Origin of the sequence: Planctellipticum variicoloris (genome assembly GCF_030622045.1) — a bacterium.
Lineage (GTDB): Bacteria > Planctomycetota > Planctomycetia > Planctomycetales > Planctomycetaceae > Planctellipticum > Planctellipticum variicoloris.
In genome coordinates this window covers 2,883,575-3,344,947 of record NZ_CP130886.1, presented here as the reverse complement: position 1 = coordinate 3,344,947, position 461,373 = coordinate 2,883,575, and the positions used below count along the sequence as shown (strand labels likewise).

General features: G+C 63.6%; 339 protein-coding genes, 1 other RNA gene and 1 pseudogene (2 of these 341 only partly in view). 189 read left to right on the top strand and 152 right to left on the bottom strand.

Annotation, left to right across the window (positions count from 1 at the left end; translation table 11 throughout):
- Positions 1 to 194 carry the 3' portion of a hypothetical protein gene (locus SH412_RS12910; protein ID WP_336518717.1) on the top strand. Its footprint begins 61 nt before the window's first position, so the window shows 194 of its 255 coding nt (coding positions 62–255); its start codon lies beyond the left edge, outside the window; its stop codon occupies positions 192 to 194.
- A gap of 88 nt (positions 195 to 282) precedes the next feature.
- A complete protein-coding gene (locus SH412_RS12905) occupies positions 283 to 1,533 on the top strand; it encodes a hypothetical protein (protein WP_336518718.1) in 1,251 nt (416 codons plus the stop codon).
- Positions 1,534 to 1,666: 133 nt separating this feature from the next.
- On the opposite strand, the gene SH412_RS12900 is transcribed toward SH412_RS12905, so the two are convergent.
- The 3 genes from SH412_RS12900 to SH412_RS12890 form a co-directional block, all read right to left on the bottom strand.
- Entirely contained in the window at positions 1,667 to 2,155 is a 489-nt protein-coding gene (locus tag SH412_RS12900; protein ID WP_336523931.1) for a hypothetical protein, read from the bottom strand.
- 64 nt (positions 2,156 to 2,219) lie between these two features.
- On the bottom strand, positions 2,220 to 2,567 hold the full coding sequence (locus SH412_RS12895; protein ID WP_336523930.1) for a hypothetical protein: 348 nt from the start codon (positions 2,565 to 2,567) through the stop codon (positions 2,220 to 2,222).
- A 138-nt stretch (positions 2,568 to 2,705) separates the two neighbouring features.
- The gene (locus SH412_RS12890) at positions 2,706 to 3,875 is read right to left on the bottom strand and encodes a polysaccharide biosynthesis/export family protein (RefSeq protein WP_336523929.1); all 1,170 of its coding nucleotides are present in this window, start codon (positions 3,873 to 3,875) and stop codon (positions 2,706 to 2,708) included.
- A gap of 414 nt (positions 3,876 to 4,289) precedes the next feature.
- On the opposite strand from SH412_RS12890, the gene SH412_RS12885 reads away from it, so the two are divergent.
- From SH412_RS12885 to SH412_RS12695, 39 genes are all read left to right on the top strand, one after another.
- Positions 4,290 to 4,622, top strand: a complete 333-nt coding sequence (locus tag SH412_RS12885; protein ID WP_336523928.1) for a Flp family type IVb pilin — start codon at positions 4,290 to 4,292, stop codon at positions 4,620 to 4,622.
- Positions 4,623 to 4,679: 57 nt separating this feature from the next.
- Complete coding sequence (locus SH412_RS12880) at positions 4,680 to 5,654, top strand: PEP-CTERM sorting domain-containing protein (protein ID WP_336523927.1); 975 nt, start codon at positions 4,680 to 4,682, stop codon at positions 5,652 to 5,654.
- A 439-nt stretch (positions 5,655 to 6,093) separates the two neighbouring features.
- Positions 6,094 to 6,651, top strand: a complete 558-nt coding sequence (nusG, locus tag SH412_RS12875; protein ID WP_336523926.1) for a transcription termination/antitermination protein NusG — start codon at positions 6,094 to 6,096, stop codon at positions 6,649 to 6,651.
- Between the two features lie 303 nt (positions 6,652 to 6,954).
- Positions 6,955 to 8,043, top strand: a complete 1,089-nt coding sequence (locus tag SH412_RS12870; RefSeq protein WP_336523925.1) for an exosortase/archaeosortase family protein — start codon at positions 6,955 to 6,957, stop codon at positions 8,041 to 8,043.
- Positions 8,044 to 8,125: 82 nt separating this feature from the next.
- Positions 8,126 to 10,477: a tyrosine-protein kinase domain-containing protein gene (locus SH412_RS12865; protein ID WP_336523924.1), complete on the top strand. Its 2,352-nt coding sequence runs from the start codon at positions 8,126 to 8,128 to the stop codon at positions 10,475 to 10,477.
- Positions 10,478 to 10,544: 67 nt separating this feature from the next.
- The gene (locus tag SH412_RS12860; RefSeq protein ID WP_336523923.1) at positions 10,545 to 11,231 is read left to right on the top strand and encodes an exosortase-associated EpsI family protein; all 687 of its coding nucleotides are present in this window, start codon (positions 10,545 to 10,547) and stop codon (positions 11,229 to 11,231) included.
- Positions 11,232 to 11,291: 60 nt separating this feature from the next.
- Entirely contained in the window at positions 11,292 to 12,227 is a 936-nt protein-coding gene (locus SH412_RS12855) for an XrtA system polysaccharide deacetylase (RefSeq protein WP_336523922.1), read from the top strand.
- A 61-nt stretch (positions 12,228 to 12,288) separates the two neighbouring features.
- Positions 12,289 to 13,305, top strand: coding sequence for a type I phosphomannose isomerase catalytic subunit (locus SH412_RS12850; RefSeq protein WP_336523921.1), 1,017 nt, complete (start codon positions 12,289 to 12,291; stop codon positions 13,303 to 13,305).
- Between the two features lie 80 nt (positions 13,306 to 13,385).
- Positions 13,386 to 14,651 (top strand): TIGR03087 family PEP-CTERM/XrtA system glycosyltransferase, encoded by a 1,266-nt coding sequence (locus SH412_RS12845; RefSeq protein WP_336523920.1) that lies wholly within the window; start codon positions 13,386 to 13,388, stop codon positions 14,649 to 14,651.
- Positions 14,648 to 15,844, top strand: coding sequence for a glycosyltransferase (locus SH412_RS12840; RefSeq protein WP_336523919.1), 1,197 nt, complete (start codon positions 14,648 to 14,650; stop codon positions 15,842 to 15,844). Before SH412_RS12845 ends, SH412_RS12840 begins: the two co-directional genes overlap by 4 nt.
- Positions 15,841 to 16,437 carry an acyltransferase gene (locus SH412_RS12835; RefSeq protein ID WP_336523918.1) on the top strand — a complete coding sequence of 199 codons (597 nt, stop codon included), beginning with the start codon at positions 15,841 to 15,843 and terminating at the stop codon, positions 16,435 to 16,437. The genes SH412_RS12840 and SH412_RS12835 overlap by 4 nt, the downstream gene beginning before the upstream one ends.
- 31 nt (positions 16,438 to 16,468) lie before the next feature.
- Positions 16,469 to 17,557, top strand: coding sequence for a FemAB family XrtA/PEP-CTERM system-associated protein (locus SH412_RS12830; RefSeq protein WP_336523917.1), 1,089 nt, complete (start codon positions 16,469 to 16,471; stop codon positions 17,555 to 17,557).
- A gap of 2 nt (positions 17,558 to 17,559) precedes the next feature.
- Complete coding sequence (locus SH412_RS12825) at positions 17,560 to 18,780, top strand: glycosyltransferase family protein (protein WP_336523916.1); 1,221 nt, start codon at positions 17,560 to 17,562, stop codon at positions 18,778 to 18,780.
- Positions 18,777 to 19,958: a glycosyltransferase family 4 protein gene (locus SH412_RS12820; RefSeq protein WP_336523915.1), complete on the top strand. Its 1,182-nt coding sequence runs from the start codon at positions 18,777 to 18,779 to the stop codon at positions 19,956 to 19,958. Before SH412_RS12825 ends, SH412_RS12820 begins: the two co-directional genes overlap by 4 nt.
- An 18-nt stretch (positions 19,959 to 19,976) precedes the next feature.
- Positions 19,977 to 20,906 carry an ABC transporter permease gene (locus tag SH412_RS12815; protein WP_336523914.1) on the top strand — a complete coding sequence of 310 codons (930 nt, stop codon included), beginning with the start codon at positions 19,977 to 19,979 and terminating at the stop codon, positions 20,904 to 20,906.
- 84 nt (positions 20,907 to 20,990) lie between these two features.
- Positions 20,991 to 22,280 carry an ABC transporter ATP-binding protein gene (locus tag SH412_RS12810; protein WP_336523913.1) on the top strand — a complete coding sequence of 430 codons (1,290 nt, stop codon included), beginning with the start codon at positions 20,991 to 20,993 and terminating at the stop codon, positions 22,278 to 22,280.
- A gap of 18 nt (positions 22,281 to 22,298) precedes the next feature.
- Positions 22,299 to 23,438, top strand: a complete 1,140-nt coding sequence (locus SH412_RS12805) for a CapA family protein (protein WP_336523912.1) — start codon at positions 22,299 to 22,301, stop codon at positions 23,436 to 23,438.
- Between the two features lie 103 nt (positions 23,439 to 23,541).
- Complete coding sequence (locus tag SH412_RS12800) at positions 23,542 to 24,492, top strand: ATP-grasp fold amidoligase family protein (RefSeq protein WP_336523911.1); 951 nt, start codon at positions 23,542 to 23,544, stop codon at positions 24,490 to 24,492.
- Between the two features lie 57 nt (positions 24,493 to 24,549).
- The gene (locus SH412_RS12795; RefSeq protein WP_336523910.1) at positions 24,550 to 25,506 is read left to right on the top strand and encodes a glycosyltransferase family protein; all 957 of its coding nucleotides are present in this window, start codon (positions 24,550 to 24,552) and stop codon (positions 25,504 to 25,506) included.
- Positions 25,507 to 25,704: 198 nt separating this feature from the next.
- On the top strand, positions 25,705 to 26,808 hold the full coding sequence (locus SH412_RS12790) for a glycosyltransferase family 4 protein (RefSeq protein ID WP_336523909.1): 1,104 nt from the start codon (positions 25,705 to 25,707) through the stop codon (positions 26,806 to 26,808).
- A 50-nt stretch (positions 26,809 to 26,858) separates the two neighbouring features.
- On the top strand, positions 26,859 to 27,953 hold the full coding sequence (locus SH412_RS12785; RefSeq protein ID WP_336523908.1) for a glycoside hydrolase family 99-like domain-containing protein: 1,095 nt from the start codon (positions 26,859 to 26,861) through the stop codon (positions 27,951 to 27,953).
- Entirely contained in the window at positions 27,941 to 29,362 is a 1,422-nt protein-coding gene (locus SH412_RS12780; protein ID WP_336523907.1) for a glycosyltransferase, read from the top strand. The genes SH412_RS12785 and SH412_RS12780 overlap by 13 nt, the downstream gene beginning before the upstream one ends.
- Before the next feature lie 4 nt (positions 29,363 to 29,366).
- A complete protein-coding gene (locus tag SH412_RS12775) occupies positions 29,367 to 30,248 on the top strand; it encodes a sugar nucleotide-binding protein (protein WP_336523906.1) in 882 nt (293 codons plus the stop codon).
- Between the two features lie 16 nt (positions 30,249 to 30,264).
- Positions 30,265 to 31,335, top strand: a complete 1,071-nt coding sequence (gene rfbB / locus SH412_RS12770) for a dTDP-glucose 4,6-dehydratase (RefSeq protein WP_336523905.1) — start codon at positions 30,265 to 30,267, stop codon at positions 31,333 to 31,335.
- A gap of 68 nt (positions 31,336 to 31,403) precedes the next feature.
- Positions 31,404 to 32,288, top strand: a complete 885-nt coding sequence (gene rfbA / locus SH412_RS12765) for a glucose-1-phosphate thymidylyltransferase RfbA (RefSeq protein WP_336523904.1) — start codon at positions 31,404 to 31,406, stop codon at positions 32,286 to 32,288.
- 21 nt (positions 32,289 to 32,309) lie between these two features.
- Positions 32,310 to 33,320 (top strand): glycosyltransferase, encoded by a 1,011-nt coding sequence (locus SH412_RS12760; protein ID WP_336523903.1) that lies wholly within the window; start codon positions 32,310 to 32,312, stop codon positions 33,318 to 33,320.
- 119 nt (positions 33,321 to 33,439) lie between these two features.
- Positions 33,440 to 34,654 carry a glycosyltransferase family 4 protein gene (locus SH412_RS12755; protein WP_336523902.1) on the top strand — a complete coding sequence of 405 codons (1,215 nt, stop codon included), beginning with the start codon at positions 33,440 to 33,442 and terminating at the stop codon, positions 34,652 to 34,654.
- A gap of 38 nt (positions 34,655 to 34,692) precedes the next feature.
- Positions 34,693 to 36,957, top strand: coding sequence for an NAD-dependent epimerase/dehydratase family protein (locus SH412_RS12750; RefSeq protein ID WP_336523901.1), 2,265 nt, complete (start codon positions 34,693 to 34,695; stop codon positions 36,955 to 36,957).
- A complete protein-coding gene (locus tag SH412_RS12745; protein WP_336523900.1) occupies positions 36,954 to 37,970 on the top strand; it encodes a glycosyltransferase in 1,017 nt (338 codons plus the stop codon). The genes SH412_RS12750 and SH412_RS12745 overlap by 4 nt, the downstream gene beginning before the upstream one ends.
- Positions 37,971 to 38,350: 380 nt before the next feature.
- Complete coding sequence (locus SH412_RS12740; RefSeq protein ID WP_336523899.1) at positions 38,351 to 38,995, top strand: hypothetical protein; 645 nt, start codon at positions 38,351 to 38,353, stop codon at positions 38,993 to 38,995.
- Between the two features lie 95 nt (positions 38,996 to 39,090).
- Complete coding sequence (locus SH412_RS12735; protein WP_336523898.1) at positions 39,091 to 40,242, top strand: glycosyltransferase family 4 protein; 1,152 nt, start codon at positions 39,091 to 39,093, stop codon at positions 40,240 to 40,242.
- Positions 40,239 to 41,408 carry a glycosyltransferase family 4 protein gene (locus tag SH412_RS12730; protein ID WP_336523897.1) on the top strand — a complete coding sequence of 390 codons (1,170 nt, stop codon included), beginning with the start codon at positions 40,239 to 40,241 and terminating at the stop codon, positions 41,406 to 41,408. Before SH412_RS12735 ends, SH412_RS12730 begins: the two co-directional genes overlap by 4 nt.
- Positions 41,402 to 42,742, top strand: a complete 1,341-nt coding sequence (locus SH412_RS12725; RefSeq protein WP_336523896.1) for an O-antigen ligase family protein — start codon at positions 41,402 to 41,404, stop codon at positions 42,740 to 42,742. Before SH412_RS12730 ends, SH412_RS12725 begins: the two co-directional genes overlap by 7 nt.
- 233 nt (positions 42,743 to 42,975) lie before the next feature.
- Positions 42,976 to 43,833, top strand: coding sequence for a sugar transferase (locus tag SH412_RS12720; RefSeq protein WP_336523895.1), 858 nt, complete (start codon positions 42,976 to 42,978; stop codon positions 43,831 to 43,833).
- A 78-nt stretch (positions 43,834 to 43,911) separates the two neighbouring features.
- Positions 43,912 to 44,922 (top strand): hypothetical protein, encoded by a 1,011-nt coding sequence (locus SH412_RS12715; RefSeq protein WP_336523894.1) that lies wholly within the window; start codon positions 43,912 to 43,914, stop codon positions 44,920 to 44,922.
- A gap of 123 nt (positions 44,923 to 45,045) precedes the next feature.
- Positions 45,046 to 49,737, top strand: coding sequence for a VanZ family protein (locus SH412_RS12710; RefSeq protein WP_336523893.1), 4,692 nt, complete (start codon positions 45,046 to 45,048; stop codon positions 49,735 to 49,737).
- A gap of 11 nt (positions 49,738 to 49,748) precedes the next feature.
- On the top strand, positions 49,749 to 51,962 hold the full coding sequence (locus tag SH412_RS12705; RefSeq protein WP_336523892.1) for a GDSL-type esterase/lipase family protein: 2,214 nt from the start codon (positions 49,749 to 49,751) through the stop codon (positions 51,960 to 51,962).
- A gap of 170 nt (positions 51,963 to 52,132) precedes the next feature.
- The gene (locus SH412_RS12700) at positions 52,133 to 52,843 is read left to right on the top strand and encodes an ImmA/IrrE family metallo-endopeptidase (protein WP_336523891.1); all 711 of its coding nucleotides are present in this window, start codon (positions 52,133 to 52,135) and stop codon (positions 52,841 to 52,843) included.
- 18 nt (positions 52,844 to 52,861) lie between these two features.
- On the top strand, positions 52,862 to 53,752 hold the full coding sequence (locus SH412_RS12695) for an amidohydrolase family protein (protein WP_336523890.1): 891 nt from the start codon (positions 52,862 to 52,864) through the stop codon (positions 53,750 to 53,752).
- Between the two features lie 18 nt (positions 53,753 to 53,770).
- On the opposite strand, the gene SH412_RS12690 is transcribed toward SH412_RS12695, so the two are convergent.
- The 3 genes from SH412_RS12690 to SH412_RS12680 form a co-directional block, all read right to left on the bottom strand.
- Entirely contained in the window at positions 53,771 to 60,370 is a 6,600-nt protein-coding gene (locus tag SH412_RS12690; RefSeq protein ID WP_336523889.1) for a hypothetical protein, read from the bottom strand.
- Complete coding sequence (locus tag SH412_RS12685; protein WP_336523888.1) at positions 60,367 to 63,789, bottom strand: hypothetical protein; 3,423 nt, start codon at positions 63,787 to 63,789, stop codon at positions 60,367 to 60,369. Before SH412_RS12685 ends, SH412_RS12690 begins: the two co-directional genes overlap by 4 nt.
- 230 nt (positions 63,790 to 64,019) lie before the next feature.
- Positions 64,020 to 64,790: an inositol monophosphatase family protein gene (locus SH412_RS12680; protein WP_336523887.1), complete on the bottom strand. Its 771-nt coding sequence runs from the start codon at positions 64,788 to 64,790 to the stop codon at positions 64,020 to 64,022.
- A gap of 337 nt (positions 64,791 to 65,127) precedes the next feature.
- On the opposite strand from SH412_RS12680, the gene SH412_RS12675 reads away from it, so the two are divergent.
- Positions 65,128 to 65,727 (top strand): A24 family peptidase, encoded by a 600-nt coding sequence (locus SH412_RS12675; RefSeq protein WP_336523886.1) that lies wholly within the window; start codon positions 65,128 to 65,130, stop codon positions 65,725 to 65,727.
- A gap of 52 nt (positions 65,728 to 65,779) precedes the next feature.
- On the opposite strand, the gene SH412_RS12670 is transcribed toward SH412_RS12675, so the two are convergent.
- The 3 genes from SH412_RS12670 to SH412_RS12660 form a co-directional block, all read right to left on the bottom strand.
- Complete coding sequence (locus SH412_RS12670; RefSeq protein WP_336523885.1) at positions 65,780 to 67,093, bottom strand: Gfo/Idh/MocA family protein; 1,314 nt, start codon at positions 67,091 to 67,093, stop codon at positions 65,780 to 65,782.
- A 177-nt stretch (positions 67,094 to 67,270) separates the two neighbouring features.
- On the bottom strand, positions 67,271 to 68,131 hold the full coding sequence (locus tag SH412_RS12665; RefSeq protein ID WP_336523884.1) for a hypothetical protein: 861 nt from the start codon (positions 68,129 to 68,131) through the stop codon (positions 67,271 to 67,273).
- Positions 68,128 to 68,742, bottom strand: coding sequence for a hypothetical protein (locus SH412_RS12660; RefSeq protein WP_336523883.1), 615 nt, complete (start codon positions 68,740 to 68,742; stop codon positions 68,128 to 68,130). Before SH412_RS12660 ends, SH412_RS12665 begins: the two co-directional genes overlap by 4 nt.
- 1,053 nt (positions 68,743 to 69,795) lie before the next feature.
- Here SH412_RS12660 and SH412_RS12655 point away from each other — a divergent pair.
- Both SH412_RS12655 and SH412_RS12650 read left to right on the top strand, forming a co-directional pair.
- Positions 69,796 to 70,647: a hypothetical protein gene (locus tag SH412_RS12655; protein ID WP_336523882.1), complete on the top strand. Its 852-nt coding sequence runs from the start codon at positions 69,796 to 69,798 to the stop codon at positions 70,645 to 70,647.
- A 174-nt stretch (positions 70,648 to 70,821) separates the two neighbouring features.
- Entirely contained in the window at positions 70,822 to 72,687 is a 1,866-nt protein-coding gene (locus SH412_RS12650) for a LamG-like jellyroll fold domain-containing protein (RefSeq protein WP_336523881.1), read from the top strand.
- A 103-nt stretch (positions 72,688 to 72,790) separates the two neighbouring features.
- Here SH412_RS12650 and SH412_RS12645 read toward each other — a convergent pair whose 3' ends face one another.
- From SH412_RS12645 to SH412_RS12635, 3 genes are all read right to left on the bottom strand, one after another.
- Positions 72,791 to 73,825: an alpha-amylase family protein gene (locus tag SH412_RS12645; RefSeq protein ID WP_336523880.1), complete on the bottom strand. Its 1,035-nt coding sequence runs from the start codon at positions 73,823 to 73,825 to the stop codon at positions 72,791 to 72,793.
- Positions 73,826 to 74,004: 179 nt separating this feature from the next.
- Positions 74,005 to 74,439: an acyl carrier protein gene (locus tag SH412_RS12640; protein ID WP_336523879.1), complete on the bottom strand. Its 435-nt coding sequence runs from the start codon at positions 74,437 to 74,439 to the stop codon at positions 74,005 to 74,007.
- Positions 74,440 to 74,810: 371 nt separating this feature from the next.
- Entirely contained in the window at positions 74,811 to 76,130 is a 1,320-nt protein-coding gene (locus tag SH412_RS12635) for a hypothetical protein (RefSeq protein WP_336523878.1), read from the bottom strand.
- Between the two features lie 343 nt (positions 76,131 to 76,473).
- On the opposite strand from SH412_RS12635, the gene sixA reads away from it, so the two are divergent.
- Positions 76,474 to 76,944, top strand: a complete 471-nt coding sequence (gene sixA, locus SH412_RS12630; RefSeq protein ID WP_336523877.1) for a phosphohistidine phosphatase SixA — start codon at positions 76,474 to 76,476, stop codon at positions 76,942 to 76,944.
- On the opposite strand, the gene SH412_RS12625 is transcribed toward sixA, so the two are convergent.
- From SH412_RS12625 to SH412_RS12550, 16 genes are all read right to left on the bottom strand, one after another.
- Positions 76,945 to 78,000 carry a glycosyltransferase family protein gene (locus tag SH412_RS12625; protein ID WP_336523876.1) on the bottom strand — a complete coding sequence of 352 codons (1,056 nt, stop codon included), beginning with the start codon at positions 77,998 to 78,000 and terminating at the stop codon, positions 76,945 to 76,947. It abuts the gene before it with no gap.
- Positions 78,001 to 78,147: 147 nt separating this feature from the next.
- Complete coding sequence (locus SH412_RS12620; protein ID WP_336523875.1) at positions 78,148 to 78,798, bottom strand: HAD family hydrolase; 651 nt, start codon at positions 78,796 to 78,798, stop codon at positions 78,148 to 78,150.
- Positions 78,799 to 78,862: 64 nt separating this feature from the next.
- Positions 78,863 to 80,206, bottom strand: a complete 1,344-nt coding sequence (locus SH412_RS12615; protein WP_336523874.1) for a (Fe-S)-binding protein — start codon at positions 80,204 to 80,206, stop codon at positions 78,863 to 78,865.
- Between the two features lie 37 nt (positions 80,207 to 80,243).
- Positions 80,244 to 81,464 carry an FAD-binding oxidoreductase gene (locus SH412_RS12610; protein WP_336523873.1) on the bottom strand — a complete coding sequence of 407 codons (1,221 nt, stop codon included), beginning with the start codon at positions 81,462 to 81,464 and terminating at the stop codon, positions 80,244 to 80,246.
- A 58-nt stretch (positions 81,465 to 81,522) separates the two neighbouring features.
- Complete coding sequence (locus SH412_RS12605; protein ID WP_336523872.1) at positions 81,523 to 82,992, bottom strand: FAD-binding oxidoreductase; 1,470 nt, start codon at positions 82,990 to 82,992, stop codon at positions 81,523 to 81,525.
- A 237-nt stretch (positions 82,993 to 83,229) separates the two neighbouring features.
- Positions 83,230 to 85,200 (bottom strand): hypothetical protein, encoded by a 1,971-nt coding sequence (locus tag SH412_RS12600; RefSeq protein ID WP_336523871.1) that lies wholly within the window; start codon positions 85,198 to 85,200, stop codon positions 83,230 to 83,232.
- Between the two features lie 402 nt (positions 85,201 to 85,602).
- Positions 85,603 to 85,839 carry a hypothetical protein gene (locus SH412_RS12595; protein WP_336523870.1) on the bottom strand — a complete coding sequence of 79 codons (237 nt, stop codon included), beginning with the start codon at positions 85,837 to 85,839 and terminating at the stop codon, positions 85,603 to 85,605.
- 33 nt (positions 85,840 to 85,872) lie between these two features.
- Positions 85,873 to 86,112: a hypothetical protein gene (locus tag SH412_RS12590; protein ID WP_336523869.1), complete on the bottom strand. Its 240-nt coding sequence runs from the start codon at positions 86,110 to 86,112 to the stop codon at positions 85,873 to 85,875.
- 204 nt (positions 86,113 to 86,316) lie between these two features.
- Positions 86,317 to 86,844, bottom strand: a complete 528-nt coding sequence (locus SH412_RS12585; protein WP_336523868.1) for a class I SAM-dependent methyltransferase — start codon at positions 86,842 to 86,844, stop codon at positions 86,317 to 86,319.
- A gap of 81 nt (positions 86,845 to 86,925) precedes the next feature.
- Entirely contained in the window at positions 86,926 to 87,693 is a 768-nt protein-coding gene (locus tag SH412_RS12580) for a hypothetical protein (RefSeq protein ID WP_336523867.1), read from the bottom strand.
- A gap of 292 nt (positions 87,694 to 87,985) precedes the next feature.
- Positions 87,986 to 89,794 (bottom strand): peptidoglycan D,D-transpeptidase FtsI family protein, encoded by a 1,809-nt coding sequence (locus SH412_RS12575; RefSeq protein WP_336523866.1) that lies wholly within the window; start codon positions 89,792 to 89,794, stop codon positions 87,986 to 87,988.
- A 177-nt stretch (positions 89,795 to 89,971) separates the two neighbouring features.
- Positions 89,972 to 90,271, bottom strand: coding sequence for a hypothetical protein (locus tag SH412_RS12570; protein ID WP_336523865.1), 300 nt, complete (start codon positions 90,269 to 90,271; stop codon positions 89,972 to 89,974).
- Between the two features lie 30 nt (positions 90,272 to 90,301).
- Complete coding sequence (locus SH412_RS12565) at positions 90,302 to 92,434, bottom strand: LysM peptidoglycan-binding domain-containing protein (RefSeq protein WP_336523864.1); 2,133 nt, start codon at positions 92,432 to 92,434, stop codon at positions 90,302 to 90,304.
- Positions 92,435 to 92,481: 47 nt separating this feature from the next.
- On the bottom strand, positions 92,482 to 93,402 hold the full coding sequence (rsmH, locus tag SH412_RS12560; protein WP_336523863.1) for a 16S rRNA (cytosine(1402)-N(4))-methyltransferase RsmH: 921 nt from the start codon (positions 93,400 to 93,402) through the stop codon (positions 92,482 to 92,484).
- Positions 93,403 to 94,041: 639 nt separating this feature from the next.
- Positions 94,042 to 94,467, bottom strand: a complete 426-nt coding sequence (locus SH412_RS12555) for a division/cell wall cluster transcriptional repressor MraZ (protein ID WP_336523862.1) — start codon at positions 94,465 to 94,467, stop codon at positions 94,042 to 94,044.
- A gap of 169 nt (positions 94,468 to 94,636) precedes the next feature.
- Complete coding sequence (locus SH412_RS12550; RefSeq protein WP_336523861.1) at positions 94,637 to 95,770, bottom strand: glycosyltransferase; 1,134 nt, start codon at positions 95,768 to 95,770, stop codon at positions 94,637 to 94,639.
- 241 nt (positions 95,771 to 96,011) lie between these two features.
- On the opposite strand from SH412_RS12550, the gene queA reads away from it, so the two are divergent.
- Positions 96,012 to 97,064: a tRNA preQ1(34) S-adenosylmethionine ribosyltransferase-isomerase QueA gene (gene queA / locus SH412_RS12545; protein ID WP_336523860.1), complete on the top strand. Its 1,053-nt coding sequence runs from the start codon at positions 96,012 to 96,014 to the stop codon at positions 97,062 to 97,064.
- Positions 97,065 to 97,286: 222 nt separating this feature from the next.
- Here the strand turns inward: queA and SH412_RS12540 are convergent, their stop codons facing one another.
- Both SH412_RS12540 and SH412_RS12535 read right to left on the bottom strand, forming a co-directional pair.
- Complete coding sequence (locus tag SH412_RS12540) at positions 97,287 to 97,715, bottom strand: hypothetical protein (protein ID WP_336523859.1); 429 nt, start codon at positions 97,713 to 97,715, stop codon at positions 97,287 to 97,289.
- A gap of 247 nt (positions 97,716 to 97,962) precedes the next feature.
- Entirely contained in the window at positions 97,963 to 100,926 is a 2,964-nt protein-coding gene (locus SH412_RS12535; RefSeq protein ID WP_336523858.1) for a PVC-type heme-binding CxxCH protein, read from the bottom strand.
- 440 nt (positions 100,927 to 101,366) lie between these two features.
- Here SH412_RS12535 and SH412_RS12530 point away from each other — a divergent pair, with 440 nt between their 5' ends.
- The 5 genes from SH412_RS12530 (at position 101,367) to lepB (ending at position 106,016) form a co-directional block, all read left to right on the top strand.
- A complete protein-coding gene (locus SH412_RS12530) occupies positions 101,367 to 102,683 on the top strand; it encodes an FG-GAP repeat domain-containing protein (protein ID WP_336523857.1) in 1,317 nt (438 codons plus the stop codon).
- Entirely contained in the window at positions 102,680 to 104,032 is a 1,353-nt protein-coding gene (locus tag SH412_RS12525; protein WP_336523856.1) for a tetratricopeptide repeat protein, read from the top strand. Before SH412_RS12530 ends, SH412_RS12525 begins: the two co-directional genes overlap by 4 nt.
- Positions 104,033 to 104,288: 256 nt before the next feature.
- Positions 104,289 to 104,846, top strand: coding sequence for an RNA polymerase sigma factor (locus SH412_RS12520; protein WP_336523855.1), 558 nt, complete (start codon positions 104,289 to 104,291; stop codon positions 104,844 to 104,846).
- Positions 104,843 to 105,148 carry a hypothetical protein gene (locus SH412_RS12515; RefSeq protein ID WP_336523854.1) on the top strand — a complete coding sequence of 102 codons (306 nt, stop codon included), beginning with the start codon at positions 104,843 to 104,845 and terminating at the stop codon, positions 105,146 to 105,148. Before SH412_RS12520 ends, SH412_RS12515 begins: the two co-directional genes overlap by 4 nt.
- Entirely contained in the window at positions 105,120 to 106,016 is an 897-nt protein-coding gene (lepB, locus tag SH412_RS12510) for a signal peptidase I (RefSeq protein WP_336523853.1), read from the top strand. Before SH412_RS12515 ends, lepB begins: the two co-directional genes overlap by 29 nt.
- A gap of 27 nt (positions 106,017 to 106,043) precedes the next feature.
- Here lepB and SH412_RS12505 read toward each other — a convergent pair whose 3' ends face one another.
- From SH412_RS12505 to SH412_RS12490, 4 genes are all read right to left on the bottom strand, one after another.
- On the bottom strand, positions 106,044 to 107,588 hold the full coding sequence (locus SH412_RS12505) for a metallophosphoesterase family protein (protein WP_336523852.1): 1,545 nt from the start codon (positions 107,586 to 107,588) through the stop codon (positions 106,044 to 106,046).
- A gap of 58 nt (positions 107,589 to 107,646) precedes the next feature.
- Positions 107,647 to 108,876, bottom strand: coding sequence for a Kelch repeat-containing protein (locus SH412_RS12500; RefSeq protein ID WP_336523851.1), 1,230 nt, complete (start codon positions 108,874 to 108,876; stop codon positions 107,647 to 107,649).
- A 136-nt stretch (positions 108,877 to 109,012) separates the two neighbouring features.
- Positions 109,013 to 110,074: a DUF1559 domain-containing protein gene (locus tag SH412_RS12495; RefSeq protein ID WP_336523850.1), complete on the bottom strand. Its 1,062-nt coding sequence runs from the start codon at positions 110,072 to 110,074 to the stop codon at positions 109,013 to 109,015.
- 94 nt (positions 110,075 to 110,168) lie between these two features.
- The gene (locus SH412_RS12490; RefSeq protein ID WP_336523849.1) at positions 110,169 to 110,498 is read right to left on the bottom strand and encodes a hypothetical protein; all 330 of its coding nucleotides are present in this window, start codon (positions 110,496 to 110,498) and stop codon (positions 110,169 to 110,171) included.
- Between the two features lie 1,122 nt (positions 110,499 to 111,620).
- Here SH412_RS12490 and SH412_RS12485 point away from each other — a divergent pair.
- From SH412_RS12485 to SH412_RS12475, 3 genes are all read left to right on the top strand, one after another.
- The gene (locus SH412_RS12485; RefSeq protein WP_336523848.1) at positions 111,621 to 111,902 is read left to right on the top strand and encodes a hypothetical protein; all 282 of its coding nucleotides are present in this window, start codon (positions 111,621 to 111,623) and stop codon (positions 111,900 to 111,902) included.
- A gap of 363 nt (positions 111,903 to 112,265) precedes the next feature.
- Entirely contained in the window at positions 112,266 to 114,098 is a 1,833-nt protein-coding gene (locus SH412_RS12480) for a cation:proton antiporter (RefSeq protein ID WP_336523847.1), read from the top strand.
- Positions 114,099 to 114,284: 186 nt separating this feature from the next.
- The gene (locus tag SH412_RS12475; RefSeq protein ID WP_336523846.1) at positions 114,285 to 115,502 is read left to right on the top strand and encodes a hypothetical protein; all 1,218 of its coding nucleotides are present in this window, start codon (positions 114,285 to 114,287) and stop codon (positions 115,500 to 115,502) included.
- Positions 115,503 to 115,649: 147 nt separating this feature from the next.
- Here the strand turns inward: SH412_RS12475 and SH412_RS12470 are convergent, their stop codons facing one another.
- The 5 genes from SH412_RS12470 to SH412_RS12450 all read right to left on the bottom strand — a co-directional run bounded on the left by SH412_RS12470 (position 115,650) and on the right by SH412_RS12450 (position 121,606).
- Positions 115,650 to 115,826 carry a DUF7716 domain-containing protein gene (locus SH412_RS12470; protein ID WP_336523845.1) on the bottom strand — a complete coding sequence of 59 codons (177 nt, stop codon included), beginning with the start codon at positions 115,824 to 115,826 and terminating at the stop codon, positions 115,650 to 115,652.
- A 253-nt stretch (positions 115,827 to 116,079) separates the two neighbouring features.
- Entirely contained in the window at positions 116,080 to 117,330 is a 1,251-nt protein-coding gene (locus SH412_RS12465; protein ID WP_336518718.1) for a hypothetical protein, read from the bottom strand.
- 88 nt (positions 117,331 to 117,418) lie between these two features.
- On the bottom strand, positions 117,419 to 117,673 hold the full coding sequence (locus SH412_RS12460; RefSeq protein WP_336518717.1) for a hypothetical protein: 255 nt from the start codon (positions 117,671 to 117,673) through the stop codon (positions 117,419 to 117,421).
- A gap of 174 nt (positions 117,674 to 117,847) precedes the next feature.
- Entirely contained in the window at positions 117,848 to 119,323 is a 1,476-nt protein-coding gene (locus SH412_RS12455; protein WP_336523844.1) for a sodium:solute symporter family transporter, read from the bottom strand.
- A gap of 186 nt (positions 119,324 to 119,509) precedes the next feature.
- A complete protein-coding gene (locus SH412_RS12450) occupies positions 119,510 to 121,606 on the bottom strand; it encodes a hypothetical protein (protein WP_336523843.1) in 2,097 nt (698 codons plus the stop codon).
- Between the two features lie 306 nt (positions 121,607 to 121,912).
- Between SH412_RS12450 and SH412_RS12445 the strand changes: the two genes are divergently transcribed.
- The 6 genes from SH412_RS12445 (at position 121,913) to SH412_RS12420 (ending at position 129,128) form a co-directional block, all read left to right on the top strand.
- On the top strand, positions 121,913 to 122,707 hold the full coding sequence (locus tag SH412_RS12445) for a hypothetical protein (RefSeq protein ID WP_336523842.1): 795 nt from the start codon (positions 121,913 to 121,915) through the stop codon (positions 122,705 to 122,707).
- On the top strand, positions 122,673 to 123,005 hold the full coding sequence (locus SH412_RS12440) for a hypothetical protein (RefSeq protein WP_336523841.1): 333 nt from the start codon (positions 122,673 to 122,675) through the stop codon (positions 123,003 to 123,005). Before SH412_RS12445 ends, SH412_RS12440 begins: the two co-directional genes overlap by 35 nt.
- Before the next feature lie 15 nt (positions 123,006 to 123,020).
- Positions 123,021 to 124,889 (top strand): RHS repeat-associated core domain-containing protein, encoded by a 1,869-nt coding sequence (locus SH412_RS12435; protein ID WP_336523840.1) that lies wholly within the window; start codon positions 123,021 to 123,023, stop codon positions 124,887 to 124,889.
- Positions 124,890 to 124,907: 18 nt separating this feature from the next.
- Complete coding sequence (locus SH412_RS12430) at positions 124,908 to 125,303, top strand: Imm1 family immunity protein (RefSeq protein WP_336523839.1); 396 nt, start codon at positions 124,908 to 124,910, stop codon at positions 125,301 to 125,303.
- A 512-nt stretch (positions 125,304 to 125,815) separates the two neighbouring features.
- Entirely contained in the window at positions 125,816 to 126,994 is a 1,179-nt protein-coding gene (locus tag SH412_RS12425; RefSeq protein ID WP_336523838.1) for an AAA family ATPase, read from the top strand.
- Between the two features lie 154 nt (positions 126,995 to 127,148).
- On the top strand, positions 127,149 to 129,128 hold the full coding sequence (locus tag SH412_RS12420) for an NHL repeat-containing protein (protein WP_336523837.1): 1,980 nt from the start codon (positions 127,149 to 127,151) through the stop codon (positions 129,126 to 129,128).
- A 92-nt stretch (positions 129,129 to 129,220) separates the two neighbouring features.
- Here SH412_RS12420 and SH412_RS12415 read toward each other — a convergent pair whose 3' ends face one another.
- Positions 129,221 to 129,427, bottom strand: coding sequence for a hypothetical protein (locus SH412_RS12415; protein WP_336523836.1), 207 nt, complete (start codon positions 129,425 to 129,427; stop codon positions 129,221 to 129,223).
- 34 nt (positions 129,428 to 129,461) lie between these two features.
- On the bottom strand, positions 129,462 to 129,716 hold the full coding sequence (locus SH412_RS12410; RefSeq protein WP_336523835.1) for a hypothetical protein: 255 nt from the start codon (positions 129,714 to 129,716) through the stop codon (positions 129,462 to 129,464).
- A gap of 287 nt (positions 129,717 to 130,003) precedes the next feature.
- Here SH412_RS12410 and SH412_RS12405 point away from each other — a divergent pair, with 287 nt between their 5' ends.
- The 14 genes from SH412_RS12405 to SH412_RS12340 all read left to right on the top strand — a co-directional run bounded on the left by SH412_RS12405 (position 130,004) and on the right by SH412_RS12340 (position 152,300).
- Positions 130,004 to 130,456: a hypothetical protein gene (locus SH412_RS12405; RefSeq protein WP_336523834.1), complete on the top strand. Its 453-nt coding sequence runs from the start codon at positions 130,004 to 130,006 to the stop codon at positions 130,454 to 130,456.
- 38 nt (positions 130,457 to 130,494) lie between these two features.
- Positions 130,495 to 131,097 (top strand): nitroreductase family protein, encoded by a 603-nt coding sequence (locus SH412_RS12400; protein ID WP_336523833.1) that lies wholly within the window; start codon positions 130,495 to 130,497, stop codon positions 131,095 to 131,097.
- Between the two features lie 295 nt (positions 131,098 to 131,392).
- Positions 131,393 to 133,645: a HEAT repeat domain-containing protein gene (locus tag SH412_RS12395; RefSeq protein ID WP_336523832.1), complete on the top strand. Its 2,253-nt coding sequence runs from the start codon at positions 131,393 to 131,395 to the stop codon at positions 133,643 to 133,645.
- 553 nt (positions 133,646 to 134,198) lie between these two features.
- Complete coding sequence (locus SH412_RS12390) at positions 134,199 to 135,233, top strand: sigma-54 interaction domain-containing protein (protein ID WP_336523831.1); 1,035 nt, start codon at positions 134,199 to 134,201, stop codon at positions 135,231 to 135,233.
- A 288-nt stretch (positions 135,234 to 135,521) separates the two neighbouring features.
- Entirely contained in the window at positions 135,522 to 140,684 is a 5,163-nt protein-coding gene (locus SH412_RS12385; protein WP_336523830.1) for a tetratricopeptide repeat protein, read from the top strand.
- 232 nt (positions 140,685 to 140,916) lie between these two features.
- Positions 140,917 to 141,804: an XDD4 family exosortase-dependent surface protein gene (locus SH412_RS12380; RefSeq protein WP_336523829.1), complete on the top strand. Its 888-nt coding sequence runs from the start codon at positions 140,917 to 140,919 to the stop codon at positions 141,802 to 141,804.
- A gap of 195 nt (positions 141,805 to 141,999) precedes the next feature.
- The gene (ccsA, locus tag SH412_RS12375; protein WP_336523828.1) at positions 142,000 to 142,860 is read left to right on the top strand and encodes a cytochrome c biogenesis protein CcsA; all 861 of its coding nucleotides are present in this window, start codon (positions 142,000 to 142,002) and stop codon (positions 142,858 to 142,860) included.
- 42 nt (positions 142,861 to 142,902) lie between these two features.
- The gene (gene hemA / locus SH412_RS12370) at positions 142,903 to 144,174 is read left to right on the top strand and encodes a glutamyl-tRNA reductase (RefSeq protein ID WP_336523827.1); all 1,272 of its coding nucleotides are present in this window, start codon (positions 142,903 to 142,905) and stop codon (positions 144,172 to 144,174) included.
- A gap of 649 nt (positions 144,175 to 144,823) precedes the next feature.
- Positions 144,824 to 146,668 carry a 30S ribosomal protein S1 gene (locus SH412_RS12365; RefSeq protein WP_336523826.1) on the top strand — a complete coding sequence of 615 codons (1,845 nt, stop codon included), beginning with the start codon at positions 144,824 to 144,826 and terminating at the stop codon, positions 146,666 to 146,668.
- Positions 146,669 to 147,362: 694 nt separating this feature from the next.
- The gene (locus SH412_RS12360) at positions 147,363 to 148,205 is read left to right on the top strand and encodes a sigma-70 family RNA polymerase sigma factor (protein WP_336523825.1); all 843 of its coding nucleotides are present in this window, start codon (positions 147,363 to 147,365) and stop codon (positions 148,203 to 148,205) included.
- 442 nt (positions 148,206 to 148,647) lie between these two features.
- Positions 148,648 to 149,505 carry an alpha/beta hydrolase gene (locus SH412_RS12355; RefSeq protein WP_336523824.1) on the top strand — a complete coding sequence of 286 codons (858 nt, stop codon included), beginning with the start codon at positions 148,648 to 148,650 and terminating at the stop codon, positions 149,503 to 149,505.
- A 59-nt stretch (positions 149,506 to 149,564) separates the two neighbouring features.
- Entirely contained in the window at positions 149,565 to 150,566 is a 1,002-nt protein-coding gene (locus SH412_RS12350) for an alpha/beta hydrolase (protein ID WP_336523823.1), read from the top strand.
- Positions 150,567 to 150,761: 195 nt separating this feature from the next.
- The gene (locus SH412_RS12345) at positions 150,762 to 151,463 is read left to right on the top strand and encodes an AIM24 family protein (RefSeq protein WP_336523822.1); all 702 of its coding nucleotides are present in this window, start codon (positions 150,762 to 150,764) and stop codon (positions 151,461 to 151,463) included.
- Between the two features lie 111 nt (positions 151,464 to 151,574).
- Entirely contained in the window at positions 151,575 to 152,300 is a 726-nt protein-coding gene (locus tag SH412_RS12340) for a rhamnogalacturonan acetylesterase (protein WP_336523821.1), read from the top strand.
- Between the two features lie 205 nt (positions 152,301 to 152,505).
- On the opposite strand, the gene purD is transcribed toward SH412_RS12340, so the two are convergent.
- Complete coding sequence (gene purD / locus SH412_RS12335; RefSeq protein ID WP_336523820.1) at positions 152,506 to 153,783, bottom strand: phosphoribosylamine--glycine ligase; 1,278 nt, start codon at positions 153,781 to 153,783, stop codon at positions 152,506 to 152,508.
- A gap of 185 nt (positions 153,784 to 153,968) precedes the next feature.
- A complete protein-coding gene (locus SH412_RS12330; RefSeq protein ID WP_336523819.1) occupies positions 153,969 to 154,640 on the bottom strand; it encodes a Dph6-related ATP pyrophosphatase in 672 nt (223 codons plus the stop codon).
- Between the two features lie 227 nt (positions 154,641 to 154,867).
- Here SH412_RS12330 and SH412_RS12325 point away from each other — a divergent pair, with 227 nt between their 5' ends.
- Positions 154,868 to 155,503, top strand: a complete 636-nt coding sequence (locus SH412_RS12325) for a hypothetical protein (protein WP_336523818.1) — start codon at positions 154,868 to 154,870, stop codon at positions 155,501 to 155,503.
- A 10-nt stretch (positions 155,504 to 155,513) separates the two neighbouring features.
- On the opposite strand, the gene SH412_RS12320 is transcribed toward SH412_RS12325, so the two are convergent.
- The gene (locus tag SH412_RS12320; RefSeq protein ID WP_336523817.1) at positions 155,514 to 156,674 is read right to left on the bottom strand and encodes an aldose 1-epimerase family protein; all 1,161 of its coding nucleotides are present in this window, start codon (positions 156,672 to 156,674) and stop codon (positions 155,514 to 155,516) included.
- Positions 156,675 to 156,929: 255 nt separating this feature from the next.
- Here SH412_RS12320 and SH412_RS12315 point away from each other — a divergent pair, with 255 nt between their 5' ends.
- The 3 genes from SH412_RS12315 to SH412_RS12305 all read left to right on the top strand — a co-directional run bounded on the left by SH412_RS12315 (position 156,930) and on the right by SH412_RS12305 (position 161,435).
- Positions 156,930 to 157,769, top strand: coding sequence for a glycosyltransferase family 2 protein (locus tag SH412_RS12315; RefSeq protein WP_336523816.1), 840 nt, complete (start codon positions 156,930 to 156,932; stop codon positions 157,767 to 157,769).
- Between the two features lie 108 nt (positions 157,770 to 157,877).
- A complete protein-coding gene (gene ftsH, locus SH412_RS12310; RefSeq protein WP_336523815.1) occupies positions 157,878 to 159,830 on the top strand; it encodes an ATP-dependent zinc metalloprotease FtsH in 1,953 nt (650 codons plus the stop codon).
- Between the two features lie 363 nt (positions 159,831 to 160,193).
- Complete coding sequence (locus SH412_RS12305) at positions 160,194 to 161,435, top strand: DEAD/DEAH box helicase (protein ID WP_336523814.1); 1,242 nt, start codon at positions 160,194 to 160,196, stop codon at positions 161,433 to 161,435.
- 63 nt (positions 161,436 to 161,498) lie between these two features.
- On the opposite strand, the gene SH412_RS12300 is transcribed toward SH412_RS12305, so the two are convergent.
- Both SH412_RS12300 and bioF read right to left on the bottom strand, forming a co-directional pair.
- Complete coding sequence (locus SH412_RS12300; RefSeq protein WP_336523813.1) at positions 161,499 to 162,257, bottom strand: DUF3050 domain-containing protein; 759 nt, start codon at positions 162,255 to 162,257, stop codon at positions 161,499 to 161,501.
- Between the two features lie 323 nt (positions 162,258 to 162,580).
- Positions 162,581 to 163,762, bottom strand: a complete 1,182-nt coding sequence (bioF, locus tag SH412_RS12295; protein WP_336523812.1) for an 8-amino-7-oxononanoate synthase — start codon at positions 163,760 to 163,762, stop codon at positions 162,581 to 162,583.
- Positions 163,763 to 163,868: 106 nt separating this feature from the next.
- On the opposite strand from bioF, the gene SH412_RS12290 reads away from it, so the two are divergent.
- Positions 163,869 to 164,723 (top strand): ThuA domain-containing protein, encoded by an 855-nt coding sequence (locus SH412_RS12290; RefSeq protein WP_336523811.1) that lies wholly within the window; start codon positions 163,869 to 163,871, stop codon positions 164,721 to 164,723.
- Positions 164,724 to 164,770: 47 nt separating this feature from the next.
- Here the strand turns inward: SH412_RS12290 and SH412_RS12285 are convergent, their stop codons facing one another.
- The gene (locus tag SH412_RS12285) at positions 164,771 to 165,148 is read right to left on the bottom strand and encodes a DUF2237 family protein (RefSeq protein ID WP_336523810.1); all 378 of its coding nucleotides are present in this window, start codon (positions 165,146 to 165,148) and stop codon (positions 164,771 to 164,773) included.
- Positions 165,149 to 165,372: 224 nt separating this feature from the next.
- On the bottom strand, positions 165,373 to 166,059 hold the full coding sequence (locus tag SH412_RS12280) for a hypothetical protein (protein WP_336523809.1): 687 nt from the start codon (positions 166,057 to 166,059) through the stop codon (positions 165,373 to 165,375).
- Positions 166,060 to 166,319: 260 nt separating this feature from the next.
- On the opposite strand from SH412_RS12280, the gene SH412_RS12275 reads away from it, so the two are divergent.
- Together SH412_RS12275 and SH412_RS12270 are read left to right on the top strand one after the other, a co-directional pair.
- Positions 166,320 to 167,852 carry a YeiH family protein gene (locus tag SH412_RS12275; RefSeq protein WP_336523808.1) on the top strand — a complete coding sequence of 511 codons (1,533 nt, stop codon included), beginning with the start codon at positions 166,320 to 166,322 and terminating at the stop codon, positions 167,850 to 167,852.
- Positions 167,827 to 168,150, top strand: coding sequence for a hypothetical protein (locus tag SH412_RS12270; RefSeq protein ID WP_336523807.1), 324 nt, complete (start codon positions 167,827 to 167,829; stop codon positions 168,148 to 168,150). Before SH412_RS12275 ends, SH412_RS12270 begins: the two co-directional genes overlap by 26 nt.
- A 163-nt stretch (positions 168,151 to 168,313) precedes the next feature.
- Here the strand turns inward: SH412_RS12270 and SH412_RS12265 are convergent, their stop codons facing one another.
- Together SH412_RS12265 and SH412_RS12260 are read right to left on the bottom strand one after the other, a co-directional pair.
- On the bottom strand, positions 168,314 to 170,191 hold the full coding sequence (locus tag SH412_RS12265; protein WP_336523806.1) for a CocE/NonD family hydrolase: 1,878 nt from the start codon (positions 170,189 to 170,191) through the stop codon (positions 168,314 to 168,316).
- Between the two features lie 299 nt (positions 170,192 to 170,490).
- Positions 170,491 to 172,434, bottom strand: a complete 1,944-nt coding sequence (locus SH412_RS12260) for a S9 family peptidase (RefSeq protein ID WP_336523805.1) — start codon at positions 172,432 to 172,434, stop codon at positions 170,491 to 170,493.
- Between the two features lie 294 nt (positions 172,435 to 172,728).
- On the opposite strand from SH412_RS12260, the gene hrpA reads away from it, so the two are divergent.
- From hrpA to SH412_RS28605, 5 genes are all read left to right on the top strand, one after another.
- On the top strand, positions 172,729 to 176,661 hold the full coding sequence (gene hrpA / locus SH412_RS12255) for an ATP-dependent RNA helicase HrpA (RefSeq protein ID WP_336523804.1): 3,933 nt from the start codon (positions 172,729 to 172,731) through the stop codon (positions 176,659 to 176,661).
- 230 nt (positions 176,662 to 176,891) lie between these two features.
- Entirely contained in the window at positions 176,892 to 178,346 is a 1,455-nt protein-coding gene (locus SH412_RS12250; RefSeq protein WP_336523803.1) for a FlgO family outer membrane protein, read from the top strand.
- Positions 178,347 to 178,396: 50 nt separating this feature from the next.
- Positions 178,397 to 179,851 carry a FlgO family outer membrane protein gene (locus tag SH412_RS12245; protein WP_336523802.1) on the top strand — a complete coding sequence of 485 codons (1,455 nt, stop codon included), beginning with the start codon at positions 178,397 to 178,399 and terminating at the stop codon, positions 179,849 to 179,851.
- Between the two features lie 186 nt (positions 179,852 to 180,037).
- Positions 180,038 to 181,093 carry a hypothetical protein gene (locus SH412_RS12240; RefSeq protein ID WP_336523801.1) on the top strand — a complete coding sequence of 352 codons (1,056 nt, stop codon included), beginning with the start codon at positions 180,038 to 180,040 and terminating at the stop codon, positions 181,091 to 181,093.
- A 243-nt stretch (positions 181,094 to 181,336) separates the two neighbouring features.
- Positions 181,337 to 181,741: a hypothetical protein gene (locus tag SH412_RS28605; protein ID WP_419555782.1), complete on the top strand. Its 405-nt coding sequence runs from the start codon at positions 181,337 to 181,339 to the stop codon at positions 181,739 to 181,741.
- A gap of 216 nt (positions 181,742 to 181,957) precedes the next feature.
- Here SH412_RS28605 and SH412_RS12235 read toward each other — a convergent pair whose 3' ends face one another.
- Positions 181,958 to 183,679: an ArnT family glycosyltransferase gene (locus tag SH412_RS12235; RefSeq protein ID WP_336523800.1), complete on the bottom strand. Its 1,722-nt coding sequence runs from the start codon at positions 183,677 to 183,679 to the stop codon at positions 181,958 to 181,960.
- 669 nt (positions 183,680 to 184,348) lie between these two features.
- Here SH412_RS12235 and SH412_RS12230 point away from each other — a divergent pair.
- Positions 184,349 to 184,702 carry a hypothetical protein gene (locus SH412_RS12230; RefSeq protein WP_336523799.1) on the top strand — a complete coding sequence of 118 codons (354 nt, stop codon included), beginning with the start codon at positions 184,349 to 184,351 and terminating at the stop codon, positions 184,700 to 184,702.
- Positions 184,703 to 184,860: 158 nt separating this feature from the next.
- Here SH412_RS12230 and SH412_RS12225 read toward each other — a convergent pair whose 3' ends face one another.
- The 3 genes from SH412_RS12225 to SH412_RS12215 all read right to left on the bottom strand — a co-directional run bounded on the left by SH412_RS12225 (position 184,861) and on the right by SH412_RS12215 (position 187,786).
- Positions 184,861 to 185,457, bottom strand: coding sequence for a LutC/YkgG family protein (locus SH412_RS12225; RefSeq protein WP_336523798.1), 597 nt, complete (start codon positions 185,455 to 185,457; stop codon positions 184,861 to 184,863).
- Entirely contained in the window at positions 185,454 to 186,875 is a 1,422-nt protein-coding gene (locus tag SH412_RS12220) for a lactate utilization protein B (RefSeq protein ID WP_336523797.1), read from the bottom strand. The genes SH412_RS12225 and SH412_RS12220 overlap by 4 nt, the downstream gene beginning before the upstream one ends.
- 152 nt (positions 186,876 to 187,027) lie before the next feature.
- Entirely contained in the window at positions 187,028 to 187,786 is a 759-nt protein-coding gene (locus SH412_RS12215; RefSeq protein ID WP_336523796.1) for a (Fe-S)-binding protein, read from the bottom strand.
- 234 nt (positions 187,787 to 188,020) lie between these two features.
- Between SH412_RS12215 and SH412_RS12210 the strand changes: the two genes are divergently transcribed.
- The 3 genes from SH412_RS12210 to SH412_RS12200 all read left to right on the top strand — a co-directional run bounded on the left by SH412_RS12210 (position 188,021) and on the right by SH412_RS12200 (position 190,119).
- A complete protein-coding gene (locus tag SH412_RS12210; RefSeq protein ID WP_336523795.1) occupies positions 188,021 to 188,455 on the top strand; it encodes a hypothetical protein in 435 nt (144 codons plus the stop codon).
- A gap of 260 nt (positions 188,456 to 188,715) precedes the next feature.
- Complete coding sequence (locus tag SH412_RS12205; RefSeq protein ID WP_336523794.1) at positions 188,716 to 189,795, top strand: hypothetical protein; 1,080 nt, start codon at positions 188,716 to 188,718, stop codon at positions 189,793 to 189,795.
- 39 nt (positions 189,796 to 189,834) lie between these two features.
- Complete coding sequence (locus SH412_RS12200) at positions 189,835 to 190,119, top strand: hypothetical protein (RefSeq protein WP_336523793.1); 285 nt, start codon at positions 189,835 to 189,837, stop codon at positions 190,117 to 190,119.
- Between the two features lie 19 nt (positions 190,120 to 190,138).
- Here the strand turns inward: SH412_RS12200 and SH412_RS12195 are convergent, their stop codons facing one another.
- The 4 genes from SH412_RS12195 to SH412_RS12180 all read right to left on the bottom strand — a co-directional run bounded on the left by SH412_RS12195 (position 190,139) and on the right by SH412_RS12180 (position 195,077).
- Positions 190,139 to 191,923 carry a TrkH family potassium uptake protein gene (locus tag SH412_RS12195; protein ID WP_336523792.1) on the bottom strand — a complete coding sequence of 595 codons (1,785 nt, stop codon included), beginning with the start codon at positions 191,921 to 191,923 and terminating at the stop codon, positions 190,139 to 190,141.
- A gap of 61 nt (positions 191,924 to 191,984) precedes the next feature.
- Complete coding sequence (locus SH412_RS12190; protein WP_336523791.1) at positions 191,985 to 193,334, bottom strand: replication-associated recombination protein A; 1,350 nt, start codon at positions 193,332 to 193,334, stop codon at positions 191,985 to 191,987.
- A gap of 9 nt (positions 193,335 to 193,343) precedes the next feature.
- Positions 193,344 to 193,539, bottom strand: a non-coding RNA gene (ssrS, locus tag SH412_RS12185) — 6S RNA.
- A gap of 407 nt (positions 193,540 to 193,946) precedes the next feature.
- Entirely contained in the window at positions 193,947 to 195,077 is a 1,131-nt protein-coding gene (locus tag SH412_RS12180) for a DUF4912 domain-containing protein (protein WP_336523790.1), read from the bottom strand.
- Between the two features lie 633 nt (positions 195,078 to 195,710).
- Between SH412_RS12180 and SH412_RS28600 the strand changes: the two genes are divergently transcribed.
- The 11 genes from SH412_RS28600 (at position 195,711) to atpC (ending at position 204,042) form a co-directional block, all read left to right on the top strand.
- Positions 195,711 to 195,899 carry an AtpZ/AtpI family protein gene (locus tag SH412_RS28600; RefSeq protein WP_419555781.1) on the top strand — a complete coding sequence of 63 codons (189 nt, stop codon included), beginning with the start codon at positions 195,711 to 195,713 and terminating at the stop codon, positions 195,897 to 195,899.
- 47 nt (positions 195,900 to 195,946) lie between these two features.
- Positions 195,947 to 196,333, top strand: coding sequence for a hypothetical protein (locus SH412_RS12175; RefSeq protein ID WP_336523789.1), 387 nt, complete (start codon positions 195,947 to 195,949; stop codon positions 196,331 to 196,333).
- A gap of 43 nt (positions 196,334 to 196,376) precedes the next feature.
- Positions 196,377 to 197,312: a F0F1 ATP synthase subunit A gene (atpB, locus tag SH412_RS12170; RefSeq protein ID WP_336523788.1), complete on the top strand. Its 936-nt coding sequence runs from the start codon at positions 196,377 to 196,379 to the stop codon at positions 197,310 to 197,312.
- 186 nt (positions 197,313 to 197,498) lie between these two features.
- A complete protein-coding gene (gene atpE, locus SH412_RS12165) occupies positions 197,499 to 197,741 on the top strand; it encodes an ATP synthase F0 subunit C (protein WP_419555805.1) in 243 nt (80 codons plus the stop codon).
- A gap of 92 nt (positions 197,742 to 197,833) precedes the next feature.
- Entirely contained in the window at positions 197,834 to 198,499 is a 666-nt protein-coding gene (atpF, locus tag SH412_RS12160; protein WP_336523786.1) for a F0F1 ATP synthase subunit B, read from the top strand.
- A gap of 50 nt (positions 198,500 to 198,549) precedes the next feature.
- Complete coding sequence (atpH, locus tag SH412_RS12155; RefSeq protein ID WP_336523785.1) at positions 198,550 to 199,188, top strand: ATP synthase F1 subunit delta; 639 nt, start codon at positions 198,550 to 198,552, stop codon at positions 199,186 to 199,188.
- Positions 199,139 to 200,671, top strand: a complete 1,533-nt coding sequence (gene atpA / locus SH412_RS12150) for a F0F1 ATP synthase subunit alpha (RefSeq protein ID WP_336523784.1) — start codon at positions 199,139 to 199,141, stop codon at positions 200,669 to 200,671. Before atpH ends, atpA begins: the two co-directional genes overlap by 50 nt.
- Positions 200,672 to 200,743: 72 nt before the next feature.
- On the top strand, positions 200,744 to 201,640 hold the full coding sequence (gene atpG / locus SH412_RS12145) for an ATP synthase F1 subunit gamma (protein ID WP_336523783.1): 897 nt from the start codon (positions 200,744 to 200,746) through the stop codon (positions 201,638 to 201,640).
- A gap of 36 nt (positions 201,641 to 201,676) precedes the next feature.
- Positions 201,677 to 202,066: a four helix bundle protein gene (locus SH412_RS12140; RefSeq protein ID WP_336523782.1), complete on the top strand. Its 390-nt coding sequence runs from the start codon at positions 201,677 to 201,679 to the stop codon at positions 202,064 to 202,066.
- Positions 202,067 to 202,125: 59 nt separating this feature from the next.
- Positions 202,126 to 203,571 carry a F0F1 ATP synthase subunit beta gene (gene atpD, locus SH412_RS12135; RefSeq protein WP_336523781.1) on the top strand — a complete coding sequence of 482 codons (1,446 nt, stop codon included), beginning with the start codon at positions 202,126 to 202,128 and terminating at the stop codon, positions 203,569 to 203,571.
- Positions 203,572 to 203,637: 66 nt separating this feature from the next.
- On the top strand, positions 203,638 to 204,042 hold the full coding sequence (gene atpC, locus SH412_RS12130) for an ATP synthase F1 subunit epsilon (protein WP_336523780.1): 405 nt from the start codon (positions 203,638 to 203,640) through the stop codon (positions 204,040 to 204,042).
- 218 nt (positions 204,043 to 204,260) lie between these two features.
- Here atpC and SH412_RS12125 read toward each other — a convergent pair whose 3' ends face one another.
- From SH412_RS12125 to SH412_RS12110, 4 genes are all read right to left on the bottom strand, one after another.
- Positions 204,261 to 207,419 carry a YCF48-related protein gene (locus SH412_RS12125; RefSeq protein ID WP_336523779.1) on the bottom strand — a complete coding sequence of 1,053 codons (3,159 nt, stop codon included), beginning with the start codon at positions 207,417 to 207,419 and terminating at the stop codon, positions 204,261 to 204,263.
- Positions 207,420 to 207,730: 311 nt separating this feature from the next.
- Complete coding sequence (locus SH412_RS12120; RefSeq protein ID WP_336523778.1) at positions 207,731 to 208,054, bottom strand: ArsR/SmtB family transcription factor; 324 nt, start codon at positions 208,052 to 208,054, stop codon at positions 207,731 to 207,733.
- Positions 208,055 to 208,699: 645 nt separating this feature from the next.
- The gene (locus SH412_RS12115) at positions 208,700 to 209,641 is read right to left on the bottom strand and encodes a hypothetical protein (RefSeq protein WP_336523777.1); all 942 of its coding nucleotides are present in this window, start codon (positions 209,639 to 209,641) and stop codon (positions 208,700 to 208,702) included.
- Positions 209,642 to 209,949: 308 nt separating this feature from the next.
- Complete coding sequence (locus SH412_RS12110) at positions 209,950 to 211,368, bottom strand: DUF1501 domain-containing protein (RefSeq protein ID WP_336523776.1); 1,419 nt, start codon at positions 211,366 to 211,368, stop codon at positions 209,950 to 209,952.
- Between the two features lie 286 nt (positions 211,369 to 211,654).
- Here SH412_RS12110 and SH412_RS12105 point away from each other — a divergent pair, with 286 nt between their 5' ends.
- On the top strand, positions 211,655 to 212,782 hold the full coding sequence (locus tag SH412_RS12105; RefSeq protein WP_336523775.1) for an EAL domain-containing protein: 1,128 nt from the start codon (positions 211,655 to 211,657) through the stop codon (positions 212,780 to 212,782).
- Positions 212,783 to 212,923: 141 nt separating this feature from the next.
- Here the strand turns inward: SH412_RS12105 and SH412_RS12100 are convergent, their stop codons facing one another.
- The 5 genes from SH412_RS12100 to SH412_RS12080 form a co-directional block, all read right to left on the bottom strand.
- Positions 212,924 to 213,832 (bottom strand): hypothetical protein, encoded by a 909-nt coding sequence (locus SH412_RS12100; protein ID WP_336523774.1) that lies wholly within the window; start codon positions 213,830 to 213,832, stop codon positions 212,924 to 212,926.
- 109 nt (positions 213,833 to 213,941) lie between these two features.
- A complete protein-coding gene (locus SH412_RS12095; protein ID WP_336523773.1) occupies positions 213,942 to 216,014 on the bottom strand; it encodes an alpha/beta hydrolase domain-containing protein in 2,073 nt (690 codons plus the stop codon).
- A 51-nt stretch (positions 216,015 to 216,065) separates the two neighbouring features.
- Positions 216,066 to 216,458, bottom strand: a complete 393-nt coding sequence (locus tag SH412_RS12090) for a rhodanese-like domain-containing protein (protein ID WP_336523772.1) — start codon at positions 216,456 to 216,458, stop codon at positions 216,066 to 216,068.
- An 81-nt stretch (positions 216,459 to 216,539) separates the two neighbouring features.
- A complete protein-coding gene (locus SH412_RS12085; protein WP_336523771.1) occupies positions 216,540 to 217,754 on the bottom strand; it encodes a sialidase family protein in 1,215 nt (404 codons plus the stop codon).
- Positions 217,755 to 218,085: 331 nt separating this feature from the next.
- Positions 218,086 to 219,381 carry a Gfo/Idh/MocA family protein gene (locus SH412_RS12080; RefSeq protein WP_336523770.1) on the bottom strand — a complete coding sequence of 432 codons (1,296 nt, stop codon included), beginning with the start codon at positions 219,379 to 219,381 and terminating at the stop codon, positions 218,086 to 218,088.
- Positions 219,382 to 219,576: 195 nt separating this feature from the next.
- Here SH412_RS12080 and SH412_RS12075 point away from each other — a divergent pair, with 195 nt between their 5' ends.
- The 6 genes from SH412_RS12075 to SH412_RS12050 all read left to right on the top strand — a co-directional run bounded on the left by SH412_RS12075 (position 219,577) and on the right by SH412_RS12050 (position 233,892).
- A complete protein-coding gene (locus SH412_RS12075; RefSeq protein WP_336523769.1) occupies positions 219,577 to 220,485 on the top strand; it encodes a sugar phosphate isomerase/epimerase family protein in 909 nt (302 codons plus the stop codon).
- 726 nt (positions 220,486 to 221,211) lie between these two features.
- Positions 221,212 to 229,224 (top strand): hypothetical protein, encoded by an 8,013-nt coding sequence (locus SH412_RS12070; protein ID WP_336523768.1) that lies wholly within the window; start codon positions 221,212 to 221,214, stop codon positions 229,222 to 229,224.
- 401 nt (positions 229,225 to 229,625) lie between these two features.
- Positions 229,626 to 230,108 carry an RNA polymerase sigma factor gene (locus SH412_RS12065; protein WP_336523767.1) on the top strand — a complete coding sequence of 161 codons (483 nt, stop codon included), beginning with the start codon at positions 229,626 to 229,628 and terminating at the stop codon, positions 230,106 to 230,108.
- Positions 230,096 to 230,656 (top strand): hypothetical protein, encoded by a 561-nt coding sequence (locus SH412_RS12060; protein ID WP_336523766.1) that lies wholly within the window; start codon positions 230,096 to 230,098, stop codon positions 230,654 to 230,656. The genes SH412_RS12065 and SH412_RS12060 overlap by 13 nt, the downstream gene beginning before the upstream one ends.
- A gap of 62 nt (positions 230,657 to 230,718) precedes the next feature.
- Positions 230,719 to 232,278, top strand: coding sequence for a MalT transcriptional regulator family protein (locus SH412_RS12055; RefSeq protein ID WP_336523765.1), 1,560 nt, complete (start codon positions 230,719 to 230,721; stop codon positions 232,276 to 232,278).
- Between the two features lie 60 nt (positions 232,279 to 232,338).
- Positions 232,339 to 233,892 carry a DUF1559 family PulG-like putative transporter gene (locus SH412_RS12050; protein WP_336523764.1) on the top strand — a complete coding sequence of 518 codons (1,554 nt, stop codon included), beginning with the start codon at positions 232,339 to 232,341 and terminating at the stop codon, positions 233,890 to 233,892.
- Positions 233,893 to 234,218: 326 nt separating this feature from the next.
- On the opposite strand, the gene SH412_RS12045 is transcribed toward SH412_RS12050, so the two are convergent.
- From SH412_RS12045 to SH412_RS12020, 6 genes are all read right to left on the bottom strand, one after another.
- A complete protein-coding gene (locus SH412_RS12045; protein WP_336523763.1) occupies positions 234,219 to 234,590 on the bottom strand; it encodes a hypothetical protein in 372 nt (123 codons plus the stop codon).
- 654 nt (positions 234,591 to 235,244) lie between these two features.
- Entirely contained in the window at positions 235,245 to 235,742 is a 498-nt protein-coding gene (locus SH412_RS12040) for a hypothetical protein (RefSeq protein ID WP_336523762.1), read from the bottom strand.
- A gap of 468 nt (positions 235,743 to 236,210) precedes the next feature.
- The gene (locus SH412_RS12035; protein WP_336523761.1) at positions 236,211 to 237,344 is read right to left on the bottom strand and encodes a transglutaminase-like domain-containing protein; all 1,134 of its coding nucleotides are present in this window, start codon (positions 237,342 to 237,344) and stop codon (positions 236,211 to 236,213) included.
- A gap of 33 nt (positions 237,345 to 237,377) precedes the next feature.
- Positions 237,378 to 238,244: an MIP/aquaporin family protein gene (locus tag SH412_RS12030; RefSeq protein WP_336523760.1), complete on the bottom strand. Its 867-nt coding sequence runs from the start codon at positions 238,242 to 238,244 to the stop codon at positions 237,378 to 237,380.
- A 129-nt stretch (positions 238,245 to 238,373) separates the two neighbouring features.
- Positions 238,374 to 239,525 (bottom strand): lactonase family protein, encoded by a 1,152-nt coding sequence (locus SH412_RS12025; RefSeq protein ID WP_336523759.1) that lies wholly within the window; start codon positions 239,523 to 239,525, stop codon positions 238,374 to 238,376.
- Positions 239,526 to 239,666: 141 nt separating this feature from the next.
- Entirely contained in the window at positions 239,667 to 240,083 is a 417-nt protein-coding gene (locus SH412_RS12020; RefSeq protein WP_336523758.1) for a hypothetical protein, read from the bottom strand.
- A 264-nt stretch (positions 240,084 to 240,347) separates the two neighbouring features.
- On the opposite strand from SH412_RS12020, the gene SH412_RS12015 reads away from it, so the two are divergent.
- The 4 genes from SH412_RS12015 (at position 240,348) to SH412_RS12000 (ending at position 245,193) form a co-directional block, all read left to right on the top strand.
- Complete coding sequence (locus SH412_RS12015; protein ID WP_336523757.1) at positions 240,348 to 240,935, top strand: glycine cleavage system transcriptional repressor; 588 nt, start codon at positions 240,348 to 240,350, stop codon at positions 240,933 to 240,935.
- Positions 240,936 to 241,022: 87 nt separating this feature from the next.
- Positions 241,023 to 242,369, top strand: coding sequence for a DUF711 family protein (locus SH412_RS12010; RefSeq protein ID WP_336523756.1), 1,347 nt, complete (start codon positions 241,023 to 241,025; stop codon positions 242,367 to 242,369).
- A gap of 325 nt (positions 242,370 to 242,694) precedes the next feature.
- Positions 242,695 to 244,422, top strand: coding sequence for an amidohydrolase (locus tag SH412_RS12005; protein ID WP_336523755.1), 1,728 nt, complete (start codon positions 242,695 to 242,697; stop codon positions 244,420 to 244,422).
- A 105-nt stretch (positions 244,423 to 244,527) separates the two neighbouring features.
- Positions 244,528 to 245,193: an HAD-IB family phosphatase gene (locus SH412_RS12000; RefSeq protein ID WP_336523754.1), complete on the top strand. Its 666-nt coding sequence runs from the start codon at positions 244,528 to 244,530 to the stop codon at positions 245,191 to 245,193.
- Between the two features lie 53 nt (positions 245,194 to 245,246).
- On the opposite strand, the gene SH412_RS11995 is transcribed toward SH412_RS12000, so the two are convergent.
- The 5 genes from SH412_RS11995 to SH412_RS11975 form a co-directional block, all read right to left on the bottom strand.
- Complete coding sequence (locus tag SH412_RS11995) at positions 245,247 to 246,146, bottom strand: alpha/beta hydrolase (protein WP_336523753.1); 900 nt, start codon at positions 246,144 to 246,146, stop codon at positions 245,247 to 245,249.
- A gap of 140 nt (positions 246,147 to 246,286) precedes the next feature.
- Entirely contained in the window at positions 246,287 to 247,537 is a 1,251-nt protein-coding gene (locus SH412_RS11990; protein ID WP_336518718.1) for a hypothetical protein, read from the bottom strand.
- Positions 247,538 to 247,625: 88 nt separating this feature from the next.
- Complete coding sequence (locus tag SH412_RS11985) at positions 247,626 to 247,880, bottom strand: hypothetical protein (RefSeq protein WP_336518717.1); 255 nt, start codon at positions 247,878 to 247,880, stop codon at positions 247,626 to 247,628.
- Between the two features lie 279 nt (positions 247,881 to 248,159).
- Entirely contained in the window at positions 248,160 to 248,972 is an 813-nt protein-coding gene (locus SH412_RS11980) for a DUF6134 family protein (protein WP_336523752.1), read from the bottom strand.
- A gap of 228 nt (positions 248,973 to 249,200) precedes the next feature.
- The gene (locus tag SH412_RS11975) at positions 249,201 to 255,365 is read right to left on the bottom strand and encodes an alpha-2-macroglobulin family protein (protein WP_336523751.1); all 6,165 of its coding nucleotides are present in this window, start codon (positions 255,363 to 255,365) and stop codon (positions 249,201 to 249,203) included.
- 782 nt (positions 255,366 to 256,147) lie between these two features.
- Between SH412_RS11975 and SH412_RS11970 the strand changes: the two genes are divergently transcribed.
- Positions 256,148 to 257,041 carry a hypothetical protein gene (locus SH412_RS11970; RefSeq protein ID WP_336523750.1) on the top strand — a complete coding sequence of 298 codons (894 nt, stop codon included), beginning with the start codon at positions 256,148 to 256,150 and terminating at the stop codon, positions 257,039 to 257,041.
- Positions 257,042 to 257,587: 546 nt separating this feature from the next.
- Positions 257,588 to 258,223 carry a hypothetical protein gene (locus SH412_RS11965; protein ID WP_336523749.1) on the top strand — a complete coding sequence of 212 codons (636 nt, stop codon included), beginning with the start codon at positions 257,588 to 257,590 and terminating at the stop codon, positions 258,221 to 258,223.
- A 367-nt stretch (positions 258,224 to 258,590) separates the two neighbouring features.
- Here SH412_RS11965 and SH412_RS11960 read toward each other — a convergent pair whose 3' ends face one another.
- Complete coding sequence (locus tag SH412_RS11960; RefSeq protein WP_336523748.1) at positions 258,591 to 259,412, bottom strand: cyclic nucleotide-binding domain-containing protein; 822 nt, start codon at positions 259,410 to 259,412, stop codon at positions 258,591 to 258,593.
- 531 nt (positions 259,413 to 259,943) lie between these two features.
- On the opposite strand from SH412_RS11960, the gene SH412_RS11955 reads away from it, so the two are divergent.
- The 10 genes from SH412_RS11955 (at position 259,944) to SH412_RS11910 (ending at position 272,275) form a co-directional block, all read left to right on the top strand.
- Positions 259,944 to 261,233 (top strand): complex I subunit 1/NuoH family protein, encoded by a 1,290-nt coding sequence (locus SH412_RS11955; RefSeq protein WP_336523747.1) that lies wholly within the window; start codon positions 259,944 to 259,946, stop codon positions 261,231 to 261,233.
- Positions 261,230 to 261,844, top strand: a complete 615-nt coding sequence (locus SH412_RS11950; protein ID WP_336523746.1) for an NADH-quinone oxidoreductase subunit J family protein — start codon at positions 261,230 to 261,232, stop codon at positions 261,842 to 261,844. Before SH412_RS11955 ends, SH412_RS11950 begins: the two co-directional genes overlap by 4 nt.
- Before the next feature lie 5 nt (positions 261,845 to 261,849).
- Positions 261,850 to 262,161 carry an NADH-quinone oxidoreductase subunit NuoK gene (gene nuoK, locus SH412_RS11945; protein WP_336523745.1) on the top strand — a complete coding sequence of 104 codons (312 nt, stop codon included), beginning with the start codon at positions 261,850 to 261,852 and terminating at the stop codon, positions 262,159 to 262,161.
- A gap of 13 nt (positions 262,162 to 262,174) precedes the next feature.
- The gene (gene nuoL / locus SH412_RS11940; protein WP_336523744.1) at positions 262,175 to 264,475 is read left to right on the top strand and encodes an NADH-quinone oxidoreductase subunit L; all 2,301 of its coding nucleotides are present in this window, start codon (positions 262,175 to 262,177) and stop codon (positions 264,473 to 264,475) included.
- 42 nt (positions 264,476 to 264,517) lie between these two features.
- A complete protein-coding gene (locus SH412_RS11935) occupies positions 264,518 to 266,104 on the top strand; it encodes a complex I subunit 4 family protein (RefSeq protein ID WP_336523743.1) in 1,587 nt (528 codons plus the stop codon).
- A gap of 39 nt (positions 266,105 to 266,143) precedes the next feature.
- On the top strand, positions 266,144 to 267,793 hold the full coding sequence (locus SH412_RS11930; RefSeq protein WP_336523742.1) for an NADH-quinone oxidoreductase subunit N: 1,650 nt from the start codon (positions 266,144 to 266,146) through the stop codon (positions 267,791 to 267,793).
- A 12-nt stretch (positions 267,794 to 267,805) separates the two neighbouring features.
- Entirely contained in the window at positions 267,806 to 268,240 is a 435-nt protein-coding gene (locus SH412_RS11925; RefSeq protein WP_336523741.1) for a hypothetical protein, read from the top strand.
- Positions 268,241 to 268,263: 23 nt separating this feature from the next.
- Positions 268,264 to 269,073, top strand: a complete 810-nt coding sequence (locus SH412_RS11920) for a TatD family hydrolase (RefSeq protein ID WP_336523740.1) — start codon at positions 268,264 to 268,266, stop codon at positions 269,071 to 269,073.
- A 377-nt stretch (positions 269,074 to 269,450) separates the two neighbouring features.
- Positions 269,451 to 270,635 carry an IS110 family RNA-guided transposase gene (locus SH412_RS11915; protein ID WP_336519166.1) on the top strand — a complete coding sequence of 395 codons (1,185 nt, stop codon included), beginning with the start codon at positions 269,451 to 269,453 and terminating at the stop codon, positions 270,633 to 270,635.
- 227 nt (positions 270,636 to 270,862) lie between these two features.
- Positions 270,863 to 272,275 carry a mandelate racemase/muconate lactonizing enzyme family protein gene (locus tag SH412_RS11910; protein ID WP_336523739.1) on the top strand — a complete coding sequence of 471 codons (1,413 nt, stop codon included), beginning with the start codon at positions 270,863 to 270,865 and terminating at the stop codon, positions 272,273 to 272,275.
- A gap of 39 nt (positions 272,276 to 272,314) precedes the next feature.
- Here SH412_RS11910 and SH412_RS11905 read toward each other — a convergent pair whose 3' ends face one another.
- Both SH412_RS11905 and SH412_RS11900 read right to left on the bottom strand, forming a co-directional pair.
- Positions 272,315 to 273,937: a LamG-like jellyroll fold domain-containing protein gene (locus tag SH412_RS11905; RefSeq protein WP_336523738.1), complete on the bottom strand. Its 1,623-nt coding sequence runs from the start codon at positions 273,935 to 273,937 to the stop codon at positions 272,315 to 272,317.
- Positions 273,938 to 274,015: 78 nt separating this feature from the next.
- On the bottom strand, positions 274,016 to 274,564 hold the full coding sequence (locus SH412_RS11900; protein WP_336523737.1) for a sigma-70 family RNA polymerase sigma factor: 549 nt from the start codon (positions 274,562 to 274,564) through the stop codon (positions 274,016 to 274,018).
- Positions 274,565 to 275,051: 487 nt separating this feature from the next.
- Here SH412_RS11900 and SH412_RS11895 point away from each other — a divergent pair, with 487 nt between their 5' ends.
- From SH412_RS11895 to SH412_RS11880, 4 genes are all read left to right on the top strand, one after another.
- Positions 275,052 to 276,080 carry a DUF1559 domain-containing protein gene (locus tag SH412_RS11895; protein WP_336523736.1) on the top strand — a complete coding sequence of 343 codons (1,029 nt, stop codon included), beginning with the start codon at positions 275,052 to 275,054 and terminating at the stop codon, positions 276,078 to 276,080.
- A gap of 236 nt (positions 276,081 to 276,316) precedes the next feature.
- Positions 276,317 to 276,781, top strand: coding sequence for a carboxypeptidase-like regulatory domain-containing protein (locus SH412_RS11890; protein ID WP_336523735.1), 465 nt, complete (start codon positions 276,317 to 276,319; stop codon positions 276,779 to 276,781).
- 220 nt (positions 276,782 to 277,001) lie between these two features.
- Positions 277,002 to 278,564 (top strand): M20/M25/M40 family metallo-hydrolase, encoded by a 1,563-nt coding sequence (locus SH412_RS11885; RefSeq protein ID WP_336523734.1) that lies wholly within the window; start codon positions 277,002 to 277,004, stop codon positions 278,562 to 278,564.
- Between the two features lie 306 nt (positions 278,565 to 278,870).
- Positions 278,871 to 280,436: a hypothetical protein gene (locus SH412_RS11880; RefSeq protein ID WP_336523733.1), complete on the top strand. Its 1,566-nt coding sequence runs from the start codon at positions 278,871 to 278,873 to the stop codon at positions 280,434 to 280,436.
- A gap of 43 nt (positions 280,437 to 280,479) precedes the next feature.
- Here SH412_RS11880 and truB read toward each other — a convergent pair whose 3' ends face one another.
- Positions 280,480 to 281,376 (bottom strand): tRNA pseudouridine(55) synthase TruB, encoded by an 897-nt coding sequence (truB, locus tag SH412_RS11875; RefSeq protein WP_336523732.1) that lies wholly within the window; start codon positions 281,374 to 281,376, stop codon positions 280,480 to 280,482.
- A 69-nt stretch (positions 281,377 to 281,445) separates the two neighbouring features.
- Positions 281,446 to 283,266, bottom strand: coding sequence for a HAMP domain-containing sensor histidine kinase (locus SH412_RS11870; protein ID WP_336523731.1), 1,821 nt, complete (start codon positions 283,264 to 283,266; stop codon positions 281,446 to 281,448).
- Positions 283,267 to 283,467: 201 nt separating this feature from the next.
- On the opposite strand from SH412_RS11870, the gene SH412_RS11865 reads away from it, so the two are divergent.
- The 5 genes from SH412_RS11865 (at position 283,468) to SH412_RS11845 (ending at position 288,835) form a co-directional block, all read left to right on the top strand.
- Positions 283,468 to 284,061 (top strand): peroxiredoxin, encoded by a 594-nt coding sequence (locus SH412_RS11865; RefSeq protein WP_336523730.1) that lies wholly within the window; start codon positions 283,468 to 283,470, stop codon positions 284,059 to 284,061.
- A gap of 141 nt (positions 284,062 to 284,202) precedes the next feature.
- Entirely contained in the window at positions 284,203 to 285,144 is a 942-nt protein-coding gene (locus SH412_RS11860) for a lysophospholipid acyltransferase family protein (protein ID WP_336523729.1), read from the top strand.
- 318 nt (positions 285,145 to 285,462) lie between these two features.
- Positions 285,463 to 286,470, top strand: coding sequence for an NAD-dependent epimerase (locus tag SH412_RS11855; RefSeq protein WP_336523728.1), 1,008 nt, complete (start codon positions 285,463 to 285,465; stop codon positions 286,468 to 286,470).
- Positions 286,471 to 286,530: 60 nt separating this feature from the next.
- Positions 286,531 to 287,838, top strand: a complete 1,308-nt coding sequence (locus SH412_RS11850) for a UDP-glucose dehydrogenase family protein (protein WP_336523727.1) — start codon at positions 286,531 to 286,533, stop codon at positions 287,836 to 287,838.
- Between the two features lie 58 nt (positions 287,839 to 287,896).
- A complete protein-coding gene (locus tag SH412_RS11845; RefSeq protein ID WP_336523726.1) occupies positions 287,897 to 288,835 on the top strand; it encodes a UDP-glucuronic acid decarboxylase family protein in 939 nt (312 codons plus the stop codon).
- Positions 288,836 to 288,873: 38 nt separating this feature from the next.
- On the opposite strand, the gene SH412_RS11840 is transcribed toward SH412_RS11845, so the two are convergent.
- The 3 genes from SH412_RS11840 to SH412_RS11830 all read right to left on the bottom strand — a co-directional run bounded on the left by SH412_RS11840 (position 288,874) and on the right by SH412_RS11830 (position 292,755).
- Complete coding sequence (locus SH412_RS11840; RefSeq protein WP_336523725.1) at positions 288,874 to 291,207, bottom strand: BatA domain-containing protein; 2,334 nt, start codon at positions 291,205 to 291,207, stop codon at positions 288,874 to 288,876.
- A 59-nt stretch (positions 291,208 to 291,266) separates the two neighbouring features.
- A complete protein-coding gene (locus SH412_RS11835) occupies positions 291,267 to 292,073 on the bottom strand; it encodes a formylglycine-generating enzyme family protein (RefSeq protein ID WP_336523724.1) in 807 nt (268 codons plus the stop codon).
- Between the two features lie 85 nt (positions 292,074 to 292,158).
- Complete coding sequence (locus SH412_RS11830; protein WP_336523723.1) at positions 292,159 to 292,755, bottom strand: hypothetical protein; 597 nt, start codon at positions 292,753 to 292,755, stop codon at positions 292,159 to 292,161.
- Positions 292,756 to 293,015: 260 nt separating this feature from the next.
- On the opposite strand from SH412_RS11830, the gene SH412_RS11825 reads away from it, so the two are divergent.
- From SH412_RS11825 to SH412_RS11810, 4 genes are all read left to right on the top strand, one after another.
- Complete coding sequence (locus tag SH412_RS11825; RefSeq protein ID WP_336523722.1) at positions 293,016 to 293,594, top strand: isochorismatase family protein; 579 nt, start codon at positions 293,016 to 293,018, stop codon at positions 293,592 to 293,594.
- A gap of 24 nt (positions 293,595 to 293,618) precedes the next feature.
- Positions 293,619 to 294,527, top strand: a complete 909-nt coding sequence (locus SH412_RS11820; RefSeq protein ID WP_336523721.1) for a DUF58 domain-containing protein — start codon at positions 293,619 to 293,621, stop codon at positions 294,525 to 294,527.
- A gap of 260 nt (positions 294,528 to 294,787) precedes the next feature.
- A complete protein-coding gene (locus SH412_RS11815) occupies positions 294,788 to 295,489 on the top strand; it encodes a diacylglycerol/polyprenol kinase family protein (protein ID WP_336523720.1) in 702 nt (233 codons plus the stop codon).
- Between the two features lie 76 nt (positions 295,490 to 295,565).
- Entirely contained in the window at positions 295,566 to 296,498 is a 933-nt protein-coding gene (locus tag SH412_RS11810; protein WP_336523719.1) for an ABC transporter ATP-binding protein, read from the top strand.
- 60 nt (positions 296,499 to 296,558) lie between these two features.
- On the opposite strand, the gene SH412_RS11805 is transcribed toward SH412_RS11810, so the two are convergent.
- From SH412_RS11805 to SH412_RS11790, 4 genes are all read right to left on the bottom strand, one after another.
- Positions 296,559 to 298,043: a DUF1501 domain-containing protein gene (locus SH412_RS11805; RefSeq protein WP_336523718.1), complete on the bottom strand. Its 1,485-nt coding sequence runs from the start codon at positions 298,041 to 298,043 to the stop codon at positions 296,559 to 296,561.
- 55 nt (positions 298,044 to 298,098) lie between these two features.
- Positions 298,099 to 301,449: a DUF1553 domain-containing protein gene (locus tag SH412_RS11800; RefSeq protein ID WP_336523717.1), complete on the bottom strand. Its 3,351-nt coding sequence runs from the start codon at positions 301,447 to 301,449 to the stop codon at positions 298,099 to 298,101.
- 235 nt (positions 301,450 to 301,684) lie between these two features.
- Complete coding sequence (locus tag SH412_RS11795; RefSeq protein ID WP_336523716.1) at positions 301,685 to 304,693, bottom strand: c-type cytochrome; 3,009 nt, start codon at positions 304,691 to 304,693, stop codon at positions 301,685 to 301,687.
- Between the two features lie 176 nt (positions 304,694 to 304,869).
- The gene (locus SH412_RS11790; protein WP_336523715.1) at positions 304,870 to 306,387 is read right to left on the bottom strand and encodes a hypothetical protein; all 1,518 of its coding nucleotides are present in this window, start codon (positions 306,385 to 306,387) and stop codon (positions 304,870 to 304,872) included.
- Positions 306,388 to 306,584: 197 nt separating this feature from the next.
- On the opposite strand from SH412_RS11790, the gene SH412_RS11785 reads away from it, so the two are divergent.
- The 3 genes from SH412_RS11785 to serS all read left to right on the top strand — a co-directional run bounded on the left by SH412_RS11785 (position 306,585) and on the right by serS (position 310,336).
- The gene (locus SH412_RS11785; RefSeq protein WP_336523714.1) at positions 306,585 to 307,406 is read left to right on the top strand and encodes a sugar phosphate isomerase/epimerase family protein; all 822 of its coding nucleotides are present in this window, start codon (positions 306,585 to 306,587) and stop codon (positions 307,404 to 307,406) included.
- 82 nt (positions 307,407 to 307,488) lie between these two features.
- Complete coding sequence (locus SH412_RS11780) at positions 307,489 to 308,871, top strand: dipeptidase (protein ID WP_336523713.1); 1,383 nt, start codon at positions 307,489 to 307,491, stop codon at positions 308,869 to 308,871.
- A 193-nt stretch (positions 308,872 to 309,064) separates the two neighbouring features.
- Complete coding sequence (serS, locus tag SH412_RS11775) at positions 309,065 to 310,336, top strand: serine--tRNA ligase (protein ID WP_336523712.1); 1,272 nt, start codon at positions 309,065 to 309,067, stop codon at positions 310,334 to 310,336.
- 89 nt (positions 310,337 to 310,425) lie between these two features.
- Here serS and SH412_RS11770 read toward each other — a convergent pair whose 3' ends face one another.
- The 6 genes from SH412_RS11770 to SH412_RS11745 all read right to left on the bottom strand — a co-directional run bounded on the left by SH412_RS11770 (position 310,426) and on the right by SH412_RS11745 (position 318,463).
- Positions 310,426 to 311,439 carry a lipid-binding SYLF domain-containing protein gene (locus tag SH412_RS11770; RefSeq protein ID WP_336523711.1) on the bottom strand — a complete coding sequence of 338 codons (1,014 nt, stop codon included), beginning with the start codon at positions 311,437 to 311,439 and terminating at the stop codon, positions 310,426 to 310,428.
- Between the two features lie 216 nt (positions 311,440 to 311,655).
- Positions 311,656 to 312,627: an NTP transferase domain-containing protein gene (locus SH412_RS11765; protein ID WP_336523710.1), complete on the bottom strand. Its 972-nt coding sequence runs from the start codon at positions 312,625 to 312,627 to the stop codon at positions 311,656 to 311,658.
- 263 nt (positions 312,628 to 312,890) lie between these two features.
- Entirely contained in the window at positions 312,891 to 314,345 is a 1,455-nt protein-coding gene (locus SH412_RS11760; protein ID WP_336523709.1) for a DMP19 family protein, read from the bottom strand.
- 278 nt (positions 314,346 to 314,623) lie between these two features.
- On the bottom strand, positions 314,624 to 315,739 hold the full coding sequence (locus tag SH412_RS11755) for a hypothetical protein (protein ID WP_336523708.1): 1,116 nt from the start codon (positions 315,737 to 315,739) through the stop codon (positions 314,624 to 314,626).
- 162 nt (positions 315,740 to 315,901) lie between these two features.
- The gene (locus SH412_RS11750; RefSeq protein ID WP_336523707.1) at positions 315,902 to 317,575 is read right to left on the bottom strand and encodes a hypothetical protein; all 1,674 of its coding nucleotides are present in this window, start codon (positions 317,573 to 317,575) and stop codon (positions 315,902 to 315,904) included.
- Between the two features lie 120 nt (positions 317,576 to 317,695).
- A complete protein-coding gene (locus tag SH412_RS11745; RefSeq protein WP_336523706.1) occupies positions 317,696 to 318,463 on the bottom strand; it encodes a glycosyltransferase family 2 protein in 768 nt (255 codons plus the stop codon).
- Positions 318,464 to 318,916: 453 nt separating this feature from the next.
- Here SH412_RS11745 and SH412_RS11740 point away from each other — a divergent pair, with 453 nt between their 5' ends.
- From SH412_RS11740 to SH412_RS11730, 3 genes are all read left to right on the top strand, one after another.
- Positions 318,917 to 319,435, top strand: coding sequence for a UvrB/UvrC motif-containing protein (locus tag SH412_RS11740; protein ID WP_336523705.1), 519 nt, complete (start codon positions 318,917 to 318,919; stop codon positions 319,433 to 319,435).
- A gap of 52 nt (positions 319,436 to 319,487) precedes the next feature.
- On the top strand, positions 319,488 to 320,555 hold the full coding sequence (locus tag SH412_RS11735) for a protein arginine kinase (RefSeq protein ID WP_336523704.1): 1,068 nt from the start codon (positions 319,488 to 319,490) through the stop codon (positions 320,553 to 320,555).
- 157 nt (positions 320,556 to 320,712) lie between these two features.
- Positions 320,713 to 321,903 (top strand): sulfotransferase family protein, encoded by a 1,191-nt coding sequence (locus tag SH412_RS11730; protein ID WP_336523703.1) that lies wholly within the window; start codon positions 320,713 to 320,715, stop codon positions 321,901 to 321,903.
- Between the two features lie 10 nt (positions 321,904 to 321,913).
- Here the strand turns inward: SH412_RS11730 and SH412_RS11725 are convergent, their stop codons facing one another.
- From SH412_RS11725 to SH412_RS11710, 4 genes are all read right to left on the bottom strand, one after another.
- Positions 321,914 to 322,354: a hypothetical protein gene (locus tag SH412_RS11725; protein WP_336523702.1), complete on the bottom strand. Its 441-nt coding sequence runs from the start codon at positions 322,352 to 322,354 to the stop codon at positions 321,914 to 321,916.
- Positions 322,355 to 322,456: 102 nt separating this feature from the next.
- The gene (locus tag SH412_RS11720) at positions 322,457 to 324,319 is read right to left on the bottom strand and encodes a CRTAC1 family protein (protein WP_336523701.1); all 1,863 of its coding nucleotides are present in this window, start codon (positions 324,317 to 324,319) and stop codon (positions 322,457 to 322,459) included.
- Positions 324,316 to 327,216, bottom strand: coding sequence for a multiheme c-type cytochrome (locus SH412_RS11715; protein ID WP_336523700.1), 2,901 nt, complete (start codon positions 327,214 to 327,216; stop codon positions 324,316 to 324,318). The genes SH412_RS11720 and SH412_RS11715 overlap by 4 nt, the downstream gene beginning before the upstream one ends.
- Positions 327,217 to 327,361: 145 nt before the next feature.
- A complete protein-coding gene (locus SH412_RS11710) occupies positions 327,362 to 327,748 on the bottom strand; it encodes a hypothetical protein (protein WP_336523699.1) in 387 nt (128 codons plus the stop codon).
- Positions 327,749 to 328,634: 886 nt separating this feature from the next.
- Between SH412_RS11710 and SH412_RS11705 the strand changes: the two genes are divergently transcribed.
- A complete protein-coding gene (locus tag SH412_RS11705) occupies positions 328,635 to 329,669 on the top strand; it encodes a DUF1559 family PulG-like putative transporter (protein WP_336523698.1) in 1,035 nt (344 codons plus the stop codon).
- Positions 329,670 to 329,719: 50 nt separating this feature from the next.
- Here the strand turns inward: SH412_RS11705 and SH412_RS28595 are convergent, their stop codons facing one another.
- From SH412_RS28595 to SH412_RS11680, 6 genes and pseudogenes are all read right to left on the bottom strand, one after another.
- On the bottom strand, positions 329,720 to 329,842 hold the full coding sequence (locus tag SH412_RS28595; protein ID WP_419555804.1) for an addiction module protein: 123 nt from the start codon (positions 329,840 to 329,842) through the stop codon (positions 329,720 to 329,722).
- Positions 329,843 to 329,851: 9 nt separating this feature from the next.
- Positions 329,852 to 330,046 (bottom strand): annotated as a pseudogene (locus tag SH412_RS28590) (DUF433 domain-containing protein); the annotation flags it as partial.
- Between the two features lie 10 nt (positions 330,047 to 330,056).
- Positions 330,057 to 331,718 (bottom strand): glycine--tRNA ligase, encoded by a 1,662-nt coding sequence (locus SH412_RS11695; RefSeq protein ID WP_336523696.1) that lies wholly within the window; start codon positions 331,716 to 331,718, stop codon positions 330,057 to 330,059.
- Between the two features lie 109 nt (positions 331,719 to 331,827).
- Positions 331,828 to 332,553: a 2-phosphosulfolactate phosphatase gene (locus SH412_RS11690; protein WP_336523695.1), complete on the bottom strand. Its 726-nt coding sequence runs from the start codon at positions 332,551 to 332,553 to the stop codon at positions 331,828 to 331,830.
- Between the two features lie 172 nt (positions 332,554 to 332,725).
- Positions 332,726 to 333,697, bottom strand: a complete 972-nt coding sequence (locus SH412_RS11685; protein WP_336523694.1) for a hypothetical protein — start codon at positions 333,695 to 333,697, stop codon at positions 332,726 to 332,728.
- 132 nt (positions 333,698 to 333,829) lie between these two features.
- Positions 333,830 to 334,423 carry a hypothetical protein gene (locus SH412_RS11680; RefSeq protein ID WP_336523693.1) on the bottom strand — a complete coding sequence of 198 codons (594 nt, stop codon included), beginning with the start codon at positions 334,421 to 334,423 and terminating at the stop codon, positions 333,830 to 333,832.
- Between the two features lie 103 nt (positions 334,424 to 334,526).
- Between SH412_RS11680 and SH412_RS11675 the strand changes: the two genes are divergently transcribed.
- The 3 genes from SH412_RS11675 (at position 334,527) to SH412_RS11665 (ending at position 338,861) form a co-directional block, all read left to right on the top strand.
- Positions 334,527 to 335,414: an ABC transporter ATP-binding protein gene (locus SH412_RS11675; RefSeq protein WP_336523692.1), complete on the top strand. Its 888-nt coding sequence runs from the start codon at positions 334,527 to 334,529 to the stop codon at positions 335,412 to 335,414.
- A complete protein-coding gene (locus SH412_RS11670; protein ID WP_336523691.1) occupies positions 335,411 to 336,670 on the top strand; it encodes a hypothetical protein in 1,260 nt (419 codons plus the stop codon). The genes SH412_RS11675 and SH412_RS11670 overlap by 4 nt, the downstream gene beginning before the upstream one ends.
- 151 nt (positions 336,671 to 336,821) lie before the next feature.
- Positions 336,822 to 338,861, top strand: coding sequence for an ATP-binding protein (locus SH412_RS11665; RefSeq protein ID WP_336523690.1), 2,040 nt, complete (start codon positions 336,822 to 336,824; stop codon positions 338,859 to 338,861).
- A gap of 173 nt (positions 338,862 to 339,034) precedes the next feature.
- Here SH412_RS11665 and SH412_RS11660 read toward each other — a convergent pair whose 3' ends face one another.
- Positions 339,035 to 339,583: a Uma2 family endonuclease gene (locus SH412_RS11660; protein ID WP_336523689.1), complete on the bottom strand. Its 549-nt coding sequence runs from the start codon at positions 339,581 to 339,583 to the stop codon at positions 339,035 to 339,037.
- A gap of 130 nt (positions 339,584 to 339,713) precedes the next feature.
- Complete coding sequence (locus SH412_RS11655) at positions 339,714 to 340,259, bottom strand: Uma2 family endonuclease (RefSeq protein WP_336523688.1); 546 nt, start codon at positions 340,257 to 340,259, stop codon at positions 339,714 to 339,716.
- 251 nt (positions 340,260 to 340,510) lie between these two features.
- Here SH412_RS11655 and dnaE point away from each other — a divergent pair, with 251 nt between their 5' ends.
- The gene (gene dnaE, locus SH412_RS11650; RefSeq protein WP_336523687.1) at positions 340,511 to 344,059 is read left to right on the top strand and encodes a DNA polymerase III subunit alpha; all 3,549 of its coding nucleotides are present in this window, start codon (positions 340,511 to 340,513) and stop codon (positions 344,057 to 344,059) included.
- Positions 344,060 to 344,509: 450 nt separating this feature from the next.
- Positions 344,510 to 345,184, top strand: coding sequence for a hypothetical protein (locus SH412_RS11645; protein ID WP_336523686.1), 675 nt, complete (start codon positions 344,510 to 344,512; stop codon positions 345,182 to 345,184).
- Between the two features lie 179 nt (positions 345,185 to 345,363).
- On the opposite strand, the gene SH412_RS11640 is transcribed toward SH412_RS11645, so the two are convergent.
- Positions 345,364 to 346,698, bottom strand: a complete 1,335-nt coding sequence (locus tag SH412_RS11640) for a B12-binding domain-containing radical SAM protein (protein ID WP_336523685.1) — start codon at positions 346,696 to 346,698, stop codon at positions 345,364 to 345,366.
- Positions 346,699 to 346,860: 162 nt separating this feature from the next.
- Between SH412_RS11640 and SH412_RS11635 the strand changes: the two genes are divergently transcribed.
- The 4 genes from SH412_RS11635 to SH412_RS11620 all read left to right on the top strand — a co-directional run bounded on the left by SH412_RS11635 (position 346,861) and on the right by SH412_RS11620 (position 353,187).
- Positions 346,861 to 348,291, top strand: coding sequence for a sulfatase family protein (locus SH412_RS11635; protein ID WP_336523684.1), 1,431 nt, complete (start codon positions 346,861 to 346,863; stop codon positions 348,289 to 348,291).
- A gap of 74 nt (positions 348,292 to 348,365) precedes the next feature.
- Positions 348,366 to 351,260 carry an NPCBM/NEW2 domain-containing protein gene (locus SH412_RS11630; RefSeq protein ID WP_336523683.1) on the top strand — a complete coding sequence of 965 codons (2,895 nt, stop codon included), beginning with the start codon at positions 348,366 to 348,368 and terminating at the stop codon, positions 351,258 to 351,260.
- Positions 351,244 to 352,173, top strand: coding sequence for a leucine-rich repeat domain-containing protein (locus tag SH412_RS11625; RefSeq protein ID WP_336523682.1), 930 nt, complete (start codon positions 351,244 to 351,246; stop codon positions 352,171 to 352,173). The genes SH412_RS11630 and SH412_RS11625 overlap by 17 nt, the downstream gene beginning before the upstream one ends.
- A 138-nt stretch (positions 352,174 to 352,311) precedes the next feature.
- A complete protein-coding gene (locus SH412_RS11620) occupies positions 352,312 to 353,187 on the top strand; it encodes a DUF4349 domain-containing protein (RefSeq protein WP_336523681.1) in 876 nt (291 codons plus the stop codon).
- A gap of 25 nt (positions 353,188 to 353,212) precedes the next feature.
- Here the strand turns inward: SH412_RS11620 and SH412_RS11615 are convergent, their stop codons facing one another.
- Positions 353,213 to 354,970, bottom strand: coding sequence for a DUF885 domain-containing protein (locus SH412_RS11615; protein ID WP_336523680.1), 1,758 nt, complete (start codon positions 354,968 to 354,970; stop codon positions 353,213 to 353,215).
- A gap of 139 nt (positions 354,971 to 355,109) precedes the next feature.
- Complete coding sequence (ispG, locus tag SH412_RS11610) at positions 355,110 to 356,261, bottom strand: (E)-4-hydroxy-3-methylbut-2-enyl-diphosphate synthase (RefSeq protein WP_336523679.1); 1,152 nt, start codon at positions 356,259 to 356,261, stop codon at positions 355,110 to 355,112.
- A gap of 283 nt (positions 356,262 to 356,544) precedes the next feature.
- On the opposite strand from ispG, the gene SH412_RS11605 reads away from it, so the two are divergent.
- The 3 genes from SH412_RS11605 to SH412_RS11595 all read left to right on the top strand — a co-directional run bounded on the left by SH412_RS11605 (position 356,545) and on the right by SH412_RS11595 (position 363,962).
- Positions 356,545 to 359,322 (top strand): PVC-type heme-binding CxxCH protein, encoded by a 2,778-nt coding sequence (locus tag SH412_RS11605; protein WP_336523678.1) that lies wholly within the window; start codon positions 356,545 to 356,547, stop codon positions 359,320 to 359,322.
- Between the two features lie 115 nt (positions 359,323 to 359,437).
- Positions 359,438 to 361,237 (top strand): hypothetical protein, encoded by a 1,800-nt coding sequence (locus SH412_RS11600; RefSeq protein WP_336523677.1) that lies wholly within the window; start codon positions 359,438 to 359,440, stop codon positions 361,235 to 361,237.
- A gap of 424 nt (positions 361,238 to 361,661) precedes the next feature.
- Positions 361,662 to 363,962, top strand: a complete 2,301-nt coding sequence (locus SH412_RS11595) for a serine/threonine protein kinase (protein WP_336523676.1) — start codon at positions 361,662 to 361,664, stop codon at positions 363,960 to 363,962.
- A 10-nt stretch (positions 363,963 to 363,972) separates the two neighbouring features.
- On the opposite strand, the gene SH412_RS11590 is transcribed toward SH412_RS11595, so the two are convergent.
- Together SH412_RS11590 and SH412_RS11585 are read right to left on the bottom strand one after the other, a co-directional pair.
- The gene (locus SH412_RS11590) at positions 363,973 to 365,280 is read right to left on the bottom strand and encodes a DUF1015 domain-containing protein (RefSeq protein ID WP_336523675.1); all 1,308 of its coding nucleotides are present in this window, start codon (positions 365,278 to 365,280) and stop codon (positions 363,973 to 363,975) included.
- A 106-nt stretch (positions 365,281 to 365,386) separates the two neighbouring features.
- Positions 365,387 to 366,553 (bottom strand): AraC family transcriptional regulator, encoded by a 1,167-nt coding sequence (locus SH412_RS11585; protein ID WP_336523674.1) that lies wholly within the window; start codon positions 366,551 to 366,553, stop codon positions 365,387 to 365,389.
- Positions 366,554 to 366,844: 291 nt separating this feature from the next.
- On the opposite strand from SH412_RS11585, the gene SH412_RS11580 reads away from it, so the two are divergent.
- The 5 genes from SH412_RS11580 to SH412_RS11560 all read left to right on the top strand — a co-directional run bounded on the left by SH412_RS11580 (position 366,845) and on the right by SH412_RS11560 (position 373,744).
- Positions 366,845 to 367,957: a Gfo/Idh/MocA family protein gene (locus SH412_RS11580; RefSeq protein ID WP_336523673.1), complete on the top strand. Its 1,113-nt coding sequence runs from the start codon at positions 366,845 to 366,847 to the stop codon at positions 367,955 to 367,957.
- Between the two features lie 260 nt (positions 367,958 to 368,217).
- The gene (locus SH412_RS11575; protein WP_336523672.1) at positions 368,218 to 368,643 is read left to right on the top strand and encodes a PIN domain-containing protein; all 426 of its coding nucleotides are present in this window, start codon (positions 368,218 to 368,220) and stop codon (positions 368,641 to 368,643) included.
- Between the two features lie 19 nt (positions 368,644 to 368,662).
- Complete coding sequence (locus tag SH412_RS11570; RefSeq protein ID WP_336523671.1) at positions 368,663 to 368,890, top strand: DUF433 domain-containing protein; 228 nt, start codon at positions 368,663 to 368,665, stop codon at positions 368,888 to 368,890.
- The gene (locus tag SH412_RS11565) at positions 368,887 to 369,234 is read left to right on the top strand and encodes a DUF5615 family PIN-like protein (RefSeq protein ID WP_336523670.1); all 348 of its coding nucleotides are present in this window, start codon (positions 368,887 to 368,889) and stop codon (positions 369,232 to 369,234) included. The genes SH412_RS11570 and SH412_RS11565 overlap by 4 nt, the downstream gene beginning before the upstream one ends.
- Positions 369,235 to 369,259: 25 nt before the next feature.
- Positions 369,260 to 373,744 (top strand): PVC-type heme-binding CxxCH protein, encoded by a 4,485-nt coding sequence (locus SH412_RS11560; protein WP_336523669.1) that lies wholly within the window; start codon positions 369,260 to 369,262, stop codon positions 373,742 to 373,744.
- 248 nt (positions 373,745 to 373,992) lie between these two features.
- On the opposite strand, the gene SH412_RS11555 is transcribed toward SH412_RS11560, so the two are convergent.
- From SH412_RS11555 to SH412_RS11535, 5 genes are all read right to left on the bottom strand, one after another.
- A complete protein-coding gene (locus SH412_RS11555) occupies positions 373,993 to 374,886 on the bottom strand; it encodes a metallophosphoesterase (RefSeq protein ID WP_336523668.1) in 894 nt (297 codons plus the stop codon).
- A 132-nt stretch (positions 374,887 to 375,018) separates the two neighbouring features.
- Positions 375,019 to 375,663 (bottom strand): hypothetical protein, encoded by a 645-nt coding sequence (locus SH412_RS11550; RefSeq protein WP_336523667.1) that lies wholly within the window; start codon positions 375,661 to 375,663, stop codon positions 375,019 to 375,021.
- A gap of 40 nt (positions 375,664 to 375,703) precedes the next feature.
- Positions 375,704 to 376,222 (bottom strand): 3'-5' exonuclease, encoded by a 519-nt coding sequence (locus SH412_RS11545; protein WP_336523666.1) that lies wholly within the window; start codon positions 376,220 to 376,222, stop codon positions 375,704 to 375,706.
- A gap of 248 nt (positions 376,223 to 376,470) precedes the next feature.
- Positions 376,471 to 377,163, bottom strand: coding sequence for a hypothetical protein (locus SH412_RS11540; protein WP_336523665.1), 693 nt, complete (start codon positions 377,161 to 377,163; stop codon positions 376,471 to 376,473).
- 93 nt (positions 377,164 to 377,256) lie between these two features.
- Complete coding sequence (locus SH412_RS11535; RefSeq protein ID WP_336523664.1) at positions 377,257 to 377,604, bottom strand: low molecular weight protein tyrosine phosphatase family protein; 348 nt, start codon at positions 377,602 to 377,604, stop codon at positions 377,257 to 377,259.
- Positions 377,605 to 377,616: 12 nt separating this feature from the next.
- On the opposite strand from SH412_RS11535, the gene SH412_RS11530 reads away from it, so the two are divergent.
- Together SH412_RS11530 and SH412_RS11525 are read left to right on the top strand one after the other, a co-directional pair.
- The gene (locus SH412_RS11530; RefSeq protein ID WP_336523663.1) at positions 377,617 to 378,117 is read left to right on the top strand and encodes a hypothetical protein; all 501 of its coding nucleotides are present in this window, start codon (positions 377,617 to 377,619) and stop codon (positions 378,115 to 378,117) included.
- 143 nt (positions 378,118 to 378,260) lie between these two features.
- Positions 378,261 to 379,511, top strand: coding sequence for a glycosyltransferase (locus SH412_RS11525; RefSeq protein ID WP_336523662.1), 1,251 nt, complete (start codon positions 378,261 to 378,263; stop codon positions 379,509 to 379,511).
- 59 nt (positions 379,512 to 379,570) lie between these two features.
- On the opposite strand, the gene SH412_RS11520 is transcribed toward SH412_RS11525, so the two are convergent.
- From SH412_RS11520 to SH412_RS11505, 4 genes are all read right to left on the bottom strand, one after another.
- Positions 379,571 to 380,152: a hypothetical protein gene (locus tag SH412_RS11520; protein WP_336523661.1), complete on the bottom strand. Its 582-nt coding sequence runs from the start codon at positions 380,150 to 380,152 to the stop codon at positions 379,571 to 379,573.
- Positions 380,153 to 380,228: 76 nt separating this feature from the next.
- Positions 380,229 to 380,672: a VOC family protein gene (locus SH412_RS11515; protein WP_336523660.1), complete on the bottom strand. Its 444-nt coding sequence runs from the start codon at positions 380,670 to 380,672 to the stop codon at positions 380,229 to 380,231.
- Positions 380,673 to 380,892: 220 nt separating this feature from the next.
- Positions 380,893 to 381,132 (bottom strand): hypothetical protein, encoded by a 240-nt coding sequence (locus SH412_RS11510; RefSeq protein WP_336523659.1) that lies wholly within the window; start codon positions 381,130 to 381,132, stop codon positions 380,893 to 380,895.
- Positions 381,129 to 382,781 carry a sodium:solute symporter family transporter gene (locus SH412_RS11505; RefSeq protein ID WP_336523658.1) on the bottom strand — a complete coding sequence of 551 codons (1,653 nt, stop codon included), beginning with the start codon at positions 382,779 to 382,781 and terminating at the stop codon, positions 381,129 to 381,131. Before SH412_RS11505 ends, SH412_RS11510 begins: the two co-directional genes overlap by 4 nt.
- A 252-nt stretch (positions 382,782 to 383,033) precedes the next feature.
- Between SH412_RS11505 and SH412_RS11500 the strand changes: the two genes are divergently transcribed.
- Together SH412_RS11500 and SH412_RS11495 are read left to right on the top strand one after the other, a co-directional pair.
- A complete protein-coding gene (locus SH412_RS11500; RefSeq protein WP_336523657.1) occupies positions 383,034 to 384,122 on the top strand; it encodes a Gfo/Idh/MocA family protein in 1,089 nt (362 codons plus the stop codon).
- Positions 384,123 to 384,312: 190 nt separating this feature from the next.
- A complete protein-coding gene (locus tag SH412_RS11495) occupies positions 384,313 to 386,034 on the top strand; it encodes an ABC transporter permease (protein ID WP_336523656.1) in 1,722 nt (573 codons plus the stop codon).
- Between the two features lie 877 nt (positions 386,035 to 386,911).
- On the opposite strand, the gene SH412_RS11490 is transcribed toward SH412_RS11495, so the two are convergent.
- Both SH412_RS11490 and ypfJ read right to left on the bottom strand, forming a co-directional pair.
- On the bottom strand, positions 386,912 to 388,480 hold the full coding sequence (locus SH412_RS11490) for a vWA domain-containing protein (protein WP_336523655.1): 1,569 nt from the start codon (positions 388,478 to 388,480) through the stop codon (positions 386,912 to 386,914).
- A gap of 359 nt (positions 388,481 to 388,839) precedes the next feature.
- On the bottom strand, positions 388,840 to 389,715 hold the full coding sequence (ypfJ, locus tag SH412_RS11485; protein ID WP_336523654.1) for a KPN_02809 family neutral zinc metallopeptidase: 876 nt from the start codon (positions 389,713 to 389,715) through the stop codon (positions 388,840 to 388,842).
- Positions 389,716 to 390,263: 548 nt separating this feature from the next.
- On the opposite strand from ypfJ, the gene SH412_RS11480 reads away from it, so the two are divergent.
- From SH412_RS11480 to SH412_RS11435, 10 genes are all read left to right on the top strand, one after another.
- Positions 390,264 to 391,445, top strand: coding sequence for a prenyltransferase/squalene oxidase repeat-containing protein (locus SH412_RS11480; protein WP_336523653.1), 1,182 nt, complete (start codon positions 390,264 to 390,266; stop codon positions 391,443 to 391,445).
- A 79-nt stretch (positions 391,446 to 391,524) separates the two neighbouring features.
- Complete coding sequence (locus tag SH412_RS11475; RefSeq protein ID WP_336523652.1) at positions 391,525 to 394,110, top strand: BatA domain-containing protein; 2,586 nt, start codon at positions 391,525 to 391,527, stop codon at positions 394,108 to 394,110.
- A complete protein-coding gene (locus tag SH412_RS11470) occupies positions 394,107 to 396,500 on the top strand; it encodes a hypothetical protein (RefSeq protein WP_336523651.1) in 2,394 nt (797 codons plus the stop codon). The genes SH412_RS11475 and SH412_RS11470 overlap by 4 nt, the downstream gene beginning before the upstream one ends.
- A complete protein-coding gene (locus SH412_RS11465) occupies positions 396,497 to 398,191 on the top strand; it encodes a hypothetical protein (protein ID WP_336523650.1) in 1,695 nt (564 codons plus the stop codon). The genes SH412_RS11470 and SH412_RS11465 overlap by 4 nt, the downstream gene beginning before the upstream one ends.
- Entirely contained in the window at positions 398,188 to 402,099 is a 3,912-nt protein-coding gene (locus SH412_RS11460) for a hypothetical protein (protein WP_336523649.1), read from the top strand. The genes SH412_RS11465 and SH412_RS11460 overlap by 4 nt, the downstream gene beginning before the upstream one ends.
- A 253-nt stretch (positions 402,100 to 402,352) precedes the next feature.
- Positions 402,353 to 403,414 (top strand): AAA family ATPase, encoded by a 1,062-nt coding sequence (locus SH412_RS11455; RefSeq protein WP_336523648.1) that lies wholly within the window; start codon positions 402,353 to 402,355, stop codon positions 403,412 to 403,414.
- A gap of 57 nt (positions 403,415 to 403,471) precedes the next feature.
- Positions 403,472 to 404,374: a DUF58 domain-containing protein gene (locus SH412_RS11450; protein WP_336523647.1), complete on the top strand. Its 903-nt coding sequence runs from the start codon at positions 403,472 to 403,474 to the stop codon at positions 404,372 to 404,374.
- 192 nt (positions 404,375 to 404,566) lie between these two features.
- A complete protein-coding gene (locus SH412_RS11445; protein ID WP_336523646.1) occupies positions 404,567 to 404,752 on the top strand; it encodes a hypothetical protein in 186 nt (61 codons plus the stop codon).
- Between the two features lie 251 nt (positions 404,753 to 405,003).
- Positions 405,004 to 405,258, top strand: coding sequence for a hypothetical protein (locus SH412_RS11440; protein WP_336518717.1), 255 nt, complete (start codon positions 405,004 to 405,006; stop codon positions 405,256 to 405,258).
- An 88-nt stretch (positions 405,259 to 405,346) separates the two neighbouring features.
- Positions 405,347 to 406,597 carry a hypothetical protein gene (locus tag SH412_RS11435; RefSeq protein ID WP_336518718.1) on the top strand — a complete coding sequence of 417 codons (1,251 nt, stop codon included), beginning with the start codon at positions 405,347 to 405,349 and terminating at the stop codon, positions 406,595 to 406,597.
- 41 nt (positions 406,598 to 406,638) lie between these two features.
- Here the strand turns inward: SH412_RS11435 and SH412_RS11430 are convergent, their stop codons facing one another.
- The 3 genes from SH412_RS11430 to typA form a co-directional block, all read right to left on the bottom strand.
- Complete coding sequence (locus SH412_RS11430; protein ID WP_336523645.1) at positions 406,639 to 408,117, bottom strand: sulfatase family protein; 1,479 nt, start codon at positions 408,115 to 408,117, stop codon at positions 406,639 to 406,641.
- A 323-nt stretch (positions 408,118 to 408,440) separates the two neighbouring features.
- A complete protein-coding gene (locus SH412_RS11425; protein WP_336523644.1) occupies positions 408,441 to 408,818 on the bottom strand; it encodes a methylglyoxal synthase in 378 nt (125 codons plus the stop codon).
- 90 nt (positions 408,819 to 408,908) lie between these two features.
- Positions 408,909 to 410,747 (bottom strand): translational GTPase TypA, encoded by a 1,839-nt coding sequence (typA, locus tag SH412_RS11420; protein ID WP_336523643.1) that lies wholly within the window; start codon positions 410,745 to 410,747, stop codon positions 408,909 to 408,911.
- 370 nt (positions 410,748 to 411,117) lie between these two features.
- Between typA and SH412_RS11415 the strand changes: the two genes are divergently transcribed.
- From SH412_RS11415 to SH412_RS11400, 4 genes are all read left to right on the top strand, one after another.
- On the top strand, positions 411,118 to 411,741 hold the full coding sequence (locus SH412_RS11415; protein WP_336523642.1) for a thioredoxin family protein: 624 nt from the start codon (positions 411,118 to 411,120) through the stop codon (positions 411,739 to 411,741).
- 119 nt (positions 411,742 to 411,860) lie between these two features.
- The gene (locus SH412_RS11410; protein ID WP_336523641.1) at positions 411,861 to 413,597 is read left to right on the top strand and encodes a hypothetical protein; all 1,737 of its coding nucleotides are present in this window, start codon (positions 411,861 to 411,863) and stop codon (positions 413,595 to 413,597) included.
- Between the two features lie 2 nt (positions 413,598 to 413,599).
- Positions 413,600 to 414,925: a DUF1800 domain-containing protein gene (locus SH412_RS11405; protein WP_336523640.1), complete on the top strand. Its 1,326-nt coding sequence runs from the start codon at positions 413,600 to 413,602 to the stop codon at positions 414,923 to 414,925.
- A 158-nt stretch (positions 414,926 to 415,083) separates the two neighbouring features.
- Positions 415,084 to 416,328, top strand: a complete 1,245-nt coding sequence (locus SH412_RS11400) for a DUF1501 domain-containing protein (protein ID WP_336523639.1) — start codon at positions 415,084 to 415,086, stop codon at positions 416,326 to 416,328.
- Between the two features lie 256 nt (positions 416,329 to 416,584).
- On the opposite strand, the gene SH412_RS11395 is transcribed toward SH412_RS11400, so the two are convergent.
- From SH412_RS11395 to SH412_RS11375, 5 genes are all read right to left on the bottom strand, one after another.
- The gene (locus SH412_RS11395; protein WP_336523638.1) at positions 416,585 to 417,499 is read right to left on the bottom strand and encodes a TatD family hydrolase; all 915 of its coding nucleotides are present in this window, start codon (positions 417,497 to 417,499) and stop codon (positions 416,585 to 416,587) included.
- A 29-nt stretch (positions 417,500 to 417,528) separates the two neighbouring features.
- The gene (locus SH412_RS11390; RefSeq protein WP_336523637.1) at positions 417,529 to 418,017 is read right to left on the bottom strand and encodes a DUF3368 domain-containing protein; all 489 of its coding nucleotides are present in this window, start codon (positions 418,015 to 418,017) and stop codon (positions 417,529 to 417,531) included.
- The gene (locus SH412_RS11385) at positions 417,995 to 418,264 is read right to left on the bottom strand and encodes a UPF0175 family protein (RefSeq protein WP_336523636.1); all 270 of its coding nucleotides are present in this window, start codon (positions 418,262 to 418,264) and stop codon (positions 417,995 to 417,997) included. Before SH412_RS11385 ends, SH412_RS11390 begins: the two co-directional genes overlap by 23 nt.
- Before the next feature lie 18 nt (positions 418,265 to 418,282).
- The gene (locus SH412_RS11380; RefSeq protein WP_336523635.1) at positions 418,283 to 419,167 is read right to left on the bottom strand and encodes an EboA domain-containing protein; all 885 of its coding nucleotides are present in this window, start codon (positions 419,165 to 419,167) and stop codon (positions 418,283 to 418,285) included.
- Positions 419,168 to 419,236: 69 nt separating this feature from the next.
- Positions 419,237 to 419,509, bottom strand: coding sequence for a hypothetical protein (locus SH412_RS11375; protein ID WP_336523634.1), 273 nt, complete (start codon positions 419,507 to 419,509; stop codon positions 419,237 to 419,239).
- A gap of 369 nt (positions 419,510 to 419,878) precedes the next feature.
- Here SH412_RS11375 and SH412_RS11370 point away from each other — a divergent pair, with 369 nt between their 5' ends.
- A complete protein-coding gene (locus SH412_RS11370) occupies positions 419,879 to 421,672 on the top strand; it encodes an aspartate kinase (protein WP_336523633.1) in 1,794 nt (597 codons plus the stop codon).
- Between the two features lie 24 nt (positions 421,673 to 421,696).
- Here the strand turns inward: SH412_RS11370 and SH412_RS11365 are convergent, their stop codons facing one another.
- From SH412_RS11365 to bioB, 3 genes are all read right to left on the bottom strand, one after another.
- Positions 421,697 to 422,116, bottom strand: coding sequence for a hypothetical protein (locus SH412_RS11365; protein WP_336523632.1), 420 nt, complete (start codon positions 422,114 to 422,116; stop codon positions 421,697 to 421,699).
- A gap of 133 nt (positions 422,117 to 422,249) precedes the next feature.
- Positions 422,250 to 422,696 (bottom strand): zinc ribbon domain-containing protein, encoded by a 447-nt coding sequence (locus SH412_RS11360; protein WP_336523631.1) that lies wholly within the window; start codon positions 422,694 to 422,696, stop codon positions 422,250 to 422,252.
- A 155-nt stretch (positions 422,697 to 422,851) separates the two neighbouring features.
- Positions 422,852 to 423,910 carry a biotin synthase BioB gene (bioB, locus tag SH412_RS11355; protein ID WP_336523630.1) on the bottom strand — a complete coding sequence of 353 codons (1,059 nt, stop codon included), beginning with the start codon at positions 423,908 to 423,910 and terminating at the stop codon, positions 422,852 to 422,854.
- Between the two features lie 373 nt (positions 423,911 to 424,283).
- Here bioB and SH412_RS11350 point away from each other — a divergent pair, with 373 nt between their 5' ends.
- Entirely contained in the window at positions 424,284 to 425,300 is a 1,017-nt protein-coding gene (locus tag SH412_RS11350) for a hypothetical protein (protein WP_336523629.1), read from the top strand.
- 55 nt (positions 425,301 to 425,355) lie between these two features.
- Here the strand turns inward: SH412_RS11350 and SH412_RS11345 are convergent, their stop codons facing one another.
- The 9 genes from SH412_RS11345 to SH412_RS11305 form a co-directional block, all read right to left on the bottom strand.
- On the bottom strand, positions 425,356 to 425,850 hold the full coding sequence (locus SH412_RS11345; RefSeq protein ID WP_336523628.1) for a hypothetical protein: 495 nt from the start codon (positions 425,848 to 425,850) through the stop codon (positions 425,356 to 425,358).
- A gap of 11 nt (positions 425,851 to 425,861) precedes the next feature.
- Complete coding sequence (locus tag SH412_RS11340) at positions 425,862 to 427,106, bottom strand: MFS transporter (protein ID WP_336523627.1); 1,245 nt, start codon at positions 427,104 to 427,106, stop codon at positions 425,862 to 425,864.
- A 128-nt stretch (positions 427,107 to 427,234) separates the two neighbouring features.
- A complete protein-coding gene (locus SH412_RS11335) occupies positions 427,235 to 429,580 on the bottom strand; it encodes a glutamine amidotransferase (RefSeq protein ID WP_336523626.1) in 2,346 nt (781 codons plus the stop codon).
- A complete protein-coding gene (locus SH412_RS11330) occupies positions 429,577 to 433,338 on the bottom strand; it encodes a coiled-coil domain-containing protein (RefSeq protein ID WP_336523625.1) in 3,762 nt (1,253 codons plus the stop codon). Before SH412_RS11330 ends, SH412_RS11335 begins: the two co-directional genes overlap by 4 nt.
- 36 nt (positions 433,339 to 433,374) lie before the next feature.
- Positions 433,375 to 435,489, bottom strand: a complete 2,115-nt coding sequence (locus SH412_RS11325; RefSeq protein ID WP_336523624.1) for a BatA domain-containing protein — start codon at positions 435,487 to 435,489, stop codon at positions 433,375 to 433,377.
- Positions 435,486 to 436,403, bottom strand: a complete 918-nt coding sequence (locus SH412_RS11320) for a DUF58 domain-containing protein (protein ID WP_336523623.1) — start codon at positions 436,401 to 436,403, stop codon at positions 435,486 to 435,488. The genes SH412_RS11325 and SH412_RS11320 overlap by 4 nt, the downstream gene beginning before the upstream one ends.
- A 115-nt stretch (positions 436,404 to 436,518) precedes the next feature.
- Positions 436,519 to 437,511, bottom strand: a complete 993-nt coding sequence (locus SH412_RS11315) for an AAA family ATPase (RefSeq protein WP_336524160.1) — start codon at positions 437,509 to 437,511, stop codon at positions 436,519 to 436,521.
- Positions 437,512 to 437,717: 206 nt separating this feature from the next.
- Positions 437,718 to 438,581 carry a DUF4159 domain-containing protein gene (locus SH412_RS11310; RefSeq protein WP_336523622.1) on the bottom strand — a complete coding sequence of 288 codons (864 nt, stop codon included), beginning with the start codon at positions 438,579 to 438,581 and terminating at the stop codon, positions 437,718 to 437,720.
- Positions 438,578 to 441,163, bottom strand: coding sequence for a tetratricopeptide repeat protein (locus SH412_RS11305; protein WP_336523621.1), 2,586 nt, complete (start codon positions 441,161 to 441,163; stop codon positions 438,578 to 438,580). Before SH412_RS11305 ends, SH412_RS11310 begins: the two co-directional genes overlap by 4 nt.
- Positions 441,164 to 441,601: 438 nt before the next feature.
- Here SH412_RS11305 and SH412_RS11300 point away from each other — a divergent pair, with 438 nt between their 5' ends.
- Positions 441,602 to 442,006 carry a VOC family protein gene (locus tag SH412_RS11300; protein ID WP_336523620.1) on the top strand — a complete coding sequence of 135 codons (405 nt, stop codon included), beginning with the start codon at positions 441,602 to 441,604 and terminating at the stop codon, positions 442,004 to 442,006.
- Here SH412_RS11300 and SH412_RS11295 read toward each other — a convergent pair.
- From SH412_RS11295 to SH412_RS11280, 4 genes are all read right to left on the bottom strand, one after another.
- The gene (locus SH412_RS11295) at positions 441,964 to 444,210 is read right to left on the bottom strand and encodes a serine/threonine-protein kinase (protein ID WP_336523619.1); all 2,247 of its coding nucleotides are present in this window, start codon (positions 444,208 to 444,210) and stop codon (positions 441,964 to 441,966) included. The two genes, SH412_RS11300 and SH412_RS11295, sit on opposite strands and share 43 nt — an antisense overlap.
- 97 nt (positions 444,211 to 444,307) lie before the next feature.
- Positions 444,308 to 445,009, bottom strand: coding sequence for an RNA polymerase sigma factor (locus SH412_RS11290; protein ID WP_336523618.1), 702 nt, complete (start codon positions 445,007 to 445,009; stop codon positions 444,308 to 444,310).
- Positions 445,010 to 445,132: 123 nt separating this feature from the next.
- Positions 445,133 to 446,275: a TerC family protein gene (locus tag SH412_RS11285; protein ID WP_336523617.1), complete on the bottom strand. Its 1,143-nt coding sequence runs from the start codon at positions 446,273 to 446,275 to the stop codon at positions 445,133 to 445,135.
- 479 nt (positions 446,276 to 446,754) lie between these two features.
- Positions 446,755 to 447,363 carry a sugar O-acetyltransferase gene (locus SH412_RS11280; RefSeq protein WP_336523616.1) on the bottom strand — a complete coding sequence of 203 codons (609 nt, stop codon included), beginning with the start codon at positions 447,361 to 447,363 and terminating at the stop codon, positions 446,755 to 446,757.
- 91 nt (positions 447,364 to 447,454) lie between these two features.
- Between SH412_RS11280 and mgtA the strand changes: the two genes are divergently transcribed.
- The gene (gene mgtA, locus SH412_RS11275) at positions 447,455 to 449,992 is read left to right on the top strand and encodes a magnesium-translocating P-type ATPase (RefSeq protein WP_336523615.1); all 2,538 of its coding nucleotides are present in this window, start codon (positions 447,455 to 447,457) and stop codon (positions 449,990 to 449,992) included.
- Positions 449,993 to 450,117: 125 nt separating this feature from the next.
- The gene (locus tag SH412_RS11270) at positions 450,118 to 451,128 is read left to right on the top strand and encodes an FRG domain-containing protein (protein WP_336523614.1); all 1,011 of its coding nucleotides are present in this window, start codon (positions 450,118 to 450,120) and stop codon (positions 451,126 to 451,128) included.
- Between the two features lie 9 nt (positions 451,129 to 451,137).
- On the opposite strand, the gene SH412_RS11265 is transcribed toward SH412_RS11270, so the two are convergent.
- On the bottom strand, positions 451,138 to 451,989 hold the full coding sequence (locus SH412_RS11265) for a spherulation-specific family 4 protein (protein WP_336523613.1): 852 nt from the start codon (positions 451,987 to 451,989) through the stop codon (positions 451,138 to 451,140).
- A gap of 17 nt (positions 451,990 to 452,006) precedes the next feature.
- Positions 452,007 to 452,942: a M14 family zinc carboxypeptidase gene (locus SH412_RS11260; protein ID WP_336523612.1), complete on the bottom strand. Its 936-nt coding sequence runs from the start codon at positions 452,940 to 452,942 to the stop codon at positions 452,007 to 452,009.
- 289 nt (positions 452,943 to 453,231) lie between these two features.
- On the opposite strand from SH412_RS11260, the gene SH412_RS11255 reads away from it, so the two are divergent.
- The gene (locus tag SH412_RS11255) at positions 453,232 to 453,906 is read left to right on the top strand and encodes an ABC transporter ATP-binding protein (RefSeq protein ID WP_336523611.1); all 675 of its coding nucleotides are present in this window, start codon (positions 453,232 to 453,234) and stop codon (positions 453,904 to 453,906) included.
- 127 nt (positions 453,907 to 454,033) lie between these two features.
- Entirely contained in the window at positions 454,034 to 454,981 is a 948-nt protein-coding gene (xerD, locus tag SH412_RS11250; protein ID WP_336523610.1) for a site-specific tyrosine recombinase XerD, read from the top strand.
- A gap of 192 nt (positions 454,982 to 455,173) precedes the next feature.
- On the opposite strand, the gene SH412_RS11245 is transcribed toward xerD, so the two are convergent.
- Together SH412_RS11245 and SH412_RS11240 are read right to left on the bottom strand one after the other, a co-directional pair.
- Positions 455,174 to 456,217 carry a DUF1559 domain-containing protein gene (locus SH412_RS11245; RefSeq protein ID WP_336523609.1) on the bottom strand — a complete coding sequence of 348 codons (1,044 nt, stop codon included), beginning with the start codon at positions 456,215 to 456,217 and terminating at the stop codon, positions 455,174 to 455,176.
- A gap of 377 nt (positions 456,218 to 456,594) precedes the next feature.
- On the bottom strand, positions 456,595 to 457,995 hold the full coding sequence (locus SH412_RS11240; RefSeq protein WP_336523608.1) for a DUF1501 domain-containing protein: 1,401 nt from the start codon (positions 457,993 to 457,995) through the stop codon (positions 456,595 to 456,597).
- Between the two features lie 327 nt (positions 457,996 to 458,322).
- On the opposite strand from SH412_RS11240, the gene SH412_RS11235 reads away from it, so the two are divergent.
- The 3 genes from SH412_RS11235 to SH412_RS11225 all read left to right on the top strand — a co-directional run.
- Positions 458,323 to 458,586: a hypothetical protein gene (locus SH412_RS11235; protein ID WP_336523607.1), complete on the top strand. Its 264-nt coding sequence runs from the start codon at positions 458,323 to 458,325 to the stop codon at positions 458,584 to 458,586.
- Positions 458,587 to 458,648: 62 nt separating this feature from the next.
- Positions 458,649 to 460,538 (top strand): SulP family inorganic anion transporter, encoded by a 1,890-nt coding sequence (locus SH412_RS11230; RefSeq protein WP_336523606.1) that lies wholly within the window; start codon positions 458,649 to 458,651, stop codon positions 460,536 to 460,538.
- Positions 460,539 to 460,675: 137 nt separating this feature from the next.
- Positions 460,676 to 461,373: the 5' portion of a PHP domain-containing protein gene (locus SH412_RS11225; protein WP_336523605.1), read on the top strand. It continues 619 nt past the right edge of the window; 698 of the gene's 1,317 nt are visible here — the first part of the coding sequence; its start codon is at positions 460,676 to 460,678; the stop codon falls past the right edge of the window.

Genomic DNA, 461,373 nt, shown 5'->3' with positions numbered 1-461,373 from the left:
TGCGGTTCTTCGAGCGGAGTCGCAATCGGTGGAAGGCGAAGTCCGGCCAGTGGAAGCGAACCTGCAAGCTCCTGCAGAACCAGACCCGCGCCGTCGAGAAGAGCCGCGCGATGTGGCGCACGCGGGCCGCCGCGGCCGAACGCCGCGCGGCGGACCTGGAACGTGAGATCGCCGCCTTAAAATCCGGGCGCTGACCGGGTCGCCGACGCAGCCCCTGGCCCCCTCCCGGACGCCGTCCGACCGGCCCATCATGCGTATTCGGCAGCGGCCATCGGCCTGACGTTGCAGTTCTGTCTGGCCGGAGCGGTCAGCTTTCGCGGCTGCCGGGCGGTGGTCGAACTGCTGCGGGACAGCCTGCCCCAGTTCCGGGGGGCTCCTGCGGCCAATACTGCGGAAGCGTGGCTGCTGCGGCTGGGACTGCACGAGTTGCGGCGGCCCAAGGAATTCGCCGCCGACTGGGTGTTCCTCGTCGACCACACGCTGCAACTGGGGTCGCGGAAGTGTCTGGTCATCGCGGGGCTGCGATTGTCGGCGTGGAAAGCGCTGACGGCGCCGCTGACGCACCAGGATCTGACGCTGCTGGCGCTGCAGCCGGTCGAAAAATCCAGCGGCGAGATCGTCCAGCGGCAGCTCGCGGCTGCGGCCGGGCTGGTCGGCGTGCCGGCCGCCATCCTCAGCGACGAGGGTTCGGATCTTCTCGGCGGCGCTCAGCGTTTCCGCGAACAGCACCCGACGACGCAGGTGCTGCACGACATCGCCCACAAGACGGCGATCGTGCTCAAGCACGAACTGCTCGCCGATCCGCGGTGGATCGCGTTCGTCAAACACTGCGGGCAGACGCAGCCACGGGTGAAGCAGACGGAACTCGGACACCTTGCTCCCCCCACGCAGAAAGTCAAAGGGCGTTACTTGAACTTGGGGCCGCTGATCGGCTGGGGCGCCCGCATGCTGCGGCTGATCGACACGCCCGCGGCCGAACGTCCCGCGGGTCTCGACCTGACGCGGCTCGAGGAGAAGTTCGGCTGGATCCGCGACTTCCGGGAGGCGCTCGTGGACTGGAACGACTTGCAGGCGGTCAAGGACCACATGCTGGAGTTCCTGCGCGTGGCGGGCTACCACGCCGCCGCCGGCGAGACGCTGCGCCGGCAACTGGAGACGGTGGCCCGAACGCCTGCCGGTGAGCGTGCGGCGGCGCGGCTGGTGGAGTTCGTGAGCGAGCAGTCGAGCGGCGTGCTCCCCGGACAGAGTCTGCCGGCCAGCAGCGAAGTGCTGGAATCGCTGATCGGCAAGGGCAAGCGTTTGCAGGGCCAGCACAGCCGCGGCGGCTTTACGAAACTGATTCTGGGGATGGCCGCGTCGGTCGTGCGGATCAGCGAGGAAAAGATCTGCGAAGCCCTGAACGCCGTGCGGCATCGCGACCTGCTCGCGTGGATCGACGACCACTTAGGCAAGTCGCTGACAGCCCAGCGCCGCCAGGCCCTCCCCGTCCTTCCAGGAACAAAAGCCGGATCAACCGGGACCGCCAACAATTGACGATTTCGCGCAGCCCAGGCTCCGCCTGGGAATGCTTCTTTGGACGCTCAAGCGTCCTCTTCAATCATCATCCGGTGACGCGAGGCAGAGCCTCGCAAGAGGGGGTTCCCAGGCAGAGCCTGGGAACCAGTGATTATTGCTCGTAGCCGGGGGCCGTTGTGCCGGGCGCCGGGGGCGGAACCAGCGGGCTGGCCTGCGGAGGAAGTCCGTCCATCTGCGGCGTCGGGCTCGACCAGTTCGGCGTCCCCGGATCGTCGATGCGGTAGCAAGGGGCCGTGGGCGGGAACTTGTTCCAGCAGGTTTCGTGGAAGCCGAACGTCGGCGAGCAGTAAGGCGGGCAGACGGTCAGGCAAGTCCGTTTATTCTTGGAAAATTTACCAGCGCTGAGCGGCTTGTCGGACTGCCCGAAGCCGCACGTCTCTTTACAGCCGTTGATAAATCGGCTGAACACCCCTTCGCGCTCGTAACCGCCGTTGTACGGAACGCTCTGCAGGCCGTGGCAGGAGCCGTCCGGACAGCCGGCATACCCTTCCTGGGCTGGAGCGGGCGCGGCGGCCAGCATAAGTCCGGCAATCACGCCGGCTTGAGCCAGTGCCCGGCAACGAGCGAGAATTGTGGTCATCCGTGACATTTCGGCATTCCTGGGCGGAAAGTGTGTGCGTTGAAGGAGGCAGACTCGCCGGGCGTTAGCGGCGGCCGCCGAAGTAGCCCCGGGTATTCAGAAACGAAGTGGAATGGCCGGACGCCGAGAGTTTCCCTGAGGGCATTTCTTTCTCGGTCGTCGTCAGCCGCTTATCGAGGCCGCGAATGGCGGCGGCGTTGGCCGCCTCGGCGGCCCGAAATTCCTGCTGCGGGCGAATCTGACCGTAGTAGGTGATCGCCGGGTCCTGGTTGATGTTGTTCAGCAGATTGATGTAGGGGCTCACGGTCGGTCGATTCGGCCGATTGAACTGCGGCGGGGCGGCACAGGCCGATTCGACGGCCAGCGATGTGACCGCTGCAATTGACATTGCCATGAGAAACAGGCGATTCATGATTCACTCCTCGGAGTCGGGCGGCGGCAACTGCTGTCTGTTGTCAGGCACTGACAATGTCGAGGATACCGTCTCGCCGCAGCAACTCCAGCGGAAAACCCGCCCCAGTGTGCCGCCGCGAAGATTCGAGCAAGATGGTTATGGGGTCGGAGTCTGGATGACGGTGTTGGCGCCGCCATTGTTACCGTAGCTATTGTAAAATTGAATCCGGGACACCGCACTGACTCCGAGCATCGTGATGCCGATGATCCGTTCGATTGGGGCGAAGACCTTGGCCATCAACGTGTCGGCCTGGATCAGTCGGTCGGCCTCAATGTAGATCCGGTCGCCGGGCAGGATCTGGTAATTCGTATCGGTCACGCCGAGCGAGGCGATGTCCGCCCATTCGACTTCCATGATCTGAGCGCAGCCGCCGCCGGCCGGAGCCGGTCGAGCGATCCAGATATGTTTCGAAGAGACCGATGAGAGCCCTTGGATCTGAGCGATCGCGTCCAAGACCGTCTCGTTGCCGGTGCATGGGAGGCGGGCGACCTGCTCGCCGCTGCCGCCGCCGTCGGTGATCACATAGTAGACCTTGCTGTTGTATGCAAGAACGTCGACGCGGACTTCCGGCTGCTGGATGTGTCGCGCAAGGTGCCGCTCGACGGCCGCTTTGACTTCTTCGAGCGTCATCCCGGCGACGTGGACGTCGCCATAGACCCCGAGTGAGACCGTTCCGTCGGGGCGGACGAGGTGTTCGCCTTCGATCGGTTGTCGGCCGGTGATATCTGGGAGCGACACAGTCAGTTCCGGGTCGGTCAGGCCGATATTGAGCCGGAGGTGATCGAGAATGGCCTGCTGAGCCTGCGGCACCGTCATGCCGAGGACCGCCACCTGGCCGTAGGCCGGTCCGAGGTCGACTTTGCCGTTGGCGGTGATCAGGTAGGTACCGCGCAGAATCTTAAACTGAGCTTCCATCTGGAGTTCCGCTTCGTACACGAGCGGATTGGCCATCGGATCCCCTTGGGGATCGAGGGGCAGGCCGTTTTTCAATTGAATCAGGAGTTGATCGCCCACCCGGAGGGGGGCGTCGGCCGTGCGGATGTTGTTGACCGCTTCGATGACGAGGATATCGGGAGCTGCCACACGGTATGTCGGAAGCGTGCGCATGTCCAGTTCTTTGGGGGCTTCGGCCACCGGAGGCAGGAGCGCTCGATTCTGGCGGGGATGGGCGCAGCCGATTGTCAGCGAGAGCGCGACAAGGGCGGATGTGGAGGCGAGGGTCAACCGCCGAAGTGATTTCGTATGGACCGAGGTCAAGCGACTCATTTCGCCCCCGCTGGCCGTGGCAATGAACAGTCGACGCGGCTCCGCATTCCGTTGCAGCGGCCCGCATCCGTTTCAAATATCGGACGGTCTGGACGGAACGTTCAGCGAAATTGGCGCAACTGGAGTTCGGAGGGGAAGTCGTAAAGTGAGATAAGCGAGCCGGATCGCCAAATTCGTGTTTCTACTGGCAAACGGACGTTGCGTCCTTTCAACGCTTCGTTAACAATAGTTATCGACGACCGCGCTCGCAGAAGGGGGAACACAGCGAAACCACGTGATTCCCTGGGATTCAGTGAGTTGAGCCTGAGCGGCACCGTGTTTGCAATTCTGATGGGATGCGTCGAGTTGTAAAGATGGGTGGAGTGGGTGGTGGCGGGCTGCCGTCTGCGCCATGTCACGCGGAGCGTAATTGAGATGAAGACCTTCACGCAATTCTGGGCCGATGAGCGCGGTTTTGTCGTATCGAGCGAACTGGTGCTGATTGCGACGATCGTCGTGATCGGGTTGCTGGCCGGGCTGACGACGCTGCGAGATCAGGTGGCGCTGGAGATGGGGGATTTCTCGCAGGCGATCGGATTTTCGAGTCAGAGTTACTCGTATACCGGAGTGACTTCACACAGTGGCTCTACGGCGGGTTCGCAATTGACGGATTCGCAGGATTTTTGCCAGTTGAGAGTTGTGAATGATCTTGGTGGTGTCTTCATTCAGCCGGCGGTCAATCCGAATATCGTGGCGACTCCGGAATAGTGAGATCCGGGTGGCTTCCAAAGTTTCTGGTGCGGTCGATTAATAATGGGTATTCAAATGCGCGAAGCGAAATTCGGCCTCTTGGCCGTCTTGTTGTTCGGCGGAGTGGCCGACGCCGCCCCGATTGTTGGTATTGATCTGCCAACTGCTGTGAACTCCGTTCCGGGGTCATTTGCAACCGATCATCAGCGCGTGCAATTGTCTGCTGCGACGAACGCCTACACTGCACAGCAGAGCTTCTTGAGCAGTATTCCCGGTGCCGTCTGGGGGCTTGAGACATTTGAGGAATTCAAGAACTATCCGGTGGGACTGGGTCGATATGTCGATGTAACTGGTGCCGGGGTTACACAGCAGACACCGGTGATCCCAACGAACGGGTTGACATTTACAGGGACTGCGATCACGGCGAGCGTCAGCGACGGTGGCCTGACCGATGGTTCGGTTCCTCTGTTCAATCTGGAGTCTCAGGTCATCGACGTGGCTAATCCGAACGCCGGGTTCGGTCGGAATAACACGACGCTAGGTGGTTCTATGTTCCTGACGTCTGGTTTCAGTCAGTTGAACTCAAATCCCAACGGTCTGTCGAGGTTGAGCGTTCTGAATTTGGAGTTCTCGAATCAGATCAGTGCGTTTGGCTTCTTTATTGACGATCTGTTTGATCAGGGGGCGAATACGTTTGTTGATGTGAAAGACGGTGTTGGCGGTATCATTGGAAGTTACAATCTGTTCGATCTGATGTCTGCAGCCAATCCGAGTCTGACTGCGATTCAGCCCCCTCCCCAAGTTGGAAGCCCAAATACCAACACCGGCGACCTTGCGTTCTTTGGTTTCTCACTGCCAACTGCAGATGTGAAGTCGATTACCGTTTACAGCGTTGGCGGGGAGACAGACATCTACGGGATTGACGATATTTACATCACGTCGACTACCCGCCAGCCGCCTCCAGTCGTTCCCGAGCCTTCGACGCTGGCGCTCGCCGGACTCGCGCTGGCTGGCATTCCGCTCCGGTTCCGCCGGCGCAAGGCCGCCTGACAGGCGTGTCCGTCTGCCAATTCTACAAAGCAGCCCAACCTCCTGCCTCCTGGTTGGGCTGCTGGCATTTCCGGGGTGCGGGCAGCGTGGCCGCTGAGCCGTCCAGTCGATCACGGCCATGGTCGTCGAGACCAGGCGTAACGTCTGGGTGGCTGCGGTACGCTTGCGCGTTGTGAGAAAACCCCAACTCGTCACAACCGCAGCCGGCGTCGCACAATGCAGCACCGTCTGCATTGTATCTGTGCAATTCCCAAGAGGTTGGAGGAAATTCCCGTTCGATCGTTCGGCCTGTGACGTGGTGGAACGGCAACTTGAGCGAATTTCCTCTGAACATTCCGGTCCGTCGTTGCCTTCCCGCCGCATCCGGCTGAAAATCAGGTTATCCTAGACGGGACTGCCGATTGGGCGTCCTCGGGATTTTCAGCAGGAGGAACCGGCCATGCCGGTCTTGGCGAACGAACCTGACATGTGGCCCGAATCGCTCTGCGATGAGCGGTGGGGTTGCGCGAATGGCGAAGCGACATGGGGCGTCCTGCACGTCCGCCCCCGGTCCGAGAAAGCGTTGGCGCGACAGCTCCTCAGGCGCGAAGTGGGATACTACCTGCCCCAGCGGGCGCAGACGAAAATCTTTCAGCGGCGCAAGGTCACAAGCTGGTCGCCGCTCTTTCCCGGTTACCTGTTTTTTCACGGCGACGAGGAAGCTCTGGCGGTTGTTTCGCGAATGCGAGAAGTGGTTTCGCGGATCGCGATCCGCGATCAGACCCTGTTCCGCGACGACTTGGAGCGCGTATACCGCCTGATTCACGCCGGGCTGCCGGTGACTCCAGAAGAACGGCTGGAGCCGGGAACGACCGTTCGGGTCTGTCGCGGCGCGCTGGTTGGACTGACGGGGACCTTGCTGCAGAATCGAGCGGGCTGCCGCCTGGTGATCGGGATGGACTTTCTGCAGCGCGGAGCCTCGGTGGAAATCACAGCAGACATGGTCGAGGCCGCCTGAGGCCATCGTGGAATCGAATGGCGCTCGACGGAACGGATTTCAGCGATCACCGACGGGACCGAATCGTGGCATGTCCGGACCGGGCAGCCTGCAGGTGCGAACTGGCGGAGGACGTCCTCTGCGTGAGACGGGTGCATAACCCACGGGCCCAAGGTGCGCCCTGCGGGTGATGCCGGTTTTGAGGCCAGGAAGCGAAAACGCCGGAAAGTACGTGATGTCCGGGACGTCAGATGACGAGCTGATGGGCCGTCGTTTGCACATGCCTCTGGAATAGTTCGATAGAAGTTACAAGCTGGAAGTCTCATGTCTGCCGCACCTCAAACTGAAGCTGCACCTCAAACTGAAGACGTCCCGACCGACGGAAACTCGCTGCCGCTTGTCATTGCAGGTCTGGCTGGCGGGGCGGTCGCCTGGAGCGTGGCAAGTACGGTGCTCGAAATGGCGGAGCGCTGGAACACCAGCCCCGAGAACTCTCACGGCTGGCTGGTGCCAATCTTTGCCCTGTATCTGCTGTGGACGAATCGACCGACCGACTCCGGGGAGATTGCGCCGGGCTGGCTGTGGATCGCGATCACCGCCCTTGGAGCGGGACTTTTTCTGGGAGCCGACAGCCTGCCAGTCCCCTTGGCAGCGACTGCCGGTCTGACGCTGTTTGGAGTGGGAGGGGGGATCTGTGCGTTTCGCTGGTCAGGATTGCAGGCGCTTTCGCCCTCGTGGATCGGATGTGTGGTGCTGGTTGCAGTCTTGGCCGGCAAAGTATTTGCCGGGGTGTATTACTACGAGTGGCTCGATCAGATGGCGATTGTACCGATCGTCGTTGGGGCGGCTTGGGCGGTCGGCGGGAAGAAATTCTTGTGGAAAGTGCTCCCGAGCGCTGCATTTCTCGTGTTCATGATTCCGTTGCCGTTCTCGCTGGAGTCGATGCTGCGAGCGCCGCTGCGGCAGGTTGGAACGACGATCAGCACCGCCATTATGCAGACGATCGGCCTGCCGGCGTTTGCGGAAGGGTATGTGATCGTTGTGGGGGATCGCCGGATCGGGGTTGCGGAAGCGTGCAGTGGACTCCGGATGCTCATGGTCTTCGCGGCGACAGCGGCGGCGGTGGCCCTGACCGGGCGTCGGCCGTTGTGGCAGAATATCATCGTGCTGCTGAGCGCGGTGCCCATCGCGCTGATTTCCAATGTGTTTCGCATCACCGTCACCGGCGTGCTTTATACGTGGGGTCTGGAAAAACTGGCGGAAATCACGTATCACGATCTGGCGGGTTGGGCCATGATGCCGCTGGGGCTGGGGATACTTGCCGCGGAGCTGTGGTACATGGACCGGCTGATCGTCTTCGACACGAAGCGTCCGATGGCGGTCGGGATCGGGCCGGTTCAGCTCCCGCGATAGTGCGCGGCGGGTTTTATGCAGCTTCAGCGGCGATTCGGTGTGCAGACCGGTCGGGCTTGAACGAGTCGATTTCGGATACACAATGACCATGGAATTCCACGGAAACGACGGTCCACCCGCGCTGAGCGGCGAAGGGAACTCACCGCTCATTCGCACATCGCCGGGAGCGGTAGCCGACTATGGTCGGATGCCGACGCCGTCGGCGAAAGACGGCGAATCCGGCGGGAACATCCTGCGGACCGTTCTCATTGCGCTGCGCCGCCGCTGGCTGCCGATCCTGCTGCTGGGCGGGTTGGTTGGCGGCGGGGCCGCCGTCGTCGCCTGGCAGGTCATTCCAACTCCTTATTCCGCATACTCGGAGCTGCTGATCAAGCCGCAGACGTTCTTCTTCGAGACGAAGGACAACGATACAAAATCGCGGGCTTATAAAGAGACCATGATGCGACTGGTCAAAGACCATTATGTACTGACGGCGGCGCTGCGGGCGCCCGGGCTGGCTGAGACGGAAACTCTGCGAAATGAGCCGTTCCCGATGAACTGGCTGGAACGGAATATTTCCGTCTCGGCCCCCGGCGAGCACTTTATTCGGATTTCGCTGTCAGGTGAGAAGCCAGAGGACCTGCCGAAGATCGTCGATGCAGTCACGGATGCCTTCAACGAAGAAGTCGTCAACAAGGATCGGGAAGATCGAAGGCAGCGATTGAATGATTTGAAGACTCTGCTCCGCAAGGAAGAAGAAAAATTAAGCGGCAAGACGAATGCCATTCGCAATATTGATCGGGCATTGAAGCTGCCGAATTCGGCCCAGAGCGACGCGAAACGACAGGCGACGCTTGACGCCCAATTAGAGGTCCGCAAACAGCTCAGCCTGATCCGCGGTCAGATCATCAATCGCCAGATCCAGCTCGGTCTCGGCGATCCGGAGGCGGAGAATTCCGATGAGCCCTTTGCTGAACCGGAGATTCCTCCTGAGCTGGTCGAAGGGGAACTGCTTGGTGAGCCGGAATTTCGACGAATGTTTCTCATCGCCCGGCGTCATGAGACCATGCTGGCGGAGTGGAAACGCAGGGTTTCGGCGGAACATCCATCCGTCATCCTGCATGAAGAAAAGCTGGCCGAGGCAACTTCAGAACTCGAAGAATATCGAAAGTTGCATGGTCCCGATGCCGAAGTCCGAGTTCGTGCCCGTGCCAGTGGACGATCTGCGGCCGGCGTTGGGAAAGCCGATCTGGAACGGGAACTTCGGACGCTGATTGCTACGAAAGAAGCGTACGAAGCGGAACTCTCCAAACTGCAGGTCGAAGAGAACTCGTTAGGCGTGGCTTGGGTCGACCGGGAAGAGCTCGTCGAGGAAGCGTCGGAGTTGAAGAAGACTGTCGGCCGCTACCGCGAAGAAGTGCATCACCGAGAAGTCGAATTGGACAATGCCCCGGCGGCAATTCAGATCCGGTTGAGAGCGCAGGTGCCGAGAATCCCGGACGTCGGCAAGCGGCAGAAGATGGCCGGCATGGCAGGCGCCGGCGGCTTCGCAGCCATTGCTGCGCTCTTCGTCTGGCTGGAAATCCTCGCTCGTCGGATCACTCGAACCGACGAGGTCAAGCAGGGAATCGGTCTGGCGATTCTGGGAACGATCCCGCTGGTGCCGCGTTCGGCCCGATTGAACCGGATGAAGTCCAGCGGCCCTAAAGCGGCTTACTGGCACAATGTGCTGAGCGAGGCGGTCGACAGCATGCGAACCGTGCTGACGCACCGGTTGAATTCGATGCAGGCCGTCACTGTGCTCGTTACGAGCGCAATCGCCGGCGAAGGCAAGACGACGCTGTCGTGTCAACTGGCGGCCAGCCTGGCGCGAACGCGTCGTCGAGTCTTGCTGATCGATTGCGACCTGCGTCGACCGAGCGTCCAGTATGCGTTCGGCATTTCGCATACGCCCGGTCTGAGCGAAGTCCTGCTGGGAACCGCCCAGTTGTCCGAAGCCATTCAGCACGTCGAATCGGTCGGCCTGGACGTCCTCGCCGCGGGGCGCGTCACCTCAGAAGTCCTTCAGCGGCTGTCGCACGATTCCCACAGCGCCGTGTTCAAAGAGCTTTCCGCTTCGTACGACTTCGTGGTCATTGACTCTTCGCCCGTGCTGCCGGTGACAGACACGCTGCTGATCGCGCAACACGTCGACGCCGTGCTGATTTCCATACGTCGCGACGCCAGCCGGATCGGGAAAGTCGCTTCGGCGTTCCATCGTCTGCGAATGATCGGTGCGCCTGTTCTTGGAGCAATTACGACCGGCCTCGATGAAGATCTCGGCAGCGGTTACGGCAGCGGATATGGGTATGGTTACGGCTACGGGTATGGCTATGGGAACGGCGTCTATCCCGCCCGGCAGCCCGCCGGGGCGGTCGCTGCTTTGCCGGGGCAATTGGAATCTCCGAGTCGCTGAGAGTTTCGGCATCCGGAAGACTCTGCGTCGGCAAATTTTGTCACCTTGAATCCTGCGTCAGGCAATCATGGCGAAAAAGACCAGGCAGCCTCGATTCGTAGTTCTGAGCAGCCTCGCCATTCTGGCGATCGCAGCCGGCGGTGTCGCACACGGGCTCGTGACGGATCGGTGGGGTCTGCCGGCTCAAGTCGCGGCGATTTCCTCGCGAGTCCGCGAGCTGCCAGTGAAGATTGGTTCGTGGACGAGCACCGAATCGCCGCTTGATCCGCGACAGCTTGAGATGGCCGGGGCGGTCGGCGCCACTTCGCGAACATACGTCGATTCGGAATCCGGTGAGAAAGTGCAGATCCATCTGCTGGCCGGACGCCCGGGTCCGATTTCGCTGCACGAGCCGACCGTCTGTTTTACGGGCGCGGGCTTGAATCAGATGGAACCGTTGACGAAGTACGATGTCGAGGGACGCAGTCCCGGGGTGAAAGCGCAGTTCTCGAAGACGGTCTTTCAATCCGGCCAGCCAAATGATCGCGGCCTCCTGACGCTCTGGACGTGGTCCCCGAACGGGGCCGTCTGGACGGCTCCCGAGCATCCTCGGACGGCCTTTGCCGGTTCCGGCTGCCTGTTCAAGCTCTACGTGATTGCGGATCCGTCGCGCGAGGCGGATGACGTCTCAAGGCTGTCTCCTGCGGCCTCATCATTTGCGAGTTCGCTCCTCGACGAACTGCAAATCGTTCTCGCGGCGCCGAAGACGCCCTGATCGCGTTGCGCGAATGACCATTGTTCCCGCAAATGGAACGTCGTTGACGAAAGGTCTTCGTTGTCGATTCGACACTGTTTCACGGTCGACGTCGAAGATTACTTCCACGTCCAGGCGTTTTCCGGTGTGATCCGGCCGGCGGAATGGGAACGGTTTGAGTCCCGTGTCGTTGCGAACACGCATCTGATCCTCGACTTGCTGCATCGGCATGGCGTTCGCGGAACCTTCTTCGTCCTCGGCTGGGTCGCCGAGCGGAATCCGACTCTCGTTCGCGAAATCGTCGACGCAGGCCACGAACTGGCGACGCACGGCTACGGGCATCAACTCGTCTATCAGCAGACCCCCGAGGAGTTTCGCGACGACTTGAAGCGTTCGATCGGAATTCTGGAAGACACTGGCGGCTGTCGAGTCGCCGCTTACCGGGCTCCGTCGTTCTCAATCACGCGCCGCTCGCTGTGGGCGCTTGATATTCTGATCGAGGAAGGGATTGAAATCGATTCGAGCGTATTTCCGGTGCATCACGACAACTATGGCGTGCCCGATGCGCCGCGGTTTCCCTATCTGATCGAGCGGGATGCGGGGACGCTGATTGAGTTTCCGCCGACCGTTGTGCAGAAGCTGGGCTGGAACGTGCCTGCCTCGGGGGGAGGCTATTTCCGGCTGTATCCGTTCTGGCTGACTCGGCGGCTATTGCGAACCATTCCGCACGAACAGCGACAGTCCTTTATGTTTTACATCCATCCGTGGGAGGTCGATCCCGATCAGCCGCGGATTTCTGCGCCCTGGCGTTCGCGATTTCGCCACTACCAGAACTTGAAAACGACGCTGCACAAGCTGCATCAACTGCTACAGGCGTTCTCTTTCGGAACCGTCGGCGAAGTTCTTGCCGAACGTCGTGCCGCCGGGCAGTTGCATCCCGGAAACTTTGCCGGTCTGAATACCGGGGCAATCACGGTTTCAGCACCCCAGGTTCATGTGCCGGAATCGCCTTTGTAACGGCCGGGCGGTTGCGCCTGATGGAAACAGTCTGCAGATCACCATGCCCGAAATGAAGTCGATGCGAAAGTTCGAGGCGTCTCCGGTGGAAACACTCGGACCGGTTCTCCTCGCGCCGATCTTGAAGCAGGCCCGCTGGGGGGGCGCGCGTCTCGAAACTCGCTTCGGCAAAAAGCTCGCCGCCGGCCAGTCGTGTGCGGAGAGCTGGGAAGTTGCCGATTTCGATGACTGCAGTTCGTCGATCGTCGGCGGATCGCAGGATCGAAGGACGCTGCACGATCTCATGCGTGACTACAGCTCCGAACTGCTGGGACGCTTCAACGGTTGCTCGCGGTTCCCTCTGCTGTGCAAGTTTCTCGATGCGGCTGACCGACTTTCGGTGCAGGTTCACCCGGACGACGAATACGCGGCCCGTCATGGCCTTCGCTACGGCGGCAAGAGTGAAGCCTGGGTGATTCTCGAAGCGGACCCCGGCAGCCGGATCTATGCCGGCTTGCGTCCGGGCGTGAATCGCGACGTTCTCCAGGAAGCCGTTCAGCTCGGCTCCGTCGCGGAGTGCCTGGAAAGTCAGGAAGTCCAGTCTGGCGACTGTTTCAACATTCCGGCCGGGACGGTCCACGCCATTGGCGAAGGAATTCTGCTGGCGGAAATTCAGCAGCCCAGCGATGTCACGTTTCGCCTGTTCGACTGGAATCGAACCGATGCCGACGGCCGCTTACGTCCGTTGCACGTTGCGGAGTCCTTGGACTGCATTGATTTTGAGGCCCCGATCGTTCGCCGGGCGAAGCCTGTCCGGCTGTCCGATGCGTCCGGCATTGTCGAGCATCTGCTGCGAACTCCATACTTTGAGATTCGCCGCCATCGCGGATCTGGCGGTCACGTGTTTGAAGACGATGATCGATTTCACGTGCTGATGGTGATCGAAGGGCTTCCGTCGGTGACCGCCGGCCCGGAAACTTTCGAATTGAGTGCGGGACGCACGGTGCTGCTGCCGGCCCGTCGACCTCCGACGACACTCCGGTTGCCGCCGGGGGCCGTCGTTCTGGATTCGTTTCTCCCGGATCTTGCCGGAATCTGACTTCCGAAATGTTCATTGCGTGTCGCGACGTTCCGAACCGTATTGTAGATCGACAGCTCGTGCCGGAATTATTGTCAGCCGTGGATCGAGATCAACAGCCCGCGGAGGCGCGGGCGGCCGGCCGGCGTCCGTCGGGACGTCCGCGAGTGCTGCTGCTGACACATCGGGTTCCGTTTCCTCCGGACAAAGGGGATCGGATCCGCTCATACAATCTCCTGCGTTACCTGTCGGAGCGAGCAACCGTTTCGCTGGGGTGTCTGGGGGATGAGCCCTGGACGCAAGACGCCCTCCACGTCATCGACAGTCTGACTGAATCCTCCTGCATCGCTCCGATCGGATTCTCCAGAAAGATCTACGGCGGCCTCAGCCTGCTTTCCGGCAGAAGCATTACCGAAGGCTGGTTCTATTCGCGTCGGCTGGCGCGCTGGATTGATGAGGTCTCCCGCAAGCAGCCGTTCGATGCCGTCGTCTGCTTCTGTTCCGGGATGGCCGGGTATACGAGCCGACCGGGCCTCGAACAGGCGCCTCTGATACTGGATCTGGTGGACGTTGACAGCGAAAAGTGGCTGCAATTCTCGCGTTCCGGATCCGGTCCGAAGAGCTGGCTGCTGGGGCTGGAAGGCCGTCGACTTCGTCGTGTGGAGCGGCAAGTTGGCGACCGGGCCGCAGTTGTGACGCTTGTCAGCGACGAGGAAGCCGCCCTGTATCGGCAGCTCGCTCCCTCGGCGAATACGATCGCCGTCGGCAACGGCGTGGACTTCGGATATTTCCAGCGGCCGGAGGGCGTTGCGCGGAAGCCGCATTCCGCCGTCTTCCTCGGCGCGCTCGACTATCGTCCGAATGTCGATGGAATTCGCTGGTTCTGCCGGGACGTGTGGCCGTCAATTCGAAGTCGCTACTCGGCGGCGAGCCTCAAGATTGTCGGCCGCCGGCCGACGGCGGCGGTTCGCGCTCTGGCGGATGCGCCTGGCGTGAGTATTCACGCCGACGTCCCCGACGTGCGGCCCTATCTGTTTGAGGCCGCGGCGGCGATTGCGCCGCTGCAAGTCGCGCGGGGAGTGCAGAACAAGGTTCTCGAAGCGATGGCCTGCGAGACTCCGGTCGTGGCGTCCGCGCAGGCACTGGAAGGCATCTCTGCCGTGGCCGGGCGCGATGCGCTCTCGGCGGAAGCCCCCGACGATTGGCTCCAGTCCATCGGCCGGATCTTTGACGATGTCGCTTTGGCGGATCGCCTGTCGCAATCCGGCAGAACCCACGTGGAATCTCATTTCGACTGGAACGCCCGACTCGCTCCCCTGGGAGAATTTCTCGAATGCGGCCTGACGGCCCGGGGGGAGGTGGCATGACTGCAGGAACGTCAGCGGCGCCGTCCCAATTCGAAGCTCCCTCGCAATCGGGGACGCCGATTCGCGTCGGCTTCGTGATGCACTGGATGCGTGTCGCTGGAGCAGAAATGCTCGTCGACCGCATGATCCGGGATCTCGGATCACAGATTGTTCCGACGGTGATTTGCCTCGACGAAATCGGTCCCCTCGGCGAGCAACTGCGCCGGGAGGGCATCGAAGTTGTGTGCGTCGAGCGGCGTCCTGGAAGAGATTTTCGCGCCGCATGGCGGATTGCAAAGCTGGTCCGATCCCGGCAGATTGAGATTCTTCACGCCCACCAGTACACGCCGTTCTTTTATTCGGCCATCGCCCAGCTCCTGGGAGGCTGGCGCGCCAGGTTGGTCTTCACAGAACACGGCCGGCACTTTCCCGATCACGTATCGTCGTTGCGCCGTTTTGCCAATCGCCACGTCTTCTCGCGCTTTCCCGACCGCATCAATGCCGTCTGCCAGTTCAGCGCCGATGCCGTGCGGGACTTGGATGGCTTTCGGCGTCGGCCGATCCAGGTCATCTACAACGGCGTCGACCCGAACGAGTTCCGCCCGGCGGCAGACCGCCCTGCCCTTCGCCGCGAACTCGGTCTGTCGCCCGACCGCAAGTACGTTGTCACGGTGGCCCGATTCCACCCGATCAAAGATCATCGCACGCTCCTGACGGCGTTTGCCCGGGTGGCGCAGCATCTGCCCGAAGTCGATCTGCTGCTGGTGGGCGACGGCCCATTGCGAGCGGAGCTCGAAGCGCAATGTCGTGAGCTGGGAATTGCGGATCGCGTTCAGTTCTGGGGAGTCCGTCGAGATGTCGCCCGCATTCTGCAGGCCGCCGATCTGTTCGTGCTGCCGTCCATCAGCGAAGCCGCGTCGTTGACGCTGCTGGAAGCGATGGCCTGCGGGCGCCCGGTCGTCGTCACCGATGTCGGCGGCAATCCGGAGATTGTCCGGGAAGGGGTGGACGGTCTGCGCGTACCACGCGGGGACTCCGTCGCCATGGCGGCAGCGATCGAAAGGCTTGCCGGTGATGCGGAACAGGGTGCATCCTTTGGCGCGTCTGCACGGCAACGCGTTTGCGACGTGTTCGATCAGTCCTCCGCGATTCGACAGTTTGCTCGACTGTTCGAAGAACTCTCCCCAGCCGGACTGAGGGGCGCTGGAACGTGAAGTCATTCCTGAAATCTGCGGCTCGGTTTGTCGCGCTGGTTCTGACCTTCCCTCTCTTCCTGTCCTGGAGAGTCCGGGCCAGCCTGCTGGGACGGGACCTGGCCCTTGAGGGGTCGTCGGAACTTGTCAGCCTGCTGCCCGGCTTAACCGGCAGTTATCTCCGTTCGGCGTTCTATTCTCTGGTCCTGCAGGAATGTCACCCTTCTGCGAGGATCTGCTTTGGGACTTTGTTCTCCAAGGCGGACTCGGTGATTGGGGAAAACGTCTACATCGGTCCCCGCTGCCATCTCGGATGGGTGATTCTTGAACAAGACGTCCTGCTGGCCCCGGGCGTCCACGTTCCCAGCGGTCCTCACACGCACGGAACGTCTGACCCCGATCGACCGATTCGCGAGCAGCCGGGACGCAGCCAGGTCGTGCGGATCGGCGCCGGAAGCTGGATTGGTGCGAACGCCGTGATTATGGCGGATGTCGGTGCGAACTGCGTCGTCGGAGCAGGCGCAATTGTCACTCGACCGCTGCCGGACGGGGTCGTCGCAGTGGGAGCGCCTGCCCGAGTCATTCAGCAGCGATTTGCGACCGTAACGGCCTGAACGATTCTTATCGGTTATCAATAAATATCCTATGGTCTCAACCGTCTCATCTCCTGGTTCCGCCGAGCAGGCCGCCGTCTCCACGTCGGCGGAGTTTCCGCTGCGGGTGTTCCGTCGCCGGGTAACGGAGTCTCAGACCGAGTCCGACCCCCGTCGGCCTCCGGCTGGACTTGATCGTCGCTGGCTCACGGCGCTTCGTGACGGACTCAGCCATTCGGTTTACGAGCTCATCGCCGAACGCGGCGGTCTGGTCGTCGGTCGCCTGCCCGTGGCTCTGGTCTCCAGCGCGTTGTTTGGCCGTTTTCTTGTCAGTCTGCCCTACATTAACTCGGCCGGACTGGAGACCGATGATTCTGCGGCAGCTTCCGGACTGATCGATGAAGCCGTCGATCTGGCCCGCGAGCTCCGCGTCCGCTATCTGGAAATTCGCCAGGAGCGCGAACTGACTCACCCGCTGCTGACCGATGCCCGTACGGAAAAGGTCCTGATGCGTCGGCCGCTTCCGGCGACCGCTGACGAGCTCTGGGCCGATCTGGATCCCAAAGTTCGCAACCAGATTCGCAAGGGGCAGAAGTCCGAATTTCAAGTCATGTGGGGCGGGGCCGACCAGCTCGACGGTTTCTACGATGTGTTCGCGCGCAACATGCGGGACCTCGGAACGCCGGTTTTCGGAAAGCGACTCTTTTCGTCGATTCTGCGGGACCTTGGAGCCGACGCCGAGCTGTGCGTGGTTCGCGACGGCGCCAAGCCCGTCGCCGCCGCATTGTTGATTCACGACGCGGACCGCACGGAAGTCCCCAGCGCGAGCGCCCTGTTCGAATACCGGGCCAGCAACGTCAATATGCTGATGTACTGGCATCTGCTCGGCCGCGCCATCGAGCGGGGCCAGGCGGTTTTCGATTTCGGGCGGTCCAGCGTTGACGGCAACACGTACCGATTCAAGAAACAGTGGGGTGCGGCCCCCTCCCCGTCGGTCTGGCAGTACCACGTGTTGCAGGGCTCCCGCGACGCCCTCCGTCCCGACAATCCCGGGAACCGCCGCCTCATTGAAATCTGGAAACGGCTGCCGGTCTGGCTGACGCGCTGCATCGGCCCCTCGATTGTGCGGGGGATCCCATGAACATGGCTGCCGCTCCCTCAGATGCGCTCCCGTTCTCTCCACATTTGTCGCCATCCGATCGCCTGACCTTTCTGGTCTTTGCCGACGACTGGGGCCGGCATCCATCCAGTGCTCAGCACCTGTTTCGGCGCCTGCAGAGTCGGCACGACGTAATCTGGGTCAATACGATCGGCATGCGGCCGCCGCGGCTGGATGTGACGACGGTCACGCGCGGCTTTCAGAAACTGAGCCAATGGCTGATGCCCGGACGCAGGGCGGATGCTTCAACATCGGCTGACGGGCCGCTCGTCCTTAATCCCCACATGTGGCCCTGGATTCGACGTCGTTGGGAACGGGACTGGAATGCCGGATTGCTGGTCCGTCAGTTGCAACCGGCATTGCGGAATGCAGGCCGTCCGGTGGTGGCTGTCACAACTCTGCCGATCTCCGCCGATCTGGTTGGTCGACTGCCGGTCGACCGCTGGGTTTACTATTGCGTCGACGATTTTTCCAGTTGGCCGGGACTCGATCAGCAGTCGCTCCTCAAACGGGAAGCGGAACTGCTGCAGAAGGTCGATGCCACCATTGCCGTCAGTCAGGTCCTGATGCGGAGATTGCAGGAGCACGCCGCCGCGCCGCAATTCCTGCCGCACGGAGTCGATCTGGCCCATTGGCAGAGGAACATTGACGGTCCGGAGAAGGCCCCGTTTGAAGAGCTGCCAGCTCCACGCTGCCTGTTCTGGGGACTGGCCGATCGGCGATTGGACGGGGACTTTCTGACGATGCTCGATCGGGAACTCGAAAACGGTTCCATTGCCCTGCTCGGCCCGACCGATCAGCCCCCCCAGAATCCACAATGGCGGAGAATCGTCCATTTGCCCGCATGCTCGTACGCCGCTTTGCCGGCTGCTGCGCGACAGGCGGATGTGCTGATCATGCCCTACATCGACGCGCCGGTGACGCGAGCCATGCAGCCTCTGAAACTTCTGGAGTATCTGGCGACAGACCGCCCGGTGGTCGTCCGGGACCTGCCTGCCAATCGCGAGTGGGCCGATTGCCTCGATCTGGCCGCGACTCCGGAAGAGTTCGCTCGACTCGTAAAACTGCGCATCGCGACTGGATTGCCCGTCGACCAGGCGGCGGCCCGAAACGCCCGACTGCCGGCGGAATCGTGGGATGGACGGGCGGAATGTTTCGAACGGATGCTGCTGAATTCTTTGCAGGCGACGGGAGGCCCCCGATGAGCCCGGCGCTCGAAATCGTCAGCGGTTCGTCGGAGTCCGTACCGGCGCCGTCGAAGGATGTGGTCGTACTCCACACGCGTGTCGTGACGGGGACGGGGGGCGGCCCCGACAAGACGATTCTGAATTCCCCTCGCTTCCTGGTCGGCACCGGCTACGAAGCGCATTGCGCGTATCTCCACCCCCCAGCGGATCCCGATTTCGAGGCGATCCGCAATCGTGCCGTTGCGGCGGACGCCCCGCTGATCGGCATTCCGGACCGCGGTCTGACCGACCTGTCCGTGGTCCGGAGCCTGCTCCGTGTCTGTCGTCAATTGAACGTCGGCATCTGGCACGGGCATGACTACAAAACGAACGCGCTCGGGCTGCTGCTGCGACGCTTCCATCGGATGAAACTCGTCACCACGGTCCACGGCTGGGTCCGGCATACGAAGCGGACCCCGCTCTACTATTGGATCGACCGGCAGTCCCTCCGGTTCTACGACCGGGTCATCGTGGTCTCGCAGGACCTGTATGACACATCGCTGAAAGCCGGCGTCCGGCCGGACCGCTGCATCCTGATTGAAAACGCCATTGATACCGAAGAGTTTCGCCGGTCGCGCGACCGAAACTCCGCCAAACGCGAACTCGGCTTCGACCCCACCCGGCCCCTCATCGGCGCCGTCGGCCGACTCTCCGAGGAAAAGGGCTTCGATCACCTGATCCGGGCCGTCGACCAGCTTCACCGCCAGGGGCTGGACGTCCAACTCGCCATCGCCGGCGAGGGAGACCAACTGCAGAATCTGCAGAGCCTCATTGCACAACAGTCCCGCCCCGAATATTTCCGGTTGCTCGGTTTTGTGGCGGACACGAAATCGTTCTACCAGGCGCTCGACGTTTTCGCCCTCAGCAGCCTGCGGGAAGGTCTGCCGAACGTGCTGCTGGAAGCGATGGCGTTTGAGGTCCCTGTCGTCGCAACCGCCATCGCCGGTATTCCCCGCCTGATCGCCCACGAGCAGAACGGCCTGCTGGTCCCCCCTGCAGACGTCCCCGCCCTCGCAACCTGCCTGAACCGCCTGCTGATCACCCCCGAAACGGCCGGTCAGCTTGCTCTGGCGGCTCGCGAGACCATTCTGTCACGGTATGATTTTCGCGTGCGGATGCAGAAGGTCCGTATGGTGTATGATGGATTGTTTGCATAAATGAGTTCCGATTTAACCATGTCGACTGCGACTGAAGACCTGCCCCGCTCCGCGGACCGGAACGCCCCTGCGACAGTGAGCGATCCGCACCCGGCGGATGATCACGTGACGATCATCCAGTCGACCAGCGCCTGGCAGTTCGTCAATCTCCGCGAGCTCTACGCCTATCGCGATATGCTCCGTTTCCTCACTTGGCGGAGCATCAAGGCCCGCTACGCCCAATCGGCGGTTGGACTGGGCTGGGTCGTCATTCAGCCGCTGTTTACGATGTTGACCTTTACTCTCGTATTCGGGACGCTCGCTCGGATCGACACCGGCACCGTCCCCTACGCCTGGTTCAGTCTCGTGGGGCTTGTTCCTTGGGGTTACTTTTCCAGCGCGTTGGCAGGAGGCGCCAACAGCCTCGTCGGCAATTCGAACATGCTCTCGAAAGTCTATTTTCCCAGACTGATTCTGCCGCTGTCGGACGTCCTCTCCAAGCTGTTTGACTTTGCCATCGCTTTTAGTCTGATGGTCGTCGCGCTTATGGTTGCGGGCTACTTTCCGAACGCTGGCGTCCTGATGCTGCCGTTGCTCGTCCTGCTAATGATGACGGCGGCCCTTGGACTCGGACTCTGGCTGACAACCCTTGCCATCCAGTTCCGCGACGTCGCCCACGCACTGGGCTTTATCGTGCAGCTCCTGATGTACGCCAGCCCGGTGATCTATCCTGCCGGCCGCGTGCCGGAAAGCTACACGTTGCCCGGCGGCGTGGTGATTTCGCCACAATGGATCTACGCCTTGAACCCGATGGTCGGCGTGATTGAAGGATTTCGCTCCGCCCTGCTGGGGACCGGCCCGATGCCCTTCGGCTGGATCGCCCTCGGCACGGCAACTGCAACGCTCACGCTGCTCTCCGGCATGGTCTTCTTCCGCAGCCGCGAAAAAGTCTTCGCCGACGTGGCGTGAGACGAGCGGAAGGCCGAAAGCGAAGAGCGGAAAGCCAGACAGAATCTTCCCTGCCCACTATCCACCACCCACTATCCACCACCCATGCCCAAACCCGTCATCACCGTTGAGAACCTCTCCAAGGCCTACCGCATCGGGCTGAAGGAAGAAATTCCCGACACGCTCGTCTCCGCGATGTCCGGGATGATGAAGGCCCCCTTCCGCAAGTTCCGGGATCTGCGGAAGCTCGATACGTTCGGTCATTCCGGTGCGGACGAAGAGGACATCTACTGGGCGCTCAAGGACGTCTCGTTCGAGGTCCAGGAGGGGGAAGTGCTGGGGGTGATCGGCCGGAACGGGGCCGGCAAGAGCACGCTGCTGAAGATTCTGAGCCGAATCACGGAGCCGACGAGCGGTCGGGCGGTGATTCGCGGCCGGGTCTCGAGCCTGCTGGAAGTCGGGACGGGCTTCCACCCGGAGCTCTCGGGCCGGGAAAATGTGTATCTGAACGGTACGATCCTGGGGATGACGAAGCGGGAGATCGACCGGAAATTCGACGAGATCGTGGACTTCTCGGGCATCGACAAATTCCTGGACACGCCGATCAAGCGCTACAGCAGCGGGATGAAAGTCCGCCTGGCGTTCGCGGTGGCGGCGCACCTGGAGCCGGAGATTCTGATCATCGACGAAGTCCTGGCGGTGGGGGATATGGAGTTTCAGAAGAAGTGTTTGGGGAAAATGCAGGATGTGGCGAAGGGCGGACGGACGGTTCTATTTGTGAGCCATAGTATGGCGGCGGTACGGTCATTATGCTCGCACGCAATACTACTCACTCGAGGTTCCATTGAGCACTGGGGTGATACAGAATGTGCGATCAGCAGGTATCTAGGAAGTGTGACTACGGATGGGAAAGCAATGTACGTGCAGAGCCAGGCGGCAAATGCACGAAACGGCTTTGTCGAGCTCGACAAGATTGAGTTACTCAATTCTGAAGGACAGCTGTCATCTACCTTCGAGATGGATGAATCGATAATCGTAAAGGTTACGTACCGTGGCCTTATGGACAGCGGCGACTTTCATGTATTCGTGTGGTTGCACCGAGAAGACGGGACTGCGGTCCTTGGAAGCGCTAGTTGGGACATAATCGGCTTGGGAAACAATCCCCTACGCACCGGCCTTCATTCGCTGGAGTGTACAATTCCTCCGCGTCTTTTGAATGCTGCGAGATATACAATCACAGTAAATGGGCAGTTCCCGGGGCACGGCTACTTATTCGAAGCCGAATCAGCGTTGGTCTTTGAAATCGCCCCTGTCAACGGAGTGGGTGGACCAAAGAGCTGGAATCGACCGGGGATCGTTCGCCCTCTCTTACCTTGGCGAAGCAGCGCCAACTAATCCTTGCGAAAGCTCACTGTGCGAATCCTGGTCCTTGGCGATGTCTGCGTTGTTGGCGAGCTGGAGGCTTTGGCATTGGCAAAGCCTGAGTTCTCGATCTGCGCGGAAATTCGCGCACGCATAGATGTCGATCTCGTAGTTGCGAACATTGAGTTTGCACTGACCACGGAGGAGCGGCCGCTTCCAGGAAAGTGGGCAACGCTACGGGCTGACCCGAAGGTCGTGAGTGCACTTGACGGTATTGATATCGGAGTAATTGCGAATAACCATGTCGGAGACTTCGGAGAGCAAGGAGCACGCGATACCGCGAGTGTGCTGCTAGACGCCGGCATCCGGCCTGTTGGCTGGGGCGAGTCGTTTGCACGCGCGATCGAACCCGTCGTGATCGGGCAAGGAGAACGAAAACTCGCGATTGTAGCACTTTCATGTCTGACGACAAATGGAGGTAATTATGCAACACAAGACTCGGCGGGGGTCGCGCTGCTATCGCGCGAGACGGTTGTTGAGGCCGTGAAGAGAGCAAAAGAGGCGGCCAGTAGCGTGTTGGTTTATCTGCACTGGGGAGTAGAACAGTCGTCGTATCCAGTGTTCGATCAGATGGGGCTGGCCCGGGGTGCTGTACAGGCTGGGGCTGATGCTGTGGTCGGTACGCATGCCCATGTCATCCAGGGGTGGGAGCTGTACCGCGACTCGCCGATCTTCTATGGCATTGGTAACCTTGCTTTCCCAGACGTGCCTTGCAGTTGGTATTCAGATGATGGCTCAAAGCAAGTTGGAGTCGTAAGGCAGCGGCGTGTAAACCAGGAGTCAATCGGAATAGTTTTGGAGCACACTTCGACAGGACAGTTAAGGGTGGCGGAGGTTGTAACATTCCGATTCGAGCTGGGCGAGGCTAAGTGTTCGCTGATGGCTGTTGGTGAATCCGTTGTGCAAGTTGCGAAGGTGAACGCCACTATCGCCAACGTGGCAAAGAGATGGTCGAGTGAGCTTGATGGATTTGGGGAGCAGTCGTTGCGTATTCGTTGTGGATTCAACGGAGTGTGCGCCGAGTATGTGCGAAGGACCATTGATTGCGATGGAGCGTTATCCCGGAGCTATGCGGTGCACCGTGAACTCGGAAGCTGGATACAACGACTATGTCGTAGAAAGTGGAATTGATCGCGTGTGCGTCGTGTCCGCTGGTGGGCATCGCCTGGCACCGCAGTGATCTATTGGATGAGCGGGATGCGAGGAGTGCTGCGATGAGAAGGGGCCGTTGGCGATGTTTTGGACGAAACTGCAGGAGCTTCGGATTGGTCTGCGGATGCGACGAAAGTGGCGTCGTGACATTCGCCGATGTCCGCTGACTCAAGATCACTGGGACTTGTATCGGATCATCCATCTGTCGTCGCTGCGCGAGCTTGGGCGTTTTCCGAACATCAGTGAGTGCCAAGACTTGAACGACCGGATTCAGTGGCTGAAGTTGTTCGACCAGAGCGAGGAAATCTGTAGCTGTTCTGACAAGATATTGGTGCGGGACTACATCCGCGAGCGAGTTGGCGAGCAGTACTTGGTTCCTCTGTATCAGGTGTGCGACCGGTTTGACGAAGTGAATTGGAACGCGTTGCCCGGTGCTTTTGTGATGAAGACAAATCATGACTCGGGCGGAGTCATTCTGGTGCGGGATAAGGCCAAATTCGATCGCAGTGCAGCTCGTGGATCGTTGGAAGCGTCCTTGAAGCATCGATATGGCTGGGAAAATGGCGAGTGGGCCTATTCGTTCATCAAGCCCAGGATTTTGATCGAGCAATTCATTGAACCCGAACGGAGTGCGCCACCTCCGGATTACAAGTTTTACGTTGTAAACGGCAGTACGAAATTCGTGCATTTCATTTCTGATCGTGGTGTGGATACCAAGGAACAGACGGTTGATCCTGAAGGAAACGATCTGGCAACGGAATTGTATCCGAGTTTCAGATTGGCCTGCGATTTCGTGAAGCCAGAGTGCTGGGGCGAAATGAGGGCGGTCGCGGAGGAGCTAGGTCGTGACTTCAAGTGCGTGAGAGTGGATCTGTTCCAGAGCGATGAGCGCATTTATGCGGGTGAAATGACTTTTTGGCCGATGTTCGGGTGCTACAAGGGAGAGGGGCAGAAGAAGCTCGGGCGTCTGCTGGATTTCGACCGCAGCACCGTGAAGCCGCCGATCTACCATCGGCTGCTCAGCGGCGAGTGAACTTGTGGGGTGGTCTGAGCAACGCGTGTGTAGTGAGCCGTTGATGGGGGTGGGGAAATGATGGCGATGCAGGTGGTCTACGCGGTGACCTCCGGCGGCGGCGACATGTACTCGGCGATGACCCACGTATCAGCGGCGTCGGTTCGCTTGTCGAATCCGAGTGCGCGGATTGTTGTGGCGTGTGATGTTGTTACGGCGGGAAGTCTGAAGGCAGCGAAATCGCCATTAGTTGATGAAGTCGATCAATTGCTCGTTTGCGAGACCCCCGACGGAGATGCAACATTTCGGAATCGGTTTGTCAAGACCCGTCTCCGCAACGTGGTGGACGGTGCGTTTCTTTTTCTCGACAGTGATACACTTGTCCGGGGCGACTTGACTCCGGTATTCGAAATGCAGTGCGATATCGCCGGGACGCGAAATCATTCTTTGCAGACGTTTCGCGAGCAGATTTGGGAAGCGGACTTGAAAGTCCTTGACGAACTGGCGTGGCGCACGCGAGATACCATCTATGTGAATGGGGGAGTACTGCTCTACCAGGATACGGTGGTAGCGCACGAGTTTGGCAAGATGTGGCATGACCTGTGGCTGGAATCCAGTCGTCGATCTGGCGGATATCGGGATCAGCCGGCATTGAATGCCGCGATTCTGCGGTCCGGCGTCGACCTGGCTGTTCTGGACGACAAATACAACGCTCAGATTCGCAGAAACCTTGCGGCGGGGCGCGGCGCGGTAGTGTGGCACTACTATTCAAGTGCAGAACTTGCGGCAATTACGGAGTTCGAAGTTGAGGTGGGGCGGATTGCGGATGGGGCTTCACTCGACGTACAACGGATTCGGAGGCTGATGTCCTCCGAACATCCTTTGCGTCGGCGGAGCTGGCTTGACGACTGGTTTGCGGGTCGGATGATGCGGCGGGCCGAGATATCGGAGATCGATCAACTATGGCTGACGGGACGCCGGGGGCAATTCCTTCGCAGGAAGACGGGCGAGATCCTGAGGCGGTGGGGGCGGTAGCGAGAATCGCGAGTCGTCGCGAGAAGTCCGCGCCGGAGTGCTGTGCCGCCGTCGTCGGAGAGATCGCAGGGACTGAGTGTGAGAGAGTGAGTTCGTGAAGTAGTCCCACCACGACAATCTGGCGTGGTCAGAAAGATTGTATTGAGTATCATGCTTCACTTCGTATCTCATTCCGCCGGTCGCACGGGAGCCCCGCTGGTGCTCCTGTACTTTGTGCGCTGGCTGGCGAAGGAGACGAAATTGCCGATGCGGGTGCTTCTCCGTGAAGAGGGGCCGCTTGTCGCAGACTTTGGCCAGGTAGCAGAGACAGTAGTGATCCAGTCGCAGCAGACGCTGGGATCGCGGGCAGTACGGAAGGTGCAGTCTCTGCTGGGGGGGGCACAGCCCGGTCTCGTGCCTGAGAAATGGAAAAGTCGCTCCGGGGATCTCATCTACGCGAACACCGTGACCAACGGCAGGTTTGTGTCAGATCTCCGCGGGCCGAATACAAAAGTCATTACGCACGTGCACGAATTGGGCTACTGGATCGAACAATCCGGCGCTCAGAACTGGGGGCATGTCGTGCGCGAGAGTGGACGGTTCATCGCCGCTTCCCGCGCCGTCCGCAACGACCTTGTTGTGAGTCGGCAGGTTCCGGCGGAGCGCGTGGACGTCGTCCACGAGTTTGTCGTCCCGCCGGCGCAGGCTGCGAGAGTTGAGGAGAGTGCGGGGATTCGCGACGCGCTGGGCATTCCCCGCGACGCCTTCGTAGTGGGAGGCAGCGGCTGGGAGACCTGGCGCAAGGGCAAGGATCTGTTCGTGCAACTGGCGGCCGCCGTGAGCCAGCGGAACGGGGGCGGCGAGATTCACTTTCTCTGGGTTGGCCAACCCGGGGACGGGGAAGAACGGTACCGGCTACTGCACGATGCGCGCCTGGCAGGTGTGGAGAGCCGGTTACATTGGTCGGGACACGTCCCGAACGCGGAGCCGTACTTTCAGGAGATCGACGTCTTCGCGATGGTCTCGCGCGAAGATCCGTTTCCCCTTGTCTGCCTGGAAGCGGGAGGACTGGGCAAGCCGGTCCTCTGCTTCGAGAACGCCGGCGGAATGCCGGAGTTTGTCGAAGAGGATGCCGGCTTCATCGTGCCCTATCTTAATGTCGCAGCAATGGCGGAACGGATCGTGCAATTGAAAGACGATGTGAAGTTACGGTTCAGTCTCGGCAGTCGTGCCCGCGAGAAAGTGTTGACGAAGTACCTGGTGGAACATGCTGGACCGCAAATTCTCCGGATTATCGAAGACGAACTTTGCAAATGCAGATAAAGTGCGGCCCGGCGCCCGACATGATTTCGAGTGTAGTGAGTCCAACGAGAATGTACCCGAAGCTCATCGCCTTCCATCTGCCACAATTCCACCCCATTCCCGAGAACGACGAATGGTGGGGCAAGGGATTTACAGAATGGACGAATGTAGCTGCCGCCCGCAGCCTCTTTCCCGGCCACGATCAGCCGCGGCTGCCTGCAGACCTTGGGTATTATGACCTGCGGCTTCCTGAAGCTCAGTGTGCGCAGGCCGAACTGGCACGGAGATATGGCATTCATGGGTTTTGCTACTGGCACTACTGGTTCCACGGTCGTCGCCTGCTTGAGCGGCCCGTCAACGAGATTCTTCGAACTGGAGAACCCGACTTTCCGTTCTGTCTGGCTTGGGCAAACGAATCCTGGTCGAGGTCATGGCTCGGTGATAATCGCCAGATTCTAGTCGATCAGACGTACTCAGCCGAAGACGATATCGCTCATGCCCGCTGGCTTGCGGACGCTTTTGCCGACGGTCGCTACATTCGCGTAGAGGGGCGTCCCCTCCTGCTGGTCTATCGGCCCACTTCATTGCCGGACGCGCGGAGAACGACTGATGCGTTTCGTCGGGAAATTGAACGGCTGGGACTACCCAATCCCTACTTGGTTGGAATCAATGCGCATGCTCGCCACATTGACATGCGATCTCTCGGGTTTGACATGACCGAGCACCACGAGCCGCAACTGGGGGTTTTGCCTGGGGTGTTCACGAAGGCCAGTCTGAAGTGGAAAGTGCGTCAGAAAGCTTACAAAGTGCTTGGCTGGCCACGCCATACTTTCGAGTACAGCGATGCGCGCAGCTGGATGGACCGGGTGCTGCCAAAGTATCCACATTTCCGAAGTTATTTCGTTGGATGGGACAATACCGCAAGACGCGGAAAGGATGGGATCATTATTACCGGAGCGACTCCCGATGCGGTGGGAGAAGGGCTTCGCGGAGTGCTGCAGGAAACAATGCGGAGACCGCCAAGCGAACAGATCGTCTTTCTTAACGCCTGGAATGAATGGGCTGAGGGGATGTATTTGGAGCCCGATCGACGATATGGACTGAGACGGTTGGAGGTCATCAAGGAGTGTCTGGATTCGGTAGAGGTTGTGGCATGCGAATCCTGATTATCACCCCCTACCTTCCGTGGCCGATCAATTCCGGCGGCAATGCGGCCCAGTTTTCTACATTGGCAGCACTTCTGGGGCAGCACGAGTTCGACTTGGTCTGTCCGATCGCGCATCCCGGAGTGATGCGCGACGTTGAGGAGTTGCAGAGGCAATTGCCGCACGTGCGTGTACGCGCAGCCATCCTCGGGCCAATCCCTGATCCCCCGGCCCCTCCGACGTTTCGCGATCGCTGCCGCGCTGCCTACGACTGGTGGGAGGAGTACGCCGGTGGACCAGCCAGGGCGATGCGCGGATTCGCCCGAGCACTTTTCAATGGGACGGCGCAGCTGCTTGGCAGCGCGCCGCAAGATTCCAAGACCGGCAAACGGAGAACGGTGGCCAATGTCCCCGTGAATCTCTTCAGACAGCTCCCACCCCAACTTGTGAACGAGATCGACTTGGCACTGCGGGATCGTCCGGATTTGATTCAGTTGGAGTTTGCCGATGTTCTATCACTGGCGGCCTGGCTGCCGAACGACATTCCCCGCCTGTTTGTGCATCACCAACTGCATTGGATCTATTCGGAACGCTTTCTGGACAGCGGCGGTGAATCGTCGTATGGCCGCTACGTCAAGGACTTCATGGAATTGCAGGAACTTGCTCTGCTGAATCGTCTTGATGCAGTCATCACATTTTCGGAGATCGATGCCGAACTCCTGCGCGAACGATTGGATTCGGCCCGAGTCCACGTGAGCCCGTTTCCGGTTCCATCCGACGTGGGGTTCCGTTGCGACAGCGGCGAGGCGTTTGCAAAAGTGTTTACTTTCCTGGGCTCGAGCGGACATTTTCCAAATCGCCAGGGAGCCGAGTGGCTCCTGACGGAAATCTGGCCGCGAATCGCGGCCGAATGTCCCGACTGCCGGCTGAAGGTCATTGGCGCCTGGCCAGAAGACTTCGTCAAACGCTGGTCCAACTTTCGAGTCGAGTTCCCGGGATTTGCAGAGGATCTGAGCTGCGCCCTGTCTGGAACCATTATGCTCGTCCCGCTGAAGATTGGGAGCGGAATCCGCACCAAGATCCTTGCGGCTATGGCCCAGAAAGTGCCGGTGGTTTCAACAAGCGTTGGCTACGAAGGCCTGCTTGTCGCTCCGGAATCAGACCTCCTAGTCAGAGATTCCGCCGAAGAGTTTGCGATGGCTGCCGTTAAGCTCGCTCGGAACCCGGATTTGTATCTGCAACTCTCAACGGCCGGCTATGAGGCGGTGATTCGACATTACTTGCCCGAACAGGTGTCGCGGCGGCGAAACCAGATTTACGAGTCGGTCGTGCGGGGACGATTTATCCAGCCCGACGCAGCGACCAAAATCGGCTCGACAACCGAGTTGTCGCCCGTTCGACCGAATTCAGCGATGTGCAAAGGAAGTTGACGTCATGATTGCACTCCTCGGTTCCTCCGGTTATGTCGGCGGCTACTTCAAGACCCTCTTCGCGAAAGAGGGGCTGGCCTGGAAGTCCATCCGCCGGGCCGACCTCTACGACGTCGACCGCCTGCGCACTGCGCTCCAGGAGGCCGGGGCGGAGTGGGTCATCAACTGCGCCGGCTTCACCGGCAAACCCAATGTCGACGCCTGCGAACTGCAGAAAACCGACTGCCTCCTGGGCAACGGCGTTCTGCCGGGCGTCATCCGGGCCGCGTGTGAGTCGCTGGAGATCCCCTGGGGACACGTCTCCTCAGGCTGCATCTTCACCGGCCGCCGGGCCGATGGCGGAGGATTCCAGGAGGCAGATCCTCCAAACTTCTCGTTCCGCCAGAACAACTGCAGCTTCTACTCCGGGACAAAGGCCTTGGGCGAGGAAGTGCTGGAGGGGGCCGAGCAGTGCTACATCTGGCGGCTGCGGATTCCCTTCGAGAACACCGCCAACCCGCGCAACTACCTGCAGAAACTGATCAGCTATCAGACGCTCCTGGAAGCGGAAAACTCGCTGTCCCAACTCGACGAATTCGTCCAGGCCTGCCTGGACTCCTTCCGCCTGCGGCTTCCCTACGGTCTGTATAACGTGACCAATCCCGGCAGCGTCTGGACCAGCGAAGTCACCGAACTGATCCGGGCCTCCGGCGTCACCGACAAGGAGTTCCAGTTCTTCGACGATGAAAACCAGTTCATGCGTCTGGCCGCGAAGACCCCCCGGTCCAACTGCGTGCTAGACTCGTCGAAGGCGATTGCCGCCGGGTTGCGGCTGACACCGGTCCGCGATGCCATCGAACAGTCGCTCGCCCGCTGGACCTCCGCCGTTCCCGTCGCCGCCCGTTAGAACCGAGATCAAATCGATGACCGATACCATCCTTGTCACCGGCGGCGCCGGCTTCATCGGCGGCTGCTTCGTGCGGCAGGTCTGCCGGCAGCCCGGTCGGCGCGTCGTGAACCTCGACAAACTGACCTACGCCGGGAACCTCGACTCGCTCGCCGATGTGCCTGAGGATCGGCACGTTTTCGTGCAAGGCGATATCTGCGACTACGAACACGTCGCGACACTGCTCGCGGAGCATCAGCCGAGCGCCGTGATTCACTTCGCGGCGGAGTCGCACGTCGACCGGTCGATCGACGGTCCGCTGGCCTTCGTGCAGACGAACGTGATGGGAACGGCGTCGTTGCTGGAGGCCCTACGGCGTTACTGGACCGCCCTGCCCTCGCCGCGGCGGGAGCAATTCCGGTTTCACCACGTTTCAACGGACGAAGTATTCGGCTCGCTGGGCGAGACCGGTTTCTTTACGGAAACGACGTCTTATGCTCCGCGCTCGCCGTACTCCGCCAGCAAGGCGGGATCGGATCATCTGGTGCGGGCCTACCACGAAACCTACAGCCTGCCGACGCTGATCACCAACTGCAGCAACAATTATGGTCCGTACCAGTTCCCCGAGAAGTTGATCCCGCTGGTGACGCTCAATGCGGCCGAGGGACGCGAACTGCCGGTGTATGGCGACGGAAAGAATGTGCGCGACTGGCTATACGTGGAGGACCACGTCGATGCGTTGCTGACCGTCCTGGAGCGCGGTCGCCTCGGCGAAACGTACAACATTGGCGGTGACTCCGAGCGGACGAACATCGAGATCGTCCGCAGCATCTGCGATCTGGTCGATGAGCTGCAACCCGCCGCAGACGGCCGGAGTGCGCACGACCTGATCCGCTTCGTGAAAGACCGCCCCGGCCACGACCATCGGTACGCCATTGATTTTTCGAAGATCGAAACCGAGCTGGGCTGGCGCCCGCGGATGAGTTTTGTCGACGGTCTGCGCTGTACGGTGGAGTGGTACTTGAGTCAGCGGGAATGGGTCAGCCGCGTCCAGTCGGGAGACTACCGCCGGGAACGGCTGGGGCTGAGTGCGGCAACCATCGGCTGACTTTCAGGCCGTCATCCAATTCTGGTCCGCACAGCGGACCCTGCAAACAAGAAATCGAATCGGATTCTATGTCCCAGACATCCGCTCTCAAAGGGATCATTCTCGCAGGCGGCAGCGGCACGCGCCTGTATCCCATCACGCGGGCCGTCAGCAAGCAACTGCTGCCGGTCTACGACAAGCCGATGATTTACTATCCGCTGTCGGCGTTGATGCTGTCGGGGATTCGCGAAGTGCTGATCATCTCGACGCCGCACGACCTGCCGCTCTTCGAGCGACTGCTGGGCGATGGCTCGGCACTGGGAATGCGGTTCGAGTATCGCGTTCAGCCGTCGCCTCGCGGCCTGGCGGACGCCTTCATCGTCGGTCGGACCTTCATCGGCGACAGCCGCGTCGCGCTGGTGCTGGGGGACAATATCTTCTACGGCCAGGGCTTCCAGCCGCTGCTGAAGCGGGCCGCGGAGCGCGAACAAGGGGCGACGATCTTCGCCTACCCGGTCAGCGATCCGGAACGGTATGGCGTCGTCAGCTTCGACAGTAGCGGCAAAGCCATCGACATCCAGGAGAAGCCAAAGCAGCCCAAGTCGCGATTCGCGGTGCCGGGGCTCTACTTCTACGACAACGAGGTCGTCCGCATTGCCGCCGATCTGCCGCCGTCGCCGCGGGGCGAAATCGAGATCACGGACGTCAACCTGGCCTACCTGCGGGCGGAGAGGCTGCAGGTTGAGCAGTTCACACGGGGCTTCGCCTGGCTGGACACCGGCACGCACGAATCGCTGCTCCAAGCGGGCAACTTCGTGCAGACGCTGGAAGCCCGTCAGGGGCTGAAGATCGCGTGCCTGGAAGAGATCGCCTATGTGCGGGGTTACATCGACGCCGAGCAACTGGAGCAGCTGGCGAGCCAGTCGCCGCCGGAGTTGCAGGCGTATTTGCGGCAGGTGCGAGACGAAGCGTAGCGTCAGAAGAGGAGGCGGGGCATGAGTCTTCCCGAAATCAGCGTCATCATCCCGACATACAACGGCAGCCGGTTCATCGCCGACGCGCTACGGTCGGTGTTTTCGCAGACATATTTGCCCTGCGAGATTATCGTCGTCGATGACTGTTCGACCGACGACACGTTGCAGGTCGTGGAGGGCCTGAAGTCGGAGAGTCCGGTGCCGTTGCGGGTGATGAAGTTGGAAAAAAACTCCGGGGGCCCCTGCCGGCCAATTAACGTTGGCGTCGATGCGGCAGTGGGCGAACTGATCTCGGTTCTTGACCAAGACGACATCTTCGAAGATGAGATTTTCGAGGATGTCGCCGGATCATTTTCTGACGCTCCCGAGTGTGAGTTCGCATTTTATTGGGCAGGCGTGTACGGTGACAACAATCGAAAGCCGCGGCAAACGCCCGCGTTCTGTAAGGAAATGCAGGCGGCCGGCGAGCAGAGGAATGAATACTGGAGGATTCCAGCGCCCTATCTGCGAAGACAGCTGTTGATCGAGGGAATGTTCGCATATGGATTCCCGGGCTTTATGTTTCGAAAATCGGCTTGGGAACGCAAACGCGGCGTCGACGAGTCGCTTCGTGCGGCCGGCGATCTGGAGTTCTTCGCCTGGTTGGCAAACGAAAGCGATGGCATTCTCAATCCACGGATTGGCTACCTTCGTCGCGAACATGGAGCCAACGTTTGTCGCAATCGTCAGCTGGTCTATTTCGAAGCGGGCCTTGTGTTAATCGCTGCGGCAAAGATCTTTCGAAAACATCGCGATGGCGACGGCCTGGCGGCAATCGCTGCGGATCGAGTCCGTGGAATTGCCTACTGCTTCCGACAGGCGCAGTGCTTCAACGAGGCGGCAATCCTCTATCGACGCCTGGCGGAAGTTGGCGAGACGCCTTACATGATCGAAATTCAAATCGCGAAGATGCAGGTTTACAGAGTCTGTGCTGCGCTCTTCGGCTGGCGACCCGTGTATTCCGGCTATACGCGCCCGGCTCAATCGGTCTGATACATTCACGTGCGCCAAAAAACGCCCCGCATACTTCCGGGGCAACTGTCCTCCGTGAGATTGCAGCTTCGGCTAGTCTCCGTCTGCTTCCACTTTACGTCGACAGAGAGCGGTATTCGATGCAACAAATGGCTCTATCGGCTCGCTCCAAGGAGATAAACCCTGGTAACGCAGTCGTAGTTATCGTGGAGTGCCATGTTTGGGGAGGAGCCGAGGTTCACACGACGCATTTGCTGCGTCGGTTGCAGGAACGCGGACACCGAGTGGTCTTGATGTGTATTGGCGGAGAAACGGAGGCTGTGTACGGTCGGCATCTGTCGTCCGGCGTAGAATGCATTCTTGTTCCGGTAGCGCGCGGGATCGGGCGACTGGTAAACCTGTATCGAGCCGTGCGGCAGTGTCGCCCGGGTGCCATCGTCCTTGTGAAAGGAACGCTGCATACGGGCGGTTTGTGGCAGGACGCAGTTTATCGAGTGTGTACTTCACGACTTGTCACGATTCTTCATGTGCGGCCGTCGGTGCTGCCCGAGTGCCGCCGGGCCTGGTATTGCGGGGGACTGATCCCCGGTTTCGGTCTGTGGTGGTGGAAGATGTACCTGCGAGGCTGGTCGCGCGGAATCTTGCCGAAGCGGTCTATTTGTGTGAGCGAATCGATTCGACAGTACTTGATTCAGAAGTACAGTTTTTCAAGAACGAGAACAGTGACTGTCCGAAACGGCGTTGAAGTGAATAGAGCATTCGAGCACGGCGCAGCACATCGAGCGGTTCTAAGTCGCACGGGTTTTCCCGACGATTCGATCTTGGTCATTACCGCGTGCCGGCTGAGCGAAGAGAAGGGGCTGGATTGTGGCGTTGAGGCGTTCGCGAAAGTACAAGAGGAGAGGCCCAATCTGAAGATTCGCTGGGTCATCGCTGGCGCAGGGCCCGAAGAAGCTCGAATTCGCGAGCAGATCTTCCGGCTTGATTTGCAGGATCGGATCTGTCTGTGGGGATTTGAGGCATCGGTGTCGTCTATCCTTCCCGCCTTTCGGATTTTTTTCCTGCCAAGTCGACGGGAGGGGCTGCCGTTGTCGTTGCTGGAGGCGATGTTGGCCGGTTGTCTGCCTGTTGTGAGTGATGTAGACGGAATCCCTGAGGTATTGGGTGGATCTGGCATTGGCGTCATGACCGCTCAGGATGATGTTGGCGGATTGGCTGCCGGATTGATACGGATGGCGGAGCTGGCCGAGGGCGGGCGAAGCGAAATGGTCGCCGCAGCTCAATCGCGTGTGCGGGATCATTTTTCGCAGTCCAAGGTGCTGGACGAGTTGTGTGAAGTCATTGAGAATGCGTGATTTCGAAGACAGGCGTAACAATTGAGGCAATCGATCGTATGACTCAGTCGAGCCAACTTCGCATCGCCATCATCGGCTGCGGCGCCGTCGCCGAACGCTACCACCTTCCCGTCCTGGCCGGGCACGAGGGGGTGCGGCTGGTCGCGCTCGTGGACCGAGACGTGCAACGTGTCAAGCCGCTGGCCGACGCGTACAAGATCGACAAAGTCTTGGCCGATGCCGCCGGGCTGACGACCGATCTCATCGACGCCGCGGTGATTGCCACTCCACCGGGACATCACGCGGCCTGCACCAACATGCTGCTGGAACGGGGCATTCACGTCCTCGTCGAGAAGCCGATGGCGACGACGCTGGCTGACGCGGAATCGATGGTGGCGACGGCCGAACGGACCGGCAACGTTCTGTCGGTCGGCGTCTTCCGCCGCCTGCTGCCCTGCCTGCGAATGCTGAAGTCGGCCATTGATGCCGAGATGTTGGGCAAACCGCTGAGCTTCGATCTCGAAGGGGGTGCGGTCTACGGCTGGGCGGCGGCCACGCTGGGCAATATGCTGAAGTCGCACGCCGGCGGTGGCGTCCTGATGGATATGGGGCCGCATTACTTCGATCAACTGCTCTATCTGTTCGATGGACCGGGAGAGATCCTCGACTACGAAGACAATGCGCTGGGCAGCATCGAATCCGACTGCATCGCCCGCTTGAGGCTCAGCCATCGTGGTCGGCCCGTCGACGGACGGGTCGAACTCAGTCGGACCCGGAATCTGCCGAACGAATTGCGGGTGATCTGCGAACGGGGCGAACTGGTCATTCCGCCGTCAGATCGTTACCGCGTGATCGTCCGTCAAAACGGGCTGGAGTTCAGAGATCCGCGAACCGGAGAAGTCGCCCGGCACCAGTTGGAACTGAAGTGGACCGACGAGCCGGAAACCAATTGGCTGGAGACGTTTCGCGCGGAGATCGACGACTGGGTGGACGCGATTGCGGCCCGACGCCAGCCCGTGTTGTCGGGGCGTTCGGCCCTGGCGTCCGCACGATTGATCGATGAGTGCTATCAGAAGGTTCGACCGCTCGAAGAGCCTTGGGTTTCGCACCCGCTCTGCGATGCTGCCGAGGTGACGAAGCCGCGAGTCGAAGCGATCGGGGCTCCGCGCCGAGTCTTGGTGACCGGCGCGACCGGATTCATCGGTTGCCGGGTGGCGGAGATCCTCAGCCGCCGCAGCGGATACGCCGTCCGGGCCGTCGTTCACAACCCCGGAAACGCCAGCCGGCTGGCGCGGCTGCCGGTCGAAATGATCCAGGCGGACCTCACCCGCAGCGAGGATGCCGCCCGACTGGTCAAAGATGTCGATGCCATTGTGCACTGCGCGATCGGGACGGAAAGCTGGGATCGCTCTTCGGTGTTCAAAGTCACGGTCGACGGCACGCGCGGCCTGCTCGATGCTGCGAAGACGGCAGGCGTCAAGCGTTTTGCTCACCTGAGTACGATCGCCGTCCATCCGGACGACTATCGAGGAATCATCGACGAAAATGCTCCTGTCTCGCCCGCCCGCGGAGCGACATACGGCGAAAGCAAGCTGGCGGCCGAACAGGCGGTGCTGAAGTCCGGACTCCCTTGCGTCGTCTTTCGCCCGGGATGCGTGTACGGGCCGTTCGGCAAGACGTTCATCACGCGGCCGATCGAATACCTGATGCGTGGCGGGCTGGTTCTGGCGGGGGCTGCGGAGACACCCTCGAATACAGTCTATGTCGATAACCTCGTGGAGGCGGTCATCCGCTCCCTCGAAGTTGGCGACGAAGCGGTTGGTCGAATCTTTTCGCTCGCTGATGATGACGGAATGACGTGGGGGGACTTCTACGACTACTTTGCGCAGCGGGCCGGTGCGACGGTGCGGCGGACCGCGGGGCCGAGTGCGGAAGGACGGAAGGCGGCCAAGGCCGGCTGGTTCGGAGCATTCGGAACGCTGGCGTCATCGGACGAGGTGAAGGCGCTGGCCCGGAAAGCCCTGTGGACGGACCCCATCGGCAGCACGCCCCGCTGGCTGCTGTCCCGGTCCCCGGCTCTGAAGAAGACCGTCAAGCGGATGTTGAGGATGCAGTCGGCCGCGGTCTACGTTCGACCGGAACGCGGCGGAGCAAGCGACGTGCTGGAGATTACGCCGCGATTCGCGGAGGTGAAAAGCGATCTGGCGAGAAGAGTCCTGGGCTGGCAGCCGCTGCTGGAGCGGATGACGTGCCTCGGACGCACCTATCAATGGCTGCAGGCTTCGCAGATCGTCCCTGCGTCAGATGCGGGGGGCCGCTCATGAACACGCCTGCCGTCAGCATCATTCTGCCCACCTACAATCGAGCGAAGTTTCTCCCGGAAGCGATCGGCGCAATCCGCGGCCAGCTGTTTACAGACTGGGAGCTGATCGTCGTCGACGACGGCAGCACGGACGAGACGGCCGAACTGCTGCCAAAGCTCATCGAGCGCATGCCGCAGCAGTATCGGTACATCCGGCAGGAAAACCAAGGGGCCTATGCGGCACGAAATACCGGGCTCGACCATGTCTCCGGTCGGTACGTGGCGTTTTACGACAGCGACGACCTGTGGCTGCCGCATCATCTGCAGAAGTGCGTGACGGCCCTCGAACAGTCTCCCGACATCGGCTGGGTCTACTCCGCCAGCCGCATCGTCGATCATGCGTCCGGTCGCGTGCTGAACGAGAACTGCTTCCAGGAACAGGGACAACTCCACAGGTTCCGTACGCTGCCGTGCGATCTGCGGGACGACCTGCATGTCCTGAAGCACGAAGGGTTGTTCGATGCTGTGCTCGGCGGCGCGGGCCTCTATTCCGGACTCCAGAACTCCGTCATCCGCTCCAGATTCTTCGACGGTCGCCGGTTCGTCACTGAGTTTTACAACGAAGCCGAAGACCAAGTCGTGGTCTTGCGGGCCATCGCTGCCGGAGTTGGATTTGCGTACTTCGATGAGGTCCACGTGGAATACCGTGTTCACGAAAGCAATTCGTCGGGCGCAGCTCTGGGAATGCCGCGAGAAAAACGCCTGCGGCTCGCACAGGGACTGATTCGAGGGTTCGAAGAGCTGCCGCAACAGGTGTCGATGACATTGACGTCAAAGAGCCTTCTACGCAAGAAGCTGGCAGAATTATACATGTGGCAACTGGGCTACCACGCGAACTGGATTCATGGCTACAAACGCGAAGCGCTTGCGGCATATCGCCGCGGGATCCAACTCGATAGCTGGAATCCATCGTATTGGAAAACGTACGTTCTGAGTGTCGCACGGACATTGCCGGACGTCGGACCAAAGTCGTAACCTCAGGTTATGCATTTGCCGTATCTACGATAGTTGTAGCAACTCGCTCGAACGGCCGATTTAGGAACACGATGACTCATCCGCCGATCAAGGCCGAAAGACGGCCGACGATTTGCTTTATCGTTACGGGAGCCGCCAGCGCCCGTCACGTTGACATGTTGCACCTCTCGCTAATGTCCGTCCGTCGGTGCGAGGCAGATGCTCGGGTGTGTCTGGTTACTGATCGGGCGTGCGAGGGCGATCTTTCTGTCAACCGCTCCTCGCTCCTTGATCTATGTAGCGAAGTAGTCGTCGAGAACAGCATTTACGACGATCCCGTAAAACGGAGTCGCGATCTTCGAATTCGGCTACGTAGTCTTGTTTCTGGAAGACTCTTGTACGTGGACGGTGACACGCTTTTCGTAAGGCCCGTTGGCGGTATTCCGGAGATCAATACGTGCGTCGCGGCCGTGTGTGACTTTAACTACACACCAGTGAAGGCAATTAGAAAAGCGGTGCCGAGCGAAGTTGCTGCGGCCGTCGGATCGTCGCTCACTTCACTCGGCCTGGCGTGGCCATCATCATCATTCAACGCCGGTGTCTTTTTGATGGAGGACACTCCGGAGGCCGGCCAATTCGCCGCGAGGTGGCTCGAAGTCTGGAATCGAATTCTGAACTGCAATGATCCGCGTGTAGTGCATTTGTCGGACCAAATCGCATTTAACTTGACTTGCGACGAACTTCGGAATTCGGTCGGAACGCTGGCAAATCGTTATAATACGATGGTTCCTACCAGTCCGCAGCTCACGTCGATCGCGTCTATTCTGCATTTCTTTGGATCTCCTGCCCAAATACAGGGAACGCTACTGGAGCACCTGTTGATGAGGTTCAAAGAAACCGGTTGTCTGGACGAAAGCGCGATTGAACGCTGTCTGCGGGAAGGGCATCCGTGGGGGCCGCATCCCGAAGCGTGGCGATATATGCGGTCCGGCAATGTTGTGAGAGCCGCATTGGCGAAGGCGCGACGGACGATGGGGTTTCCGTGACTCCTTATCAAGTCTGCGGGGGCAGCCGAGGAGGTGATGTGTGCGTCCCGCGGAGAAGCAGTTGCTACGCCGGTACCCCAAAAGAGTTGAATCCTATGAAGCGAAGAGTCCTCTACCTCACCATCAACCCCAACCGCGTCAGCACCACCGTGCCGACCGAAGGCTGGTTCCGTCTCCTCCGGGACGAAGGACTCGAACCCGTCCTCGTCTCACACGAGATCGGCGCGTTCCACGTCTGGGCCGGCGGACAGGGCATTCCGGCGTACCATGTGCCGCTGCCGCTGCCCTCGAAATGGCGTCCTCTCCCCTTTCTGTCCGCACTCTGGAAACTCCGGCAAGTCGTCCGCCGTCATCGAATTGAGCTCATTCACTGCAACGAGCAGAACTGCTACCCGATCGGCTCGTATCTCGCCCGACTGACCGGTCTGCCGATCGTGGTCAGCGTGCACTTCACCATGGGCCGCGACTTCTGCAGTTGGACGTTTGGCAAACGCCCTCCCGAACGAATGTTTTTCGTGTCGGCGGGAAACCTCGAAAACTGCCGCCCGGGAGTGTCCGGGATCGTCCCCGAGGATCGCTGGCGCGTCCTCAACAATGGGCTGGATCTGCAGCACTTCAAACCGGATGCTGGGCTGCGCACTCAGTTCCGTGCGAAGCACGGACTCGGCAATGATCGCGTTGTCGGCGTGGCGTGCGCGCTCCGAGCGAGGAAACAACTCGAACATCTCGTTGCCGCTGTGGAGGAGTTGCCAGATGATGTCCGCGTGGTGATCGCCGGCGGCTCGGTCCCGGACGAAACCAATTACAGCGTCAAGCTGCTCGATGAGGCCAGGCGCCGACTCGGCAGCCGGCTTGTGCTCACCGGACATCTGACGGATCTGCGACCGTTCTACAATGCACTCGACCTCTTCGTGAATACCAGCCAGGAGGAAGCCTGCAGTATCAGCGTTCTCGAAGCCATGGCCTGCGGCTGCCCGGTGATCGGCTATGCCAGCAAGTCGGTCGACTCCCAGATTCTCCCCGGCGGCGGTGAAATCACCCCGCAGGACGACATTCCCGCGCTGACGTCCGCGCTCCAGCATTGGCTCGACGATCCGGACCGGATTGCGCGGACGCGCGTCACCGCCCGCCAGCGCGTCGAGTCCGCATTTGATATTCGTCAGAATTGCGAGTTGCTCTGGCAGGAATACAACTCAATTCTGAGCACCGCCTCTCCAGCGTCTGCCCGAAAGAAAGTGTTCGCGTGATCGACAGACTCAGCATTTGTCTCGTCGCCCGCTCCCCCTTCCTCGGCGGCGCCGAAGTCGCCTGCGAACGGCTCGCCGTCGGACTCCAGCAGGCAGGCCACACCGTCGTTCTGCTGACGGGTTTCGACAACGACGTCGCCGCACGTTACCGCGCCGCGGGGATCGATTGTCGCGTCTTCGACACCCCCCTCCGCGACAAATGGAAACTTCCGCGCTATCTCCTGGCCCGACATCGCCTCCGCAAGTTCTTCCGGTCCTGGCGACCGGACATCGTTCACAGCAACGACCTTCCCACGCATCAGGTCGTCTCGTCCGCGGCGAAGGGGCTTGGCATTCCACGCATCTGCCATCATCGCTTCCTCTACGACTGCCCCGCCATCGACTGGATGAACCGGACCGGCGCCGAATGTCATGTCTTCGTCTCCAAATATCTGCAGGACACCCTGCGCGCCGCCTCGCCCCGGCTCGCCGCCGAACCCGCCTGCGTGCTGTACGACGGCCTGCCGCTGCCGGAATTACCCACGGAGGACGAGCGACGCGCAGCCCGGGTCCGGCTCGGATTGCCGCAGAACAAGACCGTCGTCCTCTACGCCGGCCAGATCGTCGAACGGAAGGGAGTCTCCGATCTGCTGCAAGCCTGGGCGCAGCTCGCACCGGATGTCGCCGCCGGCGCGGAACTGGTCGTCGTCGGCGACGACATTCAGAACGCCGGCGCCTACCGCGTGGCGATGGAGCAACTCGCCGCGCAACTCGGCATCACCCCCCGCTTCGTCGGATTCCGCAAGGACGTCCCCGACTGGCTGACCGCCGCCCACATTGCGACAGTTCCCTCTCGCGTCGAGCCCCTTGGTAACGCCACACTGGAGGCAATGGCCTACGGTTTGCCGGTCATCGGAGGAGATACGGGAGGCATTCCCGAGATGGTGGTTGAGGGGCAGACGGGCCTGCTGGTGTTTCCGGGAGACCCTGCAGATCTGGCATCGGCACTGGAACAGTTGATTCGGAATCGTCAATTGCAGGAACATTTCGGCAGTGCGGGGCGAATTCGTTGCGAGAATGAGTTCAGTGTCGAACGTCATACCGCGGCCGCGATGCGAGCTTACTCGCAAGTTGCTGCTCCGCCTGACATCAAGCGAGATGAGCTCAAGCAGGATGTTCCATGCTGAGCCTGGTCTTTGTCTACAGCCTCCTCGCCTACATCTGCCTCGGCGCCCTCGCCCGCCCGCATATCGGCGTGATTGGCTATTACGGCTTCATTCTGCTCCAGCCCGAGTGGAACTGGCGCTGGTCGATCCCGCAGGGTATGGGCTTTCAGAAATACATCGCGATCGCGACGCTGCTCGGATTTCTGTTTGCCGGCTTCGGCGGGAACCGGTTCACTTCGACGGCTTCAAAAGGGCTAACGGCGCTGGCGGCGTTTATTGCGCTGGCCATCCTGAGCTACCAGCAGAGCATCGAGCAGAATTACACATTCATTTACATTGACGCTCTGTGGAAGATGGCGCTGATGGCGTTCATCGGCGTGCGGGTCATCAACACGCCCAAACGGATTGTGGGACTGCTCTGGGTGTTGATGCTCGCCCAGGGCTTCAATGCGTACCGCATTAACGAGAGTTACTTCCAGAACGGCGTTTGCTTCTTTCGCGTGACGGGTTACGGCACCGGTGGCGACAACAACCTGTACTCGATTCTCACAGTACCGATTATGGCCGTGTCGGCTTCTCTCGCCGCATACTCGAAGCCGCTCTGGCAGAAGTTGTTTGCGGCGGGGATCCTCGCGCTGCAGGCGCACCAGATCATGCTCATGGAGTCCCGCGGCTGCATGCTCGGCGCGATTCCAATGCTGGCCCTGGTCGTCTGGTTCATGCCCAAGACGAAAGTCAATGTTTGGGGCGTCGCCTGCTCCACCCTCCTGGGGGCGGCGCTTGCCGGACCGCCAGTTGTGAAGGAGTTCATGTCAAGCTTCGAGTCCAAAGAGGGGCGTGACTCATCCGCTGAGAGCCGATTCGATCTGTGGAAGGCCGGTTACCAGATCACGATGGACCACCCGGTCCTCGGCGTCGGCCCTTGGGCCGGCCAGTTCCTAGTGCCACGGTATCTCGGGATGTCGGGAAATATGAAAGGCCTCCACAACCTCTACTTTGAAATCGGCGCCGGTTGCGGCATTCCCGCGGCCATCTGCTACTTCAGCTACTTTCTGATCGCCGGCTGGGCCTGTTTTCGGCTTCTCTGGCGGCAGAAGCGGGAGCCGATCCCCGACTGGCTGGGTTGCCTCTGCCTGGCGGTCTTTCCCGGCCTCATCGGTTACATGGTCTCCAGTATGTTCTCCGCCGGGGCGATGCTGGAGAGTTCTTACGCCCTCGCGGCGGGCGGGCTGGCCGGAACCTGCGTCTGGGCGGCGGAGAAACGCCGGTCCTACGGATTTTCACCACAACTCGCCCATTTCTCACAACAGAGGCTGGGAATCCCTCAAGTTCCCGGTAAACTGGGCCGGCCGTGATCCGGGGTGGTAAGACCGCTCCGCCGGATCGCGGGTCGCCCGTCTGTCAGCACCATGTGCAGATCGCTTGGGCGTCGCGGCTTGGAATTCGGCCGCAGGAGCGAGAGCCGTTTCCGCGATGGGCACACGCGGGCACGGTGTTTGCAGAGATGGATCTTCGACGTGCGTGGTCGGCGGTGCGATCACTTAGTCGGACCGTCTGGTTTCGCCTCGAACAATGGAATGACGAAGTGATGAAAGAACGAAGTGTCTGGTCCCGGGGGCTCAAGCGGATCTTTGACTTTGTAATTTCCCTCATTGCATTCGTGGTTTTTCTTCCCGTCATTGCCATTTGCGCCATTGCCGTCCGGGTTTCTTCTCGGGGGCCGGCGTTCTTCTGCCAGCAGCGGCTGGGACACCGGGGGCGCGTGTTTACGCTCATCAAACTCCGGACGATGGTGGCCGACGCGGAACGCGAGACTGGCCCCGTCTGGTCGGGAGCCGACGATCCGCGGGTTACGAAGCTCGGGCGCTTCCTGCGAGATACACACTTCGACGAATTGCCTCAATTGCTGAACGTTCTCAAGGGAGACATGAGCCTTGTCGGGCCCCGTCCCGAACGCCCGGAAATCGCCGTCGGCATCGAGCAGCGGATTCCGTTGTTCAGTCAGCGGCTCGATGTCCTCCCCGGCGTGACCGGGCTGGCGCAGGCTCGTCTCCCTCCGGATTGCGACGAGGCGGGGCTGCAGCGCAAGCTGGCTCACGATCTGTTCTACATCAAGTACGGCAGCCTCGGGATGGATTTCTCGATTCTGCTGGCCACCGCAATGCAGTTTGTCAGCAGCATTGTTCGCGGAATAAGCAGCCTCTGGAGCCTGCCGACCAGGCAGCGCGTCGAACTGGAGTTTCTGCCGCTGATCAATCCTGACGCCGCGCATGACACATTCCTGTCGAACGGCGCTGAGTCCGACAGGCTTCATAAGTCGCCTCACTTCCAGCTCGCTCCGTCGGGCCAATGGTTTGCTCCGCTGTCCGGCGAGTCCGACGACAAGGACAAGGCCGGTTCGGAAGCCGTGCGGGCAAAGTCAAAGATGCAGACGGCTGGCCGTTGATCGGTTCGAGACCGTGAGGCTATCGGAATTGGCATCTCCGCTGCCGCCGCCTGCTTGACCTGATGAGAGGGGGCGGCTGTGGCCGCAATTGAGCGTATTCTACTGTACTCGCTCGTCGTCGTTGTCATCGCGGGCCTGCTCATCCCCGCCGGGGCTCCGCCGTCAGCGGTCGTTCCTTCGCGCGAAGTTCTGCCGGACGTCGCTGAGGCAGAGCGCTCGCCTGTTGCGGATTCGTCCGCGCCGAATGCCGCGCATGTGCCGGAACAACGCACAGCTTCGCCGGATGTCTCATCGCGCGGCTCGCTCACCATCTCCGATCTGGAAGGTCGCGCCCGAATTGAGATGTTTGTGGACGAACTGGGAGCGCCCCACATCGCGATGCGGGATGCAACCGGGCAGGACCGGCTGACGCTCACCCTCAGCGACTCCGGCGACGCAACGCTGGCTCTGGGAGGCGGCGTTCGAAACCTCCGGCTGACCGCTCGGGTCGACGGCTCGAACTCGATCCGCCTGCCGTCAGGCGACGGCGAAATCGTCGTCGAGTCCGACGCCGCCGGTCGAGGCGAATTCCGCCTGACGTCGCCGGGCAAGAGCGAAGTGGCCCTTCGCGCCGACTCCGATGGCTCGCTGCAGATGACCGCCGGTCCGCAGGGGGGCGGTCGAGGCGTGGAGATCGACTGGACCGCTGACGGGCAGGCGACGTTGTCTGTCCGGGGCGATCCGGCTCATCCCGGTCCGTTTCTCGTTGCCTATCCGGATGGACTCAGCGAAGTCTCTCTGCGCAGTCCCGAGGACCAGGCGGGGCCGGCCTTGATTCGCCTGCCGGACGGAGTCTCCATTCTTTCGGTCCGCGACGGAGCCGGAAACCCCGCCGCCAGCATGGTCTCCTCTCCGGACGGCAGCGCCGTCGTCGCGGCGCAAAGTTCGAGTGGCGCCACCCGTGCGGAACTGCGAGTTAATCCCGACGGAGTCCCCACGATCGGAATTGTCGACAAGCCGCCGGGGCCGGACGAACTTCCTCAGGCGCCGCCGCAGAAGAAGCCCCCTGCCAGACCGGTTCCGCCGCCGCGACGGGCGGCGATGCGCTGATCGCCATTCGCCAAAGATGAAACCGCCACTGTAGAACGCTGCCGCGCAGCGATGTCGGACGTGCCTCCGTTGAACGCCGGGCGAACTCTCACACGACTTGCAGCACTCGTCGGACTCCTGTGCATGGGCTGCGGAGGACCGCGCCCCGTCGAGCTGGTCCGTCAGCATGACTGGGCCGACCGGGGAGAATGGCTCAAGGTCGATACTCACATCCACACGAAGTTCTCGGACGGCGGCCATCTGCCGCTGGAAATCGCTAGTAAGGCCATCGAGCACGGCTGCGACGCGATCGCCATCACCGACCACGCGGACCGCAAGCTCAAGGCCGCGACTCCCGAGTATTTCGAAGCCATCGAAGCGGCCCGTCGGCAGTTCCCTCAACTCATCGTTCTCGCCGGCCTGGAATGGAATGTCCCCCCGGATCGAGGGCAGACCCACGCGGTGGTTCTCGTGCCTCCCGGTTCTGAGGAAGAGGGACTTCTCACGGAATTCAAGCAGCGTTTCGACGATTACGAACGCCCGCCCCTCTCCATCGACGACCGCCGCGCGGCGCTGGAGTTTCTGCGAGCGGCCGGCGCCGGTCGCGCCGCAGCGCCCCTGGTCAACCTGGAGCACCCCAGTCGGAAGACGAAGGACCTGCAGGAAACATTCGAGCTGCTGCGGGATTCCAGAAGCGCCGACAGCCCGCTGTTCGGATTCTCCGGCGCTCCCGGTCATCAATGGGACGGAACCGGCGCCTACGTCGCGAAATTTCGTCTGACGGACTACTGGGATCCGGTCGTTGCTGAAGTCGGAGGTGTCTGGGATCGACTCCTGGGACAGGGCGTCGACGTCTGGGGGGCAGCGACGCATAGCGACTTTCATCAGGTCCCGGGGGACTACTGGCCCGGGGAGTTCAATGAAACCTGGGTCCGGGTTCCCAGTCGGTCGCCCGAGGGGCTCCTGGCGGGACTTCGGGCGGGTACGTTCTTCGGCGCACACGGGCATATCGCTCGGAACGTCGACTTCGCCGTCGACATTGAAGGACTCGATCGGCCGGCTCGTCCGGGGGAGATTGCCGCAGCGCCGCCCGGCTCAACTCTGTCGTTTTCCGTCGCTCTGGAGATTCCCCCCCAAACATTCGACGGCAAACCCAACCGCATCGACCAGCTCGAACTGATCGAGATCGTCGGTGATCGAGCGGAAATCATCGAACGACTGGCCCCTTCCGGGGCCGGAACGTGGAAATTCCAGCCTCGTACGCTGGCCCGCGACGACATCGTTTATCGCCTTCGCGGGAGGCGCGTCGATCCGGCGGAGCCGGACCTCATGTTCTATACGAATCCCATTCGAGTTCTGTCCCGTCCCTTCGATCCGGACTTGCAGCCGCAGCCTGCCGACTGGTGGTCCCGAGGGCTGCAGTCGAACTGGCGGATGCTTGCGGCCCTGACGCTGATGGTCTTGCTGGTCATCGCCTTTGTGTCGCAGTTCCTGGTATCGCGCCGCCCGGCGATGGCCAGAGTCAAATCCCCCGCCTGGCCGAAGCCTGATCCAGTCCGACGAGATACGTGGAGCGCCGCCCCCCGGCCGCCGCCATTGCCGGCCGACAAATGGCTCCTGGCCGACGACTGGAGACGACGACACCGGCGCGTGTTGATCGCGGGCTATCTTGTCGCGGTCGCAGTCTTCACCGCCTGGACGGCATTCACGCTTCCGGTTCCCACGGAAATTCAGCGATTCGACGCGGACCTGCTGGCCCCGATGAATCGGACCTGGACGACTCTGAATGAAGACCTCCCGGTCATTCTCGGTCTGGTCGCTGCCCTGGGGCTGATGCCCTGGTGCCCGTGGATCGGGCTCGTCGTCTGCTGGACGACGACGTATGGCTGGCTCCGCTATTACTCGGCCTCCGAATCCCTGATGATGGCGCGGATTCCGGAACAGGTCGCCGCCGTTTCGTTTGGCGCCATGCTCCTGTTCGGCCGCATTTCCGAGCGGCGCCTGAAGTTGCTGCTGCACGAACCCGCGCTCTGGCTGTTCGCGGGCTGGGTGCTCGTCGCAACGCTGAGCGCAATGGTCGCCGTTCGAAATGGCGAAGCCTGGTTGCCGGAGCATCACCACCACATCGGCCGGATCTGGCTGCTGGGGCTGCTGGCAGGCTCGATGGTCTTCGTGTCGTGGACTCCGGGGCAGATCCGTGCGACGCTGCTCTGCCTCGCGACGGTGCTCCTGCTGCGGAAATATGACACCCCGCAACTGATCGGCGAGCACGATATCGCATGGCTGGCCGCCCTCGCCGCCGCCTGGTGCGCCGCGCAGGCGTTTGCCGAGAAACGCAGCGAGGGGCTCCTGGCGATGCTGCTGCTGTCGACGTTGTTCCTGAAGACCGTGTCATCGACCTCCAACCGCGGAGGAGCCATCGGCGTCGTGGCTGGCGTCTGCGTCCTGCTCCCCTTCGCCCGTCGAATGAGCTGGGCTCTGTGCGGGGCCGTTGTCTTCGCGGTTCTGGCGATCGGACTGGCCGATCGCTCCGGAATGGGGAACCGGGTCCGGGATACGTTGCAGAAGGGAAATTCCTGGGCCACGGTCGACTCCCGGCTCGAAATCTGGCAACAGGCGCTGGAGCGTTCGGACACGAAATCGCTGCTCGGCGTCGGACCGGGGCACAGTCCGGTGTTGCTGACGCGCGGACCTGAGGCCGGACGACGGATGCCGCTCCACAACAATCCACTGGCCGTCTGGGCCGAGACCGGCTGGATCGGGCTCGTCTGCTGGCAGGGTTTTATTGCTCTGGGAATGTGGCGGATGCTGGTCGCCGCGTCCACTTTCGATCGTACCGTCCACTGGGGCATGGCGGGTCTGTTTGCGGCGATTGCCGCCTGGTACGCGTCCGGCCTGGTTCTGACCCGCCACGACGAAACTCTTCCTCTTTCGTTGGTGCTGCTCGGCGTCATCTGGGCGATCGAACCGGTTGAAGACCGCGGAAACTCGATCCTGCGTTCGAACGGACGCGGCCTGAGCAGTCTCGGATGGCAGGCGCTACTCAGTTGGGGACTGTTTCTCGGAGCTGCAGTTTTGGCCGCTGCAGTGCTGCTTTACCCGTGGCAGTATCAGTCTGAAGTAAAATTCATCGACGCCGCCAGATTCCTGCTCGCACAACCCCTGTGGATTCCTGGGACGTCCCTGCTGCAGGCGCTGGGGCAGGGCCTGCTGTTCGTTCCGCTGGGGCTGGCGAGTTGCGTTGCGCTGCGGAACAGCTCCCGTGTATCAGTCGAACAGCCCCTCATCGCGATGGCCGCTGTGGTCCTCTGCGGAACCGCGACGGCCTCTATGACATTTGCACAAGCGTGGTTCACGCCGCTGCTCCCTTCGCTGCAGCCTCTCGTGCTGCGCACGGCAGGGAGCCTTTCGGGTATCGGCCTCTGGTGGCTGATCGGCGCGGCCGCAACCTTCCGCGACGAAATCGGCGTTGTCCCCGATCGTCCCGTGATCCGCAGGCTGTTTCTGCTGGCCGGCGTCGGGCTGGTTGTCGTCGCAATCTATGCCTCGTTTCTCCCGTTTCAGTTCCGTTCCACCAGCTTGAGCAGCGCCTGGCGCGAGTTGATGAGCTCGCTCGGACCGCACTCGCAGTTCCAGCGGAGCGATGTGGCGCTCAACGGCCTGATCACCGTACTCCTGGCCTTCTGCGGTATGGCCGCCCTCGGAACTCCGCGTTCGCTGGGGTGGGGCCGAGGACTGTCGGCCGCCGCTGCCATCGTTGCGGGTTGTCTGGGGTTCTCGATTCTGCTGGAACTTCTGCAGGCCTGGTTTCCTCCCCGCAACCCCGCGCTCAGCGATTGCCTGGCTCAGACGATTGGCGGCGCTCTGGGCGTGATCGTCTGGTTCCGGATCGGTGAGGAGACTCAGCAGAGACTTTACGACACTTTGGCCGGTCGCCAGTTCCGCCGCCCCTGGGACTGGGTTCTGTTCTGCTACACGCTGGCATACCTCGCCTGGCATTGGCTGCCGCTCGACGTCGCCGTATCTCCGTCCGATCTCCTTCAAAAACTCGCTTCCGGACAACTCGAACTGATTCCATTCACCAGCCCGCCGAACCGCGGGCTGGCGGGGTGGCTCGTCGGCGGAGCGGCGATGTGTGCGGCGCTCCCGGTGGGAGTGTGGACCGCGCTGGCCTGGCGCCGCGACGACCTTCGACCGCGAGACTGGGCGTGGGCCGTCCTGCTTGGGGCAACGCTGGCGACCCTGGCGTTCTTCGGTCAGTTAGTGATTCTGAGCGGGATCGCCAGCATCACGCGCTGGGGATTCGCGATTCTCGGGATCGCCGTCGGGGCCTGCTTGCCAGTGCTGGCGACCAGGAACGCCGGGGGCCGCGGAATGCCCGAAGTGCCGCGACCGTGGTATCGTCGTACGAACGTCTGGCTGATCGCGACGGCAGCGTGGACTGCCCTGCTGGGAGCAATTGCCTGGTTTCCCTGGAACGTGCTCGGCGATGATCCGTTGCTCTCCGTTCGATTTCGCCAGATCTTCGATCTTTCGTCCCTCGACGGTCAGACTGCAATCTCCCCTTCCCTGCTTGGATTCGGGTTGCTGGCGATCCCCTGGGGGGCGGCAGGTCGAATCCTGGCGCTCTCCGCCGCTGGCGCTCGCTCGCGGGTCTGGACGGTGGCGGTCGTCGCATGGATCGGGCTGGCGTCATTCTGGATCGAACTGGGGAAGTGCCTCGTCGCGGACCATCATGGAAGTCTTGCCGGCCTGCTGATCACGCTCGCCGGAGCCGGGCTTGGCATCTGGCTGGTGAATCTGATTGCGGAGCAGACTCGGATTCGCAACGATTGACGGAGCAATTGATGCTGGACGGCGAGATGGCGGAAATGACGATGGATTTGAGACGTCCAGTCAGCTTTGCGCGGTTCTGCGGTCTGGTCATGCTGGTCAGTCTGGAGATGGTCGCGTCGTGCGCCGCTGCGCCCCCCGACTGGGTCGCCCCCATGCGCGAAGTCCACGCCCGATATCGCGGCGTCTCCGGCTCCTGCGCCCACTTCGGCGACTCGCTGACTGAAACGCTGGCCTACTGGGCCCCGCTCAAGCTCAATCGCAAACGGGCCTCGCCGGAGTTTGAGCACGCCTACGAGGTCGCGTCTGCCAGGCTGGCCCTGGAGTGCTGGCGGGACTGGAAGGGGCCGCGGTTCGGCAACCGCAGCGGCGCCGGCATTGACTGGGCCGCCGAGAATATCGACGACTGGCTCAAACGACTGAACCCCGAGATTGCTGTGATCCTGTTCGGCACCAACGACCTGCCAGGTCGTTCGAACGCGGACTACGAGCAACGGCTCGAATCCGTCCTGCAGAAGTGCCTCGCCAATGGCACCGTCCCGATTTTGACGACCATCCCGCCGCGCCACGGATTCGATAAGCACGCAGAGGAAATGGCGGACGGACAGCGGCGGCTGGCGACGAAGTTGCGAATCCCGTTGATCGATCTCCACGGGGAAATCCTCCGTCGTCGGCCCGACGACTGGGATGGGAGTCGGCTTCCGCCCCTTCCTGGTCAGACGCGTCAGGACGGACACGACGTCCTGACACTGATCGCCGCGGATGGCGTCCACCTCAGCCATCCCGCCGGTTTTCGCGATGATTACTCGGAAGAGTCGCTGCAGAACAACGGCTACGCGCTCCGCAACGCCCTCACCTTGCTGGCGTATGCGGACGTTGTGCGGCGGGTGTGCGAGCGACAGGAGTTGCCGCCGCAGGCGGAGCCGCTGAAGTCCCCGTCCGCCCAGTCCATTCCGTCCGTCAAGGCCGTCGTCGACCGGCAGACTGCTCCCAGGGCCCCTGCCCCCGGCTCGTCCGTTCGCTCCACCGCTCTCCGATTCGGGACGCATTTCTCCAAACCCGATGCGCGCTTTCGGTCGGCCCCGCAACTGACCGAAGTGCCCCTGCCTCGGCTTGCCGGACCGCATGCCATCTGGGGCGCGACCGGCCGCGACGATGCCGGAAATCTGTATGTCGGCGTTTCGGCGCTGGGAGATTCCCGTTCCGCCGTTCTCGTGCAGTTGCCCGCCTCCGGCGGAGACGCCGCAATCCTCGGCTCAGTTATCGAACAACTGAACCTTTCCGGCTCGGTCCACGATCGCGAGTCCCAGGCGAAGATTCACAGCAAGATCTGCCAGGCGAACGATGGCGCCATCTACTTCACCTCGATGGACGAGGACGGCGAGAAAGATGACGGGTCGCAGCTCCCCATCTGGGGCAGCCATCTCTGGCGCATCCGGCCCGGTCAGCCCCGCTGGGAGCACGTGCTGAAGACGTCCGACGCGCTGATCGCGCTGGGGACCACGGGACGCTACGTCTATGCCCTCGGCTATTTCAACCACATGCTGTATCAGTTCGACACCGCGAAGGGGACGCATCGTTCGATGGCCGTCGGGTCGCACCGTGGTCACACTTCGCGCAACCTGCTGGTTGATTTCCGCGAACACGTCTACGTTCCTCGCGTCGAAAACATCGAAAACCCGGCGCCCGGCGATCGCGCGGTGACCTTCGTCAAGGAGCAGTCCGTCAAATCCTGGCTGGTCGAATTCGACACCGACCTCAAGGAGGTCGCCCGCTGGCCGCTCCCTGACTACAACCCGACGCACGACTCCAGCTCGCACGGCATCGTCGGCTTTGCCACGCTGCAATCGGGGCGGATTGTCTTTACGACGCACTCCGGCGCCCTCTGGTGCCTGACCCCCGCTCCGCACGGACCGGCCCTCCTGGAACGACTGGGCTGGTTCCATCCGGACGGCAGCTCGTATCCGTCGGCGATCTATTGCCCGACCGGATCGCGATTTGTCTGCGGCCTGACCAGGAGCGCCGACGGCCACGCCTGGGTCGTCCACGACCTGGAAAACTGGACCTCGCGCACAGTTCCCCTCGACTCAGAGAGCGACAAACTGCTGCGCGGCGCCACCTATGGCGTCTACGGCACGAACACGCTGGACGAGCAGGGACGCGGCTATCTGGTCGGCGCGGGAGACAAATGCCTCCTGCTCCGCTTCGAGTGGCCCTCCGCTCCGTGAGTCGCCGTCAAACCGGGGGCGCGTACCCGTGCGGCGACCGTTCCTGAATTCTGCTCAGCGTACTCGGCCCCCGCTCCGGATTCCCGCAGAATCACAATTTGCAGATGTCGGACTCGACCTCGGCATGTATCGTGGGAGACAACCGTGAACTCATAGGTGCGGAGTCCCCGATGTCTCCCTGTGACTGGCAAGCCGCGATCGACCGCGTCGTCCGGGACCTGCTGCAGTCCGCGGAAATCTCCGCCCCTCCCGTCGACGCCCTGCAACTGGCGGCCCGGCTGCACGTGACGGTCGCCATCGATCGCGGTCAGCCCGAGCGGGGACGACTGAAACGCGTCGGCGGCGCTCCGTCCATCTTTCTCCGGCCCGAAGACCGTCCGGAACGTCTTCAATGGGCCGCCGCCCACGAACTCGGCGAGTCCGTGGCCTGGCGCGTCTGCGAAGTTGCCGGCACGACCGGCCGCGACCTGCCTGCCGGTTGGCGTGAGGATCTGGCCAACGAGTTCGCTCAGCGGCTGCTCCTCCCGGCTCACTGGTTCGAAGCGGCATGTGCCGTGGAAGCGGATCTGCTGCGACTCAAGGAGCAGTTCGCGTCCGCCAGCCACGAGCTGATTGCGTGGCGGCTGCTCGCCCTCGACATTCCTACCGTCGTCACCCTCTGCGATCAGGGGCAAGTCGTCCGTCGGCGGGGCAATCGCAGCGCTCCGCCGTACGAACTGCTTCCCGAGGAACGGGACTGCCTTGACGCGGTCAGGCGCGATCGGGCACCCTGCGAAATCTGTGCGGATGGATTTCGCGTACAAGCCTGGCCCGTCTACGAGGGGGCCTGGAAACGGGAGATCGTCCGGACGTCGTGCACCGCTGATCTGATCGACTTCTGACCGCCCCGGATGACTTCGATGCCCGCAGCCGCTCCCCCTGACCTGGATCTTCCCCCCATCGTCGACACCCACCAGCACCTCTGGGACCTCGACCGCTTCACGCTCCCCTGGCATGCCGTCGAAGACGTGCCGCCGCTGCGCCGCAGCTTCGTGATGTCGGACTATCTGCAGGCGGTCGCAGGACTCAACGTCGTCAAGACCGTCTACATGGAAGTCGACGTCGCCCCCGAGCAGCGCGTCGCGGAAGCCGACTATGTCCTCGACCTCTGCGCCCAGCCGGAGAATCCGATGTGCGGCGCCGTCATCGCCGCACGTCCGGGCGCGCCCGAGTTCGAGTCGTACGTTCGACGCTACGCCGCCAATCCGTTCGTCAAAGGGGTCCGGCAGGTCTTGCATGTTCCGGCAACCCCTCCCGGGTTCTGTCTCAGTTCGGAGTTTGTCGAAGGCGTCCGCCTGCTCGGCGAACTTGGCCTTTCCTTCGACCTCTGCATGCGTCCCGGCGAACTGCACGACGCCGTCCGGCTGGTGGATGCCTGCCCGAACACGCGTTTTATTGTCGATCATTGCGGCAATCTGAGCGTCACCAGTCGGGATGCCGAATTGCGTGCTCGCTGGCAATCGGGACTGCAGGAACTCGCCGCCCGCTCGAATACCGTCTGCAAGATCTCCGGCATCGTCGTGACCGCCGAACCCGACTGGGCGCCCGCCGATCTGGCCCCGAATATAAACTTCGCGATGGACGCCTTCGGCGAGGACCGCATCCTGTTCGCCGGGGACTGGCCCGTCTGCACGCTCCGCTCAACGCTGGCCCGCTGGATCAGCGCCCTCGACGCCATCACTGGAGAGCGCTCGCGCGACTTCCGTCGGAAACTGTTTCACGACAACGCCGTGAGATTCTATGGCCTGTGAGTCGACCCCGGCGAATTGCTATCCGACCAGCGTCCCGGCGACTGCGGCAGGCCGTTGCCGGAAAGCCACCCAGAGTCCCGCCGCCACCAGCAGCAGGCCCACGAAGCTGGGAGTGATCCAGAGCCACCAGCCCAGCCCCAGCAGCAACCACGACAGCGAAGGGCGCCCTTCCAGCCATTCGGCGTACGGACGCCGCATCCATCGCAACAGGATGGAGGCCAGCAGCGCCGCCATCGGCAGCAGCACCCACCACAGCAGGTCCTGCCGACGCACCTGCCAGAGCCGCAAATCTCCAGTGATCGAGAGGACTTCGCCCGACACGGCGGTCTGTGCCGTCTCCGACGATTGCCAGAACAGCCCGCTCGCGGCCCCCGGAGACTCGATTCGGATCTTTCGCTGGTTGATGATCTCGACAAGCCGGTTCCACCGCTCCATCCGGGCAGCGGACTGCCCATCGCCGGTCTGCGCAGCAGCCGGCAGAGCCGCTGCGACCTGGCCGTAGCTCCATTGAAGCAAGGCCGCGTACCAGGCCGGCTGCGGATCGGGAGGACGTTGCAGCAGAAGAATCTCCAGGCGCGTCAGGGCTTGATCCAGCACGGTGCGCTGTTCGATTCCGGTCCGCGGAACCAGCCAGTCGCTCGGAGCGGACTCCAGACTGATCCAGTGCTGCTTCGGAACGAGGCCGACCGGAACCGGCAAGGTGAAAACTCGCTGCTCGACCGGCGCCCAGTCGGTGCTCAGTTTTCTGGACCAGTTGAGCAGCAGCAGGCTCGTGCTCCCCCCTCCGTCCAAGAGCAGACGGACCTGCCCGGGGCCGGTCGTCGTCATCTCCAGCGGACGCTCACCCTCCAGGGCGGAATGCAACTGAATCTCCGCCGGAACGCTGATGTCGATGCTTTCCGCTCCCGGACGCACCAGCAGCAGCAGCGACGTCCCCGCGATCTCATCGTCGCTCGTCATCGCCAGTCGGTGTTCCATGAAGGGAATCTCCCGCGGCATTCGTTCCGGCGGCGCAGCACGCCGCACCAGCAGCAACGCCTCCCTCCGCGGACGGACCAGAGTCATCGCGGACTCCTGGCTCCAGTCCCCCCAGAGCGATTTCAGCCACTCCGGTCGGGAATCTCCCGGAATCACTCCCTGTTCGGGCGACGCTTCCCAGTCGTCCGACGGCGGAATTCCGACGACGGTTTCGATCTGAGGGCACTGCTGCGGCTGCGGCAGCGAAATCGACCACTCGCGCCCCCCCTTGGGCGCCAGCTCGACTCCGTAGTTCAGAAACACCGGATCGGTCATCGAGCCCACCCGCTGCAGCACCAGTCGAGTGACTCCGGTCGGCAGACTTTGCGACTCGACGCGGGCCCCTTCCACCGTAAACTCGAACTTCGGACCCCAGTCTGCCGGCAAGTCGCACGCCATCTCCCGCGTCGACGGATCCGCCGGCGTCATCTCCAGACGTCCCCTCAGACGCCACTGACTCTGCTCGGCGGGCGTGATCGCGACGGCGTTTCGCGCGCTGCATCGGCCGAGCCGCGATACCACGCGCAGCGTCGCGGTCACATCCGGTTCCAGAACCTGAAATCGACCGAACAGCGTCGGCGCCTCGGCGTTCGAGGCAGGTTCCTCGCTCGCCTCCAGCCGCTCCAGTCCACGCGTCGACGGCATGTCCAGCAGCAGTTCCGGATCACAGTACAGCGAAATTCGCCCGTCGATCAGCGCCGTACCTTCGCACCAGATTCCGGGCAACGGTTGCGGCGACCCCAGACGGACCGGACCGCTCGCGCGGATCGTGATGTTCTGCAGGCCGGTCGTTCGTTCCCCCAGAAACAGCACAATCCGGTTCTGGCGATCGTTCAGTCGCGACTCGGCCCGCTTCAGGAGGCGATCCGCCCCGTTCTCCTCGACAGTGATACTCTCGATTCGCAGTCGCCTGTCGACGATCAGCGCATGGTTCCAGGCCCCTCCGGAAGTCTCCAGCTCCCCCTGCACCACCCATTCCATCCGCCGGGGCCGGAACGTCCCGGTCTGATTCCAGCGCAGCGCCCGCCGCTCGACCGCCGTATTCGTCAGTCGAAACGACGGGTTCCCGTTGCCCGGACGGATCTCGAACGTCGGATGCGGGCGCACGGTCAGTCCGGTGTCCCCCCACGTCTGTACGAACGCTTCTGCGGTGATGAGCGTCAATGCCGGGTCGTCCGCTTCGCGCAGCTCGATTCGATGGTCGGGCGTCGATCCGAGACCGCAGACCGTGGTGATGTGCGCAATCTGCACCTGATCCGTCGAGACCGGCTGAACGACGGGAATGGGACGGTCTGGCTCCGACGGGTTCTGCGGGACAAGCAACGTCCCCTCCAGCATCCACTGAGCCCGCTCCTCAGGCTGAAACGTCAGCAGAACTTCCTGCGACGAACTCGCGTCGCGAACAATCCGGTATCCCCCCAGGGCATCGCCGCGAACTTCGCGAACCACCGCCGATACCGGAACCCGCAGTCGCAATGACCGCAAGCTCCCCTGCAGCGACGTGCATCGGCAGCGAAAACGAACCTCCGACCAGGCCGACCGGCAATCGACCGTCTGCACCATCCGCACATCAATCTGTACGGGCGCCGTTTCCTTCAGTGACGCGGTCGCCGGCGCCACGCTCAGCTCGTCGACAGACCCGAGCTGAGCCTGCAGCTCGGTCCCCGACTGCCGCAGCGTCCGGCTGCCCAGCCCCTTCGAAATCGTCCATTCCGCGGCGTCCGCACAACGCACCGTCGCCGTCGCGGAGACGACCGGAGGGATCTTCAGAGCGACGGCCGGTGCCCCGGCCGCCGACGGGGGAGTCAGCAGGTCCAGTTCAATCCGCACGCTGCGCGGCTCTGCACCCGAATCGTCGATCGGCAGCGGAATCAGCCAGCCGCTCTCATCCGTCGCCCGAACGGCCACGACCGGTCGCCCGTCCACCCGGCACCCATCCCGATTCTTCAGCGACCCGCCGCTGAGCGGCAGATCGATGACGTTTCCCGACTTCCGGGAAGTGACCGTCACTTGAAAGTCGGCCTTAACCTCCGCCGACCGATCGGGAGCGATGCTGACGTCGTACGCCGCCGATCTCAGCAACCAGGCCGGCCGGGCGGAGGTCCGCTCGAAACTTCGCAATTGTCGCAGCAGCTCCGGATCGAGGTACACCAGCGGCAGGACGCGCGACGGCTGCCGATCGTCGTCGATCAGAACGTAGACCTTCCACGTTTTCGGAGACGCCGCCCCCGGCGCGGACCCGGCAGGCGGCTGTGCCGCCGCCATTGACATCCCTGCCGCAATCAGCAGCCCGACTGCCGGCGGCGTGTAACGAAAACTCTGCGTGCTGCCCCCCGGCACCCTGGCGACTCCGGACGAACTCGCCAGCTCCCAGCGGAAGGCTGTCAGCAGCGACCGCGGGGCCGCGATCGCCAGCAGCATGCCGGCGCAGGCGCTGCCGGCAAGGGTCTCCAGCGGCGATGGCATGCACAACGCCACTCCCCCCCACAGTCCCAGCCAGATGGCCGCAATCCGATTGGCAATCTCCGGGCGACGGATTCTCAGCAGTACACCGACAAGCATGACGCCCAGGAAAATTATCCATTCGAACAGGCGCAGTCGCAGTCCGTCCCAGGTCGTCAGTTCGATCGCCGCAGGCGCCACCGGCGACTCGGCGATCCGGGTCGTCCATTCTTCGGGGATCGCGAAGTCCGCACCGCCGGTAGAGACGCCGACCGGCGTCGCAGGCGCATCCACCCAGAGACGTCGCCAGGAATCGCCCGAGAGCGGATTGAAGATCGGTTCGCCCGACGCGCGTCCTAAAGGACCCAGGAATCGTCGGGCCCAGCTCGTCGCGGGCAGCGGTACTTCAAGAACCACACCCGAGGGGGGAGTGGCCAGCGTCGATCCGGGAGGGAGCGAAAACCGCCACCGGAACTGCGTCACAGGACAGTCCAGCTTCGGAAGAAATACGGTCTGGCGTTCCATCAGGAATGCAGACCTCGCGGGCGCTTCGTAGAGCATCTCAATGGAATGTCGCGACCGGTTCACATCGAGCGGAATTCGCAAGGTCAGATCGACCGGCGGCACGGTTTGACGCTCGCCGTCGCGCCACAGCTCAAGCAGCCGCGTTCCCGGCGGCAGCGTCACCACCAGCGAGTCCCCTCCCCCTCGTCGAGCGACGGACAATGTCGCCCGATGCAGGTCGATGCCGCCAGAATTCGCAGAAATCAACGAGTCCAGCAGCAGGCTTGCGCTCGTCGCCTCGGGACCGGCGGCCGCGGCTTCCCGACGCGTCAGCCGGAGCTGATCGTCGGGAGAGTCGTACCGCCAGACGCGCGTATCGCGACCGGCCTCCTCCGCGCGCGGGCCGATCATCGGCGAATCGTCAAAGCTCAGGAGCGAGAGCCCCTGGTCGTCGTACGTCGCAATGTCCGGAGCGGTCCGGACGAGCGTCACTTGATAGAGCCCCCCGGTCAGTTCGGGAAGGAAGACCAGGGGAATCTCGATGCGATCGGTCCAGCGCAGCGTCGCCGTCCCGTGGACGACTATGTCGTCTCCCGTTCCCCTCGGAGCCGTCCATTCCCACAGCGTTCCCGACTCCGGCAGCTTCCACTCCGCGTGACGCTCGGTCGGAAGTCGACGGAGCTCCGGCTCGGCAAGGGGAACGCCATTCACCCCCCAGTCGATGGCAGTGACGGGGCCGGCGACGTACCAGAGGACGCGCGAATCCGGATTCCAGCGGGGTTGCACCCGCAGCGTGAATTCGCAGTGGACCGCCGTCGGACTGGCTGCGACCGATACGTCGCAGCCGGGCCCCTCGGGGCCGGGCGTGGCCTCAATGGTCAGCTCGCCCGGTGAGTCCCCCTGGCCGCAGCGGAACCGGCGCACAGTGCCCGATGTCGGGATGGCGGGCGTCATTGCCGCGGCGGTCCCCAGCCAGCCTGTCGGCGTCGAAGCCGGAGCCAGAAGCGTCAGATTGCTGTTGTCGCCGGGCAGGATACTGAGGCTCGGAGGAGCAACGATCTCCAGACCAAAGTCATCCAGCTCTCCTTCAATCGCCTGCGGAAGGGGGGGCGGACCCGTCAGCGGGAGCGCGGGAGCGGCGCGCCGCAGATAGATCCGGACTCCCCGCGGGCTGCCGGGCGTGATGGCTTCGTAGAATTCCAAAGTCAGCGTCGAGGCGCCCCCGGCGCCTGATTGCACGTCCCAGCTTGCGAGCTGAGAGTTCGAGACCCACGGGGCCGGCTGAACCTCGCTGACGTCCCAGTGCGCAGGAATCCGGCAATTCGTCTGGAAGACCGCGCCGGATGTCGCGGTCCAGACCACGTCAGTCATACTCGACCAGTCGTCGCTGCCGAGTTGCAGTTGCCCGAGCACCTGCGTCGACAAAGTCGCCTGCGGCCGTCGAACCTCCAGCAGGACTTGTCCCTCCGGCCCCAGCATCTGAAACGAAAGCGAGTCCCCGACGGGCGTCTGCGTAATCGGCGATTGCTGCCGGAAACCGGCGCCCCGGATGGAACGGAGCTCCAGCGGCGGCGTAATGACGAACGCCTGTTTGCCGGAGACGAAGATCGCGTCCCGCAGGACAATCTGCGGCGCGCTGACCGCCTGCCCCGGCTTCAAAGTCGCGATCCCGTCCAGGACGAGGCGAATCCGACCCTGAATCGGATCGGGCAGTCGCACGCTCAACTGCCGTCGATCCTCCATCGCCGCAACCGACCAGTCCAGCGGTATGTCGCCGCCGATGGAAGCGGAGAACACTTCGACGCCGACCGGCACGTCGAATTTCAGCAGTTGCACGGGCGATTCGTGAACTTCGAGCTGACAGACAGCCTCGAAGCTCAGGTCCCCTTCGTTCACGACCGACGTAATCTCCTGGTCCGCCAGGATCCGCGGTCGCAAGGTGCTCGGCGGTCGCTCGGGACCGATCGAAAAATGAGCTTCCGAGGTCGGTCCGAGGTGCAGCTCCCACACCACGGCAGGACTCCCCGCCGCCGACGGCTGCTTCCGCACATCTCCGGTATCGCTGGTCACAACGAAGTCGCGAGGAGTCTCAAGCTCCAGTCGCGTGACCGCGGCCCGCGGCGATTGCCAGTCGAAGTGGATTTCGTCGCCGCGGGCGTCACCCCGCAGACTCCACCGTCCGACCAGCTCCCCGGACATTCGGTCGACCTGCAGCAGGGTCTGCCCTCCGGGCGCGCGGCCCCAGACCGCAGGACCGTCGGTCCACCGCAATTGGCTGATCGCAGGCGTCCACGGGCCGAACGGCAGCCAGGCAGGCGGGTTGGCGGGACTGCTGACCGATACCGACAACTCCTGGCCGACGAGATCCCGTCCCGCAAGAGTTCCGCGAAACGTCGCGGTCGGGAACGGCGTCACCGCCGGCCCGCTTTCGTCAGGACGGGACAGTTTCCACAACCGCAGAAATTCATCGCGCGCGACGGGCGTCAGCGCCTCGACCCCTCGAGGCCATTCATCCTGTCGGTCGGCCGGAAGATCGATGCGCTCGACAACGGGTCCGCGTTGAGGAGTCCCCCTCGATTGAGCCCGGAGAAGTGAGGCCGGCAGAATGGCGAGCGCTGCCGCCACGACCAGTCGCAGACGCAGATCGTGGCTCATGACACGCCACTTCCCGTTTCGTAATGCACCGCTTCGGCGTCGAGGCTGGGCGCCCGCAACTGCGTCGGCTCCTCGGAGGAATACGCCTGGCCCCCCGGTTCAGAGCGACTGCCGCTGACAGGCTCGCGAAACCGCGAGTCCTGATCCGGCCCGAGCGTCAGTACCGTGTTCACTTCGCGGCTCCGATTCCATCGTTGGATCAGCACGGCGAACAGCGGGAGAATCAGGCCCGCAATCATCGGCTGCAGCAACAGCTCCAGCAGCGGCATGAACCACAGGCCCGCAATCGAGAACAGCAGCCCGAGCACGAGCACGCTGAGCACATGGCGGACGTATCGAACTTGAATCAGGACGAACCCCGCCGTCAGCGAGATCCCCGCGCCGAACAGCAGCACCATCGGAGCGCTCAGCGAACGAATTCGCAGTTCGGTCGGAGCGCCGAGCTGGCTGAACGAATAGACGTTCCCCGGAACGGCGACCGTCGGCATCGGCGGACCCGATGACGTCCCGATCCACTTCTCCAGTGACGCCAGGTCCGGCTGTGGCGCGCGCCGCCAGATGATCCCCTGACGTTCCCAGCGATATAAGGGCGTCATCTGCCGCGGATAGTCGAACAGATGCTGGTCCGACGGAAACTCGACGGTCCACACCGTCTGCGCAACCCAGGTCGCCGGCTGCAGCTTCGGCGAGGGAATCGTGATCTGGTCGGTTCCCCGCAACGAGCCGGCGCCGGGCGCCAGATAATCCACCGTCAGCAGATGTTCCGTCAGGTCGGCCGCCGCGTCGGGCAGTCGCAGTTGGTACTTTCCGGACCCCGACGGCCGCTCGATCACGCCCGCTTCGTCCAGCACCGTCTGACCCCATGCGAAACGCGGTGCTTCCGCGTCGAGCGGCAGATTCACAGCGATCGTCGACCCTCGGCCGTTCAATCGAAACTGCGCTCTGCAGTTCAGCGATTTCTTCCCGTCGAACTGTGCGCGGATCCAGGATTGCTGGACCACGAACGGACCCGCATCTCCCCCGCGCGACGCGATCAACTGCAGCGGAAACTCCGTTCGCGCTCCGTCGGCGGTCCAGCGCTGATTCTCCGAATCGGTCAGATGAAGTTTCCATCCATCGCCCGGCGTCGATTCGTCCTGCCATTCCCCGTGTTGAAACTCCACTGACGTGGTCGCGAATTCGGAGTCCAGCGACTGCACGATGGGAATCGACGCCATCAGCTCGCCGCCATCGGCCGGCTGATCGGGGACCGGCAGTGTCGTCCGGATCACCAGTTCGAAACGCCCCAGTTTCGCCTCATCGAGCGACAGCAGGACTTCTCGGGTCCCATCCGGCAGAACCGGCTGCCAGGCGGGGGCGAGCTCCAGTCGATCCGCCGTCAGAAACTGCAGGCGATCGGTCGGCAGGCCGGGAGGCAGCAGCAGTCGCAACTGCGGAAGTCGCTGATACTCCACCGCGTATTGAATCCGCTGGGTGACTCCCAGCCGATCGCCGGACAAGTCCACCTCCGTCAGGCTTTCGGTCCGAATCCGCTGTTCGTGTTCCGTGATTTTCAACTTGAACGAGCGATCGGGACCGTCGATCCGAGACTCTGTCCGTTTCAGCGGAATCAGTCGGCTCGGCAGTGTCAGTTCATCCCGTCGATCGCCGGCCAGCGGCCGCAGCAGCGTCCCCTCACCGGTCGTCAATTCGCTCTCGACGTTCTCCGCGTTGGCGACGACCAGCACCGGCGAATTGGGGGAACTCCCGGCCATGATCGGCAGCGTGAAATCGATCTCGCCCCGGCTCTGCAGAAGCAGTCGCCGCGCCTTCAGCACCAGCCCGAAATTGCCTCGCCGCGACTCCGTCAACCGGACTCGAATCAGTCCCGGTTGCTCGCTGTCGGCGGCGGAAAATCCCTCGACGAGCTCCCGCGGCTCGATGGACTCGATCGTCCACCCTTCCGCCTGCCAGCCCGGCCAGCGCAGATTCAACTCCGTCGCCGACCCGCGAAAGACCTGCAGTTGATACGCACACTCCAGGTTCAAATGGTCGGCGGAAACTTCCAGCATCAATTGCGGCGCGACGACGACATAGGGCTCAACCGGATCGAGCGCCACCGGCAACTGGAACGGCTGGCTCAGAAACCGATACGCCCGCTGGATCTGGGCGGAGTCCGCCACAGCCCGCAGTTCGCCGGCGTTGATGCGAACCAGATTCGCGTCTTTGGACTCGCTGGAGGAAAGCCGCCAGCCGTCGAGCAGAATAAAACCGATCTCCCCAGTCTGCTTCCTGGCCCGTTCGACGTTCAATCCCGTCAGCGTCAATCTCCGTCGCTCGTCCAGCGGTATCCGCAACGTCCATTTCAGCGACACGGGACCCGCTGTCGCGTTCTGCAGCGTGACCAGGCACTGATCCGGTGCATCGGGATTCACTCTGTGGCTCTGGTAGTCCCGGCCTTCCCGTCCTTCGATCTTCAGAATCTCGGCCTTCGCCGGCAGTTGCACCTGCATGCTGCTGAAAGTCCCCTGCAGTGCCTGAATGCGCTGCGTCGCCTCGATCACCAGCGAATCCGGATTCAACCGGCAGAGATACGTGGTCTGCGTTTCCAGAGCCCCCTCGTCCTGCGACTTCTCCGGACTCGGCTGCCACGTGAGGTCGAGTCGCGGCCCCAGCCCCGAGAGCGAGCACGCCGAACCGCCATCCGCCAGAGGAACCGACTGCAGCGTAGTCTGGTCCGGCGTGCGGAACGTCACCGTCCGTTTCGGGATGCTGAATTTCAGGCTGCTGACCGCCGCCGCCGGCAGTGTCAGTTGCAGTCGCCGCGTCGGCTGCTGACGCCGGATCGGCACGGTCATCGTCAGCAGTAGCCGCTGCTCCCCTCGACCGCGAAACCACCACGCGTAACCCTCTTCGCGCGACCAGTTCGCCGGGAACGCCTGGGCGTCGCCCGTCAACTCGAACTTCTGCAGGATTCCCTCCTGCAGCCGCAGCGGGACGCGGATGTACTGATTCGGATCCTCGGGCTGCAGCGACAGCGTCATTCGGACGGTCAGAGTCGCCCGCTCGTCATCCGCACTGCCGGAAATTTCGATCTCCGACAGAACGGCCGGAGGGACTTTCTCAGTCTTCGCCTCCGCGGGGGCTTGAAGCGATTTCAGATACTCTTCGAGCTTCGCTCCGTACGGGACGGGCACAAGCTTGCCCTGATCGTTCGGCAGGTAGATGGTCTTCGGCGGCAATTCGCTCAGCACCGCTGCTGCCGGATCCGCAGGATTCGTCGATCCCGGCGACGGTTCGACCTCGGCGGGGCGGACCGCCGGCGACTCCTGCGCGACCGCACCCCCGCATGCCGACGCCACGGCCAGCAAAGTCCCCGCGACCGCGGCGATCAGCCATTGGCCTGGAACGATCCCATGGCGATGAGGGGCGGGCATCATGCACTCCGCAGCGCCTCCAGGCACTGCCTTCTGAAAACACGGTCGACAGCCTCTCCGACCGACACGCTGACCCACCGCAGCCGCTCGGCGTCTGACTCGGAATTCAGTCGTTGTCAAACCGGTTGGATTGCGGGGACGGGATCGATGCCGGAACCTGCGACGATTCCTCCTCAAATTCTAACCCCCGACAGTTCCGCGGAGGAAGCGCGGACTCCCGTTTCAGTCAATTCTCACGCGAGAATCCGCACCATCTCCTGCTGAAGTTCGCCTGTCGCTGCTGCCAGCAGATCCGGCACCTCCAGTTCAAATGATCCGCCCCGAATTGTTGTGACAACTCCACCCGCCTCGCGAACCAGCAGCACCCCCGCCGCCATGTCCCACGGCTTCAGACTCGCCGACCAGAATCCGTCCAGCCGGCCCGCGGCGACGTAAGCCAGATTCAGCGCCGCCGAACCGGTTCGCTGGACCGTTTGCGCCTTCGGAATCATCGACAGAAAACGCCCGACCGCCGGATCCTCGGCGGTCGTCGCGACCGGCAGGCTCGCGACGAGCATCGCCTGGCCGACGATCCGCTCGCCGGAAGTCTTGAGCCGCCGACGATTCAGCGTCGCTCCCAGCCCGCGACCCGCCAGAAACATCTCGTCCCGCGTCGGATCGTAAATCGCCGCCGCGATCAGCTCCCCCTGCTCTTCCAGACCGATCGAAACCGCGTAGTACGGGAACCCGTGCACGTAATTCGAAGTCCCGTCCAGCGGATCGATCACCCAGCGATACCCCCCCGCCCCGGTCGGATGCTCCAGGCCCTCTTCGCCGAGAAAACCGTGGTGCGGATAGCGCCGATGCAGGAACTCGTGAATCACTTTCTGGGACGCGAAGTCGGCTTCCGTCACCAGATTGGACCGGCTCTTCTCCGTGACCGTAAACCGGGTCGACCAGGTGCGCAGCACCTGCCCCCCCAGCCGGGCCGCCTCGTCGGCCGCCTGCATGAAATCCGCAATCACACTGAATCCTCCCTGACAACAGCGCTCCGTGCCGCGGGACGATTCCCCGCTTCGCCTCGAAGTATGACGCCCCGCCAACGCTCTGCCAACCGCGCAGACCGGATCATCGTCGCGACGCCCCCAACCGCGATAATCCGACGAATCCGGAAATTCGCTGCAACCGCAGGTTCTCGCCCCCTTTCCGCAGATTCTGCAGCCCTTCGACTCAAGCTCGGGCTGTGGACAGTCCCTCCGCCCCGGAGAATGAGGCCCTTGAGGACCGTTGCGTCTGGTCGTTCGGGCGGAGGATTCCCCCGGCAGCGGTTCCCATCCGAGTGCACCGAGGGCGGAGAAGACAATGGCAAGCTGGCCGTGGTATGCGTGGCTCTACATCGTGGGCGTCGCCGGGATGACCCTCATCGCGCTGGTGACCGACCTCAAGGCCCGGCGAATCCCCAACTGGCTCACGGTCCCCATGTTTTTTGCCGGCTGGATCTATCAGGCCGCATTCTTCGGCGGAGCAGGACTCCTCGACGCTCTCGCCGGCTTCGCGCTCGGCTTCGGAATGCTCTTCGTTCTCTGGCTGATCGCCGGCGGCGGCGCCGGCGACGCCAAACTCATGGGAGCCCTCAGCGTCTGGCTCGGCTTCATGCCCACCGTCGCCGTGATCGTCGTCAGCACCGCTTTCATCGCCGTCTTCCATGTCGGCACGATCCTCTACCGGTTCTTCACGCGCGGCTATCGCGCCGTCCGGAAAGATATCGAACGCGATCGGAAGTCCCGCGAATCCGGCAAGGAAGTCGCAGCCCGCGGCCGGCTGATCCTCCCCTACGCCGTCCCCCTCGGCCTCGCCACCTGGCTGGTCGTCGGCTGGGAGGCGTCGCTGTCAAAGCACGCCCCCTTCAAGCCGCTCAAGCCGGCGGTTGCACAGGCTCAACTCGACATCCAGCGCAGTTGATTCGCACTTGCCAGTCTTCAGCAACTGACGACGGACAACTGACCGGCAGCTCTCAACCGATGGCACCGGTCGGGCTGTCGTTCTCCCCGCATCCGCCAAACCCCGGCCGGTACTGCCGGGTCAGCAGCGCTGTTGCCGCCGCATCGTGCGGACACCGCAACTGCAGCGGATCGAACCGGATATCCCGCCCGAGTCGGTAAGCGATGTTGCCCAGATGGCACAGACCCGCCGAAACGTGCCCGATCTCCAGCGGCGCGTTCGGCGTCTGCCGCGACTTCACGCAGTCGATGAAATTCCGCAGATGACTCGTCTGTAACTCGGACGACTCCGAAACCAGCGCGTCGGAGCGGTCGTAGACCTTCCACCCGCCCCGATCCACGATCAGCGTCCCCTCTTCGCCATAGAACGCCACTCCCGCGTTCCGGCCTTCAATCCCATGTCCCGACCACAGCCGGTGCTCCCACTGCAGCATTCGCCCGTGGTACTCGTAATGCACCGTCAACGTGTCCGGCGTCTCCTGGTCGTCGACAAAATGCAGCTTGCCGCCGCACGCCGAAACTCGCACGGGCCACTCGACCCCCAGGCCCCACCGCGCCACATCCAGCCAGTGCGAGCCCCAGTGGGTCAGTTCGCCGCCGCCGTACTCCCAGAACCAGCGCCAGTTGAAGTGGAACCGGTTCGCGTCGAACTCCCGCGCTGCGGCCGGTCCCAGCCACAGATTGTAATCGACCGCCTCAGGCGGAGCTGATATGGGCTTGTGGCCGATCGGCTTTCGTCGGTGCACGACCCACGCCCGCGCCAGTCGAACGGCCCCCAGCGACTTCGAACGAAGCAGCTCCATTGCTGACTGAAAGTGCGCTCCGCTCCGCTCCTGCAGTCCCGTCTGGACGACTCGACCATGCCGCTGTGCGGCCGCGAGCATCCAGTACCCCTCGGCAATCGTCCCCGAACAGGGCGTCTCCACGTAAACGTCTTTGCCCGCAGCACACGCCTGCAGCACGATCGGCGCATGCCAGTGATCCGGCGTCGCGACGACCACGGCCTGAATCGCCGGATCGTCCAGCACCCGTCGGAAATCGCTCTCGATCCCCGGCGGCACGCGCTGCAGATCGCTCAGCCCCGCCGCCGCAGATTCGGCCTGCTGGCGGTCCACATCGCAAACTGTCCGTACGAGGACGTCCGGCTGCACCGCCAGCGCATTCGCCAGCACGCGCCCCTGGTTCCGGACGCCGATCACCGCCACGTCCAGCCGCTCCAGCGGATTCCCGCCAATCCCGGCCTGCGCAGTCCCCGTCCAGCCGACGACCCCCACCGCCACGCCCGCCGCCTGCTGAGCGCTCGCCCCCAGAAATTGCCGCCGGTTCAACGGAGAAGCCTTCGGGATTGGCGGACGGGGCTGCATGCGGTCACGGGCCAGTCGGGATTTGATTTCGGCGCACTCGAACACACACCGCAGTATGCCGCTTCAATTGCCGGTTGGGAATAGCGAGTGTTCAAACATCGGCCGGGAACGAGGTTTCCGCAGGTCGCCTCCGCGAGCCAATCAAACCGCCCGTCCGGCCTCGTTCATAGATCCACCGATCCCCAGCGGAGCCTCTCCTCGCGGAATCAGGTCGCCTCCCAGCAGAAACACCAGCAGCACCGCGTTCTCCCAGAAGATGATATTCATCGTCAGCGCCACGCCGATGTGAAAGCCCGCCATCGCCACCAGATAGAACCGCCGGAACGGCATCGACAGGAGCGCCAGCGGACCCAGAATCTCAATCAGCGTGATCGCCGCGAACGAAACCTTCATCGGCAGCCAGAACACCGGATGATCGCCCAGCCAGGCGCCTCCCCCGAAGTTGAAGGCCGAGATCCGCGACGCATTCTCGATCGACCAGAACACGATCGAATCCGACGCAAATACTTCCAGCCCGCCGACGGCCACCCGGTGGATCCCGGTCAGCATATACGTCACCAGCATCAGCAGCGTGATCAGCAGCGGCTCCGGATGCTGGCCCTTTTGCGACGTCCACGCCGACAGGCAGAAGACGTAGCTCGCCAGCAGCAGCAGAATCTCCGCATGGTTCACATGCCCGAAGCCCCGCAGCGTCGCCTGATCGATCGTCGCCAGCAGACAGCAGATCGGCGCGGCCGACCGGAGCAGCCCCGACGACAGGCACGCCAGTGCGGACGCGATTCCCGCCAGCCGCAGCGCCAGCAGCGCTCCGTACGACACCATCAGCAGGTCCGTCTCTCGCGACAGCCACGACAGAGGCGTCGGCGGCCAGTAGGCCGACTGCGGCAGGCCGGCCAGTTCCTGCAGGGGATCGACAGCAAACTTCGCCGCCCACATCCCGAATACCAGGCATCGGAGCGTGGTGACGTAACCGGCCGTCGGCGACGCATGCAGCAGGCTCATCGCAGCGCCTCCGTCAGATAGACTTCAGAGGTCTCTTCGCGGCTCCCCAGCTCCCGCCGGTGCCGGTGCAGGCGGATCTCGACCACATCCGGGTCGTGCGTCGCATTCCACTGCTTCGCGAACGCCAGCAACAGCTCCGTCAGAATCTTTCGCGGCGGCACCCCCGCGACGACAAGCCCCTTGTCGTCGGCAATCATCAGACCCTGCACGCGGTTCACGAGTCGGAACGTTCCCCGACCGAGCGGGGGATACAGGCGTGACGCGTTGATCTCGACCGTCCGCCCCTCCGCCGTCACCGCGTCGATGCTGTACCAGTCCATCGGGCCGGTGGGAGCCAGTTCCCCATACATCCCCCACTGGGGAAAGGGGAACGACTTCGCCGGATTGCCCGCCAGATGCCCCCCCACAACCAGCGCCAGCAGGAGAAAGCCCCCGGTCGCAAACGGCTTCGGCATCCCCGCCACGCAGCGTTGAAACTCCGGGTTTCGCAGCACCGGCGACAGTACCGCCGCGCACAGCAGCATCTCGGCCATCGCCGTCGCGTTGGCGAACAGCAGGCCGAACGTCCCGGCGACGAGCATCAGCATTGCAACGGGATGTCGGAACTGCATGACGTTGTCACCACTGGCGCTGTCAAAATGTGCCGCCGAACCCGATTCCGAACCGCCGCAATCCCTCTTCGACAACCGCGCCGCGGAACACTGCAGCCATTCCCGGAAAATCCCTTCAGCCCATGCAAACATGCGTCAGGAATCGGGGTCATGCAAGGCGGGGCGAGCAGGGAATAGCCTGGGGAGGAGGGCGGATCGCGGATCGCTTATCGCCAGAACAGGATCGCCGTGCCATCGCTCGCGAAGCGCCTCGTCAGGGGCGAATCACCGTACGATGGACGTCCACGTCCGTCGACCTCTTCGCGAAAGCCACGCTGCCTGAGAAAACGATGGACGAGGACGTCCGTCGTACGGGAATTTCCTCCGCGAGAAATCTTCCACATTTTTTTTGAATTTCCCCGAATCTGCTCTTGCACAATGCCGGTACCAGTGTGAGCGTGTCCTCTGGTCGGGCGGTTCGGTGCAAATGGTACCACGTCGGCGGGCAACCGCCGGCGCTCTGAGAGCCGAACCCTCGACCCGGGCCTGATCAGGGCCCGCTTGACGGCCCTGCCGCCAGGCAGGGACCGGGGAGCGCACCTCACGTGCGCACAACCTCGACGTCGAGTTTCCGATAGCTGATCGCGGGCGAAAGCCCGTTCCTGATCACATGCCAGCTCCAGGGCTGGGGCAGAACTCAACACTCTGCCCCAGTCCGTCCTGGACCCGGCGAATCGGGTTCCAACGATGCCGCGACATCACAATGCCGCGCCAGGCGTCCGCCTGCGCGCTCTCTTCTTCCATTTTGCACTTTGCATTTTTCACTTCTCACTTTGCACTGACTGGCACCTGGCCACTCACTTCTCTCTCCTCTCCGCAGAGATTTCCTCGCCGCACAACCACCCCGTCTACGCGGCAGAGCCTGCCGTCGCGCCGCACTGGACTCTCTTTTGGCAAAAAAAAGACGACAAAAGGCCAGTTTCTATTTGTGCAAGTCTGCCTGTTCTTCGTAGTAAACTCGTGAACCGAGTTTTCGGCGGAACGACTCGTGCGTCCCAAAGCAGGAGCAGCGAAGTGAAGCATTCCCTTGGAATCGTGTCGTTTCTTGCGGCCGTTCTGGCTGCAATCGTCGCGCAGGCGCAACCGCTCGACGATCCATCGACCCCCGCAATCCCGGAGAAAGTTATCAAAGAATGGAAAAACCTTCCCGAAAAGCTGACCGGGTGGCGGGGGCGGCTGGTGACGACCCGAACTGCCGCCGCGGACGGTAAGGTGCAGCAGCGGACCGTCAGAGAACGGGAGTTCGGAATCACGTCGAGCGGCGTCTTTCTCAAGGAAACGCAAAAGGGTCAGTGTTCTGTGCAAGTCGCAGGCATCGAATCTGCGTTCGCGGTCCATCAGGACGAGCCCGAAGGAGTCTTCAAGCTGCGGCTGTTTGACAACAAGAACGGTCCTCGCGCACAGGTCATTCGGGAAAGAACGCTCGACACTGTCGAACCGGTGCTCTTCGCCGGATTCGAAGTCTGCGGCAAAATGCTCCCGGATCTCGTCGGCAGTCCGCACTTCACCTTGAAATCGCTTTCCGAGGACAAATCGCAGAAAACTGCAACCCTGACGTTCGAGTACAGCCCTCCGGAGAAACAGCGAGATACGGCGATCGCCGGCGGTTCCATTCAGTTCCAGACCGAGCCGAGCTGGCTGATCAAGTCCTATGATTGCCCGACATTCTGGGGACGGATGAAAGGGGCCGTCGAGTATCGCGAAATCGATGGAACACGGATTCCCGCCCGCACTGACGTTGTCTCGCTCGGCAAAGATGCCGGCACGTATTCCGTCGATCAGAACGAAATCACCGGAATCGAGCGACTCGAAGACGCCCGGGCTCCGCTGCATCTCGCCGACTACGGACTGCAGACGCCCGAATGACTCGGCCGCTTCTCGCCCGGTTGGCGCGCTGACGGGCAATTCCGAAGATTCGAAGAATTCCAGGCCGAGCATCGCCGGAAGCTGCTTCATCGCTCCGCGCGTCCGCCTCCCGGCAGTAGAATCGGTCCGGCGAATCCCCCTCCCGCCCATCAAACATTGCCGAAAGTCGCTCGCATGCGTTGTGCGCTGATCGCTCTGCTCCTGCTCCCCGTTCTTGCAAATTCGAGTTGGGCTCATCCGGACAAAAAAGATCCCGGCCTCGTCCTGCACTTCGCCGTCGGCGGGCACCCGATCGAAGACGGCGAATGGGAGGACGAGACCCATCGCTGGACCGCGCAGCTCGTCGGCAAACCCGCCGTCGCCATGCTCGGACCGACCGAAGCCCTCGCTCTCAACGGCACGACCGACTGGCTGACCCTCGGCCCCGGCTCCGAACTCCAGCCGCGTCTGCCGCAGAAAGAACTCTCGGTCGCCGCCTGGGTCAACGTCGCAGACGCCGGCCGCTCCGGCGGCATCGCCGGCTGGATGCAGCACGACCGCCAGGCGCAGGCCGGCTGGATGCTCGGCACCCGCGCCGGCCGCTGGTGCTTCGCGCTCGCCGGTCAGGGGGGACAGGGCCTGACGTACCTCAACCCCGCCAGCGCCGAAATCGACTTCCATCGCTGGCACTACGTCGTCGCCACCTACGACGGCCAGACCATGCGGCTGTTCGTCGACGGAAAACAGCAGGCCGAGTCAACCGAGCAGTCGGGCGAGATTCGCGTCCCCGCCGCCGGGGATCTGACGCTCGGGGCCTTTGTCGATTCACGCAACCGTCGACCGCTGCAAGGCGCCCTCTTCGACGTCAAGGTCTACAGCCGGGCGCTGTCGGCGGAAGAAATCGCCGCCGTCGCGAAGAAGAACGACAATCTCATCGCCTGGACGCCCCCCGTCACCACCGATCTGGAATTCGCGGTCAAACCTTACCTGCAGTTCGGCACGACAGATTCGATGATCGTCATGAGCGAGACCACCCGGCCGTCGACGATGGTCGTGGAGTACGGCCCGCGCTCGCCGCTGACCGAGCGGGCCGAGTCCGCCGGCCGTCGGCTGATCAACGAAGTGCAACTCACCGGCCTCAAGCCGCAGACCCAATACTTCTATCGCGTCGTCAGCACCGATGAGTCGGGGCGCTCGGCGACCAGCGAGCTCCTCTCGTTCCAGACTGCGCCGACCGCCGACGCCGCCTGGTCGTTCGCCGTCATCGGCGACACCCAGCGCAATCCGGAAGTCACGCGCAAGGTCGCCGAAGGCGCTTACGCCCTCCGGCCCCACTTTCTGCTTCACTGCGGCGACGTCGTCGACGACGGTCACGCCAGGAATCAGTGGGTCAAAGACCTGTTCGAACCCGGCTACCGCCTCATGTCCCGCGCGACGACCTTCCCCGTCATCGGCAACCACGAGCAGAATTCGCACTGGTACTACGATTACTTCGCTCTGCCGAAACCCGAGTACTACTACACCTTCCACTACGGCAATTCGCAGTTCTTCATGATCGACAGCAACAAGCCGCTCGGCCCCGACAGCGAGCAGTACCAGTGGCTGGAAACGGAGCTGGCGGCCAGCAAAGCGACCTGGAAATTCACCTGCCACCACCACCCCTGCTTCTCGTCCGACGTCGACGACTACGGCAATCATCTGACCGGCGAATACAAGGAACCGCAGCCCGCCTGGGGCGACCTCAACGCCCGGCAGCTCGTCCCGCTTTACGAAAAGCACGGCGTCGACATCGCCTTCAACGGGCACATCCACGTCTACGAACGCACCTGGCCCCTGCTGCGCATGACCGTCAACCAGAAAAAGGGCGTCCGCTATATCACCAGCGGCGGTGGCGGCGGCGGCCTGGAAGACCCCGCCCCGCAGAAGTCCTGGTTCAGCCTTCACGTCAAGAAGGCCCACCACTTCTGCTACGCGACCATCCAGGACCGGACCATCCAGTTCAAAGCCTATGACATCGAAGACCGTCTCTTCGACACCTTCGAACTCACCAAACCCGAGTAGGGCCAGGCGCGCCCGGCCGCCTTCTATCTCCGATCCGGATCATTTTGCACTTTGCATTTTTCACTTTTCATTTTGCACTGTATTCACCGCCAGCTCGCAAAGACTATCCCCTCAACGCCCGATACGCCTTCCCCAACGCCTCAATCTTGTCCCACTGCTGCGAAATCTGACTCCAGTGGAACACCATCACTCCCGTCGCCGGCGACTGCGTCGCGTGATCGACAATCGTCTCAACCTGGCTGGCCACGACCGGTTCGCCCCAGTCGGAAAGTTGCACGATCGGCCAGATCCGCAGTCGCTCCTCCGGTGACCCTTTCAGCCCCATCTGCTCGCCCAGTTTCTTCGTCTGCCGCGAAATCCAGGCCGGGTCGTCGTGATGACCGAACCGCGCGTGATACGGCATGATGCTCAGCACGTCGAGAAACTTCGCCTGAGCCGGAATGTCGATCGCCAGCTTGTGCCGGATCGCCCCGTCGTTCTCGTCCGGCGACCACGAGCAGTGAAATGTTCCCAGCAGCGCTCTCGGCCGGACGGCGTTCACGATCGAACGATACTCCCGCACCCAGTCGGTGAAGACGCCGCAGCGGAAGTCGGTCCAAGCCTCCTGCTGCGGACCCAGCAGGATTTTCGCCGCAGAGGGAATGTCGGTTGGGAGCTCGATTCCGGTCTGCCGGGAGAACTGCTCCAGGGCCGTGGCGGAAAAATCGGTGTCCGGCAGCACCGGATCGGCCCGTTCCCAGCTCGCATGGGCGTGATGGTAGTCGAGCCAGATCCCGTCGATCTCGAACTCCGTCAGCACCCGCCGGAACTCGTCCATCCGGTTCCGCCGATATCCCGCATGAAACGGACTGACCCCCTGCCACCCATGCGGCGCCGGCGACGGTTTTCCGTCTGGACCCATCGGAGCCGCGTCCGGATGCTCCTTCAGATAGCCTGCCTCGTGCATCGAGTTGAACTCGACGAAGACCTTCAGCCCCAGTTTGTGATAACGGTCGATCTCCGCCTGATCGAGCGACCCCGAGCCGACCCAGATCGCATTGATCCCGTAATCCGCGGGCGTCTCGCCCCGATCGAGCATCCCCTGCGGAAACCCGCCATACAGCCCGCGAATCCGGATCCAGGGACGGGGTTCCAGCATGGCGGCGTGGCCTTCCCGCATTGAAAACAGTGCGGCACTTGATGCGATTCCCGCAAGGCACTGCGACATGGCTGTGCGACGCGTACATGACTTGGCGGAATCGTGATTCCGTGGAGTATTGGACATTGAATGCATTCCTGGCAATTGGCTTTCACTGCTCCGGCGACGCGTCGAAATGATCAGCGTGGCTGCGGCTCCCTCGCAGAAAGCTGTGGCGCCCCGGCTCGAAGTCGATCAACCAGTGCTGCCAGTCGCTCGATTGAGACTTTGCTCATATCAAGCGGCTCCAGGCCCCCTGCGAGTTCCACGAGTGCTTCATCCGCGATGAGAATGCCGTAGGTGTCTTCCAGTTCCATTACAAGCTCAACCAGATCCAGCTCGTCAGCTCCAATGTCTTTGAGCGTCGTTGTTGGTTGGACTTTGTCGACGGGCACTTGCAACAGTTTCGCCACCATCGACCGAACGCGATCGACAGTTTCCGGCTTGCCGGATTGAGTTGGACTGGCCACTGCTACGCGAGGCGCGGGTTCGCTTTCAATTGACGGACCGCACCCGGCGAACATTAAGCCGCAGATTAGCAGTCGCAGAAGCGGAATTGCACGGAGACGCTGCATGGGACCTCAGCCTCGGAGTGCGCAGGGCCTGTTCTCCAAATGGTATCGGAAGCCTGTGACGCAGGCCAATTCGTACTGGAGAGAATACCGCGACGTTCTCGACCGTGATGCGTACAACGATGCGCGGAAGTGTCGCGCCCGCCACGACCAGCAAAAAAAATCCGCCCGGCGCAGGGACGCCGGGCGGATCGGGGATCGCATGCGGGAAGCTGCGCGAGAAGGACGGGGACCCGTGCAGCCATGCGATCGGGGAACAGGGACTGTTCTACGGTTCCAATCGACCGCTCGACTCGCAACTCTCCAGCAGATCTCGCTGCGTCAGTTGCGCAAAATGCCGGTCGAGCGGGAGGACTTCGCCCCACCGCCGCGGCTCAGCCGCCGGTGGCCGAAGCGGCCGGCGCCGTCCGCCAGTATTCCGGCAGATCAGGCTTGGTTTCCCGTAAGATTTCCAGAATCGCCTGGCGATCCGCGGCCGACAGATGCGAAAACTCTTTTGACGAGTCTTCGCCGGACAGCACCTGATACATCCGCCGCAGCACGAAATCCTTCATCTCGCCCGGCAGGCCATCGAACGTCGGTGAATAGACCAGGTAGCTGCACGGGTACTTGAACAGCCGCGTCTGCAGGTCGAAGTCCCTGAGCGACCGGCCCTGCGCATCGCGCGGGCCGCGCGTCGGGAATTCCTGCTCGAAGCCCGACGTGCCGTGGACCGGGCCGGTCAGCTTCGCTTCGCCGCTGAACAGCAGGTACTTCACCAGCGCTTCGCCGGCAGACTTGATGCGGGTCTTCGTGCTGTCCCAGCGATGATCGGGGGCCTCGCCCAGCTCGCGATTGAGCGACTTTTCGTACTGCAGCGCCATCCGCGTTTCAAAGTTCGCCCGCGTCAGAAAATTGTGCGCGTCCGCCTGATGCTCCAGCACCATCAGCGCGACCAGATCGCTGTGCGGCGTCGGATACGGCGTCACGTCGATCAGCGTCGACAGATCGGTCACGTTCTGCCCGGCGGAGTTATCGATCTTGTCCGGCACGCGCTTCGTCCGCACGACCAGATTGCCGAGATGTTCCTGCTCGCCGTGCGTCCCGGTCACGTACCAGCCCCCCCAGCGTTCCTTCAGCGGGCTCGTGTGATCGGTCCGATGCGTCCCCGCCGCCAGAATCGGCTGCCCCGCGGCATCGGCAAAGACCGAGCGAATCGTGTGTCCCGGTACGTAATGGGTGTTCGAAGAGCCGTGGCACAGCAGGCAGGCGTCGGTCTGCCGCAGAAACTTCGGCGACTCTTCGAGGTCCTGATCCATCGAGTAAAAAACCGTGCCGAGCTGCGGATCGGCGACAGAGACTTCGACGACGTCCCCGCTCTGACAGTAGCCGACATAGACTTCGTCATTGAAGTACAGCGCCCGCGGCGTTCTGGCGGAGATCTTGGACCGCTGCAGGCTCGTCTTGGAGAAGACCAGCACCTGCGACGAGACGGGGACGTTCAGTTCCTTGAGGACCGCGTCGATGTAGCCCCGGTCGCCATCGAACTTCAGGGACGCCTGACCCGCTTCGAGCTGCTGCTGCAGCCGTGATACGACGTTGTCGGGCGTGGCCTGGGAATAATTGATCGGGTCACGTTCGAAATCGTCCGCGGCCCGGACCAAGGGGGCGATGGCCGTCAGGCACAGAGCGGCCAGGAGGGACTGGCGAATCATGGGAGGACCTCCTCATTACGTCAGCAGGACTCGACTTCAAGCTCTCGTTTCTGCATCTGTGATTCACTCTATCGTCCCCCTTGCGTCAAAACAAGATGTTTATATCCAATTTCTTCGGTTCACTGGTTCCCAGGCTCTGCCTGGGAACCCCCGCTTGCGAGGCTCTGCCTCGCGTCTCCGGACGATGATGATGAAAATGATGAAATAGGACGCGGAGCGTCCAAAGACGCATTCCCAGGCGGAGCCTGGGAACGAGGAATGGTCGTGTAAGCTCCCATCGCCGCCCCGACTTCAGTAATCTGGCGACTGGACGTCGAACTCCTGCAACCAAGGGCAGACAACGATGCAGATCTGGGTGGCTCGACACGGCGAAGCGGTCGATCCCGACCAGTGCGCCACGGACTTCGACCGTGCCCTGACCGATCGCGGCCGGAGGCAGGTCGGCGAACTGGCCCGCTGGCTGGCCACGCGGACGGTGCTGCCCGAACTGATCTGGCACAGCCCGCTCATCCGAGCCGGGCAGACGGCTCAGGCCTTCGCCGCCGAATGGCCCGCGGAAATTCCCGTGGAACAGACCTCAGTGATGGCCCCCGGCATGCGCTGCGAACGCCTGCTGGAAGCCGTCCGCAGTCGGGCCGTGGAACGCATTTTGTGCGTCGGCCATCAGCCGGACGTCGGCGAGTGCGTCTTCCAGGCATGCGGCGGTCGCGTGGCGTATTCGCCCGGCGCCGTGGCCTGTCTGGAGTTCGGCGAACTGCTGCTGCCCCGCGCCGGACGGCTCAAGTGGCTGACCGATCCCGACTGGTTCGGCTGATCAGGCCGCCCGGCGGAACGGGAGCGTCGCGGGCCGGGTTGCGGCCGGACGCTCGTCGAGAATGTGATCCAGAATCGCGTCAGGAGCCGTTCGCAGCCACGGCAGCAGCGGGTGATTGACGCTCCGGGGCGGCGTCTCCAGCGCCCGGTCGAAGTCCCACGTTTCGCAATGCGTCGCGAGCCCCGCCTCGTGCAGATGATACGCGTTGACGACCTGTTCCCACTGGTTGCGGATCGGCGTCACGCAGACCGGTTTGCCCAGCAGAAACGCCTCGATCGGCGTCGTCAGCCCGGCGTTCGTGACGACCGCCCGGGCCGTTCGCAGGTCGTCGAGCATGCCGGTCCGGCTCGGCGGACGGAATTCGACAAACCCCTGCCGTCCGCGCGGAACTTGCGGAAATCCATAGGCCCGCACCGGCTGCCGGCGATCCGCGGCCCAGTCGATCAGCGCCCGGGCGTCGTCGAAATGGCAGTAGACCAGCAGATGCTCGCCATCCAGGGGCCTGGCCGAGAAGATCTCGGGTCGCAGCACCGGCGGCACGCACCGGAACGAAGCGGGCTCGTAGTGATAGCCGTAAGTCCGATCGGCCCCGCAGGTAAAGAGCCGCACCGCGGTGCGCGTCAGCCGCATGTCGAGGGCGGCACAGTCGGGAACTGAAATCGCGCGATCCGACAGGGCGACCTGCCGGCTGATGCAGATCACCTCGCAACGCGCTCCCAGCAGCGGACTGGCCGTCAGCGGCTCGAAATCGCTGAGGATCAGCTCGGGCTCGAATTCCTGCACGAGCCGGCGGACTTTCGCAAAACTGCCAAAGAGTTTCGGCAGATCGCGGACCCAGCGACGGATCGTCAAACCGTAGTCGGTGCGCCCATCGCTCACGGCATACGGCAAGCCGTAGAAGTGCCGATGCCAGGAGAAACGATAGCCCTCGGGCGGCGTCGGTCCGGACGAGACCACGCGCACGTCATGGCCGCGCGCTTCCAGCAGCGGCACGAGGACGGCCGCCTTGGAGAAGTGTCCCTGTCCCTGGGAATTCGCGCCGTAAAGGATCCGCATGCCGCCGCGCGCAGCAGTCCCCTGCCCCGCCCTCGAAAAGACGTTCCGCCGAACCGGCCCGACTCTGACGGTTAGATCGGTTGCGCAGCCGGTTCGAGGCGAGAGTTTTTGCAGCAGCAGCCGTTTCACGGCGGGAAACGGGCCGCGTCAGCCCGCGAGCAGCGTCCGAATCCGCGGATCATCCAGGCCGGAGGCGATGTGGGCCGCCCCTTCAAAGCAGTGGTCGGCGGTGTGATCGTGGGGAACCGAGACCACGCAGGCTCCCGCCGAAACCCCGGCCTTCGTCCCCGTCTGGCTGTCTTCCAGGACCAGCATCTCCGGAGCCGTCACCCCCATCCGGCTGGCCGCGGTCAGATAGATTTCCGGGTGCGGTTTGCCGTGGGTCACGTCCTCGGCCGTCAACGTGACCGCGAAGCGATCCTTGAGCCCGTACCGGTCGAGCAGTTCGTCGAGGTATTCCCGCGGCGACGACGTTGCGACTCCTTTGGGGAGCTGCAAGTGTTCGACGTGATCCAGCAGTTCAAACAGCCCAGGCATCGGCTGCAGCCGGCCGTCGAGCAGGTCGGCAAAGATCAGCCGCGACTCGGCGAGCAGCTCCAGCGGGTCCTCGTCGATCCCCAGATAGCTCACGAGGCTGTAAAAGGACTCGGGCGGCCGTCGACCCAGCATCGAGTCCATCGCCCCCTTGGACATCGGAATCTGCCGCCTCCCCAGCAGCACTTCGGCGGCGTCGTAGAAGACGTGCTCGGTATTGAACATCAACCCGTCGAAATCGAAACAGACTGCGCGAATCGCCATCGAAACTCTGACTTCCTTCCCGTCCGTGCCGGACTCTTTCACTCGCAAGCGTCCGTCGCTTGCATCACTTGCCTGAATCGCCGCCCCGGTAGCTCCGGTCCAGGATTTCCATCGGATGGAGCACCTGGATATCGTGCCCGCCATCGCGGAGGATGGCGGCAATCTGCAGCGTGCAGCCGGTATTCGCGGAGATGAGCACTTTTGCCCCGGTCGCCAGAATGTTCTGCAGCTTCCGTTCGCCCAGGCGGTCGGCCATTTCCCCCTGCGTCAAATTATAGCTCCCCGCCGCGCCGCAACAGATCTCCGACTCCGCTAATGGGATGAGTTCGAGACCGGGGACGAGGTTCAGGAGCTGCCGCGGCTGCTCCCGGATTTTCTGGGCGTGGCACAGGTGACAGGCGTCGTGATACGTCGCTTTCAGGCGGACTTCGCCCTTCGGAGCGATCGGCCCCAGTTCGGCGAGGAACTCCGAGACATCCTTGATCCGCCCCGCGAAGCGATTGAACTGTGAGTGCAGCTCCGGTTGACCGGGGGCCAGCTCCTCGGCCATATGGCCGTAGTCTTTGAGCATGGAACCGCAGCCGGCGACGTTTACGATGATTGCATCGAGATCGTCGGGAAACGCCGAGATGTTCGACTTCGCGAACTGCATTGCCGGGGCGCCGGCTCCGCTGTGGTAGTGAATCGCCGCGCAACAGACCTGCGACTTCGGAATCACCACTTCGCAGCCGTTCAGCTGCAGCACGCGGGCGGTGGCCCAGTGGACGTGGTGAAACATCGCGTCCGCGACACAGCCCGTGAACAGAGCCACCTTTGCCCGCTTCGGGCCAATCGCCGGCAGGACCTCCGGCAGCGACGGGCCGCGGGGCTGCAGTTTCGGCAGCAGGCGGTGCATCCGCTGCAGCTTCTCCGGCAGCAGCTTCGTCAGGCCGAGCTTGTCCGCCAGCCGGTCGAGTCCCAGCACCTGGGCGATCTTGGCCGGGAATAAAGCCAGCCGGGTTCTGCCTGCATAGGGGAACATGCCGTAGAGGATCCAGCGCTGGAACCAGCCGTCCGGGGCCCGTCGTCCCAGTCGGACGTCCTGCTGCTGGACTTCCACGCGAAACGGCTCGATCAGCCGACCGTATTGCACCCCCGACGGGCAGGCCGATTCGCAGCTCCGGCAGTCGAGGCAGAGGTCCAGATGGCCGCGGACTTTGTCGGTCAGCTCCAGCCGGCCGTCGGTGACCGCCCGCATTAGATAGATCCGTCCGCGGGGGCTGTTATTCTCGTCGCCGGTTTCCAGGTACGTCGGGCAGGCGGCGGTGCACAGACCGCAGTGGACGCAGTCCAGAAACCGTTCGTAGTTGATCGACTCCCCCAGTTGGTGGGGGTCGCTCGGCGTCTTATCGGTGGCTGGGGCTGTCACGTGGGTTGACCCGCGAAGGAGCAGTGCATGAGGGAAATCAGGCGTCGATGAAGCGGCCGGGATTCAGGAGTCCGTGGGGATCGAGCGACTGCTTGAGCTGTCGCATCAGGGGCCAGGCGGGTTCGGGATCGCCGCACATCGGCATGCGGGATTTCCACTCCGGATCGCAGTGCAGCACCTGCAGATTCCCCTTCGCCTGTCTCGCAAACTGCCGCAGCGAACTGAGAGCCGCCAGCGCCTGCTCGACGGTCGCGGCCTCTTCCGGCAACTGACCGATCACGATGCCGTTCCCGGCATGGACCTGGACGGAAACGCCGAGCTTGACTGCAGCATCGGCGAACTCCATGCAGCGCGACGGGAGCAGGTTCGCCTGGAATGTCAGCGGGTCATCGGCGGACGTCTGAAACTCGGTCAGAGCGGTCCAGAGATGTTCTGCCGACTCCCCTTCAACCCGGATCAGATCCTGCACGCCGTACGGGGTGATCTCTTTCCGCAGCCGGTCGAGCTGCCACTCGACTTCCTGCGGCGTTCCTTCGACGCCGACGCAGAGGACTGGCGAAGCCGACGGCAGTCCCGCCCGCGCCTCATTCGCGATCAGATGGGCCGCACTCCCGGCGAGGACTTCGAGCGCGACCGGCCGGGCGTCGGACTGCAGCAGCCGGCCGAGAGCGTTTTCGACCTCGGCAAAGATCTCGAACGGACACCACAAGAACGCGGAAGTTTCCGCGACAGGCCGCAGCTTGAGCGTGACCTGGGAGATGATCCCCAGCGAGCCGCGCGAGCCGGTCAACAGCTTGCAGAGGTCATACCCGGCGACGTTTTTGACAACTCGGCCGCCCCCTTTGAACAGCTTGCCGTGGGCGTCGACCGCGGAGATGCCGATCACGTAATCGCGAAAGGTGCCGTGCCCGAACCGTCGCGGCCCGCTGGTATTTGTAGCGATCGCCCCGCCGATCGTGGCCCGGGCCGACTGCGCGATATCGATCGGCAGCCGCTGACGTTCAGTCCGGAGCAGCGTCTGCAGCTCGTCGATGCGCAGCCCGGCTTCCACGGTGACTGTCATATCGCGGGCGGGATAGTCGATGACTTTCGACAGTCCGTGCAGGTCGACGACCTGGGCGCCGTCTTTGCCAGCATAGCCGAAGTGGAGGGCCGTTCGTCCGCCGACGGGCGTGAGCGGTCGTTTGGCGCCCTGGGCGTTCTCGGCCACGAAGCGGGCGAGTTCGGTCTGCGTGGCGGGGGTGAAGGCGTTGGTCATCGAACTTGGGTCACAGCAGGGAAGTCATAACTTGGGGGATGCACTGGAGGAGAAGACGCTACAGCGAAGCCTTCCGGCCGGGGTTCTTGCGGGGCACATATTCGTTGCCGCAGCCCGCCGACGTCGGCAGCATTTTGCCGGGGCTGCACTGGCCGTCGGGGTTGAAACAGTCGTGGATCGACTGCATCACGGCAAGGTCTTCGGGGGTGAAGAGCTTGTTCATGAAGCTGATCTTCTCGACTCCGATGCCGTGCTCGCCGGTCACGCTGCCGCCGAGGTCGATGCACTTCTCCAGAATCTCGTCGCTGGCTTTCAGCACGCGTTCGACCTGCTCCTTGTCCCGTTCGTCGAACAGCAGAATCGGGTGGATGTTCCCGTCCCCCGCATGGAAGACGTTCACGATGCGGATGTTGTGCCGCAGGCCGCAGTCGGTGATGAACCGCAGGATCTCCGGCAGCCGCGTGCGGGGGACGACGCCGTCTTGAGTGCAGTAACTCGGGCTCAATCGGCCGATCGCGCCGAAGGCCTGCTTGCGGCATTTCCAGAGGAGCTGGCGCTCCTGGGCGGTCTTCGCCCGGCGGACTTCGCGGGCCATGTTCGCTAGGCAGAGCGTGGTGATCCGCTCGGCTTCGTCGTCGACGGCGACTTCGAGGCCATCGACTTCGATCAGCAGCACGGCCCCGGCGTCGAGCGGGAAGCCGAAGTGAAAAGCCTGTTCGAGCGCCTGCACGATCCCCTGGTCCATCAGCTCCAGCGCGGCCGGGACGATCCCTGCCCCGATGATGCTGCTGATGGCCTGCGTCGCGTCGTCGACCGTTTCAAATACGCCGAGCATGGTCCGGTAGGCGGCCGGGTCGCGCGTCAGGCGGACGTAGAGCTTGGTGCAGATGCCGAGCGTTCCTTCGCTGCCAACGAACAGCCCGGTCAGGTCATAGCCGGGAGAGTCTTCGACCGGGCCGCCAAGTTCGACGACTGATCCATCGGGCAGCACGACCTCGGCTCCGAGGACGTGATTGACGGTCACGCCATACTTGAGCGTGTGCGGCCCGCCGGAGTTGGTCGCGAAATTGCCGCCGACCGTGCAGGCTCCCTGGCTCGACGGATCGGGGGCGTAGTGGTAGCCGGTCCCTTTGAGCCGCTGCGTCAGGTGGACGTTGACCAGCCCCGGCTGGACGACGGCGTAGCGGTCGCGGACGCTGACTTCGAGGATCTGCTTCATCCGCGTCAGGGCCAGCATCACGCCGCCGCCGATCGGCAGGCACCCGCCGGCCAGGCTCGTCCCGGCCCCGCGCGGCACGAACGGGATGTGGTGCGCATTGCAGAGCTTGACGATCTGCGAGACCTGCTCGGTGGTCGTCGGGAAGACGACGGCGTCGGGCGTCTGCTTCTCGACGACGTAGCCGTCGCACTCGTAAACGAGGAGCTCCTCGGCCTGAGCCAGGACATTCCCGTCGCCGACGATGGAGCGGAGTTTGTCGAGAAACGCGGCAGTGACCAGGTGGGCAGGCGCGTCGGCCAGAGCGGACATGGGCTGGGCTTTGGTGAAGGACGGTCGGGAGGGGAGGCGTCAATCACCAATTCTAGGCGCTGGGGGCCGGCGGTGCCATTGTGGGCGGCGGCGAAGATCTCTCGCAGAGTCGCAGAGTCGCAGAGCAGGCGGAAGATTTCACGCAACGACGCAACGAGGAACGCGACGACGCGAAGAAGAAATGTCGAATGAGGAGGGCGGAATATCGAACCAGTATGATTCAGCGCTGCACCGCGGTCATTTTCCGAATCGAATTGTGATGTTAGAGTCGCCCGAAGTTGGCTTGTCGTTCTGCAACTGCAGGACGATCTTCTCAGGTGCGGCCTCCAGAATTTTCGCGGAGACTTTCGAACGCAGTGGGCCGAGCCGCGCTGTCTGCAACGCGATTTCGGGGGGAATCACTCGAAAGACGCCGCGAGTCTCGAATTCCGGTCTCGTCGCAATGTCCCAGTCAGCGTCACCGATCTTGCCAGTCGCTGGGAGCTGGCCATCGCGGTCGGCAAAGCAGACAACGCGATCAGGTGCGATTTCCAGCCGGATCGTGCCGCGGAATGCTCCGATGCTGAGGCGGAGCTGGTGAAACGCGGTCGGGATCTCCTCTTGATGCCTGGTGAGTGCAGCTTTTTCCGGACCTGCTTGAACCGATGCCGCACGGCCAAACCAGAGTGCAGCGCGAGCGTAGATCAGCTCCTGATTTCCAGGTGGCAAGGCGGCGGCCGCCTTTTCCCACGCCTCTCCAATCCGGACGTACTCCGTCGAAGCCCCAGCATGTTGCTGTTCGAGCGCGGCTGCATCGCGGAGCAGCGGGTCCTGCCCCTCTGCGAGCAGGGGCAGGCCACGCTGCCAGTCGTTCAACTGAAAGATGTCAAACCGGCCCAGTGCTTCTTGGTCCTCGGCGGTCGCCGTGCTCGCTGCCAGTCGATCCGCAGCGGGCTGGAGCGACTTCCACTCCTCGGCGAGCTTCTCAACGCGGCGCTGCTCCACCTGAGCCACAGACTGAAGGCGGCGCGTGCGCGATCCGTTGACGGCGCGGCGCGCCACGGACAGGGCCGCAATCGCATCATCGAAGCGGAGTTGTTTGAGCGAGGAGTCGGCCACAGACGAGGCGAGATTGAAGATCGCGATGCCGGTCTCAGGATCTCTGCCCGCAGCTTCCGCGCGAGTCAAGACCGGAAGCAGGAGCTGGCCGTCGTCTGCGGCATACCGCGACGTCAATGTCTTGATCGTTTCAGCGGCTTCCTGCACGGACCCCGTGTCCGCGTAGAGATCGGCCGTCAGCCGCAGCAGGACGTATTTCAGACTCGGGTCGGCTTCCATGTTGGCAGCGCCGCGGAGAGTCTCGGCGTCCCGTTTCGTCACTGTCTTCGCCGTCAGTTCGCGGGGAAAGCGTTCGCGAATCTCCTTCTCGGCGGCTGAGAGTTGTTCCTGACCAGGGACCGGGAGCCGCTGTGATGCCAGACCGTCGTGTGATATCGGCGAGCGCGAACTGACAAGCAGGCTGGTCGGCCCGCCGCGGATGGCCCAGGGGAGGACGGCATCGATCAGCCAATAGGCCGGTTGCGGACCGTAGGACGGCGAAACACTGGTGAATGTAAAACGTCCGCGACCGTAGGAGACTGTCGCCAGAACCGGGTTTCCGCCAGGGCTTTCTTCCAGCATCGGCACGGACGGACGCGTGAAGCGAAACGTACAGATCTGATGGAGATAGTTGCCCTCCGGGACATGGCGTTCGTTGCCGGCGAAGAGTGCCGCCGTACGGCTCGCGACCGAAGCGTAGCTCCGTGGTTCGCCGCCCGCGGTGTGCAGGCCGAATCGCTGCAGATTCTCGCAGTTTCGCCCCTGCCACGAGCCGAAGACAATCAGGTGGCCGCCGGAGTTCACAAACTCCTCCAGAGGCTTAAAAGCTTCTGGTTTGCGCGATTCGGGCGACGCTTCGTAGCAGTCCATAGCATTCGTGCCGGTCACAATCAGATCGTAGGGCGAGTAGTCCTTGCGCTTGATATCGAACTGTGCAATCGAGTCATGTGGGATTTTCAAGGACTTGCAGATCGACTGGGCGGTCTCCAGTTCCTTCAACTTGCGGTCGTCAGTCTGCTCGTAAACCAGCAGGATGTTTCGCGGCGGGACAGGGCGGACCAGCGGCAGGTCGGCTGGCGATTTCTCCGCAGCGGACTGGGCGGCGACCGGATGGCAAGCGAGCGTGAGCATCGCGCAGGCGATTCCCGAATAGATTATCTCAAACCTGCATCGCAAGGCATTCACTCTGTCGCACATGCACCGAAACTCCGCGATCCTGGGTGGATGAAAGATTCCGCCTATCAAGAAGAGACTGATCAATTCAGTGCAGTGTACGTGATTTGCGTTCCGTGGACTACTGCTGCTGCAGGCTGGAGGATGAAGACGCCGGATGTGGAACTGGTCGGACGGGATGCGCCAATCAGCGATTCTTGGCGCTGGGGGCTAGCGGTGCCATTGTGGGGGGCGGCGAGAGAAGATCTCGCGCAGAGTCGCGGGGGGGAAGAGGAGTTCGCAGAGAAGAAATGTCGAATGACGAAGGCGGAATGTCGAAAGCAGGGCTGGCTGTGCCCGGCCGTTTCTTGTTCGATTCGCTCAACTGTTGCTGGGATTCTGATCGCTGGAGGGGGCGTTCAAAGCCGGGGAAAACCAGATCATCGTGCGGTCTTTCAGCCAGTCCGCGGCTTGGAAGCCCAGGACCATGACTGCTGTCCCGAGAAGAAAATGATTGTCCCACAACAGTCTCATGCTGAAGTAATACGCCGAGGCATAAAGCGGGATGCCGACGAGCCACCCGATGTCGGATCGGCTGTACCACTGGAATCTGGGCATGATCGCATTCCCGAAACTCTCGCGTCTCCAGAATCAGGTTGACACCGACCCCGGGAGCTTCGTCTCCGCGGTCGTCGTGGTCATCCCGGCCGGTCGCTCCAGAGACGTCACGGCGCGGTAGAGCATGTTCAGGGCGATCGTGGTCATCAGCGCCCCAGGCACTGCCAGGAAGAAGCTAATCGGTAGACCCTCGCCCCGGTTGGGCATTAGAAAGCCCATCACCATGAAGAGTGGTCCGAAACTGGCGCAGGCCGGGAACATGGCTTTGAGCATGGTCGTGATTCCAGAAGGCGGTCAGCGATCGTCGAGGGCGAATGCGTCTGATCAGATGGTCCGTTCATAGTACGAGTTGACGGCCGGCTGTCCAGTGGAGTTGGGGCCGGCCTGATCGTCGGCTCCGAGGTATTGCAGCGGCCAGTCGATAACGCCCCGGCCTGTGCGCCGGACGAGTCTGTGCCGCGATGAGAATTCGAAGCCCTACCGCCGGAACTCGGCCGCGAAGATGCGTGCGGCGGGTCGACCGTCCGCGAGCCGCAGATTGGCCAGGTCGAGATTGCCGACCAGCAGGCCATTGTCGGTCAGCCAGCTTGCCGCTCGCGCGAGCAAGTCGAGTTTGTCGCCGATGTAATGCAGGTCGTGGACGCAAGTGATGAGATCGAAGAACCGGTCCGGCTGCCAGTCGGTGAGGCTGGCTTCGTGCCGCACCAGTCGCGGCGAAGAGGCGGGGAAAAACAGCCCGGCCAGATCGACGCCGACGATGGTCAGCGGCAGGTTGGCCACATCGGCCTGTTGTGCCGCTTCGACCAGCGCCCGGCCGGTCCCGCAGCAGAGGTCGAGCCAGCTCGCCTGTCCGCGGCGCCGGACGACGTCGGCCAGGCGCTCCAGCGGGTGCAGCCGCAGCTCCCGGTCGTAGCCGTTGGAGCCGGCGAGGTTCCGCTCGCGGTTCATGCGGTTGTTGGCGACGATGGGGGAGGCTTCGAGTTGTGCGGTGGTGAGGAGTGCCATAGGAGGCGTCGAGGTTGATCGAGTGCGTGATCAAGCGTGTACTAAGTCCTGCTGCGCACTTGGTATCGCATCCGCAGGAAATCACTCCTCGTCCTCGGTGGCTTTCCAATGAGGGTATCCCTCCTCCCATTTCTTTGAACCGGCTTCGTCCGTCGTGAAGAACGCAACATAGGGATTCGAGCGTTCGTCCAACGAGAAACAATCGTTGAACGTAATGTCTTTGAGGTCTTCGTCGCAGACCATGAGACAGCAGATCTTCGCTCCGTCAACTTCGGCAATCTCCCGGTCGGTTGACATCTTTGTTGTCAGAGACGGCACATCGGCCGCCATTCGCGTGTCGTAGCCCATCATGTCAGAAAAGAATCGGCCCGGGATGCAACGATTGGCGTCTCGATCCCAACTCGCGATGTCTTCGTTCGATTGCTCGTTCAGCTTGAGAAACGGAACGACTTTCTCGAAGTCCACTCCCCGGTTGTAGACAAAGACGTGGATTGGATTCTTGACCTGCCGATGTTCCTTGTCCCGAGTTTTATCGGGAGGGAAGACCTGCTCCAGACGCACATGCCGCTTTCGGCAGAGCTTCACCGCGTATTGGAGACGAGGCAACAGCTTGTCGACGTCACGAATCACCAGTTTCGAAGTGCCGAAGTAACTCGTCCAGCCGAGAAAGCCGATTTCAGAGGTCATGTATTTCACCGTCAAGCGACCGTCAGCGATGTCTGGTTCCGAGAGTTCGGGCCATTCGAAGTGAAAGAAGGCGTCGTGCTCCAGGAAGAGGGGGTGATCGGCGCGAGCCGCAACGCAGGCGAACAAGAGGACGGAGACGGACGCGGCCAACTTCAGTTTCATGGCGACCTCCCGTAGGCAAGCGATGGACGGAGGAACGACCGGACCCCAAGTATTGTAACCACTCTCCGGGGCGGCCAGCACTGAGTTTTCAGCGGTTCGCGTTGGATCAAGACCGAGACCGTCCGGACTCCGGCCCGATACGGTCGACGGTTTTCATCCACTGCCTCCTGTGACTGCGTCACCCAGACGCCCAAAGCGGCGTCTGGGCCACCCGGAAGAGGAGAAGACGAAGATCGGCCGGGCGCGCCCGGCCCTACGCTTTCGACATTCCGCCGTCGTCATTCGACATTTCTTACTCCAGCACCTCGTCCCGCCATGCCCGCGCCTCCTGGATCAGCTTCTGGTCGGGCGAGATGCGGAGGTAGACCAGGCTTTGCTTGAGAATCTCGGCGGCGGCGGGGGCGGCGACTTTGCCGCCGAAGGATTCGCTGCCGACGCTGGCCTGGTTGACCACCACCAGCACCAGCAGGCGGGGATGTTCCACCGGGCCGCCGCAGACGAAGGAGCTGATGTATTTGCCGCTCTGGTAGCCCCCTTGCGGAGAGAGACTCTGGGCGGTGCCGGTTTTGCCGAAGACGTGGTAGCCGGGGATTCTGGCCCGCTTGCCGGTGCCGCGGGTGACGACTTCTTGCATGGGGACTTCGATCAGCCAGTGCGCGGTCTCGGTTGAGACGGTCTGCTGGACCAGCCGGCCGGAGAGCGGGTTGGGTGGGACAGACGCCGCTGGGTCTGTGACGCGCGAGGCGGTTTCGTTGAGGACTAAACGGGGCTGCAAGAGTGTGCCGCCGTTGGCCAGGGCGCAGTGAGCGGTCAGGAGCTGCAGGGGCGTGGTGGCGAGCTCGTGGCCCATCGGGATCGAGCCGGTGGAGTAGGAGGTCCATTTCGCCAGCGGTCGGAGGACGCCGGGTTGCTCGCCGGGGAGCTCGATGCCGGTTCTGCGGCCGAAGCCGAACTGGACGGCAGCGGCGTAGAGGTTGTCGTTCCCCAGTTTCTCGCCGACTTTGGCCATGCCGATGTTGCTCGACTTCACCAGGACGTCGGTCAGGTTCAGCGTGCCGTAGCGGTGGTGATCGTGGAGGACCCGCCGGCCCATGCGGTACTCGCCCCATTCGCAATCGAACTGGTCGTCGCGGCGGATCAGGCCGTGTTCGAGGCCGTAGGCGACCACGAACGGTTTGAAGGTTGAGCCGGGCTCGTAGATGTCGGCGATGGTCCGGTTGGTCCAGGCGTCGTCGGTCGCCTGCTCCGGGTGATTGGGGTCGAAGGTCGGGCGGGAGGCCATCGCGAGGATGTCGCCGGAGGTTGGATCCATTACCAGGGCGCAGCAGCTTTCGGGCTGCCAGGTGGTCATGATCTGATCGAGCTCGCGCTCGGTGAAGAGTTGGATCACGCTGTCGAGGGCCAGCGTCACGTCCTGCCCGTGTCGGGGCGGGAAGAATTCGTCGTCTTCGCGGTCCATCACCCGGCCGCGCGCGTCGCGGAGGAGCTGGCGGGAGCCGTTCTGGCCGCGGAGGAGGTCGTCGAGACCCTGTTCGACGCCGCCCCGGCCGACGCCGTCGATGTCGCGCAGACCGAGGACCTGCGTGGCGAGCGGTCCCTGGGGATATTCCCGCTGGTACTCGTCGCGAAAGCCCCAGGTGCGGGGCGGGAGATCGAGGGCTCGGATCTGCTCGACTTCGGCGGTGGTGAGCCGGCGTTTGATCCAGGCGAAGTGCCGCTCGGGATCGGGCTCGGCCTGCTTGCGGACCCAGGTTTCATCGAGACCCAGAGCACCGGCGATGGCCTTCGCCAGCGGTTGCGGATCGCGGATGCGGCTGGGGACGACGAACAGGCTCCGCTTGCGGACGGTGGTTGCGAGCAGCCGGCCTTCGCGGTCGAAGAGATCACCCGGGCGGGCGCTGATCTCTTCGACCCAGACCCGCTGGCGCTCGGCCCGCGACGCGAGGTCGTCGCGCTGCAGCCACTGAAGCTGGACGAGGCGACCGGCCAGAACCAGCCAGGCCAGGCCGATGAGCGTAACGATGGCGTGGAGGCGCCAGGAGTGGTCAGTCGTCCGTGGTCCGTGGTCAGTGGTCGGAGAGGATTCGGAGTCGGCGGACACGGAGGGGGGCTTTCGGCGAGCGGTGGAATGCGGACTCCGTGGGGCGCTGGTTCGTGCGAAGTAGGGTGAGTCGAGTCTTCGAGGCTCACCGCAATACCTGATGAAGAGGTGAGCCTCGCGGACTCGACTCACCCTACACGGTCCCGGTCTCCCGGCTTTCCCCTTCGACATTTCGGACTACTCTTCCGGCCGCTGGCTCCAGTTCAGCAGGGGCGGGCGGGGGAAGCTTTCCCGGATCGGTTTTTCGGGGCGTTCGAGCGAAAAGGTTCCCTCTTCCAGGGGTGTCAGCAAGCTGGCGGGCGTCCCTTTGCGCTGGGCTTCGAGTCGCAGTTCGGAGAGGCGTTCCAGCAGGACTTCCTTCTGGTACTCCTGATGGCTGATGGTCCGGCGGAGGGTCAGGCAGTGCTTTTCCAGCGCAGTCCCTGCCAGGGCGATCAGGACGACCAAGCAGACGGCGGCGCCGAAACGGAAAAACATCGACCGATCCTCCGGAGTCTCTCCGACTTGTTATCGGCGATCGCGTTCCAGGCTCGACATCTGAACCTGGGTGGCGTCGGCGGGCATCCGCAGGACCGTGCCGGGTGTAAGGTCGTTGCCGTCTTTGAGGGTCTCGCGGTTCAGGTGGAGAATCTGGACCCAGCGCGACGAGCGGCCGAGCGTGGCGCGGGCGATTCCCGACAGGTTGTCCCCATTGCCGACGCGGTAGAGGGGCTGCCCATCCGCCGCGGCGAACAGACCCGGGGCGGCGTCGTCGGCAGTTTCCGGTAGAGGGACGCCGGCGGGGGTCGTCGGCTTCGCGGCCGGGGGAGTGATCAGGCTGGCGAACTTCTGGTCCAGCACGCCGACCGGCGGCGTGGAGATGATCGTGCCGGGTTTCAGGGTCGGCAGTTTTGCGGTTTCGCTGTTGTGTTTCTGCAGGGCGTCCCAGTAGCGGGGATCGCCGTAGACCTTCTTGGAGATCTTCCAAAAGCTGTCGCCATCCTGAATGACATACTGCTCGGGGCCGGCGACGACCGAGCGGGGATCGACCTGGGGCTCGGCGAGTTTGGAGATCAAATCCGGATACTGTTGTTCGAGGACCTGGGCCGCGGGGAGCGAAACGACAGTTCCCAGGCGGATGGCGGTCGGATCGGGAACCTTTTCCTTGTTATGGGCGGCGAGGGCTTCGGAATATCGTCCGGTGCCGTAGCGACGCTGGGAGAGAGTCCAGAAGTTCTGGTTCGGCTCGACGCTGTGCTGCTCGGCGGTGATCGGTCCGGGTTTCGGAAGGTCGATGGCCACCGGGCGCGGGGCGGGCGCCGGACGGGCCGCGGGAAGTTCTGGAGTCTCTTCGAGCGGCAGAGTCGGGGCGGGACGGGGGAGCGGGCCGCCGATCGAACTGGGCTGAGGCTCCAGAGTGCGGCGGGGCGGAGCGAACTCGGGCTCGTCGGTTTCCTGAGAAATCGTGCTGGTCGCCGGTTCGCTCCGGCGGACGTCGGTGGTGCTTTCGGCCGCCGCCGCGCCGAAGGGGTTTTCTTCTTCGGCGGAGTTCCGCGTCAGTTCGACCGGCTCGGGCTGCTGGAGTTTTACGGGGGGCTCGAAGGCGTCCTGATCTTCGGCCGCAAAGGTCGCCGACGGGTTCAACATCGGGGCCGGTCGTGCCACCGGGGCGGAGTCGAACTCGGGTTCGCCGAGCGTTGCCGGGGGGGCGGATGCGGTTTTCGGCTCCGCGGCGCCGAAGGGATCGGACTCGGTTTCTTCGGCGACGGGGAGACTCAGCCGGACGGGATTGGCGGGTTCGGGCTGGCTGGTCGCCGCCGGAGCGGCGCCGAAGCCCAGCTCGTCGTCGGCTGTGCGAGACGCGGGTGGATCGTCGGATACCGGGGATTCCATCGCCACGGGGTTGGCCGGGGCTCCGAACGGGTCGGCTTCGCTCTCAGCGGGTTGCTGCGGCGGATCGGAAAAAGCGTCATCAGTGACCGTCGGCAGCTTCGGTCGAGCGGCGGGGGACGGGGCGCCGAACGGATCGTCGGACTCGGACGGAGAGTCTGTGCTGGCTACTGCGGCGCCGCCGAACGGATCCTGTTCGGAACCGGCTGGCTCTTCGCGCTCGGGGGGAGCCCCGAAGGGGTCTTCGGATTCGTCCGGGACAGTGGCGCTGGTGACTTCCATGACACTAGGTGATCGGGAAGCGATGGAGATCGGTTTCGCCGGTTGGACCGGAGCGCCAAACGGGTCGCTCTCATCATCGGGAATGGAGGTTGGCAATTTGGGGCGCGCGGCCGGAGTGGTGACTGTCGTCGCGGCCGGTGCGCCAAAAACGTCGTCATCCGGGGTGGGCTGTGCTTTGGGTTCGACAGGGGTTCGCGGGGCTGCCGCCACGGGGGAGTCGGGCAGCACGCGGCTGGCCGTTGCGGGCTTCACGTTGATCCGGTCGTTACTGGCGGCGATGAGCGGTTGCTGGCTGCCCGTTGCGGGGCTCGCCGGTTCCGTTGCCGGCGGCGTTTCGGGCGCGGGGGGCTTTGCCGAATCGTCCTGGTCGTCCGGATTCGCCGCGGCGACGGCTGCGGTCGGGTTGTTGATCTTCTTGTAGACGAAGAAGCCGAACACTCCGGAGAGGATGAGGACGAGCGTCAGACCGATCTGGGTTTCACGGGTCATGGCGAGGCTTCCTGCCAGGAAACGGGGCCGTTTTGTCGGGGACAGATTCAGGTTGCGTTCGAGGTCGGTCGCCGGCGGGCGACGCGGAGCTTGGCGCTGCGGCTGCGGGGGTTGATCCGCACTTCCGCGGGGCTGGCGACGAGCGGTTTGGGAGTCAGGTCTTCCCAGATCCGCTTGTCCCGAAAGGCTTGTTTGACGAGTCGGTCTTCGAGGGAATGGAACGTGATCACCGCCATCAGGCCGCCCGGTCGGACGATCTGCGGGCCGATTTCTTCCACGCCCTGCTGAACGTGCTGCAGTTCGGCGTTGACTGCGATCCGCAGCGCCTGGAAGACGCGCGTGGCGGGGTGTCGTTCGCTGTTGGAGGCTTTGTTTCCGAGGCAGGCTGTCACGGCGTCGGCCAGTTCTTTCGCCGTGCGGACCGGCGACTGGCTGCGGTGCTCCACGAGATAGCTGGCGATCTGCCGGCTGTGATGCTCTTCGCCGAAATTGTGAAAATCGTCGGCCAGTTGTTCGGCGGTGGCGGTGGCCAGATAGTCGGCGGCAGAGAATCCCTGACGGGTATCGAATCGGAGATCGAGGGGGCCTTCGGCCCGAAAGCTGAAGCCCCGTTCGCGGTCTTCAAGTTGATCGGACGACAGCCCCAGGTCGAGCAGGAAGCGGTCGACGCCGTCGAGTTCGAGGCCGGCCAGCACGGTCGGCAGCTCGACGTAGCTTCCCTGCTGCAGAATGACTGCGGGATCGGGGAGGGCTTCGCGAGCCCAGCGGAGCATCATGGCGTCGCGGTCGGTGCCGATCAGGCGGCCGCCCGGTTGGATGCGTTCCCAGATTTTCTTGCTGTGCCCCCCTGCACCGACAGTGCCGTCGGCGACGACGAGACCGGGGTGGAGATCGAGCTGCTGGAGCACTTCGCGCAGCATCACCGGGACGTGCACCGATCGCGGCGATCGGCTGGGGCCGGTGTTCATCGGGAAGTGCTCCGGGATGCGTACAAAGACTCAGGGGCCGGCGGAATCTGCCGGTCGCCGCGCGGGTTATATGTCAGGAGCCACTGGCGCGGGAAGAGCGATTGCTGTGGGCGGAATGCGGAAAGCGGAGAGCTGAAAGCCAGAATGAAGTGCGTCGGCATGCCTTCTCTTGTCTGGCGTTCCGCTCTGCGCTTTGAGCTTTTCGCTAGAAAAGAACGTCCGGCGGGCTTGAAGGCCCGCCGGACGTTGAGTGGGAATTGGATTGAGGACGCCTCGAGTGTTCAGGTCTCAACGAGAATCCTGAAGTGCGTGACGAATTGCTCCCACGAATCCGACGTCTAACGCCGCCGAATGGGGCATCCAGCCGAACCCATCTCTGAGTCGGCACCGGCTCCGCCCGTGGCGGACGGAGGCCGCGGGTGACTTCCGTGCCACCCGTTGAGATGCGATCTCCCGGCGAACGTCAGCGGATGTCCCCTCTGCCGTGGGGACACCCCGATTGCGGGGCGGCGTCTTGCCACCCCCTCCGATCCGCTAAGCCCGGTCAGCCAGCGGAAGCATTCAGCCGACGGAGGCCGTCATGTGGCGACGGTTCCGGGGCGTGTTGTACGTCTGGTGAATCCTGTCGAAGCGACGGTGTCAGCTCAGAGCTTCTAATGCGAGATGATCGAATTCCGGCGTTGTCCGCGAGACAAACTGGTCCCAGGCGGCTTTGTCCCACAGCTCGGCGTGATCCTGGATGCCAAGCAGGTAGGCTTCGCGGCTGAGTCCGGCGTATTCGGCCAGTCGGTCGGGGATGCGAATGCGTCCCTGACCATCCAGATCGACTCTTTCAGACGAGGAGTAGAACAGTCTCAGGAAATTCTGGTGGCTGGCTTTATCGGCCAGCCGGCCAGCCAGTTGTTCGAAGGCTTTGGGGGCGTAAATCACAAGGGACTTTTCCGTCCCGGGAGCGATGAATAAATGTTCCAGGTTGGCTTCGCCAAAATCGTCGCGGAGGCGTTTCGGGACTGCGACACGCCGTTTCTCATCGAGCGCCCGCAGATAGGTCCCGGTGAGAGCCATTGTTTTACCACTTTCCCCCACGCGTCCCCACGACGGCCCAAATGTACCAATCGGGCTGGATCACGCAAGGACGGTCTGAGCGCCAATGGCGGGTTGCCGGGTCCGGTCGCGTCCAAGGTGCTTGGCGGGCTTCGGATTGGCGATTTTGGGAAAATTTTTCCGGCCCCGTTCAGGAGGCCGGTTTTGCCCCCGCAGACAGCTTGTCAGCCAGGACCTGTCGATACAAGGCTGCGGTGGCTGCTGCAGGGGTGAATTTCGTAAAGCGTGATACAGCAGTAGTTTGTGCGTTGTGGCTGCAGGTGTGGGCGAGTTGGGAGTCACTGAGAAACCGCTCAATTGCCCTCTGCAACTGCACGGGGCTTTCGGGCGGAACCAGAAGCCCTGATTCACCTTCCAGCAGCAACTCTCTGATTCCTTCAACGGTTGTCGAGACGATGGACTTGCCGGCCGCCATCGCCTCCAGGACGACGTTTGGCATCCCTTCCCAGCGGGAGGCGAGCACGAAGATCTCCGAGGCTGCCAGGAGGCCTGGGATGTCGTCCTGACGGCCCGGCAGGTGGATTCTGTCCGACAGAGCGAGAGTGTCGCGGGTGGCCTCCAGAGCCCCACGCAACCGGCCTTCGCCGACGATGAGCAGATGGGCAGTGTTGTGCCGCGGCGCCAGTCCGGCAAACGCAGTCAGCAGATCGTCGAAGCTTTTCTGGGGGTCGAGCCGGCCGATTCCCAGTATGACCCGGCTGCCGGGGGGGATACCCAGACCGGTTAAGTCCGCCGGGGCGGCACCGGCGAAGCGCTCGACGTCGACGCCGTTGGGGATTACGACTGTCTTTGCGGGAAGCAGGCCGACCTCGTGCTCGGCCCAGTCGGCGACGCCCCGGCTGACGCAGACGTTGCGATCCACGAGAAAATTCGTCAGGCGGTCCAGGCGGCCATGCCAGCGATTCCGGCGTTCGGCGACCCGGAGTCCCGAGCAGACGACGGGGACCCCGGCCCGGCGGGCGGCCAGTCGGCCGAGAAGATTGGCGTGGAACAGCGATGTCTGGACGATCTGCGGCCGCCATTCCCGCCAGGTTCGGGCGAGCTGGCGGTAGACGCGAAAACTGCTTCCGAGGCCCGTTCCGTTGTGGCAGGTGACGGGTACGCCGAGGCGCTCGAACTCTGCAACGAGCGGCGCCCGGGGGCCGAGGCAGTCGACGCGCGGCTCCCACTCGGCCCGGTCCAGGTGCTCGATGAGCCGGACGAGCGCCCATTCCGCTCCCCCCGGGTCGAGCTCGGTGATGCAGAAGGCGATGCGTGTGGGCATGGGCGGGGGATTTCGCGAGTGGCTGATGGAGATCGGGAATGACGGGGTGGCCGAGGCAGGAGCGTCTTCGCGAGGCCCCGGTCCTTGTGAGTCATCGACAGACCGGGGCTTCCCTTCGGTCCAGCCCCGGCCACCCGGAGTTGTGCAGCAGCGACTTTCAAGAAATGGACCGGGCGGTCCCCTTTCCGTTCTGGGCGGCCCCGTTTACCGTGGTGCACCCGCGACCGGCCAGGAACCTGCCATGCCCGATTTCGACCGACTTGAGACCTACGACTATACGCTGCCGGAGGAGCTGATTGCCAAGGAACCGCTTGCCCGGCGAGATGCCTCGCGGCTGCTGGTCGTCCGGCGGGCGGCGGGCACGATCGAGCATCGGCAGATCGCGGAGCTGCCGGAACTGCTGCTGGCGGGCGATTGTCTGGTTGTGAACGACAGCCGAGTGCTCCTGGCCCGGCTGCAGGGCGTGCGGACCAGGACCGGCGGGAAGTGGGAGGGACTGTATCTCAGTTCGGATGCTTCAGGTCGCTGGCGACTGATCGGACAGACGCGGGGAAAATTGCAACCCGGCGAGGAGCTGGCGATTTCGGCGACCGGGTTCGAGCCGCTCCGGCTGACGCTGATCGAGCGGATTGATGAAGGGGGCTGGCTCGTGGAGCCGCTGCAGCCCGGCAGCCCGGTGGAGCTGCTGGAGCGATATGGGCAGGTTCCGCTGCCGCCGTACATGGACCGTGAACAGCCGACCGAGGCGGATCGGGAGAGGTACCAGACGACTTACGCCCGGAATCCCGGGTCGGTGGCGGCTCCGACGGCGGGGCTGCACTTCTCGCCCGAACTGCTGGCGGCCTGTGCGGCGCGGGGGATCGACCGGACGCACGTGACGTTGCACGTGGGGATGGGGACGTTCCGCCCGGTGAGCGTCGAGGACGTCCGCGAGCATGTGATGCACTCGGAATGGTGCGAGCTTTCGACAGAGACTGCTGCGAAGCTCCAGTCCGTGAAGGCGGCCGGAGGTCGGGTGGTCTCGGTCGGCACCACAAGCTTGCGGACGCTGGAGTCCGCGGTCGCGGCGGCGGGCTGGCGGGCCTGGAGCGGCGAGACCCGGCTGTTTATTCGGCCGCCGTATCAGTTTCAGGCGGTCGACGTGCTGTTGACGAATTTTCACCTGCCGAAGTCGACGCTGCTGATGCTGGTGTCGGCGTTTGGCGGGTATGAGCTGATCCGTGAAGCGTACCGGGAGGCGGTGTCGGAGCGCTATCGGTTCTTCAGCTATGGCGACGCGATGCTGGTGCTGTGATGGCTGCGTTCGAGAAGCGAACCGAAGATATCTCACAGAGGCCGCGGAGAAGAAAGTCATACGAAGAGTTCTCGTAACGACGCAACATTGTAGAAATCGAACTGTGGGGGCTGATCGCGAACCGCTGATCGGCCATCGCCGGAAGAAACCGTCTCTGGCGATCAGCGAGACGCGATCTGCTCTCGTCCTCTGACGTTCGCAACGACTTATTGCAGCGACCGTTTACTGTTCTTTTTTCGCGTTCCGCGTGTGGTTGTGGCACTCGATGCACGACATCACGCCGTCGACCCAGCGCAGCGTCGCCTGGTCGAAGTTCTTCGCTTTGGCGGCTTCGCTGAGCCGGCGGGTGATCTCACGGAATTCGCGATTGTGTTCGCGGTACTCGGCATCGCGGAAGACGGCGAGCAGTTCGGGCTTCCCCATCGCTTCGCCGAGTGAGTTGGCGCCGGCGATGATCATGTCGGCGTCTTCGATGCAGAGTCCTTCGAGGATCTGCGAGGAGGCGTCGAGCTTTTTGCGCATGATCGCAGAGAGTGCTTTGGCCTTGTCGTCCTGATTGGCGCTGGCGTACGCCGCGCCGAGGCACCATGCTGCGACGAGTCCCGTTCCCACTGCCGCCACCGCCACGATCGACCTGATGCGCTTCATCATGCTGCTCCCGAAACACGTCCATGAGGGATTGCTGGAAACCGCGACGACGGCTCGCGCGGCGATGTTGGAAAGATAGCGGATTGCCGACACGTGCAACAGGTCGGGAGCTGGCGACCTGATTCGATTCGCGTGAAATCGGGGCCGGGCCGAAGGGAAGCTCCGGTGTCCGGGCGACTCCGGGGCATTGCGACGACGCTGCTGTCCCGGCCACCCCGGTCTCGCGGACGGAACGACGGTCCTCGGGGACTCATGGCAGAGGGACATTGCCGTCCAGATAGCGCCAGTTCTTGAGAAAGGCGATCAGGTCGGCCATCTGCTCGACGGTGACGTTTTTCTCGACGCCGACCGGCATCAGGGACTGCCCCGAGGCTTTCAGCTCTTCGAGGTCTGTGCGGAGGAGGGTTTCGGTTTTTCCCTCGGGCTGTTTCAGCGTGATCGACGAGGACGTTTCCGCGGTGATGATCCCGGTGAAGACGCGGCCGTCTTCGAGCACGGCGGTGTAGCCGAAGTAGTTGTTGTCGACCGCTTTGTTCGGGTCGAGGATGTTCGTCAGCAACGTGGCGGGGGTTTTGTCGCGCGTGTCGCCGATGTCCGGCCCGACATTGACGCCGATGTTGGCAATCCGGTGGCAGGTGACGCAGTTCTTTTCGAAGATCGCCCGGCCGCGGAGCTCGTCTCCCTTCCGTGTGAGAGCGGCTTCGTACTGCTTGAGGACAGCGACACGGTCGGCATTGCCGGCGGCAAACAGAGCGGCGGCCCGTTTTTTCAGTTCCGCATTGCGATGATTCGACAGGCGGGCGGCGCGGGTCGGCTCGATCTCTGCCACTTGAATTCGCTTCGTCTCGACGGCGGTGAGGATTGCTCCAGCTCCAGTTTCCGTCGCCAGCAGGGCGTCCAGAACGGCCCGGCGGACCGTGGGGGTCTGGCTTCCGTAAATGGCAACCAGTTTGCCGGCCGCCTCGGGAGTGAGGAAGGGGGCGGCGGTCTCCAGTGCGGCGAGTTTGATCTCCGCGGGTTCGCTCCCGGAGACGAGATCGAGCAGGAGCGGGACCGCATTCACGGGAAGTGGGTTCCAGCGAAACATCCGCAGCGCTTCCGTTCGCAATTCCAGCGAATTACCGGCGTGCTTCAGCAGTGCACCGGGGAGCAGGAACAGGCCTGCATCGGCCGGCTTCAAATGCTGCGCGCAGAACGCTTCCCACGACTGCCCGCGTCGCGCCAGCCCGCCGCCAATGCCGCGCACGCACGCGGCCGCCAATCGCAGGCGTTTCAGATCGTTTTCCGAGAGGTCGTCGAATGCCAACTGCAGGATCGGCACGATGACATTGGGATCGCGCTGGCTGCCGACGACTTCGCCGAACTGCGTGGCCAGCTCCAGCCCACCCTCGGGGAACTTGCCGGCAGCGATCCAGCGCTTCAGGGCGGCGGTCAGGATTGCTCCGGTCTGGTCGCCGGCCGAGCTGGCGACTGCGAGTCGGATCCAGGGATCCGAAGGGTCGTCAATGATCAGGTCGCTGAGGGCTGAAATCCGTTCCGCCGCCGGGGTTTCGCCGAGTGACAGCGCCAACTGGAATCGGACCAGCGGATCCCGACTGGCTTTGAGCGGGGCCAGGTCCGCCAGCGCGGCCGGGTTGGATATCAGGATGGGCTCGTAATCTCTCAGTGCAGCCGCTGCAACGATTGGTGAGGAATCATGCAGAGCGGTCTTGATAACATCGACGGGCAACTGCTGCAGAACCTGCAGCAGTCCGAGCGACAGCAGCCGGCTTTCGTGAGTTTTCCCTGACTTGACGGTCGGCAGGAGCTGCGGGATGACTTCGGCGTCGCCGGCGATCGCCCGCTGTAAAAGCAGTCGCTGGGCGGTCTCGCGCTGCCAGGCGTTCGGGTGGGCCAGGAGTGCGATCAGGTCGGAGGTCGCTGTGCCGGGGAGTTGCAACTTTGCGAATTTCTTCGCCGAGGGGCGGATGCGCCAGATGCGGCCGCGGTCGGTTCCTTCGAGCAGATCCCGGCGGGTTTTCAACTCCTCGGGCATGAACTGAGGGTGCTCGATCACGGCGCGATACATATCGACCACGTACAGGGCGCCATCGGGGCCGTACGTGAGATTGACCGGGCGGAACCAGGAATCGGGGCTGGCGAGGAATTCGCGGTCCTGATAGGGACTCTTGCCAGTCAGCGCGACACCTGCCTCGGTGATGACTTCGCGATGGACGAGGCTGCCCGTTGGGTCGCAGGTGAAGGCATTGCCGTAATACTCTTTCGGGAGCGCGTCGCCGCGGTAGATGAGCACGCCACAGGCGGCGGTGAACTGCCCGGCATGGAGCGTCGAGGTCGTCCAGGCATTGCAGATCGGGTAGACACGCGAGGCCTCGCCGGCCGCGGCGACGTCGTGCACGACGCTGCTGACGGCGAGGAACGGATTGCGTTTGAGATAGCGTTCTTCCAGCACCACCTGGATGCAGGGATTGCGGTTGGTGGTCACGAATCGGCGGCCTGCGTCGTCGAAGGTCAGGCCGAACTGGCCGTGGCCGCTGACGGCTTCGAACTCGCCCGTGATGGGGTGGAAGCGGAAATCGTGGCCGGTGATGGGGACGGCGAGCTCCTTGTTCTTCGTCTGCGGCAGATGCGAGCGGACGGTACCGCCGCGGAGGCCGTTGGCGATGTAGATCCAGCCGTCGGGGCCGAGCGTGGGGTGATTGGCGCGGAGCTGGGAATTCTCTTCGGTGAAGCCGGTGAACCAGGTTTCCTGGTGTTCGGCTTGGCCGTCGCCGTCGCGATCAGCAATGAAAGCCACCTTGCCGGACAGGGTGACGATCAGGCCGTCCTGCCAGGGGAGGACGCCGGTCGGAAAGAGCAGGTTCTCGGCGAAGGTGGTGCTGGTTTCGTAGCGGCCGTCGCCGTCGGCGTCTGTCAGTTTGCGGATTTTGGAGAGGGGGGGCTCGCCCGGTTTGGGGCCGTGCGGGTAGTCGCGCATTTCGACGACCCAGAGTTCACCGGCGGGACCGAAGGCGATGGCGACGGGGTCAATGACTTCGGGTTCCGCGGCGACCAGTTCGATGGTCAGTCCGTCGTCGAGACGGAAGATTTTCTGCGCGTCCGCGGGGGAAAGCGGTCCTTTGACCAGGGGCGCCGGGTCGGCGGCGCTGGCCGCACCCGACCAGAGACTTCCGAGCATCAGCAGTGCGTATCGCGCGCGCACGGTCCACAGCATTCCTGCGATCCTTCCAGCGGTTCGGGGGACACCCATCAATAAGTGTGGATCATAGCCGGGGCGGGGGCGGAGCGGCTACCGGGGGGGATTTTCGAATTCTCGGGAACCGTTCCCCGTCGAGCGGTGTTTCTCTGGCAGATTGCAGGGTGTCCATCGGCGGCAGGACATGAGCGACGACGTCTCCATCATTTCACGCGTGCTGGCCGGCGCCGCCGGAGCATTCCGGGAACTGGTGGAGCGGCACGAGCGGCGTGTGTACGGTCTTGCCTGTCAACTGTCGCGGAATGCCGTTTCCAACATCAGTGTGCCCGCAGAGCCGCTTTCACGCAGCGACCAGTTTCCGCACCCGACAACCCCGCATTTCCCCGAAAGTGCAGAACCGGATACACTGAAACATCGGAAAACCCGGCCAGCGACCGGCAACTTCGAAGCAGGGCGAAATGCAGGACCACAAATCACTTCGGTATTCGATCGCCGGGCTGGCGATGGCTGTCGTCCTGATCCCCCTCGGCATCGCGATGATGTTGCCACATCTGCCGGCCCTGGGACGCGCCCCCCTGCGGTACTCCGGTGGATCGTCGTTTCCCCGATCTACGTTGCCATTGCTGAAGCAGCCCATCGACCTGCTTCCCGAGCGACCAGCCTGGATGACGAATGTTCAAATCTACGATTTCGATGGCAACGGTCTGAATGACGTCATTGCCTGTGATGCCCGTCGCCACCGGGTTGTCTGTCATCGACAATTGCCGGGGGGGAAATGGGAGGAGCAGATCCTGGCAGAGGGTCTGCCGGCGCCGGCCCATGCCACCATCGTCGATCTGGACCAGGATGGCGACAACGACGTGCTGGTTTCCGTCCTGGGAAACATCTGGCCCGATGACGGCGTGATCGGTCGGCTGGTGCTGCTGGAAAACACGCCCGCAGGGTTCGGACAGCGCGTGCTGCTGGACGACGTCCGCCGCGTCGCCGATGCCCAGGTCGGCGACCTGAACGGCGATGGAAGGCCGGACATCGCCGTGGCGGTCTTCGGCTATGCGCACGGGGAAATCCTGTGGCTGGAAAACCTGGGCCACCTGACCTTCCGCGACCATCGGCTGCATGTCGCGCCCGGGACGATCCATGTGCCGCTGGCCGACTATGACGGGGATGGCGATTTGGACATCGCCGCAGTGGTCTCACAGGACGAGGAGGAAGTCTGGGGCATTGAGAATCTCGGAGCAGGCCGGTTCGAGTCCCACCGACTGTTCTATTCGCCGAACTTTGACCTGGGAAGTGCCGGCTTGATCGCCGCAGATCTGGACGGCGACGGCGACACTGACCTGGTTCTACCCACCGGCGATAACCTGGAAGAAGAACACGCCTATCCCCAACCCTATCATGGATGCCTGTGGCTGGAGAATCGGGGCGACTGGGAATTCGCTGTGCATCGGGTGGCGGAGTTTGGCGGCGCCTATGCCGCAGCCGTCGGGGATTTGAACGGAGACGGTCACCGGGACATCGTGCTGGTGAGCATGGTCAACGAGTGGGAGAACCCGCGGCACGCGAGCATTGTGTGGCTGGAGAACGACGGCCGCCAGAACTTTCACATCTGGCAGATCGACGAATCACCGACCCATCTGGTCACCGTGGCGTGCGGTGACGTGAATGGGGACGGTCGCGACGACATCGTCGCCGGCGGCCTGCATCTGCTGGGACCGTATGATCGGCTGGGCAGCATCACGGGGTGGTTCAGTCACGTCGAGGAGGTCGCCAGATGATCTTCGTGTGGCGGATCCTCGCCATCGTGGTTGTCCTCGAAGTCCCCTGGGCCGGGTGGCAGGTGTCGCGCTCGCTGTCTCGCGCGCCGGTTCCGAATCCCAACCTGAGCCGTCTGGATGACTCGACGGCAGCGGATCTATCAGCCTTGCGCGAGGGGCTCGACGAATCGCAGGCCGAGTCCTGGCTGGAACTTGCCGAGGCCTACCTCGCACACGGCTGCCATCCCGAAGCGGAATTGTGCTTCCGCCGGGCCGCGGAACTGGACCCGGCATCGGGTCGGATACTCTACGGCTGGGCGAGCGCACTCGAGCGACTGGGGCAGATGCAGTCCTCCCGTCAGCGGTATGCGCAGGCGTTGGCCCTGGTGTCCGAATCGCATGCCCAAAGCTGTCACTACCGGATCGGGCGAAACTTCCTGCGGGAAGAGAACGTGGAGGAGGCCAACGCGGCCTTGCAGCGCGCCGGTGATTTGCCTCAAGCCCTTTACCTCCAGGCGAAAAATGCCCTGCGCCGCGGGGATCTCTCCGAAGCCACCCGATTGCTCGACCGGCTCGAGAGACAGATGCCAGACGCCATTCAGACGATTCAGCTTCAGGCCGAATGTCATTCCGCCCTGGGGCGAACCGAGCAGGCCGCCGAATTCATCAGCCGGCTTGAACGGGTGCAGGAGCGCATGGATTTGAACGATCAGAACATGCACATCGCGATAATCGCCACACGCTACGGAATGTTGCGCAGGCTCAATCAATGTTCGCAACTTGGCGACCCCGGCATCGCAGCCGAATGCGTTCTGGCCGCCATCCCCGGTCATCACCAGGAGTACTCCTTCCTGCCGAAAGCGGCGGAACTGCAGCTCAACGCGGGAAACCCCGCCGCAGCCCTGGATCTGTTGCAACGGGCCGTCCAGCAGGGTGTTCTGAAACCCGCCCTGCTCGAACGGATTGGCGACGTGCACATGTCCATGCACCATGTCGATGAGGCGCTGGACAACTGGCGCCGGGCCATCCTCCTGGGGGAAACCGCGACGGTCCACGGCAAGCTAGCCGCCGTGTATGAACAACGTGGGGATCTGGAAGCGGCCCGGCGCCATGCCGCGCTGCAGCTCGAGGCCACGGGAGTCGCGGCCTACCGCAACGACGCCCTCGATTCGGCGAAGTCAGCCCTTCAGGACGCCGTGATGCAGAACCCCGCCTCGGCTCGCTCGTGGTTCTACCTCGGCGAAGTCTACAACGCCCAGGGAAACCGCTCGAACGCTCAAGCAGCCTACCAAGACTGTCTGAAGCAAGACCCGAACCACGGCCGCGCGCTGGCGGCGCTCAGCCGGCTGCGGCCCGGCCAATCAGATTGAGCCTGCCCCCAGCGTCTCCGGGGCGAGGATTCTCAGTCACTAAAGACAGCGCAGCAGACCATCGCAGCGGAGAAAGTTTTGGGGGCTCCCGGAGCGATGCGCCGCGATTCGGCCAATTCATCAACCGACAGCTCTCCGCGAGTCGCGTTCGGCGGGGTGGCACAGGTTGATTGGGGGATTTTCGAGTTTCCGGGAACCGTTCCCCGTCGACCGGTGTATTACTGTCGGACGGCAGGATGACCAGTGGCGGCAGGACATGAGCGACGACGTTTCCATCATTTCTCGCGTGCTGGCCGGCGATGCCGGGGCATTTCGGGAACTGGTGGAGCGGCACGAGCGGCGCGTGTACGGCTTCGCCTGGCAACTGCTGCGGGATGCCGGGGAGGCCGAAGACGTTGCGCAGGAGGTGTTCGTCGCGGCGTACCGCAAGCTCGGGGAATTTGAGGCAGGCCGGGCGCAGTTTTCGACGTGGCTGCTGGCGCTCACCCGCAACCGCTGCTGCAACGTCCTGCGCGGCCGGGAGCGGCGGGAAAGAATCGAACGACAGGTTTCCCGGCCGTTGCCGGCGGCGGAGGCCGCGCAGGCGGATGGCGAAGTCTGGCAGGAACTCGACCGGGCGCTGGAGCGGTTGCCGCTCGAACAGCGGACGGCGTTCGTGCTGGCGGAGTTGCAGGATCTGCCGTACGCGGAGATTGCGGCGATTGAAGGCGTGGAGATCGGCACGGTGAAGTCCCGCGTGAGCCGGGCGAGAGAGCGATTGCGTGAGGCGCTGCAGGACTGGCAGCCTGCTTGCGCGAAGCGAGAGTCGACATGAATCACGAAGAGACCTGGGAACGCTGGAAACAGGTGCAACGGGAGGTTCGCCCCCCGGAGGGGCTGGCGGATCGCGTGCTGGCGCAACTGGGGCTGGCCCCCCCTGCTCCGCCGGTCCGACGGAGTCGGTTCTGGCCGGCGCTGGTTTGCACGGCGGCGGTGGTGGTTTGTGCGGTGCGGCTGGGGAGCGTGCTGGAGTTTGTGCTGGCGCCGAGCGTGGAGGCGTCCTCGGACGCAACGGTTGTCGCGGCGAAAGACGTGAAGGAATTGAAGCATGTTGAACCCGGTCATCAAGGCTCGTGAGCCCTGGCTGGCGATCACGCTGTCGCTGTTGTGCGGCGGGCTGGGCCAGATTTACTGCGGGGCCGTGCGGCGCGGCCTGCTGATCAATGGCGGCTGCCTGCTGCTGGGGCTGGCCATCGTGGGGCTGGCGGCGATTGCCACTTCCACGCTGGCGGTGGCGGTGTTTGCCGTCGTCGCCCTGGGGCTGGTCTGGCTCGCGCTCTGGTCGGTGCGGGATGCGGGTCGGCTGGCGCGGCTGCCGGAAATGCGGGAGTACGCCCTGCAGGAATACAACGACCCGTGGGTCTATACGATCCTCATCCTGCCGACAGTTCCGCTGGCGATTGCGCTGGCGCTGTTTCTGCGGTCGAACGTGGTGGAGGCGTTCGTCATTCCCAGCGATTCGATGGCCCCGACAATCGTCGCGGGAGACCGGATTCTGACGAACAGACTGGGAATTGCCACGCGGACGCTGGAACGCGGCGACCTGGTGGTCTTCCGTAATCCACTCGACCGGCGGCAGAGGTTCATCAAGCGCATCGTCGGCCTGCCTGGCGACACCGTGTCTCTGAGCCGCGGGACCGTTATTGTCAACGGGCAGGCGCTGACGCAGACTCTGATCGCGCCGCCTGAGGCGGATCGTGGGATTGACGTGCTGGAGCGGCAGCCCGATCGGCAGTACGCCATCCGCCCCGATCGGGATGGAGAGTTCGCGAACGTGTCGCCGGTCACTGTCCCCCCCGGAGCCTACTACGTGCTTGGCGATCACCGCGGCAATTCGAATGACAGCCGGACGTTCGGGGCGGTGTCGCACGGAGAAGTCGTCGGCGTCGCCACGTACCGCTACTGGCCGGCGAAGTCCTGGGAGCGATTGGGGGCAGTGCGGTAATCCGCGTTGGTCCGGCTGATGCAGGGATCAGTCCGCGGCGGAAATCCGCACCACATCATCGTACATCCGACGTTCCCAGCCGACCACTTTTCCCTCGGCGTCCATCTGCGGAAAGGCGTGGACGGGGGTGAATTCGGCGGCCCAGCGTCCGCTGGCGTCCGGGGCGACGTTGACCTCCAGGTGGCCGTAGTGCTTGCCGCCCGAGACGAGCCGGCGTCCTTCCCAGACTTCGGGGACGTCGTGGGCGAGGAATTTGCGGTGGGGGTTGTCGAAACCGGTCGAGGGGCCGCGGAGTCCGTCGCCGGCGATGCCGACGTCGAAGAACTGGATGAGCTGCGGCCGGGTCGAGCCGTCGGGCCGAGTTTCCGTTCCGGCGACCTCGGATCGCTCCAGGAGTTCGTCGTGGCCGGAGATGACGGCGTCGACTCCATAGCGGAAGAAGAGGGGCAGCATGATCCGCAGGGCGATGCCCGACTGGCCGGAGAAATTCGGGCTGCCGAAGGGGATGCTGTGAGGGCCGGAGCCGAACATGGTGTGGTGGAACTGCACAAAGGTGAAACGACTTTTCTGCTGGGCGTCGGCGAGCTGAGTTTCCAGCCAGCGGTACTGCTCGGAACCGGGGTTGAAGTCGGGGGCATGGCTGCCGGTGAGATTGTGGTTGGTGTCTGCGGCGGTGTTTTCGGGGAGACCGTCGCTGGAGTCGACGGTGATCAGCGTGATCGGGCCGTGGTCGAGCCGGTAGTAGCGGCCGTGATGTTGCGGATTGGCGGCGTCGTTCGACGGGACTTCGAAGTACGTCAGAAACTTGGCGGCGCCGAAGTTGGCCCCTTCCGCGCTGTAGCCGCCGCCCGGGCCGGCGTAGTTCTCGTGATTGCCGAGGGCGGGGAGCACGGGAATCCGACTGGCGATGGCGCCGTATTCGCCGGCGTTGTGGCGCCAGAATTCGTCCCAGTCGCGCTGTTCGCCGCCGGTCTCGACCAGGTCGCCTGTGATGAGAATGAACTGGGGTTTGCGGGCGGCCATGATGTTGAGGTTTTCACGATAGCCCGTGGTCTGGTCGACGACGTACTTCGTCAGTCCTTCGGGGCGATTGTGAACCGGCGGCGCGGGCCAGTCGACGGGGGGGCTGGTGGAGGATTCGGGCTCGGTTTCGGAGTCCGAACAGGCGAGGAAGCGGACGGGTTGATCGGGGCCGGGGGCGGTGGCGAAGCGACTCTCGTACGTCTGGTCTCCCTGACGGACTGCGTAGCGGTACTCCGTTCCGGGCTGAAGCTCGGTGACGCGGATGCGGTGCAGCCAGGGGACGGCGGGATGCGGGCCGCCCGGTTCGGGTTTGAACGGATTGTACGCCAGCGCCGCGGCCTGCACAGGCTGAGATGAGAACGTACGGGGGCCGCCGGGCATGTCCACCGTGAGTACGCCTGGCTGGTTGTCCTCGGAGAGCCATCGGACGGTGATGGCGTCGCGGGCGGGATTCTGCAGATAGGGCCGGACGCGGAATTCTTCGGCGCGGACGAAGGCGGAGCCGAGGAGTGCGGTTGCGAGCAGCAGAAATGCGCGCCATTGGGGCATCGAATACGTCCTGAACTGAGAGTGGGGAGTCTGCGGCTCGGAACATGGAACCGCGGTCCTACGGTTCGTCGATCGAGTCCGTGAAGAATTCGAAGCGGCTGACGCCCGAGGAACTGTTTCCGCCGAACAGCAGAACTTCGGGGTTGCCTTTCGAATTGATCCCGAGCAGCGATTCGGTGTGGTCGTCGTGGACAAAGGGCATGGGGCCGACATTGACGAATTCGTTCTTCGCGGCGTCAAAGATCAGCGCGGAATTCAGCTCGACATCCGGCCCGGTGGGGGGATCGTGTTCGCCGCCGGCAATCAGGATGTATCGCCCGTGCAGCTTGTGGTCGGCGGGGAACAGATCGAAGGCGGAGTAGTCGCTGCAGCCGACCTGCACGCCCGAAGGGGCGGAATTGAATCCGGCAAGGCTCGGCCCCGGCGAAAACTTTCCGGTCGCTGTGTCGAAGAACCACGTCGCGTCGGACGTCACTCCATCGACCACGTTCTGGCCGCCCGGCAGGAACACTCGACCGTCGAAGAGTTCGAAGGCTTTGGTGTCTTTGAGAGACGTCGGCAGACGGCCTGCGGCGATGGTCCACGTATCCTGCACGGGGTCGTAGATTTCGGCGCTGGTTTGTGCGCCGCCGATGACCACTGCGCGGCCGTCGCGGAGCGTCAATTGAGCGTGCAGCGCCCGCCCCTCGTGCAGCGGGGCCGCGGCCTGAAAACGATTCGTCTGCGGATCGTAGATGTCGACGGCCGTGGCACCCGCCCCTGACAGATTGTTTCCGGTCGGATTTCCGCCGGCGATCAGAATGCGGCCGTCGCTTAGCGACGAGATGCCATAGCTCTGACGCGCCACGGAGAGAGTGTTGGCGGTCAAGGAGAATTTGCCGGTCTCCGGATCAAAGACCTCGGCGGTGTCGAGAGCGGCGTTTGGCAGAAAGCCGCTGGCGCCGCCGGCGAACAGGGCTTTGCCGTTGTTCAGCGTAATGGCGTCGAGCGACCAGCGCGGCGAATTGAGCGGGCCGGCGGGCATCCAGCGACCGACGGCGGGATCGTACAACTCGGCAGTCGCAACGGCGGCGAAATTCAGGGACTTGCGATTCAGCCCCCCTGCGGCGATGACCGAGCCGTTGCCCAGCCGCGTTGCCGCTCCCAGCAGATGAATGCTCTGGAGAGTCTGCCGGGGATCGCCATCGGTCCATTGGCCGCGAATCTCGCCGCCGGCGGCCACGGAGGCCAGGGACAGGATTGCAATGCTGCAGATGACGCTTCGAAGGAATGGAGAGCACGCTTCCATCTCGATTCCGGTCCTTGCGAGGGGCGATATCAAAGAGACAGAGATTGGCGAGCTGCGAACGAAAAGAGCGTCCCGCGATCCGCCTGCGGACCACGAGACGCTCGATCGCATTGAGGAGTTCTCCATCCGTCCCGGCTTAGAATTCGCCGATCACGTTGCCGTCGTTGCGGCCAATCAGGTACTCGAACACGCTGTTGACGTAGAGCGGGCCGGCGTGGGAGGGGGCCGCTCCGCCGATGCTGTTCGGCTTGAAGTCGATGTTCTCGCTGATGAACCGGACCGATCCGTCGCCGAGAACGAAATGGACGCCTCCGGTGTGGTTACTGGAGAAGCCGCGCGATTGGTGGCCGGCATTGGTCACGGTCTGATTGAGTCCCCAGTAGGAAATGCCGACAGCGGCCAGGCACGAACGGCACTGCTGATTGGCATAGCTGCCAACCGATGTGGCGGGGCTGAAACCGAGGGCATTGCCGGCGCCGATCGGCAGATTCTTGATGCTGAATGCGCGTTCGCCGATCAACAGTGTGTTGCTGGTGCCGTCGGTGATGTCTTTGAGGCCGACCTTGGAATCGTTCCAGGCCACGCCGAGCGGCGGACCGTAATCGGATTCTCTGACGGACGGCGTAATGCTGTCCCCCGCATCGGCCACCATGACGTAGTTGGAAGTGGCAATCGCGACGTTCGCCGTTCCATTGGTGGCGTTGCGATTATATGTGTCAAGGTCTGTGGCGGAAGCCGCCGCCGTCGCCATGGCGCCGGAGAAGTTATTCAGCCCCGGGCCGGTGTCACTGGCGCAGCGGAAGGCCGTCAGGGGAGTGGTCAGCGCCTGGGCGCGGGCGCCGCCCGCAGCCAGATTCTGATCGATGCGCGACGTGCCCGGCTGGACCAGATTGTAGAGCGGGGCCTGGTCGATGTAGGGCAGAACCATGGAGCCCCAGCTCCAGATGGTGGGTTCGCCGGTAAACACCTGGTAATACTGGCTGACCCATCCGGGGGGAAGGACGCCGAACACATCGTGGTAATTGTGCAGGGCCAGTCCCATCTGTTTCAGATTGTTCTTGCACTGTGTGCGTCGGGCCGCTTCGCGCGCCTGTTGAACGGCGGGGAGCAGCAGCGCGATCAGAATTGCGATGATCGCAATGACAACCAGCAGCTCAATCAGCGTGAAGCCGCGTCGAACACCTTGTCTCGAACTCATCAAACATCTCCCTGAGAACAGAAAGGGACCATTGAACCAGAAGAATTGAAAGAACTGCGGCAAAGAATCCGGACCGGCGGGACGGCCGAGGACTTCAATCCGCCATCACCGGGGCGGCCTTGGCGCCCGACTTGGCGGGACCGCCGTCCGGCGATGACTTCAGGTCGAAGTCGAATGTGTTGCTGCCGCTTTTGACGTCGGCGGACAGTTCGGACTCGGCCTGATATTTGGGGGGGATGGCGTGGCTCATGGTGCCGCCGGTCGGGGCAAAGAAGACCACTTTGCTGGGGCCGACTTTGCAGCCTTTGACACCCTGCACGTACTCCAGCGAGTACCGGCCGCTGTCGTCGGAGATGCCAGTGGCGGGCCGGCCGCTTTCGGGCATGAAGGAGACGATGACTCCGCTGAACGGCTCGCCGTCCATCGTGACGGTGCCCGAGACGGTTCCGATCGGCGGTCGGTCACCCTGCCCACAACCGGACACCAAAAGTGCAGCGCCAAGCAAGAGGTACTGCGAAGTCAGCCGGGGGCACCGGGTACGAATCGGCAGCATCGAGAGTCGACCCTTTCGAGAATGTTTCCAGCAAGTGAAACGATTGACGAGTTCGCCGCACTGACGTTCGCCCGCCCTCGGAATTGCATCAGTCGACGTTGGAACTGCGAAACGAGAACGAGCGTCGAAATGCCCGACTCGACCGGCCTGCTTTAGAACCCGCGGCTTCGGCGAATGTTCTGGGGAATCAGCAACTCCGATGCCATTTTTTTCGGAATGCGAATGCCACTGTGATGCTGATGCAGTCTCATTGTGTGCGGAAGTCGAGGTGTCTCTGGGGGCCGAGGGCCGACCCTCAAGCGACGCGTCAGTGCTAAAGGCTGAATCGCCGGAAACACTCGGCCACGGAAGTTCTCTGCTGAGATCGGAGGAGGAGCGCAAAGTCTCCAAGGCCGAAGCAGGCGGGGTGTACGGACCGAGCCGCCGTTCGCCAGTCTGCGACGGTGATTCCATCGGGCTGAAAGTTCAAACAGCCAAATCGACCTCCTGAAAGGTCAGAGCTGGTCACGTTGAAGCAACGACTGAAACGGCAAGGACGAATGCCGCGCCGACAAATGAAAATTGTGTGAATTTTTGATGAGCGTCAATTTACAATACGGAGAAGTACCATCGCTTTCAACCAAGTTGTCTGAGAAGTCTGAAGGATTTTGCGCGAAGTACTGATGACGAAGGCTTCCGGAATGAATTCGATGAGCAGCGTCGCGCGAATTCCGGGTGGCGAATCGGACGACATTCCGCAGCGATTCGAACAGAACGGACTGGAAACGCCGCCGTCGTGGAGAGGCGCCCGTCGTTCGAATTGAGCCGCTTCTCGACGACTCCGGGAACGGCGGCGGGGATGGAATCGTCGAATTGTCGTGCCCGCCTGCCCCGCTGCCGCGGCGGACCGACGGGCGTGTCTCACGGTCGAGTTCTTCCAACAGTCATTGCGCGGGCCGGATGAACGCGGGGCAGAACACCTCGACTCGATTGTGTGGTCCGGGGAGGCGACTGGTGACTGCAGTGCTGATTGCGGGAATCGTCCTGGCGGGAATCCTGCTGCGCGGACGTCAGTTGCCCTCAATGCCGCCGCGTGAGTTGACGCCGGCGGAGCATGCGGAGATCGCCGAAATCATCCGGCGCGAGACATCCCGCCCGGTTCGCTGGATGACGCACGGCCACGACGGGACGGTGCAGGTGCATGCCGGTGGGGATGGCGAACTTGGAGGCGGGATGTTTCAGATCCGGAACGTCGACGGAGGCTGGAAGGTCCTGCGCAGCACGGTGCTGTTCTGACGACTGCGGCGCTTGAGAACTCGTGGCCCACAGCAACTGGCCTTCGAACCGGATCAACGGTCCTCATGGAATGATGGCGGGGCTGAGGTCCGCCGTCGAAGTGGATCGCGAAAACGAAGCCGGGCTCTCCATCATGACCGGGCGCAGCCAGTGAAGCGGCCGTGCGACACTCCGGTCGCCTGGAAGCATTCCTGGCGACGAAGTCTCTGGTGGACTTCAGTCGTGACTTCGCGCGCCGCGCGGAGCTCGGACATGAGACGTGCGGCCGCGCGCGGATGACATTCGTTCCGGCGCCGACTAGGATCACTCCCTGTCCGCCGAGTTCCATTTGAGCTCCTCGACGCTTCCACGGAGGTTCCTCGCTTGTCCCACGCCGTCCTGTTCCAGCTTGCTGGAATCTTCGTGCTCGGCATCGTGGCGCAGTGGACTTCGTGGTGGGTCCGGCTTCCGTCGATACTGCTGCTGCTGACAGCCGGCATCCTGGCGGGTCCCGTCACGGGCTGGCTGCATCCGGACGAGCTGTTTGGCGGACTGCTGCTGCCGCTGGTCTCGCTGTCGGTGGCGGTGATCCTGTACGAGGGGGGGCTCAACCTCAAAGCGCGGGAACTCCGGTCGATCGGCGGTGTCTTCGTGCTGCTGACGACCGTGGGAGCGGGGGTCTCCTGGGTCGTGGGGACGTTGTCCGCTCACTGGATTCTGGGACTCCCCTGGCCTGTGGCGACGCTGCTGGGAGCGATCCTCGTGGTGACGGGGCCGACCGTGATCGGGCCGATTCTGCGCCATCTGCGCCTGCGGGGCAAAGTCGGGGCGCTGCTCAAGTGGGAAGGGATCATCATCGATCCCCTGGGAGCGACGCTGGCTCTGCTGGTGTTTACGGTCATTCAGGCGGGACCCGGACAAGGGGGCTTCGCGGAGGCCGCTCTCGTGCTGGGCAAGACGCTCGGGATCGGCGTTCTCTCCGGCGGTCTGGCCGCGGGAATCCTGATTCTGGTGCTGTCGCGGTTCTGGGCCCCCGACACGCTGAACAATCCGATTTCGCTGATGCTGATGTTCGTGGCCTTCTCGGCGGCCAACGCGGTTCAGGCGGAGTCCGGATTGCTCGCGGTCACCGTGATGGGGATCGTGCTGGCCAATCAGAAATGGGTTTCGATCAAGCACGTCGTCGAGTTCAAGGAGAACCTGACGGTGTTGCTGATTTCGAGTTTGTTCATCATTCTGTCCGCGCGGTTGCGGCTGGAGGATCTGGCGGGGCTCGGGTGGCAGAGCCTGGCCTTTGTGGCGGTGCTGGTGTTGATCGCCCGGCCGGCGTCCGTGCTGATCGCCGCGTGGCGTTCCAGCCTTTCCTGGCCCGAACGGGTCTTTCTGTGCTGTATGGCGCCCCGCGGCATCGTCGCGGCGTCGATTTCCTCGGTGTTTGCCCTGAGTCTGACGAGCGTCGGTTATCCGGAGGCGGACGCGCTTGTGCCGGTCACGTTTCTCGTGGTGTTTGTGACGGTGCTGGTTTACGGCGTGAGTGCGGCGCCGCTGGCCCGGCGGCTGGGGCTGACGCAGTCGAATCCGCAGGGGATTCTGTTTGTGGGGGCGTATCCCTGGGTGCAGGCGCTGGCCCGCATCTTGAAGGAGGAAGGCTGCCCGGTGTTTCTGATCGACACCGACTGGGCGAAGATTTCCCGCTGCCGGATGGCCGGGCTCCCCTGCCACTACGGCAGCGCGCTGTCGCACGCGACGCGGGAGGAGCTCGACTATACGGAGCTGGGACGGATGCTCGCCGTGACCGCGAACAACGAAGCCAACTCGCTGGCATGTCTCAACTTCGTCGAGGCTTTCGGTCGGCAGGAGGTGTACCAGTTGCCGTTTCCGCCGACGAAAGCGGGCGTGCAGACCGGCGTTCCGCTGGAGCATCGCGGACGGCTGCTGTTCGGACCGGACTGCACGTTCGACCGGATGGAGGAGTTGCTCTCGGGGGCCGCCCGGATCCGCAAAACGCGGCTGACGAAGGAGTTCGACTACGCCCAATTCCAGTCCGAGCACGGCGCCGCCGCCCTGCCCCTGTTTGTCGTGAAGCCCGACGGGACGGTGCAGGTCTGCACGGCGGACGGCAAGGTCGATCCGAGGCCCGGGGATCTGGTGATCAGCGTAGTGGATGAAGTGAAGAAGTCGGAAGGGGAAAGTGCAGCGGCTGGTGGAGCGAGTTGAGGGGCCGATCGGGTCGGCGAAATGGCTGCTCGTGACGTTTCACTTCGCGTGCGGCTGGCTGATTTCATGCGGATCCACGGTCGGGCGTGCAACTCGGGACCGCAGCGTTCGGCCTCTTGATTGGAGACCGCAGGCGGACAATGCTTGTCGATCGCGGTTCGAATCTGGAGAGCTGGAGAGCTTCGCATGACATCGGTCACGCCGCTGCCGCCGGAAGTTCAATGCGACACGTCCTTCGGCGGCGGAGCCGTTTACATTTTCCCGCGGCGCGATCTGGGGGGCTTCCGCTGGGTCGGGCTCGCGCCGATCGCCGGCGGTTGCGTCGCACTCGCGTTTCTTGCGTTCTGGGTCTGGGGCTTCGCCGGCGGGATGGTGCAGATGTTCGGCCCCTGGGGAGCTCTCTCAGGGTTGCTGATCCTGCCAGGCGTGGCCGCGGCCGTGGGAGGGGTGCTGCTGGGAGGGGCGATTTCGTTCGGGCACGCCGAGATTCATGTTGCCAACGGGGTAATTCGCTATGGCGAGCGGATCGGCCCGATTTTCTGGAGGAAGTCCGTGCGGCGCGAAAGGATCGCGCGGCTGGCCGTCCACAGCATCCCGCGGAACGAGCAGCGGGCCCAAGCGGGCCTCGCGCGGCGCGTCGCCGAGATGGCGGCGTTGAAGGCGGAGGTCCACCAGGGGAAGCCGCGGTGGCTGGCGATCGGGTATCCCGAGCCGTGGCTGAAGGCCGTTGCCGACCAACTGGCGGCGGAGGACGCGCTGGATGTCGCCGCCGTCGCGGCGCCGCCGTTGCCGGTCGTGCTGGTGGAGAGTCCCGTCCGATTCGGCGCCGGAGATATCGACCGTTTCGAGAAGCCGGCGGGGAGCCTCGTTGAACATCGGGAGATTCCGGGGGGCTTCACGCTCGTCGTTCCCGCGCTGGGCGTCTGGAGAGGGAGTGCGGGGCTGTTCCTTTTCAGTCTCTTCTGGTGCGGATTCATGACGCTGTTTACTGGCGGAGTGGGCTTATCGCTGCTCAACGGCAAGATGCCTGCCGGCGGGGAAGTCTGGAATTTTGCGATGGTCATGGCGGTCTTCTGGGCGGCCGGCTTGGGCATGTTGCTGGCGGCGATCAACATGGGCCGCCGTCAGGCGGCGATCGCGGTCGCCGGTGGCCAGCTCAAGTTGATCCAGTTGGGCCTGTTCGGCACGAAGCGAAGGGAGTGGCTCCTGGAGGAACTGGCCACCGCCCGCATAGGGAAGAGCGGGATGGAGGTCAACGACGTGCCGGTGATGCAGCTCCACATCGTTCCTCGCGACGGGAAGCCCTATAGTCTGCTGACAGGCCGCGATGACGAGGAACTGGAGTGGATCGCGACGCTGCTGAGACAGGCGATTCCGCCGCAGCAGGGGGGCGGCGAGCAGTGATCGGCGTCAACGGCGGTTGAAGATTTGACTTCGAGTGCCAGGGCCGTGTCGGACGTGACGCAATTCCAAGTGAGTTGGAGCGCTCGCGCGGCTGGCACAGCCGTGGCACACAATAGATCAGCGGACTGCCAGGAATGCCGGGTGCGATCACTGCCCAAACTCAATAAACGCATCCCGTTCGAAATAGAACAGAAACGCTTTCAGTAAGTCGTCCGGAGAACAGTCGGGTCGCTGCTTTCGGGCGTTGTCGACAATGTCCTTCACGTCAGCGATCGAGAGGGCGTAGCGCATCCCCGGTGCAGGAATGGCGTCCGTGCCGGTCATCGGGATTGCAAATAATCGTGGGAGTATTCAGTTCCCAGCGGATCTCGACTGGCAGATAGAGCGCCGCTCTCCACGGTAATGATGGAGCCGACTGCAACGTCTCTGCGAGTGTCTTTTCCATGGTATTCATGTCGCGATCCTTCAGTTCTCGATCCCAGCCTCTGCCAGTGATCGACTGATTGCTTCGCAGACCGCTGATTCGGACTGCGTGAGGTCAATCGATGCGAGGCGGAGCCTGGGCTGCGCGAAATCGTCAATTGTTGGCGGTCCCGGTTGATCCGGCTTTTGTTCCTGGAAGGACGGGGAGGGCCTGGCGGCGCTGGGCTGTCAGCGACTTGCCTAAGTGGTCGTCGATCCACGCGAGCAGGTCGCGATGCCGCACGGCGTTCAGGGCTTCGCAGATCTTTTCCTCGCTGATCCGCACGACCGACGCGGCCATCCCCAGAATCAGTTTCGTAAAGCCGCCGCGGCTGTGCTGGCCCTGCAAACGCTTGCCCTTGCCGATCAGCGATTCCAGCACTTCGCTGCTGGCCGGCAGACTCTGTCCGGGGAGCACGCCGCTCGACTGCTCGCTCACGAACTCCACCAGCCGCGCCGCCGCACGCTCACCGGCAGGCGTTCGGGCCACCGTCTCCAGTTGCCGGCGCAGCGTCTCGCCGGCGGCGGCGTGGTAGCCCGCCACGCGCAGGAACTCCAGCATGTGGTCCTTGACCGCCTGCAAGTCGTTCCAGTCCACGAGCGCCTCCCGGAAGTCGCGGATCCAGCCGAACTTCTCCTCGAGCCGCGTCAGGTCGAGACCCGCGGGACGTTCGGCCGCGGGCGTGTCGATCAGCCGCAGCATGCGGGCGCCCCAGCCGATCAGCGGCCCCAAGTTCAAGTAACGCCCTTTGACTTTCTGCGTGGGGGGAGCAAGGTGTCCGAGTTCCGTCTGCTTCACCCGTGGCTGCGTCTGCCCGCAGTGTTTGACGAACGCGATCCACCGCGGATCGGCGAGCAGTTCGTGCTTGAGCACGATCGCCGTCTTGTGGGCGATGTCGTGCAGCACCTGCGTCGTCGGGTGCTGTTCGCGGAAACGCTGAGCGCCGCCGAGAAGATCCGAACCCTCGTCGCTGAGGATGGCGGCCGGCACGCCGACCAGCCCGGCCGCAGCCGCGAGCTGCCGCTGGACGATCTCGCCGCTGGATTTTTCGACCGGCTGCAGCGCCAGCAGCGTCAGATCCTGGTGCGTCAGCGGCGCCGTCAGCGCTTTCCACGCCGACAATCGCAGCCCCGCGATGACCAGACACTTCCGCGACCCCAGTTGCAGCGTGTGGTCGACGAGGAACACCCAGTCGGCGGCGAATTCCTTGGGCCGCCGCAACTCGTGCAGTCCCAGCCGCAGCAGCCACGCTTCCGCAGTATTGGCCGCAGGAGCCCCCCGGAACTGGGGCAGGCTGTCCCGCAGCAGTTCGACCACCGCCCGGCAGCCGCGAAAGCTGACCGCTCCGGCCAGACAGAACTGCAACGTCAGGCCGATGGCCGCTGCCGAATACGCATGATGGGCCGGTCGGACGGCGTCCGGGAGGGGGCCAGGGGCTGCGTCGGCGACCCGGTCAGCGCCCGGATTTTAAGGCGGCGATCTCACGTTCCAGGTCCGCCGCGCGGCGTTCGGCCGCGGCGGCCCGCGTGCGCCACATCGCGCGGCTCTTCTCGACGGCGCGGGTCTGGTTCTGCAGGAGCTTGCAGGTTCGCTTCCACTGGCCGGACTTCGCCTTCCACCGATTGCGACTCCGCTCGAAGAACCGCACCAACTTGCCCGCCGGCGACGAATACCGGGCGACGGCTGTTTCGCTGGTTTCGCAGGTCATGACGTTCCTCCTTGAACAAAAAGCCCAGTGGAACAAAAACGCGACGATTCGCCGAGGCCAATTGCCCCTGAAAACGACGGATTTCGCGCAGCCCAGGCGGAGCCTCGCGGCCGGACGTGCCCATGCAGAGCATGGGTGCCAGGAACATGGTCAGAGATCCGTGCTTCACGCCTGTCATGCCGAACGTTGTTGTCTGCCCCGTGGAATCAGGCTCACCAGGCTGCCGGCAACGACCCCGGCGACGAATGACGCCGGGGCGGTCCAGAGGAATTCCAGGCCCCCCAGTTTGAAGAACGCGATCCCCACCGCGACGCCGATGCTTGCCACCGTCGCGGCGACGCCGCCGGCCGGCTTCGCCCACGGCACGAACAGCGCCAGGAAGAAGAGCACAAACAGCGGGGCGGTCAGCAGGTTGACGACTTTGATGCATAGCTCCAGCAGGTTCGTGGCCAGTTGCCCGACGAACATGCTCAGCAGCACCGCGAGGATGCCGATCAGCACGGAGGCGACCCGCGCGACGCGGACCGTTTCATGCGACGTCCAGCGGGTCCGCATGAGTCGCCCGATGAAGTCGGTCGTGATCACGGCGCTCGCCGAGTTCATTCCGGACGACAGGCTCGACATCGCCGCGGAGAGCATCGCCGAGATGACCAGCCCGCCGAGCCCGGCCGGCAGGACCGTCACCACAAAGCGGGGGAGCAGTTCGTCCGCCTGATCGAACAGACCTGCAGCGGCGGCGGGGCTGTCGGCACGCGCCATGAAGTAGCCGATCAGCGCCAGGCCCACCGCTCCCAGCAGCAGGGCGATGAAGACTTCGGTGATCAAATGGACGCCGAACGACCGGCGGGCGGACCTGGCGTCGCGCGTCGACAGGTAGCGCTGAATCGCCATCTGGTCGGCCCCGCAGGTGCAGGTCATCCAGACCAGCATGTTGAGAAACGCTCCCATGAACGTCACGCGGACGTCGGTGCGGAACCAGAAGACCGGTTTCTGCCAATGCGTCGCCCAGGTCTCCGGCCACCACGCGCCCACGCCTCCCAGGTCGATCGACACCACCACGATAATTACGATTGCGCCGACGAACATGATCAGCGACTGCAGGGCGTCGGTCATCACGACGGCGCGCATCCCCCCTTCGGCGGAGTAGATGAGGGTGATGATTCCCATCGCCGCGGCGAGGAACGGCGCCCAGAAAGGATCGAGTCCCAGCAGCGGAACGAGGACTTTGCTGGTGGTGGCGTAGAGGATGGCGGCCATCCAGACGATGCGGAGGGCCATGAACATCGTCGCGCCGAGCAGCCGGCCGGTCAGTCCGAGCTTGAGTTCCAGCAGTTCGTAGCCGCTGGTGACGTTCTCCTGCCGCATGATCCGCGGAATCAGCCCCCAGCCGACGATGGCCATGACGAACGGAAACGCCGTGAGCTGGGCGAAGATCATCGGCCCGTTTTTGATCATTTCCCCCGGGTACGCCAGGTACGACAGCGTGCTGGTCAGCGTGGCGAACAGGGACAGACCGATCATGAACGGACTCATGGTCCGCCCGCCGAGCAGGTAGTCGTCGGAGGTCTGCACGCGCGATTTGTAGTAGCGGCCCACGGCGAGCATGGCGAGGGCGTAGAGACCGATGACGGCCAGGTCGAGTGGACGCATAGAGGGAGCTCGGTGGAGGGCCGGCAGTCGGCGGGCGGGTGAGTCAGTCGGAGGAATGGCGAGTGCGAGGAACGATTCGCCGGGGGCCGATTCGTCAACGGCGGAATCGAGCCGGCGCCTGAGAACGCGGCTGAAGGTAACGCAGCGGACGAACCGTCACAACAACCATTTTCGGACGCGCGGTATCTACTTCACCGTCAGCGTCTCCGTCTTCGCATGAAACGCCTGCTCTGCCGCCAGTTCTGTCTCGCGGGCGTGCTTCAGTTTGGCGCCGAGGGCTTCCAGCTCGTCCTCGGTCTGACCCAGCTTCTTCACGTACCGCTGATGCAGCGCCTCGGCTGGGCCGACGGCCCGCAGGCTTTCCCGCAGCCGCTGCTGCTCGGCGATCAGCTCCCGGTTGCGCTGTTCCAGCGGTTCCCGCTCCGCGGCGAGCTTCCGCAAGGCTGCCTGTTCCCGCTGCAGGTTCTTCAGCGCCGCCTGCACTTCGACCGAGGCCAGCGCCGAGTTCCCGTACGTTTCGAACTGAGCCTGCGACATCTCACGGAGCGGAAGTCTTTCATCGGCCGGCTTCCATTCCGTCGCGGCGAATGTGTCTGTTCTCCCGGCCGGGACTGTGAAGGCGAACCGGTACGACTCTCGCGTCTTCTCGGCCGGGGCCGGTTCGACGGTCGGCCAGTTGGCGTCGAGTGGCTGTTCCAGCAGCAGCTTGCGCGGCTGGTCGCTGGAGTTCTTGACCGTGTACGTCGTCCGGCGGGCGTCCCTGCGCTTGAGCAGCACCCGACCTGTGTCGATGCTGACCCCGATCAGCTCCGGGGGCTCGGTCGCCGTCGCGGTGACGACTTCGGTCTTCAGATCCAGCGCATAACTGATGAGGCGCTTTGTCCCCGACGGAACATCGCCCAGCCGGGCGTCTCCCGCGTATTCGCCGTCATCGAAGACGGTGATCGGCCCCGCCTGCAGGTGGAGCTTCGTCGAGTTGGTGAGCTGTACGCCGGCGAGGGGATGGCTGGGGTGGACCCGGCTGTCGAAGATGGCGACCTGTTCGCCGGTGATTTCGTCGTTGACGATCGGCAGCATCGCCGACTCGTGCCGCTTCAGCGAAACGGGCGTGGCAATCGCATAGCGGAACGAGTGACCGATTTCGGCCGTTTGTGCGACGGATTCCATGCTGGATGTGTGGGCCGCGAAGCCGGGCGTGTTGTCCCCTCCCCCGCCGAAGAACCCGCCCCCCATCGATCCGCCCATGCCGCCCAGCCCGCCGCCGAAGCCTCCCAGGCCGCCGTAGCTCGGCAGCCGGGCGGGCTTGCTGGCGCCGGCGAGGAACTCGTCGACCTGCTGATAGAGATTCTGCTGGTACGTCCGCGGCTGGACGGCGGTGGGCGTTTCCGGCGCGACTGTCGGCCGGGTGGCGAACAGGGGCGAATAGAGGTCCATCTGGAACGAGATCGGCTGGCCGCCGAGCAGCGTGAGCTGAATCTCGCTCCAGTCCTGCGACGTGGTGTTTTCAACGATCGCCCAGCCCTGCAGCCTGGGCGGATCATTGTCGTCCAGCACCAGCCGGTAGCTCGTTTTCCAGACGGGGACTTCCTGCATGTAACCGACGCGGATCTGACGGGGGCCGTCGCCGCGGAGATCGAGCTCGACCGTCTTGCGGCTCTCCTGGTGGGCGCCGGCGAGCAGGTCGAGCGCCTGCTGAAAGTCGCGGTCGATTTTCTCTTCGGGGAAAGCGGTGGCGAGGATCGACGCCACCGGAACCGAACGAATGCCGGTCGCCGTCCGCACCGTCAGAATGTCCGTGTCGACGACCTGCGCATTGGCGGCCATCGTTCGCCGTCGTTCGACGCCGACGATCGTCCCCTTGGTCGTACCGTCGAGCCCGGTCGAGCTGAACTCGATCTGATGCCCGCGCAACTGGTGGAAGATCTGCGACAGGGAGGGATTGGCGGTGAGATCGACCGAGAGCTGCCGGAGCGTCTCCGAGACCGGTTCCGGCGAGGCGTAATTGACCGCGGCGATTTTGCCGCCCCCCAGATCCTGCACGACCAGACTCTTGAGGAGATCGTTCAATTCGCCCGCGCCGACGGTGAATTCGACCTTCCGGTTCCCTTCGACCGGGCCGCCATGCTCGAAGAACCCGATCCCCGAGTTGACCATGACCACCCGGCGGAGGGGGAGCGGCTCGGCGGCGGGTACGGTTCCCGCGACGGCGAATCCCAGTCCGCAGGCCAGCCCCAGCCGAGCCAGGGGGCGGGAACGCGCGAGGAGCAGTTGCGGCAGCGACATGAAAAGATCCTCTGGGGAGTGTTGATTTCGGCTCAAAACGGCGTTCCGGACATCAGGGACCGTCGACGTCCGTTCTCCAGCAGGAAACGTCAGGCAGGCGCGGGTTTCAACGGAATGCCGTCAGACAGAGGACGCAGTCCCCGCCAACATCGTTCCCTTGTGCAGAATTTCGCGTCTCTTGCCTGTTTGGAACTTGGCGTTTGTGATTTGGAGCTTTCTCGGTCCCCAAACCCAATTTGCAGTTCCTGGATCGCACGCGGTATGGTGATAACCTGTCACTGAGATGCTAACTCGGGAGAACGACCGATGACCAGCCGCGTGTGGGGTGTCCTGGCGATTTTGGCCGTCGGCAACTGCGTCGGCAGCGTGGGCCGGGCTGAGGTCGAGACGGCGGGGACGGCTGCAGGGACGCCGTCACCCGAGGCGGTTCTCCTGCTGCGTGCCGATTGGGATTGTGACCAGACGCCGCTCGACGAGTGGCTGCGGTTTGTCAGCCAGCGCTGCCGGATTCCGGTATTTCTGGCCGTCGAGAAACTGCGGGACGCCGGGATCGATTCGACCACGCCGGTCTCGCTGGAACTGGGCGATGTGCCGCTGCATGTGGCCCTGACTCACGTGCTGGAGTCACAGGATCTGGATTTTGCGCCCGAGGAGGGCATCTTCGTGGTGAGCACCAGGGAGGAGCTGGAACTGCGGCTGTCGACTCGCGTCTATCCGGTGCAGGATCTGGTTCCGGGGGAGGAGGACTGGAGCAGTCTGATGATGGCGATTCAGGACTCCACCAGTGCGATGTGGGAGCAGGTCGACGGCGAAGGAGGGGCGATGACCCCCGTGCCGGCCACGGGGTCGCTGGTGATCCGTCAGAACTGGAAGACGCACCGGCAGATCCGCGCGCTGCTGACGGCCCTGCGGCGTGCGGCCCGGCTGCAGGACGTGCCGTCGATCCCCGCGACGCCGCTGGGGGCCGACGATTTTGAGATCCTGCCGCCGGTTGCGCTGGGTCAGGCCGAGAAGCCTGAACTGACCAAGCCGGCTCCCGTTCCGGCGTGGCGGGTTCCGCGGCGGTATGACGAGCAGCGGCCGGGGCGGGGGAAGCGGTAGGGGGTGGGGTTGTCGCAGCCGTGGCGTCTCGGCGGGCGAACAGGCCCGCGTCACCTGGAGCTACGACCCCACCGGACAGCTCCTCGCCGAGGCCCGCAGCGGGGCGAACGCCTACCGCACGACCTACGTCTACGACCCGTCCGGCAACCGCACGGTGGAAATCACCGAGACGAATCGGACGACCAGCGTGTATGATGGGGCCAGTCGACTTCTCGCGTCGAACTCGTTCTCTGGCAACACGACTGCCACGGGCAGCTTCTGCCTCCGGCAGGAAATTCACCGCCTGTTCCGTCGTTAGTGCATTGCAGGCCCTGTGCTCCGGCTGCCGCAGGCACAAAGCGGCCGTGCCGCACCGGCGGGGAATCGCACCCGTCTGGAAACGCCGGCGCTGGAGCTGACCACCTACACGTGGAACGCCGAAAACCAGCTCACGCAGATCGCACTCCCTGCGGGGGACGTCGTCACGCACGTCTGGTCGCCGGTCAATAAGAACGCCGAGGAACGGATCGTCGAGCAGGACGACGGCGTGATCGTCACGCGATTCCTGTGGGACAACAACAACGTCGTGCGGGAGACCGATGACGTCGGCGCGGTCGAGGCGGAGTACACCTACCAGCCGGAACCGTTCGGCGACCTGGTCAGCCAGCGGCGGGATGCGGACAGCTCGTTCTACCGCTTCGACGCCCTGGGGAGCACGACCGGCCTGACCGACGCCACCGGAGCCGTCACCGATGACTACCGCTACCAGGCGTTCGGGGAGCTGGTTGAGACGACCGGAGCAACCGAGAACCCGTATGGCTGGGTGGGGCGGGTCGGCTATCGCTACGAGCGCGCGATCTCGCTCTATAACGTGCGGTGGCGGGATTACGACCCGGCCAGTGGGCGGTTCGTGTCGCCGGATCCGTTGGGATTGGCGGCGGGGGATGCCAATCTCTATCGCTACGCCAGAAACCGATCCATCCAGCATTCAGACCCAACTGGCCTCGGCCCAAAGCCTAACTCACAAGAAGACCTCCTCCTTGGATTGTTCGCCTTTTTCCTACAGTCTAATCCCAGTGAGTCCCAAGTTGCTGATTTCATCGCTGAGCACGCACAAACTGGAGAGCAGACTGAGGCACTATGGAATTACTACGCCGCGCATCTACAGGAACACACTCCCCCCAGCGGACAAGAGCCCAATCCCCCGCTCGGACGCCCTTACATGCCACCGGCTGTCGGAGCTCTCGACGACGATCCTTTACAAAGGTACTACTGCAAACTCGAATCGCTTGGTTGGACACTCTCCCGCCCGCAAGACCCCTACGAGTTGGCTTGGCTTGCCGGAATCGACCAACACATCGTCAAACAAATAAAACCCGCACCTGCTCTGTCCGGTACCTTTATGCCTTGTTGGAACGCGTTAATTGGAAATAGTCTTCGAACTCTCATTCTTCGCCGAGAAGAGATCCTCTTAAAGGCACGACTCGACCGCCGCGGCGAGTACACGGCGCCGCCCGAGTTTCATCGAGCATCGCGGGAAGCAGCGTGCGAAGACGCCGGCTCGGTTATGGACTGTGTCGAAGTCGTATTGCTTGTATGCGATGTTGCCGCTGCTGCTCGCGCGGTATCCTCATTAGCAAGGAATGCTGGGCGAATCGGGCGGTGCGCGCCTCGTGTTGGTAGTTCGCGACCGTTCCGATGCATTCAAGGTGGTTCTGATTCACCTCTTCCCTCAGGAATGCTTGACGACGATCTCGCTCACCTCCCGGCCCCCTCCGGCCCCGGCACGTCGGCTCATACTCCGGTGCTCGGATCGGAGTGGTACGAGCATTTCGTTGCGAAGTACGGTGCAGACAATGTACAGTGGTCGCGACTGCCGGCATTTACAGGTGGAAAGCCAGTCGGAGTGTTAAGAACGGCTCAGGGAGAATTTGACTTAACGAGCTGCCTAAAAGGGCCTGCTCGCACTCTGCCACGGTTGCCTGGTCTGACATTGGTTCCAAAGACTCACGTTGAAGCACATGCCGCAGGCATTATGCGTCAACTGGGAGCAGAAGAAGGAATATTGTTTATTAATCGCCGCCACTGTCGCTATGAGTGCCGCGGGAAAGAGATGGGTTGCGATGTTTACTTGGGAGATTGGATTCCAGAGGGGGCTCGCCTGCGAGTTATCGGTCCTGACGGGTACGTAGGCGATTTTTAATGGTAGAGGCGGTGAAAAATGACCACATGGACGGTGACTGACGGTAGTCGTGACGTTTTAGTAGCGACCTCGTGGAGGGACGTCGAGGCGTGTCTCACGAACATACTGAATGCGGGAGACAAATCTCCGGTGTTAACGCTTGCGCCGAATGATCAGCCTCATTTTGCTCAATTTGGGTTATCGAACTCTGCCTGTTTTCTCGAATTTCATGAAGATGTGGGGGCGTGCGATACATTTATTGCACAAGATGAGACTTCAGAGTCCAATGGCATTGCGGTGTTTGACTACGTCGGCGAATTAAGTGAAGTAGACTGCTCCATGTGTATTTCGCGCGATACGCTTCTTGCTGCGTTACACGAGTATGTTGAGACGTGTTCGCGCCCAAAGGCTGTGTCTTGGATCGAGATTCCGTGAAAGTGCGGCGGAGAATGTAGTTTCCCCGAGGCGGCACAGGTTGGGCGCCTTCGTCCTACCTGTGCCGCAGAGCGATGGGAGGTTGACCGCATGTTGCGGTCATTGGACTTGCCTGGGGCGCCAGCTTGCTGTAAGCCAGTGAATGCGATGACGACTCTTGTTGGAGCGGTGGGATGCCTTCCAAGCGACGGATCATCGACGATGCCCTGTACGCTCACTTCGTGATGTGTTTCGTCTATCGTCGACGGTGACTGCTGGACCATGACCACGCGAAGTGGATCAGTTTCTGGAGCGACTCGATATTGTTCTGGAGCGGGTTATAGCGTGTTCCGTCGTCTTCGAGATTTGGAGTTCGGAACAGGCAATTGAAGTCTCTAATGCAAACTGGCGGGGCCGACGTTGTGGATCGAATCCGCATTGCAGCACATTGGGAAGGCAGCTTGGCGCATCTTGCCGCGCAGAGTTGGAGATCGAGCGGGAGGGGTGCCGATGCGGCGACTGGTGTGCCCACTATGGCGCTTTCACACGTCGTCTCAACACTCTTCCGCACCCACCGCTGCCACCCGCTCCTCGTCGGCCTCCCCGGCATCGGTCGCACCCATGCGGTCCAGGACTTGGCCCGGCAGGCATCCTCCGGCGAAATCCCCTTCCTCTCTGAGCACAAGTTCCGCAGAATCGACTGCCGGTACGTCAGCCCAGAGGACAGCCGGGCCTGCCTGGAATCGATCTTCGCCTCGGCGGTCAACGAACCGAAGCTGGTCCTCTGCCTGGACGGCATCGCGTCGTTGTTGCGGCGATCCGGAGGCGGTTCGAATCGGTCGCACCTGTGCGGCCTGCTGGACCGGCCGGGCCTGCGGGTCATCGGCGTGATGACGCCGTGGGAGTACGCCGACCTGGTCGCCGGTGATGCCGAGATGCTGCGATACTTCGCGCGGGTCGATCTCCACGAGCCGGACGAACCGACTGCCGAAGCCATCGCGGCCGAGCATGCCGCCGAGTTCGCGCAGTCACACAATGTCGCGATCGCGCCGGAGCTGGTTCGCCGGACGGTGCAATTGACGTCGCACTTTCTGCTCAACGAGTACCATCCCGCCAAGGACATCAATGTCCTCCGCGAAGCCTGCGAACGGCTGGCCTTCGAGCGGCTGATGCACCACAGTGACCGGCAGACGCTGGAACTGGCCGACATCGCCGCCGTCCTGCACGAGCGGACCGGTATTCCGGCCGAGACGCTGCTGGGATGCGGCGACGAAACCGACTTCGCCGCCGCCCTCTCCGCGGCGGTGGTCGGCCAACCGAACGCCGTCGAAACGGCCGCCCGCGAACTGCGGCTGATCAAGGCGGGGCTCTCCGCCCCCGGCAAGCCGGCCTCGGTGATGCTCTTCGCCGGCCTGACCGGCGTGGGGAAGACCGAACTGGCCAAGCGGATCGCCGAGGTCTACTCGACCAGCCGCCGGCTGCAGGTCTATTCGATGGGGAATTTCACCGAACCCCACAGCGTCTCGGGCCTCATCGGCGTCCCGCCGGGCTACGTCGGCCACGCCGGCACTGCCGGTTCGTGCCGACTCAGAGTTGGGTTGGGGGTGGATGGTCGATGCGGCGGCGGTGGGAATGCCCACGCCGACCGGGCGATTTTCTCCGTCGTTCGACTGTCGTTCCGGGGCGATCGCCATTTGCGAGAACCGGAATAACCCTCACGTCCCGTTCGGGGAGCGTGGATCGGCGGATTTCCCAGGACGCGCGGCCGATGCCCCGCTTCGTGGGTTTGCGATCGGTGATACGGTTCGGGGAGGAGTGGCCGAGGGGCCAGTTGTACCCGTAGTGTCTTCGGCAAGAGAGTCCATCGTGATGCGATTTCCGCGGGGTCTGGCGGCGTCCGTCCGTCTCGTCGTCGCTGCAACGCTGTTGGCGGCGTGCGGCAGCTCGTCGGCCGGGGCCGGCGTGCTGAGCGGCACCCTGAAAACGAGCGCCTCCGGCTGCGACAGGCCGCTCGCCGGGGCCGAGATCACCTTGTTCGAGGCGACGGAAACGCAGCCCGGCGAACTCGGAAAGGCCGTGACCAATAAATCCGGGCGGTTTGAGATCACGTCGCCCACGGACACGTCATCGAGCATCTTCTTCGTGACGGCCAATCTCGGCAACGGGGTCGAGTTCGTGACGATTCTGGGGCCGGATCTGCCGCCGTCGACGACGATCAACGAGCTCACCACGGTCGCCGCCGCCTGGTCGATGGCGCAGTTCTACCGGACGGGGGTGATCGCGGGAGACGGTTTCGCACTGCAGCTAGCCGCGGGGATGAATGACAACATCGTGTCCTCCGCGACCGGGGAATCGTCGCCGGTCCTGCAGTCATCGCCGAATGCGGATGAGACCAACTCGCTGCGTCTGACGCGCTCGCTCGCCAATCTGCTGGCGGCCTGCGTGAATCACCCGCTCGTTCGAAGAGTCTTTTTCGAGCTCACGAGACCGCCGGGCGGTTCTACGCCGGTGAATACGGTGCAGGCCCTGGCGAGTCTTGCCAGGAATCCCGGTCAGAACGTGGCGACGATTTACTCGTTCACGAAGCTGCGCAATGCGTATTGCCCGGCGTTGGTGAGGATGCCGGACGCCTGGACGGTGACCGTCAAGGTGAACGACTCGGGGAATGACGCCTTTCTGTTTGGCGGACCGGCCAACATTGTCTTCGACGCAAAAGGGTATGCCTGGGTCGCGAATAACGTGGTCCAGGGGACGACCAAGTCCGCGAAGCATATCATGGTTCTCAAGCCCAACGGACAACCGGCCGATGGAGCGAACGGCACGCCGACCTCGCCGATCAGCGGCGGCGGCATTCTGGGGGTCGGCCTGGGGATCACGCTCGATCCCAGCGGTTCGGTCTGGGTCGGGAACTTCGGCTGGGGAGGCGACAACCCGACCACGTCCGGGAACGGAAGCATCTCGAAGATTTCGGGATCGGGAGTGCCACTCTCGGTTCCCAACGGCTACCAGGGGGGGCCGCTCCGAGTGCAGGGCGTCGGGACGGACTCCGCGGGGAATCTCTGGATCTCCAGTTTCGGGAACGACAGCGTCTACGTGTTCCCGCTGGGCAATCCGGAGCAATCGAGCGGCGTTCAGCAGTACAAGGGAAGCCAGCCGTTCGGCATGCATGTCACCCGCACCGGCGCCGCATGGGTCACCAACGGCGGCGGATTCGACGGCAGCTATCCCAGCAGCGTTGCAAAATTCGAGCTGAACGATCAGGGCGCCGCGGAACTGAAGTTCCGGAAATTCGTCGGCAAGGCGCTCAAGTCGCTGGCCTCCGACTCCTACGGAAACGTCTGGGTCGCCTCCCAGGGGGACAGCAAAATCTACGGCTACCGGCCCGACGGCACGCAATTCGGCAGTTTCAGCGGCGGCGGAATCAATGGTCCGTGGGGCGTTGCGGTCGATGGCGAAGACCACATCTGGATTGCGAATTTCGGACCGCTGCAGCCAGGCAGCAATTTCACCACCGGCCGCGTCTCAAAACTCTGCGGCGCCAATCCGGCTGCCAGGCCTCACGGCAAGGCCACCGGGGCGCCTCTTTCACCTTCGACGGGATACACGCTGCCATCCGCCGGCAGCCAGGTCTTGCTGCACGATGGCACGCCGCTTTATGGATCGAGTGGTCCGCGCAGTTTCACTCCGCTGATGCGGCAGACGGGATTGTCGATCGATCGGGCTGGCAATCTCTGGACCGTCAACAACTGGAAACCGAACTTCAACACGGATGTCCGATCGAACCCCGGCGGGGACGGCATCGTAATCTTCGTCGGACTGGCAGCGCCGCCTGCAGTTCCCCAATAAACTCGCCTGCGATCGCCGTCGGCGCCGCGCGACGCCGGGGAAATTCCCGGCAGGGCCGACAACGGCTCAGCCATCCCTGTTCCGAGTCGCCCCTACTGTCCCGACATCGAGACCGCCCCTGCCCCGCCGACTGACTGCTCGACGGCGCTCATTCGGGCTTCCAGGCTCGACAGTCGGGCCTGAGTGTTCGGACTGTCTTCGAGCGCCAGCTTTCCGCCGATGGAGAGGCAACCGGAACAGACGACCGTCAGCGCCAGGGCCAGCAGCAGGCTGTCGATGGGGTGTGAACGTGGAAGCACGGCGGGGTCTCCGGGGTGGCCAGAGCGAGTGGCGTCAGGGCATGGCCTGGGGAAGCGGGGATTCCAGCGGCACCGGCGCGACGAAGTTCTGTTCGGCGGGGAGCATCAGCACCGCCGGGGGATTGACGGATTTTTCGAGGCCGTTCACCCGGGACTCCAGTTGCGCCATCCGTGCTTCGAGGTCGGGACAGGTCTGCTGGATGGTCCGGCCGCCGATGCTCAGGCCGATGCAGCCGGACAGCGCGGCACTGCCGCAGCAGGCGATGGCCAGACGGACAATGGGACGCATAGCGACTCTCCGAGCGCTTCGCCGGACTTGCTGGCGGACCGTGGTGAACAACTGGCGTGTGATAGATCCTGCCCGCCGCCAGCGTCCAGAGGGACCGCGCCGGCGGAGGCTGCTGGAACCGGCCCGGCGTGACAGATCCTGCGAACAACGGCAGCCGATGCCGGTTGGCGGCCGTTGGTCCGGAGCCCGGTCCTGGTAGAGAAAACGCAGGATGCTGTGTTACGCTCTGGCGGATCTGGTAGCCTGTGGCCCGTTCGTTCGCAGGATGTTGCACTCGGGAAATCGCCGTGAAACGCTTCGCCATCGCCTGGGCTCGCTTTGCCACGTCCGCCTGGGTCGGAGCGGCGACGCTGTTTGTCATTACGTCGGTCATGGAAGTGACTGACCCGCGGTTGGAGTCGACTGTTCGCGATATTCTGGTGGCCGTCCGTTTCCCGTCGTTCTACGCCACCGGGGCCGCGCTGCTGGGGACCGCCTGGCTGGCGACTCTGGTGGGGCGGCGCTGGTTCACAGCGGCCCTGCTGGGGGTCACGCTGGGATTGATGGCGGCGGATTATGTGGCGGTCTATCAGCCGCTGGTGGAACTGGTGACCCCTCCCGGCAAGCCGCGGACCGAGGCGTTTCAAACGTATCACCGCTGGTCGGAAGGGCTGAACGGCGTCGAACTGCTGCTGTCGCTGGTGGCGGCGCTGACGCTCTGCAGCCGGAATGTTTCCCCCGCGCCGACCACTGCGCCCTGAGGCGGGGGGCGTTGTCTGTCGTTAAGAAAGTCCTCCCGATGCAGAAACCGGCCGAGTCGCCGTATCCGTTGCACGACCTGATCCGCCAGCGGTGGAGCCCGGTCTGTTTCGAGCCCCGGTCGATTCCGGAGGAAACGCTGCTGACGCTGTTCGAGGCCGCCCGCTGGGCCCCGTCGTCCTACAACGAGCAGCCGTGGTCGTTCGTGGTGGCGACACGGGACCAGCCGGACGAATTCGCCGCCCTGCTCGCCTGCCTGGCGGAACCCAATCAAGTCTGGGCCCAGAACGCCGGGGCGCTGCTGCTGTCGGTGGCGGCATTGAACTTTCAGCGGAATAGTCGCCCCAATCGGCACAGTTTCCACGATGTCGGCCTCGCGACCGCGAATCTTCTGCTGCAGGCGGAGGCCCTGCGGCTGCACGGGCATCCGATGGCGGGCTTCGACGTCGAGCGGTCGCGAACTCTGTTTGGCATCCCGGCGTCCCATGAACCGGTGGCTGCCATTGCCATCGGGTTTGCGGCTGTCGATTTTGAGAACTGTGCGCCCGATCTCAAGAAGCGAGACAGTGGAGCACGCGTGCGTAAGCCCTTGAATGAACTGGTCTTCACGGGCCGCTGGGGCGCAGTGCGGAGTGGCCGCTGACTCATTCGCGTGGACGTGCTGAGATAATCGGAACAGCCCGTATTTTCGTCAGAGTCCGGGGGCTGGCGTGGTAAGGTGGACTGGCAAGGGGCCGATTGTTGGACGCACTTGTGCCGATTGACGATGCGACAATCCGACACCCGGCGTGGATTCCCTGCGCTACGGTGGGAATTCCGTTGTCAGCCCCGGTGTCATCCCTCTACCATGAGCGGGCAATTCCGGAGGTTTGGTGAGTCTGCGTTTGTTTGGCAGGGCCTGGCGGAAGCTGCACGTCGCCCCAAGCGGAGTGATCGGCATGCCCCGATTTGTTCGCACGATTCCGATCCTCCTCGCTTTTGGGGTGTTCGCGTTCGTGCGCACCGAGCCAGCGTCTGCTCAGGCGCCCGATCCCGTCGCGGATCCCGCGGCCCCGGCGCCGAACGCCCCGGCGGACTCGCCGCTCCTGAAGGAGCCGCAGACTCCGGAGGAATTGTTCGCCGCCACGTTGCTGATGACTGATCTGGCCCGGATGGATCTGGCCCGAAAGTACCTTGATCTCTTCGCGGCTGGAAAACCGGACGGCGAAGTGCTGCTGCAACTGCGAGATAAGCACGGAACCGCTGAATTCGTGCGGCTATCGCGGATTCCGGAGTTGCGGCCGACATCCTCGAAACTGCTGACGGAGCTCGAGGTTGCGGCCCGTACCCGGGCCGCCGATCCGGCCTTTGTCGACGGCCTGATTACGAAGCTGGCCGGCGATCCGGTTGATCGGGAGCTGGCGATCCGGGATCTGACGAACCTGGGACAGCCAGCGGTTCCGGCACTCGTGGCCCGCTTGGCGGCTCCAAAGTCTGACGAAGACCGGGACCACATTACCTACGCATTGATTCGGATGGGTCGGCAGGTCGTTCCCCCTGTGCTGGGGACGCTGGAGGCCCCCGACGAGGCCGTTCGAACGGCGGCGATCAGCGTGCTCGGATGGCTGCGTGCCGGAGAAGCGGTCCCCTACCTGTGGTATCCGGCGTTCGGTTCGGAACAGCCGGAAGGGGTCAAGATTGCAGCGGCCGAGGCGCTGGCGCGAATCCGATATGGAAAGCCGCAAGCCGTCGACCGGATCTCTTCGATCGAAGCCGCGGGAGAGCTGCGGAAGCTTGCCGCCGGGTATTTCGACCAAACGCAGGAAGCACCCCTCGACGACGACGGCCAGGCCGCGGTCTGGACGTGGGACGCGGGTGCGGGAACCGTGGCGAAGCGTCTCTGGCCTCCCCGGCTGGCAAAATTGTGGTACGCGACGCGATTTTCGCGCGAATCGCTGGCGCTGTCGCCGACGATGCCGGAAGTCCAGGAGCAGTTTCTGGCGGCGCTCCTGGGGCTGGAAGTGGAGTCGGTCGGCATCGACCAGCCATTGCCTGAATCGCCCGGTTCGCCGATGTATCTGGCCATGACGGCCGGTGAGGCGATGCTGGTTGGCGTTCTGAAAGAATCCTTGGCGGCCCGCCAGACTGGGGCGGCCCTCGCGGCCGTTCGCGGATTGAGCGCTGTGGGGACGCGCGATGTCCTGAATCCCAAGGGCGGTCTGCGATCTCCAGTTCTGTCGGCGCTCAACTATCCCGACGATCGCGTTCAGTTCGAAACTGCCGTGACGATCCTCCGACAGGAGCCGACGCTTCCGTTCACCGGGGCTGACCGGGTGGTGGATATTCTGCGTCGAGCACTTCTGGACGGCAGCGAGCCGAAGGCCATTGTCATTGATGCCGACCAGACTCGATCCAGTCAGGTAAAGGGTTTCCTTGCGTCCTCGGGCTACGACACTCAGGTCGTGCGGAGCGGCCGGGAGGGGTTTCTTCTCGCCGCCGAGATGGGGGCCGTCAACTTTGTCGTCGTTCAAGTCAATGTTGCACGCTGGGGCCTTTCGCAGACGATCGCGAATTTTCGAGCCGATGCACGAACCGCTGCGATTCCGCTGGTCATCTATGGCGCGGAAGAGGATCGCTCGAAACTGCGCCGGCTGGTTTCCGAGAGCGCCCCCGCCGTGTTCGCCGCGGAATCGCCCTCTGAGGCGGACTTCCTGCGCGAGGTGAAGCCGTTCCTGAAGTCGATTGCCGTCGCTCCCCTGTCATCCGCCGAACGGCAGACTCGCCGGACTGTGGCGGCGTACTGGCTGGCGGAAATCGCAAGTTCGGGATCGCGGGTGTTTCACCTGACACCTGCCGAGCCAGCGCTTTCGAGCGTCGCAGAGGACGCACAGCTCTCGACCAATGCGTTGATTGGTCTGGGGGGCATCGGAACCGCGGAGTCGCAGCGAAGGTTGTCGGAAGTTGCCTTGAACGGACAGCTCCCCGAGGCGATGCGGGTGAATGCAGCGCTGCAACTCGGCCAGCATGTTCAGCGCTACGGGCTGCTGCTGAGCAAGTCCGAAGTCGAGGGTCTGCAGGCAGGCTGGAAGCTGGTGGAAACGCCCCGGCTGAAGGCCGCTCTGGCCGCCGTGATCGGTTCTTTGCAGCCGGGTTCCCGCGTGCTGAGTGAACGACTGCAGGAATTTCCGTGGCGGACGACCGTCGGGCAATAGCCGCCACGGATCTCCGATTTCGGTTGCCTGGCCTCCGGTCCGTCCATTCGTATCGGACATCGCTGTCGGCTCGTCGAGATAGCTCGACTTGAAGCCGGGGACAGGCAGGCTCAGCCCACTGCCTGCTAATTGCTCAATCACCGCTTGGACCCCAGATCTGGTGTCTGTTGGCGTCGTGAGTCCGGTAGGTTGTGGGTGGGGCAGGTTCGGATCGCTGGCGCGACCTCAGTCCGGCGAGCGGTGGGAATCGAGCGGACGCCGGATGCGACTCAAATCGGCATGATTCGTGCGTAATCTCTGCGGAGGCGACCGGAGTATGGAGGTTGTGCCCGGAAAGCGGGCAGCTCTGTCTGGTTGTTGGGCGGATTGGTTTTCGTGGACTTGGAATCTGCGAGGTCGATCGCCGGAAAGTCCAGGATACAATAGCAGGACGCACAGGGGGCCGCCCATGATGACCGCATCGCGACCAGTCAGCGTGCAGAGGCCACCAGCGAACTCAGTGAGGCAGCAACCTTCCATGAGCACGGCGACCGCGACGGATAGCACACCGCGGATGGATGCTCCCCTGCTTGAGGGGATGATCGGCGGCAGCCCCGCCATGAACGACGTGTACAAACTGACCCGTCAAGTGGCGAGTTCTTCGGCGACGGTGCTGCTGCTGGGGGAGACCGGCACCGGCAAGGAGCTTGTTGCGCGGGCCATTCACGAGCTCAGTCCGAGATCGACCGGACCGTTTATTCGCGTGAACTGCGGCGCCCTCAGCGAGAGTCTGCTGGAGAGCGAACTGTTCGGCCACGTGAAGGGGGCGTTCACCAGCGCCCACGAGAATCGGACCGGCCGGTTTGAAGCGGCTCATGGGGGTACGATTTTCCTGGATGAAATCAATTCCATGAGTTACACGCTGCAGGTGAAACTGCTGCGTGTGCTTCAGGAGCAGGAGTTTGAGCGTGTTGGCGATACGAAGACCATTCGTGTCGATTGTCGAATCATCGCGGCCACGAATCGCGATCTGCTGGATGAAATTGACGCCGGCCGGTTTCGGGAAGACTTGTATTACCGGCTGAATGTGGTGCCGGTGTACCTGCCGCCGCTGCGAGAACGAGCCGAAGATATCGGTCCGCTGGTGAAGTTCTTCGCCCGGAAATATGCGCATGCCAACAGCCGGTCCGTGCCGCGACTCCCGGATGATGTGATCGACATGCTGCAGAAGTATGCCTGGCCCGGCAACGTGCGGGAACTGCAGAATTACGTCGAACGCGCGATCGTTCTGTGCACCGGCGAGATTCTGCATCTGGATCTCTTTCCGCCTCACGTCCGGGGGCTTGCGCCGATCCGGCTGAGCCGCAGTCGCTCCAGCAGCCTGCAGACCCTTTGCAGCGAACTGGTCACGCTCGGGCTGATGAACGCCGGCGACGATGCCTCCGATCTGCACGAAAAAGTAGTCTCGCTGGTCGAGAAGGAATTGATCCTTCAAGTGTTGCGGACGTGTCAGGGTGTTCAGACGAAGGCGGCGTCCCGCCTGGGAATCAATCGCAATACGCTCCATAAGAAGATCGACGACTACCACCTGCAATCGGAAGCCCGCTAAACACGGGCGTTCGCGAACGCCTCGGCGGGAAATTGGGTGTGGACCGAGGGGGACACCAAGACACGTTCTGCGTGTCGGTCCTGCGGACGATGCCGTCATCGAGTTTGCGAGTTCTGCCAAAGTTAACGGGAGACGGGTTCAGGCATTTGCACAGGTCGCCGCACCGGACAGAATTGAATCACGGGAGCTGCGCGAGATTGTCTCGCGTCGCAGCCCGGGGTTCAGGCGGTGGCAGCCGGCGTGCCGGTTGTATCGCCTGGCAGTCAATCGTCTCTGGATGCCGGGCCTGTGAGCGACCCCAAACCAATCATCGTGACGCCGCCCTCTCCGGCCGACGTGATAAACAGTCTGAGGCCGGGAATTCACGTCAACGTTCCTCTGCTGGTGGGGACCGTTGTTCTTCTCGTCGTGATGGCGGGGGGCGGATGGTTTATCCGCGGCTACTTCCTTCACGCGAATTCCGCGGTTTATCTCGAAAAGGCCCGCCGCGCCGAAACGCAAGGCGAGATTGACGCCGCACTGGGATACTACGGCGAGTATCTCGAATTCAGCCGGATCGCCGGTCGGAAAAGCGACGAGGAATTGCGACACCGGGCCGACATCCTGGCGCGGATGGCGGCCCTGCTCGAACGACTTCCGGAGAACGAGTCCCGGATCCGCAGCCTGTATCAGACTTACGAGGAGTGCCTGCGGCTGAATCGCGATCAGCCTGAGATGCGTCTCAGGTTTGTGGCGCTGCTGATGCAACTGCCGCGGTTTGGGGATGCTCTGAGCCATCTCGCGATTCTGGAAGAAACAGTAAGTCCCGGATACGACCTGGCGGAGGTGTTGTACCTGAAGGGTGGCTGCCTCGAAGCCGAGCGAAAATTCGCCGAAAGCCAGCGGGCGTTTCTGGGGTCCATTCGGAACTGGCCGGAGCAGGCCGCCGCGTATATCCGCCTGGCGCAATTGTGGGCCGCTCACCCCGATGATGTCTCGTCCGTTGCGGAGGCAGATCTCCCTTCCGGGGACGAATGGCAGATTGTTCAGGAAATTCTCCAGCCGGCGCAGAAGCAGAAGTCAGTTGCCGTGGATCAGGCGACCGAAGCCGTCCTGACGGCGCTGCTGGAGCATCGCCCGGGGGCAACCGGGTCGGTTGCAGCGGCACGTTTTCTGATGGTGATGCAGTCCGTCGAAGACCGATTGCCGCTCACGGCGGCCGAAGCCGGCGTTCGGACGCGGGCGGTGTTTGCCGCCGCCGAAGCCAGCGTCGAACCCGCCGATGGAACCGGAGAGAGCGGCATCGAGCCGTTGCCCTGGCTGGAACGCTGGACGCCGGGAGTCCCGGCATTCTCGGACGCCGACTTCGACGGACATGTGACACGGGAGGAAATGCAGCAGCGTTTTGTCGATGGCGATGCCCTGACGCGTCTGGGCTGGGCCGAGAAACTGCTTGCCAGGCTGCCCGAGACTGTGGAATCGCAGCAGGAGGTTTCGCTGGCGCTCGTCGAACTGCTGACGGCCAGAATTGACGTGGTCAGGATGCTCCGACCGGCGGATCTGCCGGCGGTCGTCGAACAGGTTCGCGAGCAGTTGAAGGCTGTTAAGGACGTCGCGGACGACGACTTGCGGTTGCTGTTCGCCCGCATGTCGCTCGATCAATACGAACCGGAGACTGGCGAACCGCGGGATTCGCTTGAGAAACTTCGACATGCAGAAACGCGTTTGCGAAACGTCCTGGAAGCATTGGACCGAACGCGCGGTTCCAGGGGCTCCGACTCGGAAGTCGACTGGTCGGTCGGCGTCAAACTGCTGAACACGCGGTGGCTCGAAATTGAACTCAGGTATGAGCTGGCCGGAATACTGCTGGATCAGCTCGCGTTGCTGGAACCCGATCAACATTCGCCGATGCTCGCTGCAATCCGAGCAGAGTCCACTCGACTGGAAGAAACCGGCGCCCCGCAATCCTATCCTGCGGCGATCCATGTCCGAGAGCTGTTGTTGGATGGAAAGTTCCGCGAGGCTGCGGTTCTGGCCTCGGACGCCGGCAAGGATCTGGCTCCGCAGTCGCCGCTGGCTCGTCAGCTTGCGCTGCTGGCGGTCGATGGCTGGCTGCAAATTGGAAATCGGGTTGCCGCCATCAACGAACTTCGCAAGCAGCTTCAGCGGGATCCGGCGTGGATTGCCGGTCGGGAACGTCTGGCCGAGACGCTGTTCGCCGCCGGTCACCTGGAGGAAGCCATCGCCGAGTTTCGTCGACTGTCGGCCGTTCCCGGCTTCGGCGAACGTCTGCTGGAATTGCTGCTGATCCGCAATGCGGGAGTGGCGCCGGCGCATCGCAAGTGGGACGAGCCCGAGGCGATCATCGCGGGGTTGGGCCTGGATGCGAACGCGACTCTGCCGGACCTGTTGCTGGGAGTCGAATACCATATGCTTCGGGCGGCGACCGATCACGCTCTGACAGAGAATGGAGACAAGACGAAGGCCGTCTCGCAACTGGCGGTCGCCGAGGAACTGCTCAAGTCGGCGCAACGGCGATTTCCAGAGCAGCTTCCGGTTCTCATTGCCCAGGCCCGCTTTGAACTGCAGCGGTTCGACGTGCCGCCGGACGAGCGCCGGACCCGAGCGGAAACGCTGCTGAGCGAGTATCGGATGAAGTCCGGTCCGCCGGTCGACGCCGCTCTGCTTGAGGCTCAGATCGCGGTCGATCGAGACGGTGCCGCCGCCGTGGAACAACTGCTCCGGTTGTCCGAGCCGACGGCCGAGATTGCGGGAGACGAAAAAGTCCGGCTCTTGAGCGGTCTGGCCCGGTTAGCCACTCGGATCGGCAACCTCCAGGCAGCTCGCGATCTCTGGAGCCGCGCCGCAGAGGTTGACCCCGAGGACCTTGTCTCGCGACTGGCAATCTTGCAGTTGCTGCTGGAACAGGGCGGAAACTCCGATTTTCCGTTTCCGGAACAGCAATGGAGCGAGATGCTGGAAGACGTCGGCCGAATTGAAGGAACGGAATCCGGTTGGGTCGCAGTTTTGAAGGCGCGACGACGACTGGAGTCCCTCGCGGAAGATCTCGGGGAGCGGACGCAGCAGTTGGCGGAAGCGGCCGAGTGGTTGAAGTCTGTCGAAAGAACTCGCCCTGGCTGGTCCGAGGTTTCCCGTCTTCGAGGACGGATTGCCGACCTGCTCGGGCAACCGGACGTTGCAATTGCTGCTTATCGGGAGGCGATCGCACAGGGGGACCGGTCACCGGACATCATCCGGCGAGTCGCAATTCACCATTTCCAGCGACAAGAATATGGAGAGGCGGATCGCCTGCTGCAGAAGATCGCCGAAGAGAGCGCCGAGCCGCTGACTGGCGACCTGGCGCGACTGGCGTGGAAGGTCACCTGGAATCGGCACGAGTTTGACCGCGCGATCGGGATGGCCCGCAAGCTGACGGCGGAATCGGAGTCGGCTGAAGATTACATCACCCTGGCTCTGCTCCAGTTTGCCCGGGGGCAACACGGGCCGGAGACCGAGGCGCTGTTGCGCAAGGCGGCCTGGGATCTCGCGCCGCAGACGACCCCGCCCTGGGTTGCGCTGGTCGGCTATTACGCGCGGTTGCAGCGCTGGTCCGATGCCGAAGTCGCGATCGCCGCGGCTCTGGAACGACTTCCATCCGCTCCCCGTCCCGATCATCTGCTGGCGGTCGGAAGTCTTTATGACATCCTGGCGGCGGCGAACTCTGCCGATCGATCGAGTTTCGTGGCGAAAGCCACAACAGCATTCGAGGCCGCCCTCGTCGCGGCGCCCGACGATGAATTTGTCATCGCCGCGACAGCCGAGCACTTTCTGCAGCACAACGAGGCCCGTCGGAGCGGACCTCTCCTTGAAACGCTGCTGAAACCGGATCGTCCGACAACGCCCGGCGTGCGCACCTGGGCTCGCATGCGGCTGGCTCGCCTGGTCGCGTCCGGAGGCCGATTCGAAGATTTGCGACAGGCCATCGAGCTGCTGAAAGCTGCGGTCGACAGCGGTGAAGACGCCTCCGCAGAAAATCTTCGGCTGCAACTGGAATTCCTCGAACGACTTCCGGGCGAGGACACGCGCGGACCGCGACTGAAGCTGCTGCAGACGCTCAAGAGCCAGTCGACGCTCAGCCGAGAGGAATCACTGCAGATTGCGGAGCTGCTGGACGCCGCCGGCCAACCGGCGGAAGCCCTGCAGGCATTTGAAACGCTGCTTGAAACCCAGCCAAAATTCACCCGCGCGCGAGTGGCCTACATCGCCAGTCTGTTGCGGCAGAGGACTGACGATCCCGTTCTGCTGGAAGCGGCGCGGGTGCAGGCATCGTTGCTGAACGACATGGAGCCTCGATCGTGGCAGACGGCGCAGATTCGCTCCCAGATTGAGGCGGCCATCGGAAAGAATGAGCAGGCGCTGCAGATCGTTCAGAATTTTGTCGAACGTCGGTTTGATCTGGCCGGCGAACAGCCCCTGGCGACATATCTGGAACAGGAGCCCTTGAACGATCTGCTGTCACGACTTGCTCAGGAATTGTCGGTTCGCGGTCAACGCGAGGACGGAAAACTTCTGGAGAACGCGGCCGACCTGCTGAGTCAGGGGCAGAGAGAGACTGCGTTTCAGCAACTGCTGACGGGGCGCAGTGCGGAGTTGTTGAATGAGTTGCGATACGACTCCTTGCGACAGGCGGCTCTGCTGCTGGAAGAGTTGAAGCTGGGGGACCCGGAACCTTATTTTCGACGATTCGCCGCGGAGTCCCCCGCACCAGGAGCGCGACTGGACCTCGCCAGTTTCCTGGTGCGCCGGAACCGCGCTGCGGAGGCGCTGCAGATCTGCGAGGAAGTCTGGAATCGGGGAGCCTCCGGGCGCGCGGCCGCCGTTGCTGTGACTGCATTGCGACTCGTCCCGAAGGAGCCGCCGGGCGAATTAGTGGCCTGGCGGGAACGTCTGGCAATGGCGGCCGACAATCCGGCGATCACCGATCGCTGGATGGTCGCCAACCTGCTCGGAGAGCTGGACGGTCTGATGGGGTCGGAGGCGGCTTCGATCGAAGGCTACCGAAAGGCGGTCGCCGCGAATTCTCGGGATGGGATCGCGTGGAACAATCTGGCCTACCTGCTGGCCCGTCGAAATGCGTCGTCCGAGGATCTTCAGGAAGCGGAGCGGGCGATTGCCGAGGCGATCCGCGTCGCGGGGCCTGATCAGGCGGCACTGGACACAAGGGCCGTTGTGTACTTGGCCCAAGGGAAGGCTGCTGAGGCGCTGGCGACGGTCCAGAGCTCGGTCGGATCCGAGGCCGCAGGCGCGCTTCATTTTCGTCAGGCGGAATGTCTGTGGCGACTTGGAAGAATTTTGGAAGCCCGTCAGGCTCTAGACAGGGCGCACCGCGATGGATGGCGACTTGACGAACTCTCCGGAAGTGATCGTCGCGTCGCGGAAATGTGCGTACGAGAATTGCAGTCGACCGAGTAGGGGGTGGTGTTTTTCGTAAGTGATTGTGTGTAAATGGCTTACGCTGCGTTCCGTGGCATTCGCCTGCCGTCGAGGATCGTCGTTGAGCTGATTATCGGCATACTTTGCGCATTTGTCGCAAATGGGGAATTGCGAACGGTCCGTGCGGGATTTATGATCACGGTTTGATGTTGTCTCGGTTCCATCCTGAAATGCGGATTTCTTCGGGACGGATTTAGAGGTTCGAACGGAATTGGGCAGGCGGATGAGTAAGTTACGACTCGTGACATTGGGTTTGATTGCTGCTGCAATCGGCCTCGGTTCCATGCAGACTGCATGTCAGGCCGCGCTGAAGAGCTTTGCCACTTACGCGGTGAGCGACGCGTCCACTCACTCGGCTTCGGCCACATTCTCGCTTTACACAAACGGGACGCTGAAGATCGTCGTTACGAACACCTATACAGGGTATTATTCGGCGCCGACTCGAACCGACGTTCTTGCCGGGCTCCTGTTTAGCCTGGATTCGGCGACAAAGCCCATGCTCGCTTACGCAGGGGCTTTTGTGAACAGCAGCCCGACCGTCGGCGAGTCGAGCGGATCGACCATCACGAACGCGACGACCGTGTCCACTTCGACGATTTCTACCGGGAATGTGACCGCGCCTCAACCGACTGTCGGTGGCTGGGAGTATCGGCAGGGAGCGGCCGTGTCATCGAAGCTCAACTCGGCATACTACGCCTTCGGAACAGTTGGCTACGACATTTTTGACCGCGGTACCAAAGGGAGCACAAACAACAACATCGACTACGGGTTGATTGGCCACAATTATGTTCCCGGTACCGGGAACGGCGGAATTGTGAGGAGGGAGATCTCTGCGCCGCTGATTACAAATTCGGTCGTGTTTACTTTGACGGGCGTGCCGAGCAACTTTGATCTGACAAAGCTGAAGAATGTGCAGTTCCAGTGGGGAACGGCTTTGAGCGAGACTCGATTGACGGGGACTTTGACGGGTTTTAGCGGCCAGGGTGGTCCCGTCGTTCCCGAGCCCACTTCTCTCGCCCTCGCCGGCTTTGCCGGCCTCGGACTCGCCCTGCGGGCGCTCCGCCGCCGGCGAACGCAAAAGTCGGATCAGACGGCTTGATCTGCGGTCTGGCCTCGCGAAGAATGCCTCTAGGCGACCTCAATCGGTCGCCTTTTTTCTTTGACGCCTGGCAAACGCCGGAAACGTCGCCGCGATTGTCCCGGTTGTCCGTTCGATGGTATTGTCGCTGATTGTCAGCGGCGGGCCGGAAGTGGCGACAGCCGCGTTGACGCGTGAGACCTGCGGGACGGCGGCATGCTGAATGTCAGTGTGATGTGCTTCTTTGCCAGCTATCTGCTGGCGCTGGCCTTCGAGGTCGTGCGCTTCTACCGCCGGAGCACGCTGGTGGAAGTGCTGCATCTTGGCATGACCGCCGCGGGACTTGTGGCTCAGACGCTCTATCTGGGGCTCAGGTCGCGCGAGACTCAGCTTCCCCCTTTGCTCAGCTCGCTTTCGGACTGGCTCCTCGTTCTCTCGTGGCTCGTCGTTCTGCTGTATTTGGTCTTCGTCCTGTCGGATCGAACTTTTCGAGCCGGAATTCTCGTTCTGCCGCTCGTCATGGCTCTGATCCTGGCGGCCTGGTTCGGCGGCGGACGTTCAAGGCCGCCTGAAAATCTCCCAGTCTCGAAAAACTGGCTTATGCTGCATGTTTCGCTGCTGGTCTTCGGAACGGCGGCCATTCTGGGGGGGCTCGTTCTCAGCCTGTTGTATCTCTGGCAACACCGGCGATTGAAGCACGGCAGAGCCCGGCACGGAGGATTGGCCCTCCCCAGTCTGGAGCGCCTGGAACGCTTGAACCGCTGGGCGCTGCTGACCGCGGTGCCGCTGCTGACTCTGGGGTTGATCATCGGCGTCGGGCTGACGACTCAAGAACCGGCGAGCTGGGCGACCTGGGCCGATCCGGTCGTGCTGACCGGTTCCGTCTGCTGGCTGATGATGGTCGGCGTGTTCGTCTATGTTCTTGGGCGGCAGCGAGCGCCGGGTCGGCAGGTCGCCTGGCTCACGGCCGTGTCCTGCGGATTTCTGCTGCTCACGGTCGTTGGTTCGCAAGTTCTGACGGGGGCGACGCATCTTCAGACCGTCCACGGACGCACCCCTCCTCCCGCCGCGCCATAACTGCCCCGCCACGTCGACTCCCCTGCCCCGGAAGCTGCACCGTTGAATTTCCTGGTTGTTTACTGCACGCATCAGACCGCCGGACTGGCCGTTCGCGAGCAGTTGGCATTTTCCAGTCGGGAACGGCTGGATGCCGCGTATGCGGAAATTCAACAGCGCTTCTCCGGCGTCGAAGCCGTGATCTTGTCAACGTGCAACCGGGTCGAGCTGTATTTCGCCTGGTCCGAGAACGCCGGGCTGTCCGCGGAGTCCGTCCATCGTTTTCTGGCCGACTTCCATCAGATTTCCGCGACGAACTTCGTCTCCGAACTGCGAGACGAAAGCGGCCAGGCCGTGGTCCGGCATCTGTTTGAAGTCGTCTCCAGCCTTGACAGCATGGTGCTGGGGGAGCCGCAGATCGTCAGCCAAGTCAAAGAGGCTTATCGCACGGCGGAAGAGCACTCCGCATGCGGACCGCGGATTCACGCTCTGTTTCAGAGCGCCATTCGGGTTTCCGGGAGGGTTCGCACGGAAACGGGGCTCGCCGAAGGACGCGTCTCAATCGCCAGCGTGGCCGTGGGTGACTTCGCCAAGAGCGTCTTCGACCACTTCGTCGACAAGCAGGTGCTAGTCATCGGGGCCGGCGAAATGGCCGAAGAGACGCTTCGTTATCTCAAAGACGAAGGGGTCCGCGATCTGGTTGTGGTCAATCGCAGCCCCGAACGGGCCGAGCGGCTAGCCGCCGAGTGGGGGGGCGTACCGGCTCCGTGGGACGACCTGGACCGCTGGCTGGGTCAGGCGGACGTGATCGTCAGCACCACGGGCGCGGATCGGCCGGTGGTGGATCGGGTGCGCTTTCAGGCGGCGCGCTCGACCGGCAGCCGGAAGCCCGCGATTATCCTCGATCTCGGCGCCCCGCGCGACTTTGACCCCGCCGTCGGGACTCTGGAAGACGTGTTTCTCTACGATATCGACAGCCTGGCAAGGACTTGCGACGACAATCGCCGGGCTCGCAGCCGGGAAATCGAACGCGCACGGACCATCATTATCGAGGAAACCGCCCAGTTTACCGCAGACATCAACCGCCGGGCGGGGGGCGATCTGGTGACCCGGCTGCGTGAAGGCTGGCATGAAGTCAGTCGGCAGGAGCTGGAGCGGATGTTCAAGAAGATGCCGCATCTGGAAGGTCGCGATCGTGAAGCGATTGAACGGGCCGTCGAACGGATCGTGAACAAACTGCTCCACCCCCCCCTCGAAGCGCTCCGCGACGAATCGAAAGACGGCGCTCCCCACGGCCTCCTGAACGCCCTCCGCCGCCTCTTCCACCTCCCCTAACCCGCCACACGCGGGGCGGGTGCAGGCTCAGAGATGGGTTGGGCGTGGATGTCCGATTCTGCGGCGATGGAAAAGCGCGATGGGGGGGGCATGCGGCATGACGGAATTCCCGCAGCTCTTTCTGCGAAGCCCGAATCCGGAATAGCCCGCCACACGCGGGGCGGGTGCAGACTCAGAGATGGGTTGGGCGTAGATGCCCCATTCTGCGGCGTTGGAAAAATGCGATGGGGGTGGGCATGCGATGTGACGGAATTCCTGCAGCTCTTTCTGTGAAGCCCGAATCCGGAATAACCCGCCACACGCGGGGCGGGTGCAGACTCAGAGATGGGTTGGGTGTGGATGCCCGATTCTGCGGCGTTGGAAAAGCGTGATGGGGGGGGCATGCGGCATGACGGAATTCCCGCGTTCTTTCAGCGAAGCCCGAAGCCCGATACCCGAAGCCCGATTTTTCCGCACCATCGCTGGTGTCTGAAGTTGGCGACATGCTACACTGCCCGACTTCATCCGACACGGGGCGGGGGACGCGTGTTTCCCGGTGGCGGTGGAAGTCCTCTATTTGTCTGGCGATCGCAGTCGAACGGTCGGCTGCGGTAGTTGTTGCGGGTCGACGGACCGCCGCGACGGCTGCCACGGGAAAGTTGAAGCACGCATGGTTGATCGGAACCTCCTTCGAGATTTTAACGTCAGCGACGACGAACTGGACGACGTCTTTGCGGGGACGCTGCAGCACGTTGACGGCGAGGAGTTTGAAGGGGACGGCATCGACTCCCTGTACACGAGCATTGCCGCCTACGATGTGAATTCGATCATCGAGGGCTCGGTCGTACGGGTCGAAGGCGAAGAAGTCCTCATCGACATCGGATACAAGAGCGAAGGCATCGTTGCGATCGACGAGTGGGATGGCGAAGAGCCTCCCAAGCCCGGCCAGCGCGTCGCAGTGCTGCTCGAAGAGATTGAAGACGAATTCGGCCTGATTCTGCTTTCCAAGCGGAAGGCCGACCGTATCAAGAAGTGGATGGACATCACCAGCTCCAAGAAGGAGGGAGATGTCGTCACGGGCCATGTCATCCGGAAGATCAAGGGCGGTCTGCTGGTCGATATCGGCGTGAACGTCTTCCTGCCCGCCAGCCAGGTCGACATTCGCCGTCCGCCCGACATCGGCAACTACATCGGCACCGACATCGACTGCCTGATCCTGAAAATCGACGAGAGCCGCCGCAACATCGTCGTCTCCCGTCGCCGGCTGATCGAAGTCCAGCGCGAGGAGATGAAGAAGAACCTCCTCGCCGAGATTACCGAAGGCCAGATCCGCAAGGGGATCGTCAAGAACATCGCCGACTTCGGCGCGTTCGTCGACCTGGGCGGCATCGACGGCCTCCTGCACATCACGGACATGAGCTGGGGCCGGATCGGCCACCCGTCCGAGATGGTCAAGATCGACGACGAGATCGAGGTCAAGATTCTGCATATCGACCGGGATCGCGAGAAGATCGCGCTCGGCCTCAAGCAGAAGGAAAAGAGCCCCTGGGACGACGTCGAGACCAAGTACCCGGTCGGGACGAAGATCAAGGGGGAAGTCGTCAACGTCATGTCTTACGGCGCCTTCGTCAAGCTGGAAGACGGCATCGAAGGCCTGGTCCACATCAGCGAGATGTCCTGGACCAAGCGCGTCAACCACCCGACCGAGCTGGTGAACCCCGGCGACGAAGTCGAAGTGGTCGTCCTCGGCATCAACAAGGACAAGCAGGAGATTTCGCTGGGCATGAAGCAGGCCCTGCCGAACCCCTGGGACCAGGTTGCCGAGAAGTACCCGCCCGGGGCGATCGTCAACGGCACGGTTCGCAACCTCACCAACTACGGCGCGTTCATCGAGCTGGAAGAGGGCGTGGACGGCCTGCTGCACGTGAGCGACATGTCCTGGACCCGCAAGATCTCCCACGCGAACGAGATGCTGAAGAAGGGCGATCCGATCACCTGCCAGGTGATTTCGGTCGACCAGGAACGGAAGCGGATCGCGCTGGGGCTGAAGCAGCTTGCGGAAGATCCGTGGGAAAATCAGATTCCCAACAAGTATCAGCCGGGCGAACAGGTGACGGGCAAGGTCACGAAGATCACCAACTTCGGCGTCTTCGTGGAACTCGAACCCGAGCTCGAAGGCCTGCTGCACGTTTCTGAGCTCTCCGATCAGAAGATCGAGAACCCCGAAACGTTCGTTAAGGTCGGTCAGGACCTGGACGTCCGGATCCTGCGGATCGATCCGGTCGATCGCAAGATCGGTCTCAGCCGCAAGACCAGCCCCGACTATGCTGCGGCCGCCGCGGAAGACGGCGGCAAGGGAGCGGCAGCCCCGGCAGCCGGTCCGCGTCCGCGGACCGAGCTCAAGGGAGGAACCGAAGGCTCATCGGGTCCATTGTTCACGCTGGGTGGCGGAGCGGCGGAAGAACCGGCCGCCGAGGCCAAGGTCGAAGACGAAACGCCGACGCCGGCGGAATAGTCGCAGTTCTGTCCGATTTCGGACAGGTTTCAACGATGTCTGGTGCAGACGCCCGCGGAGATCCGCGGGCGTCTGTTTTCATTGACTGTCGGCAGATGGAGGGATCGCCCTGTCTGCCGGAGCATGCGTTGTAATGCGCATGGCCGGATCTCTACGGCGCAATCGACATAACCCGCACTCCGTGCTTTTTTGCGCCAATCGGAACTGGCGCGGAGATGGCGCTCCTCCAAGCGTGTCAGAATCGCGACGGAGGGCTCCACTTCTGCCGCGACACCTCGATGATGACAGGATGGAATGGGGCTTCGAACGCAGCAGCGTTGCCGGAGTGCAACCTTGCAGCGCGTGAGAGTTTGGAGCTGCGTTTCACGGAGGCTGCCGGAGAAAACCGAGTGCCGCGTCGTCGTCGGCACGGCGGATGCATACTTCAGGATTGTGTCGCGTCAAGGAAATCGGACGCGAGAATTGGGGGAAAGTTTGCCGGTTGATGGCATTGTCCGAAGCGCCGTTACGACTGCGCCTCTTACCAGGTTTCGCTGATCGAAATTGTTTGCCAGGGCCGTTGGGTTTGGAAATCTTGCATTGCGCTACCGATAACTACAACACACAGGACGAACCGCACCCCCGCGGTGAAACAGGCCCCGGACGGCATTCGGTCGCGACGTCACCCCCTAAACACGAGACACGGCTCATATCGATGCGCACGACCTCCCGTCCCCGCACTCCCGCCGCCGCCGTTCAGAATCCGCTGGAGACGTACCTCCGCGAGATTAACGAGACGGCACTTCTGACCGCGAATGAAGAAAAGGAGCTGGCTTATCGCATCGCCGACGGCGACAACGCGGCCCGGGACCGCATGGTCCGGGCCAACTTGCGGCTGGTGGTGAACATCGCCCGGGCCTATACCGGCAAGGGGCTGCCGCTGCAGGACCTCATCGAAGAGGGAAACCTGGGGCTCATGCGCGCCGTCGAAGGCTTCGATCCCGGCATGGACACCCGGTTCAGCACGTACGCCAGCTACTGGATCAAGCAGTCGATCAAGAGGGCGTTGATCAACAGCGGCAAGACGATCCGCATTCCCGCCTATATGGTCGAGCTGCTGACCAAGTGGCGCCGGGCGACGGCCAAACTGGAAGATGAACTCGGCCGTCCGCCCACGCAGGATGAAGTGGCTCGCGAGCTGGAACTTCCCCGCAAGAAGCTCAGCATCGTGCGCAAGGCGATTCAGCTCTACAACAGCACCCCACAGCACGACGACGATGACGGCGGCTGGACGATGAGCGACATGGTCGCGGACACGCGAACCAAGGGGCCGGAAGACGAACTGCTCGACACCGACAATCTGAAGCATGTCTACCGGATGCTGGACACAATGGATCCCCGCGAAGCCACCATCCTGCGGATGCGGTTCGGCCTCGATGACGCGGAACCCAAGACTCTCAAGGAAATCGGCGAGTCGCTCGGCTTGACCCGTGAACGGGTTCGGCAGATTGAAGCCGAAGCTCTCAAGCGACTGGCCAAAGGCATTCTGGGCGACTGAGCCCCGGCTGATTCGACAGCGAGATCAGGAACGTGAGACGCGCAACGACCCCGGACGAGGATGTCCGGGGTCGTTGCGTTTGTGCTGCGCAGTGAGGGCGGGAATCGGGAGGATTCACGCGACGAAGAAATGTCGAATGTCGAAGGCGGAATGTCGAAAGGACGTTGAGAGTTATTCGCGTTGCTTTTCACCACCGACAAATCACAAAGAACCCAATCCCGATGTCGGAACCGTGTCCTGCGGGATGAGACTCCAACTGCGGCCTCTTGCGGCTGCGCCGTCCGGCCTGCGGCCGGACCACCCGAATGCTGCGTGAAGTGCTGAGTGAAGTCGCGTTTTCGGGAAGTCGAAACGAACTTTGGCGTTCGTGGGCGGGAGCGGTTATGGTGGCGATGTCTCGGCCTGTTGCCGCTTTCGTTTTTCCGCCAGGGAGCCGCCCCCTATGTTCCGCTGCACCGGATTGGCCCTTCTGATGTCGCTGGCCGTGTCGGCCGCGTATGCCGCCGAGCGGCAGGTCGTTCTGCTCTGGACGGGCGAGATGCCCGGGCCGGGCGTCGACGCTCCCGACGGGGAGACGACGATTCCTCTCAAGCCCGGCGCGCCGGTCATCACGCGGACGACGAACATTGCGCACCCCTCGCTGGTCGTTTTCGAAGGGGCAGCCGACAAACGGACCGACGTCGGCGTGATTGTGCTGCCTGGCGGCGGCTTTCGTTACCTGACGACCGACCTCGAAGGGAGCGAGGCCTGCGAATGGCTGGCTTCGCAGGGGATCACCGCGTTTCTGCTCAAGCATCGAGCCCCGACGCACGAGCATCCGGCGCCGAATGCCGGGCCGGCGATCGATACGCATCAGGCGCTCAAACTGGTGCGGCAACGGGCCGCAGAGTGGAAACTCGATCCGCAGAAGATCGGGTTGCTCGGGTTCTCGGCGGGGGGCCAGATCGCGGCAGTCGCGACCTCCGATCCAAAGACCCGCCCGAATTTCCTGATGCTGCTGTATCCGTGGGGACTGTACCAGGCCAAGGAGGGGACGCTGCGTGAGGATGTCCGCGTCGATGCCCAGTGGCCGCCGACGTTCATCGCCCAGGCGGCGGACGACGGTTCCTCCCTGCCGCAGGGGAGCCTGTTGCTCTATACGAGGTTGCTGGAGCAGAAGATCCCGGCCGAACTGCATATCTATGAAAAGGGGGGCCACGGGTTCGGGATTCGGCCTGGCAAGACTGCTTGCCCGACCGACTGGCCGCACCGCGCTGAAACGTGGCTGCAGGGGCGGGGACTGCTGCCCGCGGCGAATTAAGTCTCGTTCACGGACGGAGTCCGTGGATTCGTCGATCTGCTCTTTGCGAGAAAATCTCCATGAATCGTATGACCTGGGTCATTTCGGCCATCGTTGCGACAGCGAGCTGGACTGCGGGATTCGCTCGTGGAGACGACCTTCATGCGATCTCCGCCGTCAGGAAGACCGTCTCGCCCGAAGGCGCCGCGTATCTCGAAACTCTGAAAAAGCGGACGCCGTTCGGCACAGTGGACTTCAACCTGGAATCGCTGCGGTCCGGCATGGGCGCACGCAACGAGCCTCGCGTGGAAGGAGTGCGGCTGATCCGCCTGAAGATCGGCGAGATTCCCTGTGAATGGGTGCTCGCGCCCGGCGCCGACCCGGACCTGCGGCTGCTCTATCTGCATGGCGGCGGTTGGGTCTCAGGATCCGGGGGAAACTATCTGCCACTGGCGGCCGACATCTCGGCGGCGGCCGGGTGTGCCGTGCTGCTCCCCGACTACCGACTGGCGCCGGAGCATCCGTTTCCTGCCGGGCTGGAGGATTGTGTCGCGGCTCATGACTGGCTGGTCTCGAACGGGCCGGCCGGTCCCGGCCCGGCGAAAGCGACGTTCATCGCCGGGGATTCGGCGGGGGGCAACCTGACGCTGGCGACATTGCTGGCGTTGTGTGACCGCAAGAAGCCGCTCCCGGCGGGAGGCATTCCCCTTTCGGCGGCGACAGATTTCACGCTGGCGAGCGATTCGCTCAAGACCGTTCACGATCCGATTATCAGCGCTCGAACGATGCCCGAGTTTCGGGATCGCTATCTGGGGAAGTCGGATCCCCGCAATCCGCAGGCTTCGCCGGTCTTCGGCGACTATCGCGGCCTTCCGCCGTTGTTGATTCAAGTCGGGGAGCACGAAATGCTCCGCGACGACAGTGTCCGGGTAGCGAAGAAGGCGGCAGCGGATGGGATCCCGGTGAAACTCGAAGTCTGGCCCGGCATGGTTCATGTGTTCCAGATCCGCGGGCTTCCGGAGTCCCGCGAGGCCATCCAGCACATCGCTGATTTCATGCGCTCGCACGTGCCTGCGCGGTAGAGAAACGAATGTGTCGGGAGGAGTTTCGAGGATAGAAACTTGGCGAGTCGATGATCCGAATCGTCGATGTCGTCGTTAACGGTTCACTCGATCGCGAGTGATAACGGAAGACGCGAGACAGAGCCTCGCCGGGATTGGGTTCCCAGGCAGTGCCTGGGAGCCGGTGGCCAGTTTACTTCAGCCAGGGAAACGCCAATGTCGGGCCGCTATACGCTGTCGGAGTTTGTCGAACAGACGAAACAGGAAGATCTGGGCCAGGGGCTTTTCGAACTGGAAAACGAACGCCTGCTGGAGATCAACCTGAACGGTCTGGTCTGGATGAAGAAGGGGGCGATGGTTGCCTATCACGGCGATGTGAAATTCACGCGGGAAGGAATGCTGGAGCACGGCCTGGGCAAGCTGCTCAAGAAGGCCGTCAGCGGCGAAGGGACGCAGCTCACGAAAGCGGAAGGCCGGGGGAAGGTGTATCTGGCCGATACCGGCAAGAAGATCACGGTCCTGCAGCTCGAAGACGACGCGATCTATGTGAACGGGAACGACTTGCTGGCGTTCGAGCCGCAGATCAAGTGGGACATCAAGATGATGAAGAAGATCACCGGACTCGTCGCAGGGGGGCTGTTCAACGTCCGTCTGGAAGGGACCGGACTGATCGCCATCACGACGCACTATGACCCGGTGACGCTGCGGGTGACGCCGAGCCGGCCGATCATGACCGACCCGAACGCCACTGTGGCCTGGTCGGGCCACCTGATGCCGGATCTCAAGACGGATGTGTCGCTGAAGACATTCTTCGGACGCGGCAGCGGGGAATCGATCCAGATGAAGTTTCAGGGGGACGGGTTCGTTGTCGTGCAGCCGTACGAGGAGGTTTCGTTTCAGACCGGTGGGGCGGGATGATGGGGAGTTGAGAGTTGAGAGTTGAGAGTTGAGAGTTGAGAGTTGAGAGTTGAGAATGAGAATGAGAGACGCCGCGTCCTCCGTTACGATTGAGGCTTCGAAGGATCGATGATGCTCCCAATTCTCCGGATGAGTTGTGTCCTGGTCACGTTCGCTGCCTGTCCGCTGATTGGCGACGACCAGACTCCCGTTCGCATCGCCCTGATTGGCGATTCGACGATGGCGTCGTATGCGAAGCCGCCGGCGGACCGGCCCGATCTGACCGGCTGGGGGCAGGTCTTTGAAGAGCAGTTCGACGGAACAGTTGAGGTGCTTAACCGCGCAGCGTCGGGTCGCAGTTCGAAGAGTTTTCTGAGCGAGGGGCGCTGGGAGCCGGTGCTGGCGGAGAAACCGGATTATGTTTTCATTCAGTTCGGGCACAACGACCAGCCCGGCAAGGGGGATCGGGCAACCGATCCGCGGGGGGATTTTCAGGATAACTTGCGGCGGTATGTCCGAGAGGCCCGGGCGGCGGGCGCGAAGCCGGTCCTGGTGACGCCGGTGGCGCGTAGGACGTTTGCTGACGGCAAGGCGACGACGACGCTGACACCTTTTGCCGAGGCGACTCTGCAGGTCGGCAAGGAACTGGAAGTGCCCGTCGTGGATCTCCACGCGGCGAGCTTCCAGCTTTTCGATTCACTCGGCGACGCAGCCAGCGCCGATCTGACGGCTTCCGCCAGCGACCGGACGCACTTTTCCCGAAAAGGGGGGCTGGCCATCGCGGGACTGGTGGCGGCGGCGCTGCCGGATGCGGTTCCGGAGCTGGCGAAACGGCTCAAGTCGAAGAATGCTGGCTGAGTGTGTTTTCTGGTTCCCAGGCTCTGCATGGAAACCCTCTTTCGCGCAGCCCCGATTCGCATTCACAGCCATCGAACGTCGATGTTGAGCGGCGGGAACAGACGTGCCCAGGCAGAGCCTGGGCACGAGGTCTTGTCGACGTTTCGACCGGGCGCGCCCGGCCCGGCGCACGATGGGCGGAGCAATTCGGCCGGTGGAACCGGCCCTACCTGATGGCTTTGTCGGAAATATCCTTCCGGCACCAGGCGCCTTCCCAGCGGATGCACTTGACCGTCTGGTAGGCCCGTAACTTGGCCTGCGAGATTGTGTCCCCCAGCGCCGTGACGCCGAGGACTCGGCCGCCGTCCGTCAGGATCTGGCCGTCTTCGCCGCGGACTGTCCCGGCGTGGAAGACCTTGGCGTCTTCGATCTGGGCGGCGTCGTCGAGTCCGCGGATGGCCTTGCCCTTCTGGTACTCGCCCGGGTAGCCGGCCGAGGCCATGACCACGCAGACGCTGGGGCGCGGGTCCCATTCCAGCGGCGGCATGTCTTCCAGCGTTCCGGTCGCAGCAGCCATCAGCGCCAGTCCGAGGTCGGACTTGAGCCGCATCAGCACCGCCTGGGTTTCCGGATCTCCGAACCGGACGTTGAATTCCAGGACTTTCGGTCCCTGGCTGGTCAGCATCAGCCCGGCATACAGGCAACCGCGGAACGGCCGGCCTTCCTTTTTGAGCTGATGCACGACCGGCACGAGCACTTTTTCGACGGCGAGATCGATCAGATCGGGCGTCATGATGGGAGTCGGACAATAGGCGCCCATGCCGCCGGTGTTGGGGCCGGTGTCTCCGTCGAAGGCGGCTTTATGATCCTGGGCCGCTTCGAGGGGGACAATGGTTTTTCCATCGACCAGCGCCAGCAGGCTGGCTTCTTCGCCGACGAGACGCTCTTCGATGACGATTCGTGCACCGGCGGCGCCGAACTCCTTCATGATCAGCATCCGCTTGATCGTGTCGCGGGCTTCTTCCCGGCTCGAACAGACGACGACGCCTTTCCCGGCGGCCAGCCCGTCGGCCTTGACCACGCAGCGTTCGATTTCGCGTTCGTCGAGGTAGCTGTTGGCCTCGGCGGCGTTCGTGAACGAACTGAAGTCGGCGGTCGGCACGTTGGCCCGCTTCATCAGTTCCTTCGAAAATCGCTTGCTTCCCTCCAGTTCGGCGGCCTTGCTCGTCGGCCCGAAGATTTTGTGTCCGGCATTCAGGAATTCGTCGACGACGCCGGCGACCAGCGGAATTTCCGGTCCTACGACGGTCAGATCGATCTGTTCCTTCGCGACGAATTTGAGCAGGCGGGCCGTGTCGGTCGACGAAATGTCCACATTCACGGCATCGAGACCGATGCCGGCGTTGCCGGGCGCGCAGAAGACCTGCGTCACCGACGGGGACTGCTTGAGCTTCCAGACGAGGGCGTGTTCACGTCCGCCGGAACCGAGAACGAGGACTTTCATGGGGCAGGCTCGATTGCAATTCTGAGGCTGGCAGCCGGGTATCCAGGAATTCGTCGCGTCACTGCCCCGGCGGCAGTGCGGGTGAGGCGTTCAGGTCGACCGCAGTCGCCGCGAACTTCACGAATCGCTCAGTATATCGCCCGAGGCTGGCGGGCTGTAGCGGGATCGCGAATGCGGTCGAAGTCTCAGTCGACTGGCAAGAGATCGGCGAAGACAAACCCTTCCCGTTCGACGATCTCGCCTGACTGGCAAGCGACCGGGCGGTGAAACATCGGTCCGTCGGTGACGAATGAGTGAAACTCGCCCCGCTCGCCGCAGGGATCGACGCCGGTTGGCAGCTCGGCGAGCAGTTCGGCGTCAAAGGCTTTTCCGGCGAAGTGTCGCGGCAGGACTTTCGGATCGACGCATGTCAGCCTGGCTTTCAGGCCCCCCGCCAGCATTTCTTTGGCCAGCTCGGACGTCGGCCGGCCCCAGAGCGGAAAGAGGGGCGTCAGTCCCGTTCCGTCGAGCATCCGTTCGCGATAGGCCCGCACGTCCTCCAGAAACAGGTCGCCGAAGGCCATTGCGGCGACGCCGGACTGCACGGCTTCATCGACGATCGGTCGCACGGCGGCTTCATAGTCGGCGTTGCTGCAGGGCCACGGGATCAGAATGATCTTCAACGGGAGCCCCGCGGCTGCGGCCTGCTGCCGAAGGAGTTCGCTGCGGACGGCGTGCATGGCGACCCGGTCGAAGGTGGCATTCACGGTGGTGACCAGGGCGGTGACTCTGAACGCGGGATTCTGACGCAGGACGTGCAGCGCCCAGGCGCTGTCCTTGCCCGAGCTCCAGCACAGCCAGACATTATCGAAGTTCATGACTCGTTCCTGTGCGGAATGCGACCTCTTTCGGCCTCAGACCGGAGTCCCGTCGGGGGCCTGTCCTGCCACACAGATTCTGTAAAGGACCGATTGCATCTGTTTGAACAGAAACGACTTGCGGAAGTGGAAGGCTTGCCGCCTATGCTGACGGCGACCGCTGCCATAGACTTACCCGACGGGTCGGGTGCAATGGACATTGAACGCAATCCGGGGGGGAGAACATCATGAATTTGGCACACATGTCTCGCGGACTTTTAGTCTGGTCTCTTTTAGGGCTCGTCGCAACCGACAGTGCCTTCGCTCAACGTGGCGGTGGATACTACGGTGGTCGCGGCGGCGGATACTACGGCGGCGGCTATCGCGGCGGAGTCGGGATCGGCATTGGCTCGGGCTATTACGGCTCCGGCTACTATGGCTCGGGGTTGTCGATCGGCATCGGTCGTCCATACGGATATGGTTACCGCGGATACGGCTCTGGAGGGTATCGTCCGTATGGGGCTGGATACGGCGGATACTATGGGGCGCCCCAGTACTATTCGACGCCGACCTACATCCAGCCGGCGCCCGTTTACACGGTTCCGTCGGCCCCGATCAGCACCGGCGACGTGACGATTCTGTTTCCGTCCGACGGCACAGAAGCCGTGGTCGACTATACGCTCAACGGGAATTCCTACTCGATGCGGACCGGTCAGTCGCAGAGATTCCCCAACGATCGCCTGTGGACGATCGAATTCGACCGCGGCGGGGACTTTGGTACGGCCCGCTATTCCCTGTCCCCCGGTACCTTCAAGTTCAAACTGACGGACAGGGGCTGGGAGCTCGTGCGGGCTGCCAGTGATCTGCCGACTCCGGCGCAGTAGCCGCGGTTGGTCATTTGCGGCCGGCCGGCGAGAACGTCGGTTGGGGCTCGCGGTGGATCGTCGGCGTCGCAGTTCCCTGCAGAGTCTCGACGCGTCCGATGAGTCGTCGGACATCGTCTGGCGTGGCAGCCGCCTCCAGCCGCAATTCCGACCGATAGGTCGCACCCGGCGGCAGCAGCGGCAGCCGGCCCTGCTCCCGTTCGAAGCTGCGGAAGTTCGGGAAGTTGACCGATGGCTCCAGGCCGGTGACGTATCCGTCGGACTCGGCGATCGTATTTTTCCAGACGGTGAAGTACGGCAGTTGATGCGTGTTGTAGTGGACTGCCAGCGCGGCGGAACCTCCAGCGTTCTCCAGGACCGCGGTGGACCAGCCTTCGCCGTCGGCGAGCGGCCTGAAGAAATAGGCTTGTTCGGCGTAGTCGGGGTCGGGCGAGCCGTAGACCGGGTAGTTGTCGATTCCCTCGGCGGCTCGCGGATCGCGGGGCGCCATTTCGTGGAAGGGGACGTGAAAGCGACCGCCGGGTTCCAGGAACGGGCGGCCCACGTTGATGTGATACAGCAGCGACAATGTCGCTGGCCTGCCCGCGAGGTTCGTGATTTCGTCGGTGATCGAACAGTGAGTTCCGCCGAACTGGACGGTGTACGTCGAAGTGAGGCGCAGCCGCGTCCCGAACATGGAGGCCTCGTCGACGACGCCCCGCACGGTCAGAAGATCTCCGTCGATCGACGCCGTCACCTCGTGTGCGGGGAGGTTGGCGATCCGGCCGTGCAGCGTGATCTGCTCGCCCTCGTCCTGGCCGGGGGGGCCGTTGAATCCCAGTCCGCAGCGACACAGCAGTTCATTGAAGCCATGCAGCCAGCCCAGTCCGTTGCGTTCCGTGAGGTTGACGAAGCCTGGATGAACGGGTCGTTCGACGGGGGAATTCCAGCCGATGGGCAGGTCACCCAATCTGCCGCGCCAGAGTCCCATGCCGCGGGAGGGGAGAATGGAGAAGTTCAGGCGTCCGCTGTCGATCTCAACGACTTGCACGCCCTCCGAAAGTCCGCCTCGAAGCGTCGTCCAGCGAATGCCGGCGCTGGACGCCCCTGCCGGTCCAGTGCAGCGCAACTCGCCAGCAGGCAACGCCATCCGGCGATCGGCATCGAGAATCGTCACCACATTGTCCGTCATGTAAGTCCCTGTCGGAAAATCAGCCTGTGAGGGGGCGGGCACGGATGACAGTCAGCCGCCTTCCGGTTACAACTGACCGCGATCGTTCATTTTATGAACGGCCGGGATGCGGGTTCCGGATCGATTCTGATCCGGGCGCGCCTTGCGGAGCGTTCGCGGAGCGACTGGTAGTTTAGCGCCGTTTCCATAGCCTCGCCACTGCCCCCGCCGCCGCGATAGAGCTGTCTCGAAAAGTCTTTGAAGGAACTTACGGGGATGACTCCAGGCCAGCACGAAGCGGTTGGGAAGCCGTATACCCCGGAATGGTACGAGACGCTCCGCAGGTCGTTGGGCGAACTTGTCTGCCGGAAACTGGGGTTGTACGCCGTCCCGCCGGATTTCGTGCTGTCGGTGGTGATCCCCGTCTACAACGAACGAGATTCGCTGCGGTTGATCCTCGATCGCGTCAAGGCGGTGCCGATCCGCAAGGAAATCGTCCTCGTCGAAGACTGCAGCAAAGATGGAACGCGGGACATTCTCCGAGAAATTGAAGCGGCGGCGGCCGCTTCGCCGGACCCCGACAATCGAATCGTCGCCGCCTATCACGACGTCAATCAGGGGAAAGGGGCCGCGGTCCGCACGGGATTCTCTCGCGCCACCGGGCATGTGGTCCTGATCCAGGACGCGGACCTTGAGTACGATCCTTCCGAGTATCCGCGACTGCTCCGCCCCATCATCGAAGGGCGTGCCGACGTTGTGTTTGGCAGCCGGTTCCTGGGGGACCAGGAGCACCGGGTGCTCTATTACTGGCACTACCTCGGCAACCAGGTCCTGACGCACTTCTCGAACTGGTTCACCAACCTCAATTTGACCGACATGGAAACCTGCTACAAGGTCTTTTCCCGTCCCGCCATCGACAGCATCTGGCCCACCCTGAAGCAGAATCGCTTCGGCATCGAACCCGAGCTGACGGCCAAGGTCGCCCGCCGGGGATTCCGGCTCTATGAAATGTCCGTCAGCTATGACGGCCGGACTTACGAGCAGGGGAAAAAGATTGGCTGGAAGGACGGTGTGCAGGCCTTGTGGTGCATCCTACGATACTGGTGGGCGGACTGACGCCCCTGGCGATGCGAGAGGATTTCCTCTCTCCGCCTGAATTGACCCCTGGCAATTCCACCGGCGACGCGACACATTCCGCCGATCGCCGTTGCAGAAAGCGAGCCCATGGCGAATCCCTCCAGCGACGAACCGAAGCCGAACCGTCCCCCGCGCAAGCCCGCGCCGAAGGGAGACGGCAGCGAGGACGGGCGTCCGATCTTCTCCGGCTCCTGGCTGCTGCTGTTTATCGCCGTGGTGATCATCACTCTCTTCATGTGGCGGCAATCCCCCGCCAACACCGGGTCCCGCGTCGACTATACGTTCTTCTGGAAGCAGGTCGAAGCCGGAAATGTGGATCGCGTCGCATGGTACGGCGAGATCCTGACCGGCAAGTGGAAGAAGATCCCCGTCTCCGCGGATAAGGGAGTTGAGCTCAAGGAAGAGTTCAACACCGTTCTGCCGATCCGCGACGACGCCACGCTGAAGCAATTGATGATCGACAAGGGGGTCCGGTTCAAAGGCGAACCCCAGGAAGTCGGTCTCGGAACGGTCTTTTTCCTGTGGGTTCTGGCTCCGAGCGTCCTGCTGATCCTGTTCCTGTGGTACATGATGAAGCGCAGCTCCGACCCGGTTGGCTCGGGAATGATCGGCAACTTCATCCGCAGCCCCGCCAAACGCTTCCGGCCTTCGGACCATCAGACGACGTTTGACGACGTCGCCGCGATGGAGCAGGCCAAGCAGGAACTTCAGGAAGTCGTCGAGTTCCTCAAGACGCCGGCCAAGTTCCAGCGGCTCGGGGCGCAGATCCCGAAGGGCGTTTTGCTCATGGGACCTCCCGGGACCGGCAAGACGCTGCTGGCGCGGGCCACCGCCGGCGAAGCGGGCGTGCCGTTTTTCTCGATCAACGGTTCCGAGTTCATTCAGATGTTCGTCGGCGTCGGCGCCAGCCGCGTGCGGGACATGTTCCGCACGGCCAAAGAGAACTCCCCGTGCATCCTGTTCATCGACGAAATCGACGCCGTCGGACGGATTCGCGGAGCGGGCCTCGGCGGCGGTCACGATGAACGCGAGCAGACGCTCAATCAGATTCTGAGCGAGATGGACGGCTTTCAGCAAACGGAAGCAGTGATTGTGGTCGCCGCCACCAACCGGCCGGACGTGCTCGACCCCGCCCTGCTCCGTCCAGGTCGGTTCGATCGTCACGTGACCGTCGACCGCCCGAACAAGACCGGTCGCGAAGCCATCCTGAAGGTCCACTGCCGCAAGGTCCCCCTGGCGGACAATGTCAATCTGGCCGATGTCGCCTCCGGGACGATCGGGTTCTCGGGGGCCGAGCTCAAGAACCTGGTCAACGAGGCTGCGCTCAACGCGGCCCGGATGGGGCGGGACGCGGTCACGCCCGCCGATTTTGACGACGCCCGCGACAAGGTCCTGATGGGACCCGAGCGCGAAGATGTTCTCAACGAGAAAGAGAAGGAGATGACGGCCTATCACGAGGCGGGGCATGCGCTGCTCGCCTGGCTCCTCTCCGACGTCGACAGTGTGCATAAGGTGACCATCATTCCCCGCGGCCGGGCGCTGGGGGTTACGCAGCTCCTGCCCGCCGAGGATCGGTACAACATCGGCGAGCACCGTCTGCACTCGCAACTGGCATTCATGCTCGGCGGTCGGGCCGCCGAGAAACTCGTCTTCAACGAATACTCTGCCGGCGCGTCCGACGACCTGAAACGCGCCACTCAACTTGCCCGCAGCATGGTTGCCAAGTGGGGGATGAGCGAACTGATTGGCCCGGTGGCCTTCCGGGACAGCGAGGAGCACCCGTTCCTCGGGAAAGAGATCCACGAGGCCCGGCAACACAGCGAAGAAACCGCACGGCAGATCGATGTGGAGATTCAGCGGTTCCTCCGCGAAGCGGACGTCAAGGCGACCGAAACGTTGCAGGCGCACCGTGATAAACTCGACGGACTGACCAAGGCGCTGATCGAGAAAGAATCTCTGGGAGAAGACGAGATTCGAGCGATCATCGGCAATCAGGCCGATCGTTCGGCGTCCGTCCCCGACAAGTCTCCCGACGCCTGACCGCCAGGAACCACGGATAACTCACCGCCAGGCCGGGATCGGCGCCAAGTCGTCGATCCCGGCCACTCCGATTCCGATCGCAACGACACGAGACTCGCCCCTTTTCCGGGTCTTCTCCGGCTCCAAGCTCTGGACTCTCGTCTCTCGACTTTTTTAGCATGTACGTCCGTTCTGATTTGACCGGCGCGTATTTTGCTGTATAGTTTTCATGCATGTTGGTGTGATTCAGGTGTTTGCGGCGATCAAGCTGGCTTCCTCTCTCATCGCGGTTGAGCCCCCCTGCTCGTGCAGGACGGCGAGACTCCCGGCGGAGATTTCGAAAAGTCGTTACGGTCGTCCCAGTGGAAGGGTACCGGACAGGGTATGGAGCAGGATCAGGTAAGTTTTGACAACCTTGGGCTCAGTGAGGCGACTCTCGCCGGCATTCGACAGGCAGGCTTTCAGTCTCCGAGCCCCATTCAGGCCGCATTTATCCCCATCGCCATCACTGGCGCTGACTGCATTGGACAGGCACAGACAGGCACCGGCAAGACGGCCGCGTTTGTGCTGCCCATTCTCGAACGAATCGATTTCAAGGACACCCGGACTCAAGTCCTGGTCCTGACGCCGACGCGGGAACTCAGCCAGCAGGTCGCCGACGAAGCCGAGCGGCTTTCGGTGCATCATCCGGTGCGAACGGCCTGCTGCGTCGGCGGTCGCCCGCTCCGGCAGCAGATCGCGGCTCTCCAGCGCGGCGCCCAGATTGTCGTCGGAACGCCCGGTCGCGTCATCGACCTGATGGCCCGTCGCGATCTCAATACGAGCGACCTCAAGATCATCGTGATGGACGAGGCCGACCGGATGCTCGACATCGGCTTCCGGCCGGACATCGAGAAAATCCTCCGACAGTGCCCGAAGGATCGACAGACGCTGCTGCTTTCGGCGACATTGCCCGCCCCGGTCGAGCGGCTCGCCCAGAAGTACATGCATAATCCGACGCGAATCGATCTGTCGATCAAGAACATCGGGCAGAACTCGATCGATCAGTATTACATCCCGGTCGACCACGACCGGAAGTTCAAGACGCTGGTTCAACTGCTCGTCCAGGAGCGGCCGCAGCAGGCCATTGTCTTCACCCGGACGAAACGCGGAGCCGAGGAAGTCTTCCGTCGATTCGCCGACCGTCTCGCGGGCACCGCCTACCTGCACGGCGATCTTGCCCAGTCGGCCCGCGATCGGACGATGAAGAAGTTCCGCGAAGGACGGATTCGTCTGCTGATTGCGACCGACGTGGTGGGACGCGGCATTGATGTGAGCGGCATTTCGCACATCATCAACTATGACGTTCCCGAAGACTGCGACGACTACGTCCATCGCGTCGGCCGGACCGGCCGACTCTCGACGCAGGATATTCGCAACGCTGCTTTCACGCTGGTCTGCCGCGACGAAGGTCAGCAGCTCACCAACATCGAAGTCCGCATCAATCGCGTTCTCCCGGCGTATCACATCGAAGGGATCGAAACGCAGCGACCCGGCCCGAAACGGGCTGTCGCGACCTCCGCCGCCCTGGAGCACACCGCGCTGCAGCCGGAGGAAGAAGAAGAATTCGGGGCCATGCTGGTTTGAGCCAGGTCGCAGAACCCGAGAGTCATTCAGAGACCGGAGCCCGCGCTCCGGTCTCTCGGCATTTCAGCCTGCGATCGCCGCCCGAATCCCATCCCACAGCCGGATCCGGTGCTCCAGCGCCAGCCGGGCGACCTCCAGCGCCTCCCGCCGTCGTCCCGGGTCGTCGCCGCAGAGCCGGTTTAGCAGCCGTTGCGCCAGGGGACCGTGCGAATCTCCGTCCAGCTCGATGTGCCGCCTCAGGTAGTGCCGCAACCGGTCCACCTGCCGGCCTTGCGATTCCAGCGAAGGAATCAGACGGGAAAACATGTCGGGAATTACGTCCTCGCGGCCGTAGAAGAATGCCGCCGCCACGGCGTGCGGCGGACCATTGATCGCCACGTCGAGCGTGAACCGTACAAACTCCTGCGTCGAATCGAGCACCGCGGCGCTCTTCAACCCGGCATCAGCGCTCCCGCCTGCGCTCAATGCCTCCACGAAGCTCTCTATGGGGCCGGCGTCGGCTCCGACTTCGTGCATTGATTGCAGATAGAGATCGAAGTGGCTGGCGTAGCCCCCCTGCCCGTCTTCGTCGCATTCTTCGCCCAGCACGATTTCGAGGATGAACCGCGCCGAGGTTGGATCGCTCTTCGGCAGCCAGGGGACGTTGCAACAGGTCACGACCTGCTGCAATCGCTTCAGCAGCGTCATGAAATCCCAGACGGCGAAGACGTGCTCCCGCATGAAGATCTGCAGCCGGGGCAGATCGTTCACGGCGGGATAGAGCGGATGATTCAGCAGACGATCGCGCAGGTCGGCAAGTTCAGGCAGCGGCTCAGAAGTCACGGACGGTACCTTGTCGCAGATTCCGCAGTCAGCTCGGTTCGCCTCGCATTATTGCGATTTTCGGGGAACGGAAGAAGACAAGGCGGCAACCACGAATGACACGAATCCGCACGAATGACGGAAGAAAACGATTGGGAACCACGAAGGACACGGAGATCACCGAGGAAAGAGAACTGCGAACGTTGGACGCCGTATCTCGAAGCCTTGGCGTTTCTCTCTGCCCGAGATTCTCCGTGATCTCCGTGTCCTCCGTGGTGGAACGCCTTGATTGCATTTCTCCAATTCGTGCTGATTCGTGTCATTCGTGGTTAAGCTCCTGATCTTCAGCGTCGCCCAACGACCTCTGCGATTGCTGTCACGAGTCCGGACACATCTTCTTCGCGGTGGACCGCGGACACCGAAATCCGCAGTCGCGCAGTTCCCTGCGGCACTGTCGGCGGGCGGATTGCGCCGACCAGATAGCCGCGATCCTTGAGCTGCGCGGCCGCTGCCACTGCCGCTGCAGGGGATCCCAGCACAACGGGCACGATCGGTCCCGTCGAACCGGGGTACGGCTCGATCCCCCGTTCCATCAACCCCTGTCGAAGTTGATCGGACAACGCCCATAGTCGCTGCCGGCGTTCCGGCTCGCTCTGCAGGATTTCGAGGGCCGCCATCGCCGCGGCGCAGACGGCTGGGGGGAGTGCCGTCGAATACACCTGTGTCCGCGCCCGGTTCCACAAGTACTCAATCAGTTCCGCCGGTCCGGCGACAAAGCCGCCAAGTCCCCCGAGCGCCTTGCTCAACGTACCGATCCGCACGTCGATCTGGTGTTCGACTCCCATCAGTTCGGCGACGCCTCGGCCGCGCTCGCCAAAGACGCCCGTGGCATGCGCTTCGTCGACGATCAGTCCCGCCGAATACTGGTCAGCCAGATCGGTCAGTTCCGGCAGCGGCCCCAGATCGCCATCCATGCTGAAGACGGAATCTGTCACGATCCACCGCCGTCGGGCGTCTGAGGCCTTCCCCAGCGACCGCGCTAATCCCGTCAGATCGCTGTGTCGGTAGATCCGCAATCGAGCTCCAGACAGCCGGCCGCCGTCAACCAGGCTGGCGTGGTTGAACCGGTCGCAGAAAACAACATCCTCGGGACCTGCGAGGGCGGCAATCACGCCGATATTCGCCGCCAGGCCCGACGGGAAGAGGACCGCCGCTTCCTGGTTCTCGAAGGCCGCCAAGGCCGCTTCCAGCCGCTCGTGCAACGGCGTGCGCCCGCTGACCAAGGCGCTCGCTCCGCTGCCGACTCCCGCATCCCGCAGGGCCTCGATCGCCGCCTCGCGAACACGCTCGTCCTGGGCCAGTCCCAGATAGTCATTCGCCGCGAAATTACACAATTTCTTTCCATCCAGCCGGCAGCGGCCCTCAGGCAGCGGCGTGCAGACGCGTCGCGGACGACGCAGCCCGGCGGCGTTCCAGTCTGCCAGTTCATCGTTCAGCCAGGCCAGTCGCGGCGGAAGTTCTCTCATGAAAGTGCGGCGGCCTCTCGTCCTGCAGTGCCCGGTGACAATTCGACGAGTATGATGGTCCTCCGTCTGTTGATCGAGTCTGTGAACATCCTCCGGGAGCAATCCGATGCGAAGTCGTCTCTGGTCGGGGCTGTGTCTGGCTGTTGTGTTGACCTTTGCGAGCGCTCCGGCGAGCGCGGCAGAACCCGCAAAGCTGAAGGGACTGCTCATCACGGGCGGCTGCTGCCACGACTATCAGACCCAGAAGCAGATTATCGCTAAAGGCCTGGCCCAGCGGATGAATATTGCCTTCGACATCGTCCACGAAGGGGGAACGTCGAAGGATCATCGGGTCAGCGTTTACGAAAAGCCTGACTGGTGGAAGGGCTACGACGTCATCGTGCACAACGAGTGCTTCGGCGACGTGCAGGACGAGAAATTCCTGGCAGGAATTCTCGCCGCCCATACCAGCGGCGTCCCCGCCGTCTTCATTCACTGCTCAATGCACAGCTATCGGAAGTCTCCCGCCGCCGACCAGTGGCGCGAAATGATCGGCGTGACGTCGCAGCGGCACGAGAAGCAGCGAGCCGAAGATGTCAAAGTCGTCGTTGCCGACCATCCGGTGATGCGGGGCTTCCCCGCCGAGTGGAAGACGCCGAACGGCGAACTGTACGTCATCGAAAAGGTCTGGCCCAACTGCACCCCCCTCGCCCAGGCCTTCGGCCCGGATACGAAGCAGCAGCATCCCGTGGCGTGGGTCAACACCTTCGGAAAGACTCGCATCTTCGGTACCACGCTGGGGCACCACAATGAGACGATGAATTCCGAAGAATGGCTCGGCCTGGTCTCCCGCGGCACGTTGTGGGCTGTCGACAAGCTGACCGACGATGGCCGGCCGGCGGCGGGATTTGCGGGAACGGGCATCGGTCCGATCACGATCGATCCGCCGCAGCCGACGCCCGATCCGAAGTTCTCGAAATAGTCGCAGATCGACAAGTTGGCGCGTGGCTCGCAAGTGTCGCGCCACGCTCAGTCTTCCGTCGGGACGGCGTGACGCTGCAGATCTTCCAGGTCAACGAACTCCAGCGCCGACATATGCGTCGCCTCCAGGTGGACCAGCGGCGCCATGTCCGCTTCCAGGGCTTCCTTCCAGCGCGTGACGCACAGGCACCAGCGGTCGCCCGGCTGCAGTCCCGGGAATCCGAACTCCGGCATCGGCGTGCTCAGATCGTTCCCGCGCTGCTGCGAGAATTCGAGAAACTCGGCCGTCACCTCGGTGCAGACGATGTGCAGCCCGAGGTCGTCGGCGCCGGTATCGCAACAGCCGGTCCGGTAGAAGCCGGTGAGCGGCGACAGGCTGCAGGTCTGCAGCGGACTTCCGAGGACGTTCTTCGCCTGACGAGTCATGATCGGACGCCTTTTTTTTGAGGGGAGAGGCCGTCCATTATGTCGATGGAGATCGCGGACTGTGAGGAGGTCGCAGGAAATCGAGGCTCCGACGCCAGAAACCTCGCCGGGTGAGCCAATCCATCGAGTCCGATCAGACTCCGCCGTGACTTCGCTCGACTGCGGAAGACGGACTCCGATGGGCTGCCGTTACAGGCGGACCTTCGCGAACTTCCGCGACCGTGTCACCAGCCGTAGTAGCCGTATCCCAGTGGGAAGGGAGTCCCGAATGTGCCGTAGCTGTAGTATCGGTAGGAGGGGTAACTCCAGCCGAAGTACCCCGGGCTGCCGATGGAGACCCCCAGCGCAATTCCTGGCAGCGCCCGCTGCACATAGGCCATCGTGGGTCCCACGTAATACGGCGCCGGAGTGACGATCGACTGGTAGCCGTACCTGACGTAGGCCGGGGAGTAGTAATTTGCGTAATTCGAGTAGTTGTAGGTTCGGTATCCCGAGGTTCCCAGGCCGTAGCCGTAATATCCGCTGCCATAGTATGGGCGATAGTACGTCGAGGCCGCCGCGTAGCTGTAGCCCGGGCCGTAGTAGCTTGACGGCTGATAGTAGAACCGGGCCGGTCGGTAGTAGTACGGCCGATACGAGTACGCATAGCCGTTGTAGCGAGGCGCCCCGAGCGGGTAATGTCCGTCGTAGCCCTTGTAGCTGTAGTTGAAGTAACTCCCGTAGCCGTACGGTCCGAACCGGCGATAACCGCCGTACCGGTATTGGCTGACGGTCGCGACGGACGCTTTCGCTGCTTGTGAGTCCGTCCGATAGACTGCCGGCGCGACGGTCAGCGGCTCCCCCGCGTCCAGGAGTCCCGGCAGACTTGCCGCGACCACGCCCAGCACTGCGATCAGATGGCTGCGCAACATTGTCGACTCTCCGCACGGCGGAACATCGTGGTCCGGCGAGGCCGTTTGCGAGATTTGTTTCGGTCTCGCTCGGCGATGTCCGCCGCATTCATCGTAGCGCGGCCCATTCTGTGAGGTCAAGTCGTTGCACAGCCTGCGACTGAGATCTCTGTCAGATTTGACCACGGATCGGAGGTGGTCGATATCGGTTGGCATCGGCGCGGATGGAAGGTAATTTGGTCGTTACCTTCAGATACGCCCTCCTCAGGATTCCCCCACCGATGTCGGACGCCGATCCAGCCGTTGAGACGTCCCCGGATGAAATCGTCATCTGTTCTCCCAAGTCGTCGTTGAACACCGAGGACTGGTGGGCGATCTGGCTGGGAGCGCTGATCCTGCTCGGTTCGCTGGCGATCGTCTGGGCGTCCCGCCCCGCCGATCTCGATGCGCGGACGGAGAAGGTCGTCCAACTGCGTACCGAAGCCGACGCTCTTTCCATCAAGCCGGATTCCGATCCGGCGGATGTGAAGAGTTTTCGAAAAGAGTTGGATGACGCGAAGAAGAAGCTGGCGGTCAACCCTCTCAAGTCGTGGATGGGAAAAGTCGGCGGCTGGAGCAACGATCCGACCAGGGCGTTTCTTGACAAGTCCGGCCAGAGCGCTCTGCCGGGGCTGGCGGGGATCTGGCTGATCAGCCTGGTGCTGTTCGGGATCGGCCGAGCCTGCATGGGCAAGCCCGTGGCGACATTTCCCCTCGCATTCACCGTCGTGTTTCTGCTCGCGGTCGCCGCTCAACTGCTGGCCGGTCAGAATGTTGTCAAGCATTACAACCTGGAGTACGCCCTCTGGGCGCTGGTGGTCGGGCTGTTGATCAGCAACACCGTCGGGACTCCCGCCTGGCTGCAGTCCGCGGTCCAGACGGAATTTTACATCAAAACCGGCCTCGTTCTGCTTGGGGCGGAAGTTCTCTTTAACCGGCTGCTCGAACTCGGTCTGCCCGGCGTGTTCGTCGCCTGGGTCGTCACCCCGATCGTGCTGATCTCGACGTATATCTTCGGCCAGAAGATCCTCAAGATCGAATCCCGTTCGCTCAACATGGTGATCTGTGCGGACATGTCGGTCTGCGGGGTGTCCGCGGCGATCGCGACCGGAGCCGCCTGCAAGGCGAAGAAAGAAGAACTCTCCCTGGCCATTGGACTCTCGCTGACCTTCACCGTGATCATGATGATCGTCATGCCGGCCGCCATTCAGGCGATGGGCATGAGTCCCGTCCTGGGCGGCGCGTGGATCGGCGGCACGATCGACTCGACCGGCGCGGTCGCCGCCGCGGGAGGCATGCTGGGCGAAACCGGGCTGGCGGTCGCCGCCACCGTGAAGATGATCCAGAACATCTTGATCGGCGTCGTCGCCTTCTGCGTCGCCATCTACTGGGTGACCTGGGTCGAAAAGACTCCGGGCGCACCAACTCCCGGCGTCATGGAGATCTGGCGGCGTTTCCCAAAATTCGTGATCGGTTTCGTCGTCGCTTCGATTGCTTTCTCGTGGCTGCAATCGCAGGGGCTCGAAAGCCAGGCGATCACCGCGGCCGTCACAACGGACGTCGGCGGAGTCCTCCGCGGCTGGTTCTTCTGCCTGGCGTTCGTCAGCATCGGGCTCGAAACCAATTTTCGCGAACTGGCCAAGTACCTCGTCGGCGGCAAGCCGCTGATCCTCTACGTCTGCGGACAAACCCTGAATCTCGCCCTGACGCTGTTCATGGCCTGGCTGATGTTCGAAAAGGTGTTCCCCAATGCCGCCAGCGCCCTCAGCAGGTAACCAGAACGGCCCCTGGCGGCTGCTGGCGGCCGGCGCTGCCATCGCCGTCGTCTGGCTCGTCGTACTGCCTGCGGTGGGACGCATCCCGGCGGTGGAAGCCTACATCGCCCGCAACGAGGCGGCCGGCATCGACCCAAGCGTGAAGTTCTACAGCGAAGTTCCCTGCATGTCGCTTGTCATCGAGCGCATCGACAGCGCCCACCGCACGTCCGGCGCAGTTTTCTGGAACCCGCGCGCAACAGAAGGAAGAGGATTCACCGCGGAGACGCGGAGAAGACATCAGGAGAGTGAAAAGTGAGTAGTGAGTAGTGATGAGTGCGAAGTGACGGAAAGAGTGATTCGCGATTCATCGGCGTTTCATCCAATTCTGCACTACTCACTCATCACTACTCACTTTTCACTTTCCGGGCTCTTCTCCCGCATTTCTCCGCGTCTCCGCGGTGAATCCTCTTCTGCCTTCTTCACTTCGCCGTCGGCAATGTGCCGAATCGCAGGCTGGTCGGGTGCACTGCCGAGCGAAAGACGCGGTGCGTCGCTTTCTGAAAATCCTCTGGCTTCGCCAGAAAGATGTTCGGCACGTACTTCTGCGGGTTGCGATCCACCAGCGGAAACCACGTGCTCTGGATCTGCACCATCAGCTTGTGGCCCTTCTGGAACCGGTGCAGCACGTCCAGCAGCTCAAACTGAATCCGCGCCGGCTCGCCGGGCACGAACGGCTCCGGCTTCGCAAAACTGTTCCGGAACCGGCCGCGGAAGACCTCGCTACGGACCATCATCTGGTAATTGGGCAGCTTCGCTTTGTCTGTGGAATCCGGGAAGACATCGACCAGCTTCACGACGAAATCCGCATCAGTCCCGGTCGTCGCAACCCACAGGTCGACCTGCAGCGGTCCGGCGACTGCCAGATCCTGTTCCAGCACCGGCGTCTCGTAGACCAGCACGTCTGGCCGACGGGCCGCAAATCGCTGATCGTCCACCATGTACTCGATCGTCATCCCATTGGCGACGATTTCCGTCGACGGCACCGGCTTCGCCGGGTCGCTGACGTATTCGTCAAACCCGCCGGCGTCCGGTTCAGAGGGAGCCGTCGCTTCAAGTCCGCCCCCCGCCCTCAGGAAGAACGTTTTCGATTCGGCGTTCTTCGGCGGCCACGCATCGAATGTCCGCCACGTGTTGGAGCCGGTCTCGAAGACTGTCGCCTCTGCCAGGGCCTCCACGTCCTTGTCCTTGAGAGACTTCTCGAAGAACGGGAACTCAATCTCCGCCCGGTAGAACGCCCCGGTATTGGAGCCGAAGGAAACATTTCCCAGCCGGTCGCCGTTGCCGCCCGACCAGCCGCCGTGCGACCACGGCCCGACCACCAGCACGTTGTTGACGTTCGGGTTCAGCTTTTCGATGGACTGATACGTTTTGAAGGACCCGTAGAGGTCTTCCGCGTCGTACCAGCCGGTGACGACCATCACCTTCGGGGCGACGTTCTTCAGGTGCGGCAGGATGTTCCGCGTCTCCCAGAACTCGTCGCGGTTCGGATGGACCATCATCTCCTTCCAGAACGGAATGGCCTCTTTGAGATGTGTCTTGTCGATTTCCTGAATCGTTCCCGCTTCCAGAAACAGCTTGTACCCGTCGAGCGTCGGATACGCCGGCGGCGGTCCGCGCTCGGTCGTCGGCTTCGGGCGTTCTCCGGCATGGCTGGCCAGCCAGCGATAGGCGTGTGCCAGAAAGAACGCTCCGTTGTGCATGAAATCGTCGAAGTACCAGTCGGCGACTGGCGCCTGCGGCGAGACCGCGATCAACGCCGGATGGGCGTCGATCATCCCCGCCGAGCAGTAAAAACCGGGATACGAAATGCCGTACATCCCGACGCGCCCGTTGTGGCCCGGCACGTTCTTGAGGAGCCATTCGATGGTGTCGTAGGTATCGCTGCTCTCGTCGCACTGCTGATGGGTCTGCTTCCCGACCTTGTGCGGCGTGACCTGCACGAACTCCCCTTCGGACTGATACCGCCCCCGCACGTCCTGGTTGACGAAGATGTACCCCGCCCGCGCAAAGTGTTCGCTCGGCCCCAGCCCGGCCGTCATCTTGTCTGGACCATAAGGGCCGACGGAATACGGCGTCCGCTTCAACAGCAGCGGATACTTCTTCGTGGCGTCGGTCGGAATATAGATCGACGTGAACAGCTTCACGCCGTCTCGCATCGGAATCAGATGCTCCTGCTTCGTGTAATGGAGCTGAATGTACGAGGACAGCAGCGCGGGATCGGGCACCTGAGCCAATACCGGCCCGGACAGCCCCGACACGATCAGCAGGCACAACAGCAGACGACAGCGAACCGGCATGAGCAACCTTTCAAGATGTTGTCGCAGGGCCGGCTGTGCCGGCAGAATGTTTCGCCTCCCTCGGCCGCAGTCCGCGGTGGGAGAGGACTCTTCGCATTCCAGAACCACCTTCGCCTCTTTCCAGCGTAGAAGTCGGGATGCATAGGCAGGGATGAAGACCGGGGCTTCGCGAAGACGCTCCAGCCACCGGCCCCCCGCCGTTCGTTTCGGTTCAGTGATCTCCATGCCTTCCGTGGTTCACTCTTTCGATCTTCATTCGCGTCCATTCGTGCGATTCGTGGTTGACTCTTCTGCTCGCGTCATTTGTTCGTCAGAAACGCCTCCAGAAACAGCGCAATCGCCGCCGTCTGATAGTCCCGGTTGTCGCGCCGGCTGAAGCCATGTCCTTCGTTGTCGGCGTAGACTGTCCAGACCGGGACGTCATTCTTGCGGACGATCGGCGCAATCTGCTCGGCCTCGGAAAATGGCACCCGCGGATCGTTCCGGCCGTGAATCACCAGCAGCGGCACGCGGATCTTGTGGGCATTGCCGGTCGGATTGATCTCCTCGAAGACCTTCCGCATCGCGGGGTCGCGTTCGTCGCCGTATTCGGCCCGCCGCAGATCCCGCCGGTAGCCGCTGGTCCGCTCCAGAAACGTAATGAAGTTCGCGATGCCGACGATATCGACGCCACACTTCAGCCGATCGCTGTAGTGCGACATCGTCGAGAGGACCATGAAGCCGCCGTACGACCCGCCGATGACTGCCACGCGCGAGGCATCCAGATCCGGCTGCGCGGCGATCCAGTCGAGCAGCGCCCCGATGTCCCGCACGCTGTCTTCCCGCTTTTCGGCGTTGTCCAGTCGGAGGAAGGTCTTGCCGTATCCCGCGGAGCCCCGCACATTGGGCGAGATCACTGCGATTCCCAGTTCGTCGAGGTAGAACTGCGTGATCCCCGAATAGAACGGCCGGTATTGCGACTCCGGCCCGCCGTGGATCGAAATCAGCACGGGCGACTTCTGTGTGGCGGACGAGGCTTTCGGTGTCGCCAGCCAGCCTGAGATTTCCCGGTCATCGAAACTCTTCCAGCGGATCTGCCGGGGCTTCGTAAACGTCGCCGGGTTCAGTCCGCCGGTTTCGCTGTAAGTCCAGCGGGTCAGCTTGCCGGTCGCCAGTTCCAGCGAATACGCCTCGGACGGGGCATTCGTTGGTGAAAACGTGAAACCAAGTTGCTTCCCGTCCGACGAGAACTCCAGCCCGCCGACATTCCCTTCCGGCAGATCGAGCTTCCGACGTCCACCGGCCGTCTCCAGCCAGACGTCGCTGACGCCATCAACATTGAACACGTACGCCTGCTGATCGGTGTGCGGATCGACTTCGATCTCCTCGCAATCCCACGGCGGGGCCAGCTCGCTCCATTTCCACCTCGCCGAGACCGGGTCGAGCGTCGCGAGCTGCTGGAACTCTCCTCGCGCATCGGTGCTCAGAATCTCCTTGTCTCCAGCAGCGTTGAAACGCAGGTTTCCAATGGAAACCGTACCAGAGATACTAGGGGCGACCGCCAATGGCGTCAGAACTTTCGTCTCAATATCGAGCACCGCCGGGTGACTCTCGTTGATCGAGACGTATCGATTCAGCAGCAGTCGCTTTCCGTTCGGTGACAGGTCTGTCGGAAACCACGTGTCCCCCGCGACCTTGAGAAGTGGCTCCCACTCCCCGCCATCGAGCGGCACGCGGTACAGATCCATATGCTGGGGATTCGCCCGATTGGCGGCCACGATGCAGAACGAGCCGTCCTGCGCCACCGGTCCCAGCAGATTCCGCGACTTGCCGTCGCTGAGCATCCGCGGCCGGCCGGTTTCGGGTTCCAGCAGAAAGATCTGGTTGTTCTCATCCCCGCCGCGCGAACTCGTCAGCAGCAGCGCCCCGTCCTTCCGGCCTTTCACAAACCGGCCGCTGACCGGTTCGTCGGAAAACGTCACCTGCTCGCGCCGCCCGCCGGGTTCGTAAACTCGGTGGAGCTGAGCCACGTTCCCGAGCTGCGTCTGAATCAGGATGCCGCGCCCGTCCGGCGCCCACCCCCGAAATGACGCCGAACGCACGTTCTGGTACTGCCGGAGCCGGTCCCACAGTTCGTCGGTCACCGTTGGCACATGTTCCGTGGCAATCGCCGTTGGCCGCCGGGGATCGGCGTCGGCGGCATGCAATGACGCCGAGAGACCCAGGGGCAGGACCAGCAGCACGCAGAATGGCGTCAATCGCATGGCGAATTCCAGGAACGCTAGGACGGAATGAGACGGCGACAGACTACCACAGCGATTGTGTCAATGCAGTATGCCATCGGTGCGCCACGGCCGTGTCGGCCGTGCGATGGTGGAGTCGACAATTTTCGAAGCCACGGCTCACCGACCCTCGGCACACGCGATGTCGACCAGGCACTGCGCGAACCCCGTCGGGTTTGGTCCTGTCGGTCGAATGCGATAGACTGTCGCTCCCGGGCGGAGAACTGCAGGCCGACGGGACCTGACTCCCCGGCCCCTGTTCGTGTTTGTGGCGGTATGACACCCTCCCTTGTGGATCTGGAACAGTCTCTTTCCGAGACATTGCTCATCGACCGTCACCGGCTGCGCCGGGATTTGCGTTCGATCCGCGATGCCGAGCGCGCCGGCCGCCCGTTCGACCGCAGCCTGACCCGGCTGCAGCAGAACTTTGAGCGGTCTCATGCCGCCTATCTGGCCCGGGCCGCGCGGAAGTGGGAGATTGCCTATGACGACCAGCTTCCCGTCGTGCAGCGCAAGGACGAACTGGCCGCCGCCATCCGCGATCATCAGGTGATCATCGTCTGCGGCGAAACAGGTTCCGGGAAATCGACTCAGCTTCCGAAAATCTGTCTCGAGCTCGGCCGGGGCGTGGCCGGGACCATCGGCCACACCCAACCCCGCCGGATTGCCGCCCGTTCGGTCGCCACCCGCATCGCCGACGAGCTGAAGGTCTCAGTCGGCCGCGAAGTCGGCTTTCAGGTCCGCTTTCAGGACGCGACCGGGCCGTCGACGCAGATCAAGCTGATGACCGACGGCGTGCTGCTGGCCGAAACGCAGTCTGACCGCTGGCTCAATCAGTACGACACGCTGATCATCGACGAGGCCCACGAACGCTCGCTGAACATCGACTTCCTGCTGGGTTACCTCCACGGCCTGCTTCCCCGCCGGCCCGAACTGAAACTGATCGTCACCTCCGCCACCATCGACGCCGAACGCTTCGCCGACCACTTTCGCACCGTCGTCAAAGACGTCCCGGTCTTCGAAGTCTCCGGCCGGATGTACCCCGTCGAAGTCCTCTACCGACCGCCGGTCCCTGACGAAGACACCGGCGAAATCGAGCTTCAGGCGGCGATCGCCGACGCCGTCCAGGAAGTGACCGCCCGCGGTCCCGGCGACATCCTCGTCTTTCTGCCGACCGAACGCGAGATTCACGAGACCGTCAAGACGCTTAAAGGGCGCACGTTCGGCGGAAGCAAGCCCGATCTGCTCCCGCTTTATGCCCGACTGTCGACCGCCGAGCAGCAGAAAGTCTTTCAGACCTCCAACAGCCGGCGGATCATCCTCTCCACCAACGTCGCCGAGTCCTCGCTCACCGTGCCCGGCATCCGTTACGTCGTCGATACCGGCACCGCCCGCATCAGCCGGTACTCGCCCCGTTCCAAGCTGCAACGGCTCCCCATTGAGGCCGTCGCGCAGGCCTCCGCCGATCAGCGGGCCGGTCGCTGCGGCCGCATCGGCCCAGGTGTCTGCATCCGGCTGTTTGCCGAAGAGGACTACCAGAAACGGGAGCGGTACACGGCTCCCGAAATCCTCCGTTCAAACCTGGCCGCTGTCATCCTGCAGACGCAGATGCTCGGCCTTGGCCATATCGAGGACTTTCCGTTCCTGGAAGCCCCCAAGTCCGACGCCATCCGTGATGGCTACAAGACGCTCTTCGAACTTGGCGCCGCCGCGCCACTCCCCGATGCGCCGGGTTCCAACACAAAGTCCAATGTCTACCAGCTCACCGATCTGGGCCGGCAGCTCGGTCGCCTGCCGGTCGATCCGCGCATCGGCCGGATCATCCTCGCCGGAGCTGACGAAGGCTGCCTCAACGAAGTCCTGATTCTCGCCTCTGTCCTCGAAGCCCAGGACCCTCGCGACCGTCCGCTGGAGAAGCAGCAGGCCGCCGACGAGGCCCACGCCCAGTTCCGCGACGAGGACTCCGATTTCCTCGGCCTGCTGAAACTGTGGGACTTCTATCACCAGCTCAAGGAAACCTGCACTCGCAGCCAGTTGAAAAAGGCCTGCCAGCAGAACTTCCTGTCGATGATCCGCATGAAGGAATGGCTCGATGTCCATCGCGAACTGGTCGACGTCGTCACGCAGGCGGGATTGAAGCCGACGCCGCGGAAAAACCAGTTCGAACCGATCCACCGCGCCCTGCTGACCGGTTTTCTCTCCAGCATCGCGCAGAAAACCGAATCTGCCGAGTACCTGGTCGCCGGCTCGCAGAAAGCTTTTATCTGGCCCGGCTCCGGAATCGTCGGTAAGAAGCCGAAATGGATCGTCGCCGGCGAACTGGTCGAAACGACCCGCAAGTATCTCCGCACCGTCGCACGCATCGATCCGAACTGGCTGGAGCCTCTCGCGGAGCACCTCGTCACGCGGACCTACAGCGAACCCCACTGGAGCGCCGAAATGGGGGCCGCGATGGCGTGGGAGAAAGTCACGCTGTTCGGTCTCACGATCGTCCCCCGCCGCCGCATCCGCTATCAGAAGATCGATCCGGCCAACTCTCGCGAACTGTTCCTGCAGCACGCGCTCGTCGAGGGAGACGTCGCCAGCCCCCCCGACTTCCTGCAGTTCAACCGCGAACTGATCGCCGAACTGACCGAACTGCAGGAACGCTCCCGCCGTGGTCAGGCGGTCCGCGACGACGAAGCCTTCTACGAATTCTACGACCAGCGAATCCCCGCTGAGTTCTGCGACCTCCAGCGGCTGACGCAGTGGCTCAAGCAGTCTCCCAAAGCGGAGACGCAGCGGCTCTGGATGACCGAGGACGATGTCTTCGAACCGGGCGCCGCCGCTGTCACACGGGAGGCCTTCCCCGACACCCTCGAAACTCGCGGTCTGAAGCTCCCGCTGGTCTACAAGCTCGATCCGGGCTCGACCCACGACGGCGTCACTCTCACCGTCCCGCAACCGGCACTCAATCAGCTCGACCGCGACCGGCTCGGCTGGCTGGTTCCCGGCCTGGTCGAGGAAAAAGTCTCCGCCCTGCTCCGCTCGCTTCCGAAGGATCTCCGCCGGGATCTGGTCCCGATCCCCGACACCGCTCGGCAGATCGCCGCCGCCCTCAAGTTCGGCGAAGGCGCCCTCATCCCGCAGATCTGTGCGGTGATTGATCGCGAGTTCCGCAAGTCAATTCCCCCCAGCGCCTTCGACGAGACCCGCCTGCCCGATCACCTCCGCCTGCAGGTCGCGGTGGTCGACGCCGCCGGCAAGCCGATCGCCGAAGGGCGGGACGTCGTCGGGCTGCAGAAAGAATTTGGCGGGGCCGCGGCCGCCAGCTTCACCAACGCCGACGATCCCCGCTGGCAGCGCGATGGCCTCACGAGCTGGAACTTCGGCACGCTGCCGCAGGAAGTCTCCGTCAAACGGGCCGGCGTCGTCATGACCGGCTACCCCACGCTGATCGACAACGGCGAAACGGTTTCCCTCCGGCTCGTTGATACGCTCGCGAGAGCCGAACACGAGCTGCGCTTCGGCGTCCGCCGGCTCGCCTGCCTGGCCCTCAAGCGGGAGCTCAAGCAAGCCGTCGACCGCCTGCCGCAGATCAACGCCTGGAGCCTCGCCGCTCCAACCTTCCCGCAGCCCTGCCCGATGCGGCAGCACATCACCGAGCTGATCGCCGACCGGGCCTGCTTCCCGACCGCCGCGCTCCCTCGCTCCGAGACCGCATTTCGCGACGCCATCGTCGACGGCCACACCCGGCTGGCCGCCGCCATTGCCGAAGTGAGCCAGACCGTCGGCCAGATCGTCGAGGCGTTCACGACGGTCCGCAAGACCTGGAAAGCCCGCGCCAATCCAGCGTGGGAGATCAGCCGCAAAGACGAGCAGCTCCACCTGTCCCGCCTGCTGGCGCCCGGCTTTCTGGTCCGGACGCCGTGGCAGTGGCTGCTCCACTATGCACGCTACCTCAAAACGATCAGCCAGCGGCTGGACAAGCTCGCCGCCGGCGGCCACCTCCGCGATCAGCAGCTCCTGACGCAGGTCCGCCCGAGATGGACTCGCGGCCAGGACCGCAAAGACCAGCACGCCCAGCGCCACGTCTACGACCCCGAACTCGAACTCTATAACGGCATGGCCGAAGAATATCGCGTCGCCACGTTCGCCCAGGAACTGGGGACGGCGATGTCGGTCTCCGACAAGCGTCTCGACAAGCAGTGGGAGAAGGTCGCGGAGTAGGGGAAAGATGTCTCGCAGAGGCGCAGAGGGGGCAGTGGCCGCGGAGAAAACTGGCAGTAATGTTTCGCACGTCAAGATGCCTCGTCGACGCTCACGGATGAAAAATGCGTCCATCGAGTTCATTGCCGCGTTCAGAGGTAGCATCTGGCCACAGAAGGACAGTATGATTTCTCCACACGTTGTGAATCTCATCTCCCGGAAAGATCTCAATACGACTGGAGGATCACGGAATGCGAGTGATGATCGCGTTGACCGTCATGGTCTGGAGTTTGTGGATCGGCTTCGCAAGTGCTGAGCCGCCGGAGCTGATTCTGGCGATCGATTCGTCGCAGAAGTCTCGAGTGGGGGTGCTTTTGAAGGAGACTCCTTCGGACCTGACCTTTCGGGACATCAGGGACGGAATGGAAGTCCGGACGCCGAAGTCGGTGCTCAAGAAGCTGGAGCGGCGGATCTCGGACGACACGGCGATCCGCGTGGCGGGCTTGCCGGCCGTGGTGGCGTGGCACGTGGCGGAGAACGCGACCCGTGAGACTTCTGTGGGTAAGATCGCGAGCGTTTCGCAGAACGTGATCTACCTGACGCTGGGGTCGGAGTCTGGCGTTGAGACGGGTCAGCGTCTGGATGTGTACCGGAAGAAGAACGAGATCAAGGACCCGGACACCGGCAAGGTGATCGCCGTCGAGCGTCCGAAGATTGGGCTGCTGGAAATCACGGAAGTCAACAAGGAGTTTTCGAAGGCGCGGGCTGTGAGCGCCCTGGAAATCGCCCTGCAGACTGGCGACGAAGTCGAGCCGCAGCGGGAGAAGTTCCAGGTGGCGGTGCTGCCGTTCCGTTCTGAAGAGGGGGAACTGACAGACGTGGCGGCGGGACTGGCGGAAGACCTGACGACGCAGTTGGCGCGGCAGGAGATCACGGTTCTGGAGCGAAGCGCACTGGATAAGGTGCTGGTCGAGCTGGCGATCCAGAATACGGTGCTGTTCGAGCCGGAGAACGTGAAGAAGCTGGGTCAACTGGCGGGAGCGTCGACGATCGTGACGGGGAAGATTGTGACGAAGGGGAAGCTGGGGACGGCCTACGCGCGACTGATCGATGTGCGCAGCGGGAAGATTCTGTACGCGGCGAGCGGGACGATGTCGCTGGCGAATGCAAAGGTGGTGGGTGAATCGGGCGAGAAGAAGGGCATGTCTTCGAAGTCGGATTCGACGGTCAAGCGTCGGCCGGTGCCGCGGGGTGCGTTTCAGTCGGACGTGGTCGAATTCACCGACAATGCTCCCGCCGGAGCCATCTTCAAACTTGCACGCAACGGCACCCCGATTTTTCCCGACCGCAACTACGTGCTGAGTACGGTTCCAAAGGAGATTTCAGGGGGCGCTCTGCTCTGGCGAGATTCGGAAAAAGCGAATACTTGGCTGGAGCCCAGCATTATCGCTGCTCAGGGGGATTGCACGGCCTACGCGATGATTCGCTGGAAGCATCTGGGAAAAGTCGACGTTGATGAAGTGACGCTCACCAAGCTTGTTGGCGAAGGATGGGAAGAGGTTGATGTGAGGGTTGCAACATCCTTTCCCAACGGCGGAGACTGGAACTGGAAATTGCTGAAGAAAGAACTTTCTGAAGGGGACGTGATCCTCCAGCTGCAGACAGTGAACTGGGGAAAGAATCCAGTACTCTTCATCTTCAAGTGACAGGATCGCCCGACTCGAAGTTGGCCCCGACAATTGAGGAGGTTTACGTGATGCGTTCGACGATCTTCTTGATAGTGACGATGTCGGTTGTCGTCGCTCGCACTGCGCATGCTGAGCCGCCGGAGCTGATTCTGGCGATCGATTCGTCGCAGAAGTCTCGAGTGGGGGTGCTTTTGAAGGAGACTCCTTCGGACCTGACCTTTCGGGACATCAGGGACGGAATGGAAGTCCGGACGCCGAAGTCGGTGCTGAAGAAGCTGGAGCGGCGGATCTCGGACGAGACCGCGATCCGCGTGGCGGGCTTGCCGGCCGTGGTGGCGTGGCACGTGGCGGAGAACGCGACCCGTGAGACTTCTGTGGGTAAGATCGCGAGCGTTTCGCAGAACGTGATCTACCTGACGCTGGGGTCGGAGTCTGGCGTGGAGACGGGTCAGCGTCTGGATGTGTACCGGAAGAAGAACGAGATCAAGGACCCGGACACCGGCAAGGTGATCGCGGTCGAGCGTCCGAAGATCGGCCTCCTGGAAGTGACGGAAGTCAACAAGGAGTTTTCGAAGGCGCGGGCGGTGAGCGCCCTGGAAATCGCCTTGCAGACGGGCGACGAAGTCGAGCCGCAGCGGGAGAAGTTCCAGGTGGCGGTGCTGCCGTTCCGTTCGGAGGAGGGGGAACTGACCGACGTGGCGGCGGGACTGGCGGAGGATCTGACGACCCAACTGGCGCGGCAGGAGATCACGGTTCTGGAGCGGAGCGCACTGGATAAGGTGCTGGTCGAGCTGGCGATCCAGAATACGGTGCTGTTCGAGCCGGAGAACGTGAAGAAGCTGGGTCAACTGGCGGGAGCGTCGACGATCGTGACGGGGAAGATCGTGACGAAGGGGAAGCTGGGGACGGCCTACGCGCGACTGATCGATGTGCGCAGCGGGAAGATTCTGTACGCGGCGAGCGGGACGATGTCGCTGGCGAATGCAAAGGTGGTGGGTGAATCGGGCGAGAAGAAGGGCATGTCTTCGAAGTCGGATTCGACGGTCAAGCGTCGGCCGGTGCCGCGGGGCGCGTTTCAGTCGGACGTGGTCGAATTCACCGACAATGCTCCCGCCGGAGCCATCTTCAAACTTGCCCGCAACGGCACCCCGATCTGGTCCGATCGCCCTTATGGTTTGCTGGGTTTGCCGAAGGAAGTGACCGGCGGGGCTCTGCTCTGGCGTGATTCCGAAAAGACGAAGTTCTGGCTGGAGCCCGGAACCATCACGGCTTTGGACGACTGCACGGCCTACGCGATGATTCGCTGGAAGTACCTGGGCAAGGTCGAGGTCGACGAAGTCACGCTGACCAAGCTGGTCCAGGACGGCTGGGAAGAGGTCGAAGACAATGTTGGCACTTCATTCCCGGGCGGTGAAGACTGGCGCTGGAAGCTCCTGAAAAAGGATGTTGCCGAAGGCGACGTTGTCCTGCAGCTCAACACCGTCAACTGGGGCCGGATACCAGTCCTGTTTATCTTCAAGTGATGTCTGGAACATGCGGCCCCGGCAGGGGCGGCAGAGTCATAGCCCCGCGGCGTCGGCCCGGGGAATGCCGCTCCCATTGTCTCGCTGGCTGCCATCATGTCGCACTCCTCTTGACACGCCCGTTCACTTTCGCGACAAGCAAGGCCCCCATCGTCGATCGCTTCCCGTCCTCGGGACTCTCAGACCATGCTCCGGCGTCCCGTCAAAACCTGCTCGTTCATTGCGGGAATGCTGATCGGCGGAATGCTCGTTTCCTCATGCGCCCCCGCCGCCGACTGGGTGGTTCTGCGTGGCCAGTCGGACGACTCTCCCGGCCGGGTGTCACTCGATCCCCCGCCCGTTCCCGCTCCTGACGACGCGCCAGTCGCACTTCCGGCTCTGGACCCCGCCGCGGAAACGTGGGCTCCCGAGCAACTGCTCCCGCGGTCCCTCACCGAGCCTGCCCTTAAGAACGACACTGGCGACACAGTGAAAGTTATCTCCGAGGCCCTTGCCAGCCTCCAGCTCACCTGGCTGGCCGACAGCGGCGACGACTTCGGGTTTTTCTCCGGTGTCTTTCAAGAACTGCCGAAGTCGGGACACTCGGCTGCAGCCACGGCGATGGCGCAGCCGGGCTGGGGTATTCACTGGATCAATGGCGCCGATTCGCTGAAGCTGGAACCCCGTCTGTACCAGTTCACCATCCCGATTGATATTACAACGGTGGTTGACGGAGGGACTGCAGTCGACATGGGCGTAACTCCGGGCTGGTTTACCGACGGCGTCAACAAGCGGCCCGAAATGTTCCGCCTCCTGGGGCACTTCGTTGTGACCGGTCCAATTTCTTCGGAACATCAACTGACGCTTGGCTTCGTCTATCTGGATCGCGACGACATTCCCGCTCTGCCCGTCGCCGGCCTGATCATCGATCAGCCCCAGCTCGGCCGCCGCTTTGAGCTGGTCTTCCCTCGCCCGCATCTGGCGTGGCGCATTGCGGAATACGGCGAGGCGGCCTGCTGGTTCACGCTGACCGGCGAACTGGGTGGCGGCAGTTATGCCATCAAGCGCTACGACCGCACCAACGACGTCCTCACCTATCGCGATCTGCGGCTGATCGGCGGGTTGGAGTTTCGCAAGGGGAAACGGCTTCTCGGCAGCGTCGAAGCCGGCTGGGTCTTCGACCGCTCCCTCGAATTCCGCACCGAAAACGGCAACCAGAAACCGGGCGACACGGCTCTCGTACGCATGACCCTGGCCTATTAGGGCTCCCCGTAGGGCAGACTCCCGCCTGCCGAAATGCAGTCACCTGACACCGTCGTCGCTCCACAGGCATTGGTTCCCGGTGGGCAGGCCACGCCGACAGTCCCCGATCGCGCCAGTCGTTCGCGTCGACTGCAAACGCCGTAAACGCCTTGTGTTCAGGGCGATGTCGTCGGTGCGGCTGCCGGCGAACGATGCCTCAGCGTTCGACGAAACTGTTGACTCGGTCCGTCGCGACTGATATTGATGGCACAGTCTGTTCAGGTGTTTTGCCGCCGGGGCTCATATCATGCGTGGACTGGTGCCGCTGTTCCTTTCGCTCTGCCTCTCGACCATGTCGTTGCGCGCGCCGACGAAAGGCCCGAAGATCTCAAGCCGCTATACCGCTTCTTCGACAAGGTTCGAAATCATCACATCTACACGACCGACGAGCAGGAACTGGCCGACTGGCGGCTCGATCAGAACTTGAAAGAGCAGGTCATCGTCGGAGAAGTGGCGTCGACGGAGCTTCCCGGAACAGTCAGGCTCTGGCGCGCCCACGCGCCGAGGGGATGGGCGCCAGTTCTACTACACCCAGGCTCCCGGCAAAGCGAAAGGGGTCGTTGTCGACAGCGAAAAGTTTCACGTCTACGTCTGGAAACGGGCGGGTGACGATCGAGTCGGAATCTTTGGCTCCACCTGGATCGACGGGACCGATTCCTTTTTCGACCGCGATCGCGACAAGGTCCGTAAGTACACCGAGGCCACCAGAAAGGCGCTTGGCGTCGAACGACGACATCTCGGCCAGAACGCCGCGTTTTACGTTTACTCTTCCCTGGAGGAAGGCGAAGCGTCCCAGTAGTCGAGGCAAAGTGATGCCATCAGACTTCACTGTCGCCGCAGCAACTCGCCCCGATCGGCCAGCGATTCGCTGACGTGCGCCCCGCCGGCATGCATTGATCGATATGTCGCCACAATTGCATCGGGAGTCGGGCGGTCCCCGGCCTCGACGCGTCGACCGACGACAACCAGAGTCTGCAACTCGTGGTCCCGGTTCCGTCCCGAGGAGACGACGCCCAGGATCTCCCACGGGAAAGGCAGCGAATCCTGCTGCGGGAAGTCGATGAGGTTGAAGCAGAAGTATTCGAAGTCGTCCGGATAAATTGTCTCCGGCGTTGGAAAGTGAACGTGGCCGATGTCTCCGCCATGATAGAAGGCGAAGACATGATTGACGGCCCCGAAACTGTAGAGCCGGACATCGTCCGGGAGTCGCTCCAGCAACCGGGCCATCTGCGTTTCTTTGTCGATGGCGTTCCGGCGCATGGCGTCCGTGGTCACAGTGGCGAACGCCGTCCCGATGAACCCCGCCATCGTTGCGATCGCGATCGCCCCTTCACGTCGGGTGCGGCCGCCGCGCACAACGAACATGATCGCGGCGCACGTCACGGCGAACAGACAGAACATCAGCGCCGAGCCTGTCGGTACGTCAAAGGGAGCTTCACCGGCCAGCGATGCCCCCAGGAGAAATACTCCAGACGCCGCGGCTACGGCAGCCATCAGCGCGACAAACGTCGCCCAGAATCGCTGGAGCCGCACGTCATCCGCAGCAAAACGCTTCTCGACGACAATTGCGCACAGGAGTGCGAAGCACGGAAACAGCGGCATATAGAAGCGTGACCGGGCATCCGCCACCAGCCAGACCGACGGAAACGTCGCCACAATGGAGCACGTCAGAAACGTAACTGCATCGGACATCGCACCGAGTTGACTCAAAAAATGTCGCCGACAGTAGGCCAGCAGCAGAAACGACCAGGGCAGCAGGCAACCGACCAGAATCTCGAAGGGATAGGCCACAATGTGTTCAGCGAGATGCTGCCATGTGTGAACGTGCCCGTACATGGCGACATCGCCGAAATAGACGTGCCGCGTGCCGCGAACACCCACTTCCAGAAAATACGGCAGTTGCCAGGCGCCCAGGGTCACTGCGAAAACCATGATTCCGAGCCCATGGCCCCAGGAAACGAGAAACCGCAGATTGCGAACCCAGAACAGATAGAGCCCGATCGAAGCTGCAAAGTAGACTGGAGCCTGCGGTCCTTTCGTCAGCACGCCGAGCGCGACCAGCAGATAGGCCGCCCCCCAGACACCGGCCGCCGGCCATTTCCGGAGGTAGCCCGCGTACCAGACCAGCAGTGAGCTGCTCACAAACAGGGTAAACAGGAGGTCGGTTTCACCCAGCCGGCCGAGTTGCAGCACACTTCCCATGGTGGGATAGGCCGCCGCCGCGGCGAATGCTCCCAGTCGCGATAGAAACGAGCGGGCGCAGACGTAGATCACCAGCACCAGAGCCAGCAGCGCCACGACGCTCGGAATCCGGACTGCCACCGTATCGATCCCGCCGCGCAACCAGCCGCACGCCGCAATCGACCATGCCTGGAGCGGCGGCCGGCTGCTCATGAAAAACGGATTGCCCTGATAGCGCGGAACAATCCAGTCGCCGTTCCTCTGCATTTCGAGAGCAACGACTCCCCGACGGGACTCCTCGCCCCGAATTGGCAGAGCATCCAGCCGGGTGAAATAAGTTCCGACGACCAGCAGGATGAGAAACATGATCTCGCGTTCCCGGAAACAAGCCCCAAGGGAACTTCCCGGCATCAATTCGGCCCGCACCGGCTCCATCACCCGGTCCTTCGATGATTGTCTGATTGTTTCGACCTCAATCCCGTACGGAACGTCCGCGCCGACAGGGTCTAGCAGGATGCCGACGGGCCTGCAAGACGGGAATGCCGGCCAGGCCGAGCAACAGAACCACGCCTCTCGCGACGCCTTGGGAAAAAATCAAGAAGTTGTGAAGACACCGAGATCGTCGACCAGGTTGCGCAATCTGGAGGTATTCCCAGTGCGAATCCGTGACGGACGTGCAACGTGTCGGCGATCGACAAGCCTGCGGTGATGAGAACTCTGTTCTCCCGAAGCTCACGTAAGGCGCGGCGAACCGGAATCAACTCACCTCAAGTGGCGCCGTACGCCAGAGAGCCTTGTCTGTTGCTTGAATCTTCAATATTCCGTCGCAACTTGGCACTGCGAAATGAACTCCTGGCAGGAGCGATTCTTCATCGTGCTATCGGAATCGCAGAACTCACACAGTTTTGAAAACGTCACGCATTCCGTATGCCTTTGTGAAGAGAAGTTGCAAGAATCCTTGACCCCCCACTGACAAATACGTACTCTCTCTCCGTTGTGTAGGCAGTTTGCTATTCCAGAAAATCGAGAGAAACAATGGCTAAGAAAAAAGCAGCGCGGGCAGATCGTAGCGACCCGAAGACGAACAAGAGCCTGGCAATTCGCACGGTGCTGGGAAAGCTGCCGGCCGCCAAAGCGTCCGAAGTCGTTGATGCCGTCAAGAAGGAGTACGGACACACGATCAGCAAAAACATGGTCTACATGATCAAGACCAAGACCAACATGGCTGCCGATGGTCGCGTCAAGAAAACCAAGATGGGGCCCAAGAATAATCCCATCACCACCAGCGCCCTGTGGGTCGACGCCATCAAGACCGCCCGACATCTGCTCCAGCAAACCGGCAGCGTCGCCAACGCCTCCGCCTTGCTGAAGGCGCTCGCTGAGAAGTAGTCGCGCAGTCCGGAAGTCGATTTCCTGCAGCGGATCAGAGACATGCCCACGTCCGCGTGGGCATGTTCGATTTGCCGCGGCCTGCGAGCATCCCGACTTCGGACGCTACAGGCTCGTTGGCTCCGGTTTTCGTGGAGCCCCCTTCTTGCGACCGGCGTCTATTCCATCAGATAGACGGTCATCGACCGCGGTCCGTGAGCGCCGATGACCAGCGACTGTTCGATGTCCGCCGTCTTCGAAGGCCCCGCGATAAACGCACCGAACCGGGCGGCGTCAAACGTCAGCCTCGCATAAGCCTCGTGCAGGTTATGCACGACCTGTCCGGCCGAAACGACAAGCGCCAGATGCTGGCTCAGGAAGTAAATCACGCGGTGCTTCACCGCCGCATCGGTGACCCAGACTGCGGCATTCTCCGCCACCGCAAAGTCCCCCGGCAGAATCGCCAGGTCGACATCCGCCAGCTCATGCGGATCGGCGACGTTTGCCATTTCGCGGACCGAACGCCCTGCGCCCGGGACCAGCGAAACCATCATCCGCGCCGCCGCATACACAGGGAATGTCGCCAGGTCCTGGTTGATCTCCGCGACGTCCTTGACCCGGACACAGCGACCGCCGATGGCCTCCAGGACGCTCGCGAACTGCGACAGTGGGTCCGGGTACTGGATCCACGGGCCGTCGTGCCCCGGACGCTCCGCTGCCTCAGGCAGATGGCGGCGGATGGAACCCAGGATGGAGTCGCGTGCGGAAATAGTCATCGTGACGCAGGCTTCTGATCTGATGGGACTTTGTGGTTCCGCTTACGCCGGGCATACAGCGCCCGGAAACTCTGGGCGGGCATCTCCGGCAACTCGCGCTGCCGGCCCCAGGGATTCCAGCGGTTGTAAACAAGCATCCGCGGCAGCCACGGGAAGACCCGGCGGGCGATCGCTCCCCCCACCCGATACAGCCACGGCCGAGCGAACACGGCTGCGGCGAGCGACATACCAAGGCGTTTGTCGAACGGCACCAGAAACTTCAGCGCCAGCTCCCGCCGCCATGTCAGCAACTGATTGTGCAGGTCGATCTTGACCGGACAGACGTCGGTGCACGAACCGCACAGGCTGCAGGCGAACGGCAGGCTGGCGTGTTCCTGCGCATCCCGGGTCGGGGCCAGAATCGAGCCGATCGGCCCTGGAACGGTCGTGCTGTAGCTGTGCCCGCCGCTGCGGCGGTACACCGGGCATGTATTCATGCACGCCCCGCAACGGATGCAGTTCAGCGACCGCCGGAACTCCGGGCTGGCGAGAATGTTGCTCCGCCCGTTATCGACCAGAATGATATGCAGTTCCCCCCCCGGTCTCGGACCGTGGAAGTGCGACGAATACGTCGTAATCGGCTGCCCAGTCGCCGAGCGTCCCAGCAGACGCAAGAAATATCCCAGGTCCGCCGCCTTGGGAATGATCTTTTCGATTCCCATGCAGGCGATATGCACTTTCGGAAGCGAAACCCCCAGGTCGGCGTTCCCCTCGTTGGTGCACACCACAAAGCCGCCAGTCTCGGCAATGGCGAAGTTCACGCCCGTCAAGCCGATCTCCGCATTCAGAAACTGTTCACGAAGTTTCTGCCGTGCGGCATTGACCAGATACGGCGGATCGGTGGCCCCCTTCTCCGTCCCCAGCAGGTCGTGGAACAGCTCGCCGATCTCTTCCTTCTTGATGTGGATCGCCGGCATCACGATGTGGCTGGGGGGCTCGTTGCGGAGTTGGACGATCCACTCCCCAAGGTCGGTGTCGGTGACCACGACGCCATTCCGCTCCAGGAAGGGATTGAGGTGACATTCCTCCGTGAGCATCGACTTGCTCTTCACCACCCGCGTCGCGTTGTGCTTCTGAATGATGCCTAAAACAATTTCGTTGTGCTCGGCCGGGGTCCGGGCCCAGTGCACCTGGGCGCCGAGCGCAATTGCGTTCCGTTCGAACTGCTCCAGATAGTCCGCCATGCGGGACATCGTGTGAAGCTTCACCTTGGAGGCCCGTTCTCGCAGTTCTTCCCATTCCGGGAGAGTCTGTGAGGCCTTGTCCCGACGGGCGCGCACAAACCACAACGACTGGTCGTGCCAGTGCGCGCGGGCGTCGTTGGCGACGAACTCGGCGGCCGTCTCCGGATGATCGCGGTGTGCAGTTGCGGAAGTCATAAAGAATTCTCAGTCAGTCTCTCTGGCTTCGAGTGGCGCTGGTGGAGTTTCTTGCCGTAGCCGGCTGTGACGGCCGTCTTCGACTTCAGTCGTTCACAACCTGGTCAAACTCCTTCGTGTCCATTCGTGCGATTTGTGGTTGGAGTCTTTGTCTACGCCGGCAACTGAGGTTTCCGCCCCGCCAGAATCTGAGCCACGTGCATCACCGCCAGCGGCTTCTTCTGCCGCGCGATCAGCCCCTGCAGATGCATCAGGCAGGACATGTCCCCGGCGGTCAGAACCTGCGTCCCCGACTGTTCGTGATCGTGCAGGCGGTCGAGGCCCATCATGCAGGAGACCGCTTCTTCCGAGACGGCAAACGTCCCGCCAAAGCCGCAGCACTCGTCCGGCCGTTGCAACGACACGAGTTGCAAACCGTCGAGGGACTCCAGCAGCCCGCCGATTTTGTTGAAGCCCGGCACGTTGAGCTCGCTCGACTTGCCCGAACGGAGCTCGCGCAGTCCGTGACAGCTCTGGTGCAGGCCCACGCGATACGGAAACGAGCCCGGAAAGCCGTCAACTTTCAGAACGTCGGTCAGAAATTCGCACAGCTCGAACGTCTTGGTGTGGACGGCTTCAAAGTCCGGGTGCTCGTGCACAAGGTCGTGATAGTGATTTCGGACCATCGCCACGCAACTGCCCGACGGTGCGACGACATATTCGTAATCCCGGAAAATCTCCAGGAATCGCCGGGCCAGCGGCTTGGCCGCTTCGGTGCAGCCCGTGTTCGCCATCGGCTGTCCGCAGCAGGTCTGAGCCGTCGGAAAGTCGACGTCGCAGCCGCATTGTTCGAGCAGTTCGACGGTCGCCAGGCCGACGTCGGGATAGAGCTGGTCGACGTAGCAGGGAATAAACAGGCCGACGCGGGGCATGGAGCAGTTTTCCAGCAGTAGATTTCGGCAAAGTTAAAGAATTATAGCCGCCGCCGCCAACCCACGCGACAATGCCAGCTTTCTGTAGAAATCCTCAGAGACTGCACCGAATTTGTCTGCGATACCCGAATCCCGATGCCCGATACCCGGCCTTCCCGTCTGGACGCCTTCACCCAACGTGGTATCCTCAACCCCGTACGACGAGTCTCCCAGCCGTCACAGGACCCTCGGTCGATGACATTTCGCCCGAATCGCGACGCCGGTCGAAGCGCAGTAGCCCTGCTGGCGACAGCAGTCGTCCTGCTGTTCGGTGCGGCGGCGTGCGCACTCCTGATCCTCACCGTCGCCGAGAAGCCCGGTTGGCCCCTCGCCGGCGCAGCGGCGATGTTCGTGTTTCTCTCCGTGACGCTCTTCACCTGGGGCGGCCGGACCGAACGCCCTCGGCAGCGACAGAGTCTACTGGCCTGGCTGCGCGGTCGACAAACGACCGACCCGCTGAAGGACTACCAGCCTCGCGTCCGGCGGCCAGTGGCGCAGCAGTTCGGCACCAACGCCCCCCCCTCCGTCGAGACCGCTCGCGAGGCCGCTGATGATTTCGCCCGCTGGGTGCCGAAAAGCACGGCCGAAGAGTGTCACCGTCCGGCCGGTTCGCCCCGCCATCGCCGATAGGCAAAAAGTCTGCCTCGTCGACTCCGCAGTGTGGGATCGGGCTCGCTTCGGACAATTGTTCCGTAGCGGTTGCCGGGATCCGCCAAGCATGATGCCCCGAACGGTCCGGCGATCGGCGGAATTTGCCGCTGCTGGGCCGTTTCCAGTTTGCGAAGCCATCCGAAAGTCGTCGTTCGGACCGGCTCGTCTTGTCCCACTTGGGGGCCGGAGATACGGTCCGCTTCAGTGTCGGAATTCTTCTCCCAGAGCCAGCGGGAAACATGATGCAACGCCAGATTCTGCATTGGCTGGCGGTCGTGGCTGCGGTCTGGGCGACCTGCGAATCGCTTTCGGCTCAGCCGCCGGCTGTCGACCGCTACGTCCTGCTCAAGAGCGGCCGGGTGATGGCCGGGCAGGTCCAGCAGGACGCTCAGGGCTACCTGGTGACCGGCCGGAACGGGCGGCTCCACGCGCCGTACGAACACGTGCAACTGGTCGCCGATTCTCTGCACGATATCTACCGCCAGCAGCGAGATGCACGGAAAGAACCGGTGACGCCGGAGAGTCGCATCGAATTGGCCCGCTGGTGCATTTCGTATTCGCTCTACGACGAAGCCCGCCTGGAATTGAAGCTCGTGCTGCGGAGCGACGCCAATCACGTCGAAGCTCGGCAGATGCTGAAGAAGTTGGCCGAAGTCCTGAAGCCCGATCGGCTCGAAGAGCCGCCCCCTCCCTCTCGCACCCTCGACGGCTATCTCGTTCCTGAGGCGGAATCCTTGGGAAGCCTCTCCCGCGAAACGGCCGCCACCTTTACGGCCCGCGTGCAGCCGATCCTCGTCAATAAGTGCGGAAACGCCCGTTGCCACGGCGTCGTTTCGGAGAATTCCTTCCGACTGGTCCATGTGCGGTCGAATCTCAACAGCCATCGGCTCCATACCGAGCGAAATCTGGCGGCGGTGAGTCCCTACCTGGATCTGCAGCGCCCCGGCGATTCGCAGTTGCTGACCATCCCTCAGGGAAATCACGGAGGGAGCTCGGTGGCCATCTTCGGCGGCCCCGGAGGAGAGCGCCAACTGGAGATCATTCGAGACTGGGTCTATGCCGCCGCCCGCGATCGCGGCGGTTACGACGCCGAAGCCGAGGCGCTTGCAGCAGCGGCCAGGTCCGCGGTCAAAGAAAAAGCGGAAGTCGCAGCAGCGGCGCCAGACGCAGCGGCGGCTGCCCGGACCGACGCCGAGGCAGATGGACTCGCTGCGACGAATGATGGTGTTCCCGGGGCGCGTCCGCAGTCCGCCGATCCGTTCGATCCGGAGGTTTTCAATGCCCTGGTTCACGGCGGAGCATTGCCGCAGATCCGGTAGGCGGATTCAGGGCTGGATGTGTTGCAAAGAGGATTTGCGATGGACGAATTCTGCAGAAAGTCATCACGGCGTCTGGCTGCAGCCGGTCTGATTCTCGGCCTGGTCTGCGGACCGGCGGGCTGCCGGGGCGCGGCTCCCAAGGTGCAGAGCGACGCCTTCAAGTGCGGCGAATACCACGGACGCGGAACTGCCGGCGGCGTCCACGGGCCGAATTCGATCGTCTACAAAGCCGGCGGCAGCGCGACGACGCTCGATGGTCGGCCGGTCGATTCCCGCGGGCTGGTGATCGGGGCCGGACACGAGTCGGAATCGCCGCAGCAATAACCATGCGGCGCGCTCGATTTCAACCGAGTGCGATCCGCTCTTCAGGATACCGATAGCGGGCGGCATTCCCGCGACCGGCAAGCGCGACGATCAGCGTCAATGGGCCGACCCGTCCGAGCAGCATGGTCAGAATCAGGACCAGTTGCGATGCGGGTTTCAACGTCGGCGTCAGGTTCGCGGAAACGCCGACGGTCCCCAGCGCGCTGGCGGCCTCGTACGCCTGATCGAGAAATCGATCGGCGCGGTCTTCGATCATGACTACCACGATCGTGGCGGCCATCAGCGTCGCCAGCCCCATCCCGATCACCGCCAGGCCGCGAAAGACCTGAGTCTCCGGGATCGTGCGGCCGTAGACCTCGACGTTGTTGCGGCCGCGCAGGATCGAACGGAGGGTCAGAATGATGAGAGCCAGCGAAATCGTTTTCACGCCGCCCCCGGTTGACCCCGGCGACGCGCCGATGAACATCAGAGAGATTCCGAACAACTTGGAACCGGGTGATAAGTGCTCGTGATCGATCGTGTTGAAACCGGCGGTCCGCAGCGTCACGGAATGAAACCACGCGTTGGCGATCTGATTGGTGACCGGCAGTGGATGTCGCGAATTATTCCATTCCAGAAGCAGCAGGACGATCGTACCGACGACAAGCAGCCCGAGGGTCGTGACCGCCACCAGCCGAGTTGTCAGAGTCAGCCGCGGACGAAGTGATCCGGGGTCCAGCGTCAGGAGTCCCAGCCGCCAGCGGACGACGTGCCAGATATTGCGCAGCGGCGTGAATCCGAAGCCGCCCAGGATGATCAGCAGCGGGAAAACGGCCCAGACCTGCCACGACAGCTCCCATCCCATCAGATTGTTGCTGCGCAGCGCGAACCCGGCGTTGCAGAACGCGCTGACCGAGTGAAACAGGCCATAGAACAGGCGGTCAAGCAGCGGAAGGTCCGGCCACAGCGTCGTCAGCAGGCATGCTCCCGCGAGCTCGATGATGATCGTAAAACCGAGAATGGAACGAATCAGACCGGCAACGTCCCCCAATTGTTCGGACTCCAGCAGATCGCGCATCGTCGCATGCTCGCGGGCGAGGAGCTTGCTTCCCATCACGACGGCGAAGAACGCGCCGAAGGTCATGATCCCCAGACCGCCCACCTGGATCAGCGCCATGATCACGACGTGCCCCGTCCGGCTCCAGTAGACGCTGGTGTCGTTCACGACCAGGCCTGTAACGCAGCAGGCGCTCGTGGCGGTAAACAGCGCCGTCAGCCAGTCCGCCGGCAATTCCCCGTCCGGACGGCACCGCGGGAGCATCAGCAGCAACGTGCCGATCCCGATCAGGCCGACGAACGAAAGGACGAGCACCAGCGCAGGATTCAATCCGGCGTCGGCGGCGCCGCGGACGACCGCGTAGATTTCGTACACGCCCCGACTCATCGCAATCAATTCGGTCCAGGCCAGAAGCCGAGGTCCCAGCAATTCGGGAACTCCGTCGGACAATCCGACGGCAGTAACCAGTCCGGCGAGCCAGATCGCTGACAGCAGCATCGGAGGCAAGTTCTGCTGCAGAAAAGACTTGCGAGCCAGGCTCCAGGAGTAGCGACCGAGCGTTGCCGCGGCCGGAATCGCCACCGCCAGCACAACCAGCCAGTTCATCAGCGATGGCAGCGCCGCCGAGACTTCGCGACCGTGCCGGGTGACGGCAAGTCCGAGCCCCAGCAAACCCACGATCGTTTCCAGCCAGCGCAGCGAATGAACCGCGACTGGGTGCAGCGACGTCTCGTGCGGCCGATAAGCGGTTTGAGATTGGATCGACATAGTCCTGAAGAGTCGCGGCGGTCTGCCGCTCCAGGGGGGGGATGGAAGGGAGAAATCCGGATCAAGTCGATTCCGGAGTCGGCGACTCAGCCGCTGCATTCGCCGCAGCGCGTCGTTGACGGAATTGATCGAGTCGCTCTTTCAGCCGGGATTCAAAGCCGCGGTCTTTGGGCTCGTAGTAGGCCTTGTCGACCCCGAGATAGTCCTGTGCGACCCAGCCGTCGGGCGCATCGTGAGCGTACTGATACCCTTCGCCGTGTCCGAGCCGCTTCGCCCCCTGATAGTGCCGGTCGCGGAGATGGTTCGGGACCGGGAGAATTCGCTGGTGCCGCACATCGTCCAGGGCGGCGTCGATCGCCAGGTACGACGCATTCGATTTCGGGGCCAGCGCCAGATAGGTCGTCGCCTGCGCCAGAATGATCCGGCACTCAGGCATCCCGATAAACTCCGTCGCCTGCGCGGCCGAGTTCGCCAGCACCAGCCCGTGCGGATCGGCGTTGCCGATGTCTTCCGACGCCGATATCACCAGGCGGCGGGCGACGAATCGAGGATCTTCCCCCGCCTCGAGCATGCGGGCCAGCCAGTAGATCGCCGCGTCAGGATCGCTCCCGCGGATGCTCTTGATCAGAGCGCTCGCGGCGTCGTAATGATCGTCGCCATCCGCGTCGTAGCGGATCGATTTCTTCTGGATCGACTCCTCCGCCGCGGCCAGATCGATCGCCGTCGTTCCGGGCGGTAGCGAAAGGGCTGCAATTTCCAGCGCGCCAAGCGAACGCCGAGCGTCGCCGTCGCAGATCGTCGCCAGGAATCGGCATGCGTCGTCGTCGATCGTCAGTTGCAGATCGCCGAGACCCCGCTCCACATCCGCCAGCGCCCGGCGATTGAGCCCCTCGACATCCTCAACGCTCAGCGGCTGCAGCTCGAAGATCTGGCTGCGACTCACCAAAGGCGCGATCAGCGCAAAGAACGGATTCGCCGTCGTCGCCGCGACCAGCGCCACAATTCCGTTCTCGACATCCGGCAGCAGCACGTTCTGCTGCTGTTTGTTGAAGTGGTGCAGCTCGTCGATGAAGAGCACCGTCCGCGGACCGCCGACCGAAACCGCTTCCCGGGCGGCGTCCAGAATCTCGCGCAGTTCCTTCACCCCGGCTGCGGCGGCATTCAAGGCTCGAAACGTCCGTCGCGTATGCCGGGCGATGATCTCCGCCAGCGACGTCTTGCCCGTTCCCGGCGGACCGTAGAAGACCACCGATTGCAGCCGGTCGGCGTCCAGCAACCGCCGCAGCAGCTTGCCCGGGCCGAGGATGTGCTGCTGGCCGACGTATTCGTCAATCGACCTCGGCCGCATGCGGGCCGCCAGCGGCTTGGCCGCGTCGCGCTGCCGGGCTTCCAGCCGGTCGAAGAGGCCCATAATAAAAAAGAAACCTCCGCCAATGCCGTTCGAGCGCTAAGGTTCTGAACCCGAAGAGTCCAGGAGGGAGCCGATTGCCCGGGTTGTGTGAGCCGGGGATCGCCGAAGCAATCCGCGGATATACACGCGGCCGAGCGAATCCGACCCCCACTGAAAAAGTTGTAGGGTCAACGCATAATGCCCGTATCGAACACAGCAGAGGTTTCATGAACTCCGAAGAGCTCAACTTCGATGCTATCGCCCGACCCCGCAGATGGCAAGATGGACACCGACCGCAGGAAACGCTGAGTGCAGTTGCCAATGGGCGGGCCGCAAGTGTTGATGCCAGGGGAAGTCTTCCCCGGTCGAGACGCCCCCCGCGAAATCCCCGTACGATGGACGTCCTCGTCCGTCGTAAGCCTCAGCGGCATGGCTTCGCCCGCGGTCGCCGGAGATTCGTCGGAGCGCGGCGGCCACTTCGCCGAATCTCGGTCAGGTGCCGGGAAGCTCCCGGTCGTGGACTTTCCATGACCATCGTCCGACTGTATGCGCCAGCGGCCGACGATGATTGGCGAGTGACCATCGCAAAAATGTGCGCCCCGGCCCGCGATTGAGGATAAGTCGATCGCGAGATCACCGCGGAACTTCTTCGATCAGTCGCGGTTCGAGTTCCCGGGCCGTCACCTCCACGGCAAGCACAAACGTCCGCTCCTCGGTCCCGTCGGGAGTCGTCGCGACGGCGGGAATCACATGCCGCCCCGGCGGCAGCTTCATCCGCAAATGGAACCGACCATCTGTAGCGACCGAAGCCCGCTTGCCGAGCAACGTCAGTGCCGCTTCGGGATGCGTCGAGCCATGGATGTGGAGATCGGCTCCCACCACGAGATGGAAATCTCGTGACCCTTCGGGGGGCGTCTGGCTCGAGCGCGCCGCCGCGAGGTTCTTGAGCTGCAACGGAGTCAGATCCGCGGCCGACCAGGCGCGCGGCTCGTCGTCCGCATCGTAATCGGCGACCGAGGTCAGGTTCCTCGGCGACGACTCTTCGGGCTGCAGCAGGACTGCAACGGCGCCGTGGTCCGGCATCACCAGCGGACGCGATCGGACCAGCACATGGAACCGCCCTCCATCCGCCAGCAGCCCCAGATGCACTGCATACTTGCGTGACGGATGTGGAATCCGGAGGCACCAGCCGGTGACCTCCCCATCCAGTTCGACATCAGTCACGCGGACAGCGGCCGTCTGCCGCTCGTCCTGTTCGGTGATATCGATGAGCCGCAGCACCGGCCGAGCACTATGGAATTCCCAGTCCAGGGAGGTCCGCGCCCGCCGGAGCGTTTCCGCCGAGATCTGCCAGCGGATCTGAACCCAGTTCCGATCGAGCGGTCGCAGGTCCATCACGTCCGGGCCTCGCTCCGCCCCCGCCTTCAGGCGGCTGGCCGGCGGCCCCGCCAGCTTCGCTGCCGGTCGGGGCAGAACTCGGCTGCTCCGTGCTGCCGTTCCCCGCGACTCGCTCCCGGCAGCTCGTGAAGCGGCTGCCGCCGTCGATCCGGTGGAACGGGTGGTTGCCCGGCCGCGCGGACTCGCCGCGGCACGCTCGGACTCGAGGGGCTTGGACCGAGCACCTCCGGAAGGCTTCTTCTTGTTGGTCAGAATGGCGGCAATCAGCTCCTCTTTGCGAAGTGCATGAGCGCCGGAGACGCCGCGGCTGAGGGCGAGAGTGGTGAGCTTCTTTTTGGTGTATGTACTCAGGCTGTCCGGCGTCATCGTCTCGAACTCCGTAGCGTGCCGTGAATCCACCGCAGGGTGAACAGACAGGAACGTTCAGTCGTCCGTGACCAGACTGCAGGACAGCAGCCTTGGATTCGTTGGCCGGCTGTCTCAGTTTTGAGACCGTCGCCAGCCACGGTGGCCCCGGCCCTTGGGCTCATTCCGTGCAATGCTGAAGAGGATCAGCGACTGCAGATATCAACGAATCTGATTATGATATACTGGACTGGACGGTGATTCGCAAGGCGAGCTTGACCCGAAACCCTGCGACTTCTGCCCGGTTTGGCAGTATCCGCAGTCCATTGCTGCGCGATTGGCGCATCCGCCGAAGGCTTGCTGACCGCTACACCCGACCTCATTTGCCGATTTCACAGCTTCCGCGGCGGACTGCACGGCATTCCCGACCGTCTCCCGTGCGGAAATTGGCTTTTCATTCTCCCAACTGAGAAAAACGCCGGTGCTCCTTTGACGGCTTTGACTTCGGAAAGTGGCCCCTGTAGAGTCCCCGGTGTTACGAGTCCGTAAGTCAAGTCGTCGCGCCGCCGACCGTTGCTGGTCGGAGGTCTTTGCCGGCTCCTGAGTTCGGCGTCTGTCGTGGCTGAATCCGGACGATCCCCGCTGTCAGTGGGAATGATGTGGTCATCCCGCATCACTTCGATCGGGTTTCAGTTCGCGGTTCCCGTCGGTTTCGGGTGGTGGCTGGATCGCAGGTGGGGCACGGAGCCTTGGCTCACGGTGGTTGGCGCTTTGCTGGGGTTCCTGACGGGGACTTTGGCGCTCGTGCAGCTCGCCAAAGACGCCGCACGGGCCGAAAAGTGATCTCGCTTCGTCGTTGAAATGACGTCGGGGCGGGCCGGGTGCAGGAAATGCGTTCGTACTGGGGCGATGCTTCGCGACTGACAGGTTTCATGCTGGCCTTCTGGGTGTTGGCCGGCGCGATTTCCTGCGGTTTGCATGGGTTTTCCGGGGTCGAGCTGACCGGCTTCTCGCTGGTTATCTGTCTGATCCCCGGGTGGCTCGCGTTGATCGTTCCGGCTGTGTATCGTGCTCCCGCCGCGGCCTTGGCCGCTGTGGTTGTTGGAATGGTTTTGCGGCTGGCGTTTTGTGGCGTCGGCATCGCCGTCGTTTCGTGGCTCCGTCCCGATCTCGGGCCGAAGCCGTTTGTCTGGTGGCTGGTCGGATTCTATCTGGTTTCGCTCGGAGCTGAGACGTACCTCCTCGTACGTCGAGTCAAGTTGCAGGCTGCCGCTTGAAGTCTCTCCGAAACCGGTCACGCGATATTCAACGGGGTCGTGAATGTCTGCCCAAGATCCTTTTCATCACGTACGCGACTCGGCCTCTTTTGAGCTGCCGCGGTTTGTGATGGAGATCGTCGGTCACGACGCGCTGACGCTGCCGAAGATCTTCGGCCTGCAGATCACCAAGTATATGGTCCTGCAGGTAGTGGCGGGACTCCTGGCTCTCGTCATCTTCCGCGGCCTGGCCGCCCGGATCCGCGACGGCCAGCCGGCCCGCGGGAAGTGGTGGAACTTCTGGGAGTTGCTGGCCCTCTTCATCCGGGACGAAGTCGTCAGGCCCGCCGTCGGAGTTCCTCACGACGACCACGGTCATGGTGACGGCCACGCCGCCCACCACTCCGTCTACGAACATCCCGCTGCGGTCGCTGCCGGAGCTCACGCTGCACCAGTCGATGTCACGCATCCGGCCGACAAGTTTCTGCCGTTCGTCTGGACCATCTTCTTCTACACCCTGTTCTGCAACCTGCTGGGCGCGATCCCGTTTCTCGGCTCCCCCACCGCCGATACTTCGACCACCGGCATTCTGGCCATCGCCGTCTTCGCCGCCGTGGTGATCGCTGGCGTTCAAAGGTCCGGCTTCGCCGGCTTTTTGAAGTCGATCGCGCCGTCGATGGAACTCCCCGGTATCATGGGCATGATCATCATCCCGCTCGTCTGGGTGATCGAGGCCATCGGCCTCCTGATCAAGCACTTCGTCCTCGCCGTCCGTCTCTACGCCAACATGCTGGCCGGGCACACCGTTCTGGGGGTGATTCTCGGATTCATTGCCGTCTCGGCCGATCAGCCCTACGGATTGTGGTATCTGGTCACTCCAGCCAGCGTGATCGGCCAGGTTCTGATCGGATTGCTGGAGCTGTTTGTCGCCTTCCTGCAGGCGTATGTGTTCGCGTTCCTGGCAAGCCTCTTTATCGGGGCTGCTGTCAACCCGCACTAACGCGGGAAGTTGGTGATGTTCCCCGGGCAGCCGTGGCTGAGTGGTTCAGACGCGCGGCGACTGTCCGACGAATCTTCCGGGTTTTGTTTGGCTCGGTACAGAGTACCAGGAGAATCAGAAGTGCGTCAGAGTCTCAAAATCGTTGCGTTGTCGTTGTTCGCCCTCCTCCTGACCGCCGCCCCCGCGATGGCCCAGGACGCCGCTGCCGCCGAAGTGGCCGCCGCCGCACCGCTCTTCGGAGCCAGCATCGGCGCCGGCCTCGCCATCATCGGCGCCGGACTGGGGATCGGCCGGATCGGCGGACAGGCCGTCGAAGGCATGGCTCGCCAGCCGGAAGTCGCCGGCCAGATCCAGACCGCGATGATCATCGCGGCCGCGCTGATCGAAGGTGCGACCTTCTTCGCACTCCTCGTTTGCCTGATTGCCTAGTCCGTATCGGCCTGCATCTGTCAGGTCGATTGATGGTGTTCGTTTCCTGCGACGATCGAGCGTCGTGCGGTGGACTGCGGAGACGTATTCCGATGATTCTGCGCCTGAAGAAATCTGTGGCGACGTCGCTGCTCCTGCTGGCCTGTTGCCTGGCGAGCGGACCGGCGATGCTCCGCGCCGAAGCAGACCACGGGAAGGCGGACCCCGCCCACAAGCACGAAGGCGAAGCGGCCGGGCACGGAGAACATGCCGACGAAGCCGTCCCGGGCCTCGTCCCCTCTGTCGACCTGGCCACCTGGCAGCTCATCACCTTCCTGATTTTCCTCGGGGCGCTGGGCAAGTACGCCTGGGGGCCGCTGCAGTCGGGGCTGGAAAAGCGCGAAGCGAAAATCCGGCAGGATATTTCCGACGCCGAGGCTCAGCGTCTGAAAGCGGAACAACTGCTGAAAGACTACGAATCCCGGCTGGCGAAAACTCAGGACGAGGTTCGCGAAATCCTGGCCGAGGCCCGGCGCGATGCCGACCGGACGAAGCAGGAAATCGTCGCCGCCGCTCAGCAGGAAGCCGAAACGACCCGTCGTCGGGCGATCGAGGACATTCAGCGATCGAAGGATCACGCCCTGTCCGAGTTGTTCGATTTCGTGTCGTCGAACGCGATGGCCGCCGCCGAACAGGTCGTCCAGCGCAGCCTGAAGTCCGAGGATCACGAACGCCTGATTCGTGAGGCTCTGGATCAGTTGAACGTCCGTCGGAACTGAGTTTCGATCTTCGGTGGTGATTGCCGACAGGATTTCGAGGTCGATTGAGCATGGCCGATTCACACTCTACACGTCCTACCACGGTGCTGGAAGATCCCGGCTCGAGGTCTGTGGCCCGGGTCTACGCCAGAGCGTACCTGGATGCGGCGGGCGTGGAGAATGCGCAGACCGCCATGGACGATCTGACCTGTTTCATTCACGAACTGGATCAGACCGATCCCCGCTTCCGCGGGTTCTTCTCCTCCGGTCTCGTCAGCATGGAACACACGCTGGGCATCATCGAGCGCGTGATCGCTCCGCGATGCCCGGAGCTCCTGACGAATTTCCTCCGGGTTCTCACCCGGCACCAGCGGCTGGACGTCCTGCGGGCCGTCCAGGCAATGGCTCAGGAAGAACTGGAAAAACGGCACGGCGAACGACGCGTGCAGATCTCGACGGCTCTGCCGGTTTCCGCGGAGACGCTCGAAGTGGTTCGGCAGTCCCTGGCGAAAGCTCTGGCCGCCGAACCCATCATGACAGCAACCGTTGATCCCGCTCTCCTGGGCGGGATGGTTATACGTGTGGGTGACACCGTCTATGACGGTTCGCTCAGGACCCGGATCAAGCAACTTCGCGCCCGATTGCGCGAGAGGTGTGTGAATGAAATTCAACGCGGGCGAGATCGCTTCAGTTATCCAGAAGGAAATTGAAGACTTTCGCGGACAGCTCCAGACGAGCGAAGTAGGCCGGGTCGTTGAAGTCGGTGACGGCATCGCGCGGGTCTACGGTTTGTCTTCGGCAATGTCCGGCGAAATGGTCGAATTCTCCAACGGCGTTCGCGGCCAGGTGTTCAACCTGGAAGAGAACTCCGTCGGGGTGATCATTCTTGGCGACTACCTGAAGATCGCCGAAGGCGACGAGGTCAAGTCCACCGGACAGCTCCTCTCCGTACCCGTCGGAGACAGCCTCCTCGGTCGTGTCATCGACCCGCTCGGCAACCCGCTCGATGGCAAGGGGCCGATTGTCGCCTCCGAGTCGCGACCGCTGGAAATGCTCGCGCCCGGAATCGCCGCCCGCCAGCCGGTCAAGCAGCCGCTGCAGACCGGCATCATCGCGGTCGACGCCCTGACTCCCGTCGGACGTGGCCAGCGCGAACTGATCATCGGCGACCGCAAGACCGGTAAGACCGCCGTCGCCGTCGACGCCATTCTCAACCAGAAGGGCGGCGACGTCATCTGCGTCTACGTCGCCTGCGGCCAGCGCTCCAGCACCACCGGCGCCGTCGTCGAAGCCCTCGCCAAGCACGGCGCCCTCGACTACACCATCGTCGTCGCCTCCGGCGCCAGCGACCCCGCCCCGCTGCAGTATATCGCCCCCTACGCCGGGGCGGCGATCGCCGAACACTTCATGTACCAGGGCAAGCACACCCTGGTGATCTACGACGACCTGTCCAAGCAGGCCGTCGCCTATCGCCAGTTGTCCCTGCTCATGCGGCGTCCCCCGGGTCGCGAAGCCTATCCCGGCGACGTGTTCTACTGCCACAGCCGCCTCCTTGAACGATCCGCCCGCCTGAGCGACGAACTGGGCGGCGGCTCGATGACGGCTCTGCCGATCATCGAAACGCAGGAAGGCGAAGTCTCCGCCTACATCCCCACCAACGTGATCTCGATCACCGACGGACAGATCTACCTCGAACCCGACCTCTTCTTCGCGGGCGTCCGCCCCGCCATTAACGTCGGTATCAGCGTTTCCCGCGTGGGCGGCAACGCCCAGACGAAGGCCATGAAAAAGGTCGCCGGCGGCCTCAAGCTCGACCTCGCCGCCTTCCGCGAACTCGAAGCCTTCGCTCAGCTCGGCACCGAACTCGACCCGGCCACTCAGAAGCAGCTCGACCGCGGTTATCGCATGGTCGAACTTCTCAAGCAGCCGCAGTATCAGCCTCTGTCGATGGCCGACCAGGTGATCATGGTCTTCGCCGGCACCCGCGGTTACCTCGACAAGGTCGCAGTCAATCGCGTCCAGGAGGCCAAGCAGGTCCTGCTGACATTCTTCACCGACGAGAAGAGCGAAGTTCGCAACGCCATCGCGCAGTCCGGAGAACTCGGCGCCGACGCCGAAGCCAGCCTCCGGGCCGCCCTCGACGAATTCGTGAAGCGCTGGGAATCCAGCTACGCCGCGAAGACCACGAAGTAGCCTCGCTGCGGGCCGATCGCCCGCAGTGCGGATTGAGTGACTGAGACCCAACGGGATTCTGGCGGACGAACGATGGCGAAAGCTCGGGCGATCATCAAGCGGCTCAAAGCGGTGCGCAACATCCGCAAGATCACGCGCACCATGGAGCTCGTGGCGACCGCGCGGTTCAAGAAGGCCATGGACCGCGCGACTCAGGCGGCGGCGTATACCCGCAAGATTTCGGAGATCGTGGCCGATCTCTCCGACACCCTCGCGAAGTCCGGCAGCGCCGTCAGCCACCCGCTTCTCCAGAAGCACGACCACGAGTCCAACGCCATCCTCCTGACCCTCACGTCCAACCGCGGACTGTGCGGCGGCTATAACAGCGGCGTCTTGCGCCAGGCGCAGCACCGCGCAGCCGAGCTTCGCGGCGCCGGCCTGAATCTGGAGATCGAGGTCTCCGGCAAGCGCGGCATCAACTTCTTTAAGTTCCAGAAGGTCCCGGTCGCCGCCACGTACACGCATTTCGAGGATCGGCCGACCTTCGAGCAGGTCGACGAGCTCGCCAGCCGGCTGATCCAGGCCTACATCTCCGGCAAGCTCGACCGGCTCGACGTCGCCTACGTGAAGTTCGAATCGATGGCCCGGCAGCGAGCGGTCGTCGAGACCCTCCTTCCCATCGGACAGCTCGGGGCCGGAACCGGTTCCTCGCCCGGCGCCAGCGCCCGGAATGTCGACTACGAGTTTCTCCCTTCCCCGGAAGAGATCCTCGAAGAGATCGTCCCCGCCTCCTTCAAGGCGCGGCTCTTCAAATGCCTGCTGGACTCCGCCGTCAGCGAGCAGATCGCCCGGATGGTCGCCATGAAGAGCGCAACCGAAAACGCGGACGACATGATCCGCTCGCTCCGCATGAACTACAACCGGGCCCGTCAATCGCAAATTACATCAGAACTGAGTGAAATCATCGGGGGAGCAGCGGCCCTGGAGTAACGAAGACGGCTGATCGCTGATCGTGGATCGCCAGAAATGAAGAGCGAGAATCATCGCGATCTGATTGTCTGGCGCAAGTCGATGGAGTTGGCGGTTTTAAGTTACGGATTGGTTCGGAGATTGCCGGAGTGTGAGCGGTTCGGCTTGATCTCGCAGATCCAGCGGGCGGCAGCGTCGATTCCGGCGAACATTGCGGAAGGAAAAGGGCGAGGTCAATCCAGAGTCTTCCTGAATTTCCTCGCGATTGCGAGCGGCTCCCTCAGTGAGCTGGATACTCACTTCGAGTTAGCGTGCCAGCTCGGGTATTTCGGTGATGACGATTTGCGGGACGTTCGAAAACTGATGAATGATGTAGGTCGCCTGCTGACTGCTTTTCGCCAGTCGATCCAACGACGGCTGAAGCCTTCTTCCGGCGATAAGCGATAAGCGATAAGCGATTCGCCCCCAACCGCGGTGGCGAACACAGATTCGGAAAAAGGCTGCACATGACAACCGCTACCTCAACCAATACCGGCCGCGTCACCCAGATCATCGGCTCGACCTTCGACGCCGAGTTCGACGAAGACAAGATGCCTGAGATCTACAACGCCCTCAAGGTGGAAACCGAGATCAAGGGCGTCAAGATCCGCGTCACCGGGGAAGTCCAGCAGCATCTCGGCGGCGGACGCGTCCGCTGCGTCGCCCTGGCCTCGACCGACGGGATGGTCCGCGGCATGGAAGTCGTCGACACCGGCGCTCCTGTGAGCGTCCCCGTCGGCAAAGCGACCCTGGGCCGCGTGTTCAACCTGCTCGGCGACCCCATCGACGGCCGCGGCGAAGTCGCCGCCGAAGAACGCTGGCCGATTCACCGCGATCCCCCCGCTCTCGAAGACCTCAGCTCGAAGACCGAAGTCTTCGAAACCGGCATCAAGGTCATCGACCTGCTGATTCCGTTCGTCCGCGGTGGTAAGGCAGGATTGTTCGGCGGGGCCGGTCTCGGCAAGACCGTTATTCTGCAGGAACTCATCGCCCGTATCGCCAGCTCGCACGGCGGCTACTCGGTCTTCGCCGGCGTCGGCGAGCGAACCCGCGAAGGGAACGATCTCTGGCTGGAAATGCAGGAGACCGAAATCGGCAGCACCGGCCGGTCGGTTATCGAGCAGACCGCAATGGTCTTCGGCCAGATGAACGAGCCGCCCGGGGCCCGTCTCCGCGTCGCCCTGTCGGCCCTCACAATGGCCGAATGGTTCCGCGACGCCACCGGCGCCGACACGCTGCTCTTCGTGGACAACATCTTCCGCTTCTCCCAGGCGGGCAGCGAAGTCTCCGCCCTCCTCGGACGTATGCCCTCCGCCGTGGGTTACCAGCCGACGCTGGGCACGGAACTGGGCGCCCTCCAGGAACGGATCACCTCGACGAAGCGCGGGGCCATTACCTCGGTGCAGGCCGTGTACGTCCCCGCCGACGATCCGACCGACCCCGCTCCCGCAACCGCGTTCTCACACCTCGACGCGTTCATCTACCTGGAACGCCGGATCGCGGAAAAGGGGCTCTACCCCGCCATCGATCCGCTGGCCTCGTCGAGCCGCGTGCTCGATCCTCAGATCGTCGGCGAGCACCACTACAAGGTGGCCCGCCGGGTGCAGCAGATTCTGCAGCGTTACCGCGAACTGCAGGACATCATCGCGATTCTGGGCATCGACGAACTCGCCGAAGAAGACAAGCTGATCGTCCACCGGGCTCGCCGGATCGAACGCTTCCTCTCGCAGCCGTTCATCGTCGCCGAAGCCTTCACCGGCAAGAAGGGAAAGATCACCCCCCTCGCCGAAACGATTCGCAGCTTCGAAGAAATCTGCGACGGCAAGTGGGATCACCTCCCCGAACAGGCCTTCATGTACGTCGGCGGCATCGAAGAGGCGGCCGAGCAGGCCGCGGCGATGGCCAAGGCGTAAAGTCCGTGTCTGTCTGAGGCAGTTGACGGGGCCGCCGGCTGGGCGGCCGGGAAGGAAGTGGGCGAGATGGCCGGCAAGACTCTGCGACTGATCGTCGTGACTCCCGAGAAGACCGTGCTCGACGAGACCGTCGAAGCGCTCCGGTTTCCGCTGTTCGACGGCGAGATCGGGGTTCTGCCGGGCCGGCTGCCGATGATCGGCCGGCTCGGCTGCGGCGATCTCTACATCGATCACACCGATGGCACCTCGAGAACGCTGTTCATCGACAGCGGCTTCGTGCAGGTCCGCGATTCCGTCGTGACCCTGCTGACCGACCGCTGCCTCCCCGCCGACAAGCTGTCCAAGGAAGCAGCCCTGCAGTTGCAGGAGCAGGCCAGGACCCGCAAGGCGCGGACCGACCACGAAGTCGCCTCCCGCGACCGCGATCTGACCCGCGCCCGCAAAATGCTCGCGGCCCTGAAGAAAATCTAATCCCCGACGAATAGATTGACAAAGCAAAGAGGTGCGTCCCACGACGCACCTCTTTGCTTTGAATGACTGCTCACCGCGGGTGCCACGCCCAGAGTCTTCGATGGGCGTGTCTTCGCGCAAGGAAATGACGCCTTCTGCGTCACTGCAGAGAGCGCCACACCGCTCTTCAGCCCCGCCAGGGGCGATTCAATGGACGCCGTATCGCCCTCCTTCTCCTCTCATTCGAACCGCAATATCCCGAACGAAGCCGCCGTCGGAATCTCCTCCGAAGGCGTCACCCAGCTCTCGAGCCGCGACCCCGGTATCGTCCGGATGATCGCCGCCCCCCAGGCGGTGTTGCGGCCCGGCGGCGTCGGGGTCAGCTCGTCCCAGGGGATCGCCGCCTCAATCCGCCAGCGCTCCTTGTCCGCGTCGACCGCCACGAACCAGCGCGGATTCCAGGTGGCGTCCTCCCAGCAGCGGTCCCCCGTCCAGCCGCGTTGATCGATCTGCAGCTCGTAAGCAGTGGCATAATCCCGGTCGAGATCCAAACACAGACTGAGCCGATCGCATCGGCTCAGGTCCGCATCGTAGCGACGGTCCTTCAGCGCCGGTGCGATATGCGCGAGATCCGCCGACTGCGGCAGACTGGCGGCCAGAAACAGGTATTGAGCGTTATAGGCCAGCAGCACAAACCCGTGATCAGCGCCGGTCGAACGCTGTTCCCCTTCCGGCAGCTCGCCGGGGAGCAGTTCCCGAGCGGTCGGACTCGGCGTCCGCGCATCCGTCAATCGGATCTCACGGGCCGACTGCCAGCAGGGGTCGGACAGTAATCCATCCAGATAAGGCGGCTGGGCCGCGGCCGTCACACGCGCCAGTTGCGGCGGCGACACTGTCTGTGGCTGGACCAGCCACAGCTCTCGCGTCGCAACCTGCCTCCACGGATCGTCCGGCGTGGCGCGACCGAAGTTGCGATAGACCTGATCGGATTTCCCCCCGGCGCCCGTCGCCCGGTAGAGCGCCGCCAGCGGAAACTGGATCTCGGGCTGTTCGAAGATGATCGGCGCCTGCAGTTCGAGCAGCTTGGCCAGCTCCGCCGCCTGCTTGTGCCGCCGTTCGATCGTCGCATCGCCGGTCGTCTTAAGTGGCTGCCGGGGATTGCGAAAGTCCGCATCGTTCATGGGGCCGCGATCGGCCGTGCTGGCGATCCCGGATACCTGCTGAATCCGGCTGGAGAGCGTTCCCGCCGTGTCGATGACGGTGTTTTCCGGACCGTGCTTCCGCCGGCCCCGCTGCCAGGCCAGTTCGGAACTCGTCCAGAGCGAGATCATCCACGTCATCGCCTCGCGCGTCACCGGTTCCTGCGGATACCGCCGCAGCATCTCCATCGCAACGGATTCAGCCAGGTCGTAGCGGGCGTGCCGACGATGTTCGTCCCACGCAATCGCCAGCGTGGCGGCCCCTTGTTCAGGCGGCAGGCTGCCGACCAGATCCTGGAGCTGGGCGAGAATCTGGGCCGCCGCTTGAGGATCGTCAAACGTCTTCTCGGCAATCCCCGCGAACTGCCGCTGGCGCTTGGCCGCATCCTGCCGGCGCGCCAGTTCGGCCTCGTCGCGCACGTGCAGTCGATGGCCCGACCGGCGGCCAGCCGTTCCAGGAGCAATGTCGAGTCCGGCGAACAGATCCTGGCCAGCCTGGTCGGGATTCGCCGCATCGCTCAGCAGTCGATAAGCCTCATGAGCCTGCGTCCGGACCGTCGGCAACCCCAGCCTCTGTCGCGCGGAGGCCGACGCCTGGTCGACCGTCGCCCCGGAATGAAACAGAAACTCGTACGGATCAATAGTGGCGTTTCCCGAACTGCCGTCGGCGACTCGAACGTACACGCGCTCGACCTGCCACGGGGCGAGCTTCGTCAGTTCCTGCAGCGTGAGATACCGATCGGGATTCGCAGCATCCCGGATCGCCTGCCGCACGGCATCCTGCAGCAGCGAGACCACCGCGTCGTCACTGCCCGGCTGATCCAGAATCACCACCCGCGGCCTCCACATCCGCAGCTCGCGGACGAGACTCGTCATCAGCGTCTCGCTGAGTCGACCCTCCGTCCGCGTCTGCCACTCGCGCACCAGCAGCTCCGAATCGCGATCCGAACCGGGAATCAGTACGGGAAACTGCCATGCAATGGCAGAGGAAGAGCCCCCCGACTCGACAACCGCGCCCGCCAGCCGATCTTCCATGTCCGGGCTCGACTGTTTCAGCCCCGCGGAGGATTCGGTCGCCATCCAGGTCACGCCGCGATAGCCCTGCTCGGCCGAGTATTTCGCATACAGCCCGGGACTGAGCTTCGCCGGCCTCGCCTGAAACGTGGCAAACGCCGCGGAACGCCCCCCCCCGCGCAAAGTCTGCCAGGAGTGCCCGCCATTATTGGTGACGAGAATCAGACCGAACTCCCCGACTGCAACCCCCTGCGTCGGCGAACTGAATTTCAAGGAGTTGATCGGAGTGCTGTTGCCGGTCGCCTGGGGCTGCCAGGTCTGCCCCCCGTCGGGACTGTGCCAGACGACGCTCCCCGGTGCCCCCGCCAGCCAGACGTACCGCCCGACGGCGGAGACCGTCCGGAAATCCTGCACTTGTTGCAGCTCGGTCGGCAGCGGCGTCGGTGCGTCTTCCCACACCACTCCGCCAGAACCAGAGGTCAGCACCAGGCCTCCGTCGCCAACCAGCCAGGCCGTTTCATCGTCCTGCAGATGCACCGCTCGGACCGCCTTCCGACCCAGCGCCGGGAGTCGTGTCGGCAGGAGCTGATCCCCCGCAAACAGCATCAGCTCCCCCGAACGCCCTCCCAGAAGCCCCATCTCCGGAGACAGGAATACGCTGCTCTGCCAGCCGGTGCTCCGCGGGCCCGGCAGAGCGGTCCAGGATTTTCCGCCGTCCAGCGTCCGGTAAACGCCCGTCGGATTGGTCGGCGTCGCGGCCCCGACAGCCAGACCGAGCTCCAGATCAAAAAAGCGAATGGAACGCAGCGGCGGAAGCTGCTGCTCATCCAGAGATTGCCAGGTTCCGCCCCCATCGCGTGTGGCCAGCAGGATGCCCCGGCTGAATCCACCCGGCAGGTACTCCTCGCCCGCGACCCAGCCAAGCGTGTTGGTCAGGAAGCAGGCCGAACGGAGGCGTCCCCGCGTTCCGCTCGGTTGCAGACTCCAGCTTGCCCCGGAATCCGCCGAGTGCCAGATCACTCCCCGGTCCCCGACCGCCCAGATCCGCTGTCGTCCGACACACTGCACATCATGCAGACCGGCATCGTCCTGCAGCGGGTCGGCTTCCCTGTCTGTCGCGCGGACCGCAGGCAGGCAGAACGCTCCAAAGCAGAGCACAAGAATGGCGGCAGACAACCGGTGCATAGTCCCCTCCCTGGAGCAGTCGGTCGAGCGAATGCGGACCGGGAGGGATTGTAGACAATTCAGCAGTCAGCAGAAGGTCGATTTCGATCCCGGCCGACAATGCCCCTGTCCGACACTCAGCGGAGAGGAGCCTGCGCCAGCCAGGTCGGAGGCGCCTTCACATCAGAGGCCCGAGTGACGCTCTGTCACGTGTGGCGATCGAGGATTTCGAGAGTGCGAAGTGCTCGGGAATCTGCCCGGCGATTCGCAACTCCCCTCCCTGGATTCTCGTCCCGACCAGCGATCGAGATCGAAAACTCGATCTCGCGACATTACTCGGCGGCGGGAACATTCCCAAATCGCGCCTCGACGCAATTCATAATGTCGCCCAGATGCGACTCGGCGATGCTGTAATACGTGAATCGACCCTCTTTCTCGCTGGCGAGAAAGCCCGACCGCTGCATCAACCGCAGGTGCTCGGAGGCCATATGACTCGGAATCTCGCACGACTCCGCGAGCTCGCCAACCGAAAATCGACCCTGCAGCAGCATCTGCACAATCCGCAGCCGGTGCGGATGTGCCAGTGTCCGCAGGCACTCGGAGGCGCGTTCGAGAGCGTCGAGCGGGAGCAGGCGAAGCTGGTTTGTTGTCGTCATGGGTGTATCCATTAAAAACAATTGACGCAGGCAGTATAGGGGAATTCTGGTGAGCGTTCCAGACCGCCGTCGCCAAGTTCCTGGAGACTAACCGCGATCCGGCGGCGGACAGTTCTCAAAAAAATCCCGCACCCGGCAAATTCTCATCGCGATCTTCAGGGGTCGGGAGATCGGCTTCAATCGCCTGTCGGCCAATCGGTCCTTGGAATTAGTGACTGGTTTTGCCGTAGGTTGAAGAACCCGAAAAAACCGCTGAAATCGCGATGTTCAACCATCGCCCCTTCGAGAATGTGCGACCCGACCGTCCGACCGGAAATCCCGATTCAGGCACTCCTTCAACCCGTCCATTTGCGCCGCAGCAGCATGCAAAAAATAGAGAGGCCCGGCGCCATTTGGTGCCGGGCCTCTCTAAAAGATTTCAGAAAATTAAGCCTGTGCGTTGAGTCCAGGCAAACTGTCCCAGAATCTCGAAATCCCCAGATTCATGGGTATGAGGCGAATGGGTGGCTGGGGATGAGTCCTTGTGTCTCGACAAGTCTTCGCAAATTCGCCTCTCTCAATCGCCTGAGAGCCTGCCGAATCTAACGATTTCCTCTTCCTGGTTCGCAGATCCGTCGCCGCCCGCATCCAGTCTGTGACAGAACTCTACCGCAGAACATAGATCGAAGGGTCGTCGATCACCCAGCGCGTTGACCAGGTCCTCCCATCGTCCTGATTCACGATGTTGTAGAAGAACGTATTCACCTGCTCCGCCCGATACCCGTACGGCGCTGCGGACAGCAGCCGATCCTGAGGCGTCAGGTTGTCGACCCCTTCGCTGGCGTAATAGTGTACCTGCCCGTCCGGCGTGAACGTCATCCCCAGCGTCCACCAGCCCGGCTTCGTGATCATCGGTCCCGAGACGTCTTCGCCCCGAGATCCGCTGCGGATCAGAATCATCGCCGAATCGTCCGTTCCAGGGCGATCGGCTTTGCTGTTGAACTGAATAAACATCCCCGGCCAGTAGCTCTCGACCTCTTTCGCGTTGCCCGCGGTCCGGAAGAACCGCCCCCGAGTCGTCGGCTTGTTGATCGTCGTCTGGCAATCCGCCCGGAACCCGAACGAACTTCCAGTCCGCTTCTCCCACTCTTCAAACGGGGGCAGATAGACCCGGACGACGATACTCGGAGTCCGCTGCACCAGCAGCGACCCCACCGTCGTCACGTTCGTCATGAAATCGTCCTGCTGAAACGTATTCGAGAATCGGCTCGGAACCCCCGAGTTCAGCGTCTGCAGCGCCAGCGCCCCCTTGCTCCCCGGAATCCCCCCCGACGGCGTGGCCACTCGTTTGACGAAGTCAGGCGTCCCGCGATACGTGCTCTCGTACCAGCGGTTGTTCTTGGAATAGCCCGCCGGCTGACGATCCTGACGATCGATGTTGCTGCTGGCTTTCGGAAGCTGCGGATAATACTCCCAGTCATCGGCTTCGAAATCGTCGCCGACGTCGAGCTTGGTGCCAGTGCCGGGAACGACCTGTGCGATGGCGGAGGCGGGGAACCCGCAGATCAACAGAGCCAGCAACCACCGGGACACGGACGTACGAGGCATGGAATCACCCTTCATCCTGCAGTAACGACGCCATCAGGCGACAGACACGCCGACGGGACGGACATCCCCCCGGAATTCCAAAGCGACAGTCTGGGACAAGTTTTCCGGATTCGCAACCTTTTCCGGACCCGACATCCGGTTTCCCGGACTTTGGACCAGCTCCGGTTTCGAGTATCGGACAGGCGCAAAATCCCGGATGAAGCAATTGTGCCGGGAGGACTGGTCGCAGCGTCAGGCCGGTGACACGTCTTACCTGAATTCGCGCAACTCGCGCGGCGACCGGCAGATTCGCCGCCCAAGCCCCAGCCTCAACCCGTGTACAACTCGGTGATGGGAGCCCCTTCGCACAGCGGGAACGGACGCTGCAGGCCGTCGTGCAGCGTCGACTCCGGCGCGATCCCCGCCGCCGAGAACATCGTCGCAGCCAGATCCCACGGGCCGAAGCCCCGACTTTCCGGATACGCGCCCCGCCGGTCGGATCGACCGACCACCAGCCCGGGGTGAACTCCAGCCCCCGCGGCCAGCACCGAATAGCAGCTTGCCCAGTGCTTCCGGCCCGGCGACGAGCCCGCAAAATTCGGTTCCAGAGCCACCAGCGGCGCCCGGCCGAATTCACCGGCGCAGACGACGAGGGTCGTGTCCAGCAGGCCGCGATCGGCCAGGTCCGACAGCAGCGTCGAAAAACTCTGGTCGAACCGCGGCAGCAGATGATTTTTCAATGCATAGAAAATATCGTTGTGCGTGTCCCACCCATAGAGATCCGTTTCGTTGGGTGAATCGTCCTGCCCCCGCACCGAGTGATTCCAGAACAGCGTGATCCACGGTGCGCCGGCCTCGACGAGCCGTCGCGCCAGCAGGCACGCCTGGCCCGTCCGATGCCGGCCGTACTGGTCGCGTACGTTGTCTGGCTCCGACTCGAGTTCGAACGCTCGCCGGCACGCCGGTCGATGCAGAAGATCGAACGCCTGCCGATAGGCCCCCGACTGATCGGCAAGCTGGCGGGTCTCGGCCTCGCGTAGAAATCGGTCAAGTCCCGACAGCAGCGTCTGGCGCGAAGTCAGGCGAATCTCAGGCAGGTCGGCGAAGGACTCCAGCCCCGGAACCGCAACGGGCGCCGCCGTGACATCTCCAATCTGCAATGGCTCGGCGATCGGGCCAAGGAACCCCGCGTTCTGTCCGGGCGACGGTTCGGTCGGCACCAGAATCGGTCCGTTCAAATGGACCGCAGATCGGACGAAATCTGTCCGGTGGCGCGTATTCTCAAACAACGCTCCGAGCGTTGGACGATCGATGGGAGCAGGAGGCGGATTCCCCGACCGACGACGATGGTAGAACCCCGTCAGCGTCAGATAGACCGCCGATCCGTGATCGAGGTCTTCGTGCGACATCGTCCGGATCAGGGCGCACCGGTCGAGCAGCTTCGCCATCTTCGGCAAGTGCTCGCCGATCCGGACGCCGGGAATGGCCGTTTCAATGGACCCGAACTCCCCCCGGACCTGACTCGGGGCCTCCGGTTTCGGATCCCAGGTTTCGAGCTGGCTCTGCCCGCCCCCCGTCACGACGAACAGGACCGTCTTCGCCCGGCCGAAGCCGGCCGCTTGCGCCTCGGCCCGCACCGATCGCCGCGGATTCAGCAGACCTGCACCGCCGGCGAGCCCCAACTGCAGCCAGACTCGTCGGCTGAGTCTGCCGCGAAACGTGGGTGACTGGTCCACAATCTGCAACATTTCCAGAAACCCTCAGTGTTTGTACGGGGATTCGTAGTCTATCCCGGCGGCGGGTCGACAGGCTAGAGGCCGCTGCAAGTGACTTCAGGAAAAGATCTTGCGGCAACTTCTGGAAAAATCGATTCAGCCCCCACAGCTTGTGGTATCAGATCAATTGGTACGTGTTTACCGTGGTTGGCCAAGTTCCGGGTTGCCGAAAGTCTCTCCGTATGGCACGTTGAATGTTGTGGAGTCGCATCGGAGGGGGCTCTGGAAACTCACGGCCGTGATTGCCCCGGATGTGCCGATGCTGACTTCTCACATTGATGCGCCTGAGCCGCCGACAGTGTCTGCACCGACGCCCTGGTATTTGGCCGGGGCGACGTCGCCGGATTCCACGATCCACAAGATTCCGATCCCGGCCGGTCGCTTTCAGGTCGGTCGCGGGACCGATGTGCCGTTGCAGCTCTGTCTCCCCTCCATCTCCAAACGCCATGCGGAGTTCGTGGCCACCGACGACGTGCTGTGCGTCCGGGACCTGCAAAGTCTCAACGGCACCTATGTGAACGGCAAACGGCTGACGTCCGATATGCTGCTGGATGAAGGCGATGTGGTCCAGCTTTCGACCCTGGAGTTCCGCGTCGGTCGCGATCAGTTGCGCGAGCCCCTCAGCGGGCTGGCGATGGATCGAACCGTCGACTTCGGCATCGTCGACCTGAGATGCACCCTGTCCGATTTCCAGAAGCTCATGGAGGCTCGGCAGGTCATTCCTTTCTTCCAGCCGGTCGTGCGCCTGGCCTCCTTGTCCGCCAGTGCCCTGTTCGGCTACGAAATTCTCGCTCGAAGTGACTGGCCCGGACTCACCGTGCCCAAGGACATGTTCGAAGCGGCGGAGCGACTGGAGGTTGAAGCCGCTTTCAGCGTGCTCTGCCGGGAAATTGGCGTGGAAGTCTCCAGGACGCTGCCGGATTCCTGCGCAATCTTTCTGAACACCCACCCTCGGGAAGAGCTGCATCACGGTCTGCTGGCCTCCCTGATCAAGCTGCGCGAAATGGCGCCTCACAAGCGTCTGGTCCTGGAACTCCACGAACGGGCCGTGACCAACGTGCGCCAGACAATGGAGTTGAGAGCCTGCCTGCGCGATCTGGAAATCGAACTGGCCTACGACGACTTTGGAGCCGGACAGGCCCGACTCCTCGAACTCTCGGAAGTCGCTCCCGACTACCTGAAGTTCGACATCAGCCTGATTCGCAAAATCCACCTCTCCAATCAGCGCCAGCAACTCGTCGCCAGCCTCTTGAACGTCGCCCACAGCCTCGGGATCGCCACCCTGGCCGAAGGGGTCGAAACCCCGGACGAACTCGGCGTCTGCAGCGAACTCGGATTCACCTACGCTCAAGGTTATCTGCTCGGCCGACCGGCGCCGCTGCTTTAACAGTCGGTGGAAATCATGGCCGCCACGGCTGTGTCAGCCGTGCGAGCGCTCCAATTCCCGCGGAAAACATCGCCGCCGACACGGCCGCGCCGCACGAAAGCAATGCTTCAACAGCGCGGAAGCCCCCCGCCTCGGCGTTCGCTACTCCTCTTTCGGAGCGGGCTTCTTCGGCTCCCAGGAGAGCCCTTTCGTCATCACGGTCACCTTGCTGCCAGTCCCGTCCGGCTTCACGAACAGCGTCAATTCGGCCTCCCCGCGCTCCCGTCGCAGGATCGCCGACACGGGACCGACCAGGTCGCTGCCGGCCGCCCTCCAGCCTTGCGCCGCAAGCTGCTCGGTCAGGAACTTCGCCACCCCCTTATGATCCGTCGCACTCCTGCACGTCAGTTGTTGCACGATCTTCTTGTACTCGACCTGGGTCGCGTCTTTCGGCAGCGGCAGATCGTGAACATTAATCGCTTCCCCGGCGGCGGCCTTCGGCTTCTCGTCGGGCTTCCCCGGCGGCTTCGGTTCCGCGGGCTTCGTTGGCGGCGCTTTGCGGGGAAAAACCAATAGCGGCGCGCTGAACGTCGCCGCAAAGGTTCCCTTGGAGCCGCCGTCGTCGTCATTGGCGAGTGCCGTCTTTCCCGTGATCCGACCCTCCTTGATCTCGAATTCTCCGGTCAATTTTGTGCCGCTGACGCTCAGCGAAAAATTATCGGCCCACGCATTGCAAAACTGCGATTTTCCGCCAGGCGTAAACGTTACCTTGACATGCGGCTGGAACAGGAACAGCGAATCGTCGCTCCCATTCCCCTCCGTCAGCGACTTCTTCAATTTGTCGATCGGGATCGCCTTCTCACTGAGCAGCACCGCGATCGCCTCTTCGTCGAAGGCCTTCGTCTCGTAGATCAGCACGTGCTCAAGTTTGTACGTCTTGCCGTCGAGCTTCAGCGTCCCCTCACAAGGCTTCGGCGGATCGGCCGCCTTCGCTGGTGCGGCCTCCTGAGCCGGCAGACCGGAGCCAAGGCACAGCACGAGCAGCAACACCGTGGAAAGCTTCATGGTCATCGCAAGCACTCGATCAAAAGGAATCGCACAACGCGACTGAAATTGTCCGGCGCTGGGAACAGAATCTCTGTCTGCCGGAACGAATGGGAGTGTTGCCGGTTCCGACCCATCACGGTCGCGGCAGCTTCTCGAACAGCGGCGCAACTCGTTCCCGATGCAGACCCGGCAGCCGCTTAGCATCTTCCGCCAGCAGAAATCCCGCCTCCTGCAAAGTCTCGATCGCCTGATCGAACTGCTGCATATATCGCTCCAGCGTGCCGTAGCGCTCTTCGAGAGATACCCGCAGATCCCCCGTCGCCTGACGCTCAACCCGGTTAAGCGAAAACGGAATGTACGAGCCCGTCAGGCTCACAAGCTGGTCCTCCGCCCCGGCGCTCCGCGACCGGACGTTCCACCCGGTATACGTTGCCACCGGCGCGGCGACTTCCACCGGAAGCAGGCAACCCAGCTCGTTCCCGTCCGGACCGCACTTGGGAACCAGCACGGAATAGTGACCGATAATCCGCGGCGGCTGATGGTCGATGATCCGCTCATCGGACCACCGCGGTCCCAGATCGAGCCACGGCGGCTGACGGATCACGAGCGGATAGATCACGCCCGACAACGCCGGAAATTTCGTCTCCTTCGTCGACCACCCCGCCAGCGTCCCGTCCGCGATCGACGGAATCCGGCTCGGCGGCGGCTCGATCCCCTCCCGCATCCACGTCAACATCGTCAGCAGCAGCGATCGCAGGAACGGCTTGTAGTCCCCCGGATTCGCCAGATTCTTCCCTGACCCCGCCTCGGGCGGCCACTTCGACGGTCCGTGCTGCGTCCCCCCGAAGGTGTAGAACCGGACGTTCGCCGGCGGGTGGGCGTCTGCCTTCCCATCCGCCGTCGTATGCGGCAGTGAGCCGGCCCGAGTCCAGTACTCCGCCGCCGATTGCGTGTGCATGATCAGCGGCGCCGTCCCGGACGCCTCGGCCCGGCGGAGGAGGCCGTCCTCAGCGCCGCTGAACGGGTCCCGCTGCACTTCGTAGGCAAACGGAAACCGGTCGACCGGATAGTCCGCATGGTCGTGCTGGCTGCCGTGCCGCGTCGGTTGCGCAAACCGGTGATTGAACGACCCCAGCCCGCCCCCCGCCACATGCGGGATTAACCCCTCGAAGACCTTCCGCCCCCGTTCGTCCTCATTGAATCCGGAGTACAGGTACTCCCGTAGAAAGCGACCCGACTGCGACACCCCGAACCCGATCGCATCCCGGATCACCGGCTTTCCATCGCGCAGCAGCGGGTGGTCGGCGCCTGTCCCATGCTTTAATGCCGAAATCAGATCGCGCACGCCGAGAAAACCGGCCCCCATCACCACCGGATCCTGCGCCTCGTAAATCACCTCATAGAGAAACCCCGGCTTCATCCCCGCCGGAACCTCCAGTTCAACCTTCGGCAACTGCCCGACGGGCTGGTCCGGCAGTTCCGTAACGTGCAATTCCCACTGGTCGCGCGAGACCACATGCCGCGAATCGTCCGGCCGCTCCCGCACGGTCAGCGTGGCTTTCGCGATCCCCCCGGCCGTCGGACGGTAAGACCCGTGGTTCGCCCAGTTGACTGCCATCCGCGTCACGGGCGACGTCGGGCACACCTCGCACCGCACGAGTCCGGTGATCGGTCCTGCGGGTGAGACCGCCGCCGGAGCCGCCAGTCGCAGCCGATGCTCCGCCGGCAGCAGCTCGCCATCCCACCCGCTCCACACTACGGTGAAGCCATGCCGGAACAGAAAACCGTCGCCGAGATCCTTCTCCGCGTCGAGCGCATTCCCGCCACCGTAATTGAACATCCCCAGCGCCAGCTTGTTGCCGCGGTTGTTGACGTCGTACAGAGCACAGCCATTCCCGCGGGCCGAATCCGCAGGTGCAAGGATGCAGAAGTCGGCGGAGAACTCGACCTTTCCCGCGCCGTTTCGCGGCGCCAGCGGAAGGTCAATCACCTGCCGATTCTGCGGCAGAGCCGGATCGACCGCGTAGTAGACCCTCCCCGTAATCCGCTCGTAAGCCCCCGTCGCGCCATACGCCTTGCCACCGGCCAGCGGCGCGCGTTCGAGAATCTCAAACCGAACCACTTCGCCCGCCGCAGTCAGCGGAAGCAACAGGCCCGCGGCCAGTGCAAGAATGGTGACAGGTCCCCGGACGGCGGGCGAATTCATCAGTTCGGCTTCCTGAAGGAACGGAGACTCGGCTCCCGTCGATCGCGCAGACTACTTGGCCTTCGGAAAACCGGCCTCGATCAACTTGTCATAGCCCGGTTCGAGCGGGCGGACGTCGTAGCCAAGTTTCTCGAGAATGATCGCCGAACCCAGAGAACGGACCCCGGCCTTACAATGCGTGTAAATGATCTTGCCTTTTGGCAGCTTCCGTTTCACCGCTTCGGTGTCCACATTCTTGCGGATCTGGCTGTACGGCAGCAGCGTGGCCCCGTCGAGGTGACCGTCGTTCCACTCGCTCTCGTCCCGGACGTCGACAATCACCGCCTTCTTCTGGTCCACATTCTTGCGGACGGTTTCCAGCGAGTCCTTCGTGTGGTCGATCGCGAACGCCGCTTGCGTCATCAACAAGCCGGCAAACGTCGCAAGGGCTGTCAGACGGTGCATGGAGTCCTCCTTGGTCAGGGAATTCCTCCACCGGTTGCAGGAACCGCTGAAGGCGTGAATGGAAGCCGTCAGTCTCGCACATCAGCGCGCGGTGAGCCAGTCCTCATTGAACCGGGCGACCGTCAGAAACCTGGTCTGATAAATGTTCTTTCCATCGGTGCTCCCGCGCTCGTACAGGCACCACGCCGAACCGTCCGGGCCGACCGCCAGATCGCTGTAACCGCTGAATCCCGGTTCCAGCGACTGGCTGCCGATCCAGGTTCGCCCCTCATCCCGGCTCAGCCGCACCGTCAGATTCACTCGATCCCGCCCCGACCCGGCTTTCTCCTTCCCGTCACGCCGCTTGAGGTTGTCCGGATTCGAAAACAGAATCCTCCCCCCTCTCCCCTCCTCCGGCCATGACCAGCGAACCAGACTCCCCATGCAGATCGGCTCGACCAGCGCATCGTCGAAGCGCGGCGCCGACCACCCGGTCGCGCCGTCGGAGCTGGTCACAATCGCCCGTCGATGCACCTTCGATTCCGTACGGACATTGAGCATCACCCGTCCATCGGCCAGTTCGACGGCAGTCGTCTCGTTGGGATTGATGAACTCGCTCGTGTTCGGAACTGCAATCTCGCCACGCCGCCAGGTCTTCCCCGCGTCGTCGCTGAAAATGGTCGACGTCACGCTCGGACGATGGGCGTGCCCCCCGGTCCCCAGCGACAGCCACACCGGAACAACCAGCCGCCCTGACCGGAGCTGAATCGAATGCCCAGGTCCGGTGGCGAGCACTTTCCAGTCGTACTCGGGCCGGAATGCGTCGAACGCGGCAGTGACTTCAACCCCCGTACTGAAAGTCTCCCCGTCATCTTCGCTGCGCGAGTAGAAGCAGCGGCCGTATTCAATGCAGTACAGCAGATGCACCAGCCCCGGCTGCCGGTCGGCGATCAGCACCGGATTGTTGATCGTCACCTCGCCCGGCTTCCCCAGCCCCTGCGCCACGGCCGCCGGGTTTCGCTCGAACGTCCCTTTCAACTCCACAATCTTCCCCGACGGCGACCACGTCTTGCCTCCGTCGGTGCTCCGGCGGGCGACCACGTCGATCTGCCCCCAGTCCCCCTTCGCCGACTTGCGCGCCTCGCAGCAGGCAATCAGCGATCCCCGGCTCGTCGCAATCAGACACGGAATCCGATACAGCTCATACCCCCCGACCCCCGCTTCCCACAGGTCCGTTTTCTCCAGCACAGGCTCAGCCGCAGGTGCGCTGCCCGGGCCGGACGCCAGCAGAATCATCGTCAGCCAGAGTGCACGCATCGTGTCACGTCCCAGGGAGTCAATCGCCAAAGAAAAATGGGGCCTGCCCAGTCTCACCGGGCAAGCCCCACAAAATCAACCTCTCATCGAACGAATCTCACGCAGGCAGGGACAGGAATCAAGCTCTCAACCAACGAGCCCTTCTCTCCCTGATCTCCCCAACTCTACTCTCCGTGACCTCAGTGCCTCCCGTGGTTGAAGTCTTCTCTCTTCATTCGAGTCCATTAGTGAAATTCGTGGTTCTCTCTCTCTCTCTCTCTCTCTCTCTCTCTTCAGTCTTCTCCGCGTCTCCGCGGTAAAACTTCTTCTTCTCTTTCTTCCGTGACAGGACTCACACAAACTGCGTAATCCCCGGCATCGCATACGTCGGAATCTCCACCGGCGTATTCCAGTCCGTGATCTCCGGGACGATCGACTCCTTCGAGTTCGCGATCATCTCCCACGTCACCTTCTGACCGGTATACCCCGCCTGGCGACCCATGATCCCCATCAGCGTGCTGCTGACCATCCGGTCGCCGTCGTTCAGCGGCTTCCCCTGGCGGATCGACTTGAAGAACTCGTCATGTTCCGTCTGGTACATGTTGTTCTTCGGGCCTTCGTACTTCCAGGGATTCGCCCCCTCGATCGTCACGCCGCGGGGCCCGATCCGGCCGATCCCCTTCGAACCGAGCACGTACAGACCGTTCTCGTTGAAGCAGTTCGGAATCTGCCGCTGGGCGACATAGCCGCGGGCGCCGCCGGCCCATTCGTAATTGACCTCGATATGGTCGTAAATGTTCCCGCCGTACGCGGGAATCTGCCGACCGCCCACCGCCACAACCGACTCCGGCGGAACGTCTTTGAAGACCCACGCCAGCCAGTCCACGGTATGAATCGCCTGCTCGACCAGTCCGTCTCCCGACAGCCAAGTGAAGTTGTACCAGTTGCGGACCATCCACTCGAGATTCGACATCCCGGCTGGACGCTTGTCAGCCTGCGGCATCGGCTTCACCGGTCCGGTCAGATACGTGCCGTGCGCCGAAAGCACTTCGCCGATCTGGCCGTCGTGAATCCGCTGGAACAGTTCTCGCTTGGCATAGTCGTAGCGCCAGCAGAAACCGGCAAGCACGCCCAGCTTCTTCTCCTTGGCGATCTTCAGCGACTCTGCGATCGAACGCGTGCCGGGGGCGTCGGTCGCCATCGGCTTTTCAGTGAAGATGTGCTTGCCCGCTTCGACGGCGTAGCGGAAGTGCGTCGGGCGAAACCCGGGAGGCGTGGCAAGCAGCACCACATCGCACATGTCGACGACTTTTTTGTAGGCGTCCAGGCCCACAAACTTGTGATCGTCAGCTACGGCGACGCGATTGCCGATGCCGGGAATCTGGTGGAGTCCCTTGATGCTCCCGTCGATCTGCTCCGCAAACGCATCCCCCATCGCGATCAGGCGAGCTTGCGGATCGGCGCCGAGCGCTTCGCGCGCGGCCCCGGTGCCCCGTCCGCCGCAGCCGACGAGACCCACCTTGAGGATCTCATTCCCCGAGGCAAAGGCCCCGGCGGCGATGCCGGAGGGAACCACCACCGAGCCAGCCACGGCCGCAACGGCGGAGGTCTTCAGAAAATCACGGCGGGAGGGCGTGGGATCGGACATTGAGTCGAGTCTCCGAACGACAAAGTCGAAACCGCTGCCTGTTCACGGCAGCGAACCAGTCGCATAATAGCCGATCGATGCGTCCGCGTGCGAGTTTGCCAGCGCCCCGAATCCGAAAAAGTTTTGGCCCGCAGATCCGCACCTCGACGCCATGTGAGACCCGATTTGTCCGGCTCGTTTGTGGGAGTGGAGTCTATGCAGGGCATCGATCGTCGAACATTTCTCCAGTCGACGGCCGTCGCGGCCGCCGCGCTGGCGACGGGGAGCCGTCCCGTCGCGGCCGCAGACGAAAAGCTGCGGCTGCGCAAAGCGGTCAAATTCGGCATGGTGGGCGGCGACGCCTCAATGACCGACAAATTCAAAATGCTCAAGGACATTGGCTTCGAGGGGCTCGACATGGATCGCCCCGCCAATCATGACGACGTCAAAAAGGCTCAGGACGAATCCGGCCTGATCGTGCACGGCGTCGTCGACTACGTCCACTGGGGCAAGCCGCTCTCCGATCCGAGTCCCGAAGTCCGCGCCGCCGGGCTCGAAGGTCTGAAAACCTCGCTCCGCGACTGCAAAGCCTACGGCGGAACCACCGTGCTCCTCGTCCCGGCCGTCGTCAACAAGCAGACCTCCTACGCCGACGCCTACCAGCGATCGCAGGAAGAAATCCGCAAAGCCCTGCCCCTCGCCGGCGAACTGGGTGTCAGGATCCTCTTCGAAAACGTCTGGAACAACTTCCTCCTCAGCCCGCTGGAAACGGCGAAGTACATCGACGAATTCGAAAGCCCCCTCGTCGGCTCCTACTTCGACGTCGGAAACGTCATCCGCTACGGCTGGCCCGAGCACTGGATCCTGACCCTCGGCAAGCGCATCGGCAAGCTCGACATCAAGGAGTACAGCCGGAAAATCGCCAACGAACAGGGCGTCGGCAAAGGCTTCTCGGCCGAAATCGGCGATGGCGAAGACGGCTGCGACTGGCCCGCCGTCATGACCGCCCTCAAATCCATCGGCTTCAGCGGCTGGGCCACGGCGGAAGTCCGCGGCGGCGACCGCAAACGCCTGGAAGAAGTCTCCCAGCGGATGGACAAAATCTTCGCCGGCTATGGCGCCTGATCCACCTCCCGCTCTCGACAACTCTCCCCAGGCCCGCGACGTGTTCAGTCGCGGGCCTGTTCGTTTCTGGTCGCATGTTACTTGGCGTCGATTCCAAGGTACGGTGTCTTTTGCTTGTCCCCTCTCCCGCCGTCTTCGGTGGGAAAGGGCCAGGGTGAGGATCTTCGAGCGTGTCGAAGCGTCGACCGCCGAGTAAAGACGGTCTTCACCCGAATATTCCACTCCCAACGAAGACGTCGGGAGTGGGGGCCGGTGGCGCGCCTCACAAGCGTGGCCGGCGATGGAGATCCCCCGCCCGGCCCGCTCCGACCCCTGTCTGCCCCCGTCAGCGATGACTGTGACGCGGCAAGTTGAGGAATACCTCCCCCGCAATCAGAAACCTGCCAGATGCGCGACGGAACAAATCGGCTTTTCCATCCGGCCGACGATGTTTCAGCGGGACCCGCGGCGAATCCGATGCAAGGATTGTTCGGGCTGCGTTGCGGCTGCCGGTCAGCCTGCGCAGTCCCTTCGTCGACCGCGGAAATCACAGCAGAAATCCGGATCGTAGGACGGCTAACGTATACGCGGATTTTGCCGGCTGCGCAGACGTGGCTGACCTGTCGGTCTGACCGGCAACTCGGAGGGACGATTGTGACTGTGCGACGTCGGGCCGATTCTCTCTGATACCTTTCACGCTGCCTTCATAAACCATGACTTGGTGCCGCTGAGCTTCGGGATTCGGGAATGCTTGCCAAGGTTGATCTGACGCTGACGCTCCCCCGCGCGCTCATGGCGGCCGGCGGCGTCGTCGCGGGATCCGCCGTCTCGGGCATGACCGGAACCGGCATCGCGGAAACTCTCGCCGACGCCCTCGGCGGCAACGGCGGACGCCGGCTGGCGGTCAGCCTGAACAGTCGATTCAAAGGATTCCTTCAGGCCGGCGGGCTGCTCGGACATCGTGACCTCCACCGCCTCGTCGGCCGCACGCTCGCGATGGTCCTCTCCGCCACCGCCGAACAATCCAATCAGGCCGTCGTCCGGGCCGAAAGAGCCGCGCTCGCCGACTTTGCCGTCGGCGTCGACGAACCCTTCGTCGATCTCGCCTCCGAAGCCGTCGGATCCAGCGACACCTTGCTCCCGTCGACCTGCTCCCAGATCGACGAAGCCGGCCCGGGATTCGGCCCCGCAACTTTGGAGCCGCTCGATCGGAAAGAATGGCTCCCGATCCTGCAGGTCCTGCGCGAGCGAAAAGCCGGAACCGTTTCCGACAAGTGCCTCCGCGTGATCGCCGACAAGCTGCAGCGGCAGTTTCCGCAAGCGGTCCTCGGTGCCCTGAAGTTCGGCGGAGAGGAATTCGCCGGTGTGAGACTCGTCGGGTTCCGCGCACTCCTTGAGCAGTTCCCCGCCGCGCTCCAGGATCTCGCCGCCGGTCCCAGCGGCCATGAACTGGAAACGATCGGGCAGGCCTTCGTCGCCTGGTCCCACGATCGAGCCGCCCGTCTGTTATCCACCTGGGACGCCAGCGTCCGGAAACGTCTGTCGATCGAGTTCGAAGCCCTCGAGTTCGCCGTCGGCCAGCTTGACGAGGAACTGGCCGCAGTCCTCGTCGGAAACGGACGCGCAGTCCTCGCACGCCCCTCGGAAGACTCCGTCGTCCTGTCCGGCCTCGGCCACGCCTGGCTCACTCCCGAGGCGCTCCGGCTCGCGGAACTCGCCTGCGAAGCCGCGCGCGGCGAACGGGCGCCAGGCATCGCCGCACAACCTCTGCTGCCCGGCGAACTGGACGAACTGCAGCAAACCCTCGAACGCCACGTCGAACAAACCTCCACCGCGCTGGACAGCGTTCGGGCCGAACTCGAACGACTCGGAGAGCAGGAGCGGACGCTGCGGAGTCAGAGTCGTCAGCAGCGACGTCAGGTCGCCGCGATGGCCCTCGCCCGTGGTGACGATACGACGGCCGAACGCGAGCTCCAGATCGTCCTCGCCGAGGAGCCGCGCGACCTGGAAATGCTCGATCTCCGCGGACAGCTCGCCTGGTTCCGGGGCGAAACCGACGAAGCCTGCGAGACCTATCAGCAGATCTCCGAGATCGCCGGCGACGGCAACCGCTGGCGATTGGTCGCCGCCCGCAATCGCGGCCGGATTCTTGCGGAGACCGAGGACGTCGGCGCCGCGCGCGAGGCCATGCTCGCAGCCCTCTCCGAAGCGGAAACAATCTTTGCCCAGGGAGGCGAGTCCCAGGCCGGATTGCTCGACATCGACGACTGCCTGACCTCGCTGGGAGATCTGGAACTGGCCGGCGGCGACCGGGCGTCGGCCCTGGCCCGCTATCGCCGTGTCGCGGACATTCGCGAACGGCTCTCGACGGAATCCGGGGCCGGCCCCGCCTCCCCCGTCGAACTCGCCGAGTACCACGGCCGCATCGGCGATCTGGAACTCGCCGAAGGAAACCGGCAGGAGGCCATCGGGCGTTATCGCCGCAAGCTGGAACTTCTCGAAGCCGCGGAACCGGAAAACCTTGGAGACGTGTCCACGCTCCGCAGGCGGGCCGACTTCCTCGTACAACTGGGCGATCTCGAACTGGCCGAGGGGGATTCCACCGCGGCCCTCGCTCGCTATCGAGCCAACCTCGACCTCCGCGAACGCCTCCTGACCGAAGTCGGGGCCGATGTGGAGTCGCTCCAGGCGCTCGGCGGCTATCTGCTGAGGGTCGGCGAACTCGAACTGGCCGCCGGCGACCGCGCCGCGGCGCTCCAGCGCTATCAGCGGAATCTGGAAGTTCGCGAACAGCTCCTGCCGCTCTGCGAAGACAGCGCCGAATCGTTGCAGGGATTCTCGGCGGATCTGCTGCAGGTCGGCGGGCTGGAGTTCGCGGCCGGGGACCGCGCAGCAACTTTGAAACGCTACCGGCGGAATCTCGACATCCGCGAGCGTCTCCTCAAACTGACCGGCGACAACTCCGAAACGCTGCAGGGGCTCGCCGACTTTCTGGTCAAGCTCGCCGAACTGGAGTTCGAAGTCGGCGACCAGCCGTCGGCAATCGTTCATCTGCGGCGCAACGTCGATGTCCGCGAGCAACTTCTGAAGCTGACCGGCGAGACCTCGGAATCGCTCGAATCGCTCATCGGCTTCGTCAAGGACCTCGTCGAGTTTGAAGCCGCCGCCGGCGACGACGCGGCAGCCCTCGACGGGCTCGATCGGCAGACCGGTCTGCAGGAGCGATTGCTCATCGTTGCCGGCGAAACCCCGGAGCGGCTCCAGCAACTCGGAACCCTTCTGCTTCGGTTCGCCGACGGCGCGCTGCAGGCCGGCAATCGCGCCGCCGCATTGGAGAAGTTCCGACGGAACGTCGCGATTCGCATCAGGCTGATCGAGCAGACCGGCGAAAACGTCGCCGCTCTGGAAGAAGTCGACCGCTGCCTGGCCCAGCTCGGCGAATTGGAGACCGCCGAAGGTGATGCCGCCGCCGCAGGCGTCCGACAGTCGCAGCGGATCCAGTTGCACGAGCGAATGCTGGCGATCAGCGAAGAAACCGACGATCGCCTGACCGCTCTGGACTCGCTCCTGGCTCAGGCCGTGGAACTCACCCTGGCGGCGAATGACCGTGCCGGCGCACGGCCGCGCCTGCAGCGTCGCCTGGAGATTCTGGAGCGACTCCTCAACCGCACCGGCGACAACGCCGACATTTTGGAAACGGTTGATCGTTGCCTCATCCAGCTCGGCGATCTGGAATCGGCCGAGGGCGACTCCACCGCGACCCGTACCCGCCTGGCGCAACGGATCGAGCTGCACGAGCGACTCCTCAACCTCCCGGAAGATGTCGCAGAGCATCTGGCCGCGTTGGACACATTGCTCTCCCAGGCGGTGGACCTGGCCCTCGCGACGCACGACCGGCCCGATGCGCGGACGCGCCAGCAGCGTCGCCTGGAACTCCAGGAGCGACAGCTCGGCCTCCGTGGCGAAAGCGTCGCCGGGCTGGAAGAGCTGGAGCAGCGGCTGGTCCAACTCGGCAAGCTGGAAGCGGAAGACGGGAATCAGGCGAAAGCCGGAGCATTGCTCAATCGCCGGATTGACGTCCGCGAACGATTGCTTCAGGTCGCAGGCCCGAGCGAAACGACTCTCCGTGGTCTCAGCGAACTGCTGGTCGACGTCGCACAAAGTGCCTTGGCGGCCGGCGAACAGGAACGGGCCCTCGTCTACTTCCGTCGCAATGTGGAACTCTGCGAACTGATTCGCGACTTCAGCAGCGAGAGCGCCGATTCGCTCGCCGCGCTGGAACGCTGCCTGCTGCAGGTCAGCGAGCTTGAGGCGGCCGCCGGGAACGGCGAAGCCGCCACCTCCTGCCTCGATCGGATGATTGAACTCCGGGAACACGTGGCGGAAGTCCACGGCAGCGATCCTGACTCGTGGCTTGCCCTCAGCGAATTGCTGGTGCGCGTCGGAACCATCGAGTCGCAGGCCGGAAATTCCCCACAGGCCTTGAAGCGCTTCCGCCGGAACGTCGATGTTCGCGAGCGTCTGCGGGAACTCGCCGCCGATAGCCGCGAATCGCTGGAGGCTCTCGACGGCAGCCTGTGGACGCTGGTTGAACTCGAACGCGCCGCTGGAGAGTCGGCGGCCGAGTACGAGCACCTGTGCCGCTTGATCGAAGTCCGTGAGCGACTCCTCGAAGTCTGCGGAGAATCCGTCGAGCGCCTGACGGCTCTAAGCGATCTGCTGGTCCATGTAGCCTCTGTCGAACGAGCCTCGGAAAATCTCCCCAGGGCCTTGGAACGACTTCGCCGCAACGTGGAAGTCCACGAATGGCTGCGACTGCTCGCCGGCGAGACCGCACCGTCGCTCGCCGATTTTGAGAACAGCCTGCTGCAGGCGAAGGAACTGGAAGACGTCGCAGGCGATGAAGCTGCCGCTCGACCGCGACTCGCTCAACTGGTCGAGGTTCGCGAGCGCCTGCTGGAAATCGACGGCGAAACCCTCGATCGGCTCGCCTCTCTGAGCCAGTTGCTGCTCACGCTCGGAGAAGCGGAACGTCAGGCCGGAGATCTGGCAGCGGCGCGGCGCTGGTTCCTGCGCGACGTCCAGGTGCACGAACGCCTGCGGGAGCTGTCCGGCGACAGCTCCGAATCGCTGCGGGCGCTCGAACAAAGTCTGATCCGCCTCCGCGATGTCGAGCCGGAAGCCGAAAATCCGCAGGAAGCGCTCGCACGCCTGACCCGGCTGGTCGACGTTCGCGAACGCCTGCTGGAAGTCGACGGCGAAAGTGCCGAACGCCTGCAGAGTCTGGGAGATCTCCTCGTCCAGCTCGGCGACGCGGAACTTTCCGCAGGCGACCAGACGGACGCCGTAAACCGCTATCGACGCGCCCTCGACGTCCGTGAACGGCAACTCCAGGTCGCCGGCGAGACCGCCGAGTCTCTGCACGAACTCGGAGACTTCCTGCGCCGCGTCGCGGATCTCGAACACTCCGCCGGCGAAACGAAGCCCGCCCTGAACCGCTACCGTCAGAGTGTCGGCGTCTACGAACGACTGCAGCAGGAGTACGGCAAGGCCGCCGCCGAATTCCCGGATCTCGGCATGCTTCTGGCCAGGGTCGGCGACCTGGAGTTTGCCGAGGGCGACCGGGCCGCGGCGCTCCAGCGCCACCGGGAGAATGTCGAATACAAGTCGCGGCTTCTGGCCGAAACCGGCGAGTCGCCGGCCGCACTCCAGGACTTCCTCCAGTCTCTCGTGAAGCTCGGTGACCTCGAACGGGCCGAAGGACAGGTCCCGGAGTCCCTCGCGCGGTATCGCCAGAGCGTCGACGTCCGCGAACGCCTGCTGCACCTGACCGGCGATCCGCCCGAATCCATCCGCGACCTGGGGGCGACGCTGAAGCAGGTCGGCGACCTGGAACTCGGAGCCGGAAACTCGGCCGCCGCGATCGACTACTACCGGCGGTTCCTCGACGTCGGAAATCGCCTGCAGCAGCAGACCGGCGACAGCCTGGTCGAAGGACGCGAACTCGAACAGTTCCGTCGCCGCCTGGGCGACCTTGAACTCGCCGCGGGAAACACCCCGGCGGCGATCGAGGAGTACCGTCAAAGCCTGGATCTGAGCGAGCAGCGGGCCGCCGTCGAAGTCGACGGAGCCTCTTTGACCAGCCTGCTGGAACTCCTCAACCGCGTGAGCGAACTGGAGCTGTCCGTCGGCGATCAGCAGGCCGCAGCACACCATCAGCGTCAGGCCGTCGACGTCTGCCAGAATCTCGTTCAAGTGACCGGCGCCAACGAGCAGATGGAACGCCGCCTCGAAGGCCTCCTCAAAAAAGTCGTCGACGTCGAACTCGCCGGCGGCTCGCGGCACGACGCCGTGCAGTACCTCGAACGCCTCGTCGGCGTCTCCGAGAGACTTCTCTCGGCCGGCGACGAACACGGGAGTTCCGCCGGCGAACTCGCCGATCGGCTGGTCCAGCTCGGCGACCTCGAACGCGAAACCGGCAATTCGACCGCCTCCCTCGCCCGCTATCGCCGCAGCCTGGAACTGCAGGAACAGCTTCCGCCGCAGCTCCGCGAATCCCGCACGGCCGCCGTCCCGATCAACCAGTTGCTCGACCGGCTCGCGGAACTCGAACTCGCCCAGGGCCAGCAGGCCGCGGCCCTCTCGCGATACCAGCAGCGGCTGGAAATGCAGGAGCAGTACCTCCAGCACAACGACGCCGACGTCGAAGCCCAACAGGCCCTCCAGTCCCTCCTCACCCAGGTGGGACAACTCGAGTCCGCCACCGGAAATCAGCAGTCGGCCGCTCAACGCGACAATCGACGCCTGGAAGCCTACGAACGCGTGTTCCAGTCCGGCGACTCCACCACCCCCATGCTCCAGGCGTGGTCCGATCTGCTCCTCAGCATGGGAGACCGGGATCTCGAAAACGGTGAAACGGCCGCCGCAATCGACCACTATCGACGTTACCTGGAAGTCCGCGCAGCGCTCGCCCAGAGGCCCGATGCCGCCCTCGAGAACGATTCAAACTTCGCCTCCTTCCTCGTCAAACTCGCCGACCTCGAACTCGCCGCCGGCGATCGCGAACGTGCGGCCGATCGCTACCGCGACAGCCTCGCCGCCTGGGCCGATACCCTCCAGGAACACGGCGAAACCGAGGCCAGCTTCCGGGGACTCATCGGCTCGCTGCTGCGCACCGGCGATCTCGAACGGGACGGCGGATCTCTCGAAGCCGCCCTCGCCCGCTACCAGCAGGCCTGGGAAGTCTGCGAACACGTCGATCAGCAATTCGGCTGGACTCCCGAAGACCTCCAGATGGCCGACGACATCGCCGTCATGATCGGTAACCTGGAACTCGGAGCCCAGAGACAAACCGAGGCGCTCGCCTGGTATCGCCGCAGCCTGGATCTCTGCGAACGCAAGCTCGCCGAAACCGGCGACAGCCCCGAAGCCCGACGCGACCGCACCATCTCCCTCCGACGCGTCGGCGACCTGGAACGGACCGCCGGGGACGCCGCGGCGGCGCTCGATTGCTACCGTCAGGGGCTCGAACTCGCTCAGCAGGCGATCGACGAAACCGGCGAGACCGAATTCGGTCTGCGCGACCTCGGCGTGGCCCTCAATCGCGTCGCCGAAATGGAGCTCCTCAATGGCGATCGCGACGCCGCCCTCCAGGGCTTCCGCAACGGTTTCGAGGTCTGCGGCAAAATCATCCAGCAGTTCGGCGACTCCTCCGAAAACCTCGAACTCTTCAGCCTGGCCCTCGAACGCGTCGGCGAACTCGAACTCGCCGCCGGCGAAGCCAGCAGCGCACTCGTCCGCTTCCGACAGTGCCTCCGCATCCGCGAACGCCTCGTCGAAGAACTCGGAGCCTCTCTGGAACGCCTCGGCGACTTCGCATTCTCTCTGGAACGCCTCGGCGACGTCGAAGTCGCCCAGGGCGATCTTCCCGGCGCCCTGATCCGCTATCGCCGAGCGCTCGAAATCACCGAACGCATCGTCGATGCTTTCGGCCCGACCCCCGATAACCTCCGCTCCGTCAGCGTCGCCCTCAGCAAACTCGGCGACCTCGAACTGATGCAGAACGATCAGTTGTCCGCGCTCGATCGCTTTCGCCAGCGGCTCAAAGTCTGCGGCAGAATTGTCGACGAGGCCGGCGAATCCCCCGCAACTCTCCGCGAACTCTCCTCCGCCCTCATCCACGTCGGTGACCTCGAACGACTCGAAGGAGACCAGTCCGGCGGACTCGCCCGCTATCGACAAAGCCTCGAAATCTGCGAACGGATCCTCCGCGAAGACGGCGAAACCGAAGAAAATCTCCTCAACGTCCGCCTCGCCCTGATCAAGGTCGGCGACGTCGAACGCCTCGAAGGCAACCGCGACGCCGCTGCCGACCACTACGCTCGCGCCGTCGAACTCAGCCAGCGGGCCGTCGAAGTCTACGGAGAATCGTCCGAAAGGCTGCAGGACGTCTCCGTCTCGCTGATCAAAGCCGGCGACATGCATCGCGCCGCAGGCGACAAGCAGGCCGCCGCGGAGCTCTACCGCCAGAGCCTGAAAGTCGGCGAACGGATCATCATGGAGTTCGGCGAAACCCCCGAGATCCTCCGCAGCTTCAGCGTCCTCTGCTCCCGAATGGCCCAGACCGAACCCGAAAGCGTCCGCAAATGGCTCGAACGCGGCCGCCAGTGCCTCCTCTCGATCATCGAGCGCGGCTGGGAAACCCCCGAAACCCGCAACGAACTCGCCATGTTCGAACGCGGCCTCGCCAAGCTGAAATAGGCCCGCAGTCTTGTCTTGAGCCCCGGAGGGGCGACGGGCTGTAGCCACGGGTGTAACGGAGTCCGCCGTCAGGCGGACGGAGTGCAACCCGTGGAATTTCAAATGTCTCGAGCGCGGCTGGGAAACCCCCGAAACCCGCAACGAACTCGCCATGTTCGAACGCGGCCTCGCCAAGCTGAAATAGGCCCGCAGTCTTGTCTTGAGCCCCGGAGGGGCGACGGGCTGTAGCCACGGGTGTAACGGAGTCCGCCGTCAGGCGGACGGAGTGCAACCCGTGGTGTTCGTGGAAACGGCGGCACGGCGATGAACTGACCGCCGGCCGGAATCTTCGACTTTTCGCGGGACGCTCCCGTTCGACAGGCGTCAGACTGGTAGAGAACTCTCTCTCGTCTGGAATGTCGATGCCCGTCGCCGCGGAACTACTGGCACGTCTGCTGGAGGAACACTCCTCCGCGCTGGAGCTTTATGCCCGGCAGTGGAGCAGCTCGCCGGCCGATGTCGTGCAGGAAGCCTTCGTGCGACTCGCCCGCCAATCCGGGACGCCGGCCAGTCCCGCCGCCTGGCTGTTTACCGTCGTCCGCAATCTGGCCATCAGCGACCGGCGGGCCTCGGTCCGCCGAGCCCGGCATGAGTCCGCCGCCGCGAATGGCGATGGCTGGTTCGAGCCCGACCCCGCCGGAGGACTGGACGCCTCCGCCGCCACCCAGGCCCTGCGGCAATTGCCGGAAGAAACGCGCGAAATCGTCATCGCCCACCTCTGGGGCGGGTTGTCGTTCGGAGAAATCGCCGGGCTCATCGGCCGGTCGTCGAGCACGGCTCACCGCCGGTATCTCGAGGGAATTGAAGAACTGCGCAAGCATCTGGGGGTGCCATGTCCCAAATGAATCGTCAGGATCCAGGCTTCGAAGCCTCGCTCCTCTCGCTGAAACCGCGACCGTCTACCGTCGATCGCGACACTCTGATGTTCGCCGCCGGCCGCGCTGCCGCGGAATCCGAACAGACGCGCCAGCGCCGGTTTCTTCTGGCCGGCACGGCGGCAGGCTGGCTCGCGGCCATTGCCGTCGGCGGCGCGTGGCTCGGTGATACGTCTACGCCCCCGTTCCCAGGTAACGGCGCAAGCGTGACCGCGGTTCCAGCAGCATCGCCGACCGCCGTTACCCGCACCGATACCGGCCATGATTCACCCGCGATCCCCGCAGTCCCGACACATGCAGCCGTCATGCAGCGCACGGGTGCCGTCCCGACGAGTCTGCTGCCGGATTGGAGCCTGGAACGCGGCCAGTTCCTGACGATTCGCGGCTTTCGCTCCGCTGGCATTGCCGAACCCGCCGTAGCCGCGACGGACCTTCGCCCGCACGCCTCCGCCGAACCCGGCACGACGGTCCTCGACTTCCGGCGCCGCTGGTCCGACGAGTTCGACCGGGACCTGTAAACCCGATCGATTCAATTCTTCCGCATCGCGTTCTGTCACCGTCCTCACGGGAGACCTGTCTGATGTTGTTCCCTGCCCGTCGAATACTCCTCCTCGGCCTGCTCGCAACCTTTGCGCCAGGCCTCGGCCCGTCCGCCATGGCCCAGGTGCAGCTCGGCCCGAACGGACCGTTCACTCCTGAAAAGCCAGGCGCCCCCCAGTCGCCCAAACCGCGCGGCCCGTTCGCAACCTGCACGGTCGCCATGCCGTCGAAAACGATCCCCTCCCTCCCCGCCGACGCCCTCTGGCCCCGCATCGGCGAACTGACCCCCGGCAACTCGGTCACCTACTGGTACCGGGCGATCGCCGGCCTCGATCGGGCCTCGCAGGCGCAGCCCGAAGAGTTTCGTAAAGCGTTCGGCGGCGGTGCCACCGTCCCGTGGATCGACATGCCGGTCGCAGAATTGCCGCGTGAGGAAGTCCGTCAGTACCTGACGCGCTGGACCGAGAACCTGTCAAACGCCCGAATCGCCGCGCTCCGGGAGCAGACCGAATGGAGTCTGCGGATGCGAGATTTGAGGGGACTCGCCACGATTGAGTACCGACTCGGCGAGTTCCAGGAAGCCCGCGCCCTGATGCGGCTGATCAAGTTGAAGATGCAGTTGGCCCTGGCCGACGGCGATTTTGTGCAAGCGGCCGACTGGGCTCGCACCGGACTGCGCCTGGCGCATGCACTCGACGATAACGAGTGCATCATCATCGACCTGGTCGGGATCGCTTGCGCCTCAATCACGCAGGTCGGGTTGGCAGATTTGATCGCACTTCCAGATTCACCCAGCCTCTACTGGGCTCTGGCGGGCATCCCGGAGTCGCTGGTTCAGTGTCGCGATTCCATCGACACCGAGCTGACCCTCCCCGAACGCGTCTTCCCCTGGTTCAGCGACGCGGAGCTGCATCCGCGGACGTCAGAGGGCTGGCGCGGGGACTTTCGTCAGACGCTTCGGGACTCGCGCCAGCTCACGTCGGATTCGCGTCGGATTCCGAAACAGGATGCACCGGACTGGCTGGCGGATGCGTATCTGCTTCAGACGCTGTTCAACGGCTACCCCGGAGCCCTTCGCGATCTCGAAGCCGACGGCATCCCTCACGTCGATCTCGACGCCATGCCCGTCGGCCAGGTCGTCGCCGTCCATCAGATTCGCTCGACGCGCCGCACCGAACTGGAACTCCTCAAATGGACCCGCCGCGCCGACCCCGCTCTCATCGAACTCATTGATGGCGAGTTCCACAGCCAGTCGAAACGTCCGTTCGCAAACGCCGCCGGCCCGAGTCGTACCACGTTCCTGGCGGAAGATCTCATGCCCGCGGTCCAGCAGGCTCTGAAGGCCGAATGGCGACCGGTGATCCGCCACTGCGCCCTGATGGTCGTCGAAGCCCTCCGCCTCCACGCCGCACAACACCACGGCCAGCTCCCCGCGTCGCTCGACGAAATCACCGTCGTTCCCGTCCCGCGCCACCCGGTGACGCTCCAGCACTTCCCCTACACATCGACAGGCAACACCGCCGTCCTCGACGCCCCCACCGGCTTCCCCGGCGAGGACTACATCCTGATCCGTTTCCACCTCAACGCCGGCAAAAACTGACACGCGCTCGACCTCGTCCGCAGACTCAATGTCCCCCGCACACTTCCAAGGACCCCTCCCATGACTCCCGCTCGGATCACCGCGGCCCTGCTGGCCGTCATCGCCCTCGCCCGCGTGGCTTCAGCCGCCGACGCCACGCTCGCCCAGATCGCCCCCTTGCTCGAAGAGGGAACCGTCGCCGTCGTCCGGCTCGACCTCGCCCTCCAGGACGCCGCATCCCTCGCCCGCCTGATCCCCCAGTCCGCAGCCCGCACCCCCGAGCAGACCACGCTGATCGTCACCTACGCCGACAGCATCCGCTCCCGACTGCAGGGCCTCGGCGCCACCCGCGTCTACGCCATCATCAGCTCCGCCGACCTCGGCCGCGCCGGTCCCTTCTGGCTGATCCCCGCCTCCGAACCAGCCGTCGCCCGTAAAATCGCGGCCTATCTCGCCACCGGCAATCCGGACTCCGCCGAAGACCCCGAAGCCGCCACGCTCGGCGTCCCCCTCCGCGTCACGCTCCGCGATTCCGTCGTCTTCTGCGGCCACGCAGGAGCCTTCGATCGCCTCGGCCGCGTCCTCTGCCCCCCGCGCCCCGACCTCGAGACCGCCTTCGCCGCCGCCGGCGACGTCCCCATTGCCGTCGCCGTTGCCCCCTCCCCCGCGCAGCGCCGTATACTCCGCGAATTCTGGCCGACGTTCCCGGCCGAATCGGGCCAGCTCGCCCCCGAGGCCGCCGCCTCCATCCAATGGATCTCCTTGGCGCTCGACACCGGACGCAATGAAGCTCGGCTCCAGCTCGCAGCGTCCAGCCCCGCCGACGCCGCTTCCATCGCCGCCTGGGCCCCCACCTTCTTGACGTGGCTCGACCGGCAGTCGACGCCGGACGCTCCCGCCGCCGATCCCCTTCCCGCGAACCTCCTGACAGCCGCCGGCGACCGCATCGATGCCCGCGTCTCCTTGCAGAATCCCATCGCCAGCCGCCTGTTCGACCGCCTGTGCGGCGGCAACTTCTTCGCCGCCGAAGCCTTCGACGCCGTCCACAGCCTCAAGCAGCTCGGCCTCGCCATGCATAACTTCCACGACGCCTGGGGCAGCTTCCCCCCTCCCGCCAGCTTCTCGAAAGACGGCAAACCCCTCCTGAGCTGGCGCGTCCATCTCCTCCCCTACCTCGACCAGAGCCCCCTCTACGCCAAGTTTCATCTCGACGAACCCTGGGACAGCCCCCACAACCGCCCCCTCCTCCGCCAGATGCCCGCCGTCTTCGCCTCGGACGCCATCGATCGCAACCTCGAATGCAAAACCACCTTCCTCCTCCCGGTCGCCGACGAAACCCCCTTCCACGGCAAATCCGGCACGCCCATCCGCGACATCCGCGACGGCACCTCCAACACGGTCATGATCCTGCAGGCCTCCCCCGAACAGGCCGTCCCTTGGACAAAACCCGAAGATCTGCCGATCGACTGGAAACACCTCGACAAGCTCTTCCCGGCGTCCCTGAACTCCTTCCGAGCCGCATTCTGCGACGGCTCCGTCCACTCGCATCTCAACCCAAAGATGCCAGCCGACACCCTGCAGCGCATCCTCCAGCACAACGATGGCCAACCCGTCGATACAAACACGCTGCGATGATCTCTCCCCGATCCACCACCGCCGCGGAATGTGGCGTCCATCTCCAACCCATCTCTGAGTCCGCAGCCGGGCGGCGTGTGCCACTGGCGGCTCGTCCGCCAGTGCTCTTTGCAACGCCGCTATCCGGAGCATCCGCAGTCGGCGCCACGCGGCCAAACGGAAACCCACGAACCGGAAGCGTCAGCGTCCGGAGTCTTCCTGCACGTGGCGACGGGGTGGCCGGCGGCTGGAGCGTCTTCGCGAAGCCCCGGTCTTCCGACAGATTCACAAGCGGCGACTGCGTCGTTCCTCGATCCAGATGGCGGATTGGATCGCGAAAGAGTGCGCTAATCAGCCCCCGGACCCTCGACCACGAAAACCCCCTCCGCACCATTCCCGCCCGTTCGCAATGACCGGTTCCCGGCGGAGCTCGACCCCCGCTGGCCGGCGTCCCCGCGCAGCGCCGTGACCAGGCGTTCGAGCGACTGCATCGTCTCGAACCGGCCGCACGAAAGCTGCACCACGCTGTGGTCCGCTTCGCCGTCGAGATCCTGAGCCACGAACACCATCGGATCGCCGTCGGCCTCTACCAGCAGCAGCCGGATCGCTTCCCCGCCATCCACGACCGGCAGCTCCAGCTCATAGCCAATCGCCTCGCGCGTCCAGCCGGCGTGCAGCAAGGTCTCGCGGGTGATCGGAGTCGTCCACGGTGCAATCATGATGCCCTCCCCCCGGAGTCGGAATGCACAGAGCCCCGGACGGGACCGCAGTCGCTTACGCAGCAGCGACAGACAGTTCTCCCGGCCAGGGCCCTTGGGAAATGACAAACACCACTGTACCACCCCGCCCCTCCGCCAGTCAGCCCCTTTTTTCGCATTTGTTGCAGAAAAAATGTCTCGTCCACCCGCATCACGCCCTGCCGCCCAACCCGCAGGGCACGCCCCCGCATGCCGATCCGCAGCCTCCGCATCCCCTTCGCCACGCAACGGATCGCCCTACGCCCCACGGACAACGGACCAAACTATGAATTCCGCGCAACAAACTCCCATAGGTTGAGAGGGCGCCTCAATCCACCATCTCCAAAGCCCCCACGCGTCCCGCTTCCCAAATCACAAATCACAAATCACAAACAACCAATCACCATTCCATAAATTCCGCGCAACAAACCCCCATAGGTTGAGAGGACACAATCGCCCCCTCTCCACCGGCGTACTCCAAAGCCCCGCCAGGGGCGAACCAATGTCGCCCAGCGGCGTAAGCCCTGGGCGAAGATCCGCCTCCGCAGACCCCGAATGGGGTCAAACAGGGTCGCCAGAGGCCGAGAATCGCTTCGCTCTGACACCTCTGGAAACTTCTCTCCTCCGCACTAATCACTATCCACTAATCACTAACCACTTCCTTCCCCCCCCTCTCTTCCGGCCCCCGCCATGTTCGAAATGGACGACCTCCGCAAACGCCTCAGACTCCTGGCCGACCACTACGGCCCCGACCTCACGCTCTTCAAATTTTTCCGCCTGACCCGCATCGAGCCCTTCTGGGTCTACCGGCTCTGGGGCAACTGGACCAATCTCCGCGTCGCCGCGGGACTTCCGCCGCAAGTCGCCCCCAGAAAACTCCATTCCGACGAGCATCTCTTCCAGGAGATCAGCCGCGTCGGCGAACTCACCGGTGAATTCCCCACGATCGCCGCCTTCAACCGGCTCTCGCCACGTTCCTGGCACACCCTCGAGCACCGCTTCGGACGCCGCCTCGAAATTTGGCAGAAGTACCACGCCTGGCTCGTCGAGCAACCGGCAGACCAGCGCCCGACCTACCTCCGCGATCTCTCCGCCGAAGCCGACCCCGCCCAGATCCCCGGCGTCTGCTGGCATCAACGAGTAGGACCGGGCGCCCCCGTCCGCAGCCTCAAAAAAGAGCCGGAAGCGTCAGCGCCCGAAGTCTTCCCATCGACTCCTCAAAACGCAGCCTCAAGGAGCATCCACCCCCAACCCAGCTCCGAGTCCGCAATGACCGCCAGCGGCGGCGCAACCGGTCCAAGTGTGGCCGCGTGTGGTGCCACTGGCGACTCCTCCGCCAGTGCTCTTTCCAACGCAACCGAATGCGGCATCCAATCTCAACCCATCTCTGAGTCGGCAGCGACCGCCCACGGCGGGGCAGCGACCGCCGCTGGCGGGGCAGCCTGGCCGCGTGTGGCGATGTCGCTTGCCGCCCTCTTCTTCCTGCTCTGCGTCGTCTCGCTCAGCTCCGCATCTCTGCGCGAAGTCTTCTCGACCAGTTCACACCGTCCTGATGTCTCTGCGAAGCCCGAAGCCCGAAACCCGAAGCCCGCCTCGTCCCCCCTACTCTTCCAGGCTCCGCACGTCCGCGAACGGATACGCCACATCACGATCCGCCCGATACCGGTGGGCCGTCATCCAGGTGAAGGCTGTCTGATCCTTGTTGGATGGATCGGGCTCGACGAGCGGGACGCCGTCCGCCTCGGCGTAAATCGTCCGGACGACGTTGACCGGGCCGCTACTGGCTCTGGGAGCCAGCTCGTACCGGCTCCCGCGAGTCTGCAGGAACCAGGTGTTATCGCGGAAACCGGACATCAGCCGGCCTTGCGCCCGGGCGATCAAGCCCAGCCGCTGCTCGTCGGTCAGCTCCGGCGTCTTACGGATCAGCTCCGCCAGCTTCTGCGTCTCGGAAACATCGAAGCTGACCCAGCCGTACGGCGCGAGATACGCTTCGAGTTTGCAGTGCGACGGCGACGCCTTGGGGAACGGATTGATCCCGTAAGTGACCCGCGTCGGCACCCCGAGCGCTCGACCCATCGCGGCGCAGAACCCGTGATAATCGCTGCAGTGCCCCCGACGGCGTTCGAGCCCGTGCTCGGAACGGGCCTGCAGCGACGCATTCACGTGGTCATATTCGAAGTTTCGGTCAACCCACTTCAGGACCCGCTGAAAGTCTCCCGCAGCCGTCGCCCGTTCCGGAACAATCTCCGCCAGCAAGTTCTCGAATCGCTGGTCGACGACAACCGCTCCGCCATCGCTCCGCCGATACGGGGCGAAGCTCGCCGGCCAGTTGCGGACCGTTTCGACTTTGGCCGGGTCAATCTTCCAGTTCAGCTCCCAGGCCGTGACCTGGAACCGATGCCGGACGATCTGAGCCCCTTGCGGCTTCTCGAAGGTGAAGCAGGCAAACTGATTGCCGTAAACCGTTTCAGTGGCGATCTCCGGACGGACGTCGTCCGGGAACGCCGAAAGCTCCCGGCCAGTGACTTCCTGCGCGACATCCGACGGAGGCAACGGCACCCAGACCCGGAGCTGCTTCGTCTTGTACGGGGCGGTCACTACAAAGGCGAATTCGACGTCGTACGTAACCGGATGGCTCCGCTCGGCCTGATACGGAAGAGCCGGATCGAGCCGTTCCTCGGAGAAGGCGATCCCCGACCAACCCGCGCACAGGAGGACCGCCAGCGCAAGTTTCATGGGAAGAAGCCTCTCGACTTTGGATGGTCGTCGTCACCGGCCGGCGGGCAGTCCCGGCCGGATCAATCGTTCGTAAATCCCGGCCCCGATCCAGGCCCCTGCCGTCGGAGCCAGAATGTAGACCGTCAGCCAGCCGATGCCGTTGCTGGTGAACGGCAGACTCCCCCAGCCGGCCAGGCTGGAAAACACCCGCGGCGCGAAATCGCGAGCCGGATTGAAACAGGCCTGCGTCAGGGGCGCAATCACCGAAATCAGAGCCGCGACCGTGAGCCCGATAAACACGGGGGCAAAGCCCGCCGCCGGCGCCCCCGAATTCTTCGCATCCGTGACCGCGAAAACCACCATCGCCAGAATCGCAGTCCCGAGCACCTCGGCCAGAAACGCCTGGCCCTGACCGAAGCGGGACCGCATCTGCCGGAATTTCGCCATCGAAAACTTTCCGTCTTCGGTGGCGCCGCCGGGGTTGGGAAAAAACTCGCCATAGCACATGGCCGTCAGCTCGCTCCCCGGAGAACCGCGCCGGATGCCGAGGTTTTTTTCCTGTTCGATATGCAGGCCCGAAAACAGGACATACAAAACGGCCGCCGCCGCAAACGCCCCCAGCAACTGGCTGATCACATACAGGGGAACCCGCCCCCACCCCACTCGCCCCCAGGCGGCGAATGCGAAAGTGATCGCCGGATTGATATGCGCCCCGCTGATAGCCCCGATCGTATAGATGGCGATCATGATCGCCAGACCCCACACAATCGCCACCTGCCACAGCCCCGTCTGGGCGCTGGTCAGCACGGCAGCGTGGACCGCTCCGCACCCGAAAAACACCAGCAGAAACGTGCCGAGAAACTCGGCCAGTCCGAGCGAGGCGGCGGTGGGAGCAGAGGGCTGTCGATCGTCCGGCATGGCGGCTGGCTCTCGGGGGCTGGTGCAACGAATGGGACGGGGCTGCCGGCCGCAGTCCGTGTCGACTGCGCGCGACCGCCATCAATGAGCCGCTGCAGAGTGCCGAAAACGCCCGTGTCTGTCCACCGTCTACCGGGGCAGAAACTTGACGCAAACGGGACGCGGAACCTCAACCGGCCCGCCGACCGGCATCAGATGACCGGAGGTCAGATCGACCCGGAACACCTGGATCGAGTCGCTGTCCTGATTGGCGGCGAGCACGAATGTTCCGGTCGGATCGATGCCGAAATTGCGGGGGGTCTTGCCCGCGGTGGCTTCATGGCCGACCGAGTGCAACTCTCCATTCAACGGATCGATGCTGAAAATCGCCAGGCTGTCATGGCCGCGGTTCGAAACATAGAGAAAGCTCCCCGAGGGGTGGACCTGGACCTCTGCCGTCGAGTTGCGTTCCTGCGGAAAATCTGCCGGGAGCGTGCTCAGAGTCTGGCGCGCCGCGAGCGTGCCGAGCGCGGAATTCCAGTCGAGCAGCGTGACCGTCGAAGTCAGTTCGTTATTGGTGTAGCTGAATTTGCCGTTCGGGTGGAAGGCAAAGTGCCGGGGACCGCTGCCGGGAGGCAATGCGCCGAACGGCGGTTCATTCGGAGTCAGCGTGCTCTTGACCGAATCGAGCTTGTAGACCAGAAGTTTGTCGAGTCCGAGGTCGGCGGCGATCGCAAAGCGGTTGGAGGCGTCGACGTTGATCGAGTGCGCGTGCGGCCCTTCCTGTCGGCGGGGATTGACGCTCGAACCGCGGTGCTGGATGGAACTGGCGGCCGGCCCCAGCTTGCCGTCTTCCGCGACGGGAAACGAGACGACGCTGCCGCCGCCGTAATTGGCGGCCAGCACCGTTTTGCCGGACTTATCGACCGTCACATAACAGGGGCCGGCGCCGGTGGAAGATTGAGAGTTGAGGGCCGTCAGTCCTCCGGTTTGCGTGTCGATGGCGAAGGCGGTGACGCCGCCGGTGGGCTTGCCGTCGAGATCAGCGATCTCGCTGACGGCATAGAGCAGTTTTCCGCCCGGATGAATGGCGACAAACGAGGGGTTCTTGATTCCTGACGTGACGGTCACGGGCGTCAGCGCGCCGGTGTTCATGTCGAGATTCAGCGTATAGATGCCCTGACTTTTTCCGCCGGTATAGGTGCCGACGAAAACGAACATCGATTTGGCCGAATCTTGAGCGAAGCCTGTCGTCGCGGTTGCGACGAGCAACAGTGCGGGGAGCCAACTCCGGGAAAACATCACAGAACCGCCTCACGCGTCCGGTCGGGACTTAACAGATCAACACATCAACGAACGAGATCACGACTGAGCCATCATGGACTCGGATGGTCGACAAAAGCAACTTCCGACCGGGCTGATTTCGACAACTCACCGGCGAATTCAGCGGCGTTCGCCGTCGGGCGATCCTGCAAGCCGGCCAATCGAAGTCTGGAAGATCTTTCGGACGCGATTCTCCGCCTCCCGGGCGTCATCGTTCCGGCGGAGATCGTCGACGCTGGCCGAGCAGTAGCTGCAGCCGGCGTTTGTCAGGTGGAAATGCAGGTATTGGGCCATCGCGTCGCCCAGACGTCCGTCCACCCAGGCGGCCCAGACTGCCCGGCTGGGGCAACTGGCCCGCGTTCGCCGCCAGATTTCCCCCAGACTGTGGCCGCCCCGGTCGCGGGCTTCGATCAGGTTCGCCGCCCGGCGTAAGAGGTCGGGCGAGCTGCGCAATTCCTGCTCAATGCGGGAGCTGACCTCGGGAGCGAGGCGTTCGTCGAAGTAGGCAAGCAGATCTTCGTCTCCGATGACTGCCACGTGGACTTCCCGTCCGAAACCTGGAAACACCCGTCGACCGGATTGGATGCTAACGGCCGACAAGGCCAAACGCACGCACGAATCTCGTCGGTCGGTATTCCTGCTGGAGGTTTTGCGTCATTTTAATCGGTCGGGTGAGCCCCGGAAATCGGAACGTGTCAAAGTTTTCACTCTCCGCGGCCCGGCATGGTCGAGCAATCGCGTCAAATTGGTTTATAATGCGGAGTTGGGACGCACCAGACACCGGGTCCTCGGGAACAGCGGATGGCCAAGCGATATGTCATGACTGTGCTCGCGGCGAACCGCGTGGGGATGCTGGCGGCCTTGGCGAATGCGCTGGATGAACTGGGCGGGAATATTCTCGCGACCAGTCAGGCGGTCATGGACCGCTTTTTCACGCTGATCATGTCGGTGGAGTTCCCCGAGGGGCGGCCGCGGGAAGTCGTCCTGGATCACATTCAGGCTGTCTGTCGGCCATTTGCCGCGGAAGTCAGCCTGAAAGAGCTCGCCGACGACGATGCGTGCGACTCGGTCCCCGACCGGCAGCAGGCCGAACGGTACGTTCTGACCGTTTCCGGGCCTGATCGCCCGGGCGTCCTCCGTCGGCTGGCCCATCGACTGGCCCAGGACGGAATCGACGTCATGGACCTGCAGGCCTCGCGCGTCGACGAAGGGCGGCAGTTCCGGTTCTTCATGGAGATCTACGTTCCCGCCGGCGTGGACATCGGCAGACTGGCGCGGGATCTGCAGGAAGTGGAACCTCAGGGGACGCTCGCAACCACGCTGCAGCGACGGACGGTGCTGGACGCGATGATGTGTCCGGATCCGCCGCGGTTCCGGGACAAAGGGTGACTCTGGCGCTGGTGCGGGTTCGGATTGAGGTCGGACTTCGGTTGCGAGTGGTTTCTCGAAAGGCCCCGACGAATGGAACATAGCCCGGTGCTCGTCTCTCAACTGAAGCAGGTGGTGGAGACGCCTCTGGAAGTGCGATCGGTGACGCTCGGCGTGCAGATCGCCGACTGCAGCGAACGCAACCTGCATCGGATGTGCGAGTCGATTTACCAGCGGATCACCGACGTGGCCGGTCGACTCGCGCCGGTCTGCGCCGAGGTCTCTTCGAGTTTCGGCGTGCCGATCATGCAGCGGCGGCTGGCGGTCACGCCGATCGAGCAGGTCGCGCATGGTTTCGGTCCGGACGACCTGGTGCACGTCGCCCGGACGCTGGACGGGGCCGCGGCGAATGTGCATGTGGACCGGATCAGCGGTTATTCGATCGACGTCCGGCGAGGGATGTCGAACGGTGCGCGACAATTCATCGCCAGCCTGCCGCTGGTGCTCAGTCAGACGACACGGGTGCGGGCGGCGGTCCAGGTTGCCTCCAGCGACACGGGGGTCAACATGGACGCCGTGCAGCTTGTTGCCCACAAGCTGCGCGAGACTGCCGAAGCGAGCAGCGAGCGCGGCGGCGATGCGGCGGCGAAACTCTCCGTCGTCGCTAACAACGCCATGGAGCATCCGCATCTGACCGGGGCGGTCCTGCCGTCAGGCAGCGGAGACCTGGTGTTATTCGTCGGGGTCGGTGCGGCCGGCGCCATTCGAGCGGCGCTCGAACGCCGGCTGCAGGAGGATCGCCGGGCGACGTGGCAGGACCTGGCGGGCGAGATTCAATCGGCTGCCTTTCAGGCGATTCGCGCGGCCGAAGTGGTTGGCCGGGAACTGGCGGATCGACTTGGGGCGGATTTCGGATCGGTAGACTGCACGCTGGCGCCGACGCTGCGTCCGGGGGACAGCGTGGCCGGGCTGCTGCCCCTGCTGGGGGTGGGATCGCTGGGAGGTCCGGGGACATTGGCGGCGCTCGTGCTGCTGGTGAACGCGGTGCGGACGGCGGCCGGTTTTGCGTCGTGTTCCGCGTCGGCGCACACGCGGGTGATGCTGTCCGTTCTCGAAGATCCGGTGCTGATCGCGGCGACTCAGGAGCCGCATCTGACGTTCGATCAACTGGCGCGCCTCGCCGGAGCGGGAGTCAACGGGCTGGACTTGCTGCCGATCCCCGGCGATACGGATGCCGGGACCTTGACGGGGATACTGGCGGACCAGATGGCGCTGGCGGTGCTGCAGCACCGGCCCTCCTCCGTACGCGTGATTCCGGTGCCGGGCAAGAAGGCCGGAGATCGGGTCAGCTACGGGAGCCACATGGGAGAGGCGGGAATTCTGGAGATCCCGTGGTCCGGCCAGTGCCGGGCGTTCATGGATCGGACCGGCATGCTCCCTCCTCCGCGGAGCTGAGTGACGAGCAGCCAGGCGGGGGAGGTGTACTCCGGACGCGGTTGGCGATGGCGGCCTCAAGGCACTTCCGGCAGAGGCAGCTCAGTGCGGCGTCGACCGGCATGATGTGCGGCAGCTCGCAGCACCAGCACTGCGCGGTTCCGCAGGCAAGCCCGCATTGGACTGGTCCGCCACAGGATGGACAGGGACGATCTGGCGGCATGGCGACGGGAGCCTGGCGATCGGGGTGAGTCATGACGGCCGGGGGAACAACCACTCCGGGCAGCGGGCATGTTACAATCCGCCCCGCGTCGAGTGACAGCGAAAGCCTGTGGGAGAGCTGATCGTGCCGTACCGATTCCTTGCCGTGATGACGCTGGCGATCTGTCCGTGGCCGGCTGCCGCCGCGGAGCCCCCAGATCTGATCGTGCATCATGGCAAGGTCGTCACGGTCGATCCGCAGTTCCGGATCGCCCAGGCCTTTGCAGTACGAGCCGGAAGAATCACCGCGGTCGGATCGAATGCAGAGATGCTGCAACTCGCCGGACCGGAGACGAAGTCGATCGACGCCGGCGGCAAAACAGTGATTCCTGGCCTGATCGACTCGCACGTGCATCCGACCGGGGCGGCGATGTACGAATTCGACCATCCGATTCCGACGATGGAGACGGTGGGGGATGTGCTGCAGTACGTCCGGTCGCGGGCGGAGGCGTCGCAGCCGGGAGACTGGATCAACATTTCCCAGGTGTTCATCACCCGCCTGCGCGATCGGCGGTATCCGACGCGGAAGGAGCTGGACGAGGCGGCGCCGCAGAATCCGGTGGTCTTCCGGACCGGCCCGGATGCGATGCTGAGCACCCTGGCGCTGGTGGCCAGCGGCATCGATCGGGACTTCCAGATCACGGACGGTCAGAGCGGGCTGATTGAGAAGGATTCGCAGACGGGCGAACCGACGGGGCTGCTGCGGAACGCGGGACGACTGATCAAGTCGAAGTCGAGCGGGAAGTCGGCGTCGACGGACGATCAACGGGGGCGGCTCAAGGCTCTGCTGGCCGACTACAATTCGGTCGGGCTGACGAGCATCGCCGACAGGAACGCGGGCGAGAGTGCGCTCACGCAGTATGCGACCCTTCGAAAAGCGGGCGACCTGACGTGCCGGGTGTTCGCCTCGTACGCGGTCAACGGGCAGCTCGAATGGCCGGCGGTGGAGAAGCAGATTCTGAAAGCGGCCGAGCATCCGCTGCATCAGCCCGATGACATGCTCTGGCTCCGCGGCGTGAAGGTGTTTCTGGATGGAGGGATGCTGACCGGCAGCGCGTACATGCGGAAGCCGTGGGGCGTCAGCCAGATCTACTCGATCACCGATCCGGAGTATCAGGGACTGCGGTTTATCCCGGCGGAGGCGCTGGAGCGGATGGCCCGGCTGGCGCTGGAGAAGGACCTGCAGTTCACGGCTCATTCGGTCGGGGACGGGGCGGTCCATGCTCTGCTGGAAGCGTACGCGGCGATCAACCGCGATCTGCCGGTGGCCCCCCGCCGGCCCTGCATCACGCACTGCAATTTCATGTCGCCGGAGGCGATCTCGCAGATGAAGGAGCTGGGAGTCGTGGCGGACCTGCAGCCGGCCTGGCTGTGGCTCGACGGACACACGCTGCGGGAGCACTTCGGCGACGAGCGGCTGACGTGGTTTCAGCCGTACCGATCGCTGTTCGATGCCGGCGTGATCGTGGGAGGCGGCTCGGATCACATGCAGAAAATCGGCAGCCTGCGGTCGGTCAATCCGTACAACCCGTTCCTGGGGATGTGGATCGCGATCACCCGGCAGCCGCGGGCCGGCGGAACGGCACTGCATTCGGAGCAAAAAATTTCGCGTGAAGAGGCGCTGCGGCTGTATACGACGAACAACGCCTGGGTGCTGTTCGCCGAAAAGGATCGCGGTTCGCTGGAGCCGGGGAAACTGGCCGATTTCGCAATCCTGGAAACGGACCTGCTGACGTGCCCTGAGGAGGCGATCAAGGAGGTCCAGGTGCGGGCGACGTATCTGGGGGGGAAGGTGGTGTATGCGGCGCCCTGAGGGGGGGAAATTCGATGAACGCCAAGAGCCAAGAGCGGTGAGCCTCGAAGACTCGACTCACCCTACCGCGACTGACCACTGACCACTGACAAAAATCCAATGCCCTTGCCATCACCCACCGCCACGCACCGCAAACTGTTCATTACCGACTTCGATGGGACGCTGACAGACGTCGATTTCTATGAGACGATTCTGGAGGCGCTGCCGGAGGAGCGGCGGCCGCCCTATTGGGAGGAGTTTCTGGCGGGGCGGATGTCGCTGTTTGAAATGCTGCGGCGGGTGTTCCTGGTCGGCCCGAAGACGCTGCCGGAGATTCTGGAGCTCGTCGAGCGGACGGGGTTCGACCCGCAGGCTGGAGCGGCGTGGCGGACTCTGCATGATGCGGGCTGGCAGTTGGCGGTCGTCTCGGCGGGCTGCCGGTGGTACATCGACCTGTTGCTGGAGCGTTACGGGATCGAGGCGGCGGTGATCGCCAATCCGGGGCAGTTCGTGGAGGGGACCGGGCTGGTGATGGAGCTGCCGGCGGAAGCGGAGTTCCGGCATGAACGCCGGGGGATTGATAAAGCCGCGGTGGTGCAGGCCGCGCTGGCCAAGTTTGACGACGTGGCGTTTGCGGGGGACGGCCGGCCCGATCTGGAGGCGATCCGACTGGTGCGGGACGGTCGGCGGTTTGCGAAGAGCTGGCTGGCGGAGAATCTCGCGGCGGAAGGGGTGGCGTTTGAGCCGTTTGCGCGATGGAGCGAGATTGCGGGGCGGCTGAGGGGGGAGTGAAAGAGCGGCCCCCGGCCTGAATGGCCGGGGGCTAAGAGAAGTCGAAGAGGGGCTTATTTGCGGGTGGTGGGTTTGAGGTTCTCGTCGAAGAAGTCGACGGTTTCGGCGAGCGTCCGTGCAAGATCTTTGCCGCCCCAGCCGTGACCGGCGCCGACGAGGATTTCCGCCCGGGCCGGGACTTCGGCCTTCGTGAGCGTTTCGATCATGCGGTAGACCTGCGTGTGCGGGACGAGCGGGTCTTTCGTCCCCTGGAAGAACAGAATCGGCGCGTCTCCCTTCGTGACGTACGTATTCGGCGAAGCCCGCTTTGCTTCTTCCGGCTTCTCGGTCGCCAGACCGCCAATGAAATCCTTCACGAGGGGCTTGCTGATTTCGGGGATGTCCTCGGCTCCCAGTTCCGTCGGGCCGAAGTAGGAGACGACGGCATTGACCTGGCTGGGCTGATCGGCCCAGCCGCCGTCTCCTTCGAGACCGTCGTCCTTCCCCATCACGCCGAGCATCAGTGACAAATGAGCCCCGGCGGAGAAGCCGATGGCGCCGATGCGATCCGGGTCGATCCCGTACTCGTTCGCGTGAGCCCGGAGGAAGCGGACCGCGCATTTGGCGTCTTCGATCTGGGCCGGGAACGGGTGCTGCGGGCAGAAGCGGTAGCCGATGGTGGCGGAGACGTAGCCTTTCTCGGCGAACAGCCAGGTCAGGTTGTCGTGCCCGGGCTTGTTGCCGGCCCGCCAGGCGCCGCCGTGAATGACGACGATGCAGGGGAGCGGCTGGGCGGAGTTCTTCGGGCGGGAGAGGTCGAGCTTGAGCTCGGTGTCGCCGGTCTTGCCGTAGACGATGTCCTTTTCGAACGTGATCGTGTCGGGCGGAGACGGGGGGACGAGCTGCTGGGCGTGGAGCTGCGAAGCCGTGAGGAACGCGGTCAGCAGGCCGCAGAGGATGTGGAAGCGGGGCATGAGGGGGTGCGTCCCGGATGGGGTATAGAGATGTCGGACTGGGGCGAGATTGTAACATCGCGGTGACCTGCTCGCCTTTGACGGCGAGTACGGCCCCCGAAACACTGGTTCCCAGGCTCCGCCTGGGCTGCGCGAAATCGTCAATTGTTGGCGGTCCCGGTTGATCCGGCTTTTGTTCCTGGAAGGACGGGGAGGGCCTGGCGGCGCTGGGCTGTCAGCGACTTGCCTAAGTGGTCGTCGATCCACGCGAGCAGGTCGCGATGCCGCACGGCGTTCAGGGCTTCGCAGATCTTTTCCTCGCTGATCCGCACGACCGACGCGGCCATCCCCAGAATCAGTTTCGTAAAGCCGCCGCGGCTGTGCTGGCCCTGCAAACGCTTGCCCTTGCCGATCAGCGATTCCAGCACTTCGCTGCTGGCCGGCAGACTCTGTCCGGGGAGCACGCCGCTCGACTGCTCGCTCACGAACTCCACCAGCCGCGCCGCCGCACGCTCACCGGCAGGCGTTCGGGCCACCGTCTCCAGTTGCCGGCGCAGCGTCTCGCCGGCGGCGGCGTGGTAGCCCGCCACGCGCAGGAACTCCAGCATGTGGTCCTTGACCGCCTGCAAGTCGTTCCAGTCCACGAGCGCCTCCCGGAAGTCGCGGATCCAGCCGAACTTCTCCTCGAGCCGCGTCAGGTCGAGACCCGCGGGACGTTCGGCCGCGGGCGTGTCGATCAGCCGCAGCATGCGGGCGCCCCAGCCGATCAGCGGCCCCAAGTTCAAGTAACGCCCTTTGACTTTCTGCGTGGGGGGAGCAAGGTGTCCGAGTTCCGTCTGCTTCACCCGTGGCTGCGTCTGCCCGCAGTGTTTGACGAACGCGATCCACCGCGGATCGGCGAGCAGTTCGTGCTTGAGCACGATCGCCGTCTTGTGGGCGATGTCGTGCAGCACCTGCGTCGTCGGGTGCTGTTCGCGGAAACGCTGAGCGCCGCCGAGAAGATCCGAACCCTCGTCGCTGAGGATGGCGGCCGGCACGCCGACCAGCCCGGCCGCAGCCGCGAGCTGCCGCTGGACGATCTCGCCGCTGGATTTTTCGACCGGCTGCAGCGCCAGCAGCGTCAGATCCTGGTGCGTCAGCGGCGCCGTCAGCGCTTTCCACGCCGACAATCGCAGCCCCGCGATGACCAGACACTTCCGCGACCCCAGTTGCAGCGTGTGGTCGACGAGGAACACCCAGTCGGCGGCGAATTCCTTGGGCCGCCGCAACTCGTGCAGTCCCAGCCGCAGCAGCCACGCTTCCGCAGTATTGGCCGCAGGAGCCCCCCGGAACTGGGGCAGGCTGTCCCGCAGCAGTTCGACCACCGCCCGGCAGCCGCGAAAGCTGACCGCTCCGGCCAGACAGAACTGCAACGTCAGGCCGATGGCCGCTGCCGAATACGCATGATGGGCCGGTCGGACGGCGTCCGGGAGGGGGCCAGGGGCTGCGTCGGCGACCCGGTCAGCGCCCGGATTTTAAGGCGGCGATCTCACGTTCCAGGTCCGCCGCGCGGCGTTCGGCCGCGGCGGCCCGCGTGCGCCACATCGCGCGGCTCTTCTCGACGGCGCGGGTCTGGTTCTGCAGGAGCTTGCAGGTTCGCTTCCACTGGCCGGACTTCGCCTTCCACCGATTGCGACTCCGCTCGAAGAACCGCACCAACTTGCCCGCCGGCGACGAATACCGGGCGACGGCTGTTTCGCTGGTTTCGCAGGTCATGACGTTCCTCCTTGAACAAAAAGCCCAGTGGAACAAAAACGCGACGATTCGCCGAGGCCAATTGCCCCTGAAAACGACGGATTTCGCGCAGCCCAGGCTCCGCCTGGGAACCCCCTCTTGCGAGGCTCTGCCTCGCGTCTTCGGACGATGCTGAAGAGGACGCAGAGCGTCCGAAGAAGCATTCCCAAGCGGAGCCTGGGAACGAGGAATTCCCTGACGCTCCGGGGCATCGCGAAGACGCTCCCGCCCCGGCCACCCGCGGCGATCGGGGCCGCCGGCCTATTCGGGAAGTTCGCTCAGTTCCAGCAGGGTGCGGTGTCCCGATTCGAGCGACTCCTGGCGGACGAGTCGACCGTCCTTGTCGTACCAGAGATCGACTTCGACTTCGCCGCGGAGGCGGTAGTGAGTCGCGTCGAGCTGCTTCTCGGCGATCTCCAGGGCGGCGGCGCCCACCCGCTGGAGCTTGCCGGCGAGCAGCCGCCCTTTGCCGGCATCGAAGAGCTGCAGTTCGCGGCCGACTTTCGAGGCATGCGGTTCGCGCCAGTACGAGGTGACCCAGACATCGGCGGGGGTCTTGCGCGATTCGCCGTTGACGGTCACCTGGACGGCGTCGTCGGTGGCGGCTGCGGTGACGACGTATTCGTCGCCGTTGAAGTCGGCGTGGCTGGCGAGTTCGACGAGGCGGTTTTCTTTCCAGACTTCCTTGCCGGTCGAGGAGAAGCGGTACCGGTAGACGATGAAGTTGAACCGTAAGTGGGTTTCGCCGGTCATGGACTCCGTGCCGTCGTCGTGCCGGACGACGGTGGCGGTCATATCGCCCCGCTCGACGCCATCGACGGCGACCCGGTAGTTGCGGGTCTGGCGGTGGACTTCACGGGGTTCAGCGGCTGCAGCCGGCGGACAGAGGGCGAACGCCAGGGAGAGAAGGTAAAGAAATTTTGCCGCGGAGACGCGGCGGGCGCGGAGACATGCTGAGAAGAGAGGGAACCACGAATGGCACGAATGGACGCGAATTTGAGTTAAGAACGGGAACCACGGAAGGGACTGAGAGCGCGGAGAAAGACGACTCAGCGGGGAGAGGAAAAAGGACATGATTGCTGATTCCGCGCACGAATGTCGCTGACGACTTCGACAGGTGCGTGATCATAGTTGGCGAGTTCTTTTACTCATAGACCGGTTTGGATGCGGATGTCGGTCGGGGCAGGAGCGTCTTCGTGATGTCCCGGAGATGGGGCCGGTGGCCGGACCTTCCCTGCGGTTCAGCCCCGGCCACCGGTCGAACTTTCGTGAAACGTTGTTGCTTCCGTGTTTCCCGACGGGTCAGTCCGCGATCTGGAGCTTGATCTCGTCGGAGTTGGCTTTCAGTTCCGGGGCGTACATGGCGCTGCCGCGGGCCGGGAGGGCGCTGAAATTGCCGGGGATTTCGGCCCGCAGACGGTACGTCACCGAGTGCTTGCCGCGTGGCAGCGACCGGACGAAGAAGCAGACCCGCTCGTCGCGGAACTCGGTGTAGGCCCCCAGCGCATTGCCGAGGTAGCCGCTGCGGACCTCGACCGGCTCGAAGCCGGCGGCCTTCATGTCCTCGAAGACCAGATACTCGTAGTCGTTCTTACTGTCGATTTCGAGCTCGACTTCGACGAGGTCGCCGCTTTTGAGCTGGGCGAGGTTCGCAAGTTCTTCCCGGTCGAACTTGCTGACGGCCTGCTGGACGACCTGGCCTTTCGCGCCGGAGACCTCGGCGGTCGCGTTGACGGGCGTGAGCTTGAAGATGGTGCGATTCACCTTGATCTCCAGGCCGGCCCGCGTGATGGGATCTTCCAGCGTAAAGTCGGTCTGATAGGCGTTGAAGTAGAGCGGTCCCCTGCCCTGTTTGCGGAACTCGATGGTGTGTTCGCCGGCGGTGAGGACGTCGCCCGCCAGCGTGAAGGTGTTGTCGAACGTGAAGAGGTTCGCGGCATCGACCTTCACCTCTTTCTGCTTCTGGCCGTCGAGCCAGATTTCGATCGCCAGGTCCGGGCGGGCTTCGCCGGAGGCTTTGAGGAACTCCGCGAGCGCTTCGATGCAGTACGCCGTGTCGCGGGTGCTGTTCCAGTAGGTGGCGTGCCGGCGGTTGTTGAGCAGATACTTGACCAGCTTCGCGCAACGGGGATCCTGCGGGTTCACGCGGGTCAGCAGCTTGAGGTAGACGGCGTTGGCCTCGATGTCGTTGCCGTACCAGTGCCACCAGCCGTCTTCGGGGAGCTTGAGGTACGCGGTCTGGTTCTCATTATCCTCGACGAGGAACTGCTGCAGGTTCTGCAGGATCATCGCCAGTTCGTCGGCTTTCCCCTGCTTCTGCAGGGCCAGGCCGAACAGGGCCTTGGCGGAGGCGGGCAACTGGACGCGGTCGCGGTAGAGGAACTGCCGCATGTCCTCGGAGGCGACGTCGGCGTCGATCAGGATGCCGTAGATCAGGGCGTCCAGCGCGTCGGCGTGTGCCTTGGACGGGGACTTCTTCGCGGCGAAATTCTTGATTCGCGTGACCTGCTCGGCCTGGTAGTTCTTGAGCCAGTCGAGGCCCCGTTCGAGAACGCCGGGGACGAGGGCGACGTCGTTCTGCTGCGCGAGCTGGAGGCCGTGGACGACGACGGCGGTGGTGTGGGGCCAGGAGTGCTCGCCTGAGCCGGAGAACCAGCCCCAGCCGCCGTCGGCGACCTGCATGGCGACAAGCCGGTCGAGGCCTTCGCGGACCATGCTGCGGACTTCGGCTTCGTCGAAGACGGGGTTGTGTTCGTAGCGCTGCCATTGCTTTGCGCGCTCGGCGGGGTCGCCGAGCTGCTGGGCGTTGAGGTTGGTCCGTTTGTCGCGGATGGCTTTGAGGTCGAGCTGCATCTCCAGCAGAATCTTCTGCGTGATAACAGTCGGCAGGAAGCGGTTGAGGGTCTGCTCGGTGCAGCCATAGGGGTAGCCCGCCAGGTAAGGCAGGGCGTCGACCATCGCCCCGGCGAGGGTGGGGGAGAAGCGGGCTTCGAGGCGAGACTGGTCGGGTCGGCGCTCGGCGGGAACGGTGAAGGCGATCTTGCCGGCGTTTTCGTCGGGGCGGAGGGCGCCGGAGAAGGATTGGGTTTTGAGCATGCCGTGGACGTAGACGGGGAAGGTCATCTGCATGGCGTCCGACTCTTCGTCGGTGAGGGCCTGCATGCGGACGACGGCCTGGCCTTCGCCGGCGACTTTGACGCGCCAGTCGATCCGCTTCTGGCCGTGGGCTTCGAGTTCGAAGGTCTGGGCGGCGTCGCCGAGCGGTTCGAGGGTGCCCCCTTCGAGTTCGAGGACCGCCTTGATCGACTTGGCGGAAGCGAGGTCGTTATGGATGTTGGCCGAGAGGACGACTTCGTCGGTCTCGACGAAGAACCGCGGGGCTTGCAGGCGGAGCAGGAGGTTTTTCTTGGTGGTGACCACGGTCGAGGCTTCGCCGACACGGCTGCCTTTACCGAGGGACCAGGTCCGGATTTTCCAGCCGGTGAGGTTTTCGGGCAGCTTGAAGGAGACTTCGGCGAGGCCTTCGGCGTTGGTGTTGAGCGAAGCGGCCCAGAAGGCGGTGTCGGCGAAGTTCTGGCGGATGGTGGGGGTGACGGTGGGGCGTCGTCTCGCAATGTCTTCGAATGTATCACCGAACGTAAGTGGCGATGCGTCTCCGACCGCAATGACCGACGCCGTTTCAACGTCCCAAAGCTGGTTGTAGAAGGTTCCCTCCGCCGGCGCGGCTGCGGCCGGCATGCCGCCGCCCATGCCACCCTTCGCCATGCCGCGCGTTGTGTGGCTGCGCAATCCCTTGGTTGTAACGCCGAGAACCGTCTGGGCGACCTCGGCTTCTTCGAGATCCCCAAAGGCGCCGATGTCGGCCATGCCGGTTTCGTTGGGCTTGAGGAGGTTGTAGGAGGGGCGGTCGAGGCTGGATTCGTGCTGGGGGTGGTGGTGGCGGCGCCATTCCCAGAAGAACTTGCGGATGTCGGGGACGTTGGCGCCGCCCGAGATGTATTCGAGGCTCCGGTCGTAGACCGCGAGGACCGTCGAGCCGACGAACGGATTCCCCTGGGAGTCGGTCAGCTTGACCTGGAGTTTCGCTTCTTCGCCCGGTTTGTATTCGAGTTTGGAGGCTTCGACGTTGACGTCGAGGATGCGGGTTTCCGGGGGAACGATGACTTCGCGGACTTCCTGGTGGTAACGGCCGTCGGCGACGGTGAAGGCTTCGATGAAGAAGTTGGGCATGTCCTGCTGGACGGCGCCGATCTCTTCGACGGTCGATTTGCCTTTGAGGCGGATCACCTTGGGAGGCAGGCAGACGCCGTTGACGGCCCGGACGAACAGCACCACGGCGGAGTCGGGGCGGTTCGCGGAGATCATCAGCTTGACCGTCTCGCCGGGGGCGTATTCCCGTTTGTCTGTGACGAGTTCGAGGTCGTTGAAGCGGAACTCGCGGCCGTCGAAGCCGTCGCCCCGGACGACGAAGACGTAGCCCCCTTCGATGGTGTGCTGTTCGCTGTCGGTCAGCGTGTAAGAGAGACGGTACTGGCCGGGGGCGGAGGCGGCGAGCTGCTGCTCGGCGTGCCCCTCGGCATCCGTGTTGAGATCCCAGGTCTTGACGACGGCTTCGACGGGCTTGCCGTCGGCATAGGTGATCTGGCGGAGTTGGAGCTTGCCGGTTCCCTGGACAGGTTTCTGGTCGAGGGTGAAGGCGGAAAAGCTGGCGTGGACGGTGTCGCCGACGCGGTAGTGGCCGCGATCGACCCAGGCGTAGACCTTGAACGGCTTGCGAGCGACGAGAACGTTGCCCGTGCCGACGATCGTCCGGCGGGATTCGTCGACCACTTCGGCCGTGATCGAATACGAGTGGTCTTCGTCGCCGTGCAGTTCTTTGGCGGGGAGGGTGTCGATTTCGACCTTCACCGTGCCGTCGGGGCCGATGTCGACTTCCTGCTCGGCGATCAGTTCCGGGGGGGCGGCGTTCCAGTTCCACCAGGGAGGAGTCGGGCGGGCGCAGCCCCAGGAGGACCAGCCGGGGAGCCAGGCGTAGTCGGGGGAGAACCACCAGTAGCCGGGGCCGTAGAACCAGTCCCAGCGGCCGACGGGGAACCAGCGGCTGGTGTGAGCTGAGCGAGTGACCTTGTACTTCACGCGGGCCTTGGTGACGGGGCCGCCGAAGTAGTATTTCGCATCGATCGTGGCGGTGATGGTCTCGCCGAGCGCGACCGGCTTCGTGGGGGCGTCGACGGTGACTTCGAATTCGGGTTTCTTGTACTCTTCGACGCGGAACGAGCCGCCGCCGAGGTTCTTGATCAGGATCTGGTACTGCCCCAGTTTGGCGGTTTTCGCCAGCGGGAATTCGCCGGCGATGCCGCCCCATTCGTCGGCCTTGAGGGTCTGCTCGAAGAGTTTTTCGCCTTGGGGATCGTGGATCTCCAGCGTGAACGATTTTCCGGCGAACGGCGAGGCGTCGGGGGCGTCGTATTTCGCCTGGCCGACCCAGAGCTTGAACTGGACTTTCTGGTCCGGCCGGTAGACGGGCCGGTCGGTCATGGCGAAGACTTTGGTCTGGTTGTAGACCTCGTCATGTCGCTGGCCGTGCCAGACGCCGGTGAAGCCAAGATAGGCCAGTCGGCCCCCTTCGCCGCGGGCCACGAACATCCACTGGTAGTTTTCAAACAATGGCTGACCAGGCTCGAAGCGGTTCGCATCGAGGAAGACGAGGCCGTCGGCGCTGCTGAACTCGGCGAAGTTCTTCGTGACGATGCGGAAGGCGGGCTGGTTCTGGCGGAGCTGCTCCTGTTTCCAGCCGAAGCATTCGACGTTCATTCTGGCGAGCGGGATGCCGGTGACGGCGTCGGCCGTGTAGAGGAGCGTCTGGCCGTCGAGGGGCTTCTTGACGAGGACGGTGTCGGCGACCCAGACGACGATCCGGCTGGTGTTCCCGCCCTCGACGGTCGCCGTCACGAAGTAGGCTCCCGCTTTCTGCAGCGGAGTGGCGACGGTGGCGACTTTGTTCCAATGTTTTGGGGCGGGTTCGAGATCGAGCGACCAGTTCGCGACCTGGGGGCCGAGGTATTTCGCCTGGTCACTGGTGATCAGCCGGTGGCCGACGTCGCCGATGTTGAAACGGTCCCATTCGATCTCGCGCGGACCGCCGGCCAGATAGGCTTTCACGTCGGCGAGCAGAGCGTCGATCCGGACGGGCTGGGCGGTGAACGTCACCTTCTTCGCGTTGCGGAAGCGGAACTGCAGCTCCGCCCCCTGGCCGGCGGGCTGGGTGACGGTGGATTCGAAGCGGCCCCAGAGGCCAACGATCTGCTGCAGCCGCTGTTTGCGGTGCTCCTCTTCGCCGAACAGTCGCGTCGATTCCCGCCAGGCTTCCGCGGCTTTGTCGTACTGCCGGCGATCCTCGTAGATGCCCGCGACGGTCATGGAGGCCTGCTCGGCGTAGGGTGACTTGCTTCGTTTCGCGAGCTCGCGGAACTGCAGCAGCGGGTTGAACTCGTCGGGGAGCGTGAAGCGCTTCACGCCGGTGGCCAGGCGGGCGATGGTTTCGGTGTCGGCGAGCGTGTGGACTGCGAAGGGGCCGGTCTGTTCCTGATCGCCATCGTCGTCAGCGGATGCGCCGATGAACTGCCGCATGGTCTGCACGCCGAACTGGGACTGCAGGAAGCCGGCCCAGTCGCTGTCGGCTTCATCGGCGACGGCGGCGTCGGTCTTCTTCGATTCGGCCAAAAGCCACCGCCAGCGCTGGCTGTCGGAGCTGGCGGCGTCCCAGCTTTCGGGCAACGTGTGGTAGACGGGATTCCCCTCGGCGTCGACGGGAGCGCCGCGGTCGCTGCCGCCGCGGCCCCACCAGCCGCCGCGAAAGTCTTCGTAGTCGGGGAGCTCCGTCAAATCTGTCAGCGACTGGAGCTGCCAGGCCTCGCGATTGCCGGCTCCCTGCTGAACGGCGCGGGCGAAGTCGAGCCAGAAGCGGGCGGCGGATGCGGATTTGCCGGCCGCGACCACCAGCGGGCGGGCCTGGTCGAAGAGCTGCAGGGCGCGGACGCGGTCGCGATCGAGCACGGAGACATTCCGGCCGCCGCCGCGACGCTGGCCGCGGGAGAATTTGCCGGAAATGATCATGCCGGTGTGCTCGGTGGCGAGGTAGGCGCTGGCGGCCTTGTGGAGCACTTCCCAGGCGTTGGGGTGGGCGGCGACGGCGGCTTCGACAAAGGAGTCGAACTCGTCGATCCGGCCGAGCTGCGCCAGGGAGCTGGTGCCCTGCCCCACCGCGTGGGCGGCGACGGCGGGGGGCGCGTCGGCCTGGAGGGCCAGCTTGTGAAACAGCTCGTAGGCGTCTTTGAAATTGCCGTCGGCGAAGAGCTGATCGGCGCGAGCCTGCATTTGAGCATCCGTAGCGGGTTCGGCGGCGAAGAGCCAGACGGAAGCGGCGGTACAGAGCGCCACCGCCAGAGATGCGAGCCAGCGAGTCATGAACAAATCCATTCGCGCAGATGGGTAGTGGCCGGCGTTACTCCTGACCGGCTGGCGTCAGTATACCAGCCCTCAGGCATTCGGCGAGGGAATCCCCCCGCTCTGGAGTGGGACGCCGGCTGGCGTTTGGGAGTTCCCGGCAGGGGGGAGGATCTCCCGCGGAGTCGCAGAAAAGAGGAACGCAAAGACGCCAAGAAGAGGGGGCCGGGGTGGCCCAGACGCCGCTTTGGGCGTCTGGGTGCCAATGGCACAGGAGGAGTTTCGTGAAACGCTTTCGGGGCATGATGTGGGAGGGACGAGCACTGCTGGCCCGCGGACGGTCCAGCAGTGGCACCCGGCGCGGCGGGGTGGTTGGAGTGAGGCAAGACGGTCGAAAATCCGATTGCGTGGAAACCTTGGTCAGAGTCCCGCCTTTCGATGGCGGTGCCATACTGGTCGGATAGGGAAGACCAAGCGGTGTCATCCCGCAATTCTCGAAGAACTCAAACACTCAACGTCATCGGTTCGGTTTCAAGCTTCCTATCGCCGCGCGACACCGATATGGCTCTGACGGCCAATCGTCGCCGGCCTACGCTTTCGTTTATGGGTAGAGAGGCGTATTGTAGTTGCGAGAAGTCTTCGGCGACATGTCCACTGAAAGGCGGCTCATCGCTGGGGGTGTCCGGCTAACTTAAATCGCTGCCGCTCATGGTGCCTTGAGCAATCCAGAAAACAAGACAATCGCAGTGTACGCGACGGTGATCTCTCGATTAAGGGAGAGCCGAAACAGTAGGGATGGGGAGATGCAGTTCAAATCGGCGGCATTGGATCAGATCGCACAATTCATTTGCGGCGACAATCCGCTTCCATTTCCCTACCGAAGCTCATCACGCTTGACATCCTTTTTTACTGGGCTCGGGCTCGATTACATCCATCATGGAGAAACGCGAAACCCATGGGTTCGCGACGCAATTACCGATATCAATCGCAAGGCGCCGAGTGAAGGTCTCCTGCCGTCGGCCGAAATGACCTCGGTGATTGAGGAAGTGATGAACCCCACGTATTTCGAGGCATCTGTATCGGTGCCGAGCGTGGACTATGACGCCGCTCTCAAGAGAATGAATAGTGTCCTTCGGCAATACAAACTTGAAGTGGTCCTGGACCAATCCATTGGGGTTGCAAGTCTCAGAACTGTTGACGGACTCTTCGTATCGACTGCTCATCAAGCTCGGGATGTCGTCACGAAGATCACGTTTGCCCCCAAGGTGTTTGAGATTCCGCACTCAACCGAAGTTCAGCGTGGTCTGGTCGCGATCATGATGCCATTCGATCCGGGGTTTTCTGGAATTCACGATGCTATTCAGAATGCTTGTTCCCTTACTGGGTTGCGGTGCAGGAGAGCCGATGACATCTGGGCAAATAGTACGATCATTCAAGATATCGTCGATCTGATTTTCGCTGCAGAGATCGTCGTAGTTGATTTTACGGGCAAGAATCCAAACGTTATGTACGAGACCGGAATAGCCCATACGCTGGGAAAGCATGTAGTCCCAATCACTCAGTCCATCGAGCACGTCCCGTTCGATCTTAAGCCGCATCGAGTGCTGCCGTATCATCCCAACCGAGAGGGGCTAGCCAAGCTTACCGACGAACTGGCGTTGCGATTGAAGACGATAACTCAGGGGCATTCGTGGTGAAGATAGTCATTGGATCCACCTGTCCGGCCAGGGGGCGCTGTTGGTTGTCTTCGCCCTACCTGGGTGCCGAAGGTACAGGAGGACGGGCGGTGCAACGGTGTCAACCTCCTGTCGCTTAGCGACACAGGTAGTCCCCGGACGGCCAACGTTGCGACCCGGAGGTGCCACCCGGAGGGTGCCCGGTTCCACGGGTTGCACTCCGTCCGCCTCGGGGGCGGACTTCGTTTCACCCGTGGCTACAGCCCGCCGCCCGCTTCGGGGCTCAGGAGGGGGAGCTGCCGTTTCGATGGCCGCGGCGCGGACTTCTGGATTGCTGATATGCGGCTGGGCGGCCGGAGAAGTGGCGGGGCCGATTTGCGAGATGAAGACCCTCACCCCCCGCCCTCGTCCGACGAAGACGTCGGGCGAGGGGCCAGAGGTGGGAGGCGTCGGCGGACGAGGACGTCCGCCGTACGGGGCCTGCTCGTGGAGGCTGTTGGCGTTGTCTTGTTGCCGCTCGGTATCATGTTCGCTTTGCACGGAATACCCGAGCTGGGAACGCCGCCCGTGAGCCTGGACGCTGACTTTGATGACGACCGGACCCGACAGACCGCTGGTGTCGCGGGAAAGCCATCCGTGGCCGCGGCCTGTGCGACGCTGGTCTTTCAGCAGTTGCTGGCGCTGGGGGTCTGCGTGGGGGTGCCGGCGCTGGTGACGGCGATTGCGCCGGTGTCGTGGGTGACGCTGGAACGTCAGGAGGGGCGCGTCACGGCGGTCGCGCAGACCTGTCTGCTCTTTGTCGTGCCGTTCAAAACCGCGACGGTCGACCCGGTGACCGGCTTTGGCGACCGATTTGCCGCAGGGACGGTCACGCGCGAGCGACGACCGGGGCCGGACCGGGAGACAAAGTCCGAGGATGAAGGGTTTCTCGTGATCCAGGGCCCCGGGCAGTCGGCCGAGGTCCCGGTGTCCCCGGTCAGTCTCGATGGGGTCCTCGACAAGGCGAACGGCTTTCTGGAGGATCCCCAGGCCGCGGAGTTGAGGCTGTTCGTGGTGGCGAACTGGAAGTTCAGCGTGATCGGCGGGGGGCTGAGCAGCCTGCTGACCGTTCTGTACGTGGTGGGGGTGACGCTCGGGCTGCTGATGAAGTTCGTCGGTCTGATCCGCCGGGGTTGGAAGGTGGCGGTGTCGGCGCTTCCGTGAGGGGGCCCGCCTGGCAGGCGGCGTGCCAGGGGTTGCATACGGCCTGATTTTGTGGTTCGACACTCCGCCGCCCCGGATGGGGCGGTGCTGCGCGGCGGGTATCCGGTTCCACGGGTTGCACTCCGTCCGCCTTGGGGGCGGACTCCGTTTCACCCGTGGCTACAGCCCGGCGCCCGCTTCGGGGCTCAGGATGGGGAGTTGCCGTTTTGATGTCCGCGGCGCGGAATCTTGGGCTGCTGATTTTCGGCGTGGATCACGCGGTGAGGTGGCGGAGTTGAATTGGGGGATGAAGACCCTCACCCCCCGCCCTCTCCCAACGGGGACGTCGGGCGAGGGGGCAGGAGGAGCGAAGTCGCACCAACCTGCGTCAGTTGCGGGCGATGTGGATGCGGAACTGGTAGGGGGACATCGGCATGCCGAGGATCACGGTGTTTTCTCCCTCTTCGAGCATGGCGTAGCGATGCGGGGAGCCGCCGCCGATGTGGGCTTCGTTGACGAAGATGCCGAGCGAGGAGCCGCGGTCCTGGATGGCGATGCCGGCGGGGGTCTGTTCCAGCGAGGCGTGGTTGCGGGAGATGTTGAAGGGCATCCGGTCGACGAGCCAGAGGTCGTTCAGATCCAGCGGGCGGGGTTCGTGCTCTTCCGCGGCCCGGCCGATGCGGAACGGATACTTCGTGACCGGCAGGCCGTCGAGGGGGAGCGTGGCTGCGGCCCGGCGTGTCAGCGGATAGAGCGTGACAACCAGCTCTTCCTGGCGTTTCGCGTGAATCGTCTGCACTTCGGCTTCAACGCGGCGGACAATGGGAAAGACGGCGCTGGCGTCCGCGGGAACGGGGGAACCGGCTGCGGAATCGAGCTGAGCGGACAATCCGCGCAGGCGCTCGAACAGGGCCCGCAGGTAGTCCTGCAGGCGGGCGGGATCGGACGTCAGGAACTGTTCGAACTCTGTGCGAGTCAGCGTCGACAGTTCGACGTTGGACATGGCGCGGGCGGTCAGGGAGTGCGGACGTTCTTCGATCAGGCTCATTTCGCCGAAGACATCGCCGGGGCCGAGCTGGGCGACCTGGATCGTCTCGCTCGCCGTGCGGCGGAGCAGATCGACCCGGCCGGACTGGATCTGAAAGGCGCGGGCGGCAAGGTCGCCGGGGGCGAAGATGGTGTCGCCGGCCGGAAATTGGAGCAGATTCATATCGAGGCTTTCGTGGAGAGGGTTGAGGGCCGAGTCGTAATTCTGGGTGTTCGGGGGATCTGACGCCAGCCAATGGGGGGGGACACGGCTCTTCCCAGTTTCAAAGTAGGGTGAGTCGAGTCCGCGAGGCTCACCTCTGCGATAACGAGTTATGGTGAGCCTCGAAGACTCGACTCACCCTACAGCTTTCCCAGACGGAACTTGGAAAGAGCCGTGGGGGGGGCGTCGTTGAAGTTTGGATGAAGACCCTCACCCCCCTGCCCTCTCCCACCGAAGACGGCGGGCGAGGGGGCAGGAAGTTGCATGAGGTGAAGACTGGCGAACGTCGTGCGGCCCTGAACTGTCCTGATAATGCCGACGATGACTTGCAACGATCCTGCCCATGTGTCACACTCGCGCCCGCCGCGGTGACCTTTTGTCCCCACAACCCGTGCTCTGGCTTTGAGTTGGAGCATTTCTGCCGCCGTCTCAGCGGACTGAGACGCGTGTCTGGTGGGGGCGGAGTTGACCTGAACTGCGAAACCCTTCCGCATGCCCCGACCATTGATTGCGATGTCGCTGCAGGAGTTCTTCTCCAATCTGGAGATTCCGCTTCTGAATGCGCCGCTCGGTGAGCTGGGGGGCTTTCTGCTGGCCGCGTTCTTCCACGCATTTCTCCTCTTTAATCTGTTCGGCGCGATGCCGATGTTCTTCATCTGGCTGGAGCGGAAGGTTTCCGGGCGGATTCAGGACCGGCTGGGGCCGACGCGGGTCGGGGGAATGTTCGGCTGGCTGCAGAGTATTGCCGACCCGATCAAGCTGATGCAGAAGGAAGATCTCATACCGGACGCCGCGGACCGCTGGCTGTTCAAAATGGCGCCGTTTCTGGCGGTGCTGGCGTCGTTCGGGGCGTTCATGGTGCTGCCGTTTGCGGACGGCTGGTATGCGGTGGCGGCCGACACGGGGGTGTTCCTGATCCTGGCGATTCTGTCGCTGGAAGTCTTCGGGATCATTCTGGCCGGGTATTCGAGCGGCTCGAAGTGGGCGCTGTTCGGGGCGATGCGCGAGGCGGCCCAGATGGTTTCCTACGAGATTCCGATGGCGCTGTGCGCGCTGGTGCCGCTGGTGGCGGCGGGGACGCTCGACTTTCGCGAGATCGCCCGGCTGCAGGAGGCGGGGCTGCACCAGTGGCTGATCTTTACGAACCCGTTCACGTTCGCGGCGTTCTTCGTCTACTTCACGACGGCGACAGCCAGCGTGAAGCGGGCGCCGTTCGACCTGGCCGAAGCCGAGAGCGAACTGGTCGCCGGTTTCCACACGGAATACAGCGGCATCCGCTGGTCGTTCTTTTTCCTGGCCGAGTATGCGTCGATGTTCGCCGTCAGCGGGATTGCGGTCCTGCTGTTCCTGGGGGGCTCGGCGACAGGACTGGGGCTGGAGCCGCTGCTGATCAATCCACTGCGGTCGTGGGGCCAGGATTTCCTGGTGCAGGGGTTTTCGCTGGGGAACTATGTGGCGAACCTGATCGGGGCGACGATCTTCGTCGTCAAGGCGGGCGTGCTGGTGACCGTGCAGATCTGGGTCCGCTGGACGCTGCCGCGGTTGCGGATCGATCAGGTGATGACGACCTGTCTGAAGTACCTGGTGCCGATCAGTTGCTTCCTGTTTCTGGGAGCGGTCCTCTGGCCGTTGCTGCTGGCGTCTTCGACGCTGGCCCGGCCGACGTTCCTGCCGGTGGGCCGGACTGACGCTGCGACAAAAGCGAAAACCGCGGCCGTTCCAAATTCGGATTTCGAGATTCGGATTTCGAATTTTCCTCCTGTTGAGGAGGGCCGTCGATGAATGTGGCGGACCTGTTGTTCTGGCTGTTTGCGGCTGCGACCTGCGGCGGAGCGATCGGGGTTGTGCTGTCGCAGAATGTCGTGCGGATGGCGTTCTGGCTGATGGTTTCGCTGGGATCGGTCGCCGGGCTGTTTTTCCTGCTCAGCGCGGACTTTCTGGGGGCGGCGCAACTGCTGATTTACGTGGGCGGCACGGTGGTGCTGCTGATTTTCGGCGTGATGCTGACGGCCAGCGGGCCGTATCTGAAGCTGGAAACGCGGCCGACCGAGGTGCTGCTTGGACTGGCTGCGGGTGTGGGGCTGCTGGGGGTGCTGGTTTATTCCGTGGGGGCGGTGAACTGGAGAACGGTGGCGGCGAAGCTGCCCGAGCCGGGGCCGGTTTCCGCGGTTGCTGGACGAACTGGCGAGATTGTGAGCAGCGAGACCGGTCAGTCGGTCAAGCCGCTGGGGCTGGCGCTGCTGGGGGTGCGGGCCGATCATCCGGAGCGGCCGGGGTATCTGCTGCCGTTTGAAGTGATTTCGGTTCATCTGCTGATCGTGCTGATCGGGGCCGGTTATCTGGCACGGGCGAAGCGCCGGGTGGAACTGGTTGCCGACCGGGATGGGGAGTAGCGTCCGTGTCGACGGTGGGACTGAACGAATACCTGATGGTCGGGGCGGTGCTGTTTGTCAGCGGGCTGATCTGCATGATCGTCAAGCGGAACGGCATCGGCGTGCTGATGGGTGTCGAGCTGATTCTGAACGGGGCCAACGTGAATCTGGTCGCGTTCGCGAAGTACACGGTGCTGGGGCTGGACGGTCAGGTGCTGGCGCTGTTTGTGATTGTGATGGCGGCGGCGGAAGCGGCGATTGCGCTGGCGATCGCGCTCAATTTCTATAACAACCACGCCACGATCGACGTCGATCGGGGCAACGAACTGGCCGGGTGACTAAGACGCCGTCATGACGACCAATCCCGAACAACTCGTGCCCCTGCTCCTGACGGCGGCCTGGCTGCTGCCGCTGGCGGGCTGCGTCGTCGAGTTTTTCGCGCTCCGCTGGACGCACCGGCTGAGCAAGGCGCCGGCGTGGGTGGCCGTGGGGTGCATCGCCGCGGGATTTCTCTGCAGCGCGGCCGCCGCGGCGGTCTGGTCGAGCGACGTCTTGAATGTCGACATCAGGTCAGTTGACGACGGGGGCGTGGAAGACCATCGAGACATCCCGCTTGTCCGTCATATCCATTCGACGTATTCCGGCACGTACTACGAGCTGGCCCGGTTCGGCGAGCGGGTTCTGAGCATCGACTACCACATCGACGGCTTGACGCTGTTGATGTTCTGCATGGTGACGTTCGTCGCCACCTGCATTCATGTGTTTTCGATCGGCTACATGGCCGACGAACTGACGGAAGAGTACCTCGACCACAGGGTGGAGCTGCAGGATGGTCGAGAACTGGGGCGGCCGGGGCGGTTTCACCAGTTCTTTGCGTACCTGTCGCTGTTCAGCTTCTCGATGCTGGGGCTGCTGCTGTCGGGGAATCTGCTGCAGGTGTTTGCGTTCTGGGAGCTGGTCGGCATCTGCAGCTACCTGCTGATCGGCTTCCACTACGAGCGCGTGTCGGCGACGACGGCTGCGAATAAAGCCTTCATCATGAACCGGATCGGGGACTTCGGGTTCCTGATCGGGCTGATGATCGTGTGGACGTATCTGGGGTCGTTTCAGTTTTACGATCAACCGGGCCGAGACGGCGAGCCGGGGATTTTCGGCCGGTTGCAGAAGGACGGAGAGACGCTGTGCCTGACGGAGGATGGCCAGTCGGTGATGTTGCGGGTTGCCGCCGGGACCGACGAGCCGCACTCCATCCCGCTGGCGCTGCTGGCGGCGGCCGGGCTGGGGATTTTTGCGGGCTGCGTTGGCAAGAGCGCGCAATTCCCACTGCACACCTGGTTGCCGGATGCGATGGAAGGTCCGACGCCGGTTTCGGCGCTGGTCCATTCGGCGACGATGGTGGCGGCGGGGGTGTATCTGACGGCGCGGTGTTATCCGCTGTTTACGCCCGAGGTGCTGCTGGTCGTGGCCTATACCGGGGCGGTGACGCTGGTGATCGGGGCGACGATTGCGATCGTCTCGTACGACATTAAACGGGTGCTGGCGTTTTCGACGATCAGTCAGCTCGGCTACATGCTGCTGGGACTGGGCGTGGGGGGCTGGAAGGCGGGGGTGTTTCACCTGGTCACGCACGCCGGCTTCAAGGCGCTGTTGTTCCTGTGCGCGGGGAGCGTGATTGTCGGGACGCACCACACGCAGGATGTGCAGAAGCTCGGCGGACTGCGGAAGGCGATGCCGTTAACGGCGCTTTGCATGCTGATCGGCGTCATCGCGATCAGCGGGCTGGCGGTGCCGCTGATCAGCTTCTTCGGGGAGCCGATCGCGTTTTCCGGGTATCACTCGAAGGATGCGATTCTCGGAGCGGCCCTGGCGTTTTCGGAGCGGAATGCCTGGCACGGGGCGCTGTTTCTGGCGCCGCTGATCACGGCGGGGTTGACGGCCTGCTACATGTTCCGGCTGTGGTTGTTGATGTTCTGGGGGGAACCGCGGGACCGTCATGTCGCCGAGCATGCGGAGGAGTCGCCGTTGTCCATCACCGTTCCACTTCTGGTGCTGGCGTTTGTGGCGGCGACGATTGCAATTGGCGGCGAGCATGGGCCGCTGTATGGCTGGCTGTCGACGGCCGAGCAGCAGGCCGTGGTTGTCCGCGAGGGGGGGCTGCGGCATCCCACCGAGGAGGAACTGCATGCGGCTCACGACAGCGCCGGCCGGCTGGCATTGCTGGCGGCGTTTGCCGGCGCGGGGCTGGCCTGGCTGTTCTACGGCAACCGGTTCCTGAACGCGGCCGAGGTCCGCCGGACGGCTGGGCCGGTTTATGACTTTCTTATCGACAAATGGCGGTTCGACGCGCTGTATGACGCCGTCTTTGTGCAGCCGACCCATGTGGTGGCTCGCTGGTGCCTGTGGTTCGATCGGCGGATCCTGGATGCCGTGCTGCACGGGGCGGCGATGGGGGCGATCGCCGCTGCCCGGGTGGATCGGCGGATCGACGAGACCTTCGTCGACGGAGCCGTGAACCGGGTGGGGTGGTCGGCGTGGGTTTCGAGCGGCGCGTTCGGAGCTCTGCAGACGGGGCGGCTGCGGCAGTACATTCTGTTTCTGGCCATGGCCGTCGTGGTGCTGTTTGCGGTCGCGTACACGGCCTTTCCGAAATAAAGGTGTTCTCACCGGCGCTGCGGCCGGATGGAATCGTTGAGCATGAGTCCTGAAGTCCTCCTGACTGCGATCATCTTTCTGCCGGCGGCGTGGGCGATCCCGCTGCTGTGGTTTCCGGCGCAGGCGCGCGACGCGATGCGCTACTACGCGCTGTTCGGGACCGCCGCGACGTTCGCCCTGTCGCTGCAACTGATCGGCGTGTTCGACAGCCGGGTGGGAGAGATGCAGCTCCAGGTGGCGCTGCCGTGGATTCCGAACTGGAACATCTGGTACCGGCTGGGAGTCGACGGGTTCAGCCTGCCGCTGGTAGTGCTGACCGGACTCATTTTCTTTCTGAGCCTGCTGGCTTCGTGGACGATCGACAAGCAGCTCAAGGGTTTCCTGATTCTGTTTCTGCTGCTGGAAACGGGCGTGATGGGGGTCTTCCTGTCGCTCGACTTCTTCCTGTTTTACGTCTTCTGGGAAGTCATGCTCCTGCCGATGTACTTCCTGATCGGCATCTGGGGGGGAGCCCGGCGGGAATACGCCGCGGTGAAGTTCTTCCTCTACACGTTCGCGGGCAGCATGCTGATGCTGATTGCGATGCTGATGTTCTACTTCAACGGCGGATTCAGCTTCGATCTGCTGCAACTCGCCCGGATCGGACAGGGACGCGAACACGGTCTGGAGTTCAGCCAGACGCTGCAGATGGTGGCGTTCGTGCTGCTGTTCATCGGCTTTGCGATCAAGCTGCCGGTGGTGCCGTTTCACACCTGGCTTCCCGACGCTCACGTCGAAGCCCCGACGCCGATCAGCATGATTCTGGCCGGCGTGCTGCTGAAGATGGGGGGCTACGGCCTGATTCGCGTCGCGTTTCCGCTCTGCCCGTACGGCGCTCAATACTTTGCGAGCGTGATCGTCGGGATGGGGGTGATCAGCATCATCTACGGGGCGCTGGCTGCGATGGCCCAGACCGATTTCAAGCGGCTGGTGGCGTACAGTTCCGTCAGCCACATGGGCTACGTGCTGCTGGGGCTGGGGGCCTGGAAGGTCAGCGAAGCGACGGGGGGGGCGATCGGTCGGGACCAGTGGGAAATGGGGGTCAACGCCGCCATGTACCAGATGATCGGCCACGGGATTTCGTCCGCGGGGATGTTCTTCGTGGTCGGGGTCGTGTACGACCGGGTGCATCATCGCGACCTGAATCGGTTCGGCGGGCTGGCGGGAATCATGCCCGAATACACGGGGTTGTCGGTGGGCATTTTCTTTGCCGCGCTGGGATTGCCGGGGCTGTGCGGCTTCATCGGGGAAGTGATGGCGGTGCTGGGGGCGTGGAACTTTTCACCGCCGCTGGCGATTGTGGCGGCGTTCGGGGTGGTGCTGACGGCAGGCTATATTCTGTGGACGATCCAGCGGGTCTATCTGGGGGCCGAGTATCGCGGGCCGCACCCCGAGGCGCTGACGCCCCTGTCGAACCGGGAGCAGACGATCGCGTGGGTGCTGCTGGTTCTGGCGGTCGTGCTGGGGGTCTATCCGCCGCTGCTGCTGCACATCACCGACGGGACGGTGCACCAGTTTGTGGAGGGGCTCGATCAGGCCTACCGCAGCCTGCACCAGGTTGGCGATCCGCTCACGACCATGCTCGACTGAGGCGGCAGCGGCGGGTGTGGACGGGGCGAAGTGAATCGGGTGGCGACGGCTGCAGGGGTTGAGAACGAGATGCTGGTTTCTGCGCTGGAACAGTTGCTGAGCGATACGACGGGACCGTCGTTGCGGCTGTTCGCGCCCGAGGCGGCGCTCGTGATCGCCATTGTCCTGATGCTCCTGTCGCGGATCATCGGCGGAGGGCGACTTCCGGCGTCGTGGATCGCGCTGTGGGGCGCGCTGATCGCCTTCGGCTTCAGTTGGCTGCAGTATCGGACCTTCAGCGCTTCGGGCGGCGGGACGATCGAGTATTTCACGGGGCTGATGGTCTTCGACCAGTTCGCCGCCCTGCTCCGTCTGCTGCTCCTGCTGTTTACGATTCTGGTGATCGGTCTGACGTCTTTAACCGGCATACCGGACGACGAAGACGGCGCGGATTTCTTTTCGCTGCTGCTCGGTTCCGTGATCGGCATGCTGCTGATGGTGGGGGCCAATCACCTGCTGATGATGTTTCTCGCCGTCGAAATGGCCGGCGTACCGGGGTATGCCCTGAGCGGATTTCTGAAGGGGAGGCGGCAGAGCAGCGAGGCGGCGCTGAAGTTCGTCGTCTACGGCGCCGGCGCCGCCGGGATTCTGCTGTATGGAATCAGTCTGATCGGCGGGCTGACGGGAACGCTGATGCTTCCCGAACTGGCGGCCCGCTTGCGCGATCTCTTTGGAGAAACCGGCGCCGGGATGGGCGACCCGGCCGCCCGGACGCTGCTGCTGGCGGTTGTGATGGTGGTCGCCGGCCTGGCGTTCAAGCTCAGCGTGGCCCCGTTTCACTTCTGGTGCCCGGATGTCTTCGAGGGCTCGGCGGCGGAGGTCGGCGGATTTCTGTCGGTAGCTTCCAAAGCGGCCGCGTTTGCCCTGCTGTTGCGGTTCGTCCACGCGCTGGCGACGCCGGTCGTCCCCGGCATGGGAGACTTCTACCTGACGTTGGGATTGGGGCTGGCGGTGCTGGCCAGCATCACGGCGACGCTTGGCAACCTGGCGGCGTATCGGCAGCGTAATCTGAAACGGATGCTGGCATATTCGACGATTGCACAGGCGGGTTACATGCTGATGGCGGTTGCCGCGGCGATGACTTTCGTGGCTGCTGCGTCTGACGGAACCGTCAGCGTTGCGGATGCGGGGCCGCGTGCGGCCCGCGCGATTGAAGGCCTGACGTACTACCTGGTGATCTATCTCTTCATGAATCTGGGACCGTTTGCGATGGCGGCCCTGATCCGGAACGAGATCTTCAGCGAAGAGATCGACGACCTGCGCGGCGTGGGGCGGCAGTCGCCGCTGCTGGCGGTCTGCATGGGACTCTGCCTGTTCAGCCTGGTGGGGATGCCTCCCCTGGGAGGCTTCTTCGCCAAGCTGGCGGTCTTCGCTTCGCTGGTCGACGCCGCGGCGCTCCACGGCGCGTTCTGGATCGTTTTGGGTCTGGCGTGCGTCAATACCGTGATCAGCCTGTGGTACTACGTCAACGTGCTGCGCGTGATGACGTTTTATCCGCGTCCCGCCGATGCGCCGGAGGTCAATCTGGGCGTCAGTTCGTGGCCCGGACTGTACCTGCTGGTGATCTGCCTGCCGGTGCTGGCGCTGGGGATTCTGATTCAACCGGTCAGCGAAGCGGCGGCGGCGGCGGCCCGTTCACTCTTTCCGTAAGGGGTCCGGGGCGTGCCGGTCGTGTACCACAATCTCCGTCTCAACAGCATGCTGATTCTGCTGCGCTGCAGTCTGGTGCAGTATGCTGCCGAGTGCTGGCCCTGGTCGTCGCGCGACGCCGTCTCGGCCCGCCAGGCGGTGCTGGGGGCGGCCGCCGAGCAGACGACGCTCGTCGAGCAGATGGCGGCGTTGTTGACGGACCGTGGCTGGTCGATCGATCCGGGAGCGTATCCTGAGGAGTTCACCGACTGGAACTTCGTTTCCTTGAGGTATCTCTGGCCGCGGGTGATCGAGGACCAGGAATTTGTCGTCGCGGAGCTGGCTGAAGCGGCGCACGAATGCGTCGATGACCGGCAGGGAACGCGGCTGCTGACGGCTGCGCGGGATTCGCAACGTCTGATTCTGGAGGGACTGCGGGTCGCCTCGGCGTCCGTTTCCGCCTCCTGAGCTTCTCGTAGAGGTGGTGATTCGTGGCTGATACGCTCCTTTCGACCGATCTGCGCCTCGTCGATACGCACTGTCATCTCGACGAAGATTCGTTCAAGGCGAATCGCGACGAAACGATCCAGCGGGCGGTCGACTCGGGGATCGTCGCGATGGTGACCATCGGCACGACGCTGGCGAGCAGTCGGATGGCGATCGAACTCGCCGCGAAGTACGACGCCGTCTACGCGGCGGTCGGAATTCATCCAAACTATGCCGCGACTGCGGCGGAGGGGGACTGGCAGGAGATCGAGCAGCTCTGTGCGTCACCCAAGGTGGTCGCGGTCGGCGAAACGGGGCTCGACCGCTATTGGGACCATACGCCGATCGAGATTCAGCAGGACTACTTCGATCGCCATCTGGCCCTTTCCCGATCGAGCGGGCTGCCGTTCATTGTCCATTGCCGCGATGCCGAAGCCGATGTCGTCGCCCAGTTACAGCGGGCGTCCGAGGCCGGTCCGCTGAACGGCGTGATGCACTCGTTCTGCGGCTCGGCGGAGACGGCCAGGATCTGCCTCGACCTGGGATTGTCCCTTTCGTTCTCCGGCATGCTGACGTTCCGCCGGAACGAAGCGCTGCGGATGCTGGTGGGCGAAGTGCCCCTCGACCGGCTGCTCGTCGAAACGGACGCGCCGTATCTGTCGCCGAGTCCGCATCGCGACAAGCGGAACGAACCGGCGAATGTCCGGTTCACCGCGGAGTGCCTGGCGACGGCCCGCGGCGTGAGCAGCGAAGAACTGTGCCGTGCGACGACGGCAAACGCGATCCGGCTGTTCAAGCTGCCGCTGGGCGGCTGACTGATTGGCGAAGACGGACGATCTCACGCGAAGATCTCGCGCATCGACGCAGAACGGAACGCAAAGACGCCAAGTGGATGTGGGCGATAGTCAATGCGTCTTCTCCCACTCACGTGCGTCTTGGCAAAACGACCTGATGGAAGATAGCCTTCACCCCGGTCCTTTCCCACGGCGGGCGAGCCAGCAAGAGACTTCTCCTTCCTTCCTTCCTTCCTTCCTTCCTTCCTTCCTTCCTTCCTTCCTTCCTTCGTGAGTTCTGTGCCCTCCGTGGTTCCGTTTCTTCGCATTAATTAGCGTCCATTCGTGTCATTCGTGGTTGGTGCTCTGCTCCGGATTGACTCCGCGTCCTCCGCGTCCTCCGCGTCTCCGCGTCTCGTATGTTGAATCCATCTACCCCGTGTGGTGTCATGGGACACGCGGCGGGGGCCGCTTCGGAGCGTAGCGACGAAGCGGCCCCCGCCGCGGCCGGCGACAGATCGATCGCGTCTGGGGCCTCAGAGCCCGCCGCGGAGCTGGATCGTCGTCGGCATGGTCGTACCAGCCCGAACAGCCGTTTGAGCCGGAAGCGTTCTCGAAACTCTCCGAGCTCGCATTTACGAGATTGGGAACACGCCATCGACCCCCGCATCCACATCGGCATCGACGTCTCCAAGGCACGACTCGATGTCGCCATGTCCGACTCCTCTTCCCTCCTGGCCGTCGACAACGACCTCAAGGGCTTCCTGAAACTCCTCAAGCAGCTCCCCCCACCCGACCGCTGCCAGGTCGTCATGGAGGCCACCGGCACCTATCACTTCGACGCCTTCCTCTGTCTCAACGATCACGGGTATCACGTCGCCGTCGTGCCCCCCATCCGCGTCCGCGCCTTTGCCACAGGGGCCGGATGGATCGCCAAAACCGACGCCATCGACGCACGCGTCCTCGTTCGTTACTCCAAGGTCGCCGAACTCCAGATCACCGAAAAACCCTCCGATTTCCAGCTCAAACTCCACGCACTCGTCACTCGCCGACGGCAGCTCGTCGACCTCCACGTCCAGGAGTCCAATCACTTCGAAGCCGCTCGCGACAAGGCCGTCAAAGACGACATCGAGCAAACCCGAAACATGCTCAAAATACGCATCACTGCCATCGAAAAACAGATCGACGATCTCTGCGACTCCGACCCCGATGCCAAACGCCGCGTCGAACTCATGACCTCCGTCCCAGGCATCGCCAAACGGACAGCCGCCGTGCTCCTCGGAGAACTCCCCGAACTCGGCGACGCCAACCGCCAGCAGGTCGGAGCACTCGTCGGCGTCGCCCCCTACAACCGCGACAGCGGCAAGTCCTCCAAACTCAGATCCATCCGCGGCGGCAGAGCCTCCGTCCGTTCCGCTCTCTACATGGCGGCACTCACCGCCTCACGCTGCAACCCCGTCATCAGACCGTTCTATCGCAGACTCAAAGACGCCGGTAAGCCAAGCAAGGTCTGCCTCACCGCCTGCATCCGCAAACTCCTGACCATCCTCAACGCGATGATCAAATCCGACACCGCCTGGAACCACGGACTCCAAAATGCGTAAATCTCACAAATCCACCTTGACCAACAACACAGCCGCTCCGCGGTGAATCCTCTTTGTCTTCTTTCGGTGCCAGGGCTTTCCCGACGCGCAGGGTTGCGAGCGGCGGGGGCTGTGCGTATCGTCGCATCAACGCCTGCTTGAATGTTGCCCGCCGAGTCTGACTCCCGCACGCTGATCCGTGTTCGATTCCCGAACGGCCATCCCGCCGTCGCGACCAAAGGACCGACATGCCAGCTCAATTCCCCGCATTTTCCGCCCGTCCCGTGTCGGCCCGCCCTGGCCTCAGCCGGCGCGAACTGCTCCAGGCCGCGATGGCCGGTACGCTGTCGCTGGGCGGGCTGCACACCCTGTCGGCCCGCGGTGCTGACGCCGTTTCCGGCAAGTGGCTGACGATCGAGCAGATCGATCGGACGGTCGTCAAAGTTCCCTACCGCGAAATCCCCGATCGGGCGATGTCCCGCGAGCTGCCGCACTGGAAGTATTCGGAGATCTGCGAAGTCCGCCTGAAGTCGGGCCAGTCGGGCGTCGGCGAGACGATGATCTATTACTCCTGGGGCAAGACGGAAGACGACGACGTCGCCCGGGCGCTCGGCAAGAACGCCGTCGAGCTGATGTGGGACGATTCGCTCGGCCCCGGCCTGCAGATCGCCCTGTTCGACGCGGTCGCCCGCACGTTTGATGTGCCGGTGTATGCGCTGCTCGGCACGCGGCTGGTCGAGCGGACGCCGCTTTCCTGGTGGAACATCGATACGCCCCCCGAGGATATGGCGGCGGAGTGCGCCGAGGCCCTGCGGCAGGGTTACATGTCCTACAAGACCAAGGGGCGACCGTGGTTTGATCTGTGGAAGCAGGTGGAACTTTCGGCAAAGGTGGTGCCGGAGAACTTCAAGATCGACATGGACTTCAACGACACGCTGCTCGACGCCGAGCGGGCGATCCCGATTCTGCTGGAGCTGGAGAAGTCCCCGCAGGTGGATATCTGGGAGGGGCCGATTCCGCAGTCGGATATCGCCGGCAACCGCAAGATCTGCGAAGCGGTCCGCGGCAAGGTGGCCCAGCACTACGGCACCCCGGATCCGTTCCAGGTCCTGCGGAATGACGCGACCGACGGCTTCGTCGTCGGGGGCGGAGCTACCCGGCTCATGCAGGCAGGGGCGGTCTGCGAAATGGCAGAGAAGCCGTTCTGGCTGCAGCTCACGGGCACCGGCATCACCGCCGCCTGGTCGCTGCACTTCGGGGCCGTCCTCAAGCAGGCCACTTGGCCGGCGGTCAATTGCCATCAGCTCTATCAGCACACGCTGCTGACCGCGCCGATCACCGTTACCAACGGGACGGCGGCAATCCCCACGACTCCCGGCCTCGGCTACGACCTCGATCGCGACGCCGTCGCGAAGTACCGCGTGGCCCGCCCCGCCAGTCGTCCTGAGCCGGAACGGCTGCTGGAAACGACGTGGCCCGATGGCCGGGTGATGTACGTGGCGAGCAACGGGACCGTGAACTTCATCCTGAACCTGGGGATGGCGGGGAAGATTCCGTACTTCGAAAAAGGCGTCGACACGCGGCTGCTGCCGGATGACGGTTCGGCGAAGTGGCGGACGCTGTATCAGCAGGCTCAGGCGGGACCGTATTTTCCGAAGTAGCTGTCAGAGCGGAGAATTGGCCCGGAGACCGCAGGGGGCCTACGGTCGTTCATCGGTCGCGCGCTGAGCGCGATAGTGTGCGAGGATCTCGTCGTCGCTCAACGCGTGCATATAGACGGCAAGTTCGTCGATGGCGCCCGCCAGGGCCCGATCGACCCGATTGGTGTCCAGGCTGCCGACGTTGAATCGATATGCGGAATCGTCCGGTTCGAACGTCTCCGCCAGCCGGCGGACCAGCCGACCGTCGAGGTAGAGCTTCAGTTCGGTGAGGGTCTTGACCACGGCGATGTGATGCCAGAAGCCTGGGGTGCAGCCGCCGTTGGAGAATAAGTTGATTCCGCCGTTTTCTCCGGGGGGATCGCGGTGGAGAAAGCGAAACGATCCGGGCGAGTAGATGAGCGCGCTCTGGTAGGGGAATTCGATCAGGTTCAAATGCCGATCGATCTCTCGGTCTTCATCGGGGATGACCGCCACGAACGTGGCCCAATGAAAGTAGTCCACGGTGGCCCAGAATTCGATCGTGAAGTCCTCGCGGTTCAGTCCGGCGATCGGCTGGTCGGCTTCGATGCGGTGAATCTGGGTTAGAGTGGGGGTGAATCGGGCGACGCCGTCGCGGATGACGATTCCGGATTCGTCGTCCGGGTCGGCGTGAATGACCGCGCTCCATTGCGGGCCGACTTCGTTGGGGACCCGGCCGTCGACGAGGTTCTCAAATCTCCAGTAGATGAGCGGCTGTGCGGCCCGGACCGCGTCGACGTACTTTCCGGTGGCGACCAGCGGCGATGATTTCTGTTCGTGAATCGCCGGAAGCGAGGAGCTGGGGGGGGCAATGTCTTCCAGTCCGATCGGTTCGTGGCGGACGCGCAGGGATTTGTTTTCCAACAGTCGGCGGCTGGTCAGGGTGTTGCCGTCGTCGCCGAGCAGCGAGACTTCGACTTCGCCGTCGACGACATGGACTTCGCTGGTCCCCGACTCTCCGACGGAGGCGGTGAATTCCGTGCCGAGATCGATGATGGCCGCGTCCGGCGTGTTGAGAATGAAGCCCCGAGCCCCCTTGGGAATTCGCACGGCGGCCCTGCCGGCGACGAGAGTTGCCGCTTCGACCGAGAAGATGTGCAGCTCCGCGGGGCCTGCCAGGTTCAGTTGGGCGCCGTTCAGGAACTCAATCTGGACTTCGCCCTGCGGGATTTTGAGAATGCCGGGCTCCACTGACGTTCCCGGTCGCAAACCGGTCGATGCGGGGACGTCGATTCCCCGAACTTGCGTGACGACGGCGACCGGCTCCGGCTTTCGGAAGGGAGCGGCGACCATTCCGGTCTGGACGGGCGCCGATTCCGGCGGGACGGGCGCGGATTGCGGCCGCCAGAGGAATCCGACGAAGAGGACCGCCGCCGTCGTTAGAACGGCGCCGATAACCGACATCGTCATCCACAACGGCCGCCAGGAACCGCGGGGGTGGGCGTGAAGCGACGATTCGTCGACCGGTCCATTGAAGCTTTCGTAAAGATTGGCTTCGAGGTTCATCGCGCGGACGTAGCGCTTCCGGAGTTCGGAGTCTGACAGCAGCCGCTGCTCGAACTCGGCAAACTCGCCCGGAGTCAGTCGCCCGTCTGCGATGCGGCGGAAGAATTCCCGTTCGGAGGCCCTGTCGTCACGACTCATGTCGCACTTTCGTTCGCGGTTTCTTCATAATTCTGTCGCGATGGTTCCGGCGGGCGCGGCGCCGGAACCATCGCGAATTCAGTCTGCAGTCTTCAGGATACCGTCCGAGGCCAGCCGTCGTTCGACGCAGGCGGCAATCAGTTCGCGCAACCGATCGAGCCTGCGATACAGCGATTTGGCCGTTTTGCCCGATTCGGCCGCCAGTTCGGGGACGGTTTGCGAGTCGCAATAGCGGCGTCGCAGGAGCGCTGCGGAGTCGCCGGTAAGCTTCGCCAGGCATTCCTGAAGCGCACTCTGCTGGGCTTCGAGAATCGGGCACTCGCCTTGGCGGGTTTCCGCCAGCTTCTCGATGACATCCTCGCAGAAGACGAGCCGACTTCGGGCGGCTTCTTTTCGAAACGTCAGCACTTCGAAGTAAGCCACGCGCAGCGCCCAGGGGAGGAACTCTCGCGCTGCGTCGTATTCCTCGAATTTTTCCCAGAGTACCGTGGCCGTGCGCTGCAGCACTTCTTCCGCATCATCCCGTCGAGGGATGAAGGTCATGATGTAACGGAGCACGGCCCGGTCATGCTGCACCAGCAACCGGGCGAAGTCGGGTCGCGGGGGCGCTGAGACAGGATCAGACATTTCGACTGACCTTTGGCGACGAAATCAAGAACGCGTCTCAGGGTATCTCCCAGTGTGCGGTGAATTCCCCCCGGCAATTACGGGCGGACTGTCTGAAATGCGGCGCAACCTGCTCTGCGAACGCGGGTTGCGAGAATTCCAGAATTGTGAGGGGAATTGGCCCGGAATTCGGAGATTCCTTGTGTCGCATTTCTTGCGACGACTCACCTCAACATATTGCGTTCGTCTTCGGGACGCTCATCGAAATCGCTCGGTCTGAATGCGGCGAGCTTGCGCCGCGAACCGCCGGGCGGAATGCGGACATTCATTCAGGGCTTCGAGAAAAGGCTGCCGTGGCCTTCGGGGTTTGCGCGGGTCGGCGCGCCTCTTCGCACGGCTCTGTCGATCGGCTGGCTCGAAATCATGATCGGCGCGAGTGCTCCGCGTCGGATTCAAGGGGTTTTATCCTGGGTTGTGCGGACTCGTTTTGAGGGGGGGGCGATCGCAAATGCTGGACGGATTGAAGACGGCTCGGCGACGTGGGTTTACGCTGATTGAACTGCTGGTGGTGATTGCGATTATCGGCGTGCTGGTGGCCCTCCTGCTGCCGGCGGTGCAGCAGGCGCGCGAGGCGGCGCGGCGGACGCAGTGCCGGAGCAATATGAAGCAGATCGGCCTCGCCCTGCACAACTATCACGACGTTGCGAACCGCTTCCCCTTCTCGCAGGCGAACAAGGGGAGCTGCACCGGGGCATCCAGCTCCTATGGTCCGAGCAAGGTTGAAAACATTGTTCTCAATTCCCGCGGCTGGACCATGCTTCTGCCGTACTTTGAGCAGACGCCTCTTTATAACCAGTACAATCACAATGGGCCGGCGGGGGACTTCAAGGATCCGGGAAACTCCATCGGCGTTCTCAACGGGACGGCATTCGGCAACAACGACAAGGTGGTCTCTCAGTTGATCCCGCTGCTCCTCTGCCCGTCCGATCCGGGGGATCCGTTTGTCAGGGATTTGAACGCCGCCTACGCCATCAGCGTCGCCTCGGCCGCCGCGGGAGTGTTTCCGGCCAAGACGTCGTACGACTTTTCGGTGGTGGGGCAGTCGGTGCGGCGGAACTGCGTTCGCTGGGACGATATCATTCCGAACCTGCGTCCGATGTTCGGCATTCAGAACTCGGCCTCGATCCGTGACATCACGGACGGAACCAGCAATACGGCGGCGGTTCTGGAAAGCACGCTGGATCTCCAGAACGGCTACGCGGCGACGTGGGGCGTCTCCGTCTTCACCAACGTGGGGGTCGATCTGCTCCACACCGACGGCATCAACAACTGGAACGGGTATTCCTGGAGCGTGCCTCCCTACGGTTTCTTCCCAGGAAAACTGCGGACTTACACCGGTCCCGGAAGTCGACATGTCGGCGGAATGCACATCGTCATGGGTGACGGTTCCGTCCGGTTCCTGTCCGAGAACGTCGGACAGTCGATCAAGGTGGCGCTGTACGGCATCGCCGACGGGCAGGTCCTGGGCGAGTATTAGAGCCTGGTCGCCGACTGGACTTTGAGACGCGAGGGCAGTGAGCGGGATTTGTGAAGTTCCAGATCGTCTGAGCGGGAACCCCGGAGGCGATTCCCTGCCCTCTGGATCGAAAGCTCTGAGCTGCCGGCGTGATCGAGCATTGGCGGTTGGTTTCTGCGGGGGGCGATCGCCTCCCGCGAGGCCTTCTGGTGCAACGACTGCGAATGACAACAAGGACTCAATGCGAAGGAGGGGATGTGCGGTTCACGTGGGGTTGCTGGCTGTCGATTGCACTGCTGATTCTGGCGTCCGGGTGCGGTCGGAAAGGGCCGAAGATCGAGCTCGTTTTTGTGAGCGGCACGGCGAATATGGACGGGCAGCCGCTGGCGGACGCGTCGATCGTGTTTATTCCGCTCAAGAGTCAGCAGCCGCAACCTTCCTGGGGGCATACCGACGCCGACGGGAATTTTTCGCTGAAGACTTCGGATGGGAGCGTCGGAGCCGCCACGGGGCCTTATCGCATCGTGGTTTCCAAGATGGTGATGCAGGATGGTTCGCCAATCCCGGCGGGGAGCCAGACGGGAGGGGCGGACGGAAAGGAGCTGATACCGTATCCCCATAGCGATCCGCGACAATCGCCGCACCTCGTCGAAGTGACGAAAGAAGAAGTCATGTTCGACCTCTTCCTCAAGTCGGAAGAAAAGTCGCTGACTCGCAAGTAGCCGCCCCGCCCTGTTGGATCTAGGCGGAGACGTCGACTGTCGTCCGGGAAAGGCCGGAATCGGGCCGTGTTCGGCCCGGAGGTCGTCGGCGATCCGGCAGAGCAGATTCCGGCACGGTTGCCGCGGCAATCGGGGCCGGAGATAATCCCGGGAAATACCGCACACGGCGTCGGGCCGGTCTCCGCGGTGGGAAACGGCTCCTCCGGGGATCTCGCGCCGCATGTCAACCTCCCGGACGCTTCGAACGCCTGGTCTGCTGTTGTTCGTGGTCTGCTGGTGCGGAACGGCGGTCGGCGAGGATGCCCCGGCGGCGGCTGATCGGCCGGTCGTCAGCATCGTCGGGGCGCTGGAGCGGATCACGCTTCCAGACTTGAAACAGCGCTGCAGCGTGCTGGCCAGTGACAGTCTGGAAGGCCGGGAAGCGGGGGCGCGGGGCGGGAAGGCCGCCGCGGCTTACCTGCAGACAGAGCTGAAGAAGCTGCCGGTGAAGCCGGGCGGGGATCGGGGGGGCTGGACGCAGGAGTTCGGCTCGGACTGGCGAAACGTGCTCGCCGTGCTGCCGGGGGCCGATCCCGCACGGAAGTCCGAAGTCATCGTAATCGGTGCGCATTACGATCATGTCGGCTACGGGAACGCGAACAACAGTCGCGGACCATTCGGCCTGATTCATAACGGGGCCGACGACAACTCAAGCGGCGTGTCGGTCCTCGTCGAAGTCGCCGACGCCTTGAGCGCCCTCAATCCACCGCCGGCGCGGACGGTTGTTTTCGCCTTCTGGGACGCCGAGGAGAGCGGCCTGTATGGTTCGGCGCACTGGGCGGGCTCGCCGACCGTGCCGCGCGAAAAGATCCGGCTGGTGATCAATACCGATATGGTCGGCCGCCTGCGGGACGACAAAGTGATCGTGATGGGCTGGCGCTCGGCGGCGGGGCTGCGATTGCAACTGGCCGAAGCCAACCGCGGGCCGAAGCTCTGGCTGTCGCTGGAGGATGCGGTGACCTCGGACAGCGATCACTGGTCGTTCTACCGGGCGTCGATTCCGACCATCCACTTCGACACGGGCAAGCATCGGGACTATCACACGCCCTCTGACGACGCCGACAAGCTGAACTACGATGGCATGCGTCGCGTCGCCGAGCTGGTCGCCTGTCTGGCAGAGTCCGCGGCCAATGCGACCGAGTTGCCGAAGTTCCGGCGCGAGAGTTTCAGCGAACAGGCGGCGGCTTATCGACCGTCCGAACGGAAGCCGACCCCACAAATCCGGCTGGGGATTACCTGGGATCCGGAATCGGCAAAAGCGGGACGAGTGCTCGTCACGCGTGCGAATCCGAACTCGGCGGCGTCCCGCATCGGTCTGCTCGCGGGAGACGAGATTGTCCGCCTGACGGGCTGGTCTGGGGGGAGCATCGAAGATTTCCGAACGGCGATTCAGGTCGCGCGCTCGCCGATCCAGCTTGTGGTCCGTCGGAACGGCAAGAGCGAGGACATCCCGCTCTCGGGGAATCTGGATGGTGATGCGGTGCGGGTCGGGTTGTCGTGGCAGTACGACCCTGCGGTCCCGGGGTGCGCCATCGTCTGGGGGGTGGTCCCCGATTCGCCGGCGGCGCGGGCGGGTTTGCTGGCCGGCGATCTGCTGGTCCGATTCAACGGGCGACCGGTTCCACCCGTGTCGACGCTGAATCAATGGCTGCGCGAGTCCGCCAGCCCTCTTCAGCTCGACATAGAGCGACAGGGCGTCCTGCAGCGGCTGGAAGTGCCGGTCCCACCCCCCGATGGTGCATAAACTGCGGGTGATGCAAGGCGTTCCCATTGTCCATCTGACAAAGCCGTGAACACGAGTTGTCTGTGGCGGTGCTGCCTGGTTTGTAACCTGCTTCTCAGACTATGGTTACGGCCGATGGTCTGTGTCGCTGGCAGACTCTTCCGATTGTAGCGCCTGGTCGTATGCCGATTTTGTCACATGCAGTTGCGACAGGAGCCGCGACGAAGAACGTGCCGTGCGAAGCGGGCTGCCGACGGCAGTTCCGGGGATGGGAATTCGTTCCCACGCGGCCGATCGGATTCATGGACGAACCGGGACGCGGTGGAAATGTTTGCCCAGTTTCTGCAGAATCCGGAATCATTCCAGTCGGCGGACGAGTCCGACTCCACGGCGGAGCTGTGGTCATCATCGGGAAGATCGCTCGCCCGCGGTTGGGGGCTCAGCGACAGTCAAGGGAACCGACGCATGGCGGGGCTGTTCCGCGTCTCGACACTCAGCCGCTGGTCGGCTTTGCTGCTTTTCACCCTGGTTGCCGGAGTCGCCGGCGCTCAGGATGCCGCGCCGATCTATCCTCAGGGAGTGCCCGGGGTGACTGCGGTCGGGAATCCGGAGGAGTTCCTCCGGCAACTCAACACGGCGATCGACGTGACCAGCCGACGCTATCTGACCGCCAATGTGCATACGCCCTGGCAGATTTTTCACGGGGTACTGGCGCTGCGGAAGGACTTTCAGCTCAAGCTGGGAGACCAGAAAGTCAGTGCGATCGCGTGGATTTCGACCAGCAATCCGCAATTCGACAGCCAGCCACTGATCATGGCGACACAGTATGGCGGAAAATTCCATCCCTTTACGCGACCGTACGCTTTCGAAGGCCACCCGGCTCAGTTTCTGGCGCTCCTGTCCGAGTCCGATCTGCCGGTGACGCATTCGTTCAAGGCGGGGACGGCGACGGTGACGATCGAAGATATGCTCCGCAACACGATGGCGGACGTCAACGACCGCGAAGAGATTACGTGGGTTCTGTGGGCTCTGACAAAGTATCTGAAGACTGACGCGGCCTGGCAGAGCAAGTACAACGAGGCATGGAGCATCGAGCGGCTCGTCGAGATTCAGACGCGGGCCGTGGTCGAATCGGCGCCGTGCGGGGGGAATCACGGGCTCTACGCGCTCGCCCGCGCTCGCGACAAGCACCTGCAGGAAGGTCAACCGCTGCGTGGGACCTGGATGAACGCCGACCAGAAGGTGAAGCGCTACATTGAGATCGCCCGGTCGGTCCAGAATACCGACGGTTCGTTTTCGTCGGAGTTTTATAAAGCCCCCGGCTATTCCCTGGACCTCAACACCCGCTTGAACACGACGGGCCACACTCTGGAGTTTCTCTCGGCTGGCCTTCCGGACAGCCGGCTGAAGGAACCTTGGGTGGAACGGGCGGTGGCCGCCCTGAGCAAAGACCTGATCGACAATCGTCGGGCGGCGGCCGAGTGCGGACCGCTGTATCACTCGCTGAATTCGCTGATCATCTACCGCGGACGGGTCTATCCGAAGCAGGCCGAGGTTCTTAAACCGGTGGTTCCCAACGCGCTGCCGGCGAATCCAGACGCGAAGCCTGCGGAGATCGTACCCGCGACCGCCGGGAAGTCCGGGGCCGACGCGGCCTCGGCGGCACCCGCGGTTCTCCCGAAGGGAGCTGAGCCAGCAGCCACAAAACCAGCGATTGCGATACCGGAAATCGCGGAACCGCCGGCGGACGCGCTCTATCCTGTGCGGGTTCTGGCGCCGGCGATTCCGGAAGGGATCAAGCCCGTTTCATCCTCGGAAGATGCCCCGCCTCCGTCGCGTCCGGTCCGGTCCGGGGCCAGAATCGATGGGGCAGTGATTCCGATCAGCGGTTGAAGTCTGCGGCGCTGCCTCGTCTGGAGCAGGCGGGCCTGCGAATTCATCCTGCGAGGACAATTCTGGGCTGGAGACGGTCCGGATCGGGCAGGCGCTCGGCGATCCCAAGCAGATCTCCCGCCTCGCTCAAGATCGCGACTTGTCGGCCAATCTCAGAGCGTTCCGGCGGAGCGGCCGCCAGCGGCTTGCCCTGCCGCAATGCGAGAAGTGCGTCGGCGGGAATCGTGACCGACGGCAGATGGGCGACAGCGGCCCGGCACGGGGCCAGCGCGGCCTTGATGGCGTCGAGGTCGAGGGGGTCGGCTGCGATGGCGGAGCTGAGTTCGAAAGCTCCCACGGCTTCACGGACCAGGGCCGTCATGACCGCGCCGCAGCCGAGGCGTTCGCCGAGGTCCCGTCCCAGCGAACGGACGTAGGTGCCGCTGCCGCAGGTGATTTCCAGCTCGAAATCGGGCAGCGCGAAGTCGCTCAGATGGAGTCGATCGATGCGGACCGGCCGCGGCGCCAGATCGACGGCCTGTCCGGCCCGCGCCAGGTCGTAGGCTCTCTGGCCGGCGACATGCAGAGCCGAGTAGGCGGGAGGTCTCTGCAGGATCTCTCCTGTAAATTCCGGCAGGAGGGATTCGAGATCCGCTCGGCGGATCGGCCCGGCGTCGCCCCGCACAGTTACGTTGCCGGTGATGTCCTCGGTGTCGCTCGAAAGACCCAGCCGAAACCGGCCGCGGTAGCGCTTGGGGGAGTCCTGGACGAAGGAAATCAAACGCGTGGCGGACCCGATGCAGACGACGAGAACGCCGGTGGCCAGCGGGTCGAGCGTGCCGGCATGTCCGACTTTGGCAGGTCGGACCAGACGCTGAACGCGATTGACGACATCGCGCGAGGTCCAGCCTTCCGGTTTATGAACATTCAACAGACCGGACAACGGAGGGAGAGGAGGCACGCGGCATGGTTCCGGAACGACGGGAGCAGAGTTTGGTTTGCCGACAAGATAACTCGTGCGGCGTTCCGGTCAAACGCCGGGAACGGCAGGCGTGGCGGCGGGAGCGGCGGCCAGTCGAATGGTGAAGGTGCTCCCCTGCCCGATCTGGCTGTGAACTTTGACGGAACCGCCGAAGACCTGGCACAGGTGTTTGACGATCGACAGTCCCAGTCCTGTGCCGCCGATCTCCCGCGAGCGGGCCTTGTCGACACGATAGAACCGCTCGAAGATCCGGGCCTGATGTTCGCGCGCGATTCCCACGCCGGTATCGGTGATGATCAGGTCGATCCAGTCGCCGTTCGGCCTCCAGTCGACGGAGACGGATCCGCCGTCGGGGGTGTAATTCAGAGCATTGTCGAGCAGATTGTCGATGATGGTGCGGAGTCCGTCGGCGTCGGCCAGCACCATCACCGGTCCCGGCTCGGCTGGGGCCGAAAGTTCGATCTGCTTTCCTTCCGCGACCGCGCGGTGTTCGTCGATGCTTTCGCCGACGATCTCGGCCAGGTCGACCGGGACGACTTCGAACGACTGGTCGTCGGAGGTCTCCAGGCGCGCCAGATGCAGCAGATCCAGGATCAGCCCGTGGAGTCGTTCGGCCTGCTCCTGGATCCGAGCGACGAATTCCCGATTGTACTTCGGATCTTCGAGTCCCCCCTCCAGGAGAGTTTCGGCATAGGCGCTGATCGACGTCAGGGGCGTCTTCAATTCGTGAGAAACATTGGCGACGAACTCGCGCCGCAGGTTTTCCAGCCGCCTGAGATCGGTGACGTCGTGCAGGACCAGCACGGCGCCCGGGCAGGGCGAACCGGGGAGCCGGGAGGCGGCGACCGCCAGCATGGCCTGGGTCCGCGGGACGGCGAATTCGACGCGCTGGACGGTTTCTTCCACGAACGTGCGCTGCACGAGCTGCGAAATCTGCGGCACCCGGACGACTTCCCAGAGGGGGCGGCCCTCGACACCCAGCGGCTTGAGATCCAGCAGGCGGATCGCAGCGGTGTTCGCCAGGAGAATCGTCTCTTCGGCGTCGATCGCAATCACGCCCTCGACCATGGCTCCGAGGACCGTTTCCAGTCGCTCCTTATTGCCGGCGACTTCCATCCGCTGCTGCTGCAGATCCGCAATCCGGGCCGAAAGCTGTCGACTCATGGAATTCAGAGACCGGGCCAGCGTGCCGATTTCGTTCCGGGATTCGATCTGAATCTCCGCCGGGAACTCCCCTTCGGACATCTGCGCCGCCGCCTCGGTGAGCCGTTCCAGCGGTCGCACGATGCGGCCGACGACGACCAGCGTGATTCCGCAGCCCAGGACGCCGAGCGCGAGCGCCGTCCAGATGATGCTGCCCGTCATTGCAGCCAGATCCGCCTGTCGCTCCTGCAGCGGCAGGCCGAGCTGCAGGAATTTCCTGGGGGAGGTCTGAAGGTCCCGGGCATAGAACAGAATCGGAGAAGATTCTCCCGCGGGAGTGCGGATGGCGAATCCTTCGCCCGTCGAACCGGCGGAGCGCAGTTCTTCGGTCGGAATGGGAGCGGAGCCAATGTCGGCGGGGCGGTACGACCAGATCACCCGTCCGTCTTCGTCCAGGAGACTGAGACGGCTATCATCTCCCGACGCCATTTGTCGCAAGTGTTTCTGCAGATCCGGACTCAATCCTGCGCTGAGCGGCGCCCCGTTGAGGTCGTCTTTCAGCAGCGACGAGAACAATCTTCCTTCGGACTGCAGTTGCGAACGCAACTGACCGTAGACGACATTCTGATGGCGCGTGCTGAGGATGGCTGCGAAGATCAGCGATGAAGCCACGGTCAGGCCGGCGTAGACGCCGAATACCCGATGGAAGAGCTGCGAAGAGAGCATGCGGAGTCCTGAGGCGGCCAACGGTCTGATGGCGTCGAACCGGGCGGAAACGAGACGGACCAACACGTGCCGCGAATTGACGGGCTGCTCGTGCAGGCTCTATGCTACTCGGAAGACCCGTCGTCGCAACACAAGCCCTAGCAGGAAAGCGGGTTGCGGCGGACACGATCTCGTCAAAACTTCACAAACCGGGAGAGCAAAATGTTGCGTCAACTGCGTGGCTGGCTGGGCGTGATGATGACTGGGGTACTGCTGATGAGTGTAGATGCTTCCGTTCAAGCGGCGGACGTGGACCTGAAGGTCGGCGACGCGGCGCCGAAATTCGAAGTCCAGGACGATTCCGGGAAGGCGTGGAGCTCTGCCGACCATTTCGGCAAGAAGATCGTCGTCGTCTACTTCTACCCGGCCGACATGACGGGGGGCTGCACGAAGCAGGCCTGCGGTTTCCGGGACGACATGAAGACCTTGACCGAGATGGGGGTTGAAGTCGTCGGCGTCAGCGGCGACTCCGTCCGGAATCACCAGCTTTTCAAGAAGGCCCACGACCTGAATTTTCCGCTGCTGGCCGATGTTGACGGTGACGTTGCCGCCAAGTTCGGCGTGCCTCACACGAAGGGCGAGAAATCGGTCAAGGCCCAGATTGACGGCAAGGAGGAAACGCTGGTTCGGAATGTGACGACACAACGATGGACGTTCGTGGTCGACAAGGCTGGCAAGATTGCCCAGAAGAACACGACGGTCAAGGCGGCCGAGGACAGCAAGGCGATCATTGAGCTGGTGAAGTCTCTCAAGTAGTTTCGGTCTGCAGCCGGCAGCCGCCTGCGGGCCGAAATCCGGTCGCAGGCGGCCGTTACGGCTGTTCGGAATTGACGGGGGACGGATTTCCCGGCAGACTGCGTCGCAGATGTTGGATTCCCGGTCAATGGAGTGACCGCTGTGAGCGTACGGAACTTGCGCCATCGGCTGGAGTATCTGCTGTTCCGGCTGATCGTGTGCGTGATCGACGCCCTTTCGCCGAGAGTGACTGCGCGCGCCGCCGAGTCGCTGGCGTTTATCGTGCATTACTGCCTGCCGCGCCGCTGGTCCCGTTTTCCGGTGGCCCGGGAGAATCTGCAGCGGGCGTTTGGCGATCAGCTCTCGGAACGCGAAATCGACCGGACGGTTTATCGGATGTGGGTGCATCTGTTCCGAATGGTCGCGGAAATGGTGCAGTCGACCCGCAAGGTCCACCTGCACAGCTACCGGGACATCATCGCCTTCGAAAGCCATCGGCCGACCGTCGAAGCGATGTGCTCAGGCCGGCGCGTGCTGCTGCTCAGCGGCCACTTTGGAAACTGGGAGGCCGGCATCACAATCTTCGGCCTGTGGGACTTTCCCATGGGAGTCATCGCACGGGAGATGGACAACCCCTATCTTCACGACTGGTTTGCCCGCTATCGCGAGTCGACCGGTCACCGGTTGCTGCTGAAGAAGGGGGACTTTGACGAGATGCTGACCCTGCTGCAGCGGGGGGGGCATGTCGGGCTGCTGGGGGACCAGGACGCTGGTTCGCGGGGGCTGTTCGTCGATTTCTTCGGCGTCCCGGCCAGCACGTTCAAGTCGATCGCCCTGCTGGCGATCGAATACGACGCATTGATCGTGGTTGGCAGCACGATGCGGGAGACCGACGATTTTGCGGCGGCCCCCTGGGTCCGCTTCTCGATGCATTGCGACGGCGTCTTCGATCCGCGGGAGTATCCGGGGAGCGACGCCGTCCGGGAGATGACGCAGGATTACACCCGCGCGCTGGAGACTGCGATCCGTCGCGCGCCGGAGCAGTATTTCTGGGTGCATCGTCGCTGGAAGAGCGAGCCGCGCGTCCGCCGCAAGGCGGCGTGACAATTGAGAGGGGCCGATTGTGTCGATCATGTCGGCGCTGCGTTCTGTGTGCATCGTGCCTCCCGCCGTGCGACAATGCCACCCGTCGGAAAAATGGGTGCCTTGCGCAAAGTGCGTATTTCTTGCCGGCCTTTCCTCTGCTGCGCGGCTTTCGGTGGTTGAGGTGGGGTTTACAGCGGTCCATCCTTCGGATTAGCTGGGGACTCATGATTCGGCGAGGCGGCGCAGCGTGTTCCGCTTTTACAAGTCCGGGCCTGTCGGGTGACGGCGCTCAGACCACGATATTCCGGCCGACGGTTTGCAGGGTGCTGGCAGACGATGAAATACCTGGTGACGGGAGCCGCGGGCTTCATCGGAATGCATACCTGCCGGTCGCTGCTGGAACGGGGCGATACGGTCATCGGTCTCGATAACCTCAATTCGTATTATTCGGTACAACTCAAGCAGGACCGCCTGGCTCAATTGACCGGACATCCCGGATTTCGCTTCGCGCATCTCGATCTGACGGACGCCGACGGACTGACCGGACTGTTTGCCTCCGAACGATTTGACGTCGTGATTCATCTTGCCGCCCAGGCGGGCGTGCGATATTCGCTGACGCATCCGCAGGCCTATATCGACAGCAATCTGGTCGGGTTCGCCAATGTGCTGGAAGCCTGCCGGCGGCACGAAGTCGGGCACTTCGTCTATGCGTCGTCCAGCAGCGTTTACGGCGCGAACACGCAGATGCCGTTTTCGGTGCACCAGAACGTCGACCATCCCGTCAGCCTGTACGCGGCGACGAAGAAGGCCAACGAACTGATGGCCCATTCCTACAGTCACCTGTATCGCCTGCCGACGACCGGCCTCCGGTTCTTCACGGTCTACGGACCCTGGGGCCGGCCCGATATGGCCCTCTGGCTCTTTACCGAGGCGATCCTGGCAGGGCGGCCGATTGACGTGTTCAACGAAGGCCGGATGCAGCGGGATTTCACCTACATCGACGACATTGTCGAAGGGGTCGTGCGAACCGCCGACCGGATCGCGGCCCCGGATCCGAACTGGTCGGGCGATCGCCCGGATCCGGCCGCAAGTTTTGCTCCCTACCGCGTCTACAACATCGGCAACAACCAGCCGGTGGAGCTGATGCGGTTGATTGAGACGCTCGAACACAGTCTCGGCGAAAAAGCGGTGAAGAACCTGCTGCCGATGCAACCGGGGGATGTCCCGGCGACCTATGCTGACGTCGAAGATCTGACTCGCGACGTCGGATTCAAACCGTCGACGCCGATCGAAGCGGGCGTCGAACAATTTGTGAAGTGGTATCGCGGCTATCACGGCGTCTGAAATCCCGGAGTCCGTCCGGATCGGCGTCAGAACATTTCAGAAAGCGGAAGAAAGACTCTTATGCGCGTCGTCATGATCGGAACGGGTTACGTGGGACTGGTGACCGGCACCTGCTTTGCCGACAGCGGAAACGACGTGACGTGCGTCGACGTCAACCAGCAGAAGATCGAGGGGCTGAAGCGGGGAGAGATTCCGATCTACGAGCCGGGACTCACCGAACTCGTGATCCGGAACGCCAAGGCGGGACGGCTGCATTTCACGACGTCGCTGGCGGAAGTGATTCCGCAGGCGCAGTGCGTGTTTATCGCCGTGGGAACGCCGCAGGGGGACGACGGCGCGGCGGATCTGTCGGCTCTGTGGAAGGTGACCGAGCAACTCGCGCCGCACCTGGCGGCCGACGCCGTGGTTGTCGTCAAGAGCACGGTTCCCGTCGGTACGAATCGGGGGGTCTATGACCGTTTGAAGCAGCTTACCGGTCGCGAGATCAACATCTGTTCGAATCCCGAGTTCCTCAAGGAAGGTTGCGCCATTGAGGACTTCACGCGCCCGGACCGCGTCGTGGTGGGCGTGCTGCGGCCCGAAGTCGCCGAGACGATGCGGGAGCTCTATCGACCGTTCCTCCGGACGGAGAATCCGTTCCTGTCGATGGGGCTCGAAAGCGCCGAAATGACCAAGTACGTGGCGAACTGCATGCTCGCCACCAAGATCAGTTTCATCAACGAGATGGCCAACCTCTGCGAGGCCGTCGGCGCGAATATCAACGATGTCCGCCGGGGGATCGGCCACGATCAGCGGATTGGCTTCCAGTTCCTGTTTCCGGGCGTGGGCTACGGCGGGTCCTGCTTCCCGAAGGACGTGCGGGCTCTGATCGCCGTCTCCGAGAAGCACGGCCTCAAGCCGCAGGTGCTGGAGGCGGTCGATGAAGTCAACGACCACCAGAAGCACGTGCTGTTCCACAAACTGCGGCAGCACTTCGAAGGAAACCTGTCGGGCCGGAAGATCGCGGTGTGGGGATTGTCCTTCAAGCCGCGCACCGACGATATCCGCGAGGCGCCTTCGCTGGTTCTGATCGAGCAACTGCTGAAGGCCGGCGCGGCGGTCACCGTTCACGACCCGGTGGCGATCGAGAATGTCAAGGCGATTTACGGCGACCGGCTGACGTACTGCGCCCACCATTACGATACGCTGGAGGGGGCGGATGCGCTGTGTATCCTGACCGAGTGGCAGGAGTTCCGGAACCCGGATTTTGAGTACCTGCTGCACAAGCTGAAGTCGCCGGTGATTTTCGACGGCCGGAATCTGTGGGATCCGCAGCAGATGGCGGCGCGGGGCTTCGTTTACTCCGGCATCGGACTGCACAACACCTGATCTCTTCCGAACCCCCTCTGGACGGCATCCCCTTTTCCTCGAAGATCGACGGACTCCCATGCGAACAATCTGCGTGACCGGCGGCGCCGGTTTCCTCGGCAGCCATCTCTGCGAGCGGCTGCTCGAACGGGGCGACAACGTCATCTGCGTCGACAACTTCTTCACCGGGCGGAAGGACAATATCCTCCATCTGATGGGGAATCCCCGCTTCGAAGTCATCCGGCAGGACATCGTCCACCCGTTCTACCTCGAAGCCGACCAGATCTATAACCTGGCGTGTCCGGCCTCGCCGGTGGCCTACCAGTACAACCCGATCAAGACGATCAAGACGTCCACGGTCGGCATGGTGAATATTCTGGGATTGGCCAAGCGCTGCCGCGCCCGAGTGCTGCAGGCGTCGACGTCGGAAGTCTACGGCGACCCGTCGGTCCATCCGCAGACCGAAGACTACTGGGGCAACGTCAATCCGATCGGTCCGCGAAGCTGCTATGACGAGGGGAAACGCGTCGCCGAGTCGCTCTGCATCAACTACCACCTCGCCCACGGCGTCGAAGTCCGGATCGTGCGGATTTTTAATACGTACGGTCCGCGGATGGATCCGAACGACGGCCGCGTCATTTCGAACTTCATCGTCCAGGCGCTCAAGGGCCTGCCGCTGACTGTTTACGGAGACGGGTTGCAGACCCGCTCCTTCTGCTATTGCGACGACCTGATCCGCGGCTTCATGGCGCTGATGGATCAGGACGAGGAGATCGGTCCGGTCAACATCGGCAACCCGGGCGAGTTCACGATGCTCGAACTGGCCGAGGAGGTTCTCAAGGCGACGGGTTCGTCCTCAAAGATCGTGCACGAACCGCTGCCGAAAGACGACCCGAAGCAGCGCTGTCCGGATATCACGCGGGCGAAACGGCTGCTCAACTGGGAGCCGCAAGTCAACCTGGCGGCCGGTCTGGCCCGCACCGTTCCGTATTACCGGAAGGAACTCGGCCTGGCTTGAGCGACGCCGCAGGGAGCCTTGTGGCGCGCCCCTGCGTTTTACCGCGGGGCTGTCGCCAGAGTGGCGGACGCACGGCGGAGATACCAGACGCCTCCGGCCAGCGACGCCAGCGCCAGCAGCAGTGCGAGGCCCGGCAGACTGCTCCAGAGGAGCACCGTCGTTGTCGCGACGGCGAGTCCTCCCAGCAGGAGCAGGCCGAGCGATGTGCTCCACGCCAGGAAGGGCTCGACGAGCAGCAGCGCCAGCACGCAGAGCAGCAGCGACCGGGCCAGGCCCGTCCCGGTGCGGGCTCCGGGGCCGACGGCGGCTTCCGAACTTCCCAGCCGTTCGGGCAGCGAGGTGTGACAGGTCACGTTGACTCCCGGAAGCAGTTCCGTTCGAAGGTCTTCCTCCTGCAGCGTGGCCAGGTCGCTCTCGCGCGGATCGCCATTGACCGCGAGCCATTCGGTAAGGTTCTGCGGGGGGCCGCCCTGCAATTCGTAGAAGCCGGCCCGCGGAGCCGGGAGCGAGTTCTCGCCGCCCGGTCCGGTTGCGAGTTGCTGGATCTGGCCGTCCGGCGACTTGACCGTGATCGTGCGACTCTGGTCCCCAGCCCCCGAATCGAGTTCGAAGTTCTGGCCGGCCAGAATCGAGCGGTCTTTCCAGCGACCGCCGACGGCGAACAGGGCCGACTCGTGCATCAGCGGGATGAAGCTGTGCCCCCAGACCGCCCATGTGCTCCAGCGACGATCCAGCGAGGTGGTGATCAGGATGCAGCGCCCCTTCCCGAGAGGCTTCTCGACAATTGCAGGGTCGCCGTCGTCGAAGGCGAGCGCCACTCGCCCGCCTCGATCGTCGAGCGCTGCTTTGAAGTAGGCGAAGGTCCGCGTCAGTTCCAGACCGGCCCCTGGGTTCCCTTCAAAGGGCTTCACGATCGGGTGTTCAAATTCATCGGCCGCGAACTCGAAGACCTGACTGCCCCCCGTCTCCCCGACTCGTTCGACGAGCCGGGCGGGCAGCAGCGGGGTCTCTCCGGAGCCCAGCACCTGGTTGTAGCTTTCGGCGCGAACCTGGTCGCCCAGCGCGAAGACGACGCCGCCGCCTGCCATTGCAAATCGGCGGAGGACTTCGGCCTCGCGCTCGGTGAACTGCGCGACGTTGCAGAGGAAGATGCCGTCGTATTGCGACAGGTCCGTACCGAGCAGCTCGCCTTCGGTAATCACGGTGGGCCGGAACGGGCTGGTTCCGAGGCTGGTCCCGTTTGAGGGATCCAGCGCCAGCCGGAGAAAGTCCGTGGCATTCTCCAGCGGCAGCCCGCTCGGTTGGCCGTTGACCAGCAGCAGTCGAATTTCGTCCCGCACGGCGAACGTCAGCCGCCGGCGGTCGTCCAGCCGCAGACCGTCTTCGGGAAGGCGGATCTCGACGCGAGTTTCCCCCCCTCCCAGAACCGGCTGGAATTCGAGCGCGACCTCCTGAGCTGGCGGAAGATCGCTTCGCCGGGTGTCGACGAGCCTGCCATTCACCAGCAATTCGACGGTGACGCCGTTCCGGGCCGTCGGCGAAAAATTTCGGACGGTGGCGCTCATTGGGGCCGGCCGACCGGCGAGCAGAACTTCGGCGCTGGAGTCGAAACGGGTCACCGCCAGGTTGGCCGCGGCGGTCTGCCCCACATCGACAAAGTGCAACTGGCAGCGGCCCGCGAGCCGCTGCAGCAGCCGTCGAATCTTTGCCGCGGCGTCGGCCTCCTGCGGGAGCCACGCGCCGGCCTGCAGGTCGGTCAGGAACCAGACTTCCTTCCGGCGGATTTCCGGCGCGAGTTCGAGCAGGCTCAGGGTCTGTTCGAGCGCCGTGGAGACTTCGCCGCGATCGTCGAAGAGTTGGAGCTGCTGCAGTTCGTCGAGAACCGGGCCTGTCGCATAGGCCGGTCCGCGCACCAGAACCTGCGGATCGACTGCGGAGATCCGCAGCAGATGCAGGGCGTCTCCCGGACGGCCCGCTTCGAGGAGTCGCCGTGCGAGCTCGCGCGCCTGTTCAAATCGGGATCGCTGTCCGTCGGTGTAACCCATGCTCGGAGTGGCGTCGACAACCACGACGCGCTGCGTCGGCTGGCCCTGTTGAAAGACCGCTCCCAGCGTCTCGATCGTCGGTCGCGAACAGGCCAGCGCCGCCAGCGCGATGATCAGGACCCGCGCCGCCAGCAGCAGCCATTGCTCGATCCGCAGCCGGCGCGCCTGCTTGCGCGTGGCGGCCACCAGAAACTGCATCGCCGCCCAGGAGACTTCGACGTATTTCCGGCGGTACAGCAGATGAATCAGAATCGGCAGCCCGGCGAGCGAAACGCCCCACAACAATGCGGGCGTTCCGAACCCAAAGGCCAGCACCAGACCGTTCATTCACATCACTTCAACAGATCAATTCGCGAAATCCGCCGGCCGCTGGGAAAAGCGACACCTCAACGGCCCGGCTTCGTCGCCGCTTTCACGCAGCGGAATCCGATGGCGTCGTCGCGGGCGTCTGCGGGGAGCTCTTTCCGCGAGGAGCTCGTCAGCTTTTGAAAATCGTCTTTCCACGACCCGCCCCGGACGACCACTTTGCCCTGCGGTCCGCCGGAGGTGAATTCCCAGAGGTAACCGTGCATGTCGTAGAGCCCCCAGGGATTCGGCGCGAGCGCACCCACCGGCGGGTCGTTGCCGGCGGCATTCCCGTGGTGCCAGCCGTATTTGTCGAGCAGAGTGGCCCTGGGGCTCCGGTCGTCCGGTCCCTGGGCCTCGTCGCCAAAGCTGTAGCGCGTGGTCGTCCCGGCGCGGCAGCAATACTCCCATTCCTCTTCGGTCGGCAGCCGGATTTCTTCGCCCTCCTTGAGCAGACCGGCGGTCCGCAGCGATTCCGTGATCTTCTGGCAGAACCGTTCGGCGTCCGCGGCGGACATCATTTCGACCGAATTCCGCGGCCCTTTCCAGCGGCTGGGCTCCTCGCCCATGACCGCCTCGTACAGATTCTGCGGGACTTCGTACTTTGCCAGGGAGAAACTGCCCGCCAGCCGCACTTCGCGCGTGGCGTCCGGCGGCCCGAACTGGAATGTCGCCGGAAACTTTCCCTGTCCGGGAGTGATGGCGACGAATTCCTTCGCGAAGGTTTCGAGGAGCGGGCGCAGCGTCGCTGCGTTCGCGGCCTTGTCGTCGGCGCATGCCGGGACGCTGATCGTGGCACAGACGATCCCGCAAGCCAGTGTTCGGAACAGCCAGCACGCACTCGACATCGCACGAATCTCCTGCAGTTCAGGGGCACGTCGCATGGCGGAATTGTAGCCGAAACGGGTTCGCTGCGTACGTCGCGAACAGGACTTAGCCGACCGGCGCAGGTTCGACCGGCTCGCTTTCGTACGACCACCCGCAGGAGTCGCACGCTTCCCGGCCTTCGGCAATCGGTGCGCCGCAGGCGAGGCACGTCATCGTTTCTTCGTCCCGGCCCGTTGCGGCAGCGGACTCCGGGACCCCGCCCGCGGATTCCGAACGTCCCGATGTTCGGGGCCCAGGTTCGCGGGCGAAGAAATTCCACGTGACGCGGATCACGATTCCTGCGGAAATCCAGAACACGACAAAGCTTCCCCCGGAGGCGAACAGGCCGCCAATGATCATCGCGGCTTCACGGTGCGAGATCGCGGCGGCAAGCATCAGCAGGCTGCCGAGCACCAGGAAGAAGCCCACAAGCGCGGCCGGAAACATCGTCAGCCAGACCCCGGCCAGGACAATGAGGCGAGGTCGACCGGTCACGGCCTGACGATAGGCATAACCCCGCGCGAGCGTCCCCTCGAAGGGGGCCGTTGTCGCATATGAGGTCAGCGGCGCCCCGCATCCGGAACAGAAATGGACCCCCTCGGGATTCGGCTGTGCGCAGCCGAGGCAGATTACCAGGTTCGAGGGCTCCGCCGGGGTTTCCATCAAAGTCACTCCGCATCCGTTCCGCGCATGCCTGCTGCCAGCCCTGATCGCATCGAGTCCTGTACACTCTACCCGCTCTGGCGGACGGAGAACATTCCGAACCAGTCAAGCGGGACATCGATCGTTCAAAGTCCCCGATCGACCGTCGGTCGAACATTGCAGTTTCCTTCCCGATCCGCGAGCATCATTGCACTGTCATTCAATTTCTTCATCCGGCAGAACTCTCCCACAGGACGTTCGCTGGCCCAGGATTTCTCTGCATGTCCGCGTCTTTGCCTCGCAGCCCGGAGCTCCTCCACTGCGCCAGCAGCCGGCTCGTCCTGATTGATCTCCAGCCGCGCCTGCTCGCCGCGATGCCGGATGCCGGCCGCCTGACCGCTGCGTGCCGGCTCCTGGCCGACGGCGCAAAGCTGTTGCACGTGCCGTCCGTCGCCACCGAGCAATATCCCCAGGGACTGGGCGAAATGATTCCGGAGCTGGCTGGGCTGGTCGACCGGCGCGTGTCGAAGCTGCGGTTCAGCGCCGCAGCCGACCTCGCCTGGCCGCCCGCGGCGCAAGTTCCCGACCAACGTTTTCAAGTTGTCCTGGCCGGCGTCGAGGGTCACGTCTGCGTGTTGCAGACCGCGCTCGACCTGTTGTCCCAGGGTTACTCGGTGTTTGTCGCGATGGACGCCGTCGCCAGCCGCCGCGAGCTGGACTGGAAACTGGCGGGCGAACGTCTGGCTTCCGCCGGCGCCGTGCTGACGACGGTCGAGTCGGTTCTGTTTGAATGGTGCGAGACCGCGGACGCTCCCGAGTTCAAGAGTCTCAGCGGTCTGGTGAAAGCCCGCGGTCTCTGACAGTTCCTGCTTCAAGGCTGCCGTGTGACCATTCCTCCTGCGATTGTCGACACCGCGACGCTGGCCCGTTTGCAGGGGCTGGAGTTGAAGGCGCGGACCATCGTCGAGGGCTACGTCGCCGGACTCCACCGCAGTCCCTACCACGGTTTTTCCAACGAATTTGCCGAGCACCGCGAGTACGTCCCCGGCGACGACCTGCGCTATGTCGACTGGAAGGTCTACGGCAAGAGCGATCGCGTCTATTTGAAGCAGTTCGACGAAGAGACCAACTACGTCTGCCAGCTTCTCGTCGACGCCAGCGAATCGATGACGTATCGTTCGCCGGCCGCCCATTTCAGCAAGTGGGATTACGCGGCCTGCGTGGCCGCATCGCTGGCGTGCCTGATCACCCGACAGCAGGACGCGGTCGGGGCGGTGACGTTTTCCAGCGGCGTGCAGCAGATGCTCCGCCCGTCCAGCACGCCGCAGCAGTTCGGCCAGATCTGCCACGTGCTCGAACAGACCGAACCGGGGCCGAAGACCTCCCTGGGGCCGGTTCTGCATGAACTGGCGAACCGGCTGAAACGCCGCGGGCTGGTGGTTCTGCTGAGCGATCTGTTCGACGATCCGGAAGCGATCGTCGGCGGCCTGAAACATTTTCGCCATTGCCGGCAGGATGTGATCGTGCTGCAGATCATCGACCCGGCGGAGGAGGATTTTCCGTTTCAGGATCCAACGCTATTTAAGGGGCTCGAAGGCTGGGAGGACCAGTTTTCCGATCCTCGGGCGCTGCGGGCCGCCTATCAGCGGGAGTTCCAGGCGTTCCTCCAGCGGATCGAGTCGTCCGTCCGCGATCTGCAGTTCGACTATCTCCGGCTCCGGACGGACCAACCGGTGGGTCCTGCCCTTTCGGTGTATCTCAACAACCGCCGCCGGCGGGCTGGCAGGCGTTAAGGCGAACCTGGTCGGCAAGGTTTGCGCCGTCGACGGTGATGGACGTCTGGCCCGTCGGAGTTTTTCAGGATTTTCGGGCGAAGCTGGTCGACAACCTCTCGTGGCCCGCGAAGAATTGCCATTGAACGACGACGTGGCAGGATCGGGTCGGAGGTACAGGCGGCCATCCCGGACGAATGCCGCTGCAAACAGTCGCGATGGAGCGCAGCTCGGCGGGCCAATCACCGCGTTGCTCCCACGGGGAGCAGGGAGCTGCCGTCATGAGCCGGGGCCTTCCCGTCTGGAATTCCGTCCCGCGTCCTCACCGCTCGCGAACCGTTGGGGGCGGCTGGTCCGATGTCTGGCAACCGGCAGTGGTACTGGGGCCGTCGGAAGCCCGTCGCCGGCTGTTTCACATGGCGCCGGGGTTTCTCCCGTTTGTGCTCTGGGTCATTCCCCATCGGGATCCCTGGGGGCCGATGCTGTTGACGGCGGTGGCGCTGCTGGGAGGGGGGATCATTTTCGCCGCCTTCCGCAGGTATCGGTCGTTTGCACGCCGCGGCGAGCGGGACTGGTCGGCCGCCGTTCTGGGGTATGCGCTGCCGGTTCTCGGGGCTCTGCTGCTGTTGCCGGGCGAGGCGGAGATCGGGCTGAGCGTCCTCGGGATTCTCGCGCTGGGCGATGGTGCGGCCACGTTAGGAGGCTTGCGTCTGGGGGGGTGGCGGCTGCCGTGGAATCGGCGCAAGTCCTGGACGGGCAGCCTGTGCTTCTGCTTCGGCGGCGCTGCGCTGGCCACCCTCCTCTACTGGGGCGAGGCGGTTCCTCGCGTTTCTCTGCTCACGGCGTTCCTGAGCGTCCTGCCGGCCACACTGGCGGCGGCGCTGGTGGAGTCGCTCCCGCTCCGATCGAATGACAATCTTCGGGTCGGCGCGACGGCTCTGATCGTTGCGCTGCTGACGCATGCGGCCTTCGTCGGCTGGTAGCGAGGACACGATGGCGTCGGCTGCGGCAATCCGTCACAGTAGGCCGGTCATATCCGCCCGTTCGCCTGAGATTCGCATGCCGGCACTGGAAGCTCTGAACCTCCGCAAAGTCTACGGCGAGCACGTCGCGGTCGACGACCTGAGCCTTGCGGTCGAACCCGGAGAAATCCTCGGGCTGCTCGGTCCCAATGGGGCCGGGAAGTCAACGACGATGCTCATGCTCGCGGGACTGCTCGAGCCGACATCGGGTTCCGTGCGACTGAACGGTCAGCCTTTCACGATCCGGGATCGCCAGCTTCGGAACTGTCTAGGGGTCGTGCCGCAGGACCTTGCGATCTATCCCGACCTGACCGCGCTCGAAAACCTGCGGTTTTTCGGCGAGATCTACGGACTCCGCGGCGAACGGCTCCGTCAGCGGTGTGCGACGGTGCTCGAACAGATCGGTCTGGCGCAGGTCGCGCAGCAGCGGGCGGCGGAGTTCTCGGGAGGGATGCAGCGGCGGCTCAATTTCGGCATCGCCGTCCTGCACGAACCGGCAGTGCTGATGCTCGACGAACCGACCGTGGGCGTCGACCCGCAGTCCCGTGTGCACCTCCTCGACGGCATCCGAGCCCTCGCCGCGGGTGGAACCGCGATCCTTTACGCCAGTCATTATATGGAGGAAGTGCAGGCGCTTTGCCAGCGGGTGGCGATCATTGACCATGGCCGTCGGCTGGCGTACGACACTCTGACGAGCCTGCTGGAAGGAGTGACCGGAAGGATTTTGCTGTCAGTCTCGGGAGCCGTTGCGCTGCACGGGCGGCTGGCGGGGTCGGTGCGTGAGATCGCATCGAGCAACGGTGGCGTGCAGCTTGAAGTGTCCGCCCCGGATGGCCGCTGGGAGTTTCTGCTTCCGGAGGTGCTGCAGCAGATCCGTCTCGCCGGGGTGACCGTCGAGCGGATTGAGACATCGCATTCCGATCTGGAGCGACTGTTTCTGTCGCTGACCGGGCGAAAGTTGCGGGATTGATGGGGTGAAAAGTATGGTGAGGTGAGCCTCGAAGACTCGACTCACCCTACCGCCCCGGGGTCACGTCAGCACGTCTTCGATCACGTGGCCGTGGACGTCGGTCAGGCGGCGCTCGATGCCGTTGTGGTAGAAGCTCAGCCGCGTGTGGTCGAGACCCAGCAGGTGCAGCAGCGTGGCGTGCAGGTCGTAGATCGTGGAGACGCGATCGACCGCCTGGTAGCCGAATTCGTCGGTGGCGCCGTAGCTGAAGCCGCGCTTCACGCCGGCTCCGCAGAGGAAGACCGTGAATCCCTTGGGATTGTGGTCTCGCCCGCTGGCCCCCTTCTGGAAGGTCGGCATCCGTCCGAATTCGGTGACGAAGACCACCAGCGTCTGGTCGAGCATGCCCCGTTGTTTGAGGTCGGAGATGAGCGCCGCCGCCGGCTGATCGAGAATCGGACCGTGAATGTCGTACTGTGTTTTGAGGGTCTTATGGCCGTCCCAGTTGCCGACTCCCTCCCCCATCGCGTACGAGCCGTTGAAGAGCTGGACGAACCGCACGCCCCGCTCCAGCAGCCGGCGGGCCAGCATGCAGTTCTTGCCGAACCGGGCCTTCGTCGTGTTCTCCGTGTCGGTCGCGCCGTACATCTCCCACGTCCCGCCGGATTCCTTGGAGAGATCGCCGACCTCGGCCGCGCTGAGCTGCATGCGGGCGGCCATCTCGTAGGCAGCGATCCGGGCGATCAGCTCGGTGTCTCCCGGGTGCCGCTCCAGCAGGCCGCGGTTGAGCGACGCCAGCAGGTCACGGGAGCGGGATTCCGTCGCCGCATTGATCCTGGCCGGCGTCGAGAGGTTCGGAATCGGCTTGTCGGCGTTGAACGCCGTTCCCTGAAAGACCGCCGGCAGGAACGCCGAGTTCCAGTGGTTCGGCCCGACCTGGGGAACGCCGCGCGGATCGGGAATCGCCACGAAGGAGGGCAGGTCCTGGCACTCGCTGCCGAGGGCATAGCTGACCCAGGACCCCATCGCCGGAAACCCTTCGAGCACGTAGCCGGTGCTCATCTGGTTTTCCGCCGGCCCGTGAGTGTTGGACTTGGCGGTCATCGAGTGAATGAAGCTGAACTCGTCGGCCAGTTCGCCGAGCCGCGGCAGCAGCTCGCTGGTCATCTTGCCGCTCTCACCGCGCGGCTTGAAGTCCCAGATCGGCCTGGTCAGGTTCCCCTGCTCTCCCTGAAAGGTCACGAGTCCCGCCGCTCCCGGCAGCGGCATGCCATCGCGCTTTACGAGCTCCGGCTTGTAGTCGAACGTGTCGACGTGGCTGAGCGCTCCCGAGCAGAAAAGGACGAGCACCTGCTGAGCCCTTGGCGCGAAGTGCGGCTTCCGGGGAGCGGTCGGCCGCTCGGGAGACCAGTCCGGTCGGATGGGCGGTTCCCCGGCCGACAGCCGGCCTTCGCCGGCCAGCAGCGACGCCAGCGCAATGCCGCTGAGCCCGGCCCCCCCGCTCTGTAGAAAGTTGCGTCGATCGAGCAGCGTCTTCGCCACCGCCGAAAGCCCGGACTGTTCCATCGCTTTGCTCCCGCCTCAATGCATTTCGAACTGCCGGGGCCGTACGGATCGAGACTCAGAATACGTAGAGAAACTCGCTGCTGTTGAAGAGGACCCGAACCAGCAGTTCCAGGCCTTCGCTGCTGACGAATTCGGCGCAGGTCCGATGTTCTTCCGCCGTCGGCGATCGCTGAAACATCAGCCGGAACGCTCGTTCAACCTGTTGTTCGGGGTCAGCGCCGGCTTCCAATCGCAGCCGCCCGGCGAAAATCTCCGACTGCTGCATCACGAACGGGCTGTTGAGCAGGTTCAGCGCCTGCAGCGGCGTGGTGGACGCCAGCCGCTTCGGTGCGATCTGTCCCATATCCGGGCAGTCGAAGGCCCCGAACACATCGTCGAGCTGCATTCGCGGTTTGCTCTGGTAGACCATCCGCCGCCATTCGGTGGGGCCGAACTCGTGTCGCGGCGCATAGACCTTGACGTAGTTCGTGTTGGGTTCGAAGAGATCGAACCCCGGTCCCCCCATCGCATCGTCCAGATTGCCGCCGACCAGCAGCATGGCGTCGCGCAGCGGCTCCGCTTCCAGTCGCCGGGCGGGAAATCGCCACAGCAGCCGGTCGCCGGCGTCCGCGGCCAGACCTTCCGCGGTGGTCTGATTCGACTGGCGGTAGGTGGCGCTGGTCACGATCAGCCGGTGCAGGTCTTTCAGTGACCAGTTGCGGGCGACGAATTCCGCCGCCAGCCAGTCGAGCAGTTCCGGATGCGACGGCTTTGCGCCGTTGATGCCGAAGTCGCTGGGCGTGGTGACGATCCCGGCTCCGAAGTGATAATGCCACAGCCGGTTGACCATGACCCGCGCCGTCAGGGGATTGCCCGGAGATGCGATCCAGTCGGCCAGGGCCTGGCGTCGCTCGGCTTCCGGCGAAGTCGCTGCCAGGGTCCAGTCGCCGCCGAACGCAGGCATCCCCCCGGGAGGAACTGCTTCGCGCTGCGACATCGGATCGCCCCGGTGCAGCCGGAACGTCGGTCCCGGCTGTTCGAAGCGGCCGGCATACGCCTTCGGCAGATCGGTCAGCCGCCTCAGGCGCGCCGCCAGCTCGCGCTGCCGGACCGACAGCTCCTGCTGCCGCGCCTGTTCGGCGGGCAAGGCGCCTGCGGCAAATCGGACTTCGCGGGTCGTCGCGGCGTCCTTCACTGGCAGTCGATCATCCGACGTCGCCACCACCTGCCACTGCTCCCCGTCGAGCGAAGCCTCGATCCGGTAGCTGGTGGCGACGCGATCGGCGTACTTTGCCGGAGCGCCCCGGTCCCGGCTCCAGACCATCCGGTCGATGACTTCCGGCCGGGCGAATTCATACTGGACCCAGCCCTGCCCCGGCTGATTCGAGATCCAGCTCGCCTCGTTGCCGTACCGGCCGTCGTGAATGTGTTCGAGCTGATGGATCGCGAAGCCAGCGAGCGATCCGGACGCGGTCACTTTCGTCCCGGCCGTCGCCAGTGCGACATTCTGAGGGACGCCGCCGCTGGTGAAGACTTCCCACTCGTCGATGCACGGCTCGGAGCTGCTCGTCCCTGTGATGGTGAGTCGCACGAAGCGGGCTTCGATCGGGGCGAAACGCTCTACGTTGCCGCCGCGCCAGGCTGCGGATCGGAGGTAGGGACCATCGCCGCTGGCATCGTCGTTGGAGGCTTGCTGCAGTACGATCAGGTCGGCGGTCACGGGGATCGATTCCACACCGTTGCGCAGGACGATCCGGCTGTTGGCGGTGAGTTCGTGAACGCCGGCGTCCGCCAGCCCGCTCCAGAGCCGACGGGAGGCTCGCTCGCCGGTTCCGTCGGCGAACTGCCGCTGATCGACGCGCAGCATCTCCTGCTGATCGTCGGTCGTCTCCAGGTTGCCGTCGCGATCGACGAGGTACGCCGCGTCCTGAGCATGGTTGGCGAAGCCGCTGCCCCAGGAGACCCAGACGTGCCAGCGGCCTTCAACCCGCGGCGACCATGCCACGACGTTCTGCTGCGGAGCGGCCTGGTACCAGGTATAGGACGGACTCAGATTGGGCAGCCGCAGGGCGTCGCCGAGGTCGTCCCGTTCGCCGCGCTCGCTCCCCGGCTTGTAGGGCTCGACATTCCGTCGCGGCAGCAGTTCATCGACGCCCGGCGAAGTTGCCGTCGGCGCACCCGACAGCTCGTCCAGAAAAACGGTTCGGACCGGGTGAGCCAGCGATTCAAAGGCCGACAGTTCCCGCTCGACCGCAGCCAGCAGCTCTTGCGTCTGCTGGATCTCTTCGGGACTGACCGCGTCGTCGCGCGGTCGAATGCCTCGTTCGCCGTGTTGAACGCCGGCCAGGCAGGCGGTCAGGGCGTAATAGTCCCGCGCGCCGATCGGATCGAATTTGTGATCATGGCAGCGTGCACAGCCGACCGTCAGCCCGAGAAAGGCCGAGCCCGTCGTGGCCACCATGTCGTTGAGTTCGTCGGCCCGCTGCTGGGCCGTCAGAACCGGGTCCGGGCTTTTGACCTGGTCCCAGGGGCCGGCGACCAGAAATCCGGTGGCCTCGTCCGCGCCGAGCCGATCCCCGACGAGCTGTTCCCGCACGAAGCGGTCGTACGGCAGGTCCTCGTTGAGCGACCGGATCACGTAATCCCGGTAGCGCCAGGCCGTGGGGCGGGGCTGGTTGGTCTCGAACCCGTTGGATTCCGCGAATCGCACCACATCCAGCCAGTGCCGCGCCCAGCGCTCGCCACAGGCGGGCGACGCCAGAAAATCGTCGACCAGCCGTTCGTACGCCAGCGGGTCGGCATCCGCCACAAAGGCGTCCACCTCCTCCGGCGAGGGGGGCAGGCCCCGCAGATCGAAGGAGAGCCGCCGGATCAAAGTCCGCCGGTCGGCCTCAGGCGCGGGCTTTAACCCTGCGGCTTCGAGCCGGGCCAGAATGAAGTTGTCCAGCGCAGATCGCGGCCATGCCTCGTGTCGGACAGTCGGCGTCGCCGGTTGCTCGACCGGTTTCCATGCCCAGTGATTCAGCTTCTGATTCTGCTTCTCGGCCGCGCGGTCGGCGTCGGTCTCTTCCCAGACGGCTCCGGCTTCGATCCAGCGCGTCAACCGGCCGATCTCGTCCGCCGTCAGCCGATCGCCATCCGGCGGCATCCGAACGTCGGGATCGTCGCTCGTCACCCGCTTGAGCAGATCGCTTTCCGCGGCCTTCCCGGGGACGATCACCGCGCCGGAGTCTCCCCCGCGGAACGCCAGCCGACGGGCGTCGAGCCGCAGGCCGCCGTTCTGCTCGCCGACGCCGTGGCAGCCTGCGCAGCGCTTCGCGAAGAGCGGCCGGATGTCCCGTTCAAACTCCACCGGGGAATCGGCCGCCAGCGGCGATGCGCTGAAGACGGCCACGCCCAGCAGCAGAAGCGAGCGACTGCTCTGCATGTGTTCGACTCCGGCTCAAAGAGGTCAATCGTGCTGGCAGACGTTGCGTCTGACTCACAAAAACGCTCGCCCTGCGTGAGATGTACGATGGACGTCCTCGTCCGTCGGCCTTTGCGGCAGGGCGATGCCCGCTGTGATGTCGACGGACGAGGGCGTCCATCGTACGGAATTCCCGAACTGCGAACTCCTGGTCAGAACTTTCTCGTCGAATGGAATGACCGACTCACCCAATCCGTCAGTTCTTGCGGAATGCCGGATGATTCCGGTCGCCGCGCGACAGCAGGTACGCCATCAGGTCCAGGAATTCGTCCTGATTGAGCGTATTCAGCAGCCCTGCGGGCATCATCGACACCTTTGACACCATCATCTCGTCGATCTCGGACCGGTTCACGTTCGTATGAGCATTCGGATCCAGCATGTTCGTGTTCAAAATGAATGTGTCGCCGTTGAGATTGATGATCCGCCCCGTCACCACTTTCCCGTCGACGGTCGAAATGACCACGGCGGCGTACTGATCGCTGATCGTCTTGTTCGGATCCACGATCGACTCCAGCAGGTCTCGGGCGCTGAAGCGACCGGCGGCGCCGGTCAGGTCCGGCCCCTGCGCCCCCCCCTGGTTGTCGAAGCGATGGCAACTGAAGCAGTTGGCAGCGGCAAACATCGTCCGCCCGCGGTCGAAGTTGCGGTCCTTCAGTCCCGTCTCCAGCAGCGGCGTCAGTTCTTCCATCGTCCACTCCTTCACGAGCGGACGGGGCGGCGCAATGGCCACCGCTGCGGCTTCAGGAGTCGCCTCGATCAGGTCTTTGAACGCGGCCCGCTCCTCGTCGGTCATCGTCGCAACCGCGTCGGTCTTGATGTTCTTCATGAACCCGCCAAAGCTGTTGCCCCCGGTAAACGTCCCGGCCTTCAGGAACCAGCTCAAGTAGCTTTTGCGCAGCTCAGGCGTCCAGCCGGACTTCACGAAACGGATCGCTCGCGCCAGGTCGATCTGCTCTTCCTGCGTCGGGGCGGCTTCCAGCAGCGCCACGGTTTTGGCGGCGGCCGACGGCGCCTGGAAATAGGCCATCAGGTTCGCCAGATCGGCGTTGAGCTCCTTCGTCGCCGCCGGGTAGAGGGCATCAAACTTCCGGATCAGCTTCTCGCGGGTCGCCTCATCGGGCGCGCCTCGACGCGTAAAGACCAGCGTGTAGTCCCGCAGCAGTTCCTGCTTCTGCTCCAGCGACAGCGACGTCCATTCGATCCGGTCCAGCGCCGCCAGAATCCTGGCGGTCAGCGCGGGGTCGATCGGCGAATCCTCCGGCTGGCGATGAAATTCATCCCGGCTGGAAACGCGGACCAGCGCCATCAGGGCCGTCATCGCCGCCTGCGGATTCATCTCCGCCAGCGCCTTCTCGGCAAATGAATCCGCCGGTTGATGCTCCAGAGCCACCCGGGCCGCCCAGCGGACGAACCGATCGGGATGCTTGAGGTACGGCCAGACCGCGTCCACCGCCTTGGGATCGGCCTTGCCATGCCATTGCTCCAGCTCGCGACGCAGCTTCTGTTCGGGCGTCGGGGGGGCCGGCGTCGTCGCCGGAGCGGTCGATTCCGCCCCGGTATAGGTCACCCGGTACAGACCCGACTGGACCCGCCGTCCGCCAATCGCGAAGTAGAGGGCGCCGTCGAGCGGATTGACCACCAGATCGGTCAGCGGCAGCGGCGTCCCGGTGACGAATTCCTCCAGGGCGCCGACATACGATCCGCCCTGAGGCGTCAGATGGACGGCGTAGAGCTTGCCGTAGCTCCAGTCACAGATAAATAGGGCATTCTGATACTTCGCCGGGAACTTGGCGCCGTAGCCGAAGGTGATGCCCGTCGGCGACCCCGGGCCGATGTTCACCGCGGGGGGGAGCGTATCGGCGTAGTAGACCGGGTACTTGCCGGCCCCGTTGCGCCAGCCCCACTCGCCGCCGCTGACCACGTGGCAGACCCGCGTCGGCCGGTACCACGGCGTGCTGACGTCCCACTCCATATCGGCGTCATACGTGAACAGCTCGCCCGCGGAATTGACCGCGGCATCGTACTGATTGCGGAAGCCGTTGCTGATCAGTTTCCACGACTTCCCGTCTGGATCGATCTGGTAGATGCACCCGCCGGGAGCCAGCACGCCGGCCATGAATCCCCGACCGTCCGGCATCCGCGGCAGCAGATGGTCTTCACTCCAGATCCGGGGGACGAGAGACTGATCGATCTCCGTGAGCTTCGTCTGATTGCCGCAGACGACATACAGCGACTTGCCGTCGGGCGTCGGCAGGATGGCGTGCGGGCCGTGCTCGCCGCCGCCGTTGAGCTCGCGCAGATGTTCGACGCTGTCGAGCTTGTCGTCGCCGTCGGTGTCCTTGACGCGGTACACGCCGCTCTTGTGTTTGCCGCTGTTCACGACGACATACAGGCTGTCGAACGCCCAGAGCAAGCCCTGCGCGTCGCCCAGTTCCACATCGATCTTTTCCAGGCCGATCTCCCCTGCGGTTCCGATCGGCGGCGGCGTGACGCGGTACAGCCCGCCGTACTGGTCGCAGACGATCAGCCGACCCTTGGGGTCGGTGCACATGCTGACCCACGAGCCTTCTTCTTCCTTCGGCACCGAATAGAGCAGCTCGACCTTGAAGCCTTTGGCGACCTTGAGCTGGTCGACCGGCGTCGCCGCCGGCGGCCGGGCCTTCGACATTCGCGCCAGCAGATCGGCAGTCACTTTCGTCCACGGTCCGTCGCCGACAGGCGCCACCGAAACGGCGGGTTCCCAGGCGCCGGCGTCGAAGTCCGCGGTCTGCCAGCCTTTGCCAGCCTTTTCGGAAAACTTCCACGAGGCGTCCGACACAAAGGTTTCGACGCCGTTTTCCGTCGTGACGGTGAGTTGCAGGATGACGCCGCCGGGACCGCCGGCGTTCTGTCCCCGCACGGCGACCACGTTCCTGCCCGCCTTCAGATTCCGGCCGGCATCGACCGATGACGGCGAATTGAAGTCGTTATTCTTGAGGAGTTGGGTCCCGTTGACGAAGACCACCGCTTCGTTGTCGCTGGCGACGATCAGCCGCGCCGATTTCACCGCACTGTGAATCTCGAACTCGGAGCGGAAGAAAACCGTCTGATTCTCCTTTTCGCCGCCCGGCGCCCAGATCCAGTGAGCGGTCGGGGGTTCCGCGGCCTTGGCCGGTCCGCCAGTGATCCATCCCCCCAGTATCACGACCGCCACTCGCAGCCACATCGGCGAAGCTTCCATCACGTCGATTACCCCCCGGCTGTCTACTCAAATTCCGAAGCCTGTTTCCGAATCGCATCGGGAAACGGTGATCCTGAATGATAGCAGCCGGTCCGGGGGATTGTCGAACGGGGAAACGGCCTGAAGCAACGCGATTCTCGCGGGCATCGGCCGATCCGACTTCAGGGCGTTTTTGCCGCGGAAGACGCCCGAGGCGGAGGCTCCCGATTCAGCGTCACCTCAAACGACCCGGTATTGTCCGCCAGGGAATTCCACCCGTCATTGACGCGCAAATAGACGGTCCCGGTCACCGGTGCAGTGAACTCGGCCTCGCGTCCGACCGGCAGCACCTGTCGCAGGCTGTCATCGGCCCCGCCGGTCAGGCCGGTCTCGGACCGCACGCACATCAGCAGCAGTCCCAGCGGCCAGCCGTCGTGGTAGCGGAACGTGATCCCCTGCGGCTCCGAGACCCACGGTTTCGGCTCGTCCGCCAGCGTCACCCGCCCGGTCGCCGAGATCCGGTACGTCTCGCCCGCTTCGACAAGAATTTCGGACGATTGCCAGCCCCGATCCGCTCGAATGGTACAGGCTCCGGGAGTCTCGCCGAGCGGGCGTCCAGGACGGAAATCGATCGCGGCACGCTGGGTGTCGTACCCGTAGCACAGGTTGACGACGAACAGCATCCATTCGCTGAGGAGATCCCGCTCGACGGACTGATACCGGCGCGCCAGTTCGCGCGAGAAGCCGGGGCCGGGAGCTTCGCGGAGCACGTCGCGAAACGTCTCTCCGTAGCGCGGGTGCGTGAGGAGGAAGTGGCTCAGCCCCCAGGACCACGCGTACGCCTCGGGTTTGTCGAACTCGGCCGGGAGGAGCTGCAGGACCTTGGCAACGGTCTTCCCCCGCTGCTCTGCGAACGCCGTGCGGATCAGGCTGATTCTCCCGAAGCCCGCCGCCGATTCGGGCGAATCCGGCAGGATCCCGGTGTGCAGTTTCCCGGCCGCATCCACCCGGTGCGTGCCGTAGAACTCCGCCAGGCCCTCCATGACCCAGACCGGATACAGCTCCGTATGGGTTGACGCCAGCATGTAGCAGTGGGTGACCTCGTGCAGCAGCAGATGCTCCCGGTAATACGCAAACGGCTGCTCCCGCATCCAGAAAACGTTGTTCCGATTGCGTCCGTGTTCGAACGTGGGCAGATCTTCCGGAAGACAGCCGGCCTCGCGGAACTTGGCTTCGTCGGCCATCAGATAGCCGTAGACGTGGAACTCGGCGCCGTCGCGCGCCGGGGGCAATGGTCCCAGTCCCGCCACCAGTTGCCCGTAGAACTGATCGACCAGCGGCGGCAGCGGTTCGGCGGCGTCGGATGGAACGTCGGTCCACAACGTCATCCGGGCCGAGCGATAGGTGTGAATACCCAGCGCGGCCAGATCCGCTGCGTCATGCACCGGCCGGTCATCATTGGGACGGTAGACCGGTTCCGCCCTGACCGGCGGCGCCGGCTCGGCTTCCGGGGGCTGAATGGGCGCATTGATCTCAACCACATCCTGCGTGAAGGCGCGCTCCCCGTCGTCTCTCTTGGTCGATGTGGTCGCCGTGGTGCCGGAGTCCGACTTGGCGGCGACCGGCTGAGCCGGCTGGCACCCGATGGGAACAATCACCAACGGCAGCAGGATCGCGGCGGCGACGATGGGCGCCGACAATCCGCGATCTCTGCTGCTGTGTTTGAGGAAGGCAGGCATTGTTTCCGAGTTTCGTGCTTCGGATTTGCTTCGGATTTCGGGCTTTCAACGCGGTCTCCGGTCCGTCGCAATGCGCGACGCGGCTGCGTGTTGCGAACGCACTATGAAGCGGGTAGCTTCGCTGCTTCGCCGTTTGACACTCCGACGGAGACTCCGTTATGCCCGGTTTCCGCTACTGTCTCAACACCAGTACCATTCGCCCCGCCGGTCTGCTGGAAAAAATCCGGATCGCCGGCCAGGCCGGCTATGGCGCGATCGAGCTCTGGCACGACGATATCGATCAATTTCTGAGCAAGGGCGGCAGCCTGCGCGACATTTGCCATGCTCTCGACGACGCGGCGCTCGTCGTCCCGACGACGATCTACCTCGCCGGCTGGTGCGGGACTTCCGGGACCGATCATGCCGATGGACTGCTGGAGTGCCGTCGCCGGCTGGAACAGGCGGCCGAACTGCGTGCGACGTACTCGATCGCCAGTCCGGCCGCCGGCCGGGTCGATCTGGTCGAAGCCGGGCAGCAGTACGCGGAACTGCTGGAAATCGGCCGCGAATACGGCATCCGGACGGCGATGGAGTATCTCGGCTTCGTCGAGCACATCTGCACCGTGCAGACGGCACTGGACATCATGCGGAACTCCGGCGACCCGACCGCCACGATCATCGTCGACCCCTTTCATAACTTCCGGGGCGGCGGCACGTTTGACGATCTCCTGCTGCTGCAGGGGAGCCAGGTGGCCATCAGCCACTTCAACGACGCCCCCGCCGAGCCTCCGCGTCTCGAACAGCACGACCATTCCCGCGTGCTGCCCGGCGACGGCCATCTGAATCTGACGCAATGGCTCAAGAACCTGCGAGCGATCGGCTACGACGGCTGGCTCTCCCTGGAGCTCTTCAACGAGAAACTCTGGGCCAGGGACCCGCTCGAAGTCGCAAAGCTCGGCCTCCAGAAAATGCAATCGGCCGTCGCCCAAGCCGGCCTGTAGATCGCCTGTCAACGCACCAGCCTTTGTAGAGCGGGCTCTGCCCGCCAGCGTCTCTCAACGATTTCGAAGGACCGAAAACCTCATGTCCGCCGCTGTCACCGCGTATCTCGAATCAAATGCCGACCGCCTCCTCGCGGAACTGTGCGAACTCCTTCGCATTCCGTCGATCAGTGCTCAGCCCGAACATCAGCCGGACATGCTCCGGGCGGCAAAGTTCCTGCACGACCAGTTTGCGGCGATGGGTTTCCAGGTGGAGACCGTCCAGACCGCCGGCCACCCGATCGTCTACGCCGAATGGCTGCAGGCGCCCGGTGCGCCGACCGTCCTCGTCTACGGGCACTACGACGTCCAGCCCCCCGATCCGCTCGACCTCTGGACGACTCCGCCGTTCGAGCCGACGATCCGCGACGGCAAACTCTTCGCCCGCGGCGCGACCGACGACAAGGGCCAGGTCTTCACGCACGTGAAGTCCGCCGAGGCCTGGCTCAAAACCGAAGGCCGGCTGCCGGTCAATCTGAAGTTCGTCATCGAGGGGGAGGAGGAGGTCGGCAGCAATAATCTCGACCACTTCCTGGAAAGCCGCAAGGCCGCCCTCGCCTGCGATGTCGCCGTCGTCAGCGACACCAGCCAGTACGCCCCCGGCATCCCGGCCATCACCTACGGACTCCGCGGCATTGTCGCCTGCGAAGTCGCCCTCCGCGGCCCGAAGAAAGATCTCCACAGCGGCGTGTTCGGCGGTTCGGTGACGAATCCCGTCAACGCCCTCTGCCGCCTCGTGTCCGCCCTGCACGATGCCGACGGCCGCGTGCAGATCCCCGGTTTCTATGATGATGTCGCTCCGCTGTCCGATGCCGAACGGGCCGGCTTCGCGAAGCTGCCGTTCGATGAGGCGGCTTATCGCGCAGAACTGGGCGTCTCGGCCGTCCACGGCGAAGCCGGTTTCACCACTCTGGAACGCCGCTGGGCTCGACCCACCTGCGACGTCAACGGCATCACCGGGGGCTATCAGGGGGCTGGGCCAAAGACGATCGTTCCTTCACGCGCTTCAGCGAAAATCACCTGCCGCCTCGTGCCGCAGCAGGATCCGGCGAGAATCCTCGATGCACTCGAACATTTCCTCAACGAAAACTGTCTGCCGGGCGTGGAACTGGAATTCTTCCGCTTTCACGGCTGTCCGGCATTCGTGTTCGATCCGACCAGCCCGTATCTGACCGCGGCTTCTGAGGCCATCCAGGAAGCCTTCGGAGCTGCACCGGTCCTGATCCGGGAGGGAGGCAGCATCCCTGTCGTAACGACCTTCCGCGAGGTGTTGGGAGTCGATACACTCCTGCTCGGCTGGGGGCAGAATACCGACAATCTGCACAGTCCCGACGAACATTTCACGGTGGCCGATTTCCACCGGGGGACGCTCGCCAGCGCCGCCCTGTGGGAGCGACTTGCCGCGCTGCCGAAAACCGTCGGCTGATCGTCAGCCGACAACTGAAAAACGGAAGCCGTTTCAAGATCGGTGAGGAGTGGGTGGCCGGGGCTGGAGCGTCTTCGCAAAGCCCCGGACTACAGAGCACCGGGGCTTTCCTTCGGTCCAGCCCCGGCCACCCTCCAATCCGACTTGAACGTACTTCTCCCGAATCACTCCATAGGACGACGCGGCTGCCGCCATGCTGGACCTGCAATTCCTCTGCGAAAATCTGGATGCCGTCGCCGCCAACTGCCGGAACCGCAAAGTCGCTGTCGACCTTAGCCGGCTGGCCGCCCTCCGCGACCAGCGGAGCGAGCTGATTCAGGCGACCGACGCCGCCCGGCACACCCAGAAAGAAGTCTCCAGCCAGATTCCCAAGGCGAAAGACCCGGCTGAGAAGCAGACGCTCGTCGAGCGGGGCCGGGAGCTGCGTGAACAGGTCGCCACCTTCGACGCCCAGCTTAAGGACGTCGAAGCCGAGCTGCTCGGCCTGCAGATGGCTATTCCGAACATGACCCATCCCGACGCTCCGGTGGGGATGGAAGAGTCGGAGAGCGTCACCGTCCGCACGTGGGGCACGCCCCGAAAGTTCGATTTCCAGCCCCTCGACCACGTCGCCCTGTGCGAGAAGCACAATCTGGTCGACCTCGAAGCCGGCGCCCGCGTGACGGGACATGGCTTCTATTTCCTGAAGAACGAAGCGGCCCTGCTCGAACTCGCCCTCGTCCAGTACGCCGTGCAGAAACTCGTCAAACGCGGCTTCGAAATTCACATCACTCCCGACCTGGCCCGGATGGAGATCCTCGAAGGGACAGGCTACCAGCCCCGCGGCGATGAAACGCAGATCTACTCGATCGCCGGCAGCGATCTGTGTCTCGTCGCGACGGCCGAAATCACTCTCGGCGGCACGCTCAAGGATCAGATCCTCGAAGTTGACAAACTCCCGATCAAGCTGGGGGGCGTCTCCCACTGCTTCCGGACGGAAGCCGGCGCCCACGGCCGGGCGACCCGCGGCATCTACCGCGTCCACCAGTTCACCAAAGTGGAGATGTTTGCCTTCACGGCCCCCGACGTCGCCGCCTCCGATGCGGTCCACGAAGAGATCGTCGCCATCGAAGAAGAGATTTTCCAGGGGCTCGAAGTCCCCTACCGCGTCCTCGACATCTGCACGGGCGACCTCGGCGGACCGGCCTACCGCAAATACGACCTCGAAGCCTGGATGCCCGGCCGCGGCGAATGGGGCGAAGTCACCTCGGCCTCAAACTGCACCGACTTCCAGGCCCGCCGGCTCAATATCCGCTGCAAGTCCCCGGAGAAAAAGGGGAGCCAGCACGTCCACACGCTCAACGGCACCGCCATCGCCGTGACTCGCGCCCTGATCGCCGTCCTGGAGAATCATCAACAGGCCGACGGCACGATCAACATCCCCGCGGTGCTGCGTCCGTGGGTCGGCAAGGACAGGATTGGCTGAACGCTGAGAGCGGAAAGCTGAAAGCCAGAAGTGCGCGAGGGAAGCGTATTGGTCTGGCTTTTCGCTGTCTGCTTTTTGCTTTCCGCTCGCTAATTCGGCGGCGGCGGAGGGAGTTCGAGGACGGGATGACTGGCTGCGACGGCTTTTTCGTACTCGATCAGCAGCTCAAAGGTCCGCTGAAACTCCGGCAGTTGCGCCAGATTCCGATAATCCGGCGAACTGTTCACGAGTGCGTAGTGCTTGACCGTTTCTGCCAGGGACTCGGCCGGCGGGGTCACCCCCGGTTCCTCAAGGGAGCTCGGCAAAGCCAGGTACGCGCGCCAATTGGCGTTTAGCTGCGCGTGCAACTGGCCCGTCTGCTGGATCAGCGAGCGTCGCAGCCCTTCAATCACCCTCGGCGAACTTGGAGGCGGCGGAAGCTCATTGACCGGGACCCCCGGAGCGGTCCGCGCGGCCAGGTCGGACAAATACTGTCGCAGATCGGCCGCCTCGCCCGGAATACGCGCCGGCAATTGTCCCGTCGGCGTTCCGTAGTACGCCGCATGGGACGCCTGGTCGATTTCGAGGGCCGAGCCGTCGATCGAGACGCCGGCAAACAGTCCCCGGCTGCGGGAATACGAATAGATTTCCGAGAGCAGCGTCGCGTCGGTTCCCACGGCCGCATCTCGACCGACTGGTCCCGCAGAGGCCGACGCATCGACGCCAATGGTGAATTTCCCGCGCGTCAGTCCCTCGACCCCCTTCCGCGTGGTAAACACCAGCACCACATCCGACCCCTGAATCCCCGCTTGAAAGCCGACGCTGCCGCCTGTCAGAGTGACGAATTGAGGCAGGCTCCATTCGCCCTCGGCGTCGCGCACCAGGACGACTCCATGACCGCGCCGCACCCCGCCGATGAAACCAATCTTGATCACATTCGGGATGATGACAATGCCTTCGGCCCGATCCAGCAGCCGGCGCGGGATCTGCCGGGCCGGAATGGCCATCAGTTCGTTGAGAACCTGCTCGGATTCGACGATGGACTCGGCCGGTCCAGTGGCGAAGGACGGCGTCGACAGCCCTCCGACCAGCATGGTAGTGAGCAACAGCGATCGGATCATCATCGAACTCCCTCTCGCGACCGTCAGACCGGATGGCAACCTTCGCCACATTCCATGCTAGCCAACGCACCGGAGTTGCAACAGTTCGCCCCGCGCGGCGACGCCGGCCCGCCCGGTCCGGATGAACTTGGCTGTGTGAATTGCCCGAGGAGCCCCATGAAAAGCGTGCGAAGTTCCCGTTCGCCGGCGAAGTCGCCAATTCTTGTCAACTCTCAACTCTCAACTCTCAACTCTCAACTCTTGAAACGCTCCCACGGTCGTTCCCGCCGGCAGCGTCACCGCCCCGGAGATCACCGCGTGCGGCCCGATCACACAATCCGAGCCGATCCGCACCGCCCCGGAGATCACCGTAAACGGGTGGATCACCGTGTCCGGCTCGATGATCGCCCGCGGATCGATGATCGTGTTCGGGGGCGAGACGATCGTCACGCCCGAGGCCATCAGCTTTGCCAGCGTCTCGGCCTGAATCGACGCCGTCACGTCGGCCAGTTGCACGCGCGTGTTGACTCCCTGCGCCTCGACCAGGTCAAACGCATTCAGCGCCACGACCGGTTTGCCCGACTGCAGCAGAATCCGCGGGCAGTCGGTCAGGTAATACTCCGCCTGGCTGTTATCCGGCCGGATCTGCTCCAGCGCTCCCAGCAGCGACTGGCTGTCGAACGCGTAGCAGCCCGTGTTGATCTCCTGAATCTGCTTCTCGTCGGGCGAGGCGTCCTTCTCTTCGACGATCCGCAGGAAGTTCCCGCCGGCGGCACGGACAATTCTCCCCAACCCGTGATTGGCGGCCGTCGTCGCCGTGCCGATCACCGCCGCGGCCGACTGCTCCCGCTGGGCCGTCAGCAGCGCCGCCAGCGACTCCGCCTTCAGCAGCGGCGTATCCCCCGCCAGGATCAGCACCGGACCGTGATGGGCGGCGAGCTGCTCCCGGCACATCATCACCGCATGCCCAGTCCCCTTCTGCTCCGACTGCAGGGCAAACTCGATCCCCGGCGTCCGCGACAGATACCCCTGCACCAGGTCGGCCCGATGCCCGACCACGGCGACGATCTTCCCGACCCCCGCCGCCCGCGCCGCATCGACGACATAGTCGATCATCGCGCGCCCGCAGACTTCGTGCAGCACCTTCGGGAGGGCCGACTTCATCCGCGTACTCTTCCCCGCCGCCAGAATCACCGCCAACGCACCAGCCATGCCTGTTCCTCTTCCGGTATCTGGTTCCCAGGCTCTGCCTGGGAACCGTTCTCAGCGAGGCTCTGCCTCGCAACGGCTCTGCCGACACTCGCAATCGGGCCGGACAAGCGGAGAGTCTAATGTTCAGCCCGTTCGCAGTTCCACCGCCCCAATCGGATCTTCCCGCGAAACTCAACGAGTACCGTCGTGGGACGAAGACTCGTTGCGATGGTGCCGGCCGCAGTCTCGCACACTCGGGCCAAGCCGGCGGTGCCCCGCTGCACTCACCGGAAATGGTCAGGATTTGCAAGAACAAATCGCGTCGTCAGAACGTCGACGTTCTCGCTGCTCTTGTAGTATCGTGACTCAAGTTCTTCGAACACGCCGTCGTTCTTCTTGTAGATCCTGCTCAACTCGAGTTGCCGTTTCTCGCGATCTTCTGAGGGTCCCGCCGGCCCGAAGAATTCGATGGCCTGCCGCAGGAGCGCCAAACGCTCCTTTGATCCCGTCGCTTCAAAGCCGGCAAGCGCATCCTGCCAATGATCGCCACTGGAATTAAAGAAATACTGAGCGAAACCTCCATTATTGATCTCGCTATTGCAGACGATGACGGCGATGTAAAACTGCTGATAAGAATGCAAGGACTCATATCCTGCCTTTTCCACCGCCTCCCAGATCCGCTTGTCGAATCCGTCAAGTCCATGAAAGCACAGAAGCCCGGCTGACGCTCCTGCAGAAACGTCAGCATCGTCGTGCGCCGTCCGGTCAGTGAGGAACTGCTGATCGGCAGCATTCTGCTGCTGCCCAAGCAGACGGAGCGCCTCGCGGAGCGAATAATTGCGAGGGTACGTCAGGTCTTCGGCCTCTAACGCGGAGATCATCTCGAGCAATCGATCCCTTTGAACCGAGGCTTTTGCATCCGCGAGCGTTTCAAGAACTTCGTGAAGAATGGGGGATTCAGGCCGGAATACCCGAGGTGACAGGAAGTACTGTTTGGCTCGTTCGCTGTCGAATTGAAACAGGATCTCTGCTGCGTTGTCTGCGTTTTTCCCCTGCTCGAGGAGGTCCCTCACGTCGGTAAAGAGTTCCGTAGAGACGTTTGTAGCGAGGCCCTTCCTCTTCAGAGCGAACTCCAGGCCCATCAGCGCGTACGACCGCACATACTCGTCAGAATCCAACAATGCGCGCCGAATATGCGGCACGATGAGCGGTGAGCCAGTTTTTGCGATGACCAGCGCGGCGTTTTTGCGAATCTCCGTAGACGAATCAACGAGAAACGGTGCGATCTTTGCTGTCGCCGATTCCGGCGGCGCGTTTCCCAGCAGGTCGCATGCTCGCATGAAGGGCGTTTCGGGCAGGACACTTTCATTACTCGGTTCAATAAGACGCGAGTAGAGCGTTGGATTCCCCAATATCTCCACGACTGATTGATGAACACGATCGCCCAGTTCGCGGAGGACCCGGGCTTCTCCCCACGCTTCGCGGCTGCTCGTCACGTCGAAAATGAAATGTCGTGCCGCTGATGAAACCTCATCGTCGGACCAGTTTTTCGTATCTGCAGCTGCGTTCTCGGCTTCTCGCCGAGCCTGGTTGAGTTCGGCCCAATAGATCGGGTTCTTCACGACCTCCCTGAAGCCCCACTGCTTTGGCGTGTCGCGACGCTTGATCACTGCAATGGCCACGATAGCCGCAGTGACGAGCAAGGCGACCCAGAGGGCTGGTGAGTGGAGAATAGCCATGTCTGCCCAGATTGCCTTGTGACGAAGGCGCCGGTTGTGGTGTTGCCAGTGAACGAGTTCGGCGTCGGGAGTCGATAGTCCCCATCATACACGTTGGAGGTTCGATACGATCTGGTGATTTCGACCGTGCGATTACCGGTCGGGGCGTTGACGTGGGGCGAGTGCAAAACAAAACGATCCCAGGCAAAGCCCAGGATCGAGAATTCATGCGGCATCCCGCGGCTATCGACTGCCAGCGTCGAACCCATGCCCCTGCGCGACCGCCCGTGCGGCCAGCACTAGAATTTGATTCCGCCTCTCACGATGAAGCTGTCTCGCATGTCGAATCCCGGCGTTCCGTGTTTGAAGTCCACCTGCCGGCCCAGCACCACGCCCGCTTCGATGAACTTGTCGTAATAGCCGTGATCGCTCCGCAGGCCGGCCATGATCCGCCAGTCGGTCAACTGAATCTGTTCGCGCGTCGGAGACCCGCTCGTCATGCCGATCTGGTAGGACTCGACGTGATACTCGCCGCTCACATACAGCCAGTGCGCCGCGTCTCCGAATGTCCCCACGAAATAGCTGATCCGCGGCTTCGGAAACACCAGCCGCAGTTCCCAGCGGTCATCCGGCGTCCAGACCGCACCGGCGTAAGGGACGTAAATGTCGTCGACCCGATCCCAGTATCCCAGCCCCAGCACGATCAACCACTCCTGCGACGGCCGGTAAAACACCATGCCGCTGCCGTCGAAGTTGTACGCGTCCCCGGACACGCTCTGGTCGAAGTCAGTATTCACCGACGGATTGAAGTTGAGCTGAAAGCTCCACGGTCCGACCGGCGTCGACGCCAGTTCGAAATCCCAGCCGAACCGGTAAACGGAACCCGGCAATTCCGGCGTGCTCGGCCCCGACCAGGAACGCGCATTGAACTGCGGCGTGTTCGCGAAGATCAGCTCCGGAGCAAGTTGACTCGCGTACCGCAGATCGAAGTTGTACTCCGTGACGCTGAAGTTCCCGATGCCGGGTGACTTCGCCCCGGCCGGCGCAATCCAGGCGAAATCCATCCGCGGCGTAAACCCGAACCGATACGGCTGAGGCCCGTTCACGCCCGCCATTCCGTAGCCCGGAGGAGCCCCCACGCCGCCGGGACCCACCATGAACGGATCCTGGTACGACGGGCCGATCGGCTGCGGCGCTCCGCCATACGGGGCCGCAGGGTCCGCTTGAAACGGCTGAAACTGCAGCGTCGAACCGCCCGATGAATAGGGGGGCGGGTCCATAAACGAAGGCGGGCTCTGGCCGCGGATCGCCAGTTCCAGACCCTGATTGAATTGATAGAGCCCCGGCTGCGACCCGACGGTCTCAACCTGGCCGGTTGCCAGCATGGCGATAGCGCAAAAGACGACGGAGTGCACGGCAGTTCCTGTCCAGCGCGTACGAAACACCCCCCTGCGTCCGGATGGCCCGAAGTTCATCCCGGCAGGACGGGGGGATTCTTCAAATCCCGGCAAATGGGTCAACACCACTTTCGGCGGAATCTGCCGGTTGCGGCTGCCGCCGGCGGATTCTGCGGCAGCTTATTGGCCGGCCGACGGCTCGTCCGCCAAGGGGCGCAGGAAGAAATCCGCCAGCATTTCCGCCGGAAACAGCCAGGACGAGTACTCGCGGCTGAACAGGACCCGCTCGGCGACCGATCGCTGACCTGCCGCAACCAGTTCGCGTTCCAGACGCTCACGATCGTCGTCGGTCAGGCCGGACAGCGCGGCCTTGATCTCGCGGAACCGTCGCAATCGCTGCCGTCCCGCAAGCAGGGAACGGCCTTGCGGCGCCGCGCCTCGTTCGGCAGCCTGTTGCTGCTCGATCAGCAGGCGTTTCTCCTGCAGCAATTCCCCAGCGACCTCGTTCGCCGGGGCATGCAGGTGCCGTTCGGGATTCTGCACGCAGTCCCGCAGAGCCTGCTTCAGTTTCCCGGCATCGATCGGCCGCCGCTCCGCACCCAGCGGCAGATGCAGCGTGCCGGTGACGACCGCCAGTTCGGGCGTCGGCGCTCCGAGCAGCTCGCCGAAGAGCTGGTCGGTCATCTCGTCGTACTTGGCGCCGCCGATTCCATGGACGAACAAATCCGCCAGACACAGCCGGGCAAACAGCGTCGTCGTCAGCGCCCGGGTCCGCAGTTTCAGGCCGCGTCCGGACCAGGCCCCCAGGGCTTCGGCCGCCTTCTCGCCGTGAGGATCGCCCGCCAGCGACCAGGCATCCACAATTTCGTCCCGCAGGCGCAGTTCGAGCTGATCGCGCCGCTGCCGCACGAACAGTCGTTCGCGCCGCACTGCGCCTGTCTTCCAGATCCAGAACGGGGCTTCGATCCAGTCGTCCTCTTCCGCCAGATCCGGAACCGGATGCGAGCGACTTCGGATCCGGTTGATCCGCCGATATTCGTGCAGGACCGAGTTGTACGCCGCCCGCCACGGGCCGGCTCGCCGGACCGCGGTCACGGCGAAACGCCGGAACGCCAGCGATTCGCAGAGTTGCGACAGCGGCAGCTCCAGGTTCCGGGCTCCCCAGGCCCGTTCCCGGCGGATGCGCAAGCCGGCAAAGATCTCGTCCAGTCGCTTCGCGCGTCCCTGTTGAGATTGTGCCAGCGCGCCCGGCCAGTCCGCAGTCAGCAGCGGTTCGATGCCCCACGCCGACATCGCCTGCCCGGCCCGGTCTCCGAAGGTCTTCAGCAGCTCCGGATCGCCGACGATCGCGTCTTCCCACGGAAGGAGCGGCTGGTCCGCATCGAACGGCAGACGCGCGAAGTGCGGAGCGTGCAGGCTGCCGGCCGGCACCGCGATCGAAGTCGCCGGCATCTGGTCGTTGTCGACGATCAGGTTCAGTCCCGTGCCGCCGGCCCGCTGACCGAGCTGATGGACTGCAAAGTTTTTCAGCCAGACGCCCGTGTGAAAGAGCTCGGGCTGGTGACCGCCCGTCAGCAGCGGAGCCTCTGGATCCGGAGATCCGACCGATTGGCCGAAGATCTCCGCCGTCCAGGACTCCGCAAGGCCCAGCAACTCCTTCCGGGCTTCCTGGCGAAACTGCGCCAGCCGCATCCCGGCGATGGTCGCCTGAGACTCCCGCAGCGCCTGACGATTGCGCGCCGTCGCAGCGATGATCTGCGCAAAGCCAGGCGCAATCAGCCGTTCACCGTGTGCTCGCGGCGCGCGAAACCTCCGCGGTTGCCACGTTCGAACTCCGGGAGAATCCTGCGTCACTCGTCGCACCCTGGGCCATCTGCAACCGGGGGCCGTCCCGAGTTCGCCATCCCTGCAGAACGGCCCCGCTGAGGGCGCCGTTCCATCGCTCCATCTCTCCCGGCAGCGTCCGCCGAAGTCTCAGCGCGCCCTGGCGACCAGGATGCCGGAATCCCCGCAACTGGCCGTCACCGGCAACTGCTGCGCGGCCACTTCGCGACCCAGGATATCGAAATAATACTTCCGCCGCTGCTCTCCGTCGTCGAGAGCCCCGCCGAACGAACGCTTCTCGTCCAGGTACACCAGCGGCACCGGGAACTCTTCAATCCTGAGACCCAGCGCGGCGGCCTGCACCCACAACTGCAGCGGCATCCCGTAGCTCAGCTCTGTGATGTGAAACCGGTCCAGAGCCGCCACCCGGTAGGCTTTGAAGCCGCAGAACGCATCCGTCAGCTTCCAGCCGAACTTGCAGTTCAGCCACGCGGTGATCTCTTCGTTGATCCGCTTCCGCTCCGCCGGCGCCTGGCTGTCTCCCTGGAACCGCTTCACATAGCGGCTGCCGGAGACCAGATCGAGCGGATGCTCGGCGGTTGCGTCGAGCGCCGCCACGATTTCCGGGATCAGCGACGGCTCGTGCTGCCCATCGCAGTCGATCGTCACGAGAGCGTCGTAGCCCTCTTCGATGGCGAATTCGAATGCGGTCCGGAGCGCCGCGCCATAGCCCTGATTGACTTCGTGCGTCAGGACGCGCACGTCCATCTCGCGCGACAGCAGTTCGGGAGTCCGATCCGTTGAACCGTCATCGACGACCAGTATGTCGCCCGCATACTTTCGAACCTCAGCGAGGACCTCCTGGACGTGAAGCTCTTCGTTGAAAACTGGCAGAGCCGTCAGGAATCGGGAAACCATAGTCGATCCTCCTGGTCGGTTGCGGCAGAGACTCCGAAGACGGGTGCGAAGGGTTCGCGATCCGGAGCTGCAGGACCGCCCCATTCTAGACCGGGAGGTTCCGCTGTCAACGTGCCGATATTTCGTCTCTGTTCGTCCTGAATTCTCCGAAGTCGTTATGTGAAGGTGGTTTGGGAGGGCTGGGAGTTCCGTTTGGATTCCGTCGACGGGAGAGGGCGATTCGGCGGGACAGCAGCGTCGAAAACTCGCGCGGTGCAGCCGCGAATGTGTTTGCAGCGGGGGGCGTCGCCCGGCATCTTTTCCTCGCAGAATCGCTTTTCGCGCCCGCGCGACCGGAGATGAGGGAACCTTGACACAAAGTCGCTTCCCGCTAGAATTCCCCATCATCGCAACCTGCAAAAACGTAAGCACTTCGGACGTTGTGGACGCGATGCGGAGAGGGAGGACGCGGGCATGAAAAAGTGTGGTCGATGCGACAAGCCTGCCGTTCTGCACATCACCGAATTGCAGCACGGCGAGGTGAAGGGGCTGCTCCATCTCTGTGAGACGTGTGCGAAAGAATATCTGAGCCACGGTCAGGGCTCCGCGCCCGAAGCAGGGCTCGCAGAGGCCGAACTCCCCGAAGGCGAAGAGCCGCTCGAAGATCTCGATCAGCACGTCTGTCCCAGTTGCGGAATCACCTTCAAGGAGTTTCGCAGTCAGGGGCGGCTCGGATGTCCGAATGACTACATCGCCTTTCAGGATGAGCTCCTGCCGCTGCTGGAAAATATCCACGGCGAGACGCAGCATGTCGGCAAGGTGCCCAAGCGGGCGCCGCACGCCAGCCAGAAGCAGTATCAGTTGATCCGGCTGCGCAACCAGTTGCGAGCCGCAATCGACGAAGAAATGTACGAAGAAGCGGCGCGATTGCGGGACCAGATTTCGGTGATCGAACGCGAGATCACTCCCAGCCAGGCGGCCAGCGACGCTTAACAGGCCGCCGGGCGGGCTTCGACGACGCAGAATTTTGCAAAGGAGCGGGATTGTGGACGTCGAGTCCCTGACACAGACGAGCGGCGAATGGCTGCGCGGAACGGGACCCGAATCCGACATTGTGATGTCCAGCCGCATTCGACTGGCTCGCAATCTGGCCAGCTTCCCGTTCCCCAACCGGGCCGACGACGCCGCGCGCGCCGAAGTCGAACTGCTCCTGCGCGGCCGCCTCACGGATCGCCCCGCCGGGCGTCGCCTCAACTACCTGTCGCTGACGGGGCTCGAAACCCTCGACCGTCAGTTTCTCGTCGAGCGACAGCTCATCAGTCGCGAACACTCCGACGAACGCACTCATCGCGGCGTCGCCGTCAGCGATGAAGAAAATGTCAGCGTGATGGTCAACGAGGAAGACCACCTGCGGATGCAGGTTCTCCGCAGCGGCTTGGCGCTCGACGAATGCTGGCAGGAAATCGACCGGCTCGACGACGCCCTCGAAGCCGACGTGACCTACGCCTTCAGCGAACAACTCGGCTATCTGACGGCCTGCCCCACCAACTGCGGCACCGGCATCCGCGTCAGCGTCCTGCTGCATCTTCCCGCGCTGGTCATCACCAAGGAAATCAGCAAAGTTTTTCAGGCGCTGCAGAAAATCGGCCTCGCGGTCCGCGGCCTCTACGGCGAAGGCAGCCAGGCCATGGGCGACTTCTACCAGATCTCGAATCAGGTCACGCTGGGCAAGAGCGAAGAGCAACTGATCGCAACCGTCAAGGACGTGATTCCGAACATCCTGTCCTACGAACGCCGTGTCCGTCAGGCGCTGGTCAAGGAAAACCGACAGGGGCTCCACGACCAGGTCTCCCGCGCGTACGGAATTCTCCGCAATGCGCAGACGATCAGTTCCGAAGAGACCATGCATCTGCTGTCGAGCGTCCGCCTGGGGGTCAATCTCGGGCTGATCGACGACCTTGAGATGCAGAACGTCAACGAGCTGTTCATTCAGACCCAGCCCGCCCATCTGCAGAAAATCCGCCACCAGCGGCTGGAATCGGCCGAAAGAAATGTCATGCGTGCGGCCTTCATCCGCCAGCGCCTGACCGAGGAGTCGACTGGACCGGAGTAATTCCGGACCGATCGCACTTCGATCCCCGATTTCTTGGTTTTTCGGCCTGCTGGACGGGTCGAATTCCCGACATAATAGAAGTGAGTCCGGAGGAACCGCCCCGTTGAGTGGTGAGGCTGCACAGAATAGACGTGAGTTTGCCGGGAATGTGAGCTGGATGAGTGCGACTGAGACGATCACCGAAACCGTGAAGCGAGGCGCCGCGCGGGGGGAGGCTCCGGCGAAGACGTCTCAGACCCCCCAGGGGCTCTTCTGCATGTGGCATGGCCTCTCCTTCGGCCGCTGGATGCAGTTGCTGGGCCAGCATCCGCCGCTGTCGTGGCGAAAGGCGCTGCGCATCGGATCGATTACCGGCCTGAGCGCCCTCAACTCATCGTCAAACCTCCTCGAACAACTGCTCTACGGCCGGAAGATCGCCCGGACTCGCATCGAACACCCTCCCGTATTCATCCTCGGGCACTGGCGCAGCGGCACGACGCTGCTGCACAACCTGATGACGCTCGATCCGCAGTTCACCTATCCCAATCTCTATCAGACGCTGTTTCCGCAGAACTTCCTCCTGACGGAGACCGTCGTCTCGACCCTCACCGGACCGCTGATTCCCAAAACCCGCCCGATGGACAACGTCGCCGCCGGCTGGAAGCTGCCGCAGGAGGACGAAGTCGCTCTGCTGCTGATGACGCTCCTCTCCCCCTACCTGCTGCTCGCCTACAACACGGACCGGGCGAAAACGGACCCGTATCTCGAACTGAGCGAGATCCCGCCCCACGAGCTTGACCTCTGGAAGCGGATGTTCCTCTACTTCCTCAAAAAGTTGACGATCAAGGCGGACAAGCCGATCGTCCTCAAATCCCCCAGCCACACGTTTCGCGTCCCACTGCTCCTGGAGCTCTTCCCCGACGCGAAATTCGTCTACATCCGTCGCGACCCCTACGCAGTCTATAAGTCGTCGGTCCACCTGCGGCGAACGCTGTTTCACGAAAACGCGCTGGCAGTTCCCGACGAGTCTCACATCGAGCAGGACGCGCTCGACTGGATGGAACACTGTCTGCGCCGCTACGAATCGACCAAGCATCTGATTCCGCCGGGGAATTTGCACGAGCTCCGGTTCGAGGACCTCGAAGCCGACCCCGTCGGCGAAATGCACCGCCTGTACGACGGGCTCTCGTTCTCCGGCTGGGAAGGGGTCGAACCCGCCATCCGAGCCCAGCTCCCCGAACTGCAGAGCTACAAAAAGAACAAGTTCTCATCGCTCCCCCCCGATGTCCGCCAGCGGGTCTACCAGAGGCTCCGCTTCGCCTTCGAAGAATACGACTACCCCGATCAGCTCGGCGAAGAAGCGGCCTGAGTCGGACGGATCACTCGTGCGCCGATTCCCCCTCCTGTTCGCGCCGGTAGCGCTCGATCTCTTCTTCGAGTTTCCGCCGCTCGCGGTTCAAGTGGCCGTCGATCATCCGCGAATGAACCGCCGTCGCCAGCATGTCCCCCAGCGCCAGCAGAACGACCCAGCAGATCAGCAGCAGCACCGCCAGCCAGTACCCCAGGAACAGCAGCAGCCGCTTCTGAAACAGCGGCCGCCAGACGCCGATCGGCAGCATCACGCCAATCACCGCCAGCAGCACGCTCACCTGCAGCCGGCGCCGCAGCGTGTGCCACGAGTGCCGGGCCGCCTCGGCGTCATCAGCGAACTCGTCGCGGTCGCGGCGCCACGCTCGCCATTGATGGACCGCCAGTCCCATCGCCACCGCGACCACCAGCCCCCCGAAAACCAGCTCCGGAATGATCTCGCCCAACTGCACGTCTGCGGCCTCGGGAAATGCTCGATCGGCGCGTCCGAGTCCCCCGAAGTCGCGGGGACCGGAACACGATAACAGATCGGCGCAGCCGCTGCAGGCCTCCCTTCAGCGCGGAGCCGCCGCCACGGAACCCTCCGGCTGCGCGATCTCGACCTGTCGGTCCGTCGGCAGATCCTTGTGCAGCGACGTCCGTCCGTCGGGCCAGACGATCCGGAGCTGCTCGACGCGATCCGCCGTCCCGAGTCCGAACGTCACGACGGGCTCCACCTGCGACAGGTAACTCCGCGTCGGCATCACCTGGGCGAATTCCTTGCGCTCGGCGAGCTGCAGTTCCAGTTGCGCCCCGATCGCGTCCCGGTTGCAGGTGGCGCCGCGCAACTTGACCCGCAGCCAGTGGTTCTCGAGCCGCTGATCGTTCCGCAGCAGCCGGGGAGATCCGCCGGAAGACCCGAACAGAAGATCCAGGTCGCCGTCGCCGTCGACATCCGCAAACGCCGCGCCCCGCCCGACCATCCGCCGGTACGCATCTTCGGTCGTCTTGTCCGGAGGAATCGGCACGAACTCGGTCGACTGCTCCGGCCCGCAGTTCCAGAAGAAGTGCGGCGGTTGTTCGTAGAACTGGCTCGGCTGAACCTTGTTGATGTCTTCCTCCAGATGCCCGTTCGCCGAGACGAGGTCCAGCCGCCCGTCGAGATCGAGGTCGCAGAACACCGTGCCGAAAGTCAGTTCCAGCCGCGTCTGCGGTCCCAGCCCCGTCGAAATTGCCTCGTCGGTAAACTGCAGCGTCGGCTCGCTGGAGACATACAGGGCCGACATCTCATTCGCAAAGTTGCCGATCGCAATCCCGATCTCCGCCGAATTGCGGAAATGAGCCGTGTCGAGTCCCATCGCACCGCGGGCGTTGCCGTCGTTGTCGAACGCCACGCCGCACAGCGTCGCGCATTCCTCGAACGTGCCGTCCTTCCGGTTATGAAACAAAAAGTTCTGCACGGTGTCGTTCGCGACCATCACATCCAGCCAGCCATCCGCATCAAAGTCTGCAAATGTCACTCCCAGCGACTTCCCCGCCGGGACGCCGGTGGACGGATTCTTGACGTGCAGTCCCGCGGCCTCGCCCACCTCCGCGAACTTGCCCCCCCCGTCATTGCGATAGAGGTACGGAAACGTCCCGGGAAAATTCTGCGGCCGGCCATACGCCCGCCCGCCCCCGGTGAGCTGAAAGTCCTGGGACGCGTCGAACTCGCGCGTCCATCTCACGTAATTCACCACGAACAGGTCGAGATCTCCGTCGCGGTCGTAGTCGAACCAGCCGCAGCTCGTGCTCCACTGGGCAGGATCGCCCGCCAGCCCCGCGTCTCCCGTGACCTCGACATACTTGCCGCCGTCGTTGCGGAACAGGTGATTCGTTCCTACCGCCGAGAAGAACAGATCCGGGTCGCCATCGTTGTCATAATCCCCCACAGCCACCCCCTGCCCGTAGAACGTCACCGCCAGCCCGGCCTCCTGCGTGGCGTCGGCAAAGTTCCCCTGGCCGTCGTTGCGAAACAGCCCCATCGTCGGAGGCGCGGCTGGAGCCGGTCGTTCGTCCCACGGCCAGCGGCTGGAGTTCACCAGCAGAATGTCCGCGTCGTCGTCGCCGTCGAAATCCAGGAAGGCGACGCCCCCTCCCATCGTCTCCGGCAGCAGCTTTTCGCCCGCCGCGCCATTCTCGAACTTCCAGACGAGTCCGGAAGACTCCGTAACGTCCGTAAATGGCAGACGGGGAACCTCGACGCCCGCCGTCTCGCGAACTTCCGGGGCCACGGCCGGCGCCGCCAGCTCGAATTCCGGGGCGGGCCGCAGCAGCCACACGGCGGCCGCGATCAGTCCGATCGTGGCCGCCCCCGTCAGCACGATGCCCGACCAGATCAGCGCCTGGCCGATCACGGCATCGTCCCGTTCTTCCTCTTCGAGCGGTTCGCCGGTCATCGAACGCCTCCGTTCTGTGCGGTCTTACCTGTATTGAGTGCGGCCGGCTGAGCGGCCAGTCCCGGAGCACCGTCGCGATGCAGCGGATAGATCACTACCGCCTCCGCGGCATGATTCGCCGCCGGATACTTCTGGCGGGCGAGCGCAAACGCCCGATCCCGGGCGTTGTCGTCCGGCTTATACTTCGCATGCAGCGCGCGGTGCTCGGCGGACTTCTCCGCATTCCCCAGCGCCGCATACAGTAACTGCAGTTGATAGTGGGCCGTCACGTTCTCGGAATCGAGCGCCAGCGTCTTCTGGAACTGTTCCGCCGCCGCGTTCAGCAACTTGTCCTTGTCGCTCTTCCGGCTCACATCCCGCAGTTGCTTGGCTTGTTCAAACAGCGTCTGCCCCAGCAGGTTGATCACCTCGTAATCCTTGCTGAAATCGAACCCCCGTTTCTCCATCTCGGGCGTGCGGTCTTCCAGCACCTTCCGGAAATTCTGCTCGGCCTCCTTCAGCCGACCCTGCTGCAGATTGACCAGCCCCGACAGCCAGGCCAGCGTCCAGGGAGGCGCCGCAGGTTCCGTGAACGCCGCCGCCCGGATCACCGCCGCGGTCGCGTCGTCCAGCCGCCCTTCCTGGAAATAGACCCGCCCCAGGTTCAGCGGCCCGTCGAACCGTTTGAGCTTTTCCACCTCCAGAAACGCCTGCTCCGCCTGCCGCAACTCGGCCCTCCCCTTCAGCAGCAGGCCGATCCCGTAATCATTCCATCGCTGCCACAGCGGGAATTCGACCTTCGGATTTTCCGCCGCAGTCGTCACCCCCTTCACCGGAAACGTGACGCGGTCCTCGGCGAGCGTGATGACCGGCAACGTGTTCAAGTACGGCTTTCCGGGTTCGTAGCCCCGGATCGGCTTGTCCCCCGGTTTCGCGTTCTTCGTCACAAAATCCATGTACGGCTTGTCGAACTTGCGATACTGCAGCTTCACTTCGACCGTCACCGGTCCGTCGAGCTGCTCCGGCAACTGCAGCCCGTAATGGACCGTCTGGCCCGCTCCCGGCGGGATCTGGTTGTTATAGAGCGGAACGAAAATGTCCTGCGGGTTCCTCCGGTCGATCCGGTTCCCGTCCTTATCGAGCATGAACACGTTCACGAAATGCGACCAGGGATCGACTTCGCTCTCCGCACTGATCCCCCCGTTGCGACCGATCACCGTGCCGTTGCTGGTCACGGTGACGTCCATCCAGACTTCATTGGAATCGGCAGTTCCCTGTGTAAAGAGATGTCCCATCTTCAGCGTGCGGATCACCGTCTCCAGCAAGTACGCCTTCCCCGGTTCCAGCTCCGGAACGTCCGGCCGCAGCGGTGCATGCAGTTCCCCGTCGATCCCTCCCCCGTCGCGCACCCCGAAAATGTCGACTCGCAGTTTCCCCTTCAGGAAGTCCGTATGGACCTTCTCCGCGTCCCCGGCTTCCTTCAGCCAGGCCAGCCCGGTATTCGCCCCCGGAAACATGTGATTGTGAATGCTGGCCTTCTCGGCCCCCGCAAAGAACTGCGCCCCGAAGTCCTTCGAAGGCTGCAACGGCATATGACAGTCCGCGCAGTTCTTCGCCGCCTTTTCCGGATAGTAAAAGCTCCGCGCCCCGTGACCCGACACGCCGCTCAGCAGATACGGATCGTAGTGATTCTGCCCGCGGAGGAATTCCTTGTAGTGCGTCAGCTCGTACGGCAGATGCACTTTGTGGCACGTCGAGCAGAACTCCGCCGACTTGTGAAAATCCTTCAGGAACGTCTTCTTGTGAACTTCCGGCTTCGCCTTCACAAGCTGATTGTTGATCCACTGCAGCAGCGGATTCTCGCTGTAGGCGAACGGGTAGTGCTCGGGCTCCTCGATCGTAAAGTCCGCATTGCCCCGCGTGCTGTTGCAGTTCGTGATCGAGTGGCACGCCGTGCACGTGATCCCCGCCTGCGACGTCGGGTGATTCACGTCGTCGAACTTCGGATCGTCGAACGCCCCCGAGAAGAACGGCACCGGATCGTGACACCCCGCGCACCACCGCGACGCCTGCACGTTCCCGTCCCGTTTCAGCGACACCTCGCGCGTCTCCCGCACGCTCGCCAGGTAGGCCGGATTGTTGAACGAGCTCAAATGGTGCGAACTGTGAAACCACCCCTTATAGGCGTCCTGATGGCACTTCAGGCAATAATCGTCGTTCATCAGCGCCTTGGCCGGAATGAATCCCCCCGTCGCCGTCCGGGCCAGCGACGGCGAAAAGTACTTCTCGCCGCTCGCAGGTCCCACCTGATACCACTTTCGCGGGTCCTGGTTGTGCATCATCAGCATCCCCCCCACGACCACCGCCACCGCCCCGGCATAGCCGACCCCCAGCCGCCACTGGATCCGCTTGCCCGCCAGCCGGTGCAGCACGTACAGCCACACGCACGCGATCGGCGAAATCACATGCAGCCAGTACGTCACCGATCGCGCCGTCGGGTTCTTCAGGTCAAACAGCCCCGGCACCCGGAACAGCAGCAGCCCGCTGAACAGCAGCACCAGCGAGCCGATCATCAGGGCGTAGCCGACCCGCACCGCCCGCCGGTTCTTCCGCAGCCGGGTATTCAGCAGGTGGATCGCCAGAAACGCGAGAAACGGCACCACCAGCAGCAGTCCGACCCCCAGGTGAATCAGAATCATCCACAGATAAAACCAGTTCTTGTGATCGATCCCGGTCGACCAGTCGAGCACCGTCACGCTCGACAGATACACCGAATTCGCCCCCAGCAGCGCCAGCACCCCGAACAGGCACCACATCAGAATCTTGAGCCGCGGACCCACCGCGGGGATCAGCACGCGACGCGGCGGGGCAACTCTCGGCGGACCGCCGGCGGATGCGGCGGGGAGTTCGGAGGACATTGAGCGGCTCCTCAGACGGAAGCGGAGTCTCCGGCCGCGCAGACGGGATCCGGAGAAAGAATAGAGACCGCGCCCGGTCAGCGTTCGCAACCGGCGCGCACCAGCAGTGTCCGGAAACTGCAGCATCCCGCCGCAGTCCGTCTGCTCAGCACGGCGGCCGTTCCAGCGCCTCTACGAAGCCCGGCAAGGCCTGCACCGTCTCGCCGTGGCGTCGCCACGCACTCAAGCTGGCCTGGGCGGTATCGTTCGACGGGCTCACGGCGGCCACGAACTGCTCTCGCGGCAGTTCGATCCGCGGCAAACCCTGCGGTAGTGGCAGCGGAGCCGCAGGTCGTTCCTGGCAGTGCGGACCGTTGCAGCGCGTCGACGGACTGGAATCCGCGTCCGTGGGAGAAATCCTCCAGCCGTCGCGAAAGGAGACCGGAGACTGCAGGTGGTCCCCGCAACTGGCCCGGGCCTCGTTGCTGAACAGCCCCAGCCCGCAGACGCACGCCGCCAGCACCGCGCAGGCGCGGATCAATGCGGCAGTCATGGCGGAAACACGGGAGTTCATGCGGCAGCCAGAGCAGAATATTCGCCGGAGTCGGTGCAGATGCTGTCCCGGCAGTATAGACCCCGCCGTGAAACGCCGTCAATTGCGTGTGTTGTGAGCGCAGCGAATAGGGAAAAGCGAATAGGGAGTAGCCAGAGGAAGAAGGCTGATCGCGAATCGCGGATCGCATATCGCCAGAACAGGATCTCTGCGCCGTCGCTCTGCAAAGAGACCCGTCAGGGGCGATCCAATGTCGTCCAGCGGCGTAAGCCCTGGGTGTGACCTTCTTGTCTGGCTATTCGCTATTCGCTCATCTTCCCTCCGCGAAAAATCTTCCGCAGTTTTCGATTTTTCCCCGAATCTGCTCTTGCACACCGCCCGTACCAGTGTGAGCGTGTCCTCTGGTCGGGCGGATCGGTGCAAATGGTACCACGTCGGCGGGCGACCGCCGGCGCTCTGAGAGCCGAACCCTCGACCCGGGCCTGATCAGGGCCCGCTTGACGGCCCTGCTGCAAAGCAGGGACCGGGGAGCGCACCTCACGTGCGCACAACCTCGACGTCGAGTTTCCAATGCGTTTGCACGGGCGAAAGCCCGTTCCTGATCGCAGCCAGTTCAGGAGGGCTGGGGCGGAGTCGACAGCCCGCCCCAGCCCGATCTGGACTCGGTCAATCCGATTTCAATCGCAAAGCGAGCTCATCAAGTCGCGCACAGCGTCGACGTGCGCGCCGTCTTCTCCGTCCATTTTGCACTTTGCATTTTTCACTTTTCATTTTGCACTGGCATCGGACGCACGCCCGGCCGCTCCCCGCCGCCGCTCCGAAACCGCCGCCCGCTCCGGCTATACTGCATCGAAGCCACTCACGCCCCGCACCGAGGAGTCCCGCCATGACCTCAAGGCTTTACGCCCGTCCGCCGCGCGGCATGACGCTGGTCCAACTCCTCGTGATTCTGGTCATCCTCGCCGTACTCATCGGCCTGCTCCTTCCCGCGATCCAGCAGGCCCGCGAAGCCGCCCGACGGACGCAGTGCAAAAACAACCTCAAACACTTTGGTCTGGCGCTGCACAACTACTACGACACCTTCAAGCGGTTCCCTCCTGGCTACGTCATTAACCCGAATGGAGTGTATCTGGGTTGGAGCTGGGGCGTATTTGCCTTGCCGTACATTGACGCCAATCCGATCTACAATCGGGTTGCGATGACCTTTGACGACGGATTGCAGCAGCATCCTCGCAGCGAAGTCTATGGTGTCTCGTACCTCCGGTGTCCGACCAACAGCAGTTCGCAGACAGTGTCCGATGTCCTGGTCGTGACGTCACCTGTCGCGGATGGCATCGTCACTCCAGCGACGCTGCATGTCCAGAATGTCTTTGGCCGGTCCCACTACTTCGGCGTCGCCGGCTATCTGCAGGCCGAAGTCGGCGGCATCGCACCGGACGCCAGCGGCGAACCGACATCTCTCGAACCGCACCTCAACGCGGGCAGCCTCGGCAACCACGGCACGACCTTCGATCCCACCCAGCGCTACTGCGATTCGAAGAACTTCCGCGGAATGTTCGGGCAGAATACTTCTACAAAGCAGTACAGAATCATTGATGGGCTCGCTGCCACACTGATGGTCGGCGAACGCAATACCCCCGTGGCCGACGGCCCCGGTTCCGTCGGCCACGGCATCTGGGTCGGTGTTCCCGACTGCAGTTCCGCCGCCGGGCTGTCCATGGCCCTCGGCGACACCGCCGTCCGCCTGAATGCGGGAGCGAAAACACGAGCCCAGACGACCGGCTTCGGCAGCGCCCACACCGGCGGCGCCCACTTTACCTTGGCCGACGGCTCCGTCCGCTTCCTCAGCGACGCCATCGACATCCAGCTCTACCGGGATCTGTCGACGATCGACGACGGGCGGAAATATGAGGGGTTCTGAGGGGCTACGATTAGCGATAGCGGCGGTTGGTGAATTGCGATCAGCTCAATTCATCGCGGGCCTAGCAGTCGTGCGCGAAGCTCCTCCCACGGAACGCCGGCAGACGGATTCTCGTCCGCCTCGGCAAGCCGATGCGCCAGTTCCACTCGGTGGTGATCGAGAATGGATGCCACCTCGAACTTGCCGTATTCAATGCAGGCCCGGATGTCCTCGGCCATCAGGCCGGGATAGTTCGCCAGAATGTCCCGTTCGGACACGCCGTCGGCCAGCAGATCCAGAATCAGCGAGACCCAGATCCGATGCCCGCGGACGCACGGCTTGCCGCCGCAGATCTGCGGGTCAATCGAAATCCGTCGCAGCAATTCGGCTCGCGTCATGTCGCTCCCCCTACTGCTCCATCCGCCCCCGAATATGCTCTACCAGCTCCGTCACCGGCACTCGGATCTGCTCGAGCGTGTCCCGGTCCCGCACGGTCACCGTTCCCGCCGTCATCGTGTCCCCGTCGACGGTAATGCAGAACGGCGTGCCGATTTCGTCCATTCGCCGGTACCGCCGGCCAATCGCCCCCTGCTGATCGTAGGCCACCGCGATCCCTGCCTTTTTGAAGGCCCGATAGATCTCCCCGGCCTTCTCCGGCATGCCGTCCTTCTTGATCAGCGGAAAAACCGCCACCTTGATCGGCGCCAGCTTCGGATGGAACCGCAGCACCACGCGGGTCTGCAGTTCCCCCTTGTCGTCCGGGGCCGTGTCCTCGTGATAGGCCTCGCACAGGAACGCCAGCGTCGCCCGGTCGCAGCCGGCCGCCGGCTCGATCACGTGCGGCAGGAACCGCTCGCGCGTCTGGTCGTCGAAGTACGTCAGATCCTTGCCGCTCCCGGCATACTTCGGCTTGCCGTCCGGTCCCTTCTCGACGACCAGCTTGCCGTCCTCCTTGCACTGCTTCCCCTCCATGTGCGACTTCAGATCGAAATCGCCCCGGTGGGCCACCCCTTCCAGCTCGCCGTACTCGCCGGCGTCCAGGAACGGGAAGGCATACTCCAGATCGGCCGTGCCGACGGAGTAGTGAGCCAGCTCTTCCTTCGTATGCTCGCGGAGAATCAGGTTCTCCTTCGAAATCCCCAGCTTCACGAACCACTCGTACCGGCGGTCGCGCCAGTACTGGTACCACTGCAGCGACTCGCCCGGATGACAGAAGAACTCCATCTCCATCTGTTCGAACTCGCGCGAGCGGAACGTGAAGTTCCGCGGCGTAATCTCGTTCCGGAAGCTCTTGCCGATCTGCGCAATCCCGAACGGCACCTTGACCCGCGAGCTGTCGCACACATTCTTGAAGTTGACGAACATCCCCTGGGCCGTCTCCGGCCGCAGAAACGCCCTGTTCTCGTCCGACTGCAAAGCCCCGGTATACGTCTCGAACATCAAATTGAAGTCGCGCGGCTCGGTCAGCGTGCCGACCGTCTCCACATCCGGCGCCAGCACCTTCGCCCGCTCGTCCGGCGTCAGATCCAGAAACTTGCGAGGGTGAGTACCGACAACCAGCTTATCCCGTCCGAACGCCTTCTCCAGGCGTTTGACGAACCCCTTCTTCTCCGTCTGAGGGAGGAATTCCTCGACCGTCTCGGTCGTGGAGACGAACCCCAGGCAAGTCTTCACGTCGAGATCGTCTTCCCCGTCGAATTCTTCGCCGTGGATCGGAAAGCAGTTCAGGTGGTCCGCCCGGAAGCGGGCTTTTTTCTCCCGACAGTCGACCAGCTTGTCCGCGAACAGGTCGAAGTGCCCCGAGACCTTCCAGACCTGCGGATGCATGATGATCGACGTCTCGACGCCGACCATGTCGAACGGCTGCGGCGCCCCTTCCGGAGCGGTCAGCTCGTCGTGCTCGGTGATCATGTCCGCCCACCAGGCGTTGCGGACATTGCGCTTCAGTTCCACGCCCAGCGGACCGTAATCCCAGAAGCCGTTGATGCCCCCGTAGATCTCGGAAGACTGGTAAATGAACCCGCGCCGCTTGGCGAGCGCGACGATCTTGTCCATGCGGTTTTCGGCCATGAGTCTCGTCGTTCGTGGTAAGAGAGGCGGTACTCGGAATGTTTCAACTCAGACCCGCGAACCTGTCGCCAGGTTCACGGGAACGGATGTTGTCGATCATCGCCGGGCGTCAGTGGATCTCGCCGGTCGATGCATTGTACTCGGGAACGATGCCGAAGAGATCACACTCGGCGGCCCGCTCGATCTGGTCGTCAAAACCCAGTCGCCGGCAGTTGCGGCCGCCGTACCCCTGCCGCAGGGCCTGCAGCAGACCGTCCGGCCGGGCGACCCGCCGGCGGTAGTGATCGAGGGCCAGTTGCAACTGATCGTCGCCCCAGGCCGCGTCGGGCAGACCGCAGCGTTCCAGCAGCCGGCCGACAATCGCCCCGGCGCACAGGGCGTCTTCCAGCGTGACTTTGCCCTTGGTTCCGGCGCAGACCAGATGGACCGGCCTGTCTTCCTGGGCCAGATCGTCGACGACCGCCTGCAGGTTCACAAAACTGCCGATCAGCACCCGGTCGGCCCGGTCGGACCGCAGCAGCGCCCGCGTCCCGTTCGTCGTTGTAAAGACGATTGTCCGTCCCTTGACCAGTTCGGGCGTATACGCGAAAGGGCTGTTATCGAGATCGAACCCCTCGATCTGCAGTCCCTCCCGTTCGCCCCCGAGCAGCACGGAGCCGACCGGCAGCCCCCCCGCTACCCGGCGGGCCTCGGCGACTTCCCCGGTGGGAATCACCCGGGCCGCTCCGTGGGCCAGCGCATGAACGATCGTGGTCGAGGCCCGCAGGATGTCCAGAATCACGGCGACTCCGCCGCGGAACTCCTCGGGCTCAAACAGGTTGGGCAGTAAATGCACATGGACGTCGTGAATCATGCGACGATGATAGGAGACGGCGGCAGATGGGGGAAGGGAAGACGAGGGGGAGTCGAGAGCCGGACGAAGAGGGCTGATCGCTTATCGCCGATCGCGAATCGCCAGAATGGTGCCGATCCACTTTCAACGGACAACGGACAACGGACAACGGACGTCACTCCGCATCCCTGTTGATTGCCGCCAGTTCCACCAGCAGCGCTTCCAGCTTCGCGAAATAGTCCGCTTCCGTCAGCGCCTCCTTTTCGTCGCGGAGGGCGATCACGGCCAGTTCGAGGTCGTTGCGACGCTGTTTCTGGGATTCCGTCAGACCGGCGTCGGTCGGGCTCGGGACCAGATGCCACTGATGAGCACGCATGCCGTCGAGCTTCTGGCCGCCGGTCGCCGTCTCCAGCGGTTTCAGGCCGCGGAAGGCGTCGTGCCGCGTTCCCTGCTTGTCGCCGTTATCGTCCAGCAGGCAATGCTCGGTCGCCAGCAGCCCCTGCGACTTATACCACTCCGTCGTCTTGCGCCCGGCGGCCAGATACGCCTCCCACAGCGACGTCTGCCGGTCCTTGTCGAGATCCGCGGTCGGATCGGCGATCGACTTCGAGAGCCAGTCCCCGAAGTGCGAAAAATTCTGCTCGCTGCCGCTCTTCGTCGCCACGAGAACCACCCGATCCGGCCCGGACAGCGTGATCAGAAACGGTCCGCTCGCCGCAAAGCAGCAGACCACGGCGACCGGTCGCTGAACGGGTTTCAGCCATTCCGCCAGCTCGGCATCGGAGACGTCCGGGCCGCGCAGGTTGAACCGGGCCGTTCGACGATCGAATGTGCCGTGCCCGATCAGGATCAACCAGAGGGGCTCAGGCGACTCGCCCGCCAGGGCCTGCAGCTCATCGTGCAGCCGTTCCCGATCCGACTTCTCAGGATTGTCATCGAGTCCGAGGACTTTCGACGGCGTTTCGGAAAAGAGCGTGGCGTTCTTCCAGCGCTGAGTCCATTCCTTGAACATCGCCCCGTACTTCGTTTCCGCCGGCGCACCGACAACGATCAGCACCCGTCCCGCAGCCTGCGAAACGGAATTGCCGGCCAACCCGAACAGCAGGGCGGAAACGAGGCACAGACCAATCCGGCGGGATGCATTCATCCCGGTAGCCTAGCGACTGACGGCCGGGTTCGAAAAGTGTCTGCTGCAAGATGTAGGGTGAGTCGAGTCTTCGAGGCTCACCGAAACGTGTGATGCCGGAGGTGAGCCTCGTGGACTCGACTCACCCTACGATTACTGCAATGCCTGCTTCGCAGCACTCGCCGTCTCGATCTCGGCGACCCGGTCGAGGACATACTCCGTTCCGTCGTCAGCCGCCTTGATCTTGAGCTGATTCGGCCCGGCTTCAAGGATCATGTAGCGGAATTTGTCGCCGAAGACCGCCGCAGCCGATCGGGTTTTCTCCTCCGGACGACCGCCGATCATTTTCAGATCCAGGCCTCCGTCGGACCAGGTCCAGGCCAGGTCGAACTCCAGCCGACGGCCGTAAATCAGGCGGCCCAGCGTGTCCAGTTCGAGGGTCATCACCCCTGTGCCGTCGGCGTGAAATCGAAAAGTGCGCGTCCCGTGAAACGCATCGGTCCAGGCCCCGAACAGCTCGGTCGGTGGACCGGGGGGAGTCTCGGGGACGTCCGGGATCTCAATGGGATCAACCGCGGCTTCCGAGGCCGGTGCAATCACCGCGACCGAAATTCCGTCGGCTCCGCTGAGCGCCGTCGCGGACCAGCTCCGCCAGCCGACGTATACCCCGAGCGCCAGCGTTGTCCCCAGAATCCAGGCCAGCCGCCGGGCGTCAGGCCGTCGCAGATGAAGTATCTTCCGTCCCATCGGTCGAATCCGTCCCGCCGTTTCTGCGCCTCTGTCCGGCCCGCCTCAATCATTATCGACCGCCTGGTCATGCAGGGTCAATCTGCGTTGACCGGCTCAGTGAATGAGTACCCGTTCGACGGCGGGCGGGTGTCACGCCGGGATGGAACGCGATACCATTTTTGTGATCCAGATCCCGGCGCAGTCCGTTCGGACGTTTCACGAGGCCTGCATGATCGAGCTGCAGAACATCACCCAGCACTACGGCGTCCGGCCGATCCTGAAGGATCTCTCGCTGGAGATTCCGCCGGGGCAGGTGGTGGCGATCGTCGGCCCGAACGGCATGGGCAAGTCGACGCTGCTGGGGGTCATCGCCGGGACGCTCACGCCTCAGAAAGGGCACGTCTTGATCGGCGGACTTCGCCGGCGGGCGAGCGTCGATGACGAACTGGCCATCCGTCGGCAGGCGGTCTATCTCCCCGATCGCCCGTGGCTGCCGGGCAGCCGAACGGGACGCGAGTATCTGCTGGCGGTCGGTCGCCTCTATGGCGTCGATGACGACCGGCTGATGGAGCACGTCGACCGGCTGCTGGAAGTCTTCGAAATCAAGGCCATTGCCGATTCGCCGATCCGTTCCTATTCGAACGGCCAGCAGAAAAAGACCGCCCTGGCCGGCGTCCTGGCCACTGAAGCCCCCACTCTGCTGCTCGACGAACCGTTCGGCGGCGGACTCGATCCGAGCGGAATTCTCGTCCTGAAGCACATCCTGCGGCATCGCGTGGTTCACGAAAAGAAGACCGTGATCATGACCACGCCGGTCCCCGAACTGCTCGACGAGCTGGCCGACCGGATCATCATCCTGAAGCAGGGCGCCGTGATCGCGGACGGCTCGCCGATGGGCTTGCGAAGACAGCTCGGCGTCAACGGCCCGCTCGACGAAGTCCTGGCCCGGCTGCTCCATCCGCAATCGCTGGAACAGCTCGACGCCTACTTCCGGGACCTGCCGCGATGATCCTGCAGCACGCGTTTCTGGCGTTCCGCCTGTGGCTGAGCAAGGTCTGGCCGCCGTGGCCGTATCTGGTCGGGGCGACCATAGCCCTGGGGCTGATTGAATCCATTCATGTGTGGCAGGAAGTGCAGGCCCGTCGTTTCGGTCCGGTGGGGCTCCCGATCGGCCAGCTCCGGGACGGAATTCTGGTTGCCATGGCAATCATCTATGCGGGCTATCGCGTGGCGGCGTTTCACCCGATGCTGTTACCCGACTACCGCGAGTGGCTGATGCGGACCCCCTGGCGCTGGCCTCGTCCCCTGCCCTTTGGACCGGTGCATCTCGTCCCGCAGGACCTCTCACTCCTGGGAGTGATGATCAGCTTGCAGCAGTTCGGCGGAGTGTTCTCGCCGCATGCTTTGCCTCTGACATTCCTGGTGACTTACTCGGCGGGAATTGCCGTCGCGACGTGGCGGACGGGAGCCTGCGGCTGGGCCTATTTCGTGGCGGCTGTGCTGGGGATTCCGCTGGTGCTGTGCGCGCGACCGGTGGAAAGCCTGCTGGCAGCCCTTGCGGTGACTGTGATTGCCATCCTCGCAGCCCAGGTCACGCTGGCCCGCTTTCCGTGGTCGGGACCGGCCTGGGTCGCGCATGGCGATGCGCGCTCGATGAAAGAGGCCCAGGAGCGGAAAGTGACCGAGCTGATCGGCTGGCCCTGGAACCAGATGGCGCCGGTGTCGCCGCGGCTGCGGATACCACGTTTCGACGCCATCTGTCTCAGCCTGCTGGGCGGCTGGCTGTTCTGGGTGGCCGGCATGCTCTTCGTCGAAATGCAGCTCGGCGGGAATCGCTTCGCCAACCCGCTCAATCTGGGCTTCGCACAGTTCCTGATGTCCAAGGGAATCTTCTGGACGATGATGGTCATCGTGATCCGGCGGATCGCCATCTACATCTACGGCCGTCGTCCGCCGCTGACGCTCTTCGGCCGGATGTTCACGGGCCGCTGGATCATCCCCAGCTACGACCAGATTCTGCTCGCGCCGATCATGGTCGTGGTCCTGGCGTCGGCGGGCGGCGCGATGGTCTGGTGGCCGGGCAACCCCGCCCCGCTGGCGACGGCCGGAGTCGTCGAAGCCGTCCTGCTGCTCGTCGGTCTGACGGCCGGCCCCTCCCTGGAAGCCTGGCGTTTGACGGCTTCGCACCGGGTGGTGCCGGACATCGAGATGGAAGCCCAGGCGGCCGGCTCGACCCACCGGAAGGAGTTTGTGCAGTTGAGTTGAGGGCGGATCAAGTTCTCCAGAGCTGCTGAGTTAGCTCGTGATTGCCGTCTGTACCTGCGTTACTGTAGGATTCGAGCGTTGCCGTCGACATGTAAACATCCAGAAGTTGCCCAAGACCTGCGTTCGATTCCAGAGTGAAGAGGAATTCGAGATGGCCAACGCCAAAGCCACTCAACCCGGATTGTTTGGAGCTGAGCCATTCGCATTCGCGGATCGCTTCTTGCAGGACCACGCGGGGCAAATCATCTCGGAACCTCGCACGGCGATACTTGAGCTAATTGCAAACTCGTACGACGCAGGTTCCACGCAAATTGAGATTCATTGGCCCGACGAGCTAGGCCGAAAATTCTCGATCACCGATAACGGGATCGGCATGACGAGAATCGAGTTCGAGCGCAGATGGAGGACCCTCTGCTATGACCGTGCTATGGAGCAGGGAACCGAGGTAGTGTTTCCTAAAGGAGTGCGGGGGATCCGAAGAACCGCTTTCGGACGAAGCGGCAAAGGACGGCACGCCCCGTTTTGTTTCGCCGATTCGTACGATATTGAGACAACAAAGGATGGAAACTGTCTGTTGGCGCGGGTGGGACTTGCAGCCACGGGAACGATGCCGTTCGAGATTACTCTCCTGAAGGAATCTAAGAGTAAGAGGAACGGCACGACGATTTCGGCTCAAATAGACCGTCGCCTGCTGGACTTGGACGAACTGAGGCAATTGATTGGATCAAAGTTCATCGTAGACCCGTCGCTCGTCATCAAGGTCAATCAGCAGCAGGTTGAGTTGACGTCGCTCGACGGGGTCAGAACGACAGAGATCGAAGTGGAGAACTTCGGGACGATTTTGGTCCATTTCATTGATTCAATTGAGCATTATCGAAGCTCGCGACTCCGGGGAATCACATGGTGGGTCAACCAGCGCCGCGTGGGAGAGCCGAACTGGGATAGACTTGATGAAGAGGGTGCTTACCTTGACGGTCGTACCGAGCACGCGAAGAAGTTCAGCTTCATCGTTACCGCCAATTTCTTAACGCCGGGTGTCGACATCAAAGCCGATTGGTCGGGGTTTCACGCAAATCAGAAGACCAATGCGGTTCATGGCGCGGTGCACAGCTACGTCATTAAGGAGATTCAGTCGCAGTTGTCGACAACACGGAAGGAACGGAAGAAGAATGCAATCGAGAACAGCCGCAATTTGATGGGAGATCTGCCCTCGATTTCGAAAAGGACGATTGGGCAGTTCATTGATGAGGTTCAGGAAAAGTGTCCAACGATTTCTGATCGGGACCTAAGCCGCACTGTGCAAGTGTTGGCGAAACTCGAGCAAAGCCGGGCTGGATACGACCTGCTTACGCAACTCGCATCTTGTTCGTCGGACGATCTTGATACGTGGAATTCACTGATGCAGCAGTGGACGGCAAGCAACGCGGAGATCGTTCTGAACGAACTTGATCGGCGGCTGAAGCTCATCGAACGAATGGATCGCCTCGTCGAGAATCCGCATGCGGACGAACTTCATGATCTTCAGCCGCTGTTCGAACGCGGCTTGTGGATCTTTGGGCCTGAGTACGAAGCCGTGGACTTCCGATCCAATCGTGGACTTGCCGAGGTGATCGGCAGGTTTTTGGGTGGAGCCAACTACAAGCCACCTAAACGAAGGCCCGATTTTGTCGTACTGCCCGAGATTTCTATAGGCGCCTACTGTGCCGACGCCTACGATTCTGCCGGCGAGGTCGCTGGAATTCGAAAAGTCGCAATTCTCGAATTGAAGAAGGGTGGGTTTTGCGTTTCACAGAACGAGGCCGATCAGGCTCGCAATTACGCAAAGGAGATTCGCAAGGCCGGACGAGTCCAGCATTCAACAGAAATTGTCGCCTACGTTCTCGGTGCGACGCTCGAAGATGGCTTGGAATCTGCTGAGTACGGTGAGAACACTCATATTATTCCGATGGTTTATCAGACTGTCTTGCGGAAGGCGCACCAACGAACCTTCAATCTCCAACTGCGCCTTCAGACGTCACAGGCGACTATCACATCCGATCCCGAAGTCGATGAAGTGCTCCGCGTTGATCCCCAGAGGGAGCTATTTGGGGAGGATGCAACTCCGTCTCCCTACTTCGCCCGTGTGGCTGAGCCTATCAACGCGACTTCCTCGGTGCTGGACGGTGATTGCAGCGGCCTGGATTCAAAGTGACGTGAAGTCTCTTCGTTGGATGTTCTGTCACTGGAGTGAACAGCGAGGGCCTGTTTGCAACGCCGCTGACGCTGATTGCGCAGCGCCGCAGGATCGCGTCTAAGAGCGAGCGGGTGAGCAGCGTTTGGCATCGTCGCGTTAACTGCAGCGATGGATATGCCGCTTGGATCGTGTCACTCAAACACATCCGCGAGCCGGCAGCGGAAACCCGGTACAACGTCTTCTCCAGCGAGATACTCTTCCTCCGAAAGCGTAATTGGCGATCGGCCGGTGCGATAGATGATTGCCCTTCGCTGGGTACCGTCGACCAGCCAGACCAATTTCGTTCCGGCCGCCAGCCACAGTTTGATGTTTCGCTGGAAATCCTTTGAACCGTCGTCTGGAGCGACGATCTCGACGACGAGATCCGGCGGACCCGGAAAGAAAAATGTCGGGATGCCGGTTCGGGCGAGCAGTTCCGTCGAGAGAAACACTGCCGCTGGAGTCAGAACGGTATCGGGGTTTCGCTGGAGGATGAATCCACCGCCACTGCCGCCGACTCTCCCCAGGTTGTTTGCATCGGCGAATTCCGCCAGACGAAAAGCGATTTCGCCGGCGAGGAGTCCGTCTCGACAGCCGTAATACGGATACTCGTGAAGTTTGCCCTCAATCAGGTCTGCCCGCATCAGGTCTGGCGAGAGTTCGAACAGTTGCTCGGCGGTCATCAGCGTCGAGGTGGACATCTCGTCCTCCGGGGGAAATTGCGGCTTACCCTGCCAGCATAACACGAGGCAAACGCTGCGAATAAAGTGAATCACCGAACTGCAGACGCAGTCTCGAAGCACATCGACTGAACTCCGTCGGCAGTTCACATTACGAAAGCACATCCCCCAACCGACACCGAAACCCCGGCACGACGTCTTCGCCAGTCAGATCGTCGTTGGCGGAAATCGTGACGGAATCGAGACCCGGTCGATAGATCACTGCCGTACGTTTTCTCGGATGAATCAGCCAGACCAGACGTGCTCCAGCAGCGAGCCAGATCCGGGCCTTCTCCTCGTACTGTTTCGGGCGATCCGTGGGAGAGATCACTTCCAGCACCAGATCGGGGGCGCCGTTGTAGAACGAGCTGGGAACGCCGGTCTGCGCCAGACTCTCGCTCGAAATGAACGCACCGTCCGGAACCAGCACCGTGTCGGGCTCGCGGCGGATCACAAATCCGACTTCGGCAAAGGCACGGCCGGCGGGATTCCGCTTCAGGAAATCTCGCAATTCCGCCATCAATTCCAGGCTCACCAGTCCGTGTTCTGCTCCGCTGGGAGTCATTTCTCGCAGTTCCCCCTCGATCAGCTCGGCCCGTGGAAGGCGGGGCGAGAGTTCGAACAGTTGCTCGGCGGTCATCAGCGTCGAGGTGGACATCGCGTCCTCCGGGAGAAAAGCAGCCTGTCGACACACCATACCACGACCTGAACAGAGTGGAATCCCGGTTCAGGCGACTCACGCGCGATAAGACCGGGGCATCGCGAGGATGCTCCTGCCCCGGTCACCCGATTTGCAAGGGAGAATTCGCGGGAAACAATTCGTTTTTTCCCCGCGGTTGAGGTCACGCCGCGGGACGGTAGAATCGGGTCATCAACTGCCCCCTTCTGCCGACACACGGAAGTGATATCATGACGGACGCGCGTCCCTTCGCCCACCTCCACTGCCATACGCACTTCAGCCTGCTCGACGGGGCGACGCGCATCTCAGACAGCGATCGCGAAGACCTCGTCAAGAAGGTCAAAGGGTCGGGGATGAACTCCGTGGCGATCACCGACCACGGCAACCTGTACGGCTCGCTGGAGTTCTACAACGCCTGCAAGGGGAGCGGGCTGAACCCGATCATCGGGCTGGAGGCCTACATCGCGCCCGGTTCCCGGTTCGACAAAAAGGGGGCCAGCAAGGTCAAGGAGGCCAGCTATCACCTGACGCTGCTGGCGATGAATCTGACCGGGTTCCGCAACCTGATCACGATGTCGTCCAAGTCCTTCCTCGAAGGCTTCTACTACAAGCCCCGCATCGACAAGGAGCTGCTCGCCGGTCACAGCGAGGGGATCATCTGCCTGTCGGGCTGCGCGGCGGGCGAGCTGTCGCACTACCTGCTCGCCGACGACTGGGAGGCCGCCGAGAAGCTGACGAAGTGGTACGTCGACGTCTTCGGCGACCGCTTTTACATGGAGATCCAGAACGCCGGCTTTCAGATTCAGAAGGAGTGCATGGACCGGACGGTCGACCTGGCCAACCGGATGGGACTCCCGCTGGTCGCGACCAACGACGCCCACTACCTGAACCGGGAAGACGCGGCGGTGCAGGACGTGCTGCTGTGCGTGAACACCAAGTCCGAACGGAGCGACCTGAACCGCATGCGGATGGACAGCGATCAGCTCTTCGTCCGCACCCCCGACGAAATGTACGCGGCGTTTCCGGGCTTCGAAGACGCGGTCGCCCGGTCGCAGGAGATCGCCGACCGGGTCGACATCAAGCTCGGCAAGGAACGGTACTACCCGGTCTTCCAGTGCCCGGACGAGCTGAGCGACGTCGATTACCTGCGGCTCCTCTGCGAAAAGGGGATGGAGTGGCGGTACGGCAAGGAAAACATCACTGACGAACACCGCGCCCGGCTCGACCGCGAACTCGGCGTCATCCAGAAAATGGGTTACCCCAGCTACTTCTTGATCGTCTGGGACTTCGTCCGCTTCGCGATGGATCAGGGCATTCCCTGCAGCGCGCGCGGTTCGGCGTGCGGGGCGCTGGTGGCCTACGTGCTGGGGCTCAGCCACGTCTGCCCGCTGCAGTACGACCTGCTGTTCGAGCGATTTCTCGACGAAAGCCGGACGGAACCCCCCGATATCGATATCGACTTCTGCCGCGATCGCCGGCAGGCGGTCATCGACTACACCAAGCAGAAATACGGCGAAGCGAACGTCTCGCAGATCGGTACGTTCGGCACGCTGAAGGCCAAGGCGGCGATTCGGGACGTCGGCCGCGCACTGTCGATCCCCCTCCCCCGCGTCGACGCCGTCGCGAAAATGATCCCGGAAGAGCTGAATATCGAGCTGAAGGAGGCTCTCGAAAAGAGCGCCGAGCTGAAGGAGCAGTACGAGGGGGATCCGCAGATCCGCGAACTGCTCGACATGGCGATTCAGCTCGAAGGGCTGGCGCGCAGTGCGGGAACGCACGCGGCCGGCGTGGTGGTGGCCGACCGGCCGATCGGCGACTACGTGCCATTGCAGACGATCTCGGGCAAGACCGACGTCGTGACGCAGTGGGACGGGCCGACGGTCGAAAAAGCCGGCTTCCTGAAAATGGACTTTCTGGGCCTGCGGAACCTGACGATCCTCGACAAGGCGGTGATCAACGTCCGGAAGCACCGCGGCGTGGAGATCGACCCCGTCAAGCTGCCGATCGACGACAAGGAGACGTTCGCCCTGCTGCAGCGAGGGGAAACGAAGGGGATCTTCCAGCTTGAGTCGGGCGGGATGCGCGACCTGCTGACGAAGATGAAGCCCGACAGCTTCCTCGACATCATCGCCACCTCGGCCCTCTACCGGCCCGGTCCGCTCGAAGGCGGCATGGTGATGACCTACGTGGACGTCAAACACGGCCGGCAGCCGCTGCCCCGCGTCCACCCGATCATGGACAGCATCCTGGACGAGACCTACGGGGTCATGGTCTACCAGGAACAGGTCATGCGGATTCTCAACCGCCTCGGCGGGATCGAGCTGTCGCAGTCGTATCAGTGCATCAAGGCGATCAGCAAAAAGAAGCTGGAGACGATCGCCAAGTACCGGGCGCAGTTCCTGGAAGGCTCCGCCGCGAACGGCCTGGCCGAGCAGACCGCCATTGAGCTGTTCGGCATGATCGAAAAGTTCGCCGGGTATGGCTTCAACAAGTCGCACTCGACGGCGTACGGGGCGGTGGCCTATCAGACGGCATATCTGAAGGCGCACTATCCGGCCGAGTTCATGGCCGCCCTGCTCTCCTGCGAAATGGAAGACACCGACCGGATCTCCGAGCACGTCGATGACTGCCGGCGGATGAAGATCGAAATCCTTCCGCCGGATATCAACCACAGCGAGGTCGAGTTCGGTGTGCTGGGGGACAAGCTGACGTTCGGTCTCGGCGCTCTGAAAGGCGTGGGCGAGGCGGCATTGCACGCCATCGTCGAAGAGCGGACCGCAAACGGGCCGTTCACCAGCATCTTTGATCTGGCGGAACGGATCGACCCGAAAGCCCTCAACAAGTCTGTGCTGGAACTGCTGGTGAAGGCGGGGGCGCTCGACTGCCTCGGCGGCCGGCGGTCGCAGTTGATCACGGTCGTCGAGCGGGCGGTGCAGGCGTCGCAGTCGCGGCATAAGGACAAGGCGCGGGGGCAGAAGAACCTGTTCGGCGGCGATGACGACGAAGCGACCCCCGAGGAAGCCGCGGCGGCGGTGATGACCGCCCTGCCCGACGTCCCCGAGTGGTCGCAGCGCGAGAAGCTGCAGTACGAAAAGGAGACGCTCGGCTTCTACCTGACCAGTCACCCGCTGACCGAGCTGGCGGACCAGCTCCGGTCGTACGCGACGCACGCCGCGCGCGAGCTCGTCGAACTCGATGACGGGTCCGAAGTCGTGCTGGGGGGGATGATTTCCGCGATCAAGAAGGCGACGACGAAGAAGCCGAGCCGGAACGGGCATTCCAAGTACGTGAACTTCGACTTCGAAGATCCGAGCGGCGTGGTCCGCTGCATCATGTGGCCGGAAGACTTCGCCCGGCTGGGGGAAAAGGTCGAACAGGACGCGGTGCGGTTCCTGAAGGGAAAAGTCGACAAGCGGAGCCGGGAGCCGAACGTCGTCGTCGATTCGATGTGGACGCTGGAAGAAGTCGAGCGGGACTTCACGCGGCAGGTGGCGATCAAGTTTCAGAAGGGGGTCCACGACACGCGCGTCGTCAACCGCGTGCGGGACATTCTGAACAAGCACCCCGGGCGGACGGAGGTGGTGCTCTTCGTGGATACCGCCGAGGACGCGCAGCCCTCGGCCCGGATCCGGTTCATCGCGCAGAAGCCGCTGGAGCAGAAGGTGAGTTGTACGCGGGAGCTGCGGACCGAGCTGAGCGATGCGCTGGGGGACGGGAACCTGAAGTTCATGGCGGAACCGCGCACGGCGAGTCGGTCGGGGGGGAGCGTGGGGCGGTAGTTGTTGGGGGGCGGATTTCGACGACTCCGGCTGAAGGGCATCGGCGGGTTGGCTCGAGTCGGAGTCGCCGTTCGACTGTCGATGGGCATGCAGGGCGCGAAAGAATTCGGAAAACCGTTTCCGAAGTGGCCAGTTGCCGCCATTCGGTCCTTCGGTCCAGTTCGGCTCCCAGTGCGGACGCAGGATCGATTCCTGTTCGAGCGCCGGAATGGATTCCAGCACAGTCAGCATGCGATCGAGTTCTTCCGCCGATAACCTCTGCCAGACGCTGTCGGCCAGGTAGGCCGCGTTGAAGTTTCGCAGCAGCCGGCGCGACCAGAAATCGCGGACCCAGTCCGGAACCTGCAATTCAGGGATCGTTGCGACAAGCCGCGCCAGCGGGACGATGTCTTCGTTGCGGTAGCCCGGGTACGGCGGCGGGTTCCAATGGGGCGGGAAGTCGCCGGAAACGTGGCTCGATTGAAATTCGAGGGCTTCCCGATAGCGGCCGGCCTGGATGTCATGAGCCATGACCGTCGCACGCTGTTGGGCGGACTGGCCGATCGTCAGCAGCCAGCCGCCGATGATGAGCAAAACGATCGAGAGGACCCACAGCGGCAGCTTGACTCGCTCTGGGCGGGACGTCTGTCGCTCATTCGCCGGCCAGGCTGTGGCACAGGCCGTCGTGAACATGATGAGCAGAATCGGCGCGGCGAGGAAGGAGACGGCGCCGATCAGCAGCCGGGCTCCAATCAGGCGACTTTCGGCGGCGGACAGTCGGTTTCCCGACATGATGTCAAAGATGGGCCAGGGGGAGAAAAGGTTTGCGGCGATGATGACCGCGTCGCTGTAGGTCAGCACGATGGCCGCGGCGATCCAGGTGGGGACGCTCCACAGAACCTGAATCACGCGGATGATGACGACCACGCGCCAGAGAGCCACGATCCCCAGCATCCAGAAATTCGCTTCGACCGCATTCCCTTCGTCCAGGAAACGTTCCACGGGAATGGCATAGATCCACGCCAGCGGGGCGGTCATCCAGAAACAGCGGAGAAAGTCTGCATAGCTGGGACAGTTCCACGGCAGGCGTTTGGAATAATTGATGTTCCAGAGCAAACCCCACAGCAGGAACGAACTGGCCAGTGAAGCCAGCAGCGGCAGGAACAGGTGGATCGGCTCGGCGGCGAGATCGGAGCGGTCGTATTCTCGCGCGAGAGCGGCTCCGAAGACGAACAGGACGCCGAGCAGCAGAGCGCCTTGGCTGCGGGCGACCGTCTCAATCGCGTCCTTCCGCAGCAGCAGAAATCGAACCAGCGTGTGGAGCGTCATACGGAGCTTTCTTCGCGTGGATTCCGCGGACGGGCAATCCGCCAGATCTGGTTGCGCAGTCTCTGTCGCTGGCGGGAGGGGCCGTCCGCGTAGACTCGCTGCAGGACCTCCAGGAAGCCCGTTTCGAGCTCGGGGACAGTCATCGCGTCGGGTTGATAAGTGACGTCGAACAGCGTGTACGCGGACCAGCCCTGGTCCCGCCGGAGGCGTCCCTGACGCTGCAGTTGCCGATAGAGGGCCGTGCCGGGGAAAGGCGTCTGCAGCGTTACCTGGACGTCGGCGAAGTCGGCGGTTTCGAGGAACTGGGCCAGCCGGTCGAGCGACTGGCGGGTTTCGCCGTCGGCTCCAACGATGAAGCAGGCGTTGACGCTGACCCCGGCCTGCTGGATGGCGTCAATCGCCCGGCAGATGCGGTCAAACTCGGCTTGCTTGCCTCCCATGCCGGGATAGCGGAAAACGAGCGATTCGACGCCGATCAGCACCTGTCGGCAGCCCGAGCGGGCCAGCCGCGCGAGGAGCTCCGGCCGTTCGCCGAGCCGCCAGTCGTTTTCGGTGAAGTACGGCAGCCCGGAGTCTGCGAGAGTTTCCAGCAGATCGAACCGTGGTGTCGGCCCGGCGAACGTGTTGTCGTCGGCCAGTTCCAGCAGCGGCCGGTGCGGACCGGTGTGTTCGCGGATCGCGGTCAATTCCCGGCGGACCTGCGCGACCGGCTTCTCGCGGTAGCGACCGAGCAGCCGGCTGGCGGCGCAGAAGGAGCAGGCCAGCGGGCAGCCGCGCTGGGTCTGCAGGGTATAGCGGGCCAGTCGGCCGCCGGGAATCAGCGACCAGCGGGGGATCGGGCTGGTTTCGGGGAATTTCCAGTCGGAAGCGTAGTACTGTGGCCGGAGCCGGTCGCGTGCCGCGTCGGTCAGGAGCGCAGGCCAGACCGGCTCGCCATCGCCCACGACGACGGCGTCGAAATGCCGTCCGGCTTCGTCCGGACAGGCGGTTGCGTGGAGTCCGCCGAGGACCGTGCGGCAGCCGCCGGTCCGCAACCGGTCACTCAGCCGGTACGCTTCCGGGACGGAAGCGGTGAGGGCCGAGACGGCGACCAGTGCGGGCTGCGTGGCGATGATCTCCGCAATCAATGCGTCAGTGACGGCCGGGGCTGCATGGTAGCTGGCGGTCCAGTCGTCCGGCAGGAGGCCGGCGAGCGTCAGGAGTCCGAGGGCCGGGAGTTCCGAGAGCGCATTCCCCCGCGCAGCAAGTCCCGGCAGCGTCAGTCCCAGCTCCAGCAACCGGGGGTTGACGATGCGGAAGCCGATCAGGGGGACGAAGGCGACGTGTGGCATGGAGATGGCCCGCCGAAGGAAACGTCGATCGTAATGCCCTGCGTCCGTCGCCCCAAGGCCGAATCTTTCCCGAGACCGCATTCCGTTTGACCCCGCCCTGCCCGACCGCGAGAATCGTGAACACTTCTTGATGCTGCCTCCCCCGAGCAGGAATGTTCCCCGATGGCTCTTTCTGCGTTTGCGAGACATTGTCTGGCGGTCGCCTGCCTGACCGTTTCTGGCGTCTGTTTCGCGGCGGATGCCCGACCGCCCAAAGTCGTGATCGTCTTTGCCGACGACCTTGGCTACGCTGATCTGGGCTGCTTCGGCGGCAAGCATGTCAGAACTCCGAACCTGGACCGGATGGCGGCCGAGGGGCGGCGGTTTACCGATTTCTACGTGGCGCAGGCGGTCTGCTCGGCGTCGCGGGCCGCCCTGCTGACCGGGTGCTATTCGCACCGCGTCGGCATTCAGGGAGCGCTGGGGCCGGCGAGTAACAACGGGATCAATGCCGAGGAGACCACGCTGGCGGAGGTGTTCAAATCCCGCGGGTATGCCACGGCGATCTATGGCAAGTGGCATCTGGGGCACCATCCCGAGTTCCTGCCGATGCGGCACGGGTTCGACGATTATTTCGGGCTGCCGTACTCGAACGACATGTGGCCGCAGCATCCGACGGCGACGTTTCCCGACCTGCCGCTGATCGAAAAGAACGCGACGGTCGCGCTGAACCCGGATCAGACGCAGCTCACGACGTGGTACACCGAACGGGCGGTGAAGTTCATCGAGAACCATCGCGCGGAGCCGTTCTTTGTCTACGTGCCGCACGCCATGCCGCACGTGCCTCTGTTCGTCTCCGACAAGCACGCCGGGAAGACGGGGCTGGGACTCTTCGGCGACGTGATCGCGGAAGTTGACTGGTCAGTCGGGCAGATTCTGGAGACGCTCAAACGGCTCAGCCTCGACGAGCAGACGCTGGTGATCTTTACCTCGGATAACGGTCCGTGGTTGTCGTACGGCAATCACGCGGGCTCTGCCCTGCCCCTCCGCGAAGGAAAAGGGACGGCCTGGGACGGCGGCGTGCGGGAGCCGACGGTGATGCGCTGGCCCGGGCGCATCCCGGCGGGGACTGAGTGCACGGAACCGAGCATGACAATCGATCTGCTGCCGACGCTGGCAAAGCTGATCGGGGCTCCGCTGCCCGAAAAGAAGATCGACGGGCTGGATATCGGCCCGCTGGTGTTTGGAACGGAGGGAGCGAAGTCGCCGCACGAGGCTCTGCTGTTTTACTGGGGGGCGGAGTTACATGCGATTCGGAGCGGAGACTGGAAACTGCATTTCCCGCATAACTATCGCACGCTGGTCACGCCCGGAAAGGACGGTCAGCCGGGACCGTACAAGCAGGCTCAGACCGGGCTGGCGCTCTATAATCTGCGCCCAGACATCGGCGAAGCCCACGACGTCCAGGGGGACCATCCGGAAGTCGTGGATCGGCTGAAGACCCTGGCGGATGTCGCTCGGGCGGACCTGGGTGATACACTGACGAAGACGCGCGGCGCGGGGCTGCGGCCTGCCGGGACGCACGCGCCGAAAGCGCCCGCGGGTGCGAAGTGATCGCGAACTTCGGGCGGAAAGGCACAGGCGGGCGAGCCGCCCGTGGCACACGTCCAATCATTGAGGCAATGTCTTTGGAACATCGATGTCAATGGTCGCGGCGACGGCTGCCGTCGATGGGCGTCCTGGCCTGCCTGCTGGCAATCTTCGCCCCGAATGATGCCGGTGCCGCGGACCGCTATGCGGCGCGAACTGCGGATGGTCGCGAACTGGGCCAGGCGGAGCTGCAGGACTGGAATGAGCCGGGCGCGACGCCACGGATTGCCGGGCATGCGATTTTTGACGCGGCGCAACCCGTCCGTTGGATCATCGATCGCGAACAGCCGCCGGGACCGTTTCCTGAGGCATGGGTCGAGCTGATCAATGGCGATCGACTTGCCGGAGAAACGCTGGAGTACCGTACCGGCGGGAACTCGGCGTATGACCCGCAGCCGGCCCACCTCCTGGTGCGGACGGTGGGAGAATTTCAGCCGCCGGACCGCGCGCAGACGGTCGACGCGCGGGTGGGCGCCGACTGGGTGGCGCGGATCGTCTGGCAGCGGACGCAGTCCGCGTATCAGCCCGGCACCGCGTTCCTGCGAAACGGGGGCAAGATCAGCTTTCGCACGATTCGCTGGGCAGCGGGCGAATGTACGGTGCTGACGGCCGATGGCCTCAAAACGCTTTCCTGGGGAGATCTGGCCGAGCTGCATCTGCCGCGGAAGGACAACTGGGACGCCTGGCTGGATCAGCTTGCCATTCTGAATCCCGCGGAGACGGGCCGGATCATTCAGCAGCAACTGGCGGACGGGGGGCTGCTGACGACGTCGACGGAACGCTTCTTCGCGCAGCACTGGGGGGACAAGAATCGCCCGGAGAGCTGGCTGCAACTGGTTCAGCCGGCCTGGAGCCTCGATCCGCTCTGGGTGCGGTTCCGGGCAGTCCGGGCCTGGCGGTTCTTCTCGCCATTTCAAGTCCCGCTGACGGCGATCGTCCCGCAGCAGGTGACGCGGCAGGCGGTGTTTGGCTCGGGCTGGCGCGAGCAGATCGATCGGACCGTGCAGGGGCAACCGCTGATCGCAGCGAATCAGCAGGCAGGCTGGGGCATTGGCCTTCACGGCGGTGCGGAGCTGCTGTTTGACCTCCCCGACTCAGTCCGCGGAGTGCAGACCCGCTATGGGCTGACGTCCGAGGCGGGGGCCGGCGGATGCGTCAGCTTTCACGTGGTCGTCGGCGAGAAACAGGAACTGGTCCGACGCGAGTTTGTGACCGGTTCGACCGAATGCTTCGACACGGGTCTGCTGACGCTGGTCCAGGGAGCCGAGCCTCCGGGGAGGTTAACATTGCGGACCGACATGGCTCACGAAGGCCGCCCGTCGGCCGCCGATCCGTTCGACATCCGGGATTCCTCGGCCTGGCTGGATCCGGAAGTGACGCTCGACCCGGTCCACGTTCGCCGCGAATGCCTGCGGCGGGCGCTGCACGGTCTCCCCGGCCTGGCGGGCTGGTCGCCTCCCGCAGGGACGCAGCCGCTGCTGCGGGTCGAGACAGTCTACGATCAGTTCGACGGGCAGGATCGACGATTTCGCACGGTTCTCCGACCCGAGGGGCGCTTCCTGCTGGTCTCGCGCAAGCTGAAAGTGGCCGCCGGCGACCGTTGGCTGGCGCTGGCGGTTTCGCGCTACCCCGACCGGACGAGCCCAAGTTCGATTCAGGTGCGAATCAACGGTCGGACATGGTGTGATCTGGACGTGCCGCAGCGGCGCGGGGCCGCCGATCCCGACCCGATCCTGGTTCCCGTGGACCAGGCGGCGGGGACGACGGCGCTGGTCGAGGTCGTTCTGCTGCCGCAGGATGAGCGCTCTTTCGTGGACTGGCGGGGATTTGCGTTGACGGCGGAACCGCCGGGACTCCATCGGATCTTCGAAGACGAACCGGAATTCGCCGCGGAACTGTCCGCAGGGGGCGGGAAGGCGGAATTGTCCGCCGAGCAGCCGTTTCGCGGCATGACGTCGCTGCGCCTGCCGGGCGGGTCGGCGGAGGCCCCGCAACTGCCGGACTTGAACCTCGAGATCGCGGAGCATCCCCGGCTGGGTGAGTATCGGTACCTGGTCTTCGCTTGGAAGCCGCAGGGAGGCTCGCGGATTGAGCTGCAACTGGCCAGAGACGGCGCGCTGGAATCGATGCTGGACGCGGGCGGTCGTCGACCGCCGTTGCGCGGGCGGCCCGCCGGCGGTCGGGGGAACGGCGAAGACCGAGGGCTGCGGCATGGGTATGCGTGGGATGCGGGGGCGGAGAAACAGTCCGCCGGCGCCCCGTTGCGGCTGGAGTGGAAGCTGCCGGGCGACTGGACGCGCCACGAACGGGATGTCTTTGCCGATTTCGGCGGATTCCGGATGACCGGACTGGCCCTGAGGTCGTTCGATGGAGAAGCCGTCTGGCTGGACCATGTCTACCTGGCCCGCACGTCGGAAGATGTGAGCCGGCTGCGCGCTGCATCGACGCCGGGCCGGAAGCCGGAGGGGGACCCGGCGGTGCTCGACCGGGCGGGGCAACGCGTCGAGTACGGCCCGCTCCTTTCGCAGATTGCTCCCGCGTTTGGAACCGCGGCGGTCCGCGACGGACTGGTGCTCCGGCGGGAAGTCGCCGGGCAACTGGAGGCCCTGCAGACGCATCCGCTGGAAGCGGACAAGCCGTTCACGATGCGGACGGTGCTGTCGATCCCCGCAGATCGCACGACGACGCTCGACATGCATGTGACGCATTTCGAGAAGGCGGACTGGCAGCTCGTCGTGCGCGCCGATGGCGAAACGATTCACGAGCAGCGGATCGATGAATCGTTGACGATTCCCCAGCGCGGCTGGGCGACGGTGCAGGTCGACTTGTCGCGGTTCGCCGGACAGACCATCCTGCTGGAAGTTCAGGCCGTGTCGAATGACTGGCAGCACGAGTACGCCTTCTGGAAGCGGGTCCATGTGGTATCGCAGTGAGTTGGTCGGCCGGATCTGTCTTCTCCTTGCCGTCGTTTGCGGATGCGCGCTGGCTGGCTGCGGGAAGACCTCCGAACCGGAAGGCTCCATCCCGGGATCGCCGACGCTGGAAGAGATGTATCGCTCGGCGCCGCCCACTCCGGAATTGCGGATCACCGACGCGGTGCATATGACGATGCTGGAGAAGAACCCGGAGTATCTGCGGGAGTCGACGGGGTTTCGGTTCGAGGACGATCAGTTCGTGATGGCGGAGTTCGTCAACGCGCACGTGCGGGACATCAGCGCGCTGCAGGGCTATCCGCTGTTCTATCTGGGGCTGCGCGAGAATCCGGTGGAGGATCTGTCGCCGCTGAAAGGGATGGAGCTGCGCGAGCTGTATCTGGAGCAGACGCAGGTGAAGGATCTGTCGCCCTTGACGGGGATGCCGCTGCAGACGGTCTACCTGAGTCAGACGCCCGTCAGCGATCTGACGCCGCTGGCGGACTGCCCGATTGCCTATCTGAACCTGCTGGGGACGCCGGTCACCGACCTGACGCCGCTGAAGAAAATGCCGCTGGACACGCTCTGGCTGAATGAGACGCAGGTGGAGAATCTGGGGCCGCTGGAGACGACGCCGCTGGTGAGCCTGACGCTGCACAAGACCCCCGTCCGCGACATCAGCGTGCTGGGCCGGATGCCGACGCTGCAGCGATTGCACATTGGCGAGACCGAAGTGACCGATCTGCGGCCGCTGAAGAACCTGCGGCTGCAGCGGCTGATCTTCACGCCTGCAAAGATCACCGAAGGTCTGGAGCAGATTCGGGCGATGGAGAGTCTGCGGGAACTGGACGTCGAACTGTCCGAAGGACCGCGGCTGACGCCGGCAGAGTTCTGGGCGAAGTACGACGCGGGGGAGTTTGCGGCGGCGAAGTAGTCTTGTCGGGCCAATCGACGGGAATAATTGGCGGCGTCCGGGACTCATTCCTGCAGCAAGTCTCGGAGCGGCCGATGCGGATGCGAGCGAGCTCCGTCGCGTTTCGGGCCTGCAATTCCCGGAGCTGTGAGCCCCATCATGCGCGCACTTCTGACGGCGTCGGTGATTCTCGGTCTCTGGATGGCCGGCGGTTGCGGTGGAAAGTCGCAGCCGTCGGGACCTCCGGTTCCCGCCGTGGTACCGCCGATGGGCGCGCTCGCGGTCGGTCAAGCGGCGCAGGCGGCAGCCGAGCAGCGAGTCGATTCCCGGAAGCTCATTTTCAACGGGACGCTCGAACTGCTGATCAAGGACTACCAGGCGGCGGCGAGCGGAATCTCGTCTCTGGTTCAAAGCCACAACGGATACATTGCCGCTCAGAATGAATCGAATCTGGCGGAGTCGCACCGGAGCGGAACGTGGACGTTGAGAGTTCCGCCGGATCGATTCGACGCCCTGATGGCTGCCTGCGCGGCGTTAGGAGAAGTTCGGCGACGGGAAGTCCGCGTGCAGGACGTCACCGAGGAGTTCGTCGACCTGGAGGCTCGCGAGCGATCCAAGAAGGTCGAAGAAGAGCGGCTGCTGGAACTGCTGAAGACTGCTTCGAGCAGTCTCGAAGACGTGCTGGCCGTCGAGAAGGAGCTGACGCGGGTCCGCGAGGAGATCGAGCGCATTCAAGGGCGGTTACGCCTCTTGAGCCAGCAGACCGGCTACGCCACTCTGACGTTGACCATCTCGCAACTGGGGATCACGCCCCCCGAGCGGCCGCTCGGACTGATCGCGGAGATGTCGGCCAGTTTCTTCAGTTCGCTCCGCGGACTGATCATGCTCGGACAGACGTGCCTCGTCGCTGCCGCAGCGGTCGTCCCGTGGCTGATCGTCGTTGTTCCAATTGGCGTGTTCGTCTACTGGAACTCACGCTCGAAGCGTCCCGGCCGGCCGATCTTTCCGCGCGAGAACGCGACGGGGCCGGCCTGACGAGATCGAGTCTCAGACTGCGGAGCTACTGCCGTTCGGGTTTCTGTTCCGCCAGCCACTCATCGACCAGTTCCTCCAGAACGCTCAGCGGGACGGCGCCGTTGCGGAGCACGACGTCGTGGAATTCGCGCAGGTCGAAGCGGTCCCCCAGTTCGGCCTGGCACTTGCGGCGCAGTTCCCGGATCTTCAGTTCGCCGATCTTGTAGGCCAGCGCTTGCCCGGGCCAGGAGATGTAACGGTCGATCTCGTTGACGATGTCCTGTTCGGACTTCGCAGCGTTATCCCGGAAAAACGTGATTGCGCGGTCGCGCGACCAGTGCTTGTGGTGGATGCCGGTGTCGACGACCAGCCGGACGGCCCTCCACATCTCGTAGGTGAGCTGGCCGAACTTGGAGTAGGGATCGTCGTAAACGCCGAGCTCGTCGCCGAGGCTTTCGGAATAGAGCGCCCAGCCCTCGACGTAGGCGGTGAAACCGGTAAAGCGGCGGAAGGTTGGGACGTGCTCCATTTCGGTGGCGAGGGCGATCTGCAGGTGATGGCCGGGGACGGCCTCGTGGAGCGACAGGGCGGCGATTTCGTACTTCGGGCGGGTTTCGACCTGGTAAAGATTCACAAAGTAGATCCCCGCACGCGTCCCGTCGGCGGCGGGCGGCCGGTAGTAGGCGGTCGTGGTGTCGGGGGCCATGTGCTCCGGGATGGCCTCGACGCCGTAGGGAATTCGCGGGAGCTTGCGGAAGACGCGAGTGAGGAGGGGATCGACCCGCTTGCAGAATGCCTGATAGGCCTGCAGGAGGTCCTGGGGCTTTTCGAAACGAAATTCGGGGGCCGTGCGGAGGTGTTCGAAGAACTCCGGCAATGTTCCCTGGAAGCCGACCTGCTGGCGGATTGTCTCCATGCCGGCCCGGATGCGGCTGACCTCCTGCAGGCCGATCTCGTGAATCTGGTCGGGAGTGAGGCTGGTCGTTGTAAACTGCAGGGCGGCGAACGAGTACAAAGGCCCGCCCTGCGGCACCTGCCAGACGCCGACGTCCTTCAGACTGCCAGGGAGATAGTCGTCCTCGAAGAAGGTCAGCAATTTCTGGTAGGCCGGGACGATGTGCAGTGCGATGGCGGTTCGGGCGGCGGTCTGCAGCCGGGTCCGTTCGGCTTCGGCAAGATCCTTCGGAAACGTCCGGAAGGGTTTGTAGAACAGGCTCTGTTCGGGATCCTCGACAATCTGGCGGCGGATCTGCTGGGGGACGCGTTTCAGGACGATCTGCGGCTGGAGGATCCCGCGCTTCAGACCTTCGCGCAGCAGCCCGATCGTCTGGTCCATGTAGACCGGAAAACGCTCGATCCGCAGGAGCCAGTCTTCGTAGTCTTTGACGGCGTCGAAGGAGATCGAATCTCCCAGCGACCCCTCGTCCTGAATTCCCTCCCGCTGGTTGATCGGCACGAGGTGCCAGCCGAACGGCTGGCCTTCAACGTCCAGTTCCGCCTGCCAGCGGAAGAGTCGGTGATTCAGGCGGTCGCTCGGCGAAAGCTGGCCGGGGTCAAACTGCTGGAGACGTTCGAGAAGCTCTCGCTGGTGAGCCTGCCGGCGGGCGATGGCCTCCGGGCTGACATCGGGCCAGCGGTCGTTGTAGCGCTTGTCGCCGAGGTGCGAGGCAAACGTGGGGGATTCCCGCAGTCCGTACTCCCACTCGTCGTCGAACAGCTTCTGCAGCGCGGCGTTGGACTCAGGTTCGGCAGCGCAGACTGCGCCGGACAGGAGCGCGATGACAATGGCCACGCTGATTCGCATGAGATGACGCCTCGATGTGTGAACGACGATCGAATAGGTCGTGCGCCGCCGCTGAGTCGGCTGTGCGATGGATCTGAACTCCGTCCGCGGTCTCACGGCCGGGACGGCCGTGGCACACGAAAGAAAGGAGTGCAGACCTTCAACGGACAGGCGTCGGCTGCTTGGTGGCGAGGATCACGTCGAGTTCGGCCTTCAGACGGGGCAGGATCTCGTCGTAGGTGAAGGCGCCCAGTTCCGCCGGGCCCTTCTTCAGATTGACGAACTTCGGGCCGCACCAGAGACCCAGGTCGGCGTCGTCGGTTTCGCCGGGGCCGTTCACGCGGCAGCCCATGACGGCGATGGTGACGTCGTAGTCCTTGGCGTACTGCGTCATCTCTTTGACCTGCTGGGCCAGTTCGATGAAGGCCTCGTTCTCAACGCGCGAACAGCTCGGGCAACTGATGATGTTCAAAGTGTCGAGGCCGAAGTCGACCACGGACCGGACGCGGCCGGCGGCGATATCGGCCAGGATCTTGCGGCCGGCGGCGATCTCTTCGGGCTTCCGCGAGTTGGGCACCGTCAGCGAGACGCGGATGGTGTCGCCGATGCCGCGGCTGACGAGCTGCTCGAACGCGATCCGCGTCTTGATGATCCCGTCGGGGGGCAGCCCGGCTTCGGTGACGCCCAGATGCAGGGGGACGTCGGAACGGGCCTCGGCGAACCGCCGGTTGATGTCGATGACCTTCTGCGGATCGGAGTCTTTGAGGGAGACGCAGTAGCGCGTGAAGCCGATGGAATCGAGGAAGTTGCAGTGGTCGAGGGCGCTCTCGATCATCGGGGTGATCGAGTCCTCGGCGTCGTACTTGGCTTTCTTGTCGGGGTCCATTGAGCCGCAGTTCACGCCGACCCGCATTGCGCAGTCGTTATCGGTGGCGATCTGCGCCAGGAAGCGGACTTTTTCCTGCCAGGACTTCTCCCGTTCGTGATGGTACAGGTGTCCCGGGTTGTAGCGGACTTTGTCGACGTGGGGGGCGACCAGCTCGGCGAGCCGGTAGTTCTCCTGCAGGTCGACCGACAGGTTGGCTCTGACCTGGTTACGGATTTCCTTGAGGGCTTCCGCATCTTTCTTGCTGTCGACCGCGACGCGGACGACATCGGCCCCGGCGGCTTCCAGGGCCAGAATCTGTTCGACGGTGGCATCGATGTTCTGCGTATGAGTGGCCGTCATGCTCTGGACGGCGATCGGATGCTGGGCGCCGATCGAGATGGAGCCGATCCGGACCGAGCGGGTCGGATTGCGTCGCAGTTCCACAGTGAAACGTCCTGTACGTGGGGAGTCCCGGATGCCTCCGGCCGACCATGCCGGCCCGTTGCAGGAGTATAGTCGGTCGGTCGGGCCGGGCACAGCGGCAACGGGCCGGCAACGTGCGACCTCAAATTTGCGTGAGGAAGATCAACGAACGCTGTTGCAAACTGGAAAGACGTTCCTTCCCCGGTTACGCTGAGGGAACGCGTGCTGCGGGGAGGCGCCGTTGCGCACCGAAAGTTCCGCACCGATCAAGACTTCCGTGAATCGATCCACCGGGAAGAACTGCATGAAAACGTCGATTGCCGCGGTGTTGTGCCTGGGGCTGCTGACCGCGACTGCGCACGGTCAGGCTCTGGAGCTGCAGCCCAACGATCATATCTGCATCATCGGGAACACGCTGGGAGAACGTCAGCAGCATTACGGCTGGCTGGAGACCCTGCTGCACGCCCAGTTCCCTCAGCACAACCTGGTCTTCCGCAACCTGGCCTACAGCGGCGACGAAGTCGGCGGATTCAAGGACGGCAATCGGCGGATGCGGTCGATGTCGTTCGGCTCGCAGGACGAATGGCTGGCCGGCAAGGCCCCCTGCCCGCAGCCGGAGAAGCTCTCGCCGCGCGACCAGGGAAAGGTACGCGAGAACCGGTTTGAGCTGACCAATACCAAAGCCGACGTGATCTTCGCGTTCTACGGCTACAACGAATCGTTCGCGGGCGAAGCCGGGCTCTCCGGGTTCAAGCAGGACCTGGAAGCCTTCATCAAGCACACGCTGGCCCAGAAGTACAACGGGAAGTCGGCCCCGCGGCTGGTCCTCTTCTCGCCGATTCCGCAGGAGTACATCGACGATCCGAACCTGCCGAGCAAGGCCCAGGTCGATGCGGCGAACGTACGAATTGGCATGTATGCGAAGGCGATGAGCGAAGTTGCGGCTCAGGAGAAGGTCGTCTTTGTCGACCTGTTTACCCTGGTGCCGGAAGCCGCGAAATCCATGAGGCCAGCCCAGCCGATGACGATCAACGGCATTCATTTGAACGAAAAGGGTGATCAACAGTTGGCGCGTGCCGCGGTGGGAGCTTTCCTGAAGCTCGAAAATCCTCGACAGCCTCTTGTGAAATTCGCCAGCTTCGAAACGCTCCGCAAAGCCGTCAACGACAAGAACTGGTACTGGTACATGCGGTATCGCGTCACGGACGGGTACTCCACGTACGGCGACCGCGCATTCCTGAAGTTTGCCGAAGGCCCGGGCGGGTACGGCGAAGGTCTGTCGAACTACTCGGTCGGCCAGCGCGAGCTGGAAGTCATCGACACGCTGACCGCCAATCGCGACAAGGTCGTCTGGGCTGTCGCCAAGGGGCAGGACGCCAAGCCGGAAGACAACAATCTGCCGGAGTTCATTCCGGTCATCAGCAACAAGCCCGGCCCGCTCCCGGGAGGCAAGCACGAGTTTCTGGGAGGCGAAGAGGCCATCTCGAAGATGACCGTCCATCAGGGGATGAAGGTCAATCTGTTCGCGTCCGAAGAGATGTTCCCCGAGATGGTCAATCCGGTGCAGATGGCCTTCGACACGAAGGGCCGGCTGTGGGTCGCCGTCTGGGAGACCTACCCGCACTGGAAGCCGACCGAGGCGATGGACGACAAGCTGCTGATCCTCGAAGACACCAACGGAGACGGCAAGGCCGACGTCTGCAAGACGTTTGCCGGCGACATTCACAATCCAACCGGCTTCGAATTCTGGAACGGCGGCGTCCTGGTCGCACAGGGGCCGGACATTCTGTTCCTGAAGGACACGGACGGCGACGACAAGTACGACGTCAAGGAACGTTTGATTCACGGGCTGGATACCGCGGATACGCACCATACCGCGAACAGCTTTGCGCTCGATCCGGGCGGGGCGATGTACTTCCAGGAAGGGACGTTCCATCACTCGCAGGTCGAATCCCCGTGGGGGCCGGTCCGCCGCGTCGCCAACGGGGCCGTGTTCCGCTACGAGCCGCGGGCGCAGAAGTTTGACGTCTACGTTTCGTTCGGGTTCGCCAACCCGCACGGTCACGTCTTCGATCGCTGGGGCCAGGACATCGTTTACGATGGCACCGGGGCTCAGCCGTATCACGCGACGCTGTTCTCGGGGGACATCGATTACCCGCACAAGCACGCGCGCCCGCCGCAGGTTTACAAACAGCGGACCCGTCCCTGCGCCGGCGTGGAAAGCCTCAGCAGCAAGCATTTCCCGGACGAACTGCAGGGGAACCTGCTGGTCCTGAACGTGATCGGTTTCCAGGGAATCCTGCAGTACAAGGTGGAAGACGCCGGTTCGAGCTTCAAAGCGAACGAAGTTGAGCCGATCCTGTATTCGTCCGATCCGAACTTCCGCCCGGCGGACGTGGAGATCGGTGCGGACGGCGCGATCTACTTCTGCGACTGGCAGAACCCGATCATCGGCCACATGCAGCACAACCTGCGAGATCCGAGCCGCGACCGGACCCACGGCCGCGTCTATCGCGTGATCTACGAAGGCCGCGAGCTCAACAAGCCGGCGGCGATCGCGGGAGCGCCGATCGCCAGCCTGCTGGAACTGCTGAAGTCCCCGGAAGATCGTGTCCGTCATCGGGCGCGGATCGAACTGGGGGGCCGTCCGACGAAGGACGTCATCGCCGCGGTCGGACCGTGGCTCAAGGGTCTCGACGCCAGCGACCCGGCCTTCGGCCATCACCAGCTCGAAGGGCTCTGGCTGCATCAGAACCACAACGTGGTCAATGAAGAGCTGCTCAAGCAGGTGCTGACGTCGAAAGATTTCCAGGCGCGGGCGGCGGCTCAACGGGTGCTGGTGGCGTGGCGGGATCGCGTGAAGGATCCGCTGGCGCTGCTGCAGGCCGGGGTCAACGACGAAAGCCCGCGAGTCCGGCTGATTGCGGTCTGGGGGCTGAGCTATTTCGACGGAGCCGACGCGGCGAAGGCTTCGGAGATCGCCGTGGAATCGCTGGTCTACGAGCAGGACGAGTTTCTGAAACTGGTCCTGGACGAAACGATGAAGACGCTGGACCGGCGGACCAAGGCGGCCAGCAAGTAGCAGCAGCCGTCGGCCCGTGGGCCGACGACAAGTGACCAGGAACATGCCGAGGCGCGCCGCTGCATCAGCGACCCTCGGCATTTCCGTTCGAATGCAAAGTCTGGAGTCTGCTTCGATGTCGAATGTGTCTGCCTTTCCGCGATCCATGTCCGCGGCGATTCTGACTGTGGCGCTTTTGTCAGTGACGCTGTGGTCTGCTTGTCTTCCGGCGGAAGAAGCACCTCCCTCTGCGGTCGGACCGCTGCTGAAGCTCTATCAGAGCGACCGGCTGCCGGCGGAACGGCAGCCGGCGGTCGTCGAGATGATCTGCAATCGGGGCAACGAGCACGATCTGCGGGTGGTCTTCGATCGCCTGGTGCAGCCGGAAGGCATGTCGACCGCTCTGCGGTTGAAAGTGCTGGGCTGGCTGACGCAGGCGCATCGGACGCGGAAGGTGAAGCCGAACGGGGAACTGGACCCGTTGACGGTGCTGATCAAGTCGAAAGACGCCGCTCTACGAACTGCGGCTGTGCAACTGGCGGCCGACTGGCGCCTGGCGGCCGTCGCGCCGACATTGCAGCAGATTGCGACCGATCCCGGCGCGACGCCTGAGTTGCAAAAGGTCGCGATTCGCGGCCTGGTGGCCCTGCAGGGAGCGGGAAGCAAGGCGACGCTGGTGAAGCTCGCCAGCAGCGGAGCGACGATCGCCGGGCGGATGCAGGCGGTCGCGGCCCTGACGACGGTGGATCTTGCCACGGCCGCGCAACAGGGGGCGGCCGTGCTGGCCGCGGCATCGCCGCAGGACGACCCCGCGCCTGTGCTCGACGCATTCTTCGACCGCAAGGAGGGCTCGAAGCTGCTGGCCGCCGCGCTGGAGTCGCAGAAGCTGACGGTCGACAACGCGAAGCGGTCGTTGCGGTATATGTATTCGGTCGGCCGGAGCGACGCGGAGCTGTCGGGAGTTTTGAGCAAAGCGGCGGGGGTCGCCGCCGATCCGGCTCCGCCGACGCCGGAAGAGGTCGCGAAGCTGGTCCAGGAAGTCACGGACAAGGGGGACGCCGCCCGCGGCGAGCTGGTGTTCCGCCGGAACGACCTGAGCTGTCTCCGCTGTCACAGTCTGAACCGTGCGGGAGGCCAGGTCGGTCCGGAGCTGGGGGCCGTGGGGGGCTCGTCGCCGCTCGATTACATCATCAATTCGGTGCTCAATCCGAATCTTGCGGTGAAAGAGCAGTACGCCACTCGGGTCTTTGAGACTTCGGACGGCAAGGTTCTGACCGGCATTGTGATCGACCGCGACGAGTCCCGCGTCCGGATTCGCGATTCGCAGAGCAAGGAACTGCTGATTCCGACGGCCGATATCGAAGACGAAGTCGAAGGCCGGTCGATCATGCCGAACGGCCTGACGAAATTTCTCACGCACGACGAACTGCTCGATCTGATTGCGTTTGTGGCCGGTCTCGGCAAGCCGGGGACTTATGCGGTGCGGACGGCCCCGATTGTTCAGCGGTGGCAGGTGCTGGCGAATCCGCCGGCGGAACTGACCAGCGACGTCCCTCACCTGGAGCATCTGCGTCAGCACGTCCTGGGGGCGCCGCCGGAAGCCTGGACGTCGGCCTATGCGATGTTCTACGGCGAACTGCCGCTGAGCGAATTGCGCCAGGGCGACGGGCCGAAAGTCGCGCTGCTGCGGGGCGAGGTGGAAGTGACGGAGCCTGGGCCGGTGGAGATCGAGATTTCGTCGACGGAAACAGTGCAGGTCTGGGTCGACGCCCAGTCGATCGATCCGCGGAGCAAGGTCGTATTGCCGCTGGACAAGGGCCGGCATGCGATCGTCGTTCGCGTGCAGATTTCCGGCTCGCAGGCGCCGACGCTGAAGGCGACGCTCAGCCGGCCGGAGGGATCCGCGGCCCAGTTCGAGGTCGTCGGCGGAAGTTGAGGCCATTGCGTGAAAACGGAGTGACAGCGGATGGCGCGATTCCTTCGAACATTCCGCCGAGTTCGAGCATCGCGACGGACCGGTCTGCGCGGTCTGCAAGTGCTGTGCGGATCGTGCTGCACGGGGGTGGCCCCGGTGACGTTGCGCGGATGGCGTGAGGGGCCATAAGGCTTTGGCTCGCAGGGCGTTATGTGATTGCGAAAGTACGCCCGCACACTTCCGTACGATGATCTATGCTTCGGTGGGATGATATCCGGTCCGGAGCGTGCCAGCCCGCGGACCGGTTTCCCCGGGAAACCTCTGGCGGAGTGCTGCCGGAGGTTGCCTGGACGGGCCACTCCACCGGGATCTCACGCGACTGATGTCCGAACACCGGCCAGCCGAGCTTCATGCCTCTCCCTCGATCGCAGGGAGCAGTTCGGCCATGTCCGGACTGGCCAGTCTGTTCGGCCAGATGTTTACCACCGGTTCCCAGAATCAGGCCGCGCCTGTCCGTCCGCTGCCGCGGTTCGTCTATGTCTGGCCGATTCTCGGTGCGGCGGCGATCGCCTGCGTCGGTTTCTGGGTTTCGACGTCGGTCAATCAAGTTCTTCGGGCCAGTTGCGTCCGGGAGCTGAAGTCGTACCTCGATTCCGATGTCGAAAAACTGCGGCTGTGGCTGCAGAGCCACTCCGATCGGGCCGCGGAGCTGGCAGAATCGGCGGACTGGCAGCAAAAGCTGCTGCCGAAGCTGGCTCGCCCGGTCGGACCGGCCGACGCGATGGCTTCCGAAGCCGTCGCCGGCTCGTCGTTGCGAGAGAGCCTGTCGCGCATTCTGGATCGCTATGAATACGCGGGCTACCTGCTGCTCTCGCCGGACGGAGTTGTTCGCGATGCGGAATCGGACATCCCGGTCGGACAGACACTGAGCGGCTATCCCGCGGAGTTTCTGCAGCGAGTGCTCGCCGGGCAGTTGACGGTGTCAAAACCGTTCTCCAGTGAAATCCTGCTGCCCGGTCCCAACGGCGGGCCGCGGCTGAATCACCCGGTGATGCTCGTGGCGGTGCCTGTCCGGGATGGCGCCGAAGTTTGTGGAGCGCTGGCCTTCCGGCTGGCGCCGGAACAGGGATTCTCGCGGCTGCTGGCCGAGGCCCACGCCTCTGACGCCGGGGAGACCAGCGTTTTCGACCGGAACGGAGTGCTGCTGAGCAATTCCCGCTTCGACGAAGGCCTGAAAATGATTGGTCTGTTGCCCGACCGTCCCGACGCCCGTTCGATTCTGAATATCGAGATGCGCGATCCCGGAGTCGATCTGCGGGCGGAAGTCCGCTCGCCGGTGCGACGTTCGGAGCAGCCCTTGACGCGGATGGCGGAATCGGCGGTCCGGGGGGAATCGGGGATCGATATCAACGGCTACCGCGACTATCGCGGCATCCCGGTCATCGGCGCCTGGACCTGGCTGCCGGAGTACGACTTCGGCGTGGCGACGGAGATTCCGATCGACGTGGCGTTTCTGCCGTTGCAGGTGGTGGAGAATGTCCATCGCAGCCTGATGACGCTGCTCTGCGTGGCGGCGATCGGCGTCTTCGCCTTCATGATGCACCTGGAGCGCCAGCAGCGACGCCTGCAGCATGCCGTCGTCGCCGCGCGGCAGCTCGGGCAGTACACGCTGGAAGAGAAGCTGGGGGCGGGGGGCATGGGAACCGTCTATCTGGCCCGGCATGCCTTCCTCCGGCGGGCGACCGCGGTCAAATTTCTCGACGTCGACAAGGGTTCGCCGCACGCGATCGCCCGCTTCGAACGGGAAGTACAGCTCACCGCCCAGCTCACGCATCCCAATACCATTGCAATCTACGACTTCGGCCGGACGCCGGAGGGGATCTTCTATTATGCGATGGAGTATCTCGACGGGATCAATCTGGAACAGCTCGTTCGTCGGGAAGGTTGCATCGGCGAAGCGCGCCTGATGCACATTATGCGGCAAGTCTGCAGCTCGCTGGCGGAAGCGCATTCGCTCGGCCTGATCCATCGTGATATCAAGCCGGCGAACATCTTCCTGACCAAGCGGGGAGGTCTCGTCGACTTTGTGAAGGTGCTCGATTTCGGCCTGGTCAAAGCGATCCAGGACCGGGAGGGCGATGTCCGACTCGACTCCGACAACGGGCTCGCCGGGACGCCGCTGTACATGTCGCCCGACGCGATCCGGCAGCCGCAGTTCGTCGATGCCCGCGCGGACGTCTATTCCCTCGGAGCCGTTGCCTACTTTCTGCTGACCGGCACGCCGGTCTTTTCGGGCGACGGCGTTCATAAGATCTGCATGGCGCACGTGCTTTCGACGCCGGAGCCTCCATCGGTCCGGAGCGGTCGCACCGTCACACACGAACTCGAACTGCTGATTCTCCGGTGCCTGGCGAAGAATCCGGACGAGCGACCGCGCGACGCGGCGTCATTGCTGCACGAAATCGACCGCTGCCGTCTCCACGAGGGAGCTTCACAGGCCCAGGACGCGGCATTGTTCGAAGTCTCGCCCGACCGCTTCGAGCCGGTGGCGTCGGTGACCGAGCTGGAGCGACTGCTCGACGAAGTCGTGAACCTTGGCCAGACGGTGGTGGGTTTCGAATCTCTGTATCAGAACGTCGGCGCCTTCGAAGAGTTCTTCGCGCAGCCCGACGAACTGGCCGAGCTGCAGACGCTGGCGTACGCTCCCGGAGCGCGGCCGGACCAGTCCGTCGAGAGCAGGAACTGAGTCCGTCGGTTCACGTCAGCGAGTGAAACACCAGTCCCGAGAGGAGCTTCGGATAGAAGTAGGTGCTCTTGGGAGGCATGGTTTCCAGCCCGCCGGCGATCTCTTCGACGTGATCGACCGTTGCTGGCGGAACCAGACAGCCCAGATCGCAGGCGCCGCTGCGGACAGCCTCGGCGACTTCGGAATCGCGGTGAACGTACCGCAGCTCCGGCCCCGCGCCCGTCACACGGGAGGCGAGCAGTTTTCCCAGCACCAGCGTGTGAAGCAGACTGACGCCCAGATCACGCCAGGCCGGGCTATGGTCGGCGGCAAGCGCGTCCATGGCCGAGGGATCGAGGCAGCGGGCGAAAATCCACTGCTGATCGGCGGCGCAGCCGAATCCGAGGACATCCTGCCCGCCGTCGGCGGCGACCAGCTCCCACGCTTCGCGGGCGCCTGCCGCGCCGGTCCCGGCGATCTCGGTTTCGAATGTCCCGGCCAGCGCTTCCTGGACCGCTGCGGCCGTCAATCCCGGCAATCCCTGGACCAGTCGATGCGTCGGCAGCACGGTCAGACCGGGATCCTGGAGTGAGACAAGCGTCGCAAGGATAAAGTTGGGCGGGGCGTTTTCGTTGGCGAGTTTGCCGGCAGCTCGGAGCTCGTTGCGATAATTCAGGGAAGTTTCGTAGCGATGATGGCCGTCGGCGATAAAGACCGGCTTTTCGAGCAACGCTTCTTTGGCGCGATTGATCGCCGCCGGATCGGTGACAACCCAGACGCGATTCCGTACGCCGTTGTCGTCATTCGCCTCCAGGGACGTCAAACCGATACAGTGGTCGTCGATCTGGCGCTGGATGTCGCAATTCGGGTCCGAATACAGTCCGAAGATCGGCGAGAAATTGGCCCGGCTGGCCCGGATCAGCTTGAGCCGGTCGGCTTTCGGGCCTGACAGAGTCTGCTCGTGCGGGAAGACCTTCCCGGCGCCGAACTCTTCCAGCCGCAGTCGACCGACGATTCCCTTGCGGAGAAACGTCCGTCCTTCCCAGGAGTATTCCTGGTGATAGACGTAGAGGGCTTCTTCGTGTTCCTGGCGCAGCACGCCGTCGACGCGCCAGTGCTTCCAGAGACTGGCGGCCCGTTCGTAGCGGGCGTCGGGAGTCACATCGTCCGGCTCGCTCCGGTTCAGGTCGAGTCGGACGACGTTGTACGGATGGCGGGCGTACAGGGCCGCCTGCTGAGCTTCGTCAATCACGTCGTACGGTGGCGCGACGACGTCCGTCAGATCGCCAGCCTGGGCGACATCGTACCGCCAGCCTTGAAACGCACAAATCTCAGCCATGAACGAGTCAACTTCCTGATAATTGCGGATCGGTCGGCGGAGCACCGACTAAGCGCTGACTATATCGCCAGCTCCCATTCACCTGCCAGCCCGGCGGAAGTTTGGCTCAGTTTCCCGCCGGTCGGCTGCTGGCGTGTTCCCGCCGAAAGAGGCTGGGGGGCTGGCCGAGCTCCCGTTTGAAGGCCACTGTCAGGTATTCCGGGTGAGCAAATCCGGTGCGGGCGGCGATCTCCGCCAGACTCAAGTCGGTCTGCGTCAGAAGTCGGCAGACGTGTTCGAGCCGGATCCGCAAAATCTCCTGATGGGGCGATCGACCGACGGCGTCGCGAAAACGGGCTTCCAGCACGCGCCGCGACAGCGGCGTCGCCCTCAGCACGTGGGAAACGTCGATCCCCTCCCGCGCGTGCTCGCGGATGTAGCGCAGGGCCGTGGCCACTTCCCGGTCTTCAATCGCCAGGACGTCGGTCGACCGCCGGGCGATGACTCCGAGGGGGGGCAGGAGGTAGGCCTGCGGCGGAACGTCTTCCCCCGACAGCATGCGGTTAAGCAGCTCGGCAGCGAGGGCCCCCGTCCGCCGGGAGTCGGGTTCGATGCTCGACAGCGGAGGCGTGCAGAGATTGCAGAGGAGCTCGTCGTTGTCGACGCTCAGTACGGCGACCTGCTCCGGTACTGCGATCCCGAGCTCCCGGCAGGCGTCGAGGACGAGTTGTCCCTTGATGTCGTAGCACGTCAGGATGCCGATGGGCTGGGGCAGGCCCCGAAGCCAGCGCCGCAGGCGATCGGCTTCTTTCGCAGGCGAATCGTCTTTTGTCGCCGCCGGCGCAAACGTCTGGCACTCAACCCCAGCCTCGGCGCACCACCGCTCGAAGTGCATCTGCCGCCAGGTCGACCAGTTGAACCGAGGGTCGCCGACAAATCCCAGACGGCGGAATCCGCGCTCAGCCAGATGCTCCGCGCCGAGGCGGGCGATGGCGGCATCGTCGGTTTCGACCCACGGAATCTCCGGAAGCGTGCGCGCCGCGCTGACGTCGATCACCGGGACCTTCAGCTTGCGGACCGCGGCCGCGATCTCCGGCGTCTCGATCCGCGCAATGACGCCATCCCCTTTCCAGCGTCCCAGCCACGCGGGCGGCGTTTCGCCACGACGCTGCTCCGGGAGCCAGATCGACCAGGCGTCGTGCGCGCGAACATACGCCGTGATCCCTTCCAGCAGGCCGCGGGCGTAGCCGTTAGACGTTTCGATCAGCAGTGCGACGGATGGGCGGTGCGTCATGGTTCCAGCGAGTTTAGCCGAAGCGTCGCCAAAAAACTCATGTTTCTTCTGCGATCTGCGAACGAAGGCGGCCAAAGGTGGCATTGTTCTGCGAGCGGTGCGGACCAGGCTGGCAAGTCGGCTGGTGAAAAAACTCAGGTCCAGTACGCAAATCCTCATGGAGTCGGCGGGGGGCGACGGTATGATCCAACCATCGGTTTACGAGTCTTTAGAAAGTCCCGGCCGGCGCGTTACGATGACCGGTCGTTGCGAATCTGTCCCGTCCAGGTTTCTGCTGCAGAGGCTGTCTCAATGAGCAAGTCGTTCAACGTCGCCATCGTCGGTCTGGGGTTCGGGGCGGAGTTCATCCCGATCTATCAGAAGCATCCGCTGGCCAGCATGTATGCGATCTGTCAGCGGGATGCGGCGAAGCTCAACAAGGTCGGCGACCACTTCGGTATCGGGCAGCGCTATACGAAGTACGAAGATGTCCTCGCCGATCCGAAGGTCGACTTCGTCCACATCAACTCGCCGATTCCCGACCACGCCCCGATGTCGATGGCGGCGCTGAAGGCCGGCAAGCACGTGATGTGTACGGTGCCGATGGCGACGACGATCGAAGAATGCGACCAGATCTGCGACCTGGTCGCGCAGACCGGCAAGAAGTACATGATGGCCGAAACCGTCGTCTACAGCCGCGAGTTCCTCTTCATCAAAGATCTGTATCAGAAGGGGGAGCTGGGGAAGATCCAGTACATGGCGGCGTCGCACCCGCAGGACATGGATGGCTGGCCGAGCTACTGGGAACGGATGATTCCCATGCACTACGCCACACACGTGGTGAGTCCCTGCCTCGGGCTGATCGACGGCCGGGCCGAGTACGTGAGCTGCTTCGGCTCCGGGACGGTGCGGGACGACATCCGCGAAAAGTCGGGCAACAAGTACGCCGTCGAGTCGTGCCATATCAAAGTCAAGGACTCAGACGTCGCCTGCCACATCTGGCGGTTCCTGTACGACACGGCCCGGCAGTACCGGGAGAGCTTCGACGTCTACGGCACGAAGAAGAGCTTCGAATGGACCCTCGTCGAAGGGGAGCCGCACATTCTCCATACGGCGAAGAAGCCGGAGCCGGAGATTCCCTCGAAAATCGAGGTCCCGGACTTCGCGCACCTGCTGCCGGAAGAAATCCGCCAGTTCACACGGAGCATTCAGGACGCCGACCATCTGTCGTTCGTCCAGGGGGGCGGTCACGGCGGCTCGCACCCGCACATGGTCAACGAGATGCTCACGGCCCTCGCCCAGGATCGCGACCCGCGGCCGAACGCGGTGACGAGCGCGAACTGGACCTGCGTAGGAATCTGCGCCCACCAGTCGACCGAGAAGGGGGGCGAAATCGTGAAGCTGCCGGCGTTTACGCTGGGATAAAGGCTGCGGCGAAGTGGCTGCGGAAGGATGCACAATGACGGCGACAGTTCTGGCAACGTATGTGGACGGCGTTTTCCGGCCGGCGGTTCCGGTCGACCTTCCGAACAATACTCAGGTTGAACTGATCATGAAGACCGCTGGTGAACCCGTAATCGCACAATCTGCGATCGGATCACGAGAGGCCATTGAGGCGTTCATTCAGCACTGCCGAGTGCAGCCGCTGCATACGAACGTAGGCTGGAATGGTCGGGATGAATTGTATGATCGCTTTTGACGCTAACGTCCTGATTGACTCGATGGACGACAGCAATCTCGTCAAGCATGAACGGGCGCTGGAGTGGTTCACGGAGCGTCTTGCGGATCCTGAAGTCCCGGCGCTCATGTGGCAAGTCGCCTGTGAAACGCTCGCCTGGCTCCGGAGGCGTGAAGCTCAGAAACTTCTGACGGGGATGCAGGTGGAGTCGGAGATCCGGCAGATTCTGTCCACATTTCCGGTATTGATTCCTACTCCAGAAGTTCTGGACGCCTCGCTCGCCCTCAAGAATCGCTACACCCTCTCCCACTGGGATAGCCTCCTGCTCGGCGCCTGCATCGTCGCCGGCGTCGACACGCTGTACAGCGAGGACATGTCGCATAACGGGGTTTACGATTCCGTCACGGTCATCAACCCGTTTGCTGCCGCCTGATCGACGCGAAAGATGAACCATGGATTACCGAGAATTGATTACCGTCGAGCCGGGGAAGCGCGGCGGAAAGCCATGCGTCCGGGGGCTGCGCATCACCGTCACGGATGTCTTGGAATACCTGGCGTCGGGAATGACGCCGGAGCAGATCGTGGAGGATTTTCCGGATCTGACTCTGGAAGACATTCGCGCGTGCCTGGCGTTCGCGGCTGACCGCGAACGCGGGCTGACAGTGGTTCCACATCCATGAACTGGCTCCTCGACGAGAATCTACCGAGGCGATTGCAGCGGGAACTCGCCGAGTACTTCGCGGACATGCAGCATGTCGGAGACCTCGGTCTTGAAGCTGTCGATGACGAGGTAGTCTGGGAATATGCTCGCGAACATGGCCTGACGATTGTCTTCAAAGACTCCGACTTCCAGCATCTCTCGGCTCGCTTTGGCGCTCCGCCGAAAGTGATCTGGCTGAGGGCTGGAAACCGTTCAACAAAGGAACTCGCGAGCTGGTTGCTGCAGTTCCTCGACGATATTCGTGCCTTTGAATCGGATGCCGCGGGCAGTCTGCTCGTCCTCGGCGAACCACCGTGCAACTGATGACTCTTCGCCTGAGGACGCCTCCATGTTTGAGTTTCACGAACTTGGTCGGCCGGGTCGCCGGCTCGTATCCCGACTCAGCCAATTCAGTCTGTTGCTGGGCTGCCTTGTCGGGGGCGCCCTGTCCGCCGCCGAACCCGCTCCGCTCAAACTCCTGTTCCTCGGCGACAACGGCCATCACCGTCCGCAGGAACGGTTCGTGCAGATCGAACCCGTGCTCCGCGCCCGCGGCATTGAGGCCAAGTACACCGACGATCCCGCGGACCTCAACGCGCAGACGCTCGCCGGGTTCGACGGGCTGATCCTCTTCGCCAACATCGACCGGATCACCCCGGAACAGGACCAGGCGCTCCTCGACTACGTCGAGGGGGGCAAGGCCTTCATCCCCCTGCACTGCGCCTCCTACTGCTTCCGCAACTCGCCGCGCTTCGTGGCGCTGGTCGGGGCCCAATTCCAGAAACACGGCGGCGAAGTCTTCGGCGTGGAAAACGTCCGCCCGGACCACCCGATCATGAAGGGCTTCGGCAGCTTCGAAAGCTGGGACGAAACCTACATCCATACGCTGCACAACGAGAAGGATCGCATTGTCCTGGAAGAACGCGTGCAGGGAGAACAGGCGCCAGGCCGCAAAAGCGAGCCCTGGACCTGGGTGCGGACGCAGGGCAAAGGCCGCGTCTTCTACACCGCCTGGGGGCACGATCAGCGGACGTGGGGCAATCCCGGTTTCCAGAATCTGCTCGAACGGGGTATCCGCTGGGCCTGCAAGCAGGATCCGTCGGCCGTCCCCGCCTGGTCCGATCCCGACAAGTTCGTCGTCCCGCAAATGACGGCAATCGCACCGGACGCCGCCAAGTTCGAATTCATCGACGTCGGACCCAAAATCCCGAACTACACGCCCGGCGAGAAGTGGGGCGTGCAAGGGGCCGCCAAGAACCTGATGCAGCAGCCCCTCTCGCCAGCCGAGTCGATGCAACATTATTCGGTGCCGGCAGGCTTCGAACTGCAGCTCTTCGCCTCCGAACCCGACCTCGGCGGCAAGCCGATCGCCATGACCTGGGATGAACGCGGCCGGCTCTGGGTCTGCGAGACGTATGACTATCCCAACGAGCTGCAGCCCCCCGGCCAGGGCCGCGACCGTATTCGCGTTTGCGAAGATACCGACGGCGACGGCAAGGCCGACAAGTTCACCCTGTTCGCCGAGAAACTCAGCATCCCGACCTCGATCGCCTTTCATCGCGGCGGCGTCATCGTCCAGGACGGCGTCGAAACGCTCTATCTCAAAGACACCGACGGCGACGACAAGGCCGACCTCCGCCAGGTCATCGTCACCGGCTGGGCGCTGGGAGACACCCACGGCGGCGTGAGCAACTTCCAGTACGGGCTCGACAACTGGATCTGGGCCATGCAGGGCTATAATAATTCCACGCCGGTCATCGCTGGCGGCCAACAGATCTCCCCGTTCCGTATGGGCTTCTTCCGCTTCCAGGTGGCGTCGCCAACGGCGAACAACGCCGAAGTCCCTGCCCTGGAATTCGTCCGCTCGACGAACAACAACACCTGGGGCCTGGGCATGAGCGAAGAAGGCGTGATCTTCGGCTCGACCGCCAATCACAATCCCAGCGTCTACATGCCCATCGCCAACCGCTACTACGAACGGGTCCGCGGCTGGTCGGCGGAACAGCTCGGCACGATCGCCGACACCCACCTGTTCAAAGCAATCAAGAAGGAGATCCGCCAGGTCGATCAGTTTGGCGGCTACACCGCAGGCTGCGGACATTCCCTCTACACCGCCCGGACCTATCCGGAGCAGTACTGGAACCGGACGGCGTTCGTCTGCGAACCGACCGGACACCTCGTCGGGACGTTCCTGCTGAAGAAAGACGGCGCCGACTTCCACTCGACCAGCCCGATGAACCTCGTCGCCAGCGACGACGACTGGGCCGCCCCGATCATGGCCGAGGTCGGCCCCGACGGCAACGTCTGGGTGCTCGACTGGTACAACTTCATCGTCCAGCACAACCCGACGCCGCAGGGCTTCAAGACCGGCAAGGGAAACGCCTACGAAAGCGACCTGCGCGATAAGAAGTACGGCCGGGTCTATCGAGTGGCATACACAGCGGAGAGCGGAGAGCGGACAGCGGAAAGCCAGAGTGCGCCCCTGTCGATTGATCGTCCGCAGGAACTGGTCGCAGCGCTCAAACGCGACAACCTGCTCTGGCGGCGGCATGCCCAGCGGCTGCTCGTGGAACGGGGAAAGCCGGACGTGGTCCCGGCGCTGCTCAAGCTGGTCGCAGATCAATCCGTCGACTCGATCGGCCTCAACACTGCGGCCATTCACGCCCTCTGGACGTTGCATGGCCTGGGCGTCATTCAGGACACACACAACGAAGTCCGGCCGGTGGTGGTCGCTGCGCTGAAACATCCGTCGGCCGGCGTTCGCCGCAATGCGTTGCAGGTGCTGCCTTCGGCCGAGTCTTCGACGTCAGCGATCCTCGGTGCGGGCTTGACTCGCGACCCGGACCCACAGGTCCGTCTGGCCGCGACGCTGGCCCTGGCCGACATGCCGGTCAGCGAACAGGCCGGAATCGCCGTCGCCGCGATGGTCATCGCACCGAACGGTATGGGTGATCGCTGGCAGTCGGATGCGGTGACGGCCGCCGCGGCCGCGCAGGCCCTCCCCTTCCTGGAAGGACTGGCCGCAGGCCAGTCCCTGTCCTCCGTCTCCCCTGCCCCGCGGCTGAGTGACAAGGCGGCCAACACGGTCGCCATCGTCGCGGAACATATTGCCCGCGGTCGCCCGTCGTCGGACGAAGTCGCCCGGCTGGTGAAGCTCCTCTCCGTCGCCGAGGTCTCGACGACAGAAGCGTTGCTCGCCGGCCTCTCCCGCGGCTGGCCCAGGGACGCCAAAGTCGAACTCTCCGCCGCGACCGAAAAACAGCTCGTCGAAGTCCTCCGCCGCGTCCCCGCCGGCAGCAAGGGGCAGCTCATCCGGCTGGCCGTGCTCTGGGGGAGCAAGGAACTGGAACAGTACGCCGCGGAAATCGTCGAGTCGCTCCTGAAAGTCGTGAAAGACGCCAAAGCCTCCGACGACGACCGCGTCGCTGCCGCCGAGCAGCTCCTGACGTTCCAGTCGCAGTCCGACGAAGCCGTCGAACGTCTGCTGGACGTCGTTTCGCCGCAGTCCGGGCCGGAGTTCGTCGCCCGGCTGATCGGCAAACTGTCGGTCAGCCAGGCCCCGGCTCTCGGGGAAACGCTCGTCGAAAAGAGCCGGTCCTTCACCCCGTCCGCCCGCATCGCCGCCTTCCGCGTCCTGCTCGGACGCCCGCAGACGACCGTGTCGTTCCTCGACGCCGTCGAAGCTGGCAAGCTGCAGCTTGCGGATCTGACGCTTGATCAGAAGCAGGCGCTGGCGTCCCATCCGGATCGGTCGATCCGCGATCGCGCCCAGAAGCTCCTCAAGCAGCTCGGCGGCCTCCCCAGCCCCGATCGCGAAAAGGTTCTGCAGGAACTGCTCCCCCTCGCGCAGCAGACGGGCGATGCGGTCGCCGGCAAAGAGATCTACAAGAAGCAGTGCGCCAAGTGCCACACGCACAGCGGCGAGGGAACGAAAATCGGTCCGGACCTGACCGGCATGGCGGTCCATCCCAAGAGCGAATTGCTGGTCCACATTCTCGACCCCAGCCGGAGCGTCGAAGGCAATTACCGCGTCTACACGGTGGTCCTCAATGACGGCCGGGTGATGACCGGGATGCTGGCGGGGGAAAGCCGGACGGCGGTCGAGCTGATCGACACCGAGGCCAAGCGGCACCCGATCCAGCGCGAGGACATCGACGAACTGGTCTCATCAACGAAGTCGCTGATGCCCGAAGGCTTCGAGAAGCAGGTGAAGCCCGAAGAGGTGCGGGACCTGCTGGAGTTCCTCACCAAGCGCGGCAAGTACGTCCCGCTCGACCTGGCCAAGGTGGCAACGGTCGTCAGTACGCGGGGGATGTTCATCAATAAAGAGGCCGACCCGGAACGACTGATCTTCCCCGACTGGTCGCCGAAGGTCTTCGAAGGGGTCCCGTTTCAGCTCGTCGATCCCGAAGGGGACCGCCGGCCGAATGCGATCCTGCTGCAATCGCCGAACGGGCCGCTCACCCGCGATCTGCCGCGGACAGTCACCCTCCCCTGCAACATGCCGGCGAAGGCGATTCACTTCCTCAGCGGCGTCAGCGGCTGGGGTTTCCCCTACGGCCAGGAGAAATCGGTGACGCTGATCGTCCGGCTGAAGTACGCGGACGGGACGACCGAAGACCACGCCCTGAAGAACGGCGAAGAGTTCGCGGACTACATCCGCGTGGTCGACGTCCCGAAGTCGAAGCTCGCCTTCCGCCTGCGGGGCCAGCAGATCCGCTACTTCGCCGTGACACCCGAGCGGGCCGAGAAAATCGCCACGATCGAACTGGTGAAAGGCCCGGACACGTCCGCCCCGGTGGTGATGGGCGTGACGATCGAGTCGCGGGAGTAGGCCCAGGAGTTCCGGAAAGTGAAAAGTGAGTATTGAGAAGTGATGAGTGCAAAGTGAATGGAGAGTTAGGGGCAGGCGTGCACTGTCTCTCTATATAACTACTCACTACTCACTTGGCACTCTCCGGATTCTACGTACGACGGAGGCCACCTTTCATCGGCTGACAGCAGTGCGACAGGCATGGTCAACCAGATCCAGGTGATCGCGACGCCGATCGTTTGAAGTTCAAAGATGCGGCTGTCGTTGCCTCACCCCCGCACCAGCCGGAACACCGTCACCTCCGGCCGGCAGTTGAACCGCACCGGCAGCAGGTGGCCCAGGCCGCGGCTGATGGAGAGCCTGCGGCCGTCCGCCAGCGCGAACTCGCCTGCGGTGTAACGCCGGTTCTTGACCGGCAGCAGCGGCGGAGGCAGAAACGGCGGCTTGCACTGGCCGCCGTGCGTATGCCCCGACAGGATCCACCCGCGATAGCCGTCCCACCCCGCCAGGTCCGCCCCGTCCGGGTTGTGACACAGAACCAGCCGGCCGGCGTCGGGCGATGTCTGCTGCAACGTGTGCTTCAGTCGGAAGTTGCCGTGCCACAGATCGTCGACGCCGGCGATCTGCAGCCCGCCGAGGTCGGACGCCGCGTTGACGAGCATCTGCAGTCCGCAATCCTGCAGGATGCCGCACAGCCGCGGGGCCGTGGGCAGGCCGTCCGAGGAAGAACTGTAATCGTGATTGCCGAGGCAGCCCAGCGTGGCGACCGAACCGCCCGGCAGATGGGCATAGACCCGTGCGACCTGTTCCAAGTCCGGCGGCAGGAGCGCGTAGCTCGTGACGAAGTCGCCGGTCACGACGACGACATCCGGCTGCAGGTTCGCAACCTGCTGGAACGTGCGGATCAGATAGTCTTCACCGACCTGTCGGCCGACGTGAATGTCACTGAGCTGCACCAGCGTCCGGCCGTCCCAGTCGGCCGGTAGGTTCTCGATCGGCAGATCGCGGTGGACGAACTCGACCCACTCCGGTTCGATAAAATACGCGTCGGCGAAACAGCCGAGACCGATCGCAGGGACGGCCCACTTGAGCCATTTGCGACGCGACCAGACGGAGCGCCGATTGGGCGGGTCGGAGGGAGGCTCAATCGAGCGAGTTTCCATCAATGGGTCTCGGACAATGGGATCCGGCGTGACATCACGGGTGGCCGGGGCTGGAGCGTCTTCGCGAAGCCCCGGAACTCAGAACACCGGCAATTCCCTTGGTTCCGGCCCCGGCCACACTGCCGAACTCGCTCATTCCTTCCTGACATACACAGTCCGCGACCACTCGCCCCAGTCCCGGCCGGCCGGCTTCTCGGCGTCGCAAGTCGTCGCCGATCCCCCTTCGGGAGCCGGCGTCGTCAGCAGGTCGGGATCGTTGAGGTCCGGCAGGCCGTCCTGCAGGCGCAGGTCGAAGAGGAGGCTCTCCCCTTCCAGTCGGAACCGGACATAGCATTTGCTCATGTCGCCCGGATCGTGGCGGTCTTCGTGATGCCACGCTTTCCCGCAGACCCAGCCGTCGTGCTCGTGCAGGCCGAAGCACCAGTATTCCTGCGCCAATCCGCCCTCGCCGAGGGCGACATTGCCGGTGAAGCGGAGTCGACTGTGCAGCTCCCGCAACTCCGGGTTCCTGGCGGACATCTCGCGCAGTCGGGCGATGACCTCTTCCGAAACGCATGCGGCGCGCTGCGCTGCGAACGTCTGCTCCTGATCGACGGCCCAGACCCCTGCAAACGGCTTCATCAGCGGACTGGCCTGCGGAGGACTGAGCGGCCCGCCGTCCATGCCGGCCCCCTGCCCTGCTCCAGGCGCGCCGACCGGTCCGGGCGCCCCGCAGCCCGCAGAGGAAAACAACAGGCCGACAACCATCAGCCAGCACGCGGCAGAAAGCCAGTTCATTGTGCAGTTCCGGCAAGTTCGACGACGCAGTCCGCTCCGTTCAGTCCCACCGAATCTTGAGCCCCAGCTCTTTCATCTGCAAGAGCGCTTCGGCATTTCCGCGGGCGTCGTCGACCGGATGATGCGTGTGCTTCGTCTTCCGCAGGTGCTTGAAGTTCTTGAAACTGTCCTGCACCAGCCCCTTGTAGAGCGAGCCCAGGTTCACCGAGCTGTGCCCGAACGGATTCTTCCCCAGGAAGTGATGGAAGTACCAGTTGATGAATTGCCAGTCGAAGCCATTGTTGTCGGAAACGAAAATCGCCCGGCCGGGACAATGCTCCTGCAGCCAGGCGTCGAACCGGCCCATCACGGCGGCGGGATCGTCGAACTGCAGCGTCTCGTCGCGCGTGAAGCCACTGACGGCAAGGGCCTCGGGAACGAATTTCTCCGAGATCGGGCGGAGCTGGCCGTAGAACGAACGGCCAAGCTCCGATTCGACGATCACCGCGCCGAAGGAGATCATCGAGTAATCGCCCGGAATCGGTCCGTCGGCTTCAACGTCGACCATGATGTAGGGCATGGCAAGAATCCGGAAAGATTTGACCGCAGAGACGCAGAGGACGCGGAGAAGACCAGGAGAAAGTCCAACCACACTGGTTTCCAGGCTCTGCCTGGGAACCCCATCTTTGCGAGGCTCTGCCTCGCTCTTTGCCGCCTTGTTAGCGAGACCGGAAGAGGACGCAGAGCGTCCAATAGCGACGTTCCCAGGCAGGAGCCTGGGAACGAGGATAACCGTTCATGGCGACATTCGAGACTCTGCGCAGCCTCTTATTCCATCCTCACTCGTCCGTTCTCCTCCTCCGAACTCCGCGTCCTCCGCGGCTCCGCGGTGAAATCCTCTTCTTCGGCATGCGTTGCAGCCGGCCCCGGCGCTCGGCCCGGCGGATCGAGACGCACCAGAAACACGCTGAACTTCCCCTCGCCGGCGGAGGTGGCGCCCGCCATGACCCACTTCCCCGAGACCGGCTGCAATGCCGTTGCGACTCCGTCGCGCCCGATGACCGGTACGCGCTGCTGCCCTTCCTGCAGCGTCAACGTCTGCCAGCCGGTCAGCCGGGCGTCGTCGACTTCGACATGGATCTGCGGACCGGCCTTCGGCTCAATCTCCAGCGTCGCCCGGACCAGCTCGCCGACCGTGTCGTGCTGCATCCCCTGCGACTTGCCGTCCGGCGTCAGCGGCGTCTGGTAATCGACCCGCTTCTGTCGGTTGGCTTCCTGCGTCTCGCCCGGGAGGAGATACACCGGCGGGTATTCTTTGAGTTCGGTGTCGCGCCGCTTCAGCACCTGAGGCAGATGAACGTCGGGTTTCTCCTCCAGCAGACTGCGTCCCTGTTCTGAAGTGGTCAGCTTGACCACGCTGACGGTGTACTGCACCGGGTCGCGGCGGACGGTGACCGTCGGCGTCTGGCAGCCGGCCAGCACCGGGACAATCCACAAAAACGACCACGCCGTGCAACGCATCTCCGGGCCTCGCCCGATTTCCTTCTCCGGGGGAATACAACGGAGATTTAGCAGAACGCCGTTCACGTGTCAGCACCGGTTGCCTTGGCGGTTTCATTCGGTGTCAGGCCCGAGCAGATCGGCGACTCGCAATTGCAGCAGTTCCACGAGCTCCGGGTCCATGAATTCATAGTCGTCCGGAATATCGAGCACTTCGATCCGCACGCCGCCCAAATCCCGGCCGAAGCGTTCCCGCAGTTGTGCGCGGTGTCGGGATTCCATGACCAGCACGACGTCGGCCCACTGCAGATCGCCTGCAGACACCACCCGGCGAGCGCTGGAGCTGATCCCCGCCGAGCGGACGTTGAGCCGGGACGAATCCCGCCAGAGTCGTTCGGCGGTCGGGCTGCGCCACTGGTTGCGGCTGCAGACGAACAGGACGTTGATGCGGGAATCGTTCACGGCAGGAGTCTCATGAAAACTGGCAATGAGTCATTCGACCAGATGCCGTCGACGGTTCCACCACTGATTGATGACGGTATCCGCCGGACCGATCTCGTCCTGGCGCAGGTGTTCCAGTGCTCTCCGAGAGATTTTCAGAACTTCCTCGTTCGGGGCATTGGTCAACCTCGCGATGCGGTCGATTTCCTCAATGGCGGACAGACTGCCGTGATGCGTGAAATGCGGCGAAACTGGTTGCCAGAGACTCCACTCGCCAACGGTTCGCCAGTTTGCCGACGGGAGGGAATCTCCTGCTGTGCGAAGCAACAGCCGGCTGACCGCAGTGTCGTCGATGCGACGATCGACGACGATTCCCAGAACTTCGAACGACTCGGCCTTACGGCCCGACGCGAGATCCGTCTCAATGCGCCGGACGGTGAGTCCCCAGCCGACAAATGCCGCTGCACCGAGGAAGAGCGGCAGACGCCAGACTATGCGACGTCGTCGCCGGGCGCGTTCAGCGGACGCGTGTGACTGGCCGGACGTTGCGAGAAGTGACACCATGACCGCCAATGGTACGAGATCTCATTCCGACAGGAGAGAGCAAAACGGCGACCGCGTTTTGTCTTCGGCGGAGCGGGCTGGATCCTCGCCAGAGCTGATCACGGGGAAACATCATGCACGCGGTTCTCGTCACGATGGGCACCCACGGCGACGTCGCTCCCTATCTGGGGCTCGGCGAACGACTGCGGGCCCGCGGGCATCGGGTGACGCTGGCGGCGAACGAGCCCTACGCGCCCGCGGCCGCGGAACTGGGGCTGGAATTTCTGCCGCTGATTTCGACCGTCGACATCAACCGGCTGCTGGGCGACCCCGATTTCTGGCATCCGATCAAAGGGCCGGCGGTGGGCGTCAGGTACGGCGGCCCGTTAATTCCGGCCCAGTATGCGATGCTCGCCCGGCTGGCCCGCGAGCCGGATGTCGTCCTCGTTTCCAATCCGGGCGTCTTTGCCGCGCGAATCGCCCACGACAAGTTCGGCTGTCCCCTGGCTACGATCATTCTGCAGCCGTGGATGATCGCCAGCGCGATTGCCCCGCCCGCCATGTCGGGCGGCCTGTCGCTGCCGGCGGGACTTCCCCGCTGGGTCGGACGGCTCTACTGGCGGTTGTTCGATGTCATCGTCGACGGCTTGATCCGGAGACGCATCAATCGGTTCCGCCGGGAGCAGCAGCTCGGTCCGGTCTCCCGCATTCCGCAGTGGATGCTGTCGCCGCAGTTGATGCTGGGGATGTTTCCCGACTGGTACGGACCGCCGCAGGCGGACTGGTCGCCCCAGCTCCGGCTGACCGGCTTCCCGATGTACGACGGGACGGGTTCACGAGATCTTCCGCCGGAAGTCAGCCAGTTCTGCCGGGCCGCCGCTCCTCCGGTCATCTTTACCGCCGGGACGGGCATGCTGCACGCCGCCGAGTTCTTCCGGGCGGCCGTGGAAGCCTGTGAGCAACTGGGGCTCCGCGGCGTGCTGCTGACCGGCCATGCCGCTCAGGTTCCGGCGAGGCTCCCGGACAATGTGCGGCATTTCGAATTCGCCTCATTTCTGGAGCTGTTCCCGCTGTGCGGCGCGGTGGTCCATCACGGCGGGATCGGCACGACGGCCCGCGCGCTGGCGGCGGGGATCCCGCAAGTCCTGCTCCCTCAGGCCTGGGATCAGTGCGACAACGCCCGGCGAATCGAGAAGATCGGCGCGGGTATCGGCCTGCCACGTCGCCGGCGCCGCGGACGCGACCTGGCTGCTGCGCTGGAACGCGTCATGTCGCCGCCGACCGTCGAACGTTGCCGGCAAGTTGCCGGTCAGTTCGGCACAGAGGACGGACTTGGAGCCGCCGCGGACCGGATAGAGGAACTCGCCCGGCAGCACGGGCGGTAAGCGATAGGCGGTGCTCTCATGAGCGACCGCGGAATCACGTCAACGTTGCTCGACATTGATCAGGGGGAGATTCTCACTGCTAACGCCGCGGCCGTTGTCAGGACCGTGCAGATGCTGATCAGGGTGCCGATGGCGCGGAGCGGAGAGATCGATTTCGCGTCCAGAGATTCTCTGACGTTGTCCTTGAACAGATACTGAAGGATCAGGGAGCTCAGTAAGATTCGCGTCATCAGCTTGGCGAACTCGTACTCAGGTCTCTGTGCCGATGCGATTAGCGGTTGGCCACGGATAAAGAGCAATAGTATGCTCGACGAGTCGAAGAAAATGCTGGAGACATAACAAAACGTCGTCAGCCACCAACCCCATCGCGCAGACCGGAACAGACCGATGCCGGCGCTCAGGGTGATCGAGGCCACGAGCACGGCTCCGCCCATCAGAAGCGCTGGCGGGATTCCCAGTGAAGTCATGCGTGGCGCAATGACATCGAACTTTGCCCATCCCGCAAACAGCAATATGGACAACCCTGTTCCGACGATGACATGCAGCAATGCCAGCATCGCGACGCCGGGTAGCAATTCTTTGGGCGGCGCCGTCGCCTTTGCTTCCCGTCGCGCCTTCCAATCCTCTCGAGCATCCGGCACGCGTTTACCCTCTCACGGGGAAACAGTCTTCAAACGCGAAGTCGAGCGGCAGCAAACGTCGCCGCACAGATCCTCGTCACCGGGCCGTTTCGGGCTCGGCGCACGGATCGTAGGTTCCGAACCACCACAGATGCCCTTCGAGATCCCGGCAGCCGAAGCCTCGGCCTCCATAGTCTTCGTCCTGAATCGGTCGGACGATTTCGGCCCCGGCGGCAATCGCTTTCTCGTAGACCAGATCGGCGTCGTTGACGATGACGCAGGGGCATTGCGTTTCGCAGCCGCCGATTTCGTCGGGCTGCTTCATCAGCCGGCCGAACTCGTTGTCGGAGACCGAGCCAACCATGATCAGCCCGTTCCCGAAGCGGAGTTGAGAATGGGCGATCGTGCCGTTCTCGCCGGGAACGACAAGCTGGCGTTCAAAGCCGAAGTTTTCGCACAGCCAGTCGATCGCCGCGGGGGCGTTGCGGTATCGCAGGCAGGGAATCAGGGTCGAGACAGTCGCTTTGGCATTCGCAGACATGACAGGGCCTCCCCGAAAAGCGCCGCGCTCCGCAGGGAGCGACACGGAAAGAACGGCTCAGGAACGGACGTGCATATTATCCGCCAAGGCGAGTCATTCCAACCCGCAAGCCCGCCAGATTCTCCCATCGCCGCCGTACAGGCCATCTACGCCCAACCCATTTCAGAGTCGGCAGCGTGGCCGCCGCCGGCGGCGTCGGCAGCGGGGCCGTCCGCGGCCGCTAGAAGATTGAGTAGACGAGGACTTGGAACATCAGGGCCAGCCAGGCCCAGAGTTTGAGGTTTTCGTGCAGCGAGTGGGGGCGATCGGCGGGGGTTGTCCGGCTGTTGGGCAGGAAGATGACCCAGATCATCATCAGAATGGGGACGGCGATGAAAGCGCCCCGGACCGCGCCCATCGGAACCTGCAGGCAGAGATTGCGGATCTGGTCGCCGACCCAGTGGAGGAGCGTGGTATTCATGGCAGGCCCTCGCCGCGGCGGAAGGACAGGACGTATTTGAGTCGTTCGGCGGAGTCGGGCCGGGTGAACGGACTGACCAGGAACGCAACGGCCAGACTCGTGAGGAACCCCCAGATCGAATAGTAGAGAAACGGTTCCTGAATCTGGAACATCGGTCGCAGCGCCAGCTTCTCGGCGACCAGCGGCTGATTCAGGACGTGCAGTGAAACGGCCATTGCGACCCCGGCCAGGAAGCCGACAAACGCACCGCCGCCGTTGATGCGACGGGAGAGGACGCCGCACAGCAGCATGGCAAACGCCGGCCCCGAGAAAAAACTAATCATCGTCTGGAACAGCGTGTAAATGCTGGTCGTATCCTCCATCAGGATCCACGCGAAAAAGACGCCCCAGATGATGAGGGCGATCGTCGTGAACCGGCCCACGAAGAGGATCTGCCGCTGATCGGCCTGTGGGCGAAGAAACCGCTGGTAGAAGTCGTTAGTGACAATCGCTGCGGCCGAGTTGACGTAGGAGTCGACGCTCGACATCAGTGCCGCCAGGAACGCGGCCAGGAACAGGCCCCTGAGGCCTGCGGGAAGCAGCTCGCCGATGATCCTCGGCAGAGCCTGATCGGTGTCGTTGATAAACGGAAACTGCGCCAGGGCCAGGAGGCCGGGGATGACGATGATCAGCGGAATGAGATTCTTAATGAGGGCCCCGAAGACATAGGCCGCGCTCGCGTCATACTCCGTCCGGGCGCCGAAGCCGCGCTGCACGATGCATTGATTGCCGATCCAGTAGGCCGGACTGATGATGAAGGCCAGGCCGAACAGGATGCCGGGCCAGGGGAACGGAGAATTCGTATCGGCAGGGAGGACCAGCGACCAGTGGTCGGATTCCGGGGCCGGGTTGACCGGATCGGGCGTCGGGAGACGGCGCAGCTCGGCAGCGGCGTCGGGAGTGAATTCCGGATCTTCCGCGAGGGCCGCGGCGTTTGCTTCGGAGTTTTTCTCGCGAGCCTGCACGGCTTCGTGAACCTTCTGCCGGAAGGCTTCGACGCCGCCGACTTCGGCGATGCCGATCACAACCACCATCGCGCAGCCGCCGATCATGACGACGCCCTGCAGCACGTCGGTGTAGACGACCGCCGCCAGGCCGCCGGCGAAGGTATAGACGCCGACGAGGGCCGCGGTGACCAGAATGGAATAGACCGGATCCCAGCCGGCGAGAGTCTGCATCATCTTGGCCGAGGCGAGGAGCATGACGCCGAGATTGCAGGCCATGAACAGCAGCCAGCAGAAGGCGAGGGCCGTGCGCAGCTCGACGTTGAAGCGGCGTTCCATGAACTCGGGGATGGTGGTGATCTGGCAGCGCCAGAAGTGGGGGATGAAGATGAAGGCGGCCACGATCATCGCCGGGACGCAGCCGATCCATTCGAAGCTGCCGATGGCCATGCCGTAGCGGTAGGCGCCGCCGCCGACGCCGATGAGATCGGTGCCGCCGATGTCGGTGGCGACCAGCGAGAAGCCGATGGCCCACCAGGGGAGGCTGCGGCCGGCGAGGAAGAAGTCCCGGCCGGTTTTGACGTAGGCGCCGACCCACAGGCCGATCGCGATCGTGCTGATGAGGTACAGCAGCACGACGAACCAGTCGAGATAGGTCAGTTGCATGCCGCGGTCCGTGGAGTCTCGTGCTGACGGATGGCCGGGCGAGTGCCCGGTTTGGTCCGGAGCTTAACACTCCGGGCACGGTACGACCAGCGTCCCGTTGCAGACTGCGCAGTTGTCACAGAATCGCATCCGGCCGGCAGTGGCAACGAGCTTGTGAGACGGCTGTTCGAGCCGTTAAAGTTGCGTCGTCTGGCTGAGAGAAACCGTCCTGAGTGCCCGGCGCCGCGAGCGCCTGAGGGGAGCTGGCAGAGCATGGCTGGAACGTGTCGTTGGGGGATTCTGGGGGCCGCCGTCATCGCCCGCAAGAACTGGCAGTCGCTGCGCCAGTCGGGGAACAGCAGGCTGGTTGCCGTGGCCAGCCGGAGTCTCGACCGCAGCCGCCAGTTCATCGCCGAGTGTCAGGCGTCGGTTCCATTTGAGACAGCCCCCGAACCGCTGGGCAGCTACGAAGAGCTGCTCGACCGGCAGGACATCGACGCGGTTTACATTCCCCTGCCGACCGGCGTCCGGAAGGAGTGGGTCATCAAGGCGGCCCGGGCGGGCAAGCATGTGATGGCGGAAAAGCCCGTGGGGACCACGCTGGCGGACGTTCGCGAGATGACCGCGGCCTGCGAACAGCAGGGCGTGCAGTTTATGGACGGCGTGATGTTCATGCACAGCGAGCGGCTGAACCAGCTCCGGGCGGTGCTCGACGACGGCCAGAGCGTCGGCAAGATCCGGCGGATCGCCACGCAGTTCAGCTTCAACGCGAACGCGGACTTCCATCAGTCGAACATTCGCGTGCAGGACTCGCTGGAGCCCTACGGCTGCCTGGGCGACCTGGGCTGGTACAATATCCGGTTCATTCTGTGGACGCTGGGCTATGCGATGCCGACGTCCGTGACGGGGCGAATCCTCAAGGCGACGGCGGGGGGCGTGCCGCTGGAGTTCTCGGCGGAGCTGTTCTTTCCGGACGACGTGAGCGCCAGCTTCTACTGCTCGTTCCTCACAGAGAATCAGCAGTGGGCGAACATCAGCGGGACGAAAGGCTTTGCCACGGTGCGGGATTTCGTGCTGCCGTTCTACGGGAACGAAGTCGGCTTTTCCGTGACCAACGCCGCGTTTCAGGTGGCCGGCTGCGACTTCAACATGGAAGACCACACCCGGCAGCACTCCGTGCCGGAGTACAGCAACAGCCATGCGACGGCTCAGGAAACCCGGCTGTTCCGGAAGTTTTCCGAGCTGGTGCTGTCTGGTAAGCCAGATCCGTTCTGGCCGGAGATTTCGGTGAAAACGCAGCAGGTGATGGATCTGTGCCTGGCGTCCGCCCGTGAGGATGGTAAGAAGAAAAATGTCGAATGACGACGGCAGAATGTCGAACGAAGAAATCGGAAGGATGAGTGACTCACACCAGCAGATGGCCGATCTTCTATTCGACATTGCTGCGCCGTCGGAGGAAACCTCCACCAGCCTTTGCGGCGGCCTGAGCGGTAACGGTATACTCTGCCGGGTTTTGTGACGTCGTGACTGCGGCTGTGAGCGGGAGAGTGCTTTGCTGGCTGGTCCGTTGTTTCACCGGGAGACGTTGACGCTGCCCCGGCCGCTCAAGCATTACCTGCTGCGCGCCATGTATCTCGGGGCGCTGTTCATCCTGCTCTACACGTCGGCCCAGACCACGTTCGGCTGGCAGCATGTCCGGAACGTCGGCGATATCGCTCGCTTCGGCAGCAGCGTGTTTCAGGTGCTGTGTCTCGTGCAGCTTACGCTGGTGCTGTTTTTCTCGATGATCTTCGCCTCGGGCAACGTGGCTCAGGAGAAGGACCGGCGGACCCTGATTCTGCTGCTGATGACCGACCTCCGCGACGGAGAACTGGTTTTTGGAAAACTCCTCGCCGCGCTGCTGCTGCCCGCCGTGCTGGTGGCGATCTCTTATCCGGCGCTGTCGATCATCCATCTGCTGGGGGGCGTCTCGTTTCAGCAGGTGACCTGGGCGGTGTTGATCTCCGCGGCGGCGGGTTTCGCGGCGGGTAGCTGGGGCGTGCTGGTGGCATTCTGGCGCGAGAAGACGTTCCAGACGCTGGCGATCTGCCTGATCGGACTGATTCTGTTTCTGGGAGTCGTGGAAGGGGTCTCGTGGCTGCTCGGCGGGACTCCAGTCGGTGTGGCTCTGGGACTGCTCAATCCGTACCGAGCGCTGTTTGCGGTGATCGATCCGTTCAATTCGCCGGCCGGGTGGTCATCGACGACTGCGGCGGCGGTTTCTCTCGCGGAACTGCTGGCGCTGGCCGCGGTGCTGAACGTGGCGACGCTGCTGCGGCTGCGGGTGTGGAATCCCAACCAGGCGGTGTATGAAGCGGCGGCGTCTGACGAAGATCCGACGGGGGTCGAGCGGCGAGCCCGGCAGATCTGGGATGCGCCGGTGATCTGGCGGGAGATCTGCACGCGGGCGTACGGCCGGAAGATGGTGCTGATCAAGCTGGCGTACTTCGTGCTGGCGGGTCTGATCATCGGCGGATCGCTGGCGGGGGGAGACCCGAGCCGGCTGATTCTGGGGATGATCACGCAGGGCGGGTTTGCCTTTGTGGCCCTCGGCCTGCTGACGCTGCTGCTGGTGAATGCTCAGGCGGTGACTTCGCTGACGACGGAACGAGACGCGGCGACGCTGGATCTGCTGCTGGTGACGGAGATCTCAGCGAAAGAGTTCATTTACGGCAAATTGGGTGGCGTGCTCTACAACACCTGGCAACTGATCGCAGCGCCGCTGGTCTGGCTGGGATTTCTGGTGGCCCAGGGGCACTGCACGATCGAAAACAGCGTCTACGTGACGATTGGATTCCTGACGCTGACACTGTTCTCGGCGATGCTCGGCCTGCACTTCGGTCTGGCGTACGGGAATTCGCGCCAGGCGATTTCCAACAGCCTGGGAACGATTTTCTTTCTGTTCGTCGGGGTGTTTGTGCTGCTGGTCCTGCTGCTGCAGGCGAGGGCTTCATTCGCGCTGCAGTTGCCGAGCTTCCTGGTGTTCATTCTGGGAGGGAGCCTGGGATTGTGGTCGGCGCTGACGCATCGCAATCCGTCGCCTGCGTTGAGCCTGGCGGCGGCGATTCTGCCCTTCTGCACGTTCTACGCGGTGACCAGTTTTCTGCTCGGCCAGACGCTGGGGGTCTGCCTGTTTATCACCGCGGCGTATGGCTTCACGGTGATTGCGATGCTGGTTCCGGCGGTGAGCGAGTTCGACGTGGCGCTGGGGCGGAGTACGCAGGATATTGGGTGAGCGAGTAGGGAATCGCCGGAGGAAGAGGGCTGATCGCTTATCGCGGATCGCTGATCGCCGGAGAGGACGAGCAGCCGGGCGCGCCCGACCCTACGGTGCGAGTCTTGAGCCCCGGAGGGGCGAAAGAGCAGCCGGGCAGGTCAGTGCAAAGTGAAAAATGCAAAATGAAAAGTGCAAAGTGACCGGATTGTTGCGCGCGGCGGCGCCGGGCGGGACTCGGGGAGTTCGCTTGACGGAGGGTTCAAGTTGGCCGGCCAGGACAGAGCGGGAGTGGTCCTGAATCAACCGCTCCCGCCCCGTCTTTCGGCTGGCACTGGATCAGGTCTGACCTTGCGCGGGGACGCAACGGGAAGACTCGACGCCGAGGAATGCGCGCACAAAGTGCGCCCCGGGACTTCCCTTTCGAGAAATCCCCCCTGGGCCCTGATCAGGCCCGCAGCCGGGATTGTGCGCTCGAGCAGCGCGGCCGTCCGCGCCGTGGATCCAGCTCGCCTCGCACCCGACAAGGGGACACGCTGACACTGGTTCGTCTGTCACGCAAGAGCAGTTTTCGGGGAAATTAAAAAAATGCGGAAGATTTCTCGCGGAGACGCAGAGGCCGGAGGAGATCGCAGAGAGGACCGGAGCGAAACAGCCCCGTACGATGGACGTCCTCGTCCGTCGTTTTCGCAGGTGAAGAGGTCGACGGACGAGGACGTCCGTCGTACGTTCAGAGGCGGAAGGTCGGAGGAGTCGAGAGACGGACATGAGGTGCAGTCGGTTGCTCCGGCGATCCGCGATCCACGAGCGGCTGAGAGTTCAAGTGCGGCCTCTTGCGGCGAAGCTGCCCGGCCTGTAGCCGGGCTGGCCGGATGAATTGGAACGCCGGGGTCGTTTGTCAGTCCGGAATCGCGGTCTGTGCCGGCTGCAGATTCTCTGCTTGCCGGACCAGTCGCAGGAATTCCGCGCGGTAACCGTTGGCGTCTTCGCCCAGGGCGTTCCTGGCCCATTCCTGCACGTCGGCAAACGTGGCGTCGCCGGCGAAGCGGGATTGTCGGAGGAGCATGCCGAAGGTGGCGACGGCGGCGGCGAAGCGGTAGTCGTCGGAGGCGGCGGCGAACTGGCGGTCGACGTCGTGCAGGCCGGCGACGATCTCCTGGCTCGTTTCGCCGTCCGGCTCCTTGTAACGCAGACGCAATGTCAGCAGTTCGTCGGAGGCGGTGACCGGATCGACGTTCTCGGATGCGGCCTCCGGGGTGGTTTCCAGGCCAGCGATTCCCGAGAGATCTGTGCCGGCGGTGACGACTTCGTAGAGAGCCGTCACGGTGTGGCCAGCGCCGATGTCGCCGGCGTCTTTGCGGTCATCGCGGAAGTCCTTCGTGGCGAGCGTCCGGTTCTCGTAGCCGATGAGCCGGTAGGCGGCGACGGTCTGCGGGTTGAACTCGACCTGCAGCTTGACGTCTTTGGCGATGGTGACCAGGGTGCCCGACATCTGTTCGACGAGGAGCTTGCGGGCTTCCTGGAGCGAGTCGATGTAGCCGTAGTTGCCGTTTCCTTTGTCGGCGAGCTGTTCCATCGTGGCGTCTTTGAGATTGCCGCGGCCGAAGCCCAGGACGCTGAGAAAGACTCCCGAGCGGGCCTGCTGCTCGATAAGCTGCACGAGCTGACCGCGGTCGCTGATGCCGACGTTGAAGTCGCCGTCGGTGCAGAGAATCACGCGGTTGGTGCCCTTGGGGATAAAGTTCTCGGTGGCGACCTGGTAGGCGAGCTGGATTCCGGCTCCGCCATTGGTCGAGCCGCCGGCCTGCAGCCGGTCGAGGGCGGCGAGGATTTCGGTCGTGCGGTCGGCGGTGGTCGAGGGGAGGACCAGTCCGGTGCTTCCGGCGTAGACGGCGATGGCGACGCGATCGTTCTCGCCCAGCTCGCGGACCATCAGCTCCAGCGCCTGCTTCACGAGGGGGAGTTTGTTGGCGTCCTGCATGGAGCCGGAGACGTCGAGGAGGAAGACCAGGTTGCTGACGGGGCGCTCGTGGCGATGCAGTTCTTTCCCCTTGATGGCGAAGCGGACGAGTCGATGCTGCGGCTGCCAGGGGCAGGCGGCGACTTCTGCATGAACCGCGAACGGGCCGGCTCCGGCGGGCGGGGCGTCGTGATACGGAAAATAGTTGATCAATTCTTCGATGCGCACCGACCCGGGCGGCGGCCAGTGGCCCTGCTGCAGGAACCGGCGGACGTTGGCGTAGGAGGCGGTGTCGACGTCGATGGAGAACGTTGAGAGTGGCGTCGCGGAGGTGAGTTGAAAGCGGCCTTCGTCGATTCGATCGTAGACTTCGGAACTGAAATCGGCGGATTCGCCGTCGAGGGCGAATGAGCTGGTCTGGAGCAGATTCTCCGCGCTGGCGGCAGGTAGGCTGGTCGGGGCTGCGGCGGGCGCCAGACTGGCTGCTTCGCCGCCGGAGTGTTTCACGGACGATTCTGCGCAGCCAGCGAGGGCCAGCGCAACGATGAGGAAGGCGCAGGGTGAGCGCATGAAATCGCCTTGAATGGACGTTGGCGAAGTGGGAGCGGTCCGCGACCTGAGCCGGCCGGGACGCGTGACGCGAATGGTCTCTGCACTGAAGACGCGCGGGACTGGAGAAAAATTCCCGGAAAAACGACCAGAGAGTGAAGTCGTGCGGTCGGCTTCATCATGTAGCGCCGCCGAGATCCTTTTCGGTGGCTAGGGTCGGCTACTTTGGGCCGCTCCCAGTGAATTGGCGAGAAACTGGGGGCTCGAAGACTCGACCCCAGCCACCCAGTTGATTTCGGCGATTCGGTGACGCTGTTCTATAGATCCGAGTACCGGACCGAGAAGGTATCGCCGGCGTTCATGTCGCCGGTTTTCAGGCCGCGGGTGAACCAGCGAACGCGCTGTTGTGACGTGCCGTGCGTGAAGGACTCGGGGACGACAGTGCCGCGGGACTGCTGCTGGAGGCGGTCGTCGCCGATCGCCGTGGCGGCGTTGAGGGCCTCTTCAATATCCCCCTGTTCGAGGATCTGCCACTTCTGCTCGGCGTGGTGGGCCCAGACTCCGGCGAGGAAGTCGGCCTGGAGCTCCAGGCGGACGGAGAGTTCGTTGGCTTCGACTTTGTCGACGCGTTGCTGGCGGGCGTGGACGTCTTCGCTGACGCCGAGCAGGTTTTGCACGTGGTGGCCGACTTCGTGGGCGATGACGTAGGCCTGGGCGAAGTCGCCGGGCGCGCCGAGCTTGTCTTTCATGTCCTGGTAGAAGGCCAGGTCGATGTAGACCTGCTGGTCGGCCGGGCAATAAAACGGGCCGGAGGCCGCGCTGGCGAAGCCGCAGGCCGAGCGGACCTGGTCCCGGAACAGGACCAGCTTGGGTTTGCGGTAGGTTTTGCCGGCACGGGCGAACTGCTCGGTCCAGACTTCTTCGGTGTCGGCGAGGACGACGGAGACAAATTCCGCCAGTTCGTCGTCGGGCTGCGGTGCGGCATTGCGGCCGTCGCCGTCGACCTGGACCTGCGGCTGTGGGGCCGGCAGGTTCTGCATGATCCGCAGGACATCGCGCGGGTCCGCGCCGAGGAAGACGGCGATCGCGGCGATCACCACGACCACCAGACCGCCGCGAAGGCCGACACGGGCCGGGCCAGCGGAACGGCGGTCATCGATATTGTCGCTCTGTCGTCGACCTTGCCAGCGCATGATGGGGATTCCGGCGGAGTGAATGACGGGGAATTGAGCCCAGTGACAGGCTACTTCCCGGACGTTGATCTGAGAAGCCGGATCGATCCGGGAATGCCGGTGCTGGAATTCGGCAGAAATCGACCAGCATGACCAGATGACGACTTTGTGCAGGACGACGAGTCGGAGCGGGCAGTTCCTCCGTAACCTCCGTCGCCAAACCATCAATCCACAGTGCGGCTCTCGCCGCCTGTTCGTCAGGACTGGCGATTCGTGCGGGTTCCCTGTTGTCCCGGATGGGGCATCTGCTCGACGCAAACGGTACAATTTCACCCTGCTCTCGCGCGGGTTCGGGCTTTCAATCGGCGGCCAGGATTGTGAGGCTCGCCGACTTTTCTCCGTGGACGACACTCCGACATCTTCGAAGACCCTCACCCTGGCCCTTTCCCACTGAAGACAGCGGGAGAGGGGACAAGACTTGATATGCACTGTTTCAGAATCGATGCCGGTGATTTCGTTCTGGTCTGAAATTCCTGCAGCGGACCGTCTTACGAAAAGGAATTCCGATCTTGTCTGTTCGATACCGGCTCGCGGTGCGGGGGTGGCTGCTGGGGCCGGCGTTGTTCGTGGCGCTGTGCGGGCCAGCGGGAGTCTCGCAATGCGCGGCCCAAGGGCCGGTCGTCGACGCGGACTGGGAGATCACTCCGGAGAGCGAGCAGGCGCTGGAGCGGGGGCTGGCCTGGCTGGCCCGGACGCAGGGGCCGCAGGGGAACTGGGAATCGAACGATCTGGGGCTGGTGGGGCTCGGGGCGCTGGCGTTTCTGTCGGCCGGGCACATGCCGGGCCGCGGCAAGTACGGCGACGAAGTCGACCGGGCCCTGCAGTTTGTGGTCAAGAACGCGCGGCCTTCGGGGCTGCTGAATATCGCGGACGCCCAGCGCGACATGTACAACCACGGCCTGGCGGCGTTTGTGCTGGGGCAGGCCTACGGGATGACCGGGGATCCGCAGATCGGGCGGGCGCTCGACCGGGCGCTCAAGCTGATCGCCAACACGCAATGCGAGGACGGCGGGTGGGATTATCGCGCCCGCCGGCAGCCGCGCGGACACGATCTGAGCCTGGTGGTGATGCAGGCCAAGGCGCTGCGGAGCGCCGTCGATACCGGGTTCGAAGTCCGGGGCGATGTGGTTCGGCTGTCGATCGGGAGCGTGCGGGGCTACTACAAGCCGCTCAACAACGCCAAGGGGGACGATCTGGCGGCCCGCGAGGGGCCGGGGCAGTTTACGTATGACGGTCATCGGGACACGGTGGCGATGGCGGCCGCGGGGGTGGTCTGCCTGCAGGAGTTCGGACAGTACGACGACTGGCGGATTCCCAAGAACATGGATGCGATCACCAAGGAAGTGAGCAAGCTGAAGCAGGTGCGGGGCAACGGCGAAGTCCCTTTCGACGCTTACACGCTGTACTACGTCGGACAGGCGATTTATCAGGTGGGGGGCGAGCACTGGCGGAAGGATTATCCGATCCTGCGGGACCAGCTCGTGCAGGCGCAAGTCCGCCGGCCCGATTCGCCGAACGACGACGGGTGCTGGCGGGATACGCGCTGGGTTCACGGGAAGCCGGGCCAGTTGTACGGGACGTCGGTCGGCTGCTTTCTGCTGGCGATTCCGAACCGTTACCTGCCTATTCTGCAGGAAGGCAAAATCGAGAGCCTGCGCGAACAGGTCGGAGGGGCCAGGTCCCCCCGCTGAATGGTATGATCGAAATCGCTGAGTGCGGCCTTCTGCCGCCGGCCATCCGCTGCCCGCCCTTTCGTTTGGCCGAGTGTTCATGTTGCAGTTTGACGCAGGCTGGTTTGCGATTGCGGGGCTGGCGGCGGCCGCCGGCCCGGTCGTGATCCATCTGCTCAACCGCCGGCGCTTCCGGACGGTTCCCTGGGCGGCGATGGATTTCCTGCGCGAAGCCATCCAGCAGCAACGGCGCGTGCTGCAGTTCCGGGACTTGCTGCTGCTGGTTCTGAGAATTCTGGCGGTGCTCTGTTTCGGCCTCGCGCTGGCCCGGCCGTTCTGGCTGGGATCTGACGGGGGGCTCGCGACGGCGGGGTTCCTGCTGGCGCTGGGGGGGATGATTCTGGCGATCGCGGGGGCGGCCGTTTCGCGGGGAGGGACTGCCGCCGGATTGGGGTTGATCGCGCTGCTGCTGGCTGCCGCGGTGTTCACCACCGGACGCAATGCGCTGACCGACTGGACTTCGACGGGGAGCCAGGCGGCGAGCGCCCGGCAGCCGGTGCATGCAATTCTGGTCGTCGACAACTCGCGGAGCATGGGAGCGCAGGTGCTTGGCGAGAGTGAATTCGAGCATGCCCGCGCGCGGGTCGACGATTTCATCGGCGCATTGCCTGCGGGCAGCCGGATCACGGTCCTGCCGGTGGCCGGGGGGGCGGAAGAGTTTCCGCTGGACGGCTACCGGACTCCAGAGGACGCCCGACGGGCGCTGGAGCGGCTGGCGCTGACCGATCTCGCCGGTCCGTTGCGGCCGGCTCTGGAGCTGGCGCAACAGGCGGCGGAGCAGGTTCGCGACCTGCCCACCAAGCGCGCGGTGCTGGTGACAGATCTGCAGGCCGGCGCCTGGGACGACGGTTCGCTGAAAGAGCTGGTGCGGCAGTTTCCGGGGTTACAGATTGCGGCGACGCGCGACGCTGCGGCCGGGAATGTATGGGTCAGCCAGTTCGAACTGGAGGACGGGGTATCGAGTCAGGAAGCTCCCGCGCGGTTTCTAGCGCGACTGACCGCTGCCGGGCCGGCGACGGAACCGTTGCTCGTGCAGGTCCGGTTGAAGGTGGATGGCGAAGAGGTCGCTAGCCAGGCGATCGAACTGACGGCGGGTCAGGAGCGGGAGCTGGAGTTTCTGCATCAGTTTCGGCAACTTGCCGACGCGTCCCGGCCGTCGTTTGTGCCGGTTGAGCTGGAGCTGGAGTGTCCGTCGGCGACGGGAAATCAGCTTCTCAGCGACGATCGTCTCGCGCTGATGGTCCCGGTCGTTGCGGAACTGCCGATCGTGTTCGTGGATCAATTCGGCGACGACGAGAACCCGACGCTCGATCGGATCGGGGAGACCTCGGCGCTGCGGCACCTGCTGACGCCGCGGACCAGCGCGGAACGAGGTCAGCGGCGACTGGCGCACGTGCGACACGTCCGCCCCGAACAGGTGACGGCCGATCTGCTGGAAGACGCCCGGCTGGTGGTTGTCGCTGGGGTGGAAGAGCCTGGCGAGATGGTTGCGGTGTTGCGGGAGTACGTATTGCAGGGGGGGCCGCTGGTACTCCTGGCGGGGGGGAACTTCAATCCTCGGGCCTGGCAGGAGCAGGCGTGGCGGGATGGGGCCGGCATTCTGCCTGCTCCGCTGCTGCCGGAAGCTCTGGGAGTTCTGCCGGAAGAGTCGGGGGGAGAACTGCGCCCGTTCTTCGTCGACTTCGGCAGTCTTCACAGCGAAGACTTTTTGATTGAACAGGAAGACCCCAAGCTGCTGGCGTCGCTGTTTGAGGGGACGCCGTTCTTCAAGGCGGTGCGGCTGGATGTCAGCGCCGACACGATCGAGGGGCTGCTGAAGAGAGAGGCCGATCGAATCGAGCGGGGTCTGAATCAGGAGGGCAGCCAGCCGGCGTCTTCGGCGAAGCCGGAACCGGACTGGTGGCGCTGGAAGCTTCCGCAGATCGCAGCGAGCGGATCGCCGCGCGATCAGGCGGTGGCGCTGGCGCCGCGGGTGCTGGCGAATTTCAGCGGGCAGGACGCGCCCTTCGTCGTCGAACGTCGCATGGGGCGCGGACTCGTCATGATGTTTACCAGCGGCGTGACATCGAACTGGAATCTGCTGCGGCAATCGGGGGCGATGTATGTGTTCCATCGGACGCTGCTCCGGACGCTGCGGAGTACGCTGCCACAGCGGAATTTTCCCACCGGACAGCGGATCGCCCTGCCCCGCGAGTCGCTTCCGAATGTGCGACAGCTCGTGCTGCGCCCTGACGGAGCGATGGAGTCGTTGTCGGTGGAGGCCCTGGGGGCCACGCGGAGCGGAGTGACGCTGCGACACACCACCCTGGCCGGCGTCTATACTGTGGAGACCCGGTCACTGGATGACAGCCAGGAGGCTGTGACGGCCGCGGACGATCTGCTGCTGGCGCTGCAGGGGCCGCCGGGCGAATCGGACCTGACGAGCCTGTCGACGTCGGAACTGACGGAGCGGCTCGGGTCGGACGACGTGCGAGTCCTCGCTGGCGACGAGTCGCTGAGCACGGACGGCGGCGCCCGGCGCGGGCAGGGATTGTGGAAGACCTTGGCGGCCGTCGTGCTGGCGACGCTGCTCGCGGAAATGGGGCTCCTGGCGCTCTGGTCGTGGCGGAAGGAGGCGTCGGCATGAACGTCTCCTCGCTCGTGGCCCGGTTGCTGGGTTATGCGGATGTCTCCGAAATCGGGAGCGTGCGACCTTCGTTCGGGGCGCCGTGGGCGCACCAGAACCCGGCCCTTGTGGTTCTGGCCTGTCTGGCGGCGGGGGCCCTTTCGTTTGTGTTCTACGGACGCTGGCAGGCGTTGAAGACTGCGGGCTCGCGCTGGGTACTGGCGGCATTGCGCGGCGCCCTGCTCTGTCTGCTGGTCTTGATCCTCACCGATCCGTCGCTGGAGGTGACGCTGGTGCGGACTCCGAAGCCGGTGTTATGGCTGCTGATGGACGGGACCGACAGCATGTCGCTACCGGCATCGGGGAGTGAGACGGCCGCCGGTCCGACGCGCGCGGAAGCCGTGCGGACGTTCCTGGAGAATGAGAATTCGGCCTGGCTCAAGTCGCTCAATGACAAGTTTCGCCTGGAGGTCTTCGAGTTTGCCGACGGGGACGGCGTGCAGACCCTGACTGCGCCCGACCTCGACGAAATTTCAGCGGACGGTCCGGGCGATTGGCTGAAACGCTGGACGACGACGGCCGATGTGTCGGCCCTGGGGGATGGGTTTGCAGACCTTTCGCGTCGGCACGGTTCGAGCCATCTGGCGGGCGTGCTGGTGGTCAGCGACTTCGACCAGAACGCGGGAACGCCGGCGCTTCCCGCGGCGAAACAGATCGGGGTGCCGGTGTTCCCGGTGGGAGTCGGTCCGCTGTCGGCAGTCGATTTGAGCTGTGATCTGCTGGCGCCGCCGACGATGAAGAAGGCGGAGTCCTCCACAATTCTCGTCACCGTCCGCAAGCGCGAGCTGGAACACCTGGCCGTCACGGTTCGCGTGTTTGCAGAGGCGGCGGGGATGAGTCCCACGGGGAACGCCCCGGAGCGCATCCCCGTGGGCGAGCAGACGGTCACGATGGCGCTCGACGCGCAGACGCTGGAGTTTCCCTTTACTCCAGAGCAGGCCGGCGCGTTTGTGTTGACGGCTGAAGTCGATCCGGTCGACGACGAGCCGGTCACGCAGAACAATCGCGCGACGCGGGACGTGCGGATCATCGATGACTTTCTGCGGTTGCTGTATGTCGAGTACGAACCGACCTGGGAATGGCGGTTCATCAAGGAGGTCTTCCATCGCGATCGGCTGGTCGGAACGCGCGGCTTTCGGACGTTCCTGCGGTCGGCGGACCCCGCTGTGCGCGAATCGAATGAACTGTTTCTGCCGGGGCTGACGCTGCCGCGGAGTCAGTTTTTCGAGACCGATGTGTTGTTTCTGGGGGATATGCCGGCGTCGAGCCTGTCGACTCGGTTTTGCGAGATGACGCGGGAGTTTGTCAGTCAGTTCGGCGGCGGCCTGGTCGTACTGGCCGGACCGCGATTTGGTCCGGTAGAACTGGCGGAAACGCCCCTGGCGGAGATGCTGCCGGTCGTCGTCGATCCGGAGGCCCGTCTGCGGGACGAGCAGGAGTTTCTACCGCGCGTGACGCCCCTCGCCGGCCAGTACGACTTCATGCGACTCGGCCAGGGGGCCGCTGTGCTGGATGGCTGGAAGAACTTGGGCAAGCTGCCGTGGTATCAGCCGGTGGCGCGTGTCGATTCCCGATCCACGACGGTCTTGCTGGAGCATCCGACGGAGTTTTGCGCCGACGGTAAGACGCCACAGCCGCTGATCGCGATTCGCAAGTATGGACGCGGCGAAGTAGTCTACATCGCGTTCAACGAGCTGTGGCGGCTGCGACGGCTGCGCGGGGAAGAATACTATCGGCAGTTCTGGGGGCAGCTCATCCACCGACTGGGCCTCAGCCATGCGATCGGTACGCAGAAGCGATTCGTGGTTCGCACCGATCGGATGGAATATCGGGCGGGCGAGCAGGTTCTGCTGACGGTGGAGGCCTACGACCGGGACTTCCAGCCCCTGGTCGAGGCGGCTCTGCCCGATCGGCGGCTGGAGGCGGAGCTGATCCGCCCTGAACCGGACGAGACCGGAGGGCGCCTTCAGACCGTGGCGGTGCGACAGCTCACGCCGGGAGTGTTTGAGACGCGACTGCCGGTCGCCACCGGCGGCGAATATGAGATCCGCGTGACCGACCCGATTGGCGAGGAGACCAGCAGCGTCCGATTTCGAGTGGCGACGGTTTCGGCGGAGCGGCGAAATCCGCTACGGAATTCGGCGTTGCAGCGGAGTCTGGCTGTCGAGACGGGCGGCAAGGCTTATGAATTGAAGGATCTCGGTCAGTTTCTTAACGACTTTCAGCCGCCGCGAATCGAGGAAACCCAGGTGCAGGTGATTCCGATCTGGAGCACATGGCTGACGTTTGCGATTGTGATGGGGCTGATGCTGACCGAGTGGCTGTGGAGGAAGTGGGTGAATCTGGCATGAATCCGGTGGCAGGATTGCGAGCGGAGCTCTTCAGGCTGCTGCGGCGACGTGCCGTGGTCCGCTGGGGGTGCGCGCTGGCCAGCGGTCTGACCGGAGCGGTGCTGCTTCTCGGCGCCGCCTACCTGCTCGACTGGTCGCTGCGCCTGCCCTGGCTGGCGCGCGTCGGGCTGCTGGCGGCCTGGCTGGCCGGGCTGTGGAGCGTCGTTCGCAAGTGGTCGTGGCCGCTGATTGCGATGGAGGAGACCATCACCGATGCGGCGCTGTGGGTCGAGAACCGGCATCGGGTCGATTCCGACCTGGTGGCCGCACTGCAGTTCGCGGGCGGATCCTGCGGCGGCGGTTCGCCGCGACTGTCGGCGGCTGTTGTGGAGTCGGTTGCCGAGTATGCGAAGGGGCTGGACGTTCTTGAGGGGTTTCGCTGGGCGCCCCTGCCCCGGCGCGTCTTGAACTTGCTCGGAGTCGTGCTGCTGGCGGCGCTGGTGGTTCTGCCGGCGCCCGCGTATGCCCTCGTCTTCTGGCAACGGTTTCTGCTGGGTGACGCCCGCTATCCGACCGAGACTCAGATCACGGCGCTGGAGATCAACGGCCAGACCATTTCCCCGCTCGGACGGGGCGATCGGGCTGTGACTGTCGTGGCGGGGCAGCCGTTGCGAATTGCGATTCAGACGGCCGGAAAATCTGCCGCCAGGGCGGACGTCGTTCTGCGTCGCTCCACGGGGCATGCGGCGGGGGACCTGACTCTGACGCGATCGGAGGCCCAACGAACGACTGACGACGGGCATCAGTCCTGGCAGGGGGAACTGACGCAACTGACGGAAGCCGTTCAATTCATCGTCCGGGCCGGCGATGCCGAGACCGATCCCGTGGAGATCTCCGTCCGGCCGCTCCCGGTCGTTGTACTGGAATGGACGGTCGCGCCGCCGTCCTACGCCCAGGGGCGCAATCTGCCTCCGGCCGACGTCGGAGCCGGGACGCGCAATCTGACTTTGCTGGCAGGGTCCCGCGTGGGGTTGACGGCGCGCAGCGAGAACAAAGACCTGAAACTGGCGACCTGCAGGATCGACGACGCCGAGTTTCCGCTGACGCCGTGCGTCGTCGACGGCAAACGCTGCTGGTCGCTGCCGGCCGGGACTCCGTTCGACAGCCTGCAGGCGACGCTGCGCTACAGTCTGCAGGTCGAGGATGCCGACGGCCTGCAGATGCCGGCCCCGCTGACGGGGCAGATCCGTCTGAAAGCCGACCGCCTGCCGCGCGTTGCGGCGGCGGTCCTCAGCAAAGTCGTTTTGCCATCGGGAAAGCCGCGGGTGAGCTGCGGCGCCACGGACGACTTCGGGCTGACGTCTTTGAAGGCGGCGATCGATGTGAAACGCGAAGATGGAACGACCGGGCGGCACGAACTCTCCCTGAAAACCTTGCCGACGACCCCGGCTCCGCAGTTGACGCTACGGGAGGACTTTCCGATCGACCTAACTCCTTATGCTTTGCAGAAAGGGGATGAGGTTCGAATCACGATCGCCGCGCGGGACTGGCGGGGCGATCTGGAGCCGCAGGTGGGACTCAGCGAACCTCTCGTCCTGATGATCACCGATCGAAATGGCATCCTTGCCAGTCTGATTGAGGCTGATCAGCAGTCGGCCCGGCAGCTCGACGCCATTATTCGCCGCGAACTTGGAATTGGAGGCGACCAGTGAAGTCGTTACTTCTGACGAAACTCTGTGTTCTGACTCTCGCGTTCGGGATCGCGTGGCCCGCTGGCCCGGTCCGGGCGCAGTCGCTGGAACCGGCCAGTCTGCGGAAGAAGCAGGAGGATCAGCAGCGGGCGCGGGTCATGGCCCGCGAGCTGATGGTGGGCGTGCTCGATCTGCAGTTGCGTCAGCTCGAAGAAAACGATTTGACCGAAATGCAGGTCTACCGTGACATCCGGCTGATGCGGGAGAATATCGGCGCCATCATCGACACGGAGATGATCCAGGTTGTGGACGTCCTTGCCGCAGCGCAGGATCAGCCCGCCGAGCAGCGAGAGCAGTCGTTCGTCGACGCGCGCAAGATGATCCGGACGATTGTGCTCCGTCTGTCCGCGGAACGACAGATGCTGCTCCGCCGGCTGAAGACTGCCGAACTTTCCGAACAGGTGCAGCGACTAGTGCAGATGCAGACTGCTCTACAGGATGTGACCCGCGGCATTCCCGCTGAAGGCCAGGCCCGCCAGGAGACGCTGGCGCTCAAGGCGGTGGAAGACCAGCGCGACGTCCGCGAGCTGTTCCGGGTGTTGGTGGAAACGCTGTCGGAAGTGCAGACGTGGGGCGGACCGGTGGCGACCGGCGCCGAGGACGGGTTGCGAATTCTCAAGGCCGCCGAGACCGGGCGGCACCTGGATCAGGCCATCGCTCGCCTGGGTGAGGTCAAGCTTTCCGACGCCGTGCTGCAGCAGGAGAACGTCCTCAAGGGCTTGCGGGATCTGTTGCGGATCATCGACCGGACGCAGGGGCTGATCGATGCCCGGCACGATGCGTTGCTGGAGGCCGTGCGAGATCTCGCCGAGCGTCAGCAGCAATTGCGCCAGGAGACTCGCGGGCTGGAAGGTGAGAAGCCTTCCGACGAGCTGGTGGAAAAGCAGGCCAAACTGCAGAAGGATCTCGCCCGGCTGGAAAGCCAGTTGTCCGAACGCGCCGACAAGGCGTCGGCTCACGCCGAGCGTGCTGCCCAGGAAGCCTATGAGGCGACTGCACGACTTTTCGACGGGGAGGCCGAAGCTGCAGTGACAGAGCAGTCCGAAGTCCTCGGACACCTGACGGAGCTGGAGAGTCTGCTCGCCGCCGGCCAGCGGACGCCGGAAAGCGAACATTCCGCGGCCGACTGGCGGAAGCAGGTCGCCGCTCTGGAGCAGACGCGCGACAAGCTGGCTGGCGCCGCGGAACAACAATCAGCAGCCGCTGAGACTGCGAAGGCCGACTCCGCGCAGGCCGTTCCCCGCGCACAGGCCGCGCTCGACCGGCTTGCTGAGGCGTCCAAGGCGGAGATCGGTCCCCGTTTGACGGATCGCATTGAAGCCGCCCGCGAAGCGGCGGAAGCCGCCCGAAACGAGCTGCAGACCGATGGCGACAAGCCGGCCGACCCGGCCAGCGCCGCGGCGCTGGCCAGTGCCGAAGATCTCGTCGACCGGGCGCTCGCCGCCGTCGAAGCCGATCTGCGAACCGCGAAGAATACCGCGGCGGCTGTGGAAATCGGCGAAATGGCCCGCGCGGCCGAGGTCCTGGAACGGGCCGCGGCCCAGGAACGTCAGCTCGCGGCCGAGACTTCCGCCGCTGTGAAAGAGCCCTCGGCAGACGCCGCTGGCGAGCTGGCGGCCCGACAGCAGGACGTGGGCGAGGTGGCCGGCCGACTGGCCGAAGCGATTGCGGAGATGTCGCCTGAGGCGGCCGCAGCGATTGAAAAGGGCAAGGCGGCGGCCGATCAGGCCGGGCAGACGCTTGCCGAAGCGGCCAAGGCGACCGCCGCCGAAGATCAATCACAATCGCTGGAGATGGCCCGCGAGCCCACAATGACCGCGGCCAACGAGTTCTCCCAGGCGGCGAAACAACTCCGGGCCGACATCGCCAAAGCGGCCGAGGAACTGGCGGCGGACTTGGGAGAGCAAGGCCAGACGCTCGCGGAGTCCCGCGAGAAGGCGGAGGGGCTGGCGGCCGAACAGGCGACCTCGGAACGCGCCCGGCTCGGTCAGTTGGAGGCTGCTCGCGGCAAGACCGCCGCCGCGCGCCGGGAGCAATTCAAGGCAGCGGGAAACGTGGCCGCCGCAGAGGCGCTGGAGCTCGCGGCGACATTGACTGAGGCTATGGCGGCTCAGGAACAGGCCTCGGAGATGGCCGCCGCGGCCGAGACGGGGAATACGTCGACGCCGCTGGCGGCTGCCGCGCGTCAACAGGCCGTTGCGGACGCCCTGCAAAGTGCGGCCGAACAGGGATCATCGGACACGGAGCTCGCAGAGGCAGTTCGGGAAGCTGGCCAGGCGGCCGCCGAGGCCGCGCGGAATCTGCTCGACGGCGACACCACTGCGGCGTCCGAACATCGGGAGCAGGCGGAGGGGGCGCTGGCCCGAGCCGCCGAACGGGCGCGCGAGGCGGCTCGGCAGGCGGAGCAGTCCGGACCGAAAGGGCCTCCCGATTCCGCAGCTCAACAGGGCGCCGCCAGCCTGGCCCGTGAAGCGGCCGAGTTGGTCGACAAGGCCGCCCCGACTGCGGCGGAGATTCTGCAGGGGGCTGCCGAGGCGGCGGAAGGGGCCGCCGCCCAACTGGCCGCGGGCGAGAACGCCGAAGCGAAGCCGGCTCAGCAGGAGGCCGGACGACAACTGGCCGCCGCCGAGGAGCAGCTTTCGAACGCGATCGCCGGACTGCAGCAGGCGCAGGCCGCCCGGATGAACGCCCAGGCGCAGGGGGCGGCCGAGCTGTCGCGTGAAGCCGGCCGGCTGGACATGGGGGCGGGTGAGGCGTTGCAGGCGGCCGCCCAGGCCTCGAAGACGGGGGCGGCCCCCGAGACCTCGGCCGAGCGGATGCAGGCGGCAGCCGACCAGGCCGAGCGCCAGCTCGAACGGGCCGTGGCGAATCTGGCCGCCGGCGAGCAGCAGTCTCAGCGCGACCAGGCGATGGCGCGGGCGATTGCCGAGCAAGTCGAGGCTCAGCAGTCCGCCGCCGAGAAGCTGGCGCAGTCGGCGGCGGAGCTGGCTCAGGCGGCGCAGCAGGGAGAAAGTCCGCCGCCCCAGGACGCCGTCGCCCAGGCGATGGAACGCTTCGCCGAAGCCCTGAATGCCACCGGACAGGGCGCCGCCGAACTCTCCGGTCAGAACGAGATTCTCAATCCGCCGCTTCGAGAAGCCCTGGAACTGGCGTCGAAACTGCCCTCTTTGGGTAAGTCGCCCGGTGACCAGCCCGGAAAGGGGCAATCGATGCCGGGGCAAGGCGAGGGAACGGCGCAGTCGCCTGCCGAAGGAACCGCCAGCGCGGCCGATCCGGGTCAGCCTGGACAGTCCCCCTCAGAACCGGGCCAGCCTGGCGGCCAGCCGGATCCCTCCAGCCAGGCGTCCGCCGGAGGCCCTCAGGCAGGACAGCAGCCGGGCTCGCCATCGATGGGGACCGGCGTGGTTCCAAAGTCGGCGGAAGTCACCGCCCAGCAGATTCTCGGTCCGGAGGCGCTCGAAGCCCTGCAGCAGGCCATGGCTTCCGCGGCCGGTGCCGCCGAGCATGCCGGCAATCCCAGCTCGACGCAGAATCCTCCGCCGAGTCAGCCGGGCCAGCCGCAACAGGGGAACCAGACGGCCAGCACGAACAGCTCGGCCCTCAGCAAGTCGCAGCCCGGCTCGCCGGCGCAGACGCAACCGCAGACGGACAGCCCGCTGGCGAAGATGCCGGAAGGGACCGACCTGCGAGACGACCGGAGCGGCGCGCGACAGGGAGACTCGGACGCCACGAGTCGCGCCCTCCGCGAGGAACCCTGGTTCGCCAAGCTGCCGCCGGAACTGCAGAAGAGCCTCCGCGGCGGAGTGAACCAGCGGGCTCCGCGGGCCTATGAAGAACGATTGCGGAAGTATTTTCAGAGCGTGGATTAGTCAGAGTTTGGAGAAGAGTGAACCACGAAGCACACGAATGAGCACGAATCCGGATTTCATCGGGTGGCACAGGTGGTCTTCAGTCACCAGTGCGATTTTGAGAAGCCATTCGACGAAATCGGTCTCAGAAAGAGGTCGACTTGCCTTCACAATGGCTTCGGTGGTTTCTGCGATTCATTCGTGCCGATTCGTGGGAATTCGTGGTTCACTCCTACTTTTTAAATATTGAACCTCAGGTTCTTGAGAGATCGTCATGACCGAAATTCCCCCCGACGACGTTGCCTCCGTTCAGCGCTGCGAGCAGGCTTATAACCGTTTGCGCGATGAACTGGCGAAGGTGATCGTCGGACAGCACGACGTCATCGAGCAGGTGCTGATCGCCATCTTCGCCCGCGGGCATGCGCTGCTCGAAGGGGTGCCGGGCCTGGCGAAGACGCTGCTGGTCAGCTCGCTGGCCGAGGCGATGGATCTGAGTTTCAAGCGGATCCAGTTCACCCCCGACCTGATGCCCAGCGACGTCACCGGGGCCGACGTGATCCAGGAGAATCCCGAGACCGGAGCCCGCGAATATCGGTTCCTCCGGGGGCCGCTGTTCGCGAACCTGATCCTTGCCGACGAAATCAACCGGACGCCTCCCAAGACGCAGGCTTCGATGCTCGAGGCGATGCAGGAGCGGCAGATCAGCGCGGGGGGGACCGTCCACAGACTCCCCAATCCGTTCTTCGTGCTGGCGACGCAGAACCCGCTCGAACAGGAAGGGACGTACCCGCTCCCCGAAGCCCAGCTCGACCGCTTCCTGCTCCACATCCGCCTCGACTATCCGTCCGGCGAAGAGGAATGGGAAGTCGCCCGGCGGGTCACCTCCGGCCAGCAGGGGACGGTCCTGCCGGTGATCGGCGCGGCGGAAATCCTCGAATTCCAGCAGCTCGTCACGCGCGTCCCGGTCAGCGACCAGGTCCTGGGCTACGCCTGGGCTCTCGTGCGGGCTTCGCGTCCGGGAAGCGAGGAAGCTCCCGACTTCGTCAACAAGTGGGTGAGCTGGGGAGCGGGACCGCGCGGCGTGTTGACGCTCGTTTCGGCGGCCAAGGCGAGGGCTGTCCTCTACGGACGCTATCACGCCTCGGTCGGCGACGTGCAGTCGGTCGCGGCGGGGGCCCTCCGGCACCGCATCGCCCCCAACTACGCCGCTCAGGCGGCCGGCGTCAATGGCGAGAAACTGATTGCCATGCTGATGGAACACACTCCCGCCGACCGTGCCTACACCAAGCCGGCCGCGAAACCTGGGAGCGATCGGCTGGCGACTGCAAGAGGCTGATCTTTGTAATTTGATATTGGTTAATTGGTTAATTGGTGTTTGGAGCTTTGCCCCTGCATGTCGATCCTCTCCCGCTACATCAATCCGCAGGTGCTGGAGCAGATGGCCCATCGGCCGATCGAGCCGCGGGACCTCGTTTACGGCAACCTGGCGGGGGCGCACAAGTCCCCCTTGAGCGGGTTTGCGGTGGAATTCGCCGGGCATCGCGAATATGTCGCGGGGGACGATCCGCGGCACGTCGACTGGCGGCTGTATTACAAACGGGACCGGCTGTTTATCAAGCAGTACGAGCTGGAGACGAACTTCGTCTGCCACCTGCTGCTGGATGTGAGCGCCTCGATGCGCTACGGCGAGGCGGCCGAGCAGAAGCTGCAGTACGCCGCCCAGCTTGCGGCAACGCTGGCCTATGCCATCGTGCAGCAGAACGACAAGGTCTCGCTGGGGACGTTCGACGACCGGGTGCGGGGCTGGGTGCCGCCGGGCAATACGCCGGCCCAGGTGATCCGGATGATCGAGCACCTGGACGACATCAAACCTGTCGAAAAGACCCGGCTGACGGAATCGCTGCAGGATCTGGGGGGGCGGATGGGCCGGCGGGAGATCGTGATGATCTGCAGCGACTTCTTCGGCGATCTGCCGGGGTTGGAAGAGGCGGTTCAGCGGCTGCGCTACCAGCGCCACGAAGTGGTCCTGTTCCACATTCTGCACCACGACGAAATCGCCTTCGAGTTCGACGGGATGGTGAAGTTTCAGGGGCTGGAGGCGGTTGAAGAGTACCTGACGAGCCCGCAGGAGATCCGGGCGGCGTATCTGAAATCGTTCGGCCGGTACGTCGCGCAGCTCGACGAGATCTGCCAGCGGAACAAGATCGAGCGGGTGCAGGTCGACACGCGGCGCCCGCTGGCGGGGGTGATTCTGGATCATCTGAACCAGCGGGCGGTGTTAAGGGGGGCGCGGTAGTGAGGGTGCATGCTCTGCGTCGGCGAAGGGCGGGCGCCCGAGGACCTCTTTAGCCGTTTGCGCTAAACCGCTAACATCAGCTCCGCTGAACCCCTCTCGTGGGCCGGAGTCTGTTCCATGCGGTCGCGCCGGATCTCTCTGCTGCTTGTTGCAAGTTTTGCTCCGTTCGTTGCCGGCGGTGGGAATTGCGGCATGCCCCGTCAGATGAGAGAGGCGAAAGTGGAGAACGAGCTCCACCAGCTCAGACGCGAAAACCAGCGTCAGTGCGAGGAGCAGCAGTTCCTCGAACGACGCATCGAAGGGCTGGAAGAGGCCCTTCAGAAACGTCAGAAGCGGGAGCAGGGCGAAGGCTCTGACAGTTCTGGTGGCACTCGCTGAATCCGCCAATGGGCGTGGCGGAGGTAACTGCAATCTCGTCCCCGGGTTCCTGCTTGGGAATGTCGCCCTTGAACGCTCTGCGCCCTCGGGCTCGCTCGCGGCATGTCGCTCCGAGCGAGGCAGAGCCTCGAAGGCTGGCGGTTCCCAGGCGGAGCCTGGGCTGCGCGAAATCCGTCGTTTTCAGGGGCAATTGGCCTCGGCGAATCGTCGCGTTTTTGTTCCACTGGGCTTTTTGTTCAAGGAGGAACGTCATGACCTGCGAAACCAGCGAAACAGCCGTCGCCCGGTATTCGTCGCCGGCGGGCAAGTTGGTGCGGTTCTTCGAGCGGAGTCGCAATCGGTGGAAGGCGAAGTCCGGCCAGTGGAAGCGAACCTGCAAGCTCCTGCAGAACCAGACCCGCGCCGTCGAGAAGAGCCGCGCGATGTGGCGCACGCGGGCCGCCGCGGCCGAACGCCGCGCGGCGGACCTGGAACGTGAGATCGCCGCCTTAAAATCCGGGCGCTGACCGGGTCGCCGACGCAGCCCCTGGCCCCCTCCCGGACGCCGTCCGACCGGCCCATCATGCGTATTCGGCAGCGGCCATCGGCCTGACGTTGCAGTTCTGTCTGGCCGGAGCGGTCAGCTTTCGCGGCTGCCGGGCGGTGGTCGAACTGCTGCGGGACAGCCTGCCCCAGTTCCGGGGGGCTCCTGCGGCCAATACTGCGGAAGCGTGGCTGCTGCGGCTGGGACTGCACGAGTTGCGGCGGCCCAAGGAATTCGCCGCCGACTGGGTGTTCCTCGTCGACCACACGCTGCAACTGGGGTCGCGGAAGTGTCTGGTCATCGCGGGGCTGCGATTGTCGGCGTGGAAAGCGCTGACGGCGCCGCTGACGCACCAGGATCTGACGCTGCTGGCGCTGCAGCCGGTCGAAAAATCCAGCGGCGAGATCGTCCAGCGGCAGCTCGCGGCTGCGGCCGGGCTGGTCGGCGTGCCGGCCGCCATCCTCAGCGACGAGGGTTCGGATCTTCTCGGCGGCGCTCAGCGTTTCCGCGAACAGCACCCGACGACGCAGGTGCTGCACGACATCGCCCACAAGACGGCGATCGTGCTCAAGCACGAACTGCTCGCCGATCCGCGGTGGATCGCGTTCGTCAAACACTGCGGGCAGACGCAGCCACGGGTGAAGCAGACGGAACTCGGACACCTTGCTCCCCCCACGCAGAAAGTCAAAGGGCGTTACTTGAACTTGGGGCCGCTGATCGGCTGGGGCGCCCGCATGCTGCGGCTGATCGACACGCCCGCGGCCGAACGTCCCGCGGGTCTCGACCTGACGCGGCTCGAGGAGAAGTTCGGCTGGATCCGCGACTTCCGGGAGGCGCTCGTGGACTGGAACGACTTGCAGGCGGTCAAGGACCACATGCTGGAGTTCCTGCGCGTGGCGGGCTACCACGCCGCCGCCGGCGAGACGCTGCGCCGGCAACTGGAGACGGTGGCCCGAACGCCTGCCGGTGAGCGTGCGGCGGCGCGGCTGGTGGAGTTCGTGAGCGAGCAGTCGAGCGGCGTGCTCCCCGGACAGAGTCTGCCGGCCAGCAGCGAAGTGCTGGAATCGCTGATCGGCAAGGGCAAGCGTTTGCAGGGCCAGCACAGCCGCGGCGGCTTTACGAAACTGATTCTGGGGATGGCCGCGTCGGTCGTGCGGATCAGCGAGGAAAAGATCTGCGAAGCCCTGAACGCCGTGCGGCATCGCGACCTGCTCGCGTGGATCGACGACCACTTAGGCAAGTCGCTGACAGCCCAGCGCCGCCAGGCCCTCCCCGTCCTTCCAGGAACAAAAGCCGGATCAACCGGGACCGCCAACAATTGACGATTTCGCGCAGCCCAGGCAGAGCCTGGGAACCAGTGCGATCACCGAATCTTCAAATCCGGCAGCTCCTGCTTGATTCCCTCGTCCTTCGGCATCTGGTCCGGATCGGCCCCCGTCGCCTTCAGCAGACGTTCCAGTTCTGCGCTCAGGGATTTCAGGCGGTCTTCGTACTCGGGGAGCTTGATCAGGTTCTTCGATTCCTCGGGGTCGTTTTGCAGGTCGTACAGCTCCGCCAGGTGGGTGTCCGGAGTGCCGTCGCCGGGCGGGTAATGGATGTACTTCCAGCGGTCGCTGCGGACCGCCCGCACGTTTGGCGTATAGGGGAACTGTTTCTCGTAGTTGTATTCGTAATGAAAACTCCGTCGCCAGGTCGGGTCGCCGGCCCGGGCGAGCGTCGCCCAGGAACGGCCGTGGATGCCCGGCAGCGGAAGCGCGCCGGCCAGTTCCAGGATTGTCGGGGCCATGTCGGTATGCAGGATCATTTCTTCGACGACCTTCGGCTTGTCGGCCGGCGTCAGACCCGGATAGCGGACGATGAGGGGGACGCGAATGCTCGGCTCGTGGGCCGTCCGCTTGTCGACCATGCCGTGTTCGCCGTTGAGCAGGCCGTTGTCGGTCGTGAAGATGATCACCGTCTTGTCGAGCTGGCCGGACTTCTCCAGGGCGGCGTAGAGCTGTCCCACGCTGTCGTCGACGCTGATCAGCGTGGCCAGGTAGGAGCGGGTCATCGCATCGAAGTCCTTGACCGCTTCCGGGCTGGAGTCGGGGAACTTCTTGCGGAAGTCAAACAGCGGCCCGTAGATGCCGTGCCAGGTGTTGAGCCGGGTCTTGAACCACTCCGGCTTGTCGTCGAGCTGGAAGGCGGAGGGCGGGTAGCCGAATTTCACGTCGTCGAAGACGTGGGCGTATTTTGGCTCGGGGGTGTAGAAGCTGTGCGGGGCCTTGTGGCCGAGCATCAGCAGGAAGGGCTGCGAGCGGGGCTTGTTGATCCAGTCGAGGGCCATTTTCGTCACGACGTGCGTGTAGTAGCCGGGAAAGACCTTCGCTCCCTGGCCATCGACGTTGAACGCCGTGTCGAAGTATTTTCCCTGCCCCTTGTGCGTGATGAAGTGGTTGAAGCCGGGGCGGGGCTCGTCGTTGTCCTCGCCCATGTGCCACTTGCCGATGTAAGCGGTTTCATATCCGGCTCCCTGCAGTTGCCGGGGAAAGCTGGGGAGAGCGGCGGGGTACTCGGTGAAGTTGTTGACCACTTTGTGACTGTGCGCGTACAGGCCGGACAGGATCGACGCACGGCTCGGCGAGCAGAGGGACGTGGTGCAGAAGGCGTTCTTGAACCAGATCCCTTCTTTGGCAAGCCGGTCGATGTGCGGCGTCTTCAGGTTCGGGTCGCCGGCGAGACTCAAAGCATTCCAGCGCTGGTCGTCGGTGATGATGATGACGACGTTGGGGCGCTCGGCGGCAGAGAGCAGTGCGGGACTGAAGCAGAGGAGTGCGGCAAGAAGAAATCCCGGGCGGCGCATGGGTGTCGATCCTCCAGAGGTGAGAGGGGTCGCGGATGCAGGATGTCGTTCCACGAGTATCCCCCCTGCCCGGCCGGATGGTCAAACGTGCGGGGGAAATCGCGCGGCTCAGGAGAATGAGGATTTCTCGCAGAGGCGCAGAGGAAGACGCAGAGAGCGCAGAGACGGACTACGGGGAGAGTGTCATCGCCGGGAGACCGTGGGGCCGCCTGTACGGCGGACGTTCTCGTCCGTCGCGATGAGATTCTCGCTCTCTCGAAGAGGTCGACGGACGAGGACGTCCATCGTACTTCGGAGAAGACTGGGCATGTCTCTTCGCAGACTCAGCCCGCGCCTCCCTGTCGTTCGAACATCTCGACCACGGCTTCCGCCGTGCCAAGGTTTGTCGCCAGGGGGATGCGATGGACGTCGCAGACGCGCATCAGGGCGGTGACGTCGGGTTCGTGCGGTTGAGCGGTCAGCGGGTCGCGGAAGAACAGGACCGCTTCGACTTTTCCCTCGGCAACGCGACCGCCGATGATCAAGTCGCCGCCGTCCGGGCCGTGGACGACGCACTCGACGGGGACGCCGAGGATTTCCTGGATCATCTTCCCCGTATGGCCGGTGGCGACCAGTGACTGTTTCTGGAAGAAGGCGAGGTGCCTGCGGACGAACTCCAGCATTTCCGGCTTGCGCTGGTCGTGGGCGATCACGGCGATCATCGGCTGTCTCCTGAAGGTCCGCGCAGCGAAGAGCCCCCATGATGACTCACGGGGGCTCTCGTTCCAATCACTGTTTCCATCGCAGGCGAATCAGACTCCGGCTCCGGCGGTGGCGCGGGACTGCTGCTTGCGTTCCTGCTCCGTCAGGCGGGCCTTCCGCAGGCGGATGATCTGGGGCGTGACCTCGACATACTCGTCGTCCTCGATGTATTCGAGGGCGGCTTCCAGCGACAGCCGGCGGGGGGGCTTGAGCTGGATGTTTTCGTCCGAGCCCGAGGCCCGCATGTTGGTCAGCTTCTTTTCCTTGATCGGATTCACGACGAGATCGTTGTCGCGCGAGTTCTCGCCGACGATCATCCCCTCGTAAACTTCGTCGCCCGGAGCGACGAACATTTCGGCCCGCTCCTGCAGCTTGAACAGGGCGAAACCGACCACTTTGCCGCGTTCCTGGGAGATCAGCACGCCGTTCTGGCGGTGGGGGACTTCTCCTTCCACCGGCTTATAGGCTTCGAACCGGTGGTGAATAATCGCTTCGCCGCGTGTGGCGTTGAGGAGTTTCGTCCGGATGCCGATCAGTCCGCGGGCGGGAATCGAGAATTCGACGTGCGTCGTTCCCAGGTCGTTGCTGTGCATGTGGACGACCTCGCCCCGGCGGTTGCCGACGACTTCCATCACACCGCCGACTTCGGCGGTGGGGACGTCGATATCGAGGACTTCGAACGGCTCGTGCCACTTGCCGTTGATCTGCTTGCGGATGACCTGCGGCTTGCCGACCGACAGCTCGTAGCCTTCCCGGCGCATCGTTTCGATGAGGACGGCGAGGTGGAGCACGCCACGGCCGGAGACTTGGAAGGCGTCGCGGTCGCCCATTTCTTCGACGCGGAGGGCGACGTTGGATTCGAGTTCGCGCATCAGCCGGGCGCGAAGGTGGCGGCTGGTCAGATACTTGCCGCCGCCGGGCTGGCCGGCGAACGGGGAGCTGTTGATCGTGAACATCATCGACAGCGTCGGCTCGTCGACCGCGATGCGGGGGAGCGCCTGGGGATTGTCGGGCAGAGTGACCGTATCGCCGATCTCCGGCGTGGTCAGACCGACGAGGGCGACGATGTCACCCGAAGTACCGACATCCACCGGCAGGCGGCCGAGCTTGTCGAAAATCTCGACGCCGACGATCTGTTCGGCTTTCAGCGAACCGTCCGACTTGGTCAGGACGACCTTCTGGCCGGGCTTGACCGAACCGCTGGCGATGCGGCCGGTGGCGATGCGGCCGACGAATTCGGAGTAGGACAGCGAGGTGACCATCATCTGGAGCGGGCCGTCTTCATTGACTTCCGGCCCCGGCACCTGCTCGATGATCATGTCGAGCAGCGGCTGGATGGTCCCGGTGTTGACTTCGGGGTCGTGGGTGGCGAAGCCGGCCCGGCCGCTGGCGAAGATGTAGGGGAAGTCGAGGGTCTTGTCGTCGGCGCCCAGTTCGACGAAGAGGTCGAAGGTTTCCGACAGCACGTCTTGAGGACGGGCATCGGGGCGGTCGATCTTGTTGACGACCACGACCGGCTGCAGCCCGAGTTCGAGGGCCTTCTTGAGCACGAAGCGGGTCTGCGGACGGGGGCCTTCGAAGGCGTCGACCAGGACGATGGCGCCGTCGGCCATGCTCAGCACGCGTTCGACTTCGCCGCCGAAGTCGGCGTGGCCGGGCGTGTCGATGATGTTGATCTTCGTGCCGTTGTAGTTGAGCGCGATGTTCTTGGCGAGGATGGTGATGCCGCGTTCGCGTTCCAGATCGTTGGAGTCGAGGATACAGTCCTGCTGCACCTGCGAGTCGCGGAACTGGCCGCTGGACTTGATGAGGCAGTCGACCAGCGTCGTCTTTCCATGATCAACGTGTGCGATGATGGCGATGTTACGGATGTCGTTACGGCGAGCCATGAAAACACAATCCCTGACTGGTTCCGAACCAGGACTCAAAATGGAAACAGATCGGCGGTAAATTTTTGGCGGAATTTGCGGGAGCAGGTGGGCATCTGGGCGGGTGAACAGTCCCTGCGGCGCGCACTCGTTGAGCGCCGCGGCTCAGCCGGAAATCAGAGAATAAAGTACCATGCCCGGCAAGTTCCGCAATCCCAGTTTTTCGTCCGGGCCGTGAACTTTCGGACAAGATCGCCAGATCGGGGTCGGAAATGCCCCAGTCGCCTCTTGCAATCAATGTTCCGATCCGGTTTTATCAGAGAGTCCAGTTGATGTAACTCCTGACGCGGCTTGAATCAATGTCGCGGACTGGCTATCGGAGATGCCTGGAATGCTCAATTTTCGCCATCTGTTTGCTGCGGTCGCGGCCTGTCTGCTGGCTGCCGGCTCCGGGAACGCAGGTGAGTACAACGAGGTGCTCAGCATCGGCGATCCCGCTCCGGTCTGGGCCGAACTGCCGGGGACTGATGGCAAATCGCACGGTCTGGCGGACCTGAAGGACCGGGACGTTATCGTGGTGGTCTTCACCTGTGTGAGCTGCCCGACGGCAACCGATTACGAGGGGCGGATCCAGGCTCTGGCCGAACGCTATGCTGGGGAGGGCCGGGTGGCGATCGTTCCGGTCTGCGTGAACCGCGTGCCGGAGGACCAGCTCGACGCCCTCACCGAGCGGGTGAAGGCGAAGAAGTTCGCCTTTCACTACCTGTACGACGAATCCCAGAAGATCGCGAAGGACTTCGGGGCGATTTTTACGCCGGAGTTCTACGTCTTCGACCGAGACCGGAAGCTGGTCTACATGGGGGCGATGGACGACAAGACAGACGCCGACAAGGTCGAGCGGCGGTATGTCGAGGAGGCGATCGCTGCCGCGCTGGCCGGGAGGAAGCCTGAAGTGACGGAAACGATCGCCCGCGGCTGCCGGGTGCGGTATGCCCGCGAACGCAGAGGGCGGTAGAAACCCGCATGCAAACCAACGTCGGGATCAGATCAATCGACTGAAACTCCCCCGGTGTCGTGCGGGTATCTCAATGCAGTCCACTCTGCCTGAGACCTGTCTCGCCGGGAGTTTCTGCCATGCTGTCCCTGTTTCGTTGCTGGTGCGCGACCCTGTTCGCGGTTCTGCTGACGCTACCGGCCGTTCATGCGTCTGACGAGTCCCTGTCCCGCTATCTGCCCGCCGGGGCGGTTGGCACGCTGGAGGGCCGCGGCTGGAGCGAGGTGGTGACCCGGCTGGAGGAGTCCGAGCTGGTCAAGGCGATCCTCGCCAGTCCGAACTACAAGGAGTTCATCGACTCCCCGCAGGGGCGAAAGGTCCGCGGCGGAATCGCCGTGGCCCAGGTCCAGTACGGCAAAGACCTCTGGTCGATGACCCGCGACCTGATCGGCGACCGCTGGATCGTCGGAGTTTACGCTCCCGAGAGTGGCGACAAGCCGGTCGTGCTGGGGTTGATTCGGACCGAGTCCCCCGAAATTGCCACCCATATCCGCACCCGTCTCGAACCGCTGGTGCAGCTCACTGCCGACAAAGTGAAGACCGAAGAGATCGACGGCGGCGGCCTGCGGCTGGTGAACGTCGACGGCTCGGCGATGATCCTGCAGGACCGCTGGATCGCAGTCAGCAACCAGCGATCGCTGGTGGATCAGGTCGAAGCCGCTCTGCGGTCGGATGCCGGCGGGAACCTCGCCGCGTCCGAGGCCTGGAAGAAAGCCCGGCACTCGGACCGGGGAGACACGAAGCTCGAAGCCTGGGCGGACTACGATCGAATTCGCGAACTGCTGCAACAGGACCGCCTGCTGCCGGACAAACTCGACAATCCATTGGCGTCGTTGCTCCTGGGGGGCGTTGTCGAGTATGTGTCTCACGCCGACTACCTGACGGCGACGCTCGACCTGGGCGAATCCTCGTGGGGGCTGGAGGCGTTCGTCCCCGGCAAGCCGGCGGAAATCGATGCCGCTCACCAGACACTTCTGCCGCCGGTCCCGACCGATCTGCAGACGCGTCTCGGGCCACAGGCGGCCAGCATTTCGATCGTCCGCGACTGGGCTGCGTGGTACGGCCAGCGCGAGTCGCTGATGATCGAACAGATTCTGCCGGAATTCGACAAGTTCGAAACCGGGCTCGCCACATTCATGCCCGGCAAAGACTTCCGGGCCGACGTGCTGCCGCTGTTCAGCAAGCGCCTGCAGATTATCTCGGCTCCGCAATCGTTCGCTCATCTGGAAGGACGCCCCGGAGTGCAGTTGCCCGGAACGGCGATCATCGTGGAGCTGGAACAGCCCGAGCAGGCCTCGGATCTGTTGCAGATGGTGTTTCAGACGATCACCGCGGTGGTCAATCTGCAGGCCGGGCAGGAGAAGCGGATTCCGTGGGTGATGTCTTCGGAAACCTACAAAGACGTCCAGCTTTCTTACGCGAAATACCTGCAGACGCCGAAGGGGGCCGATCTCCCGATCGCGTTCAACTTCCAGCCGTCGTCGGCCCGCGTCGGACGGCACTTTATCATGGCGACCAGCCAGGATCTCTGCCGTCAGTTGATTGATGCGATGCAGAGCCCGCCTGGAGCCTCTTCAGGCCAAGCGGCGGACCGGCCGGACTGGTCGTTTGAGGTCGTTCCGGCGGTGGTTGCGGATCTGCTGGAGTCCAATCGGGCGATCATCGAGGCGAAGGCCGTGCAGGACGGCCGGTCGGCCGACCAGGCCGCGAACGGTCTCAACGACGCGTTGAATCTGCTCCGCCGCCTGCGGCCGGTCTCGCTGTCGTCGACGCTGCAGCCGGACGGGTACGTCTGGCGCTTCCAGGGAGGGTGGTAACCATGCCGAGTCTTGCTCCTCCACAAGGGATGCTGGCGCCGGTTGCGGATTCCACGCGGTGGACGCTGGCCGATGCCGCGCATACGCTCCGTCGGCTGCAGTTCGGGTATTCGCCGGATCAACTGAAACAGGCGGTGGCGGCCGGTCGCCAGGCGACGCTCGATCGGTTGCTTTCACCGCAGCCGGAATCGGCGGAGTTTCAGGAAGTCGATGGCGTCCTTCGAACAACGGCCGTCGCCACGGGAAATCTGAGCGATCTGCAGGTCTGGTGGCTGTACCGGATGGTGCATTCTGCCAACCCGCTGACCGAGAAGCTCACGCTGCTGTGGCACAACCACTTCGCCACCTCGCAGGAGAAAGTCCGATCGGTCTCGCTGATGCTGAGGCAGAACGACCTGCAGCGGTCGGAGGCGTCCGGTTCGTTTGCGAAGCTGCTGCGCGGCATGGCGCGCGACCCGGCGATGCTGGTCTGGCTGGATGGAGAAGCCAACCGCCGGCGGCATCCGAACGAAAACTTCGCCCGCGAAGTGATGGAGCTGTTCAGCCTGGGGGTTGGCAACTACTCGGAAAAGGACATCCAGGAGGCGGCCCGCGCCTTCAGCGGCTGGCAGCTTCGCGACGGCGAGTTCTGGTTCAACGACAACCAGCACGATCCCCGCCCGAAGACGATCTTCGGCGAAACCGGAATGTTCGACGGCAACTCAGTCGTCGAACTGTGCTTGAAGCAGCCGGCGTGTGCACGCTATCTGGCGTTCAAGCTGTTGCGGACATTCGTCATGCCCGAACCAGGCGAGGCGGAGATCACCGCGGTCGCCGAACGACTGCGGCTGCACGGGCTGGTGATCGGGCCGGTAATGAATGAACTGGCGCGGTCGCAGCTCTTCTACGACGCCCGTCATCGTCGGTCGTTGATCAAGTCGCCGCTCGACTTTGTCCTCGGCATGACTCACAGCCTGTTGGAGGCCGTTCGCTGGCAGCCGGTCGCGCAGACTCTGGCCGAACTGGGGCAGAGTCTCTTCGCCCCGCCGTCGGTCAAAGGCTGGGACGGTCAGCGACTGTGGATCACCTCGTCGACGCTGATCCTGCGGGCCAACGCGGCGACGGACGTTGCCACGAGCGGTCGTTTCGGCGTCCTGACCGACGCCGTCCGCGGCCAGCTTGCTCAGCCGGATTCGGCCGTGGCGTTTCTGCAGTCGATCGTTCTCGGCGGCGAGGCGGATGCGGAAACGGTCGCTCAGATCCGGACGATGACACAAACCGGCGACAGCCAAGCCGGCCAGGCGGCGCTGCAACTGGCGTTGCAGTCGCCTGAATATCAGTTGATGTAATCGCCTCGCGTCTTCTGTGAACTATTTTCAGACAACCTCGCGTCTTCTGTGAACTATTTTCAGACAAGAAGACAGCATGACGCAGAGCGTCGAAGATTGACGTTCCCAGGCAGAGCTTGGGAACGAGTATGCATCGAAAGCCTTGCGGAGTGGTGACTATGTCTCTCAAATCGACGCGACGCGAGTTTCTGTCCGTACTGGGTGCAGCGAGCGCGGTGACGCTGGGTGTTGGTCGGGCGCCGCAGTGGTTGCATGCCGCGGCGGAACAGGCGGCCGCCGGGCCGGACCAGCGGGTGCTGGTCCTCGTGCAACTGGCGGGGGGGAACGACGGGCTGAATACCGTTGTGCCGTATGCCAGCGACGACTACCACCGCGCGCGGCCGGGGATCGGTATCGGCAAGGGGGCCGTGCTGAAACTCGACGACGAGTTCGGGCTGCACCCGTCGCTGACGGGACTCAAGGAACTGCACGACGCCGGGAAACTGTCGATCGTGCAAGGGGTGGGCTATCCGCAGCCCGACCGGTCGCACTTCCGTTCGATGGATATCTGGCACAGCGCGCAGCCGGAGAATCCAACGCCGCAGGACGGCTGGCTGGGGCGGACGCTCGAATGGCAACTTCAGCATCATCCGGAGCGGGCCGAGGGGCTGGCGCTGGGAATGGAGCGGCTGCCGCTGCTGCTGGTCAGCCGGCAGGTCAACGTCCCGGTGCTGAAGCGGCTCGAAGACTACCACCTCAACGATCCGCAGTTGCCCTCCGGGTTGCAGGGGAAACTGAAGTCAGCCCGCGATGAGATTCTGTCAACGACTGGCGCACAGCCGGGTGGCGAGCTGGATTTCCTGCGAAAGTCGCTGCGGACCGCAGTGACCAGTTCCGAGCGATTGAAGAGCCTTTCGGCCGGCTATTCTCCGGCGAAGGAGTATCCGGCGACGCACCTGGCGAACCAGCTCAAGCTCGTCGCGCAGATGATTGGCGCCGGATTGCCGCCGCGAATCTATCTGGTGGGCCTGGACGGCTTCGATACGCATTCGCAACAGCAACCAGGCCATGCGGCACTGCTGGGCGAACTGGGGAACGCGATCGCCGCCTTCCATGCCGACCTGACCGGTCACGGCCTGGCGGATCGCGTGCTGCTGTCGACGTTTTCCGAGTTCGGCCGGCGGGTCAAGGAGAACGGCAGCCTGGGGACCGACCATGGGGCGGCCTCTTCGCTGTTCGTCGTTTCGCCAACGGGGACGCCGGGCTTCTGCGGCAAGTTCCCGAGCCTGACCGACCTTGACGACGGCGACCAGAAATTCACAACCGACTTCCGCCGGGTCTACGCGACGCTGCTCGACAAATGGCTGGGCGTGCGATCGGCGGAGATCCTGGGGGGCGAGTACGAGCCGCTGCCGTTTGCGTGAAGTGGAGGACGAAGAGAACTTTACCGCGGAGGCGCGGAGAATACGCCGGAGAAGATTGAGGAAAGTGAAAAGTGAGTAGTGGTGAGTGAGAAGTGCAAAATGAAGAAGTCGCTACCCGGCTGCGGATCATGTTCTCTGTTGCTTTGCACTCATTACTACTCAATACTCACTTTTCACTTTCCTGATTGTCTTCTCCGCGTCCTCCGCGTCTCTGCGGTGAAAACTTCTTCTCTTCTCCGGTGAGAGGCCGACCGGGCTACCGGATGATTCCCTCTTCCTTGTCCGGTTCTTCGATTTTCGGCGTCTGGCCGCCGCGGAGGACGCTGTTGCCTTCGAAGAGCGAGCGCTGGTCGACCGGGGGCGGGTTGAGCCAGTCGTCTTCGCTGAACTGGCCGCTCTGGGCGTAGACGGCAATCGCGTTCTTGTAGCAGACCAGTTCGACGTCCGGGGCGGCGATTCCCCGTTCGAGCATCAGCCGGGCGGTCTTGGGGACGGCGAGCGAGTCGGAGACGCCCCAGTCGGCGGACGAGTCGATGATGACCCGTTCGCTGCCGTACTGCCGGACGACTTCAACCATCCGCTCGTTCCCCATCTTGGTCTTGGGGTAGATCGTGAAGCCGCACCAGTAACCCCGGTCGAGGACCTCTTTGCAGGTTTCCTCGTTGTTGTGATCGATCACGACCATGTGCGGCTGGATGTTGTGTTCTTCGATGACGTCCATGCTGCGGAACGTCCCCTGCTTCTTATTGCGGTGGGGCGTATGGATCAGCACCGGCAGGCCGACTTCCTTGGCCAGTTCGAGCTGCAGCCGGAAGAATTTCTCCTCGGTCGGGGTCTGGTCGTCGTAGCCGATCTCACCGATGGCGACGACCCCTTCCTTCGTGCAGAACAGCGGCAGCAGGTCCATCACCTGCTCGGCAAGGGGCTCGTTGTTGGCCTCCTTGCTGTTGAGCCCCATCGTGCAGTAGTGCCGGATGCCGAACTGGGCGGCCCGGAACCGCTCGAAGCCGACGAGCATCGAGAAGTAGTCTTTGAACGTCCCGACTTCCGTGCGGGGCTGCCCCTGCCAGAAGGCGGGTTCGATGACCGCGACGACACCCTGGGCGGCCATCGCCTCGTAGTCGTCGGTGGTGCGGGAAACCATGTGGATGTGGGGGTCGATGAAACGCATTGCCGCTCGTTCTCCAGTCGAAGGCGATTTCAGGCTTCGCCGATCGCTTTCAAGGCTTGTTCGATGAACTGTTCAGACAGATAAAAGTTCAATTCTTCGCGAAGTCGGGACAGCAGCGGCCGTACAGCGGTAACGAGATTGTTTTGCTTTGCGTTGATCAACAGGCCGACAGTTCCAATCGCATGCAGTCCCAGATGCTCCACCTCCATTCGTCCGCGGTGCTCGTCGATCAGGAGGCTGCGAATTCCCAGTTCTTCCGCGACGGCAATAGCTTCAGCCTCACCTGCATCAAGCCGCAGTTTGAGTTCGGCGACCCGTTCGGAATTGGAAGGTGCAATCACTTCGACGAACTCGTAGGACGAAACATCGAAGAGAAACGGGGAGCGGCCTGAGCGACATTCGGTCACGACCGCGGGTGGAACGTATATTTGCTCGAACATCGATTCGAGGATGTCCATCCGCCCAAGGAATACGAGGGCGCGCAGTGGAGACGTGTCACTGACCACAAGCGGCGGCACGATCGGCCCTCATCTGGTCCAGCACGCGCAGCTCCTTCTGAAGTTCTTCGTATGTGATCGTGTAAATCGGGATCTTCCGATCGTGCAGCGCCTCCTCCATCTGCACCCGCGTCAGTCCGGCCAGTTGCGCCGTGGGCCACAGGTCGAGCTTGCCGGCCTGAAACAGCCGGCAGGCCAGCTCCAGCCGTGCTTCCTCGGCGCTGACGCCTGCGGCCTGCAGTTCTTCGTCGGTGATGGTCAGAGGCATCGCACGATTCCTTGTTGGTTAGGCGACCTGGGCGGCCACTTTGCTCCAGGTGATCGCCCCGTTCCGCACGCCCTCTTCCAGCTCCGGCGCTTCTTTGAGGATTTGAGCCGCTTCGGGCCGCGGGCAGCTCGCCAGGGCCAGGGCGGCGGCGTGACGCTCGACCTCGCTCCCTGTCGTCAGGACCTTCCGCAGATCCGCCAACATGCCGTCATCGGCATGGGGACCGACGCAGCGCCACAATTCCGGGCTGACGGGGCGTTTCGCGGCCCAGCGTTCGTGGGCGAAATCGGTCAGCATTCGGGCCAGAGCGGGATTGGACCGCTGGTCGATGCCGACCACTGGTTCGAGCGTCGTGCCGACGAACAGACACTTCAGGATGAGCTGGTTCCACGGGTCCTCGCCGAGCTGCTCCGCCGGGTACGGATTGCCGTGGGCGATCGCCAGGAAGACGCCGCGAATGTTGGAGCGAATCCCCTCGGCACACCGCAGTTGAAAATCCGCCTGATGCGGATAGAGCCCCAAGCCCTGGTACAGAGCCAGCAGCTCGTGCACCTCTCCCGTGGCGAAAAGCTGATCCAGCGTGCCGACGTACTCGGCGGCTTCCATCTCCGGCAGTGAGAGGAGCAGCGCCAGGCGGGCCGCCTGGTCGACGGTCCAGCCGGTCGGATGCCAGCCCGGTCGGGCCGACAGGGCCTGCTCCAGTTCGCTTTCCGTCAGCGCCAGATCGTCCTTGCCGGTCTTGCGCGGCGTGAGGCCGAAGGCCAGGTAGAGCGACTTGCGGTCGCCGGACGCGACCGCGGTCCGGCGTTCCTGGAGCCAAGTCCAGGCGGCTTCCGGGATGCGGGGTCTGATCCAGCCCCACAGGACGTCCGCCAGTTCCGACACATCAAATGCCACTGTCATCGTGCTCTCAACTTCCCGCGTTCCACAGGGCTCCGGGCGCCACAGGCATTCCAGCCGGTGCTTCCGGGCTCAGTGATGCCCGCACTGGCTCGGCCGGCCGCAGCAGCCGCCTCCCATCGGCAGCGTCGGCAGAGCCGCCTGGCTGCTCGGCGTGCCGCCGCTGACGATCGCCATCGCTCCTCCGGAGATCAACCGCTCGACGGGAGCGTCTGACGCCGTCGAGCCGGGCTCAATGCCGGCCCGTTGACAGAGTTCGCCCCAGGTGGCGATCGAATCCCGCATGCTGTGGGCGACTTCCACCGTCTTTTCGTTCGCCTGACAGAAGTATTCGTAGGTCAGCATCGTCAATCCATCCTCGTTTCTGAACGATTCCAGGCCCCACGGCGGACTCGCTCCAAGTCCCCGCGTTTCAACAGGTTCGGTTGTCGGAATCCCGCCCCGTCGGGCCAGTTCTTCAGAATATCCCGGCATGCCGGCCAGCGGCAAGGAGGACCGTCGGTTCAATGGGATGCCGAAACGCGAATTCGTCCCGCCGTCGGCCGGTTTTCTCGGCGCCGTTCCCCGATTCAGCGTCGATTCTCCCGGATTCCACGTCGCGTGAACGTGTCGTGAACTCGCCTCCTCTGCTATCTTTTCCCCCTGACGCCGGCGCGTGGAGACGTTTTCCCGCCCCGGCGGCGTCAGTTGCGGGATTGTGAGAAGGACGGGATTGTGGCGATTGTCGTGCAGAAGTTCGGCGGCAGCAGCGTGGCCGACGCCTCGCGGATTCGGAATGCGGCTCAGCGAATCGTCGACGCCAAGCGGGCCGGCAAACAGGTGGTCGTGGTCGTCAGCGCCCGCGGCGACAAGACCGACGAGCTGATCGACCTCGCCCGCCAGATCACCGACAACCCGCCCCCGCGCGAAATGGACATGCTGCTGGCGACCGGCGAGCAGGAATCGGTCGCCCTGATGGCGATGGCCGTCCAGGAACTGGGCGAAGCCGCCATCAGCCTAACTGGCTATCAGATCGGCATTTTCACGGACTCGACCTACACCAAGGCCCGCATCCGGCGGATCAGCACCGATCGCATCCGGGCGGCGCTCGACGCCGGTAAGATCGTGATTGCTGCGGGATTTCAGGGGATCGACGACGACTTCAATATTACGACCCTCGGCCGCGGAGGGAGCGACACGACGGCGACGGCGCTGGCGGCGGTGCTACAGGCGGATGTCTGCGAGATTTATACCGACGTCGACGGCATCTATACGACCGATCCGCGGGCTGTAAAGGAAGCGCGAAAGCTGACCCGGATTTCGTACGACGAAATGCTGGAGCTGACCAGCCTCGGCGGAGGCAAGATGCATTCTCGGTCGATCGAATTCGCGAAGAAGTACCGCGTGCCGCTGCAGGTCCGCCCCGCCTATGCGGAAGGTGAAGGAACTCTCATCGCGCCGCAGCTCGACGAGAACGTCCCAGTCGTCAGCAGCGTGGCCCTCGTTAAGAACGAGGCGATTGTGAACCTCCGCCGGCTGCCCGACCGGCCCGGCGTGCTGAATGCCCTGTTCGCCACGATGGCCGCCCGCAAGATTGCCATCGACATGGTGATCCAGGACGTCGCCGAGGCGGGCGTCGCGGAAGTTTCGTTCACGGTGCCGCAGGACGACCTCGCGGATGCGCTGACCGCGGCCGAGGAGGCCGTCAGGCAGCTCGGTGCTGGCGAAGTCCACCACGGTACGAACGTGGCCAAGGTCTCGGTCGTCGGCGCCGGGATGCGGACCCACACGGGCGTTGCCGCCCAGATGTTCAAGTCGCTGTCCGACGCAGGGGTGAACATCGTGATGATCACGACCAGCGAGATCAAAATCTCGGTGCTGGTCGATCGCGATCAGTCGGTCCAGGCGCTCAATGCGGTGCATGCCGGCTTCGCGCTGCATCGGGACACTGCGTTTGCGCCGAGCATCGGCTACGCCCAGCGGGACGTCGGATCGAGCGCACTGAACCTGAGCCGGGACGAACTGGAGCGGGACGTCGTTTCCCGGCTGGCGAGCATGGAAGACATCGTCGTGAGCGAAGTCGATCTCGATACGCACCAGTCGCGGATCACCGTCCGGCACCTGGCGGATGATCCGGGCGTCGCGGCGGAAGTGTTTACGGCGGTCGCCGAGGGGGGCGTGATGGTCGACATGATCGTCCAGAACATGACGCACGCTCACAAGGCGGACCTGTCGTTTACGGTTCCCCGGCAGGATCTGGAACGCTGCCTGCTGCTGCTCCGCGAAGTCATCGAACGTTGGCCCGGTGCGTCGCTGTCCTACGAAAAGGAAATCGCGATGCTGTCGGTGATGGGCATCGGCCTTCGCAGCCACACGGGCGTCGGCGAGCGAATGTTCTGGGCGCTGGGCGAAGCGGGCGTCAACGTGCAGATGGTCAACACCAGCGAAACCCGCATCGGCGTGGTGGTGGGGCCGCAGGACGCGGAAAAAGCTCACCAGGGCCTGCTGGGAGCGTTTGAGCTGAAGTAGGGCCGGGCGCGAATCCATTGCCTCTCATTCCGCGTAGTTTCTGATGTCTGACCGGTTAGCGCCGAACAGTCCGACTCGGATGCCGGCCTGTTGGAACTGCTTGGTGGCCATTCCATTCAGGGTAAGCAGGACAATCAGTGAGAGAAATGGAAGAAGCATCAGCAGTCCGAAGACGATCGCAGTGCTCAGATTCTCCTGCATCGCGCGAGAAATTCTAGCGACGGAGAGAATCTGCAGGATGGGGACGCAAACCGCCAGAACGGCGAGGCCGAACGCCAAGGCAACGATGGTTTGGGACGAGATTTCTTTAAACAGTCCGACGAATACTCCGATGAATACCAGGATGCCAACGTGGTAGAGCGTGCCGGCCAGCACCGCCCGAAGCAATTCTCTCTGAGCGGCGGCGAGCGTGATGAGTTGGCAACGAGAGAGGGGTATCGCCATGCCGCCGATCCTCCTGGTGAAGGCTGATTTGTTCAAAGTCTGTCCGAACAATCAGCGCATCAGATTGTTCCAACGGCAATGACTCTTCCCCTGAGGGCATCGGAGCCCCACATTCAACCGGGCGAAGCCGGCCCTACACTTCCGCCCCGCACATCGGGCAGATCTTTGCGTCGTCCGCGATCGGTTCGCCGCAGGCCGGGCAGGTGATGGCGGCTCCGTCGCTCCTGTAGTTCTCCACGTCTGACCAGCGTACACCGAGCAGTCCGATCGGGATCCCCGCCTTCAAGAGTCGCTTGGTGGCTCGGTCGTTCAAAATCAGAAGAAACAGCAGCGAGATGCAAGGAACGAGCAGCATTGTGAACGCGTAGAAGAGTGTCATCCAGCCGTCTTCGAGCGCCAGACACAGGCGAACCACGGCGACGATCTGCACGATCGCCAGCAGGATCGCCAACGCCGGAATGGCCCTGACGGCCGCTACAACGGTCTGTGGGTCGAACTTCGTGGTATTCAGGACGAAGCCGGCCCTGACCATGATGAACGCGATCGCAGCGACAATGATCCATCGCAGTTGCTTCTGCATCGCGGCAATCTCTCGAATCCGAGATGGAGCCGTCTGCGAAGCCATTGGCGCATGGTCCCGAAAGGGGCGTGGTTGGTTCTGGTGCCCCATTAGTGCACGCGGAACCTGCCTCCGCAACCCCCATCTGAAACCAATTCGGCCGGGGGCGCCCGGCCCTACACCGTGACCGCCTCCGCTTCCATCCGGCTGGCCTTCCACATCTCGTAGGCTTCGTGGTCGCCGATGACCACCTCGAAACCCAAGTCTTCGACCATGCGGAAGTCGTCCTCGGCAGGCTGGCCCTTGGTCGTCAGGTAGTCGCTGACGAACATCGAGTTCGCCGCGTACAGGCTCATCGCCTGCATCGACCGCAGGTTGACTTCCCGGCCGCCCGAGACGCGAATCTCCACCGTCGGATTGGCCAGACGGAACAGGCAGAGGGCCCGCAGGCAGGCCCGCGGATCGAGCTCCCCCTTCTGTTCCAGCGGCGTCCCGTCGATCGCGTGCAGGAAGTTCACCGGGATCGACTTCACTTCCAGCGCCCGCAGCTCGAAGGCGACGTCGACCAGGTCGCGCTCGGTCTCGCCCATGCCGACGATCAGCCCGCTGCAGAGCTCCATCCCCGCGTCTTTGCAGGTCTTCAGCGTCGCCAGGCGGTCGTCGTAGGTGTGCGTCGTACAGATTTCCGGATAGTGGTTCCGGCTGGTGTTCAGATTGTGGTTGATCCGATCGACGCCGGCCTCTTTGAGCCGCTTGGCCTGGTCCGGCTCCAGCAGTCCCAGGCAACAGCAGATGTGCAGGCCGTAGGTCGACTTGATCTTCTCGACGGTCTTCGCGATGTGCTCGACTTCGCGGTTGGAGGGCCCGCGGCCGGAGGCGACGATGCAGTAGGTCCGGGACTTGCTTTCGACGGCCCGGGCGGCCCCCTCCATCAGCTTGGTCTCGTTGAGCAGCGCGTACTTGGGGATCGGCGCGTCGGAGATCTTCGACTGCGAGCAGTAGCCGCAGTCTTCCGGGCAGAGGCCGCTCTTGGCGTTCTGCAGGAAGTACAGGTGCACCTTGTGCCCGAAATGCCGACGGCGGACGCGATAGGTGGCGGAGAGGAGATCCAGCAGCTCGTCGTCGGAGCTGTGCAGAATGGCGAGGCCTTCCTCGACGGTCAGCGCGTGGCCGGTCAGAACGCGATCGGCGAGCGCATGCCACCCCGCGGCGGCGTCGGACGACAAAACGGACATGCATCAATCCTCAAGCGGCAGTTCAGGTTACGGCGGAAATCGGAGTCCCGGCGCAGCGGGAAGTGTATCGGGAGGGCGTTGCGTTGGGCAAGGGAGGGAAGACCTCTCCTCTCGCAAAGACGCGGAGGAAGAGGAGACCGCAGAGGAAGACGGAAAAAAGAGGGGTGACCACGAATCGCACGAATGAACGCGAATCTAAAAGAGCAGAGGGAACCACGAAGGGCACGGAAGTCACGGAAAAGAGAGAAATGACGCGGAAACGGCGTGCCGGCGGTTGGAGCGTCTTCGCGAAGGCCCGGACTTCGTGTTTTTAACTGGGATGAGAGTTCGTGGAGGCTTATGCTGGCCGATTCCTCCAGTGAGGGATGTTCAGATGCGATTTCTCCCATTGATTGGCTGGCTGGCTATCGCGTGGCCTTGCTCCGCCGCAGAGCCGGCGCTGACCGATGCCGAGTTGCGCCCGATCATCGAGCCGTCGCTGAAACTGCTGACGCTGGCCGCGAAAGGTCATCTCGACGCGCGCGACTGCTTCGCCTGCCACAACCAGGGGTTGACGGTCATGGCGCTCGTGAAGGCCCGGTCGCGCAGATTCGCGGTCGACGAAGAGGAGATCACGTTGCAGGCCGAGGCGATCGCCGCGTTCCTGGACAGCAACCGCCAGAAGTACCGCGACGGACAGGGACAGGGAGGCCAGGCGAATATGGCCGGCTATGCGCTCGTCACGCTGCAGGCGGCCGGCTGGCAGCCCGATGAGACCACCGGGGCCGTGGCGGAGTATCTGCTGTTCCGCCACAAAGACCGCGATCACTGGCTGGGAGGGACCCGCCGGCCGCCGTCGGAGGGGAGCGCGTTCACGACGACCTACGTCTCGCTCGCAGGGCTGGCAGCCTATGGAACTGCAGGCCAGCAGGAGCGCATCGCCGCCCGGCGGACGCAGGTCCTGGAATGGCTCCGCCAGGCAGAACCGAAGGAGACCGAAGACCGCGTCTTCCGCCTGAAAGCCCTGCAGGTCGCCGGGGCATCCGCGGAAGACCGGCAGCAGGCCGCTCAGGAACTGCTGGCGAAGCAGCACCCGGACGGCGGCTGGTCGCAGCTCGACGCGGGCGAACCCGAGCACGCCACGCAGTCCGACGCCTACGCCACAGGGACGGCGCTGGTGGCGCTCTGCGAGGCCGGCGGACTGCCGTCGACCGATCCGGCCTACCAGCGCGGCCTGAGCTGGCTGCTGAAATCGCGGCAGCCGGACGGCTCGTGGCACGTCGTCTCCCGCAGCAAGCCGTTCCAGAAGTATTTCGAATCGGGTTTCCCGCACGGGAACGACCAGTTCCTGTCGTGCGCGGCGACGGCCTGGGCAGTGATGGCGCTGCTGGAGGATTGCGAGCAGCGGTAGTCGCCGCGCCGATCACCAGATCATGATGGAATCTCCAATCTCGCAGCCGACTGCCTTACGGATGATCGATCCGAGGCGTAGCGTTCAACGTCGATTTGCGGAACCGCCGGCCTGCGATTATCCCGAGCGGCGGGCCGAGCAGCAGCGCTGCGGGGACGCCGTACAGTCGCCCCCGATCAATCCAACGGCTCTCCGATCCCACGAACCGGTTGAAAGGCTGCTCATTCGTCACGAATGCGAAGAAGAGAGTGAGACCGACTACGAGCATCGCGCCGCAGACGGCGCCGCAAATCGCGTCGCGCAACCACGGGCCGTAAGATCCGGCTGCGATGTAAGGACCTGAAACCGCAAATACGACCGAAAATGCAGCAAGCAGCACCAGTCGAAACCGATCTTGTGTCTGTTCGAAGGCGAGGGGTGTGGCGAAATCGTCACGGTGCAGAACGATGATCTCCGTGAGAATGATGGCGTATCCGCCGGCGACGAGCCCGATGGCCGCACCGCTGAGCAGTCCTGCGAGAACGGTGCGAACCAGTCTGGCAGACATCATCGGATCTCCCATCACCCCCGCGCCAGCTCGGCCCGCGGGCGGATCAGCAGCACGAGCACGACCGAGACGATCGCCGCGCTGGCGAAGACGCCGAAGATCACGTTCAACGGCACCTGCGCATCGCGCATCCGGCCGAAGCCCCAGTCGGCGAGGCCGCCGCAACTGATGCTCACCAGGTTCATGATGCCGTAGCCGGTGGCCCGCAGTTCCGGGCGGACGATCTGGCAGAGGATCGGCATGTTGTTGCCGTCGAAGAGGCCCCAGCCCAGGCCGAACAGGACCAGGCACGCTACCGCTATCCCCAGCGAGCCGGCGTTCCCCACGCCGAACATCGCCGGGATGATCAGCAGCATGCCGATCGCGCTGACGTAGATCCGCCCGCGAATATTGGTGCGCATCCAGCGATCGGCCAGCCAGCCGCCGAAGATCGCCGCGACAATCGCCGCCACCTGCCAGTAGACCGCGGCCGAGACGCCCGCCTGGCCCTGGCCGATGTGGAATTGTTCTTTCAGGATGGCGGGCATCCAGTCCCGCACGACCCACCCGGCGAGCGCCGGCAGCGTGAAGTAGAGGACCAGCAGAATGAAAGAGAGGTTGGTCAGCAGCGAAAACATCGCGTCGGACACCGTTGCTCGCGCCACGATTCGACCGTCGGCCGACATCTGCCGCGGGGCGTCACGCAGCAGCATCACCAGCGGGACGGCGTAGAACATGCCGAACAGGCCGCAGGCGTCGAAGGCGAACCGCCAGCCGAGGTGCGGCGCGTCAGCGACGTAGCCGCTGAAACCGCCGGTGATCACCCCCAGGTAGATCGCCATCTGGTGCAGTCCGACCGCCCGCGAGCGGGTGGCGCCGGTGTGGTAGTCCGAAATCAGCGCCAGCGCGGCCGGGATGTAGAAGGCCTCGCTGATCCCCATCAGCGTCCGCGCCCAGAGGAGCTCGTTGAACGTCGTGACATGCCCGGTCCACCAGGTGACGGCGGACCACACGAACAGGCTGCCGCAGATGGCATAGCGCCGGCTGAAGCGATCGGCAAGATAGCCTCCAACGGGACTCAGGAAGGCGTAGACCCACTTGAACTGCCCGAGCATCAGGCCCCAGTTTTCGTTGCTCTGGATACTGGGAATGCTCTCCATCACAGAGGACTTCATCGTGGCGAGCATCTGCCGGTCGAGGTAGTTCAGCAGCGCCACAGGGAGCAGCAGTACAACAACCAGCCAGGCGGTCCGCAGAGAGCGTGACGAATCGGACGACATCGGGGGAGCACTTCCAGGAGAAAGACGGTCGACGCGCGAACGCACGTCATGAAGAACGTCATGAAGAACGTCATGAAGAAGAAGGCCACTGGTATCTCAGAATGCCGCGTCGGATGCCAGTGTAGACCTTACGGCAGGCCGCGCCAGCGGCGCACGCCCCACTCGCCGCACAGGCAGCCGACGACCAGCATCAACAGCCAGGGGCTGTGCCAGAGCGGCGACGTCGTCGCCTCGGTGACCGGCGCTTCGCGCGTCGCCAGCGAGCGTACGAACGCGTCGAGCCCGTCCGGCGAGACCACTTCGCCCCCCGTTTTGCGGGCCAGCTCTTCGAGATTGCGGAGATCGGGCGCTGCCGAGCGGAACTCGGTCGCGTCCGGATCGAACGACCACCCGGTCGTTGCGCTGCCCCCCGGTTTCCCTTCGCTGTCGATCAGCTCGGCGCTGGCCCGGTAGCGACCGCTCTGCCGGCTCCGGATGACCGCTTCGTAGAGTCCCGGCTCGCGGAGCGACGGTTCGGCGGGTTGTTCGAGCGTCGTCCCGTCCGGCTGCACGACCTGAACCGTCACGCCGGCGTTGTCGCGCGGCTGAAAGTCCTTATCCCGAGCGCGGACTTCCAGCCGAAGCAGCGGCAGACCTTGCGAGTCGGCTTCGACGGCCCGCAGTTCGGTCCGCTCGGGGACGTCCGCGACCAGCCAGCGGAGCATCTGGCGCCACGCCTTGCCGACGTCATCGAGGGGCTCCCCCTTCGCGGCCGTCTCAAGCTGCGCCCGCCAGAGGTCACCGATCAGCAGCGCCGCGCAGCGCCCCTCCCCAAACCGTTGCACTGCCAGCGCCGGCTGCTTCTGCCCGGATCCGTCCTGGGCTTCGGCGATGACGGTCGCTCCCGGTTTCAGGTTCCCGATCCGGTTCAGCGTGGTAAACGCCGGCCACTGCTTGAGCCGAACCTGTTCTTCGGTTTCGGTGGAACGCAGCCGGGCCCACGGCTGCAGCCAGCCTTCTCGCGACAGCGCCAGCCGCCAGCCCTGCCCTGCCGTCTGCGTGGTTCCCTTGTCGAGGTAGACCGGCAGCATCCGTCCGACGGGCGTCCGGTCGTACTTTCCTTCGCGAAAGCTTTCCTGACCACCCAGCATCAGCAGGCCGCCGCCCCGTTCGGAGACAAACCGCTCCAGCAGAGTCTGCTGCTCCGCCGTGAAAAAGTCGGCTTCTACGTCATCCAGCAGCACGGCGTGAAAGGGGAACAGACCTTCCGCGGTCTTGGGAAAGCCGTCGCGGAGTTCTTCGGGGGTGGCGGTATTGAGCCGGACGATGACCGGCTGATCGTAGCGTTCGGTCTCTTCATCGGTCCGGTCGAAACCGCGGAACAGGGGATTGGTGGCTTCGCCGTCCCGGCTCCGCCATTCGAACTTCGGCTCCTTCTTGGCGATGCGGATCATCGCGGTCAGGTCGATCTGCTCGTCGTCTTCGATCGACCGGTTGAGAAACTTGAACTCCCAGTTCGGCCGCCCGGAGACGTAGAGAATTCGGTATGGCCCGGCTCCCCGGTCGACGGTGATCAGCCGCTTGTTGTTGGCCAGCGTGGCCTCGACGGTTGCTTCGCCATCCTCGTCGGCCCGGCGGACTTCCAGCTCGTAGAACGCAATGCCCGGCTTGAGAGGCTTGAGCTGAAAGCGGAACGTCGCGGGGGCGTCACCCGCCGGCAGGACCTGCGATTCGGTTTTCGCAATTGCTCCGGTTTCGTCGCGAACCCGCGCGATGACCTTCTCGCCCGCCAGTCCCACCGAGCGAACTTCCGCCTGCACCGTGACCGGGGCGTCTTCGAAGGCCGTCGTCGTTGTAGTGACCTGGGCGATCGAAACGTCTTTCAGGCCCGAAGCCGAGCCGATCGGCACCGGATAGATCGGCGGCAGCCATTTAAGTTCCTCGTCCGGCGGCAGACCGTCTTCCGAGTGGCCGTCGGTCAGCAGCAGCACGCCCGCGAGCGGCCGATCCCGGAAGCGGTCTTTCAACTCGTGCAGCACGCTCGCCAGCCGGGTCCGCGAACCGTCGAAGGTGAGAGTCGCGAAGGAGGTCACGTGCTGCAGCCGATTGTCGAAGACGTACGGCCGGACGTCGAAGTCCTGTTCCAGCCGGACTCGCCAGGGGGCTTCTTCGTCGGCCAGGAGTTGCTTAAGGCCATTGCCGCGGTGCTCAGTTGCGCCGCGGTCGACGATCTGCAGGCTCCGGCTTTGATCGGCGAGAATCACGAACAGATTTGCGCCGGGCCGGACCCGCTGTCCGCTCCAGAGGGGTTCGACGAGGCAGAGGGCCAGCATTCCCAATGCCGCGATCTTCAAGCCCAGGCAAAGGGCTCGGTCCCAGGTCGGCAGGCCGATCCGGCGATAGGCCCACCAGACGGCGACGACCCCGACTGCGAAGAGGGCCAGAGCCCATCCCGCCCAGGACAGTCCGCCGAACAGCACCGCGCCGATGGTCATTCCTTGCCGCTCCCCAGCCGTTCGTAGTAGCTCTTCACCAGGTCGCGGTAACGCGTGGGGACCGGATCGCGATCGACCGGCGCCATCGATTCGTTGCCGGTTTCCCGCCGGGAAATTTCTTCGCCCAGCTTCTGCTGCAGTTCGACCAGCGGCTCGTAGACCGAGGTCTTGACCAGCTCCCAGTTGGGATCTTTCGAGTGCCGCTTGGACTCCGCCCGCAGGCTGCGAGCCTGTTCGCGGACCTTGGTGACTTCCGCCTGGAGCTGCGGATCGTCCACCATCGCTTCGACATCGCGGAGCCGCTCGGACCATTCGGAGTACTGCGAGGACGACATCGGCCCCCCTTGTCCGCCGGGTCCGCTGCTGTTGCCCCCCTGACTGCTCTGCGAAGCGGCCTGGCCGCGACCGGGGGCCTGCGGCGGTCCACCCCGGAGCCCTCCCTGCCCCTGCCCGCGCCCGGGCTGTTGTCCCTGACCCTGGCCGGCTCCCTGTCCGGGTTGCTGCCCTTGCCCCTGCCCCGGCTGCTGACCTTGCCCTTGTTCTTGTCCCTTTCCGGGTTGCTCTCCCGGCTGTCCTTCGCCCGGCTGCTCGCCGGGTTGATTCCCCTGCCCCGGTTGATTGCCTTTTCCGGGCTGCTGGCCCGGTTGCTGGCCGGGACGTTCTCCGTCGCCGGGTTGCTGGCCGGGCTGGCCTTTGCCGTCCGGCTGGCCGTCCTGACCCGGCTGCGGCATCGGCGATTTGCCCCCGGGATTCTGTTCGCCCGGTTCACCGGCTTCGCCTGCCCCGGGCTTCCCTTCACCGGCCGCTGCAGACTGCTGGGCGGCGAGTTCCTGCTGCAGTTCCTGGGACAGCTCCGCCAGCTCCCGCCGGGCCCGTTTCATGGCCTCGACGTCATCTCCCAGCACCGACTCCGCGGCCTGTTCGATCCCGGTCCGGAGCTGGTCGATCCCTTGCCGGGCTTGCGCTTCCGACTCGCTCGCCTCGGGCAGGAAACCCTGCTGCAGCAATCGCGTGGTCAGATCGAGCGCCTGATCGGTCTTCTGCTCGCGGGCCTTCCGGAGCGAATCGTAGAGCTGCTTCGAGGCGAGCGGCTCGGCGGTCTCGGCTTCCTGCACCATCTGCCGGGCCGATTCGACGAGCTGTTCGAGTTGCTGCTTCTGATCGACGAACTCCCGCTGCAGCGCCTGCCGGTCCTGCGACTGCCGCAGCGACTGCTTCGGCTGGTTCTGCAGGTTTTCGAGCTGCTGGCCGAGCTGTTCCTCGCGATCAGACAGCTCCCGCGCCTGCTGCCGCAGCTCCCGCAGGGCCTCGCTGAATTGCGACGACGTCTTCCGGCGGAACTCGTCCTGCATCTCCTGCAGTTCGCGGGCGGCCCGCGTTCCCGAGTTGATTGCCTGCGACAACTGCCCTTCTTTGAGGGCGTCGGTCGCCTGCAGCAGGTTCTTGCGGGTCTCTTCGAGCTGCTGCCGGGTCTCGGCGAGTTCGTCCTGCTGGCTCGACCGGTTCATGCGGTTCCGCAGTGCATCGGCGTCCTGCAGCATCTGCTGCTGCTCTTCCCGTAGCCGCTTGAGCTGGCGGTCGATCTCTTCCTGATCCTTCGCCGACGCCGCGGTCCGCAGCTCGGCTTCCAACTCCTTGAGCTTGTCGGTCAGATCCTGCTGTCGCCGGGCCAGCTCTTTCAGCCGGTCGAGAATCTGCAACTGTTCCTGATTGACAGTCTGCGGCTGTTCGCCGGCCTGACGCTTTTGTTCGTAGCGGTTCTGCTTATTCGACAGTTCGAGCTGCGAGAGCTGCTGTTGCGATGCGCTGGAACTGCCGCTGCTCGACCCGGTGCCGCTCTGCTGCCCCTTCTGAATCTCGTGCTCGCGGGCCTTTAACCGCAGCAGATTCTGGTAAGCGGACTGCTCTGCCGGCAGCGCCGTCATCAAGGCCTCTCGCCCCTTGTCGGGAACGGTTTCAAGCAGCTTTTCGGCGGCGGTCATCCGTTCGACGATTGCGTCGACGATCGGCGTCAGCTTGGGGTTCTGCAGCTTCTCCGCGAGCCCCTGCGCCTTTTCGAGGGCCTGCTGCTGCGATTCAGTCAGCACCTCGCCGGCTTCACGATTCTCGGCGGTGAGTGGGATCTTGGCGCTGCGGATCAGATTCCAGGTTCCCGCGATAATCTGCTTCTGCAGCTCGACGAGCTGTTCCATTTCCTGTTGCTGCTGGCTGCTTCCGCCGGCCTGCATCGCCCCGCCGCCCGGCTGCTCCTCCCCTTCCCGGAAAAGCTCCTCCAGCGGTCGGATCTCGGCGAAAAACATCTCGCCCAGCGTCCGCCGGCGCTGGCCGTCCGGTCCGAAGTCGTCGGCATACAGGTGGTACGACACCAGGTCGTCCGGTTGGACCTGCAAGTCTTCCATCGCCTGGAGATGCTGCAGTTTGACGGAGACCTCCGCGTCGACTGCATCACCCAGCTTCAACGAGACCGGCTCACGACCGGCGACAGAGACCGCCAGCCCGTACTCCAGCAGCCCGAAGTCATCGTGAATCGAACCGGCCAGGGCCAGCTCTTCTAGCGGCGACAGCCGCGTGTCCTGCCCCGGGAACGCCAGCTTCAGTTCGGGCGGTCGGTTCGGCAGGAACTCAACGCGGAACTCCTCCGGATCCCGGTTGGCCCGTCCCTTCTCATCTTTCAATTCGAGCAGCCACAACTGCCGGCCGGGCTCGGACCCGTTGATCACCACTTCCCAGCCGAGCAGTTTCCCGGCCGTCGGCTGCAAGTCCAGGGCGGAACCGTCCTTCGCCACCAGGCGGACGGTTGCCAGCGGCTTGTTGACCTGCAGACGAATCGTCACTTTGGAACCTTCGACCGCAGTGACGTCGAAGGCCTCCGACAGGACTCGTTCCCCTTCGGCAACGTACGTCGGAGGCTGAACGGCGATTTCCGAGCGTTCCAGTCGGGGGAGATCAAACGTCATCAGCGAGAACGTTTCCGACAGATGCCCGTCGTACTCGATCCGATAGCTGCCGTTCGTCTGCAGATCCGCGAGGCGCCCCCCGAACACCGGGTCGTCCAGGCTCTTCTGCAGTGGGATCCGCTCGGGTTCGGTCCCTTCCGCCGTCCAGATTAACGTCACTTCGCCCGGCACCTGCTTCGGAAAACGGGCCAGCACCAGCAACGGCGCTCCCCGCTCTACCTCGGCCGTTCCCGGTTCGACTTCAATGGGAAAGGCCGGCGCACCGAGCAGTTTGGCCAGCGTCGACGGCGCCGCATTGGCCCGCGGTGGCGTCTGCCGGGAAAGGTTGACCAGCATCAGCAGCAGGAGCGCCAGCGCCGCCGTTTGCAGCAGTCCGTTTCGCCACATCCGCGAACCGGGGATCGCAGTGAACCACGGATAGGCCCGGCCGTGACAGGTCGCTTCCCACACGACCCGCTGCTGCAGCACATTGAGCCGGCCGGTCAGCACATCGGGAGACTGTTCGAGGGCCGTCAGCAGTCGGGAGTCGAGATCCGGGTAAGCCCGTTCGATCGATCGGGCGGCCTCGATCGGTTCCGCCCTACGCGTGCCCTGCACCAGCCAGACCGTGATGGCCCCCGCCACCGCCGCCAGACCAAGCAGCATGGCGAGTCCAGCCGGCGCGGCGGGAACAGTCCATGCGATCAGCCACGTGACGCCGGCCATCACCAGCCACAGGACCGTCAGCCGCCGGTACAGACGCAGGCGTTCGAGCCGGCCGATCACCGGTCGCAATTGCTGCTGCAGTTGTTGCATCGACATGGTCGCTCCTCCGGAGCGGATTCAGGAATTCGACTTTCAGGCGATCTGGCCCGACGAAGTCTGTGCGTCCGCCGACCCTGCTTGTGAATCGTCTGCGGATCTGCCCGGAACAGACCGCCGGGCCAGCAGCGTCTCGCCCACCAGAAACACCATCGCCGCGATCAGTCCCCAGCGCCAGAGCTGCTGCGACTGTTCGATCTCTTCCCGCTGCATGAGCTGCTGACGCGCGACAATTTCTTCTTCGGTTAGCTCGCGCACGTTCGACTTGAGAGGCACCCCCAGCGTTTCCAGTTGTTCCGGCGCCAGCGGCACGGTCCGGCTTTCCAGCGGCGGCACGTTGACCGCAAACCGCCAGGACGTCGTCCCCTGCTTCACCGTGTACAGGCCCGGTTCGGTCGTGGCGACGAACTCCGTCGCACCCGGCGTTACCGTCTCGGAAGTCCCGTTCGGACCGCGAATCTCCATCGCGGCGATGTCCGCCGGACCGTGAATCGCCGGGAGCGGAACGGGCTGATCGACGATGTAGCTGAGCGGCCGCGGTTCCACGCCGGTCGTCAGTTCCAGCAGCCGCAGCAACAGCGGCGGAAACTTCGACGAGCGGGCGAGCTGACTGTCCGCCGGATGCCACCCCGACGTCCAGAGCACCACCCGGCCGTTCCCGCGAGACCATTCGACCCAGGCCGGCGCCCCGGCGTCGAATCGCGCCAGCACCCGCGGCGTCTCGGTCTGCGGAAACTGCAGCGCGCGATACTTCCAGAAGTGAATTCCAGTGAAGTCCGCAAACCGGGCCTGCGCGAATGGAGCTAACAGCGGATGCTCGAAGTCCACGTCCGCCAGCATCGTGTACCTGGGAACGTTCCCGTCCGTCGCAGTGACTCCCGCCACGCCCGCGGCCTCCAGCAGCGGCGTAACATCCCCGGCCTTCCGCGGCGCGGCCAGAACCGTGCCCCCCTCCTCGATCCACGCCTTCAGCCACGGCGCCGGAGCGGCGGGCGGCTCGGTCAGCACGACCAGACTCGGCCGATCGACGCCCAGCCCGTCGAGCCCGACGAACTCGATATCAAACTGCGCTGTCGCCGTCAGCGCCCGCTGCAGATAGAACCGCGGTTGCTCGCTGTCATCGGCCGGCTCGGTCCCTCCGTAGACGATGACTTCGCGCGGGCGAACCGGCTCGGCGATCCACAAGACGTTGTCGAACGGGGCATCGTCTCCCTCCAGCACCAGCTCGCTCGCGTCGTCCGGGCGCGGAGGCGGAACGATCACCCGGCTCTGCCCGGCGGGAACGTGCAGGGTCGCTGGCTCCAGCCCGGTCCGCGACGTCGCCCAGCGGAGACGGAACTCGTCCCGCTGGCTGTCGGAGGCGTTGCTGACGCGGACTCGCAGCTTGTCGTCCGGGCGATCCGGCGTCCGCTCGACGAGTTGCAGTCCCGCATTCGTCCCCGCGGTCGCTGTTGCATTCAGCAGCACCACCCGGCAGCCGTCGGGCCATTCCAGTGCGGCGAGGGCCTCGGTCTTCGAGCCATCGGCCAGATCGGACAGCAGCCAGACCTCCACCGGGCCGGGTTGCTTCTGGCTGGCCAGAGCTTCCTGCAAGGCTCCGACAGTCTGCGTCAGACCCAATCCTAGATCAGCCTGACTCCATTCCGGATGCAGGTCCTTCCAGCGGCTCTCCACGAGCTGACGCCGCACGTCTCCCTCAAGAGCGTCCGTTTCGCGGAATCCGGCGACAATCTTCCAGCCGTCCGAGTAAGCGAACAGACCCAGCCGGGCGTCGCCATCGAGTGACTTCAACCGCGCGGACAACTGCGTTCCAAGCTGGTCCCACAGCCCGTCCCGCCGCAGGCTGGCGCTGGTGTCGACCAGGATCGCCACCGTCGGGACCAGCTTCAGGGTTTCGGGCGAGGCGATCACCGTCCGCCAGAATGGCCGCGAAAACGCCGCCGCCAGCAGCAGCAATGCCGCCGCTCGAAGCAACAGCAGCAGCCAGTGTTCGATGGAACTGCGGCGGGTGAACCGCGGAGGGGACGGCGACAGGAACATCAGCGTCGAGAACTTCCGCCGGCCGCGCGGCGTCCGCCGGAGCAGGTGAAACAGAATCGGGCCGGCAATCGCCAGCCCCGCGAGCAGGTACAGAGGCGCCAGCAGACTCATGCCAGCCTCCTTCCAGCCCGCGCCCGGCTCACGCCTCGACCCTGCAACCGCAGTCGCAGCAGCGACGACAGCGACTGATCCAGCGGCTCATTCGTCCGCAACACCGTCCGTGTGATCCCCAGCCGCGAACAGATTCCTTCGATCGCCGCCTGGTGAGCCTTCCAACGGGCGAGATAGCTCGACCTTGCCGCCGCCGGATCGACATAGAGCTGACGTCCGGTCTCCAGATCTTCGAACAGCTCGGGGCCGCCCAGTTCGAGCGTCTCTTCCGCCGGATCGACGACCTGCAGCACGAGGACTTCCTGGCCGCGCGCCGCGAGGCTCCCCAGGCTGACTTCCAGGGTCTCGAGCGGCGCCAGCAGATCCGAAATCAGTACCAGCATCCCTCGCCGGACCAGCCGCTCGGCAAGCTGCTCCAATGGTTTCGCCAGCAGCGTCGAGGCCCCCTGCGGGCTCTTTTCCAGCGTGACGAGAATCCGCCGCAGGTGACCGGCGCGATAGCGCGTGGGAATAAACTCTTCCAGGTCTGCCGAAAACGTCGCCAGCCCCACCGCGTCCCGTTGCAATGTCAGAAAATAGGCCAGCGTCGCGGCGAGGGTCCGGGCATAGTCGGACTTGTTCATCGCTCCGGAGCCGAAGGCCATCGATTTGCTGACGTCCAGCAGCAACTGGCAGCGCAGATTTGTCTCGTCCTCGAAGCGTTTGATGTAGTCCCGGTCGGTCCGGGCATAGAGCCGCCAGTCCAGATACCGCGGGTCGTCCCCTTGCGTGTATTGCCGGTACTCGGTGAACTCGACCGAGAAGCCATGATAGGGACTGCGGTTGAGCCCGGTCAGAAACCCCTCGACGACGAACTTGGCCCGCAGTTCCAGCGACTTGAGCTGGACGAGCGCGTTCGGATCAATCGAGTGCATTCCGCCAGTCATTCAAACCACCCAGACATTTCGAAAACACCAAACACCAAACACCAAACACCAAACACCAAACACCAAACACCAAAATCACCAAGAACGGCCGGCGGAGCCGGCCCTACCTTTCCAACAGTCGCCCAATGATCTGTTCGACCGTAATTCCTGCCGCCTCGGCCCGATAGTTTGTCAGAATGCGGTGCCGCAGCGTCGGCAGAGCCAATGCCTTGACGTCTTCCAGGCTCACGCTCGCCCGGCCCTGCAGCAGCGTTCGTGATTTCGCTCCCAGAATCAGGAATTGAGCCGCTCGCAGCCCGGCGCCCCAGCTCACGTATTCGTTGACGAAATCGGGGGTTCCCGGTTGCCCGGGGCGCGACGATGCTGCCAGCCGGACTGCATACCGCACGACGTCCTCGGCGACGGGGACCTTCCGCACCAGATCGTGAATCTGCAGCACTTCTTCGCCGGTGAAGACCGCCTCAATCGGAGCCGGCCGGCCGGCGGTCGTGCGGGTCACCACGGTGACTTCGTCGTCTTCCGGCAGGTAGTCGACAAACACGTTGAACATGAACCGGTCGAGCTGGGCTTCTGGCAGCGGATAGGTCCCTTCCATTTCGATGGGATTCTGCGTCGCCAGCACGAAGAACGGCTCTTCGAGCGGATATCGCACCCCCGCCGCCGTCACCTGGTGCTCCTGCATCGCTTCGAGCAGGGCTGCCTGGGTCTTGGGAGGGGTCCGGTTGATTTCGTCCGCCAGCACGACGTTGGCGAAAATAGGGCCGTGCACGAAGACCATCCGCCGCCGGCCGGTCTCGTCCTGTTCCAGGATCTCGGTGCCGGTAATATCCGCCGGCATCAGGTCGGGGGTAAATTGAATCCGCTGGAACTTCAGGTGAAACACCTGCGCCAACGATTTCACCAGCAGCGTCTTGGCCAGTCCCGGCGCCCCAGTCAGCAGACAGTGTCCGCCGGCCAGCAGCGCCAGCAGCAGTTGTTCGACCACCTCGGCCTGGCCGACGATCGTTTTAGCCAGCTCCTTCCGGATCCGATCGCGGCCGGTCCGCACCAGCTCCAGCACCCGCTGTTCCTGCTCGTCGGCAGAGTCCACCTGCATCGTCACGCTGGCATTCCTTATCTGCTGTCGTCGGCTTGATGATTCAGAAGTCGAGGAGTAACCACGAATCACACGAATGAACACAAATCAGAGCGATGTAGAAGGAACCTGGATTCGCCGAGACTCCAGCTTCAGAGCACTTCAGTCTTCATTTCTTTCATTCGTGCGGATTCGTGTCATTCGTGGTTCAAGTCTTGATCTTCGAGTCAGTGGGTCATCGCGTAGAACACGATGTTGATTCCCAGCGGGTAGGCCTTCTTTTCAGAAAACTCCGTGAAGTACCACGGGTCTTCCCCTTCGCGTTCCCAGCCGTCTCCCAGGTCGGTGTTGTGGCAGATCATCACCATCAGCCGGCCCTTGTCGTCGAAGATTCCCTTGTAATGGACTTCGCGCGCATCGGGCCGTTCCCAGGTGACTCCCGATCCCCGTCCCGCCTGAGCCGCTCCGATGCTGGGAATCTGCGCCTTTTCGGTCAGATCGTAGACGCAGTGGAAAATCGGATGCTCCAGCGGCAGCTCGATCGGCTCGCGCTCGGGAAAGACCCGCTTGATCTCCTGGTAAAAGTTGAACCACTCGTCCTCGCCCCAGAAGTCGTCCACCATCAGAAAACCGCCCCCCAGCAGGTAGTTCCGCAGGGCGGCGACTTCGTCCGGCAGGAACTCCAGGTCCCCCGGCTCGATCATGTACAGGAACGGGTAACGGAAGATCTCCGGATCGTTCAGCTCCAGGATCTTGCCGTTGGGGTCGACCTTGAGCGATGTCAATTGCTGCAGGCGATACGAGAAGTTGAGGTCAGCGTCGGGGTAGTCGGTCGCCCAGCGATTCCAGCGGCGGTACGAGTTGTACTTGACTCGCACGAACGTAAAGACGTCGTTCTTGAACTCGCCGTCGATCTCCCACGTCGGCACACCGTTCCGGTCGCCGGGCACGACGCCATCCATTCCGCCGCCGCGGAACCGGCCGCGCTGCGCGTGCGACAGTTGCAGCACGCCGCACACCGCCATCGCCAGCACGGCGATCCGCAGCAGCGTCCACCGTCCCGATCTCTGCCGACTCATCCGCTCCGTCATGGCTGGGCCTCCGCCGGTTTGACCAGCTCTAATAGCAACTGCTGTGCCTCGCGGAATCGCGGCGCCGTCTCCAGCGCCAGCAGGACGTGGCGTTTGGAGACCTCGAACCGGCCGAGACTCTTTTCCAGGACCGCGAGTCGATACTGCACTTCAGCCACGTCGTCCGGATCGAGCGCCAGCACCGCATTCCAGGACCGGACCGCAACATCGGGCTTGCCGAGCGACTCCGCAGCGATCGCTCGCGCCCGGTGGGGAGCCGGAATCAGTGGGTTGACCGCGAGTTGCCGGTCGGTCACATTCAGGAGGTGCTCCCAGTTCTTGTTCGCCTCTTCCAGCTCCATCAGCCGCAGATACGCCACCGTTGCCGCGTCGGCCCGCTGGACGTACGCCGCCAGGATTTCTCGCTCTTTCTCCGGCTGCTTCAGGACGCGGTAGACCGCCGCCAGGAGCTCGTAAGGACTGTCAGAGCCGACATTCTCCGGATACAGCTCGATCAGCTTCTCCAGCGTCGTGCGGGCCTTCTCGTAGTCCTGTGCATTGAGGTACTGTTCCGCGGCCAGCGTCAGCCCCTGGTAACTTGTCGGATGATCGTTCAGCCAGCGCGCCAGCCGGTCGGGATCATCGTCGCTCCTGATGGCCGACAGGTCGTAGGTTTCCCAGTCGAGTCCCGGGGCGAACTCCCGCGTCATTTCCCGCGCATCGTCGGCGAATTCCGCGTCGAGCTGCGACATGGCCGCCAGCCGCCGTTCGAGTGCCTCATCGATTGTCAGTCCTGCCGCCAGATCCTGCAGCACCAGTTGCAGCTTCTCAAAGCCATACTGCCGGATGATGTACTCAACCACCAGCGAGGCCTGGAAGTAGGCGAAGTTCAGATCGAGCGGCGACTCCGGCGTCAGAAACGCCTGGCTCATGTCCGGGATCGGCGTCAGTTTCCCGCCGAGGATCATCTTGCGGTAGATCGGGTTCATCCGCTGGCCCCAGGCGGGATTGGCCAGGCGTTCCTCGTAGACCGAAATCCCCTCGCTCAGCCAGCGCGGCATCCGGTTGCGGGTCTGCTCCAGCGTCACCACGTGACAGAATTCGTGCCACAGCACCGCCTGCCAGTTCGCCGGGGAAGCCGCCTGCGACGCGGGGCTGTTCGCCGTAATTACCCGTCCGAAGCAGACTCCCAGATACCCCCCGGCTCCCGGCATTCCGAACGTCCGCACGGCGAAGTCGTTCGGCTCGGGAAAAATCTCCACAATCACCGGTTGTTCGAGCGTCAGCCCGTACTTCGGGCAGAGGGTCTGCTCGGCCCGCTCCAGCAGATCGAGCACTTCCTGGCCGTAGATCTCCGCCTCGCGGGGCTCCATTCTCACGTGAAACCGGCCCCGCACCAGCGTCCGGTATGATTGAATTTCGTCCCGAAGCTGAATCAGATTGAAGAGCTGCACGTCGTACTGGTCGGCCTCGTGGGCCGCGACGACCTGCTTCCAGCCTGCGCCTTCTTCTCCGAGCCGCAGCAGATCGACGGCAAGCTGCTGCTGAGCCGGGATGTATTTGGCATCGAATTCCAGCGCCCGCTTCTGAGCCGCCGCCCCTTCGCGGAAGCGGTACTTCTGCGACAACTTCCGGCCGATCAGATGATCCACCTGCGGATTCTTCGGCCACGGCCGCAGCGCGGTGTCGCGGAAAATCGAGGCCCCCAGCGGTTCGTTCTTCAGCGTCGCCAGAATCGAACGAAATGCCCACAACTCCGGCCGGCGGGGATTGAACTTGGAAAAATCCTCCAGCAGCCGCTCTGCGTCGTCGTACATCTCGCCGTCGATCAACCGTTCGATCTTCAGCAGCCAGGCCCCGGCATGACGCGGGTTGAGGTCCAGGGTTTTCGTGAGGGCCGCAGCCGCCTCCCCAGGCAGACTCGACGCCAAGCTCCGCGCCAGTCCGAACTGCACTTCGGGGTCCTCGGGATAGTCCTTCTCGGCGGCCCGGAAGATGTCCGCCGCCAGTGCAAAATCCTGCTTGGCCAGCGCCAGCTCTCCCGACGCCAGTCGGGCGTCGCGGTTTCGCGGACTCTGCAGCAGAGCCCGGTCGAAGAGTTTTTCGAGCACGAGCCGGGCATCGGCCCCCTGCATCAGGGCTGCCCGTCCCAGCGACACCAGGCTGTCGGCGTCGGTATAGCGCCAGGCCGACCGACCGGCGAGATCGCCGATCTCGGTCAGGTACGTCGTCGCATCCGCCTCTCGGCCGGAATAGAGCGCCATCCGGCACCCGATTTCGCGCAGCCGGATGCTCCACATATAGCGGATCAGGCCGGTGTGCACCGTCTGCCAGGCGGCCTCGTAGTCCCCGGTCTGCCACTCGGCCTCGGACTTGTAGAGATACCACTCCTCGCCAAACGCCCGCTCGGCGATGGCGCGATCGCATTCTTCGATGCAGCCCCTGTAGTCTCCGGACAACAGGTTCTTGCGGACCCGCTCCAGGTTGACCGGCTCGGGCTTTGCGGCCGGGACAGGCGTCGCCGCAGCCGGCTTCTGCCCGACCGCCGACAGACTGCAGCTACAAACCAGCACCACCACCAGCACCAGCCGCGAGGCTGCCACGTCTTGCCCCCTCTCCCGGCGTCTTCGCGGGGAGAGGGCCAGGGTGAGGGCCGTATTTTCTTTCAGATGCTCTGCGTCGTTGCGTACTTCACTGCGTCTCTGCGTGAAATCTTCCAGACCCCTCCGACAAGGGCCACGACCAGCAACGGCAGACTTCACCTGCGACCTGAGCATCCCGCTTTAATTTCCATCCCGACGGCCGACGCTCCCCCGACCGTCCGCCCGGCGTTCGCGAAAAACGAATCATTCGCCTCCGTTTATATCGCACCGGCGGCTCGGACAGAAGCGCCAATTGTCAGAAGACTTGCGCCGGACGGCGGGGTCGGCGCGGATCTTCGGCGCAGGAGGAGGCTGAGGATTGAACCCCGGCGAACCGGGCTGGGTTTCGGTATCCTGTTCCGCGGTTCTGCCGGCACTCCGTCTCGGAGACATCTCCCCATGCGCCCCCAGCCCCTCCTCTGCGTCCACGACGTTGAAGCCACGAGCCGCTGGTATCAGCAACTGCTCGGCTGCCAGAGCGCCCACGGCGGCCCGGAGTACGAGCGGCTCGAAGCCAACGGAACCTTGATCCTCCAGCTCCATCGCTGGGATGTCGATCACGACCACGGTCCCATCGGTAATCCCGCGGCCAGGCCCTACGGCAACGGCGTCCTGCTGTGGTTCGAGATCGACGATTTCGACGCCGCCCTTGCGCGGGCCGAAGCGCTGCAGGCCGAAGTTGTCCTGCCCCGGCACCGCAATCCCCCGGACGGCGACGGCGGCCCCAACCACTGGGAGCTGTGGATTCGCGATCCTGAAGGCTACACAGTGGTGCTGGCCAGCCCGGACGGCTCTGCAGGTTGAACCGGCGCGGCTGGTTCGATTGTTTTGGCTGGCTCCCGCCGAGTCCCCCAGAAGCCCCAGAGGACAGCGGGAAGCGACATCGCCGTCGGCCAGAGTGTCAGTGCGACGGGTGGGGCGTGACCCCTGTCGACGGACATTGCCAGCAGCAGCGCCGCCGGAAACGCGACCGCGAGCAGCAGCAGGATGCGCGTGACCCAGCGGACTGCAGGCCAGCGCAGCAGCACGGCCGACAGTCCGCAGCAGAGCGCAAACAGGAGCTGCACCAAGGCCACTTCGCCGAAGCCGGCCGGGTTTTGCAGGTCGTACCAGTCCGACCAGCGGTCGGCCGCTCCCAAGGCTTCGCCAATCAGCAGCAGGACCGACATCAGCAGTGCCGCTCCCGAGGCGGCAAACAAGGCTCGTCGTGGCCCGGAGATCCGTGATGCGGGCTGGCCGCTCATTCGCAAAAGGCACTGCGTGACACCGTTCCAGACCAGGACGATTTCCCCCAGCACCCAGCCGACCGCGAGCAGCAGTCCCGTCGTCGTAAACAGCCGCTCGTGTTCCGCCCGGTAGCGACCGGAACTCAGGTCGGTCAGTTCCACCGTCAGCATCATCGCGAAGATGCACCAGGCCGACCAGACGACCGACCAGAATGCCCAGGCGACGACTCCCCGCGGAATCGGATGCCGGATCACCGCCGCGACGGTCCGCATCGCCGGGGCCGCTCGTTCGGGAAGTTGTGCGGCGTGCTCTTTGACCGCCGCGACCGCCGCATGAGCGGATGCCGGGCTTGGAATTCTGTTCCAGGTCGCCTGCCAGAGCGTCGCGGCTCCTCCGCGAGTCGCGATCCAGGTCTGCCGGAACCAATCCTGGATCGTCTGCCAGGCTTCTCCCTCCCGCCATCCGATCTGCCCGAACGCCGCTCGAGCCGGCGGATGTCGCAGCACCATCCAGGAGGCGACACAGATCGCCGCCTTGACCGGCCAGAGGAACGACACAGGGATCAGGCTGACGCATCCTCCGATCACGGTTGATTGAAGGTTCTCTCCAGTTTTCAGTGTCAGCCCGGTCCAGATCGTGAAAGCCGGGACCACCATCAGCAACGGCGCGAGTGGCGGGATCAGGAAGAGATACACCACGGTGATGAAGAACTCGACCAGCCCCACGATGATTAACGCATTGGCCGGCAGTTCCAGACTCGCCAGCACCCGCTTTCTGACGACGTCCGGCTCACCGGCGAACCGCTCGACGGGCTTCGTGGTTTTCTTCCCCCGTGTCTGCCGGATCTGCTCGACGTCGGTCTGCACATCCGTCGCATGTTGATACCGCCGTTCGGGCGACTTCTCCAGCGACCGCAACACCACGTCGTCCAGCCGGATGTCGAGCTGCGCCTTGCTCGACGGCAGCGGAAACCGTCCCAGCGGCAGTTCCCCCGTCAGCATCTCGTAGAAGACGACGCCGAGCGAGTAGATATCGGCTCGGTGGTCGACTTCTGTCGGCCGCTCGACCTGCTCGGGGGCCATGTAGTGCGGCGTCCCCATCACCTGCCAGGTGCCCGTCAAGTGCGACTGCTCGGCGTGTCCCGCCAGCTTGGCCAGCCCGAAGTCCGCAATCTTCACCCGCCCGTCGCGGGTAATGAGAATGTTTTCGGGCTTGATGTCCCGATGCACGACCCCCTGCTCGTGGGCGTACTGCAGCGCTTCGCAGACCTGCGGGACCAGGGCCAGCGCCTGGGTCGGCGTGAGCTGCCCGGCCTTTTCGAGCTGCCGCAGATTCACGCCGTCGATGTACTCCATCACGAAATAATAGACGTCGTCGATCCGGCCGAAGTCGTGGACGGTGACGATGTGGGGATGACTCAGACGAGCCAGCGCCCGGGCTTCGCGCTGGAACCGCTCGGCGAAGTTTGCTTCCGGACCGAAGTCGGGGCGCAGAATCTTGAGTGCGACAATCCGGTCCAGCTCCTTCTGCCGGGCCCGATAGACGACTCCCATGCCGCCGGCGCCGATCCGCTCCAGAATTTCCAGTTGCGGAAAGCGCGGGGCCAGCTCTTCAGGCGTGGGAGCCAGAAACCGGGGTTGATAGGGGGACGTCGCCGGGCCGGCCGAAGGATCCCGGCTCTCAAATCCCAGTTTCAACAGACACGCCGGGCAAAGCGGCGCGGCATACCCGGTGGGAAACGCGGTTCCGCATTGGGGGCAGTTCGTGGCGGAAGAGGTCATGGCGGCGGCCCCTGTGGCGATCTGTTGGAAGAGTACCACCGGGGACTACGCATTTCTCTGGGCCGGGTTGCTCAGATTTTATTTCCTGGACGCCGGGTCACCCGACCGCCTGCAGGAGCAATCGCAGTTCGTCGTCGACGTCTGCCGCATCAGCCAGCGTATCCGCCACCGCACTCCGCAGCAGTTCCCGATACCGTTTCCGCAGCCGATGAGCCGCCGACTTGATCGCCTCCTCGGAGAGCCCAAGCAGTTGCCCCAGCTCGACATACGGAACCAGCGACTGGTCCTGCCGCAGATGGGCTTCCAGGGCCGCGAACAGCGTCCCCTGCCCCTTCGCCTCGTACTCGGCCCGGACTTCGTCCTGCGTCGCCTGCAGCAGGGTCAGCGCCCACTGCCGTTCGAACAGCCGCTCCGGCGTCGCCACGTCGGCCGGCTCCAGCGAGTACCGCTCCTCCGCCCGGGCGACATCCAGCGACTGGACGACTCGCCCGCCTCCGCGCTTCAACGAAGTCTCCCGGCGGTGTTCCGACCGCAGAAAATTCTGAAACGACTTGAGCAGAAACGACCGGAACCGTCCCCGCAGCGGATCCGCCGCGGTCAAGACGTCCCCTTCCAGCACAAAGGCAAAGAACCCCTGAATCCGGTCCTCCACATCGCCGGCCGCGCACCCCTGCCGGCGGGCGTAGGCGTAGAGGGGGTACCAGTAGGTTTCGCTGAGCGCCCCGATGGCCTCCCGCGCGACGGAGCTCTGGGCTCCGCCGGCGGCCTGGACCAGACTCCACCGTGTGGTGTGGAACATCTTGCACGTCCCGCCCGGATTTCTCGCGACATCTGCCGGGATGGATCGAACCGGCGGGAGCGCCATCGCCCGTCGCGAGTTCGCGATTGTTGCTGGATTGCCGTGGGGATGCGAGCCTGTGGTTCACGCCGGTCCGGATTTGCCCGATTTCCACCTGCTCCCGGCCGACGCATCTCGATCGATGAACTGACTCTCACGGGTTCGGTCGCGGCGTTTGGATTGCGATCTGATCAGCGACGCCGCGATCCCGGTGGCCAGGATCAGCAGCACCAGTCCCAGCAGCGAAACATTGAAATGGTCGCCGAAGTACGAGCGGAACTGGTCCGCCAGGGTCATCTTGAGCCCGATCACCAGCAGGATCGCCGCCAGCGAAACCTTGAGGTAGCAGAATCGATCCAGCATCCCGACCAGCGCAAAGTACAGCGAACGCAGTCCCAGGATCGCGAACACGTTGCTCGTAAAGACGAGAAACGGATCCGCGGTAATCGCGAAGATCGCCGGGATGGAATCCCCCGCAAAGATGACGTCCGTCGCTTCGACCACCAGCAGGGCCAGCGCCAGCGGAGTCAACATCAGCGTCCCCGGCGCGGCCTGATTGACGGCGTCGTCCGGAAGGCGGGCTCGATGGGGAACGGCGGTCTCGCGGGACGCCGGAGCGCCGGCCCGGACCACGAAATGCTCCCCGTGACACCGGTTCGTCAGCGGAAGGAGGCGGCGGGCCAGCCACACCGCCACGTTGTTCTTCAGGTCATTCTTTTCGGACCGCAGGAACAGCATTTTGAGGCCGGTGACGATCAGAATGATCCCGAATGCGGGGAGGATCCAGTGAAACCGGGCGATGAAGGCCGCGCCGGCCGCAATCATCAGCCCCCGCAATATCAACGCGCAGGTGATCCCCCAGAACAGGACGCGGTGCTGGTAAATCGGGGGAATCGCAAACGCCTGGAAAATCATCGCGATCACGAAGATGTTATCCACGCTCAGCGACTTTTCGACGACATACCCTGTCAGATATTTCTCGACAGCGCTCCGGCCGTCATTGACGACTCCGTCGACAGCGTCGGCGTGAGTCCCCAGCTCGAACCAATGGCCGTCATAGCCGAAATACACGAATCCTGAGAACGCCAGTCCGAGAGAGATCCAGACCGCGGACCAGGCGATCGCCTCGCGCATCGATACGGCGTGCGCCTTGCGATGAAAAACGCCCAGGTCGAGCGCCAACATCAGGAGGATGAATCCAATGAATCCCGTCCACAGCCAGAACATGGCCTCGTCGTCTTTCCCGCCCTGCCGGTCTGAGGTGTGACGAGCGGGGCCGCTACATGCTGTTCGGGAATGTCCGAAGCTGGCATCCGCACGGTCGGCCTCTCCGACAGCATTCGCTTGAATTGGCGATCGAATCCGGAGCAACTCCGGTCCACCACTGTGACGCGTTTGCGCCGTTTCAACGTCGCCGGCCTTCGGCGATCATCGCAGATTGCCTGACTCTCCCTGCATTGCCGGGGAGAGAGTCATCGGAGTATTTGGGGCCGCGCCAAGACCGGCTCATCCCGTACGAGCGAGATGGACCCCGGCTCCGGCACAGCCAGACGGTCTGCCAATCGCCTCCCGCGGTATTCCTCACGTTAAGGTAAACAGCGGGACGTCGCGGCGGCGTTTCGCAGCCGCGGTCGTTCAACACGCGGCTACTTCAATTATATCGCACACGGTTTCAGGACACAGAAAAAGATTTGGTAGCGTCCTGGTCAGGCCGCGCCGCCGGGGGCCTGCACTTCCGGCGACGAACCATTTGCGACGGATGCGTCAATCGTCCGCAGTACCCGGCAGGGATTTCCCGCCGCGATCACTCCTGCCGGAATGTCCCGTGTCACCACGCTCCCGGCTCCGATCACAGTCCGGTCGCCGATCGTCACGCCGGGGCAGATGATCGCCCCGCCGCCGATCCAGCAGTCCGAACCAATCGTCACCGGCTTGCCCGATTCCTGCGTCCGCCTCAGTACGGCATCCAAGGGGTGCGTCGCTGCGTAAATCTGCACGGCGGGGGCAAACAGCGTCCGATCGCCGATCGTCACCCGGCAGACGTCCAGCACCACGCAGTTGAAGTTGAAGAAGACTTTCTCGCCGAGCGAAATATGGATGCCGTAGTCGCAGAAGTATGGCGGCTGCAGCCAGACCGTTTCACCGCCCGCCCCGAACAGTTGCCTCAGAATCTGCCGCCGGAGGTCAACATCCGACTCGCGCGTCGCATTCAGATCCCAGCAGAGATCCCGCGCCCGCTGCCGCATCGCGACCAGTTCCGCATCGTGCGGGTTGTACAATTCGCCGGCGAGCATTCTTGCAAGTTCGGTGGGCATCGATCTTCCTCATCATGACAGACGGGGATGCGGTATAAGCGTACGTCGGATCGTCCGCTGCATTGTCGGTCTTCCCCGCGAAAGTTGCACCGTGGATTCCCCGCAGAAGCTCGCCGCATCGACAAATCCCCCCTGGTCCGCTCCGCTTTCGGAGATCCTGGCCAGCGTCAGCACGACGGTCGCGGGATTGTCGACCGATCAGGCGATCCAGCGTCGCGGTCCCGCCGTCCGCCGCGAATCGTCGACCTGGCGAACGCTCCGACTGCTCGGCGCGCAGTTCGCCAGTCCCATCGTCCTGATCCTGCTCTTCTCCGCCACGCTCTCGATCTTTCTGCGAGACGCCTCCGACGCGATCATCATTCTGGGGATCATGCTCGCCAGCGGCGGACTCGGTTTCTGGCAGGAGTACAGCGCCGCCAGCGCCGTCGACCGTTTGTTGTCGCTCGTGACGGCGCGCGCCCGCGTCTTCCGCGACGGCCACCTCGTCGAAATCCCGACTGCCGAAGTCGTCCCAGGCGACATCCTCGAACTGTCGGCTGGTTCGACGCTGCCGGGCGACTGTCGCCTGATCGAGGCGCAGGACCTGTTCGTCAATGAGTCCGCTCTGACCGGCGAAACCTTCCCCGGCGAGAAGCACCCCGCCGACCTCCCTCCGTCGACATCCCTAAACGCCCGCACGAACATGGTCTTCCAGGGAACCAGCGTCATCAGCGGCAGCGCCCGCGTGGTCGTCGTCGCCACAGGAGCCTCGACGGAATTCGGTCGCATCGCGGGCCGCCTGCGACTGCGCACACCCGAAACCGAATTCGAACGGGGAGTCCGGCGATTCGGCTATTTCCTGATGGAGGTCACGCTGGTCCTGCTGCTCGGGATTTTCGCCATTCATCTCGTCCTGCGGCATCCGGCCCTCGAAGCCTTCATGTTTGCGCTGGCACTGGCGGTCGGTCTGACGCCGCAGCTCCTGCCGGCGATCATCAGCGTCAACCTGGCTCACGGCGCGCGTCGGCTGGCCCGGCAGGACGTCATCGTCCGCCGGCTGTCGTCGATCGAAAACTTCGGCAGCATGGACATCCTCTGCTCAGACAAGACCGGGACGCTGACCGCCGGCACCGTCGAAGTCCAATCGGTCACCGATTTCGCCGGCGTCGCCAGTCCACGGGCACTCCGGCTGGCCCGCCTCAACGCCACCCTCGAAACCGGCTTCAGCAATCCGATCGACGTCGCGCTGCGGCAAGTCCCCGGCGACGACCTGTCCGCGGTGCGGAAGCTCGACGAAATCCCCTACGACTTCCTCCGCAAACGCCTCAGCCTCCTCGTCCGGGACGGCGACCAGCGCGTGCTCATCACAAAAGGCGCGCTGAAGAACGTCCTGGAAGTCTGCACCGCGGCGGAATCGGTTTCGGGCGAACGTATGCCACTGGCGCAGGTTCGTTCTTCCATCGAATGTCGATTCCAGGAACTGAGCGCACAGGGTCTACGCACGCTCGGCGTTGCCTGTCGAGTGGTCCTTCAGGATCGCGTGACCCGCGCTGATGAAGCCGAGATGACTTTCGTGGGCTTCATCGCCCTGCACGATCCTCCCAAACCCGGCATCGCCGACACCCTCCGCCGACTGCAGGACATGGGGGTCCGCCTGAAAATGATCACGGGCGACAATCATCTCGTCGCAGCGAATGTGGCCGGTCAAGTGGGACTGAATACCGCCAACCTGCTTCGCGGCGAAGACCTCCGGCACTTCAGCGATGACGCCCTGCGCCGCCGGGTCGAAGACACGGATGTGTTCGCCGAGGTCGAACCGAACCAGAAGGAACGGATCATCCTTGCGCTCAAACGGGCCGGGCATGTCGTGGGCTACATCGGCGACGGGATCAACGACGCCACCGCGCTGCACGCCGCCGATGTGGGGATTTCCGTCGATCAGGCGGTCGACGTCGCCAAGGAGGCCGCCGACATCGTCCTGATGAAGCCAGATCTCAACGTCCTGTGCGACGGCATTCAGGAAGGCCGGGTGACGTTCGCGAATACGATGAAATACGTCTTCATGGCGACGAGCGCAAACTTCGGCAACATGTTCAGCATGGCCGGCACATCGCTCTTTCTCCCCTTCCTGCCGCTATTACCGAAGCAGATTCTGCTGATGAATCTGCTGACCGACATCCCCGAGATGACCATCGCCCAGGACGCCGTCGATTCGGAGCAACTCCAGCATCCCCGCCGCTGGAACATTGGCGAAATTCAGCGGTTCATGCTGGTCTTCGGCCCGCTCAGCTCGGTCTTCGATTTTCTGACGTTTGGAGTTCTGCTGCTGGTCCTGCACGCCGATCAGGCCACGCTCCGCACCGGCTGGTTTGTCGAATCCGTCGTCTCGGCGGCGCTGGTCGTGCTGGTGATCCGCAGCCGCCGTCCGTTCTGGCGGACCCGCCCCGGCCGCGGACTCCTGATCGGGACAGTGCTGGTCGCCTTGGCCACGATCGCATTACCGTACCTGCCGTTCGCCGACGACCTCGGGTTCGCCCCGCTTCCCGCGCTGACGCTGGCCGCCATGCTGGCGATCGTTGCTATGTACGCGGCGTCCGCGGAGCTTGTGAAGCACTGGTTCTACGCGTCGCTCAGCCGGCGCGGGCAGTGAGTGGAATTGTCATCGCCGATCTATTGCCGTTTCTGCGAAACAGTCGACAGTCACGCAATTGTCGATGATACTTTGTCAGAACGCGGTTTCCGAATCGGCTAATCTCATTTGCAAGGGATTCCACCTTGGCTAAGTTGTCGTACGATCAAGTTGTCCACACGATTTTGATTGCTTCGGCAGCAGAGTTTCTCGCTTACCTGCGAAGGTCAAATGGCCATTGGTGGGAGAATCGAGAGTGCCCTTGGATTTTTCGCGGACAATGGGACGCTGAATGGAAGCTGGAGCCTTCGGCATTCCGGCGAATTGGAGGAAGTCCATTTCGGAAGCTTTGGGAGACGTTTCGAACGACGATAAAGCCGGGTTCCGCGGACTGGGAATTCGACGTGCGCGCCCAGTGGATGGCCGAATCTGAAGCTCTCGCACAGTTCGCAGAACTGGCTCGCGCGGCGCGATTGCCGATTAGTTCGTCGCCACTCCGTCCGTGGGTGGTTCCAGCCGGAAGAGGTAATCCTGGGCGCAATCATTTCTTTGCGAGAGAGGACAATACGTTTGACCATATGTGCCCTGACCTGCCGATTGGCCCGCTTGCGCAGCATCACGGCGTTCCTACACGCTTGATCGACTTCACGAAGGATCCCGTTCTTGCTGCCTACTTTGCCACTTTAGCGCCGACTTCCGCCGATGATGAATTGCCTGAATCGCTAGCGGTGTGGGCGTTCAATTCAACGAGTTGGGTCTTCCGGCAATTTCTCAGTGAGGTGGTATTCATTGATTCCGTCGATGGCGGATTTGATGTCGACGACTACATGCTGAATCAAGAGGGGTGTTTCGTCTTACTGAAGCAAGCCGCACGATTTCGCTCGTCGATCGGCGAATGGCCCACATTGGAACGTGTACTCGAGTTGTTCGTCGACCGGATCAATGCCGGTGAAGACTCAGATGCTCAACGCTGGCCAATTGTCGCGGCCCGCGAGCCTTGCCCGTTTCCGTTACTGCGGAAAGTCGAGCTTCCCCATTCGGAAACGCGAAAGCTCGCTGAACTGTTGGAGCGCGAGGGGATTAGTCTTGCGCACTTGATGCCGACATTCGACAATGTGGCACGAACGCTTCAGGCTCGCTGGTCGATGATGGAATAGGGCACCGCATCATTTCGCCGTTCCGTCCAGCTCCCGGCACACTGCCTCCAGATGGCTCGACAACCGATCCCACGGATTCAGCTTCTCAGGATTCTGCGGATCGAACGGGCGGTCCGTCACATAGACCCACCGGACATACTTCCGCGCCATCGCCAGGCCGGCGACATCGAGCTTCGGCAACGAATGCAGCAGGACCGCCCGCGTGAACGGGGGATAGTCGGCATAGCCGCCGAAGTAATCCCCCTTGAGCCGGGCTTCCTCAGGCCAGGCGTTTCCTTCGTGGACCACGATCACGTCCGCAGCGTCTTCGGCAAAGAACCGTTCGGGGGTCTCGGCGCCGGGATTGGCGACCGTCGGCCACAGTCCCCGCTGCCGGGCATACTGGTTCAGCCGCACCTGCCGGGCCCCGGCGGCCTCCGTATCCTCGTAGAGCATTTCATCGAAGAAAATGCCTTGAATCCGCGGGTAGAGCTTCAGCCATTCGTCGATATCCGCCTGCACGTCTGCGACGGTTTCCTTGCCATAGGCGGTGGAGACGTACCCCAGCGTGACGCACCCGGCCCCCTGCAGCCGGTCGATCGCCTTGGTATAGTTGGCGTCGACCTGGTTTCCGGGCCCGGACGCCGGATTCACGATGACCCAGAAGGGGACGGTTTCGTACCGCCGCTTCAGCTCGATCAGCCGGTTATACTCGGCGTTCGTGTGAACATTCGCCGGGTAGACGTACATCGGCACGAGCACGCCGGTCTTTTCCTGAGCCCGCAGATGAAACGCCTGGGCTTTCGCCCGGTGCTCGGCCGCATCCTGACCGTCCGCGACGCTCAACAGGCAGCCGGCCAGGATGACGACTCGAATCAGCATGCGACTTATCGGACGCCTCACTTTCCCGTCTCGGCCCACCCCGCACCGCCAACAACCGCCAGCAGCGCCTCTCGATTCTCCCCCCACGCCTGCTCCTCGCCGAGATCGGCCGGCAGCTCCAACGTGATCGTCGGCAACTGCCGGTCCACTCCCGCCCACGAACCAAAACTCCCCGGCGTGGGATACCCGATCGACTTCAGCACGGCGTAGCCGTTCTTCTCCGCCAGCGCCGCGGCGAGCGACTCCCCGGGGCCGTCGTAGTTGTTCCCATGCCGGCCGCGGGCGATGCAGTGCAGCGAGATGATTGCCTGCGGCCCGAACAACTCGATCGCCTTGATCAGCGCCAGCGTCTCCGGTTCGCTCGACGCCTCGTCCCCGCCGAAGTACCGCCCCTTCTTCCCGACGGCGAAGTTGCGGGCCGGGAAGTTGCGATTCAGGTCGATCTCCCGCGAGTTCTGCCGCGTCCGCTTCACCAGCCCGTCGGGATTTGCGACCGGAATCACGGCGACCGAGCACCCTTCCGGGACTCGCGGCTCCGTCTCCAGCTCCTCGATCAGTCGCCGGGCCACCCCCGCGGTGTTCGACTCATCGCCATGAATGGCGGCAAAGATCAGCAATCGCTGCTCCCCGGTCCCGAAAACATACATCACGATCGGTGCGCCCCGCACCGAATAGCCCAGCGCCAGCACCCGTTGTTCGACGGTGGGAACTGGAATAACCGCTGGAATTGGCTGCGACAGGACAACGGGAGAGTTCGCCGGCCGGTTCCACAAGGGGCCGTCGACGCGGTTGCCGGGGGCCGGTCGCCCCTGCCGGCGGGTGTAATCCCAGGGATCGCGGGGATCGTAGTTGTGCGGCCGGATCAGCACCGACCAGCCAGGCCGTTCCGCGGTCTCCAGACTTGCCGGCGGTCCCGCCAGCAACGCCACACACAGCCATCCCGCCGCATTCATCCGTGAAGCTCCAGCCGTCATGAATACCGCCCGATCCTCACGAACCCGGCCAATCGAAGATCGCAATCGTCGTCCCGCGGCGACGTCGTCTCATCCTCATCTCCACGAAGGAGCGTTTGCAAGCGAGAAACGCCAGTCCGCTCTGCCGATTCGAGGGCCTCATCGTCGGAAATCCGCGAACGAGACCTGCCGAAGGACTTCAAAACTTTCCCACGCGGTCGGCTGACAGCCAGGCAATGCCGGCTACAATCACTCGGAATCCCGCGCAACCGCACTCCAAGGCCCCCGCATGATCCATGTCGAACGCGTTTCCAAGGTCCATCGCCGTGGTGAACTGGAAGTCTGCGCCCTCCGCGAGATCTCCTGCCACATTCCGGCAGGGGCCTTCACGTTCATTCTCGGCCCCTCGGGCAGCGGCAAGAGCACGCTCCTGTATCTGATCGGGGCGCTCGACCAGCCCTCGTCCGGCGAGATTCGCGTCGGCGGCATCTCCCTGCAGAACATGACGAGAGCCGATCGGGATGCCTATCGTCGCAAAGACGTCGGGTTCGTCTTTCAGAACTTCAACCTGCTCGCCAACCTGACCGCCGTCGAGAACGTGCTGATTCCGTTCCTGCCGTCCGGCGTCTCCGCCGGTCAGAAACGGGCCGCAGCGGATCTTCTGGATCGTCTCGGACTGGGGGCCCGCCTCGACCACCGCCCCGCCCAGCTCTCGGGGGGCGAGCAGCAGCGGGTGGCCATCGCCCGCGCCCTGCTGAAACGGCCCAAACTCGTCCTCGCCGACGAACCGACCGGCGAGCTCGACAGCGTCAACAGCCTGGCCATTCTCCAGGATCTGCGAGACCTCTGCCAGGAACATGGTTCGACCGTCGTCATCGTCACGCACGAGCAGGAGTACGTTCAGGGAAACGATCTCGTGGTCCGCATCCGCGACGGCCGGGTCGCCGAACCCGTCCCCGCATAGTGCTTTGCCATTTCCAGTGGCACAGACATTCCTGTCTGCGTGGATTTGTCTCAAGTTTCGCAGTCTGCCGATCCGAGGCTAATCGGAACGGCTGCGAACAGAGCTCGCGGCTTCGGCAGGAGTTCCTATGCCACCCCGCAAACGTCCCCCCGGCCCCGCGGCAGTTGCCGTCAGTCGGCCGGTCGACACCTCTGTCCACCTGCCCGGCTTCACACACTACCTGCAGGCCGAGTGCGGTCTCTCTGACAACACGGTCCTCGCCTACGGGACCGACCTCCGTCAATTCAGCGAGTGGTTCGTTGAGCACGGCCCCCCGGTCCTGCAGCAGACCTCGATCGGCACGCTCACGAGCTGGCTGGAATCTCTTCGGGACAAGGGGCTCGCTGCGACCTCAATGGCCCGCAAGCTCGTCGCCGTCAAAATGTTCTTCCGCTATCTGATGCTCGAAGGGGTGATCCAGGAGAGCGTCGCCGACCTCGTCAACTCCCCCAAGCTCTGGCAGCATCTCCCCAAAGTTCTCAGCCCGGATATGGTCAACCGCCTCATCGCTGCTCCGGGACGCGACGACCGCTGGCACCTCCGCGACCGCGCCCTGCTCTGTCTGCTCTACGCCACCGGCTGCCGGGCTTCGGAAATCTGCGGCCTCACCATCGGCGACATCCACCTCGACGAGGGCTACTGCCGCTGTCTCGGCAAGGGGAACAAGGAGCGGATCGTCTCGCTGAATCCCGTCGCCGTCGTCGCCATCCAGGCCTACCTCGAGCACGAACGCCCGAAGCTCGCCGTCGCCGTCAACGATGGTTCACTGCTCCTTTCCAGTCGCGGCCGGACCCTCTCGCGCATTGAAGTCTGGAAGCTGGTCAAGCGTTACGCCGGGCGGATCGGCGCCAGCCGCGAGGTCAGCCCGCACACGCTCCGCCACAGCTTCGCAACGCACATGCTCGCCGGGGGCGCGGAGATTCGCGCCCTCCAGGAGTTGCTCGGCCACGCCAGCATCCGCACCACGCAGATCTACACCCACGTCGAACACAGCCGCCTCAAAACCATCCACGAAAACTGCCACCCCCGCGGCTAGCCGGCCGCCGGGGCCGGCCCCGGTGCCGACTCAGAGTTGGGTTGGACGTAGATGCCGCATTCGGCGGCGATGGGCGCCGGGTGGGATTGTGGCCTTGGAGTTCTTTGGGGGACTTGGCTCGGAATCGGCAGACATGGTGAACGGGCGGGAGGAAAAGGCCGCCGTCCCCGCCGCGGTTGACCTGAATCGCGATTAGAAATCTCCCACCGGCTCTCCGCCGGCGTGAGTATTCAAGGCGCCCCACACGCCGCCGCCCCGGCTGTTCGGCGGCGACAGAGTGGACTCCACTACGTACTGCATGTTCGACGTCAGGAATTTCACGGAACCATCCCCCATCAGGAAATGCCCGCCCCCCGTATGCAGGCTGTTGGGTCCCTGCCACTCGCCGTTGAGGCAGCCCGAGTAGTGATACGTCGGCCGGAAGACCCTCGGATTGGTCGGGGCAAATGACTGGCTCCACCAGTTGCCGCTTGCGGGCGTCCCATCGGGTTCCGGATACCCCCAGCTCTGCGGCGCACCGGAGGTCACCGTTCCCACCAGAGAAGCCCGCATCACAGTGGCCGCGATACCGTCTGTGATCCGATGACCGCCCCCCATGCGTTGAAAACCACCCGTGAACCCCATCGACGTCGCCTCGCCGGCGAAGATCGTGTTCGACGTACCGTCGACAACGTCCCCGATCCTGCAGTAGTAATCGACGCCGAACGGGCCGCCGAGCGGCGCATAGCGACGATCCAGCCAGTCGTATCCTTCGTTGACCACATAGTCGGTCCAGGCGAACCCGTTGCTGGCTGCGGGGGATCCCGAACCCGGATCCGACGGGCACAGAAACTCCGCCAGCAACTGAGACTGCAATTGCTGCCCGGAGACCGCTCCCTGCTGCAGGATCTGTCCGTAGGCCGGCAATGAAAAACTGATCTGGTTGTAAAGCGGCCCCTGATCGACATACGGCAGAATCGCCGCAATCCAGGTGTGATTCCGCGGACGCCACGACGGTGAGGCCGCCGCGCCCGCGTTGTACGCGTACATCACCGCAGTCGGAAACGAATTGAATGTTTCGTTGTAATTATGCAGCGCCAGGCCGATCTGTTTCAGATGGTTCCGACATTGCGTCCGCCGGGCGGCCTCGCGGGCCTGCTGGACGGCCGGGAGCAGCAGGGCAATCAGGATCGCGATGATGGCGATCACGACCAGCAGTTCGATCAACGTAAACCCAGGGCGTCTGGGGCGATGCATATCGTCGTTCCAGGGGGGGCCGAGCCGTTTGTTATTTGCCTCTCCTCTCTTCAATACACCGTACTTCTGAGACCGCCGTCCTGATTTGATGACGATTCCGAGAGGCTTGCAGGATCGTTATCGGTTCACGGTCCAACTCCCGTTGCCGCCACTGAAGAGTGCGCAAGCCTGGGCGATTCGGAGCTGACGACACGCCGATTCGAGAATCGCGTTTTCCTTCCTGACGCGTCGGGCGCTCGAACGTGGCGGCCATAGACCGATTCCGGCCTGGCCTGACAGGAACGGCCATCCCGACGTCTTGAGTCGAACGTGTCCATCGCGGCTGGCGCCGCAGAGTTGCGGACGCAACTGTCGGCAGTTCCCGGGCTCGGCCGCAGTTACGCCAGCACCGGCTCGATCACGCTTCCCCGGCTGATCGGCATCGGGCGACCCTCGACGTCGTGCACGATCGTCTCCGGCGCAAAACCCAGGCAATGAAACACGGTCGCCAGGTAATCGCTGGGACGGACGACTCCGTCCAGCGGCTCGGCGGCATGCCAATCGGAGGTTCCATGGACCACGCCGCCCCGGATGCCGCCGCCGGCGAGGGCGATCGAGAAGACCCGGCCCCAGTGATCCCGGCCTTTGCGGGCGTTGAACTTCGGCGTATGCCCGAATTCGGTCACCAGGCAGACCAGCGTCTCGCTCAGCAGCCCCCGCTCTTCGAGATCGAGGATCAGCGCGCTATAGACTTCGTCGAGGGTCGGCAGCAGCCAGCCCTTCACGCTTTCACTGTGCCTCTCGTGCGTGTCCCAGCCGCCGCCATTGGGTCGTTTCTTGTCCGCACTGACCGATTGCACCTGCACCAGCGAGACGCCCGCTTCAATCAGCCGCCGGGCCAGGAGCACGCTCTGGCCGTATGTGGTCCGGGTGTAGCGGTCGCGCGTGGCGTCCGATTCCCGGCCAAGGTCGAACGCCTCGCGCGCTCCGCCGCCCGCAATCAGGTCGATCGCCTGCTGCTGATAGTTGCTGTAACTGGAGATTTCCGCCTGTTGTTGCAGCCGGTCGAGCGGGCTGCGGAGCTGGTCCAGTAGTGGCAGTCGCCGGTCGAGTCGCGCCGGGACCATTCCTTCGAGCAGTTCCCCGCCGGGGACTGTGAAGCCCGCTTCGGCGGGGTCGCATTCCAGGAACCACGGATCGAGTTTCCGCCCGAGGATCCCGCCTTCGGTCCCGGGCCACGGATCCTGGCCGTTGTTGTTCGCCAGTCGTCTCGGCAGCGAGATCGAGGCCGGCAGCCCCGCCACCGGCGGCCGCAACGCCTGCACCAGCGCGTTCAGCGATGGCCAGTCGTTGGGCTTGCCGGGACCGGCATTCTCGCGGTTGAGCGGCACGTGCGGCATGCCGGTCAGCATCTGGTAACCGCTGGTGGAATGGGCGTTATCGCCTGTGACCATCGTGCGGATGATCGCCATCCGGTCGGTGAGCTGTGACATCTTCGGCAGCAGTTCGCCGAGGAACAGCCCCGGCGTCTGGGTCGCGATCGCGCCGAAATCCCCGCGGATTTCGCGCGGCGCCTCCGGTTTGGGATCGAATGTTTCGTGCTGCGGCATTCCTCCGGATATGAACAGCACGATGACCGACTTCGCCGCCCCGCGTCGATCGTCAGCCCCGGCGGAAGCCCGCCGCTGGAGCAGTGCCGGCGAACTCAGTCCGCCCAGCCCCAGACTCCCGGCGCGGAGCCACTCCCTGCGGGAAACCCCGTCACACAGTCGTCGTCCATCCGCCGTCAGAGTCAACATGACTGCTCCCGGAGATTGAGCCCAGCAAAACATCAAAGATCGCTGATTCGATCGGAATCCGCAACTCGAATTCTCCAGGGGCCCACAATCACTCGCGGACTCCGAACGATCCGTCAACATCGCGTACACTCAGCACCTGAAGATATTGCGACAAAGCAAGATGACAGGAATGTTATCTGCGGCGAGAACGCATACAATCTGTACTTCCGTAGGCGTTGTTTTCTGAGCGAGCCGTAAGTTTCGGAGCGTTTTCCCGGCCCTGCACCGCCGTTTCGCTCGTGTTCTTCCGACGTCAATTGCCCCCTGTTCCCGGTCGGAGTCGCCGATATGCCGTTTCGCCCCAGTGAGCATTCCTCGCCTCGGGATCGGCTGGCCTTCGAAGTCCGGCTCTGTTTCGCCGCGGCCGGAGGATGCCTCCTGGTGGGCGGGATCGGCTGGCTTGCGAACTGGCTTGCCGAAATCGACACTCACCTGCCGGCGCTTGTTGCAGTCGGCGGATTCTACGGCCTGATGGGGCTGGCCCGCTGGTGGAAACTCTCCCGCTGGACCGATACCGATCCGCCGGGTGAATCTCCCCCATCCGGACATTGAGGCTTGCCTGCCGATTGCCGACCGTGCACCGCGGCGTCCGTTTCTGACGATGGAAGGAGCGTATGTTTCCGACGAATGATCCCTCGGCGGCCGCCAGTGGCGCGGGAACCTTCCGGGCCGACCTGCTGGCCTCGGTGGTGGTCTTTCTGGTGGCGCTCCCCCTCTGCATGGGTATCGCCATCGCCTCGGGGACGCCCGTCGCCGCCGGATTGATCACGGGAATCATTGGCGGCATCGTCGTCGGCGCCCTGGCCGGCTGTCCCCTGCAGGTCAGCGGGCCGGCCGCCGGCCTGACCGTCATCGTCTTCGAGATCGTCGAACGCCTCGGCCTCGAAATCCTCGGGCTGGTGGTGATCGTGGCGGGGCTCGTCCAGCTCTCAGCCGGGATCGGCAGACTGGGCCAGTGGTTTCGCGCGGTTTCCCCGGCGGTCATCAAGGGGATGCTCGCCGGTATCGGGTTTCTGATTCTCGGCGGCCAGTTTCATGTGATGCTCGACGAAAAACCGCCCGGCGGCGGCGCCCGGAATCTGCAGGACATTCCCGCGGCCGTTTCCCGGGCCATCGGTCGAGCGAACTTCTCCGGGATGTCGACCTGGCCGGCGAAGCGCGACGCCCTGCAGGAATTACGCGGGCTGCTGCTGGAACAGCAGCAGATCTGCCTGGACGCGAACGACCAGGACGCCGATCGAACGGTCCTGACCGCGCAACAGTGGCAGCTTGCCGAACGAGTTCGAAAGTGGGCGGTAAGCGTCGAATCCATCGCTCAGCCCGAGCTGACCGCCGCCGCCCGGCAGGCGGCGGAATCCTTCGCGGCTGCTGTCGAGAGGCTCGAAACAGAGGGGGAGTCGCCGGATGAGGCCTGTGGAGCCGCAGCCGATGCACTGATCCGCGTTCAACATATCCTCAAACATCCGGAACTGGCCGGAGGTCTGGGGCTGCTGACCATCGTCGTCATTCTCCTCTGGCAGGAACTGGCCCCCCGACGGCTGAAAGTCTTTCCTCCCGCTCTGATCGCAGTGATTGTCACTTCCGTCACGGCGGGACTGCTGTTTCTTCCGGTCTTTTATGTCGACGTACCGGCGCGACTGTGGGACGACATTCACTGGCCCACCTGGAATCTCATTCGAGAAGCTCCGTGGCCACTGGTGCTGCAGTACGGGCTGCTCACGGGGATCGTCGCCAGCGCGGAGACGCTCCTCAGCGCCGCCGCCGTCGACCAGATGCAGACCGGGCCGCGGACGCGTTTCGATCAAGAGCTCATGGCCCACGGCATCGGCAACATGCTCTGCGGCCTGGTCGGCGCCCTCCCGATGACCGGCGTGATCGTCCGCAGCTCCGCCAACGTCCAGGCCGGCGCACGCACTCGCAGGTCGACCATGCTGCACGGACTCTGGCTCCTGGTCTGCGTGGCGGGGCTGGCCAGCCTGCTGCGGCAGATTCCGACCAGTTGCCTCGCCGCCATCCTCGTTTACACCGGCTACAAGCTGGTCGACATCAAGGCCGTCCGCGAGCTCCGCAACTACGGCTGGGGAGAAGTCGCCATCTATGCCACCACCATCGCCGTGATCGTCTTCGAGGACCTCCTGGCGGGCGTGATTGTCGGCGTGATCCTCTCGGCCGCAAAAATCTTTTACACCTTCTCGCGACTGCAGTGCGTTCTGCGGACGGATTCCGCGACCCGCACGGCGCGACTGGAGCTGCAGGGGGCGGCGACGTTCGTCCGGCTGCCGACCCTGGCGGCCCAGCTCGAACGCGTCCCGACCGGCTACGAGCTGCACGTCGACTTCTCCCGGCTCGACTTCATCGATCACGCCTGCCTGGACCTGCTGATGTCCTGGGGGGCGGGGCAGAAGGCCGCCGGCGGCGCTCTGATCCTCGACTGGGAATCACTGCACGGCCGATTTCGACGCGACACGCCTGAGGCAAAGCCGTCGCAGGTCGATGGGCCATAGTGTCGCTCGCTTGTGCCGCTGGCGAGCCTCGCCGGGCTGTCAGCGTTGCACAGGCCTTGTCCTGCTTGGCAACCCCCGGCCTGAGCGGCATACTCGCCCGGTCCCCCTTTCTCGCTTCTCTTGCCGCAGGCCCTGTCATGTCACGTCTGCTCCTGGTCACCATTCTTGCGCTGATTTCCGTCTCCCGCGCAACTGCCGAGGACGCCCTCGACCGCTTCGCCCCTGAACGTCTCGCCGCCATGCACGAGGCGGTCGAAGCCCTGAAGTCTCAGCGAGTCGAAATCCCCCGCACCGGCCCGCTCCGCGAGTACCGGGCCAATCTTCACGTCCACTCCCTCCTGTCGCACGACAGCCGCGGGAAGATCGAAGACATCGTCGCCGCCGCGAAATCGGTCGGGACGCAGATCCTGATGTTCACGGACCACACCGCCGCGACGTACGACAGCTTCGACGACGGGCATCAGGGGCTGCGCGATGGCGTCCTGCTGATTCCCGGGGCCGAGGCCAAGGGGCTGCTGGTCTTCCCCCGCGAGAGTTTCCGCAAGTTTGAAGCCAGCCCCGTCCAGGACTTCTCGGACGTCGTCCGCAGCCGGGGGGGCCTGACGTTCGTCTCGCACCTCGAAGAGCGGATGGACTGGCAGCTTACGGGCATCACGGGCAACGAGATCTATAACACGCACGCCGACTTCAAAGAAGAAAAGCGGCTGATCGCCGCCATGAGGAATCCCCTCTGGCTCGTCACCGCCTCCGGGCTGATCCGCAAGTATCCGCAGGAGGCTTATTCCGCCCTGCACGACTACCCCGCCGACTATCTCAAGCGCTGGGACCAGCTCTG

Coding starts and splice junctions, on each gene's coding strand:
- SH412_RS12900 (WP_336523931.1), bottom strand. CDS start 2,155: ATGACCACAATTCTCGCTCGTTGCCGGGCACTGGCTCAAGCCGGCGTG.
- SH412_RS12895 (WP_336523930.1), bottom strand. CDS start 2,567: ATGAATCGCCTGTTTCTCATGGCAATGTCAATTGCAGCGGTCACATCG.
- SH412_RS12890 (WP_336523929.1), bottom strand. CDS start 3,875: ATGAGTCGCTTGACCTCGGTCCATACGAAATCACTTCGGCGGTTGACC.
- SH412_RS12885 (WP_336523928.1), top strand. CDS start 4,290: ATGAAGACCTTCACGCAATTCTGGGCCGATGAGCGCGGTTTTGTCGTA.
- SH412_RS12880 (WP_336523927.1), top strand. CDS start 4,680: ATGCGCGAAGCGAAATTCGGCCTCTTGGCCGTCTTGTTGTTCGGCGGA.
- nusG (WP_336523926.1), top strand. CDS start 6,094: ATGCCGGTCTTGGCGAACGAACCTGACATGTGGCCCGAATCGCTCTGC.
- SH412_RS12870 (WP_336523925.1), top strand. CDS start 6,955: ATGTCTGCCGCACCTCAAACTGAAGCTGCACCTCAAACTGAAGACGTC.
- SH412_RS12865 (WP_336523924.1), top strand. CDS start 8,126: ATGACCATGGAATTCCACGGAAACGACGGTCCACCCGCGCTGAGCGGC.
- SH412_RS12860 (WP_336523923.1), top strand. CDS start 10,545: ATGGCGAAAAAGACCAGGCAGCCTCGATTCGTAGTTCTGAGCAGCCTC.
- SH412_RS12850 (WP_336523921.1), top strand. CDS start 12,289: ATGCGAAAGTTCGAGGCGTCTCCGGTGGAAACACTCGGACCGGTTCTC.
- SH412_RS12840 (WP_336523919.1), top strand. CDS start 14,648: ATGACTGCAGGAACGTCAGCGGCGCCGTCCCAATTCGAAGCTCCCTCG.
- SH412_RS12830 (WP_336523917.1), top strand. CDS start 16,469: ATGGTCTCAACCGTCTCATCTCCTGGTTCCGCCGAGCAGGCCGCCGTC.
- SH412_RS12825 (WP_336523916.1), top strand. CDS start 17,560: ATGGCTGCCGCTCCCTCAGATGCGCTCCCGTTCTCTCCACATTTGTCG.
- SH412_RS12820 (WP_336523915.1), top strand. CDS start 18,777: ATGAGCCCGGCGCTCGAAATCGTCAGCGGTTCGTCGGAGTCCGTACCG.
- SH412_RS12815 (WP_336523914.1), top strand. CDS start 19,977: ATGTCGACTGCGACTGAAGACCTGCCCCGCTCCGCGGACCGGAACGCC.
- SH412_RS12810 (WP_336523913.1), top strand. CDS start 20,991: ATGCCCAAACCCGTCATCACCGTTGAGAACCTCTCCAAGGCCTACCGC.
- SH412_RS12800 (WP_336523911.1), top strand. CDS start 23,542: ATGTTTTGGACGAAACTGCAGGAGCTTCGGATTGGTCTGCGGATGCGA.
- SH412_RS12795 (WP_336523910.1), top strand. CDS start 24,550: ATGATGGCGATGCAGGTGGTCTACGCGGTGACCTCCGGCGGCGGCGAC.
- SH412_RS12785 (WP_336523908.1), top strand. CDS start 26,859: ATGTACCCGAAGCTCATCGCCTTCCATCTGCCACAATTCCACCCCATT.
- SH412_RS12780 (WP_336523907.1), top strand. CDS start 27,941: ATGCGAATCCTGATTATCACCCCCTACCTTCCGTGGCCGATCAATTCC.
- SH412_RS12775 (WP_336523906.1), top strand. CDS start 29,367: ATGATTGCACTCCTCGGTTCCTCCGGTTATGTCGGCGGCTACTTCAAG.
- rfbB (WP_336523905.1), top strand. CDS start 30,265: ATGACCGATACCATCCTTGTCACCGGCGGCGCCGGCTTCATCGGCGGC.
- rfbA (WP_336523904.1), top strand. CDS start 31,404: ATGTCCCAGACATCCGCTCTCAAAGGGATCATTCTCGCAGGCGGCAGC.
- SH412_RS12760 (WP_336523903.1), top strand. CDS start 32,310: ATGAGTCTTCCCGAAATCAGCGTCATCATCCCGACATACAACGGCAGC.
- SH412_RS12755 (WP_336523902.1), top strand. CDS start 33,440: ATGCAACAAATGGCTCTATCGGCTCGCTCCAAGGAGATAAACCCTGGT.
- SH412_RS12750 (WP_336523901.1), top strand. CDS start 34,693: ATGACTCAGTCGAGCCAACTTCGCATCGCCATCATCGGCTGCGGCGCC.
- SH412_RS12745 (WP_336523900.1), top strand. CDS start 36,954: ATGAACACGCCTGCCGTCAGCATCATTCTGCCCACCTACAATCGAGCG.
- SH412_RS12735 (WP_336523898.1), top strand. CDS start 39,091: ATGAAGCGAAGAGTCCTCTACCTCACCATCAACCCCAACCGCGTCAGC.
- SH412_RS12725 (WP_336523896.1), top strand. CDS start 41,402: ATGCTGAGCCTGGTCTTTGTCTACAGCCTCCTCGCCTACATCTGCCTC.
- SH412_RS12720 (WP_336523895.1), top strand. CDS start 42,976: ATGAAAGAACGAAGTGTCTGGTCCCGGGGGCTCAAGCGGATCTTTGAC.
- SH412_RS12710 (WP_336523893.1), top strand. CDS start 45,046: ATGGGCTGCGGAGGACCGCGCCCCGTCGAGCTGGTCCGTCAGCATGAC.
- SH412_RS12705 (WP_336523892.1), top strand. CDS start 49,749: ATGCTGGACGGCGAGATGGCGGAAATGACGATGGATTTGAGACGTCCA.
- SH412_RS12700 (WP_336523891.1), top strand. CDS start 52,133: ATGTCTCCCTGTGACTGGCAAGCCGCGATCGACCGCGTCGTCCGGGAC.
- SH412_RS12695 (WP_336523890.1), top strand. CDS start 52,862: ATGCCCGCAGCCGCTCCCCCTGACCTGGATCTTCCCCCCATCGTCGAC.
- SH412_RS12690 (WP_336523889.1), bottom strand. CDS start 60,370: ATGAGCCACGATCTGCGTCTGCGACTGGTCGTGGCGGCAGCGCTCGCC.
- SH412_RS12685 (WP_336523888.1), bottom strand. CDS start 63,789: ATGATGCCCGCCCCTCATCGCCATGGGATCGTTCCAGGCCAATGGCTG.
- SH412_RS12675 (WP_336523886.1), top strand. CDS start 65,128: ATGGCAAGCTGGCCGTGGTATGCGTGGCTCTACATCGTGGGCGTCGCC.
- SH412_RS12665 (WP_336523884.1), bottom strand. CDS start 68,131: ATGAGCCTGCTGCATGCGTCGCCGACGGCCGGTTACGTCACCACGCTC.
- SH412_RS12660 (WP_336523883.1), bottom strand. CDS start 68,742: ATGCAGTTCCGACATCCCGTTGCAATGCTGATGCTCGTCGCCGGGACG.
- SH412_RS12650 (WP_336523881.1), top strand. CDS start 70,822: ATGCGTTGTGCGCTGATCGCTCTGCTCCTGCTCCCCGTTCTTGCAAAT.
- SH412_RS12645 (WP_336523880.1), bottom strand. CDS start 73,825: ATGCTGGAACCCCGTCCCTGGATCCGGATTCGCGGGCTGTATGGCGGG.
- SH412_RS12640 (WP_336523879.1), bottom strand. CDS start 74,439: ATGCAGCGTCTCCGTGCAATTCCGCTTCTGCGACTGCTAATCTGCGGC.
- SH412_RS12635 (WP_336523878.1), bottom strand. CDS start 76,130: ATGATTCGCCAGTCCCTCCTGGCCGCTCTGTGCCTGACGGCCATCGCC.
- sixA (WP_336523877.1), top strand. CDS start 76,474: ATGCAGATCTGGGTGGCTCGACACGGCGAAGCGGTCGATCCCGACCAG.
- SH412_RS12625 (WP_336523876.1), bottom strand. CDS start 78,000: ATGCGGATCCTTTACGGCGCGAATTCCCAGGGACAGGGACACTTCTCC.
- SH412_RS12620 (WP_336523875.1), bottom strand. CDS start 78,798: ATGGCGATTCGCGCAGTCTGTTTCGATTTCGACGGGTTGATGTTCAAT.
- SH412_RS12610 (WP_336523873.1), bottom strand. CDS start 81,464: ATGACCAACGCCTTCACCCCCGCCACGCAGACCGAACTCGCCCGCTTC.
- SH412_RS12605 (WP_336523872.1), bottom strand. CDS start 82,992: ATGTCCGCTCTGGCCGACGCGCCTGCCCACCTGGTCACTGCCGCGTTT.
- SH412_RS12600 (WP_336523871.1), bottom strand. CDS start 85,200: ATGCTCACGCTCGCTTGCCATCCGGTCGCCGCCCAGTCCGCTGCGGAG.
- SH412_RS12595 (WP_336523870.1), bottom strand. CDS start 85,839: ATGCCCAGATTCCAGTGGTACAGCCGATCCGACATCGGGTGGCTCGTC.
- SH412_RS12590 (WP_336523869.1), bottom strand. CDS start 86,112: ATGCTCAAAGCCATGTTCCCGGCCTGCGCCAGTTTCGGACCACTCTTC.
- SH412_RS12585 (WP_336523868.1), bottom strand. CDS start 86,844: ATGGCACTCCTCACCACCGCACAACTCGAAGCCTCCCCCATCGTCGCC.
- SH412_RS12580 (WP_336523867.1), bottom strand. CDS start 87,693: ATGAAACTGAAGTTGGCCGCGTCCGTCTCCGTCCTCTTGTTCGCCTGC.
- SH412_RS12570 (WP_336523865.1), bottom strand. CDS start 90,271: ATGTTTTTCCGTTTCGGCGCCGCCGTCTGCTTGGTCGTCCTGATCGCC.
- SH412_RS12565 (WP_336523864.1), bottom strand. CDS start 92,434: ATGACCCGTGAAACCCAGATCGGTCTGACGCTCGTCCTCATCCTCTCC.
- rsmH (WP_336523863.1), bottom strand. CDS start 93,402: ATGAACACCGGCCCCAGCCGATCGCCGCGATCGGTGCACGTCCCGGTG.
- SH412_RS12555 (WP_336523862.1), bottom strand. CDS start 94,467: ATGGCTCTCACCGGGACCTATCTGCGGGCGCTCGATGAGAAACGGCGT.
- SH412_RS12550 (WP_336523861.1), bottom strand. CDS start 95,770: ATGCCCACACGCATCGCCTTCTGCATCACCGAGCTCGACCCGGGGGGA.
- queA (WP_336523860.1), top strand. CDS start 96,012: ATGCCCGATTTCGACCGACTTGAGACCTACGACTATACGCTGCCGGAG.
- SH412_RS12540 (WP_336523859.1), bottom strand. CDS start 97,715: ATGATGAAGCGCATCAGGTCGATCGTGGCGGTGGCGGCAGTGGGAACG.
- SH412_RS12535 (WP_336523858.1), bottom strand. CDS start 100,926: ATGCTGTGGACCGTGCGCGCGCGATACGCACTGCTGATGCTCGGAAGT.
- SH412_RS12530 (WP_336523857.1), top strand. CDS start 101,367: ATGCAGGACCACAAATCACTTCGGTATTCGATCGCCGGGCTGGCGATG.
- SH412_RS12525 (WP_336523856.1), top strand. CDS start 102,680: ATGATCTTCGTGTGGCGGATCCTCGCCATCGTGGTTGTCCTCGAAGTC.
- SH412_RS12520 (WP_336523855.1), top strand. CDS start 104,289: ATGAGCGACGACGTTTCCATCATTTCTCGCGTGCTGGCCGGCGATGCC.
- SH412_RS12515 (WP_336523854.1), top strand. CDS start 104,843: ATGAATCACGAAGAGACCTGGGAACGCTGGAAACAGGTGCAACGGGAG.
- lepB (WP_336523853.1), top strand. CDS start 105,120: ATGTTGAACCCGGTCATCAAGGCTCGTGAGCCCTGGCTGGCGATCACG.
- SH412_RS12505 (WP_336523852.1), bottom strand. CDS start 107,588: ATGCCCCAATGGCGCGCATTTCTGCTGCTCGCAACCGCACTCCTCGGC.
- SH412_RS12500 (WP_336523851.1), bottom strand. CDS start 108,876: ATGGAAGCGTGCTCTCCATTCCTTCGAAGCGTCATCTGCAGCATTGCA.
- SH412_RS12495 (WP_336523850.1), bottom strand. CDS start 110,074: ATGAGTTCGAGACAAGGTGTTCGACGCGGCTTCACGCTGATTGAGCTG.
- SH412_RS12490 (WP_336523849.1), bottom strand. CDS start 110,498: ATGGACGGCGAGCCGTTCAGCGGAGTCATCGTCTCCTTCATGCCCGAA.
- SH412_RS12475 (WP_336523846.1), top strand. CDS start 114,285: ATGACATCGGTCACGCCGCTGCCGCCGGAAGTTCAATGCGACACGTCC.
- SH412_RS12470 (WP_336523845.1), bottom strand. CDS start 115,826: ATGACCGGCACGGACGCCATTCCTGCACCGGGGATGCGCTACGCCCTC.
- SH412_RS12460 (WP_336518717.1), bottom strand. CDS start 117,673: ATGACCTGCGAAACCAGCGAAACAGCCGTCGCCCGGTATTCGTCGCCG.
- SH412_RS12455 (WP_336523844.1), bottom strand. CDS start 119,323: ATGCGTCCACTCGACCTGGCCGTCATCGGTCTCTACGCCCTCGCCATG.
- SH412_RS12450 (WP_336523843.1), bottom strand. CDS start 121,606: ATGTCGCTGCCGCAACTGCTCCTCGCGCGTTCCCGCCCCCTGGCTCGG.
- SH412_RS12445 (WP_336523842.1), top strand. CDS start 121,913: ATGACCAGCCGCGTGTGGGGTGTCCTGGCGATTTTGGCCGTCGGCAAC.
- SH412_RS12440 (WP_336523841.1), top strand. CDS start 122,673: ATGACGAGCAGCGGCCGGGGCGGGGGAAGCGGTAGGGGGTGGGGTTGT.
- SH412_RS12430 (WP_336523839.1), top strand. CDS start 124,908: ATGACCACATGGACGGTGACTGACGGTAGTCGTGACGTTTTAGTAGCG.
- SH412_RS12425 (WP_336523838.1), top strand. CDS start 125,816: ATGGCGCTTTCACACGTCGTCTCAACACTCTTCCGCACCCACCGCTGC.
- SH412_RS12410 (WP_336523835.1), bottom strand. CDS start 129,716: ATGCGTCCCATTGTCCGTCTGGCCATCGCCTGCTGCGGCAGTGCCGCG.
- SH412_RS12400 (WP_336523833.1), top strand. CDS start 130,495: ATGCAGAAACCGGCCGAGTCGCCGTATCCGTTGCACGACCTGATCCGC.
- SH412_RS12395 (WP_336523832.1), top strand. CDS start 131,393: ATGCCCCGATTTGTTCGCACGATTCCGATCCTCCTCGCTTTTGGGGTG.
- SH412_RS12390 (WP_336523831.1), top strand. CDS start 134,199: ATGGATGCTCCCCTGCTTGAGGGGATGATCGGCGGCAGCCCCGCCATG.
- ccsA (WP_336523828.1), top strand. CDS start 142,000: ATGCTGAATGTCAGTGTGATGTGCTTCTTTGCCAGCTATCTGCTGGCG.
- SH412_RS12365 (WP_336523826.1), top strand. CDS start 144,824: ATGGTTGATCGGAACCTCCTTCGAGATTTTAACGTCAGCGACGACGAA.
- SH412_RS12360 (WP_336523825.1), top strand. CDS start 147,363: ATGCGCACGACCTCCCGTCCCCGCACTCCCGCCGCCGCCGTTCAGAAT.
- SH412_RS12355 (WP_336523824.1), top strand. CDS start 148,648: ATGTTCCGCTGCACCGGATTGGCCCTTCTGATGTCGCTGGCCGTGTCG.
- SH412_RS12350 (WP_336523823.1), top strand. CDS start 149,565: ATGAATCGTATGACCTGGGTCATTTCGGCCATCGTTGCGACAGCGAGC.
- SH412_RS12345 (WP_336523822.1), top strand. CDS start 150,762: ATGTCGGGCCGCTATACGCTGTCGGAGTTTGTCGAACAGACGAAACAG.
- SH412_RS12340 (WP_336523821.1), top strand. CDS start 151,575: ATGCTCCCAATTCTCCGGATGAGTTGTGTCCTGGTCACGTTCGCTGCC.
- purD (WP_336523820.1), bottom strand. CDS start 153,783: ATGAAAGTCCTCGTTCTCGGTTCCGGCGGACGTGAACACGCCCTCGTC.
- SH412_RS12330 (WP_336523819.1), bottom strand. CDS start 154,640: ATGAACTTCGATAATGTCTGGCTGTGCTGGAGCTCGGGCAAGGACAGC.
- SH412_RS12325 (WP_336523818.1), top strand. CDS start 154,868: ATGAATTTGGCACACATGTCTCGCGGACTTTTAGTCTGGTCTCTTTTA.
- SH412_RS12320 (WP_336523817.1), bottom strand. CDS start 156,674: ATGACGGACAATGTGGTGACGATTCTCGATGCCGATCGCCGGATGGCG.
- SH412_RS12315 (WP_336523816.1), top strand. CDS start 156,930: ATGACTCCAGGCCAGCACGAAGCGGTTGGGAAGCCGTATACCCCGGAA.
- ftsH (WP_336523815.1), top strand. CDS start 157,878: ATGGCGAATCCCTCCAGCGACGAACCGAAGCCGAACCGTCCCCCGCGC.
- SH412_RS12305 (WP_336523814.1), top strand. CDS start 160,194: ATGGAGCAGGATCAGGTAAGTTTTGACAACCTTGGGCTCAGTGAGGCG.
- bioF (WP_336523812.1), bottom strand. CDS start 163,762: ATGAGAGAACTTCCGCCGCGACTGGCCTGGCTGAACGATGAACTGGCA.
- SH412_RS12290 (WP_336523811.1), top strand. CDS start 163,869: ATGCGAAGTCGTCTCTGGTCGGGGCTGTGTCTGGCTGTTGTGTTGACC.
- SH412_RS12285 (WP_336523810.1), bottom strand. CDS start 165,148: ATGACTCGTCAGGCGAAGAACGTCCTCGGAAGTCCGCTGCAGACCTGC.
- SH412_RS12280 (WP_336523809.1), bottom strand. CDS start 166,059: ATGTTGCGCAGCCATCTGATCGCAGTGCTGGGCGTGGTCGCGGCAAGT.
- SH412_RS12275 (WP_336523808.1), top strand. CDS start 166,320: ATGTCGGACGCCGATCCAGCCGTTGAGACGTCCCCGGATGAAATCGTC.
- SH412_RS12270 (WP_336523807.1), top strand. CDS start 167,827: ATGCCGCCAGCGCCCTCAGCAGGTAACCAGAACGGCCCCTGGCGGCTG.
- SH412_RS12265 (WP_336523806.1), bottom strand. CDS start 170,191: ATGCCGGTTCGCTGTCGTCTGCTGTTGTGCCTGCTGATCGTGTCGGGG.
- SH412_RS12260 (WP_336523805.1), bottom strand. CDS start 172,434: ATGCGATTGACGCCATTCTGCGTGCTGCTGGTCCTGCCCCTGGGTCTC.
- hrpA (WP_336523804.1), top strand. CDS start 172,729: ATGACACCCTCCCTTGTGGATCTGGAACAGTCTCTTTCCGAGACATTG.
- SH412_RS12250 (WP_336523803.1), top strand. CDS start 176,892: ATGCGAGTGATGATCGCGTTGACCGTCATGGTCTGGAGTTTGTGGATC.
- SH412_RS12245 (WP_336523802.1), top strand. CDS start 178,397: ATGCGTTCGACGATCTTCTTGATAGTGACGATGTCGGTTGTCGTCGCT.
- SH412_RS12240 (WP_336523801.1), top strand. CDS start 180,038: ATGCTCCGGCGTCCCGTCAAAACCTGCTCGTTCATTGCGGGAATGCTG.
- SH412_RS28605 (WP_419555782.1), top strand. CDS start 181,337: ATGGCACAGTCTGTTCAGGTGTTTTGCCGCCGGGGCTCATATCATGCG.
- SH412_RS12235 (WP_336523800.1), bottom strand. CDS start 183,679: ATGTTTCTCATCCTGCTGGTCGTCGGAACTTATTTCACCCGGCTGGAT.
- SH412_RS12230 (WP_336523799.1), top strand. CDS start 184,349: ATGGCTAAGAAAAAAGCAGCGCGGGCAGATCGTAGCGACCCGAAGACG.
- SH412_RS12225 (WP_336523798.1), bottom strand. CDS start 185,457: ATGACTATTTCCGCACGCGACTCCATCCTGGGTTCCATCCGCCGCCAT.
- SH412_RS12220 (WP_336523797.1), bottom strand. CDS start 186,875: ATGACTTCCGCAACTGCACACCGCGATCATCCGGAGACGGCCGCCGAG.
- SH412_RS12215 (WP_336523796.1), bottom strand. CDS start 187,786: ATGCCCCGCGTCGGCCTGTTTATTCCCTGCTACGTCGACCAGCTCTAT.
- SH412_RS12210 (WP_336523795.1), top strand. CDS start 188,021: ATGACATTTCGCCCGAATCGCGACGCCGGTCGAAGCGCAGTAGCCCTG.
- SH412_RS12205 (WP_336523794.1), top strand. CDS start 188,716: ATGATGCAACGCCAGATTCTGCATTGGCTGGCGGTCGTGGCTGCGGTC.
- SH412_RS12200 (WP_336523793.1), top strand. CDS start 189,835: ATGGACGAATTCTGCAGAAAGTCATCACGGCGTCTGGCTGCAGCCGGT.
- SH412_RS12195 (WP_336523792.1), bottom strand. CDS start 191,923: ATGTCGATCCAATCTCAAACCGCTTATCGGCCGCACGAGACGTCGCTG.
- SH412_RS12190 (WP_336523791.1), bottom strand. CDS start 193,334: ATGGGCCTCTTCGACCGGCTGGAAGCCCGGCAGCGCGACGCGGCCAAG.
- SH412_RS12180 (WP_336523790.1), bottom strand. CDS start 195,077: ATGACGCCGGACAGCCTGAGTACATACACCAAAAAGAAGCTCACCACT.
- SH412_RS28600 (WP_419555781.1), top strand. CDS start 195,711: ATGATGTGGTCATCCCGCATCACTTCGATCGGGTTTCAGTTCGCGGTT.
- SH412_RS12175 (WP_336523789.1), top strand. CDS start 195,947: ATGCGTTCGTACTGGGGCGATGCTTCGCGACTGACAGGTTTCATGCTG.
- atpB (WP_336523788.1), top strand. CDS start 196,377: ATGTCTGCCCAAGATCCTTTTCATCACGTACGCGACTCGGCCTCTTTT.
- atpE (WP_419555805.1), top strand. CDS start 197,499: ATGGCCCAGGACGCCGCTGCCGCCGAAGTGGCCGCCGCCGCACCGCTC.
- atpF (WP_336523786.1), top strand. CDS start 197,834: ATGATTCTGCGCCTGAAGAAATCTGTGGCGACGTCGCTGCTCCTGCTG.
- atpH (WP_336523785.1), top strand. CDS start 198,550: ATGGCCGATTCACACTCTACACGTCCTACCACGGTGCTGGAAGATCCC.
- atpA (WP_336523784.1), top strand. CDS start 199,139: ATGAAATTCAACGCGGGCGAGATCGCTTCAGTTATCCAGAAGGAAATT.
- atpG (WP_336523783.1), top strand. CDS start 200,744: ATGGCGAAAGCTCGGGCGATCATCAAGCGGCTCAAAGCGGTGCGCAAC.
- SH412_RS12140 (WP_336523782.1), top strand. CDS start 201,677: ATGAAGAGCGAGAATCATCGCGATCTGATTGTCTGGCGCAAGTCGATG.
- atpD (WP_336523781.1), top strand. CDS start 202,126: ATGACAACCGCTACCTCAACCAATACCGGCCGCGTCACCCAGATCATC.
- atpC (WP_336523780.1), top strand. CDS start 203,638: ATGGCCGGCAAGACTCTGCGACTGATCGTCGTGACTCCCGAGAAGACC.
- SH412_RS12125 (WP_336523779.1), bottom strand. CDS start 207,419: ATGCACCGGTTGTCTGCCGCCATTCTTGTGCTCTGCTTTGGAGCGTTC.
- SH412_RS12120 (WP_336523778.1), bottom strand. CDS start 208,054: ATGACGACAACAAACCAGCTTCGCCTGCTCCCGCTCGACGCTCTCGAA.
- SH412_RS12115 (WP_336523777.1), bottom strand. CDS start 209,641: ATGCCTCGTACGTCCGTGTCCCGGTGGTTGCTGGCTCTGTTGATCTGC.
- SH412_RS12110 (WP_336523776.1), bottom strand. CDS start 211,368: ATGTTGCAGATTGTGGACCAGTCACCCACGTTTCGCGGCAGACTCAGC.
- SH412_RS12105 (WP_336523775.1), top strand. CDS start 211,655: ATGCTGACTTCTCACATTGATGCGCCTGAGCCGCCGACAGTGTCTGCA.
- SH412_RS12100 (WP_336523774.1), bottom strand. CDS start 213,832: ATGACCATGAAGCTTTCCACGGTGTTGCTGCTCGTGCTGTGCCTTGGC.
- SH412_RS12095 (WP_336523773.1), bottom strand. CDS start 216,014: ATGAATTCGCCCGCCGTCCGGGGACCTGTCACCATTCTTGCACTGGCC.
- SH412_RS12090 (WP_336523772.1), bottom strand. CDS start 216,458: ATGCACCGTCTGACAGCCCTTGCGACGTTTGCCGGCTTGTTGATGACG.
- SH412_RS12085 (WP_336523771.1), bottom strand. CDS start 217,754: ATGCGTGCACTCTGGCTGACGATGATTCTGCTGGCGTCCGGCCCGGGC.
- SH412_RS12080 (WP_336523770.1), bottom strand. CDS start 219,381: ATGTCCGATCCCACGCCCTCCCGCCGTGATTTTCTGAAGACCTCCGCC.
- SH412_RS12075 (WP_336523769.1), top strand. CDS start 219,577: ATGCAGGGCATCGATCGTCGAACATTTCTCCAGTCGACGGCCGTCGCG.
- SH412_RS12070 (WP_336523768.1), top strand. CDS start 221,212: ATGCTTGCCAAGGTTGATCTGACGCTGACGCTCCCCCGCGCGCTCATG.
- SH412_RS12065 (WP_336523767.1), top strand. CDS start 229,626: ATGCCCGTCGCCGCGGAACTACTGGCACGTCTGCTGGAGGAACACTCC.
- SH412_RS12060 (WP_336523766.1), top strand. CDS start 230,096: ATGTCCCAAATGAATCGTCAGGATCCAGGCTTCGAAGCCTCGCTCCTC.
- SH412_RS12055 (WP_336523765.1), top strand. CDS start 230,719: ATGTTGTTCCCTGCCCGTCGAATACTCCTCCTCGGCCTGCTCGCAACC.
- SH412_RS12050 (WP_336523764.1), top strand. CDS start 232,339: ATGACTCCCGCTCGGATCACCGCGGCCCTGCTGGCCGTCATCGCCCTC.
- SH412_RS12045 (WP_336523763.1), bottom strand. CDS start 234,590: ATGATTGCACCGTGGACGACTCCGATCACCCGCGAGACCTTGCTGCAC.
- SH412_RS12040 (WP_336523762.1), bottom strand. CDS start 235,742: ATGCCAGCAGACGCCGGGGATCTGGGCGGGGTCGGCTTCGGCGGAGAG.
- SH412_RS12035 (WP_336523761.1), bottom strand. CDS start 237,344: ATGAAACTTGCGCTGGCGGTCCTCCTGTGCGCGGGTTGGTCGGGGATC.
- SH412_RS12030 (WP_336523760.1), bottom strand. CDS start 238,244: ATGCCGGACGATCGACAGCCCTCTGCTCCCACCGCCGCCTCGCTCGGA.
- SH412_RS12025 (WP_336523759.1), bottom strand. CDS start 239,525: ATGTTTTCCCGGAGTTGGCTCCCCGCACTGTTGCTCGTCGCAACCGCG.
- SH412_RS12015 (WP_336523757.1), top strand. CDS start 240,348: ATGGCCAAGCGATATGTCATGACTGTGCTCGCGGCGAACCGCGTGGGG.
- SH412_RS11995 (WP_336523753.1), bottom strand. CDS start 246,146: ATGCCCCGCTTCCACATCCTCTGCGGCCTGCTGACCGCGTTCCTCACG.
- SH412_RS11985 (WP_336518717.1), bottom strand. CDS start 247,880: ATGACCTGCGAAACCAGCGAAACAGCCGTCGCCCGGTATTCGTCGCCG.
- SH412_RS11980 (WP_336523752.1), bottom strand. CDS start 248,972: ATGTCCTTTTTCCTCTCCCCGCTGAGTCGTCTTTCTCCGCGCTCTCAG.
- SH412_RS11975 (WP_336523751.1), bottom strand. CDS start 255,365: ATGACTCGCTGGCTCGCATCTCTGGCGGTGGCGCTCTGTACCGCCGCT.
- SH412_RS11970 (WP_336523750.1), top strand. CDS start 256,148: ATGCAGTTCAAATCGGCGGCATTGGATCAGATCGCACAATTCATTTGC.
- SH412_RS11960 (WP_336523748.1), bottom strand. CDS start 259,412: ATGAATCTGCTCCAATTTCCGGCCGGCGACACCATCTTCGCCCCCGGC.
- SH412_RS11955 (WP_336523747.1), top strand. CDS start 259,944: ATGCCCCGACCATTGATTGCGATGTCGCTGCAGGAGTTCTTCTCCAAT.
- SH412_RS11950 (WP_336523746.1), top strand. CDS start 261,230: ATGAATGTGGCGGACCTGTTGTTCTGGCTGTTTGCGGCTGCGACCTGC.
- nuoL (WP_336523744.1), top strand. CDS start 262,175: ATGACGACCAATCCCGAACAACTCGTGCCCCTGCTCCTGACGGCGGCC.
- SH412_RS11935 (WP_336523743.1), top strand. CDS start 264,518: ATGAGTCCTGAAGTCCTCCTGACTGCGATCATCTTTCTGCCGGCGGCG.
- SH412_RS11915 (WP_336519166.1), top strand. CDS start 269,451: ATGTTGAATCCATCTACCCCGTGTGGTGTCATGGGACACGCGGCGGGG.
- SH412_RS11910 (WP_336523739.1), top strand. CDS start 270,863: ATGCCAGCTCAATTCCCCGCATTTTCCGCCCGTCCCGTGTCGGCCCGC.
- SH412_RS11905 (WP_336523738.1), bottom strand. CDS start 273,937: ATGAGTCGTGACGACAGGGCCTCCGAACGGGAATTCTTCCGCCGCATC.
- SH412_RS11900 (WP_336523737.1), bottom strand. CDS start 274,564: ATGTCTGATCCTGTCTCAGCGCCCCCGCGACCCGACTTCGCCCGGTTG.
- SH412_RS11895 (WP_336523736.1), top strand. CDS start 275,052: ATGCTGGACGGATTGAAGACGGCTCGGCGACGTGGGTTTACGCTGATT.
- SH412_RS11885 (WP_336523734.1), top strand. CDS start 277,002: ATGTCAACCTCCCGGACGCTTCGAACGCCTGGTCTGCTGTTGTTCGTG.
- SH412_RS11880 (WP_336523733.1), top strand. CDS start 278,871: ATGTTTGCCCAGTTTCTGCAGAATCCGGAATCATTCCAGTCGGCGGAC.
- SH412_RS11870 (WP_336523731.1), bottom strand. CDS start 283,266: ATGCTCTCTTCGCAGCTCTTCCATCGGGTATTCGGCGTCTACGCCGGC.
- SH412_RS11865 (WP_336523730.1), top strand. CDS start 283,468: ATGTTGCGTCAACTGCGTGGCTGGCTGGGCGTGATGATGACTGGGGTA.
- SH412_RS11855 (WP_336523728.1), top strand. CDS start 285,463: ATGAAATACCTGGTGACGGGAGCCGCGGGCTTCATCGGAATGCATACC.
- SH412_RS11850 (WP_336523727.1), top strand. CDS start 286,531: ATGCGCGTCGTCATGATCGGAACGGGTTACGTGGGACTGGTGACCGGC.
- SH412_RS11845 (WP_336523726.1), top strand. CDS start 287,897: ATGCGAACAATCTGCGTGACCGGCGGCGCCGGTTTCCTCGGCAGCCAT.
- SH412_RS11840 (WP_336523725.1), bottom strand. CDS start 291,207: ATGAACGGTCTGGTGCTGGCCTTTGGGTTCGGAACGCCCGCATTGTTG.
- SH412_RS11835 (WP_336523724.1), bottom strand. CDS start 292,073: ATGTCGAGTGCGTGCTGGCTGTTCCGAACACTGGCTTGCGGGATCGTC.
- SH412_RS11830 (WP_336523723.1), bottom strand. CDS start 292,755: ATGGAAACCCCGGCGGAGCCCTCGAACCTGGTAATCTGCCTCGGCTGC.
- SH412_RS11825 (WP_336523722.1), top strand. CDS start 293,016: ATGTCCGCGTCTTTGCCTCGCAGCCCGGAGCTCCTCCACTGCGCCAGC.
- SH412_RS11815 (WP_336523720.1), top strand. CDS start 294,788: ATGAGCCGGGGCCTTCCCGTCTGGAATTCCGTCCCGCGTCCTCACCGC.
- SH412_RS11810 (WP_336523719.1), top strand. CDS start 295,566: ATGCCGGCACTGGAAGCTCTGAACCTCCGCAAAGTCTACGGCGAGCAC.
- SH412_RS11805 (WP_336523718.1), bottom strand. CDS start 298,043: ATGGAACAGTCCGGGCTTTCGGCGGTGGCGAAGACGCTGCTCGATCGA.
- SH412_RS11800 (WP_336523717.1), bottom strand. CDS start 301,449: ATGCAGAGCAGTCGCTCGCTTCTGCTGCTGGGCGTGGCCGTCTTCAGC.
- SH412_RS11795 (WP_336523716.1), bottom strand. CDS start 304,693: ATGTGGCTGCGAGTGGCGGTCGTGATACTGGGGGGATGGATCACTGGC.
- SH412_RS11785 (WP_336523714.1), top strand. CDS start 306,585: ATGCCCGGTTTCCGCTACTGTCTCAACACCAGTACCATTCGCCCCGCC.
- SH412_RS11780 (WP_336523713.1), top strand. CDS start 307,489: ATGTCCGCCGCTGTCACCGCGTATCTCGAATCAAATGCCGACCGCCTC.
- serS (WP_336523712.1), top strand. CDS start 309,065: ATGCTGGACCTGCAATTCCTCTGCGAAAATCTGGATGCCGTCGCCGCC.
- SH412_RS11770 (WP_336523711.1), bottom strand. CDS start 311,439: ATGATGATCCGATCGCTGTTGCTCACTACCATGCTGGTCGGAGGGCTG.
- SH412_RS11765 (WP_336523710.1), bottom strand. CDS start 312,627: ATGGCTGGTGCGTTGGCGGTGATTCTGGCGGCGGGGAAGAGTACGCGG.
- SH412_RS11760 (WP_336523709.1), bottom strand. CDS start 314,345: ATGGCTATTCTCCACTCACCAGCCCTCTGGGTCGCCTTGCTCGTCACT.
- SH412_RS11745 (WP_336523706.1), bottom strand. CDS start 318,463: ATGGTTTCCCGATTCCTGACGGCTCTGCCAGTTTTCAACGAAGAGCTT.
- SH412_RS11740 (WP_336523705.1), top strand. CDS start 318,917: ATGAAAAAGTGTGGTCGATGCGACAAGCCTGCCGTTCTGCACATCACC.
- SH412_RS11730 (WP_336523703.1), top strand. CDS start 320,713: ATGAGTGCGACTGAGACGATCACCGAAACCGTGAAGCGAGGCGCCGCG.
- SH412_RS11720 (WP_336523701.1), bottom strand. CDS start 324,319: ATGACCGGCGAACCGCTCGAAGAGGAAGAACGGGACGATGCCGTGATC.
- SH412_RS11715 (WP_336523700.1), bottom strand. CDS start 327,216: ATGTCCTCCGAACTCCCCGCCGCATCCGCCGGCGGTCCGCCGAGAGTT.
- SH412_RS11710 (WP_336523699.1), bottom strand. CDS start 327,748: ATGACTGCCGCATTGATCCGCGCCTGCGCGGTGCTGGCGGCGTGCGTC.
- SH412_RS11705 (WP_336523698.1), top strand. CDS start 328,635: ATGACCTCAAGGCTTTACGCCCGTCCGCCGCGCGGCATGACGCTGGTC.
- SH412_RS11695 (WP_336523696.1), bottom strand. CDS start 331,718: ATGGCCGAAAACCGCATGGACAAGATCGTCGCGCTCGCCAAGCGGCGC.
- SH412_RS11685 (WP_336523694.1), bottom strand. CDS start 333,697: ATGAATGCATCCCGCCGGATTGGTCTGTGCCTCGTTTCCGCCCTGCTG.
- SH412_RS11680 (WP_336523693.1), bottom strand. CDS start 334,423: ATGGGACGGAAGATACTTCATCTGCGACGGCCTGACGCCCGGCGGCTG.
- SH412_RS11675 (WP_336523692.1), top strand. CDS start 334,527: ATGAGTACCCGTTCGACGGCGGGCGGGTGTCACGCCGGGATGGAACGC.
- SH412_RS11670 (WP_336523691.1), top strand. CDS start 335,411: ATGATCCTGCAGCACGCGTTTCTGGCGTTCCGCCTGTGGCTGAGCAAG.
- SH412_RS11665 (WP_336523690.1), top strand. CDS start 336,822: ATGGCCAACGCCAAAGCCACTCAACCCGGATTGTTTGGAGCTGAGCCA.
- SH412_RS11660 (WP_336523689.1), bottom strand. CDS start 339,583: ATGTCCACCTCGACGCTGATGACCGCCGAGCAACTGTTCGAACTCTCG.
- SH412_RS11655 (WP_336523688.1), bottom strand. CDS start 340,259: ATGTCCACCTCGACGCTGATGACCGCCGAGCAACTGTTCGAACTCTCG.
- dnaE (WP_336523687.1), top strand. CDS start 340,511: ATGACGGACGCGCGTCCCTTCGCCCACCTCCACTGCCATACGCACTTC.
- SH412_RS11640 (WP_336523685.1), bottom strand. CDS start 346,698: ATGCCACACGTCGCCTTCGTCCCCCTGATCGGCTTCCGCATCGTCAAC.
- SH412_RS11635 (WP_336523684.1), top strand. CDS start 346,861: ATGGCTCTTTCTGCGTTTGCGAGACATTGTCTGGCGGTCGCCTGCCTG.
- SH412_RS11625 (WP_336523682.1), top strand. CDS start 351,244: ATGTGGTATCGCAGTGAGTTGGTCGGCCGGATCTGTCTTCTCCTTGCC.
- SH412_RS11620 (WP_336523681.1), top strand. CDS start 352,312: ATGCGCGCACTTCTGACGGCGTCGGTGATTCTCGGTCTCTGGATGGCC.
- SH412_RS11615 (WP_336523680.1), bottom strand. CDS start 354,970: ATGCGAATCAGCGTGGCCATTGTCATCGCGCTCCTGTCCGGCGCAGTC.
- SH412_RS11605 (WP_336523678.1), top strand. CDS start 356,545: ATGAAAACGTCGATTGCCGCGGTGTTGTGCCTGGGGCTGCTGACCGCG.
- SH412_RS11600 (WP_336523677.1), top strand. CDS start 359,438: ATGTCGAATGTGTCTGCCTTTCCGCGATCCATGTCCGCGGCGATTCTG.
- SH412_RS11595 (WP_336523676.1), top strand. CDS start 361,662: ATGTCCGGACTGGCCAGTCTGTTCGGCCAGATGTTTACCACCGGTTCC.
- SH412_RS11590 (WP_336523675.1), bottom strand. CDS start 365,280: ATGGCTGAGATTTGTGCGTTTCAAGGCTGGCGGTACGATGTCGCCCAG.
- SH412_RS11585 (WP_336523674.1), bottom strand. CDS start 366,553: ATGACGCACCGCCCATCCGTCGCACTGCTGATCGAAACGTCTAACGGC.
- SH412_RS11580 (WP_336523673.1), top strand. CDS start 366,845: ATGAGCAAGTCGTTCAACGTCGCCATCGTCGGTCTGGGGTTCGGGGCG.
- SH412_RS11575 (WP_336523672.1), top strand. CDS start 368,218: ATGATCGCTTTTGACGCTAACGTCCTGATTGACTCGATGGACGACAGC.
- SH412_RS11570 (WP_336523671.1), top strand. CDS start 368,663: ATGGATTACCGAGAATTGATTACCGTCGAGCCGGGGAAGCGCGGCGGA.
- SH412_RS11565 (WP_336523670.1), top strand. CDS start 368,887: ATGAACTGGCTCCTCGACGAGAATCTACCGAGGCGATTGCAGCGGGAA.
- SH412_RS11560 (WP_336523669.1), top strand. CDS start 369,260: ATGTTTGAGTTTCACGAACTTGGTCGGCCGGGTCGCCGGCTCGTATCC.
- SH412_RS11555 (WP_336523668.1), bottom strand. CDS start 374,886: ATGGAAACTCGCTCGATTGAGCCTCCCTCCGACCCGCCCAATCGGCGC.
- SH412_RS11550 (WP_336523667.1), bottom strand. CDS start 375,663: ATGAACTGGCTTTCTGCCGCGTGCTGGCTGATGGTTGTCGGCCTGTTG.
- SH412_RS11545 (WP_336523666.1), bottom strand. CDS start 376,222: ATGCCCTACATCATGGTCGACGTTGAAGCCGACGGACCGATTCCGGGC.
- SH412_RS11540 (WP_336523665.1), bottom strand. CDS start 377,163: ATGCGTTGCACGGCGTGGTCGTTTTTGTGGATTGTCCCGGTGCTGGCC.
- SH412_RS11530 (WP_336523663.1), top strand. CDS start 377,617: ATGAAAACTGGCAATGAGTCATTCGACCAGATGCCGTCGACGGTTCCA.
- SH412_RS11525 (WP_336523662.1), top strand. CDS start 378,261: ATGCACGCGGTTCTCGTCACGATGGGCACCCACGGCGACGTCGCTCCC.
- SH412_RS11515 (WP_336523660.1), bottom strand. CDS start 380,672: ATGTCTGCGAATGCCAAAGCGACTGTCTCGACCCTGATTCCCTGCCTG.
- SH412_RS11510 (WP_336523659.1), bottom strand. CDS start 381,132: ATGAATACCACGCTCCTCCACTGGGTCGGCGACCAGATCCGCAATCTC.
- SH412_RS11505 (WP_336523658.1), bottom strand. CDS start 382,781: ATGCAACTGACCTATCTCGACTGGTTCGTCGTGCTGCTGTACCTCATC.
- SH412_RS11500 (WP_336523657.1), top strand. CDS start 383,034: ATGGCTGGAACGTGTCGTTGGGGGATTCTGGGGGCCGCCGTCATCGCC.
- ypfJ (WP_336523654.1), bottom strand. CDS start 389,715: ATGCGCTGGCAAGGTCGACGACAGAGCGACAATATCGATGACCGCCGT.
- SH412_RS11475 (WP_336523652.1), top strand. CDS start 391,525: ATGTTGCAGTTTGACGCAGGCTGGTTTGCGATTGCGGGGCTGGCGGCG.
- SH412_RS11470 (WP_336523651.1), top strand. CDS start 394,107: ATGAACGTCTCCTCGCTCGTGGCCCGGTTGCTGGGTTATGCGGATGTC.
- SH412_RS11465 (WP_336523650.1), top strand. CDS start 396,497: ATGAATCCGGTGGCAGGATTGCGAGCGGAGCTCTTCAGGCTGCTGCGG.
- SH412_RS11455 (WP_336523648.1), top strand. CDS start 402,353: ATGACCGAAATTCCCCCCGACGACGTTGCCTCCGTTCAGCGCTGCGAG.
- SH412_RS11450 (WP_336523647.1), top strand. CDS start 403,472: ATGTCGATCCTCTCCCGCTACATCAATCCGCAGGTGCTGGAGCAGATG.
- SH412_RS11445 (WP_336523646.1), top strand. CDS start 404,567: ATGCCCCGTCAGATGAGAGAGGCGAAAGTGGAGAACGAGCTCCACCAG.
- SH412_RS11440 (WP_336518717.1), top strand. CDS start 405,004: ATGACCTGCGAAACCAGCGAAACAGCCGTCGCCCGGTATTCGTCGCCG.
- SH412_RS11430 (WP_336523645.1), bottom strand. CDS start 408,117: ATGCGCCGCCCGGGATTTCTTCTTGCCGCACTCCTCTGCTTCAGTCCC.
- SH412_RS11425 (WP_336523644.1), bottom strand. CDS start 408,818: ATGATCGCCGTGATCGCCCACGACCAGCGCAAGCCGGAAATGCTGGAG.
- typA (WP_336523643.1), bottom strand. CDS start 410,747: ATGGCTCGCCGTAACGACATCCGTAACATCGCCATCATCGCACACGTT.
- SH412_RS11415 (WP_336523642.1), top strand. CDS start 411,118: ATGCTCAATTTTCGCCATCTGTTTGCTGCGGTCGCGGCCTGTCTGCTG.
- SH412_RS11410 (WP_336523641.1), top strand. CDS start 411,861: ATGCTGTCCCTGTTTCGTTGCTGGTGCGCGACCCTGTTCGCGGTTCTG.
- SH412_RS11405 (WP_336523640.1), top strand. CDS start 413,600: ATGCCGAGTCTTGCTCCTCCACAAGGGATGCTGGCGCCGGTTGCGGAT.
- SH412_RS11400 (WP_336523639.1), top strand. CDS start 415,084: ATGTCTCTCAAATCGACGCGACGCGAGTTTCTGTCCGTACTGGGTGCA.
- SH412_RS11395 (WP_336523638.1), bottom strand. CDS start 417,499: ATGCGTTTCATCGACCCCCACATCCACATGGTTTCCCGCACCACCGAC.
- SH412_RS11385 (WP_336523636.1), bottom strand. CDS start 418,264: ATGCCTCTGACCATCACCGACGAAGAACTGCAGGCCGCAGGCGTCAGC.
- SH412_RS11380 (WP_336523635.1), bottom strand. CDS start 419,167: ATGACAGTGGCATTTGATGTGTCGGAACTGGCGGACGTCCTGTGGGGC.
- SH412_RS11375 (WP_336523634.1), bottom strand. CDS start 419,509: ATGCTGACCTACGAATACTTCTGTCAGGCGAACGAAAAGACGGTGGAA.
- SH412_RS11365 (WP_336523632.1), bottom strand. CDS start 422,116: ATGGCGATACCCCTCTCTCGTTGCCAACTCATCACGCTCGCCGCCGCT.
- SH412_RS11360 (WP_336523631.1), bottom strand. CDS start 422,696: ATGCAGAAGCAACTGCGATGGATCATTGTCGCTGCGATCGCGTTCATC.
- bioB (WP_336523630.1), bottom strand. CDS start 423,910: ATGTCCGTTTTGTCGTCCGACGCCGCCGCGGGGTGGCATGCGCTCGCC.
- SH412_RS11350 (WP_336523629.1), top strand. CDS start 424,284: ATGCGATTTCTCCCATTGATTGGCTGGCTGGCTATCGCGTGGCCTTGC.
- SH412_RS11345 (WP_336523628.1), bottom strand. CDS start 425,850: ATGATGTCTGCCAGACTGGTTCGCACCGTTCTCGCAGGACTGCTCAGC.
- SH412_RS11340 (WP_336523627.1), bottom strand. CDS start 427,106: ATGTCGTCCGATTCGTCACGCTCTCTGCGGACCGCCTGGCTGGTTGTT.
- SH412_RS11335 (WP_336523626.1), bottom strand. CDS start 429,580: ATGACCATCGGCGCGGTGCTGTTCGGCGGACTGTCCTGGGCGGGATGG.
- SH412_RS11330 (WP_336523625.1), bottom strand. CDS start 433,338: ATGTCGATGCAACAACTGCAGCAGCAATTGCGACCGGTGATCGGCCGG.
- SH412_RS11325 (WP_336523624.1), bottom strand. CDS start 435,489: ATGAGTCTGCTGGCGCCTCTGTACCTGCTCGCGGGGCTGGCGATTGCC.
- SH412_RS11320 (WP_336523623.1), bottom strand. CDS start 436,403: ATGCACTCGATTGATCCGAACGCGCTCGTCCAGCTCAAGTCGCTGGAA.
- SH412_RS11315 (WP_336524160.1), bottom strand. CDS start 437,511: ATGCAGGTGGACTCTGCCGACGAGCAGGAACAGCGGGTGCTGGAGCTG.
- SH412_RS11310 (WP_336523622.1), bottom strand. CDS start 438,581: ATGACGGAGCGGATGAGTCGGCAGAGATCGGGACGGTGGACGCTGCTG.
- SH412_RS11300 (WP_336523620.1), top strand. CDS start 441,602: ATGCGCCCCCAGCCCCTCCTCTGCGTCCACGACGTTGAAGCCACGAGC.
- SH412_RS11295 (WP_336523619.1), bottom strand. CDS start 444,210: ATGACCTCTTCCGCCACGAACTGCCCCCAATGCGGAACCGCGTTTCCC.
- SH412_RS11290 (WP_336523618.1), bottom strand. CDS start 445,009: ATGTTCCACACCACACGGTGGAGTCTGGTCCAGGCCGCCGGCGGAGCC.
- SH412_RS11285 (WP_336523617.1), bottom strand. CDS start 446,275: ATGTTCTGGCTGTGGACGGGATTCATTGGATTCATCCTCCTGATGTTG.
- SH412_RS11280 (WP_336523616.1), bottom strand. CDS start 447,363: ATGCCCACCGAACTTGCAAGAATGCTCGCCGGCGAATTGTACAACCCG.
- SH412_RS11265 (WP_336523613.1), bottom strand. CDS start 451,989: ATGCTGATTCGAGTCGTCATCCTGGCCGGCTGCCTGTTGAGCGTCGCG.
- SH412_RS11260 (WP_336523612.1), bottom strand. CDS start 452,942: ATGAATGCGGCGGGATGGCTGTGTGTGGCGTTGCTGGCGGGACCGCCG.
- SH412_RS11255 (WP_336523611.1), top strand. CDS start 453,232: ATGATCCATGTCGAACGCGTTTCCAAGGTCCATCGCCGTGGTGAACTG.
- xerD (WP_336523610.1), top strand. CDS start 454,034: ATGCCACCCCGCAAACGTCCCCCCGGCCCCGCGGCAGTTGCCGTCAGT.
- SH412_RS11245 (WP_336523609.1), bottom strand. CDS start 456,217: ATGCATCGCCCCAGACGCCCTGGGTTTACGTTGATCGAACTGCTGGTC.
- SH412_RS11240 (WP_336523608.1), bottom strand. CDS start 457,995: ATGTTGACTCTGACGGCGGATGGACGACGACTGTGTGACGGGGTTTCC.
- SH412_RS11235 (WP_336523607.1), top strand. CDS start 458,323: ATGCCGTTTCGCCCCAGTGAGCATTCCTCGCCTCGGGATCGGCTGGCC.
- SH412_RS11230 (WP_336523606.1), top strand. CDS start 458,649: ATGTTTCCGACGAATGATCCCTCGGCGGCCGCCAGTGGCGCGGGAACC.